Annotated in this window: 389 protein-coding genes, 1 tRNA gene and 2 pseudogenes (1 of these 392 cut by a window edge); 148 read left to right on the forward strand and 244 right to left on the reverse strand. The window is 44.2% G+C overall.

Annotated features, from left to right (window positions below):
- Nucleotides 1-263, forward strand: partial view of a virulence factor BrkB family protein gene (locus GTW09_RS05785; RefSeq protein ID WP_163110807.1) — the end only. Its footprint begins 679 nt before the window's first position; only the last 263 of its 942 coding nucleotides appear in the window; the start codon falls outside the window, past its left edge; the stop codon is at nt 261-263.
- A 62-nt stretch (nt 264-325) separates the two neighbouring features.
- Here GTW09_RS05785 and GTW09_RS05790 read toward each other — a convergent pair whose 3' ends face one another.
- Complete coding sequence (locus GTW09_RS05790) at nt 326-964, reverse strand: DUF2959 domain-containing protein (protein WP_071980777.1); 639 nt, start codon at nt 962-964, stop codon at nt 326-328.
- Nucleotides 961-1,203 carry a hypothetical protein gene (locus GTW09_RS05795; protein WP_071980778.1) on the reverse strand — a complete coding sequence of 81 codons (243 nt, stop codon included), beginning with the start codon at nt 1,201-1,203 and terminating at the stop codon, nt 961-963. Before GTW09_RS05795 ends, GTW09_RS05790 begins: the two co-directional genes overlap by 4 nt.
- 187 nt (nt 1,204-1,390) lie before the next feature.
- Between GTW09_RS05795 and pip the strand changes: the two genes are divergently transcribed.
- From pip to GTW09_RS05810, 3 genes are all read left to right on the forward strand, one after another.
- Complete coding sequence (pip, locus tag GTW09_RS05800; protein ID WP_163110809.1) at nt 1,391-2,368, forward strand: prolyl aminopeptidase; 978 nt, start codon at nt 1,391-1,393, stop codon at nt 2,366-2,368.
- The gene (gene dtd / locus GTW09_RS05805) at nt 2,365-2,802 is read left to right on the forward strand and encodes a D-aminoacyl-tRNA deacylase (RefSeq protein WP_163110811.1); all 438 of its coding nucleotides are present in this window, start codon (nt 2,365-2,367) and stop codon (nt 2,800-2,802) included. The genes pip and dtd overlap by 4 nt, the downstream gene beginning before the upstream one ends.
- Before the next feature lie 70 nt (nt 2,803-2,872).
- Nucleotides 2,873-3,784: a bifunctional GNAT family N-acetyltransferase/hotdog fold thioesterase gene (locus GTW09_RS05810; RefSeq protein WP_071980781.1), complete on the forward strand. Its 912-nt coding sequence runs from the start codon at nt 2,873-2,875 to the stop codon at nt 3,782-3,784.
- 105 nt (nt 3,785-3,889) lie between these two features.
- Here GTW09_RS05810 and rpoH read toward each other — a convergent pair whose 3' ends face one another.
- On the reverse strand, nt 3,890-4,747 hold the full coding sequence (gene rpoH / locus GTW09_RS05815; protein ID WP_071980782.1) for an RNA polymerase sigma factor RpoH: 858 nt from the start codon (nt 4,745-4,747) through the stop codon (nt 3,890-3,892).
- A gap of 454 nt (nt 4,748-5,201) precedes the next feature.
- On the opposite strand from rpoH, the gene GTW09_RS05820 reads away from it, so the two are divergent.
- A complete protein-coding gene (locus GTW09_RS05820) occupies nt 5,202-6,428 on the forward strand; it encodes an EAL and HDOD domain-containing protein (RefSeq protein WP_163110813.1) in 1,227 nt (408 codons plus the stop codon).
- 265 nt (nt 6,429-6,693) lie between these two features.
- Nucleotides 6,694-7,947, forward strand: a complete 1,254-nt coding sequence (locus tag GTW09_RS05825) for an EAL and HDOD domain-containing protein (RefSeq protein ID WP_163110815.1) — start codon at nt 6,694-6,696, stop codon at nt 7,945-7,947.
- Nucleotides 7,948-7,968: 21 nt separating this feature from the next.
- Here GTW09_RS05825 and ftsX read toward each other — a convergent pair whose 3' ends face one another.
- Genes ftsX through ftsY form a run of 3 tightly spaced genes read right to left on the reverse strand, consistent with a single transcriptional unit; the run spans nt 7,969 to nt 11,199 of the window.
- The gene (gene ftsX, locus GTW09_RS05830; protein ID WP_163110817.1) at nt 7,969-8,949 is read right to left on the reverse strand and encodes a permease-like cell division protein FtsX; all 981 of its coding nucleotides are present in this window, start codon (nt 8,947-8,949) and stop codon (nt 7,969-7,971) included.
- Nucleotides 8,946-9,650 carry a cell division ATP-binding protein FtsE gene (gene ftsE / locus GTW09_RS05835; protein ID WP_071980786.1) on the reverse strand — a complete coding sequence of 235 codons (705 nt, stop codon included), beginning with the start codon at nt 9,648-9,650 and terminating at the stop codon, nt 8,946-8,948. The genes ftsX and ftsE overlap by 4 nt, the downstream gene beginning before the upstream one ends.
- Nucleotides 9,651-9,675: 25 nt before the next feature.
- Nucleotides 9,676-11,199 carry a signal recognition particle-docking protein FtsY gene (gene ftsY / locus GTW09_RS05840; RefSeq protein WP_163110819.1) on the reverse strand — a complete coding sequence of 508 codons (1,524 nt, stop codon included), beginning with the start codon at nt 11,197-11,199 and terminating at the stop codon, nt 9,676-9,678.
- 66 nt (nt 11,200-11,265) lie between these two features.
- Here ftsY and rsmD point away from each other — a divergent pair, with 66 nt between their 5' ends.
- Entirely contained in the window at nt 11,266-11,955 is a 690-nt protein-coding gene (gene rsmD, locus GTW09_RS05845; RefSeq protein WP_163110821.1) for a 16S rRNA (guanine(966)-N(2))-methyltransferase RsmD, read from the forward strand.
- Nucleotides 11,956-11,966: 11 nt separating this feature from the next.
- Here rsmD and GTW09_RS05850 read toward each other — a convergent pair whose 3' ends face one another.
- The gene (locus tag GTW09_RS05850; RefSeq protein WP_071980789.1) at nt 11,967-12,548 is read right to left on the reverse strand and encodes a YjaG family protein; all 582 of its coding nucleotides are present in this window, start codon (nt 12,546-12,548) and stop codon (nt 11,967-11,969) included.
- The gene (locus tag GTW09_RS05855) at nt 12,549-13,151 is read right to left on the reverse strand and encodes a YhgN family NAAT transporter (RefSeq protein WP_071980790.1); all 603 of its coding nucleotides are present in this window, start codon (nt 13,149-13,151) and stop codon (nt 12,549-12,551) included.
- A 351-nt stretch (nt 13,152-13,502) separates the two neighbouring features.
- Between GTW09_RS05855 and GTW09_RS05860 the strand changes: the two genes are divergently transcribed.
- Nucleotides 13,503-13,685, forward strand: a complete 183-nt coding sequence (locus tag GTW09_RS05860) for a helix-turn-helix domain-containing protein (protein WP_071980791.1) — start codon at nt 13,503-13,505, stop codon at nt 13,683-13,685.
- A gap of 84 nt (nt 13,686-13,769) precedes the next feature.
- Here the strand turns inward: GTW09_RS05860 and pepB are convergent, their stop codons facing one another.
- The gene (gene pepB, locus GTW09_RS05865; protein ID WP_163110823.1) at nt 13,770-15,053 is read right to left on the reverse strand and encodes an aminopeptidase PepB; all 1,284 of its coding nucleotides are present in this window, start codon (nt 15,051-15,053) and stop codon (nt 13,770-13,772) included.
- A 123-nt stretch (nt 15,054-15,176) separates the two neighbouring features.
- On the opposite strand from pepB, the gene sfsA reads away from it, so the two are divergent.
- The 7 genes from sfsA (at nt 15,177) to panC (ending at nt 21,327) form a co-directional block, all read left to right on the forward strand.
- The gene (sfsA, locus tag GTW09_RS05870; RefSeq protein ID WP_163110825.1) at nt 15,177-15,893 is read left to right on the forward strand and encodes a DNA/RNA nuclease SfsA; all 717 of its coding nucleotides are present in this window, start codon (nt 15,177-15,179) and stop codon (nt 15,891-15,893) included.
- Between the two features lie 219 nt (nt 15,894-16,112).
- Nucleotides 16,113-16,562 (forward strand): RNA polymerase-binding protein DksA, encoded by a 450-nt coding sequence (gene dksA, locus GTW09_RS05875; protein ID WP_032094966.1) that lies wholly within the window; start codon nt 16,113-16,115, stop codon nt 16,560-16,562.
- Nucleotides 16,563-16,724: 162 nt separating this feature from the next.
- The gene (gene gluQRS, locus GTW09_RS05880) at nt 16,725-17,660 is read left to right on the forward strand and encodes a tRNA glutamyl-Q(34) synthetase GluQRS (protein ID WP_239059295.1); all 936 of its coding nucleotides are present in this window, start codon (nt 16,725-16,727) and stop codon (nt 17,658-17,660) included.
- 101 nt (nt 17,661-17,761) lie between these two features.
- Nucleotides 17,762-19,081, forward strand: coding sequence for a polynucleotide adenylyltransferase PcnB (gene pcnB / locus GTW09_RS05885; protein ID WP_163110827.1), 1,320 nt, complete (start codon nt 17,762-17,764; stop codon nt 19,079-19,081).
- Nucleotides 19,074-19,571, forward strand: a complete 498-nt coding sequence (gene folK / locus GTW09_RS05890) for a 2-amino-4-hydroxy-6-hydroxymethyldihydropteridine diphosphokinase (RefSeq protein WP_163110829.1) — start codon at nt 19,074-19,076, stop codon at nt 19,569-19,571. The genes pcnB and folK overlap by 8 nt, the downstream gene beginning before the upstream one ends.
- Before the next feature lie 50 nt (nt 19,572-19,621).
- Nucleotides 19,622-20,416: a 3-methyl-2-oxobutanoate hydroxymethyltransferase gene (gene panB, locus GTW09_RS05895; RefSeq protein ID WP_163110831.1), complete on the forward strand. Its 795-nt coding sequence runs from the start codon at nt 19,622-19,624 to the stop codon at nt 20,414-20,416.
- A gap of 62 nt (nt 20,417-20,478) precedes the next feature.
- A complete protein-coding gene (gene panC / locus GTW09_RS05900; RefSeq protein ID WP_163110833.1) occupies nt 20,479-21,327 on the forward strand; it encodes a pantoate--beta-alanine ligase in 849 nt (282 codons plus the stop codon).
- Nucleotides 21,328-21,395: 68 nt separating this feature from the next.
- Here panC and panP read toward each other — a convergent pair whose 3' ends face one another.
- A complete protein-coding gene (panP, locus tag GTW09_RS05905; RefSeq protein ID WP_071980799.1) occupies nt 21,396-23,033 on the reverse strand; it encodes a pyridoxal-dependent aspartate 1-decarboxylase PanP in 1,638 nt (545 codons plus the stop codon).
- Nucleotides 23,034-23,482: 449 nt separating this feature from the next.
- On the opposite strand from panP, the gene GTW09_RS05910 reads away from it, so the two are divergent.
- Nucleotides 23,483-24,211 (forward strand): EAL domain-containing protein, encoded by a 729-nt coding sequence (locus tag GTW09_RS05910; protein ID WP_163110835.1) that lies wholly within the window; start codon nt 23,483-23,485, stop codon nt 24,209-24,211.
- A 47-nt stretch (nt 24,212-24,258) separates the two neighbouring features.
- On the opposite strand, the gene trmB is transcribed toward GTW09_RS05910, so the two are convergent.
- The 6 genes from trmB to GTW09_RS05940 form a co-directional block, all read right to left on the reverse strand.
- Nucleotides 24,259-24,927 carry a tRNA (guanine(46)-N(7))-methyltransferase TrmB gene (gene trmB, locus GTW09_RS05915; RefSeq protein ID WP_163110837.1) on the reverse strand — a complete coding sequence of 223 codons (669 nt, stop codon included), beginning with the start codon at nt 24,925-24,927 and terminating at the stop codon, nt 24,259-24,261.
- Nucleotides 24,927-25,742, reverse strand: a complete 816-nt coding sequence (locus GTW09_RS05920) for an ABC transporter permease (protein WP_198033575.1) — start codon at nt 25,740-25,742, stop codon at nt 24,927-24,929. Before GTW09_RS05920 ends, trmB begins: the two co-directional genes overlap by 1 nt.
- 4 nt (nt 25,743-25,746) lie before the next feature.
- On the reverse strand, nt 25,747-26,679 hold the full coding sequence (locus GTW09_RS05925) for an ABC transporter ATP-binding protein (RefSeq protein ID WP_100973039.1): 933 nt from the start codon (nt 26,677-26,679) through the stop codon (nt 25,747-25,749).
- A 261-nt stretch (nt 26,680-26,940) separates the two neighbouring features.
- Nucleotides 26,941-28,029: a CNNM domain-containing protein gene (locus tag GTW09_RS05930; RefSeq protein ID WP_163110839.1), complete on the reverse strand. Its 1,089-nt coding sequence runs from the start codon at nt 28,027-28,029 to the stop codon at nt 26,941-26,943.
- A 112-nt stretch (nt 28,030-28,141) separates the two neighbouring features.
- Nucleotides 28,142-29,380: an SO_0444 family Cu/Zn efflux transporter gene (locus GTW09_RS05935; protein ID WP_163110841.1), complete on the reverse strand. Its 1,239-nt coding sequence runs from the start codon at nt 29,378-29,380 to the stop codon at nt 28,142-28,144.
- A gap of 266 nt (nt 29,381-29,646) precedes the next feature.
- Entirely contained in the window at nt 29,647-31,314 is a 1,668-nt protein-coding gene (locus GTW09_RS05940; RefSeq protein WP_100973041.1) for a carbon starvation CstA family protein, read from the reverse strand.
- 307 nt (nt 31,315-31,621) lie between these two features.
- On the opposite strand from GTW09_RS05940, the gene GTW09_RS05945 reads away from it, so the two are divergent.
- Nucleotides 31,622-32,140 carry a hypothetical protein gene (locus tag GTW09_RS05945; protein WP_163110843.1) on the forward strand — a complete coding sequence of 173 codons (519 nt, stop codon included), beginning with the start codon at nt 31,622-31,624 and terminating at the stop codon, nt 32,138-32,140.
- 74 nt (nt 32,141-32,214) lie between these two features.
- Here GTW09_RS05945 and GTW09_RS05950 read toward each other — a convergent pair whose 3' ends face one another.
- Nucleotides 32,215-33,207 carry an alpha/beta hydrolase fold domain-containing protein gene (locus GTW09_RS05950; protein ID WP_163110845.1) on the reverse strand — a complete coding sequence of 331 codons (993 nt, stop codon included), beginning with the start codon at nt 33,205-33,207 and terminating at the stop codon, nt 32,215-32,217.
- A gap of 276 nt (nt 33,208-33,483) precedes the next feature.
- On the opposite strand from GTW09_RS05950, the gene GTW09_RS05955 reads away from it, so the two are divergent.
- The gene (locus tag GTW09_RS05955; protein WP_163110847.1) at nt 33,484-34,416 is read left to right on the forward strand and encodes a TraB/GumN family protein; all 933 of its coding nucleotides are present in this window, start codon (nt 33,484-33,486) and stop codon (nt 34,414-34,416) included.
- A 230-nt stretch (nt 34,417-34,646) separates the two neighbouring features.
- Here the strand turns inward: GTW09_RS05955 and GTW09_RS05960 are convergent, their stop codons facing one another.
- The 17 genes from GTW09_RS05960 to GTW09_RS06040 all read right to left on the reverse strand — a co-directional run bounded on the left by GTW09_RS05960 (nt 34,647) and on the right by GTW09_RS06040 (nt 56,990).
- Entirely contained in the window at nt 34,647-36,038 is a 1,392-nt protein-coding gene (locus tag GTW09_RS05960) for an alpha-amylase family glycosyl hydrolase (protein WP_163110849.1), read from the reverse strand.
- A 277-nt stretch (nt 36,039-36,315) separates the two neighbouring features.
- Nucleotides 36,316-37,500 (reverse strand): elongation factor Tu, encoded by a 1,185-nt coding sequence (gene tuf, locus GTW09_RS05965; protein ID WP_083595409.1) that lies wholly within the window; start codon nt 37,498-37,500, stop codon nt 36,316-36,318.
- A 63-nt stretch (nt 37,501-37,563) separates the two neighbouring features.
- On the reverse strand, nt 37,564-39,666 hold the full coding sequence (gene fusA, locus GTW09_RS05970) for an elongation factor G (protein WP_100973044.1): 2,103 nt from the start codon (nt 39,664-39,666) through the stop codon (nt 37,564-37,566).
- A 27-nt stretch (nt 39,667-39,693) separates the two neighbouring features.
- Nucleotides 39,694-40,164, reverse strand: coding sequence for a 30S ribosomal protein S7 (gene rpsG / locus GTW09_RS05975; protein WP_071980813.1), 471 nt, complete (start codon nt 40,162-40,164; stop codon nt 39,694-39,696).
- A 74-nt stretch (nt 40,165-40,238) separates the two neighbouring features.
- On the reverse strand, nt 40,239-40,613 hold the full coding sequence (rpsL, locus tag GTW09_RS05980; protein WP_071980814.1) for a 30S ribosomal protein S12: 375 nt from the start codon (nt 40,611-40,613) through the stop codon (nt 40,239-40,241).
- A gap of 308 nt (nt 40,614-40,921) precedes the next feature.
- Nucleotides 40,922-45,094, reverse strand: a complete 4,173-nt coding sequence (rpoC, locus tag GTW09_RS05985; RefSeq protein ID WP_163110851.1) for a DNA-directed RNA polymerase subunit beta' — start codon at nt 45,092-45,094, stop codon at nt 40,922-40,924.
- A gap of 81 nt (nt 45,095-45,175) precedes the next feature.
- A complete protein-coding gene (rpoB, locus tag GTW09_RS05990; RefSeq protein WP_083595325.1) occupies nt 45,176-49,204 on the reverse strand; it encodes a DNA-directed RNA polymerase subunit beta in 4,029 nt (1,342 codons plus the stop codon).
- 326 nt (nt 49,205-49,530) lie between these two features.
- A complete protein-coding gene (gene rplL / locus GTW09_RS05995; protein ID WP_071980817.1) occupies nt 49,531-49,905 on the reverse strand; it encodes a 50S ribosomal protein L7/L12 in 375 nt (124 codons plus the stop codon).
- 57 nt (nt 49,906-49,962) lie between these two features.
- A complete protein-coding gene (gene rplJ, locus GTW09_RS06000; protein ID WP_163110853.1) occupies nt 49,963-50,481 on the reverse strand; it encodes a 50S ribosomal protein L10 in 519 nt (172 codons plus the stop codon).
- A gap of 303 nt (nt 50,482-50,784) precedes the next feature.
- Complete coding sequence (gene rplA, locus GTW09_RS06005) at nt 50,785-51,480, reverse strand: 50S ribosomal protein L1 (protein WP_071980818.1); 696 nt, start codon at nt 51,478-51,480, stop codon at nt 50,785-50,787.
- A 4-nt stretch (nt 51,481-51,484) separates the two neighbouring features.
- The gene (gene rplK, locus GTW09_RS06010; RefSeq protein ID WP_071980819.1) at nt 51,485-51,913 is read right to left on the reverse strand and encodes a 50S ribosomal protein L11; all 429 of its coding nucleotides are present in this window, start codon (nt 51,911-51,913) and stop codon (nt 51,485-51,487) included.
- 274 nt (nt 51,914-52,187) lie between these two features.
- Entirely contained in the window at nt 52,188-53,198 is a 1,011-nt protein-coding gene (locus GTW09_RS06015) for a GGDEF domain-containing protein (protein WP_163110855.1), read from the reverse strand.
- Nucleotides 53,188-53,658, reverse strand: coding sequence for a methanogen output domain 1-containing protein (locus GTW09_RS06020; RefSeq protein ID WP_275407079.1), 471 nt, complete (start codon nt 53,656-53,658; stop codon nt 53,188-53,190). Before GTW09_RS06020 ends, GTW09_RS06015 begins: the two co-directional genes overlap by 11 nt.
- Before the next feature lie 256 nt (nt 53,659-53,914).
- Nucleotides 53,915-54,463, reverse strand: coding sequence for a transcription termination/antitermination protein NusG (nusG, locus tag GTW09_RS06025; RefSeq protein WP_071980822.1), 549 nt, complete (start codon nt 54,461-54,463; stop codon nt 53,915-53,917).
- A 4-nt stretch (nt 54,464-54,467) separates the two neighbouring features.
- Nucleotides 54,468-54,845 (reverse strand): preprotein translocase subunit SecE, encoded by a 378-nt coding sequence (gene secE / locus GTW09_RS06030; protein ID WP_071980823.1) that lies wholly within the window; start codon nt 54,843-54,845, stop codon nt 54,468-54,470.
- A 57-nt stretch (nt 54,846-54,902) separates the two neighbouring features.
- Nucleotides 54,903-54,979 (reverse strand) — tRNA-Trp (locus GTW09_RS06035).
- Nucleotides 54,980-55,148: 169 nt separating this feature from the next.
- On the reverse strand, nt 55,149-56,990 hold the full coding sequence (locus GTW09_RS06040; protein ID WP_163110859.1) for an ABC transporter ATP-binding protein: 1,842 nt from the start codon (nt 56,988-56,990) through the stop codon (nt 55,149-55,151).
- Between the two features lie 280 nt (nt 56,991-57,270).
- Here GTW09_RS06040 and GTW09_RS06045 point away from each other — a divergent pair, with 280 nt between their 5' ends.
- From GTW09_RS06045 to GTW09_RS06055, 3 genes are all read left to right on the forward strand, one after another.
- Nucleotides 57,271-59,754: a carbohydrate binding family 9 domain-containing protein gene (locus tag GTW09_RS06045; RefSeq protein ID WP_163110861.1), complete on the forward strand. Its 2,484-nt coding sequence runs from the start codon at nt 57,271-57,273 to the stop codon at nt 59,752-59,754.
- Between the two features lie 63 nt (nt 59,755-59,817).
- On the forward strand, nt 59,818-60,258 hold the full coding sequence (locus GTW09_RS06050) for a hypothetical protein (RefSeq protein ID WP_198521016.1): 441 nt from the start codon (nt 59,818-59,820) through the stop codon (nt 60,256-60,258).
- Between the two features lie 175 nt (nt 60,259-60,433).
- A complete protein-coding gene (locus tag GTW09_RS06055; protein ID WP_239059296.1) occupies nt 60,434-60,769 on the forward strand; it encodes a gamma-glutamylcyclotransferase family protein in 336 nt (111 codons plus the stop codon).
- Between the two features lie 12 nt (nt 60,770-60,781).
- Here the strand turns inward: GTW09_RS06055 and GTW09_RS06060 are convergent, their stop codons facing one another.
- The gene (locus GTW09_RS06060; RefSeq protein WP_163110863.1) at nt 60,782-61,408 is read right to left on the reverse strand and encodes an RraA family protein; all 627 of its coding nucleotides are present in this window, start codon (nt 61,406-61,408) and stop codon (nt 60,782-60,784) included.
- A 352-nt stretch (nt 61,409-61,760) separates the two neighbouring features.
- Between GTW09_RS06060 and GTW09_RS06065 the strand changes: the two genes are divergently transcribed.
- Nucleotides 61,761-63,818 carry a M13 family metallopeptidase gene (locus tag GTW09_RS06065; protein WP_163110865.1) on the forward strand — a complete coding sequence of 686 codons (2,058 nt, stop codon included), beginning with the start codon at nt 61,761-61,763 and terminating at the stop codon, nt 63,816-63,818.
- Between the two features lie 77 nt (nt 63,819-63,895).
- On the opposite strand, the gene GTW09_RS06070 is transcribed toward GTW09_RS06065, so the two are convergent.
- The 5 genes from GTW09_RS06070 to GTW09_RS06090 form a co-directional block, all read right to left on the reverse strand.
- Nucleotides 63,896-64,330: an ACT domain-containing protein gene (locus GTW09_RS06070; RefSeq protein ID WP_163110867.1), complete on the reverse strand. Its 435-nt coding sequence runs from the start codon at nt 64,328-64,330 to the stop codon at nt 63,896-63,898.
- Nucleotides 64,331-64,393: 63 nt separating this feature from the next.
- A complete protein-coding gene (gene dbpA / locus GTW09_RS06075; RefSeq protein ID WP_100973050.1) occupies nt 64,394-65,773 on the reverse strand; it encodes an ATP-dependent RNA helicase DbpA in 1,380 nt (459 codons plus the stop codon).
- Between the two features lie 40 nt (nt 65,774-65,813).
- Nucleotides 65,814-66,863: a dihydroorotase gene (gene pyrC / locus GTW09_RS06080; RefSeq protein ID WP_163110869.1), complete on the reverse strand. Its 1,050-nt coding sequence runs from the start codon at nt 66,861-66,863 to the stop codon at nt 65,814-65,816.
- Nucleotides 66,864-66,952: 89 nt separating this feature from the next.
- Nucleotides 66,953-67,513, reverse strand: a complete 561-nt coding sequence (locus tag GTW09_RS06085; RefSeq protein ID WP_163111405.1) for a PhnA domain-containing protein — start codon at nt 67,511-67,513, stop codon at nt 66,953-66,955.
- A gap of 195 nt (nt 67,514-67,708) precedes the next feature.
- Nucleotides 67,709-68,242 carry a lipocalin family protein gene (locus tag GTW09_RS06090; protein WP_100973051.1) on the reverse strand — a complete coding sequence of 178 codons (534 nt, stop codon included), beginning with the start codon at nt 68,240-68,242 and terminating at the stop codon, nt 67,709-67,711.
- Between the two features lie 228 nt (nt 68,243-68,470).
- Here GTW09_RS06090 and GTW09_RS06095 point away from each other — a divergent pair, with 228 nt between their 5' ends.
- Nucleotides 68,471-69,421, forward strand: a complete 951-nt coding sequence (locus GTW09_RS06095; RefSeq protein ID WP_163110871.1) for an aldo/keto reductase — start codon at nt 68,471-68,473, stop codon at nt 69,419-69,421.
- 79 nt (nt 69,422-69,500) lie between these two features.
- On the forward strand, nt 69,501-69,884 hold the full coding sequence (gloA2, locus tag GTW09_RS06100) for an SMU1112c/YaeR family gloxylase I-like metalloprotein (RefSeq protein WP_163110873.1): 384 nt from the start codon (nt 69,501-69,503) through the stop codon (nt 69,882-69,884).
- Nucleotides 69,885-70,055: 171 nt separating this feature from the next.
- Here gloA2 and GTW09_RS06105 read toward each other — a convergent pair whose 3' ends face one another.
- Entirely contained in the window at nt 70,056-71,276 is a 1,221-nt protein-coding gene (locus GTW09_RS06105; RefSeq protein ID WP_163110875.1) for an MFS transporter, read from the reverse strand.
- Nucleotides 71,277-71,569: 293 nt separating this feature from the next.
- On the opposite strand from GTW09_RS06105, the gene GTW09_RS06110 reads away from it, so the two are divergent.
- Together GTW09_RS06110 and GTW09_RS06115 are read left to right on the forward strand one after the other, a co-directional pair.
- A complete protein-coding gene (locus GTW09_RS06110) occupies nt 71,570-73,522 on the forward strand; it encodes an alpha-amylase family glycosyl hydrolase (protein ID WP_163110877.1) in 1,953 nt (650 codons plus the stop codon).
- A gap of 416 nt (nt 73,523-73,938) precedes the next feature.
- Nucleotides 73,939-74,178: a hypothetical protein gene (locus tag GTW09_RS06115; RefSeq protein ID WP_163110879.1), complete on the forward strand. Its 240-nt coding sequence runs from the start codon at nt 73,939-73,941 to the stop codon at nt 74,176-74,178.
- Between the two features lie 115 nt (nt 74,179-74,293).
- On the opposite strand, the gene folE is transcribed toward GTW09_RS06115, so the two are convergent.
- Entirely contained in the window at nt 74,294-74,980 is a 687-nt protein-coding gene (gene folE / locus GTW09_RS06120; RefSeq protein WP_071980836.1) for a GTP cyclohydrolase I FolE, read from the reverse strand.
- A 162-nt stretch (nt 74,981-75,142) separates the two neighbouring features.
- Between folE and folM the strand changes: the two genes are divergently transcribed.
- From folM to GTW09_RS06135, 3 genes are all read left to right on the forward strand, one after another.
- Entirely contained in the window at nt 75,143-75,850 is a 708-nt protein-coding gene (gene folM, locus GTW09_RS06125) for a dihydromonapterin reductase (protein WP_163110881.1), read from the forward strand.
- A 125-nt stretch (nt 75,851-75,975) separates the two neighbouring features.
- The gene (locus tag GTW09_RS06130; RefSeq protein ID WP_163110883.1) at nt 75,976-77,040 is read left to right on the forward strand and encodes an agmatine deiminase family protein; all 1,065 of its coding nucleotides are present in this window, start codon (nt 75,976-75,978) and stop codon (nt 77,038-77,040) included.
- On the forward strand, nt 77,027-77,920 hold the full coding sequence (locus tag GTW09_RS06135; RefSeq protein WP_071980839.1) for a carbon-nitrogen hydrolase: 894 nt from the start codon (nt 77,027-77,029) through the stop codon (nt 77,918-77,920). Before GTW09_RS06130 ends, GTW09_RS06135 begins: the two co-directional genes overlap by 14 nt.
- Before the next feature lie 189 nt (nt 77,921-78,109).
- On the opposite strand, the gene pdeM is transcribed toward GTW09_RS06135, so the two are convergent.
- Together pdeM and GTW09_RS06145 are read right to left on the reverse strand one after the other, a co-directional pair.
- Nucleotides 78,110-78,853 (reverse strand): ligase-associated DNA damage response endonuclease PdeM, encoded by a 744-nt coding sequence (gene pdeM / locus GTW09_RS06140; RefSeq protein ID WP_071980840.1) that lies wholly within the window; start codon nt 78,851-78,853, stop codon nt 78,110-78,112.
- Between the two features lie 7 nt (nt 78,854-78,860).
- Nucleotides 78,861-81,323: a ligase-associated DNA damage response DEXH box helicase gene (locus GTW09_RS06145; RefSeq protein ID WP_163110885.1), complete on the reverse strand. Its 2,463-nt coding sequence runs from the start codon at nt 81,321-81,323 to the stop codon at nt 78,861-78,863.
- A 174-nt stretch (nt 81,324-81,497) separates the two neighbouring features.
- Here GTW09_RS06145 and GTW09_RS06150 point away from each other — a divergent pair, with 174 nt between their 5' ends.
- The 4 genes from GTW09_RS06150 to GTW09_RS06165 all read left to right on the forward strand — a co-directional run bounded on the left by GTW09_RS06150 (nt 81,498) and on the right by GTW09_RS06165 (nt 85,887).
- A complete protein-coding gene (locus tag GTW09_RS06150; protein WP_198521017.1) occupies nt 81,498-82,301 on the forward strand; it encodes a UDP-2,3-diacylglucosamine diphosphatase in 804 nt (267 codons plus the stop codon).
- A 7-nt stretch (nt 82,302-82,308) separates the two neighbouring features.
- A complete protein-coding gene (locus tag GTW09_RS06155) occupies nt 82,309-83,130 on the forward strand; it encodes a lipase family protein (RefSeq protein ID WP_071980842.1) in 822 nt (273 codons plus the stop codon).
- A 79-nt stretch (nt 83,131-83,209) separates the two neighbouring features.
- The gene (locus GTW09_RS06160) at nt 83,210-84,226 is read left to right on the forward strand and encodes a ligase-associated DNA damage response exonuclease (protein ID WP_163110888.1); all 1,017 of its coding nucleotides are present in this window, start codon (nt 83,210-83,212) and stop codon (nt 84,224-84,226) included.
- Nucleotides 84,226-85,887 (forward strand): cisplatin damage response ATP-dependent DNA ligase, encoded by a 1,662-nt coding sequence (locus GTW09_RS06165; protein ID WP_163110890.1) that lies wholly within the window; start codon nt 84,226-84,228, stop codon nt 85,885-85,887. The genes GTW09_RS06160 and GTW09_RS06165 overlap by 1 nt, the downstream gene beginning before the upstream one ends.
- Before the next feature lie 21 nt (nt 85,888-85,908).
- Here the strand turns inward: GTW09_RS06165 and GTW09_RS06170 are convergent, their stop codons facing one another.
- A complete protein-coding gene (locus tag GTW09_RS06170) occupies nt 85,909-86,877 on the reverse strand; it encodes a carbohydrate kinase family protein (RefSeq protein ID WP_163110892.1) in 969 nt (322 codons plus the stop codon).
- A gap of 229 nt (nt 86,878-87,106) precedes the next feature.
- On the opposite strand from GTW09_RS06170, the gene GTW09_RS06175 reads away from it, so the two are divergent.
- Nucleotides 87,107-88,243, forward strand: coding sequence for an ROK family transcriptional regulator (locus GTW09_RS06175; RefSeq protein ID WP_163110894.1), 1,137 nt, complete (start codon nt 87,107-87,109; stop codon nt 88,241-88,243).
- Nucleotides 88,244-88,365: 122 nt separating this feature from the next.
- Here the strand turns inward: GTW09_RS06175 and GTW09_RS06180 are convergent, their stop codons facing one another.
- The 6 genes from GTW09_RS06180 to ubiG form a co-directional block, all read right to left on the reverse strand.
- Entirely contained in the window at nt 88,366-90,369 is a 2,004-nt protein-coding gene (locus GTW09_RS06180; RefSeq protein WP_239059297.1) for an alpha/beta hydrolase family protein, read from the reverse strand.
- A 144-nt stretch (nt 90,370-90,513) separates the two neighbouring features.
- Entirely contained in the window at nt 90,514-91,173 is a 660-nt protein-coding gene (locus GTW09_RS06185; RefSeq protein WP_163110896.1) for a glutathione S-transferase family protein, read from the reverse strand.
- Entirely contained in the window at nt 91,173-91,781 is a 609-nt protein-coding gene (locus GTW09_RS06190) for a glutathione S-transferase family protein (RefSeq protein WP_163110898.1), read from the reverse strand. Before GTW09_RS06190 ends, GTW09_RS06185 begins: the two co-directional genes overlap by 1 nt.
- Before the next feature lie 112 nt (nt 91,782-91,893).
- Nucleotides 91,894-92,862, reverse strand: coding sequence for a lipase secretion chaperone (locus GTW09_RS17545; protein WP_163110900.1), 969 nt, complete (start codon nt 92,860-92,862; stop codon nt 91,894-91,896).
- Nucleotides 92,862-93,755, reverse strand: a complete 894-nt coding sequence (locus GTW09_RS06200; RefSeq protein ID WP_275407099.1) for a lipase family alpha/beta hydrolase — start codon at nt 93,753-93,755, stop codon at nt 92,862-92,864. The genes GTW09_RS17545 and GTW09_RS06200 overlap by 1 nt, the downstream gene beginning before the upstream one ends.
- Nucleotides 93,756-94,133: 378 nt before the next feature.
- Nucleotides 94,134-94,892 carry a bifunctional 2-polyprenyl-6-hydroxyphenol methylase/3-demethylubiquinol 3-O-methyltransferase UbiG gene (ubiG, locus tag GTW09_RS06205; protein WP_163110904.1) on the reverse strand — a complete coding sequence of 253 codons (759 nt, stop codon included), beginning with the start codon at nt 94,890-94,892 and terminating at the stop codon, nt 94,134-94,136.
- A gap of 242 nt (nt 94,893-95,134) precedes the next feature.
- Here ubiG and GTW09_RS06210 point away from each other — a divergent pair, with 242 nt between their 5' ends.
- Nucleotides 95,135-95,494 carry a DUF2237 family protein gene (locus tag GTW09_RS06210; RefSeq protein WP_163110906.1) on the forward strand — a complete coding sequence of 120 codons (360 nt, stop codon included), beginning with the start codon at nt 95,135-95,137 and terminating at the stop codon, nt 95,492-95,494.
- A 100-nt stretch (nt 95,495-95,594) separates the two neighbouring features.
- Here GTW09_RS06210 and GTW09_RS06215 read toward each other — a convergent pair whose 3' ends face one another.
- The 14 genes from GTW09_RS06215 to GTW09_RS06280 all read right to left on the reverse strand — a co-directional run bounded on the left by GTW09_RS06215 (nt 95,595) and on the right by GTW09_RS06280 (nt 112,738).
- A complete protein-coding gene (locus tag GTW09_RS06215) occupies nt 95,595-97,022 on the reverse strand; it encodes an aldehyde dehydrogenase family protein (RefSeq protein WP_163110908.1) in 1,428 nt (475 codons plus the stop codon).
- Nucleotides 97,023-97,053: 31 nt separating this feature from the next.
- Complete coding sequence (locus GTW09_RS06220) at nt 97,054-98,694, reverse strand: acetolactate synthase large subunit (RefSeq protein WP_163110910.1); 1,641 nt, start codon at nt 98,692-98,694, stop codon at nt 97,054-97,056.
- Between the two features lie 113 nt (nt 98,695-98,807).
- Nucleotides 98,808-99,221 carry a DUF4112 domain-containing protein gene (locus tag GTW09_RS06225; RefSeq protein ID WP_083595332.1) on the reverse strand — a complete coding sequence of 138 codons (414 nt, stop codon included), beginning with the start codon at nt 99,219-99,221 and terminating at the stop codon, nt 98,808-98,810.
- Between the two features lie 88 nt (nt 99,222-99,309).
- On the reverse strand, nt 99,310-100,389 hold the full coding sequence (gene hemH, locus GTW09_RS06230) for a ferrochelatase (RefSeq protein ID WP_163110912.1): 1,080 nt from the start codon (nt 100,387-100,389) through the stop codon (nt 99,310-99,312).
- 241 nt (nt 100,390-100,630) lie between these two features.
- On the reverse strand, nt 100,631-102,232 hold the full coding sequence (locus GTW09_RS06235) for an AbgT family transporter (RefSeq protein WP_163110915.1): 1,602 nt from the start codon (nt 102,230-102,232) through the stop codon (nt 100,631-100,633).
- A gap of 309 nt (nt 102,233-102,541) precedes the next feature.
- Nucleotides 102,542-103,423 carry a protease modulator HflC gene (gene hflC, locus GTW09_RS06240; protein WP_071980854.1) on the reverse strand — a complete coding sequence of 294 codons (882 nt, stop codon included), beginning with the start codon at nt 103,421-103,423 and terminating at the stop codon, nt 102,542-102,544.
- 5 nt (nt 103,424-103,428) lie between these two features.
- The gene (gene hflK / locus GTW09_RS06245; RefSeq protein WP_163110917.1) at nt 103,429-104,580 is read right to left on the reverse strand and encodes an FtsH protease activity modulator HflK; all 1,152 of its coding nucleotides are present in this window, start codon (nt 104,578-104,580) and stop codon (nt 103,429-103,431) included.
- Nucleotides 104,581-104,647: 67 nt separating this feature from the next.
- Nucleotides 104,648-105,937: a ribosome rescue GTPase HflX gene (gene hflX, locus GTW09_RS06250; protein ID WP_163110919.1), complete on the reverse strand. Its 1,290-nt coding sequence runs from the start codon at nt 105,935-105,937 to the stop codon at nt 104,648-104,650.
- Nucleotides 105,938-105,954: 17 nt separating this feature from the next.
- The gene (gene hfq / locus GTW09_RS06255; protein WP_032097709.1) at nt 105,955-106,206 is read right to left on the reverse strand and encodes an RNA chaperone Hfq; all 252 of its coding nucleotides are present in this window, start codon (nt 106,204-106,206) and stop codon (nt 105,955-105,957) included.
- Between the two features lie 77 nt (nt 106,207-106,283).
- Nucleotides 106,284-107,219: a tRNA (adenosine(37)-N6)-dimethylallyltransferase MiaA gene (gene miaA, locus GTW09_RS06260; RefSeq protein ID WP_163110921.1), complete on the reverse strand. Its 936-nt coding sequence runs from the start codon at nt 107,217-107,219 to the stop codon at nt 106,284-106,286.
- Nucleotide 107,220: 1 nt separating this feature from the next.
- Complete coding sequence (mutL, locus tag GTW09_RS06265; protein WP_163110923.1) at nt 107,221-109,152, reverse strand: DNA mismatch repair endonuclease MutL; 1,932 nt, start codon at nt 109,150-109,152, stop codon at nt 107,221-107,223.
- Nucleotides 109,153-109,236: 84 nt separating this feature from the next.
- The gene (locus GTW09_RS06270) at nt 109,237-110,616 is read right to left on the reverse strand and encodes an N-acetylmuramoyl-L-alanine amidase (protein WP_163110925.1); all 1,380 of its coding nucleotides are present in this window, start codon (nt 110,614-110,616) and stop codon (nt 109,237-109,239) included.
- 56 nt (nt 110,617-110,672) lie between these two features.
- On the reverse strand, nt 110,673-111,155 hold the full coding sequence (gene tsaE, locus GTW09_RS06275; RefSeq protein WP_071980861.1) for a tRNA (adenosine(37)-N6)-threonylcarbamoyltransferase complex ATPase subunit type 1 TsaE: 483 nt from the start codon (nt 111,153-111,155) through the stop codon (nt 110,673-110,675).
- A gap of 77 nt (nt 111,156-111,232) precedes the next feature.
- A complete protein-coding gene (locus tag GTW09_RS06280) occupies nt 111,233-112,738 on the reverse strand; it encodes an NAD(P)H-hydrate dehydratase (protein ID WP_163110927.1) in 1,506 nt (501 codons plus the stop codon).
- Nucleotides 112,739-112,744: 6 nt separating this feature from the next.
- Here GTW09_RS06280 and queG point away from each other — a divergent pair, with 6 nt between their 5' ends.
- The gene (gene queG / locus GTW09_RS06285; protein ID WP_163110929.1) at nt 112,745-113,893 is read left to right on the forward strand and encodes a tRNA epoxyqueuosine(34) reductase QueG; all 1,149 of its coding nucleotides are present in this window, start codon (nt 112,745-112,747) and stop codon (nt 113,891-113,893) included.
- 3 nt (nt 113,894-113,896) lie between these two features.
- Here queG and GTW09_RS06290 read toward each other — a convergent pair whose 3' ends face one another.
- The 3 genes from GTW09_RS06290 to nudC form a co-directional block, all read right to left on the reverse strand.
- Nucleotides 113,897-114,397: a hypothetical protein gene (locus GTW09_RS06290; protein ID WP_163110931.1), complete on the reverse strand. Its 501-nt coding sequence runs from the start codon at nt 114,395-114,397 to the stop codon at nt 113,897-113,899.
- A gap of 26 nt (nt 114,398-114,423) precedes the next feature.
- Nucleotides 114,424-115,515, reverse strand: a complete 1,092-nt coding sequence (gene hemE, locus GTW09_RS06295; RefSeq protein WP_163110933.1) for a uroporphyrinogen decarboxylase — start codon at nt 115,513-115,515, stop codon at nt 114,424-114,426.
- Nucleotides 115,516-115,824: 309 nt separating this feature from the next.
- Nucleotides 115,825-116,658 (reverse strand): NAD(+) diphosphatase, encoded by an 834-nt coding sequence (nudC, locus tag GTW09_RS06300; protein ID WP_163110935.1) that lies wholly within the window; start codon nt 116,656-116,658, stop codon nt 115,825-115,827.
- 462 nt (nt 116,659-117,120) lie between these two features.
- Between nudC and GTW09_RS06305 the strand changes: the two genes are divergently transcribed.
- The 4 genes from GTW09_RS06305 to GTW09_RS06320 all read left to right on the forward strand — a co-directional run bounded on the left by GTW09_RS06305 (nt 117,121) and on the right by GTW09_RS06320 (nt 119,790).
- On the forward strand, nt 117,121-117,594 hold the full coding sequence (locus tag GTW09_RS06305) for a transcriptional repressor (protein ID WP_163110936.1): 474 nt from the start codon (nt 117,121-117,123) through the stop codon (nt 117,592-117,594).
- On the forward strand, nt 117,584-118,048 hold the full coding sequence (locus GTW09_RS06310; protein WP_071980867.1) for a chemotaxis protein CheX: 465 nt from the start codon (nt 117,584-117,586) through the stop codon (nt 118,046-118,048). The genes GTW09_RS06305 and GTW09_RS06310 overlap by 11 nt, the downstream gene beginning before the upstream one ends.
- Entirely contained in the window at nt 118,038-118,475 is a 438-nt protein-coding gene (locus GTW09_RS06315) for a secondary thiamine-phosphate synthase enzyme YjbQ (protein WP_239059298.1), read from the forward strand. Before GTW09_RS06310 ends, GTW09_RS06315 begins: the two co-directional genes overlap by 11 nt.
- A 109-nt stretch (nt 118,476-118,584) precedes the next feature.
- Nucleotides 118,585-119,790: an OmpA family protein gene (locus tag GTW09_RS06320; protein WP_163110940.1), complete on the forward strand. Its 1,206-nt coding sequence runs from the start codon at nt 118,585-118,587 to the stop codon at nt 119,788-119,790.
- A gap of 189 nt (nt 119,791-119,979) precedes the next feature.
- On the opposite strand, the gene dnaB is transcribed toward GTW09_RS06320, so the two are convergent.
- From dnaB to GTW09_RS06345, 5 genes are all read right to left on the reverse strand, one after another.
- Nucleotides 119,980-121,365: a replicative DNA helicase gene (gene dnaB, locus GTW09_RS06325; protein ID WP_071980870.1), complete on the reverse strand. Its 1,386-nt coding sequence runs from the start codon at nt 121,363-121,365 to the stop codon at nt 119,980-119,982.
- A 187-nt stretch (nt 121,366-121,552) separates the two neighbouring features.
- Nucleotides 121,553-121,915 carry a hypothetical protein gene (locus tag GTW09_RS06330; protein ID WP_203565655.1) on the reverse strand — a complete coding sequence of 121 codons (363 nt, stop codon included), beginning with the start codon at nt 121,913-121,915 and terminating at the stop codon, nt 121,553-121,555.
- 275 nt (nt 121,916-122,190) lie between these two features.
- Nucleotides 122,191-123,177 carry a DUF4097 family beta strand repeat-containing protein gene (locus GTW09_RS06335; protein WP_163110944.1) on the reverse strand — a complete coding sequence of 329 codons (987 nt, stop codon included), beginning with the start codon at nt 123,175-123,177 and terminating at the stop codon, nt 122,191-122,193.
- A gap of 14 nt (nt 123,178-123,191) precedes the next feature.
- On the reverse strand, nt 123,192-123,689 hold the full coding sequence (locus GTW09_RS06340) for a hypothetical protein (RefSeq protein ID WP_163110946.1): 498 nt from the start codon (nt 123,687-123,689) through the stop codon (nt 123,192-123,194).
- Nucleotides 123,682-124,257 (reverse strand): RNA polymerase sigma factor, encoded by a 576-nt coding sequence (locus GTW09_RS06345; protein ID WP_163110948.1) that lies wholly within the window; start codon nt 124,255-124,257, stop codon nt 123,682-123,684. Before GTW09_RS06345 ends, GTW09_RS06340 begins: the two co-directional genes overlap by 8 nt.
- 120 nt (nt 124,258-124,377) lie before the next feature.
- Between GTW09_RS06345 and GTW09_RS06350 the strand changes: the two genes are divergently transcribed.
- The gene (locus GTW09_RS06350) at nt 124,378-125,013 is read left to right on the forward strand and encodes an MOSC domain-containing protein (protein ID WP_163110950.1); all 636 of its coding nucleotides are present in this window, start codon (nt 124,378-124,380) and stop codon (nt 125,011-125,013) included.
- 25 nt (nt 125,014-125,038) lie between these two features.
- On the opposite strand, the gene GTW09_RS06355 is transcribed toward GTW09_RS06350, so the two are convergent.
- The 5 genes from GTW09_RS06355 to GTW09_RS06375 all read right to left on the reverse strand — a co-directional run bounded on the left by GTW09_RS06355 (nt 125,039) and on the right by GTW09_RS06375 (nt 128,705).
- Entirely contained in the window at nt 125,039-126,121 is a 1,083-nt protein-coding gene (locus tag GTW09_RS06355) for an MBL fold metallo-hydrolase (RefSeq protein ID WP_163110952.1), read from the reverse strand.
- A 142-nt stretch (nt 126,122-126,263) separates the two neighbouring features.
- Nucleotides 126,264-126,716, reverse strand: a complete 453-nt coding sequence (gene rplI / locus GTW09_RS06360) for a 50S ribosomal protein L9 (protein WP_071980875.1) — start codon at nt 126,714-126,716, stop codon at nt 126,264-126,266.
- 26 nt (nt 126,717-126,742) lie between these two features.
- Entirely contained in the window at nt 126,743-126,970 is a 228-nt protein-coding gene (rpsR, locus tag GTW09_RS06365) for a 30S ribosomal protein S18 (protein WP_012519954.1), read from the reverse strand.
- Nucleotides 126,971-126,981: 11 nt separating this feature from the next.
- Entirely contained in the window at nt 126,982-127,383 is a 402-nt protein-coding gene (gene rpsF, locus GTW09_RS06370) for a 30S ribosomal protein S6 (RefSeq protein WP_071980876.1), read from the reverse strand.
- Nucleotides 127,384-127,532: 149 nt separating this feature from the next.
- Nucleotides 127,533-128,705: a GAF domain-containing sensor histidine kinase gene (locus GTW09_RS06375; protein ID WP_163110954.1), complete on the reverse strand. Its 1,173-nt coding sequence runs from the start codon at nt 128,703-128,705 to the stop codon at nt 127,533-127,535.
- Nucleotides 128,706-129,014: 309 nt separating this feature from the next.
- On the opposite strand from GTW09_RS06375, the gene GTW09_RS06380 reads away from it, so the two are divergent.
- From GTW09_RS06380 to GTW09_RS06390, 3 genes are all read left to right on the forward strand, one after another.
- Nucleotides 129,015-129,302, forward strand: a complete 288-nt coding sequence (locus tag GTW09_RS06380) for a YebG family protein (RefSeq protein WP_071980878.1) — start codon at nt 129,015-129,017, stop codon at nt 129,300-129,302.
- A gap of 347 nt (nt 129,303-129,649) precedes the next feature.
- On the forward strand, nt 129,650-130,399 hold the full coding sequence (locus GTW09_RS06385; protein ID WP_338024929.1) for an ABC transporter ATP-binding protein: 750 nt from the start codon (nt 129,650-129,652) through the stop codon (nt 130,397-130,399).
- On the forward strand, nt 130,399-131,799 hold the full coding sequence (locus tag GTW09_RS06390; RefSeq protein WP_163110956.1) for an ABC transporter permease: 1,401 nt from the start codon (nt 130,399-130,401) through the stop codon (nt 131,797-131,799). The genes GTW09_RS06385 and GTW09_RS06390 overlap by 1 nt, the downstream gene beginning before the upstream one ends.
- Before the next feature lie 43 nt (nt 131,800-131,842).
- On the opposite strand, the gene GTW09_RS06395 is transcribed toward GTW09_RS06390, so the two are convergent.
- The 3 genes from GTW09_RS06395 to GTW09_RS06405 form a co-directional block, all read right to left on the reverse strand.
- Complete coding sequence (locus GTW09_RS06395) at nt 131,843-133,426, reverse strand: methyl-accepting chemotaxis protein (protein ID WP_163110958.1); 1,584 nt, start codon at nt 133,424-133,426, stop codon at nt 131,843-131,845.
- Between the two features lie 162 nt (nt 133,427-133,588).
- Nucleotides 133,589-135,106, reverse strand: a complete 1,518-nt coding sequence (locus GTW09_RS06400; protein ID WP_163110961.1) for a sensor histidine kinase — start codon at nt 135,104-135,106, stop codon at nt 133,589-133,591.
- A 64-nt stretch (nt 135,107-135,170) separates the two neighbouring features.
- Nucleotides 135,171-136,256: a methyl-accepting chemotaxis protein gene (locus GTW09_RS06405; RefSeq protein WP_163110963.1), complete on the reverse strand. Its 1,086-nt coding sequence runs from the start codon at nt 136,254-136,256 to the stop codon at nt 135,171-135,173.
- A gap of 469 nt (nt 136,257-136,725) precedes the next feature.
- Here GTW09_RS06405 and GTW09_RS06410 point away from each other — a divergent pair, with 469 nt between their 5' ends.
- Nucleotides 136,726-137,478: a sulfite exporter TauE/SafE family protein gene (locus tag GTW09_RS06410; RefSeq protein WP_163110965.1), complete on the forward strand. Its 753-nt coding sequence runs from the start codon at nt 136,726-136,728 to the stop codon at nt 137,476-137,478.
- Between the two features lie 51 nt (nt 137,479-137,529).
- Here GTW09_RS06410 and GTW09_RS06415 read toward each other — a convergent pair whose 3' ends face one another.
- A complete protein-coding gene (locus GTW09_RS06415; protein ID WP_420809541.1) occupies nt 137,530-138,513 on the reverse strand; it encodes a cation diffusion facilitator family transporter in 984 nt (327 codons plus the stop codon).
- Between the two features lie 584 nt (nt 138,514-139,097).
- Here GTW09_RS06415 and GTW09_RS06420 point away from each other — a divergent pair.
- Nucleotides 139,098-141,779, forward strand: coding sequence for a glycoside hydrolase family 16 protein (locus tag GTW09_RS06420; RefSeq protein WP_163110967.1), 2,682 nt, complete (start codon nt 139,098-139,100; stop codon nt 141,777-141,779).
- A gap of 63 nt (nt 141,780-141,842) precedes the next feature.
- Entirely contained in the window at nt 141,843-144,788 is a 2,946-nt protein-coding gene (locus tag GTW09_RS06425) for a TonB-dependent receptor (protein ID WP_163110969.1), read from the forward strand.
- Nucleotides 144,789-144,888: 100 nt separating this feature from the next.
- On the opposite strand, the gene GTW09_RS06430 is transcribed toward GTW09_RS06425, so the two are convergent.
- From GTW09_RS06430 to GTW09_RS06440, 3 genes are all read right to left on the reverse strand, one after another.
- Nucleotides 144,889-146,973 (reverse strand): TonB-dependent siderophore receptor, encoded by a 2,085-nt coding sequence (locus tag GTW09_RS06430; RefSeq protein ID WP_163110971.1) that lies wholly within the window; start codon nt 146,971-146,973, stop codon nt 144,889-144,891.
- A gap of 376 nt (nt 146,974-147,349) precedes the next feature.
- Nucleotides 147,350-149,899 carry a glycoside hydrolase family 3 protein gene (locus tag GTW09_RS06435; protein WP_163110973.1) on the reverse strand — a complete coding sequence of 850 codons (2,550 nt, stop codon included), beginning with the start codon at nt 149,897-149,899 and terminating at the stop codon, nt 147,350-147,352.
- Between the two features lie 12 nt (nt 149,900-149,911).
- Complete coding sequence (locus tag GTW09_RS06440) at nt 149,912-151,168, reverse strand: sugar MFS transporter (protein WP_071980888.1); 1,257 nt, start codon at nt 151,166-151,168, stop codon at nt 149,912-149,914.
- A 206-nt stretch (nt 151,169-151,374) separates the two neighbouring features.
- Between GTW09_RS06440 and GTW09_RS06445 the strand changes: the two genes are divergently transcribed.
- The 3 genes and pseudogenes from GTW09_RS06445 (at nt 151,375) to GTW09_RS06455 (ending at nt 155,309) form a co-directional block, all read left to right on the forward strand.
- Nucleotides 151,375-152,727, forward strand: coding sequence for a GH1 family beta-glucosidase (locus GTW09_RS06445; protein ID WP_163110975.1), 1,353 nt, complete (start codon nt 151,375-151,377; stop codon nt 152,725-152,727).
- Between the two features lie 23 nt (nt 152,728-152,750).
- A pseudogene (locus GTW09_RS06450) lies at nt 152,751-153,742 on the forward strand (LacI family DNA-binding transcriptional regulator).
- A gap of 1 nt (nt 153,743) precedes the next feature.
- Nucleotides 153,744-155,309: a sugar porter family MFS transporter gene (locus tag GTW09_RS06455; protein ID WP_163110977.1), complete on the forward strand. Its 1,566-nt coding sequence runs from the start codon at nt 153,744-153,746 to the stop codon at nt 155,307-155,309.
- 99 nt (nt 155,310-155,408) lie between these two features.
- Here the strand turns inward: GTW09_RS06455 and GTW09_RS06460 are convergent, their stop codons facing one another.
- The 6 genes from GTW09_RS06460 to GTW09_RS06485 form a co-directional block, all read right to left on the reverse strand.
- Nucleotides 155,409-156,968, reverse strand: coding sequence for an ATP-binding cassette domain-containing protein (locus GTW09_RS06460; protein WP_163110979.1), 1,560 nt, complete (start codon nt 156,966-156,968; stop codon nt 155,409-155,411).
- Entirely contained in the window at nt 156,965-158,782 is a 1,818-nt protein-coding gene (locus GTW09_RS06465; RefSeq protein WP_163110981.1) for an ATP-binding cassette domain-containing protein, read from the reverse strand. Before GTW09_RS06465 ends, GTW09_RS06460 begins: the two co-directional genes overlap by 4 nt.
- A gap of 129 nt (nt 158,783-158,911) precedes the next feature.
- The gene (cydX, locus tag GTW09_RS06470; protein WP_032097673.1) at nt 158,912-159,025 is read right to left on the reverse strand and encodes a cytochrome bd-I oxidase subunit CydX; all 114 of its coding nucleotides are present in this window, start codon (nt 159,023-159,025) and stop codon (nt 158,912-158,914) included.
- Between the two features lie 10 nt (nt 159,026-159,035).
- Complete coding sequence (gene cydB / locus GTW09_RS06475) at nt 159,036-160,169, reverse strand: cytochrome d ubiquinol oxidase subunit II (RefSeq protein WP_163110983.1); 1,134 nt, start codon at nt 160,167-160,169, stop codon at nt 159,036-159,038.
- Nucleotides 160,166-161,746, reverse strand: a complete 1,581-nt coding sequence (locus GTW09_RS06480; protein ID WP_163110986.1) for a cytochrome ubiquinol oxidase subunit I — start codon at nt 161,744-161,746, stop codon at nt 160,166-160,168. The genes cydB and GTW09_RS06480 overlap by 4 nt, the downstream gene beginning before the upstream one ends.
- Before the next feature lie 306 nt (nt 161,747-162,052).
- Nucleotides 162,053-162,709 (reverse strand): Tll0287-like domain-containing protein, encoded by a 657-nt coding sequence (locus tag GTW09_RS06485; RefSeq protein WP_163110988.1) that lies wholly within the window; start codon nt 162,707-162,709, stop codon nt 162,053-162,055.
- A 377-nt stretch (nt 162,710-163,086) separates the two neighbouring features.
- Here GTW09_RS06485 and GTW09_RS06490 point away from each other — a divergent pair, with 377 nt between their 5' ends.
- On the forward strand, nt 163,087-164,427 hold the full coding sequence (locus tag GTW09_RS06490; RefSeq protein WP_163111413.1) for a sigma-54 interaction domain-containing protein: 1,341 nt from the start codon (nt 163,087-163,089) through the stop codon (nt 164,425-164,427).
- Nucleotides 164,428-164,453: 26 nt separating this feature from the next.
- Here the strand turns inward: GTW09_RS06490 and GTW09_RS06495 are convergent, their stop codons facing one another.
- Complete coding sequence (locus tag GTW09_RS06495) at nt 164,454-165,230, reverse strand: sulfite exporter TauE/SafE family protein (RefSeq protein WP_071980896.1); 777 nt, start codon at nt 165,228-165,230, stop codon at nt 164,454-164,456.
- Nucleotides 165,231-165,335: 105 nt separating this feature from the next.
- Here GTW09_RS06495 and GTW09_RS06500 point away from each other — a divergent pair, with 105 nt between their 5' ends.
- From GTW09_RS06500 to GTW09_RS06515, 4 genes are all read left to right on the forward strand, one after another.
- The gene (locus GTW09_RS06500; protein WP_156844088.1) at nt 165,336-165,512 is read left to right on the forward strand and encodes a hypothetical protein; all 177 of its coding nucleotides are present in this window, start codon (nt 165,336-165,338) and stop codon (nt 165,510-165,512) included.
- Between the two features lie 879 nt (nt 165,513-166,391).
- Nucleotides 166,392-167,615, forward strand: coding sequence for an MFS transporter (locus GTW09_RS06505; protein ID WP_239059299.1), 1,224 nt, complete (start codon nt 166,392-166,394; stop codon nt 167,613-167,615).
- 342 nt (nt 167,616-167,957) lie between these two features.
- Complete coding sequence (locus tag GTW09_RS06510; RefSeq protein ID WP_163110990.1) at nt 167,958-168,737, forward strand: siderophore-interacting protein; 780 nt, start codon at nt 167,958-167,960, stop codon at nt 168,735-168,737.
- A gap of 245 nt (nt 168,738-168,982) precedes the next feature.
- On the forward strand, nt 168,983-169,174 hold the full coding sequence (locus GTW09_RS06515; protein WP_071980899.1) for a CsbD family protein: 192 nt from the start codon (nt 168,983-168,985) through the stop codon (nt 169,172-169,174).
- 46 nt (nt 169,175-169,220) lie between these two features.
- On the opposite strand, the gene GTW09_RS06520 is transcribed toward GTW09_RS06515, so the two are convergent.
- Together GTW09_RS06520 and arfB are read right to left on the reverse strand one after the other, a co-directional pair.
- Nucleotides 169,221-169,907 (reverse strand): hypothetical protein, encoded by a 687-nt coding sequence (locus GTW09_RS06520; protein ID WP_163110992.1) that lies wholly within the window; start codon nt 169,905-169,907, stop codon nt 169,221-169,223.
- A gap of 158 nt (nt 169,908-170,065) precedes the next feature.
- Nucleotides 170,066-170,482: an alternative ribosome rescue aminoacyl-tRNA hydrolase ArfB gene (gene arfB, locus GTW09_RS06525; RefSeq protein ID WP_071980901.1), complete on the reverse strand. Its 417-nt coding sequence runs from the start codon at nt 170,480-170,482 to the stop codon at nt 170,066-170,068.
- 205 nt (nt 170,483-170,687) lie between these two features.
- Between arfB and GTW09_RS06530 the strand changes: the two genes are divergently transcribed.
- Nucleotides 170,688-171,527: an alpha/beta fold hydrolase gene (locus GTW09_RS06530; protein ID WP_338024930.1), complete on the forward strand. Its 840-nt coding sequence runs from the start codon at nt 170,688-170,690 to the stop codon at nt 171,525-171,527.
- A 13-nt stretch (nt 171,528-171,540) separates the two neighbouring features.
- Here the strand turns inward: GTW09_RS06530 and GTW09_RS06535 are convergent, their stop codons facing one another.
- Nucleotides 171,541-171,975: a hypothetical protein gene (locus GTW09_RS06535; protein WP_163110995.1), complete on the reverse strand. Its 435-nt coding sequence runs from the start codon at nt 171,973-171,975 to the stop codon at nt 171,541-171,543.
- Between the two features lie 324 nt (nt 171,976-172,299).
- Here GTW09_RS06535 and GTW09_RS06540 point away from each other — a divergent pair, with 324 nt between their 5' ends.
- On the forward strand, nt 172,300-172,824 hold the full coding sequence (locus tag GTW09_RS06540; RefSeq protein ID WP_203565656.1) for a cytochrome b: 525 nt from the start codon (nt 172,300-172,302) through the stop codon (nt 172,822-172,824).
- A 20-nt stretch (nt 172,825-172,844) separates the two neighbouring features.
- The gene (locus tag GTW09_RS06545; protein ID WP_163110997.1) at nt 172,845-173,411 is read left to right on the forward strand and encodes a YceI family protein; all 567 of its coding nucleotides are present in this window, start codon (nt 172,845-172,847) and stop codon (nt 173,409-173,411) included.
- A gap of 200 nt (nt 173,412-173,611) precedes the next feature.
- Here the strand turns inward: GTW09_RS06545 and GTW09_RS06550 are convergent, their stop codons facing one another.
- A complete protein-coding gene (locus GTW09_RS06550; protein ID WP_163110999.1) occupies nt 173,612-174,904 on the reverse strand; it encodes an NAD(P)/FAD-dependent oxidoreductase in 1,293 nt (430 codons plus the stop codon).
- Nucleotides 174,905-174,963: 59 nt separating this feature from the next.
- Nucleotides 174,964-177,042, reverse strand: coding sequence for a TonB-dependent receptor (locus GTW09_RS06555; protein ID WP_163111001.1), 2,079 nt, complete (start codon nt 177,040-177,042; stop codon nt 174,964-174,966).
- Between the two features lie 284 nt (nt 177,043-177,326).
- On the opposite strand from GTW09_RS06555, the gene GTW09_RS06560 reads away from it, so the two are divergent.
- On the forward strand, nt 177,327-177,770 hold the full coding sequence (locus GTW09_RS06560; RefSeq protein WP_163111003.1) for a DUF2721 domain-containing protein: 444 nt from the start codon (nt 177,327-177,329) through the stop codon (nt 177,768-177,770).
- Nucleotides 177,771-177,904: 134 nt separating this feature from the next.
- Here the strand turns inward: GTW09_RS06560 and GTW09_RS06565 are convergent, their stop codons facing one another.
- From GTW09_RS06565 to GTW09_RS06595, 7 genes are all read right to left on the reverse strand, one after another.
- Entirely contained in the window at nt 177,905-178,918 is a 1,014-nt protein-coding gene (locus GTW09_RS06565; protein ID WP_071980908.1) for a 5'-methylthioadenosine/S-adenosylhomocysteine nucleosidase family protein, read from the reverse strand.
- Nucleotides 178,919-179,094: 176 nt separating this feature from the next.
- The gene (locus tag GTW09_RS06570) at nt 179,095-180,402 is read right to left on the reverse strand and encodes an OmpP1/FadL family transporter (protein ID WP_163111005.1); all 1,308 of its coding nucleotides are present in this window, start codon (nt 180,400-180,402) and stop codon (nt 179,095-179,097) included.
- Nucleotides 180,403-180,576: 174 nt separating this feature from the next.
- Complete coding sequence (locus GTW09_RS06575; protein WP_239059300.1) at nt 180,577-181,656, reverse strand: GGDEF domain-containing protein; 1,080 nt, start codon at nt 181,654-181,656, stop codon at nt 180,577-180,579.
- Between the two features lie 70 nt (nt 181,657-181,726).
- Nucleotides 181,727-183,628, reverse strand: a complete 1,902-nt coding sequence (locus GTW09_RS06580; RefSeq protein WP_163111007.1) for an ATP-binding protein — start codon at nt 183,626-183,628, stop codon at nt 181,727-181,729.
- A gap of 19 nt (nt 183,629-183,647) precedes the next feature.
- Complete coding sequence (locus GTW09_RS06585) at nt 183,648-184,664, reverse strand: ABC transporter substrate-binding protein (RefSeq protein WP_163111009.1); 1,017 nt, start codon at nt 184,662-184,664, stop codon at nt 183,648-183,650.
- Nucleotides 184,665-184,782: 118 nt separating this feature from the next.
- Nucleotides 184,783-186,120 (reverse strand): glucose-1-phosphate adenylyltransferase, encoded by a 1,338-nt coding sequence (gene glgC, locus GTW09_RS06590; protein ID WP_163111011.1) that lies wholly within the window; start codon nt 186,118-186,120, stop codon nt 184,783-184,785.
- A 316-nt stretch (nt 186,121-186,436) separates the two neighbouring features.
- A complete protein-coding gene (locus GTW09_RS06595; protein WP_163111013.1) occupies nt 186,437-187,090 on the reverse strand; it encodes a hypothetical protein in 654 nt (217 codons plus the stop codon).
- Nucleotides 187,091-187,421: 331 nt separating this feature from the next.
- Here GTW09_RS06595 and GTW09_RS06600 point away from each other — a divergent pair, with 331 nt between their 5' ends.
- Nucleotides 187,422-193,004: a vWA domain-containing protein gene (locus GTW09_RS06600; protein WP_163111015.1), complete on the forward strand. Its 5,583-nt coding sequence runs from the start codon at nt 187,422-187,424 to the stop codon at nt 193,002-193,004.
- 521 nt (nt 193,005-193,525) lie between these two features.
- On the opposite strand, the gene GTW09_RS06605 is transcribed toward GTW09_RS06600, so the two are convergent.
- The 14 genes and pseudogenes from GTW09_RS06605 to GTW09_RS06670 form a co-directional block, all read right to left on the reverse strand.
- The gene (locus GTW09_RS06605; RefSeq protein WP_163111017.1) at nt 193,526-194,152 is read right to left on the reverse strand and encodes a hypothetical protein; all 627 of its coding nucleotides are present in this window, start codon (nt 194,150-194,152) and stop codon (nt 193,526-193,528) included.
- A gap of 12 nt (nt 194,153-194,164) precedes the next feature.
- Nucleotides 194,165-195,826: a protein kinase domain-containing protein gene (locus GTW09_RS06610; protein ID WP_163111019.1), complete on the reverse strand. Its 1,662-nt coding sequence runs from the start codon at nt 195,824-195,826 to the stop codon at nt 194,165-194,167.
- Nucleotides 195,826-197,568 (reverse strand): PEGA domain-containing protein, encoded by a 1,743-nt coding sequence (locus GTW09_RS06615; RefSeq protein WP_163111020.1) that lies wholly within the window; start codon nt 197,566-197,568, stop codon nt 195,826-195,828. The genes GTW09_RS06610 and GTW09_RS06615 overlap by 1 nt, the downstream gene beginning before the upstream one ends.
- A 20-nt stretch (nt 197,569-197,588) precedes the next feature.
- Entirely contained in the window at nt 197,589-200,042 is a 2,454-nt protein-coding gene (locus GTW09_RS06620; RefSeq protein WP_163111022.1) for an FHA domain-containing protein, read from the reverse strand.
- The gene (locus GTW09_RS06625; RefSeq protein ID WP_163111024.1) at nt 200,023-201,252 is read right to left on the reverse strand and encodes a Stp1/IreP family PP2C-type Ser/Thr phosphatase; all 1,230 of its coding nucleotides are present in this window, start codon (nt 201,250-201,252) and stop codon (nt 200,023-200,025) included. The genes GTW09_RS06620 and GTW09_RS06625 overlap by 20 nt, the downstream gene beginning before the upstream one ends.
- A gap of 11 nt (nt 201,253-201,263) precedes the next feature.
- Nucleotides 201,264-201,767, reverse strand: a complete 504-nt coding sequence (locus GTW09_RS06630) for an FHA domain-containing protein (RefSeq protein WP_163111026.1) — start codon at nt 201,765-201,767, stop codon at nt 201,264-201,266.
- A 45-nt stretch (nt 201,768-201,812) separates the two neighbouring features.
- Nucleotides 201,813-202,163, reverse strand: coding sequence for a hypothetical protein (locus GTW09_RS06635; protein WP_163111028.1), 351 nt, complete (start codon nt 202,161-202,163; stop codon nt 201,813-201,815).
- Nucleotides 202,164-202,188: 25 nt separating this feature from the next.
- Complete coding sequence (locus GTW09_RS06640) at nt 202,189-204,537, reverse strand: bifunctional serine/threonine-protein kinase/formylglycine-generating enzyme family protein (RefSeq protein ID WP_163111038.1); 2,349 nt, start codon at nt 204,535-204,537, stop codon at nt 202,189-202,191.
- A 9-nt stretch (nt 204,538-204,546) separates the two neighbouring features.
- Nucleotides 204,547-206,190 carry an FHA domain-containing protein gene (locus GTW09_RS06645; protein WP_163111040.1) on the reverse strand — a complete coding sequence of 548 codons (1,644 nt, stop codon included), beginning with the start codon at nt 206,188-206,190 and terminating at the stop codon, nt 204,547-204,549.
- Between the two features lie 78 nt (nt 206,191-206,268).
- Complete coding sequence (locus GTW09_RS06650; RefSeq protein ID WP_163111042.1) at nt 206,269-207,318, reverse strand: FHA domain-containing protein; 1,050 nt, start codon at nt 207,316-207,318, stop codon at nt 206,269-206,271.
- 9 nt (nt 207,319-207,327) lie between these two features.
- A complete protein-coding gene (locus GTW09_RS06655) occupies nt 207,328-209,418 on the reverse strand; it encodes a Tle-like phospholipase domain-containing protein (protein ID WP_163111044.1) in 2,091 nt (696 codons plus the stop codon).
- Between the two features lie 31 nt (nt 209,419-209,449).
- Nucleotides 209,450-209,575: a four helix bundle protein gene (locus tag GTW09_RS17550; RefSeq protein ID WP_239059301.1), complete on the reverse strand. Its 126-nt coding sequence runs from the start codon at nt 209,573-209,575 to the stop codon at nt 209,450-209,452.
- Nucleotides 209,572-209,850: pseudogene (locus GTW09_RS17795) on the reverse strand (hypothetical protein); the annotation flags it as partial. The pseudogene GTW09_RS17795 and the gene GTW09_RS17550, both read right to left, overlap by 4 nt.
- A 158-nt stretch (nt 209,851-210,008) precedes the next feature.
- Nucleotides 210,009-212,363, reverse strand: coding sequence for an SUMF1/EgtB/PvdO family nonheme iron enzyme (locus GTW09_RS06670; protein WP_163111051.1), 2,355 nt, complete (start codon nt 212,361-212,363; stop codon nt 210,009-210,011).
- Nucleotides 212,364-212,493: 130 nt separating this feature from the next.
- On the opposite strand from GTW09_RS06670, the gene GTW09_RS06675 reads away from it, so the two are divergent.
- Nucleotides 212,494-214,404: an FHA domain-containing protein gene (locus GTW09_RS06675; RefSeq protein WP_163111053.1), complete on the forward strand. Its 1,911-nt coding sequence runs from the start codon at nt 212,494-212,496 to the stop codon at nt 214,402-214,404.
- 1,585 nt (nt 214,405-215,989) lie between these two features.
- Here GTW09_RS06675 and GTW09_RS06680 read toward each other — a convergent pair.
- Both GTW09_RS06680 and GTW09_RS06685 read right to left on the reverse strand, forming a co-directional pair.
- On the reverse strand, nt 215,990-217,546 hold the full coding sequence (locus tag GTW09_RS06680; RefSeq protein WP_163111055.1) for a TnsD family Tn7-like transposition protein: 1,557 nt from the start codon (nt 217,544-217,546) through the stop codon (nt 215,990-215,992).
- Nucleotides 217,547-217,575: 29 nt separating this feature from the next.
- Nucleotides 217,576-217,896, reverse strand: coding sequence for a helix-turn-helix domain-containing protein (locus GTW09_RS06685; RefSeq protein WP_163111057.1), 321 nt, complete (start codon nt 217,894-217,896; stop codon nt 217,576-217,578).
- Between the two features lie 100 nt (nt 217,897-217,996).
- On the opposite strand from GTW09_RS06685, the gene GTW09_RS06690 reads away from it, so the two are divergent.
- Both GTW09_RS06690 and GTW09_RS06695 read left to right on the forward strand, forming a co-directional pair.
- Nucleotides 217,997-218,521, forward strand: a complete 525-nt coding sequence (locus tag GTW09_RS06690) for a hypothetical protein (RefSeq protein WP_163111059.1) — start codon at nt 217,997-217,999, stop codon at nt 218,519-218,521.
- On the forward strand, nt 218,515-219,882 hold the full coding sequence (locus GTW09_RS06695) for a DEAD/DEAH box helicase (protein ID WP_163111061.1): 1,368 nt from the start codon (nt 218,515-218,517) through the stop codon (nt 219,880-219,882). The genes GTW09_RS06690 and GTW09_RS06695 overlap by 7 nt, the downstream gene beginning before the upstream one ends.
- A 45-nt stretch (nt 219,883-219,927) precedes the next feature.
- Here the strand turns inward: GTW09_RS06695 and GTW09_RS06700 are convergent, their stop codons facing one another.
- From GTW09_RS06700 to glmU, 14 genes are all read right to left on the reverse strand, one after another.
- Complete coding sequence (locus tag GTW09_RS06700) at nt 219,928-220,092, reverse strand: hypothetical protein (protein ID WP_163111063.1); 165 nt, start codon at nt 220,090-220,092, stop codon at nt 219,928-219,930.
- Entirely contained in the window at nt 220,079-222,484 is a 2,406-nt protein-coding gene (locus tag GTW09_RS06705) for an AAA family ATPase (protein WP_163111065.1), read from the reverse strand. Before GTW09_RS06705 ends, GTW09_RS06700 begins: the two co-directional genes overlap by 14 nt.
- Nucleotides 222,478-222,738 (reverse strand): hypothetical protein, encoded by a 261-nt coding sequence (locus GTW09_RS06710; RefSeq protein ID WP_239059302.1) that lies wholly within the window; start codon nt 222,736-222,738, stop codon nt 222,478-222,480. Before GTW09_RS06710 ends, GTW09_RS06705 begins: the two co-directional genes overlap by 7 nt.
- A gap of 9 nt (nt 222,739-222,747) precedes the next feature.
- Entirely contained in the window at nt 222,748-223,944 is a 1,197-nt protein-coding gene (locus tag GTW09_RS06715; RefSeq protein WP_163111067.1) for a restriction endonuclease subunit S, read from the reverse strand.
- A 2-nt stretch (nt 223,945-223,946) separates the two neighbouring features.
- The gene (locus GTW09_RS06720) at nt 223,947-225,425 is read right to left on the reverse strand and encodes a type I restriction-modification system subunit M (RefSeq protein ID WP_163111069.1); all 1,479 of its coding nucleotides are present in this window, start codon (nt 225,423-225,425) and stop codon (nt 223,947-223,949) included.
- A gap of 3 nt (nt 225,426-225,428) precedes the next feature.
- Nucleotides 225,429-227,225, reverse strand: a complete 1,797-nt coding sequence (locus GTW09_RS06725) for an ATP-binding protein (RefSeq protein ID WP_163111071.1) — start codon at nt 227,223-227,225, stop codon at nt 225,429-225,431.
- Between the two features lies 1 nt (nt 227,226).
- Entirely contained in the window at nt 227,227-229,536 is a 2,310-nt protein-coding gene (gene hsdR / locus GTW09_RS06730) for an EcoAI/FtnUII family type I restriction enzme subunit R (RefSeq protein WP_163111073.1), read from the reverse strand.
- 26 nt (nt 229,537-229,562) lie between these two features.
- Nucleotides 229,563-231,158: an ATP-binding protein gene (locus tag GTW09_RS06735; RefSeq protein WP_163111075.1), complete on the reverse strand. Its 1,596-nt coding sequence runs from the start codon at nt 231,156-231,158 to the stop codon at nt 229,563-229,565.
- Between the two features lie 11 nt (nt 231,159-231,169).
- The gene (locus tag GTW09_RS06740; RefSeq protein WP_163111077.1) at nt 231,170-233,230 is read right to left on the reverse strand and encodes a Mu transposase C-terminal domain-containing protein; all 2,061 of its coding nucleotides are present in this window, start codon (nt 233,228-233,230) and stop codon (nt 231,170-231,172) included.
- Complete coding sequence (locus GTW09_RS06745) at nt 233,220-234,038, reverse strand: TnsA endonuclease N-terminal domain-containing protein (protein ID WP_163111079.1); 819 nt, start codon at nt 234,036-234,038, stop codon at nt 233,220-233,222. Before GTW09_RS06745 ends, GTW09_RS06740 begins: the two co-directional genes overlap by 11 nt.
- A gap of 141 nt (nt 234,039-234,179) precedes the next feature.
- Nucleotides 234,180-236,012 (reverse strand): glutamine--fructose-6-phosphate transaminase (isomerizing), encoded by a 1,833-nt coding sequence (gene glmS / locus GTW09_RS06750; RefSeq protein WP_163111081.1) that lies wholly within the window; start codon nt 236,010-236,012, stop codon nt 234,180-234,182.
- A 2-nt stretch (nt 236,013-236,014) separates the two neighbouring features.
- Nucleotides 236,015-236,836: a DeoR/GlpR family DNA-binding transcription regulator gene (locus GTW09_RS06755; RefSeq protein ID WP_163111083.1), complete on the reverse strand. Its 822-nt coding sequence runs from the start codon at nt 236,834-236,836 to the stop codon at nt 236,015-236,017.
- Nucleotides 236,837-237,070: 234 nt separating this feature from the next.
- Entirely contained in the window at nt 237,071-238,096 is a 1,026-nt protein-coding gene (locus GTW09_RS06760) for a Gfo/Idh/MocA family oxidoreductase (protein ID WP_163111085.1), read from the reverse strand.
- Nucleotides 238,097-238,187: 91 nt separating this feature from the next.
- Entirely contained in the window at nt 238,188-239,546 is a 1,359-nt protein-coding gene (glmU, locus tag GTW09_RS06765; protein WP_163111087.1) for a bifunctional UDP-N-acetylglucosamine diphosphorylase/glucosamine-1-phosphate N-acetyltransferase GlmU, read from the reverse strand.
- A gap of 228 nt (nt 239,547-239,774) precedes the next feature.
- Here glmU and GTW09_RS06770 point away from each other — a divergent pair, with 228 nt between their 5' ends.
- Complete coding sequence (locus tag GTW09_RS06770; protein WP_163111095.1) at nt 239,775-241,196, forward strand: diguanylate cyclase domain-containing protein; 1,422 nt, start codon at nt 239,775-239,777, stop codon at nt 241,194-241,196.
- A gap of 12 nt (nt 241,197-241,208) precedes the next feature.
- Here the strand turns inward: GTW09_RS06770 and GTW09_RS06775 are convergent, their stop codons facing one another.
- Genes GTW09_RS06775 through GTW09_RS06785 form a run of 3 tightly spaced genes read right to left on the reverse strand, consistent with a single transcriptional unit; the run spans nt 241,209 to nt 244,097 of the window.
- Entirely contained in the window at nt 241,209-242,087 is an 879-nt protein-coding gene (locus GTW09_RS06775; RefSeq protein WP_163111097.1) for a DMT family transporter, read from the reverse strand.
- Nucleotides 242,078-242,650 (reverse strand): methylated-DNA--[protein]-cysteine S-methyltransferase, encoded by a 573-nt coding sequence (locus GTW09_RS06780; RefSeq protein ID WP_163111099.1) that lies wholly within the window; start codon nt 242,648-242,650, stop codon nt 242,078-242,080. The genes GTW09_RS06775 and GTW09_RS06780 overlap by 10 nt, the downstream gene beginning before the upstream one ends.
- Before the next feature lie 55 nt (nt 242,651-242,705).
- Nucleotides 242,706-244,097 (reverse strand): AlkA N-terminal domain-containing protein, encoded by a 1,392-nt coding sequence (locus GTW09_RS06785; protein ID WP_163111101.1) that lies wholly within the window; start codon nt 244,095-244,097, stop codon nt 242,706-242,708.
- Between the two features lie 352 nt (nt 244,098-244,449).
- On the opposite strand from GTW09_RS06785, the gene GTW09_RS06790 reads away from it, so the two are divergent.
- Nucleotides 244,450-245,541: a serine hydrolase domain-containing protein gene (locus GTW09_RS06790; protein ID WP_420809542.1), complete on the forward strand. Its 1,092-nt coding sequence runs from the start codon at nt 244,450-244,452 to the stop codon at nt 245,539-245,541.
- Between the two features lie 23 nt (nt 245,542-245,564).
- Here the strand turns inward: GTW09_RS06790 and speA are convergent, their stop codons facing one another.
- From speA to GTW09_RS06815, 5 genes are all read right to left on the reverse strand, one after another.
- A complete protein-coding gene (gene speA / locus GTW09_RS06795; RefSeq protein WP_163111103.1) occupies nt 245,565-247,475 on the reverse strand; it encodes a biosynthetic arginine decarboxylase in 1,911 nt (636 codons plus the stop codon).
- A 141-nt stretch (nt 247,476-247,616) separates the two neighbouring features.
- Nucleotides 247,617-248,051, reverse strand: coding sequence for an arginine decarboxylase (locus tag GTW09_RS06800; protein ID WP_163111105.1), 435 nt, complete (start codon nt 248,049-248,051; stop codon nt 247,617-247,619).
- Nucleotides 248,052-248,290: 239 nt separating this feature from the next.
- A complete protein-coding gene (locus GTW09_RS06805; protein WP_163111107.1) occupies nt 248,291-249,679 on the reverse strand; it encodes an NAD(P)(+) transhydrogenase (Re/Si-specific) subunit beta in 1,389 nt (462 codons plus the stop codon).
- A gap of 11 nt (nt 249,680-249,690) precedes the next feature.
- Nucleotides 249,691-249,972, reverse strand: coding sequence for an NAD(P) transhydrogenase subunit alpha part 2 (locus tag GTW09_RS06810; protein ID WP_163111108.1), 282 nt, complete (start codon nt 249,970-249,972; stop codon nt 249,691-249,693).
- 2 nt (nt 249,973-249,974) lie between these two features.
- Nucleotides 249,975-251,132: a Rossmann-fold NAD(P)-binding domain-containing protein gene (locus GTW09_RS06815; RefSeq protein ID WP_163111109.1), complete on the reverse strand. Its 1,158-nt coding sequence runs from the start codon at nt 251,130-251,132 to the stop codon at nt 249,975-249,977.
- Nucleotides 251,133-251,727: 595 nt separating this feature from the next.
- Here GTW09_RS06815 and GTW09_RS06820 point away from each other — a divergent pair.
- On the forward strand, nt 251,728-251,901 hold the full coding sequence (locus GTW09_RS06820; RefSeq protein ID WP_152561612.1) for a DUF6435 family protein: 174 nt from the start codon (nt 251,728-251,730) through the stop codon (nt 251,899-251,901).
- Nucleotides 251,902-252,014: 113 nt separating this feature from the next.
- A complete protein-coding gene (locus GTW09_RS06825) occupies nt 252,015-252,728 on the forward strand; it encodes a hypothetical protein (RefSeq protein ID WP_239059303.1) in 714 nt (237 codons plus the stop codon).
- A gap of 20 nt (nt 252,729-252,748) precedes the next feature.
- Here GTW09_RS06825 and ppiC read toward each other — a convergent pair whose 3' ends face one another.
- The gene (gene ppiC, locus GTW09_RS06830; RefSeq protein WP_163111110.1) at nt 252,749-253,030 is read right to left on the reverse strand and encodes a peptidylprolyl isomerase PpiC; all 282 of its coding nucleotides are present in this window, start codon (nt 253,028-253,030) and stop codon (nt 252,749-252,751) included.
- Between the two features lie 172 nt (nt 253,031-253,202).
- Here ppiC and GTW09_RS06835 point away from each other — a divergent pair, with 172 nt between their 5' ends.
- The gene (locus GTW09_RS06835; protein WP_163111111.1) at nt 253,203-255,026 is read left to right on the forward strand and encodes a DUF885 domain-containing protein; all 1,824 of its coding nucleotides are present in this window, start codon (nt 253,203-253,205) and stop codon (nt 255,024-255,026) included.
- A 121-nt stretch (nt 255,027-255,147) separates the two neighbouring features.
- On the opposite strand, the gene groL is transcribed toward GTW09_RS06835, so the two are convergent.
- The 3 genes from groL to GTW09_RS06850 form a co-directional block, all read right to left on the reverse strand.
- Nucleotides 255,148-256,788 carry a chaperonin GroEL gene (gene groL / locus GTW09_RS06840; RefSeq protein WP_071980926.1) on the reverse strand — a complete coding sequence of 547 codons (1,641 nt, stop codon included), beginning with the start codon at nt 256,786-256,788 and terminating at the stop codon, nt 255,148-255,150.
- Nucleotides 256,789-256,828: 40 nt separating this feature from the next.
- Entirely contained in the window at nt 256,829-257,119 is a 291-nt protein-coding gene (locus tag GTW09_RS06845) for a co-chaperone GroES (RefSeq protein WP_071980927.1), read from the reverse strand.
- Nucleotides 257,120-257,453: 334 nt separating this feature from the next.
- Nucleotides 257,454-257,999 (reverse strand): FxsA family protein, encoded by a 546-nt coding sequence (locus GTW09_RS06850; RefSeq protein WP_163111112.1) that lies wholly within the window; start codon nt 257,997-257,999, stop codon nt 257,454-257,456.
- 545 nt (nt 258,000-258,544) lie between these two features.
- Here GTW09_RS06850 and GTW09_RS06855 point away from each other — a divergent pair.
- The 6 genes from GTW09_RS06855 to GTW09_RS06880 all read left to right on the forward strand — a co-directional run bounded on the left by GTW09_RS06855 (nt 258,545) and on the right by GTW09_RS06880 (nt 264,965).
- Nucleotides 258,545-260,371, forward strand: a complete 1,827-nt coding sequence (locus tag GTW09_RS06855; protein WP_420809543.1) for a protein-disulfide reductase DsbD — start codon at nt 258,545-258,547, stop codon at nt 260,369-260,371.
- A gap of 105 nt (nt 260,372-260,476) precedes the next feature.
- Nucleotides 260,477-261,328, forward strand: coding sequence for a M23 family metallopeptidase (locus tag GTW09_RS06860; RefSeq protein WP_239059304.1), 852 nt, complete (start codon nt 260,477-260,479; stop codon nt 261,326-261,328).
- A 285-nt stretch (nt 261,329-261,613) separates the two neighbouring features.
- Complete coding sequence (gene aroQ, locus GTW09_RS06865) at nt 261,614-262,054, forward strand: type II 3-dehydroquinate dehydratase (RefSeq protein ID WP_163111113.1); 441 nt, start codon at nt 261,614-261,616, stop codon at nt 262,052-262,054.
- A gap of 14 nt (nt 262,055-262,068) precedes the next feature.
- Nucleotides 262,069-262,530 carry an acetyl-CoA carboxylase biotin carboxyl carrier protein gene (gene accB, locus GTW09_RS06870; RefSeq protein ID WP_071980931.1) on the forward strand — a complete coding sequence of 154 codons (462 nt, stop codon included), beginning with the start codon at nt 262,069-262,071 and terminating at the stop codon, nt 262,528-262,530.
- 14 nt (nt 262,531-262,544) lie between these two features.
- Nucleotides 262,545-263,888, forward strand: a complete 1,344-nt coding sequence (accC, locus tag GTW09_RS06875) for an acetyl-CoA carboxylase biotin carboxylase subunit (protein ID WP_163111114.1) — start codon at nt 262,545-262,547, stop codon at nt 263,886-263,888.
- A 645-nt stretch (nt 263,889-264,533) separates the two neighbouring features.
- A complete protein-coding gene (locus tag GTW09_RS06880) occupies nt 264,534-264,965 on the forward strand; it encodes a hypothetical protein (protein WP_163111116.1) in 432 nt (143 codons plus the stop codon).
- A gap of 13 nt (nt 264,966-264,978) precedes the next feature.
- Here GTW09_RS06880 and GTW09_RS06885 read toward each other — a convergent pair whose 3' ends face one another.
- The 3 genes from GTW09_RS06885 to GTW09_RS06895 all read right to left on the reverse strand — a co-directional run bounded on the left by GTW09_RS06885 (nt 264,979) and on the right by GTW09_RS06895 (nt 267,798).
- On the reverse strand, nt 264,979-265,239 hold the full coding sequence (locus tag GTW09_RS06885; protein ID WP_071980934.1) for a TIGR03643 family protein: 261 nt from the start codon (nt 265,237-265,239) through the stop codon (nt 264,979-264,981).
- Nucleotides 265,240-265,305: 66 nt separating this feature from the next.
- Nucleotides 265,306-267,456 carry an exonuclease domain-containing protein gene (locus GTW09_RS06890; protein ID WP_163111118.1) on the reverse strand — a complete coding sequence of 717 codons (2,151 nt, stop codon included), beginning with the start codon at nt 267,454-267,456 and terminating at the stop codon, nt 265,306-265,308.
- Between the two features lie 51 nt (nt 267,457-267,507).
- On the reverse strand, nt 267,508-267,798 hold the full coding sequence (locus tag GTW09_RS06895) for a hypothetical protein (protein WP_239059305.1): 291 nt from the start codon (nt 267,796-267,798) through the stop codon (nt 267,508-267,510).
- A gap of 175 nt (nt 267,799-267,973) precedes the next feature.
- On the opposite strand from GTW09_RS06895, the gene GTW09_RS06900 reads away from it, so the two are divergent.
- The 3 genes from GTW09_RS06900 to GTW09_RS06910 all read left to right on the forward strand — a co-directional run bounded on the left by GTW09_RS06900 (nt 267,974) and on the right by GTW09_RS06910 (nt 269,308).
- Nucleotides 267,974-268,165, forward strand: coding sequence for a zinc ribbon domain-containing protein (locus tag GTW09_RS06900; protein WP_071980937.1), 192 nt, complete (start codon nt 267,974-267,976; stop codon nt 268,163-268,165).
- Nucleotides 268,158-268,796 (forward strand): flavin reductase family protein, encoded by a 639-nt coding sequence (locus GTW09_RS06905; protein ID WP_163111123.1) that lies wholly within the window; start codon nt 268,158-268,160, stop codon nt 268,794-268,796. Before GTW09_RS06900 ends, GTW09_RS06905 begins: the two co-directional genes overlap by 8 nt.
- 218 nt (nt 268,797-269,014) lie before the next feature.
- The gene (locus GTW09_RS06910; RefSeq protein WP_163111138.1) at nt 269,015-269,308 is read left to right on the forward strand and encodes a high-potential iron-sulfur protein; all 294 of its coding nucleotides are present in this window, start codon (nt 269,015-269,017) and stop codon (nt 269,306-269,308) included.
- Nucleotides 269,309-269,573: 265 nt separating this feature from the next.
- Here the strand turns inward: GTW09_RS06910 and GTW09_RS06915 are convergent, their stop codons facing one another.
- Nucleotides 269,574-271,190: an amidase gene (locus tag GTW09_RS06915; protein ID WP_163111140.1), complete on the reverse strand. Its 1,617-nt coding sequence runs from the start codon at nt 271,188-271,190 to the stop codon at nt 269,574-269,576.
- 289 nt (nt 271,191-271,479) lie between these two features.
- Nucleotides 271,480-272,268: a substrate-binding periplasmic protein gene (locus tag GTW09_RS06920; RefSeq protein WP_163111142.1), complete on the reverse strand. Its 789-nt coding sequence runs from the start codon at nt 272,266-272,268 to the stop codon at nt 271,480-271,482.
- 251 nt (nt 272,269-272,519) lie between these two features.
- Between GTW09_RS06920 and prmA the strand changes: the two genes are divergently transcribed.
- The 7 genes from prmA (at nt 272,520) to GTW09_RS06955 (ending at nt 280,520) form a co-directional block, all read left to right on the forward strand.
- Complete coding sequence (prmA, locus tag GTW09_RS06925; RefSeq protein WP_163111144.1) at nt 272,520-273,398, forward strand: 50S ribosomal protein L11 methyltransferase; 879 nt, start codon at nt 272,520-272,522, stop codon at nt 273,396-273,398.
- A 408-nt stretch (nt 273,399-273,806) separates the two neighbouring features.
- Nucleotides 273,807-274,805, forward strand: a complete 999-nt coding sequence (gene dusB, locus GTW09_RS06930; RefSeq protein WP_163111429.1) for a tRNA dihydrouridine synthase DusB — start codon at nt 273,807-273,809, stop codon at nt 274,803-274,805.
- 30 nt (nt 274,806-274,835) lie between these two features.
- Nucleotides 274,836-275,129 carry a DNA-binding transcriptional regulator Fis gene (gene fis, locus GTW09_RS06935; RefSeq protein ID WP_012520109.1) on the forward strand — a complete coding sequence of 98 codons (294 nt, stop codon included), beginning with the start codon at nt 274,836-274,838 and terminating at the stop codon, nt 275,127-275,129.
- A gap of 82 nt (nt 275,130-275,211) precedes the next feature.
- Nucleotides 275,212-276,810 carry a bifunctional phosphoribosylaminoimidazolecarboxamide formyltransferase/IMP cyclohydrolase gene (gene purH, locus GTW09_RS06940; RefSeq protein ID WP_163111146.1) on the forward strand — a complete coding sequence of 533 codons (1,599 nt, stop codon included), beginning with the start codon at nt 275,212-275,214 and terminating at the stop codon, nt 276,808-276,810.
- A 453-nt stretch (nt 276,811-277,263) separates the two neighbouring features.
- Entirely contained in the window at nt 277,264-278,076 is an 813-nt protein-coding gene (locus GTW09_RS06945; protein WP_071980943.1) for a class I SAM-dependent methyltransferase, read from the forward strand.
- 31 nt (nt 278,077-278,107) lie between these two features.
- Nucleotides 278,108-279,397, forward strand: a complete 1,290-nt coding sequence (purD, locus tag GTW09_RS06950; RefSeq protein WP_163111148.1) for a phosphoribosylamine--glycine ligase — start codon at nt 278,108-278,110, stop codon at nt 279,395-279,397.
- Nucleotides 279,398-279,560: 163 nt separating this feature from the next.
- Nucleotides 279,561-280,520, forward strand: a complete 960-nt coding sequence (locus GTW09_RS06955; RefSeq protein ID WP_163111150.1) for an ion transporter — start codon at nt 279,561-279,563, stop codon at nt 280,518-280,520.
- Nucleotides 280,521-280,788: 268 nt separating this feature from the next.
- On the opposite strand, the gene GTW09_RS06960 is transcribed toward GTW09_RS06955, so the two are convergent.
- The 6 genes from GTW09_RS06960 to GTW09_RS06985 all read right to left on the reverse strand — a co-directional run bounded on the left by GTW09_RS06960 (nt 280,789) and on the right by GTW09_RS06985 (nt 286,710).
- On the reverse strand, nt 280,789-281,919 hold the full coding sequence (locus tag GTW09_RS06960; protein WP_163111152.1) for a serine hydrolase domain-containing protein: 1,131 nt from the start codon (nt 281,917-281,919) through the stop codon (nt 280,789-280,791).
- Nucleotides 281,920-281,957: 38 nt separating this feature from the next.
- Entirely contained in the window at nt 281,958-282,524 is a 567-nt protein-coding gene (locus GTW09_RS06965) for a helix-turn-helix domain-containing protein (protein WP_163111154.1), read from the reverse strand.
- Between the two features lie 770 nt (nt 282,525-283,294).
- The gene (locus tag GTW09_RS06970) at nt 283,295-283,999 is read right to left on the reverse strand and encodes a serine hydrolase domain-containing protein (protein ID WP_163111156.1); all 705 of its coding nucleotides are present in this window, start codon (nt 283,997-283,999) and stop codon (nt 283,295-283,297) included.
- Complete coding sequence (locus GTW09_RS06975) at nt 283,996-284,223, reverse strand: hypothetical protein (RefSeq protein ID WP_163111158.1); 228 nt, start codon at nt 284,221-284,223, stop codon at nt 283,996-283,998. Before GTW09_RS06975 ends, GTW09_RS06970 begins: the two co-directional genes overlap by 4 nt.
- A gap of 107 nt (nt 284,224-284,330) precedes the next feature.
- Nucleotides 284,331-285,560 carry a S41 family peptidase gene (locus GTW09_RS06980; protein ID WP_163111160.1) on the reverse strand — a complete coding sequence of 410 codons (1,230 nt, stop codon included), beginning with the start codon at nt 285,558-285,560 and terminating at the stop codon, nt 284,331-284,333.
- Nucleotides 285,550-286,710 carry a serine hydrolase domain-containing protein gene (locus GTW09_RS06985; RefSeq protein WP_163111162.1) on the reverse strand — a complete coding sequence of 387 codons (1,161 nt, stop codon included), beginning with the start codon at nt 286,708-286,710 and terminating at the stop codon, nt 285,550-285,552. Before GTW09_RS06985 ends, GTW09_RS06980 begins: the two co-directional genes overlap by 11 nt.
- 500 nt (nt 286,711-287,210) lie before the next feature.
- On the opposite strand from GTW09_RS06985, the gene GTW09_RS06990 reads away from it, so the two are divergent.
- The 4 genes from GTW09_RS06990 to GTW09_RS07005 all read left to right on the forward strand — a co-directional run bounded on the left by GTW09_RS06990 (nt 287,211) and on the right by GTW09_RS07005 (nt 290,964).
- On the forward strand, nt 287,211-288,014 hold the full coding sequence (locus tag GTW09_RS06990) for a glucose 1-dehydrogenase (RefSeq protein WP_163111164.1): 804 nt from the start codon (nt 287,211-287,213) through the stop codon (nt 288,012-288,014).
- 139 nt (nt 288,015-288,153) lie between these two features.
- A complete protein-coding gene (locus GTW09_RS06995) occupies nt 288,154-288,939 on the forward strand; it encodes an alpha/beta fold hydrolase (protein ID WP_163111166.1) in 786 nt (261 codons plus the stop codon).
- 128 nt (nt 288,940-289,067) lie between these two features.
- Nucleotides 289,068-289,766, forward strand: coding sequence for a response regulator transcription factor (locus GTW09_RS07000; protein ID WP_163111168.1), 699 nt, complete (start codon nt 289,068-289,070; stop codon nt 289,764-289,766).
- Nucleotides 289,759-290,964, forward strand: coding sequence for a sensor histidine kinase (locus tag GTW09_RS07005; RefSeq protein ID WP_163111171.1), 1,206 nt, complete (start codon nt 289,759-289,761; stop codon nt 290,962-290,964). Before GTW09_RS07000 ends, GTW09_RS07005 begins: the two co-directional genes overlap by 8 nt.
- Here the strand turns inward: GTW09_RS07005 and GTW09_RS07010 are convergent.
- Together GTW09_RS07010 and GTW09_RS07015 are read right to left on the reverse strand one after the other, a co-directional pair.
- The gene (locus GTW09_RS07010; RefSeq protein ID WP_163111174.1) at nt 290,928-291,524 is read right to left on the reverse strand and encodes a hypothetical protein; all 597 of its coding nucleotides are present in this window, start codon (nt 291,522-291,524) and stop codon (nt 290,928-290,930) included. The two genes, GTW09_RS07005 and GTW09_RS07010, sit on opposite strands and share 37 nt — an antisense overlap.
- 753 nt (nt 291,525-292,277) lie before the next feature.
- Nucleotides 292,278-292,874: a hypothetical protein gene (locus GTW09_RS07015; RefSeq protein WP_163111176.1), complete on the reverse strand. Its 597-nt coding sequence runs from the start codon at nt 292,872-292,874 to the stop codon at nt 292,278-292,280.
- Nucleotides 292,875-293,076: 202 nt separating this feature from the next.
- Here GTW09_RS07015 and GTW09_RS07020 point away from each other — a divergent pair, with 202 nt between their 5' ends.
- Nucleotides 293,077-293,499 carry a MarR family winged helix-turn-helix transcriptional regulator gene (locus GTW09_RS07020; protein ID WP_163111178.1) on the forward strand — a complete coding sequence of 141 codons (423 nt, stop codon included), beginning with the start codon at nt 293,077-293,079 and terminating at the stop codon, nt 293,497-293,499.
- Between the two features lie 10 nt (nt 293,500-293,509).
- Nucleotides 293,510-293,914, forward strand: coding sequence for a GFA family protein (locus GTW09_RS07025; RefSeq protein ID WP_163111180.1), 405 nt, complete (start codon nt 293,510-293,512; stop codon nt 293,912-293,914).
- 40 nt (nt 293,915-293,954) lie between these two features.
- Here the strand turns inward: GTW09_RS07025 and GTW09_RS17555 are convergent, their stop codons facing one another.
- From GTW09_RS17555 to GTW09_RS07055, 5 genes are all read right to left on the reverse strand, one after another.
- Nucleotides 293,955-294,656, reverse strand: a complete 702-nt coding sequence (locus GTW09_RS17555; protein WP_239059306.1) for a beta-lactamase family protein — start codon at nt 294,654-294,656, stop codon at nt 293,955-293,957.
- A gap of 193 nt (nt 294,657-294,849) precedes the next feature.
- Nucleotides 294,850-295,161, reverse strand: coding sequence for a helix-turn-helix transcriptional regulator (locus GTW09_RS07040; RefSeq protein ID WP_163106000.1), 312 nt, complete (start codon nt 295,159-295,161; stop codon nt 294,850-294,852).
- Nucleotides 295,162-295,169: 8 nt separating this feature from the next.
- The gene (locus GTW09_RS07045; RefSeq protein ID WP_163111182.1) at nt 295,170-295,559 is read right to left on the reverse strand and encodes an immunoglobulin domain-containing protein; all 390 of its coding nucleotides are present in this window, start codon (nt 295,557-295,559) and stop codon (nt 295,170-295,172) included.
- Nucleotides 295,560-295,563: 4 nt separating this feature from the next.
- Entirely contained in the window at nt 295,564-296,013 is a 450-nt protein-coding gene (locus GTW09_RS07050; protein WP_163111184.1) for a hypothetical protein, read from the reverse strand.
- Between the two features lie 158 nt (nt 296,014-296,171).
- Nucleotides 296,172-298,871, reverse strand: coding sequence for a DUF2339 domain-containing protein (locus tag GTW09_RS07055; protein WP_163111186.1), 2,700 nt, complete (start codon nt 298,869-298,871; stop codon nt 296,172-296,174).
- Between the two features lie 152 nt (nt 298,872-299,023).
- On the opposite strand from GTW09_RS07055, the gene GTW09_RS07060 reads away from it, so the two are divergent.
- From GTW09_RS07060 to envZ, 4 genes are all read left to right on the forward strand, one after another.
- Entirely contained in the window at nt 299,024-299,932 is a 909-nt protein-coding gene (locus GTW09_RS07060) for a phosphoribulokinase (protein ID WP_071980954.1), read from the forward strand.
- A gap of 226 nt (nt 299,933-300,158) precedes the next feature.
- Entirely contained in the window at nt 300,159-301,286 is a 1,128-nt protein-coding gene (locus GTW09_RS07065; RefSeq protein ID WP_163111187.1) for a DUF2855 family protein, read from the forward strand.
- Nucleotides 301,287-301,537: 251 nt separating this feature from the next.
- Nucleotides 301,538-302,260, forward strand: coding sequence for an osmolarity response regulator transcription factor OmpR (ompR, locus tag GTW09_RS07070; protein WP_163111189.1), 723 nt, complete (start codon nt 301,538-301,540; stop codon nt 302,258-302,260).
- Between the two features lie 31 nt (nt 302,261-302,291).
- Nucleotides 302,292-303,617 (forward strand): two-component system sensor histidine kinase EnvZ, encoded by a 1,326-nt coding sequence (gene envZ / locus GTW09_RS07075; protein ID WP_163111192.1) that lies wholly within the window; start codon nt 302,292-302,294, stop codon nt 303,615-303,617.
- Between the two features lie 26 nt (nt 303,618-303,643).
- Here the strand turns inward: envZ and GTW09_RS07080 are convergent, their stop codons facing one another.
- The 4 genes from GTW09_RS07080 to hslR all read right to left on the reverse strand — a co-directional run bounded on the left by GTW09_RS07080 (nt 303,644) and on the right by hslR (nt 309,565).
- On the reverse strand, nt 303,644-306,052 hold the full coding sequence (locus GTW09_RS07080) for a TIM-barrel domain-containing protein (protein ID WP_163111193.1): 2,409 nt from the start codon (nt 306,050-306,052) through the stop codon (nt 303,644-303,646).
- 256 nt (nt 306,053-306,308) lie between these two features.
- Complete coding sequence (locus tag GTW09_RS07085; RefSeq protein WP_163111195.1) at nt 306,309-307,871, reverse strand: phosphoenolpyruvate carboxykinase; 1,563 nt, start codon at nt 307,869-307,871, stop codon at nt 306,309-306,311.
- Nucleotides 307,872-308,239: 368 nt separating this feature from the next.
- Nucleotides 308,240-309,139, reverse strand: coding sequence for an Hsp33 family molecular chaperone HslO (gene hslO, locus GTW09_RS07090; protein WP_071980960.1), 900 nt, complete (start codon nt 309,137-309,139; stop codon nt 308,240-308,242).
- A gap of 21 nt (nt 309,140-309,160) precedes the next feature.
- The gene (gene hslR, locus GTW09_RS07095; RefSeq protein ID WP_163111197.1) at nt 309,161-309,565 is read right to left on the reverse strand and encodes a ribosome-associated heat shock protein Hsp15; all 405 of its coding nucleotides are present in this window, start codon (nt 309,563-309,565) and stop codon (nt 309,161-309,163) included.
- 128 nt (nt 309,566-309,693) lie between these two features.
- On the opposite strand from hslR, the gene gspC reads away from it, so the two are divergent.
- The 14 genes from gspC to GTW09_RS17685 all read left to right on the forward strand — a co-directional run bounded on the left by gspC (nt 309,694) and on the right by GTW09_RS17685 (nt 322,547).
- On the forward strand, nt 309,694-310,620 hold the full coding sequence (gspC, locus tag GTW09_RS07100) for a type II secretion system protein GspC (protein ID WP_163111199.1): 927 nt from the start codon (nt 309,694-309,696) through the stop codon (nt 310,618-310,620).
- A 90-nt stretch (nt 310,621-310,710) separates the two neighbouring features.
- Nucleotides 310,711-312,756, forward strand: a complete 2,046-nt coding sequence (gspD, locus tag GTW09_RS07105) for a type II secretion system secretin GspD (RefSeq protein WP_163111201.1) — start codon at nt 310,711-310,713, stop codon at nt 312,754-312,756.
- 1 nt (nt 312,757) lies between these two features.
- Nucleotides 312,758-314,320: a type II secretion system ATPase GspE gene (gene gspE, locus GTW09_RS07110; protein WP_163111433.1), complete on the forward strand. Its 1,563-nt coding sequence runs from the start codon at nt 312,758-312,760 to the stop codon at nt 314,318-314,320.
- Between the two features lies 1 nt (nt 314,321).
- Nucleotides 314,322-315,548, forward strand: coding sequence for a type II secretion system inner membrane protein GspF (gene gspF, locus GTW09_RS07115; RefSeq protein WP_163111203.1), 1,227 nt, complete (start codon nt 314,322-314,324; stop codon nt 315,546-315,548).
- Nucleotides 315,548-315,985: a type II secretion system major pseudopilin GspG gene (gene gspG / locus GTW09_RS07120; RefSeq protein WP_071980965.1), complete on the forward strand. Its 438-nt coding sequence runs from the start codon at nt 315,548-315,550 to the stop codon at nt 315,983-315,985. Before gspF ends, gspG begins: the two co-directional genes overlap by 1 nt.
- A 7-nt stretch (nt 315,986-315,992) precedes the next feature.
- Entirely contained in the window at nt 315,993-316,619 is a 627-nt protein-coding gene (gspH, locus tag GTW09_RS07125; RefSeq protein WP_163111205.1) for a type II secretion system minor pseudopilin GspH, read from the forward strand.
- Nucleotides 316,616-317,014 carry a type II secretion system minor pseudopilin GspI gene (gspI, locus tag GTW09_RS07130; protein ID WP_163111207.1) on the forward strand — a complete coding sequence of 133 codons (399 nt, stop codon included), beginning with the start codon at nt 316,616-316,618 and terminating at the stop codon, nt 317,012-317,014. The genes gspH and gspI overlap by 4 nt, the downstream gene beginning before the upstream one ends.
- A 4-nt stretch (nt 317,015-317,018) precedes the next feature.
- Entirely contained in the window at nt 317,019-317,645 is a 627-nt protein-coding gene (gene gspJ / locus GTW09_RS07135) for a type II secretion system minor pseudopilin GspJ (RefSeq protein ID WP_163111209.1), read from the forward strand.
- A complete protein-coding gene (gene gspK / locus GTW09_RS07140) occupies nt 317,645-318,655 on the forward strand; it encodes a type II secretion system minor pseudopilin GspK (protein ID WP_163111211.1) in 1,011 nt (336 codons plus the stop codon). The genes gspJ and gspK overlap by 1 nt, the downstream gene beginning before the upstream one ends.
- Nucleotides 318,655-319,854 (forward strand): type II secretion system protein GspL, encoded by a 1,200-nt coding sequence (gene gspL, locus GTW09_RS07145; RefSeq protein WP_163111213.1) that lies wholly within the window; start codon nt 318,655-318,657, stop codon nt 319,852-319,854. Before gspK ends, gspL begins: the two co-directional genes overlap by 1 nt.
- Nucleotides 319,851-320,330 (forward strand): type II secretion system protein GspM, encoded by a 480-nt coding sequence (gene gspM, locus GTW09_RS07150; protein WP_071980970.1) that lies wholly within the window; start codon nt 319,851-319,853, stop codon nt 320,328-320,330. Before gspL ends, gspM begins: the two co-directional genes overlap by 4 nt.
- The gene (locus GTW09_RS07155) at nt 320,327-321,082 is read left to right on the forward strand and encodes a type II secretion system protein N (protein ID WP_163111215.1); all 756 of its coding nucleotides are present in this window, start codon (nt 320,327-320,329) and stop codon (nt 321,080-321,082) included. The genes gspM and GTW09_RS07155 overlap by 4 nt, the downstream gene beginning before the upstream one ends.
- 38 nt (nt 321,083-321,120) lie before the next feature.
- Nucleotides 321,121-322,002, forward strand: a complete 882-nt coding sequence (locus GTW09_RS17680; protein WP_275407089.1) for a DUF945 family protein — start codon at nt 321,121-321,123, stop codon at nt 322,000-322,002.
- A gap of 53 nt (nt 322,003-322,055) precedes the next feature.
- On the forward strand, nt 322,056-322,547 hold the full coding sequence (locus GTW09_RS17685) for a DUF945 family protein (protein ID WP_275407090.1): 492 nt from the start codon (nt 322,056-322,058) through the stop codon (nt 322,545-322,547).
- A gap of 104 nt (nt 322,548-322,651) precedes the next feature.
- On the opposite strand, the gene GTW09_RS07165 is transcribed toward GTW09_RS17685, so the two are convergent.
- Nucleotides 322,652-338,188, reverse strand: coding sequence for a BapA/Bap/LapF family large adhesin (locus GTW09_RS07165; protein ID WP_163111216.1), 15,537 nt, complete (start codon nt 338,186-338,188; stop codon nt 322,652-322,654).
- 266 nt (nt 338,189-338,454) lie between these two features.
- On the opposite strand from GTW09_RS07165, the gene GTW09_RS07170 reads away from it, so the two are divergent.
- From GTW09_RS07170 to GTW09_RS07185, 4 genes are read left to right on the forward strand one after another with little or no spacing between them, the layout of a single operon-like run.
- Nucleotides 338,455-340,389, forward strand: a complete 1,935-nt coding sequence (locus GTW09_RS07170) for a TolC family outer membrane protein (protein ID WP_163111217.1) — start codon at nt 338,455-338,457, stop codon at nt 340,387-340,389.
- An 18-nt stretch (nt 340,390-340,407) separates the two neighbouring features.
- Nucleotides 340,408-342,567 carry a type I secretion system permease/ATPase gene (locus GTW09_RS07175; protein ID WP_239059307.1) on the forward strand — a complete coding sequence of 720 codons (2,160 nt, stop codon included), beginning with the start codon at nt 340,408-340,410 and terminating at the stop codon, nt 342,565-342,567.
- Nucleotides 342,564-343,931: an HlyD family type I secretion periplasmic adaptor subunit gene (locus tag GTW09_RS07180; RefSeq protein ID WP_163111437.1), complete on the forward strand. Its 1,368-nt coding sequence runs from the start codon at nt 342,564-342,566 to the stop codon at nt 343,929-343,931. The genes GTW09_RS07175 and GTW09_RS07180 overlap by 4 nt, the downstream gene beginning before the upstream one ends.
- Nucleotides 343,932-344,528, forward strand: a complete 597-nt coding sequence (locus GTW09_RS07185; protein WP_163111218.1) for a response regulator transcription factor — start codon at nt 343,932-343,934, stop codon at nt 344,526-344,528.
- Here GTW09_RS07185 and GTW09_RS07190 read toward each other — a convergent pair.
- Nucleotides 344,503-346,437 carry a bifunctional diguanylate cyclase/phosphodiesterase gene (locus GTW09_RS07190; RefSeq protein ID WP_163111219.1) on the reverse strand — a complete coding sequence of 645 codons (1,935 nt, stop codon included), beginning with the start codon at nt 346,435-346,437 and terminating at the stop codon, nt 344,503-344,505. The two genes, GTW09_RS07185 and GTW09_RS07190, sit on opposite strands and share 26 nt — an antisense overlap.
- 5 nt (nt 346,438-346,442) lie before the next feature.
- Nucleotides 346,443-347,123, reverse strand: coding sequence for a transglutaminase-like cysteine peptidase (locus GTW09_RS07195; protein ID WP_163111220.1), 681 nt, complete (start codon nt 347,121-347,123; stop codon nt 346,443-346,445).
- Between the two features lie 291 nt (nt 347,124-347,414).
- Here GTW09_RS07195 and GTW09_RS07200 point away from each other — a divergent pair, with 291 nt between their 5' ends.
- Nucleotides 347,415-348,287 (forward strand): alpha/beta fold hydrolase, encoded by an 873-nt coding sequence (locus GTW09_RS07200; protein WP_163111221.1) that lies wholly within the window; start codon nt 347,415-347,417, stop codon nt 348,285-348,287.
- A gap of 140 nt (nt 348,288-348,427) precedes the next feature.
- On the opposite strand, the gene GTW09_RS07205 is transcribed toward GTW09_RS07200, so the two are convergent.
- The 3 genes from GTW09_RS07205 to yrfG form a co-directional block, all read right to left on the reverse strand.
- Nucleotides 348,428-349,813 carry an NAD-dependent succinate-semialdehyde dehydrogenase gene (locus tag GTW09_RS07205; protein WP_163111223.1) on the reverse strand — a complete coding sequence of 462 codons (1,386 nt, stop codon included), beginning with the start codon at nt 349,811-349,813 and terminating at the stop codon, nt 348,428-348,430.
- Nucleotides 349,814-350,010: 197 nt separating this feature from the next.
- Entirely contained in the window at nt 350,011-350,556 is a 546-nt protein-coding gene (gene yjjX, locus GTW09_RS07210) for an inosine/xanthosine triphosphatase (RefSeq protein ID WP_163111225.1), read from the reverse strand.
- A gap of 2 nt (nt 350,557-350,558) precedes the next feature.
- The gene (gene yrfG, locus GTW09_RS07215) at nt 350,559-351,257 is read right to left on the reverse strand and encodes a GMP/IMP nucleotidase (protein WP_163111227.1); all 699 of its coding nucleotides are present in this window, start codon (nt 351,255-351,257) and stop codon (nt 350,559-350,561) included.
- A gap of 76 nt (nt 351,258-351,333) precedes the next feature.
- Between yrfG and nudE the strand changes: the two genes are divergently transcribed.
- The 3 genes from nudE (at nt 351,334) to GTW09_RS07230 (ending at nt 353,485) form a co-directional block, all read left to right on the forward strand.
- A complete protein-coding gene (gene nudE, locus GTW09_RS07220; protein ID WP_163111229.1) occupies nt 351,334-351,897 on the forward strand; it encodes an ADP compounds hydrolase NudE in 564 nt (187 codons plus the stop codon).
- Nucleotides 351,898-351,900: 3 nt separating this feature from the next.
- Nucleotides 351,901-352,746 carry a 3'(2'),5'-bisphosphate nucleotidase CysQ gene (gene cysQ / locus GTW09_RS07225; RefSeq protein ID WP_163111231.1) on the forward strand — a complete coding sequence of 282 codons (846 nt, stop codon included), beginning with the start codon at nt 351,901-351,903 and terminating at the stop codon, nt 352,744-352,746.
- Nucleotides 352,747-352,903: 157 nt separating this feature from the next.
- A complete protein-coding gene (locus GTW09_RS07230; protein WP_163111233.1) occupies nt 352,904-353,485 on the forward strand; it encodes a YceI family protein in 582 nt (193 codons plus the stop codon).
- 173 nt (nt 353,486-353,658) lie between these two features.
- Here GTW09_RS07230 and mdoH read toward each other — a convergent pair whose 3' ends face one another.
- Both mdoH and GTW09_RS07240 read right to left on the reverse strand, forming a co-directional pair.
- Nucleotides 353,659-355,689 carry a glucans biosynthesis glucosyltransferase MdoH gene (gene mdoH / locus GTW09_RS07235; RefSeq protein WP_163111235.1) on the reverse strand — a complete coding sequence of 677 codons (2,031 nt, stop codon included), beginning with the start codon at nt 355,687-355,689 and terminating at the stop codon, nt 353,659-353,661.
- Nucleotides 355,670-357,316 (reverse strand): OpgD/OpgG family glucan biosynthesis protein, encoded by a 1,647-nt coding sequence (locus GTW09_RS07240; RefSeq protein ID WP_239059308.1) that lies wholly within the window; start codon nt 357,314-357,316, stop codon nt 355,670-355,672. Before GTW09_RS07240 ends, mdoH begins: the two co-directional genes overlap by 20 nt.
- 614 nt (nt 357,317-357,930) lie before the next feature.
- Here GTW09_RS07240 and GTW09_RS07245 point away from each other — a divergent pair.
- Nucleotides 357,931-358,503, forward strand: a complete 573-nt coding sequence (locus GTW09_RS07245) for an outer membrane beta-barrel protein (RefSeq protein WP_163111237.1) — start codon at nt 357,931-357,933, stop codon at nt 358,501-358,503.
- An 89-nt stretch (nt 358,504-358,592) separates the two neighbouring features.
- Here the strand turns inward: GTW09_RS07245 and GTW09_RS07250 are convergent, their stop codons facing one another.
- Genes GTW09_RS07250 through GTW09_RS07265 form a run of 4 tightly spaced genes read right to left on the reverse strand, consistent with a single transcriptional unit; the run spans nt 358,593 to nt 362,488 of the window.
- A complete protein-coding gene (locus GTW09_RS07250; RefSeq protein ID WP_163111239.1) occupies nt 358,593-358,829 on the reverse strand; it encodes a YheU family protein in 237 nt (78 codons plus the stop codon).
- 36 nt (nt 358,830-358,865) lie between these two features.
- The gene (locus GTW09_RS07255; RefSeq protein ID WP_163111241.1) at nt 358,866-359,906 is read right to left on the reverse strand and encodes a hydrolase; all 1,041 of its coding nucleotides are present in this window, start codon (nt 359,904-359,906) and stop codon (nt 358,866-358,868) included.
- A 55-nt stretch (nt 359,907-359,961) separates the two neighbouring features.
- A complete protein-coding gene (locus tag GTW09_RS07260; RefSeq protein ID WP_203565659.1) occupies nt 359,962-360,561 on the reverse strand; it encodes a DUF2390 domain-containing protein in 600 nt (199 codons plus the stop codon).
- On the reverse strand, nt 360,542-362,488 hold the full coding sequence (locus tag GTW09_RS07265; protein ID WP_163111243.1) for an ATP-binding cassette domain-containing protein: 1,947 nt from the start codon (nt 362,486-362,488) through the stop codon (nt 360,542-360,544). Before GTW09_RS07265 ends, GTW09_RS07260 begins: the two co-directional genes overlap by 20 nt.
- Before the next feature lie 116 nt (nt 362,489-362,604).
- Between GTW09_RS07265 and GTW09_RS07270 the strand changes: the two genes are divergently transcribed.
- A complete protein-coding gene (locus GTW09_RS07270) occupies nt 362,605-362,811 on the forward strand; it encodes a YheV family putative zinc ribbon protein (RefSeq protein WP_163111244.1) in 207 nt (68 codons plus the stop codon).
- A gap of 122 nt (nt 362,812-362,933) precedes the next feature.
- Here GTW09_RS07270 and GTW09_RS17450 read toward each other — a convergent pair whose 3' ends face one another.
- From GTW09_RS17450 to GTW09_RS07280, 3 genes are all read right to left on the reverse strand, one after another.
- Entirely contained in the window at nt 362,934-363,107 is a 174-nt protein-coding gene (locus tag GTW09_RS17450; RefSeq protein WP_198033578.1) for a hypothetical protein, read from the reverse strand.
- Between the two features lie 42 nt (nt 363,108-363,149).
- Nucleotides 363,150-363,341 carry a SlyX family protein gene (locus tag GTW09_RS07275; RefSeq protein ID WP_071981400.1) on the reverse strand — a complete coding sequence of 64 codons (192 nt, stop codon included), beginning with the start codon at nt 363,339-363,341 and terminating at the stop codon, nt 363,150-363,152.
- A 107-nt stretch (nt 363,342-363,448) separates the two neighbouring features.
- Nucleotides 363,449-364,381, reverse strand: coding sequence for a WD40 repeat domain-containing protein (locus GTW09_RS07280; protein WP_083595414.1), 933 nt, complete (start codon nt 364,379-364,381; stop codon nt 363,449-363,451).
- A 198-nt stretch (nt 364,382-364,579) separates the two neighbouring features.
- Here GTW09_RS07280 and fkpA point away from each other — a divergent pair, with 198 nt between their 5' ends.
- The gene (gene fkpA / locus GTW09_RS07285; protein WP_163111246.1) at nt 364,580-365,365 is read left to right on the forward strand and encodes an FKBP-type peptidyl-prolyl cis-trans isomerase; all 786 of its coding nucleotides are present in this window, start codon (nt 364,580-364,582) and stop codon (nt 365,363-365,365) included.
- Between the two features lie 324 nt (nt 365,366-365,689).
- Here the strand turns inward: fkpA and GTW09_RS07290 are convergent, their stop codons facing one another.
- The gene (locus GTW09_RS07290) at nt 365,690-365,959 is read right to left on the reverse strand and encodes a hypothetical protein (protein WP_198033579.1); all 270 of its coding nucleotides are present in this window, start codon (nt 365,957-365,959) and stop codon (nt 365,690-365,692) included.
- A gap of 278 nt (nt 365,960-366,237) precedes the next feature.
- Here GTW09_RS07290 and greB point away from each other — a divergent pair, with 278 nt between their 5' ends.
- Nucleotides 366,238-366,723, forward strand: a complete 486-nt coding sequence (greB, locus tag GTW09_RS07295; RefSeq protein ID WP_071980990.1) for a transcription elongation factor GreB — start codon at nt 366,238-366,240, stop codon at nt 366,721-366,723.
- Between the two features lie 179 nt (nt 366,724-366,902).
- Nucleotides 366,903-369,266 (forward strand): Tex family protein, encoded by a 2,364-nt coding sequence (locus GTW09_RS07300; protein ID WP_163111248.1) that lies wholly within the window; start codon nt 366,903-366,905, stop codon nt 369,264-369,266.
- A gap of 53 nt (nt 369,267-369,319) precedes the next feature.
- Here GTW09_RS07300 and GTW09_RS07305 read toward each other — a convergent pair whose 3' ends face one another.
- The 3 genes from GTW09_RS07305 to bioH all read right to left on the reverse strand — a co-directional run bounded on the left by GTW09_RS07305 (nt 369,320) and on the right by bioH (nt 371,652).
- Complete coding sequence (locus GTW09_RS07305) at nt 369,320-370,345, reverse strand: putative metalloprotease CJM1_0395 family protein (protein WP_163111250.1); 1,026 nt, start codon at nt 370,343-370,345, stop codon at nt 369,320-369,322.
- Between the two features lie 10 nt (nt 370,346-370,355).
- Entirely contained in the window at nt 370,356-370,661 is a 306-nt protein-coding gene (locus GTW09_RS07310) for a hypothetical protein (RefSeq protein ID WP_163111252.1), read from the reverse strand.
- Nucleotides 370,662-370,782: 121 nt separating this feature from the next.
- Nucleotides 370,783-371,652 carry a pimeloyl-ACP methyl ester esterase BioH gene (bioH, locus tag GTW09_RS07315; protein ID WP_163111254.1) on the reverse strand — a complete coding sequence of 290 codons (870 nt, stop codon included), beginning with the start codon at nt 371,650-371,652 and terminating at the stop codon, nt 370,783-370,785.
- Nucleotides 371,653-371,787: 135 nt separating this feature from the next.
- Here bioH and GTW09_RS07320 point away from each other — a divergent pair, with 135 nt between their 5' ends.
- Entirely contained in the window at nt 371,788-372,414 is a 627-nt protein-coding gene (locus GTW09_RS07320; protein WP_239059309.1) for a ComF family protein, read from the forward strand.
- 85 nt (nt 372,415-372,499) lie between these two features.
- Here the strand turns inward: GTW09_RS07320 and GTW09_RS07325 are convergent, their stop codons facing one another.
- Nucleotides 372,500-375,154: a M14 metallopeptidase family protein gene (locus GTW09_RS07325; protein ID WP_163111258.1), complete on the reverse strand. Its 2,655-nt coding sequence runs from the start codon at nt 375,152-375,154 to the stop codon at nt 372,500-372,502.
- Nucleotides 375,155-375,315: 161 nt separating this feature from the next.
- On the opposite strand from GTW09_RS07325, the gene nfuA reads away from it, so the two are divergent.
- The 3 genes from nfuA (at nt 375,316) to GTW09_RS07340 (ending at nt 377,481) form a co-directional block, all read left to right on the forward strand.
- On the forward strand, nt 375,316-375,894 hold the full coding sequence (gene nfuA, locus GTW09_RS07330; RefSeq protein ID WP_163111260.1) for a Fe-S biogenesis protein NfuA: 579 nt from the start codon (nt 375,316-375,318) through the stop codon (nt 375,892-375,894).
- 452 nt (nt 375,895-376,346) lie between these two features.
- The gene (locus GTW09_RS07335) at nt 376,347-377,039 is read left to right on the forward strand and encodes an aspartate/glutamate racemase family protein (RefSeq protein ID WP_071980997.1); all 693 of its coding nucleotides are present in this window, start codon (nt 376,347-376,349) and stop codon (nt 377,037-377,039) included.
- A gap of 58 nt (nt 377,040-377,097) precedes the next feature.
- Nucleotides 377,098-377,481 (forward strand): VOC family protein, encoded by a 384-nt coding sequence (locus tag GTW09_RS07340; protein ID WP_071980998.1) that lies wholly within the window; start codon nt 377,098-377,100, stop codon nt 377,479-377,481.
- A gap of 113 nt (nt 377,482-377,594) precedes the next feature.
- Here GTW09_RS07340 and GTW09_RS07345 read toward each other — a convergent pair whose 3' ends face one another.
- Nucleotides 377,595-378,941 (reverse strand): MATE family efflux transporter, encoded by a 1,347-nt coding sequence (locus GTW09_RS07345; RefSeq protein WP_239059310.1) that lies wholly within the window; start codon nt 378,939-378,941, stop codon nt 377,595-377,597.
- A gap of 52 nt (nt 378,942-378,993) precedes the next feature.
- Here GTW09_RS07345 and GTW09_RS07350 point away from each other — a divergent pair, with 52 nt between their 5' ends.
- The gene (locus GTW09_RS07350; RefSeq protein WP_163111262.1) at nt 378,994-380,088 is read left to right on the forward strand and encodes a polysaccharide deacetylase family protein; all 1,095 of its coding nucleotides are present in this window, start codon (nt 378,994-378,996) and stop codon (nt 380,086-380,088) included.
- A 130-nt stretch (nt 380,089-380,218) separates the two neighbouring features.
- On the opposite strand, the gene GTW09_RS07355 is transcribed toward GTW09_RS07350, so the two are convergent.
- From GTW09_RS07355 to GTW09_RS07380, 6 genes are read right to left on the reverse strand one after another with little or no spacing between them, the layout of a single operon-like run.
- Nucleotides 380,219-380,809: a GNAT family N-acetyltransferase gene (locus GTW09_RS07355; protein ID WP_163111264.1), complete on the reverse strand. Its 591-nt coding sequence runs from the start codon at nt 380,807-380,809 to the stop codon at nt 380,219-380,221.
- A 4-nt stretch (nt 380,810-380,813) separates the two neighbouring features.
- The gene (locus GTW09_RS07360; RefSeq protein ID WP_163111266.1) at nt 380,814-381,461 is read right to left on the reverse strand and encodes an SCO family protein; all 648 of its coding nucleotides are present in this window, start codon (nt 381,459-381,461) and stop codon (nt 380,814-380,816) included.
- Nucleotides 381,458-382,375: a heme o synthase gene (gene cyoE / locus GTW09_RS07365; RefSeq protein ID WP_163111268.1), complete on the reverse strand. Its 918-nt coding sequence runs from the start codon at nt 382,373-382,375 to the stop codon at nt 381,458-381,460. Before cyoE ends, GTW09_RS07360 begins: the two co-directional genes overlap by 4 nt.
- The gene (locus GTW09_RS07370; RefSeq protein ID WP_163111270.1) at nt 382,368-383,531 is read right to left on the reverse strand and encodes a COX15/CtaA family protein; all 1,164 of its coding nucleotides are present in this window, start codon (nt 383,529-383,531) and stop codon (nt 382,368-382,370) included. The genes cyoE and GTW09_RS07370 overlap by 8 nt, the downstream gene beginning before the upstream one ends.
- Nucleotides 383,532-383,536: 5 nt before the next feature.
- Nucleotides 383,537-384,076 (reverse strand): hypothetical protein, encoded by a 540-nt coding sequence (locus GTW09_RS07375; protein ID WP_163111272.1) that lies wholly within the window; start codon nt 384,074-384,076, stop codon nt 383,537-383,539.
- Complete coding sequence (locus GTW09_RS07380) at nt 384,069-384,773, reverse strand: SURF1 family protein (RefSeq protein WP_163111274.1); 705 nt, start codon at nt 384,771-384,773, stop codon at nt 384,069-384,071. Before GTW09_RS07380 ends, GTW09_RS07375 begins: the two co-directional genes overlap by 8 nt.
- Nucleotides 384,774-384,818: 45 nt before the next feature.
- On the opposite strand from GTW09_RS07380, the gene GTW09_RS07385 reads away from it, so the two are divergent.
- The gene (locus GTW09_RS07385; protein ID WP_071981006.1) at nt 384,819-385,028 is read left to right on the forward strand and encodes a DUF2909 domain-containing protein; all 210 of its coding nucleotides are present in this window, start codon (nt 384,819-384,821) and stop codon (nt 385,026-385,028) included.
- Nucleotides 385,029-385,047: 19 nt separating this feature from the next.
- On the opposite strand, the gene GTW09_RS07390 is transcribed toward GTW09_RS07385, so the two are convergent.
- From GTW09_RS07390 to GTW09_RS07415, 6 genes are all read right to left on the reverse strand, one after another.
- Entirely contained in the window at nt 385,048-385,929 is an 882-nt protein-coding gene (locus GTW09_RS07390) for a cytochrome c oxidase subunit 3 (RefSeq protein ID WP_071981007.1), read from the reverse strand.
- 21 nt (nt 385,930-385,950) lie between these two features.
- Nucleotides 385,951-386,538 (reverse strand): cytochrome c oxidase assembly protein, encoded by a 588-nt coding sequence (locus GTW09_RS07395; protein ID WP_071981008.1) that lies wholly within the window; start codon nt 386,536-386,538, stop codon nt 385,951-385,953.
- An 84-nt stretch (nt 386,539-386,622) separates the two neighbouring features.
- Nucleotides 386,623-388,236, reverse strand: coding sequence for a cytochrome c oxidase subunit I (gene ctaD / locus GTW09_RS07400; RefSeq protein WP_163111276.1), 1,614 nt, complete (start codon nt 388,234-388,236; stop codon nt 386,623-386,625).
- A gap of 9 nt (nt 388,237-388,245) precedes the next feature.
- Complete coding sequence (coxB, locus tag GTW09_RS07405) at nt 388,246-389,388, reverse strand: cytochrome c oxidase subunit II (RefSeq protein WP_163111444.1); 1,143 nt, start codon at nt 389,386-389,388, stop codon at nt 388,246-388,248.
- A 605-nt stretch (nt 389,389-389,993) separates the two neighbouring features.
- Nucleotides 389,994-390,620, reverse strand: coding sequence for a transcriptional repressor LexA (gene lexA / locus GTW09_RS07410; RefSeq protein ID WP_163111278.1), 627 nt, complete (start codon nt 390,618-390,620; stop codon nt 389,994-389,996).
- Nucleotides 390,621-390,726: 106 nt separating this feature from the next.
- Complete coding sequence (locus tag GTW09_RS07415; RefSeq protein ID WP_163111280.1) at nt 390,727-393,021, reverse strand: sensor domain-containing diguanylate cyclase; 2,295 nt, start codon at nt 393,019-393,021, stop codon at nt 390,727-390,729.
- A gap of 304 nt (nt 393,022-393,325) precedes the next feature.
- Here GTW09_RS07415 and GTW09_RS07420 point away from each other — a divergent pair, with 304 nt between their 5' ends.
- Nucleotides 393,326-393,721, forward strand: coding sequence for a GNAT family N-acetyltransferase (locus GTW09_RS07420; RefSeq protein ID WP_163111446.1), 396 nt, complete (start codon nt 393,326-393,328; stop codon nt 393,719-393,721).
- A 169-nt stretch (nt 393,722-393,890) separates the two neighbouring features.
- On the forward strand, nt 393,891-396,347 hold the full coding sequence (plsB, locus tag GTW09_RS07425) for a glycerol-3-phosphate 1-O-acyltransferase PlsB (protein ID WP_163111282.1): 2,457 nt from the start codon (nt 393,891-393,893) through the stop codon (nt 396,345-396,347).
- A 123-nt stretch (nt 396,348-396,470) separates the two neighbouring features.
- Here the strand turns inward: plsB and ilvA are convergent, their stop codons facing one another.
- Together ilvA and ilvD are read right to left on the reverse strand one after the other, a co-directional pair.
- Nucleotides 396,471-398,009: a threonine ammonia-lyase, biosynthetic gene (ilvA, locus tag GTW09_RS07430; protein ID WP_163111284.1), complete on the reverse strand. Its 1,539-nt coding sequence runs from the start codon at nt 398,007-398,009 to the stop codon at nt 396,471-396,473.
- A complete protein-coding gene (gene ilvD / locus GTW09_RS07435) occupies nt 398,006-399,856 on the reverse strand; it encodes a dihydroxy-acid dehydratase (protein ID WP_163111286.1) in 1,851 nt (616 codons plus the stop codon). Before ilvD ends, ilvA begins: the two co-directional genes overlap by 4 nt.
- 574 nt (nt 399,857-400,430) lie before the next feature.
- Between ilvD and GTW09_RS07440 the strand changes: the two genes are divergently transcribed.
- Both GTW09_RS07440 and GTW09_RS07445 read left to right on the forward strand, forming a co-directional pair.
- Nucleotides 400,431-401,048: a trimeric intracellular cation channel family protein gene (locus GTW09_RS07440; protein WP_071981015.1), complete on the forward strand. Its 618-nt coding sequence runs from the start codon at nt 400,431-400,433 to the stop codon at nt 401,046-401,048.
- A gap of 195 nt (nt 401,049-401,243) precedes the next feature.
- Complete coding sequence (locus GTW09_RS07445) at nt 401,244-402,758, forward strand: YifB family Mg chelatase-like AAA ATPase (RefSeq protein ID WP_163111288.1); 1,515 nt, start codon at nt 401,244-401,246, stop codon at nt 402,756-402,758.
- Here the strand turns inward: GTW09_RS07445 and ilvY are convergent, their stop codons facing one another.
- Nucleotides 402,759-403,622 (reverse strand): HTH-type transcriptional activator IlvY, encoded by an 864-nt coding sequence (gene ilvY / locus GTW09_RS07450; protein ID WP_163111290.1) that lies wholly within the window; start codon nt 403,620-403,622, stop codon nt 402,759-402,761.
- A gap of 155 nt (nt 403,623-403,777) precedes the next feature.
- On the opposite strand from ilvY, the gene ilvC reads away from it, so the two are divergent.
- The gene (gene ilvC / locus GTW09_RS07455; protein WP_163111292.1) at nt 403,778-405,256 is read left to right on the forward strand and encodes a ketol-acid reductoisomerase; all 1,479 of its coding nucleotides are present in this window, start codon (nt 403,778-403,780) and stop codon (nt 405,254-405,256) included.
- Between the two features lie 82 nt (nt 405,257-405,338).
- Here ilvC and GTW09_RS07460 read toward each other — a convergent pair whose 3' ends face one another.
- Nucleotides 405,339-406,586 (reverse strand): multidrug effflux MFS transporter, encoded by a 1,248-nt coding sequence (locus GTW09_RS07460; RefSeq protein ID WP_071981018.1) that lies wholly within the window; start codon nt 406,584-406,586, stop codon nt 405,339-405,341.
- Between the two features lie 903 nt (nt 406,587-407,489).
- On the opposite strand from GTW09_RS07460, the gene GTW09_RS07465 reads away from it, so the two are divergent.
- Both GTW09_RS07465 and GTW09_RS07470 read left to right on the forward strand, forming a co-directional pair.
- A complete protein-coding gene (locus GTW09_RS07465) occupies nt 407,490-409,247 on the forward strand; it encodes an autotransporter assembly complex protein TamA (protein ID WP_163111294.1) in 1,758 nt (585 codons plus the stop codon).
- Nucleotides 409,244-413,038, forward strand: coding sequence for a translocation/assembly module TamB domain-containing protein (locus tag GTW09_RS07470; RefSeq protein ID WP_239059311.1), 3,795 nt, complete (start codon nt 409,244-409,246; stop codon nt 413,036-413,038). Before GTW09_RS07465 ends, GTW09_RS07470 begins: the two co-directional genes overlap by 4 nt.
- Nucleotides 413,039-413,055: 17 nt before the next feature.
- Here the strand turns inward: GTW09_RS07470 and GTW09_RS07475 are convergent, their stop codons facing one another.
- Together GTW09_RS07475 and GTW09_RS07480 are read right to left on the reverse strand one after the other, a co-directional pair.
- Nucleotides 413,056-413,676 carry a hypothetical protein gene (locus tag GTW09_RS07475; protein WP_163111296.1) on the reverse strand — a complete coding sequence of 207 codons (621 nt, stop codon included), beginning with the start codon at nt 413,674-413,676 and terminating at the stop codon, nt 413,056-413,058.
- Nucleotides 413,669-414,175 (reverse strand): RNA polymerase sigma factor, encoded by a 507-nt coding sequence (locus GTW09_RS07480; protein WP_163111298.1) that lies wholly within the window; start codon nt 414,173-414,175, stop codon nt 413,669-413,671. The genes GTW09_RS07475 and GTW09_RS07480 overlap by 8 nt, the downstream gene beginning before the upstream one ends.
- A gap of 243 nt (nt 414,176-414,418) precedes the next feature.
- Here GTW09_RS07480 and GTW09_RS07485 point away from each other — a divergent pair, with 243 nt between their 5' ends.
- Nucleotides 414,419-414,691: a hypothetical protein gene (locus GTW09_RS07485; RefSeq protein WP_163111300.1), complete on the forward strand. Its 273-nt coding sequence runs from the start codon at nt 414,419-414,421 to the stop codon at nt 414,689-414,691.
- Nucleotides 414,692-414,760: 69 nt separating this feature from the next.
- On the opposite strand, the gene GTW09_RS07490 is transcribed toward GTW09_RS07485, so the two are convergent.
- From GTW09_RS07490 to proB, 4 genes are read right to left on the reverse strand one after another with little or no spacing between them, the layout of a single operon-like run.
- Entirely contained in the window at nt 414,761-415,663 is a 903-nt protein-coding gene (locus GTW09_RS07490; protein WP_163111302.1) for a DMT family transporter, read from the reverse strand.
- Between the two features lie 21 nt (nt 415,664-415,684).
- Nucleotides 415,685-416,623, reverse strand: a complete 939-nt coding sequence (locus GTW09_RS07495; protein WP_163111304.1) for a D-2-hydroxyacid dehydrogenase — start codon at nt 416,621-416,623, stop codon at nt 415,685-415,687.
- Nucleotides 416,620-417,057, reverse strand: a complete 438-nt coding sequence (locus GTW09_RS07500; RefSeq protein WP_071981024.1) for an acyl-CoA thioesterase — start codon at nt 417,055-417,057, stop codon at nt 416,620-416,622. The genes GTW09_RS07495 and GTW09_RS07500 overlap by 4 nt, the downstream gene beginning before the upstream one ends.
- A 29-nt stretch (nt 417,058-417,086) precedes the next feature.
- A complete protein-coding gene (gene proB, locus GTW09_RS07505; RefSeq protein ID WP_071981025.1) occupies nt 417,087-418,205 on the reverse strand; it encodes a glutamate 5-kinase in 1,119 nt (372 codons plus the stop codon).
- Between the two features lie 193 nt (nt 418,206-418,398).
- On the opposite strand from proB, the gene GTW09_RS07510 reads away from it, so the two are divergent.
- From GTW09_RS07510 to GTW09_RS07525, 4 genes are all read left to right on the forward strand, one after another.
- Nucleotides 418,399-420,879, forward strand: a complete 2,481-nt coding sequence (locus GTW09_RS07510; protein ID WP_163111306.1) for a M1 family metallopeptidase — start codon at nt 418,399-418,401, stop codon at nt 420,877-420,879.
- Nucleotides 420,872-421,417, forward strand: a complete 546-nt coding sequence (locus tag GTW09_RS07515; RefSeq protein WP_163111308.1) for a DUF6702 family protein — start codon at nt 420,872-420,874, stop codon at nt 421,415-421,417. Before GTW09_RS07510 ends, GTW09_RS07515 begins: the two co-directional genes overlap by 8 nt.
- Nucleotides 421,418-421,621: 204 nt before the next feature.
- The gene (locus GTW09_RS07520; protein WP_163111310.1) at nt 421,622-422,002 is read left to right on the forward strand and encodes a hypothetical protein; all 381 of its coding nucleotides are present in this window, start codon (nt 421,622-421,624) and stop codon (nt 422,000-422,002) included.
- Nucleotides 422,003-422,302: 300 nt separating this feature from the next.
- Complete coding sequence (locus GTW09_RS07525; RefSeq protein ID WP_163111312.1) at nt 422,303-423,628, forward strand: ABC1 kinase family protein; 1,326 nt, start codon at nt 422,303-422,305, stop codon at nt 423,626-423,628.
- A gap of 63 nt (nt 423,629-423,691) precedes the next feature.
- Here GTW09_RS07525 and GTW09_RS07530 read toward each other — a convergent pair whose 3' ends face one another.
- Together GTW09_RS07530 and GTW09_RS07535 are read right to left on the reverse strand one after the other, a co-directional pair.
- The gene (locus GTW09_RS07530; RefSeq protein ID WP_100973107.1) at nt 423,692-424,000 is read right to left on the reverse strand and encodes a DUF6482 family protein; all 309 of its coding nucleotides are present in this window, start codon (nt 423,998-424,000) and stop codon (nt 423,692-423,694) included.
- A gap of 181 nt (nt 424,001-424,181) precedes the next feature.
- A complete protein-coding gene (locus GTW09_RS07535; RefSeq protein ID WP_163111314.1) occupies nt 424,182-425,426 on the reverse strand; it encodes a sterol desaturase family protein in 1,245 nt (414 codons plus the stop codon).
- Between the two features lie 270 nt (nt 425,427-425,696).
- On the opposite strand from GTW09_RS07535, the gene GTW09_RS07540 reads away from it, so the two are divergent.
- The 5 genes from GTW09_RS07540 to GTW09_RS07560 all read left to right on the forward strand — a co-directional run bounded on the left by GTW09_RS07540 (nt 425,697) and on the right by GTW09_RS07560 (nt 429,875).
- The gene (locus tag GTW09_RS07540) at nt 425,697-426,557 is read left to right on the forward strand and encodes a DUF3014 domain-containing protein (RefSeq protein WP_163111316.1); all 861 of its coding nucleotides are present in this window, start codon (nt 425,697-425,699) and stop codon (nt 426,555-426,557) included.
- Nucleotides 426,544-427,131: a DUF1285 domain-containing protein gene (locus GTW09_RS07545; RefSeq protein WP_163111318.1), complete on the forward strand. Its 588-nt coding sequence runs from the start codon at nt 426,544-426,546 to the stop codon at nt 427,129-427,131. Before GTW09_RS07540 ends, GTW09_RS07545 begins: the two co-directional genes overlap by 14 nt.
- 237 nt (nt 427,132-427,368) lie before the next feature.
- Nucleotides 427,369-428,661 (forward strand): metal-dependent hydrolase family protein, encoded by a 1,293-nt coding sequence (locus tag GTW09_RS07550; RefSeq protein WP_163111320.1) that lies wholly within the window; start codon nt 427,369-427,371, stop codon nt 428,659-428,661.
- Nucleotides 428,662-428,675: 14 nt separating this feature from the next.
- On the forward strand, nt 428,676-429,272 hold the full coding sequence (locus GTW09_RS07555) for a YqaA family protein (RefSeq protein WP_163111322.1): 597 nt from the start codon (nt 428,676-428,678) through the stop codon (nt 429,270-429,272).
- Between the two features lie 141 nt (nt 429,273-429,413).
- The gene (locus tag GTW09_RS07560; protein ID WP_163111325.1) at nt 429,414-429,875 is read left to right on the forward strand and encodes a hypothetical protein; all 462 of its coding nucleotides are present in this window, start codon (nt 429,414-429,416) and stop codon (nt 429,873-429,875) included.
- Nucleotides 429,876-429,913: 38 nt separating this feature from the next.
- Here the strand turns inward: GTW09_RS07560 and tusA are convergent, their stop codons facing one another.
- The 3 genes from tusA to rph are packed head-to-tail and all read right to left on the reverse strand — an operon-like array spanning nt 429,914 to nt 431,528.
- Nucleotides 429,914-430,174: a sulfurtransferase TusA gene (gene tusA / locus GTW09_RS07565; protein ID WP_071981036.1), complete on the reverse strand. Its 261-nt coding sequence runs from the start codon at nt 430,172-430,174 to the stop codon at nt 429,914-429,916.
- Nucleotides 430,164-430,805, reverse strand: a complete 642-nt coding sequence (gene pyrE, locus GTW09_RS07570) for an orotate phosphoribosyltransferase (RefSeq protein ID WP_071981037.1) — start codon at nt 430,803-430,805, stop codon at nt 430,164-430,166. The genes tusA and pyrE overlap by 11 nt, the downstream gene beginning before the upstream one ends.
- 9 nt (nt 430,806-430,814) lie before the next feature.
- The gene (gene rph / locus GTW09_RS07575; RefSeq protein ID WP_071981038.1) at nt 430,815-431,528 is read right to left on the reverse strand and encodes a ribonuclease PH; all 714 of its coding nucleotides are present in this window, start codon (nt 431,526-431,528) and stop codon (nt 430,815-430,817) included.
- A gap of 281 nt (nt 431,529-431,809) precedes the next feature.
- Here rph and GTW09_RS07580 point away from each other — a divergent pair, with 281 nt between their 5' ends.
- Together GTW09_RS07580 and GTW09_RS07585 are read left to right on the forward strand one after the other, a co-directional pair.
- A complete protein-coding gene (locus GTW09_RS07580) occupies nt 431,810-432,673 on the forward strand; it encodes a YicC/YloC family endoribonuclease (protein ID WP_100973111.1) in 864 nt (287 codons plus the stop codon).
- 145 nt (nt 432,674-432,818) lie between these two features.
- Nucleotides 432,819-433,799: a LacI family DNA-binding transcriptional regulator gene (locus tag GTW09_RS07585; RefSeq protein WP_163111327.1), complete on the forward strand. Its 981-nt coding sequence runs from the start codon at nt 432,819-432,821 to the stop codon at nt 433,797-433,799.
- Between the two features lie 44 nt (nt 433,800-433,843).
- Here the strand turns inward: GTW09_RS07585 and GTW09_RS07590 are convergent, their stop codons facing one another.
- Both GTW09_RS07590 and GTW09_RS07595 read right to left on the reverse strand, forming a co-directional pair.
- On the reverse strand, nt 433,844-434,977 hold the full coding sequence (locus GTW09_RS07590; RefSeq protein ID WP_338024931.1) for an acetyltransferase domain-containing protein: 1,134 nt from the start codon (nt 434,975-434,977) through the stop codon (nt 433,844-433,846).
- 1 nt (nt 434,978) lies between these two features.
- On the reverse strand, nt 434,979-437,126 hold the full coding sequence (locus GTW09_RS07595; RefSeq protein WP_338024932.1) for a TonB-dependent siderophore receptor: 2,148 nt from the start codon (nt 437,124-437,126) through the stop codon (nt 434,979-434,981).
- Between the two features lie 151 nt (nt 437,127-437,277).
- Between GTW09_RS07595 and GTW09_RS07600 the strand changes: the two genes are divergently transcribed.
- Nucleotides 437,278-437,790: a nuclear transport factor 2 family protein gene (locus GTW09_RS07600; protein ID WP_239059312.1), complete on the forward strand. Its 513-nt coding sequence runs from the start codon at nt 437,278-437,280 to the stop codon at nt 437,788-437,790.
- A gap of 66 nt (nt 437,791-437,856) precedes the next feature.
- On the opposite strand, the gene GTW09_RS07605 is transcribed toward GTW09_RS07600, so the two are convergent.
- The 3 genes from GTW09_RS07605 to GTW09_RS07615 form a co-directional block, all read right to left on the reverse strand.
- Nucleotides 437,857-438,498 (reverse strand): YiaD family glycine zipper/OmpA-like lipoprotein, encoded by a 642-nt coding sequence (locus GTW09_RS07605; protein ID WP_071981049.1) that lies wholly within the window; start codon nt 438,496-438,498, stop codon nt 437,857-437,859.
- 559 nt (nt 438,499-439,057) lie between these two features.
- Nucleotides 439,058-440,266, reverse strand: coding sequence for a cyclic di-GMP phosphodiesterase (locus GTW09_RS07610; protein WP_163111331.1), 1,209 nt, complete (start codon nt 440,264-440,266; stop codon nt 439,058-439,060).
- 54 nt (nt 440,267-440,320) lie between these two features.
- Nucleotides 440,321-440,662, reverse strand: coding sequence for an MGMT family protein (locus GTW09_RS07615; protein ID WP_071981051.1), 342 nt, complete (start codon nt 440,660-440,662; stop codon nt 440,321-440,323).
- 82 nt (nt 440,663-440,744) lie between these two features.
- Between GTW09_RS07615 and GTW09_RS07620 the strand changes: the two genes are divergently transcribed.
- On the forward strand, nt 440,745-441,341 hold the full coding sequence (locus tag GTW09_RS07620; protein ID WP_163111333.1) for a tRNA-uridine aminocarboxypropyltransferase: 597 nt from the start codon (nt 440,745-440,747) through the stop codon (nt 441,339-441,341).
- An 86-nt stretch (nt 441,342-441,427) separates the two neighbouring features.
- Here GTW09_RS07620 and GTW09_RS07625 read toward each other — a convergent pair whose 3' ends face one another.
- The 23 genes from GTW09_RS07625 to rpmH form a co-directional block, all read right to left on the reverse strand.
- Nucleotides 441,428-442,408 carry a hypothetical protein gene (locus tag GTW09_RS07625; RefSeq protein WP_163111335.1) on the reverse strand — a complete coding sequence of 327 codons (981 nt, stop codon included), beginning with the start codon at nt 442,406-442,408 and terminating at the stop codon, nt 441,428-441,430.
- A 138-nt stretch (nt 442,409-442,546) separates the two neighbouring features.
- Nucleotides 442,547-442,960 (reverse strand): F0F1 ATP synthase subunit epsilon, encoded by a 414-nt coding sequence (locus GTW09_RS07630; protein WP_071981054.1) that lies wholly within the window; start codon nt 442,958-442,960, stop codon nt 442,547-442,549.
- 60 nt (nt 442,961-443,020) lie between these two features.
- Entirely contained in the window at nt 443,021-444,406 is a 1,386-nt protein-coding gene (gene atpD, locus GTW09_RS07635; RefSeq protein ID WP_071981055.1) for a F0F1 ATP synthase subunit beta, read from the reverse strand.
- 33 nt (nt 444,407-444,439) lie between these two features.
- Entirely contained in the window at nt 444,440-445,300 is an 861-nt protein-coding gene (gene atpG / locus GTW09_RS07640) for a F0F1 ATP synthase subunit gamma (protein ID WP_071981056.1), read from the reverse strand.
- 64 nt (nt 445,301-445,364) lie between these two features.
- Nucleotides 445,365-446,906 (reverse strand): F0F1 ATP synthase subunit alpha, encoded by a 1,542-nt coding sequence (atpA, locus tag GTW09_RS07645; protein ID WP_163111337.1) that lies wholly within the window; start codon nt 446,904-446,906, stop codon nt 445,365-445,367.
- Nucleotides 446,907-446,919: 13 nt separating this feature from the next.
- Entirely contained in the window at nt 446,920-447,453 is a 534-nt protein-coding gene (atpH, locus tag GTW09_RS07650) for a F0F1 ATP synthase subunit delta (RefSeq protein WP_071981058.1), read from the reverse strand.
- 14 nt (nt 447,454-447,467) lie between these two features.
- The gene (atpF, locus tag GTW09_RS07655) at nt 447,468-447,938 is read right to left on the reverse strand and encodes a F0F1 ATP synthase subunit B (protein ID WP_071981059.1); all 471 of its coding nucleotides are present in this window, start codon (nt 447,936-447,938) and stop codon (nt 447,468-447,470) included.
- 45 nt (nt 447,939-447,983) lie between these two features.
- A complete protein-coding gene (gene atpE, locus GTW09_RS07660; protein WP_032095247.1) occupies nt 447,984-448,205 on the reverse strand; it encodes a F0F1 ATP synthase subunit C in 222 nt (73 codons plus the stop codon).
- 94 nt (nt 448,206-448,299) lie between these two features.
- Nucleotides 448,300-449,133, reverse strand: a complete 834-nt coding sequence (gene atpB, locus GTW09_RS07665) for a F0F1 ATP synthase subunit A (RefSeq protein WP_032095246.1) — start codon at nt 449,131-449,133, stop codon at nt 448,300-448,302.
- Nucleotides 449,134-449,210: 77 nt separating this feature from the next.
- The gene (locus tag GTW09_RS07670) at nt 449,211-449,597 is read right to left on the reverse strand and encodes an ATP synthase subunit I (RefSeq protein WP_163111339.1); all 387 of its coding nucleotides are present in this window, start codon (nt 449,595-449,597) and stop codon (nt 449,211-449,213) included.
- A 205-nt stretch (nt 449,598-449,802) separates the two neighbouring features.
- Nucleotides 449,803-450,681: a ParB/RepB/Spo0J family partition protein gene (locus tag GTW09_RS07675; protein WP_071981060.1), complete on the reverse strand. Its 879-nt coding sequence runs from the start codon at nt 450,679-450,681 to the stop codon at nt 449,803-449,805.
- A 45-nt stretch (nt 450,682-450,726) separates the two neighbouring features.
- Nucleotides 450,727-451,521, reverse strand: a complete 795-nt coding sequence (locus GTW09_RS07680; RefSeq protein ID WP_032095243.1) for a ParA family protein — start codon at nt 451,519-451,521, stop codon at nt 450,727-450,729.
- Nucleotides 451,522-451,534: 13 nt separating this feature from the next.
- On the reverse strand, nt 451,535-452,179 hold the full coding sequence (gene rsmG / locus GTW09_RS07685) for a 16S rRNA (guanine(527)-N(7))-methyltransferase RsmG (RefSeq protein ID WP_163111341.1): 645 nt from the start codon (nt 452,177-452,179) through the stop codon (nt 451,535-451,537).
- 31 nt (nt 452,180-452,210) lie between these two features.
- A complete protein-coding gene (gene mnmG, locus GTW09_RS07690; protein ID WP_163111343.1) occupies nt 452,211-454,112 on the reverse strand; it encodes a tRNA uridine-5-carboxymethylaminomethyl(34) synthesis enzyme MnmG in 1,902 nt (633 codons plus the stop codon).
- A 735-nt stretch (nt 454,113-454,847) separates the two neighbouring features.
- Nucleotides 454,848-455,672, reverse strand: a complete 825-nt coding sequence (locus tag GTW09_RS07695; protein ID WP_163111345.1) for an ATP-binding protein — start codon at nt 455,670-455,672, stop codon at nt 454,848-454,850.
- Between the two features lie 6 nt (nt 455,673-455,678).
- Entirely contained in the window at nt 455,679-456,347 is a 669-nt protein-coding gene (locus GTW09_RS07700; protein WP_071981064.1) for a DnaT-like ssDNA-binding domain-containing protein, read from the reverse strand.
- Entirely contained in the window at nt 456,344-456,781 is a 438-nt protein-coding gene (locus tag GTW09_RS07705) for a flavodoxin domain-containing protein (RefSeq protein WP_163111347.1), read from the reverse strand. The genes GTW09_RS07700 and GTW09_RS07705 overlap by 4 nt, the downstream gene beginning before the upstream one ends.
- Before the next feature lie 3 nt (nt 456,782-456,784).
- Entirely contained in the window at nt 456,785-458,173 is a 1,389-nt protein-coding gene (gene mnmE, locus GTW09_RS07710) for a tRNA uridine-5-carboxymethylaminomethyl(34) synthesis GTPase MnmE (protein ID WP_163111349.1), read from the reverse strand.
- A 2-nt stretch (nt 458,174-458,175) separates the two neighbouring features.
- Nucleotides 458,176-458,658, reverse strand: coding sequence for a YajQ family cyclic di-GMP-binding protein (locus GTW09_RS07715; protein ID WP_071981067.1), 483 nt, complete (start codon nt 458,656-458,658; stop codon nt 458,176-458,178).
- Between the two features lie 64 nt (nt 458,659-458,722).
- Nucleotides 458,723-460,381, reverse strand: coding sequence for a membrane protein insertase YidC (yidC, locus tag GTW09_RS07720; RefSeq protein ID WP_163111351.1), 1,659 nt, complete (start codon nt 460,379-460,381; stop codon nt 458,723-458,725).
- 10 nt (nt 460,382-460,391) lie between these two features.
- Nucleotides 460,392-460,640: a membrane protein insertion efficiency factor YidD gene (gene yidD / locus GTW09_RS07725; RefSeq protein WP_203565682.1), complete on the reverse strand. Its 249-nt coding sequence runs from the start codon at nt 460,638-460,640 to the stop codon at nt 460,392-460,394.
- Entirely contained in the window at nt 460,625-460,984 is a 360-nt protein-coding gene (rnpA, locus tag GTW09_RS07730; protein WP_163111353.1) for a ribonuclease P protein component, read from the reverse strand. Before rnpA ends, yidD begins: the two co-directional genes overlap by 16 nt.
- Before the next feature lie 17 nt (nt 460,985-461,001).
- Nucleotides 461,002-461,136, reverse strand: a complete 135-nt coding sequence (gene rpmH / locus GTW09_RS07735; RefSeq protein WP_014290886.1) for a 50S ribosomal protein L34 — start codon at nt 461,134-461,136, stop codon at nt 461,002-461,004.
- Between the last annotated feature and the right edge of the window lie 237 nt (nt 461,137-461,373).

The following is a 461,373-nucleotide window of genomic DNA, read 5'->3' on the forward strand; positions in this document are numbered from 1 at the left end:
CAAAATCAGGATTTGCACTTTACGTCACCAACTTCCCCTCTTACGAATTAATTTACGGCGCACTTGCTGTAGTGCCAATCTTATTTTTATGGGTATATTTGTCTTGGATTATTGTTCTCTTTGGCGCTGAATTCACCTGTAGCCTGGGCGAGGCATTTGAAAATCAAAGAGACCTCAACAAGGAAAAATACGTGTCATCTGATGAGGAAGAAGACGAGCAAAAAAGTCTTGCGCCATCTCATAATGACAGCACAAATAAATAAGGGAGCAAATTGCTCCCTTATTTCTAATCGTAACCTAAATGGTTACTTTCGCTTTTATTTAGCTAGTTTTTCATAGAAGCAATAAACGCATCAGACTCTGCAATTGCTGAATTCATCTGACTTAATAACTGAGCAACATTGTCTTCTATCGTTGACAGTTCACCTTGCAATGCACCAATTGCACTCGCGTTGAGGTTGTGCTTTAAATAAAGCACATTATCTTGCAGTGCATTTAAAACAGGAGGCATTTTACTTTCTGCTTTACGCATCGACTTCATCAAAGACGCGTAGCGTCTTTGAGTTTCTCGAAGTTTTGCTGCACTGTCTCGCTTCAATGAGCCGCTTTGGTATTTTTCAAGCTCTTCTTGCCACTCATCGAACAGCGCTTCGGCCACACTTTCTACTTTATCGATACGCGCTGTGACCTCTTCAGCTGCAGCTACGCTATCTTCATACTGCCCGTTTAGATTGTCGTAAACATCCTCAAGCTCACCGCCGTCAAACTCTACCGCCGCGCTAAACGCCTCTAACGCAGAACTAAATTGTTCTTGCGCGTCTTCCTGAGAATCTTTGGCGTTATCTACCCGGTCAACAAGTATATCGCGCTTTTCTACACCGACCTTTTCCCACGCAGCATAATAAGCTGACTGACACCCCGTTAGAGTGAGTGCAGCAACAAACGCTGTAGTTATTAGTCTCATACTGTTGCTCCACCTCTAAAGCGCGCTGCGCTGATGATGCTTATAAGATGCAAAATTGCACCTAGCGGCCAAAATACAATTGCCAACACTACGGTTGCCGCCAGTGCGTAACAAACCCCCACTGAAACAAAGTAAAATAGCGCTGCTAAAATTCGGCCTTGGACCAAATGTCCTAAACCGGGAATAAAAAAGTTACATATAGCGGCAATAACATTGCCACCCGATCCTTGACCTGCCATACAAACGTCCTCGCAATTATGATTATAATGTGATTAGCTAACGCTTGCGTAACACCTTTTTCCAAATTAGTTTCAACCGTTGTGCTTAACGCAACGTATAAGATGAGGCGCAAGGTGTTTACAAGCGACAGCATGCATAATAATAAACTAAACTAAAACAGGCACTCGCACAACGCGTAGAAATATAATGAAACGACTTTATCCGGATGTAACCAGCTACAACGACGGATTTATTGATGTAGGAAGCGGGCATTCCCTCTATTTTGAGCAAAGCGGAAACCCTGACGGAATTCCAGTACTCTTTATTCACGGTGGACCTGGCGCCGGTTTGCCGCCTAATTACAAAAGCTTCTTCGACAGTAACAAATACCGTATTATTGGATATGAACAACGTGGATGCGGGCGCTCTACGCCGCTTGCAGAAATAAGTAATAATGATACTTGGCTAAATGTAGATGATATCGAAATGCTTCGAAGCCATCTTGGCGTTCCTGAGATGCTGCTATTCGGTGGCTCTTGGGGCTCTACGCTTGCCCTACTTTATGCATTGAAATATACCGAACATGTTTCTGGTCTCATTTTACGCGGCGTTTTTCTTGCTCGACAGCAAGACAGAGAATGGTTCTTATCGCCCCAAGGGTGTGCCGCGCAGCTATTTCCAGAACATTATCGCAAGTTCACAAAAGATATCCCCCCACCGGTTACCGCCAATGCAGTTTGCGAGTATTACAGTGCTCAATTAAGCTCTAGCAACGAAGTTCTCAAACACGCAGCATTAAGACGCTGGTATCAGTGGGAAGAGCGTCTTTCACGGTTAAGCTTACCGCCGGGTGTTGGAGAGGCAAGCTGTCACTACCCCATGAATTTGGTAACGTGCCTAGCCACGCTAGAGTGTCACTTTTTATCAAATAAATGCTTTATTTCCGAAAACTACATTATTGATAATATCGAAAAGATAAATCATATCCCTGGAACAATTGTTCACGGTCGCTACGACATGATATGCAAAACAGAAGCTGCTGAAACACTCCATAAGGCGTGGGAACAAAGTGAGTTACAAATTGTGCCCGATGCAGGCCACAGCACATCTGAGCCCAGTATCGCCTATGCACTTTGCCGCGCGACCAGAGATATGTCTCGTTTTCTCAAGGAGCAAACTCAGTGATAGGACTTATTCAACGGGTGTCTGAGGCTAACGTAACTGTGGACGAGAAAGTCATCGGTGAAATAGGCCACGGTATGGTTGTACTGCTAGGCGTAGAAAAAGACGACGGCGACGCAGAAATAGAAAAGCTGGCGAACAAACTGTGTCGCTATAGAATGTTTTGCGACAGCGATGGAAAAATGAACCTCAATATCGAGCAAGTTGGTGGAGCTATGCTTGTTATCTCTCAATTCACTTTGGTTGCTGATACGCAAAAAGGCAATCGCCCTGGTTTTTCTCGCGGCGCATCCCCCTCCCACGGCAAAGACGTGTATTTGCGGTTCGTGAACACGCTCAAGAAAAAGGGGATGTCGGTACAAACGGGAGAGTTTGGCGCAGATATGAAAGTAGCATTGGTAAACGATGGACCAGTGACATTTCAGTTTCAAGTTTAGGTTTTTAAGCTTGTGCCTACTGCGCGGTTACGTTTAAATACAACTCGATTTTTAAAAAGGGCTGTTTATTGTGTATAAGGTTGTAACACCAAAAAGCGATGCAGAATTTGAAGCCTACTTTCATTTTCGATGGGAGCATTTGCGTCAACCTTGGAATTTTCCTCCTGGCTCAGAAAAAGACGAATACGAACAGGTTGCTGAGCATCGCATTATCACCAATAGAAAGAATGAAATTGTAGCCTGTGGCCGTGTGCATCTAAATACCGCTGAAGAAGCGCAAATACGCCACATAGCCGTTCGCAATGATCATATGCGAAAAGGGCTGGGTAAAATGGTGATGGTTGCGCTTGAGAACGTTGCTAAAGATCTTGGCGCTGTGCGAGCAGTGACTAATAGTCGCGAAATTTCTATCGACTTTTTTGCCTCCTGTGGTTTTGTTATCGAGCGAGAAGCACCCAACGAACTAGGTATGCTGAAACGTCAGCAAATGGTAAAGAAGTTTACTGAAAACAATACGCTAGTGCTTCATCCAAAATGGTGTCGTTCATTACAAGAAACTTGGTCTGAAACCATTCCCATCACAGAACATATGGGTATTAAGCTCTACCAATACACAGGAAGAACTCTTGAGACTCGTGCATCACTGAATAAGAATATTAATATTCACGGCACTATGTTCGCAGGCAGTATTTTCTCTTTGGCCACACTTACCGGCTGGGGACTTATTTATTTGCAGTTGAAAGAGCGTGGATTGAACGGCGATATTGTGCTGGGCGATGGCGATATTCATTACCACAAGCCTATCACCATGAAGCCTAGAGCAATTTGTAACATAGAAACATTGTCAGGCAAGTTTGCTCCCTTGCAAAAAGGGAAAAAAGCGCGTTTTGAATTAAGCGTGGCTATTTTGGACAACGATACTGCGGTGGCAGAATTTGAAGGGGTATTCTGGGTGCTCCCAGTGTCTGAGAACAGCGAATAAAGAGAACGAATAGAGAGTCTGCAAGACACTCTTAACTAGAACTCTAGACAACAAAAAAGCGCCGACTGGCGCTTTTTTGTTGTTTATCTGTCTGCATTAAAAACTTTAAGCTGCAACCATCGCCGCCTGTAGTTTTTTCATCGCGTTCTTTTCGATTTGACGAACGCGCTCTGCAGATACATCGTATTTATTCGCTAAGTCTTGCAGCGTAATTTTGTTATCTGCTAACCAGCGTGTTTCGATAATATCCTGACTACGCTCATCAAGGGTTTTTATCGCTGAATACAAACGCTTGCTTGCCGCAGTGTCCCAATCGTTATTGATAACGTCGGTTTCAACGTTGGCAGTTTTATCTTCTAAGAACTGAACCGGAGCAAAGTTACCTGTTTCGTCTTCATCGGCAGACAAATCGAATGCTTGGTCTTGACTGCTCATTCGAGCTTCCATTTGGAGAACTTCTTTTGTACTCACTCCAAGCTCGTCTGCTACTGTTTGTACTTCAGCATGCGTAAACCAACCCAAGCGTTTTTTCGCCTTGCGTAGGTTAAAGAAAAGCTTACGCTGTGCCTTAGTTGTTGCCACTTTCACGATGCGCCAATTTTTCAGAACGAACTCGTGAATTTCAGCTTTTATCCAATGAACAGCAAAAGAAACCAAGCGAACACCCACAGTAGGGTCGAAACGCTTCACTGCCTTCATCAGACCAATATTACCTTCTTGAATGAGATCAGCCTGCGGTAAGCCATACCCTGAATATGATTTTGCAATATGCACAACAAAGCGAAGGTGCGACATTACCAGCTTGCGCGCTGCTTGTAGATCTTCATCATCACGAAGACGCACTGCCAACTCGCGCTCTTCTTCGGCACTGAGCATATCAATGCGGCTTACAGCTTGAATGTAGCCTTCGATGCTACCGCTGTGTGGCACTGACATGGCCATAGATTGCAAATTGTTGCTCATTGTTCACCTCATCAAATGCGGCTCTGCACTTTACTTACAGAGCTGCGCGAGACCAAAATACTATAAAGAAGCCCGAACGATATGTTGGTATAAGGACGACTGCTACAATATCAAGACCTGTAGATCAAAAAAAAGTTCAAAACTTATCGCCCCACAACACCCTTAATAATAAAATATTTTCTTAAGGGGTTTCAACACTCATGTGGCGTTTTTAAGTGTGTACTGCTTAGTATACCGTAATTTAGCGCAAAACGTTTACTTTGGTCTCAACTATCTGTTGCTCAACGTTGATATTAAACATTGTGCACTTTTCAACTAGCATGTAGTCTATTCAGCATACAGGTGTAAGTGGGCAAATTGGAAGTTTCCTCGAGTTTTTACACCGAGAAAGAGCAACAGTACCAATTGCTGTAGGTAGTAAGAAGTTGCCAAGAAAGACAGTTCAAGGATAAACATGTTTGCATACGTTGCCAGACAGCCGATATTTGACGTAGACAGAGAAGTATTTGCCTACGAGTTACTTTTTCGTATAGGCGAAGATAATTGCTTCCCAGATATTCCGCCTGACGAGGCAACGTCAAAAATACTCACCTCTACTCATCTAAGTCTCGGAATTGAAGAAATAACCGGCGATAAAAAAGCCTTTATTAACTTTCATCGCGATACTCTTATGTTCCGCTTCCCCACTTCCCTTGACGCCAGCAAAGTCGTTATAGAGGTTGTTGAAACCGTTGATGTTGATGACGCTCTTATCGCAGCGTGCAAGCACATTCGTGGACTGGGCTATCCTATTGCACTTGATGATTACGATATGGATGGAAAATGGGAGGCTTTCATTCCTTTCACTAGTATTGTAAAGATTGATATCACTGAAATTGCTCACGAGGAAATCCCCGCTCTTGTCAAACGATTCAAATCAAACAAAATCAAATTGGTAGCGGAAAAAATTGAAACCTATGAGGAATTTCATACGTTCAAGGAGATGGGGTTTGATTATTTTCAAGGCTACTTCCTTGCTCGGCCTGAAATAGTTAGGCATAGAAAAATAGGGCCAAATAAACTCACTATGCTCGAGTTACTGTCATTGAGTAGCCAAGCAAACCTTAACTTAGCAAAAGTTCAAGCCATTGTTGAGCGCGATCCATCGTTAACTTACTTGCTTCTGCGTTTTATTAACAACCCAATGGTTAATAAGCGTCATAAAATAAATTCTCTGAAGCACGCACTCAACTTTATGGGCGAAGTAGAGGTTAAAAAGTTTATTTCACTGCTTGCTTTAGCAAACCTCAGTGACGGACAGCCCTCAGAATTAATGCAAATGGCTTTGGTGAGAGCAAAATTCTGTGAACTGGTTTACCTAGCGGTGAATAAACAAAAAAGTGCACATTCCGGCTTTTTAGTCGGCTTGCTGTCGCTACTCGACGCAATGATGGAACAACGAATAGAAGATGTTGTGAGCAAAGTCCCTCTCGATGATGATGTAAAAGACGCCTTATGCGGTCGACACAATGTACTCAGAGAGTGCTTGGTGCTGTCTACCCAGTTTGAGATTGCACGGTGGGCGAGTATAAAACAGTTTTCCGCAAAGCATGGGATAAGCCAATCGTTACTTCATAGCTATTACAATGAAGCTATAAAATGGGCAAAGCACTTGCACAACGCGGCGCTAGAAAAAACCTAACGCTTCAAGCAAATATAGATGTGTATTAAAAATGTACTGTAATCATTGTTTGTGTGAGGCCAATGTCATAATCTACCGGATAAAGCCCATTTTTGGTGGCAGTGAGACAGCATTGAATAAAGGTATTGTTTTACACGTCGATATCTTAGTGTAGTAAAAGATGGGTAGCAAAAGAACTGTAGTAAAAGATGGGTAGCAAAAAAGCAATTAGTCAATACACGAAAAAAAGCACAACAAAAGCTGTGTGTATCATCAGGAATTAAATATGTTCGCGTTTATCGCTCGTCAGCCTATTTTAGATAAAGAAAAAAGCGTATTTGCCTACGAGTTACTTTTCCGGGATGGAAAAGGTGGGGCGTACCCCGAGCATCAAGAAGAAAAGTCGAAGTTTATAGCCGATAACTTCCACCCTCTTGGTCTTGATGATATTAGCGGCGAGAAAACCTCATTTATCACATTTTCTACCGATACACTTGTTTCTCGATTTCCCACCAACCTCAATCCAGATTCCGTTGTCGTGGAGCTTGCCAACCCAGCTGACACAAGCAATGGCTTGTTTGAAGCTTGTCAGCACATTAAGCAGATGGGTTTCAAACTGGCAATAGACGATCCTATGATGATAGGTGCCGAACACGATATTTTTCCACTGATTGATATTGTAAAGGTAGACGTTTCAAAAGCTCGGTTTGATAACCGCCTTGAAAACATAGAGAAACACATTCCTCGTTATCATGACGAGAATAAAAAGTTAGTTGCCGAACAAGTTGACTCACAAGATCACTTCACGACATGTATCGACTTGGGCTTCGACTTTTTCCAAGGCTATTTTTTCTGCCAGCCAGAAGCGCGAATCTTAAGGCAATTGCCCGCGTCCAAAATGAATATTGTGGACCTAATGGCTGAAAGTGGAAAAGTTAACTTTGATATCGATAGAACGACACAAATTATTGAGCGGGATGCTACGTTAAGCTTTTTACTACTCAAATTTATCAATAATCCCACTATTAACAAGCGCTATAAAATTACATCGCTAAAACATGCACTTAATTATATGGGCGAAGTGGAAATAAAGAAATTTATTGCCCTGCTAAGCCTCACGCATATTGCCGATGACAAGCCGCTAGAAATCATCCACATGTCATTAGTTCGAGCAAAGTTCTTCGACCTATTAGCCGAACGAAGGGGCTTTAAGAATAATCCGCCCATCGCGTTTTTAGTCGGGCTGTTTTCGCTACTTGAGGGGTTATTAGATCAATCTATGAGCGATATTGTCAAACAACTGCCCTTAGCAGATGATGTGAACAACGCATTGTTAGGTAAGAATGCTGAACTCAATAACTATTCTGCGCTAGTGCGCGGATTTGAAAGTGCAATTTGGATGAATGTGATTAAACAAGCCAAGCTGCTCGATATAGATCAGAAGCAACTCCATATGCTTTACAACCAAGCAATTGTTTGGGGGAACGGTATTCGAAGCGCCATTTCCACCCATTTTCCAACGGCCAGTGCCCAGGGCTAACTATTACTTCGAACCGCTTCGCTATTGAGGCTCTATCTGCCTAACATGGCGCTGTACGGATATTAATGAACCTAGTAGCCCTAATAATACCGAGAGCCCTAACATGGTAAATAGTGCGCTTCCTGTGAGGCCTGTAATGTTGAACTCTTTTTGATACATTGCTGCAAAGGTTGCAATACTGCTGTCCATCCACCACAGAATGATAATAACGGCAAACCATGCCATTAAGCCGCCAAGCAACCCATACCAAAAGCCGGTATAGAGAAACGGTCGATGGATAAATGCATCTGTTGCTCCAACGAGCTTCATGACAACGATTTCGTCATTTTTGTTGAGGATATTAAGTCGAATGGTGTTCCCTATAATCAGTACCACTGCAATAAAAAGTAATACACCGATAAGCATAACTAAATCGCTCGCAATGGCTATCACCGCATATAAGCGCTCAAGCCACTCGATATCTAGCTTGCCAATATCGACTTCCCTTTGCTGCCTTAATTTATCTAGTAAAGCTCTTGCGGCACTTGGCGAACCATTCTTTTCAGTGGGAGTTACCAAAACCACATCGGGCAGCGGGTTCTTCTCTAAGTAAGCAATAGCATCGCCGAGCCCCGACAAGTGCTGGAATTCTTTTAATGCATCATCGGCAGGAATATAGACAACGCTCTCAATCTCTTGCCATGTGTTAAGCCGCGCTACTAACTGCTGTGAACGGTTAGCGCTAATATCTGGCTTTAAAAAAAGCGATATTTCAGACGCCTGATCCCAGCCTGCGGTAATTTTTTCTGTATTTTTCACCATGATGTAAAGGGTGCTCGGCAAAGTAATACTCAGCCCTAAAACCCCAATAGTCATTAGTGACGCTATTGGCTGTCGCCAAAGCTCCCCTAAACTCGAAAGTGCTTGCCTGACATGACTCACGAAGAACATGACAAACCCCTGCAAAACAGATACTTTTGAGGAAGAAGCCCCTTTAGCCCGACCTTTAAACAATATACTCATGAGCGTTCACCCTGTGATGTATACCCGCTATCACCGTCAGTAAGACCATCAGTGATCATTTGTCCGTTTTTCAACGTTAATGTGCGGTAACGCATACGGGCAATTAAGCCCAGATCGTGGGTAGCAATAAGCACGGAAACCCCAGCCTGATTAAAGTCTTCGAACAAGCGGATTATTTCCATGGACAGTTTGGGATCGAGGTTACCTGTAGGTTCATCAGCGAGTAGCAAAGGGGGTTTGTTCACCACGGCTCTCGCTATGCCCACTCTCTGCTGCTCACCGCCCGATAGCGTGATGGGTAAACTGCGGCTTTTGTCTCTGAGCCCGACCATTTCAAGAGCGGCATCTACGCGCTTGCGTATTTCTTTGTGCGTGTAGCCTTCGATAACCAGTGGCAAAGCGACATTGTCGGCAACGGTTTTATCCATAAGCAGCTGATGGCTTTGAAATATCATCCCGATATCTCGGCGTATAAACGCGATATCCCGGCGGCTTATTTTGTTGAGATCATGACCATTAATGAGCACACGCCCCACTGTAGGTCGTTCCATAATACTAATAAGTTTAAGCAGGGTACTTTTACCGGCCCCGGAATGACCGGTTAAAAACGCCATTTCGCCAGGGGCAATGTGAAAATTCACTTTGCTGAGCGCCCGCTGGCCGCCGGGATAGGTTTTGCTTACCTGCTCAAACTTTATCATTTTTACATCCTAAAACTTGAATACCCTAACTTGCTGGCGTATCTAGCTCGCTAAACAGGGCATCAATAAACTCTTCACCGTCAAACTGACGTAAGTCGTCAATTCCCTCGCCCACACCAATGTATCGAATTGGTATGCCGAATTGATCGGCTACAGAGAAAATCACGCCGCCTTTTGCTGTGCCATCTAACTTAGTTAACGTTATACCGGTTAAGCCTACAGCTTCGTTGAACAACTTGGCCTGACTGATTGCATTTTGGCCAGTTCCGGCATCTAGCGTTAACATAACTTCATGTGGCGCGTTAGGGTTGAGCTTTTTCATTACCCTAACCACTTTTTTCAGCTCTTCCATAAGGTTATCTTTATTTTGTAAACGCCCTGCGGTGTCCGCAATAAGAATATCAGAGCCTCTGGATTTTGCGGCTTCAAGGGCATCGTATAAAACCGACGCACTATCTGCCCCTGTATGCTGGGCAATAACGGGAATACTGTTACGCTCGCCCCATACTTGCAATTGCTCTACCGCAGCTGCACGGAAGGTGTCGCCCGCTGCTAACATGACTTTCTTGCCCTGTTGCTGAAACTGCTTGGCTAACTTGCCTATAGTGGTGGTTTTACCCACACCGTTTACGCCCACCATCAAAATAACAAATGGGCCCTCTTCGGCATTGTGCTTCTGTAACACGTCATTTAACGGCTCATTGACGTTAGCAAGCATTCCAGACATTTGCTGTTTTAGGATATCGAGCAGTGCCTCGGCATCTTTCAAGTCTTTTCGGGATGCACTTTCAGTAAGGTGATTGATAACTTTTTGCGTAGTGTCCATGCCTACATCAGCAACAAGCAGTTGAGTTTCTAAGTCTTCATACAGCTCATCATCAATGACTTTGCCTTTAAACAAACTAACAATACCGCTACCAATATTTTCTTTGGTTCGCGATAGGCTTTCTTTTAGTCGAGCAAATAGAGATTTCTTTTCTTTTGCTGGCTGTGGCTCTTCGGCGACGGTATCTTCAGCGCCGGTATTTGCAACAGTGTTCTCATCTTCAACACTGGCAGTGGAAGCTTCTTCAACAGGAGGGGGATTGCTGGACGGTGGTTGCACCTGTGACTTGTCTGCTTGTTTTTGCTCGCTATCTACAGCTTGATTTATGCTTTCACTCGCATCATCGTCAGCAGAAGAAAAGTCTAGCGGTGCCTGACTTTTTGCTGCGTCATCGTTTTCTGTTGGCTCTGCGGTTGCCTCGACAAAATCAGATTCACTGATACTTTCTGGAGCGGCAGTAACTGCACTATCGTTATTATTAGCGTCTTCAACAGTGCTTTCAACAGCGTCGACAATAGTATCGCGTATAGCTTCGTTACCATCTGTCGTCTCGGACGCTAAAGAGGGTACTTCCTCTTTTTGCTGCGGCGCTGTGGCTGTCTCTTCGCTAGCTGATTTTTCAGCCGAGACTGCCGCTTCTTCTGCAGAGTGCTCTTTCGCCTGCTGCTCTTTTTGTTTTTCCGCTTTTTTGTTCTTGCTGAACCAGCCAAAAAGTTTCGACATTGTTAGGACAAATCCTTATAAATTCTGAACAAATTCGGCTACACTTGCCGTCTAATCTATAACAGCATGATACCACTGTCAGTCACTATGAAGCGAGCCTCTCGCCCATCTAGGGCCATATCTTCTACAAAAAAACGTCAGCCTGCAAAAATTGACAGGAAAAAGAGAGGGCTAATTCGCATTATTAGCGGCCAGTGGCGTGGAAAACGACTCCCGGTACTTGATGCCGAGGGACTTAGGCCCACTACCGACAGAAACAAAGAAACCTTGTTCAACTGGCTGATGGCTTATGTTAACGATGCCCAGTGTTTAGACTGCTTTGCTGGGTCGGGAGGTTTAGGTTTGGAAGCCTTATCTCGCTATGCCAAACGGTGTGACTTCATAGAACTCGACAGGCAAGCCAGCGAGCAGTTGAGTAAAAATCTACAAACACTGAACGTAGCAAATTCAGACGTAGCATCGGTCCATCAAGGCGATGCTTTGAAGGTTATCAAACAGCTTACAGGCACGCAGTACGATATTGTTTTTATCGACCCGCCGTTTTATCAAGGTTTGGTAGAGCCTGTAGTCAGTGAAATAATCAACGCCAATATTGTGTCTAAAGGCAGCATGATTTACATCGAGCACGAAACCGAACTGACGTCACTGTCGCTCCCTAGCCACTGGCAGGTGGTTAAAGAGAAGCGAACAGGTTCTTTGGTATACATGCTTGTTGAAGTAGGCGAGTCAACCCCGCCAGAACAAGAAAGTGCCTAGCGTGTGCTGACCTAGCTTAAATCAAGGCCAATATTGGACATACCAGCTTCAAGAGCGAGCGCTCGCATCTCATCGGCGGCTTTTGCTGAAGATTTTGCTTGCTCAATATAATCTAGCATTTCGTTTTGCACTTCTACTTCAAACGCCATTAACGGGTGCTCCTTCACTGAGTCGTCATCGGCCTCCCCTGTGGCAAGTAAGTATGCCTCAACACTACCTTGAGATAGTTTGCTAATCACTACCGCACCTTGCGGGTCGTCACCTGCAACAAGGTTTAATAAGGAGGCAAGCCCAATGGCTGCATCAATGGCAGGATAAACACCGTAATTGTCGAACTCTTCCGTGTCTGGAGTAGCAAGCTCTACCTTTTCAAGCTGAACGGCAATATTGAATTTGCTTTTCGGTGACTTAAGCGTTTCCCAAACCAAGTTAAGGCAATTTCTTAGCGCGGCGGCATCGCCAGAATCGGTTACCTCACAAAATAGCGCATAGTTTGGTAGCATTCGCTCTAGTAGCGCTGCAGCAAAAGCAATAGCTTTAAAGCCTTCTAATGCTCTCACCCGACCAAATGTATTTAATTTTTGCTTTGCCATTTAAAGTGCTCCAGCGGCATGAATAAAGTATTTAGTAACACCATCAAGTAACATCTGAATGGCAATCATAACCAAGATCATACCCATTAATCGCTCCATGGCAACTAAACCACGCTCTCCCAATATTTTATGAAATACGTTCGAAAACATCAGAATAACAGCACTAATAGACCAAGACGCTGCTAGCGCAATAGACCAGTCGACCATGCGATCTGGCGACTGATTTGCTAACAGAATTAGCGCAGCAAGGGTTGAGGGCCCAGCTATCATGGGAATGGCAAGAGGAACGAGAAACGGTTCTTCGCCCACCGCAAGACCACTTGGGTTTCCCGAAGAAGGAAAAATCATTTTCAGTGCAATGAGAAACAGAATAATACCACCAGCAATGCTCACGGTTTCTTGTTCCACATTTAAGAAGTTGAGAACGGACTGACCACTAAATAAAAACAAGAATAAGATACCCAGAGCGAATAGAAGCTCGCGGATCAAAATAAACTGTCTTCGTTTAGGCTCTATAGACTTCAACACCGACATAAACACAGGCAAATTGCCCAAGGGATCCATGATCAGAAAAAGCATTACAGCAGCAGACCATGTATCCATGCCAGTTATCTCCGGTAGTTAAAGAAGCTAAAAAGGCTCTAAAGATGCTGAGATTGCGCCAAGCCTTGGTTAAACGTTGCAATGGTAAACTAACTGCGCGCGCTTAAAAATAGCTTATGTGATTTAACTACAAATTTGCTGCCCGCAGTTGTTTATAAAAATCATCTCTCCTTACATCGTATTACATACAAGTTATTGCGAAAGGCCTGTCAATAAACAGGTAAATGCTGAAACAAGTTTAGATAAAAAATTAGGCATTTATTTCTAGTCTGACTATGCTAGATAAACCATGGCTAAAAATTTAGCTAGCAGCGAAAATACACAATAAAAACAGCATACGGAATAGAAACAATGAGCTTGATGACAGTGAACGAAGTTGCCGCTTTTCTCGGCGTTCAAGATGTAAGAGTGGAACGTTTGGAAAGAGAGAGCCTTCTGATATCAAAAGAAAAGGACACCGACGGTAAACCGCTTTTTGACAGTGCCGATGTTGAACGTTACAAAACTCTTGCAGAGCGATTAGGCGGCATCTGATACATTCAAGCTTTTTCAAATGAAAAGGGAACGTAGTTGTCACGTTCCCTTACTGCTTTGTCTTTAACTTGGTAAACCTATGCTCTACGCACTGTAGTTGTGTAAAAGCCGTGCAATTGAGCGTATTCCTTTCGCAGTAGCACCTACTGGCATTTCAGCAGTGGCACCGCCGTGGTATGCCGCGGCCAAATCTAAGTGTATCCACCCCTCTGGCTTCACAAAGCGAGACAAAAACCCTGCGGCATTAGACGCCCCACCACCACCGCCGCCTTTCATCGGGCGACTGTTGGCCGTATCGGCAAATGCTGACGGACAGCGATCGGCGTGGAATGGTTCTAGTGGTAAGCGCCAGAAGCGCTCATTTTCTGCATTAGCAGCATCCATCATTTGCTGTGTGGCAGAGTCGTCCATTGAAAAAACTGCGTGATAATCTGAGCCTAAAGCTACCATAGCCGCCCCTGTCAGTGTTGCAGCATCGATAATCAGTGGTGCTCCGGTGTCTGTCGCTGCCATAAGACCATCGGCTAACACAAGGCGTCCTTCTGCATCGGTGTTAACCACTTCAACAGTCACGCCATTTTTATAAGTAAGCACATCCCCCAACTTGTATGCGTGACCGCTAATTAAGTTCTCTGCGCAGCACAGAATAAGCTGAACTCGCTTTTCTATTCCTTGGGTTATTGCTAGGCCTAAAGCCCCTGTAACCGTGGCAGCACCGCCCATATCACATTTCATATCAAGCATGCCTTCACTTGATTTTATGCTGTAGCCGCCGCTGTCAAAGGTAATACCTTTACCAACAAGAACAGCATCGACTGCGGCGTCGCTGTTACCTGTTGGGTTATAGTCAAGCACTAACATTGCAGGAGGTCGTTCGCTTCCGCGGCCGACGTTGTAAATGCCTACCCAGCCTTGCTCTTTGAGTTCCTCTCCCACTGTCATGGTGTAGCTTACGTTTTCTTTACCCAATGATTTAAGCCAGTCGGCTGCGCGCTGGGCTAGTGTTTCCGGGCTCAAATCTTCAGGCGTATCGTTTACCAATTGTCTGGTGAACAATAGTGCCGCATATTCTTGCTCTAACGCCGCTTTATCGTCGTTGTTTGCCCAAGAGATACTGGCTGGGTTTCTGGCTCGTGTGAAACTTAGCGCAAAAGCCCACTGCTGCTCTTTGCTCCATTCGCCTGTTAGCGCAACATGAGGTAAACCCAAGCCATCTAGTTTTCTTGCCGCTTGTTGGATGGTGCGCTCGTTAACGCCATCGTCGGGAAGGTGAATAACAGCCCCCGACTCTACGAAAGAAAGTTTTGCATTGTCTCCCCATGCGGCTGTCGCTGAGGTTTTAGAAAGACTAACGGTAAATTCTGCCATTATGTTTTAATCCTTATATACTGTTGTTCGCTTTCATTATGCTGGGCAATCGGCTTTTTCGTTAGTAATCTTACCAGCCGGTAATGCTTACAACACTTTTGTTCTCTCAATGTAAGGAGAATCATGAATTTTTCACAACCGCTTATACGCGGTACGCTGATAAAACGGTACAAACGTTTTCTTGCAGACGTCGAGCTTGCGGACGGCCAGATTGTCACTGCCCACTGCCCTAACACTGGGGGAATGACAGGATGCGCTGAGCCAGGTTATACCGTTTTTCTAAGTGAGTCTGATAACCCGAAACGTAAATTAAAATATACTTGGGAAGTGGCGAAAACATTCGACGACCACTTTATCGGAATTAATACCCACAATGCTAATAAGTTGGTGGCAGAAGCTCTGAATAACAAGGTGATTGAGGAATTTTCTGACTTATCAGGCTGGAAAGCAGAAGTAACACCCCCTACAGCGAATAGTCGATTTGATTTTGCGATAACTCGAAACGACACCACCGGAAACAGCGAAGTGGAATATGTAGAGGTCAAATCTGTCACTCTGGCCGATGGCCCACGAGGATATTTTCCTGATGCTGTAACCCAGAGAGGCGCCAAGCATTGTTTGGAACTGGCACGCTTAGCCGATGAGGGAATTAGCACCTCGTTGCTGTTTTGTGTACAACATACCGCCATAGCGTCTGTCAGTATTGCCAAGCATATTGATCCGCACTACGCTGAAAGCGTAAAGATAGCCGCTCGTGCAGGTGTAAAAATACTGGCGATGGGCTGCGTGATTAATGAACAAAAAATCGAGATAAATCAATCACTCCCTATTATTTTATAAAAAATAGGTTGATTTTTTTCATTTCGGCTTCATATTTGCGCCTTGTTTTGGTGGGAGAACGCACTAATGCGTTTGCTGGTAGCCAAGCTGGCTAATCGTAAAAAGAGATACCAGCATAATAATTACATAGACACAATTGATTGCCTGAGGTTGTCGAGTCTGATATAGATATCGGTCAATTGGGACAAATTGGATGTCGTAGTGTAGGAGATGTGGCACATGCCAACAGGAAAAGAAACAAAATCCCTAGGACTATTAGCGCTGGCGGGGCTACAGCCTTATCAGCCTAAAGCAGACGAAGAGTACATGGGCGACCCCCAAATGGAACACTTTCGTCTTTTGCTAAGAGCGTGGCGTAACCAACTTCGCGAAGAGGTTGACCGCACCGTAACGCACATGAAAGATGAGGCAGCGAACTTCCCTGATCCCGTCGACCGTGCAGCACAAGAAGAAGAGTTCAGTTTGGAACTTCGCACGCGAGACCGCGAGCGCAAGCTAATAAAGAAAATTGAAAAAACGCTTAAGCGTATTGAAGAAGACGATTTTGGTTTCTGCGACCAATGCGGTATCGAAATTGGTATTCGTCGTCTTGAAGCCCGCCCTACAGCCGACTTATGTATCGACTGTAAGACAATGGCTGAAATTAAAGAAAAGCAGCTTCAAGGCTGATTTTTATCACCTTGAATCTATCGATGTTTGTGTCGATTTGCTTGTCAATTAAAAAGCCTCGCCACGGTATGGTGGGGCTTTTTAGTATTCCACGTGTACGCACACGCCATAAGCCCTGTTGCCGCTTACCTTCTTGCGCTTCTTTATTTATAATCCCGAAGCATGCTTAACCCGCAATCGATGTCGCCTACTGATGCAAAATACACAGGTCGCTTTGCTCCCTCCCCATCGGGTCAGCTTCATTTTGGCTCATTAGTCACCGCACTAGCAAGCTACCTGGATGCTAAGCATCACTGCGGAGAATGGCTGGTAAGAATGGAGGATATCGACGAACCCAGATGCATAGCTGGAACCGACCGCGAAATATTAATGAGTTTAGAAGCCCACGGATTGAAATGGGACGGTACAGTAATGTATCAGAGCCAGCAGCACGAACGTTATCAGCAGGTTCTCAACTCACTATTAGATGACCAGCGAGCTTATTATTGCAGCTGCACGCGGAAAATGATTACGGCAATGGGCGGTATTTATAACGGGCAATGTCGCGACAAAAATCTTGTTCCCGCCGAGCACGAACTCGCAGTGCGCTTAAAGCTTGATGGTCAGCTTTTACCTTCCACCGATGTAATTATGGAGGACATTGCGCTCTCGCCTCGTCCTTCAGAAGATGTGGTGATAAAACGCAGAGACCAGCTTTTCTCTTATAATTTAGTGGTTATACTCGATGACGCTTATCAAGGGGTGACGCATATTATTAGAGGCTGCGACTTAATAGAGGTTACCCCTCTTCATTTAAGTATGTATGAGGCGTTAGGATTTACTGCACCTCAGTATGGACATGTTCCCGTAGCAGCAGTCGCGCCAGGAAGAAAGTTAAGCAAGCAGAATCACGCTAGCCCTATTAATAACGCCAGAGCGTTAGAAAATATTGTAGCGGCACTTCAATTTTTAGGGTTCTGCGATGTTAAAACACGAGACTTCGATTCGGTAGACGCACTTTTGTCTTACGCTATTTCGATATGGGATAGGAAAAAAGTAGTGAAAACGCCCGAAATTATTGTTCCTCAGCATGAATCCACTTATTATAGCCATCCTTAATATTTTGCGGAGATATCGCCATCATTCATCGTGTTTTCAAATCTGTTAAGCGTGCATTCTCAAAGGATGCCTCGTCTGACAACACATTAAAACCTCGAATTATGACTCGGGGTGAGCATGGAATCTCTCGTGAAGATATTAGTGCAAATGCGTTAAAGGTCATGTACCGCCTTAACGGAGCAGGCTTCGAATCGTATTTAGTCGGAGGTTGCGTACGCGATATATTGATGGGCTACGAGCCTAAAGACTTCGATGTGGTGACCAATGCCACCCCAGAACAGATTAAAGGCCTATTTAGAAACTGCCGTCTTATTGGCCGTCGATTTCGCCTTGCTCATATTGTTTTTGGTAGAGAAATCATCGAAGTTGCTACATTCCGGGGTCATCATCAAGAAACCGATGAGAGTGATGAAACGCCGAAAAATAAAGCAACGGGCTCTCAAGATGCACACGGCCAGCTGGTAAGAGATAATGTGTTTGGTTCTATTGAAGAAGACGCTGAACGCCGAGATTTCACCTTCAACGCCATGTATTACAGCGTGGCAGACTTTACGGTAAAAGACTTTGCAAATGGCCTTGCCGCCATTGAGAAACGCGAAGTTGCCCTTATGGGCGATCCAGAAACCCGATATCGAGAAGATCCTGTACGCATGCTTCGCGCTGTGCGGTTCGCTGTTAAGCTATCTATGCGTATCGAGCCATCTACCGCGCAGCCCATTAAGAAGCTAGCGAGCTTGCTGCAAAACATTCCACCCGCGCGCCTATTTGAGGAAAGCCTCAAGCTGTTCTTATCTGGCAAGGGTGAAGAGACCTTTTTGATGATGCGAGAGTTTGGTTTAATTGACCAACTGTTCCCTCAGCTCGCGCCGTTCCTAAAAGACGAAAACAGCAAGGAAATGCAGTTTGTGCGTCGTGTACTTGCCAACACAGATGAGCGGATTAACAACGAGCAGCGGGTTACCCCAGCCTTTTTATATGCGGCCTTATTGTGGTATCCAGTTGAAGAGCATTCACAGCGATTACAGTTAGAATCGGGGCTTAACGCTCATGATGCATTTAATATCGCCTCTGGGGAAGTTATTTCCAAGCAAACTCAGCGCATTATGATCCCGAAACGTTTCTCAACGGTGGTAAGAGATATTTGGATTTTGCAGCAGCGTTTACCCAAGCGTTTTGGCCGAAGAGCATTTCAGTTGCTTACTCACCCTAAGTTTAGAGCAGGTTACGACTTCTTACTCGCTAGAGGACAAACAGAAGGCGGCGAACTATTAGAGCTTGCCCAATGGTGGACTCATTTTCAACATGCTGAAAATGGAAAACAAAAGAGCATGTTAAACGCTCTTAAACGCTCAGAAGGCTCAGGCGGAGCCCCTCGCAAAAAGCGCAAGCGCCGCCCTGCTAAGAGAGACACTGATGCATAAAGAGCATGTTTATATTGGTATAGGAAGTAACCTTGGAGATAGCGAAAGCCAAGCAAATAATGCCTTTGAAGCTATTGACAACCTTGAAGATACGCGCGTTCTAAAGAAGTCCTCACTGTATGCAAGTAAGCCCATGGGACCTCAGGACCAGCCAGACTACATCAATGCTGTATGTTTGATAGAAACAACGTTAAAGCCCCACAGCCTTTTAAAGCAGTTACAGCGTATTGAACTGGAATGTGGAAGAGAGCGAAAGGGTGATAGATGGGGTCCTCGTACATTAGATTTAGATATCTTGCTGTACGGAAGTCAACAGATTGATACCGCAGATTTAATTATTCCTCACTATGGCATGGCCGAGCGAGAGTTCGTCATGGTGCCCTTATTTGAAATAGCCCCAACCATGGTGATGAAAGATGGAAAGCCAATTGCTAACTGGGTTGCTAACTGCTCTCTCGATGGCTTACGCCGCTTGCGTACTTCCAATTAACGGCAAAATCCGTATAGTTCGCCACACGATATAAATATCTGGACCATGTCATGAAGAAAGTTACTGTTTCTGGCCTGCTTAAGAAAAAGCAGGCGGGTGAAAAGATTACCTCTTTAACTGCGTACGACGCCAGCTTTGCGAAAATGTTTGATGAACAAGGCATAGATGCTTTGCTAATTGGCGACTCGTTGGGCATGGTTTTACAAGGTGAAGACGACACCTTACCCGTTACTATACAAGACATTGCTTACCATACTAAAAGCGTAAGAAAAGGCACACAGCGGGCTTTTGTTATCGCTGACATGCCGTTTATGTCTTATGCCACTGCTGAACAAACTTACCAAAACGCTGCGGTTCTCATGGCTGCGGGTGCTAGCATGGTTAAAATGGAAGGCGGTAGCTGGCTGTGTGACACTATCTCAGGGCTAAACTTAAGAGGCGTCCCCGTATGCGGACATTTAGGCCTCACCCCTCAGTCTGTTCATGTATTTGGTGGCTTTAAGGTGCAAGGTAGAGACAGTGAACAGGCGCAAAAGCTGCTCGAAGAAGCCAAGGCACTAGAGAAAGCCGGTATTCAACTTTTGGTGCTAGAGTGCGTTCCCTCTGCTTTAGGAAAAATGATTAGTGAAGCATTGAGCATTCCAGTGATTGGTATTGGTGCGGGCAAAGACACCGACGGTCAAATTTTGGTGATGCACGATATGTTTGGTATCAGCGCCAATTATATGCCGAAGTTCTCCAAGAACTACTTGGTTGAAACCGGCGACATGCGCAAAGCCGTTGCACAATATATTGATGAAGTAAAATGTGGCGAATTCCCTTCGCCCCAGCACAGCTTTGACTAGGGCGTATAGCCCCTTACTGAGAAGCAAAATAAATAAAAAACAAAGCTGAACGAGAGGATTCTATGCAAATAGTGAGTGATATTTCATCATTGCGTCAATTGGTGGCAAGCTATAGACGCGACGGCAGCTCTATTGGCTTTGTTCCTACTATGGGCAACCTTCACGATGGTCATCTAAAACTGGTTAAGCGGGCAAAAGCACACAACGATATTGTTATTGTAAGTATCTTTGTTAACCCTATGCAGTTTGGCGCTAACGAAGACCTTGATGCCTACCCTCGAACGATAGAAGCCGACCAAGCCAAGCTAATTGAAAACGGTGTGGACGCTCTGTTTTTACCGAGTGTCAGCGATATGTACCCTTCCGGCCTTCAGGCGCAAACCTTTGTAGAAGTGCCCGGCATTTCCGATGTATTGTGCGGCGCCAGTCGGCCAGGTCACTTCCGTGGCGTAGCCACAGTGGTGAGCAAGCTTTTTAATATGGTCCAGCCTGACGATGCGTTTTTTGGTGAAAAAGACTTCCAGCAGCTGCAGGTTATTCGCACCATGGTGCAAGATTTATCTATGGCCGTAAATGTACATGGTGTGCCAACTGAGAGAGAGTCTTCAGGCCTTGCGATGAGCTCTCGTAATGGATATCTCAGTGAAAAAGAAAAAGACACCGCACGCTCGCTTTATAAAGAAATGCAGCAGGCAAAAGCCTTGGTTGAAGAGGGACAGTTATCGTTTGCTGATATCGAGAAATCTATGGTGGAAAACCTTGAAGCCCGCGGGTTTAAAAACGACTATGTCCGCATTGTAAACGCCACCACCTTACAGCCAGCCACTTCAGCCGATAAACATATCGCCATTGTAGCCGCCCTATTCATGGGCTCCACGCGTTTGATAGATAACTTGCACATTGAACGTTAGGTAGCGTTATTTTCTAACCTTGCTACCTAACAGTTTTGAATTTTCCGGCTTTTACTCTAGCTGTGCGTTTACGCAATACTCTGCATGTCGTTGCTGTTAACAAAGTCTATAAGCGAGCGCCATGCTTTCGTTTTCTTCGCAATGATATGCTGCTCGGCTAGGATCGCCGCAAGGTCGTTGTGGCTTGTGAGTGGGTTCGCCAGCACAACTCTAAATACTGTTATACATTGCGACGGATAATCTGGCGCTTCTAGCCGCGTTCGAGAAACAAACGACTTACCCGCCTCTCGCTGTTGTTTTTGTACCGCAACCACCAAAGCATCAATTTTCTCATTAATAGCTTTTTGCATGCTAGGCGATGCAGTTTTTAAAATTTGTTGAATTTCAGCGGGGCAAACGCGATAGGTGAGCAAAGAAAGCGTAGGGGTGGTGGTTAATTCAAAGTCTTGCGCCTTATTGATCATGGCCGAAAAGTCATGCGCTTTGTCGATACTGCTGTCAATGAGCAACTCGTAGCCCTTGCGACCAAAGATATGCAGCGCCGAGTAAACCATCATAGCCATACCGTTACGCGATCCCTCAAGGGTAGTTGCACCGAGATCTTTCGAGCCTTCACGCAATATATATTGCGCGTGGTGCCTTACGGTGTTGGCATTTTCGGGGTCTTTAAATAGCGCCATACCTGCGCCCATAGGCACATACATTTGTTTGTGTGCATCTATAGTTACCGAGTCTGCGCGCTCAATTCCCTTGAGACGATCGCGATAGCGAGAAGAGAACAAAGTTGCTCCTCCCCATGCAGCATCGACATGGAACCAACAGCCCAATTCTTTTGCTACATCGGCAAGTTCGTTCAGCGGGTCGACATGCCCAGTCTCAGTAGTACCGCCCACGCCTACGATAGCGAGCAGCTTATTGCCCTCTTCCTGATAGCGCTTACCGGCACGCAGCGCTTTTTCAGGGTCTAAGGTTTGATTCGGCGCAGGTAATGTGAGTAACTGTTCGCGCCCAATGCCCAGCACATCAACGGCTTTGGACAAAGAATAATGGCCGCGCTTACTACACATAATGCCCACATTATTGATGTTGTGAAAACGGTATGCAGCTGCTAATCCAGCCCTAGCTACGCCGGCAAAACCTTTCTGTGGCCCTAATAACTTATTCCTCGCCACCCATAACGCTGTAATGTTGGCGATGGTGCCACCAGAACAGAACGCACCTAACGAATGTGCCGCGCTGTGAAGATGCTCGTCATAGAAGCTCTCAGGTTGGTCGTACACCAAATTGTGCATCATGCCTATTACCTGGCGCTCAAGAGGCGTAAAGGCTTTTGATGTTTCTATTTTTACTAGGTTTTGGTTCAACCCCACCATAAGTTTAGAAAGTGGCAGGTGAAAATAGGGTAAAGCGGATGTCATGTGCCCAATGAAGGTAGGCGAATAAGTGTTTACAGAATGAGCCACCAGCTTATCTAGTAAGCTTTCAGCATGGGTTGATACGAATTCCGGTGATTCTGGTACCTTGGAATTTGAGAAGTCTTTTTCAACTTCTTCCAACGACGTTTTTTTCGTCACAACGTGTTGAGACAGAAAATCTAGAATATTGTCTGATAAATGCTGCTCAATCTGAGCTAGCTTTGAGTCTTTGTGTTCAGGCTTGGTAAAGACCCTAAACAGGTGCTCTAAACTTACTTGCGCTTCACCCACTAAACACACCCTCTCTCAACAAACATATATAAGGTTAATTCGCTGGGAACCCATTTCATCTTCAACAAAACTGACTCTCAACGAACATAGTAGGCGGTGTTATGCCAGACCAACCCCACTCTAATCTTCTTTTAAGGTAGTGCTGCACTACTTTTTCGCAGGCTACTTTAAGTTTTTTCGCAGGCTACTTTAAGGCAGCAAATACGCTTTAACTAAACCCATTGGTTACCCGCCCTGAAAGTTTTCATTTCACTTTCATGCCGCGGTCACATGACTTTTAGGGGAACGCACTTTACATTAGATTACAATTTTCGCCAAGTGGTTACCAGCAGCATTTAATTGTACTTTTGGCGGTGCCACACGTTGCTACTGGCAAAAGCACGGCACATGTCAGATTTACTGCTATATTTTAATTATGAATAAATACGTAAAAACGGGGTAACTTGTTTATGCCAATACGTGAAATATCAGAAGATTTTTCGATTGATGACATCGTTCCGTATTTTCAGCCTATTGTCGACCTGAACAGTCAAGGCGTGTGGCGTTACGAGTGTTTGGCCCGATTAATTACTCACAACGACAAAACATTCTTGCCCAGCGAATTTTTATATTTAATAGAGCGAGAGCAGCACGTTAAAACACTGGCGGCGAGCATGTTCTTGCAAAGCGCGAGTTACTTTCACGATCTCAACATTCCGTGGAACATTAATATCTCTGCTCAAGATCTCCATAATGAATCCCTCATTCACTCTCTTATTGCTGAACTTGCAGATTATCCCAACCCAAGACGAGCAAGTATCGAAGTAAGCGCATCGACTGCTTTGGAAAATCCGAAGCAACTGAGAGCCTTTATTGATAAAGGTATGCATAGCGGCCTAGGGGTGTTTATTGATAATGTTGGCTCCTGCCCTGGCAATATTAAAGCGCTTATGAACCTTCCTGTGAGAGGGATTAAAATTGCTGGCGGGCTAATTAGGCACTATCAACAGCAAGACGCAGTAAGGGAATACGTCGACCACCTGCTTATGCTGTGTGAACACCAAGGCATTGCGGTGATTGCTGAGCATATCGAAAACGAGGAACTGCTCAACGACGTAAAGCGTTTACCCATTAAATATGCTCAAGGTTATGTATTTAGCCCGCCAGTTGCACACGTGGCCAATGCATACCAGCATTGAGCAGTTACTCCTTCGCGCTTAAGATGGCGAACAATGAAAAATGGAGCTTAACTCTCTTCGCTTCGACAATTAAGCTTCCAGCAAGTTTGTCCACTGCCAGTGTATTTACGCTCAAAAGGTGTCATTGCATGACTGCTTTTTATTTCCGCGAGATCTGAAAGGCAGCCATAGTGGGCAGTCGCTTGAGCAAATTCCATCAAGTAAATAAGCCAGTTACTGCGCACTTCAATATTGGTGGTTATTGCCATGAAATCCACCATGGCTGCACTGCCGTGCCAGCGCTTTTGTATTTGCGTTTTTTTGGGGTATGGATTGGGATACAGTAAGTAGTGCTTTACCACCTGCCAATTAGAACTTCGAACTAAGCGCCAAAAATCGATAACATCTGCACGTATTACGCGGTAGTTTTCTTGCTCAACGGAATAATGGCTGTGCTTCTCCACCCGCTGCGCTGACTTATCAATACCAATTACTCGGGCCTCTGGGTTAGCTTTTGCAATATTGGCTGTGCTTTCACCTACTCCGCAGCAAGAGTCAAGAATAATGGGCCCAGCGTAACCATCAAGCCACTCACAAACCTCGCTAAAAGCGTGCTTAGTGTGCTCTCCAATAGGTCTCTTATTAGTCGATGCCTGATATTTCACAACAAGCTCGTCTAACTTGTCGTGAATGCCTACTTGATTTGTCGTGATAGACCGAGAGTTGCCGTCTGACATTAACTGCGAATTCCTTTCCCCGTTTTTAGTAAGTAATAAGCAATGCTAAATAACAGCACATTAAAGCCCACCAGCAAACCCAGCGCCAGCGTAATATTCACATCTGAAACACCCAAGAAGCCATACCGGAAGCCATTCACCATGTATACAACTGGGTTAGCCTTACTCACTATTTGCCAAAACTCTGGCAACAAAGAAAGGGAATAAAATACACCGCCCAAGTAAGTTAACGGGGTAAGCACGAAAGTGGGCACCACACTTATATCATCAAAGGTTTTCGCAAACACGGCGTTGATAAGGCCAGCTGTCGCAAAGAGTGTTGAGGTAAGTAATACGGTAAGAGCAATAATGCCCAAACTGTAAATTTGAACGTCAACGAAGAACAGCGACACCATGGTTACCATAATACCAATGAGGATAGCGCGAGCCACTCCGCCGCCAACATAACCAAGTATGATTACCGAGGTAGGAACCGGCGAAACCAAAAGCTCTTCTATATTGCGCTGAAATTTAGCGCTAAAAAAGGACGACGACACGTTTGAGTAAGAACTCGTAATAACCGACATCATTATTAGCCCAGGAACAATAAATTCCATGTAGCTAAATCCGCCCATTTGGCCGATGCGATTTCCAATAAGGCTGCCGAAAATAACAAAGTAGAGGCTCATGGTAATTGCTGGCGGTACGAGTGTTTGAACCCAAATTCTTAAAAAGCGGGTACATTCTTTAATCCAAATGGTAGTTAACGCTACGTAATTCTGTTTTACCCAGCTGATTTTTTTCTCTTCATTCATATGTGTAGTTTCATCACTCATTACTTCACTCCGCCTGCTTCGCTGACTCTACCAAACGAACAAACAATTCCTCTAAACGGTTGGATTTATTACGCATACTCATGACTTGAATACCCTGCTCGCTTAACTGAGCAAACACAGGGTTGAGCCCTTCGGCTTTCTCTACGTCCACCTCTAAGGTATGACTATCTATCCAGCGATAGTCGACGCTATGCAGATTAAGGGCGTCCATGTTGCTCTGCTCTTGCAGCTTCACATCAAGTACAAAGGTTTCAACATTGAGTTTAGACAGCAGTGACTTCATGCTGGTGTTCTCAACAATAGTGCCTTTATTGATAATGGCAATGTTGCGACACAGCATCTCAGCTTCTTCAAGATAGTGCGTGGTGAGAATTATGGTAATTCCCTGACGGTTTATCTCTTCTAAAAATACCCACATAGCGCGACGAATTTCTATATCTACACCGGCGGTTGGTTCGTCGAGAATCAGCAATTTGGGTTCGTGCATTAACGCTCTTGCTATCATCAGTCTGCGCTTCATACCGCCAGAGAGTTCTCTTGCGCGAGCGTCTCTTTTTTCCCACAAATCTAGCTGCGAAAGGTATTTTTCAGCCCGCTCTTTTGCAATACCCCGCGGTACACCGTAGTAGCCTGCTTGGTTGAGCACAATTTGGAGCACGGTTTCAAATTGGTTGAAGTTGAACTCTTGTGGCACCAGGCCTATGCACGCCTTCGCTTGCTCTTTTTGAGTGGTAAGGTCATAACCAAATACCGACACAGAGCCTTCTGTTTGATTAACTAGCGAGCTGATAATACCAATGGTGGTGGATTTACCCGCCCCATTAGGCCCTAGTAGCGCAAAAAAGTCGCCTTCTTGTACACTGAGATCTACCCCTTTAAGTGCTTTTACGCCACCTTTATAGGTTTTTGTTAATCCTTTTATGTCCAACGCTTTCATGAAATACCCATGTTGTGAGTGTTACAGCTAATCTGCAAAGGTGAGATTGAGTTACATGCGGTTAGTGCATTTTGCTTGTTTGCATAAATCTGCACTTTTACTTGTTTTGATTCTTTTACCTGTTTTTGTGTCATTTACATATTTTGACATTGACCTCCATTGTACCGCAATCCACGGTAAAACTTTAACCTGTGCGCGATTTAGCTTTGTTTTTTGCGTTTATTCGCTGATACAGGCATCACTTATTGAAGCGGCTCAATATCACTGGGAGTGCTTATTTTTTTGATTTTCAAGGGAGGCATCTGGCACATTTTTAATCATCATATTTTCTTTTCGGCGCGTCATCATTTTCGCCAAACGTCGCATACTCACTGTGGTGTCTTTCTCATCAACAATGTCAACGCCGAGCAGTCGCTCTAAGAGATCTTCAAGCGTTATGACTCCCTCTAGACCACCATATTCGTCAACGACCAACAGCATGTGAACATGTTTATCTATAAAATGCTCAAACGTCACCGAGAGCGGCATAATATTCAAAATAGTAACAAGGTTTTTGGCATACTCTGAGAGTGGTTTATCTGTATTACCGCGAGCTTGCGCAACTAACAAATCTGAACGCATTACATAACCGGTAATGTTTTCAGAATCGTTATCTTCATACACAGGAATACGCGAGAATTCGATATTAGAGTGCTTATGAAAAAAAGCTTCTACTGTCATTGATTCAGACACCGAGAAAAGTGCAGTTCTATGAGTGATAGCGTCTTTAACACGAAGCTCGTGTAAGCTTAATAAGCTTTGTAGAAATGAAGCTTCATGATTAGCAAGCTGCCCCTCCTGGCCTGAAAGTTCGGCCATTGCATGCAGTTCACTGCGACTTAATCCTCTTAACGGGCTGTCTTCTTTGAAGCCTCGTGTAAGCAACTCCGACATTTTCACAAACGGCATCAACGCAATTGCCAGATATTTTAAAAAGTAGGCCGTTGCTGGAGCGAGGGCACGCCAATAGGTAGCACCCACAGTTTTTGGAATGATTTCGGAGAACACAAGAATAAGCAGGGTTAACACAGCAGAAATGATACCTAGATAGGCTTCGCCAAAAACAGATGCGGCTTGAGCACCAGCACCAGCTGCGCCCATAGTGTGAGCGATAGTGTTCAGCGTAAGAATAGCCGATAGAGGCGTATTGATATTATCAGTTTGCTTGCGCAGTAATTTTCCGCTTGGCCGTTTCTCTTTCTCTAATACTGAGATATAGGCCGACGAGACACTTAAAATAACCGCTTCTGCAATTGAACACAGAAACGAAAAGCCAAGTGCAATAAACACGTACACAACAAGTAAAAACATGTATGGTTTCCATAGGGATTAGAGAATACTGCGATTTATTATTCTTATCTCGCAGCTTTATATTATGAGGAACACAGTGCGCGTTACAAGCGCACTAATAGATTATTTGTAACTAATGACAGCATGATGATGGGGTAGTGTGAGCATGTCGATATTGCAGCACTTTGTTTATTCCAATACGAATCATTAACGCAGCGAGCACAATTGCACTGATTGCGTAGGCAGCCTGAACACCATTTCCATGCTCATGCAGCGCACTTTGCGTTTGAATGAGGCTTTGTAAAGACATTGCTGAAACAAGATAGTTGAGGAGATAGCCAAAGCCTACACTGGCGCTAACAACACTGAACAGGTACAGGCAAAGAGTACGCAAACCCATTTCTTGCTTTATCATACCCATAGTGGATACATTGGTTGCTGGCCCTGCCATTAAAAACACTAAAATAGCGCCAGGCGATAACCCAGCAGCCAAAAAGCCTACTGCCAGCGGTGTTGATGCTGTAGCACAGATATACATTGGAATGCCGATAAACGCCATAACAAGCATGGCAACGAAGCCGTCACCCCACTGTGTTAAAAAGTCGGTGGGCACCCACGTTTTAATTGCTGCGGCAAGTGCTAAACCAATCAATAACCACACCACTATATCTTCAAGTAATTTGCCACTGGCGTAGCCTGCCACACGGACTATTCTTGAATTTGTAAAACCTGAATTTTGAGACGATGAATTATCGACGCCACTGGCCCCCTCAGAAATACTATCGGAGCTAATATCCGAACTAACGTCTGAACTACTGCAGCAAGAAGAAGTTTTAACTGGCTTAGACTCACTGCCGCAACATGATGTAGAAACGCTAGATGGCTTAGTGTCACAACAGGCATCAGCAGCTGTGTGAGAATGAGAGGTGCTGCTTGCCGCGGGCGCCTTTGTTATATCGTTTGTATCAAATAGCTTAACCATTAAACCCGCATAGATAGCACTCATTACAGCAGCAATAGGTCGAATGATGGCGAACAGTGGTCCTAACAGAGCGTAAGATACCGATACACTGTCAACACCTGTTTCTGGCGTTGATACTAAAAAAGAGATAGTGGATGGCTTTGAAGCGCCGCTACGTCTTAACCCTAGTGCAGCGGGAATAACACCGCAGGAACACAATGGTAATGGCGCGCCAATAACGGCAGCCTTACTAATTGAACTTAAAGAATTACTACCCATGTGACGTTCAAGAAAAGACACAGGAACCAACTCATGCATTACGCCGGCTACGACTAACCCTAGCAATAACCATGGAGCTGACTCCATAAATAATGCTAAAAAGTTTTCGGCGAGTAGAATAATGTCTGACATGCTTCCTCTGGGTATCTGATTACTTGTGAATTGACATAGATGGCTCGTCGCTAATAGCTTTAAGCATTTATCTTATGCACGCATCTAATCAATTCTTATTTGATAATACTACCAGAAACCAAGGCATTCAGAAAACGTGCAACGCCAAATAGCATATAAAGTAGCCGAACTGCAGCATTTGTAAGAAACTTTAAGAAACGTAGATAGCAAAAAGGCCGTAACAAGCCTGCGTTATGTGCAGCACCTGTAGGCCTTTTGCAATTACCTTATGCTCTGTCTTTGTTTAATTTAGAAACCACAGAGAACGCTTCAAGCATAACTAGCACCGATACTATTAGCACAACAGCATCGAGGAAAACCAATAGGTAGTTCTCAGCCAGATAGTATTCTTTCAGTTTTATTAGGCCGGCAAAGAACGCCATAACTAATACAAATACCATTGGAATGAGCGTGTACTTTGCAGGCCTACCGAGTTTGATAAGCATGACCGAAATCACCAATAAAGTAAGGCTAGCCAGTATTTGATTAGTAGAACCAAACAGCGGCCAAATGATCATACCGCCACTACCGGATGCACCACCTGCACCAAAAGCAAGAAGCAAGCAGCAGCCAACGGCAAGCAAGGTGGCAACCAAACCATTTTTAAGCGCATCGATTGAGTAGATATCGCCCCATTCTTGGATAATATAGCGCTGAAGACGTACGCCAGAATCCATAGTTGTGCCCGCAAATAACACCACCATGACAGCTAAAATGGTTGAGGAGAAGTCGACAGGCAGCCCCCATCCTTGCTGTATTAAATTAGCTCCCCCAGTGATGAATGCACCTACGCTACCAGCGCCCAGATGGCTGTAAACCTCATGCCACTCTTCAGGTGACGCAGCAAAGGCCACGCCGCTTACCGCCACAATAGTAATAAGTGCAAGGGAGCCTTCACCGATTGCGCCTAAGTAGCCAACAAAACGAGCATCAGTTTCTTTGTCGAGTTGTTTAGAGCTAGTACCTGAGGCCACTATGCCATGGAAACCTGATACCGCGCCGCAGGCAATAGTAACAAACAGAAGTGGAATAATGCTGGGGGTATCTACCGCAGTTTGCATGTTGAAGGCCGGCGCTGTGATATCTGGCATGGCGAAGAACACTGCGCCGTAGAGCAAAAATAAGCCCACTAACAATTGCATACCATTAATAAAATCTCGCGGCTGAAGCAACATCCAAACTGGTAGCAAAGAAGCTATAGCAGCATAAACAAATAAGATGATGATCCAATTGGCCTTATCGGCTAGACCAAACATTGTCTCTGGAAGACTAATTGGAATATAGCTGCCTGCATAGACAGACGCATAAAGCACTACAATGCCTACCAAACACAAAGGAATTAGAGAGAAGTTTCGTTTTAGCAGTTGGCCAATAATCAATGCCACCGCAATAGCCATCCATGCGGGGAACACCGCGGTAGGTTGAGATACAAAAGAATTGGCTATCACTACCCCGAATACCGCATTTACCATTAACAGAACAAGGAAAATGACTATCATAAAGAGCGCTCGGGAGCGTTTGCCAATAACGCTTTCTGACAATGCGCCCATTGACTTGCCCTTATGTCGGGCACTCGCCCATAATGCGCCCATGTCGTGCACACCAGCGAATAAAATAGTACCAAATACCACCCAAAGTACAGCGGGCACCCAACCCCAATAGACTGCGATAGCAGGCCCTACAATGGGAGCTGCTCCAGCAACTGACGTAAAGTGATGCCCCCAAAGCACGACTTTATTAGTCGGCACGAAGTCTTTGCCATCCTGCTCCGTGTGGGCTGGGGTAACAAAATTATCATCCAATTTAAAAATGCGGTTTGCGATAAATTTTGAATACACAAACCAGCCAAAAAGCATGCCGATAATTCCAAGTATTACGATAGCAATAGACTGCATATAGTTATTCCACTGTCTTTATTAAATAAGCTGCGAAAGCCTGATTCTAATTGTCTGCAAAAACTAACCTGCACAATTACAACATTTATTCTGCATAGTGCGGCGCAATATTAGACCAAAGTCTAACCATAGTTAAGTTTATTTCTACACGTCATACCAATAAAAAATTAACATTTACAAAACAACTTGGGTGATAAATCACTCAATAACCCGCTTTACACGCTATTGACAGTTTTCTTCTTTAAATGATATCGATTCTCGTTTATAAATGCGGTCATCTTTAAGTATCACAATTATCGAAAGTACAATGGCATCACCCAAATTACATATGGCATTTCGCAAGTACCATCGCTGGCTTGGCTTTTTCTTATCTGGAATTATGGCAATTTATGCATTGAGCGGCGTCTTATTAATATTTCGTCCCACAGATTTCCTTAAATATGACCAAGTGCAAATAAGGCAGCTCGATACTAACCTTTCAGCCAACAGTATTACTTCGGCTATTAAAATTCGCGGGCTGAAAGTTGTAAGTGAAGATAGCGACAGCATTACGCTCAATATGGGTGAGTATGATAAGACAACAGGAACGGCTACGTTAACCCGCAAGGATTACCCTGTTGTATTAGCCAAAATGGTAAAACTTCATAAGGCGACGAATAACAGTCCGCTCTTTTACCTAAACATTGCGTTTGGTGTGGGCCTACTGTTTTTTGTTATTTCTGCATTTCTTATGTTTATGCCCAAGTTACCTATGTACAAAAATGGTCTTAAGATTGCGGGGATAGGCGCTGCGGTGGCTGTGTTAACCGTTATGTTCGGATCTTAGCTATTGGAGTTAGCCGTCAGACTAACAGCATAAATTACAGTTGGTGAAGGGCACTTTTGCGCCCTTTCTACTGTTTATATCTTGAGGAAAAACTGCTTTATCTCAGCATACACAGCAAGCGACTCAGGTGTGTTATGCCCTATAAGATACATGGCGTGAGACATACCTTCAAAAACCTCTAACTGGGTAGTAATAGCATGCTCACGCAATTTTCTATTCACCCTCACCGTATCGCTTAAAAAAAGATCCCGAGTACCTGACACTAATATGGTTGGTGGTAGACCATCAAAGTTGCCATACAGCGGAGAAACGCTCGGATGGGTGAGTGAATGTGACCCTGCGTATAACTGCGCTGCGGCGGATAAACTCCCCTCATAGGAAACCAGCACTCTATCTGCTTCTTCATTGATAAGCAGGGAGTCGCTAGTGTTAGACAAATCGGCCCAGGGCGTTCCCAAATAGACGCCTACGGGTAAGGGTTTGTCTTGTTGTTTTAACTGTTGCAACAACGCGAGAGTTAAACCGCCACCCGCTGACGTTCCCCCAATAAATATGCGATTGCTTCCGTACTCGTTACGTAATTCGTCATAAACTGCACATGCATCATTCAGTGCTGCAGGGAAAGGTGATGAAGGCGGCATACGATAATCTACGCTATACACCACAATACCCAGTCTATCCGCTATCAAAATGCCTTCTTCAATACTCACAAGACCTGAGAAAAACACATACGCACCGCCGTGGAAATCGATATAAACCTTATTTTGAAAACGCTCATTTATTGTTTTAGGTGTGATTTTACGTACTGTTACCCCGACAATACTCAATAACTCAACAGATACATTGAACTGCTTTCGCATGGCTTTTACTTTCTTTTTTTGCCGCGAATTTACCGCATGTATGCGATCTCTCCACGCCTCAATGTTAGCCGGCACATCAGATTTCACAGTGTCTAACGATAAGGATGGAAACTGCTCCACCACCAATTGCATTTCACTGCTTATAGCATTCGGTATAGAAGCATAACGACGCTGTGAAAATGGCTTAGAGTTTGTTTCTTTAGACATTGTCGCTTAACACCTTTGTTCAATTGGATGTACTTTGCTTCTATCGCACTTTTTTGTCGCACTTTTTGTCGCACTTTTTGTCGCTAATTTATTTGTGACATACAGTTTGGTACGTATAACGATATATTTTACGGTGCATATTGTGGAGCTTAGTACAGTGTTAATTACTTGGGAGTTGGGGTATAACTACGCACAATTGCCAGAAATAACAATTAATCGTCGTCGCCTTGTATTTGTAACCCTCTGATATCAGTAGCGACCAATAAGGAAATTGCAATGAAAACACGTTCTCGTCGCCAACTCATCATTGGACTAGGATTCACGCTATTATCTACCTTTAGCCTTTCGTTCTCGGCATTAGCAGCAGCCGCTACTACAGCTGGCGACAACTCAATGAAAGCTGAAAGCGAAACATCTATTTGGAAAGTCAGTAAAGACGGCGACACCGTTTATATTGGCGGAACTATACATATACTTCCTGTTAGCGAGTTTCCTCTCCCCAGACAGTTTACTGATATCTACCAACAAAGCGACACCATTGTTTTAGAGGCGGAGCTACCAGAACCAACCGATATTACAGCGCAGCAAAAAATGATGATGGGTTTATCTTATCAAAACGGACAAACTCTAAAAGACACCTTGAGTGAAGAAACATTTACTGCGCTAGACCAATACCTTTCTGCATTTGGCAGCAGTGCAAACCAATTAGCCAGTTTCAAACCGGGTTTTGTCACTACTATGTTAGTCACAATGGAAGCCCAGCGAGCGCAAATGGCAGGCGAAGGTGTAGATGCTTATTTCACTCAATTAGCAAAACGTGATAGCAAAGATAGAGAGTATTTGGAGTCGTTAGACTTTCAAATTTCCATGCTTGCAGGTTTAGGTGAAGGCGAAGAAGAACAGTTCATATCGGAAACCCTGGCCACTTTACCCGATCTTAAAAGCGAACTTAAACAAACGATAAAAGCGTGGCGTGCAGGTGATACAGAGGCCCTGAACAAACTGGTTATTCAAACCTTCAAACAAGAAGCGCCAGAATCGTACGACGATGTATTTACCAAGCGCAATATAAGCTGGATACCTCAAATAGAAGCCATGTTTGGTGATGATGACAAAGAGTTTGTACTAGTAGGTGCAGGCCATCTCGTTGGCGAAGACAACGTACTTAAACTGCTCGAACAAAAGGGCTACTCTATCAAGCAGTTATAATATCTCGGGTAGGGTTTAAAGCGCTATCCCGTTTATGAATGCTTTTTGATAAACAGATTTTTAATATGGTGTGGCAAGTGAAATAGGACCTTTGCCAATTGATGCCTTCTTTAACAAATACTCGTTTTCAATAAAACGTAATTAGCACTCATGCGAGTAACAAAATTTCTGTCAATCGCATGAGTGTTTTGATGCAAATGCGTTAAAGATACTTCTACCTTCTCTTACTCTTACTTCACGTAAACCCGGTATTCCCAAGGTTTCAAATTAAGGATTGTGGCCTCTGAAATCGTCACTTTTTGCTTGTTAAACAGTTCTGTATAGGCCCCTGACGTTTGTGGGCCTTCAAATTTCACTGCATTGTCCTTGTCCGAAAAATTAATTACAACGAACACCTTGTCCTTGCTGTTCTCGCGAATAAAGCTAAGTACTTCAGTCGGACTCGTATTATATACACGCTCCATTGTCGCGCCATATTTACCATGCCATAATGCGGTGTTGTTTTTCTGAAGCGCTAATAGCTTCTGTATTAACGGTTTGAACTCATGTTCTTTCCATTCGATCGGGTCTTTCTCAAAAAACTTGAGACGCTTATCATTACCAGCTTCTAGTCCATTATAGATTAATGGAATCCCCTCCCCGACAACAGACAACACAATTGCTGCCGCCGCTTTCTCTTCGCTGCCATAGCGCTCAAATACGCTTCCTTCCCACGAATTAGCATCGTGATTTGAAACATAAGTCATTCGGTAGCTATTTTTCGGATAAGCTCCCTCATTCCATGAATAGTAGACAAACAGGCTATTTAAATCAGCGTGTCCTTGCATGATATCGTGAACAGCCTCCTGCCAAGACCATGCGTAAGTAGCATCAAAGGCTTTTGCATGTAAATCCCGCATTTCCCATTCAGCCAGCATAAAAACAGGTTTAATGGCATCTAACTCAGCTCTGACATTCTCCCAAAAATCTATTGGTACGAAACCCGCAACATCGCATCGGTAACCGTCGACATTAACTTCTTCAACCCAAAACTTCATTGCATTAGTCATGTATTCCCTCATTTCTGGGACGCTATAATCAAAATCGATTATGTCTGACCAATCCCACCAAGGGGTCGGGTGAAAATTGCCCTGCGCATTTTTTGTATACCAATTTGGATGTTTGAATCTTAATTCGTTATCCCAAGCACTGTGGTTTGCTACCCAGTCTAAAATGACATACATATCGAGCTCATGAGCTGCATCTACAAAGCTTTTTAAGTCTTCTAACGTTCCAAATTCTGGGTTAACACCAAAATAATCTTTGACAGCGTAAGGGCTACCTAGCGAGCCCTTTCTATTTTCTTCACCAATAGGGTGGATTGGCATTAACCAAAGAATATCCACACCGAGTTCTTTTAATCGTGGTAATTGTTCCTTTGCAGCTGCAAACGTTCCCTCTGGAGTAAACTGTCGCGTGTTGATTTGGTAAAAACTGGCGTTCTTACTCCATTCGGGATGCTCCAGTTTGACGTATTCTTGGGGAGCATATTTCGATGAAATATTTGTTGAGGTAGTTTTGTTACTAATATTGGTGCACGCAACTAAAATTAACACCAGAAATAAAAATGCAAGTTTGTTCATATGTAGAAACTCTTAATCGGTTAAGTTTCGGCACTATGCGATGCAAATAATTTTTTTTCAACAATCTGTTAACATGAATACGTATGTATGACTTTATGGGTGTTTGCCAGATTCCCCGATAGCTATAGAGAACTCTCAGCAGCACGGACGCTACTGTGGAGCCCCCATGGATGGGTTTACGGCGAGTTTCAGAGGGCTTACACTCACGTACTTTCCAACAGGCATAAAAAAAGCGCACCTAAGTGCGCTTTTTTGTGCAGTGTTTGCAAAGTCTAGATTAGTCTAGGATCTTCGCTACAACACCAGCACCTACTGTACGACCACCTTCACGGATTGCGAAACGTAGACCTTCGTCCATCGCAATCGGAGCAATTAGCTCAACCTTGAATTTAAGGTTGTCACCAGGCATTACCATTTCTACGCCTTCTGGAAGCTCTACAGCACCAGTTACGTCAGTTGTACGGAAGTAGAACTGTGGACGATAGCCTTTGAAGAATGGAGTATGACGGCCACCTTCGTCTTTAGACAATACGTATACTTCTGCTTCGAACTTAGTGTGTGGGTTGATTGAACCAGGCTTCGCTAGTACTTGTCCACGCTCTACGTCATCACGCTTAGTACCACGTAGTAGTACACCAACGTTCTCACCAGCACGACCTTCGTCTAGAAGCTTACGGAACATTTCAACACCAGTACAAGTCGTCTTAGTTGTATCTTTGATACCAACGATTTCTACTTCTTCACCTACTTTAACGATACCTTGCTCAACACGACCTGTTACAACAGTACCACGACCTGAGATTGAGAATACGTCTTCGATTGGAAGAATGAACGGCTTATCGATTGCACGCTCTGGCTCTGGGATGTATGAATCAAGAGCTTCACCTAGTTCGATGATTTTCTTTTCCCACTCTGCATCGCCTTCAAGCGCTTTAAGTGCAGAACCTTGGATAACTGGAAGGTCATCGCCTGGGAATTCATATTCGCTAAGAAGTTCACGAACTTCCATTTCTACTAGCTCAAGAAGCTCTTCGTCATCAACCATGTCACATTTGTTCATGAACACGATGATGTGAGGAATACCAACCTGACGACCAAGTAGGATGTGCTCACGAGTTTGAGGCATAGGGCCATCTGTCGCAGCAACTACTAGGATTGCACCGTCCATCTGAGCAGCACCAGTGATCATGTTTTTAACGTAATCAGCGTGTCCTGGGCAGTCAACGTGCGCGTAGTGACGTGATGGAGTATCGTATTCTACGTGTGACGTAGAGATAGTGATACCACGTGCTTTTTCTTCAGGCGCGTTATCGATTTGATCGAATGCTTGAGCTGAACCACCGTATGTCTTTGAAAGAACAGTAGTGATAGCTGCAGTTAGCGTGGTTTTACCGTGGTCAACGTGGCCGATTGTACCCACGTTTACATGGGGTTTCGTACGTTCAAACTTTTCTTTTGCCATTTTTCTCGTTTCCTAAGTTAAAAGTCCGACCCACAAATAGACCGGACCGAACCTTCATTTAGATTAGATTCTAGATTCAATAATAGCCCGCGCCACATTGTTAGGCGCCTCAGAATAATTGAAAAACTCCATTGAGTATGAAGCACGACCCTGCGTTTGTGAACGCAAGTCTGTCGCATACCCAAACATTTCTGAAAGAGGCACTTTAGCACGTATCATTTTAACACCTGCTACGCCATCTTCCATACCTTCGATCATGCCGCGGCGACGATTTAAGTCACCAACAACATCACCCATCCAGTCTTCTGGAGTAGTTACTTCAACTTTCATAGTGGGTTCAAGCAACACCGGATTTGCTTCTGCGGCGCCTTTTTTGAAACCCATTGAGCCGGCGATCTTAAACGCCATTTCAGAAGAGTCAACATCGTGGTAAGAACCATCAAACAAAGTAACCTTTACATCGAGTACGGGATACCCTGCAAGAACACCACTTCGCATCTGCTCCTGAATTCCTTTATCGACCGCTGGAATGAACTCTTTTGGTACAGTACCACCGACGATCTCGTTCACAAATTCGTAGCCAAAGTCCTCTTCCTGAGGTTCTATGCGCAGCCATACGTGACCAAACTGACCACGGCCGCCAGACTGACGAACGAACTTCCCTTCCACCTCAACAGCTTTGCGAAGGGTCTCACGATAAGCAACCTGAGGGTTACCTACGTTACATTCAACCTTAAATTCCCGCTTCATACGATCAATGATGATATCTAGGTGTAATTCACCCATACCAGAAATGATCGTTTGCCCCGTCTCATCATCAGTTTTTACTTTGAAAGACGGGTCTTCCGCAGCAAGCTTACTTAGCGCTATACCCATTTTTTCTTGGTCAGCTTGTGACTTCGGCTCTACCGCAATTGAAATAACCGGGTCGGGAAATTCCATACGCTCTAGCGTAATGATGTTATTCGGATCGCACAGCGTATCACCAGTAGTGACATCTTTAAGGCCTATTGCAGCCGCAATATCACCCGCGCGTACCTCTTTAATTTCTTCTCTGTCCTTCGCGTGCATTTGCACGATACGACCAAATCGCTCGCGCTTGCCTTTCACAGGGTTATATACAGTATCGCCTGTATTCACCACACCAGAATAACAGCGGAAAAACGTCAGCGTACCAACAAACGGGTCGGTCGCTATTTTAAACGCCAGTGCAGAAAACGGCTCTTCGTCCGTAGGATGACGTTCTGCTTCTGTTTCGTCTTTGTCGTCGAGAATACCGGTTATCGCTTTTACTTCGTTTGGCGACGGCAAAAAATGAACAACTGCGTCGAGTACTGCCTGAACACCTTTGTTTTTGAAGGCACTGCCACAAGTGGCAAGAACAATTTCGTTGTTCAGCGTACGAGTGCGAAGTCCAAGTCTGATTTCGTCTTCAGTTAGCTCTTCGCCTTCTAAATACTTATCCATTAACGCTTCTGAGGCTTCAGCGGCTGCTTCTACCATTTCAGTGCGATACTGCTCGGCTTTCTCTAAATATTCAGCTGGAATGTCTTCATAGGTAAATGTCATACCCATGTCTTCTTCATTCCAATTGACTGATTTCATCTTAATTAAATCGATGACACCATGAAATTCTTCTTCAGCGCCCATGTTGATTTGAATCGGAACACAGTTAGCGCCTAAACGTTTGCGAATTTGACCCACAACACGCTCAAAGTCAGCACCAGCCCGATCCATTTTGTTAACGAATACAAGGCGTGGCACTGCATATTTGTCAGCCTGTCGCCAGACTGTCTCTGATTGAGGTTCTACCCCAGAAGACCCACAGAATACAACTACCGCTCCGTCAAGAACACGTAATGAACGTTCCACCTCAATAGTGAAATCTACGTGTCCTGGCGTGTCGATGATATTTATTCTATGTTGATCGAACTGTTGCTCCATACCAGACCAGAAACAGGTAGTAGCAGCAGACGTGATAGTAATACCACGCTCCTGCTCTTGTTCCATCCAGTCCATGGTAGCAGCACCATCGTGCACTTCTCCGATTTTGTGAGACAGTCCTGTATAAAACAAGACACGCTCTGTGGTCGTGGTTTTACCCGCGTCCACGTGAGCCACAATACCAATATTGCGATAACGCTCAATCGAGGTCTTACGAGGCATAAATCTCTCTCAGTTAAATAACGTTGATTACCAACGGTAGTGAGCAAACGCTTTGTTTGCTTCGGCCATACGGTGAACGTCTTCACGTTTCTTAACCGCTGAACCTTTATTTTCTGCTGCGTCTAACATCTCAGCCGCTAGGCGTTGTGCCATAGACTTTTCGCCACGTTTACGTGCAGCATCAACCATCCAACGCATACCTAGTGCATTACGACGAACTGGACGTACTTCTACTGGAACCTGATAAGTTGAACCACCAACACGACGAGATTTAACCTCTACCGTAGGGCGGATGTTATCAAGAGCTTCTTCGAATACATCAAGGTGTGCTTTGTTGGTTTTTTCAGCAACAATATCTAGCGCACCGTAAACGATTTTTTCAGCGACTGACTTCTTGCCGTCGAGCATTACGACATTCATGAATTTAGCAAGCAGTTGTGAACCAAATTTTGGCTCTGGTAGGATTTTACGTTGACCTACGACTCTTCTTCTTGGCATTTCTATTCTCCGTATGAATTCAGGGAATACCCAAAACTCTTAAACTTCAGTTTGGCCTTACTAACGGAGAACCGTTAAGACTTAGGCCTTTTCGCGCCGTACTTAGAACGGGCTTGCTTACGATCGTTTACACCTGCGCAGTCCAAAGTACCGCGAACTGTGTGATAACGAACACCTGGTAAATCTTTAACACGACCACCACGGATAAGTACTACACTGTGCTCTTGTAGGTTGTGACCTTCACCACCGATGTATGAAGAAACTTCAAAACCGTTAGTTAGACGCACACGACATACTTTACGTAGTGCAGAGTTTGGTTTCTTTGGCGTAGTTGTATATACACGAGTACATACACCACGTCTCTGTGGACAAGCTTGCAGTGCAGCTACGTTGCTTTTTTCAACGGGCTTTCTGCGTGGCTTGCGCACTAACTGGTTAACTGTTGCCATTAACTAGCTCCTGATTAAAAACTACGAAAACCCAATCACTGTGATTGGGTCCATATTAATGCGACTTTTTCTTTGTCGCCCTTTGTTGTAAATATTGTGCTCGTCAATATTTACTGAGCTTTGATACAAAAAACCGCGACCGTTTATCGAGCCTTTTCGGGGCTATCCAAAATCGGGTCGCGGAATATTAATGATCATCGCCCTGACTGTCAAGCTGTACAAACTCTAAGCACTTAATATTCTTAAAATCTGTCAGCTTGAGCTGCCATTATGTTAGGAGCACGTTAACGCGCTCCTGTGATCATGCCTTATTCGGCCGAATCGTCGTCTGCACCAGCGTTAAGCGCTTCGGTCAATGCCTGTTCCGCATCTGCAGCAGATACTGACATTTCTTCGATTTGCTCTTTACGCTGTTGAGCGCGGCGTTCATGGTAGGCGAAACCCGTACCCGCTGGAATGAGTCGTCCAACAATTACGTTTTCTTTCAGACCGCGTAGGTCATCTTCTTTACCTTGAACCGCTGCTTCAGTAAGAACGCGAGTTGTTTCTTGGAAAGACGCTGCTGAGATAAATGACTCAGTAGACAGTGACGCCTTAGTGATACCAAGCAGCTGTGTTTCGTACTGCGCTGGAATCTTACCGTGTTTTTCTATTTCACGGTTGGCCACTTTCACGTTAGAAACTTCTACTTGCTCGCCTTCTAGGAACTGAGTATCGCCTGGGTGAGTGATAACACACTTACGCAGCATCTGACGAATAACAACTTCGATGTGCTTATCGTTAATCTTAACACCCTGTAGACGGTAAACTTCCTGTACTTCGTTCACGATGTAGTTCGCTACTGCAGAGATACCGCGAAGACGTAGAATGTCGTGTGGAGACTCTGGACCGTCGGCGATAACTTCGCCTTTTTCCACTTTCTCACCTTCAAACACGTTAAGCTGACGCCACTTTGGAATCATCTCTTCGTATGCATCACCCTCTGCAGGCGTAATTACTAGGCGCTTCTTACCTTTAGTCTCTTTACCGAAACCGATAGTACCTGAGATTTCTGCAAGAATAGCAGGCTCTTTAGGTTTACGTGCTTCGAATAAGTCAGCAACTCGTGGTAGACCACCCGTGATGTCACGTGTCTTCGAGCTTTCCTGAGGAATACGCGCTAGCACGTCACCTTCGTTAGCCACTTTGCCTTCTTTCGCTTCAATGGTAGTGAAGCTTGGAAGACGAATTTCTTGAAGACCGAACTCATCACTTTCAAGAATTAGCTTAGGCTCTTTGGCGTTTGCTTTTGTTAAATCTTTAACAACAATACGCGTTAGACCAGTAAGCTCATCTTGCTGCATTTCTGTATTAGTGTCGTCGATGTCCGCGAAGCTAATTTTCGCTGCGCGTTCAGTAACGATTGGGGGACTATGCGGGTCCCAGTTAGCAACAACGTCGCCAGCAGCAATCTTCGCACCGTCATCAACACTAAGTACTGCGCCGTAAGGCACTTTATAGCGTTCTTTCTCACGACCTTGTTCATCGATAACAGTAAGCTCTGTTGAACGAGAAACAATAACCACTTTGCCGTCAGAGTTACGTACAGATTTTTCATTGTGTAGCTTAAGGCTACCCGCTGTTTTAACCTGAACACTGTTTTCTGCAGACGCTCGTGATGCCGCACCACCAATGTGGAAGGTACGCATGGTAAGCTGTGTACCAGGTTCACCGATTGATTGTGCTGCAATAACACCAACCGACTCACCACTACCAACCATGTGTCCGCGAGCAAGGTCACGACCGTAACAGTTAGCACATACACCAAAGTCGTTATCACATGTGATAACCGAGCGTACCTGAATTTGGTCAACCGAGTTAGCTTCAAGCATGTCTACTAGCGCTTCGTCTAGAAGTACATTACGCTCAACCAACACCTCGTCTGTACCAGGCTTGATTACATCTTCTGCTACCACACGACCAAGAACACGCTCGCGAAGCGGTTCAACAACATCACCACCTTCGATTAGCGGTGTCATTGTCACACCTTCGAATGTGCCACAATCATCGTTAGTGATAACCAAATCTTGTGCAACATCTACAAGACGACGAGTGAGGTAACCCGAGTTCACTGTCTTAAGTGCTGTATCGGCAAGACCTTTACGCGCACCGTGCGTTGAGATGAAGTACTGAAGAACGTTAAGACCTTCACGGAAGTTTGCTGTGATGGGTGTTTCGATGATTGAACCATCTGGTTTAGCCATCAGACCACGCATACCAGCTAGCTGACGAATCTGAGCGGCACTACCACGAGCACCCGAGTCGGCCATCATATAAACAGAGTTAAATGATGATTGCTCTTCTTCCTCGCCATCGCGGTTGATTACGATGTCAGTCTTAAGGTTATCCATCATGGCCTTAGCAACTTTTTCGTTGGCATTTGACCAGATATCAATAACTTTGTTGTAACGCTCACCGGCTGTTACTAGACCGTTTTGGAACTGTTCCTGAATCTCGATAACTTCTGCTTCAGCAGCGTCAACGATTTCTTTCTTCGCTTCAGGGATTACCATATCGTCGATACCAACAGACGCACCCGCGATCATCGCGTAGTGGAAGCCGGTATACATGATTTGGTCAGCCGCAATAACGGTGTCTTTTAGACCAAGCGTACGGTAACAAGCATTCAATAGTCTTGAAATTTGCTTCTTGCCCATAGGCTGGTTGATGATTTCAAACGGAAGACCCTTAGGAAGGATCAATGAGAAAATTGCACGACCGACCGTGGTTTGCGTTAGCGTTACTTTCTCTGTTTTATTGCCGTCTTCATCAATGTCATATTCTGTAATACGTACTTTAACGCGAGAATGGAGCTCAGCATTACCTGTGCGGTATGCTTTTTCTGCTTCGTTCGGGCTGGTAAATACCATGCCTTCGCCTAGGCCGTTTACTTTGTCACGCGTAAGGTAATAAAGACCCAATACAACGTCCTGTGAAGGAACGATAATTGGCTCACCGTTAGCAGGTGACAGAATGTTATTCGTCGACATCATTAGTGCACGTGCTTCAAGCTGTGCTTCGATTGTCAACGGAACGTGTACCGCCATTTGGTCACCATCGAAGTCGGCGTTGTACGCCGCACACACTAATGGGTGAAGCTGAATCGCTTTACCTTCAATCAGTGTTGGTTCGAATGCCTGGATACCCAAACGGTGAAGTGTTGGTGCACGGTTAAGCAATACAGGGTGTTCGCGGATAACGTCATCTAGTACGTCCCAAACCTCTGGTGCTTCGCGCTCTACTAGCTTCTTAGCAGCTTTGATTGTTGTTGCAAGACCACGTCCTTCAAGCTTACCGTAAATAAACGGCTTAAATAGCTCTAATGCCATCTTCTTAGGAAGACCACACTGGTGAAGGCGAAGTGTTGGACCAACGGTAATTACAGAACGACCAGAGTAGTCAACACGCTTACCAAGAAGGTTTTGACGGAAACGACCCTGCTTACCTTTAATCATGTCTGCAAGCGACTTAAGTGGACGCTTGTTAGAACCGGTAATCGCACGACCGCGACGTCCGTTATCTAGAAGTGCATCAACAGACTCTTGTAACATACGCTTTTCGTTGCGCACGATAATGTCTGGAGCAGCAAGGTCTAGAAGACGCTTAAGACGGTTATTACGGTTGATTACACGACGATAAAGGTCGTTCAAATCAGATGTTGCGAATCGACCGCCATCTAGTGGTACAAGAGGGCGAAGATCGGGTGGCAATACTGGAAGTACTGTCATGATCATCCACTCTGGCTTGTTACCAGACTGCTGGAATGACTCAAGCAACTTAAGGCGCTTGGTGATTTTCTTACGCTTTGTTTCAGAGTTGATTGAAGGTAACTCTTCACGCATCGCTGCAACGTCGGCGTCAACGTCAAGTACGGTTAGCAGGTCGAATACTGCTTCTGCACCCATTTTCGCTTCGAATTCGTCGCCGTGTTCTTCTAATGAGTCAAGGTAATCTTCTTCGTTTAGAAGTTGTCCGCGCTCAAGTGTTGTTAAACCCGGCTCGGTCACAACATACGATTCGAAGTAAAGCACGCGTTCGATATCGCGAAGTGTCATATCAAGCATTAGGCCGATACGTGACGGTAGCGATTTAAGGAACCAAATGTGTGCTACAGGACTTGCTAGCTCGATGTGGCCCATACGCTCACGACGAACTTTAGTCAGTGTCACTTCTACGCCACACTTCTCACAGATAACACCACGGTGCTTAAGACGCTTGTACTTACCGCACAAACACTCGTAGTCTTTTACCGGTCCGAAGATACGGGCACAGAATAAACCGTCACGCTCAGGCTTGAACGTACGATAGTTGATAGTCTCAGGCTTCTTCACTTCACCAAATGACCATGAACGAATCATGTCAGGTGAAGACAGACCGATTCGAATATTATCGAACTCTTCGGCCTTGTGTTGTTGCTTTAGAAACTTTAATAAGTCTTTCACATTACTCTCCCAGCGGAGTCAGTCTCTAGAACCCGGTGCAAGCACCGGGTCATCTCATAACATTACGCGGCAATTGCCGTATTACTTCTCTTCAAGCTCGATGTTGATACCCAACGAGCGAATTTCTTTAAGTAATACGTTGAAGGATTCTGGCATGCCAGGCTCCATTCTGTGGTCGCCATCGACGATGTTCTTGTACATCTTAGTACGTCCGTTAACGTCATCCGACTTAACAGTAAGCATTTCCTGCAGGGTATATGCCGCACCGTAAGCTTCAAGTGCCCACACTTCCATCTCACCGAAGCGCTGACCACCAAACTGTGCTTTACCACCAAGAGGCTGCTGCGTAACAAGGCTGTATGAACCAGTAGAACGCGCGTGCATCTTGTCGTCTACTAAGTGGTTCAGTTTCAGCATGTACATGTAACCAACCGTAACAGGTCGCTCGAATGAATTACCAGTACGACCGTCGAACAAGGTAATCTGACCGCTTTCTGGAATATCAGCAAGCTTCAGCATTTCCTTGATTTCAGACTCGCGAGCACCATCGAATACAGGTGTTGCTACTGGAACACCCTTACGAAGGTTTTCCGCTAAGCGACGAACTTCGTGATCTGTGAAGCTATCAATGTCTACTTCTTGGTGATTTTCACCTAGTTCGTAAACTTTCTTCAAGAAATCACGCATTTCGGCTAGCTCGCGCTGCTCTTTAATCATGCGGTCAATTTTAACCCCAAGACCGTGAGCAGCCATGCCCAAGTGAGTCTCAAGGATCTGACCGATGTTCATACGAGATGGTACACCAAGTGGGTTAAGTACGATGTCTACCGGCGTACCGTGTTCATCGTATGGCATATCTTCTACTGGTTGAATAGTAGAGATAACACCCTTGTTACCGTGACGTCCCGCCATTTTATCACCCGGTTGGATGTGGCGTTTAACCGCTAGGTAAACCTTAACTATCTTAAGTACACCAGGCGCTAAATCATCGCCTTGCGTTATCTTACGACGCTTAGTTTCGAACTTCTTATCGAAGTCAGCTTTGATCTCAGCATGCTGTTCAGCAATTTGGTCAAGCTCTAACTGTGCATCTTCGCTGTTAAGTGCAATTTCAAACCACTTTTCGCGTGGTAGGCTGTCAAGCTTCGCTTGTTCAACGCCAGCACGAGTTAGCGCAGTTTGAGCACGTGCAAAAATGCCGTCCGCAAGGATTTCAAATTCATCAGTAAGGTCTTTCTTAACCTGACGAAGCTGCATATCTTCAATTTCAAGCGCACGCTTATCTTTCTCTACACCGTCGCGGGTAAATACTTGAACATCGATAACCGTACCGTGAACTGAGTTAGGTACACGGAGAGACGTATCTTTAACGTCAGACGCTTTCTCACCAAAGATAGCTCTTAAAAGTTTTTCTTCCGGAGTAAGCTGAGTTTCACCTTTCGGTGTTACTTTACCTACTAGAATGTCGCCGCCTTTCACTTCCGCACCGATGTAAACAACACCTGATTCATCAAGCTTGCTTAGCGCAGACTCACCTACGTTTGGAATATCAGAAGAAATTTCTTCTGGCCCAAGCTTAGTATCACGAGCAATACAGCTTAGCTCTTGAATGTGAATAGTAGTGAAACGGTCTTCCTGAGCAACTCGCTCAGAAATAAGGATTGAATCCTCGAAGTTGTAACCATTCCAAGGCATGAACGCGATACGCATGTTCTGACCAAGTGCAAGGTCACCAAGGTCTGTTGAAGGACCATCGGCTAGCACGTCACCAGTGACTATCGGGTCGCCAACATTACACGTAGGGCGCTGATTGATACAGGTGTTTTGGTTAGAGCGAGTGTATTTAGTCAGGTTGTAGATATCGATACCTGCTTCACCTGGAAGCATCTCATCTTCAGCAACCTTGATTACAATGCGGCTCGCATCTACGTAATCAACTGTACCACCGCGTTTAGCGACAACAGTTACACCAGAATCTACTGCAATAGTTCTTTCCATACCCGTACCTACTAACGGCTTATCAGCACGTAATGTAGGAACAGCCTGACGTTGCATGTTGGCACCCATAAGTGCACGGTTTGCATCATCGTGTTCTAGGAATGGAATTATACTTGCCGCAATTGATACGATTTGCTGTGGAGAAACGTCCATGTATTTGATGTCTTCTTTTGGCATCAAGGTTGTTTCACCACGGTGACGACATGGAATAAGGTCGTCTACCAACTCACCTGCTTCAGATAACGCAATGTTAGCCTGAGCAATCGCGAATTGGCCTTCTTCAATTGCAGATAAATAATCGATTTCATCGGTAACAACACCGTCAACAATGCGACGGAAAGGTGTTTCTAAGAAACCAAAGTCATTAGTGCGCGCGAAGCTCGCTAATGAGTTAATTAGACCGATGTTTGGACCTTCCGGCGTTTCGATTGGACACAAACGACCATAGTGAGTCGGGTGTACATCTCGAACTTCGAAGCCAGCACGTTCACGAGTAAGACCACCCGGACCTAATGCAGAAATACGACGCTTATGCGTTACTTCTGATAGCGGGTTGTTTTGGTCCATGAACTGTGACAATTGCGACGAACCGAAGAACTCTTTCACCGCTGCCGAGATAGGCTTGGCGTTAATAAGATCTTGTGGCATTACGTTGTCTAGGTCGCCTAAGCTTAGACGCTCTTTAACTGCACGTTCTACACGCACAAGACCAACGCGGAATTGGTTCTCAGCCATTTCACCAACCGAACGAATACGGCGGTTACCTAGGTGATCGATGTCATCAACTTCGTCCTTACCGTCACGAATTGTTATTAACTGTTTCATAACAGCAATAATGTCTTCTTTGGCAAGCGTACCAGAACCAATAAGTTCTTCGCGGCCTAAACGACGGTTAAACTTCATACGACCCACTGAAGAAAGATCATAACGCTCTTCAGAGAAGAATAAGTTCTCGAATAACGTTTCTGCAGCGTCTTTCGTTGGTGGCTCACCAGGACGCATCATACGGTAAATTTCAACAAGCGCCTCTAGGCGGTTTGTTGAAGAGTCTATACGTAGCGTATCTGAAATGTATGACCCGTGATCAAGCTCGTTGATATAAAGAGTTTCAAATTCTTTAATACCAGCTTGGCTAAGCTCAGCTAAGTTCTCTAGTGCAAGCTCGTCGTTTGCACTAACAATAACTTCGCCCGTGTCTTCATTTACATAAGTAGCAGCAAATACTCGACCGATGAGATAATCGGCAGGTACTTCTAGCTCTGTCAAACCAGACTTTTCTAGTGCACGTGTATGACGAGCAGAGATACGACGGCCTGTTTCAACAACCACATTGCCATCACTGTCGATAATGTCGAAAGCTGCTGTCTCACCACGTAGGCGATCAGGCTTCACTTCCATCATTAGACGGTCTTTATCAATGCGGATATTAACTTTGTCGAAGAATGTATCTAAGATTTCTTCTGACGTCATTTCCAATGCGCGCAAGATAATAGTTGCCGGCAATTTACGACGACGGTCGATACGCACGAACAAGTTATCTTTAGGGTCAAACTCAAAGTCTAACCAAGAGCCACGGTAAGGAATGACGCGCGCGTTATAAAGTACTTTACCAGACGAGTGGGTTTTACCCTTGTCGTGGTCAAAGAACACACCAGGTGAACGGTGTAGTTGTGACACAATTACACGCTCTGTACCATTGATAACGAACGTACCGTTCTCTGTCATCAATGGGATTTCTCCCATGTACACTTCTTGTTCTTTAATATCTTTTACGGTACCTGGGGCTGCGTCTTTGTCAAACAATACTAACCGTAGTTTTACTCTTAACGGAGCAGAGAAAGTTACACCGCGTATCTGACATTCTTTAACATCGAATACTGGCTCTCCCAGGCGGTAGCTTACATATTGAAGCTCTGAATTACCTGAGTAACTTTTAATTGGAAAAACGGAACGAAATGCTGCTTCCAAACCGTATTGAGCATCGGCGTCGATCTCAATAAACTTTTTGAAAGAATCAAGCTGAATTGAAAGAAGGTATGGAATTTCCAATACCTGTGGGCGTTTGCCAAAATCCTTACGGATACGTTTCTTTTCGCTATAAGAGTAAACCATGGGTTCCTCAGCCTGCTGATTTATGACCCAACCTGCTGCTAAATGCTTTAAAACGCGTGCTATGGGCTAAAAGCTGCGTTTCAAATGGCGCAATAAGCAACAAACTTCCACAACCCTAATTCGGGCAAGTTCACCAGCATACAACAAATTTTAACCAATTATTAGTTAAGTTGTTGGATTTTTATGCTTTTAACGGTGTTGACCGATGTGCGCCTAGTGAAATGTAGATAAGGGTTATATTCTACACACTATACAGCGCAAAAAGGCTGGTGGTTCAAAAAACCACCAGCCTTGCCGTCTCAGGCAAATAATCTGATCAAATCAGATTACTTGATTTCAACTTCAGCGCCAGCTTCAGTAAGTGCCGCTTTAAGTTCTTCAGCTTCTTCTTTGCTTACGCCTTCTTTGATAGCTTTAGGAGCAGACTCAACTACTTCTTTAGCTTCTTTAAGACCTAGGCCAGTCGCGCCGCGAACTGCTTTGATAACCGCAACTTTGTTGCCACCGAATGAAGTCATTACAACGTCAAATTCAGTTTTCTCTTCAACAGCAGCAGCTTCACCAGCTGCAGCAGGACCAGCAACAGCAACAGCTGCAGCAGATACGTTGAATTTTTCTTCAGCTGCTTCGATTAGCTCAACCAATTCCATAACTGGCATTTCAGCAATCGCGTTTAAAATATCTTCTTTAGTTAGAGCCATGTTCTCTAAACTCCTGGGTTTTTAATGTTAAAAAAATCAATATGCCAAAAACGAAAATTACTTCTCGTCTTTGATCGCCGCCAATACGCGCACAAACTTGCCAGGAACTTCGTTGATTGTTTGAACGAATTTCCCAACTGGTGCTTTGAAGGTTGCAAGTAGTCTTGCAAGCGCTTCGTCGCGAGTTGGAAGTGAAGCAACTGCGTCCAATTTCTCTGGACCAAGAAGACCACTACCAATTGAAAGTGCTGTTACGTTAAGCTTATCGTTAGTCTTACCGAAGTCTTTGAAAAGACGTGCCGCACCGCCTGGTGCGTCGATAGAGAAACCATAGATAAGCGGACCTGTAAGTGCGCTTTCCAAGTCTGCAAATTTACTGTCTGCCAATGCACGCTTAGCTAGTGTGTTACGTATAACCTTTAGGTATACGCCTTGCTCACGAGCTTTTACGCGTAGGTCAGTCAGATCTGCAACTTCCATCCCACGGTATTCAGCGACGGCAACGGATAGAGCGCGAGACGCAACTTCAGATACCTCTGCTACGATCTCTTTTTTTGCTGCTAAACCTAGTGCCACTGAGTTCACCTCTTTGTATCTGACATTGTTTGTAATTAACTACTCACGCCGTCAGGGTTCACAGATTGATACCAAACGTCATATTTGATACCGCTCTACGGTGTTTGTTATCCCAGAGAGTCTGAGTCAAACCACCGTCTGCGCAGGTTGTTCTATTAAGCAGTGTGTTGACTGTGAAAGTTCTCTTACCTCTTTCACCACACCGCACCTGCGGTCTTGGACGGGAGTTGCTTACTAGCACTGCTATGTACACAACTCCAACCCATAACCTTTCAGAGAACTAACGGGTCAAGCCCATCAGTATTAAAGACCTACAGAAGCCTTATCAAGAGCAACACCCGCACCCATTGTAGTGCTTAGGCTGATCTTCTTGATATAGGTACCTTTTGCAGAAGAAGGCTTAGCTTTCTTCAATGCTTCAAGTAGCGCTTCAAGGTTTTCTTGAATTTGATTTGCTTCAAACGCAATCTTACCTAGGCTAGCGTGGATGATACCGTTTTTATCATTGCGGTAGCGAACCTGACCAGCTTTTGCATTTTTAACAGCTGTAGCAACGTCTGGCGTTACTGTACCTGTTTTAGGGTTAGGCATTAGGCCACGTGGACCTAAGATTTGACCTAGTTGACCAACTACGCGCATCGCGTCTGGGCTAGCAACTACAACGTCAAAGTTCATTTCGCCTTTCTTAACTTGTTCAGCTAAGTCTTCCATACCAACAACGTCAGCACCTGCTTCTTTAGCAGCTTCTGCATTAGCACCTTGAGTGAATACCGCAACGCGCACGTCTTTACCAGTACCGTTAGGTAGTACAGTAGCACCACGAACGTTTTGGTCAGATTTCTTAGCGTCGATACCAAGGTTTACAGCAACGTCAACACTTTCAGCGAATTTAGCAGTCGCTAATTCTTTTAAAAGTGCAACAGCTTCGTTGATTTCATACTCTTTAGTAGAGTCAACTTTGTCACGTACTAGACGAGCGCGTTTTGTTAATTTAGCCATCCGATTAGTCCTCTACGTTCAAGCCCATTGAGCGAGCAGAACCCGCGATAGTGCGTACCGCTGCTTCTAGATCAGCAGCTGTTAAGTCTGGCTCTTTAGTTTTAGCAATCTCTTCTAACTGAGCGGTGGTAACTTTACCCACTTTCTCAGTGTTAGGACGGCCAGAACCGCTCTTGATGCCAGCTGCCTTCTTAAGAAGGTATGACGCAGGAGGAGTCTTAGTTTCGAATGTGAAAGAACGGTCTTCGTATACAGTAATTTCTACTGGTACCGGAGCACCCTTCTCTAGGCTGTCAGTCTTTGCATTGAAAGCCTTACAGAATTCCATGATGTTCACACCGTGTTGACCTAGTGCAGGACCAACTGGTGGACTTGGGTTAGCAGCACCTGCCGCAACCTGAAGCTTGATAATACCGCTTACTTTTTTAGCCATTTTAAATGCTCTCTTGTTTGGGTCTAACGCCTCGCAAATACAGAGAATATTTGCTCAATCGGCTTCCCGTTTCCGTTTAAAAGGGCGCGCATTATAAGGGTTGATTAATTGCTATGCAAGTCCCTAAATGCTTAAAAAACGATCTTTCAGGTAAAAAGGTACTGTAACAGCTAAAATATTAAGTAATATGGTAGGTTATGGAACACCGACAGCAATGCATTTATAGTAATGGCATGGTTAAATCAGTGCTTTAGTTAAAACAAAGACCCCAGAGCTAATTCAGTAACTGGCTGCGTGAATTAGGGAATGCAGAGGTTAACTCGCTCATCGCAATATCAGGACATGCTCTTCTGTATTGGTCTCTTCCTTCAGATTTGGCCTCATAGAGAGCACGGTCGGCCTGTGAAAAAGCCTCTTGCACGCTAGATGCCTGCGAAAACGGGCAATACCCTGCGCTAGCAGTCATAGAAATCAATCTCTGCTCGTTAACTACATTTTTGTACTTTATGCGAAGCTGACGAATGCTTGTCATTACCCGCTCGAGATACAAGCGCGCTTGAGTAGAGGAACAATTCGCTAAAACTACAACAAACTCTTCACCTCCCCACCGACTTACCACATCCGAAGGTCTTGTCTGCGAATGCAAACACTTGCCAAAAGCTTTAATCGCCTCATCGCCCGCAGCATGACCGTAAGTGTCGTTTATCTGCTTGAAGTAGTCTATATCAAAAATGATCAAAACTGTGTCTTCACCTTTTGATGTGTATGCTTTCCACTGCATTTCTAAAAAGGACTGCACGAAACGTCTGTTTTTTAAACCCGTTAACGAATCCATTGACGCTTTTAATTTTGCTTCTCTTGCTATCTTTGCATGAGCTCGTTTTGCATCCTGTAGTTGTCGCAACCGGTTATTAAAACGCACAATATGCTCGTCTAATTTGTAGATAAGTGCGGCTGGCTCATTATTTTCCGCGTCCATAAGCACTGATACGTAAGCGGGTATGGTAGAGGTATCATTCAATCTCGTATCGTTAAATTTAAGGCGTATTGGAAATAGCCCCGAGCGGCGTTTCACAATACTGCTAAACTCCTTGAAGCAAGAAACATTGAAAGTTTTTGATGCAAGCGAAAAAACCTCAGTAATTATCTTGGCATTATCGATATTAGGGAGACGACGCTTCATTTGATTATTATAGTGAATAATATTGCCATCAAGGCACGTAATAACCGCGGCTTCTCTAATACCGGCGAGCATGGATGCTACACTGAGTTTTTCAATACCCATTAGAGCTCACTCCAAAATATTCATGGGTAATATCGCGACGTTCTTTCAGTGGCCTTAGATGCACAACAACATGACAATGCCCATCACCATTCGCAATTGTTTTGTTTAATTCGACAGCGGCATAACCACTTTCAGTGGCTGCAATTTTACCAAACACATTTGCCGTCATATTACACAAGGGTGTTTTACCAACCACATTGGTGCCGAATGGACATTTATAATTTTTTAGAATTATTGACTCGGGTGAGATACTGGAAATACTGAATTGGCCACCAATACGACGTTTCAGATCGACAAGTACATGAGCGATAACTTCAGGTGAAGCCATGTCACTGCCCAATTGGGATTTGTATTTTTCATGAAACATAGCGCCTACATGGTCGGCAACAATTCCCACGAAACCCTTCGACTCTTCAGTGCCAATGACATCTTCCATTAGCTTTTCGAGTTCGAGTAACATGGTCTGATAGAACGACGCAACGTCGATATCTATTTGTTTGCATGCAATGCGCTGCTCTAAAGTATCGATAGCCCTAACCTTTGACCAAATATTATACTTTAGTTGTAGACGAATCTCTTCACATCTGCAAATAAATTAACTTTAAGTATAAGGAATAGGGAGATTTTTATGACAGCAGACGACAAAAAAGAGCTTGGGATTTAATTTACAGGTACAAAAAAGCCCGCTCATGCGGGCTTTTCAAAATATCTACAATTTAGCCTTTTTCTACTTGACCAAACTCTAAGTCTACTGGTGTTGAACGACCGAATATAAGAACCGATACTTTTACGCGGCTCTTTTCATAGTCAACTTCTTCAACCACACCGTTAAAGTCGGCAAAAGGTCCGTCGGTAACGCGAACGACTTCACCTGGCTCAAACAATGTCTTAGGCTTAGGCTTGTCAACCGACTCTTCAAGGCGATTTAAAATGGCGTCGGCTTCTTTTTGGGTAATTGGCATTGGTCTATCAGACGTTCCACCAATAAAACCAAGAACGCGAGGAACACTTTTCACTAAGTGCCATGACTCTTCGTTCATTGCCATTTCTACCAGCACGTAGCCAGGGTAGAACTTACGCTCTGATTTGCGCTTTTGACCTGCGCGCATTTCTACAACTTCTTCGGTGGGTACTAGAATTTGACCGAAATGCTCTTCCATATTGTGCATTTTGATGTATTCAAGAAGCGTTTTCTTGACGCGAGCTTCATACTGAGAATATGCTTGTACTACGTACCATCTCTTTTTAATTTCTTCTTCAGACATACGCTTATGCTCCAATTCCAGTAATAAAGCCAACTACACGTACGATAATCCCGTCTAGTCCCCATAATATAAGTGCCATAACCAAGGTTGCTGCCAAAACGATAAGTGTCGTTTGGTTTGCTTCTTGACGTGTAGGCCAAACAACCTTGCGTACTTCAGTGCGCGACTCTTTGGCAAAGCTTAGAAATGCGCTGCCTTTATGAGTAGATGCAGCGATAAAACCTGCAATCACAGCAACCACTACCGCTGTTATGGCGCGATATAATACCGAAATTTCACCGTAAACTGTGTTGGCGGTTACCAACCCTGCAAGTAGGGCAAAAACCACTACCCATTTAAACATGTCCAACCCGTTGGACTGATTTTCCGTCTTTTCGCTCATGTCACGATCCTAGCACTACAGCGTCGTTTTCTTGCGTACACGCGCAAGTTAATAATCTGGCAGGGGTGGAGGGACTCGAACCCCCAACCATCGGTTTTGGAGACCGCTGTTCTACCAATTCGAACTACACCCCTGTGGCGTTTTCACTCTTAAATTTTACTTACACTGCCCTTGTGATTTGTGCGTCTTTTCGTTGGAAAGTGCGGTATCGCAAGGGAGGGACGCGTATTATACTTAACCACTTTCAAGATACAAGCGCTTTATTCTTTTCTCATTTAGCTTTGAAGGCAGATTTTACACTGCTCATTCAACGCCAATGAAGCCACCGGTTTGATGCGCCCATAACTTCGCATAAATGCCATTGTGAGCGATTAACTCACTGTGAGTGCCCTGCTCGACTATTTGACCCTTATCAAGCACCAATAACCTGTCCATTTGCGCAATAGTAGAAAGGCGATGCGCTATCGCTAATACGGTCTTCCCTTCCATCACTTTGTCTAGACATGCTTGAATGGCGGCTTCTACTTCTGAATCTAGTGCAGATGTGGCTTCATCCAGAATCAGCACAGGTGCATCTTTTAGCAGCACCCGTGCAATAGCGATTCGCTGACGTTGCCCACCAGATAATTTTATTCCCCGTTCTCCCACGTGGGCATCGTAACCTGTGCGCCCCTGATTATCGGTAAGTGTTAAAATAAAATCGTGCGCCTCTGCCTGTTTAGCTGCGTTGATCATTTCAGCTTCACTGGCATCTGTACGACCATATAGAATGTTGTCTCTAACCGAACGATGCATAAGCGAAGTGTCTTGCGTAACCATGCTTATTTTAGCGCGCAACTTTTCTTGCTCAACTTCAGTAATATCCTGCTCATCGATGGTGATGCGTCCACTTTGCGTGTCATAAAAGCGCATAAGGAGATTGACCAGTGTAGATTTGCCCGCACCAGAGCGCCCCACCAGCCCAACCTTTTCACCGGGTTTAATGGCAAGTTCCAAGTTATTAAAAACATCGATGGGTTTGTTATTTGCGCCCGAGTAAGAGAAATTCACTTTATCGAAGTGAATGTTACCACCACCAACGGATAGCGCATTTGCTTGTGGCTTATCTTTTACAGCGACAGGTTGCGCGAGGGTATTCATGCCATCTTGCACTGTGCCTAAATTTTCAAATAGCCCAGACACCTCCCACATGATCCAGTGAGACATGCCGTTTAAGCGCAAACACAAACTCACCGCAATGGCGATATCACCTGGCGATGCAATATTCTCCATCCATAAATAGACGGACAGAGCACCAATAGTGAAGATAAGAATAGCGTTGGCCATCTCGACACAAAACTCGAGCACCGTAACAAGCCGCATTTGCGGGTAAACAGTTTTTAGGAAACCGTCCATGCTCTCTTTTGCGTAATCGGCTTCTCGTCTACTATGCGAAAATAGCTTTACAGTAGTTATGTTGGTGTAGCTATCTACTATACGCCCTGTCATTAACGAGCGTGCATCTGCTTGCTTCTGCGACACGGCTTTGAGCTTTGGCACTAACACTCGCAATATGCCAACGTATACGAAGAACCAGACCACTAGTGGTAGTGCTAAACGCCAGTCAGTACTAAATACCAGTACCACCATAGAGATAAAATACACGCTGATATACACCAGCAAGTCGAGCATTTTAGTGACGGTTTCTCTTACCGAAAGCGCTGTTTGCATAACCTTGGTAGCCACTCGCCCAGCAAACTCGTTGTGAAAAAACGTTAAGCTTTGACCCAACAAGTAACGGTGAGCCTGCCAGCGTATACGCATGGGATAATTGCCCATTAACGACTGACGGGAGAAAAAAGAGCGCAGCAAAATAAAGCCCGGAATTAGAACAAGAACGGTAATGCCCATACCAATGAGCGTTAGTTTTTGCTCTTCTAGAAAGGTCTCTCGACTTTGTTCTGAAAACCAATCAACAAGCTGGCCCAAAAAGCCAAATAGCGCGACTTCAAGCATGGCAACTATGGCGCTAAGTACTGATACAGTTAGAATGATGTGCCACATTCCTTGGGTATAATACTTACAAAACGCAACTAAACCCTTTGGCGGTTGTGTGGGTGGTGTGTCAGGAAAAGGCTGAGTGAGCTTTTCAAAAAAAGAAAACATGCAGAAACTCTTTGTGTTATTAAGCCGCCGACTGCTTGCAACAGCGTAGCGTTACAATTTTTGTTGAAGTGAGTACGCTATTCTACACGATATGTTCATTCAATTGATTAACTCCTTGTCAATAAACCAATGAATATCAAGTAATACAGACCTTTTTTATATAAAATCGGGTTTCGTTCAGTGCCCATTAAAATACGATTAACATTCTTTTGACATTTGCGCTAATCCTTCATACTTCTGCGATAAAAATTATAACGATAAAAAAGACCACCTTTTAAATATGGACATAGCTAAATGCCGCACAATTGTGCGCGCTCACAACTCTTTACTGCGACGTTTTGGCTCGATAGTTTTAGTATCTCTTTGCCTAATTACTAATGCGAATGCTAAAGCCCGAGATAATTCAAACGGCAACATTTTCACCCCACAGGATGAGAAGCAAGAGCGCCCAAATGAGCCTCTCCCCGAGGCAATTGTTACCACCAAGAACGCACAACCTGATGAGTTGATGAGCGAGGATTCAGATTCAGATTCAGAAACCATTGTAGTGCCCTACCTTTCAGATACGGTGACACTAGACGGGGTTCTCGACGACGCTGCGTGGCAGCACGCTCAGGAAGTTACGCTTAACGTGGTTACGCGGCCATTTGAAAATACCACGCCTCCCGTTGAAACCGTTGCGCGAATATTTGAAAACGGCGACACCATCTATATCGGCTTCACAGCCTTCGATAATGATCCGTCGGAAATTCGGGCACTTTTTCGCGACCGCGATAGCGTATGGGATAATGACTTAGTGGGCATTAAACTTGATACCTTTGGCGACAGTCGCCTCTCCTATCAGTTTTTTGTTAATCCTCACGGCATTCAAATTGATTCTATAGAAAATCAAATGACTCGTAGTGAAAGCGCAAGCTGGAACGCAATTTGGGATTCTGAAGCCAAGATTACTAATAAAGGTTACACGGTTGAGATTGCACTGCCGTTTCGCATTATGAACTTTTTAGATGCTGATGGGCCGAAACAATGGCGCGCGGAGTTTGTGCGCTTTTATCCGCGTGACAACAACCTTCGCATATCAAATCGTCCCGTTGACCGAGATAATGCGTGCAGTTTATGTCAAATGGGCAACATGAAGGGCTTCAGCAAAGCGAAGCAAGGAAAAAATCTTTCAATAACGCCTTATGGTGTAACGGGGGCAGCACGTAGCCGAACGCCAGCAAGTCCTCAAAACTGGGAGTATGGTAACAACCAAGAGGTTGGCGTAGATATCAATTGGGGAATGACCTCTGATATGCTGCTACAAGCAACCATAAACCCAGACTTTTCGCAGGTAGAAGCTGATGCGGGCCAGCTTGGCATCAACAACCCATTTGCACTGTTCTTTCCTGAACAACGTCCCTTCTTTGTAGAAAACGCAGACTTTTTCAGTACCCAATACGACCTGGTTTACACGAGAAATATCGGTGCACCAGATATTGGCAGTAAACTCACCGGCAGGTTAAACGACCACACGTTTGGCTTGCTAGTGGCTAACGATGAAACCACCACTTTTTTAGTGCCGGGCAATTTGGGCTCCAGTGTCGCACAACTTGACCAAGGCAGTACCAACCTTGCCGCACGCTATCGATTCGATGTGTCAGATACCTTGTCGTTCGGCACGATTTTTACAGGCAGGCATGCCGATGACTATCACAACCTTGTTACCGGTGTAGACATGCGCTATCAAATTACGCCTAGCGATACTTTGCGGGTTCAGGCATTGCGTTCAGATACACAATATCCAGATGCTCTTTCGTCGCAGTTTTGTCGCGGCAGTTGCGAGAATGAAGAGGATATTACAGAGACCACGTTAAGAACCAACAAAAATGACGCATTTTCTGGCAGCACTTATCAAATAGACTATCGCCATGAAGAAAGAGAATGGTATGTCATTGCAAATAGGAAAAGTACTCAGTCAGATTTTAGAGCAGATTTAGGGTTTGAAAGTAATGTAGACAGACACAAAACGGTACTCGGTGGTGGTCTGGTATGGTGGAAGGATAACGCTTGGTGGAACCGATTCGAGTTGGGTGGTGACTGGGATATCACGCACAACGATAACGGCGAACTTATTGAGAGAGAAGTTCAGGCACAAGTAGAACTCAATGCGGCCTATCAGTCTTACTTTAATTTTCAGTGGGTAAAGCGAGATCAAGTAGGGCTACGCCAAAATGGTGCAAGCTTAGCTATTGACGGCAATACAACGCGCTTCACTGAAGAACAGTTCTCATTTTATTTTGAGGCACGCCCCAATAGAACGCTCTACTTTGAAAACTTTATTCGCGTTGGTGATAGAATTGATCTGCGTAACAATCGTTTGGGTGAGCAAGTACTATTAGAGCCACAGATAAGCCTCAATATTGGAGAGCATTTAGAAGCCTCGGTAAATCATGAATACAATCGTATTAATGTGAACGATGAGATGCTATTTACCGCCAACCTCTCAGATTTTAGAATAAGTTATCAATTCAGTGCGAAGCAGTATATTCGACTGGCGCTCATTTACTCTGACATTAGACGCAACACCAATAACTATCTTGTTGATGTGGACGCTCGAGAACGCAGTATGGGAACTCAGTTGATTTACTCATACATGATCAACCCGTTATCGCGACTGTTTATCGGTTACGGTGACTCAGCATTTGCCGACGATAATACGCCAGGGCTTTTTCGCACAGAGCAAGCTGTTTTCATGAAATTTAGCTATGCTTGGCTCTATTAATTGAAATAGTGGGTCTTTGTTTACCGCCGTTTCATCAAAGGCTTTAGCATTCAAGGAGGAATGATGCACTCTACCAATAAGTATCTCATAGCAGCGGCAATATGTTGCTTTGCTGCGGCACTAGCACATCTTGGCTGCATTGTTTTCGGCGGCGATTGGTATCGTTTCTTTGGTGCTGGCGAGCAGATGGCTAGAATGGCAGAGCAAGGGCTTTGGTATCCAACCATTGTGACATCCGTTATCGTTTTCATCCTTTTAGTCTGGTCGGTGTATGCTCTTTCAGGCGCAGGAGTCATCTTGCGCTTACCGTTTACTAAATTAGCGCTGATACTTATTGCGGGTATATTGATAATTCGCGGCGTGTCTTTTGTTGGCTTAATGCCAATGTTCCCAGAAAACAGCCTGACGTTTTGGCTAGTCAGTTCTGGTATTTGTTTGTTTATCGGCAGTCTGTTTGCTGTAGGCTCTTGGCAGCAGCGGTCAGCTATAGACAATCATCTATAAGCAATCAGGCATAACCAAAAACAACCAGACAGCTCCCATTTGTAAAACTGATGAGCAAGCAACTTTTTATACTCGTACACAATTCCTTTTACCCAAAATCATTGGTTCTATATGATTAATGAATTGCACTCGGCTAGGTTTGAGTGAAATTGTTTTAAGTGGAGTTGGAGTAATTATGAATCTATTTATTTATGGCACATTGGCGCCTGGCAAACCTAACGAGCATGTGCTGAAAGATGTCAATGGAACGTGGAGAAAAGCGATGGTAAAAGGTCACCTTTTCTCTAGTGGCTGGGGCGCGGAACTAGGGTTCCCTGGCATAGTCTTGGATAAAGAGGGCGAAGAAGTTCACGGTCAGGTATTTAACTCCTCAGAGCTTGCGGAACATTGGGATATGCTTGACGATTTTGAAGGCGAAGGGTATCGCCGCGTCATAACATCCGCACAACTTGAAACCGGAGAGTTAGTTGAAACCTTTATTTATGAACTTACGCAATCTGAACACAAATGATGCTGCGTTTCATTAGTCTGTAAAGCCCAGCTTGGCAAGAGTAGACTCTACCTTTTCACTATGCTGTTCTTGCCATTGAGACAATGTCATTGAGGCATCTTTATCTGCTCGGGCTTTGGCGATTTTAAACGCGCTCTCTGCTTCAGAACGTGGAATGACGGCAATGCCCTCTTCGTCTGCCACGATGATGTCGCCTGCATTCACAGTAACCCCTCCGCATAAAATAGGCTGATTAAGAGGAGCTATACATTTTTTCGCCCCTGGCTTAGGGGTGACGCCTCGGCCAAAGACGGGAAATTTATTTTCCCGCGTTTCGGCAATGTCTCGAATTACCCCATCAATGACAAAGCCAGTTATACCCCGCTGCTGTGCAATTGCGCATACATTTCCGCCCGCCACTGCGTACTTATCATCAGCCTCTACCACAATGATATCACCTGGATTCGCTCGATATATTGCAGCGTGCAGCATTAAATGATCACCCGGAGCACATTTTACTGTAAATGCAGGCCCCGCAATACGCCCAATACCCTGCCATAAAGGTTTGATGGCGTAGTCCATAAACTGCTCTCGAGGAAGTGCATCGGCATACTCGCAGGGCGACACTGAGGCAAAAAGTGAGGGGGTAGAAAGCGACATTGCGGGTCCTTAGCATTTACATGGGTTTAATTTACTGTACTGATTTCAATACCGTATATAAGCAAAACTCTCTTTTTCATTCACTCTGAAATTCATCAGTAGATTTTCACTATATCAAAGGCAGAGCAACAAGTTGTTACAAGCTGTGTATTTTCACTATAAACGCTTTTTCTAAAGGGCACTGCATGCTAAAACGTAAAGGTCTGCGAGCTTTTTAGCAATCAATGTAAAGCGCATAGCGACCTTGAGAACAAAAAGCAATCGCATAATATAAACTCCGACAGACCATCTTGTATAACTACCCTCAACATCAAAGATTGTGCTGCCGTTCGATAAAAGGATATATATTTCCATGTTGCGTAACATAGTAAGCCTGAGCGTTGCATTAGCATTAGTAGCGTGCAGCCCGCAAACCACAGTGCCTGAGGCAGGTGTAGCTGCGGAAGTGAAAAAAGAAGCTTTATCTTCCGGAATCATTCAAGAGAACATGGACTTAAGCGTTAAACCCGGCAATGACTTTTTTCAGTATGTCAACGGCAAGTGGCTGGACACCTTTGAAATACCGGCAGACAAATCCAGCTACGGGTCTTTTGTGATCTTGCGTGATGAGGCACAAGATCATGTTATGGATATTATAAAATCGTCGGCAGAGGGCGACTTTAAAGCCGGAAGTGACGAACAGAAAGTGGGTGACTTTTATCGCGCCTATATGGATACAGATACCCGCGACGCGTTGGGTATTACACCACTTGAGCCTGAGTTAGCAAAAATAGCAGATATCGAAAACTATTCCGACTTGGCCGCCTACTTTGCTTATGCAGCCCGCTATGGTTATGGCACTCCGTTCAGCCTTGCCCAATTTTCAGACCTGAAATCTCCACAAGAATACCTAATGTATACATGGCAGTCTGGTATTGGACTTCCAGAACGAGAATACTATTTTAAAGAGGACGAAACCTCTCAAGAAATACGCGATGCCTACGTAAAACATATTCAAACCATGTTTGAGCTAGCCGACTTTGATGCGCCTGAAGCTAGCGCAAAAATGTTGTTTGAGCTAGAAACCCGTATTGCAAACCTGCATATGAAAAAAGAGCAGGCGCGTAATTTCGCTGCCAACTACAACAAACTCACTATTGATGAGCTCCGTGCGTTAATGCCCAACTTCGACTGGGACGCATACATTCAAAGCACTGGTATGACAGATTTAAACGAGTTGGGTGTGTTGCAAAAAGACTTCATGCAAAATATTGATGCCGTTATTCATCAAACCGCTATTGAAGACTGGAAAACATTCCTTCAATGGGGCCTGTTAAACGCATCGGCGAGCAGGTTGACCACGGAATTAGACCAAGCCAACTTTAATTTTTATAGCAAAACACTTCGAGGCGTTGAAGAGCAGCAACCACAGTGGCGTCGCGCTGTAGATTTATCAAATGCGCATGTGGGCGAACTTATTGGCAAAGTTTACGTGAAACAACATTTTCCGCCTGAGGCCAAAGAGCGCATGATGGAGATGGTGAACAACCTGCTGCTTGCTTATAAGAGTAGTATTGAAGAGCTTGAGTGGATGACAGATGAAACCCGTAAAGAAGCGTTAGATAAATTATCGAAGTTCACGGTTAAAATTGGTTACCCAGACCAGTGGAAAGACTATTCAGCGCTGACTGTAGATGCTGGCGATTTGTTCGGTAACTTAAAGCGCTCGTCTGATGTTTTGTATGCAGAGATGCTGAAAAAACAAGGTGGCCCAGTGTGGACGCACGAATGGGGTATGACACCACAAACTGTAAACGCTTATTACAATCCACCGCTTAACGAAATCGTATTTCCAGCCGCCATACTTCAGCCGCCGTTCTTTGATATGAATGCTGAGGACGCCGTTAATTACGGAGGTATTGGCGCGGTAATTGGTCATGAAATTGGACATGGTTTTGATGACGCAGGCTCTACATTTGATGGCGACGGTGTGCTGCGCAACTGGTGGACAGATAAAGATCGCTCTGAGTTTGATGCCCGCACCGCCAATCTTATAGCACAATATGATGCGTTTGAAGTGCTGCCAGATTTACACGTTAATGGAGAATACACACTTGGTGAAAACATTGGTGATTTAGGTGGTATTAGCATTGCGCTGAAAGCCTACCAATTGTCGTTAGACGGTAAAGAAGCGCCTGTGCTTGACGGCTTTACCGGCGATCAGCGAGTATTTTTAGGCTACGGGCAAGTATGGGCTGGTAAGTATCGCGATGAGGCGTTGCGTAGCCAAGTGCAAACGGACACTCATTCACCGGCCAAATTCCGCACTAATGGCGCAGTTAGAAACGTGCCCGCGTTTTATAAAGCCTTCAACGTTACCGAAGACGATGCGCTGTATTTGGCACCAGAAAATCGCGTAAAAATTTGGTAATGCTCTAAAAACCCTTAGCGCCTAAAAAAGGGCTCCTGATAATTTATTCAGGAGCCTTTATTATTTGGGTAAGCAGTTTAAGACCTGTCCGAAAGCGCCTTCAAGACGTTGCTGGCGCGTTGCGCTTTCGCAGACTGAACAAATATATGATCATGATGAAAAGCCGCCACTACGTTGGCACTTATACCGGCGTTGCTCAGCGCTGCACTCACCGCCGCTGTCATGCCTACCGCATCAAGGCTTGAATGTACTTCGCAGGTAATACACTTAAACGGCCCCTCGCCTTTTAACCCATGCTGCTGCGCCAACTCGCGATCTAAAATTAGCGTCATACCTTCGCTTTCTCGAAACACGCCCTTTGCGTTAGTCAGCAATGTAGAAACAACTGAATTGCTAAACGCTTCATCAGGCGAAAACTGTGCCTCAGGCAAAGATACAAAAACATAATCTTCTTCGCTCACCACAGGCGACAAGTTTTTAAGAAGCAAAGCGAGTTCTTTTTCCGCTGACATGTTCATTTGCCTCGTGCTATTGCGAGCATGATTGTTACGACCTTACTTAGGCCATGAGATAGATTAAAGCTTTTTCGCTCGAATGCGCTTACCTTTTATTTTACCTTCGCGAAACTGTGTCATGGCTCGCTTAACGCTGCGCTGTTTTACCGCCACAAAACTTGCGCTGTTTTGCACCGCAATTTTACCCACATCTTCAAAGGGAATGCCGGCATCTTTGGTTAAGGCTCCAACAAGATCGCCAGGGCGAAGCTTTTGCTTTTTACCCGCACTTAGCGAGAGACAGGTAAACTCAGGCTGCGTAATTTTGTTTTTATGAAAGCGCAAGCTCTGGGCACCTTTAAGCGGAATATCCTCTTCTTGCAACACCTCTATTTTTCTTAAGAAGTGTTCTTCGTCTTCACTCACCAGAGTTATTGCTATACCTTTTGCGCCAGCTCTTGCCGTGCGACCAATTCGATGAATATGAACCTCGGGCTCTTCGCTTACAGTGTAATTAATTACACAGGCAATATCGTCGATATCTAGCCCGCGAGCCGCTACGTCGGTAGCAACGAGAACCTGTAATGCGTCGCTGGCAAACTGCATAAGTACGGCTGTGCGTTCATGCTGTTCCATGTCGCCTTTTAGGCCCGCCGCACTAAATCCTTCTTCAACAAGCTCTTCTACTACTTCAGCCACTTGTATTTTTCGGTTACAAAACACTATGGCGTTTTTGGGCTGGTAGTCTGTTAACACCGCTTTTAACGCCTGAATACGAGTGTGGGGAAGAACGTTATAACCCAATTGGGTTATAGCCGGCTTGTTATCTTGAGATTCAACTTTGCAAGATACTGGGTCACGTAAATACTGATTCGCTACTCGCTCAATTTGCTCAGTAAAGGTGGCAGAAAATAACAGTGTTTGTACTTTTGATGACATGGGCGAAAAGATAATGCGCAGGTCGTCTTCAAACCCCATATCCAGCATTCTGTCTGCTTCGTCTAACACGCGAAAACGCACGTTTTTCAACGTAATTCTGCGCTTTTCAACATGATCCATAATACGCCCTGGCGTACCAACAATAATGTGTGGGCTATGCTTTAATGACTGAATTTGCGGCCCCATGGGCTTTCCACCGCACAGTGTAGTGACTTTTATGTTGCCAATTTGTTTTGCCGCTTGTCTAAATTGCTCCGCAACCTGGTCGGCAAGTTCACGGGTAGGACAAAGTATAAGTGCTTGAGTGTTGAAGTCGTTAACATCAATACTTTCTAAAATAGGAATAACGAAACACAGCGTTTTGCCACTGCCAGTTTGCGCCTGACCTATAATATCCCTTCCCTGTAACGCGCTCGGCAAAGACTGCGCCTGAATAGGCGACAATTGATGGATGCCTTGAGCGTCAAGCGCTTTTACAACTGCCGGGTTTATATCAAGGTCTTTAATTGTTTCAACTGTCATTTTTCTATCCAATGGGGAAATTCAAGCACTTGCTAGTGCGTTATATTGCTTGGAAAGCTGTCTTCAGCTTCCACTGTAGCGTTTGTCCGGCGTAAAAAGGCACCATGTCAGTACCATCTGCAAGAGTTACCTGCTCCGGCACATCCCAGTTTTCTTTCACTAAAGTCATTTTGGTTGTGTTTCGAGGCAAACCATAAAAATCTGGTCCGTAATGACTGGCAAACCCTTCTAACTTATCGAGCACACCTAATTGTTCGAAGACCTCTGCGTATAGCTCAATGGCAGACCATGCGCTGTAACATCCCGCACAACCACATGCATTTTCTTTTTTGTGTTTTGCGTGCGGCGCTGAATCGGTACCTAGAAAAAACTTCTTGTTGCCACTGGCTACCATTTCTCGCAATGCTTTTTGGTGCGTATTGCGTTTCAGTACTGGCAAGCAGTAATTATGAGGGCGTACACCACCTACCAATAAGTCATTTCGGTTGAGCAACAAGTGCTGAGGGGTAATTGTTGCCGCAACGAACTCGTTAGCCTGCGCGACAAACTCAGCGGCATCGGCTGTAGTGATATGCTCAAACACCACTTTTAATTCTGGAAAGGCCGCAGTGATACGCGATAAATGTGTGTCGATAAACACTTTTTCGCGATCGAAGATATCAATGTGGCTTTCGGTAACTTCGCCGTGAATAAGGAGTAAAAGCCCCTGCTCTTGCATGGCTTCAAAAACTGGGTAAAGCGCCTCAATGCCCTTTACGGCAGCATCTGAGTTTGTTGTTGCTCCCGCAGGATAGAGTTTACACGCTGTAACACCTGCTTTTTTCGCGTCTATAATATCTTGCGGCGATGTTTCATTGGTTAAAAACAATGTCATTAGCGGCTCGAAGGTACTGCCTTTTGGACGAGCGGCTTCAATACGCGCTTTGTACTCCATCGCCATTGAGGCATTGACAACCGGGGGCACTAAATTAGGCATGACAATGGCACGTTGAAAGCAACGCGCTGTCGCAGGAACGGTTTCTTCCAGCATTTCATTATCACGAAAGTGCAGATGCCAATCATCAGGAGTGGTAATAGTTAACGTTTGCATGCCTAATTCTCTCATTACTTAAAAACGGTTTTGTATTCTGTTGCCCAACGTATTCTGTAACGTTTAGCGTTACAGCAAGTGTCGGTGGACTAAGATTTCTTGGTATATGCCGCGATAATAACAATGCGCGTGCCATTTACTTTACCTTCAATGTGCAAAGGGTTATCACAGAGGCTTATTCCCCTCACGGGTGTACCGCGCTTAGCGGTAAAGCCTGCACCTTTCACATTTAAGTCTTTCACTAAATGCACATTATCGCCGGTCTGAAGGGCCGTTCCATTGCAATCTAGCGTTGCATCTCGCTCAATGAGCCCTGCTTCAGCCCAGGTTCTCGCATCGTCATCTAGGTACATCATGTCTAATGCATCTTGCGCCCACGTTTCACTACTTAAACGAGACAGCATTCTATAAGCAACCACCTGTACCGCTTGAGTTGGCGACCACATTGCGTCATTGAGACAGCGCCAGTGAAGAGGATCTAAGCTCTCTTCACCTTCAAATTTTGAGCGGCAGGTACCACAGGTAAAGATAGCGCTTCCGGCAGTTTCATCTGGTGATTCGGGCACCATGTAAACTTCGGTTTCAGAGGTAGAATTACACAGTTCACAGGCATTGTTTGCTCTTGCTATTACGGCGTCTTGAAGCACAATTTAGATCTCAAAAATAAATTGTGTGCAATGATAGCATATTTTGATGACTATGATGCCAGCAACGAAGTAAGGCTTTTCGCTACAACTATAAGTATTTTTCGTCAGCCAATAACACTGACTACCCGACATTTACATTTTCGACGTGTTATCGCAGCTTTGTCATGTAAGGTAATACTATTGGTAAAACAGCGCCGTCTATTGGCTGTTTTGGTCGACCCAGATCAGTTTTTCAGTGTCGTAACCCGCGTTTTCTGCAAACGACATTAACTCGGCTAACACATTGTCTGGCAGCGTTTTAGTTCTTGCGAGTAGCCACAAGTAGTCTCTATCAGGACCTGTTACCAGTGCATACTGATAATTGGCTTTGTCGAGCTTCATCACTACATAACTTGCGTAGAACGGCCCAAAAAATGAGACTTTAAGGTGTGCTGTAGTAGCTTCGTCTACGAAATACGCTGTTCCTTCTGCTTCTTCCCACTTTCCGGTGTCAGAGGCGTAGCCCTTGTTCACGACTTTAACGCCGCCATCATCTCGCATAGAGTATGTGGCAGTCACCTGAGTTAACCCCTCTTCAAAACTATGATCGTATCGCGCAAGCTCATACCATTGACCGAGATACCGCTGAAGTTCAAACCCCTGTACGGGTTTCACACCGTCCGGCACGCTCGTACAACTTGCAAGCAAAGCAACAATAATAACAAGTAAAGGCCATCGTAAACTTAAGCGCATGGTAAATTCCTTAGTTCATACGTATTCATAGTGTTAGGTGTCGTATCTATCACCGCATTCATCCATACACCGCTTTTATTAAGCGAGTATCGGCGTTATTGTATCTTACAATATCATCATTCAATACGTTCCCGTAGTTTGAGGAACATGTCTTTAGCTTGTTCTTTTAGACAGCTACTTATCATCCTTTTTAGATGATTTTTTACATAAACTTTTTTGGATAAAGCAATGCAAACCTACTTTCCTAATGCCAGCAGAATGGTCTATGGCTGTATGGGGCTTGGCGGAGGCTGGAACAACAACCCGGTAACGTCTGGCGATGTCAGCAACACTCACGCCATCATCAACAAGGCTCTAGAGCTTAACATTAATGTGTTTGATCACGCCGATATTTATACTTTCGGAAAAGCCGAAAGCGTGTTTGGTCAGGTGTTAAAAGCAAATCCATCACTTAGAGAGCAGATGACTATTCAGTCTAAGTGTGCCATACGCTTTGAAGATGAATTAGGCCCAAAACGTTACGACTTTTCAGCCAATTGGATAAACGCCTCTGTTGAGGGAATTCTATCGCGATTAAACATAGAGCAACTAGACGTACTGCTACTTCATCGCCCAGACCCTTTAATGGAACTGCATGAAGTGGCCAACTGCTTAGCCCAGTTACAGCAGCAAGGTAAGATAAAGCACGTTGGCGTGTCGAATATGCACGGACACCAAATTGCTTTTTTACAATCAGCACTCTCAACCCCCATCGTTGCTAACCAGCTGGAAATGAGCTTGGGCTTTAGAGATTGGTTAGAAGACGGTATTACCACTAACAGTGTGGCAAATAGAAACATTGGCTATGCTGCGGGCACACTCGAGCATTGCATGTTAAACAACGTTCAGCTTCAGGCTTGGGGTAGTATCGCGCAGGGTCGTTATACAGGTGCAGCAACATCTAGTGAAGCAGATAGGAATACTGCAGAGTTAGTGAAGCGTTTAGCCAGTGAATACCAAACCACGCCAGAAGCGATTGTGCTTGGCTGGTTAATGAGACACCCAGCCAATATACAGCCTGTGCTGGGCACAACTAACCTCTCACGATTAGAGGCGTGTAAAGAAGCTGAAAGCATTTCTTTATCTCGCGAACACTGGTACGCCCTTGTTGAAGCCGCACGAGGACAGGAAGTTCCCTAACGCGGGCTCATAACGCGTGCTTTTACAATACCGAAGCACACTTAACGGCACACAAAAGCACTAGACAAAGGATACTGCTATGCTGAATGGGTTTCATCATGTCGCTATTATTTGTAGCGACTACCCACGTTCAAAACATTTCTATACCAAAGTTTTAGGTTTTAAGATAATCGCTGAGAATTATCGAGACGCCAGAGACTCGTACAAATGCGACCTCGCGCTTCCCGATGGTAGCCAAATAGAGCTGTTTTCGTTTCCCAGTGCGCCAACTCGCCCCTCTCGGCCTGAGGCGCAGGGATTGAGACATTTAGCCTTTAAGGTGAATAATTTAGATTCAACGATAAAAAAATTAGCGGAAAGTGGAGTTGAGTGTGAACCTGTTCGTGTAGATGAATATACCGGCAAACGCTTTACGTTCTTCCAAGACCCTGATGAATTACCGCTAGAGCTTTATGAACTATAGATTTAAATAGATATTTTTATAGTCGGGCTTTTAGTCGGGATTGAGCCGAGGTTTCAATAGGTCTTATCAATCAAGGCTTAAGTAGTTTTGTAGTAGATAAAAAAGGCGCCAAATCATCATTTGGCGCCTATGTTTTTTAAAGCTCATGTCACTAAGTACAAGCTTCTACAATTAGGAGTTACTGTATTCAGACGCTTCTATTTCAGCTAATCGCTTTTGCGTTGGGTTTTTAACAAAGTTATACACCATACCAACAAACAAAATAGCGGCAAATGCTGTTGCTACCATAAACCCGTATTTTGCATCTCCACCATTGGCGTCGCTAACCAGACCCATTATAAACGGCCCAGCGGCGGCTCCCGCAGCAGTGAAAAATAATATTACCCCCGCGACACTGCCGTGCTGATTTTTGGGAAAACAGCTAATACCTTTAGAATTAAATGTGGGGTAAATAACCGACATGAAAATACCCGTTAGTGGGAATAGATAGAGCGCAACCTGTTTGCCTCCCATCAAGCCAAGGCCAAAACAAAGTACGATAGCTCCACTGAACAGCATAAGTACTAACGCCCAGTTAAAGTGAGACATCATCCAAATTCCAACAAAGCGACCTGCTGCACGCAGAATAAAGAACGCAGTGACAGAGTAGATGGCCAATGTTTGACTAAAACCTTGGGTGTAACAATCGTATGTTGCTCTCAATGTAGAGGCGTCACACACTAAGTAACTTGGCATCCAAACATAAATCGCGCTTTCTGCCGCAACGTACAAAAACGCACCTATAGAAAAACCAAGCGCGTATGGGTTTTTTACCAACGACAAACTTTGGATAACAGAGACTTTTTTTACTTCGTCACCTTGCTCACGTGTATAGTTCGGATATTTCACGAACAATGCACCAACGATAAGTACCGTACATACACCACCTGCAATCACGTATAGCCACTGCCACGCAACACCTTGATGAATAAGATACGCAACAATTAAAGGGCCGATAATAGCGCCAACACCAAAGAAAGCCTCTGCACCATTCATGGTAGATGTGTGCTGTTTGGTCGACGACGATATATCACCAATAAGAGCAAGAGCGCCTGTTTTAAATACACCAACGGCAACACCCGACAAACTCATTAAACTCACTATCAGCATGAAATCGTCGGCAATTAAAAAGCTATAACACGCAACGCCAAATATACCTAACCCCATAATAATGGTAGGTTTACGACCTATTTTATCAGCTAAAAAGCCTAGAAAAAGACCTGAGAGTGCTATGCCCAACATGGGAAGTGAGTGCATAAGACTTGCTTGTGCATTAGTGACAGAAAACGCCACCTTAACTTCTTTAATAATTTCACCTACAGAGTCTGATGTCATGGCGAACATCATAAACATGAGGTAAGTTAACCATCTTATGATTCTGCTATTTGGATCCTGATTGGACATAGTAAGTCTCGCAAAAATACCGCTATTAACGCCTATAATTAAGCCTACTCATGTTATACCGCCATTTTCATATATTAGTAATAGACTTTTTGACGAATACATACACAAGTTTATTTGATAAAATAACTTAATCGTTTAAGATAAAAGTTAACAGAATTTAAAATCGCTGTAAACTCGTTAATCATTATCTTTAGTTAAACGCAACAGAACAGTCGTAATTGCGTAACATATTGGAGCCACCTATGAGCTATGCTGCTGACGTGAATGTTTGTCTAGACCGCATCTTGGAATCAACCGATTTGTCAGGTTTGACGAAGAAAGACGCAACACTATTTACCAAACGTCTAGAAGCGCATTTCCCGTCGCTTTTTGAAAAGTATACTTACGTTTACGGCCACCAGTATGACTGCTATTACCATTTACAAAAACTGGTAGAAACGTTAAGAGATGGCATTAAGAAAAGAAAGCCGGCGCTTAAAAAACTTGATGAAAATCGTCTCAAATCACCGCTGTGGTACCGCGACGAGAATCAGGTGGGTTTAGCTTGCTATGTAGACTTAATGGGCCCAACCCTTAACGATTTACACAAGCGAATTCCTTACTACAAGGCTCTTGGGGTCACCTACCTTCACCTTATGCCTCTATACGACGCACCGGCTGGCGACAGCGACGGTGGATACGCAGTTTCTGATTACCGTAAGGTAAATCCTATTCTTGGTACCACGGAAGATCTTGAAAAGCTTGCAGACGCGCTACTTAAGGAAGGCATAAACTTAGTTCTAGATTTTGTATTTAATCATACTTCTGATGAGCACAGATGGGCAAAAGCTGCGTTAGAAGGTGAAAGGCAGTATCAGAATTACTATTACATGTACGATGACAGAACTATTCCTGACCAATACGAGCAAACCTTACGAGAGATATTTCCTCAAGTTCGCCGCGGCAGCTTTACGTTCAATGAGCAAATGCAAAAATGGGTTTGGACCACGTTTAATAGCTTTCAATGGGATTTAAACTACAGTAACCCTGAAGTGTTTAATGCCATAACTTCTGAAATGTTATTCCTCGCTAATATCGGGTCAGCCGCGCTTCGTCTCGACGCTCTGGCATTTATTTGGAAGGAAATGGGCACAAACTGTGAAAATCAGGAAAAAGCCCACGTATTAATTCAAGCTTTTACCTGCTGCTTAGAAATTGCTGCTCCTGCGGTTGTCTTCAAGTCTGAGGCTATTGTTCACCCAGATGAAGTAAATAAGTACATTGGTAGCGAAGAATGTAAGCTATCTTACAACCCGTTACTTATGGCGCTGTTATGGAATAGCTTGGCTACCAGAAAAACCCGATTATTAACTCGCTCTATGCAGAAAAGCTTTCCTATCGCAGACGACTGCACTTGGGTTAACTATGTGCGTTGCCACGACGATATTGGTTGGACGTTTGACGATAACGTAGCGCAAGAGCTTGGCATTAATGGGCACGACCATCGCTTCTTCTTGAATCAATTCTTTACAGGTCGTTTTGAAGGCAGTTTCGCCAACGGCGTTCCCTTTGCGGAAAACCCGTCAAACGGAGACTGTCGAGTCTGTGGTTCACTTGCATCGCTGTGTGGCCTTGAAAGCGCACTACAAAATGGCGATAGCAAAGGTGTTGAAGAGGCTGTAAGTCGTATGTTGCTACTTTACGGCATAACTTTTAGCATCGGTGGTATCCCGCTTCTCTATTCTAGCGACGAAATTGCCAAACTTAACGACTACAGCTATCGCGATGATGAAACCAAACAACACGATGACCGCTGGGTAAATAGAATTGCCGTTACGCCAGAAGATATTTCCCTCGCAATGGGAGAAGTTAATCGTGAGCTAAGTCAGCAAGAAGAAGCAAGCGTTAACGTCTTTAACGGCCTTCAGCGTATGTTAGAAATACGCAAGAACAATGCTGTTTTTGGAAAGGCAAAAACCTTCATCTTAGAGGCAAGCAACCAACATTGTTTTGCTTTTTTAAGAGAAAACGAACACGGTGAAAAGCTACTAGTGTTGAGCAACTTCAGTGAATACCCTCAACAGGTAGATGGCGAAATATTAACAACGCTTGGCCGCAATCCGGGTGAAGATTTACTTTCTAACATGCACTTCAAAGGCGACGAATCTGTAATTACACTGCGTCCATTCCAGCAACTATGGATTAAGGGCGCCTAATACATACTGAAAAAATGTGTTTGGCTTCTTTGGCTTCTTTTGATACCAGCGTCAAAAGCAAGAGGTGAGGCGCAGAACTCCTCAACAAAACAACGTGCTAGACCGGTGAAACGCTGGTCTAGCATTCATGTTAAATTAGCGCATAAATCGCGTTGCTTCTAATATCGAAACAATCAAAAACTCGTCGTAAATAATTGAAAATTATATTTCCAGCAAGTATTTAGCTTTTTTACTATTTTTTCAGGAAAAAAGACGCATTCACGCTATACTTTAGTATAAAGCCGGCTTATTAAAATAACCGAATGAGCGGTGTAGCGTTTTTTAAAATAGTGAGGTTTGCTGGCTAGCTTAGAGGCACTAGTACTTTAATAGGAGTTAAATAGGAAATCACGGCAAATGTGGGAATGGCGTGAAATATGGATATCATTATGGAGAAGGAAATTAAGATGCACGGCGAAAGCAGTCTTGAATATATGTGTCCCCATTGCGGGGCAATAAACACCTGCCAAATTGGTATACTTAAAGAAATGTATATCGAACAATTTGACGCTTGCGTTGGCTGTAAGAAGCATTTAAGTCTTACACCAGCAGACGGTATTGGCGGCAGAGTGAATCTTGTTATTGATGCAGTAGAATCGGACAATCGCTACAGATAGTAAAATTGATAAGTACAATCTGCGCTGCAAAAATCTGAGAAGCTAAAATTAAAAAAACCGCCTAGTAGTGAATGATACAGGCGGTTTTTTGTGTTGTCTTAGTTAGGCACTTAAATTAATTAGCAAAGAAATCCCGTCTCAACTCGCTATCGGTAAGAAACTTTCCGCCTAGTGCCGATGTTTTAGTGTACGAGTTAGTGTCTTTTATTCCTCGTGCCTTAACGCAATAATGAGTTGCATTAATCGACACCGCCACATCGTCTGTTCTCGCAAGCGTTTGAATAGCCACCAGCACCTGCTGAGTTAAGCGTTCCTGGACTTGCGGGCGCTGCGCAAAAAAGCTCACTAAGCGATTAATTTTAGACAATCCAATAACAGTGTCGTTAGGGATGTAAGACACCGTAGCCGTTCCATCAATCGTCACAAAATGATGTTCACATGTACTGGTCAAACTGATATCTGAGACCTGAACAGGCTGGTCAATCTGCATTTTATTTTCGATCGCAGTAATCTTAGGAAACTTCCTGTAGTCTAAGCCACCGAAAATCTCATTGACGTACATTTTGGCAATGCGCTTTGGCGTATCACATAAACTGTCGTCCTCTAAATCTAGGCCAAGCGTTTCCATGATGTCTCGCATCGCACTTTCAATCCGCGTACGCTTTTGTTCATCACTAAGATTATTAGAAACCATAGGCGTCTCTAGCCCTTTAGTCTCTAGAACTTCTCGTACACGTCTCGCTGAATCAGATAGTGAGGGGTCTAGTGCATCGCGCACAATTACCGCTTCTTTTGCTAACATTGGATTATCCGTATTTGACTTCTTTTTTGAACTTTTACGCACATCAATGCGTTAGAGATCGATTAGGCAGTAAAATGACTTTTTTTTAATGTCATTGCCTTACAACATGAGATTGTCTCACAATCGTTATATCACTTTAATTTCAACATATTAGGAAACACCTTGATATCACCCATTTTAATTACAGGTGCCAGTCAACGACTGGGGTTAGCAATGGCAGACAGCTTGCTAGAAGAAGGGTATACCGTTGTCGTAACCTACAGAACGCTGCGACCCACTATCTCAACGCTCAAAGATAAAGGCGCTATCGTCTTACATGCCGATTTTAGCACTGAGACGGGTATTGATCGAGCAATTGATGATATTAAGGCGGTTAGTGAGAGCTACCGCGCGATTATTCATAATGCCTCAGACTGGGCCCAAGAAAAAGACCACGACAACAAGCATGATCTATTCAACCGCATGATGAATGTACACGCTCTAGCCCCTTACCGAATCAATTTAGCGCTATCGCAATCGTTATCAATGCAGGGTGGTTTTAGCGACATTATTCATATGACCGATTACGTGCAAGATACCGGCAGTGAAAAGCACATAGCCTACGCGGCGAGTAAAGCTGCGCTGCAAAATCTAACGCTTTCTTTTGCCAAAAAGCTTGCCCCAAAAGTGAAGGTAAACAGCATTGCCCCCGCGTTATTGATGTTTAATGAAGGCGATGATGATGCATACAAAGAAAAGGCATTAAAGAAATCGTTGCTTGAAACCGTGCCCGGCGCCGAAGAAGCGGTAAAAGCAATGCATTACTTGTTGAACAGTGAGTACATCACTGGTCAGACGTTGCATTTAAACGGCGGAAGAAACCTAAAATAGCAAAGTCCAGATTCTTGCTCTACACGCCGACCGCCGGTGAAATATATCAATGAGAGTATTGGTAGGAATGTGTGCTGCCGGTATACTTAGCGTCTAACACCGTGACTTACTAACCGAGACATACTATGCAAGGCTCCCGCACTATGAAGCCTGAGTGGCATGACAGCGACGCTATCATGCTTGCTTGGCCTCACGCGCAAACAGATTGGTCTGAATGGCTAGAAGAAGCTAGAGAGACATATCTTAACGTAATCAGCGCAGTCAACCGATACAATGCTGGTGTAATTTTACTGTGCGCCCCTGCTGATGTTGATGATCTAAAAGCGCGTATTTCGCCATCGGCTAATGTCATGATTGTCGAGGCCGTATTCAACGACACCTGGATGCGCGATTACGGCTTTATCACCTGTACAGATAGCGAGGGCAACGGCCATCCAACTGAATTTAGGTTTAATGGTTGGGGCAATAAATTCAACGCGCAAGACGATAACCTTGTTAATCAGCGCTATCTCGCCGCATTATGTCAGTCTGTCATGCGCAGCAGTCCTATCGTTGCTGAGGGCGGCGCACTTGAGATTAACGATGAAGGGCACTTATTGTCTACGTCTCAGTGTTTGCTAAACCCAGAGCGTAATGGTGACCTGTCGCTAGCGGCATACGAAGGCATTTTCTGCGAAATGCTTGGCGCCAGCAAAGTAACAATATTAGAACATGGCCACCTTGAGGGCGATGACACCGACGGTCATATCGACACGCTTGTACGATTTACCCCTGATACAGGCCTAGTTATTCAAGCCTGCGAAAATCGTCCAAACGACTCGCATTTCGATGCACTAAACGCCTTGTGTAATGAGTGCGCAGAGCGCTTGCCAGAATATCAACAGTATCGACTACCGCTGCCATACATTGTAAGTGACGATGGCGATCGGCTTCCTGCATCTTACGCCAACTACCTTATTTGTAACGGCGCAATCTTGCTTCCCATTTATGGAGAGGATGAAGATAGAGAGGCGATTTCAGTTATTCAAAAAGCTTTTCCTACCTATATCGTTGAACCAATTGACTGTCGCGTACTCGTAAAGCAATACGGCAGTTTGCACTGTATCTCAATGCAAGTGCCAAAGAACACGCTAAAAAGTGTCATTATCGAAAACTTAAAAAAAGGAGTATCACTTTATGCCCCCAGCTAAGTTAAAAGTTGGCCTTGTACAACAGGCTGTAAGCGATAACGACAAAGCGACAAACTGGAATAAAAGTGCTGAACAAGTGGCCAAACTTGCCGCTGAAGGATGTGAGTGTATCTTGCTACAAGAGCTCCACAGTACACTGTATTTTTGTCAGCAAGAAGATACCGACGCTTTCGATTTAGCCGAACCTATTCCCGGCCCCGCAACCGAGTTTTTCGGTGAGCTGGCAGAGAAACACAATATTGTTTTAGTAACGTCACTTTTCGAAAAGCGAGGCTCTGGGCTTTATCACAACACTGCCGTTGTGTTTGATAGAAGTCGGGAAATTGCGGGCAAATATCGCAAAATGCATATACCCGACGACCCTGGCTTTTATGAGAAGTTCTACTTTACCCCTGGCGATACCGGCTTCACGCCAATACAAACCAGTATTGGTAAACTAGGCGTTTTAGTTTGCTGGGACCAGTGGTACCCAGAGGCGGCAAGACTGATGGCCATGGCTGGTGCTGACTTATTGTTTTACCCCACCGCAATTGGCTGGGATGTAAACGACACAGATGAAGAACGTGCTCGTCAGCACGGCGCATGGGAAACCATTCAGCGCGCTCATGCCGTCGCTAATTCCCTGCCTGTTATTGTAGCGAACAGAACAGGCTTCGAGCCCTCGCCTAACCCTGCAGACCCAGGCATTCAGTTTTGGGGACAAAGCTTTATAACCGGAGCTCAAGGGGAAATACTGGCAAAGGCGGACGCCGACGGAGAGACCACACTTTCAGTTGAATTAGACATGTCGCGTACTGAAAACGTGAAACGTATTTGGCCATACTTTCGCGACCGTCGCATAGACGCTTACGATGATTTAACTAAGCGTTGGCGCGACTAGTAACAATTAGACACTCGTAGCTTGCAAGCTGTGACTAATGTGTCGGGTCAAAAGAGCTATGTCTAGGAAGCCTTTCCCTGGGGCGTGTTGAACTTTGTTGTACGAGTTTTAGGCTAAATGTACAGCAAAGATCAACACGCCCCAGACATAGCTTACAATTATGCACTCTCAATATTCACTTTTATTAAATCACGTCCCGAATATAATACCGTCGTACATCATAAAAGCTTTGCGTTCATTTTTATCCAGCAAAGCCAGCATAACCTCATCATCAATATCTAACCCACCAGTAAATTGCCCGAACGCAGGCATAACAAACAGAGCTTGTGTTGCAACAAAGCACTTTCCCGAGTAGCGTCTGCGGGAAATTGAGGTACGCATTTTCGGATGAAAGTGACCAATAATTTGAGCCCTGCTCAACTCTTCATCGCCATTTTCAACAGCCAATACTTTTGGCTCATGGCGAAATACCACATCGTAAAGGCCCTGCTGATGCAAATGTATTTCTTCGCACGCATCACCAGGAATGCCGTCGGGCAAATCGGGGTCGTGGTTCCCCTCAACCCAGCTCCACTCATTTACCTGTAAAACCAGTTCACTTAAGCGCTCACGATCACTTGGTGTCATTCTAGACATACTGTATTTATCGTGAAAACTATCACCCAGGCTGATAACTCGCTTAGGTTGGTAGTCGTGAATAATGGCTTCGAGCCGCTTTAACGTTGCTTGTGAATCTAAACTGGGCAGCGGATTTCCATAACTGCGTAAATAGCTGCCTTTTTCCAAATGAAGGTCTGATACGACCAACCAGTCTAGCGATGGTAAGTAAGCCACTCCGCGGGCATCGAGTACCCACAGCAAGTTCGCAAACTTAGTGATACTCAATGTTCTTTTTGCTAACTGCTGCGTTAGCCAACTATCGCTAATTGCCAATTGATACCTATTTTTGTTGTGAAAGCAGTGCGCGCACATCCTCTAACATATTTTCTGCTTCTGCATAGAGATCGGCTTGTTCAATAATGGCCTGAGCCCCTGCACCTTTAATTTGCTCGCTGCGAACGTTTAGCACGATAGGGATCGCCATAGGCGAAACCTTTTCTAAATTGACCAAGGTGGCGTTATCCACATAGCGAATCAATAAATTCGCCAACCGCGTTAAGTCTAGTAGCTCTCGCTCTGCATCTTCCCTCGCCACTTTTAAAAGAATATGGTCGGGGTCGTGCTCTCGCAAGGTGTCATAAATTAAGTCAGTGGAAAACGTAACCTGCTTCATGGTTTTTTGACTTGCGTGGTATCGCTGCTCTGTAAGCCCACTCACTACCGCCACCTGCCTGAAAGACCGTTTAAGCATGGGTGCTTGCAGCATCCAATCTTCAAGCTCGTCGCCAAGTATATCAGGTTGAAAAAGGCGCTGTAGCTGTTGTTGCGTTATCGGGTTCACTGCGGCGATCGAAAGTCCGTAATCGGTAACGCTGAAACTGAGCGGTTTTATACTCATTTTTTCCATACGGCGGGTTAACAGCATTCCCAGCGTTTGATTGGCTTTTCTACCGTCAAAGGTATAGAAAAGCGTGTAATAAGCCTGTCTAAACGGAAACTGCTCTACCAGTACGCTATCGGGTTTAGGTAATTGGGAGAACGCCTCTTGAAGCGTTAGCCACTCCTGAACCTGCTTTGGCAAAGTTTTCCATTGGGAGGGCTTGGCTAAAATAGCTCTAACGCCGTCGGCTAAATAAGTAGAAAGAGGCATTTGACCGCCGCTATAACTCGGAATTTTTGGCTCTTTTGCTTTTGCAGGTTTTGCATGCAGCTGCATATCTCTTATTGCTTCGTACTTGAGCACTTCTCCGGCGAAGTAAAAAGTATCTCCCGGAGTAAGCTGCTGGGCAAAATACTCTTCTACTTCACCAATAATTTTTCCCTGATTACCACGCCGTATACGCTTCACTTTCAGACGACCCGACTCAACAATTGTGCCTATGTTTTGTCTATGGCGCTGTATTACTCGGCGATTGGCCGGCGAAAACGTACCGTCTTCATTCTTAGTCAGCCTTTGGTAACGCTCGTAGGCATTGAGAGCGCTGCCGCCATCAAGGGTAAACTGCCACAGTTTCTCGAAGTCACTTCTATCCAACCCCTGATAAGGCGTAGCGTTAAGTATTTGGGCATATAATGTATCTGGAGTGTCGGCTTGGCTGCACAGGCAATTCAAAATAAACTGCGGAATAATATCAAGAGCCCCCGCATGTGGAGCATCACCGTCTAACTCACCTGCATTTATCGCTGTGATAGCAGCTTGGCATTCTAGTGCTTCAAAGCGGTTTGCAGGAACAAGTAATGCCTCACTGGGTTCATCAAGCCGGTGATTGGCGCGTCCGATTCGCTGCAACAGACGGCTCACACCCTTAGGTGCGCCTACCTGAATAACTTTGTCTACATCTCCCCAGTCGATACCAAGCTCAAGCGCAGATGTGCACACTACGGCACGGAGCAAACCGCTGGACATCATTGCTTCGGTTTTACGCCGCTGCTCTTTGCTCAAACTCCCGTGATAGAGCGCGATAGGGAGCGCTAATTTATTTGCCTCCCACAACATTTGAAACAATAGCTCAGACTGGGCGCGTGTATTGACAAAAACCAAGGTTGTGTTGGCTTTCTCTATCGCTTCATAGATATCATCAATAGCATAACGAGCCATGAAACCGCCAAAAGGCATGCGCGCTTTAGACTGAAGCATCTCAACTTTAGGCTTCTCTCCCGCTTTCACCTTTACAATATTGGCTTGGCTATCGGTACCTGCAAGCCAAGCTCCCAAGGTGTCAGGAAAGGCAACAGTTGCCGACAGCCCAATTCGCTTTAAGGCAGGTGACAGTATCGATAAACGCGCTAACGCAAGAGATAGGAAATCCCCTCGTTTATTAGCCATTAAGCTATGGGTTTCATCGATAATAACCCGCTTTAACTTGCCAAAAAGCTTATCTGAATCGGCATAGCTAAGCATTAGCATGAGGGATTCCGGCGTGGTCAGTAAAATATGAGGAGGCTTTTTACGCTGACGCTGGCGTTTGTGAGAAGGCGTGTCTCCTGTGCGCGTTTCGGCACTAATGTCCAGCCCCATTTCCTCGATAGGCTGCAGCAGGTTTCGGTGAATATCTTGGGTTAACGCCTTCAAAGGAGAGATATAGAGAGTATGTAAGCCGCTAAAGCCCGATGAAGTCGTTAACTCATGCAGCTCTACTAAACTTGGTAAGAAACCAGACAAGGTTTTACCTGCTCCCGTGGGCGCAATAAGTAACGTGCAGTCGTGCTTGTCTTTTTCCACCAGCATAGTGCGTTGATAATCACGCAGTTGCCAGCCTTTCTTGTCAAACCACTCAGCAAACACTGGGGGAACGGATTTCATTTGTATCTCTTACCTAAATTTTTACTCGTTATACGCTTGCTAGCGACTAAGGTTTATTAACAAGGGGAACGATTAAGCCCTTGTCGTAACCGTATCGTCATCAAGGTGTCAATTTACTGTCAAGATAAGCCATTAGGGTAGAGCTACCAAACGACCTATTTGAGCATTTCAATGATTAAGGCCCCCCATTTCAGAAGTGTTTTTATCTCAGATACACACCTTGGCAACAAAGACTGCAAAGCAGACTTTCTACTTCATTTTTTAAACAACATGACCTGCGACACACTGTATTTAGTGGGTGATATTGTTGATATGTGGTCTATGAGCAAGCAATTTCGCTGGCCAGATGCGCATAACGAAGTTATCCATAAAATTATGCAGCTAAGTCATGACTCTACCAAGGTGGTTTTTTTACCTGGTAATCACGATGCACCATTACAAAAGTATTCTGGAATGCAGTTTGGGGATATTGAAATAAAACGCCAATATATTCATGAAACAGCGGCTAATAAACGCTACCTTGTGCTGCACGGAGATCAATGCGATCAAGACGTTACACTAGGTCGCTTTCATGCTTGGATAGGAGATAAAGCCTACGATGCCCTGCTGTTCGCTAATCGTTGGTTTAACTTAATCCGCCGCTGGAGAAAACAGAACTATTGGTCGCTAGCTGGCTACATTAAGCAACGGGTTAAAGGGGCAAATAAAGCGATAGCGCGTTATAAAAACGCCACTACAAAGCGAGCCTTAGACCTTAAGTTAGACGGTGTAATCTGCGGCCATATCCATCACCCAGAGTCGGACATTGTCAATGGAATTCATTATGTGAACGACGGTGACTGGATAGAAAACTGCTCTGCGCTAGTTGAAGATAGTACCGGAAAGTTAGAGCTAATTGATTGGGTGGTTTATACCAAACAAGATACTGTATCTGAACTTGATTTTAGTCATCTAGACACAACTAATAAGGCAGCCTAATTCGCTCTTGAAAAAACTTAAGCGTTATCAGTACGAACGATATGCGGTACTTTGCAAGTTAGCGTACCCGAAAGAATTTGACTATGCCTCACTGGGCTTTTCGGCACAGCACCACCATGCTGTAACTGACGCCAGAGGCATTGTTGTAGCCAGAATTCTTTGCCGCCCTAACAAAAAAGAAGTCATTGTACTGTTTAGAGGAACCCAATCGTTGCGGGACTGGCTACTCAACTTTTGTATTTTTCCAAGTAAAGCAAAAGGTCAATTTGCAGATAAATCTGCGCACAATGGGTTTGTGCACTTTGGCTATCAATTTTTGCTTAATCAGAGAAGCCAATCTGTTTCTACTGATCCAACCGGGAAAAATACAAAGCCCAAAAACCTCAGTATTTATGAGGACATTGAAACTAAATTAGCGCCTCTTATTGAGGCGGGAAAGCGCATTACTCTAACCGGGCATTCGTCTGGTGGCGCAATGGCCGTGTTAGCTGCACAACGTTTGGAGCTAAAATTCCCAAAATCGGTGCGCCGTGTTGTTACATTTGGACAGCCCTCAACCAGTTACTTGCGTTATTACAAGCACTACTTACTTCACCACCGTACGTTTCGAGTGTGCTGCGACTTAGATATAGTGACATTTCTGCCGCCCATCCCCGGTCTGTTTAAGCATGTCGGGCGCTCGCTCTGGCTTCACAACGAACGGGTTTACGATAACGCCAAACCTATTTGGCGACTATATCGCGTTCTATCCCAGTGGCTAATTTCGCCCATCTCTTACCACTACATGCATAAATACATTCGCAATAAAGACTTTTTTGATAAGCACTAAGCGCACTTGCGAAAGTGGTCGCTTTGCCCCAATTTTACCGTATGTAGATTTAATAGAAATTTCAAAAGGGTAGCTATCTGTGCATCCGTCTACATGGCTAAAAACTGATAACACTGGTTTATTCTGTGAACCTGGAGGGTTTTATATCGACCCTATGACAGAAGTGACTACGGCGTTAGTAACTCACGGCCATGCGGATCATGCTAGGGCTGGACACCACTGTGTTTACGCAAGTAAAGAAACTCTCGCCATTATGCAAACTCGCTACGGCGAGGATATGGCTAAGCACCAACATACCGTTACATTGGGCGAGACAATCACGTTTAACGACGTGTCTGTGACTTTTTACCCTGCCGGCCATATTTTAGGCTCCACGCAAATTTTGCTTGAATATAAAGGGTTTCGGATTGTGGTTTCTGGTGATTATAAACGGCGGCACGACCCAACATGCCCACCGTTCAAAGTAGTGCCATGCGATGTTTTGATAACAGAGGCCACATTTGGCCTTCCTGTTTTTAAACACCCTCCGATTGAGAACGAAATAGATAAGCTTTTACATTCACTCAGAGTGTTTCCCAAGCGTTGCCACCTTGTAGGCGCCTATGCCTTAGGTAAGTGTCAGCGTCTCATAATTGCCTTGCGAGACGCTGGATATCACAAACCCATATATTTGCATGGAGCACAGCTAAAACTTTGCGACCTGTATCAGCAATTTAATATTGATCTTGGAGAGTTAATTCCTGTTTCTGAGGTGGGTGATAAAAAAACACTAGCGGGAGAGATAGTTATTGCGCCACCTTCAGCATTGTCAGATAGATGGTCGAGAAGCCTTCCAAATGTTCGCACAGTAATGGCTTCGGGATGGATGCAGATACGCGCTAGAGCGAAACAGCGCAATGCTGAACTACCGCTTATTATTTCCGATCATTGCGACTGGCCCGAACTACTTATGACGATAGAGCAGGTAAATCCTAAAGAAGTGTGGGTTACCCATGGAAGAGAAGACGCACTGATGTATCAGGCAGAGAAAATGGGATACAAAGCTCGCGCACTTTCACTCGTAGGCTACGACGAGGAAGAACAGGGAGGAGATTAATGGAGGCGTTTAGTGATTTACTTGAACAGCTTTACTACACCGCGGGAAATAAAGCGAAGGCCCAGCTAATAGCAGACTATATTGCCAATACACCAGATCCTGACAGAGGATGGGCTATTGCGGCTATGGCGGGAACACTTCGTTTTGATTTTTTTAAACGAAATACGGTGAAAAAACTTATTGCTGAGCACACCGACCCACAGCTGTTTGCGATGAGTTACGACTATGTTGGCGAAGTAAGTGAGACCGTGGCACACCTTTGGCCACATAGTGAGGCAGTTTCTCCGCTGCCGTCTCTTCATAGCATTGTTGATACCTTCGCCAACGTTGCTAAACAACAGGTATCAAAAACCCTCGCTGATTATTTAACGATGATGACACCTTCGCAGCGCTGGGCCTTACTAAAGCTAGGTACTCGAGGATTACGCATAGGTGTATCTGCACGTTCAATAAAACAGATATTGGCTGACTACGGAAACAAAGATATCAAAGAGATAGAAACTCTCTGGCATGCAGTTACGCCTCCCTATACGCAGCTGTTGCAATGGTTAGAGGGAAAAGCCGATAAGCCCGATATTGAAAATGCGGTTACCTTTCACCCTGTAATGCTGTCACACCCCATAGAGGAAAGCGATATTGACGGCTTTGAGCCAGGCATGTGGCAAATTGAAAATAAATACGACGGTATTCGTGTCCAGCTTGCGGTGAACACAGAGAAAACCATACAAAAAATATCTAGCGACAACACAGAGGAAAGCGACATCGAAAAAGCGCTGTTTTCTCGAACCGGTGATGACATTAGCCATTCTTTTCCCGACTTGCTAGAACACATGCAAGGCAACATGGTGTTAGATGGCGAGTTACTGGTAATTCAAAATGCGAGTGAAGAAGCAAAGGAATCACTCGCATCAATTGCCCCCCCTAAAGTCGATACCTTTAACGCACTGCAACAAAGGTTGAATAAGAAGAAACCTGCTAAGTCTTTAATGCAGTCCAACCCAGTAGGACTCATTGTATACGATGCGTTAGTTTTGGAAGGTGAACAGTTAACCTCACTCACATTACAAGAGCGTCGTAAAAAATTAGCCGCTTGGATTGAACATAAAAAGATACCTCGGGTATTTTTATCCAACACGCTTGAAGCCTCATCGCCACAAGAGCTGAGACAATTACATAGTCGCGTTTGCGCTAACCGATCAGTTGAAGGTCTTATGCTTAAACGCCTTGATAGCACCTACGTGCCGGGACGCCCCAAAGGCAAATGGTTTAAGTGGAAGCGCGACCCGCTTGTAGTCGACGCGGTGATTATGTATGCGCAGCGAGGCCATGGGAAACGCTCAAGCTTTTATTCAGACTTCACGTTTGGAGCATGGCAAGGAGAGCAGCTTTTGCCCATAGGCAAAGCCTATTCGGGTTTTACCGATGAAGAGCTTAAGAAATTAGATAACTGGGTAAGGCGCAACGCTATCGGTCGCTTTGGGCCCGTTCGGGAAGTAAAGAAAGAGCTGGTTTTTGAAGTAGCTTTTGACGCGGTTCATCCTTCAAACCGCCACAAGTCGGGCGTCGCCCTTCGTTTTCCTCGTATTCACCGCATTCGCTGGGACAAACCAGCGAATGAGGCGGACACACTGGAAGCGCTCAAACAGCTTATTGAGCGCTAACCATGAGATATTGGTTAAAGCCTATTTGGCAATATCCTGCTGGGTAGGCAGTGCGCTAAACGCGCCATACTGAGTTACTGTATAAGCACCGCAGCGAATTGCAAATTCAGTGGCCTCGCTCACATTTTCAAAGCTGCTTGCCCACGCATCAAATTCATCTGTGCTTTTGACTTTCGTTGAAAGGTAATAAAGAAAGCCACCAATAAATGAATCGCCTGCTGCCGTAGTGTCTTTCACATCCATTTTAGGAGACGCTAACGTACCACTGAATGCCTGAGTGATATAGTGGATAGGTTCGCCACCATCTGTGACTAGAACCACTTTAACGCCGCTTTCTAGCCACTCCTGCACTTTCGCGTCTGCGTTTTCTTCTCCATAAAGCTCAGCAAGTTCTTCGCGACTTGCTTTTAAGATGGATACCCGCTGTGCTGCGCTATCTATTCTTGCTGGTGCATTCGCGGTGTTGTCCCAAAATGCAGGGCGATAATTAATGTCTAAACACACCATCATTCCCTTCTGCTGTGCTTTATCGAGAATAAATTCTGTGCCGGGAATCAGTTCTGGACCAGCCAAGGAGCCTGAGCAAAAATGTAGAACCGTATCTTTGTCGCAGTCAATTGTGGCTAAGTCCAGCTCCGTGATGTGCTTGTGCGCTGCATTATCTACATAAAAATCAAAAGAACGCTCACCATCTTCATCTAAATTTACAAAGGCTAAAGCTGTATTACCTTCGCTTGTAGACCACACGAAGTCAGTATTAACTTTATAATGCGCTAACATCTCTTTTAAAAATGCACCAAAGGTGTCATCGCCTACCTTTGATACCATGGCGCTATTTCCACCAAGCTGAGATACGGCAACAGCCACGTTAGCTGGCGCACCGCCCGCATAAGGTTGGAATGGTTTCATTGCCGGTATGTCGCCGTCTTTTGGCGCCGCACCTTGGCTTAACATATCGATAAGTACTTCACCTAAACATAATATTTTCATACCAGCTCCACTGTATTTTGAGTATTACCAACCGTAGCGCAAATTTTAAATTTTTACACTGGGTTAATAGATCGTTAATTGACTATAGTATCATCTTTCCATTGCATTAAATCAACCGGATTGATTTAATGCATGACAAATTTATACTTTGGTTGATGATCTAATAACCAGATTTAAAGCCGTAACAGGGTTTCAATCTCAACGGTAAGCAGGAGTTGGCAAAATAACAATGGCAATACATTTAGCGGATAGCCGCTCTGACAATGAACGCGCAATCATTGCGCTCATTAATAAACATGGCGAGCTACCAAAAACAGAAATAGCTGAATTAACTGGCCTATCAGCACAATCTGCTACCGTTATTATTAAGAAGCTCGAAAGCGATGGGCTGGTGAAACGGAATGCGCCTATCAAAGGAAGTGTGGGGCAACCCAAAGTACCATTCAGCCTAAATGTCGATGGCGCACTCAGCCTTGGCCTTAAAGTGGGAAGGCGCAGTTACGATATGACCCTTCTCGATTTATGCGGCAACGTCAGGGCCACTATCAGCGAAAAAGTGGCCTATCCTACTGTTGATGGGCTCTTATCTTTTTCTGAGCGTGCAGTAAACGCTTTGTTAAAGCAGGTTACGGTTGAACAAAAGACGCGATTACGCGGGCTGGGTGTTGCTATGCCGTTTGAAATTTGGACATGGGCTGAAGAAGCCGCGGCTCCATTAGCAGTACTAGAACAATGGAAGCAATTCGATCCAAAATCAGCATTAGAAGCGCTGCTCTCACTACCTGTTATTATCTGTAACGATGCCGCAGCGGCCTGTAGCGCGGAGATGTCATTTGGTAATCCAGAGGGGTTCACTCACTTTCTCTATTTATTTGTGGGAACATTCTTAGGCGGCGGATTAGTTATTAACAACGCCCCCTATTTAGGAAAAGCCGGCAATGCTGGGGCCGTAGGTTCTCTACCATTTTTTAACGGCGAGAACGAGCATCAACTCCTTGCCCAGTCGTCACTCTTTGTGTTGGAAAATACACTTAATCAAAACGGCATAAATGGAAAGCAAATTTACGATGTACACGGACACTGGAATTTTGATGAAATCTATATCGCAAATTGGGTAAAAGCTACTGCGAAGGGGCTTGCCTATGCTGCCCAGTGCGCCGCAGGATTACTGGATATAGAAGGCGTAATTATTGATGGTGCGTTGCCAGAACCTGTTAAATCCCTGTTAGTTGAAGAAACTCGTCGCGCGCTGTCTCAACGGGATATGCGAGGCATTGCTTCACCCACTATCACAGAGGGTAAAGTAGGTGCGAGGGCGCAGTCTATTGGAAGCGCCAATCTTCCTTTGGTAGCAAATTATTACTAAGGCGTGAAATCGTTCTAGCGGACATTGGAATGTCACACGCCGCCTTTAGCCTAACTCGCTTTTGAGTTGACAGGCTGAAATAAAAAACGCCCCTCGGGGCGTTTTCTAATGCTAAAGCTTTGCTAACTTTTTAAGTTTTTATCGAGGAAGTCTATCAAACCTTGATACAGTTCTCTTCTGTCTTCTTCATCAAAAACACCGTGACCGGCCTGAGAATATTGTAAATACTCTGGCGGGTTGCCGGCTTTTATTAGTGCTTCAGACAACGCTTCTGAGTTAATCTCTGGTACGCGTCTATCTTTTGAGCCATGGATAAGCATCACTTTCGCTTTAATTTTATCCACGTGATACAGCGGAGAATACGCTTTTAATTGCGCTTTATCGTTGCCTAGCACACGTTGCAAATACGCTTTTCCACCCCAGTTGTTGGGAATGTCACTTTCTGTAAACATGTACTCAAGGTCGTAAATTCCTACGTAACCTACCGTACAGTTGTATAAGTCAGGCTCTTTTACTACAGACATAAGCGCCGCGTAGCCACCGTAGCTAGCTCCGTATGCGCAAACATTGTCGCCATCGACTAACTGCTGGTCTATCGCCCATTTAACGGAGTCATTGATGTCATCAATCATTTTTCCGCCCCATTCGCGATAGCCTAACTTCTTGTATCTTTCGCCATAGCCGTCACTGCCTCTAAAGTTAACTTGTAGTACGGCATAACCTCGGCTTGCAAGTAACTGAACTTCACTATTGTAATCCCAAAAATCTCGCGTTCCACTTTGATGCGGCCCACCGTGGATCACAACCACCAAAGGGGGTTTGTTCTCAGGTGAACTCTCTTTTCCCTGTGTTTTCGGAAGGGTGAGATAACCTTTGATAATTTCGCCATCTGAGGCTGTGACATTTATTGGCTTCACCGGCGCGAGAAGGCGTGGATCTATCCAAGAGCTATTGGCCCATATAAATTGGGCGGCAAGGGTTTCGCTGTCAAATAGATAGTACTCTCCGGGGTTTACGTCACTTCTTACATGCACTAAAAGCGTTTTCCAATCTCTGGTATGACTGGCGATAGTAACGGTTTGTTCACCAAATGCGTCAACCAGCGCTTTGTGGATTTCACTAGCGCGGGTAGTATCTTGTGCATAAACATATTCAGATGTACCTGGATATGTAATGCCCACAGCCGGCAAGCCCTGTTTATCGAATATCACCTGCTCGATATCTGTATTGTGCGACTGAAAAATTTCGCTCGATTCGCCAGTTTCTAGGTTAAGCTTAAAATAGGTATAAATACCTTCTTCACCAGTAAAGCCCGTCATGTAAACGTACTTTTCATCTTCGCTTAAACCGCGGGGGATCATATCCTCTGCTACGCTAAATACGTCTTCGAGATTCTTCCACTCGCTGTCATTGTTTTCTCTGTATGCAGCGTGGTAATTTCCCGTTTCATCTTGCCAACGCATAAAAATAACTTGGCCCTTTTTTGTTGCCAGCGGGACACTGCGCTTATGAGGCAAAACATCAACTTTTCGTTTTCTCCCCGACGTTATGTTGAGTTTGCTGATAATTGCTGGCCTCACCCGATTGTTGTAGTAGGTGTTACCCTCTTTATCCCAAGGATATTCAGCAATTAGAATATACCTGTCGTCATTCTCTAACAGACTGATAACGTCCTGGCTGGCGAGTGAATCGTCTTTGTTAGTAATTCGACTCCCAGTTTGCTCATCACTCGCTCTGTAACCATAAAGCATTTCTCTTTTGCTGCCGTCGAAATTCATAGCGAAGAGTTCACCAGTAGGTACGGGTCTATCAAAAGAAAATTGCTTTTCCGCATATTCAAAAACAAGGCGCTCATTATTCACCCAAGTAACGCTGTGAATAATGTCGTTATTCTGAGGTCGCACTCCGCCTACAATTTTCATATCAGCAGTAGAAAGAACACCAAGCACAACCTTGTTATCTAGACGAACTCGAGCAGCGAGATGTTTTCCATCTGGAGAAAGTTGCAGATCGAGATAATCACCATGCTTGATGAAGTAATCTAGAGGGAGTTTATCGCTTGCAGATGTGGATGAAGAAATGAATAGAGAATAAACAGCCAGCATGGCCAGAAAAATCCGTTTCATATATGTCCTTTTAACTATTTTTTACGGCGTAGGCGGGTAAATCTACATTACCAATAGAGGTTTTTCAACAGTGCGAACAAGCAGAATGTCATTGTTAATGTTAACTTATTCGCACATATCTCTTTCCGCCCTAAAAAGAGAACACTATCGGGTGACAACGTTTTTTGCCCCTTTGAGAAGTGCTTCTTTATCAATTTTATTGGGAACTTCAACGCCTTTTCGCGCTGCGGGACGAGCCTCTATACTGTTCTTCCAACGAGTAAGATTGTCCAACCCGTCAATACTTGCTCCTGACCACTCGTAGGTTCTTACCCAGCACCAATTAGCCATATCAGCTATAGAATAGTCATCTACTAAGTATTCATTGTTTGCCAAATGCCCATCCAACACTTCGAACAATCGTCTTACTTCGTTTTGATATCTGTCGATAGCCACTGGAATTTTTTCTTCTAGGTAGCGATAGAACACATTTGCTTGCCCCATCATTGGACCTACGCCACCCATTTGAAACATGAGCCACTGCAATACTTTACTACGGCCTTTGTTATCATTAGGAAGAAACATCCCCGTTTTTTCAGCCAGATAAATCATAATAGCGCCAGACTCAAAGACGACATGATCACCTTCGCTCTTATCTACAATCACAGGTATACGACCATTAGGATTCATGGCGAGAAACTCAGAGGTTTTTTGCTCACCTTTCAACAAATTTACCGGCTTTACCGTATATTCTAACCCCATTTCTTCAAGCGCCACTGAGGCTTTCCAGCCATTGGGAGTCGCAGCGGTATAAAGTTCAATCATCAGGCTTTTGCACTCGCTCGGTTATTTACAGTGTCGTACCAACGAAGAAGATTTTTTTGCTCATCTTTGATTCTAATATTGACCACCCGCGCAAAATCGATAGCACATAGTGCGGTGATATCTGCAATAGAGAAACTATCCCCCGCTATAAAGGGGTTTAGCTCTAATCTTCGCTCTAGAATGTTGAGGTATTTCGACGCATTAATACCCGCCTCTTTTCCATATTCCGGAACAGGCACCATGCGATCCTTAAAGTATCCCGTGGTGTGTTGAAAACACATTCCCACTTGAAGCATTAGCGCCAATTCCACCTGTCGCTGCCACATCGCTATGGTGCCCTTCTCTAGCGCGGTGCTTCCCATCAGCGATGGTTCTGGATGCAGCGCTTCAAAATAAGTACATATGGCATCTGTCTCTGCAATACAGGTTCCGTCGTCTAATTCGAGAATGGGTATTTTGCCGAGAGGATTTTTTGCTCTCATCTCTGCGCTAAGGTTTTCCCCCTTCTGAATATCGACTTGAACATACTCCATATCAATACCCTTTTCAGCGAGAAACATGCGCACTCGACGGGGGTTAGGCGCTGTTTTTGTTTCATATATTTTCATGGTTGCAGGGACCTTTTTGTTTTTTTCTAGAGTAGAGACAAGTGAAAGTAGGATCAAATCACTCTTAATTAAGGTTAGTCTATTCAACCACTGAATGGTTATACCTGTTTGGCTAAAGAGGGTCTTTTCGACTCACAAGCACTTTTACTCGTTTTAACTCGTTACTTGTAAAGTGTTGCTCTTCATATTCGCGGAGTAATTCGTGGTGAGCCTCTTTTGATACGTCATTGTTATTCAACTGCGCTAAATAGAGACGATAACCCTCTATTTTTTTCTCCCATCCCTCTTGTTCACTCCACAATTCAACAAAACGTTGCGCCACTTCATCGCCAAACTCCGCACTGATGGCACTGAAACGAGAGTTATTATCTTTATATTGCTGCTTTATTTTTTTAATTTTATGAATATCTATGGTTGGTTTGAATGCATCCCTATCGCTTGCTACTTCGAGAGATTCGATGATGGCATCTTTTTTTTGCGCTCTTGATAAGGTGTCATCCTGTGCAATTGCCAATCTAGATAGTGCTTCATTATCAGTGTGTTCATCTTGACCAAATAAATAGTCATATTCATTTTGAGAAAAAAACTGCAGCCTTATATCAACCCTTTCATCGAGTTTTATTCTTATATCTTGCAGAGAAAAATTTACGGTATCTATTTCGACATTTTCATCGGCCAATGCGACCTTGTAATCTACATAACGAGCGAATAGGCCCACCGCATAGTCATGAGTCTCTTCTGTATAAGTGAGTAAGCTACTCTTAACAAAGGCGAGCTTTACGGTAAGTGGGGCTTTTTCCGAATGTTCCGCGATAAACAGTTCAAACTTGTCTCTAACGCGATTATCAAGCCTAAATGGCACCCGCTTGTTATCGCTAGAATGGGTATCATCAGGTTTTGCAACAAGCTTGGGGCTAATAAAAGACGCTGTGGCATGGCTTCCAGTTACTGTTGTAGGCGAACTCGAACGCTCTACAGAATTGGAATGCACAGAGGGATAAGGTGCATGACCTAATTGTATTGCTAAGAATGCACCTAATAGGAGAGCGAGAAGCCCTCCATATACTACTACTTTTTTCACTATAGGCCTTGGCGCATCAGTCTATTTGCCTGTTGAATAAACACGTTAACAGGGTTCGTTTCAAACCAATGTGTGATACCAAAGCTTTGGTTTACTTCATCAAGGTGGTTCATTCTATAGTTGTCGCGTATTACTTTGCCTAAATGTGAACTACAAGTAGCCACCAAGCCGTCATTGGGCTCACTAAAAGCAGTGCCTGTAATGGCGAGAAACGGGTCTACGACATCGAGTGCATTAGTATACGTTTTTCCACCGCTCCACGAATAATAGAACACGCCGTTTTCTGCCAACATTTTTCCATCATTTCTACAGTACGCTGAAGGCATTCCTTCGGGGTAGCGTTGATTAAATGCAATGGTTTCTTCTGTAGACAGCGAGTTTAAAGCAGCGATTGAATCTGTTGGTTTGTCTCTAGGGTCAGATCCTGACGCTATCTCGATGATATTTGCGAAGGCATTGACAACAACGCCAGCGGCATCTTCCTGAAATGAGTCTTCGGCAATCGCTTTACGCAACTGATCAGCCACTTTACTGCCCCAGTTTACTCCGCCCACTGAACTCACCGAGGCCACCTTATTCGGGGCAACGCTAGCCGCGTAACGCGCAGTGGGTCCGCCGTGACTGTGTCCAATTAAATTCACTTTATCTGCGCCTGAAAGCGCAAGTACATCATCGATATAGTCCAGTAATTGCTCGCCTCGCACCTCAGTAGAGTTAGCAGGTGAAACTTCAGCAATGTAAACCTGCGCACCATTTCGAGTTAATTTTTGCGGAACCTTGTAGAAGTAATCGACAAACAATATGTCTTCAAAGCCAAAAAGGCCGTGCACTAAGACAATTGGATACTTTGTTTTAGCATAAGTAGATGCAGATACATGGCCGGCAAATGCCATGCAAATAACGGCGAGTAACAGTGAAACTTTCTTGAATGTTTTCATGTGTGTCCCATTAATCCGTTCTTTATGAACGCTTATTTTTTTAACAACAGTCTCTACAACAAAAGCCTCTTAAATTCTGAGACCCGCTATAGACAGTGGTCTGTGGTCAGACCTTTGTTATTTTTATGTAAACACAATGTAAATATCAAGAAATAAAGGAGAGAGTTAATCTTTTTATTTTCGATAAATTAAAGTATTAATGAAAAACAAAAGATCAAAAATCAAGCTAATCAATAAGATAGCGAGTAATTAACGTATACTCGCCAATACTATTTATAAAGTAGATAGCGAGCATAGCCACAGGAAATACTTACTTTGGGTAATAGTGAGAACTTAGCCTTTATTTCTGTGCGCGTAGGCTTGAATATAGTTCACATCAAGGCTTGAAGTGGTGTGCCAGGTGGAGGTAAAGGGATTGAGCTTCATGCCTACTTGATGATGAAGATCAAATTTATCACCTACCCACTCTGATAGCTCTGTAGGGGTAACAAATTTGCGCCAATCGTGGGTGCCAATGGGCAAATAACGCATTACATATTCTGCGCCAACGATAGCGATAACGAAGCTTTTGATGGTTCTATTCAGGGTGGCCAGTATCAGTAACCCCCCTGGCTTCACCATACTAGCGCACTCTTCGATAAGCTGTTTTTGATCTGGCACGTGTTCAACAACTTCAGCATTGATAACCACATCGAACTGTCTGCCTTCTTTTACTACTTCGCTTGAGAGTTGATGGCGATATTCCACATCTACGTTATTTTGCTGGGCATGTCGCTTTGCCACCCCAACACTAACCGCGCTTGCGTCTATTCCCGTCACGGTGGCACCTAAAGAAGCTAAAGGCTCGCTGATAAGCCCACCACCGCTGCCAATGTCGATAATCGATAATCCAGTGAGGGGAGAATGGGTATCTGCACATTCAAAATGTGTTTTTATTTGCGATTCGATCACCCTAAGTCTTGCCTTATTGAAATCGAGTGCGGTTTTAAATTTACCTTTCGGATCCCACCAGGTCTCTGCTAGAGCATCAAATCGGGCTATCTCTTCTTCAGAAAAATTGACGTTGCCACTTTTGGTGCTTTTATCCAACATGTATTTGTTACCTCAACAATATTTTTTCGATGTGTATCGCAAATGAGTGCACTATAGTCAATCAGTTACCTGACTGGCTGATATCAACTTCTCCAAGCGTGTTCAAGTCTTACGCATTCAATGCATGACGTTGTTATTATCTACGCTAGGTCGTTGCGATGGATAGATGCAATGCATCCCTTTTTCAACAAAACCGTATACACTGATTAATTCTAGATACGTATTCAGCGAGGTATTTGATTTTGGCGAACGCAAAAAATGTTTATGGCCGCCCACTTCAGTTGTGTTGTGGCAACGCAGGCTTTACGAGAGAAGGATTTTGCTATGTACCTTCGGCCGACGTGGGTAACCATAGCGTATGTGCGGTAGTGACAGATGAGTTTCTACAATTTTCATTACGCCAAGGTAACGACCTTATTACTCCCTGGCCAAGCATGGAGTTCTCCGGATTATTAGCAGGTGATAGATGGTGTTTGTGCGCGAGTCGTTGGCTGCAAGCCTATGAGGCTGGCGTTGCACCTAAAGTACGTCTTGAAGCTACCCACGAAAAGGCGCTTGATGTTATTCCATTGGCCGTACTTGAAGAGTATGCAGCACAGTAAGACTTGTATTAGGCCTCAAACCTGCTAAGAAAAACTAAAGGCGCTTGATAGCGCCTTTGCTGTTCTCATTTTACCATATTGGTAAAGCATGCTTTTTCAGCTACGGGGTTCGAAGCACCATAAGACGGGTTTCGGTCATATCTTCAATGGCATAACGAATACCTTCTCGGCCTAAACCAGAGTCTTTTACGCCACCGTAAGGCATGTTATCGACTCGCCAGCTAGGCACATCACCAATAACCACACCACCTACATCCAGCTCATTCCACGCTTTATGCGCTTTGTAGATGTCGCGGGTAAACACGCCAGCCTGCAATCCGTATCGGCTGTTATTGACTTCAGCGAGGGCTTCTTCATAGGTGTCAAAAGAATAAAGAACCGATAAAGGTCCAAATGCCTCTTCAGCACTTGCATCGCAGTCCTTTGGAACATCTTCCATTACTGTAGCTTCAAGCATTGCACCATCACGGGTGCCACCGCACAATATTTTACCGCCGGCTTTTGCTGCTGAGGTAATCCAGTCGTGCAGTCGCTGCGCTTCACCTTCGGAAATCATTGGCCCGATAAAGGTATCTTCGCTAGACGGGTCGCCGCTTACCAATGACTTAACTTTTTCAACATAACGCGCTTTAAAGTCATCATATATAGCGCTGTGAACCAACAATCGCTGAACACTAATACAGCTTTGTCCAGATTGATAATAAGCACCAATAATAATGCGCTCGATAGCATCATCAAGATCAGCATCTTCATCGACAATACATGCTGCATTGCCTCCTAACTCTAAAACTACAGGTTTTTTGCCCGCTTTAGCTTTAAGTGCCCAACCCACATCTGGAGAGCCGGTAAAGCTAAGCAATTTCAAACGCTCGTCTGTTGTGAAGAGATCTGCGCCGTCCCGGCTACAGGGCAAAATTGAAAACGCTCCTTTAGGTAACGCGGTTTCAGCTAACACTTCACCTATAATCAGCGCACCAATAGGCGTTCTAGAAGCAGGTTTTAATACAAATGTACACCCCGCAGCAATGGCTGGCGCCACCTTGTGTGCAGCTAAATTTAGCGGAAAGTTGAAAGGTGAAATAAAGGAGCATGGTCCAATAGGCACCTTCTTCGTCATTCCTTGATAACCTTTGGCTTTTGCTGAAATTTCTAAGTTCACCACTTCACCGTTAATGCGAACCGACTCTTCAGCTGCTATTTTAAACGTATCAATAAGACGACTTACCTCACCCTTTGCATCTTTAATTGGCTTGCCCGCTTCAATGCATAGCGCCTGTGCCAATTCGTCTGAACGCTCAGTGAAACGCTTAACGCAATGCTCAAGTATTGACTGACGCTCAAAGGGGGCTAAGGCAGTCATTGCACGCTGAGCGTTGTCTGCCGCAGCAATTGCCTTATCGATGGTATCTGCATCGGCAATCGCAACTTGTGTTGCTACTTCACCGGTATACTTATTGGTGACATCGAGGTCTGTGTTCGCATAAATCGCTTCACTTGCAAGATAGTATGGATAGCTTTCCTTCAACATATCGGCTCCTTTTGTTTTGCCTTGCTCGTGGTTAGAGCTTAGCACTGAGTTCTTTTATGGTTTTATTTAGGGTTTTGTCATTCATGCTGTAGTCGATAGGACAGTCGATAATGTGAACCCCTGGAGTCTTCAGGCAGCTCTCGACCATAGGTATCAGCACATCTGCGTCATCCACCCGCCACCCCTGGGCCCCGTAGCTTTGAGCGTATTTAACAAAGTTTGGATTACCATAATCTAAACCAAACTCATCAAACGCCATGTTAGCCTGTTTCCACTTAATCATTCCGTAGGCATCGTCACGAAGGATGATCACGACTAAATCGAGCTTAAGCCTTACTGCCGTCTCTATCTCTTGGCTATTCATCATAAATCCGCCATCACCACATACGCTCAGCACAGGCACATCGCGATGCACAAGTTTTGCAGCCATGGCTGATGGAAGCCCAGCTCCCATACTCGCCAATGCGTTATCAAGCAGTAAGGTATTGGGGTGGTAAGCAGGGTAATTACGGGCAAACCATATTTTGTAAATACCGTTATCTAACGTGACTATGCCATTATCAGGCATCACCTTTCGTATATCTCTGACAAAGCGTTCAGGCAGTATTGGAAAACGACTATCATCTTCAGCTTCCGCTCTGTGGTGAACATACGCTTCGTGTACGTCTTTGTAGAAATCGAGTTTCCAATCTTCCTGTGGCGTTATCGCCTCTTTGATTTGCCAAATACTATTGGCGATGTCGCCAACCACTTCAAGCTGCGGAAAATAAACAGGATCAACGGCAGCAGGATCGAAGTTAACATGAATGACTTTTTTATCGTTGTGGTGCATAAAGAACGGTGGTTTTTCAACCACGTCATGGCCCACATTAATAATTAGGTCGGCTCGCTCAATTGCTCTGTGAACAAAGTCGCCATCAGATAATGCGGTGTTGCCGGCAAAGCGCGGGTCGCTCTCGTTAAGAACCCCTTTACCCATTTGTGTAGTAACAAAAGGGATACACGTTTTATCTACGAACTCCCGCAGCATTTTGGCAGTTAGTTTTCTGTTTGCACCCGCACCAATGAGTAGCAGCGGTGACGTCGCTTTCTCTATCATTTCAACCGCAGAGGACACGGCTTTGTATTCAGCAATAGGCCGCCTTGCTACGCTAGGCTCGAGTAGCTGCGCTGTAGTCTGCTCTGCGGCTATATCTTCTGGAAGTTCAATATGAACGGCACCGGGTCTTTCTTGGTGAGCAATTCTAAAAGCTTCTCTCACAGTAGAGGGAATTCTGTCGCCACTAACGACTTGACTGGTAAATTTGGTGATAGGACGCATCATGTCGACGATATCAATGACCTGAAAGCGCCCCTGCTTACTGGTTTTTATCGGTTTCTGGCCAGTTATCATTAACATAGGCATGGCGCCTAATTGAGCATATGCAGCTGGCGTAACGAGGTTGGTCGCACCTGGGCCTAGTGTGGCGAGGCAAACGCCTACTTTTCCGGTGAGCCTTCCGTATGTCGCCGCCATAAATCCCGCGCCTTGCTCATGACGAGTGAGTACGAGCTTTATGTTGGAGGAACGCAATGATTCAAGCAGGTCGAGGTTTTCTTCACCTGGAATGCCAAAGACGTACTCTACACCTTCCGCTTCAAGAGCCTTTACAAATAGGTCAGACGCTTTCATTTACCACACACTCCTTTGTCGAGTTGTATATTGGTTTGAGTTAGTTGCTACGGCGATAACGTTAAAAACGATTTATGTCGCTATAACTATAGGCGTCTTTGGCGTATTTGCGTTTAGCTTTTTTGCTGTTCAGCTTCCCACTGCTCAAGCTTCTGCCTAGTGGCTTCATCAACTTGCGATTTATTTTCGCTAATCCACCAACGTTCCATTATCCGAACGTTTTTTTGGTTCGCTTTGTAAAACACGTCAATAAGATCGCCAATAAACGGAATGAAGCCCAAACCGAAATCTATGGCAGAGTTTTTAACCATCTGTGCGACAAGAGCTGAAGGCATTCCCAGCGACTTACCCAACCATACAATTCTAAGAGAGACAAACAGCATTAGAGCGTCACCCGCCCCGGGGATTAAACCAACAATCGAATCTAGACCAATTTTGATAGGGATAAAGGGAAGTTTTATTGCGGTATCTAATAGGTTTGCCAGTTTTTGTGCTTTTAGTAATGCGCTTGGTGCTTTAACGTCCATATTCATTCCTATTAGGTTGTAATGATTAACGGCAAAGCATTGAGAGACTCAAAACCTTGCCTGCTTTGTATTAGCTATATATTTTAACTTATACCTCAGAGCCGAGTGCTTTTGCCAAACCTGCACGCACAGAGTTATCCGACTCTACTGTCCAACCATGAAGATTTTCCTGAACAATATCAAACAGTACATCAATGTGCTCTTCGTCGCTGTTAAGTGCGTCAATGTACTCGTAACGCTCGCCACCCGCTTCCATGAAATACTCATGGTTTTCTTCGCCAATTTCTTCAATGGTTTCCAAGCAATCGGCTGAAAAGCCAGGGCACATAACCTGAATGGATTTTACCCCTTTGCCCGGCAACCCTTTTAACGTTTCATCAGTGTAGGGCTTCAACCATTCCTCTCGGCCAAACCGAGACTGAAATGTAGTCATATATTCATCATGAGATAGGCCAAGCTTTTCAGCAAGTAAGCGAGACGTCTTATGGCATTCGCAGTGGTAAGGGTCGCCATTCATCAAGTAACGCTTTGGAATACCGTGGTAGGAGAGAATAAGCTTGTCAGCGCGACCGTGCTTTTCCCAGTGCGCTCGTACTTTGTTGGCCAAGGCCTCAATAAAGTTATCTCTATCGTTGTAATGATTCACAAAGCGCAATTCAGGTAGCCAGCGGCGTTTAGTAAAGTCATTGGCAATAGCATCAAAGGTAGAGCCGGTAGTTGATGCGCTGTATTGAGGATAAAGCGGTAATACCACTAATTTTCTTACGCCATTTGCGAGCATTTTATCGATGGTATCGCTGATAGCAGGTTGGCCATAGCGCATTGCGAAATCGACAATAACATCATCGCCGTACTTTTCTTTACAGCGTTTTGCAATGGCATTCGACTGCGCTTTGGTAATAGATAGTAACGGCGAGCCCTCGTCTGTCCATACCGTAGAATATGCCTCGGCTGACCGCTTTGGACGAATATTCAAAATAATCAAATTAAGAATAAACCACCAGATGATACGTGGAACTTCTACTACTCGTGGATCTGACAAAAATTCTTTTAGGTAAGGTCTAAGTGCTTGCTTAGTAGGTGCTTGAGGAGTTCCTAAGTTAGTAACTAGCACCCCTATTTTGTCAGCTTGTGAATGGGAAAAGCCTTTGTTCGATTTATATTTCATTAACAGCAGTCCAAATAGTACAACGCAATATGGGTATTATACTGAGTTAGAGACATTTGTGATCGTTTAAAGCCCGATTAAAACCCAATTGCGTTAATAGGTTTTTAAGATGGAAACTACTTAAGTGAATAGGGAAAGCTTTCTTAGCGCCGATAATGAGAAGCAACAAAAAAGCCGTTAGTAATAAACCTAAGTTACATTCTAACGGCCTTCATTTTATTTTCTTTTAACAACGAAATCCTTAAGGTTGATAATAAGTCGCTGCCCCTGGCCCTACCGGCATGCCTAGCAAGAATACCCATATATAGAAGAGAATAGTCCAGCCCACAACGAAAACCATGGAGTATGGCAACATCATGGCGATAAGGGTACCCATACCCAAATCTTTCTTATATCGAGCCGCCATGGCGAGTATGAGTCCGAAATAACTCATCATAGGTGCAATAACATTGGTCACTGAGTCACCAATTCTATACGCCGCCTGAATAACTTCTGGCGCATAGCCAATAAGCATTAGCATAGGTACGAATATGGGTGCAGTGACTGCCCACTGTGCCGAAGCGCTGCCAAGAGACAAGTTCACAACGCCGCACATAAGAATAAATAGAATGAATACCGAAGGTCCATCTAAACCGGCAGCTTGTAGCAGCGCCGCACCTTTTACCGCTAATACCGTACCTAGGTTTGTCCATTTGAAGAATGCTACGAACTGCGCGGCAAAAAATACCAGGGTAATATAAAGCCCCATGGCACCCATACTTTTCGACATAGCATCGATAACGTCTTTGTCGCCTTTCATAGAGCCTGTTACTTTGCCATACACAAAGCCAGGTACCGCAAAAGTAATAAAGATAAAGGCAACAATGCCTTTTAAAAACGGCGAACCAGCTACTTCACCGGTTTCAGGATGGCGTAAAATACCGTTTTCAGGTACTACGGTAAACGCTAAAACACCACACACGAGAGCAAATGAAATGCCAGCCCAACGCAGGCCTTTTTTCTCTAATTCGGTTGGAGCGTCCATTGACTGGTTACCTAAGTCGATAGACGCTTCACTAGGGTCGTACTGCCCAAGTCGCGGCTCAACCACCTTTTCGGTAACCAACGCGCCCATTGTGGCCACCACAAAGGTACTGATAAACATGAAGTACCAGTTTACTTCAGGACCAACCGCGTAGTCTGGGTCTATCATGTGCGCCGCTGCTTCGGTTATACCAGAAAGAAGTGGATCTACCGTACCTAGCAACAAGTTGGCACTGTACCCCGCCGATACGCCAGCAAAGGCTGCCGCCAAGCCCGCCAAGGGGTGTCTTCCTAAAGAATGAAATATCATTGCCGCAAGCGGGATGAGAACCACATAGCCCAGCTCAGATGCTGTATTTGAAACGATACCAGCAAACACCACAGCAAAAGTCACCGCACGCTTAGAAGCATTCATTACCAGTGCCCGCATAGCCGCCGACAGTAAACCAGAATGTTCGGCCACCGATACACCAAGCAACGCGACTAACACAGTGCCTAGTGGGGCGAAGCCTGTAAAGTTGGTCACCAACCCAGTAACAATACGCTGCAGCCCTTCTGCGCTCATTAGCGAGATGACTTCAATCATCCCATCAGCCTCTCTTCCCTTTGCACCTTCAGGGCGAGGATCGGCAACGGCTAAATCAAAGTAGCCAAGGATGCCGCTTAGCACCACTATGAATAGTGACAGTAGTGCGAACAGTGTTACAGGATGTGGAAGTAGATTACCAAGCCATTCTACCGTCGCTAAAAATCGTGAAAATAGACCGCTCTGTCCACCATTATTACTGGTAGACGTTGTTTTATTATTATCCGTTGTCAAAACGTTCCCTCTGTCGTTATGTCGTGTCTTTTTTTAAATACGCGCTGCTGGGAAGGCAACGCAACTTAGTGTGATATGCGTGAATAAACAAAAAGTCACGCATGAATATGCGACACGTTTATTATAAGTTCGGCGGCATTTTATCGGAATTACACTAATTTTGGCAGGGTAAGCGATAAATGAGGTGTTATTTGCGTCTACGCTACTCATGCAAAAACAGGTGTTATCATGCAAAAACAGTAGCTTATAAATTTACAGCGGGCACAAAAAAGCCGCTTTGCAAAGCGGCTTTTCTAAGTTTAGAAGCGTTTATTTGACTTGTGATTGGTTCATGTATTTGAAGAAATCACTGTCTGGTGCAATAACCATGACGTCTTGCTTACTTGAGAAACTCTTCTTGTACGCGTCCATACTGCGAAGGAAGCTGTAGAAGTCTGAATTTTTAGAGTAAACGTCGGCGTAAATTTGAGCAGCTAGTGCGTCACCTTCACCGCGAAGCTGTCGTGCATTACGCTCTGCGTCAGCCAGCATTACGGTAACTTTAGCATCAATATTGGCGCGAATAACTTCCGCCTGCTCTTGACCTTCTGAGCGGTGCTCACGTGCAACCGCGGCGCGCTCTGCCCTCATACGCTGGAAGATAGAGTTACTAACTTCCGTTGGCAGGTTAATTTGCTTTACTCTCACGTCAACAATACGTATGCCCAACTCATCTGAGGACGTAGATGCTTGTTCCATAGCCTGGTTCATCAGCGCAGAACGCTCACCTGATACAATTTGCGCAATTGTTCGTGTACCGAACTCAGAGCGTAACCCATTGTTCACTTTCTGCTTCAAAAGCGCCTCGGCTTGCAGCTTATTACCACCTGTAGACAAGTAATAGCGAGCAAAGTCATCAATTCTCCATTTCACATAAGAATCAACGATAAGATCTTTCTTCTCGCTTGTTACAAAGCGGTCAGGTGTTCCATCTAGCGTTTGAATACGTGCATCAAGGTGACGTACGGAATCGATAAAAGGTAGCTTGAAATGCAGCCCAGGCGTGAACACTCTCGTCTCACCTGTGGCTTCATCTCGCTGAATTTTACCAAATTGTATAACTATAGCTCTCTCGCCTTCTTTAACGGCAAACAGAGAACCCGACGCCAACAAAACAAGGAGAACAACAACAGCAATAATAATATTTTTCATAGCGATTATCTCCCTTCTCTAAACGTGTCGCCGCGTAAGCCAGATGTAGGAGAACTGTTGCGGTTACGACCGCCCTCATTTGTTACCGGCATCTGCAACCCTTCTAGCGTGTTTCTAGATGTGGGCTTCGCATTTTCACGCTGACGATCCATTATTTTATCTAGCGGTAGATACATCATGTTGTTTCCACCTTTACTGTCCACAAGGATTTTGCTGGTGTTACCCAATACTTCTTCCATTGTCTCCAGATATATACGTTCACGCGTTACTACAGGAGCGCGTTCAAACTGAGGAAGTAGCTCTTCGAAACGTGCTACCTCACCTTGCGCTTCTAGTGTTACACGCTCTTTATAAGCTTGTGCTTCTTCGTTCATGCGGTTTACTTGACCACGAGCGCGAGGTTCAATCTCTCTCGCATAAGCTTCAGCTTCACGAATAAAGCGCTGCTCATCTTCCTGTGCAGCAATGGCATCATCGAAAGCATCTTTAACCTGTTCAGGTGGACGAGCATCTCTAAAGTTCATATCGATAATTGAAACACCCATATTGTAGGGTTCAATAATGCCTTGTAGCTCTTCCCACACACGCTGACGAGTCATCTCACGGCCGTCGGTGAGTACGTCATCCATTCTCGAATGACCCACAACGTAACGGATTGCGCTGTCTAATGATTGACTTAAACTCTTTTCAGGGTTTTCAACAGCAAACGTCCAGCGGAATGGGTCGACAACGCGATATTGCATCTCCATTTGCACACTAACCACGTTCTCGTCTTCGGTAAGCATAGAACCTGAAGATGACTGATCTCTAATAGACTGAACATCTACCGGAATGACTGAGTCTACAAATGTAGGCGCCCAGCGCAAGCCAGGTTCAACCTGTTTGTGATACTCACCAAAACGAAGCACGACGCCTCGCTCAGCTTCCCTTATGGTGTAAAAGCCACTGATCACCCAAATGGCTATAAGAAGGCCAACAAGAATACCAGCACCGATACCGCCTAAGCTTTTACCTGAACCGCCACCATTGCCACCTGATTTACCAAACTTACCAAATAAGTTCTTAAATACATCATCTAAATCTGGGGGACCTTGCTCTCGGCCTCCGCGATTCTTCCACGGGTCGTTTTTATTTCCACCCGGCTCATTCCAAGCCATGCTGATACTCCATAGATTACAGTTTTATTTTTAAAGTTCGCATGCATTATCACGGCTTTCGCAGTGACTAATGTCGCACAACATACTCTGATATTCCGTTTTCTAGACGTTTCTCAAGTCTATTCCAGTCGGCAGCAGGCATTCTCACGTCTACCACCCAATCGCCTTGGTTGTCATATTCTTCATTGGATATGCAGTTTAATTCATACAAAACTCCACGAAGGCGGCTATGTGCCGGCGGTATCTTCAAGGTGTAATTTACCATACTTCTTGCTAAACACTCGGTTAGCGCCTGACCAAGAAGTTCGGTACCCTCTCCAGTTTGAGCCGACAACCACACTCGAGTTGGAATACCCTCTTCGTTTCTTTCTATACGCGGTTCGACATCGTCTAGTTTATCAATCTTATTACAGATTAGTAATTGTTGTATCTCGCCTGCATCAATTTCTTCTAACACGTTATTTACTTCATCCATGGTCTCTCGATATTTCGCATCTGCGATATCGACAACGTGAAGCAAAAGATCCGCCTCTTGAGTTTCTTGCAGTGTTGCTTTAAACGCAGCAACAAGGTCGTGGGGAAGGTGACGAATAAAGCCCACAGTATCGGCAAGTATAGCTGGCCCAACATCCTGTAATTCAATTTTTCTCAGTGTAGGGTCCAGCGTTGCAAACAACTGATCGGCAGCGTACACATGTGAATCAGTAATAGTGTTAAACAACGTAGACTTGCCCGCATTCGTATAGCCAACTAAGGATACCGTCGGTATTTCAGCCCTTTTACGTGAACGTCTTCCCTGTTCGCGCTGTTTTTGGACTTTTTCTAACCGGCGGAGAATAGATTTTATACGACCGCGCAATAGGCGGCGATCAGTTTCTAGCTGAGTTTCGCCAGGCCCACGCAAGCCAATACCACCTTTCTGACGCTCAAGGTGAGTCCAGCCTCGAATAAGGCGTGTAGAAATATGACGCAGTTGAGCAAGCTCTACCTGAAGCTTACCTTCATGAGTTCGCGCTCTCTGAGCAAAAATGTCGAGTATTAAACCTGTTCTGTCTAATACTCTACATTTGCACACTGCCTCGAGATTTCGCTCCTGTGAAGGAGAGAGGGAGTGATTGAAAATAACCACGTTGGCATCGTTTGCCTTTACTGCTGCGGCTATTTCTTCTGCTTTACCTGACCCGACGAAAAACTTTGCATGCGGTGCACTGCGCGAAGTAGTAATCACCTCAACGGCATTGACGCCCGCCGAAGACACAAGTAACTCTAGCTCACTTAAGTCTTCTTTGCTGTTTTCATCAGAAAAATGTATATGAACAAGTACAGCCTGTTCACCGGCTTCATAACGGTCAAACAAGCGCGTTACCTTTTAAATTATTCAGTTTTAGTATTTTCAGAATCTCCTGTTGTACTTGGCATTGTGATAGCACGTGCTGGAACAACGGTTGATATTGCATGTTTGTAAACCATTTGGCTAACAGTGTTTTTTAACAAAATAACGAACTGATCAAATGATTCAACCTGCCCCTGAAGTTTAATCCCGTTTACCAGATAAATAGATACTGGAATACGTTCCTTGCGCAAAGCGTTCAAGAATGGGTCTTGTAATGATTGCCCTTTAGCCATTTGTAATCCTTAGTTTTTATTATTAGCGGGCGTCTTTTCACACCGCTGCACGTCTATTATATAACACACTCACCTATTTAGAGTGTGACTTTTGCTGCAATTTTAGTCAAATTATCGTTAGCAAATGTGTCTAACCACGTAACATCTTGCCAACCACGCAGCCAAGTAAGCTGCCTTTTAGCAAGTTGCCTTGTTGCTATAATACCTCGTTCACGCATCTCACATTGCGAAAGTTGACCTTCGAAGTATTGCCACATCTGCCGGTAACCCACAGAACGAATAGACGGCAAACCTTCATTAAGATCACCTCTTTCGTACAACTTTTTCACTTCCCTTTCAAAGCCCTCTGCTAGCATCATATCGAACCTACGTTCAATGCGCTCATGCAGTATAGCCCTATCTTGAGGGGCAATAGCAAATTGTGTTATTTCATATGGGCATTTTTCGCCCTCTTGCTCTTGCCAGTGTGTCAGGGTTTTACCTGTACTTCGATACACTTCAAGAGCACGAGTGATTCGCTGTGGGTCGTTTGGGTGAATTCTTTCACCACTCACCTTATCTACATTCATTAATTCTGCATGCAGACTTGACCACCCAGAGCGCTCAGCCTCACGATTAATCTGTTCGCGAATAACATCGTTTGACTTAGGTAGTGACGAAATTCCATTTATCAAGGCATTAAAGTACATCATTGTACCGCCTACCAAAATAGGTAGCCTGCCCCGTTCGTGAATTTCGCCAATCAGCCTCGTTGTATCGTTGACAAATTGCGACACTGAATAGCTATCTTTAGGGTCAATTATATCAATAAGGTGATGTTTAACTGCCCCCTGCTCATGCGCTGTGGGTTTTGCAGTCCCTATGTCCATTCCCTTGTACACCAAGGCAGAGTCGACGCTGATAATTTCGCTGTCAGTCTGCTTTGCAACATCCAACGCCAGTGACGTTTTTCCTGACGCAGTAGGCCCCATAATCGCAAGTACTGGAGAAGCAGAATCTATGCCAGTTGACATCTCATTCACCCCACGTACTTAATATGTCATTTATCGAGCGCACTTTAGCAAATTGCTCAATGTATTCCCATTGTTTAGACTGACTTTGCTGCTCCAACCAGTACCAAATTGCGCTGTCCACCTGTTCATCAATTTCTTGTTGGGGAACAACAACATTTTCAACAATATTCTGTACGCTATCGACGTGCGCGCAGAGAAAATATTCAAACCATTTAATCCAGGGTAAATGCCTAGTGCCTGCTGGCACTTGTTGCAGCCGGTATTTACCTGCCACTTTGTTGATATCAAAGTGTAATTCCGCTAGCACTTCTAACGTAGCATTACTCACGTCGTCTGCGTTAATTGCCACAGGCATAAGTAAAGGCTGCCCGTGCTCTGCTTTAAAAATTAGCGCAAGAAGCCATTTGGTCACTAAGCTACCCGTTGACAATAAATACGCCTCGCCCTGATTAACATAAAGCCTTTGATGCGAAGTGAGGTTAACCGACGATAGCATAAGCTCGTTTGAAGCATCGTTATCTATGCTACTTTCTTTTGGAGTCATCAGTGCATTAAAACCTGCCTGATAAGCTGCTGTAGGCCCTTTTGCTTGCCTTTGAAAATCAGTAAGACGCCCTCGGGATGGTGTCGCCTGTGACGACAACGGTGACAACAACGGTGACGACAACGGTGACGACGATGAGGGTGACGACGATAAGGGTGCCGATGAAGTATTTCCAGAGGTGCTCACGCCACCGTATAAGCCTTCTTGAGAGCGAACAAAGGAAGAACCAACAGAACCTGTAAAAGAGTCGTTCGACGAGCCACGATGTGCAGGTGAAGTGGTGGAATCAGCACTGCTAAGTGGACGAATATAGCCATGCTCTACTGTTGGAGTCATATAATCATTAGGTTGATGACTCGCACTAGCACTGTTGTTTTGCTCGGGAAGGTCATTGCTCAGTGCATGCAAAGCGTCGCATACGCTTTTGCAAATAAAGTCATGTACCAAACGGCTTTGCTGGAAACGAACCTCGTGCTTTGCCGGGTGAACATTCACATCAACATCTTTGGGGTCTAGACTTAAATACACTACAAAGCTGGGCTGCTCTAAAACGCCCCATACGCTTTCATAAGCTTGGCGAATGGCGTGCATGATAAGCTTATCCCGCATACCTCGACTGTTTACAAAACTGAACTGGCAATCGTTACTGCTTCTCAGCATGGTCTCGTTGCCAAGCCATGCATCAATAGTAATTCCGTCATAATGGGTGTTGATATGCACCGCGTTTTGCACAAACTTTTGTCCCACAACGGCGGCTATTCGCCGCTCAATACTGCCTTCTTTGTCGGCGATATAGCGTTTTACTACCTTATCATTATGCTTAAGGATAAATGAAACATGGGGGTAACTTAGCGCAACGCGTTTAACGACATCTTCAATATGTTGGAACTCTGTTTTTTCTGTACGCAAAAACTTACGACGGGCAGGCGTGTTGTAAAAAAGATCCGCCACATCAATTGTGGTTCCTACGGGGTGGGCAGCAGGCCTTATGGCTACAGCCATATCTCGACCTTCACAATAGGCTTCCCACGCTTCGTTTTGTACCTGTGTCTTCGATGTTAGCGTTAAACGTGTCACCGAGCTGATACTTGCTAGCGCCTCGCCGCGAAATCCAAGGGATAAAATTTGTTCTAAATCGTCTAGGGTAGAAATTTTACTTGTGGCATGGCGACTTAACGCAAGTTGAAGTTCATCTTTTGCTATACCCGCGCCATTGTCTTTTATACGAATTCTCTTGTGCCCGCCTTTTTCAATATCTATCTCTATTTTCGCAGCGCCCGCATCGACGCTATTTTCAAGAAGCTCTTTAACCACGGATGCAGGTCTTTCTACCACTTCACCTGCGGCAATTTGGTTAGCTAGTTGTGGAGACAAAAGTTGTATAGGCAAAAAAGCCCCCTGTAAGAATGTAAATTCGCTTTACTGACTTTTTTATTTGGCAAAAAGTCTATGGAACGAGAAATGCGCGTTTTTTTAAGTACTGGGTATGGTGAGTACTTGCCCTATTCTCACTACGTCGGTGTTTAAGTTGTTAGCTTCTTTAATGCGACTAACTCGCACGTTGTAACGTTGTGCAAGCAGTGAAAGCGACTCACCCGAGCGCACTTTGTGCGTCCTGTTTTTCGCCTTTTCAGCGGCCCACAGCGTCCCGTCTGGAGGTACCTGCCTAAAATATCGTTTTGCTGCATTAAACATGGCTTTTGCCAATCGCTCACGGTATTTTGACCAGTTGAGATTTTTTTCTTCCTGAGGATTAGAAATAAAGCCTACCTCTACAAGAATTGAAGGAATATCGGGTGATGTTAATACTGCCAAGCTGGCCGCTTGAGGCTTTCTCTTGTGCAGCGAGGTTACCGCCTTTAACTCTTCTATAACTTTGTTACCTAGATCGTGACTGGTCGCCATTGAGTGATCCATGGACAAACCGAGAATGGTTTCCGCCAGATAGCGTTCACTCGATTTATCACTAATAACCTCTGCCGCACCGCCTAATAATTCAGAGTGTCGTTCTGTACGCTCCATCCAGCGGCCCAATTCGGTATCCGCTCTTCGCATTGATAATACCCACACAGAGCCCCCTCGCGGCTCGGGTTGAGTGAAAGCATCAGCGTGAATGGAAATCAGTAAATCTGCTTTTTTCTTGCGCGCTATTTCCGGACGTTTATTAGGTGAAAGATAGTAGTCGCCAGAGCGCGTCATTATTGCACGCATTCCAGGCTCTGCATCGACCATAGCCTGCAACCTTTTGGCAATACTCAGCGTAATGTGCTTTTCAAAAGTGCCGGAAGGACCTATTGAGCCCGGATCTTGACCGCCATGACCAGCATCAATAGCAACGATAATATCTCTGTCTCGGGTGCTGCTAGACTCATCAAGAATAACCCGTTGTTTTGAGGAACTTGTATTTGCTGACGATAACGAGTTAGCGGTAGTTGACGGGTCCGGTTTTCCATCTTTCAAATTATCCGCCAAATCAAGAACAAGCCTATGCCCATAAGGTTGCTCGGGAGGCATAGCAAAAAGCGTAGGCTCGGCACTGCGATTTAGTTCTACCACAACCCGCGCAGAGGTTGCACGTTTAGGTGTTGAATAGCGAAGCTTTCGAACAAGGCTGCCACTATTTTTAACCGTAGATAACTTGAAGGAATCAGACGTGTTCTTAAAATCGATAACAACTCTAAGCGGTTTCTTCAGTGTGAAATAAGTAAATTCTGGTGCGCCATTCATGTCAAAAACAATGCGAGTTTTTGATGAATCTGGGGAGACTCTTATGCCGCTAATTTTATTTTGTGCAGCATTCACAAATTGTGTCATAAAACACAATACTAATACTGTTATTACACTGCGCACCATAGTTTGCCTTTACGTCTTCATTCTCTTGCTGTTAACACAAGAGATGCTTTTTGTTTTTATATACGCTTACATTGCTGGAGCAGCTTGGCACCCAGAGCTGTTGTCGCCTCTAAGTTAAACTGTCTCCCCGATGTCGACATTGTTATACTAATCACTAAGTCAGGGGAAGCCAAGTACTCTCCCCCCTTTTCAGACCATTCTACGAGCGCCACAGCGCCCCCACCAAAATAGTCTCTAATGCCCATAAACTCTAGCTCTTCAGGATCTGCTAAGCGATACAGGTCAAAATGATAGATATTGACGTTCTCTAGCTCATAAGGCTCAACTAGAGTATACGTGGGACTTTTAACGCTACCTGAATGACCCAAAGCTTGAATAAAATAACGGCTGAAGGTGGTTTTACCCGCACCGAGGTCGCCATTGAGAAAAATCACCACATCGGAAGGGAGTTGGCTCGATACTGCGTTAGCAAGATCTTGAGCAAGTTGTGAAGTATCATCAACATCGCTGGCAAAAAATGAGGATTGCGGGTAAGACATCTACGTTATTCCACCTAAAATAAACCTCGCAGTAGATACCTTACACGCCATTACGTTAAATGCGCTGAACACTCAGGCTATTGGTTATGGTTAATTAGGCTACGTACTGCATCAAAAAAGTCGCTCGCTATCATACCACGTTGACCGTGCTGTTGGGCAATATCGTCGCCCGCTTTTGCATGTAAAACCACACCGTATTTTGCAGCAATATCGGTTTCTACACCTTGCGCCAGTAACGCACCTAGAATACCGCTGAGTACATCGCCGCTACCGGCTGTTGCCATGCCCGGGTTACCGTGTCGACAAACCCATGTTTTCTTTTCATTATCAATGAGCGTTCCTGCACCTTTTAATACGCATACTGAATGATATCGCTGTGAACATTGACGAGCGTAATTAAAGCGATCGCTTTCTACATCATCAACTGAGACACCAAGTAATCGAGCCGCTTCCCCTGCGTGAGGGGTTAAAATACTCTGTGACAAGGTAAAGGCTGTCGACTGTTTGCATAAAAGATTAAGCGCGTCTGCGTCGATAACAATGGGCTTATTAGTAGCCTGACAATGCTTTAGCGTTGTTGCAAACGTGCTTTCAGACCACGCATCTAACCCTAATCCAGGGCCAATAACCACACAACTTGCCCATTGGAGCGCGTCTTCTAAATGACTATCGGATACCATTAATTCGGGCCGGCCGGCACTCACTTGAATAATTGAGGATTCGTGAGTGTAAACCCGCACCATTCCTGCACCGCTTCTCAAGGCAGCTTCACCAGCTAAGCGGATGGCACCTGCTGTTCCTCTATTACCGCCAATACAAAGAAGGCGACCATAAGTACCTTTATGGCTGTGAACATCTCTTGGCCCCATTCCTTTAAAATGGTCAATGTTCAACATAGTCGCGCTTGGCTTTGCCAATGACTGAAACGCGTTTCCAATGCCTAAATCTGCGTACACAAGCTTGCCGCAAGATTGTTTACCAGCCCCCGTTACCAATCCTGGCTTTATTCCAACGAAGGTAACCGTGATGTCAGCCTGCACACAGCGCCCCAAACTTTGCCCTGTATTCGCGTCTAATCCAGAGGGTACGTCCACACTTACCACCGGCGTACTACTGCTGTTAATCGCATCTATCACATCAGCAAATTCATTGCGAATATAGCTATTAATACCCGTTCCTAACAACCCATCTATGACCACGTCTGCTCGGTCTAGTAACTCTGTGCTAAAGTGTTTAATTTCGCCGCCAGAATCTAACCATCGCTTTTGCGCAATACCGGCGTCGCCTTCTAAAATGCGCTCCGGTTCTATGGCACACAAGTCAACTTGCTTACCGGCAAGCTTTGCGTTCATGGCCGCTATGTAACCGTCTCCTGCGTTATTGCCTTGGCCAACGAGAACAAGATAAACATCTGAGTTTGGAATCAGCTCTAAGCATTGCTTAAAGACAGCATCGCCAGCACGCTGCATGAGCGTAAACATGTCGCAGTTTGAATTAGCCGCGGCCGTCTTTTCGTTTTCGCGAACTTGGTCGGCTCTAAATAGTTTGTATGATAAACTTGACGTGAGTTGAGTATCTAGCATGAGAATATGTCCGCAATTAATTCTATTGATCTCGTTGAATTGACCCACAATATCAAGGCTTGGGGAGCAGCGCTAGGCTTTCAGCAAGTTGGTATAAGCGATATTGATCTGCATCAGCATGAAGCGCATTTGCAGGCATGGTTAGATAATGGCTATCACGGCGACATGACCTTCATGCAGTCGCATGGAATGAAGCGCGCCAGGCCCGCTGAACTTGTACCCGGTACGTTAAGGGTGATAAGCGTGCGAATGAATTATCTTCCTCCCGATGCCTCTTTTGCTAAGCACTTAAACGCCTCAGACATTGGTTACATCAGCCGTTATGCACTCGGTCGGGATTATCACAAAGTGCTTCGAAAGCGCTTGAAGCAACTTGGTGAAAAAATTACGCAGGCGTTAAGTACAACTGAATACCGCCCCTTTGTCGACTCTGCCCCTGTTTTAGAGCATGCCATAGCAGAGAAAGCAGGAATAGGCTGGACGGGTAAGCACAGTTTAACGCTCAATAAAGAAGCGGGCTCTTGGTTCTTTCTGGGTGAGCTTTTTATCAACCTGCCTCTTCCAGTCGACTCACCGGTTGAAGAAGGCTGTGGAAGTTGCACTGCATGCATGACTATATGCCCAACTAATGCAATCGTGGCACCTTATCAGGTAGACGCTAGACGTTGTATTTCCTACCTCACGATAGAGTCGGACGAGGATATTCCTGAAACGCTTAGACCGCTTATGGGTAATCGCATTTATGGGTGTGACGACTGTCAACTTGTTTGCCCTTGGAATCGCTATGCAGATATCACCGAAGAGGAAGACTTTCACGCCCGAGAGGTACTTCACGGTCAGCCCTTAACTACCCTTTTTTCATGGAGTGAAGAAACCTTTTTACACAATACGTTGGGTTCGCCTATTCGTCGCATTGGTTATGAGAAGTGGCAGCGTAATATCGCGGTAGCGATTGGCAATGCAGCATATAGTGAGGACAGTATCGCGATACTTCGCGCGCGCCGAGGAATGGTGAGCAATCAAGTTGACAGACACATCGATTGGGCAATCGAACAACTACATGTAAAATCCACCCAAGAGAAGGGCGATGAAGCACCGCGTCAGCAGAAACGTTTAATTAGAGTGGTAGAAAAGGGGCTGCCGCGAGATGCATAAGTTTTACCGCCCTATTGACGTTGGCGCTGGTTGAACTGACAATTTCGGGGTAAATGTCGCTGAAAAGCGTACTGACTTTTCAGACGTCGAATTTATTGACGAATTGAGAGTTCCAACATCCCAGGTAGGCGAAGCAGGCAAGTTTTTTATCACTTCAGTGAGCTCTTCGACAGTGCCGACAAAAACCCCGTCTATCTCACATAAGGCTTCAGAACACACAATATTGTCTAACAAAATCTGGTTTGCTTGAGGTGATGCCCCCAAAATGCTTCGCAACTCTGATTCACCATCAACAAACTTGGCACTTTCTTTTGAGCCCTTTGTATTTACTGTAGGGCGCACCACCTTGAGCTCGCTATTCTGGGTAGAGCGAGAGCGCGCTAGAACGCTACTTAGGCGCTCATGCTCCACTGCCGAGTTATCTAGCTTCTGCTTGTAAGAAATAAACTTAAAGCCAGCTATAACAGCAAACGAAACAAGCAAAAGCAGAAACCAAGGTTTCATCAAGTGTCCTTTTTACCTTGTTATTTTTACTTGTGATATGGCTTACTTAACTCGTGTACGGCATTAACGAATACACCAGCATTTTCAGGTGGCACATCAAGATGAATACCGTGGCCTAAATTGAACACATGACCTGAACCTTCGCCGTAGCCTTCTAGGATAGTTGATACCTCTTCTTCAATTCTCTGTGCAGGAGAATAGAGCATTGATGGGTCCATATTACCCTGCAGAGCCACTTTGTCACCTATACGAGCTCTGGCTTCTTTAATATCAATAGTCCAATCTAGCCCTACTGCATCACATCCTGTAGCGGCAATTGATTCTAGCCACATACCACCGTTTTTAGTGAATAGTGTCACTGGAACTTTTCTACCTTCGTTTTCTCGCGTTAGGCCATTTACGATACGTTCCATATATTGCAATGAAAACTCTTTGTAGTCTCGTGGCGAAAGCACACCGCCCCAAGTATCAAAAATCATAACCGACTGTGCGCCCGCTGCAATTTGGGCATTTAAATATGAGGTCACTGAATCTGCTAGTTTAGCCAGTAGTGTGTGCAAAATAGCCGGTTCTGCAAATGCCATTTTCTTGATTTTTGTAAATGCTTTACTCGAGCCACCTTCAACCATATATGTTGCTAGCGTCCAAGGGCTGCCTGAAAACCCAATGAGGGGCACTTCGCCTTTTAGTTCACGGCGAATAGTACGAACCGCATTCATAACATACTGCAACTCGCCTTCAGGATCAGGGATGCCAATTTTGTCGACATCGGCTTTACACGTGATTGGCTTTTTAAAGCGCGGGCCTTCGCCTGTCTCAAAATAGAGCTCTAAGCCCATTGCATCTGGAATAGTAAGGATATCTGAGAATAAAATCGCGGCATCGAGAGGAAAGCGGCGTAAAGGCTGAAGCGTAACTTCACACGCTAGCTCTGCATTTTTACACAGCGACATAAAGTCGCCCGCAACAGCACGCGTTGCCTTATATTCAGGTAGGTAACGACCCGCTTGTCGCATCATCCATACTGGTGTTACATCAACCGGCTGTTTTTGCAACGCTCGTAAATAACGATCGTTTTTTAACGCTGGTTTATCGACATTAGGAATATTTTGCGACATGTTACTCACCTGATTTGAGATTAAAATTAAACGGGTGAATTATATCAGCAATTATCTCTTGGTGTGCTAAAAACCTGAATGTAAACACGTCCTTTCGGCGGAGCAACGAGTGAGTGCGATGAATAGTGTCTGCAAAAATATACACCATAGACAAAAACGTCGAATATAACGAAAGTCTAAATTAACTTGCACTTCATAAAATCGTTTGCTAATAATATACACGTAATCAAAAAGAAGCCCCTTCAAAGGGACCGTGCTAAACATATTAGAACCCTGCCTCGGCAGGGTTTTTTATTTGTCTGCGCTTAATTATTTGTCTTTGATAAGAGACACCGTCTCAGCGATGAGTTGCCCAGCAATAGAAACTGAGGGTGGAATTTTTGGTAATGCATCAACGTCAAACCACTGCGCATCATCTATCTCATTTTCCTGGCAGCGAATCTCTCCTCCATCATACTCGGCAATAAATCCCACCATGAGCGAATGAGGAAAAGGCCATGGCTGACTGTTAAAATATCTTAGGTTTTTTAGACGAACACCGACTTCTTCAAAAATTTCTCTGTGAGCTGCCTCCTCTAGACTTTCGCCGCTCTCTACAAACCCCGCTAAGGTAGAATACATGTTCGCCTCTTTATGCCTGACTCCTTTGGCAAGTAGAATTTTTTCCCCATTGTGTATCGCAACAATAATACACGGTGATACGCGCGGGTAAGCTCTGTGTTTACAGCGGTGGCACTGCATTGCCATTTCCCAATTTACTCTTTCCATTTCAGCACCGCATTGTCCGCAAAATTTGTGGGTACGCATAAAATGGATGTATTGCCAGGCACGCCCTAGCACTGAAAAAGCGATATTTTGCTGAGTAAAAAGTAGCTGTCGTAAAGGAACTCTTTCCCAGCCAGGGTCCTCAAAAAATTCAGACCCTAAATCTACAACATAGACGGGAGCTTCAGTTTCTGCTGACCCGTTAAGAGGCGGCAGCTCGTGTACATCTTCAGCGTAGGAATGTAGGAAAGATAACTCTTCGAAATGCGCATTGGGGAGGGAGGCATCATTGGCGCGAACAACTAGCTTTTCACGGCTAACGATAACCCACAATGCTTTACGTTCGTTGATGTCTGAGCGAGACAAATTAATCATCATAAGTAAAAGCCTTATTATTTTTTCAACAAGATAACATAAAGCACACGTGAGTTGCTTAAGGTAGAACTTGTTAAACGCCACAAAAGACTTGTGCAATAGCATTGAAACAAATAGACATGAAACAGAGAGACACGCATTGCAGTTTTCGTTGACGCGTGTTGGTGTCGCAAAAACACAGTGTTATACTGAAAACATCAAAAATTACTGACGAATCACGCTTTAGATGACAAAAACGTTAAGTTTATTTTTTAACTTTACGATCCCTGCTCTTACCCATTCGTAAAAGCAGTGTGATAAAGACTTAAATCTTAGTGTTTGTGTTGTCACTCAATTTCAATTAAGGACTGCAGATCCCTTGTGATTTTTAACCCCGCATTTGTAGCGTGTGCACAATAAAAGTAATTTGCTAAGAGTACTCTATAATAATGAAGTTAATAACAGTCGAGTTTACGGTAGCTATTCATGAATAATACGACACTGATCCACAAGGCGCGTGCCTACTGCGAACAGCGCGGGGCAAGATTTACGCCATTAAGAGAAAAAGTGTACGAGATATTACTTTCAAAGCATGGACCCATGGGTGCTTATGAACTCCTCGACTCGCTTAAAGAAACTGAATCAAGCGCTAAACCAGCTACCGTCTATCGCGCTCTCGACTTTCTGTTAGACTTCGGTTTTATTCATAGATTAGAATCTACAAACGCGTTTGTTGCTTGCTATCACTTTGGATGTAATCACCCTGTTCAGTTTTTGATTTGTGACAGCTGTGGTGATGTTGCAGAAATACAATCTGAAGGTTTAAAAGATACCCTTGATAGTCAAGCTGAAGCTCACGGCTTCCGCGTCTCAAAACAAACCATTGAAGCACATGGACTTTGCGCTGAATGTCAACAAACGGAAGATGCCTCATCTAAGGAGCGAGTTCATGAATGCTGATTTTGTAAACCCATTTATCGGCGGTTTACTCAATGTTATGGAGACAATGGCGCAGACCACGCTTACCCCAGGCAAACCAAAGAAAAAACAAAGCGACGTGGCTAAAGGCGACGTGTCTGGTCTTATTGGTATGGTAGGGCCGAATGTGCGGGGTTCAATGTCAATAACCTTCGACGAATCTCTAGCATTAACTATTATGGAGCGTATGGTAGGTGAGCGTCCTGAGAAACTGGATGCAGAAGTGGGCGACATGGTTGGTGAAGTGACCAACATGATTTGTGGCAATGCAAAACGAGACTTAGCAGAACGAGGCTACGAGTTTGGCATGGCGACTCCAATCGTTGTTTCTGGTCACCAACACACTATCAGCCATCAGGTAGATGGCGCAAAAATCATATTACCTTTTATGTGCGATCAGGGCATGGCTCATTTGGAAATCTGTTTTGACAAATAGTGTATGGCAGTCTGAAAAAATTACACTGCCTGCGTATCAAAGAGGGTTCCACCTCATCACCGATCGCATAGTAGAAGCAATTCCCTCTATCAGCAGAGTAGAAGTAGGATTGCTTCACCTCTGGCTACAGCATACAAGCGCAAGCCTCACCGTTAATGAAAATGCTGACCCCACAGTTCGGCAAGACATGGAGGTATTTCTAAATCATACGGTAAAAGAAGACACTCCCTACTTTCAACACACTTACGAGGGCAGTGACGATATGCCCGCGCATCTAAAATCGAGCCTATTAGGCTGTCAAATTACTATTCCCATTCAGCAAGGAAAACTTGCACTTGGCACGTGGCAGGGTATCATGCTCGGCGAACACCGTAACAACGGTGGAAGACGCACTATTATTGCCACACTACAAGGGACAGTCGCATAGCCCACATAATAAATGGCATGTTTTGTGCATAGCTTAAAGAATCAAGCTCTTGAGCACAAAAAACATATTATCAAATTGATAATCACTCAACGTTAAACAGGATGTGACTATGAAACACAACTTAAAACTAGCAGCGCTATCTCTTGCTGTAATGGCTTCGACGAATGCGTTTGCACAAGAATCTTCTGAACCAGATTACAAACACTGGATTGGTCTTTCTGGCATGTACTACAACGCCGACGAATCTCGCCCACTTTCACTAACTGAAAACGGTGCCTATGACGAAGGCCAAGGTCTATCAGTTGAATACGGATTTCGCTTCACGCAAAGCTGGGCGGCACGTATTGAAATAACCGACCTTGAACTAGACAACGCAGCGGGAAATACTGCTGGCGATGCAGACGGTGAAATGGTTGGCGTTGATGCTATGTACTTCATGCCTGATGACGCATGGTTCCTTTTCGCTGGTGTTAAGCGCCAGTCAGTAGGCGTATCAACCACTCAAGGTAATATCGGTATTGGTAAGCATTGGGATATCCACGAATCTGTAAAATTAATTACAGAAGTAGCGGCTTACCATGACTTCGGCGAAGACTATAACGACTACAGCCTTAAACTCGGTATTGCAGTTCCATTTGGCAAAAGCACGCCAAAAGCACCTGTGGATAGCGACAATGATGGCGTAGTAGATGGCAAGGACCAATGTCCTATGACACCTGCTGGCGTACGTGTAGACGCAACGGGTTGTAGTGTTGATAACGACAATGACGGCGTTATGAACAGCGTTGACCAATGCCCTAACACACCTGCTGGCACACAAGTAGACGCAATGGGTTGTGCAATCAAAGACGCTGACAATGATGGCGTTGTAGATAGCAAAGACATGTGTCCAGATACAGAAGCTGGAGTAAAAGTTGATGCTAAAGGCTGTACCGTATTTGACCAAGAAACAGTAGAAATTACACTGCGCGTTCTTTTCGATAACGAAAGTGCCGTTGTGAAAATGCCAAAAGATCCTGAAATTTCAGAGTTCGCAGAATTCATGAAGCAGTATCCTTCTACAACTGCAGTTATTGAAGGTCACACCTCTGCACCGGGTACTGAGTCTTACAACATGGACTTATCTGAGCGTCGTGCTGCTAACTTCAAAGAAGTAATGGTTGATATGTACGGTATCGATGCAACGCGTCTTGATACTGTAGGTTACGGTGAAACACAGTTGCTAGATACAGCTAGCAATGCTGAAGCACATCGTGTTAACCGTCGCATTTCAGTGACAGTTAAAGACACAGTTAAAGTACCTGAAGAGAAATAATCTTCTGATTTAACGATTAAAAAAGGCGCCGATGGCGCCTTTTTTGTGTCTTTGTGTCTGTGTAGCCCGTTCTAACTGACGTTCTCCCATGGTCATTTAGCACTGCTGGCTGATGTCACATATTTTTACACACGCCTTATCAATCACTCATTAACGCAAGCTGGTTTAACTCAATTAGTGAAAAGAACGCTAATATTCATCGGCCATCGCAGGACCTGCGTAGTTGTCGAACCGTGAAAATTGTCCTTGGAAGGTTAATCTTGAAGTACCTATAGGGCCATTACGTTGCTTACCGATAATAATCTCTGCAATACCCTTATCTTCGCTATTTTCGTGATATACCTCATCGCGATAAATAAACATGATTAAGTCGGCATCCTGCTCGATAGAGCCAGATTCACGGAGGTCGGAGTTAACCGGTCTCTTGTCTGCTCGTTGCTCTAGGGTTCGGTTAAGCTGAGACAGTGCTACCACTGGCACCTCCAGCTCTTTTGCCAAAGCTTTAAGTGAGCGAGATATTTCCGCTATTTCAAGTGTTCGGTTTTCGCTTAACGAAGGTACGCGCATGAGCTGAAGGTAATCGATCATTATCAGGCTAATCCCACCTCGCTCTCTAGCTAATTTTCGAGCTCTACTGCGAACATCCATAGGCGTTAAACCAGAAGAGTCATCTACAAACAGCCTGTCCTTATCTTTAAGCATAGCCATTGTGTTAGAAATCCTCGCCCAATCTTCATCATCTAATTGAGCGGTTCTAATCTTTGTTTGATCAACCCGGCTTAGTGATGCAAGCATACGCATCATAATTTGCTCAGAAGGCATTTCTAAACTAAATACTAATACCGGCTTTTCCTCTGCCATCATGGCATTTTCTACCAAGTTCATCGCAAAGGTTGTTTTTCCCATTGATGGCCTTGCTGCAACAATAATGAGATCGGAAGGTTGTAATCCACTGGTTTTTTTATCTAAGTCGGTAAAACCTGTGGTAACACCGGTCACTTCTTTATTAGTTTTTACTAGCTCTTCAAGTCGGTCTATAGTTTTTCCAAGCACCGACCCTACGTCACGGGGCCCCTCGTTTTCTCCGGTCCTGCGCTCTGCTATTTCAAACACCCGACTTTCAGCCAAATCGAGAATATCAGCGCTGTCACGACCTTCGGGGTTGTAACCGATCTCGGCAATTTCGTGAGCGACACCAATAAGCTCACGAGTAATGGCGCGCTCACTGATAATTTGAGCATAGGAAGCCACGTTTGCGGAACTAGGCGTGTTTTTAGCTAGTTCGCCCAAATAAGCAAACCCACCAGCATCATCAAGCTCATCGTGCTTTTCGAGCTCTTCTGAAACCGTTATTAGATCAATCGGTTGGTTGGTATTAAGTAGGCGAACAATAGCGCGAAAGATAGTTTGGTGAGACCGATTATAAAAGTCTGTCTCTGTAACAAGTTCAGCAACTTTGTCCCAACTTTCAGGGTCAATAAGCATACTGCCCAAAACAGATTGCTCCGCCTCGATACTGTGAGGTGGAACCTTCAATTTTTCTATATTCTTATCGCCTTGAGGAGGAGAAGCCACTAATCGAACCTATTGCAGAGTATCAAAACCAATTCACTATTATGCGCTTTTCGTACGCTTGCCTCAATACGCTAAATTAGAGATTGGTCACACTAGCCCAACTTTTATTCTAAAAAGGGAACCCGCCTCTGCTGCACCATTTGGTTTGCCTAGGTCTCCTTGTATAAAAAAACTTTACTCGGCTAATTTATATCTTTGCTTTTTCAAGGCGGAAGAACATACCTTTTGATGGCGTTACAGCATATGCATCTTGTTGAAGAAGTAATGTGCGGCCTAGGTCAGAGGTATCAGATGAACAGGATAGTGTGATTTCGATAACATCGTCGGATGTAAAACCAATTTGCTGTTGCTCTACGCTATAGCGAAATAAAAAATCGTCTGAATTTAAACGCTCTGATTTGTATACTGGCACATCGCAAGTAGACTGGTCCAAACGGGCCGATTTAGCCGAATAGGTTACGGAGCTTCCTAAAACTCTTTCAGCGCTATCACTTACACTGCTAGCACCTTGGGGATAAGCATCTGTGACAACCCAGGTTCCTTCATACACTGCAGGTTCCTTAATTGCGCATCCTAACGTGAGTGCACAAATGCCAAACGCACCTATAATTAGGCTATGGAATTTCCAAAAGCGTTTAACATGTCCAATAATTTTCACTGTTTTCCCCCTGGGTAGTACTTAACATGTAGTACTTAACATGCAGTACTTAACACTAAATAAAAAAGCCGCCCGTATCTGAGCAGCTTTGCCGTTCGTCGATTAATAAATATGGATTAAAAACTAATTTTCAACCTAGTAATCGAATTAGTAAAACGCTTACTTATTTATTTTTGATCTAATTCAATGCGACCGTTTACGGTGGAGACATCTACGTTGGCAGCGCCCCCATCTTTTATGAAGCGCAGCGAACTGCTTGGGCCATACTTTGGCTTATTCACTTTGTCATTACTAATACGGTTCTTAATACTACCTCCGGCATGGGCCTCAATATCAAACTGGGCAGATACATCACTTTGGAAAGTCAGCGATATCGAGCCACCTACTGAATTGGCTTTAACCTGTCCATTCGCGTTCAGTGACATGCGAGCTGTGGTTTTTCCATTAACCGTATCAATACTTAATGCATCGACCTCTGCCAAGGTGAGATCTATTCGGCCATTAACAGTTTCTACCGCTACATCAGGGCTTGTGGTGTCAACTTGAAGGTCGCCATTTACCGAGGTAAATGAGATATCGCTAGCGCCAGAGTGCTGAACATCAATGTCGCCATTCACTGTTTCAACATCTAATTCCCCAATAATATTGCGTAGTTCAATATCGCCATTTACCGACTCTACTTCGACACGACTCCCAACGTCTTGCAACGTTACATCACCGTTAACCACCTCGATATCAACAGCGTTCTGTATTCCATTAACCATAATATCTGCGTTTACTGCTGTGTAATGCAAGTCGCTGTCTTTCGGTACATAAACCGTAAGGTCGTCTCCATCTTTATCGTTGCCATACCATTGTTTTGACTTGCGCTTTACTTCAACGTGAATGACAACCACATCACCTCGTTTCTCAAAAATAAACTCTTCGGTTCGCTCACCTAGCTCTCCAAAAACTCGAACTTGAGATTTATCCCACACTTTTACCTCTGTACGCCCGTTTACATGCTCTATATCCACTTTAGGCGATGATGAAGTATCAATGGTTTTATCCACCTTTTCACCTGCACTAACGCCTAACGAAACCACAAACAGCATAATCGCCGCGAGCGCATGTGCGACGACAGATGATGGTGAATTAGATTGTCTTATTTTCATGGTATTACCTCTTATTAAATTTGCTGCCATTTTGGCGCGTGCACTCGCTCAACTAGGGCAATTTGTTGTTGAAAAACATGGTGTAGCATCTTTATTAACGCGGTATTGTCAGGGTCTTCTTTCAACGCTTTTTTTATTGCATCTGCGGCTTCATCTAACTCGTTAAGCTGTTGCTGCCAATTTTCTGTTAACGCTGGCGTTTTTTCATAGCTTGCTAACAGAGTTGTTAAGTATTGCTGCTGCTGCGCACTTTGCACTTCAACTAGCGCGTAGTTATCAGGAGACGCTCTTTCTCTTTCATCTATCTCGAATGTAAAGAACCAGAGCACACTGAATACGCCCATCAAAGCCGCTACACTTCCCCAGCGTCGATAGGTATTCGAGTGCTGCTCGAAAGCGTTCTCATCACTTGTGATACCAAGCTCTATGCCTCTCCATAAATCTCGCTCGGGCTGCTGCTCCTTAGGCATCTGAAGAACTCGCTGCGATAGCGTTTTGTCAGCTTTACTCATCTTTATACCCCATGGCATGTTTTAATAGCCCTTTGGCTCGGTGCAGTTGGGCTTTACTTGAACCTACCGCCATATTCAACATTTTGGCTATTTCTTCATGTCGATAACCTTCCACCGCATGCAAGACAAAGACTAATCTAGCCCGCTCTGGCAGCGCTCTTATGTGCTTCTCTAAGTCTTCGTTATCTGGTTGTTGCGGTGCAACCGGCTCACTGCCCCCACTTAACTCAATGTTCAGCATGCGTTGAAACCAGCCTCTCTGTTTACGCATATACGAAATGGTGACGTTGGCAGTTACACTGTGTAACCAAGTACTAAATTGACTATTTCCATCGTAATTCGCAATTTTTCTCCACAGCTGAATAAAAACCTCTTGAACAGCATCTTCGGCCATATTTTTTTCGCCCGTCATGCGATAACACAGTGCATAAACACGGCCTATATGCTGCTGATACAACAGCTTAAAGGCATGTTTATCTCCCGCTTTCACATCAGCAATAAGTGCACTTTCCTTTTTAACGGTAAATACCTCTTTGTTCGGGGAAATAGATTTTAGGGCCTGCTCCATGACACTCTCTTTTTTGTGTACACTGGGTAACGAATCTCGTTAGTGTTATATCCTTAGTCGTAGCCTATAGTAGAAAGGTTTAAAGAGAAGAATAACTTTTTTCAAAAACACGGAGCCGATATGTCAGAATTCAGAGTAGAAGCGTTGTTCGCAGGCCAACCTAAGCCATTAGGTCCTCGTAAATCGCTAAGTAGTATTGTCAAAGAAGCCGTCGCGCAACTTACTGTTCATATCGACAAAACAGAAGAAGATCTGCAAGCTAATCAACGCCTGCATGGTGGCCCTGAAAAAGTATTGCATCAATATAACCCGCTAAATTACCTAACTTTGAGAAAGCACTTTCCAGAGGGCAATTTTGTGCCAGGCAGCATAGGTGAAAACCTCAGTGTAGAGGGTATGGACGACGCCACCGTGTTTATTGGGGATATTTGGCAATTTGGTAATGTACAACTTCAGGTAAGTGCCCCTAGAGCGCCGTGTAATAAAATATCTCAACGTTACGGTATTTCTAATTTAGACAGGTTCGTTGGTGAGAGAGGAATAACTGGGTGGTACTACCGAGTTTTGGAGCCTGGCATAATTTACCCCGGCGATGCCGTAAATTTAGTAGAGCGCTCCAGCAATACGGTGAGTGTACATGAGCTTATGCAATGTGCTCACAAAAAAACAGACAAAACACTAGCAGCTAAATTGTCGGCACTGACCATACTTGATGACGAATGGCGCTTAAAGTGCGAAAAAATAGCTGCCGCTTAAGAAGAAAAAAACTAGTTAGTGGCTCTTAAAGCGCCACTTCCTCTCCCTCATTGAGGATGTAAAGCGGAATTTTATTACTCAGTTTCTCGTCCATTTTTAATAGCCTGAATAGGGCTGAATGAGAAGTTTTGTCGCCCATTTGCCAGCTTGCATTGCCATATCCCCATGGGATGACGACTTTACAATCTAGCTCTTTAGCCGCCACTAATGCATCTTCGGGAGTTGTGTGAACATTGCGATACCACTTAGGCGAAGACTCACTAAAATATGAAGCAATGGGAAGTAAACAAACATCTATGCTACCAAAACGGCCTGCAATATCTTCAAAATGCTTGGAGTACCCCGTGTCGCCGGAAAAAAATAGTGTTTTACCCTGATTCTCTAAAACCCAGCCACCCCACAGCGCCTTGTCGTTATCCTCATATAGATACGGCACTACAATACGACTACTGAAATGGTGAGCAGGAACAAAATGAATAGTGGTATCACCTACTTTTTTGTTTGCATACCAAGCCATTTCCGTAATATCAAAACCGCCTGTTGGAAAGTGCTCAGCAAAACCTAACGGCACCAAATATGAAGGCTTATTACCTATGTGTTTAATGTCTGCTTTATTGAAGTGATCATAATGAATATGGGAGTACATCACCGCATTTGTGCGCTCTATTTCATCTCGTGTCATCGTTGCCGCGGGCTGACGAAAAAAGCCTTCTGCTAATTTAAAGCCCCAGTCTACCGGCCAGTCGAACTGATCGAATACAGGGTCAAACAAAAATTGCTGGTTGTTGCTAGTAGACACAACAAAGCTAGCATGACCAAGCCATTTAATTGTAAAGCCACTGTTGATTGATAAGGAAGGGTTGTTACCTTTGTAAAAGCAATCCTGCATTTTTGCTTCGCACTCAATGCGCTCAGTTGGAGGATAGCAGTTAGATTGGCAAGTCACTGGGTAATCGGGAAAATTCTTATAAACGTTGGCAAACCGGTCTTCCTCACCCTCGAATTGCGAGCGCTTTATTACGGTATTAGAGTGCGCAAGAGTTTGGACAGTATTGTCTACTGCACATGCACATAATAAGAGCGGAAAGAGTAAAAAGACGTATTTCATTTCGAGCTCAATGGTTTCAATAAAACTGATAGTAAAATATTTGTACTTAAATAGGGAGGAGGAAAAAACAAAAAACGTAAGTAAATGTTTAGACATAAAAAAACCGCTCTAATGAGCGGCTTTTTCAACTAATCGTCAGCGCTTACGCTTCAGCAATAATAATCACTTTAATAGAAGTGATTACGTCAGCGTGAAGCTGTACGTCGATGTCGTACTCACCGGTTTCACGAAGTGTACCAGTAGGTAGTTTAACCTGAGATTTTTGTACTTCAACGCCAGCTGCAGTAATTGCATCAGCGATGTCACGAGTACCAACAGAGCCAAACAACTTGCCTTCTTCACCAGCAGGTGCAGCAATTGTAACTTCAGCCAACTCATTGATTTTCTCAGCACTTGCGTTTGCAGCAGCTAGCTGCTCAGCAATGTTTGCTTCTAGTTCAGCACGACGTGCTTCGAACTTTTCAACGTTGTCTTTAGTTGCAGGAACCGCTTTACCCTGTGGGAAAAGGAAGTTACGCGCATAACCAGACTTTACAGTCACTTGGTCGCCCAAGCCGCCAAGGTTGGCGATTTTATCTAGTAGGATGATGTTCATCTAAGCTACCCCTTAAGTTCGCCAAATTACTTGTGTGAATCAGTGTACGGAAGCAACGCAAGAAAACGTGCGCGCTTTATCGCAGATGACAACTGACGCTGATATTTTGCGCTAGTACCAGTAATACGGCTAGGGACAATTTTACCGCTCTCAGTGATGTAGTTCTTAAGAGTAGCGATATCTTTGTAATCTATTTCGGTCACACCTTCTGCAGTGAAACGGCAGAACTTACGACGTCTGAAAAAACGAGCCATGGGTGATCTCCTTAAGCGTTGTCTTCAGTGGTTTCAGTTTTCTTTTCTGCACGCTCTGTGCGAGGAGCAGAATCGTCACGACGCTCACGACGTGGCTCTTCTTTCATCATTGGAGAAGGCTCAGTCACAGCAGTCTTAGTGCGCATAACCATGTTACGTAGGATCACGTCGTTGAAACGGAAAGCATTTTCCAATTCGTCAACAGCTTCTGCAGATGCTTCAGCATTGATTAGTACGTAGTGGGCTTTGTGCAGCTTTTCGATTGGGTAAGCCAATTGACGACGGCCCCAATCTTCTAAACGATGAATCTGACCACCGTCTTGCTTAAGAATTGTAGTATAACGCTCGATCATACCAGGTACTTGTTCACTCTGATCAGGGTGAACCATAAATACGATTTCGTAATGACGCATTATAGCTCCTTACGGTTGTAGCCTCGACAGTACAGCCAACTGTATGGAGACAAGGAACGAGTTAGGATGGCTGTAAGGGCGCGCATTATACGCATACCGTAGAATTTGCACAAGCATTAATCACCTGTACTGAGCATAATTCTGTACTGCTATGTCGGAATGGCGAGGACGAATTCGGTTTGCTTTTTATCTGAATTGACGCTCAGCACTCCTTCGTGAGCAGATGCTATTTGCGAAGCGATGAAGAGGCCTAACCCTAAACCTCCTGCGTCTTTCTGCTTCTCGTGACGCCAAAACGGCTGGAAAAGACGGGACATAGATTCTTTTGCTATTGGCTCACCGCTATTGGTAACGCGTATAATAAGTTCGTTATCAACTAAGTCAGCATAAACGTGAATAGGCTTGGTTATATCTCCGTGAACAATGGCATTTGTCAATAAGTTAGACAACACCTGGCTTAAGCGGTCTGGGTCACAAAAAACCGGAGTGTTTATATTGATGTGATACTTGATAGCACATTCGCTGTGGGTAAGCTCTAACTCAGACACGGTGTAGCGCAACAGTGCGCCTAAATTATTAGTGTGTTTTTTTTCTAACGGAATGCTGCTACCCATTTTACCGTGTGTAAAATCCATTACATCTGATATAAGTCTAGTCATACGGCTAACGCTGTTATTCATGCGTTTCAATATGGTTTTAGCCGTGTGCTCTTGAGGCAAGTCTGAGAGAAAATCGATCCCCATTTTGATTGATGACAAAGGCGTTCTAATGTCGTGGCCTAATATAGCAATATATTGCTCTCGTAATTTGGCAGCAGATTGCTCATCAAACAGTTCAGCTTTGGTATCTTCAAGAGACTCGTAAAGGGTGATTTGACGAGATATAAGCGCTGCAAAAGAAGATATCTGTTGAGTGATCGACTCCGTTTTTAACTTCGCCGGCAAAGGGTCTAACCCACAAATTGTGCCGAAGAAATTCCCTTCGGTATCGTATATTGGATAGGAAAAGTAACTCTCAAACCCATATAAACCGGGGATAGGGCTTTTTTGATATTCCTCGTCGTTAGAGGCGTGCTCTATAACAATGGGCTTTTGGGACATTCTAACCGAATTACAAAACGTGGTTTGAATATCTAACTGGTCACCAGGTTTTAAATTAAATTCAACCCGATCCAGCACAGAACACATTGTCCATTCTTGTTGTGTTACCCGCGCAACACAAATAAACCGTAAACCCGTGATATCTGCCAGCATTTCCATGATATGCGGAATAGCATCTATGGTTTGTATCGCGCTTATGTCTGTTGATGTTGTGGTGCTCATTTAAGTCTCTCCATGCTACGTGCGTCCAAGCTTTTTAAGGTTTTATGGAATAAAAAAACCTGCTTCACGATAAATGAGCAATCGTCCCATACCTGTATGTTGACACTGAAAAGTGGAAAATAAAAGATATTATCTTAGGGCCTGGTTAAATGTTATACATCCACAGAACAGCCGGTAGATATTGACTTAGTATGCATATGTACTTTGAACCACTTTACAACGCGCTGTTGTAAAATTCACCTAATAACTGTTTATTTATACAGTTAAATGCGGTAAAGTTTTTGGGAACTTACAAAAAGGGGACCTACCATGGCCATTACCACACAGTATGTTGTTACGCACAAAGGGGTAGAAAAATTGGTAACTACCGATAAAAAAGAAGCCGATCAGTACGATAAGATGCTAGATGCAGCGGACAATTTAGCCCAGTATATCCTCGCCAAAGGCATTACTCTTGAAGACAAGGCGGTAGAAGAGCTAACAATTCTACTGTCTAAGAATAAAGACAAGGTAAGCAAAATTTTTAAAGGGGCCACTGCAGATAGCGTGCTTGAAGATGAGAGCGCGGAAGTTGTAAAACTTAAGGCCAACGGATAAAGCGCTTCGCTTTCTTGTAATAGACATATTTGCAACAGCGATTAAATTTCTGACTAACTCTCTTAAACCAGGCGGCGTTTTTACTGTATCACAAGAACTTTATGGCAAGTCTTTGTGCGTAGTCCGCAAATGCTATTAGTGACGCGCCAGAGCATCACGGCGAAAGAACCCGCTACAGAAAAGTGCTGAAGACACAATGATTTTTGCTGTAAAACTATGTAACAACCAACTTATTCGGTAGCATGGTAGCAGCAATACATTGTGTCAGCTCGTTACCGTAATAAGGTATCAAAGTACTGAAGCAGCTTATGAAACGCGAGCACTTGAGAGATTAGTTAGGGATTTACGTGGAAGCGATAACAAAAACTGAGAGTTCGTACAAAGTCGCCATTGCTGTTGATGGGGTTAGCTTTTCTTATCGAAAGGGTGGCACGCCCGTTATCGACATTCCCCATTGGCAATTGAATAAAGGCGAACATGTTTTTCTTTCCGGCCCCTCCGGTAGTGGCAAAAGTACCTTCCTCAATCTATTAAGCGGCACTTTAACACCCGACTCAGGCTCTATAAGCCTTCTAGAAAAACCCTTCTCCTCTCTTTCAAACAAACAGCGAGACCGATTTCGCGCCAACCACATCGGGGTGGTTTTTCAGCAATTTAATTTAATTCCCTATCTGTCTGTAAAGCAGAACATAGAGGCTGCAATGTATTTTGCTGGCAACCCGATTAAAAGTAAAAAAGTCGATGAGCGCATTGTTATGTTAATTGAACAATTAGCGCTTTCGCCACAGGTGCTTCACGTTAAAGCTGATGCTTTGAGTGTGGGTCAGCAGCAGCGCATAGCAATTGCCCGCGCCCTAATAAATTCACCTGATGTTCTAATAGTTGATGAGCCTACGTCGGCATTAGATGCGAAGGCAAGAGATAGTTTTATGGCGATATTAAAAAGTGTCGCCAAAGACAGTGCCTTAGTTTTCGTAAGTCATGACCCTTACATGATGAAGTATTTCTCAAACCACCTAAAAATGCGGAATTTTACACCGCCAAATAACGCTGCTTCTGAGACAGAGTCTTTGAAGATGTTGGAAGGTGGGCTTTAATGTTAACCACCATCGCCATTGAAAGCTTAAAACGTCGCAAAAGCACGGCATTACTGACATTGGTCAGTATTGTTATTAGCGTGAGTCTTTTACTCTCGGTTGATATCATTCGCACTCAGGTTAAAAGTAGCTTTACCCGAACAGTATCTGGCGTCGATGTTATTGTTGGCGCACCTAATGGACAGCTGAACTTACTGCTCTCTTCAGTATTCAACCTGTCGGCGCCCACTAAAGGAATAAGTAAGAAAAGTGTGCTCTCGCTTCAAGAAGACCCTCGGGTTTCATGGCTGATACCTATCTCACTTGGCGATACGCATAAAGGTTTTCGTGTTATTGGAACCACAAATGCCTACTTCCAACATTTTAAGTATGGCGATAAACAGCCTTTATCCTTTGCATCTGGAGGCCTTTTTTCCGACGCTGGCTCTACGGTTATAGGTGCAGATATTGCAGAGAGCTTAGGCTACTCCGTTGCCGATAACATTGTTATATCCCATGGTTTGGGCAATGTTTCATTTCGTCAGCACGACGCCTACCCATTTACCGTGGTAGGCGTATTGAATAAAACAGGCACCCCTGTTGATAAAGCGGTTTACATTACCCTTAGCGGCTTAGAACAAGCGCATAGCCATAGTGCTTCTTCATCTATTACTAAACCGTTAACCATTAAAAAGCCACCAGTAATTAAAAAGTCATCAGCGTTAGCGAAACCTCATTCTTCAGGTCAGCATGGCGCTGAAGTGCATGAAGCAGAACACAGCGAAGAACATGCTTCAGGGCGCGATGAAAAGGATCATAAGGAGCATCATGAGGAGCATTATGAGAACTATGACATTGATAGCATCCGCACCTCTTCAGTATCGGCGGTAATGTTAGGGCTAGAAAACCGAGTAACGGCTCTGCAACTACAATATCAAATTAATCAGCGTAGCGATGAGCCGTTGCTTGCTATATTGCCAGGAATGGCGCTTGCTGAACTATGGCAAATCATGGGAAATGTAGAGGCATTACTTTTATTGCTATCAACACTCATTGTTGTTTCTTCACTGTTTGGGCTTGCCACTATGCTGCTGGCAACAATGCGAGAGCGTTACCGCGAAATTGCGGTACTTCGTACAATAGGGGCAAGCCCAGCAACATTATTAATACTGGTGCAGATAGAAGCATTGCTTATCGCACTTGCGGGTTGCTGTATAAGTATATTATTAGTGCTAGGCCTTTTACACGGTATAAAGCCCTGGCTAAGTAGCGAATACGGGGTATTTTTAGGAAACGTACTACTCACAAAAAGCAGTGCTATTATCGTACTACTTGTTGTAGTAAGCACTTATCTTGTATCTTTTTTCCCCGCGCATGCCGCCTATAGACGGGGGTTACACAGAGATTTAAATGACAGTTAACGAGTGGGCATAGAGCCTACTCGTTAACTTTGCTAACCGACTGCTATTCACCAACGCGTTTTTCGGTACTAAAGCGAAGTATGAGTTCGTGAACTTGTTTGACTGTTTCTTTTAAATCATCACTCGCTGCAAGTGAGGCTTCAGAGGAACGCTGCGTTTCTTCAGCGCCATCTGCCACATCTACAAGCTGCTGATTAATATGCTCGGCTACCGTACTTTGCTCTTCAACGGCCGATGACATCTCAACAGTAGCATCTGCAATACCGCTCACTGCATTATTTATCTCAAATAAGGCTCCGCGAGTTTCCTCGACAATCAAGCTGCCTTTTTCAGCAGACGCCAGTCCGTCGGTAGACACTCTAACTGCTCTGTCCGAGCGCTCTGCAAGCTCATTGATGATATTATGTATTTTATCTGTTGAATCGCGAGTACGTGAGGCCAGCGTACGCACCTCATCAGCAACAACCGCAAAGCCTCTACCTTGCTCTCCCGCTCTTGCCGCCTCTATGGCCGCGTTAAGCGCCAGCAAATTGGTTTGCTCGGCGATGGCAGAAATGATGTTGGCTGCTTCGCCAATATCGCTCGTAGACTGCGCTAACTCCGTCACTGTCTCTGAAATAGATTCTACCGCTTGGCGCAAAGACACTATCGCCTGCATGGCCTCTTCTGCCTTTTGATTGCCCATATCCACATTCATAGCAGCGGTTTTTGCGCTTTTCGCATTGCTCTCTACGCGTTCTGCTACTTCTTGAATAGCTTGGCTCATTTGCGTTACCGCAGACGCTATTTGTTGTGTTGCCTGATTTTGCTGTACAACAGCGGCACTCGTGTTTTCTGCTTGAGTATGGGTTGTTCTCGAAACCGCTTCTAAGCCAGCAGATGCATCTTTGATCCGCGCTAACGCCGTTCTGGTGCGGGCAAGTTCGCACCCCACCGTCAGTTTTGCTTGCGCAATATGACCGGCATCAGCGAAATAGGTTTGCGCAACAATTTCATTGTTATAACTTTCGGGGCTCAGCGACAGAAACTCTTTCCATTCAGCTTTCGTTTTGCCCGCTTGAGCTGCAATTAATACAAGAAGCGCGACAAATGAAATAACAGCTGCAGTTGTATTTGCGGTAAACCACACTGCTGCCACCATAAGAAGCCCAATCAATAGAGAGGGCCACACATGAGCTAAGCCTTGGGTAACCTGTTGTGATAAAGGCGTTGCAGACTGCCCCGCATTGAGCCGCTTGTACATGTCGGTTGCGCGCCTAATCTCATCATCAAACGCGGGCACACGAACAGACTCGTAACCAACAATAGCGCCACTTTCGTAAACCGGCGTTACAAATGCCGATACCCAATAGTGGTCGCCATTTTTTCGTCTATTTTTCACCAACCCAAGCCAGCACTTACCCGATTCTAGTGTTGCCCACATTTCTTTGAATACTGAAGGTGGCATATCGGGGTGACGAATAAGGTTATGGTTTTTACCTATTAGTTCATCACGCTCGAAACCACTGACCTCTACAAAATCGTCGTTACAGTGCTGTATGACACCGCGCTTATCGGTAGACGAAATAAGTCTATAGTGAGAAGGGTATTTATACTCTTTTTGAGTAACAGGCTGGTTATTTCTCATTCAAAACGTGCTCCGTTAGGTCTAATCACGGCAACAGACAGGCCTCTGAACCGTACAATTAAGATTAGATCAATTATAGATAACGTCTAGTTTTAGAAAAACTTTAATTAAAAAAAAGTGTTACGAGATTTATATGCCTGTTGGCCTAGTGCCTTTTACCCACTAATCTTCAGGCGAACTACAAGGGATAGAGACGACGACTCGCGTGCCCACCCCCTCGGTACTGTAAATATCTACTTTTCCGCCGTGCTCTTCTACTATTGTTAGCGAAATGGACATACCAAGCCCTGTACCTTCTCCCGGCGGCTTAGTGGTATAAAATGGGGTGAATACTTTGTTGAGCACCTCGGCTGACATCCCAGCGCCTTCGTCTTCAACAATGAGCAGCACGTTGTCGTTGTCTCTCTCAACTTTCAACGTAATATTTTTACCCTCTGCAGTGGCATAAATAGCGTTGGTTAAAAAGTTGACAAGAACCTGCTGTATTTGCCCTGAATTCCCTTTAAACGTCACATCATGTTCTGGCTCACAAAAAATGACATTGTTTTTATACCTATGAAGATTATTGGTGAGTTTAATTGCGGTCTGGAACGCCTCTGTTGCACTTATTTCAGTACGTTTATCAGAGTTCGGGTAAGAAAAGCTTCTCAGTGCTTTAACGATATCAATAATCCGCTCTATCCCCTCTGAAGACTCTTCAAACATCTCAGCAATATCATTAGCACTGTCTTTTAAGGCGTAATCCTTCTCTAACCTCTCGAAGGTGCTGGCTATGTGTCCGCCGGCCTCACGACACAAGTCGCCTATTTGCTCAAGGGCACTTTGGTAATCATTGAAAATTTCTTTAGCAACTGTTGTGTTACTGCGAACATAACCAATAGGGTTGTTAATTTCATGGGCAATCCCCGCAGCAAGCTGCCCAAGCATGGCCATTTTATCGGCACTAACAAGCCTTTCTTCCAACTGCTTCCTATCTTCTTGCATTGTTGATATGGCAGCTTCTTGGTGGCTAAGCTTATGGGATTTGAGTTGATAGCGAAGGCCAAAATTCAAATAGTGCTTTGTAGTATCGAGTATATAGAGGGTTTCTTCGTCAAGATTGTCGTCTTCGGTTAACAACGCTAGCCAAGCAAATTCGTTATCCGCAAGCTCATGCATAAAATGAATAACTCTCGCTTCCTTTTTTGTATCATCGCGCTCAACAGCATTAACACACCAGTGGGCGTAACCTTCGGTGAAGGTTAAAGGCAGCTCATTAACAATAAGCGTAGAGAGGTCATTAGCCTCAATCCAACCGTCGTTCGGCGTTAATACTTTATTGTCATCACCTACCACCATATCGCCATTTTTCACAATGACGGCTTTTCCACAGCTGGCCTGACAAAACTCAACGGCGGACTCAAGCGCAGAAAAAATAAAGGATGCGACAGTGTTGTTTGCACCAAGCTGTGATGCAGAGCGACTTAAATAGAGCAGCTCTCGTTCTCGCTGCTTAGAAGCTTGAAGGGATTTTCGGAGGGCTTGGTTAGCTAAATACGCATCTTGAGAATAGGTTTCTAAAAAGGATTCAGCGTTTTTACGGGCTATTTTTTGGCGCTTTAGCTGCCGCTCTAATGAATTGACGCGGGCTTCAAGCTCGTTAATCCTCTCATTGGCAATGTGGTTTTTCTCATTACTCAAACGTAAGCTACCTTCAAGACAACGACGGGCCTTAAACCTAGACCCGCTTAATTGCTAGCAATGACTAATAATTAGCTAGCGTGTCGAGAATCTGCATCACTCGTGCGCTAGCCTGCTCCATTTCTATAAGCTTAGCATCAGATGTCGATTGATCACCTGCTAATTTTGCTTCTATGGCTGCTTTTCCACTCAAATGTACTGTTGCATGTGGGCTATCAAGCTCTCGGAAAGCTGCTGACTTACCTACATGGCTACCCGTATTTTCCCTGTACCACTGCCCTAAGCGACAATTTGTGTGATCTGATAGTTCGGATACTGACTTATTGCTATACCCGCAAAGCATGGCATAGATATCAGCTTTCCAAACAACATGGTCTAACTTAACGGTTTGAATAAACGTGCTAAAGGCACCATCAGTTATGGTCGATTTCATTGTCTTACAATGAGCCACCATCCCTTCGTAACTGCCGTTTAACTCGTTAATACCCGCTTCTAAGTTTTCGTTATTACTACGCAGTTCGTTTACACCCGACACCGCTTTTGCCGTGCTCTGAATAATGCCGTTTACTAATTCAGATACCTCCGTTGCCGACTTATTCGTTTCAGTCGCAAGTGCTCGTACCTCATCGGCAACCACACTAAAACCTCTTCCCGCATCGCCGGCTCTAGCGGCTTCAATTGCCGCATTAAGTGCTAGTAAGTTAGTTTGGTCTGATATGCTAGTAATGGTTGTAACGAATTTATTAATGTTATCCGCTGTCGTTGATAGACCGGAAATACGCTCACTCATACTGCCCATTTGAACATTTAAGCCGCTCATGTCGTTAACAATGTTGCCAAGCGTTAATGCTGACTGCGAAAACAAGGTATCAATATCGGATATTGAACGGCTTTCGGCGTCGATGGTTTCAAATGCAGCCAGCACTGTTTCTCTAATGCTGTCTATTTGCTGTAATGCATCTATCACACACTTGAGAAGTACAGAATCATTAGCCTGAGTTTCCGCGGCAGTCAGCTCTTCAACTTCGTTAGCTAAGGCTGAGTTTTCAGCTTCTAATTGCGCTACCTTATCCAAGGTATCTTGAAGACGCATTTCTAGCTGCCTAGCTTGCGCTTCTTTTTCTTCATATTTACCGCGTGAAACAAACATATAATTTACCGAAAAGTGAGAGTAATTCGTTTTTTTTAAGAGTAACAGAAAGTAAACCGCAGTGACTATTAACCTGAAGTAGAAAACGAACATAAAAGCATGTAGTTACGTTATCGACCATACCACGCGCTGCTTTAACGCTTTACTAATTTTCAGCTGTTAAGGGCCTTTTATGATTTTAGATAAGAGTTTGGCGATAAAAATAAGGTTCAACACTGGATAGCGGGCCTACAGTTTCTCACTGCAAATGCCGTGTAAGAGTGTGAACTTGCAGCAGCAACTCTTATCAACGTTTAGATGAATAGTAGGAAACAGCTTATTAGTAACATTTCAACAAATTGAAAAGAGGTTACCATTGCAGCATTTTTACAAGATGTCTTTTTCAAGCAGTTGGCCCGCGGTTTTCAGCAAAAATTAACAGTCGCTAACCAATTATTTACTTGTCTTATTGTTGCGGTGATTTTCCACAATGGTGTTTGAAACGCTAATATTAATGTTTGCGCTACTAAGTGTAGCGACACTTCTTCAAACGCTGAGCGGCTTTGGCTTCGGTCTTATCGTGGTGTCTAGCTTTACTCTGCTTAACATCATGCCGCTTACGGCAACCACGTTTTTAGTCAGTTTTTTAAGCTTGTTTAACTCTGTTAGCTTGGTGTTTAGAAACACCCACCATGTAAATAAACAGGCCTTCATAATCTTACTATCAACAGCAATCCCATTTTTAGCCATAGGCTATGTGCTGTTGGAGTACCTTTCACAATACATGTCAAACTGGCTAAATGTGTTACTTGGGTGCGTTATTTTATTGTGTTGCTCACTACTGCTGGTTAAACGCAGTGTTTCATCACCGTCGACTTCGCCTTTTGGTTTTGGTGTAGCAGGCGCACTTAGCGGAGTACTCGGCGGATTATTTTCAACATTCGGACCACCGGTTGTATTTCAATGTTACCGCCAAACCTGGTCAATTGTAGAAATCCGCATTACGTTGCTCGCGTTCTTTTGTATGACTTCGCTACTAAGACTCATTGTAGTTCCTTTCGGTACACTGCCCTCTTACGACATGTTTATATCGACACTTTTCGCCGTGCCTGTGGTACTCATTTTCACACGAATTGGACGGCTTCTTTCAGCTAGAGTATCTGCAAAACACATTCGAGCCCTTGCTTTACTGATGCTTACCCTAAGTGGCAGTCTGCTTATCATTCAAAATATACAGATTTGACATAAAAGCATGTAAATAAAGCGCTGTGAATGCAAACTCGGCAAATAAGTGCTATTTCGAGTGTTCAATTTCTACATGTTCGTTGTTGTGAGAATGTCGATGAAGATGGTCTTTACTATCTCTACATGGCTCTCCAGGAAGCTCAAATTCTATTGTTGTATGAGCAAGCTGAAATTCAGTCAAACGCTCTGCAACTTCACTTTTGAGCCTTAGCAGCGTCTGTGTATCCACACTACAGTCAATCACTAAATGGGCGGTGAGTACATGCTGTTCACCGTCTAATGACCAAAAGTGCAGATGATGAACTTCCTCGACATGGGGCACTTCAAGCAGCGCGCTGCGAATTGCTACTCTGCTTTCTTGATTTGGTACGCCCTGTAAAAACAGTTTCATGGTTTTCACCACATACCTCACAACGTTGATCGAGATAAATAGCGTAAATATGATGGAGAGAATAGGATCAAGAATTGGCCAGTGTACAAACTGCAATAAAATGGCAACACACAACACTGCAACCCACCCCATCACATCTTCAATTAGGTGCCAGTTGAGCACTTTCTCGTTCATAGAGTGGCCGCCACTTAATTTATAAGCTGCGAATCCATTAACCGCTATTCCCATTATCGCTAGCACTATCATGCCTTCAGTGACTGGCATGGTAGGGTTAAATAGTCTCGGTATTGCCTCAAGCAATATCCATATTGAACCCACAATCAAAATCAGTCCATTTATCATTGCTCCAAGCAAACTTAGCCGCTTAAAGCCGTAAGAATACTTTTCAGTTGCAGCTTTATGCCCCAGCTTACTGAGATACCAAGCAAGCCCTATAGATAGCGTATCGCCAAGGTCGTGCACTGCGTCAGCCATAATAGCCACACTGTTTGTTAACCAGCCGCCAATAAATTCAATAATGGTAAAAACAAAATTTAGCCAGAAAGCCCAACCTATTCTATTACTGTCAGTAACCTTGCTTTCGTGGTGGTGTTCGTGGCTATGCTCGTGGTGATGGTGATGATGCATTTGTAGTGCTTCCATTTTTAGGTTCGACCATCAATAAAAAGACGGCCGTTTTTTTATTGTATTATCAAAATGCAGTGTTAGCGATTTTCACAAGCTGAGAAAACATTGACTCACTGACTATCTTTGCTTTTCTCGTTTACACCTAATTTCGCACACAAAATCTCAACATGCCGTAACACTTCTAGGCAAATATATACTTTAGAATAAACAACATATTCACAAATTTAGAGTTCCGCAATTGATACTGGTGGCAACTGATTCCACGTTCTCAAACAAAAGTAACAAAAAAACAATCTCACCCGGAAAATAAAAGCATATTTTTCATGGTGATACACATAGAAAAAGATTGTTAAATCTTTGTTGAAAATCGAGAGGAGAGCAGCTGTTTAATGGCAATATGCAAAAATGTTAAACACTTTACACTCGCTGTTTAATGTTAAAAATATGAAAATATGATTGATCTTTTGATCGCAAGGCCTTAATGTTAGCAAAATGTAAGCGCTTCCAAATTTATTACGCCGAATTTTGTAAGCGCTTTCAAAAAAAATATAAGCCATCGCGGCGATTTCTTTACAACACTCTTAGCAGGGCTGAAAGCAATGACTAAACATGCATCAAAAATTACGCGGATTACCGCCGCGTTGTCAGTCACGACCCTATTTGGCTGCGGTGGTGGAGCCACCACATCCACAGATATCGACGTCGTTGACGCGTCAGCGCCGGTTTCAGACTGGCAGCTAGTTTGGAGCGACGAATTCGACGGTTCAAGCATCGATGAAAATAAATGGACCCACGAAGTAGATTGCGCCGGCGGTGGTAATAACGAAGCACAGTGTTACACCGACAGCGAGAGCAACTCATTTGTCGACAACGGTATGCTAAATATTGTTGCTCTTCCCGCAGAAGAAGGCGCGCCTAAGCCGTACACATCTGCACGCCTAAATACACGTTATAAAGGCGACTTTAAATACGGCCGTATTGAAATGCGTGCGAAAATGCCTGAAGGTCAAGGTTCTTGGCCAGCATTTTGGATGATGCCAACCGACGAAGTATACGGCGGATGGCCACGCTCTGGTGAAATCGACATCGTGGAAGCAGTGAACCTTAAAGCTGCCGACATCGATGGCAATCCTGAAAATCATATTTATGGCACACTTCATTACGGTCAAGAGTGGCCGAACAACGACAGTTCAGGCCAAGCTTATTCGCTACCAAACGGTGCTAACCCTGCCGACGATTTCCATACCTATGCCATTGAGTGGCAAGAAGGCGAAATCCGCTGGTATATGGACGGTTACTTGTATGCTACGCAGCGTCGTTCTGAAGTACGCGAAAATAGTAAAGGTGAAGCCACCGGCCTTTCACACCGCGGCTGGTATGCAGAATACTATGAGCAAGGCACAGGTGAGTTAACAACTCATTGGGACAATGCACCTTTCGACCAAGAGTTTTATCTTATTTTAAACCTTGCTGTTGGAGGAGCATGGCCTGAGTCTGTGAATGAAACAGGTATCGACGCTGAAGCATTTGCAGAAGGTCAAAGCCTTGAAGTTGACTATGTTCGTGTTTACGAATGTGCATCAGACCCAATGACAGGCAAAGGCTGTGAAACGGTTCGCCCAGGTTACGACTCACTTGAAGATGCGCTAGTGGAAGGCGCGGCTCCAATTCCGTCACCACCATCTACAGGTATCGCGCAGAACCTAACTATTTTCGACGGCACGCCTAATCCAAACTGGCCAGCATGGGACTGCTGCGGTGGTTCTACTCCTGCACTCGTTGAAGATGCAGAAGAAGGTCAGGTTTACGAGTTTAGTATTGGTGACGCGCCAACAGTGATGGGCTTTATTAGTCGCTCGGCATTTATCACCGACCCAGATGGCCAAGCCTCACCGTTTGACGCTTCGCCAATGGAAGAAACTGGCAGCATTAAGTTTGACTTAAAAGCTGTAGCACTTCCCAACAACGCAACAACTTCATGGTTATTTAAAGTTGAGAGCTCAGAAGGCTCTACCTTCGCCGAACTTCCTTTAAAGGATGGCTACGTAGGTCCAGCGGATGTAGCAGGCGACACACCTGAGCAAGGCGTGTGGGAGTCTTACGAGTTCCCATTAAGCGTGCTTGCGGAAGCCGGTTTAGACACCAGTGCTATCGACGTAATCATGGTATTCCCACTATGGGATACAGGAAGCGGTGCGGTTTACCGTATGGCCAACGTTGAAATTTCACAAGAAGGCGGTGCGTCATACCCTGAGCTTACTATCTTCGAAGATGGACAAAATCCAAATTGGCCAATGTGGGATTGCTGTGGCGGTTCAACACCAACCGAAGAAATGGATGATGAAGAGCACGGCCTTACTGCTGAGTTCCGTATAGGCGCAGATCCAACAGTTATGGGCTTCACCACTCGTGCTATTGATGGCGGCGGTGCTACTCCATTTGACGCTACTGCACTTACCGATGGTGGTCTACTTCAATTCGAGATGAGAGTTGTTAGCTCGCCAAATAATCCAGACTCAACTTGGTTATTCAAAATTGAATCAAACGACGCTGCCACTGCTGTCGAGCTTCCACTTAGCGACAGCGTAGAAGGTCAGGCCCCTGTTGAAGGTGAGTGGCAGACTTACACGTTCTCCATTGCCGATTTACAAGCTCGTGGCCTAGATGTAAGCGGTATTGACGTCATCATGATATTCCCAGCGTGGAGCACGGGTGAAGGAGCAGTTTATCGCTTAGATAATGTGAAGTTCTTCCACCCTGATAGTGGCAACGAAGCTCCAGCAGGCGGATTGAACATTTTCTCTGACACCGCTGCTGAGCAATGGTCTATCTGGGACTGCTGTGGTGGTTCAACACCAACAGAAGAAGTAGATGATGCCGAACATGGTACGGTTGCTGAATTCAGAATTGGTGAAGCACCAACGGTAATGGGTTTCCTTGCTGATGAAGACGTGTCTTACGACGCATCTGCATTGCTCTCTACAGGCGTAGTTCGCTTTGAAATGAAAGTAAGCGCAATGCCAATTGATACATCAGGTGATTGGTTATTCAAAATTGAATCAATTGGCGCATCAACCGCAGTTGAACTACCGATGTCTGCAAGCTTAGAGGGTGTAGCCCCAGTTGAGGGCGAGTGGCAGACATACACTTTCCCACTGCAAACTCTTTATGACGCAGGCCTGGATATCAGTGCTATCAACGTTCTTATGATGTTCCCTACATGGGGTACAGGTAATGGCGCTGTATACCGCGTAGACAATGTTGAAATAGCAGCACAGTAATAAAGCAATGTGCCGCCAGTAGCCCTGGCGGCACGTCAAATTGATAAGAATTAGTAGGCAATTATGAAAAACACTACCTTTAAAAAGACCCAGCTTGCCACTTCTATGGCTTTGTTATTGGGCTCTACCTTGGCAATGCCTAGCTATGCACAAGAAGACGAAACAGCCACTCCAGAAGAAGGCGAAGTTGAAGTTATCCAAGTAAGCGGTATACGCGGCAGTATGATTCGCTCCATGGACTTAAAACGCAGTTCAAACGGTGTTGTTGATGCAATATCGGCAGAAGAACTTGGTAAGTTCCCAGATACCAACTTGGCAGAGGCGCTTCAGCGTATTACCGGTGTAACCATAAGCCGTAATAACGGTGAGGGTAACGAAATCACGGTACGTGGTTTTGGTCCAGAATTTAACTTGGTAACGCTAAACGGCCGTCAAATGCCGGGTACAGGTTTCACTCGTTCATTCAATCTGTCTAACCTCTCATCTGAAGGTGTTAACACGCTTGAGCTTCAAAAAACTGCTCGCGCTGAAAACCCAAGCGGTGGCCTAGGCGCAACGGTGAATATCATTACCATGAAGCCACTCGCGCAATCAGGGCAGCAAGCCTCATTTTCAGTAAAGGGTATTTACGATACGTCAAACGAAGAAGGTGATGATGTAACACCTGAAATTGCAGGTGTTTACAGCAATACTTTTGCCGATGACATGTTTGGTTTTGGTGTATCTTTTTCTCACCAAGAGCGTGACTTCCAGCAGCAAGCGGCGAACATTCAGGGCTGGCAGTTACAAGAGAACGATGCGCTACCTGAGTTAGACCCAGAAAATGTAGTTGATAACCGTTCAAACATTACCAATGCGGCGTTCTTCCCGAAAGATATGAACTACAGCATTAGTGATGTTCAGCGCGAACGTTCAAATGCGCAAGTGACCTTCCAGTTCCGTCCTATCGACGACTTCACAGCAACGGTAGACTACACGGCGTCTCGTGCTACCACGGGTACTAACACTGTTGGTTGGGGTATTTGGAATAACTTCGGTTCAAACATTAATGCTTATGAGCTAGATGCAAACGGTACGGCAGTTTTTGCTGATATCAGCGGCGACGATGGCTCGTTCACTGCCAGCAGAAATACCACACGCGTTGACGCTCGCTCAATTGGTATTAACCTTGATTGGATGGTAAACGACGACTGGCATTTAGCCCTCGATTACCATGATTCATACAACGAAATAGACAACGGATACGATGAAGGTCTTGGTAGCTCTGGCCAAATTATCCTTGGTTCAAATCAGCTTCAGTCAAAAGTGTATGATTACCGCGAAGGTGATATTCCTCAGGTATTTGTAAACTGGAATAACGGCACCAATGAAATTGCGCCTGGCGAAATAGACTCTAACTTTAGCCAGTTTATCTATTCTCCTGGCCGTTCTGATATTGAGCAACTTCAATTAGACGGTACTTGGTTTAACTCTGCTTTTGATATTCCTCTAATTAAAGTGGACTTTGGTTATGCACGCACAGAACAGGCTCTAAGTGGATTCAACGCGTGGAGCGGACTTCGAGGCGGCCCGGGCTTTAACCCATCGTTTACTCAAATATTCCCAGACAGCATGTTCGTACGCAACGACACCAGCGGTTTCCTAGATGCCTTTAGTAGCGGTGGTGCGAATATGAACCCTGGGTATTACTATACCTTTGATTTCGACGAAGCGATTGCCCGCCAATTGGCGTTTATTACTGCTGATGTCGTAGGTGAGGCTAACGCATACTCAATCGATCCATATTACATGGGTGCTCCTTCTGTAAGTAATGTAGAGGAAATTACAGACTCTATTTACGTACAAACCGAGTGGGATTTTGAGCTAGGCGATTACTACGTTCAAATTAATGCAGGCCTGCGCTACGAAGAAACAGAAGTACCTAGTTCAGCAGAAGTTCGTGTTCCACAGCAAGTCAACTGGGTAGCCGCTTCTGAGTGGATTACACAGTTTGAAGAAGGTCTTCAGTTACAGGACTTTACAGGCGAGTACGACATTCTTCTGCCTATGTTCGACGTAAAAGTTGACGTAACTGACGACGTGGTAGCACGTTTCTCATGGGGTAAGTCAATTACCCGAGCGCCTATTGGTTTATTGCAAGGCGGCCTAGCGTTTAGCGGTAGTCCTAAAATTGGTGCTCGTACTGCCTCAGCGGGTAATACAAGCTTGCTGCCTTTTGAGTCATCAAACTTAGACCTCTCTTTTGAGTGGTACTACGACGAAGCAAGCTACGCGGCTATAGGTCTATTTAGAAAGTCAGTAGACAACTACATCACAACAACGGGCCAAGACCGTCAGTTCGAAGGTCTTAATGATATTTACTTAGGCCCCCGTTGGAATGAAGCGGTAAATGCACTTGAAGCAGCTGGTACACAGGCTACTGATAGCGCTATTTACGACTACTTTGTGAACAACGGTTATGCCGATGAAAACGGTGTTGTAACACCGAATGCAGACGACCCGCTTATTACATGGCGTACAACACAGCCGGGTAACTCTAGTGATGCGAAAACCGTAGAAGGTATCGAGCTTGCTATTCAGCATACATTCGGTGAAACCGGCTTTGGTTTTGGCGCGAACGCCACATTAGTAGATGGCGATGTTGAGTACGACCCGTATAACCTTGAAGAGCAAGACCCACTAGTAGGTATTAGTGATTCTGCTAACTTCCAAGTGTTCTATGAAAAAGACGGCTTGTCGGCAAAAATCACTTATGCGTGGCGTTCAGACTATGTCGTTGGTATTGGCCAAGCTCAAGGCTCGTCGGATAACCCAGCCACTCAGTTCGACACGTACGCGCAAATTGATGCAAGTATTAACTATGACGTTAATGAACATCTTACTGTGTTCCTAGAGGGCATTAACATCAACGATGAAACTGAGCGTGGATATGGACGTTTTGAAGAGCAGTTCTTATTTGCTCGCCAATATGGCCCGCGTTACACACTAGGTGCTCGTTATACATTCTAAGTGTATTTAGGGTTGGGCTTGTATTTAACAACGAGCCCTATTAAAAAGGCCGCTTCATTCACATGAAGCGGCCTTTTTTATTGGCATGAGTCAGTCCGTTTTAGAACGAACCGATAACAGACAGTCTTGCATTAATTGGCGCACCAACCGTTGCTTGATGTCTAGAGTGCGCGTTCGGGAAGTACAATGTGTCAGTTAGGTTTTCCACATTAAGCTGTAAACGCATGCCGTTGTTTAGCTCGTAGTATGCAGACGCATCGACACGGGTGTAGCTTGGTAGAACTGGCGAATCGGTAGCGGTAACCACAAAACTCTCATCTTGATAGGTTGCGCCAATACCAAAGCCTAATACGTCGCTTACTTGATATGTTGTCCAAACCGACATGGTGTTTTCTGGAAGCTCACGAAGCTCTACTCCACTCGCATTTTCACCGTCTAAGTTGCTGTAGTTGGCAGTAACAAACCACTTATCAGTAATGTAGCCCTGTAGCTGCAGCTCAAAGCCTGACACATCAGAATCCACTTCTACGAAGCCTTCCGGGTCGTTAGGATCGTTATCCAATGAGGTTTGCTCGTTTTCAAATATCGCTGCTGTAAAGCTCATGCTGTCAGCAAAATCCCACTTCACACCAATTTCTTGGTTAGTAAACGTATCAGGGTCTAATCTATTAGCATCGCCGTTAATATTGGCATACTGCTCGCCACTGCGCGGTAAAAACGACTCACTGTAGCTGGCATAAATAGAGATATTTTCTTGCGGCTTATACACCAAACCTGCACGAGGAGAGACTTCCTCGTCAGTGCGGTTACGGGTTTCTAATACCTCAGGGCGTGCGTCAAATACTTCAATATCGAAGCTGTCGAAACGAGCACCTAATACAAGGTCGAAGTTTTCAGATAGAGCAATTTCGTCTTGTACGTAAAATGAATATACTTCTAGGTCTACGCGGGTATCGTCGTTTAAATCTGTAAATGCAGTAGTGACTGTATTTCCAGCCGCGTTAGTACCTGTTAATCCTCTAAAGTCTAAAGGGCGGCTAACTAGGAAATCTTCTTGGTCGTCGCCATTTGAATCGAAGACCGGGTTTAAACGATTCTGATCAGATTCAGTATTGATAAACTCACCACCGAAAATAACCGTGTGCTCAATGCTACCCGTTGCAAACTCACCGACTAGGTTTGCCGATAGGATAAGATTCTCACGTTCAGTACCGTCAATGTAACCATCAAGCGTCGCAACGTTTGTCTCTGGGTCAAAGTCAGCGGCATAAAAGTTGGCGTATACCTTGTCATAGTCACCGTAAAAGGCGTTAAAGTTACCTTTTAAGTTGTCTGAAAAGTTGTGCTGTAAGTTAGCGCGAAACACGTCAGCTTCTAACGTTTGATAGTTATTTTCAGGGTCGCCAAAGACAATGTTTTCAAACGCTTCTACCGGCTCACCGTTTGCACCAGTAGGAACACCACGGTCGATAAAACGCTCGTGGTCGATATACTCATAGGATAAATCAACGATTGTATCCTCGCTCAACTGAAAGCGTGCTGTAGGGTTAAAGCCGTAACGATCGCCGTAAAAGAAATCACGATGGTTATCTAGACTCTCGTACATAGCATTAATTCTTACCGCAGAATCTTCGCCAGTGTCGATGTTGGTATCAAGCTGTAAGTTGTACGCGCCAAATGTGTTAGCAGATACGTTGTAGTTTACAAACTGCTGATCGATAGTCGCTTTCTTAGAAACTCGATTTAAAATACCGCCCGTGCCGCCACGACCGAACAGTAATGCATTAGGACCACGTAAAATTTCAACTTGCTCAACATTGTACAGCGCACGATAGTATTGAACGTCGTCGCGATTACCGTCTATATAAAAATCGGCTGTTGAACGTACACCACGAAACACAACGGCGTCACGATGCCCCTCACCTTGTGAAGTGTTTACCCCAGGGGTGTAATCGATAATTTGGCCTACGCTTGTAATACCGCGGGCAGTAATTTCCTCTGCCGTCATGATAGATAAACTTTGTGGTACATCGATAATAGGAGTAGGGCTTTTGATAGAGTTTGATTGGTTTACCGAAAGATACTTTCCTTCAACAGTAAGTCTTTCAATATCTTCCATTGCAACCCCAAGGGCAGCGGGACTCAACATTACGGCTGTAGCAATAGTCGTAAGTTTAAATTTCACTATAATTCTCCACGTGTTCTACAAGTTTTATGTGTGATTTTGGTTAGTAGTCAGGGATTAACCCTCTACTTATACTATTTGCACTGCGTCTTGAATGCGCCTTTTAATGTAAATAGGAATAGTTACCATTTCGATAAGCGATAATAAAGGAAAACTCAGACGTTTGCGAGTCGTGGAGTGATATTTTTAAGAATACGTAATGAAAAGGTATAAATTTAACGTTAAGGCAGCTTAAATGGAAAAGATAAGCGTTAAAGATCAATTAGGTGAAAAATACGCAGAGTGTGTTCGAGAGTGTCTTGGGTAATCGAAAACAATAAAAAAAAACCGCTCAAAAATAAAATTTGAGCGGTTTTTTATTGATTTTAGTACGCTTTTATTTACAGCTAATATCTGCGCTTTCTGCGGTATTAGGCGTAAATTCAATATCAGCCAAACTAACACTCGCTTTACCAGCACTTCCTAGCTCGAACGGCACCACTAAGCCAGTGAAGTCGATCCCCTTATCAACAAAGCACTGCAGATCAATGCTGATTGAAGACCACGTATCTAGGGGTAACGCGTTTACTTGCTCGCTAATATCGATTTGTGTTGAGCAGCTTCCCGGTGCATCTCCTTCGCCTTCACAGTTCATTCCCACGGTTAAACCGCTCTCAATATCGCTATGGCGGCTAACGCTAAAGGTTAGTGCCCCATTAGTCAGCAACTGTGCGCTTAAGTCTTCCCGGAAGAAGCTCTTACTCGCAAAACGCATGGCGGCAAACTCACTGCCGTCGAAGGTGACTTTACGAGCATCTTCCTGAACGACTTTATCCACAGTGCGATAATTAATAGCCCCTACTTTGTGTGTGCTGGCATTTACTGTTAACGATTCGTCACCTGAGTAAAGCCATAGTATCCAAGGAGATTGAACCGCTCCGTTAAGGATCTCAACAGACTGACTATTGTCACTGCTTACACTTACTTCAGTGTTTAAATCATCGGATAAGACATTTTCATCGGCATACGTTAATCCAAAGCCATAAGGAAGTAATGGCTCATAGTCATCATCGCCTATATTCACAATTTGCTGAGGCTCTGCTGGCCACGAGAATGGAAGTTTGCCTTTAAAGTCTTGCTCGCCGAATAATACATCGGCTACCGCTGCACCTTCTGAACCTGGCAACCATGCTGCCACAAATGCGTCAGAGGCGTTTAGTTCTGCATTAACCCACATAGGGCGGCCGCTTATAAATACAGACACCACTGGGATACCTTGAGACTTAAGACGCTCAAGCAGCGCTAAGTCTTTTTTAGTACCGTACTGATAAATTAACGTTTCTCTATCGCCATGACCTTCCGCGTATGGCTCTTCGCCAAATACCACAATAGCCACGTCTGGAGTTTCGCTTTCACCCTCAAATGCACCGTCAACAGAAAGCATGACATCGCCACCAGCATTTTCTACGTGACGTTTAATGCCGTCGTATATTGAAGTGCCACCCGGGAAATCATCGTTAGTGTTATTCGTACCCTGCCAGGTAATACTCCAGCCACCAGATTGCTTACCAATATTGTCTGCGGCATCGCCAGCAACTAACACACGCTTATTCCCTGACAAAGGTAATAGGCCTTGTTTATTTTTAAGCAATACCAATGATTCACGAACGGCCTGACGAGCCACTTCACGATGAGACTCTTTGCCTATAAGCGAACGATCACCAGATAAGGGGCGATTAGCTGGACTAGGCTTGTCAAACAAACCTGCGCGTACTTTAACCCGTAAAATGCGACGCACAGCATCGTCTATTCGTGACATGGGTATGACCCCATCTTTCACGTGGGCAAGCGTAGATTCATAAACACCTTTCCAATCGCTAGGCACCATAAAAATATCTAACCCAGCGTTAACGGCTTGTGCACAATCTGTATTACTACACCCTTTCACTTGGCCGTGACCATTCCAGTCGCCCACAACAAAGCCGTCAAAGCCCATTTGCTCTTTTAATACATCGGTCAGCAAATATTTGTGACCGTGAAGCTTTTCACCATTCCAACTGTTAAACGAAGCCATAACAGACTGCGCACCAGCGGTTAGCCCGCCAACGTAGCCTTGGGCATGGATATCAAACAGCTCTTGCTCGCTGGCAACGTTGTCGCCTTGGTCGTCACCACCTACAGTGCCGCCGTCACCGACAAAGTGCTTTACGGTACTGATAACCCGCTGATCGCTCAAAAAGTCTTTGTCGGCAGCGCCCTGCAGGCCCTTTACCACCGAAGCAGCATAGTCACGAACAATGGCAGGATCTTCTGAGTAGCTCTCGTAAGTTCTCCCCCAGCGATCGTCCCTTACCACGGCCACCGTGGGTGCAAATACCCAATCGATGCCCGTTGCCATAACTTCTTTAGCTGTTATGTGAGCAATCTGCTCGACTAGTTTGGGATTCTTTGCCGCACCCAATCCAATATTGTGGGGAAACAGCGTAGCGCCAATCACATTATTGTGACCGTGAACTGCATCTGTTCCCCACATGGTTGGAATGGTTGAACCGTCTAAACTGTCATCAATAGACGCTTGATATAGCTTCTCAGCCAGCGCAACCCAATCGTCAGGCGTTGCGTGCTTATTATTGTCTGGAAACGCGCCACCACCGTTAAGATACGAGCCAAAACCATACTGACGCATTTCTTCAACCGTAATATTGCGGATTTCTGGTTGAATCATTTGCGCTATTTTTTGCTCCAACGTCATTGTCGACATCAACTCAGACACCTGCTTTTCTACAGCCGGATCTTTTTCTACTTCGATATCAAGCTTTGGCCAAATTTTTGCCGCACCGCTTTTTTCTGCGCTCTCATCCTGATTGCTAGCCGATTCTTTCTCTGCAACTCCGCAGCCGCTTAATAATACGCCAGCAATTACGGAAGCGAGTAATGTGTTTCGCATCGTTACTACTCCTTAATCTTTAATCAGTTGTGTTACACGGCTGCCTATTAAACCGTAGTAGGCGATGTACAAGTAACAAGAAGCCGGTAGCAAGAATGAAAGTGTGACGCCGATATTATCAGCCAACATACCTTGGAAAAGCGGGATAATCGCTCCCCCTACTATGGCCAAGCACAAAATACCTGAGCCTTGCGGTGTATCTTTGCCAAGTTGCTGAAGCGCCAAACTGAAAATGGTAGGAAACATGATGGAGTTAAATAAACCCACACCAAGCACGGTCCATAGTGCAAGTGGCCCCGTGGTAGAAATCGACAGCACAATAAGAAAGATAGCCATAACTGAATTAAATGCCAACACGATGCCGCCGGAGACTTTTTGCATAACAACTGCGCCGATAAAGCGTCCGACCATAGCGCCGCCCCAGTAGTATGCAAGCAACTTAGATGCTTTTGCCTCAGTTAGCCCAGCCACTGAAGGACTAGCTAAATAGTTTACTAGCATGCTACCTATGGCAACTTCGGCACCGACGTACATAAAAATGCCTACAGCACCGAGAACAAGATGCCTATGCTGCCAAGCGCCACCTTTGAATATGCCGGTATTAGTACTGGTGTGGTTGAGTTTAGGCAGCTTTAAATAAAGAAATACCAACGCTAGTAAAAGAAGCGATGCAGCGAGTATAAGATAAGGAATTTGAACATCGGAAGCCGATGCCGTCGCCGCGTTGTGTTCGCCTGTTGCCCCGTACATAAGATACGAACCAAAAAATGGCGCTACCGTGGTGCCAAGAGAATTAAACGCCTGGGTCATCGTAAGTCGAGAAGAGGCCGTTTTGGGGTCTCCTAACGCAGTTACATATGGGTTAGCCGATACCTGCAAAATAGTGATGCCCGACGCTAATACGAAGAGCGCAAGAAGGAAAACCGCATATATTTGGCTTTCAGCTGCAGGGTAAAACATGATGCAACCCAAACAGGCAATACCCAACCCAAGCACAATACCTTTTTGATAACCTATTCGTGATACCACTAGCCCGGCAGGCAGTGAAACAATGAAATAGGCGCTAAAAAAGCAAAACTGAATAAGCATCGCCTGTGTAAAGGAGAGGTTAAACGCACCTTTTAAGTAGGGGATAAGGATATCGTTCAGGCAGGTAATAAATCCCCACATGAAAAATAATGTTGTTAATGAAATGAGAGCAAAGCGATAATTACCACTTGGCGCTACATTATTCACTGGCTGCGAGTCAGGTTGCGTTGGTATGTCCACTGATAACCTCTATTGCTATTTTTGTAATTAATGATAAATTAACATTTGTAAGCGCTTACACGAGCAAGACTACTTACTTGTAAGCGCTTACATTTCAGTGAATAATTACATGAAGCGTTGCTGAATTCAATGTAAAAATCATGTTATTTTTGATTTATGAATAACAAACTATTTTGTACAGTTTGTTAAGCTTAGGACATGAGACAATGCCAAACATCACGCTCCCTGCCAACTCCTTGTTGTTATCAAAGGATTTTTTATACGGCGTAGCTACCTCAAGCTTTCAAATTGAAGGCGACCGAAGCGGTCGACTAGACTCAATTTGGGACACATTTTGTTCACAAAGCAATACCATTGAAGACAATTCTAATGGTGATGTTGCGTGTCAGCACGTCGAAAAATGGCAAGAAGACGTAGCGCTTATTGCGGGGCTTGGCGTGGATGCTTATCGTCTTTCAATCTCGTGGCCAAGAGTGGTTAATAGTGATGGTTCGGTGAACGACATTGGCATGCAGTTCTACGTTAACTTGGTTGACGAACTGGTTAAGCGAAATATAAAGGTATTTGTTACCTTATATCACTGGGATCTCCCCCAATATCTTGAAGATAACGGTGGCTGGCTTAACAGAGACACAGCAACTGCCTTTGCGCACTACACAGAGCTTGTAGCTAGCGCGTTGGGAGATAAAGTGTACTCTTATGCCACACTCAACGAACCCTTTTGCTCTGCATATTTAGGCTACGAATTAGGCATTCACGCGCCGGGAAAAACCGGTATAGCGAATGGCAGACAGGCAGCACACAATTTGCTTTTGCCCCATGGTTTGGGCATGAAAGTGCTTCGTGAGAAATGCCCTAACAGCCTAAATGGTATTGTGCTTAATTTTTCAACTTGTCACAGTGCTACAGATTCACAAGCCGATGTGTTGGCCGCAAAGCTTGCCGATGAATACCACAACCGCTGGTATTTACAGCCTATTATTGAAGGGACTTATCCCGACATATGCCAACAGCTGCCAAATGAACAACAGCCGGATATTCACGAAGGCGATATGGATATTATTTCTCAGCCAATCGACTTTCTTGGAATAAATTTCTACACACGCACGGTATATAAAGCGACAGAAGACGGCTGGTTTGATGTCGTAGAGCCTAAAAATGTTCCTCTTACTTCTATGGGTTGGGAAATTACCCCTGATGCATTTACCGAAATCTTAGTGGATTTGCATGACCGCTATTCTCTTCCTCCTATTTATATTACCGAAAATGGCGCTGCCATGAATGATGAAATGGTAAATGGAGAAGTGGTAGATTCCGACCGAGTCGATTACTTTAACTCGCATTTAAACGCTGTTCACAATGCCGTTAAAGCCGGTGTAAATATTCAGGGATATTTTGCTTGGAGTTTAATGGACAACTTTGAATGGGCGCTTGGCTATACAAAACGGTTTGGTATTGTTTATGTCGACTACGAAACACAGAAAAGAACGCTGAAGCACAGTGGAATTGCGTTTCAAGAGCTGGTGAAAAGTAGAGTTAATGTTACATTAGCAGTATAGAAAAAGGATAAGTACTCTACACCATGGCAACAATTTACGAAGTATCAGAAGCAGCCGGCGTTTCATTAGCTACCGTTTCCAGAGTGATGAATGGAAATACAAAGGTTAGCGATAGAACGCGAAAAAAGGTTGAAGCCGCTATGGCTATCAGCCCAATGCTATCGCGCAGTCTTTAGCATCTAATCGCACAAATAGCGTGGGTCTTCTTGTTTCTGAGCTTCATGGTTCCTACTTTGGCGACCTAATGAGCACCGTTGAACAGGTGTTAAAACAATACGGAAAGCACGTGATCATTACCGCAGGGCACGTAGATGAAAAGCGAGAGCACGAAGCTATTGAGTTCCTTAAAAGCCGACGCTGCGATGCATTGATACTTCACGCCGAAGCCGTATCTGATGAATACTTAAATACCCTGTGCACGAGCGACCTTCCCGTTATTATTATCAACCGTCGCGTAGACGGTTTAGATGATAACTGTTTTGTAGTAGATAATGAAAAAGGTGGCTATTTAGCCGCTCGCACTGCGATTGACCAAGGGCACACATCAATTGGTTATATTAGCGGCCCTAGTTTTAAGAAAGATGCTACCGACCGACTTGCAGGTCATAAACGCGCACTCACAGAAGCCGGCATTGAGATTAAAGACGAGCATATCTTTGAAGGTGACTTTCATGAGTCTTCTGGTCAAGACGGTATGCACTTCATGAAAAAACACTTCCCAGACATGACCGCACTTATTTGCGCCAATGATGAAATGGCCTCTGGTGCAATGACAGCAGCACGAGAGTCTGGATTGGAAATTCCGCAGCACTTGTCTATTGTCGGTTTCGATAATGTGTTGTTTTCTCGTTATCTTTACCCCAAGTTGACCACTATTAATAACCCTATTCAGGCAATGGGGGAAATGGCAGCTCGCTGGGTACTTAAAAATGTTTATAACACCAAAATTAATCATTCTATTGAACACTTGTTCGTACCTGAAGTAGTAGAACGACAATCTCTGAGCAAACGCTAATATGCTAAAAACCGTGCCGACTTCGCTCTATTACACACTTATTGTCTCCTTGGGGGGCTTTATTTTCGGATTTGATGCCAGTGTTATTTCGGGCGCTATTGGTTTTATTGACGTAGAGTTTGCGCTCACAGACTGGCAACAGGGCTTTGTGGTGAGTTCTCCTACCCTTGGGGCACTATTTGCCATGCTGTTTGCAGGTGCAATAAGCGATGCAATAGGACGGCGTAAAGCGCTTATTATTGTTGCGATGTTGTATTTCATTTCCGCAATATGCTCTGCGTTAGCGCCAAACTATGCCCTTCTTGTATTGGCGCGTTTCATCGGTGGCATTGCCTTTTGCTCACTCATTATTGCTCCTGTTTATATTTCTGAGATAAGCTCGGCGAAACACCGCGGTAAAATGGTGTCGGTGAATCAGCTCAATATTGTGCTGGGCTTTGCCCTTTCATACTTCAGTAATTACTACTTTTTGCAGTTGAGTAATAGCGACATCTCCTGGGTGAAAGAGCTTGGAATAGACACCCACACTTGGCGCTACATGCTTGGTTTAGAAACTATACCCGCAGTTTTGTGGTTCACACTTCTTTTCTTCGTACCTAAAAGCCCCCGCTGGCTGCTGCTCAAAGGAAAAACGGAAGAGGCCAAGCAAACCATTTTTGCGCTTTTCGATGCCGAAGAGGCAAAGAGTCAGTTAAACGATATTCAATCGTCTCTTTCCGAAAAGACATGGTCGCTTAAAGAGCGGCTGGGGTTTCTGAACGCAAAAACTATGCGATATCCGCTATTTGTGGGTATCACTTTAGCCATTGCGCAGCAAATTACTGGTATTAACGTTATCTTCTTTTATGCCCCTACCATTTTTGAGCAAAGTGGTGTGGGTACCGATGCAGCATTCATGCAAGCCGTATGGATTGGCATGGTGAATGTAGCCTTTACGATAGTCGCTATGCTTACCATTGATAAATGGGGCAGAAAACCACTGCTTATTGTTGGCCTTTGCGGTGTAGCCATCAGCATGACGGTGTGCGCCTATGGCTTTAAACAGGCAACTTATGAAATTGAATCAGGGGATATAGCAGAAATTCAAATTGTTGACCCTCAGCTTGCAGAAAAGCTGCTGGCTGTGGAAGGCAAAGTGTATTACTCAGATGTTGAATTTAAACAAAGTCTGCAAAGAACGCTCACAACCGCACAATACGATAACCACCAGCAGCTTATTTTAAATAGCAGTATCTCTATGAATGCGCCGCTGGTGCTGTTTGGTATCATTGCGTTTGTGGCGTCTTTTGCGGTATCTCTCGGCCCAGTTATGTGGGCCATGCTGGCAGAAATTTTTCCTAACCAAACCAGAGCAATTGCCATATCACTGGTGGGGGTTATTAACTCATTAACCAGCTTTTTAGTACAGCTAGTTTTCCCTTGGGAGTTAATGAACTTTGGCGCTGCCGCCACTTTCTTTATTTACGGTATATTTGCGCTCGTAAGCCTTGCTTTAGTGGTGCGGTTCTTCCCCGAAACAAAAGGGCGAACACTTGAGCAAATCACTGAAAATTTCCAATCTAGGTAAATTAGCCGAGTGAGCTATCCGGATAAACTAGCTAGCCAGATAAACTAGCTAGCCGGATAAACTAGCTAGCCATGTAAGCCTAACGTGAATAGTAATGCGTTAAGCGAACTGACGCTTATGCTGGTTCACACTTTTAATACTCGCTTCTTCCAGCATAATGTGTTTATCGATAGATAGAGATGTCGGTAGTACGTGAGAGGCTACGATAACTAATTTACTTTGCGCCTCTTTTTCAAGTAATTTGCAAACTCGCTCTTGGGTTTTAATATCAAGGCCCTCAAATGGCTCATCTACCATTAACACCAGCGGATTAGCTAATACAGCTCGCCCCAAGGCAAGGCGTTTTCGCTCACCACCAGACAATTGCCTGCCGGATTTACCAACCCAATTGGTCAACGGCAAAATAGAGTCGAGGCTCAACTCTTCTAATAACTCACACATAGTATCTTGCGCGATATCACTCCCTGCGGGGTCTAAATTCATTTTCACACTGCCAGATAAAATGATGGGATCTTGCTCTACATAAAGCCAGCGCTTTACCATCCCTTCTGATATGGCATGATCATCAACACTACGCTCACCTTCAGCAGGCAATAAACCAGCTATTGCTTGCAAAAGAGATGATTTTCCACAGCCAGACACACCGCTTATGGTTACCACACCTGTTGAGGGTAGACTTACTGTTACCGGAACCGTAGTGCGATTTTTCGCTGCAAAGTGATTAAGTTGTAGCGACGTACAAACAGGCTTTTCTGCCAATTGCTGTATGGGCGATGTACTCAAACAATTTAACGCGTTGTTGCTCTGTTGATGCTGCGCGGCATTTGCAACAGCATTAAAGCTTGCCGATGCCCAATCCGGTGCAGCTAACAGCACCATAGGAACTATAAGCGCGATGGGAGCGAAGACGGCGATCTCAGAAAATGGCAATAAGCCTGCCATCAATAACAAAGCAAGCGCAAAGGCAACACCTTGAAACATCCACATTGTGTGTAAAGTCTTTTTCTTTTGGTTAAGCTGCTGTCGCCATACAGGCATTGCGCTTGGTGCATGTTCAGCGGCCTTTTTTCTGTTCAAGTGCCAAATGGGGCTTGCCGCTAAAAAATGTGAGGATGCACGTCTAAACTCTTTCGTTGCGTAAGTATTTTCACGAGCGGTGGCTAATGCACTCAGCCATTGAAATGTAAGTAAAATAATCCATGCGCTATACAAGGCAACAAGATAAACAGCGCCAGGGAGATTAGTCCATAACGCGGCTATACACATCACCGTGAATATGAAGAGGACGCTAGATAAAGGAGAAACCCACGCAATCCATTTACTGGCAAGCACTTCTGTATGCTGAGCTAATGCTTCAGTCGACGATGCTTTATCTTCTAATTGACAGTTCTGTAGCTGAGAAAAAACATCCATTCTAACGGTCGCAATTCGCGCTAATAGGTCCTTATGTCCTACCCACATGCTGGCATAACCGGATGCAATACGAAGTAACGCTAACCCTCGAATGACAACGGCAGGAATAACATAATTAAACCCAACGGGCGCAATTGCGCTTATAGCAATAAACCATGAAGAGATAACCAAAATACTCAGCCCAGCTGCAGCGTGAAGCATAGCAAGCAATAAAGTTATATACGCAGGTTTGCTTTCATTGCTCATGTTAACTGCTGCTCCTCTCCCGACGGTCTTTGATGACCTAACTCGGTTTTATCTATAACGTGCTTGTTTTCAATGTGCCAGAAACCAGTGAACCAATCTGCTGGCAGCGCTTTGTGGGAAGCCCATATCACTGTTTTATCGCGAGTGAGTTGGTAAATTAGTTGTGCAAGGCGGCAATGCTGATCGTCGGGCAGGTGAGCCGTGGGCTCATCAAGCAACCATAAAGGACGGTCTCGCAACAGCGCTCTCGCTAGGCTTAGACGCTGCGCCTCTCCTCCTGAAAGCAGCGGGTAGTCGGTCATTACCGTATCTAAACCGAAAGGTAACTGTTTGAGCCAATCAGATAGCTCTACTTTTTCTAAGATGGCGATGAGCTGCTGATCACAATACTCATCATGTAAGCATAGGTTCTCCCTCACATTACCTGGCAAAATGACAGGATGCTGAGTTAACCATATTGATGAACACTCACAACGATGTGTTGCCCGGCGCTGACCGGCCAATGCTTCTAAAAGCAGCGTTTTGCCGCTTCCCGAACGTCCACTGAGTAATATGCAATCGCCTTGATTAAACGCGAGAGTTTGCGCTGTTAATAGGGATGGGCTGTCTTGCACTGGGTCAGCCACTTCATCAAATACTGCAAATTCATTCGCCAAAAATCCATTCCCATTTTCGACTGGCGCTGAACTTGTTGTTGCTACCTCTGTTTGCGAGCCGCGCGCTTGGGCTGAGCCTGTGCTTTCTTCAGTGCTTGCTTCAGTATTTGCTTCAGTGTATCCCTTATCTTCATATCCCTTAGCTTCAACACTTGGGGAGTAGCTAACTAACACCGGCGCGAGCGTCTCCATTGCAGATTCTGCCTGTGCTTTTTGGTGATAAATTTGACCCAGTTTTTTCATTTCACTTAGTAGTAAAGGAACGACCAGTAAAATCCACAGGCCCTGTTGTAGGGTAATGTCAGGGCCAACATTAAGCTCATTCAGTAATGTAAAACCTATAAAAACGGCCACTAACGCCACAGAAAGCGTGGCAAAAAAATCCAGTACACTGTTTGATAAAAACGCAACACTCACCACTTTCATGGTGCGTGAGTTTAAGGTGTCACTTGCCTCTTTGAGTAAACCGGTTTGCCTTTCATGAGCCTGAAAGGTGGACAGCATAGGCAGCGCCGCAAGCCTGTCGGTAAACATACTGCCAAGACGGGATAATGCGATGAAATGTTTTTGATGAAGCGCAGCTGCTCCTTTACCCACAATGATCATAAACAAGGGCACAACTGGAAGTGTGACCAATAGCCCAGCACCGATAACCGGATTCACAAAGAATATTACCGCCAACGCGAAAAGCGGCACTATTACTGCGATAGTTTGTTGTACGCTATATTCTAGCGCCCAATCGGTTAAGTCATGCGATTGTTTTTGCCATAGCGACTGCCAGTAAAACGTCGTTTGCTGCCGAACCAATGCGTGCTGACGCGCAGAAAAAACCGCTGTTAACGCCGTCTCTAATTTGGATAGCATGTTGGTTTTACTAACAATAGACTGCTGATTATACAGTCCTTGAAGCAACCAAGAACAAAAGAGAGAAAGGGCCATTCCGATAATATGTGTATTTGCTCCGTGGGCCTTGTTCACCACCCAGTTATGGGCAATATGGGAGAAAAAATAGAACCCAATGATTAAAGAAAAAAGCGACAAACACTTAATTACCACAAGGCGCAATTGTGATGCGCGCACACCAAGCTTGTGCGACTCATCAAGCAGTTTACGCCAAGTTGTCAGTGTTTGCCGGTTGGGAACCTTTTCTTTAGTCACTGTTTGCTCTTTTAATGCTATGGTTTTGTTTGTGTTTACATTGCTGCCAACACATCGTTAAAAAACAATGCAGCCCCTTACTTATACTAAGGGGACTGCATCTCTTACACTTTCACAGTTCACACTGTGTTAGTCTGCGTCTTCGGGCCGGTCCATATTTTCAGTAGACTCAAGCCACATGGCGTTAATAATGCCAAAAGAACAGGCAAGTAATACTCCAAGTATCCAAGCGAAATACCACATTGTTGCCTCCTTAATAAATAGTGTGAGATTGGTCTAAGTCGTCGTTTTTGATGCGACCGCGCATGACATAGAAGCTGTAGGCAGTGTAGCTAAGAACGATTGGAACAAAGATGCAAGCAACGATGAACATTACATTAAGTGTTAAGTGGCTTGATGTAGCGTCCCATACCGTTAGACTTGCCGCTGGCATAGTGATGCTTGGCATTAAGAAAGGAAACATAGACACACCAGCAGTCAATATGACGCCTGCAATGAATAACGCACTAGATACAAACGCCATTCCTGCATTGCCCTTTTTAGAGAAAAATGCACAAGCCAGCCCACCAACAACACCTAGTACTGGCGCTATAAGCGTTAATGGGTAGTCGCGGTAATTGTTTAACCATGCTCCCGCTTCAATAGCCACTTCTTTTTTCAAAGGATTAGATGTTGCTAACGTATCAACGGCAGAGGTAATTACAAAGCCATCTAAGAAAGCCACCCAAATACCTGCGAGAACGAAAAGCGCAACCCCGGCTAAACTTAAAACGATAGATACCACTCGCGCCCGAACCTCAATAAACCCATCCGTTTTCATTTGCAACCATGTGGCACCGTGGTTAAGTAATATAGCCACAGACAACAGACCCGCTACCAGTGCAAATGGCGTGAGTAACCCAAAGAACGAACCTGTGTAGGTAGAGCGTAAGGTATTGTCCATCTCAAAAGGTACGCCTAATAACAAGTTACCAAACGCCACACCGAAGATAAGTGATGGAATAATACCACCGGCAAATAACGCCCAATCCCACGCTTTTCTCCACTGAGGGTTTGGTAGCTTGCTGCGGTAGTCAAAACCAATAGGCCGCATCCATAAAGCAATAAGCGTTAGCGCAAGCGCAAGGTAGAAGCCAGAAAACGCAGTGGCATAGATGAGCGGCCAAGCTGCAAAAATGGCACCGCCTGCTGTGATGAACCACACTTGGTTACCGTCCCAGTGGGGACCAATGGTGTTTATCATTACACGGCGTTCTTTGTCAGTTTTTCCAATAAGCGTTAGCAGTGCCCCTACTCCTAGGTCAAAACCGTCGGTAACGGCAAAACCAATAAGCAGTACACCCACCAAACACCACCAAATAACGCGCAGCAGTTCATAATCAATCATACTTTTGCTCCCTGATTGTCTAGGTCGATTAAATCAAGATCAGATTCAGTTTGTGTTTCTTCAGGTGGAACCGGACCTTTTTTGGCAAACTTCTTCATTAAGTAGAAAGCAATAATGAACATCACAGTGTAAAAGGCGGTGTAAGCAACCATAGTAGTAACTACATCGCTAACCGCGAGATTTGAAACAGATGCATGCACAGGAAGTATTTCAGCTATTGACCATGGCTGACGTCCATATTCAGCAACAAACCATCCCGCTTCACTCGCTACCCAAGGAAGGGGCAAGCTAAACAAAGACGCTTTTAATAGCCAGCGAGGCTGAGTAATCCGGTGTTTTGTGCTGTAGTAGAAGGCACAGATAAACAGCGCTAGCATGATAAAGCCGGACGCCACCATGAGTCGGAAGCTCCAGAACAAAGGAGCTACTGGCGGAATACTATAGTCTACCGCTTGCTGTAACGCTTTTTCAGAAGGATTTGACACATCGTTGGTGTAAGGCTCAAGAAGCATAGCGTAACCCAAGCTGTCTTTGTGCGCCTCAAACGTTGCACGCTCCTGCTCTGTGGCGGTGCCATCTCTTACACTATCTAGCAACTCGTAAGCCTTTATTCCTTCAAGAATTCGCTCTTTATTTTGCTCTTTAAGATCTTTTATTCCAGAGACTTCTTCTGTTAATGAGCGTGTTGCAATAATGCCCATAGCCCATGGTATTTGAAGCGCGTACTCAGTTTTTTCTTCCTCATCATTGGGCAAGCCAAATACAGTAAATGGCGCTGGCGCTGGGTGAGTTTCATACTCGGCTTCTACCGCAGCTAATTTTACTTTTTGGACATCGCCTAGCTCATAACCACTTTCGTCACCAAGTACGATGACTGACAATGTAGCCGCTAAACCAAAGCTTGCCGCAATGGCAAACGAGCGACGGGCAAAAGCAATATGCTTATGATTGAGTAAGTAGTAGCTAGAAATAGCTAATACGAAGATAGCACCAGTGACGTAACCTGCTGAGACTGTGTGGACAAATTTCACCTGTGCTACCGGATTGAATATAACTTCTGCGAAGCTGGTCATTTCCATGCGCATGGCTTCAAAGTTAAAGTCAGCACCAACTGGGTATTGCATCCAGCCATTGGCAATTAAGATCCACAGTGCAGAGAAGTTTGAGCCAATGGCAACCAGCCAAGTAGCCATAAGGTGTTTCACCTTAGACATTTTGTCCCAGCCGAAGAAAAAGAGACCCACAAATGTCGATTCTAAAAAGAACGCCATTAGGCCTTCAATAGCAAGCGGAGCGCCAAAAATATCACCCACGTAATGTGAGTAATACGACCAGTTCATACCGAACTGGAACTCCATCGTTAAGCCTGTAGCCACGCCGATAGCGAAGTTAATACCAAACAACTTGCCCCAAAATTGAGTCATCTGCTTGTATATCTCTTTGCCGGTCATAACATAAACCGACTCCATGATGGCTAGTAAAAAGCTAAGCCCCAGCGTTAGGGGCACAAATATAAAGTGGAACATTGCGGTTAACGCAAATTGCCACCGCGATAGTTCTATTAACGTATCGCTCATGGGTCTTCTCCCTCGTATCTTCGGTGCGCTTTACACACTTAACAATAATGTTAGTCAATTAGCCTGTTGCAAAAACTGTTGCGAGCTACCCCTATTTTTAAGTAGCAGTCGCAAAGTTATCGTTCTTTCGGCTTTCTCATCACAGATAAGAGCACTATGCCCCCACTGTTGAGTGAAATTATTGCACCTAGAAGACGGGATAATTTTGATCCAACGCAAGATAGCGAGAAAATATTGCTGCCATTTTTGTCAAAAAAGGTGACAAAAATGGCAAATTGGAATAATTAGAGGTAACAAGACTATGCCTTACTCAGCATCTGTTGGTGAGTATCTCAAAGTGAACGCGCCGCGCAAGCTGCCAGGCTTAAAGCCGGTGGCTTCATCTTCAGGGTATGCCTTTTTAATCGCACTTAACACAGAGGGGGCCACTTGTTCACCATGACACGCCGTACACACTTGACCTGTGGTGATAGCCTTCATATAGCGAAACTCGCCGGTCTTCCCATCAACGTGGGTAGCCTCTAAGGGACCAGTGACATTTTCAGATAATTGCTCAGCAAACTTTATGAGCTGTGCCGTTTCCCAGTCGTCGGGTTTATTATTTGGGTTTCTTACCCTTAGCGCCGTTCTACCCACCGTCCACCCCTCTTTACTTAAAGAATGAGCGATGGGTTCTGCTACTAATTTACACTCCTCGACTCCTGCCTCTAGGCCTCCGCGCTTTATTGCCTCTTGCAAGCGCGTTTTTAGATTGCTTCCGAGCTCCTTCGCGTGAGCACGCGCTTCATTGCGCTTATCTTGTTCATTGAGATCTGTTGTAGTCTGCTGTACCGCACTAGCTATGCTGCTAAAGCCCACCAATGCAAAACATATGTATTTTGATAAATTGGCTAGATTGAGTTTATTTGAGTGGCTCGTTTGTTTATCGCATTTTTCCGATAATACCTTTACTTCATTTTTCATTTTTTCACCCGTTGATTAGTTCGTATTCGTTGTTTATGCCAATTCATAAGGCTTATGACGAAAAACTTTCGTCGAACAGTTTTTATCAATAGTTTGCTCTCAACAGGCAACTATCAAAAAAGCGTTATGAAAGGTGAGCTTAAGTGTTTAGTAAACAAGCGACGTGCCAATGTGCTAGCATTTTTAATTGTGGACACAGATACTATCTGGCATTGATAGAGCTAAGCGGCAAATTTCGGGCTCAAAACTCTTTTACAGAAAGTGAAAGTAATACCAACAACATTGCTAAAAACCCATATAAAAATGAGAATAAAGACGATGTGGCAACCAACGGAATATAGTGCAAGCAGGATATGAATTTTTCTATCATTCAAGCCATGATCGACGCCATCGATAAACCGGCCATTTTTATTAGCCCCGACTATGTCATAGAGGCGGTCAACAAACCGTATAAAGACACCTATCCTGTAAATATCAAGCTGGGTTTCAGTACCTGTTATCAGGTGTCACACCGCAATAGCAAACCTTGCAACGAATGTGGCGAGACTTGCCCTATGCAGGAAAGCAAAGAAACGGAAAAGGTTGCAAGTGCTGTACATATTCACTCCACCAATGAAGGGCAAAGTTATTGCGATATTCTTATGCGCCCTATTTTCGATGGCCAAGGAAACTTGATAGGTTATTTAGAAATTTTAGATAAGTTGGCATTTGCGTCTAACACACCCTCAAAAGGAAAATTGGTTGGCGAGTCTGACGCGTTTAAAGCCATGCTGAACAAGATCAATAGAGCGGCAAAGTCTGATATTGCGGTGCTACTCCAAGGAGAAACGGGAACTGGAAAAGAACTGGTTTCACAAGCCTTGCATTCATCGAGTTACCGCGCAGATAAGCCCTTTGTGGTTATTGAATGCACAGGTTTAACGGACACCTTATTTGAAAGCGAGCTTTTTGGTTATGAAAAAGGTGCTTTCACTGGAGCATCGTCAAATAAGAAAGGGTTGGTTTACGCTGCCGAAGGCGGCACCTTGTTTTTCGATGAAATTGGAGACGTGCCTTTAAGCATGCAGGTTAAATTGCTCCGTTTATTTGAAACACAAACCTATCGCCCAGTTGGCAGCACGGTTGTAAAAAAAGCAAACTTCAGATTAATTTGTGCATCGCATAAAGACATCTATGCCCTGGTTCAAACAGGAGAGTTTAGGCAAGATTTGTATTATCGAATTGCAGGGTTTCCAATAACGTTACCGGCCCTGCGAGAGCGCCCCACAGACATTCCACTTTTAGCTGAGCATATTTTAAGAAACCTTTCAGATAAAAAACGTCTTCATAAAAACGCTATTAAGCGGCTCACGCACTACGCTTTTCCTGGCAATATTAGGGAGCTGAAAAACATTATTGAGCAAGCTGCGTTGCTGTCTAATGAGTCTGTAATTGGTGAATGCGACCTTCCTGATACAGTTTTACGCACTGCACCTAAAAAACATGCAGGATTAAGCAAAAGCTCGGCTCTGGTAGCAAAACAGCCCACGCTTAATATGGACGAAAACCTAATACTCGATGCAGTTACAACGCTTGAAAAGGCAGAAGAGTTCTATCTAAAAAAGGTGTGTCAGCACTACAGCGGCAGCATGGAAGAACTTGCCAAAGCACTCAATGTAAGCGTGAGAACCTTGTACAGAAAGCTTCAAAAAGCCGATATCAGTATAAAAACAAAGTAAAATAAATTTTGCTAAAACTCCGACCGCTATAATAGGCCTGCATTTTGTATCGCCTGCCATAGCAACCTAATTGCAAGTAAGGTAATAACGGCTTTAAACAACCAATTGAAGGTTTCGTTTGGCACGCGTTTAAGCACTCGTAACCCAACAAAAGTACCTAATGCACCACTTGCAATCATGGCAACAATAACACCGCCCCACTGACCGAAAGAAAACCCCACAAAGAGAAAAACGAACGCTTTCAACGCATGTTGAATGGTCATACAGGTTGCGAGTGTTGCGGTAATACGCATTTTGTCAGCAACACTACGATGAACAAATGCAGCAACTAAAGGCCCTGTTGCCCCCACGAACATGGAGAGGATTGTGGTAATAAACCCTGCAATGCTGCGCCCAATAGGAGATAGTTCATGCGCTTTAGGTTTCTTTCCCCACACCATAAAAAGGATAAATCCTGAAACCGCAAACTGAATAAACACCAAAGGAAGCTGCACAACAATAAATGATGCCAAAATGCCACCTAGTAAGGCACCAAAACTAAAGTACATGACGATTTGTTTATCGACATGTGTGCGGGTCATTAACGCTCTATTCCCGTTTGAGCCAAGCTGAACCAGGCCATGAACTGGAATAAGCGCAGTTAATGGCAAGGTTGAGGCTAGAATAGCTAATAGCAGAACGCCACCGCCTATTCCCAGAGATGCTGTAATCAAGGAGGTAAAAAATGAAGCCACTATAAGCAAAGTAGCGCTTAAAGTGCTCAGTGCACCACCTGCTGTTATGAGTTCATAAAAAATATTCAAACAAGGTTTCTCCAAAAAAAAGCGGCAACACATAATCAACATGGGGGTGATCAAACCTGCCCTCTAAGGCATTTAAAATTTGTTCAACGTAAATGGTGAAATGCCATGGCTACGCCAAGATATGTAATGAAAGCCCTTGATACTTTATTAGACGAGCACAGCACCATATCGTCTAAGTCCATAGCACGCCAAATTCTTAAAAACAGCGGGTTAAGCGAGGATGATATAAAGATGTGTGTGAAAAAGCGAACGCTATCACACACCTATATTTTTGAGGCATAACGACTGTGGCGATTGATAAATTAAGTTTTCCCCTATTACAAAATCAAGCAACATCTTCTTCAATACTTGAAAAGGTAGATGCCGCTCTCTACCAAGCTAAAACAACTGGAAGGAGTAAGGTAATATGCGCTTAAGCCGTGTGTAAAAAGCAACACAACATTAAGAAAAATTTACACTCTCTACTTTACTTACCTTGTCACGCCAGCCCCCAAACCTCTTAAAAACACAATAAAAAGATTTAAAAACAATGACATATGAAAATAAAAACAAAAGATGATTGCTTGGCACGAATAAAGCATAAATTAGACTAACGGATAACAAGAGTCGTAATATGAAGCCAGGAAGGCTTTTGAAATGGAGAGTCCATATTACGAAATAGCGAGCTTTGATGGAAGACGATTGTCACGATATAAGGATTGCGTCATCCACGGAAAATGGAATTTACTCAGCATCGCTTAAGGAAATTGTTTTACGTTGCATTACTCATCGATGATGCGGTTGGGTTGGAATAAAACCAGCAAACTGAGCAGGATGCAGCAACCTTGGTTAATACGGAAAATGACTAAGATTGTCAGTACCCTCATCGAAAGTTTCGACATTGATGTCGCATGCTACGAAGGAATGTTACCTATTTGGACTGGTTGAAGAATGTGTGTTACTTCAGCCGGACCATAACGAGGACATTGATAAAGTCATCGATTTTATCAATGAGTTGTCATCAGACGACTGCCCTCTCCCCACAAAGACCCATCCCGGTCTTTACACAACTCTGATTTTTGCCCGCCTTTGGCGGGTATTTTTTGCCTGCTCAAAAGAATGAAAGCGAGTTCATGCTATTATGTGCGCTCTTTGCAATATCCTCTATTTAGGTTAACTACTTTGCAGCCTTCTTCTCCTGTCGTATTTAGAATGTTGTTCTGCGCCATGCTTGCCACTTCGGTAGGACAAAGTGTAATGCTAGCGACGCTGCCATCAATGGGCCGGCAAGCGAATTTATCTGAATTTCATATAGCGACAATCATGTCGAGCTCGGCACTTATTTTTGCTATCGGTACCAATGTGTGGAGCAGAATAGCGCGACGTGCTGGGTTCAAGCGTACATTGCTTATAGGCCTTGCAGGCTATAGCGCGGGAACGTTTGCTTTTGCGAGTGCGTGGATGGTTGGATTTTCAGGTATTATCAGCGGAACTAATTTATTTTTAGCATTGCTCATAAGCCGAAGCTTGCAGTCTACAATTATGTCGGCTACGCCACCGTCTGCGGTTGGCTATGCTGTGGCAATTAGTGCCCCAGCACTGCGCGTTAGTGCAATTAGTAAAGTAACATCTGCCAGCAATGTGGGTCAGATCATAGGGCCGGCCTACGCAGGTTTGTTAGTTGGATTTGGTCTTTTGGCCCCACTTTATAGCATAGTGGTGCTCACCCTGTTGGCATTTGCCCTCGTACTTTATAAGTTACCGGTTTTACCGCCGCAAAACTCCACTGAACAAAAAGTGCCTACGGTCGCTCTAGAAGATAAGCCAACCCGTGTTCCCTATGTATTTGTAGCAAGCTGTGTATGTGTATTTGCAGCTATGGCAATGATGCAGCAAACCATGGGCTTTTTCTTTATCGATTTTTATGGGAAAAGCCCTGTAGAAGCTGCTCGCTTAGTTGGGTTTGCAATGATGGTGAGTGCAGTCACGTCATTAACCGTTCAGTTTACCATTGTGCAAAGGGCGCGATTGAGTAAAGAAATCATGATGTCCTTAGCCCTTCCTTTATTATCCCTAGGCTATCTTATTTTGTATTTTCAACAGAGTTTTGCTGTTTCATATATAGGCATGGCTGTTATGGGCTTAGGTATGGGCATGGCATATCCCTCACTTGCTGCAGCAGCAACTACTTATTGCGCCAAGTCTCAGCAATCATCAATAACCGGTTTAATTACCGCAACTACTGCAATGGGTTATATTGTGGGTCCTCCACTTGCTGCTTTTTTGTATCAACAAAATATTGCGCTTCCATTTGCCGCTTCAAGTGCACTTATGGCCATTGTTTCCATTGTTATTCTCATCACGCTAAAACAAATAAAGCGCTCGAATTCGCGCCAGAGCCCTTAGTTACAAGGAGTAATAAACCGTATTTAAAAAGTTACCTAATTATTTAAAAAAATGCGGAACCTTTTTGATAAACCGCTATCTTAAATTATACACGGAGTCGTTGAGTGTTCGATTTTGTGTAGTGTGTATGTGTTTTCCAAGTGATATTGTGTTTTTTGAAGGGGCGTTTCGCCCCTTTTTCTTTTCTCGCTTCTTTTTTGCTATTCTCTCTCTTTCCTATTTTCTTCTTTTTAAGCGCTTTCTAAAAAGCCGAACTTAATGTGGATAATTGTCAACATTTCTCACATATTAATGATAATCATTATCATCTAGAATGTGAAACATCAACTAAAGGAGACAATGATGCCAAAACCAAGTCCGCGCCTTGCAGAAGTGCTCAAAACTACCCGTATTTCCCCTTCCATTCAACGGATTCATTTAGGTGGGGAAGAGCTTAACGCATTCCCTACAGTTACCCCTGGTGCCTATATCAAACTAATGTTTGACCTCAATGGCCGCCCTTTAACCTCTGCTGGCGAGAAAGGAAATTTCGCTATGCGTACTTATACTGTTAATAGTGTAAACCCAGATAAACCTGAGATAACCGTGGATATGGTACTCCATGCAACCGATGGGCTAACTGGACCTGCGGCTGCTTGGGCGGTAAATGCTCAAATAGGTGATAAAATAATGATCGCTGGGCCAGGCACAAGTAAAGGCCTTAGTGAGTCATACGATTGGGTACTGCTGGCAGGCGATTTAACAGCATTGCCAAGCATAAGAAATCATCTCGCCTCCCTTCCAAAAGATGCAAAAGGTTACGCCGTTATATCCATCGAGCATAATGATGATATCGTTTCATTGGAAACTCCCGAAGCCGTTGATGTTATCTGGGAAATAAAATCATCTTTAACTGAAACCATTTCGTCACTTACTTGGCATGAGGGCCAGCCCGCTGTTTGGATAGCCTGTGAGTTTTCGGACATGCGTAATATACGACGCTGGCTTAAAGACGAAAAAAGCCTGCCTCACGAACAGCTTTATATAAGTAGCTACTGGAAAAAAGGCCGCAGCGAAGATCAGCACAAAATCGATAAACGCCAAGATAGTGAAGCCTATGCTAAGGCGCTAGCAGAAAGCTAATTTGGCCAAGTGAGATGTGAGCAGTCGTGAGTACTTATTTAGATGAACTGTTGGCATGCAGAATTTTCAAGAATTTGTAGAAACTGCAATATATAGTTAAGCAACAGAGCATAGAAACATAAAAAGTTGATATAATACAAGGAAATACATCATGGAACAGGCATTGCTTCATCTATAGTGAGTGTTAGGTTGGTGCTTAAATTGACCAATTTATCTCAAATTCATATTGATAAGGAGAATGCATTATGAACAGTGATCTTATTGAAGGTAATTGGAAGGAAATGAAAGGTAAAGTGCAACAGAAATGGGGCAAACTTACCGACGACGACCTAGATAAAATTGACGGTCGCAGAGAAGAATTAATTGGTAAGGTTCAGCAGGCATATGGCAAAAGTCGAGATGAAGCTGAGCGGGAAGTTGATGGCTATTTAAATTAAAAAATATCCTTCGACCTCTACTCTTTCTTTATAAGGAAGAGTAGAGCTATTTGTCTTGCTCGCTGGATGCGTTCATGCTTTTTTCCCACCAAGGAAGAGAAAAGTCTATTTCATCGGGGTTCTGAGTTTTTGCATATTTCATACGCACAGAACTCCAAAATGCAGCTTTGAAAATAGGGTCGTAGATAACAAAATCACCTTTTTCGCGATATTGTTCAAACAGCTGCTGATAAGCCCCTACTGGTGTGAGCGGGTTATCTTGCTGAAACACAACATCGCCACCATAAGACTCATAAAGCGCTTTGGAAACCTTCCAGCTCTTCGCCATACTCTGCGCCAACGCCATGCGATAACGCTCTAACTCTTCCTCTGCATAGTCGTCCGCGCTATCTAAATCCACCGTCCATAGTTTTATTACTGAATAAGCAGACTGAATTTCACTATCTTCCGGAACTATGTCATTTTTTTGTGCAAAATCAGCAAGCACAGACTCGGCTATTTTACTTCCTAGTGCTCGTTGCGCGAGTATATCGCGAACCTCTTTTTCTGATTTATCAGTAAGCATAGATTGGAATCGCTCAACATCCTCGGAAGAAGGCTGGAGCTCGGTATTTGAGATAGATTTATTGAAAAGGCGAGCAATAATTTCGTTTGCCGCCTGAGGCGTGTTCATGCCGAGACAAAATACTATAGCAGCAAACAGCACCATTGGGATTACTTCTGAACGAGTCACTTTTCTGCTTTCCGATATTTAGAGCGAGCACGCATCGTAAAGATGCACTGTTAGATACTACGCTCCAGCACACAAGACACATCTATTTATATTTATTAGCGTTTTTCGTTGTCTTGAGGAGTGACGTTTTTGAAGATTATACTTAAGTTTGTTTACTGCTAAATATCCACTTTTTTGCGCAGTGATTTTTTGACTCCACGCAGCTTTTTCGCGTCTACTCTGCGCGCCTTGGCCGCGCGACTCACTCGCGTAGGCTTTCTCGGCTTTTGCTTTATCGTTGCCGCTTTGATCCAATGAAGCAGGCGTTCAATGGCATCGTCTTTATTTTGCTCTTGAGTGCGATAATTTTGCGCTTTAAGCACAAAAACACCATCGGTAGTAACGCGCTTATCTCTCGCTGAAAGCAGCGTTGACTTTATAGCCTCAGGCAGTGATGAGGCATTAATATCAAAGCGAAGATGAATGGCACTACTTACTTTATTTACGTTTTGTCCACCCGCGCCTTGAGCACGAATTGCCTGCATTTCTATTTCGCTGTCGTCTATAGACAGCGATGATGTAATCTTCCTTTCCATACCATTTCCTATTTAAACTCTGCGCCTTTATCGTATTTTCAACGTATTAGAGTATCATCTAACGTCACATACACTGTTTATTTATTAATTCCTTTTACGCTCAGGGCTGATTATGCTTATCGCGCTATTAATTTTAATTTGTATCATGGCTCTTCTTTTTTGGTTCACATCTAGCGTTGACAAAAAAATTGAAAAGAACTTTTTTGTGCCTGGGAAGTTAACGACGGTAAAAGAAGGCACTATTCATTGGCAGCAACAGGGAAGCGGCCCCGCCCTTATCTTAATTCATGGGTTATTGGGAAACAGTGCAAATTTTGCGAACTTGGCTTCGTTACTAGCTAAACGCTATACAGTTTACAGTATAGACAGACCTGGCAACGGTTTTTCATTGCGTTCTAGCACTGCGTCAGCGTCGTTTGAAAAGCAAAGCAGCATGATATTGGAGTGGATGGATAAAGTCGGTATCAACAGTGCTTACTTAGTTGGCCACTCAATGGGCGGGGGAATTTCACTGAGAATGGCAATAGACGCCCCCGAGCGCATTAAAGCTGTTTCATTGTTATGCCCACTCACCGCGCCATTAAATAAAGGCGCGGGTCCACTATCCATACTCTATATCCCAAATGGCATTCTGAGAAAGGGGATATCCAAAACTTTAGCGAGCCCTTTCAGAGTGAAATTCGGCAGTAAACAATTGGCGCAGATATTCCATCCTGAATCCATCCCACCAAGCTTTGTTAAGCGTGAAGGCGGGGCATTAGCATTACACTCGCGATGTTTTTACGAGGGGAGTAAAGACACGGTAGCCGCGCAGGGTAGTTTAAAAAGGCAAGTGCCGGAATATGCTGGTATAACATGCCCTGTAGGTGTGCTGTACGGTGGCTCAGATACAATCTTAGAGCCCAACAGCCACATCCAGCCAGTAGTAAGTGCTGTTTCAGGGGCAGTATCAGAAATTATCGAAGGTGCAGGACATATGATCCCTATTACTCAGCCCCAACATTGCGCCGATTTTATTAATGCTGTAAACGATAAGGTTCACTAGAGAAGGCGTTTTATCAGTGAGTCGACATTTTTTGAAATACAGTGCCATCGCCTTGGGCATGCTTGGCTAATATGGAAGAAAACTGCTCGTGTGCATCACTTTTCTTAAGCGAGCGAAGATAATCACAAATCATTTCAACGCCGTCGTGTTGAACGCAAGTGTCTGCTGGCGAGCTTCCAAAAGCTAAATTGTAACTGTAAAACCACATTTGCATTTGTTCAGTGTCCGCTTTTGACATGGCACTGAGTAAATAATACATTCGAATAAAAGACAGCTGCTTGCGATACGCTGGCGCGCTATTTTCGAATCCTGCCAGGGTATTTTCAGCAAGTTCTCGTGTAGAAATACCAAGTATTTCAGAAACCTGCGTTATATTTAAACCTAATTCTTGATACGCCCACGTGAACGCTTTTGTTACCACATTAGCGGGAAATGGCGTTTTGCTCATGTTTAACCTCACTTTTAGATTTATTGTTTTTCATTTTTCGCTCTGATCAATACTAATGCAGCTAAAATCGAGCCAGTTTGCAAAAATATTTATTAACAATAAATAAACTTTAAACCCGTGACTTACGTTGAAAGAGTTTCAATGCACGTCGAAAGTCGGTTAGGGCTGTCTGAAATAACCATTACTTGCTTTAGAGCATAGGCAACATTCTAGAAAAAAGAATGATTTATTGCGTTTTTACAAATTTTTATTCTTAAGTTTAGGGTATACGCTATTTAACAACATACATGTTGGGCGCGAAGGAAGAGTAGTAAGGATTTAATTATGACGAGATGGCCGAGAGTTATTTTGCTTCTCCATTGGCTTACTGCATTTGCGGTAATAGGAATGTTTGCGTCTGGTTTATGGATGGTAGATCTCACCTATTATAGCGATTGGTATAAAACGGCGCCTCACTGGCATAAAAGCATTGGTCTTACGCTTTTTGCCTTTACCATTGTGAGACTATTATCGCGGGTCGTTTATTCTCGCCCGCCAACACATGGAAATGCATTTGAGAAAAAAGCGAGCAAACTGGGTCACATTGCCTTGTACACGCTGCTTTTAGTCATGTTTGTATCCGGCTATCTCATCTCCACAGCAGATGGTCGCCCTATCGATATTTTCAACTGGTTTGCCGTACCGAGTATTGGCGAACTTATCGACAACCAAGAGGACATTGCTGGAGATATTCACTTCTATCTAGCTTGGACTCTTATCATTACTGCCGCTTTACACGCAATAGCAGCGTTAAAGCATCATTTTTTCAATAAAGACAATACATTGAAGCAGATGTTACGGCTTCGCTAATTTTCACTAAGGAGATACTAATGAAGAAGTTAACTCTGGCACTTGCAGCAGCACTTTCTCTAAGTTCTGCTCACGCAGCAGACTACGTTATTGACAGCAAGGGGGCTCATGCATCAATTAATTTCAAAATTCAGCACTTGGGGTATTCATGGCTAACGGGCCGTTTTAACGACTTTGAAGGCACCTTTAGCTACGACGACAAAGCACCTAGCGATGCGAGCCTTGTGGTAAATATAGACACCGACAGTGTTGACTCTAACCATGCTGAAAGAGACAAACATTTAAAAGGCGATGACTTTTTAGATGTGGATGAGTACCCGACGGCCAAATTTGTCAGCACAAAAATTGTGGAAAAGGGCGATGGCATGATGGATGTTATGGGCGACTTCACACTACACGGTGTCACTAAGCCAATAACGATTAGTGCTAAGAAAATTGGCGAAGGTAAAGATCCATGGGGCGGATATCGCGCGGGCTTTATGGGCACAACAGAAATTGCACTTAAAGACTATGGTATTGATTATGACCTTGGCCCTGCATCACAAACCGTTGAGTTAGAGTTACACGTTGAAGGCGTTAAGCAGTAATGCAACGCCTTTGGCTCTCTTAGTTTCATTGGCGCAAGCACCGTAAGTGACGCTTTGAGATTAGTAACTAGTTAGCAATGACAAAAGCCCGCATCAGATGTGGGCTTTTTTCACAAGTTATTCCTGCATAAATAGCTATGCCTCAACAAAGCAAAGGCGGATAGTGTTATACCAGTCCGCATGGATTGGTATTAAAAGTACTAGTGAAGTTTTAGCTTGGGACTCATAGCGTGGCTTAATTTTTTCACCAATAGCTTTAATGCCCCTCTTAACTTTCCGTGAACGGCAAACTGGTGCATGTTATATAAAGACACGTAAACCAACTTAGCCAGTCGCCCTTCTATAAACATACTGCCGTTTGACAACGAGCCCATTAAACTTCCGACGGTGCTGTACTTGCTTAAATGAACTAGCGAGCCATAATCTTGATAAACAAACGCTTTTGTTTTTTTGCCATTAATGAGCGCAGCAATATTATGCCCAACGATGTCAGCCATTTGATGTGCAGACTGAGCACGGGGAGGCACCCATTTACCGTTGTCTTGCTGAACACCACAACAGTCTCCCAGTACCCAAATGGCTTTATCGGTTGTACTTCTCAACTGCTCATCAACGAGAATTTGATTGGCCTTGTTAGTTTCAAAAATACCCGTATTGGTAACGAAATCTGGCGCCTTCACTCCTGCTGCCCACACCATTAAATCAGCACTTATGCGATTGCCATCTTTGGTGATCAGCCCTTTACTGTCGGCCTCGGCCACTGTTGTTTGCTCTTTAATAACAACGCCTAAATCATTTAACGCCTGGCGAGCCGTATTCGCTATACGCTCAGGTAGCGCAGGTAAAATCCGCTCACCGGCTTCTATTACCGTTATCTTAAGGCGAGATGCAGACATATTTGGCATACCGTACGCTTTAGATAAGTTCGCTACATGATGTAACTGAGCCGCTAGTTCAGTTCCAGTCGCCCCAGCCCCCACTATTGCCACATTAATGCCCGCTTCGCTGTCTTCTTGTTGGTTGATACGAATAAGCTGGTTGAGCAGAGCCCGGTGGAATCGTTCCGCCTGAACAAGCGAATCTAAAAGAAAGCAGTGCTCAGCCACACCTGGCGTACCAAAGTCATTACTTACGCTGCCAATAGCCATAACCAGCTGGTCATAATCTACCTTGCGCTTAGGAAGTATTTCATGGCCAGCGTCGTCGATAAGGGGAGCGAGAGAAATAGTTTTAGCTTCGGCATCGATAGCGCACATCTCACCTAACTGAAAACGATAGTGATGATTGGCAGCATGAATGGCGTAATCTACACCGTCAGAATGCTTATCTATCACGCCTGCGGCCACCTCGTGTAAAAGGGGTTTCCACACATGAGTACGGCTTCTATCAACTAGCGTAATATCGGCTTTATTTTTACTCCCCAACTTTCTACTCAAGCGACTTGCTAATTCAAGTCCGCCGGCTCCGCCACCCACTATCACTATCTTTTGCATCGTTATTCACCTGCTAGTGTTGGTTCCATGTATAAACGCTCGGGTTGTTACAATAGGCGCTACATTGTGAAGGTTGCACTCAACATAAAGTTACGCGGACGACCTGGGAAATAGCGATCGCCGGTAAAAGAAGTAAAGTCAGCACGCTCTGCATAGGTTTCATCAAGTAAGTTGTTAATGCGAGCGTACAAGGTTATTTGCTCTGACATTGCGTAACTTGCGCGGGCATGCAAAAGATTGTGACCATCGTACTCATTTGCGTTTTCAGGGTCTGTAAAATAGCTAGCCACATGCTGCCACTCAAGCTGCGTTTCAATATCGTCGGTGAATGAATACTGTAAACGTGTGTTGAGTAACAGGTTGGGAGCGGTATCCATATCGTTCCCTTTTATATTTATCTCACCCGACAGCTGGTCGTGCTCATAGGTATGCGCAGCGTAGGTACCGGCGAAGTCGAGACGCAGACGAGAGTTAATGGCGTAATTTACAGTAAGCTCAACACCTCTATGCCACGTCTCTCCGTTACTGACATTGAAAAAATCGCTGTCGCGGTAAATCACATTGTCTTTGCGTAAGCTATATAGCGATAGCACATAACTACCGCTTGCCATACTGCCCCTTAATCCCACTTCTACATTGGTGGCGTCGACAGACTCAAGATCGGTAACCTCTTGTGCCCGCTGAAGTCGATAAAGTTCGGTCGCCTGAGGTGCCCTATATCCTTTTGAAATACCGCCATACAATTGTGTTTCGCTCGACAAGGTATATTGCATAGAAAGCTTGGGGCTAAAATTATCAAAATCATTTTCCCCACTTTCTGGTCGGCTATATCGGCAACCACCAAAACCGCACTGCGTATCGTCTTCTCTTAACCGTCCCACATTCATATTGTTAGTATAGTCGTAGCGCATACTTTCGAAACGCCCGCCTACAGAAACATCCCACTTTCCCTGCTGCATGTTAAAAGCAAAAAATGGCGCTATTAAGGTGGCATCAACCTCGTAGTCGTAATGTTTTCCAACCGGCACAGTCTCTACCAAAAACGCTGAGCCTATGGTCTTGCTGTCTTGCGACTGAATCAGTTCTCCTTGAGTGTGTTCTGCATCCAAACCAAGATCGATATTCCACGAGTCGTTAACGATATAGTTGTATTGTGAAAGAACGCCAACGCCTTCCTGGGCATTTTGTTCAAGGGGCTTACCCGGCAAAAAATGCATTCTAAAGTCCATAGATTGATTGCGTACATATGGAGTAATAGACAGCGCGTTTCCATTATCAAATAACCAATCTGCTTTGCTCCATAACCGTAAACTTTTTGCCTTTCTGAACGCTTCTGGATTAGGGTTACTGCGCGCTATGTCTTCATCTTTATAGCTCTCAAAACCAGTTATATAGCCCGCTGTCTCTTGATCTAAATTTGTATAGGTAAGTCCGCTTGTTACTGACAGGCTGTCAAAATCGACTCGATGACGTACGTTCACTTTCTTTTGGTCTACGCCTTCGTCGTTTCGATAGCCAGTATCGCGCGTTACGCTGGCATTTATTCCTATGCCACTGTCTCCAAAGTCTTTTCCTTGTCGAAGTTTTACGCGATGAAAGCCATAAGACCCATAATCTAAACCAACAAACCCGCCGCCTCGCGTTGTATCTGGCGTTACTACATTAACCACACCATGGATAGCATTCGAGCCATAAAGCGCTGAAGCTGGCCCTTTAATAACATCTATGCGCGACGCCATTTCACCATGAGCTTCAAACAGCTCGTTAATATTACAAAAGCCAGCGGCACGAAGGGGAATACCGTCCTCAGCAGCTAAAATTCCGCCGCATGCCCCTGCTCCTGTGAGCACAGGCGAGCGCAATGCGGGTAGATATTCTTGGCCATTGCCTCGCTGTACACCAGCACCAGCAATATAATTTAAAGACTCCTGAATATGCTGAAACGACAGTAGATTAAGTGTTTCTTCGGTAACGGAAGATACAACGTATCCTACGTTATTATCATTTCCCGCAATGCGCGATGTGGTGGTTTCAATACGCTCAATATCTTTGCTATCAGCGGCTTGGGATACGTTTGAAAAACTAGCGGCAAGAGAAAGCGCAATTAATGAAAATGACAATAACGGCGTGGACGTCATTAAGATTCCTTTGTGTAATATTTTTTATATGAATGAATACGCACATTAACCATGTGGCGATTACATCAGTTTTTTCGGAGTAGTTTTTATTGAGTTTTTAAACCGACAAATTGAGGTTCGTTGAATACCATACGGTATTTTTACAAAGACAAAAAAGCATTGCGCTAAAAGCACATAAAAGTAAGGTAGGACCAACGCTTGGGAGTAACTCGTGGTATCTTCTGACTATTAATCATCAAATATCCACAACTTAGAAAATTGCTCGGCCAATTTGGAGGAATTCATTGGACACACTCATACCCAGCCTGTCACAGCTTATAGAGTTTGCTGTAGCCCCTGTTTTCTTACTTACGGGTATAGCAGGTTTTTTAAACGTGATGTCGTCGCGACTAGGGCGAATTTCAGATAGGGTCCGTGTTGCAGAACGACAAATTCATACGCTTTCAGACCCACATATCGTTGATAGGTCTAAGCGCGAAATAAAAGTATTGTGGCGGCGAGTTAAGGTTATTAACTGGGCCATTGGGCTATGTGTAGCCTCCGGTTTGCTGGTGTGCTCTGTTATTATGGCGCTGTTCGCAGGTTCACTTTGGATTGTAGATTTAAAAACACCGATAGTGGTGCTGTTTATCCTTGCCATGATGTTCTTGATAAGCGCACTTATTGTATTTTTGGTTGAAGTGAAACTGGCTACAACCACTATTAATATGGTGAGAACGATACGCTAACCTTCTAGCCCAGGGTCATGTAGCGATAGGCGCAATACTAGGGCGTGTTGATCTTTGCTGTACACTTTTGCAGCGGCCTGTGAGCCCAGCAAGGTAAGTCGTTTAAAAAGCTTACCTTGCCTGCAGGCAGGTACTTATTCTTGCTCTGACAGTGTATCTAATATGGAGAACAGCACATTAGCGCCTATACGAGAAACTTCGGTGTCGTATTTGCTCTCTACATTAACTCCCTCTTGACCACCGGCTAAGTCACTTATAGCGCGAACGATAACCCAATCTACATCATTTATAGTGCAGACCTGACCGATGGCAGCAGACTCCATTTCAGTCACTTCTGCATTAAACACTTCGCGAGTCCATTTGCGATATTCCCGATTATCTAAAAATACTGAGCCTGTTACACCGTTGCCACCCACATGCAGATCTGCATCACGCTCACCCAATACACGCTGTGTGGGCAGGGTAGACATGGCTTGTTTTGCTGCATCAAGAAGCCGCGGCGAAGCAGTAAAATAAGCCGTATCTTGTGGTTTATCCATACCTTCTTTCACAATTAGCACTTCATCGGGATGAATAAAATGGAAGGGCTTATAATTAGGTAAATGAGGATCTTTTGCGCGTCGAACTGTTTGTTCTTCTACGAAAGCTTCGTAATATTCTGGAAGAATATACTCACCCTCGTTATTCGGATCTTGGTTAGTGTAAACACTCTCATCATGATAGTACCAGCGAGCAGGTACAATAACATCCCCAGGCTGCCATTTAGGGTTTATCGCCCCGGCAATGCCCATATAAACTACTTGCTTTACTGGGAAGTAATCTAATGCCATTTGCATCGATAGTGCAGCATTCGCAATACTCATCCCAGTAGCAAACACTAAAATGGGTTCGTTGTGGTAAGTACCCAAACGATAAGTAATACCTTTGATTTTGAGAGTAGTGTGTATACTGGCGTTGGGATCTTGTTCTATACGATTGAGTATTCCCTTCATTTCAGGCGCGTATGCAACAGTAATAGCGGTAAACGAGGGTTCATCAAATACTCTAGGCCCATAGACAGCTGATTGCACAGAGTGACTATGAGATGTGCAGCCTGTGAGCAACAAAGCGCTGAATGCTAAAAGAACAATAATGGTGTAGTTTTTCATTAGCTAAAAACGTCAGTTATGATTATTCAAGTCCTCTACGCTAACACTTTAATTGGCTAAAAAAACCCTTTATCAACACAATTCACACTCTTAATACACTCTGTAAACAGCCCATAAACAAACTGCCGCAAATGCGGCAGTTTGGATAATATGCTGTTAGCTAAAGTGACAGTATTTTAGAAGCGAGAGTTGAATTGAACACTGAATATATGTGCGGTTGCAGACTGGCTGCCAACAAACGTAGAAGTAAGCGTACCTTGCTCGTTCAAAGCACGAGTTTTATCAATGTCCGCTTCTCTTCCGTTGATATACACATAGGCGCCATCTATCGACATATCGTCGTTAAATGAGTAGGTGAAGCCACCCGATACCCAGTGACGATCAGTATCTGGAATACTCAGTGAACGGTTTTCAACGGTTACCACTCCATCATCATAAGCATAGCCCGCACGAAGCGTAAGCTCATCGCTTAGTATATAGGTTACGCCCACTGAAGCGCGCAGCGAATCGTCGAAGTTTTCTTGCTTTATTAGGAAGTCTGAGCCGTCATTTAAGTTAGCTTCTAACTTTTCAAACGTGCTCCAATCGGTGAATGTTAAACTCGCTTGCACCGACCATTGGCTGTCTAGTCTTTGATTTACCGCTAGCTCGGTAATTGCCGCTAAGTTTAGATCTAGGCTTCCTGGCTGATTTAATTCAGCAGTGATTTGTGAACTCACGTCACCGCTCAACGTTAACTCTGTTTCTGCACGATACGATAAAGCAATGTTAGTGGCATCTGTTGGCTGCCAAAGCGCACCAACATTCCAACCAAATCCCCAGTCTTCTCCCTCTAGTTTAAAAATGGAGGTGTTAGCCGGAACTTGTGTTTGTAGTGCACCGCTCAATATTGGCGACAGGCTATTAGAAATAGCTGAGCTAATTTCAGCATCGGCGAAAGTAGCATTAAGCCCTAACCCCAACATCAGGTTATCGTTCAATTTATAGGACACCGCTGGATTAAGAGTGATAGATCTTACTTCTGCCGTATCAGCAAAATGAAGAGCCTCAAAATCATCGCTATAATCTGATCGCAAGCCGTAGGTTGTGAATAGGCCAACACCTGCAGACCATTTGTCGTTTATAGGAGAGATATAAAATACGCTAGGTACTATTGCGGTATCGGCAATGTCGCTGTCAGAGGATTCCGTTGCCCCGACAGGCTGCCCACCTGCGGCATAGCTCACATTGCCACTCACATCTACGCTAGGAGCAATAACGCTAACTGAGGTGCTAAATTGAGACTGTTTAAACACACCAATGGCTGCCGGGTTAGTGGCAAGAATAGAGGCGTTTTCTGGTGTTGCTGCTTGACCTGCCATGGCGCGGCCAAGCCCGTTTGCACTGTGTTCGTTAACTTGAAAGCCGGCTGATAGGGCAGAGGAAGAAGCCAAGGTAGTAAGTGCAAGACATACTGATGCACGAAGAGAAAGCTGTTGCTTCATAAAATACTCATGTGAAGAAAAAATTGCAGCGCGCATTCTACGTACAGGAGTATCATTGTTCAATGTAGGTTAACGCGATTTACGCATTTTTACCGTTTTTTACATAAATTTAACCGCATTTTCGCCGATTTTATAAACAAAACCGCATGGTGAATTAGAAGAAATGCAGTGCCTTTACATTTGAGCGATTTCGAAGCGGGCCTTTCCCTTGTCTTTTGCGGTATAGAGCGCCTTATCTGCAATATCAATTAGCCCATCTATGGTGATGTCATTAGGCTTTTTCGTCATAACCGCACCAATAGAGCAACTCATAAAAGCATTTACCGCACCTGGTGCATGAGGGACATTTTCCTCCTTCCAATCTTTGAGTAAATTTTCACAAATCTGGACTAGCTTTTTATCGTCAACATCACTCAATACCACGACGAATTCTTCCCCGCCATAACGGCCGACAATATCAGTCTCACGCTTGAAAATATTTTTCAATATTGAGGCTTGTTGCCGTATGACTTCATCACCCTGTTGATGACCAAACTTATCGTTGTATTTTTTGAAATCGTCTAAATCTAACATCAACACAGCTAAAGACACATTGTGACGCCTGGCGTACGCTAGCAAACTTTCGCTTTGATTACGTAAAGCACGCCTATTCAGTAATTCTGTTAAGGGGTCGAATTTGCTCAGTTTGGTTAAGCGATCATTGGTTTTTTTCAGCAGTGAAAGGCTGCTATCGAGACGATATTTTGCGTAGGAACACGTAAACAGTGAAGCAGCAACAAACCCAATAGATATTGGCATACGGTCACCATAAGCGGGTGCCAGCCACATTAAAACGATAAAACCAGCAATATTTATTACTGCACTTGTGATCGCAAAACGAAAGGGAATGCCTAATGCAAAAACGCAGTAGAACGCATATAAAATTGTACCTTCATAAGGAAAAGCGAACTGAAACTCCTGCCAACATACCAGAATCAACCAATAGTTTGAGTAAGTAAGCAGAACCAGTAAAGCAGTGAATATGTAAGCTCGGTAATACTCAAATCGTCGCCAGAAAGACAGCAAAACAACGGCAAATATAATGGGGATTTGAATAAACAGCCGGTCGTACGTATAAAGGCTGTGCATGGTACTAGGTAGTAACAGAAAATCTGCCACCATAAAGCTAGCAACAATAAGTGCGCCGATAACAAGAGCGACACGCAGACGAATGAGGTCTTTTGCTTTAGTGATTGGCAAAGAAGATATTGGCAAAAAAACTCGCCTCCGTTGTCGTATTACACGCCTTAATATTAGCCCAGAAAGGAGTATTAGACATAGTTTGCTAAAGGTTCAGCGTTTGCAAACTATTGCGCAGCCCATCTAGCGTTATGGGCTTAGTTACAATATCGTTCATACCGGCTTCTCTAAATGCAACATGGCGTTCTTGAAAAGCCTCAGCGGTTAAGCCAACGATAGGCGTAATGTTAAATGGCTTCCCTAACTTTCTTATTCGTCGGGTCGCTTCAATACCATCCATTACCGGCATGTGCACATCCATGAACACCATATCTATTCCACCTTCCTCAACCCGCGACACTGCCAGCATGCCGTTCTCAACATGAATAACATTACAATGCAGTTGCTCCAATAACGCTTTTGCTACTACGGCATTTATCGCATTGTCTTCAGCTAACAATACGTTTAATCCCTGACGCAGTGATTTGTTCCCTGTTTCTTCGTCAACTAATGCATTGCCATTGGTATCTACCTGGGAACGACTTTTTACTATGGCGGTTACAGTGAAGCTAGACCCTTCGCCTAGCTTACTCATTACCTTAATATCGCCACCTAAAAGCTCGGCCAGTTGTTTGGCAATGGCCAAACCCAACCCCGTGCCGCCATAAAGGCGAGTAATTGACGAGTCGGACTGAGTGAATTTCTCAAAAATGTGAGAAAGCCGCTCTTTCTCTATTCCTATGCCCGTATCTTTTACAGAGATAACCAGCTTGTTTTCCTCAGGCTTCTCACCCGATGGAGTATTTAGCTTAGCCGTAATTTTTACCGTACCCTCACGAGTGAATTTAATGGCATTACTCACTAAATTTATGACAATTTGACGCAATTTCGTGATGTCGCTGGTAACCAAAACATTGTCTAAGTTTTTACTCGAATAAACGAGTCGAGTTCCATTTGCACTGGCATTGGTGCCAAGCAACGTAATCAAATCATTGAGCATGTCATCAAGGTTAAACTCGGCCACATCTAGGTCTGACATACCAGACTCTATTTTTGAAAGATCTAAAACGTCATTAATTACATTGGCCAGAATAGCGGCTGAAGACTTTAAATCTGAAGCATATTTACGCTGTTTATCGTCTAACGATGTGTCGAGAAGGAGGGTAGCAAGGCCTTGTATTCCATTAAGAGGCGTTCTTATCTCGTGGCTCATAACCGCAAGAAAGTCGGTTTTAGCACGATTAGCCTGCTGTGCTTGCTCTACATATTCGGCAATTTCCGCAGACATAGCCTCTACATCTCTCGCCAAACTCCCAAGTTCGTCGTTTTGCTCTACATTTATGTGAACCTGATTGTGGTCGATAGCAATTCTACTGGCCGCCCCACTTATTTTTTGAATAGGGGCAATAACAAAATATTGCGTCACTCTTCCCATCAATAGACCTACAAGGGCTACCGCGAGCAAAGTGACCAAACAAGTCAACCAAGCTATTTTAGAGAGCGACGCCTGAAGCTCGTCAGCAGGTTGAACAGCGGTGAGCTTCCAGTTCCACGCTGAAAAAGTGGTACAGGCAAATAGAATATCCTGCCCATTAAATTGAGACTCTCCAAAGGCTAATTTAATGTCGCCCATATTAGCGATACCACCGTTGCCAGTGTCTGGAATCATTTTCTTTTCAAAGGTAGAAAAAAGAATATCCCGCGTGCTTTCATCACTGATAACAAAGTGTCTACCCGTTCTTTGATGCAGTGAATTTAGCTCTTCGAAAACTTCATTTTGATACGCGTCACGAAAAACAGGCACGTTTTCCAGGCCAGAATTCATGAGTAACTCTCGCCTGTCTTCCACAATTTCCATGACATTAAGAGCCAGTGTTTGAGTGAGCAATTGATACTCGCGCTCTCGCACTGAATCATAGGCGGTAAGGTAAGCCCAGTATCCAGTCAGTGCCATTCCAATAAGTAGAATTGGTATATATATGGCTAATAATTTTGATTTTATTCTCATATCAACTCTTTGCTATACCCTACTGATAAACGTGCTGTTCAGATAGTTTCAGGTAGTAGGAAGGTATAGGAAGCTGCAGTTTTATAGCAGTAGATACATTCACTGCTACGGTAAAGTTTTCTATTTTTTCTACTGGAAAGGTAGCGGAAGAGCCCTGTGCTAAAACCTGCTTTGCAGTATTAGCGGCAGACTTACCAATATCTTGAGGTTGTGAGACTATACCAATGAGTGCGCCTTGCTTCACAGCGTCGACGCTTTCAGCAAACAGTGGCAATAAACCCGTGTGCTTTTTGATCGCTCCAATGAGGTGATCTGTTTCAATAAGAGGACCTGCAGATAGCCAATAACCATCGAGATATTCATACTCACTTTTTAACGTGCTAATCACATCTTCCTTCATAAGCTCTAACCCAGCCTCACCCGGCACATAGGGCGTTTGAATTGGAACAAAAACAATATTTTTATAGCGCTTTTGAAGGGCTAGTAAGCTGTTTACCGCATTGTAAGAAGAGGGATATGTTGAATGTATTAACCCTATTCTAAATATCTTATTTGGGTTGGACGCTTTGAGTACACCTTCGAGCATCTCAAGCTTTATATCGGCATCAACCACATGAGACTCACCGGTAATATTGCGCTTGCTCACTGCGCCAAACGCAGGAACAATGCCCTCTGTGACAGGCTCGCTGACCGCCATAAACAATTTTGGAGTGGTAAGTACTTCATTTGAATTAACAACCGCGCGAGTGGCTAAAGTAGCAACCGTGACAATAAGGTCGGCGGGTGAGGAAGACAACTCACCAGAAAGGAACGTCTTCGCTTGCTCTACCGAGCCTTCAGCATTGAAAACGCGAAATTGAATATCTTTATTTGGCAGAATGCGCTGCAACTCAGTCTCAAATGCCTTTCTCGACTCGGTAACAATAGGAACGGGTAAGGTTTCTATTATTGCGATGTCGATTTTTTCTTTCGCCGGTGCCATGAAAGATAGGCTGACAAATATCGCAACAAAAAGAATGCGTAATGCTATTGCCATGTTGGAAAACCTATTTGCACAAAATGCTTAAAAATTTAATTCCTATCATAAGTTTATTACAACCAGTTGCATAGAGTAAGTTTAGACGACAAATCAAACTTGGCTTCTGTGGTTTGTATTAATTACCATTAAAATACGCGGCTTTACCCGATGAAACTGCAGAAGTTGATAACAACCTTTTCTTAGATTTCTCCGAGCGAGCCACTTTATCTAGCATAGACTGCGTAATGAGTACAACGCCATGAGGACTCACTCTTAATCCGCGTTCGCGGTCGTAGTTATGGTCGAATCCTGCTTCAAAATGTGCAGGAATGCGGCAATTATGCGCTACGATCACGCGATACAGTTTGCAATGCTCAGCAATATGCGCATTGGGTAACACGATACATTTTTCTACATTAACCTCATGCGATACGCTAGCGCCATAGAATAAAAGCGACTTTGTGATTTTACTTATTCCTACTATACAACCGTTGGAAATTAATGAATCACTAACCGTTCTTGCAGCACAATTATTGCCTGTAAACTTAGCAGGGGGCAGAGACGCTTGCTCACACCAAATGGGCCAATGCTTATCGTACAAATCAATTTTATTTTCGCTATCAAGCAGCGCCATATTAGCTAACCAATAAGAGTCGATAGTGCCTACATCACGCCAGTAAGGATCTTGAGCGCCCTGAATATCTTTGAATCGGTATGCTTGAACGAAAAAGTTGTTTAGTACTGAAGGGATAATGTTTTTGCCAAAGTCATGCTCTGAGATGCTGCTTTGCGCATCGGTTGTTAGCTGTTCGAGTAAAAATTCAGTATCAAAAATATAGTTTCCCATAGACGCAAGGGTATAACCTGGTCTGTCTTCTAGCGCTTCGGGTGACAATGGCTTTTCTTCAAAAGAGGTGACCCTGTCGCTCTCATCAACATTCATAACGCCAAATTGACCAGCCGCTTCCGCAATAGGCACTTCAATACATGCAACGCTTAGGTCGCTACCCTGCGATACGTGCTGACGAAGCATTAAGCGATAATCCATTTTGTAGATATGATCACCCGCCAACACCATCACATATTTAGCACCAGAATCGCGAATGAAGTCTTTGTTCTGATACAACGCATCCGCAGTACCTAAATACCAATCGGATGGGAATTGCTGAGACGCAGGCAATACCTCAAACGAATGTCCGAACTCTTGATTAAATCTAGCCCACCCTTGGATAAGATGATGGACCAAGTTTCTAGACTTATATTGCGTCATCACTCCTATTTTCTTCAGGCCAGAGTTCACACAGTTCGACAGTGGAAAATCGATAATTCGATAGTGACCACCAAAGTCTAGGCCTGGTTTTGCAATAGACTCAGTTAACTCAAATAAACGCGTTCCTTGGCCACCCGCTAAAATCAATACTACGGTTTGGTCGCATAATTGCTGTATATCAACAGCTACAGTATGCTTGCTCATTTGCATCTCCGCTTTGTTGCGTGAGGGCGCGACAGCTATATACACCTGTATGGTTGCGCATCGTCATACGGCTGTTTTACATCTATACAAGATAGACTAAGTTCAATCATATTAAACCTATGAACCACGCCAATTACGTTGATCTTCATCAATTAGACAGGGAATACTTTTTAACCAGTCATCGTCAGATTTGAAGATGCGCTGCTAAAACAGCAAGAAACGTATTGCTCGAGGAACTGCGAGAATGGGAAATATTGGTATATAGCTCAGCTTTTAAATAACTGAAAGCCAGTGGGAAGCGAGCAATAAGTTAAAGCTAAAGTTGTGACTTGTTTGCTATTACTATCATTTGAATTAGCAAACAACCACGTGTGATCACGCTCGCACCATTTAACAATATAAGTGGCCAGGCTATGGCAAAAGGCATAGTGAACGCAAATGCCAAAGTAGTTACGTCTTTAATCAAAATGCTTTGAAACAAGGTCGGCGAAAGTGCGCCTATCACTTGGCTACGCCTAATCACAAAAAGCTGATGTAGGGTGCCCTGAACCAGCAACGCTGTGACGATAAGCATCAGGGTGGTAGCACCGAGCTTTGCTAGGCCAGGATAAGGCCGAAAACCGATAGAACAGACACCTACCACTACGGCAACAGCACAAAAACTAAATATAAAGCCTGTAGATAACGAGCGCCTGTCTCGCCATATCTGAAAAAGTATAACCAACACTAGGAGAATTGCGCCGAATCGCGTCCATACCAAATAATGACTAAGGGGCTCGATTGCAATACCGAAAATAAAGTTGGAATAAAATGCCAAAAAGCTTGAAGCGAACTGATTTGTCGACAAGCTTTTTGTAGGTGGTAAATTGCTGCTACGCAGCTTTTCAATGCTGATTATTTGCTTTACTAACCCGTACCACGTCAGCAAAAAAGCGACGGCGCTTATGGTACCTAAAATGTGGTACAACAATAGGTGGTCCTCTATCCGTTCGAAGTAAAGTTTAAAACTGGCTCGCATCCACAATGGCAAGTATAGACTGAGAACTCATCAGTCTTGAAAGTATATTTTTGTTACACTTCTACGGCGAAAACAAGCTACGTTCAATAGACATCGGCCCAAAAATTCTCCGTTGTATCAATTATTTGTTTAACTATTAAATTTTCTTGATATAGAGAGAACACTTCAGTAGGCTAATAAGGAGTGCTAAGGAAAGCACATTTTGTATACGGAAATTATACGCTAATCATCTGATTAACTTTCCTTAGTTGTGTCAAAAAAAGCACATCAAACGGAAAAAACGATGATAAATAAAATAAGCTTTGCCGTTTCAACGGCTCTTGCCGCGAGCGTAGTTCCTCCCTTAACCCTAGCAGACGTCACCGATATTTCAGTGGAGTCATACCGCAACACTCTAACTGTTACTGCACACAAAACGCAGAGTTTTGATTCGTTCGAGTATCGGTTGAAATATATATCCTCAGATTCGACAAATACGGTAGTCACTCCTTGGCAGTCTTCCAACAAATTTTCGATAGGGGCAAAGCACGGTAAGCTCTACCAAGTGACTCTTGAGGCGATGAATTTATCTACCGGTGATATCGTTAGTCTGTCTGAAAATAATGTATCACTGTCAAATACTCATCGTATCCTGCCTGTAGCTGCAAACAAGTCTGTTTACTTGTCACAAGAATCAGATAAATCAAATTCTGAAGGGAATTGGTTAAATGATTTTGCTGTCGATACTGACGCATTTCCGTTAATAAACATTACTTCCGACCTTACCTACAACGACAAAGCGTTTGATGGCAGCGCAGAAAACCTTCCGCTACTTAGCTCTTCTAATATAGAAGTAAGAGAAGACGGAAGATACGAAAGTATTACTAGGTTCGTTCAGCCCGACCCTAACTCAAGCCGCAAAATAGTCGACATCGTATTTGTTCACGATGATTCCGGTAGCTTGAACGACGAAGCGGCAAGTGTTCGTGCCAATATCCTCAGCTTTGTGCAGAGCCTATCCGACGAAAACTTTGATTATCGAATTGGTCTAGTACCCTATGGTGGTGGCGGTCGTTCCTATAGCTTTAGCAGCCCATCAGGGACACTTCTTGACAATGGCAGCTTAACTTCTGACCCTTCCAAATTCCAAGCTTACATTGATCAAATGCAGTTTGATGGCGGCACAGAGCGTGCATTTGACGCTATAAAACTTGCTGCAAATGGCATTTTATGGCGCCCTTCCACGCAAAAGGTAGTCATTCTTGTAACCGATGAAAATAACGACTACGGCTCAACATCAGAACCAGAAGTAACGCAAAGTTTACTTAATAATAATATTCTATTTTATGGCCTCACTGCGGGCCATGACGAGTTTGACCGCATCGCTGCCGCTACTTCTGGAAAAGTATTTGACGTACGATCAGATTTCTCATCGATTTTGTCTGAAATCGGTGCCGACCTTTCTTCTAGGTATCAAACACAGTACGAAACCGATAACTCGAATCTCGATGGCGTAGAGCGTGTCATCAATTTCAACGTTACTGCCAGTGATAGCCAAGCAAACCCGATAGAAGGCAAATTTGAGCTTAGATACACACCTCAACTACCGGTTTCGCTTGAGTTAACCTCTGATACTCAAGCACTAATAAGCAGTGGACAACTGCCTAGTAAATCGCTCCCAATCCGTGTGGTAGCCGGTTCAGAGGTGGCAATTTCAGCAATGAACTTGGGCTATCGCCACGACAGTGAATCGGGCTATAGCTTAGTGGGTATGATACAATCTTCTGATGGTTCATGGGTTGCGGAGATACCTGAAACAGCAGTTCAACAAGGGGCGCTAAACTTCTACATCTCTGCAGTAACTGATATTGGCGTAAAAACACTGCCTTCAGCAGACCCTCAAGAAAACCCTTTCATTGTTACTGTATTACCTAATGTACCGCCGGAATTTGCTCATACTCCTGTAGAAGCCACTCAAAAAGAAACAGAGCTCGTTATCGACGCTTTTGCGGAAGATGCAACAAACGAAGTAGCCGCTATAACCCTCTTTTATCGACAAATTGGTGCCCCGCTTTATACCGAAGTCCGTCAATCATTTGATGCGCCGCAAGCTAACTTCAGCGCGACTATTCCGGCAACTGAAGTCACTCAGCCAGGAATAGAGTACTTTTTAGTTGCTGAGGATGACTTTGGCAGCGAGGCCTTTAGTGGCAGCCCTGAAAACCCTCATCAGATCACTGTGCAAACTGATGCTATTCCAAGCGAATGTAATAACTATACTAATATCATGGTATGTGCTGATGACTTTGTTGTCTCTGCTGATAGCAATGAAGTACTCGCTAGTGGCAACGTTCAATTAGGAGCGACAGGCGGTAACACTGTTCTTGGTTTCTCAGGTGCGGTAACCATTGACACTATTAGCAGCGAAGTTCGCTCTATTGGATTAGGTCGTCTTACAGCGCTAGACATGTCGATGTTATATAATTCAACAACAGCAGACTTACCATTAAGCACTTTGTCTTTTACTATTGATGGTAATCTGGGTACGCCCGAGCTTTCCCCAATTAATGTCTTTGACTACTCGCTTCAAGGTATCTTTTTAAACGGTGGAAAAATTACCATAGGGCCTACCGAAGTGGTGATAGACACTTCTATGACCTTGCCATTAATGCAGAATTACGCGCTTCCTTTAGAGCAAAGAGCTTACCCTCTTGAAATAGGTGACTTGGTCCTATCACAAAATAGCGGTTCTTCTAGCGGTGAAATAATCGTAGACATAGATGAACTGCTAGGGACTAACTCTAGCAGCAGAATAGGTAAATTTGGCAATAGTGGACTGTCAATTGAGCTTGATACATTGACAATCGACTTTTTGTCACCAGCGGTAGGAATTGCTGGTGCTGCTAATTGGAATCAAAGCCAGTATGGCTTAGATGTAGGTCTTGGGCTTAACCCCGTAGGTATTAATTCCTTCGAGTTTAATTACAAAAACCTTAAGCGAAATAGTTTTGAGAGCGCAAGCAAAATTCCCATTGGAACAACGGGCTTCGTTATCGCTCATAAAAGTTCAGCGATAAAATGGAACAGAGCACCGAATGCAGCCGTAGGTGGCAGTATTTCTGGCTATTTCTCTGACTCACTTGGCGGGATGGCCAAAGCAGGCAGTAAAATAGGCGCTGATTTATTGAGCGGCTCACTTGGGCTGACTATTAGTAATATGGGAAGAACGTGGGCCGCCTCTGGGAACTTAAGTCTACTAGAACGATTCCCACTAGCGTCTACTGACCTTACGGCAGGCCTTCTTAGCTCTGGACAATACGGTGCAAACTTAACAGGCAACATAAACATTGCCGATATGATAACCGGCACTGCATTATTTAACGCGCAGTCTGGAAACAGAATGACTCAGCTAAGGTCCAAAACTAATTTAAATGTTCAGCTTCCACGTAAAATTCCCTTCATAGGCGGAACGCGTTTAGGAGGTAAAAGCGCGGAAATGCTGTTCAGAACTGATCATACCAACAACAACGCTCTTACTGCGTATTTCCAGTCATTGGTAAAATTAGGCTCTATCGATTTAGGAGTTCGCGTCGACTTCTCAGACCCCAAAGATATCGACTTTGACTTGATTAAAAAGTCCAGTGTTTCAACACCTGTCGCAAGTTTCTCCGCAAATGGTTTAGCGAGTGAAGAGCTCTCCTTTACTATTCCAGAAAATGAAGTGTCTGTTCTCTTTGGCGCTATGACAGACTCAGGTCTTCCAGAAGTCGAATTAGTGCTCCCATCAGGTGATGTGCTTAAAGCGAATGATATGCTAATTACGCTTGGTGACCCTGGCAACGATACGCTATCCCAATTTGCCTTTAACAACGGTGACAACCAGACGGTAATAGGGCTACAAGCGCCAGTTGGTGGTGAATACACCTTGCGTGTTGTTAACAGTGCAAATCTAACCGCGTTAGAAACCAGCATGGTAATTCCGAAAACACCACCTCAAGCAACGCTATCTAACATGCCTGCTAGCATAAATATTAGCGAGACATTGACATTTGAACTGGAACTTTCAAATGTTGACGGGCCCGCCATTGCTGAAATTCAACTAAGAGATGAATCTGAGACCATAGAGCTAACTCTTGATGAAGTTGCTGTAACACCGGGTTCCAATACAATATCAGTTGCACTACCTTCTGGTATAAATAGCGATGATTTTTATATTGTCGGTGTGGTTAGATACGACAACATGACAGTAGAAACTGTGTCGTTAAGTACGCTTTTTGTTGAAAACACAGCAGCACCAGAAGCTCCTACCAACATTGCAGCTACTTTCAGCAACGGCGGCGCTACAGTAAGTTGGGATAAGAGTAATACCACAGATATCGATGCTTATTATATTAAGGTTCTCAACGAAACGCGGAGGTCTTCTTCAGTAGTGGCTGTTTCAGGTTCGCTTGATAGTTTTGAGCTTGAAAATCTAACCAATGGCGATAATTATACTATTAGCATGGCTGCTTCTTTAGAAGATGGCCTTCGTAGCAATTTTGTAGGAAATGTCTACGGCTCTCCTATAGGTACTTTCGTATCCGGCTTTACCGACTTAGGCTTTGTCGATGCGTCGGTGACAGTAGTGTCTGAAACCGAAGTACGCGGCGAGCCTATTAAAGTGAACGCCACTATTGAAAACCGAGGGGACTTCACAGCGTATTCATCTCGATTGAATTGCTACTTCTCAGAAGTAAGCGACGCTAACCTTGTTAATAGCACGCTAATTGGAAACTTAGCGCCTGGTGAAACATTAGCGGTAAGTTGCAATATTGATCAGACTAAATTCGATAGTATCGGTAATGAAATTTACGTCACTATTGCCGACGTTCAACTACCTGACAACAAGCTCGCCAATAACCATGCTGTCGCTGAAAACCCTTTCTCTAAGAATGTGGCTCCTGTTGGTATAAGCGACGATATTGCGCTAGATGAAGACACTACTAAAGTACTTGATGTTATCAATAATGATACCGACGATAACGGTGATACTTTAAGTATCGAAAGCTTCACTCAGCCATCATTTGGTAGCTTAGCAGTAAATAATGGTGTACTTACTTACACTCCAGACAGCGATTACTATGGTATGGATAGCTTTACCTACGTAGTCAGCGATGGCGAATTTTCGTCAGAAGAAACTCTTGTTACGTTAGACGTTCTACCAGTGAATGATGCGCCTACCATAGCGCCAATTGAAAGCAGTCAAGTATCAGAGGGCAAGCAAATTATGCTTGCTGCGCAGGCTAATGATATTGACAGCGATACACTGACATATACATGGGTGCAAACTGCTGGGACAGAAGTAGGCATTAGCGGTGAAACGACAAACACAATAGAGATACAGGCACCTTACGTAAGTGAAGAGTCACCACTTACTTTTCTACTTAGTGTATCAGATGGTGATTTAACCACAGACTCTATTGTTGAAGTTGCATTACTTAATGATAACAACGCACCAGAGTTATCGATTGAAGCACCAGCTGAAGTTAACGAAGGTGAAATCGTAGAAGTCGTTGCGACCTACTCAGATGCAGATAACGATGAGTTAACGGTTGAGTGGAAACAGACTTCAGGTACACAAGTCGATATCGCGCAAGTTGAAGGAACAACACTTACCTTCGATGCACCCGAAGTATCTGCGGATGAAACACTCTCATTCGAAGTATCAGTAGCCGACGGTGAACATACGATAACTGAGTCAGTATCTGTAGTTGTTAGTAATGTTTCACCTGCGCCCAGCCCAACGCCTACTCCTGTAGAACAAAGTTCTGGCGGTGGTAGTACAGGACTATGGTTTGGCTCATTAGGCCTTCTTGCATTGCTAGGTCGTCGTTTAAAACGAAAGTAAGATGAACGAAAAAAGCTCTAGATAAATAATCTAGAGCTTTTTTATTACTAGCCTATTTTGATACATTTTATGCCTTATTACAGCATCACTGATAGTCTGTGCCTTTAAGGGGTAGATTATCCGTTATCTCGTTTCGCTCATACACCTGCTATCAACTCAGAAATAAATTCAACCTTAATTTAGCTGCTGAGGGTTCCATGGAACCATAAATGTATAGTGACATTATAGTTTGATATGAAAAATAGCATTTTAAGATAATTCAAAGAAGTAATGTTTGATAAATTTGTGCTAAATAATAGTCATAGTTTCGACATTATAGTTTGAAAATTTTTGGTCGCTCTTAAATTAAGAACTAAATCTTCAGGCACGGGCTAGAGGTTATTTCAATGAGTTGAATATTTGACAGCTCCAACAACGTTTAATTCATAAGTTCCCCAAAAAAAACAGTGACGATAAAGTCACTGTTATCTATTGTCCGGAAGTCTTTAAATTCCGTTTAGAATCTTTCTAATTTTAGTTTCTTAGAACCTAAACGAGACACCTATTTCAGGTCCATGCATATTGGCTTCTGAGCCCGGTATACCTAATGCTCTATAACGAATATATGCTCCACCGTCACCTATTGAAACGTTATATCCAAACGCCGCATCATAAGTGATGCCAACAATCCATTTTTCATCTTTCTCATTCCCAAAAAACTCCTCTTCTAAATAGCCTACGCCGAGCCCAACTGTTGCATTTGCTATAAAGCCGTGACCCGACCCAACTTCCCAATATGCGCCGTACCCATACTCATAAAACAAGCCATAGCCTTCTTCTGATTCATCTCCCTCGTTAAAAACGTCTTTGAGATATACAGCTCTATAGCCCGACAAAACGTAATAGTTGTCCTTTAAATCTCTGTTCAGATACTGAAAGTCATGCCTAACAATTTCATCCTCAGGATGCTCAGCTCCAGATTCAGCACCGTACAAATAACTGAACAAGAAATCATCTCCGTCGGATTCCTGCCCACCATAAGTGAACTGGTAATGGTTAGCATCAAGGTCAAGACCTGTGTATTCCCCTGTTGAATATCGAAGCGTCAACGTATCAGCAAGCGAATTAAAAGATGCAAATAAGCAAATTATTCCAAGTATTTTTTTCATATGAATGTCCTTTTATGGTGGTGGTATTCTCTCGAGCTTTTTCCGCTCTACTTCTTCTTTTTGCAACTCATCAGATTCAGCTCTTATCTGTTTTAAGAGCCCCTCTTGACGATTCTTTTCTCTGTTCAAAGTTATTAACTGTTGCTCTAACTCGAATTTTTGTTTTTGAAACTCTTTGATTTGAGCCAAGTCTGCACCGCTATCGGCAATAGCTCTTAACTCATCAAGTTTTGATTGGATTGATTTTTGCTCATTTTCAAGTTGTGCATATTTTTCTTGTTCTTCCCTTGAAAGGTTCCTCAAATCAGATATTTGTTTTTCGTACGCGGCCCGTTCTTCACCGAGCTTCTTGAAGATCTTTTCATTGAGTTCTGCCAATCGGGCGTCACCGGGTAAGACTGTGAAGCCTCGTTCTAAATTCTCGAAAGCACTTTTATAGTTTCCAGTGGATAGGCTGTTTTCAGCCTTTCGAATATAGATAGATGCTATTTTTTCCAATCCGCTTAAAGCTTTTTCGTTCACTGGAGAAATTAGCAAAGCTTGTTTGAATTTTTCAGCTGCGTTGCTTCCTCTGGGATAAACATAATTCTCCTTATCTAAAAGTTCTTTAGCTTGGGTAAGCAGCTGTGCTAGTTCTTCTTTTCGCTCTACTTCTTGAGCATTTTTACTTGCTTCAAGTGATTCAATCCGCGCTTGACTAGAAACCATTGCAGAGTTGGCCCTTGCTTTTGTTTTTTTTGCTTCTTCATAAAAATAGAGGGCAGTTACAAATGCAGCCGCACAAATACTCCCACCAATTCCCCATACCAAAGGAGATACAGATTTTTTATTGTGAGCTTTTAGCACATGAGTAGCATGTTTAGGACGTTTAAATCGTTGCCCTGCATTAATAGCATCAAAATCTTTTCTCACTTGATTAACATGTGAATATCGATTATCAGGCGATTTGGCACAAAGGTTGTCAATTAACGGCTGGTAGTGAGACAGATTTTCAGGAAGAAGTGGTATCGGCTCGTTAATATGCATCAACCCAATCGCAAAGGTATCTTCTGAGTCATAGGGCTTAACCCCTGCTAAGGCTTCGTATAGCACAATGCCCAAGCTGTAGAAGTCTGCTCTGCCATCTAATGACTGCCCTCTGGCCTGTTCGGGACTCATATAATGCGGGGTGCCGATAGACATACCCGTCCCTGTCATTTTAGTTCCTGAGACAACAGCTTTAGCAATACCAAAATCAGAAAGTACGGCACTGCCATTTGAACGAAATAGAATATTTTCTGACTTTACATCACGATGCACATACCCTTTGCCATGCGCATAACTAAGTGCTTCTGCCACATCTAAAACTGAACTGAAAATCTGCTCTGACGAAATTCCTTTTTCTAAGTTGTCTTTCAGATCACCAGCATCTACGTACTCCATCACGATGTAATTGAGATGGTTGTATACGCCCATATCAAATACTCCAACGATATTAGGATGTTGGAGCTCAGCGACTATTTTTGCTTCTTTTAAAAACCTTTCACTAAAATCTCTGTCAGCAGCCAGTGCCGGAGCCATTATTTTGAGAGCCACTTCACGATTTACAGATTCTTGTAATGCAAGATACACGGTTGCCATACCGCCAGAACCGAGTTCCTTTATCATCCTGTATCCGGGGATTTCGATAGACACTAGATTGCCTCCTTGCGCCTAAAGAAAGTATCTGATTCGGGTTCTTTTACGTCTTCCCCAACCGCATAATTCACGGAAAGTTGACGAAGCTGATGATTGTTTTGCTTATCAAGGTAACGTATCAACCATACTCGGTTGTATTGACCACTAATGTCATGCGGACCAATCTCATTAACATTTAAATCTAACGAGCTGGCAAGTGGGCCTGACTTTTCAATCACTTCATACTTCCATGTCTCATCTGGCAACTGTGTGAAGCGCTGGATGCTCTCAACTTCACCATCCTCGATTAATTTCACCAGACTTTTCTCATTTATCTTCAGTCGTGACTTGTTAAGCGTTAATGCTGATAAATCACCTGCTTCGCTCACTACTAAGACCTTAAGCGGAGATTTTGACCATGAAATGGATTTTGTGCCAGATGATGCTTTGACTTGATGGAAGCCTATAAGTGGGGTGACAGAAATGTCATTTTGCCCTAATCTGACATCAGCCCCCCCTATGGTAACAATTGTCATTTCAGAATCATGATCAGGCAGCTCAATACTCTTCAAGCTATGCATTGATGAATCAAGGTCTAATATTGGATTGGTATTGCGACTTCGATACAGATGGTAAGCTAGGGTCGTAATGAGCGACGTACCTTGACTCAATTGGATTGAAGAAACCTCATCATCCTGAAAATTATGCTTATTGGGAGATTGCGTCCATAGCGACTTAACTTGCTCGTTGAAAACGCGGCCTTGCTTCGAACTGCGCTTCCAGATTAGATATGCATAATCACCTTGGTCTACTTCGATGCGGTCGCCAACGCGCAGAAGCGTAAACAATGCCTTGGCAAAATCTTGCTCTGACATTTTGCCCTTATCTGTAAGCTCTTCTATTTCAAACGATACACTAATAGGGCTTTGCACTCTGGCATTTCGATATCGCTGCTCTTCTTCCGCTTTCAATCTTGCGGCTTTTTGTTGTTGAAGCTCTGCTGCTACAATGGCTGAATACCATTTAGACTCAAATAACTGCTCTGAGGATAAGAGGTTAACAGTAAACTCATTTGAACCATCCTGAACGAATTCAAAGGAAGCTTCACCCACAACTCTGGTTTCGTCATTTATTTGCTTTACAGCAGATACGCTGTAACTTCCGAACGGCAGCTGATCAATAGCAAATGGAGTAATACCCTCCATATCGTTAACTAGTACGCTCGCACCAGAAGGATTGGAATCGATAACAAATGAACCTGACGTAGGAATGGGCTTTAAATCGAAGTGATAGTTAAAGGCTTCTCCTGTGGTTATCTCGATAGACGTCTCTAGCGGATAAAAACCGTGGGACGATACAACCAACTTATAAGGCCCAGAATCGAGCTCACCCGTAAATTTTGAACTAAACTTCTCATCTGCAATTTCTAATATTGCCTCACTGGGTGAAACGGTTATTTCACCCTCGGCGAATCCTTGGCCGGGTGAAAGTTTCAAAAGTTGCTTTTGCCCCCTTTCAACCAATACTGTATGTACTTTGTCTCTGTGCCACGGTTTTTTGACCAAAAAATGGTATTCGCCCGGTTTTAATTCAAGATTGGTATCCCCTTCACCATTGATGAATACACCACTCTCAGGAATGGTATATACGCCATCTATTAACGATACTGTTTCTGGTAGCTCTGGCTCTGTGCTTGCACACCCGCCGATAAAGACTGCCAGCAACACCAGTTGACTTAGCTTTAAACCTATTACTTTCATAGAAGGCTACTCCGTTAGTCCTACTTGCGGCCTAAAAACTCACCAACAACAGCCTCACCTTTTCTCGTTGTTCTGTTAAGTGAGTAGGCTGAAATTACTCCGTTGCCGCTTGATATTATGACGTCAAGCATGCTGTCATTGTTGATATCTCCCAGCAACGGTGAGGCAACAACTTTATCACTGCCAGTAATTTTTACCTGTAGTGAAGGACGGAGTCGATTGGTGTATGTAACCACTAGTGAGCCCTTTGCGTCCAGCATAAAGAGTTCGGGTATATCGTCGTCATTGATATCATATAAAGCATTGGTTGACATGAACTGGCCTGGTACATTGCCGGAGTTCAGATCTTCACCGTATTGAGCACTTAGGACAAAAACGTTTCCATTCTCAGATATAGCAATAATGTCATCAATACCATCACCATTGGCGTCACTGATTATTGGAGTTGAAAAGAAAGTATTACCTTCAAGGACATTCCAGGTAACGCGACCACTGGATGCATCTATTGCGGCGACACCTTGTTTTTCAGTCGCCACGATGACGAGATTTAACCCACCATCATCGTAAAAAGCAGGCGAGGCATACTTCACTTTTCCTACATCCGCTTCCCACAGTTGCCATGCCTTATCATTCTGAGCAGAAATCGCCATCACTTGACCGCGATCGGTAACAGACACAATATCTACCACGCCGTCACCATTTAAATCGGCGGATAGCGGTGAAGTGATCACACTGCCGTTAATAGACTCAGCAGTATTCCAGATTTGCCAGCCCCTGTTGCCATTTAGTGCAACAAGTCCTTTGTTCTTGGTTGGCACAATGACATCCAACACCCCGTCATTATCTACATCGGCAATGGCCGGTTTATTAACTACATCACCTAAATTCAAATTTTCATCGCTTGTCCAGAGGGTTTGTCCCTTACTGTCTAAAGCTCTGACAATACCCTCGCTGGTAGCAACAATAACATCAAGTTTGTTATCACCAGTCACATCAGCCAAAGCTACAGAAGCATTGATAGAACCTGGCAACTCTGCTTGATAAATTTGTTTTCCTTCCTGGCCATCCAACGCGGTTACAAAGCCTTTTTGATCCGCCACTATGATGTCTAAAAAGCCATCATCATTGATATCACCTAGCGCAGGAGTTGCCGTTACACCGTGATATTGAGGTAAGGACACTGACCAAGTTTTACCTGCTTGCAGCTTTGCTTCGATTTGAGCAGGTGAGCCACCGGTCAGAAAAGGCGTTACTTCATCCTTAAACAGCATGAATCCCATCACTAAAGCGACGACAAAGAATCCAGCAACACCGTAAACCCAGGAAGGGAGCTGCTTTTTGCTTGCTGACGCAATGGTTTGTGTTGCAGCTGGCATCGCCTTTGTTGCAGTTGACTTGGTAGCACTGGCGTCTTCAAAAACACAGTTCACCTCGCCAAATCGAAGTTTATCCCCAGACTTTAAAAGGCTTAAATTAGTTTTCTTACCATTGACGTAAGTGCCGTTAGTACTTCCTTGGTCAGTCAACTTCCATTCGTCATTTACCTTTTCAAGCAATGCATGACTGCTTGATACGGAGTCCGTATTCAATACAATGTCATTGGTATCTGTACGACCAAGGGTGTAGCGATTTTTATCTAGTGGTATTGTCTTTGGTGTTGCTCCACCGACAATTTTTAAGCAGGATGCGGGCGCTTTAAATACTGTAGTTTTATTCGCGTCTACTGCTGGGCGTGTTTGTGTTTTATTTGGATCAACAGCCCCTCGAACTTGCGTCTTATTCGGGTCAACTGCTGCTCTAACCTGTGTCTTATTATTATCGACTGGGCCTTCAAACGTAAACTCAATCGTATCAAATTTCACTTTATCGCCGGTGCTTAGCGTGGTTGTAGTGATCTTTTGACCATTGACGTAGGTACCATTTGCAGAGTTAGTGTCCTCAATTTTTACTGTATTGCCAGTGACTGTTATTTTGGCGTGTTGGCGGCTTATCGCCTGATCAGAAATCGTTATATCGCAACTGTCTTCCCGACCAACTATCTGTTCACCTTTAAGTGTAAATGTAGAGTTTGCGCCAACGAGCTTGAAGCCGGCTGCTGGTGAAACTTGGGTCTGAGCAGACAAGCCGGCTCGTGCTGCACTAGCGAGATCTTCTTCGGTTATAGCAGCATTGACTTGAGTTGGGCGCCTGCCTTGTGGGTCTGTCAGCTCAAATTCTAACGAAGCAAATCGAATAGCGTCCCATGCTTTTACACGTATCCTGCCATTAAGAGGTTTGCCGTTGACAAAAGTACCGTTACTACTACCAAGATCGACAAGAAAAACATCATCATCCTCACAGTGAAATTCGGCATGAAAGCCTGAAATATCAGCATCGGAAAGCGCTATTAAATTTGATGCATCACGCCCAACAGTGATCCTGGGCTTATCTAAATCAATGGATTCTCCATTTTTCTTATTTTGGAGTATTAGCATCTTTCTTTCCTTCCTTTAGCTTTTGATCTTCAGCATTCTTCTCAATGGGTTTGGGCTGTTGCAATGGTTCTGTGGTTATTTGGTCGCCCAAGACGGGTGTTGAATTGCCATCGTTCTTCAAAGTAGGTAATTGCTCGGGCGTGTTTTGCTGCCCTATTTGAATATTGTTAGCGCTCAGGTCTAGTTCATCATGCTCGTTGTTTAAGTTGGCCGGCAGCAACAGTGATTCAAGTTCACTGCTGGCTTCTCTGCTATTGATTTCATCCGGTAGTGTGTGAGTTTGACTGCTTGATACTGACGTAGGTGTATTTTCTTCTTTCGGCTTAAGTATGAACGTAAAAAGTAGGTACGCGATTAAAAGCGCGATTAATATACCGAGAACGCCCGCCGCGATGTTTTTAGCTTTACTAATTTTGTGTTGAGTCGCAGCGCCAACCGCTTTCATTTTTCTGGTCTTGGCTGCTTTAGGTCTCGCTATTGCGCTTTCATCGGCATCGATCAGAATCACTGTGATATTATCTGAACCACCATTCTCATTTGCTTTTGATATGAGTGTTGATACAGCTGTTTCGAGCGAATCAGTTGCTTTGAGAATCTCAAAAATCTCTGCATCTGACACTTCGCCCGTTAAACCGTCGCTGCACAATAAGAGTTTTTCGTCTTTATAAAGTTGCAGCTTTATTTCATCAACAGTGACACTTTCAAGAGATTCAGTGCCTAAACACTGGGTGATAATATTCTTTTCAGGATGAAGCTCGGCTTCTTCTTGTGTAATTGCGCCGCTATCCAACAAATGCTGAACGAAGGAGTGATCTTTGGTGACTTGAATAAGTTCGGTTGGTGAATAAAGGTAAGCCCGGCTGTCACCCACCCAGCTGATTGTTAGCTGGGCCCTGTCTGCTGTAGCTAAAACAGCGGTTGTACCCATGCCTTTGACACCAACACCTTTTTCAGGTGCACTTTTAATCGCTTCATGGGCAGCTTGGATCGCGTTTGAGGGTAGGGTGCCAGCTTTAATAAGGCGTGGGATCTCATCACTGGCGATTTCACTAGCAATTTCGCCTGATTCATGACCTCCCATGCCATCCGCGACAAGCCAGATGCCGGCTTCTGAGTCACAAACAAAGCTATCTTCGTTGTGATCTCGAACCATTCCAACAGACGTTTTTCCTATCGCCTTATACGTTAAGGCGGGCTCTCCACTGCTCAACAGGACGTTCCTTATTTTTTAATTATTTTAGTTTCCCCTGTGGTCACTGTATCGCCACGTTTTAACCGTTTTGATACGACTTCAACACCATTAAGAAAAGTTCCATTTTTACTCTTTAAATCTAATACCCACCAATGTAAGTCATCAAAAACAAAGAGTAAATGTTTACGAGAAACCTGCTTATCATCAATCACAATGTCATTTGATTTATCTCTTCCAACCAAAATTCGTTGTTGGTGAGTTTCAACTTCAAATTCATTATCTTGGCAATTGATAATCCAAGTTTCCGATTCTGTACTTAAAGCAGTTTTTTCATCTCTTAATGTCACTAAAAGATGCTGCTTAATATTCGCTGCTCTATTTTTTATCTGTGTTGGTTCATCTAATAACTGCCTTACATATTCCTGCCAAGAAATACCTAGAGCATCTGAGCGGCGGTCAACCTCTTCCCAAAACGCTGGCTCTAAAGCAAGAGAGGTTACTGACGAGCCAATACGCAAACTTCTATGAGACATAGGATAGACCATAATATACAATGTAGCAATATATTAATACAATAATCAGAGTGCCAGTGCAATTGCACCTATAGCAATTAAAGACTGAATGATGAGCCAACTGTTAAATGCTGTTTTTTTAACATCAAGTTTTTTGGTCGTTATTTTTTCTACTTCTCCAATAGGAAGAACAACTAACTTTCCATTTTGTTCTACCTTCATAGTTGTTTTACTTAAACTTATAACTTTTACATCTTCAAATTTGCGCCCATCGATAGTCTCAAAGGAGATTTGACTCCCTTCCTGAACCTGACCTATTTTTAAAGATTGCTGGGCTGTTTCTGTTCCGATATTTTTGGTTGTAGAACAACCAGAAATAACACACGCAAAAATCAAGATAAAAACTATATTTCTCATAACACTTTCCTTTTTATTTACTTTATCAATCATTATCTGAAGCTAGTCTAAAACCTATTGTTGAACTTTTAAGATTTACTGATATTCCATTTCGAAAACTTAACGAAATCCCTCTCTTTGAGCTACCATACGAACCTCCTCTGACAACAACTTTTTTGCATTGATCAACAACTCGTTTTGCTACAGACCAATCACTTAAATCATTTTTCCAACAACTACTTGTCCATTCCCAAACATTTCCCTGCATGTCAAACAGCCCCCATGTATTAGGCGCAAAACTCTTAACCGGTGCAGGCTGTAAATTATCCCATTTGCTTCCGCATTCAGAACAATTCGCTTTATCTTCTGAAAATTCTTTGCCCCAGCCAAACTTCCATTTACTCCCGGCTCTTGCTGCATACTCCCACTGCGCCTCGGTCGGCAAATAAAAATTACGGCGAGTCACCTTTCTTAACCATGGAATATATTGTTCAACGATATCAGAGTAATTGACATTAACTACAGGGTTTTCATTAAGACCCCATCCTTCATCACTAGGTCTCTGATAACAACCCCTAGCCTGAACACATAGATCCCACATCGAAAAGGTAACCTCAGACTCCATCAATTTAAATGAGTCGATAGATATATTTATTCTTGGTTTTTCACTCTCATTGCATGCCATGTCGCCATCGCTACAACCCATAGCGAAATTACCGGCAGGAATATCAATTAGCTTGCCGACATAGCGCTCATAATTGTTATAAGCATACTCCGCATCACTAAGCATTTGCTCTAATTGACGTTTACCTTGGAAATCACTACTTATTTTATTAGCTTCATTCAAGTATTCTTTTGCCAAAACAAACTGATTCCTTGCTATCGCTTGTTCAACCTTGCGTTGATAATTTTTTATCTGCCGCTCTTGCTCCCTTTTACGTTTTTCATCTGCGGCTTTTTTTAACAGTCTTTCATAAGATTGCTGTTCTTGAACTAATGTATCATTCAGACCAGATGATCGACTATAACCAGGCTGTATTTCATTAATGGTAGTTATGTAACCCTTAGCTTTATCAAATTCATTTTTTGAAATAGCACTTATTGTTAGCGTTCGCAGTTTGCTTAGTAACTCATCTTTCAACGCTGTGGCCGACTTGTTATCTGGTTCTAATACTTGAATTTGAATTATCTTGTCCAACGCATTGTTGCCTTCTGGCCTAGTCAATCGAAGCGCTGTAATATCTGCTTCCGCTGCTTTAGCGAGTTCATCTAATTTTCGGCTAATAGCCAACTCAGCAAGACGAGCTCGAGCCAATTCAGCCTCGCTTTTGGGCGACGAAATAGGTTGGCTGGATGCGACATTAGTCTGACTTACAATTGGTGTTTGTGCTTGTTGACTGGATGGTGATGAATATCCCTTTGAGCTGATGTTTTGCTGATAGATATAAACCCCTGCCACCAGTAAGGTAGCTATCAACGCACCGCCAATACCCCACTTTAGCCCTTGATGGTTTGATGATGGGTGGTGAGTATACGCCCCCTGAACAATACGGGTCTTTTGGCTTGCTCTTAAAGTTTGGCCTTGTAATAACTTATCAACATCCTGAATCAGACCTCGAGCATTCTGATAACGGTTGGCTTTGTTTTTAGCTAAGCAATTATCTAATAGTCCTTGGTACTGATTAAGATATTGTGGCAGCTTTGGTAGAGGGTTTTGGATATGCATGATACCCACCGCCATGGTGTTATCACCTTGATAAGGGACCTGGCCGGTCAGCATCTCAAATAACATGATACCTAAGGCATAAATATCACTACGACCATCTAAATCACTTTCTCCTTTGGCTTGCTCCGGGCTCATGTAATGCGGCGTACCAATACTCATCCCCGTGCCCGTCATCTTGGTGCCGGAATTAATCGCTTTGGCGATACCTAAGTCGGTCAGTATGGGGCGGTCCGATTCATCGAACAGAATGTTCTCTGGTTTGATGTCTCTGTGCACTAAGCCTTTGTCGTGGGCATAGCCAAGGGCTTCTGCAATGGCTTTGATGGTGGATAAACTTTGCTCTGCGGTAAGGCCTTGTTCAATGCGTTGTTTTAAATCACCGCCGGGTAGCAGCGCCATGGTGTAATAATGATAAGTAAATCCCTCAACTTGCGCTTCACCGACATCATAAACAGGAATGATATTAGGATGGCTCAACGCCGCGCTGGCTTGGACTTCTTTTTGAAAGCGGTGAATGCGTTCGGCGTCTCTTGCAAATTCAGGAGGCAAGACTTTTAGGGCGACATCGCGACCCATCACAGAATCGGTTGCCAAATACACATCCGCCATACCGCCTGCACCCAGCTTCTTGCCGATTACGTATTTCCCTATTTGAGTCCCTGTCTGCATGCTATTTCCCTATTTACCAGATGAACTTTGTGTATAGGGGCTTCTACCATATTTGTTGTCACTCAATTGACCTTTCAAACAACCGAGTTCCACGAGTAGATAAAGACTAATAACCAAGTTCACTAAACCAAAAGCTGGTTGGTTTGTTGCTAAAATCAAAAATGTGGTTATGTACGGCACAAATATCAGTAAAGTTAACCAGCCTGTTCTGCCTCGGTCGTGTAACCGTTTCGTGTATATCGCAGACGTAAAAAAAAGAGCCAACAATGATAGTCCGATGTAACCGATGTTAAATACCGGAGAAAGAGAGGCAAATTGCATTGTTCTTGCTAGTTGCATTGCTTGCATCCCTGTTTCAAGGTCTCCATAAACCATTGCGGCCAATAGAAACTGAGCCAAAAGAAAAACAACTAATAGTGACAATATGGACGCCCAAAACTTCGAGCGTTTAATCCTGCCGTCATATGACGTCAAAAGCCATTTTAACCCTTTTTGTCCAGAATCATTTAATTCACTGCTGTGATTTTGTTCTTGCTTACTTTGTAGTGGTGGTGGCGGTGGCGGTGCATCCGTGCTTGGTTTGAAATTTGTATTTACGGCTGGTTGCTGAACATTGGTTTTATTCCGATCATATAGTTCATTCGAAACAATTTCGTCAATTGGCTTATTTACTTTGTCAGCTGTTCCAGAATTTGCGCTGATGTCGCTTTTATTTTTTGATTCGGTACTTTGTGTAGGTTGTTTAGTTGATGACTCTACTTTGCTTACTTCGTCATTAGGTATGGTCTGCTTTTCATTACCGATGCCAGTATTAGAAGCTTTTATATCAACAGGAAAAATCTTTTCTGATTGAACCAAAACTTTTGGTTTAGTGGCTTCACGCTCTTCGACTTGTGCATCTTTAATTTCTGTTAATGCAGCGCTAGGGGCTTCTTCAGAGCTTTCTGTTACAAATTGTCTTACACTCGTTTTTGCAATGGATTCTTGCGTTTTTGGGTGGGAAGGCAAGTTGGCGGTATAAGTCACTTCGTCAAATGAAACAATGTCGCCGTCATAAATGCTCGTTTTGCTTTGGCTAATATGCTGCCCATTTACGAAAGTACCGTTGGTTGAGTCAGCATCATAAATCTTAATGCCATTCTCGCTCACAATGAACCCAGCATGACTACCGGATATCATAGTATCATTGAGCACAATATCGTTTTCGGTTGAACGACCAACAGTGATGTCGCGAACAAGTTCAATGACTTCTGGCCCTTGTCCTTTTTTTAAAATCAGTTGCCCAAATGATTTTCGTGGATTGGAATTAGTCTTTACTGGCTCTTGAACAACATCAAGCAACTGCGTCTTATTGCTGCTTGACGCATTAGGATCTATCAACTGAAAATGTTGATTTCCAAATGAGACGGTGTCGGTAGGATTCACGACCGTTTTACCAGACAATGGCTGACCGTTTACTAACGTTCCATTTGATGAGCCTAAGTCGACAATAGTGCAGATACTATTTTCATTAAATATCGCTGCGTGGAATCCCGACACGGTTGGGTCGTTTAAAACAAGATCATTACTCTGCTCTCTACCAATATTGATTCGACCACTGGTAACATCAAATATGTTGGTGTCTTGTCCGACTTGTTTTAATTGCAGTTTCATTACACATCCAGTTGCTTAGCTACACGTAGTCTCTTCTACACCATTGCTGGGGGTGTAGCACAATATTAATACATTAAATCATAAACGGTGGAACATCAACTGTGCATTTCCTACTACTATCCATTCGTCTGGCTCTAGAGTTCCTTGCACTTTTTTCTCTCTACCTAAATACCAGGTACCATTTGTGCTGTTGAGGTCTCGAAAAATAAGTTGGTCTTCACACCTTTCTATGTGGCAATGGTGGCGAGACAAATCTTGATCCTGCAACACAATGCTATTTGCCTCATCTCTGCCCACTGAAACTGGCCCATCATCACTCAGTGGCAGTGTTTTAACCCACTGTTGAGCGATATATAAAGACAAACCATAGTCAGGCTCACTTTGTCGATTGTTCGATGGTATATCCTGATTAACGTCTGACTTTGTTTGGTTAGTGTGATTTGGTGATTGTCGTGATGCCTGAGCTTTATCACTCGAAAATAAAGAAAACCCTCGATGTAATAAAATGTATTGACCGGCTATTCCAGATACCACCAATATCAAATAAACGGCTAGATCGTTAGATGCCGTGTTGACTACCATACCCATCTCGCTACTATGCCAAAAAGTTTTTGCTAAACGTCCAAAATACGAGAAGAAGGACGGCAGCATAATAAGTCTGTTGCTTGTTTCTGATAGGTTTCCCATATTGATAATGGATACCAGCAACAAAACTGCACCTGAGAAGGAAGTAAACACGACGACCATAAACTTGTAAGCAACAAGCATAAGCGTACCGAAGACAAGTCCTGTAATCACCATTGCAAGTGGTTCGGTTAATTGCATCGCTAATGCAGCGAATAGGCCAATTGAAAATCCTATTGCAAAGACAATGAAGTGATGAATTGCGAGGGCTAGTCCGCCTCCTAAAAAGAACCCACCTATTCCCCATAACCAAGCCAAGTCGCCAGAAACGGCTGCACCTATCAGGGTCATTACTAATGCGCCCCAAAATGCGCCTATTAAATAAATGGCAGCTTTGTGCAACCAAAAGCCAAAGTAGGTTATTGCCAAGCCAGCAAATAGTGTCAGGAGCACTATTGCCAAGTTAGCAAAGTTCAATGAGTCTACAATGGGTATGTCATTCATAATTTTTACCTAACGATTGCGAGGAATAAATGGTTGTATCTCGCTGCGCTTTTTAACCGAATTACCCGGCGCGTTGACCTGTAAAGTTTTCCTTATGCTGCGTTGGATTTGCTCGCCCAACTTATTTTGTCCCATAAAAGTTAGCTGTATCTGGTAGTTACCCTGTTGACTGGGAGAAAAAGACCAAAGAGAAGGCTGCTGTTCATTGGCAAATAGTTGACTTTGATAACTCGGTGTTTCATCTATCTGTTTTTTCGTTCCGTCTGGCCTGATGATGTAACCGGCGACTTTCTGCCAATCTATGCGATCGCTATCATCTACCATTATTTCGTATCGGCCTCCCTCTTCAGGCACAGTTACGTTGTCTGAGATTTTGAGTACTTGAAGTGATTCATGCGTAAAAACGCGAGTGGTTGCTATTTCAGGTTGCGGTAATTCAACACCGACAAGCTGGATCTGCCAAAGGCCTGACTCGGGATTTTCGATTCGGATCATGTCGTATGTTTTCTCTTCAATTCCGAATTTTCCCTTAGCAGCATCGTCTATAGTGTACCTGCGTCCAGAAGGTGAAGTAACGGACAAATCAATATCGCTTCCTCCCCAACTGTTAGAAAAGTAGACTGACTTTAAGCCTGACTCTAGAGATACCGTATAGTTTTGGATTTGGCCTTGACTGATCAGATCATTTATAACTAATAAATCTTGCTGATCGGTGGCTTGCCCGAATAGATTATGAATAACTCGACTTAATTGCTCAGCATTCGCAGCGTATTCATAATTACCGCCTGTATGCGCTGCCAAGCGACTGAGCGTACTTTGGTCCGCTTGATTCGACAATGCAATCGTATGGATTGGCACATGGGTAGGAATATGGTCTTTGATACTCGTCGAATTCAACTTGTTATCTCGACCATCACTCAATAGCAAAAATTGACTATTACTGCTGACTAGTTGGTTCATCGCTAAAGTAATCGCGGAGACAATATCAGTACCGCCGTTTGAATCAATGCGCTTAGCCGCATTTAACAGTTTTTGCCTGTTAGAACTGCCCCATTTACCTACACGAACCGGTGTACTTAGCACTCGGCTATCTGAGTCGAATTCAACAATGCCAATGTTAGCGCTATCAGGAGCAGCATTAACCAGTGACTCTAAAGCCTGTACTCTCAGATCCTTTGGATCTGTTTTTTGCATGCTGCTAGAGCTGTCTATCATGACAATGACGTCCATTCCTTTGTCTAAGGAGTGTGTATCAGAGTTGGCATAATTGGCTATGGTATTTCGTAAATTTTGAATGTTGTGAACATCTAGTAGAAAACGCGCCATAGCTTTGGAGTTTTTGCGAATGTCATTCCATTTAATTACCGACATTGTGTCGGTAATCTTGAGCAACATATTATCTTCTACTGAATACTCTCCAAGGGTTAACGGTACGGTAATTTTGTCACCTCGTTGAGGAACAAGCCGAAACACCAAATCCTCCGCTTCCACATCTTTTTGCTCATTTAAGGTCGCAATTCCATTGCTAACAACCAATGTTATAGATGGTAAGTATGGTCCTTTTCTGGTTGCCACACCTGTTAATGATAGTCCAAGAGAATTAAATACAGTTGCAGGCACATTGATATGGCTGGCCGTAAATTGCGCCAGTGCTCCGCCAAGTGAATGTCCAGTAATATGAGATACTTGATATTCTTTTTGTATTAGGTGCGCAAAATCTAAAGAAGAGTCAAATTGGTCCTGAATAATAATACTGGCTATTGAGCGCTTGTCTGCGACTAATGATAGAGCATTGTTTATCCAGTCTTCCCAAGAGGTCGTTCCCTCAAACACTATGACAACTTCTCCAGTGCGAATGTGCTTATAAGCTCTGGCGTAAAACCCATTACCGAGTGGGTCCTCTTCAATCATTTCCCAAGTAGAAAAGCTGGCATCAACATAAACTTTATAGGCAAGGTCTGCATATGGGAGTATTTGTTTGGCTTGTTGCGCCGTAAGCTCTTGAGCACGAAGATTAAAGACAACTAAACAAAACGCTACAAAAATGAATGAAACTAAGCAACGCGCTTTTTGAAATAGAAGTGTTCGTTTAATGAGCATGAGTTACATTACCTTTGAAACACAAAATGATTTAAAGCGCTGACTCAAGCTCTTCACCGAGAGTAAAACGACGTTGTCGGGGTAGCTTGTCAATAGTGGGTACCATCCATTTTAAGCATTGATGGCAATGCTCAATTACTTGCGGTGTTGATTTCATATAGTCCCTTTTAATCGCCTTAAAAGAAAAAACATCCCTGTCTGCACTATTTGCCATTCCCATCCATTGCGAAGGCAGGACAAACACCATGGACACCCTTTAATACACTTTGTATATCCGTAAATACACAAACATTGGCCATTGCTACCGCAATGACGGGCGGACTGGGCTAAACGAAAACCGTTGTTGTTCCTGCGTTTGTCGATGTTGTTCCTGTTACGGTTCGAGGCACGCATGTTCCTCGGTTTGTTGTTCCAAGAACCGCCGCGCAATACACGCCGACCATCGTTTAGGTGTTTGCCCTATTCACGTCAATTTACCTAACTGAAGTGAATCTGCTAGAGAATTTTAGAGCTCGCTTCGCGAGATTAAAACGGGCCACTGGCGCTTAAAATACGTCGCGGTGCGCCTAAAAGGAAACGCTCGCTAACGCTCACTGCATGTCCTGAGCTAAACGAAAACCGTTGTCGTACCTACGCTCATCAGTTCTGTCCCAGAGACGGTACGAGACACGCATGTACACCGGTAAGTTGCGCCAAGCCCCCCCGCGCAATACACGCCGACTACACGCGCCAAGTATCCAGGCACTACCGTTGCTCGGTGCTCCTTTGTAACTATCATTCCAACAATCCGCGGTCCACTCCCACACATTCCCATACAGATCATACAGACCAAATTGATTGGCCGAAAACCTTTTTACCGGTGCGGTTTGTTTATTATCCCACAGGCTACCACAGCCTTTACAATTTGCGTTGTTGCGCCCAATACCATTGCCCCAGCCGTATTGAGTGTCATTGCCAGCCCTGGCGGCATACTCCCATTCAGCCTCACTGGGCAGCCTGAAGGTTTGTCCTGTTGACCGGTTTAACCATGGAATAAACTGCTTCAGGACGTCATCGTAACTCACATTGATAACCGGCCTGTCTCCTCGCCCCCAACCTTCATCTTGGGGTATATGTTTACAACCGCCCGCACTCACGCACACATCCCACATCGCAAAAGTCACTTCGCTTTCCATGAGCTTGAAACTGCGCACAGTGACGCGGTGGCGAGGTTTTTCTTCTGAACCACACTGGCTGTCTCTCGGTGTGCACCCCATCATAAAGGTGCCTGCGGGAATAGTGACCATTTTTCCTATATAGCGTTCAACACTCTCGTACGCTTCTTTGGCTCGCGCGTACTGCTCTGTTAGTGCATTGAGCTGTGAATAATTAGGGGATAAGCGTTTTAACATTTGCAGGGCAGTGTTTGCCTGAATAAATTTCTTTGCATTGATAGCTGATTTCACTTTTTCAACAGCCACAACGATAGCCGCTTCTTTCTCTTGGCGTTTGCGCTCAGCGGTAAGTCGCACCTGCGCTTCCTCGTACCGCTTTTTTTGTTGCGCTAGTTCAGCAGACAATCCCTGTGATTGGCTGTAGCCGGGTTTGATAGCCTCAAGCGCGTCGATATAGTCTTGCGCTTTATCAAATTGGTTTGCTTTTATCGTGCTCAGTGTCAAATCGCGATATTTTTCGCTTAACCGTGTGGTCAGTGCTGCTGCCAGCGCGTTTTTCGGCTTAAGATGTTCCATCTCACTGATTTTTTCTAAGGCATTGTTGCCTTTAGGTTTAGTTAATCGTAGCGCCGCAATATCTGCTTCAGCGGCTTTAGCGAGTTCATCTAATTGTCGGGTAATGGCCAACTCAGCAAGGCGAGCCTGCGCCAATTCAGCCTCGTTTTTTTGTGGCGCGACAGGTTGGCTAGATTGCGAGCGGGATTGACTGACACTTGACGTTTGCACTTGCTGACTGACTGGTGATGAATATGCTCTTGGACTAATGTTTTGCTGATAAAAATAAACCCCTACCACCAACAGCGTCGCAATCAACGCGCCTCCCAAACCCCACTTCATCCCTTGATTGGCCGTTGCTTGGGTTTGGGCGTTTGCTCCTTGCACAACACGCGTTTTTTGACTCGCCCTGACGGCTTGGCCTTGTAATAATTTATCGATATCAGTGATGAGTGCTTGGGCGTGTTGGTATCGGCTTGCTTTGTCTTTGGCTAAGCAGTTATCCAACAGCCCTTGATAATCTTTGAGGTGCTGTGGCAACTCTGGCAGCGGATTCTGAATATGCATGATACCTACTGCCATGGTGTTATCACCTTGATAAGGCACCTGACCGGTTAACATCTCAAATAACATAATGCCTAAGGCATAAATATCACTTCTTCCGTCTAAATCACTTTCTCCTTTGGCTTGCTCAGGACTCATATAATGCGGTGTGCCGATACTCATCCCGGTACCGGTCATCTTTGTGCCGGAATTAATCGCTTTGGCAATGCCTAAGTCGGTGAGTATGGGACGGTCTGATTCATCAAAGAGAACATTTTCTGGTTTAATATCTCTGTGGACTAAGCCCTTGTTATGGGCATAACCCAAGGCGTCAGCAATGGCTTTGATAATAGTTAAACTTTGCTCTTGGGTAAGGCCTTGTTCAATACGTTGTTTTAAATCGCCACCGGGAAGCAATGCCATTGTGTAGTAGTGATAAGTAAAGCCCTCTACTTGCGCGTCACCCACATCGAAAACCGGTATGATATTAGGGTGGCTTAACGTCGCACTGGCTTGGACTTCTTTTTGAAAACGATGAATGCGTTCGGCGTCTCTTGCAAATTCAGGCGGTAAGACTTTTAAGGCAATATCACGCCCCATTACAGAATCGGTTGCCAAATAAACATCCGCCATGCCGCCTGCACCTAGCTTCCTGCCGATAGTGTATTTTCCTAGTTGTGTGCCTACTTGCATATTAAACAGTTTATATTTTTCTAATATTAAGTTTTAGACTAAAAAGCAATCAAACAGATAGCAAGTGTTTTTTGAAAAATGTAGCAGCATGATGCTATTGTGATTATATTAATCCTTAATACTCATTGATATGGAATGGAAACTAACGGCCAATGGCCACTCATATCTTCTGACAAATGAGCGTTATCTTATTGGTAGGGGGACGCATTGCGATATCGTTTTTGATGATATGAGTATCTCACTTGAGCACGCCGTGCTATCAAGAAACGGAAGCAACTGGGAACTTTGCGATTTAGACAGCACAAATGGTTTGTTTGTAAACGGCAAGCAAGTTTCCGTGGTCAAGATATCGTCCTCAAAAAAAATAGGCATCGGAGCTGAAAACGTTTTAATCGAAAGCCAATATAACTCTGTCGGCTTATCTAAAAGAAACAAATCATTTTTTTTAGGCGCTGCGGCCGCCTCTATTTTAGTCGCAGGCACTTATTTATTGCTTGAGAATAGAAACGAAACACAGAGTCCTGGGATACCCTTTGCAATCACTCACAGCACTTCTTCAACACCTGAACTTAGTGCGACAAGTATTGAAGTGGTTAAAAATGATGCCGTTTCGGATATTCAGGAAGCGCAAGCTAATATTGCTTCAAATGCAAATGTCGAGAAAAATTTTGTTATACAAGAGGAAGCGAAGAATAACGAAAACACAGAAAACAACACAAATCAAAAATACGTCGCGGCAATAATTGCTGCCCATAATAAGCAGTTGAAGCAAGCACAAGATTCCGCAGAAGCTTTTCGAAATCGGCATAAAAACACTGACATTTATCAATTGAAAGAGCGAATGGATAAGGCAATTGCTGCTTTGCCTGACGGCTCTGCCACTGAAGACGCGAAAAGCGCTGCGATTGAAGAACTATTGGCGAGAGTGCAGGAAAACAGAAAATTCCGACGCTGGTATGAAAACCCTATTCTGTTGGACTGGTCGAGAGAATTGGCTAAAAAGCTTACTCCATCAACGCAACAAAAAGTGTTGCTGGCGACATTGCATGAAGCCATTCTTTTTGAAAACCGAGATATGCCTTTAACAGCGCAAAACATTCTATCTAAGTATGTCATGCAGGATTCACCTACAGCCTATCTCTACGCATGGATACTGGGCCGTAAAAACGGGGTCCCACATCAAGTCGACTTAGTTAGCTACTACAAAAAAAATAGTCATTTGATCAGCGGGCTGAGCCATCGCGTTGGTTATTTCGCGGATTTTGCTTTGTTTAGATTTTACGAATCAGGCTTGATGGATAAAAACTTACAATGGGTTGTTCGAGCAGACCTTGAAAAAGCAAAATGGGCGTATCAAAACATGATTAGGAATAATCACTGGCTTGGGCTGTTAACAAGACTAGAGTTCTGCCATAAAGGATATCGTTTTATGGATTGCCCGAGTGACGATGAAGCTATCGAGCTATGGAAAAAAATAGCTCAAATTGCTAAATATCCAGAAGCTCAATATATCTATGCGTTATCCTATTGGGAGAACACTACACTGAGCCGGATTGATTCACGCTACTTTAAGAATCTCGAAATAGCAGATTTCTACGGTAGCTTTAATGCCCATAATCAAATCGCGAAGAACGAGAGGCGCAAACCTGTGTTTGAGTTGGGACTCAAAAAAATTGGCGCTTATAAAATCGTTCCAAACAAACAACAAAGTTGTAAGTCAGAGTTTGGTCGATACTTTGAGCAATTGAGCTGGAGCAGCCTTGTTTTTCTATCGCCAAAACAGCGGTTGAATCTTGAGCTTTTGTACAGAGACGCAAACGCCATTCGGAGCAGCGCTCGACCAGCCGTTTCATATCGGAATCGCGTTTTTCTTAGGAATGGAAAGTTTGCTTATACCGCAATTTACGGGCGATCGGTGGCCATAGGATCAGAAAGAGCCCCTATCGAAACAGAGTACAACAAACGTTTTATTGAAGAGCGGTTGATGTTATTTGACTCACAAGACACGAAGCCTAATGCTGTTTTTTGTATTTCTAAATGATTTGTTTAGATGTTGTTCCCCACAATGAAAAGTGGACATTAGAAGCAGATTACGTAAATTGGATTACGAAAGCTCTCATCTTATCCCTTGCAATTTTTTTCTAAGATAAGTTATCCATTTTTCTTTGTATTCCTCATCAGTTCTCAATCTACTTTTACTTTTTAAGGAAGGATGTCTGCAGGGAATAAAGAAATAACAACGCTCTTTTATGAATGCGTGACTCCACTGTGCGCCCTTGTCAGAAAAGCACTGTACGATTTCTTCTAAATTAGTTTTGGCATCGCTTTTCAAACCGAGAATAAGGGTACTTGACCCCTTGGGTTTTTTCAGGTTATTCGTATCGGCCTCGACCATGACTAATAGAAAGCCTTTTACTTCTACTATTGCCATAAAATACTTGAGTCGACCTTCATATGTTGTGTCAAAAATTGCCGTTCGATTTGTTGTTTCTGGCATAGGAAACCTGAAACACTTTGCTTTTTGAATTAACTTAATACCCTCGGACTTAGCAACCTCTTCAATCACTTCTTCGAATAAGGCGAATTTCTGAGGCAAATCAATATCGCACACTTCATCATCTTGGTTGATGGAGGGATTAAACTCTTGCGCATCTCCATCTTTCTCCGGAATGCCGACACCGGCAGTTTCTTTTGGTATGGCTGATTCATTGGTAGGTAAACTAGATGCTGTAGCTTTTTTTTCGTTTCCATTCGATAAATTGACAACTGGCATACCAGGAACATTAAAAGAAAAACCACTTTTACGCTGGATATCTAGGCGACTTCCATAAGCAGGGATAGCGCCTAAGTCTAACTCTGGCTCAATATCATTCTCTGGAGTACGGCCAGCTTTTTCTCCTCTTTTTCCTTTATCAATGCCTTTTCCTTTATGTTTAGGATGGTCAACCTCAATATCAGAGAATTTTTTATCAGTAGCTGCCTCAACAATATTCTCTATTCGAACGACCTCATAAAAATCACTTCCAGCATGAGACAAAAAAGAAACGTCTAATTGCCAACCATCTAGGTTAGGAGGAACGAACTTGAAACCGAGCCTACCACCATCGTTTTTAAAAGACTCAAAAATAGTAAATGCACTTTTTTTTGCTTCTTTGTCGAGTAACATCCAAGCCAAATGCGCCCTGGTGTTTTTTGTTCCGATGAAGGATACAGGGTATTTGGTACTCTCTGGGAATCTGATTTCGATTGGTGACCTGTTAAAATTTACATAGGCCAGGCTACTTAATCCATTGGCAGTAAAAACTGAACGAACAAGATGTGGGTTATGCAAAAACAAAGTTCTAGCTAGTTCGAAGCCTGTAAAACTGAATGTTCCTTTATCTGTGTTATAAAAGTATTGGTAGTGGCCCGAAGTTTTATCAACGTGCTTTATATTCAAAATATTAACGCGTTGTCGCTCACATTGCGACTGCGATACGATTTTCCTATCTTGAAACCTAAACCCTGGCGCCAAGAAACTAGCCATTTCAATAGGCAGAGATGACTTAACACCATCTTTCCACTCAACAGCGACAAAGATATCTTTATTTTTCAGCAAATTCTTAGTGCGAAATACACCATGAATTTTAACTAACTCTGTGTTTCGAGGAAGGTAGCTTAAAGCGGGGAACCATTTCGAGATCTTCTCTGATAATTCTTCTTGTAGCTTCCCGAATGTTTTTTGCGCTGAGCCTAGCAGCTCGTTCAATTTCATAAGCTTGAGGAAAAGGTTCACCTTTATTAATACAGTCAACAATAATAACGAGAACTCGTCGAATTTGGTATTCGGCAACTGTTTCGCTATATTTAATAAAAAATTGCTTACATAACGGGAGCTTGGATAAATGTCTATCTACGCCCCAACGTACTCGAAGCTTAGAGATAAACCAGCTTTGAGTCATTCTTGGCAAGGAAAGGTCTTCTCTTGACTCCCTGTGAACTTTAATAAGCTTTCTGACCAAATCTATATCACGTTTTTTCCAGTTTATCACTCTGCCAACATTGTTTTTTAAAGGTGCCGGCAAATTGCTGTTGAGCCACTCGTTGTTAAATCGATAAAGCCATGAGTACACCCGGGCGCCCTCTCTAGTTGCTCTAATGGCTTTTAAAGACGTATATTTCTGTCTTAGCCTATACCAAGAAGCTTGGTACTCAGATGCCCTCAGTTCACTTTGAGAGGATGTGTAAACACGTCGACTAGACTGCACTTTAATATTTGATGCCTCCTTAAACGCATCATCCAATAGACAACTGGGGAATAGTGCCTGAAGACATAATAAGTGATGTAGATAAGAAAAGTGTCTTCGCTGTTTGCGAAAGAAAATTTTCAGCCATGTCTCTCCTTCAGCAAGCTCTAATCCACACTCCGCTAGAAAACACTTACCCCAGTACTTAGTAAATAGTCTTTCAACCAGCTGATGGTCAACACCTTTAGAGCCCTTCAATCCAATGTCTCGAAGTCTTACATCATAAAACGATGTCCATTGAGTTGGTGGTATGTAGGGATAAGATTGGTGAAGCAACTGGTTGATGTTGCTAGCTAGCTTCAATAATTCGGGCTTTCGACAGACTAGAGCGGCCGATCGCACCGCCATGGTTGATATGGATGAAGCATCTATAAAGGTGTGGCGGCGGCTTGGCTTCAGCTCGAAGATTGAATCCACCAACATACAACGATGTTTCAGGCATACACTTACCCCAGGTAGCTGAAATTGCCGCCGCCAGTAGCTATACGCATGTTGATTTATATCCTCATTAAAACAAACAGGGCAAAAGCGATAATACACAGGAAACACCAACGATGAAGCGCTTATGCCTACCTTCATAGTAGAGTGCCTTTTTTCATTATGCGTTAGCTCATAACATATCGAAGAATATCGGTCGGGCTCAACAAAAGGCTTAAAAATAGGAAGTATGGAATGATTAGCTATCATTTCACTTGGAGAGGTCGGCCACAAGTGCTGAACATTGCTGGTCAACCGAGAAAGATGACCTTGGAGCAAAGCTGAGGGCACTATCTTTCTACTTCCAAAGAGAAGTTCTAGTGCGACTTTATCCCCCCTTACACCCTGACGAAAAACGAAACGCGCTAAGACACTCCCTAACAACTCATCGACATGAGGTACTGGAAACTGGTAAATCATCTATCCCCCTTGGTGAAAGATGAATACGACTAAGCGTCACCGTTACCTTTGGCTTCCAATAACTCTGAAATCAAAGACTTTTTACTTTCTTCATCAAGCTTAGAGATCAAGCAGGCCAATTCTGCACTTAGTTCATCTTCACAAAAGAAATAATTTAGTGGAACGTTTAGCTCTGCAGCAATTTTACGAAGCGTTTCTACATCAGGTACATGTCTGCCCTTTTCATAATGATTCATACGACCACTCGCCGAGCTTTCATCCATACCAATTCTTATTCCCAAATCTTTCTGGGAAATGCCAATGATTTTGCGGGCCTGTTTAAGGCGCAAGGGAATAGGGTTAACAGCCAAAGTATTTTCATCTTAAAAGTCTCACATACTTAGATTGTCTAAGTTTTACTTATTTCTGTATACTTAGCAATCCTAAGTTTTTATTTTCTAAGATACATTAATGACAAACGAAACATTCTCTTTGAACAATAAGTTCAAAGATCTATTGCTATGCGTTGAGGGAGACAACGTAAAAAGAAAGGAATTACTTAATATAGCCAGAGAAAGATTTGGCTTAACACCTAAGCAGGCTGAGGGGTTTGTAGCTCGCAATGTGCGTCGTTTAAAAATAAAGCGACTACTAAATACCAGCGGGAATAAAGGAGAATGTACATATCATTTTTCGAGCACTTTAAAGTGCTTAATTCGCCCAACCGAGACTGTATTAACTGACCGGCAAAAGGAGTCAGATGAGGGAAGCGAAAACCTTTCACGAGAAGAAACTAAAATACAGATATCATTGGAAATGCTACTTAGTGAACTAGAAGCTTATCGTGATATTCACGAACGTTTTCCAAGCACCCGACCCATCGTGCAAGGCTTACTCAACGAAGCAAAAAAGGAATCCACTCAACTTTACGGACGACTAAACGCTCTTAAAAAGGTCATTCAGGCTACAAATCAGAGAAGTACTTCAAAATGCTAAGAGAATGGCAGAAACAGTGTATCGCAAAATTAATAGAGCAGTATAACTGTAAACCCCATGCTTTAGTTCTTGCCACGCCAGGGGCGGGAAAAACTCTCATGGCGAGTTATTTAGCTAAGCAGTTACTCGAAGACCGAAAGATTGATTATGTAGTCTGTTTGTCGCCTTCTAAAGTAGTCTGCCAGAGCATCCAATCAACATTTGAGCATGTTCTAAAACGCCCATTCAACGGACAGCTGGGCGCTCTCGGCGTATCTCGCACATATCACTCTATGTTAAACATCAATGAGCTCATCACTAATCTGAGTTCGAGTCGAGTGTTGGCAGTCTTTGATGAGATCCACCACTGCGCCGGGGATGGAAAATCGCAGGGCAATGTCTGGGGATTGAGTCTACTTTCTACTATCCATAGCTTAGCAACATACACACTATCGCTCACTGGCACTCCGTGGCGTACTGATACGTTACCCATTCCACTTGCCAGCTACTCTAATCCAGAAGGCTGTATTCAATGTGATTTCACATATGATTTAAATGAAGCCATACAGGAAAAGGTTTGTCGAGCTCCTAATATTACAGCCATAGATACGAATCAAGTTATTGTGCGCAGGGGGCGAGAACGAAACACTTATTGTGACATTCAAGACCTTATCGAGAACGGTGATATTAGTTATCGAGTAATTTTAAGGCAACCAGAGGCTATTAAACACATGCTGTCATTAAGTATTCAGAAGTTAAGTGAACTCAGAATCACAAGTCCAAACACTGGGGGCTTAATTGTCGCGGCGTCATACACTCATGCCTTACAGATACAAACAATTTTATCAGAGCATTTTAGTAAAAGTGCCACTATCGTTTCTTACAAGCAGGAAGACTCAGCAGAACTTATTGACCACTTTCGACATGACACTAACGAATGGATTATCAGTATTGCAATGATTAGCGAGGGCACCGACATACCAAGGCTCCAAGTCTGCTGCAACCTTACGGATGTAACAACTGAGCTTTACTTTAGGCAGATACTTGGGCGTATTTTACGCATGACCACCGACCAAACAGCTATTGGGTACATGTTTATACTTGCTGAACCTAATTTAGTTAAGTATGCAGAGCGCCTAAACCAAGCCATTCCTGACTCTTATCATTATGAAAAAACGAGCCATTTGCTTGATAGCATAGAAAACTCTGACAGCCACTCTAGCATCAACGGTAATCATCAGAGTAATGACCAATTTTCGTTCTCAGAATTTGAAATAACTGATTTGTTGCTGAAAAAATCGAAAGGGTCAGTTGAACAGCCAGCCATAGCAGAGCTTTCAATGAGTTTGTTTAAATCGAAAATTATTTCGTATCACATGTGATATTCATATATTGTCTAGTTTCATTAACTTATGGGCATTATCTTTTCAATGACACCACTGTTTGCTGCGATTTTTCATTGCGTCATAAAGGCATCCAACAATACGGTACACTTCTTCAAGATGGTAATGCAACGCATCAATGATAAAATAGTTGTCAGAGAGATCAGGTGTATGGCGACTTTCATCGCGGTAGACGCTATATGTCGTCACTAGCCTCTCCAACACTTCTCATTAACGACAAAAATTGCTCACTATCTTGCTTTAGTCGTTCAATAATTCGCCTTGCAGCCGTTTGCATTTCAGGCACTTCAATAGGAGTCGCGCCCCTCTCGAATACACCAGATAAATGAGAATATTCATTGTTAATTCTGTCGGTCAAAACCGCCGGAATACTGTCTTCACCGAAAAATTTGCCAAGGGTACTTTCATTCATTCCTTGGTCTGGGTATTTGTAATACAGGTAGATCTCAAAAAACTTTCTAGCATTGTTGGCAAAACTGTAGAAGACTATGTAATTCGTGTCATCAACGCTTTCAATAGCGGCACACTTATGTATCTGATGAAAAAGGTAGTTAAACTCTGTAACGTAAGTGCTCAGATATGTTGGCATAACTTGGAATGTTGACGATTTATCCTGTCGAACAACCACAAAATACTGCTTTTGGTAGTCTACTTCCTTACCTGCTTGATTAACGTATTTGCCCTTTAACCGTTTTAAATATTTCAAAAAATCAAGATTGTGAGTTGAGACAAACAACTGTGCAAATTTTCCCTTATCGATTACTTCCGCATTCAATAATGTATATATAAAAAAAATATGATTGCCGTCGAGGGACGAGATTGGATCGTCAATCCAAATAATCGGTTTAGAGTCTTTGGTGGCAATATCATCTAACTTGGCCAAAAAATAGCAGAATGCCAGCAAGCTGCATTCACCTTCACTAAGGTGATAAGCTTTCCTACCGTCACGGATCACTTCAAATCGAATACGTTTTGCGTCTTGCGTTTGCCCTTCATCTTTTTTAGCCTCCAACGTTAAGAACTTATGCCCGAAGAAATTATTTAGATATTCGTTTACCTTTTTAGCCCCTTTTTCTTCATCGTTCAGTTCACGTCTCTTGGATGTAATTCGTGCTTGTCTTTTTCTAATATCCTCATCGATAGTCGCCTTTGATTGTTGCGCTTCGTCTCTTTTTCTCTGTAAAAATTCAATTGAATTGAGCTGTTTTTGGTAATCAATCGTGACCAAATAATCAGCGACTTCTTTCAATCGCAAGTCGGCTTTAGCCTTGGTTTGTTCACTGGCCAATGAGGTACTAAATAACTTTGATTGAGCGCAAAGGTCGCTATATTCCTGCCAGACTGGAATTAATGCTTCAGCACAATCAATTGGGTTTTCATAGTCTTTAACGTTTAAAATATCACTTTTTCGCGCCTTTAGTTGCTTGGCTAGATTGCCTAAAGCAAGCTGATAGTCTTGGGTTGCAGCTTTTAATCTGAAATCCAAGGATGTTAGTTGTGAGTGAAACTTGGAATAAAAAAAAGATTGATCAATGGTGAGTGCCATGTCTACTGCTTCGTTCTCGGTTTCTATCTTAGCAAGTAATGCATCAATCGACTTTTCTAATAGCTCAGATTCTTCATCAAAGTGCTTATCAAGCTCTGCCCATCGCTCAGCCGAAATTTCATTGTCGCAAAATGCGCATTTTTCATGCTTGTTTCGATGGTGACTACGGCCTTCATTTACCCATCGGTTAAGCACAGCATCTTTGACTAATGCCTGAATTTTGTCAGACTCACTGATCGGTTTAGTTACCAGCACCTGAACTTGTTGTGCCAAGCTCAAAAAGCTTAGCTTAGGCGGCGAAAAAACCGGTATAGCAGGCAGAATTTTTTCATCAATTAGCTTTTCGTGCTCACTCACTTGCTCTGATGTTAACTGCTGAAAATCGGAGCTACTTACGGTTGTGATATCAGCCTTTAATTTGGTAATGGTGTAGTTTTGGTCACCATAACGCTCAGGCTTGTATTTAATGCCAATATCTTTATTGGTCGCCTTATCACTCAACTGTTTTTCTAGGCTGTCATTCAATTGCTTATGATCTTTAAAAGCATTTTCGTAGGTAGCTTTAGCAACTTTCTTTTTAGCGAATAACCCTGTCTCGTTACCTTCATCGTTTGAGCCTAGTTCTACTTCAAGAACCTCAATCTCTTTTTCGATTTTATTATTATCATCACCTAAAATAGCAAATGGCTCAATGCTGTCATCAGGATTAGTAATAAATCGAAGGTTATCTCTGATAAAGTCTTCATTGAATACTCGAATGTTCTTATTATGGGTGGATAAGGCCGCGAGCGTTACTTCCGAGTTATTATCAAACTTTAGTTGAAACGAAGGCGCGCCATATTTATCTGATAAAGAACGTGTCTCTAGAGCTCGTGCAATACGCGACAGTGTTGTCTTACCTGAATAGTTGCGCCCATAGATGATGTTGATATCAACGAAGTTCTGAACAGCCCCACCTTTGTTTTTAACCTCACGATCCCAATTGAAATCATCAAATACACCAAGATTTTTTATGTACTGAACTTTTTTTAGCATTGTAAACGTCCTTGTTTAGCATATTTTTGCCAGAGGTTTTCATGGTAGTCAGTAAGTGCTGCCGAATAGTCTTTCACTTCTGTTTGAGATGAAGTTAAAGCATTAGGAGAAATAAGGCTCACATCACCGTCTTTTTCAAACCAAATAGGTTGGCCTTCTTCCAATGCAAAGCACTTTTCCAAGCCAATCAGCACTTGGTAATGAAAGGCTAGGGCAGTTGTTAACGCTGCATTTTTTGTTTGACCACCACTCATACTCCCTCCTTAGAGCTCGCCTTTAAAGGCGGAATCAAGAATTGATGCTTTAAGGTGCTTAAGAGAGTCAATTTTTGAGCTGATTTCAGCCTGTAATTGCTCTGATTTCAAAGCAAGCGCGTCCAGTTCTTTTGCGATTTTCTGCTGGGCTTCATATGACGGCAATGAAACAACAAATGACTCCATTGTCCCTTTAGTGATATGAAGCATGCCTGCTACGCCTCGAGCGTTTGCTATTGCCTCTTCAGTGATATCTTTTAGCAGCCAATAAGCATATCTGGGTGCTATCTCTAATTTTGGCTCCATTTTCCAAATATGGTAATGGTAAATCGCTTTTTCGTCGTTCCAAATAAATGCCCCGAAAGAAGTACCAGGAGTGCCTGACCACGAAAAAAGTAAGTCGCCACTTTCGCAGTACTTATTTTCATCAAGCTCTAAATCAGAATAATAGTAATTTTCTCCGCCCTTAAGGTTTTGAATTCGTATTACTTTGTATTTACCTGAGTCAAGTAGCTCTGGTTTCTTATAAGCTCGCCCGTTATATACATTAAAAATGTCTTTAATGGGTGTTGGATTTACTTCTTGATGAAACCTCTCGAATAGTGCACTCGCTAACAGCGACTTGGACGTGACTAGGTTTTCCTGCAAATGCTCAATGGAGGTGTAGATGCGGGTGAGCAGTGCGTCGAGCTTTTCGACGATGCGCTTTTGTTCTTCTTTGTTCGGTAATGGAACACTCAGGCCTTTGAGTACCGTATTGTTTACGCCTGCTTGACCAATCCATTTTTTACATATTTGATTGAAGTACCCTGAAGTTTGGAGGGAAACTAACCAATAGACTAAGAATTTACTATAGACCTTATCATTAGTAACTATCCTTGTAAGGTGGTTGCTAAATGCATAATCATAATCTTGGTCAACATATGCCGTTTTTCCGACAAGTTCTTTACTATTAGTATTGTTAAATAGAATATCACCTTTGAATATTTTTGACTTTTTTTCATCAATTTTTTCATGACTAACTTTGATTATTTGATCAAAATTCAAACAGCCACTTGTGCTTATATTGTGCGTTCTTAAATGCACGTACCCATCTGTAGTTTCAAAATTTTTGTTACATGCAAACCCAGAGCTCAGGGACGCCGTTACGTCTTTGACTTGAGCAGTAATCCAGCCTTTAGGTAATTGATTTAGAACCTGTTCCATGCTTATTTCTCCGCTAACAGGTTTTCAATTTCATCCAACAGCCCTGATACCAGCTTTTCCTTGGTGCGGATCTGCTTAAGGATATCGCTTGGCGCTAAATGCTCGGCATCTTTTTGTTTGGCTGGGTTTTTGGCAGAGAGATCATAGTCTTCTGCGAGTTTGCTGGCGGAAACAGTCCAGGAGCGATCAGTGGTTTCGCGGCTGCTATACAGCTCGACAAACTCTTTTAAGTGATCGTCTGTGATGGGTTTGTTTTTGGTGAGTTTCTGCTCTGGCTCGCATTCGTAATACCACACATCGCTGGTGCCGCCGCTGCGCTCAAAATATAGCACGTTGGTTTTAACGCCCGAATAGGGCAAAAATACCCCAGCGGGCAGGCTTAAAATAGTGTGTAGGTTAAAGTTTTCCAGCAGTTCTTGTTTGACCTGTTTGAAGGCGCTGTTGGTTTGGAACAACACGCCTTCTGGCACGACGATGGCTGCTTTGCCGCCACTTTTCAGGGTTTTCATAAAGTGCTGCAAAAACAGCAATTCGGTCGCGTTACTTTGGATAGGGAAGTTTTGCTGAATTTGCGACTTTTCTTTACCACCAAACGGCGGGTTAGCCAGAATAATGTCGTAACGGTCTTTTTCCTGAATATCGCGGATATTTTGGGTCAGGGTATTACCACGGAACAGGTTGGGTGACTCGATGCCATGCAAAATCATGTTCATCATGCCCATCACATAAGCCAGTGAGGTTTTTTCAAAGCCAAAGAAAGTATCGCGTTGGATAAAATCCCATTGCTCAGTAGAAAGCGCACTCTTTTTGGCTTTTAAGTGGTCAAAGGCTTCGACTAGGAATCCGCACGAGCCAGCCGCTGCATCGTAAATGGTTTGCCCTGCTTTTGGGTCAATGGCCTTGAGCATGGCGCGTACTACTGGGCGCGGGGTGTAAAATTCACCCGCATAACCACCGGCATCGCCCATGTTTTGCAATAAACCTTCATAGACCAGCGAGAGCTCGAACATTTCATCACTGGACTGGAAATTCAGCGTATCGATAATATCCAGCACTTCACGCAAGGTATGGCCAGAGGCGACCTTGTTGTCTAAATACTGGAAGATGGCACCAATTTTATAGGCGAAGGACTTTGGGTCTGAACCTGTAACGGCGGCATTGGCAAAGCTTTTTAAGTAAGGGAATAACTTGTTATTCACGTACTCGGTTAAGTCATCACCCGTGCGAACTTTGTTAATGTCTAACTTGCCCTCGGCATTTTTCGGGCAGGCCCAATTTGACCAGCGATGCTCTTCATCCAAAACCGGTTGATAGTCTTTTCCAGACAGCACGGCTTCATCTTCTTTTTCAGACTCGTAATCATCTAAAAATTTTAAGAACAACACCCAAGAGGTTTGCTCGGTATAGTGCATAGCACCACTAATGCCATCGTCGCGGCGCAGTATGTCGGTAATTCGGTCAATCTTTTGTTGTAATGACATGGGTTATAGTTTTCCGATAATAAAATTGTACATATTGGTGATGTCGTCGCTGATCTCTGCGGGCGGAATCAGGTCGATATAGGCTTGGAGCTTGTCAATGTCGAGCCCATTACCCTCGGTATTGATCAGCGGATCAATAACACTTTTGGCATTCAGTCGCCGGATATCGTCGTTATCACTTGGGTTGTTTGCTTGTAAATGATTGCGCTGCGCAATTTCACCATTGTTGATTTGAGTAAGCACGTTGTGGTGCGACAGCGCTGTATGCGAAAGCAAGTAATTTTTGATTTCACGGCGTTTCCAAGCCAATAGATATGGCGAAACTCTGGTACCACGCGGCCATTGAATGGTATTTAGCAACTCACGGTACACTTGCCCGTTCACTTGAACGCCATTGGCAGCATTCCAGTCCAATGCCGCCTCGTCTCGATCACAAATTAGGAAAATCTGTGTTGTTACAAGTGGTGATTCAATCTTGCTTAAGCCATGTAACCAATCTATTTTTCCCTTGCCAAAGGTTTCGTTAGCAGAAGCGTAACTGGACGACTTTTTCATGGCATGCACAGTGGCTAATCGATTTACGTCTAACCCTGCACGGGAGGCGAGTTTGGTAAAGATAATCCAGTCGTTGTAGTCATCTAATAAAGCGATGTTAGGCAGCTTGCCACACACCTCAAATTCAACGGATTTGGCACGAGAAAGAACACTGAGTCGGCTGATTAGTTGCTTGATTTTGTTGTCTTCATTGATTCGGCCGTGTTCCACAACTTTCAAGTGTTCTATGCGGTTTTCTTTTGCAGAAATAGAGTCCAACAGGTGTGTCGTAGTAATCGCATGGCCTTGTATGCTGTGTAATAGAGACCATAGTTTCTCTACGTTTTTGTAGTGCAGGTGCGAATCTGCTTCATCAAATAGGAATAACGTATTCGGTGCATCAAAAAGGTCTATCAACGCGTATAGAAAGAGCAGTTGGTATTCACCGTCGCTTAACTGGTCAAGCTCTATTCCATCTTTAAAAACGAGTTTATAACCTTGTTTGTCTATGAAGTAATCGTTATCCGCCGCTTGAGTAAAAAAGCTCACTTCAGGATCAAACGCTGTATTTTGAGCCTTGGCATTTGCTTCATCAGCTTCTATACCCTCTTCACCTGCTTGTGGCTGTCTTGGGTAATCGAACGAAACATCGATCAATCGGCTTGCTGGTATTTCAATAGTTCGCTTACGTAGCGGTTGCTCAAACTCATAATCATTTGAGACAAATGTGCTGATGAAGCTATCTAACGAACGGAAATAGGGCGTTTTTCGTAGCGTATCAACCTCACCACTTTCTTCACGCTTCAGCGCGTCCATAACTCGATTGACATAGTTTTTATCAATTTTGAATGCGCATTTTAAGCAGGTAGTTTGGTCATCACCTTCAAATGCTGATTCAGTAACATAGCCTCGTTCGCGCAAAAATGAACGAACTTTGCCGCTACGTTTAGTCGCCGTTGCGAGGAAAATGAGTAATTTTGACCAAGGTTTGTCGAAGTAAAGGCACTCTAAACCCAACCCTCTGCCAGCTTGACGCTCGCGTTTTAAGTAAACACCAAACTTTTCAGAGTAGTTTTCATTCTGTCCTGAAGAAAAGCACACCACATTTAGGTGGTGATGTGCACGCTTGTTTAACCTCTCTTCAAATACTGACTGCAAGATGCTGGATTTGCCGCTGCCATTTTCACCAATTAATGTAGCAACCTTATTGATGTTTAAGGTTTGTGGCTGGTTGTGCAACGAGTTAGGTGCGAGTGTTAATTCCATTTCAATTCACGTGATAAAGCTGTTGTTGTAATTGTTTAAAAGCTGCCAACAAATAAGCTGGCTTTCCACCAAATGCTGTTAAAGCGTCTTTCACTGTGCCCAACCCTGATAGCTCGATAAGTGCAGGTAGTCTTTCACGTGATAATTCCGTGCTGCCGGTTTGTTCATAGCGATTTAATACATAGTGTAAAAACCGCTGAGCCTTTTCCTGCTTATACTGTGTGAAAAAGGCGCTGTTATTACGCACTTCATCGGCGCGAGTTTTGCGGGTTGCCATAGGCTGCTCAAAGGCTAAAAACGCCAACAGATCGAAGATATCGCAGTCTTCCGCCTCAAACATCCGCCGCAGGGTGGCGAGTTGCTCTGTATCAAAGCCTGCTTGTATTAATTTACCTAACAGAGTCTCGCGCTCATCTGGGTCTGACCATATCTGGCGCAATTCCTCCACCGATTTGAACAAACCAGGTAATTGCGTGACCAAACGCTCTACAAATTCCTGCACTGTAAGGGGTTTACCATTTTCATCAATGTAGCGAACTTCTACGTCTATGACTTTGAGTTCACGATGTTTGCCCAGTTTTACTTTTAACTTTGGTTTTGGTTCCCCTGGTTCAGGGAGGGGTCCTTCTTCCGGAGGCTGCGGCGAGTAAGGAGGTGGTTTGGGTTCCCCTGTACCGCCAGGCTCTGGCGCCTCAGGTTCCCCATCCCAATCTTTGTCATAAAACTTGTTGGTTGCTCCACGAAAGTCAATAATAGTGAAATAGTCTTTACCATCAAAAACACGAGTCCCGCGACCGACTATTTGTTTGAACTCCACCATTGAACCAACGGTTCTATCTAGTACCACATTTCGTACGTTACGCGCATCTACACCTGTGGTTAGCATTTGCGATGAGGTAATGATAGTGGGAATATCTTTATCATTATCTTGAAACTTCTCTAAAAGTTCGCGGCCGATTTTACCCTCATCGCTCGTAACACGAACACAGTAGTGTGAGTCTTTTACTTTTTTATGTTTGTTGATCATATCACGCATGGTTAGTGCATGATTTTGGTTTTCGCAGAAGACGATAGTTTTTTCTAATGGGTTTGTATTATCCAATATAGCTTTTGCGACAAGCTCCGTACGATCATCTACAACAATTTTTTTGTCGTAATCTTCAACCTGATAGACGTCTTGACCAGACTCACCTTCAATTATTTTATCGTCTCCAGTCAGCACCAACTCATCTAAATTGGTGCGTACTCGTTTAACGCGGTATGGCGTTAGGAAGCCGTCGTTAATGCCATCTTTTAAGGAGTACTCAAATGCAGGTTTGCCAAAATAGTCATAAGTATCCACGTTGGCTTCACGTTTTGGTGTGGCAGTAAGACCTACATGTACCGCACTACCAAAATGATCGAGTATGGCTCGCCAAGAGCCTGTTTCATTGGCACTGCCACGGTGACACTCGTCAATCATTACAAGGTCAAAAAAGTCACTCGGGTACGCCTTATAATAACCTTCAATATTCTCGCGCTCTGCAATGGCTTGATATATCGCAAAAAAGATATGCGCATTTGTTGGCACGATACCGCCGCGCTTACGCACTTCTTCACCGTTTATTTTGATGATATCTTTTTCGTAAGGGTTGAACGTGTTAATTGCTTGGTCAGCCAAAATATTGCGATCTGCTAAAAACAAGATTCTTGGTCTGCGTGTGCCCAGAGATTCCCTGTTCCACCGCGCCTGAAAAAGTTTGTGGACGATTTGAAAGGCAATAAACGTCTTACCTGTTCCGGTAGCCAGTGTTAACAATACTCGTGGCTCGCCTTTTCCAATAGCATCTGTGGCTGCATGCACAGCTAATTCTTGATAATAACGCGGCTGCATTGCTCCTTCTAAATGGAAGGGTACATTACGCAGTTGTTGTCCTAAGTCAGAGTTAACGCCCGCGTAACGATTTTCGAGCTCTTGGGGTGTAGGATAAAACTCGACGTAATCGCCTTTGCCGGTTTCTAAATCAAATTCATAAGTTTGTTTACCATTACTAGAATAAACAAAGCGAACTAATAGCTTCTTGGCATAGTCAATTGCTTGTTGAAGACCTTTGGTTGGATGCTCAGACTCTTTCTTTGCTTCAACCACAGCAAGGTAACGATTGTCCTTATAAAGCAGATAATCGACAAAACAGCGACGACCACGAGCGCCACCAGCAAGCTTGCGACCATCGGTGAAGTAGTGTTCTCGAATGATGTTATTCGGTTGCCAATGTGCAGCTTTTAACGCTGGGTCAATGTAGTTTGCTCTAGTATCTGCCTCAGAAGACATACAAAAATCCTTTTAGTTAGGCATGATTACAAATAATCACTCAACTTTAGTATAACGCCTTCAGACTTCATAGTCTCGTAGTTGCCACTTTGATTACTCCTCATTAATCGTAAGTCATTTTCTACATACTTAGGCTCTAACTTCACGACTTTTTTCTTCTCTTTCACTGAAGGAGCAGGCTCGCTTTCCTGCAAATTATTGATATGAGCAAGAAGCTGAAATAACGTGGCATCGGGGCGCTCCAACAAAGCTTGCTCAGCCACACTAGGAGCAATATCTTCACCTATTCCAGCTTGCTCAAGCATATTGACTAGTTTTGATAACTTGGTCTGATCTGGGCAGTCATATTCATTGTTACCGTCAGGCATCGCATTTTCATTTAACGGTGAATGCACCGATGCACTTTGAACTATACTTGCTCGCGGTATTTCTAAATCATCATACTCTTGTATTTCGGAATCGAGACCACTTTGAAGCGCTCGGATCATGGGCTTTATCATATGAAGCTCTTCATTAAATACAATTCCCACTAAATCTCTGGATATTACCTCTCTACCTACCGTAACAGCTCTTGTTTGGCATAAATAGAAAAGCGTTACTGCCACATGAGCGATTCCTTGCGAGTAATCCCAAAATAGAGTTTTTACTTCTTCTGTTAGCGGTTGAGGTGATTTAAACCACTGTAGCTTCCACAACTGAGCAAAAAACCTGTCCCAATCCGAACCTTTACCAGATTTATCTGTTGTATTGAATCGATTCCAATTGATGCTGCCAAATTGTGACGCACGTCTTGCCGAACGCATACTCGGTGAAAACAATTCGTATGCCTTTGGTGTCCCAACAAACAGTATTGGTAATTTTATGGTGTTGGTTAGTTGTACAAAAAACCGAAGAATTCTATCTGATACGTTACTGGATCTAGAGCGCTCCAAATGCTGAATCTCATCAATCACTAGTAAACCTATGGAGTGCAAAGCTGCAATTCGCGCAAAATCCCCTAGCAACATTTCAGCATTTGCCCTAGGTTTTACATATTGCTTTTCGTATAGTCCATTGTTGTCTAACGCTTCATCAAGAGCACGGAAAAAGTTGATGCATAGACTCTTTACAGAGGCATCGTAAGGGCACTCAACTTTAAGCCAAACGATCTGTATATGTTGAAAAGATGAATGCATAATAACTTGAGAATAACCAGACAGCACCGCTTCAACCGCTGTTGACTTACCAGCACCCGAGCAGCCAATAACAGAGCTTACTAAGGCTTCATTTCCTGCATTGCGGCTGTCATCTATTAATTTCTCTGTTCGGTTCAATGTTTCTTGATAGCTTTTATTCGCTATATTCCGGCTTAGATATCCTTGTCGGATCATAGAAGAAATTGTTTGCTCTAGTTGTAGATGTGCTCTTGTTGGGTATAAAAAACCATCCATAATACGTAACATGGCATGGCGGCGGATATAAGCAGGTAGAGCCACTTCCTCAGGGCTAACAACTGGAATGCGGCGAATCAATTCCGCAGTATCTTTCGGGGAATTTATTCGTGGCAAAGCATTGATTAATGGATGACCTTCGTACTCTTTAATCTCTGCTTCAATATATTTTGCTGGTTCAAATACTGCCATTTGATTATTCCCTAAAAATCATCTAAATCAGGATAATCGAATCCCTGATCAATTTTTTTACCAGAATCTATGGAAGTGACTGTTGCTTTTTCTTCGCTCTTTGGGGGTTTAGCTGACTCTCTATTTTTCTGACGTTCGCTTTCTTTTTCTTGGTCTCGATTATTACGAATGCCTCTTAATCGCTGTGATTTGTTGGATAACTGCGAGGACTTTTGCCTTTTGTCTGCAATTTGGGCAATCAGTTCAAGCTCTTTTTGTAAGTCTGGGGCTTGATAATCAGCCTCTTGTTGAGCTTCAGCATATGCAGACCTAGACTCATTTCGAATCGACAGTGCTTCCACTAAACTCATATCTTGATATCTCCGACTTCGACTCAAGAGTGTGCACTCCCAAAAGCTATCGAATTTATTCTCAGGTCTTACATACAGAACATTTGTATTCAGCGGGTCGTAAGCGATCTCTATAGTTTTTGGACGTGGGACAGAGCGATTCTTATGGAACCAACCAAGCTCTATTGCTTCTGCGCTTGTGTAGTACATGCCTTTAAAACATATACCTAAGGGAGATATAGTAGCCTTGCTATGGGGTAGCATATTCACATAGGTTTGCTTTGGGTCCACCTCTCTCAAAACACCCGTTCTATTTTTCACTCCCCAATTCCATAGTCTTACGGGTATCGCTGGTAGGTCCGTAGGCATATCATTCTCAAAGTCATAGCCTTCTAACGGGACAGCCGTATTTCGATTAATTTCAGAAACAAGCATCATCTTAGTGAAATCATAAAGCGTCATGTTCGCTGATAGTTCGGTTCGGCCTCCTGCTTTTTTCTTTCCATTTACTGGTTCTACCTTTCCTTTTACATAAGGAAGTATGTCTACATGCATCATATGGAACGACTTTTCGGCTACGCCTTTATCATCGCCACGATACGCTCGTGTATTGGATAAAGTGATACCAAATCGGTTAACTAGGATATCACCATGCTTTCCAAGTAACTCTGCTCTGTCTGCAGTAATAGTTGCTGGAGTGCCAATACTTGGCCAATCACTCTCTGTGATATCAATCCCAAATCTACGGCAGTATTCAACTTTGTCGCAGAATGCATGTGCCAACGCGATTGATGCGGTTGCCCAAGAGGGGTTTTCTAGGCCCACATATAAACCAACAGTCATACGACTGAATACATCTTTGACTTTATAAACGATTGGGCGGCCTATAATCCTATCTCGGTCGTGCTCTGAAACTAGGTGTAAATCAGCGATGGTCGCATCGATTTCATAGCGGGCTCCTGGACCAAAGTTGTTTGTGGCAGAAGTACTGAAGCTCGGAGCTACATCTTTTGCATACAGATTAGATGGAGTGCGTGCTTGAACCACAAGAGGTTTAGCATAGTGTTTGTTGAAGAAGTATCGAAACTGCCTCTCAGTTGGAAGGTCTTCTTTTTTAATTTTTGGGTACGTCGACTTAAGAAAACCATTTGCCTTTGTTCTGGCCGCTTTGAGGTCTACGTCCTTCTTAACGAGGTAAAATTCTTCAATCGCTAGTTTGAAAAAGCTTGCTATTTCCTCGGTAATTGGAATTCCACTACCGGGGGAAGTAGTACGTCTTTTGCCGACCTTCTTTGCGTTAACACGAACTTGGCCAGGTGCACCACATCTTGAATAATCTGGTGCGAGGGCATCGGGAGACATTCCTCGCTGCCAGTATCTGCGTAACTGTCGGGTCACATATAGTCGAGTCTCTCCCTTTGCCTCTAAAACCATTTTAATCTTCTGATTTCTAGACTTTTTATCGAATAAGGCAAAGTAGTCTGTTAACAACAGCGATACGGAAGAATAAGCTCGATCTCTTATTTCTTCAGCTTTAGAGCCCGCCTCCGGTACTATGAGTGTAATTGGGTCAGGTATCTCTTCTAACGATAAACTTTCGAACTCGAGTATATTTACTCGATAAGGCCAGGCATTTTCATTACGTATATCAATTAACATTAAGAAATCGACATGCTCATAGATCACTCGAATCTGAGTTAGCTCGTCCGAATGAGGGTCGAGAAATACTTTGTTAAGATACATCGGACAGTCCAGCTTTAATTGAATTTAAGTCATCAGTTATAGTTACATCTTTGGCACGCCAATTTCTAAATACAATATCCAACGGGACATCTATCAAGTTGGCAGCGGCTGCATTACGAATCACCCCAATATGAAACCCTGCAGTGCACTCGTATTGATCATCCATAGCCGCACAAACTGTAGCGAGTTTCTTATCTGAACCTGATAAACGGCTAATCACTATCGAAATATCTTCTAGAGACAACTCTTCATAAAGGTCGTGAGAATTCCAATTTGCTGCATGAAGCCATTCAAGATTTTCTTTTACGATGGCGGGAATATCTTTATCTGTAAAAAGTTTCCAATTATAACCAAGCTCTTCCCAATACAACTTTTCAATTTGAAGCTTCTCCACAGTGCGTACATTGTCTAAATCGCTAGCGTGCTTAACAGCGATAGCGATTGATCGCTTGTCTCTAAGTTCAACAACTAAATCTGTAGTAACAACTTTCAATTTGTTTCTTATTTGAGGGTGTTGAATGCCCAAGCGGGAGCAAATACTCAAGGTATCAGCTATCGATAAGGGAAATTGCTCTTTGATGTCATAGGTAAGATGGTAGCGATCGAATACAAGAAAAGCAGAATATTCGATTCGAGATAGAAGATGATGAACTCTTGTTGTGTTTCGACCTCGAATGCGGTAGCTCTCACCCGTACTACTAAGTTCATGCACTTTTATGAAGGGCTCATAATCTTGCCCTGAACCAACTCCCCTGGTTTTTAACTTCTTCTCATCTTTAGGATCAATTGGTTTTTCCGAATCTAGCATCTTCAGGCCTCCTGCTAACTCTTTGAGCGTAGCAGAAGAAGCCTGAAAAAACAGCTAACATTATTGTGAAAAATCAAACTATAATGTTTTTTATCAAACTATAATGTAGCCGTACAATAAAAATATTCGTTTATAACAGCGTTATTCAACCGTGACCGATTTCGCTAAATTACGAGGCTGATCCACATCTGTTCCTTTTATTAACGCAACATAATATGAAAGCAGCTGTAAAGGCAATGTGTAGATGATCGGGGCTATTGGTCCTTCGCAGTGGGGTACATTGATTACACGCATCGACTCATCACCTTCAAATGCGGCGTCTTTATCGGCAAATACATACATAATACCGCCGCGAGCACGCACTTCTTCTACGTTCGATTTAAGCTTTTCTAACAGCTCATTGTTTGGCGCAACCACAATTACCGGCATTTCGTCATCAATAAGCGCAAGCGGGCCGTGTTTTAACTCACCCGATGCATAGGCCTCGGCGTGAATATACGAAATTTCTTTAAGCTTTAACGCCCCTTCCATGGCAATAGGGTATTGGTCGCCGCGGCCTAAGAATAGGCTGTGGTTTTTATCTGCAAACTCTTCTGCTAAGTCTTCTATACCGTTGGTAATAGCAAGAGTCTCTTCAAGTTTAGCCGGTAGGCTGTGAAGCGCTGAAACAATTGCTTTTTGGTCTGTATCAAGCATTCCGTTTTCTTTGCCAAGAGCAAGGGTAAGCATTAGGAAGGCCGTTAATTGTGTAGTAAATGCCTTTGTGGACGCCACGCCTATTTCGGCGCCAGCGCGGGTCATAAAGGCTAAGTCAGACTCTCGAACTAAGGATGAGCCAGGTACATTACAAATAGTGAGACTAGACATATAGCCAAGCTCTTTTGCTAAACGCAGTGCTGCCAGTGTATCAGCAGTCTCGCCCGACTGAGATATAGTAATTAGCAGGCTATTTGGATGCACTACCGACCTGCGATAGCGAAATTCAGAGGCAATTTCTACGTTACAAGACACATTGGCGTATTGCTCTAGCCAATAGCGAGCGGTCATACCAGCGTGATAGCTGGTACCGCAGGCAATAATTTGAACATGTTTTACTTTGCTTAGAATATCGTCAGCGCCTTTGCCAAATACATCGGCAACTAGCCCATTTTCATCGATACGATTCTGTAGTGCATTACGCACAACCGTAGGTTGCTCGTGAATTTCTTTAAGCATGTAATGGCGGTAACCTGCTTTGTCACCCGCATCGTGTTCTACGTTGGATTCGACAATCTCGCGCTCTACGGCGTTACCGTCTTTATCGAAAATCTTTACATCGCGACGGGTAATCTCAGCTACGTCACCCTCTTCTAAAAAGATAAAGCGACGGGTAACCGGCAGAAGCGCCATTTGGTCGGAAGCGATAAAGTTTTCACCTAGGCCAAGCCCAATAACAAGAGGGCTTCCCGAGCGTGCTACTACCACGCGGCTAGGATCTTCTTTGTCCATAATCACTGTGCCGTAAGCACCATGGAAGGTGTTTACCGCGCTTTGCACTGCGTTTAACAAGGTTTTTCCGGTTTTAAGCTCTTCATGTACCGTATGGGCAATGGTTTCTGTGTCGGTATCGCTAGTAAAGCGATACCCTTTTTCAGAAAGCTGATTGCGCAAGCTCACGTAGTTTTCAATAATACCGTTGTGTACTACTGCAACCCGTTCGCTAGAAAAGTGAGGGTGAGCATTGGCCTCTGTTACACCACCATGGGTGGCCCAGCGCGTGTGTGCAATACCAGTACTACCTAGGGCTTCGCCATTGGCAACGGCGTCGGCTAATTCTTGAACTTTACCGGTACGACGAATACGAGTTAAGTTGCCATCGGTTTGCAGTAACGCCACACCGGCTGAATCATACCCGCGATATTCAAGGCGCTTTAATCCTTCTAGCAGAATTTCTACTACATTACGTTCGGCAACAGCGCCAACAATTCCACACATGCTTATTCTCCGTCTTGCGTGGCGACTATTACCGTCACGCCTTGATTTTCAATATTCGTTTTATCCTGAGCACTAATATTTTCATCTGTGATCAGAACAGAAATTTGGTTCCAGCCCAATTCTAGGTTGGGCATTTTATGGGATAATTTTTTTGCGCTGGCCATCACCACTACCTTGTCTGCAGCGTTCGCCATGGCTCGGGTCACCCCAGTTAGCTCGTTAAACGTTGTTGTGCCTCTTTCAACATCAATACCAGCAGCGCCAATAAACGCAATATCGAAACTATAGGCACTAACTAACTGTTCAGCCATCGAGCCCTGAAAAGACTGCGACAATGGATCCCAGGTCCCACCTACCATTAGCACGGTAGGCTCTTTATCACCCTGGGTTAAAAAGTTGGCTGTTGATAGCGTGTTTGTCATTACTACTAAATCATTAATGGCTGACAGATGAGGAAGTATTGAAGATGTTGTTGTACCGCAATCGATAACTAATTTGCTGCCAGACTTCACTAAATTTGCAGCATATTTTCCGATAGTGTTAACGAGTTCGCTAGTAACAAGGGTAAATGGGAAGGCATTCGCTGAAAAAGCAACTTTTGTAGAGTTTGAATCACTTTGCGCGGTATTAGATGTAGAGGGTACTGCACCGCCAAACTGTCTAATGAGTGAACCTTCTGCGGCAAGTTCAGAAAGGTCTTTTCGAATCGTAACTTGAGAAGCTTTAAAGTGCATGGCAAGTGTCTCAACGCGCGTATGACCGTGCTCGTTCACCCATTCCACTATGCGCTGTCGCCTTAACTTAACCGAATTACTATTTTTCAATTTACTACACTTCTTTTAATAAGAGCCGGTTTTAATTAGAGCCGGATTAAATTGAGTTGCTTTTAATTGAGCCGTTTAAAGCCATGAATTTTGTTTTCAGCTCAGCAAAAATCTACTTGAAAATGAGATTGAAATATAAAGCCACAAAACGCGCCAAAACTTTCAAAACGAAAGATAATTACTTCAATTTGAAAGAATCGTAAGGTATTTTGAAACTTCATTCAAGTGTTTCGTTTAATTAATCGGCAGCTTTCTCTCTTCTACGCTCGCCTGGATAGCCGTTTCGATTATATGAATAACCTCAACAACACTTTCGGCATCAGCTGGCAAAGGACCTTGCTTGTTAATGGCATCAGCAAGTTGCTCGAAGAACAAAATGTACTGTCCCCGACAAGTTTGAATTACCTCGGCTTGGCCTTCATTCGCCAATATTCCATGCTCGGCAGCAGAAGTAACAGCCCAGCTTTCGCTATCTAAACGCATATTCTGCCTGAGCTGATCTTCTTGAGGGTCGAGGTAAAACTTGCGGTAGCTTGCTTTCGTTCCCTGTAAATCGAAACGCAGCGTTGCGCCAGCTTGAAATGCTGAACTGCCTAGGTTTACCACTTTGTCAGAATAATGAAGGGTAATATCAAACGTATCGTCAGATTGCCCGCCATCACGAAGAATTAGTACATTGGCAGATACCGCTTTAGGCTTGCCAAAAAGCTGCAGCGCTTGGTCGATTAAGTGAGGACCTAAATCCCAAAAAATACCGCTTCCCGGCCCGGCATTCTCTCGCCAACGATTTCGGGGCACAGGTCGAAAACGATCGAAACGACTTTCAAAACGCTTAATCTTGCCAAACCTACCTTCTTCCATCAGTTGCTTTAAGGTAAGAAAATCACCATCGAAGCGCCGGTTGTGAAACACGCACAATCGCTTATTTTTCTTATTGGCTAAAGAGACCAATTGTTCTGCATCTTTCGTGCTAAGCGTAAACGGCTTTTCAACCAATACATGACAGCCGTATGTAAGCGCCAAGAAAGCTTGCGAACTATGAAGATGATTTGGCGTAGTGATAACCACTAAATCAAACTTTTGACTTTCAAGCGCTTCTTCTAGTGAGGCATAGACCATTGCATTAGGTAATGCGCGATTAACATCATCAGGCTTTGAAGACACTACAGCGGTAACAGTGAAATCTGAGAGGTATTCCAGAAAAGGCAAATGAAAGGTTTTAGCTGAAAAGCCGAAACCAACTAATAACGTAGTGATCATGACAATACCTTAAGAACAAAAGGGGGCCAGATCCAAATAAAGTCAATTAAATCAATAACTAGAATTTAATTTGGATCTGACCCCCTTTATTTTATTTTTTGGTGGGGCGTGGCCAGTTGGCTATGTTGCGCTGTTTACCGCGGGCAACAGCGAGGGCACTATCGTCTACCGTTGAAGTAATTACTGAGCCGGCGCCTACTGTTGCGTTATCGCCAACACTTACGGGCGCTACAAGGGATGAGTTAGAACCAATAAATGCGTTCTCACCAATGACGGTTTTCGACTTATTCACACCGTCGTAATTGCAGGTAATGGTGCCTGCGCCTATGTTGGCATTAGCACCTACCTCGGTATCGCCTAAATATGTCAGGTGATTCGCTTTTGCGCCTTCACCTAATACTGTCTTTTTCATTTCTACAAAGTTGCCAACTTTGGCTTTTTTGTGCATTACGGCACCGGGGCGCAGGCGCGCATAAGGCCCAACTACGCAGGCTTCGCCTACCGTCGCTTCTTCAATAATTGAGTTGGCCTCAATAATAGCGTTATCTGCTATCTGGCAGTTGCGCAGAATACAATTTGCACCAATAACAACATTGTTTCCAAGGGTTACGTTGCCTTCAACAATAACGTTAACGTCTATAACAACGTCGTTACCGTTTTGCAATGTACCGCGTAAGTCAAACCGTGCCGGATCTAAAAGCGTTACACCATCAGTCATCAGTTGCTGCGCCTGACGTGCTTGAAGTGCACGCTCTAAATGAGAAAGCTGAATGCGATTGTTAACGCCTTCCACTTCCACAGGCGATGAAGGCTGAGCAGACTGTATGCGCTTGCCTTCGGCAGCCGCCATGGCGATGACATCGGTGAGATAGTATTCGCCTTGCGCATTATTGTTACTTAAATTACCTAACCAGCGCTTAAGATCGGCGCCCGACATCATCATCATGCCGGTGTTGATTTCTTTTATCGCTCTTTGCTCGTCGCTTGCGTCTTTGTGTTCCACTATTTGGGTAATATTGTCATTTTCTCTAACAATTCTTCCCATGCCGGTTGGGTCATCTAGCTCAACGGTTAACAATGCTAGGTCGCAGCTAGCTTTCACAGTTTTTAAGGCTTCTAGCGTTTTCTCAGTGATAAGCGGAGCATCGCCAACCAGAATTAATACGTCTTCGTCGTCTTTAATATGGGGAACTGCCTGTTGCACCGCATGCCCCGTGCCTAGCTGTTCAGCCTGAAGACACCAATTAAGGTTATCTTCAACAATTGTTTGTTGAAGTAAATCGCCACCGTGACCGTAAACAAGGTGAATGCTATCTGAACCTAGCGATTTAACCGTATTTATTATCCGCTGCACCATAGGCACACCGCCTACCTTGTGCAGCACCTTTGGAAGGGAAGATTTCATACGGGTGCCTTTGCCCGCCGCCAGAATAACCACTGAGAACGCCATACAATTCCTTTATTATGCAAACATAAAATATACTTAGCGTAGTGTAACCAAGCTACAAGATAATGTCAGCGAATGTATATGGTCAGCCCCCACTTTAATTTCAAAAATCGTTTAAGAATCGGCATTTAGTCTAATCTGCGGCGAACACGCTAGTAGTTCATATTTGCAACGGGTATACTCGTTTGCGTATTTAATAAGTTCAGTCAGGCAAGGGAGCATGCGCAGTCTGTGAACACATTTAGAACCCTACACAGAAGTATATTGGTGCTATTTGCTGTCGTTGTAATCGCGATTGTAACCCTAGTCCATTTCAGTATTTCCAAAATTGTAGCGGAACAAAGCCGCGCCCAGCAGCAATCTCTATCACCCGCCATATCGCTTATTGTAGAGCAACTTCTCAAGCCTCTGCATATCTCTGACGCTTTAGGCCATTCAACAGAGCTCGTCGGATTATTGAACAAAGACTCTGTAGACAGCGACGCCGTTTTTAGCACGTTAAACCGTCTTGAAGACGAATTTGGCTTATCATTTTTTATCGCCAGCGAAGCCGAAAGAAAGCAATACAATGCCGATGGCAGCATTATCAATTTAATTGAAGGAGAGGTGAGCTGGTATTTTAAATATCGCGATCACCCCGACGACGCCGTTGCCGATATTGGTAAATGGGAAGATACACATTTATACATCGACATAAAAATTCACGACTCAGACGGCCGTTTTCTAGGCTTTTTTGGCGTGGGTAAAAGCCTGCGAAGCTTTATTGAAATTTTCGATTCGTACAAACAGGAATATGGCTACGATTTTCTATTTGTAGATAGCAAGGGCGATATTATGTTGTCCTCCGACCCAGCACTTGTAGCTTCATATTCTAGCTTTACTAATTTATCTGAACTGCCTTGGTATGCCAATTTGCCGTTGTCTATTCAAAACGAACAGGCATTAAACAACAAGCTTGTTACCATTAATCAAAAAGATTTTTTGATAGCAGAAGTAAAACTAAATCAATTTGGCTGGACGGTTTTTCTATTAAGCCCTCTTGAAGATAGACAAGCGGAGATTTCACAAGCGTTTATATTTAGTGTAGTAACGCTACTGGTGGTTGTCTTTTCTCTTTTCTTATTAATTTATAACTTGCTGTATTATTTCAGAAAAGACATGCAGCCTGATTTGGTGGTACGCCAAACCAACCGTCTGCCAGACAAAGAAGCCTTGCAAGTTATCTATAAAACGTTGCTAGAAGAGCATAAGTCTCTTAGCGTGGTGATAGTAAACATAGACGACCTAACCACAATTATTGATGCCCATGGGCGTAATGCTGGCGATGATATTTTAGACAAGGTTGCTGCGTATTTATCAGATAAATTACGTAAAGAAGACGTATTAGGCCGTTGGAGTAGCGATGAATTTATTATTCTGCTGCCGCATACGGGCCCTCACGTTGCTCTTGAAATAGCCCAAAACCTGCGCCATGGCATTGCAACACTGCCACCGCTTATTGAACTGCCCGACATTCAAATTACAGCGACTTTTGGCATTTCGTATACGGCTTCTTCTCGCCCCATGCAAGAGGTAACAGCCCATGCTGAAGACGCTCTATACCAAGCGAAGCGTGATGGCAGTAACTTAGTGCGCATGCAGTTAATTGATTAAACGCGACTAACGTTATGTGCGCCGCTTGCGCTTTTTTGTTAGCACGCCAGTAGTTAACGCAACGCCGAAGAGTATAAGCGCACCGCCCACTATGGTTTGAATTGATAGGTGTTCTTGTAGCAGTAACACGCCCCACACTATGCCAAACAAAGGAACTAGGTAGGCCACAGTAATTGCTTTGGCTGGCCCAACATCGGCAATAAGCTTAAAGTAAAGAATATAAGCGATGCCCGTTCCGCCTATAGCAAGGGCCACTGCGTTTAGCCAAGCGTGACTGCTAGGCATAGTTGCAGGCAAGGTAGCCAATGCGAGCGGCGTTAACATAATGCTCGCAAAGGCCTGACTACCTGTGGCCACAGCCAATGGTTTTACTCCCTGCAACCACTTCTTCATCATGCTGGCAGCTATGCCATAACAAGTTGTTGCAAAAAGCGCGGTTAATATGGGAAGAAAGCTCACCTCGCCTTCACCAAGTTTTTGCTGGCTAATAACCGCAACGCCGATAAAGCCAACGAACAAGCCAACTATGGCGCTTTTTGTAAGCTTATCGCCAAGCCATAGCCAGGCAACAATAGCGCCAAACATGGGAGCTGTGGCATTTAAAATAGCATTAACGCCAGCTTCCAAATGCAGGCTACTGTAATTAAACAATACAAAGGGCACGGCAGTATTTACCAAGCCTACTAGCGCTATAGCAAACCAATGATGCCTTATTTGCGAGAGGCCGCCGGTAATTATAAGCAAAGGCAGAAGCACCGCAGTAGCCAATAGCGTTCTAATGGCTACCAGTACATAAATGCCAAATTCAGGGGCGGCAACACGCATAAAAATAAAAGAGCCACCCCAAATACCTGCCAATACCACCAGCGCAACAATATCTTTTATTCCCATAGCCTGCCTTGGGCTCCTTCTAAATTTAGCAAAAATTGCTTACGCGCTAGGCCTCCGGCGTAGCCTGTAAGTGTGTTGTTGCTGCCAATTACTCGGTGGCAGGGTACAACAATTGCGATTGGGTTTTTTCCATTTGCTAATCCAACCGCCCTAACCGCTTTGGGGTTTCCAATTGTTTTAGCGATGTCGAGATAGCTCACCGTCTGTCCATACGGAATCTCTTTGAGAGCTTTCCATACCGACATTTGAAACTCGGTTCCATTAACATCTAAAGGTAAGTCAAACGTATTGAGCTTTTTGGCAAAGTACGCCTTTAGCTGTGTGCATGCGTCTTCTGTTATTGCGTTTTTTGTTATTTCGCTGCTTGTTACTTGATTCGGCTCAATCGCTGTTGCGGTAGATTTCGTATGGGCAGGCTGTGAGGCTCCCAAAAACTCCCCAAAAGCAATAGCGGTCACTCCCTTGTTGCTAGCCTGGACCGTCAGTACCCCCTGCTGTGTGTCTATTGACTGTGAAAATAAAAACGACTGTTCAGAGCCGTCCTTCCTACCGTTTTCATTCATATTTCGACCTACTAATTTTAACTTGCCGTTTCTGACTGGCTTAAGTCGAATAGCATCATTTTTGTTCCGAGCCGCTGAGCTGCCATAATTGAAGAGTTAAGTAACTCCGCCACGGCGCAGCCTTGCTCGGGCTAACTGGAAACTGCTTTGCCATTTTCTTAACTATAAGGTCACCCTCTAGGTAAATATCAGGGTCACGCTCGCCTCGCATCTTAATATAATCGACTGTCCAAGGCCCAATACCTTTTATCGCTAAAATTTGAGCATAGCTTGGCTGTTGGTTGGCTAAAAAAAGCTGAGCAAAATTCCTTAATGCGTTTTTTCTCGTCTGCGGCATGCCAAGAAAATCTAAATGGCTGTTAGCCACCGCCTTTGCGCTTGGAAAACAATATTTGTCAGCACCGTCAATGCTGCACTTTTCTCCCAGATGATTCACCAATACTGTTAGCTGACCAATTGCTGCCTTCACACTCACCTGTTGACCTAAAATAGCCCGACAGCCGCTTTCAAACAGGCTCCATGCGCTAGGCAAACGCAGTCCATCAACAAGTTGCTGCTTTATTAACCCTGCTTGAAGTAACCCTCGCTCTATCAACATTGGATCAGCGTTTAGATCTAGCATAGCTTTTATATTTTCAATAACGCGATAAAGCGGCGTAAAGCTATTCAAACTGACCGTTACTTCAAAACCTCGCTTTTGTGCGTTGTGACGGGCGCAAAAGTGGCCTTTCACGCCTTCAAATTCAAACCAGCGCTGGTAAGTATTATCAGTAACGGATTCCATTTCATTTACGGCGCGAAGAGCTAAAAAGTCTCTTACATGTGGCCAATTGTAAGGCGGGCGATAAGACAAAAACAAAGTAACCTTGTTACTCCCCTCATTCGTCGTCTTCCTTAGTGCCGTTGGCGTTGTTTTGCAATACTGCTGAACCACTCTTTGCAGTTGGCGCTGCGACGACATCCCACAGCTTAGTGCAATATCAATAAAAGGTAAGCGAGTTTGTTGTAGCAATTGCTTTGCAAATAATGCCTGCTGCATCGCTTGAAACTGCTTTGGTGACAGACCGATGGCAGCTGTTATCAGTTTGTTGAGATAGCGCTCGCTTATACCTAACCGAGATGCAATAGTGCTAATTGGCTGAGTAGGTATCTGTGAAAGAAGTGACATGGCTCGGTTTATTGTAGTTTCGGCTCCATACCACGCGGCAGAGTGTGGCGCGCTGTCGGGGCGACATCGAAAACAAGGTCGATAACCGTCTGCCATAGCTTGGGCCGCAAGGGGATAATACGTGACGTTTGCTTCGTTAGGCAATTTGGCTGGGCAAACTGGACGACAGAAAATACCCGTAGTTTTTACCGCAACAAAAAAGCGACCGTCGAATCGCGCATCTCTGCTACACCTTGCTGCGGCATAAACTTGGCGCTGAACCTCGTCAGAAATGAACACGTTAACTCCTTACGCTGGCTTGCTCGGATGACTATTTTTATAAATGAGTACTGAGTTTAACCTTATATAGCAGTATTTAGGCGACAAAATCGGAACTTACCATCGAGTAAGAGTCATTGCTTGCCAGTCAGTGCTTGCCAGTCGGTGCGCAATAATTATTAAAGGGGAGTGTGTGACTTGGGCTTAGAGCCACTTTTCACTCACATTTGATAATTGGACAACCTATACGCATAATATTGCCATTCTTATTCTGACTGCTGAGCTTTCATTTACTGAAAGCTCAGCCCAACGAGCTGACTGTATGCTATCTACTTTGCGCATTTTGATGTCGCGCTTTTTTTTAATGTGCGTAATGCCCATGTGGCTGCTTTACCCACATATTGCATCTGCTGACTGGCTCGACAACTATGCAAACTATGTTAAAAAAGAGGCGAACAAATACAACGTACCCGGCTATGCCTTTGTGTTTTACGAACAGGGTAAAACGCCAAGAGTTTATGTCTATGGTAAAACGCGCAAGAAAGGCGGCACTAAAGTAACCAAAGACACCGTGTTCCGCCTTGCCTCGGTTTCAAAAACATTTACCGCATTACTTAGCGCTAAATTAGTAGAACGCAATCAGCTCGCGTGGAATACGTCTATTAACACGCTGCTCCCAGATATTCCTTTTAACGGAAAAGGGACAGACACTCTAGAGTTACAGCACATCGTTGGCCAATCTAGCGGCTTTATGCCCAATGCGTACGATAACTTAATTGAAGCCGATTACTCTTTAGAGCGCGTCCTTAAATCGCTAGGCGAGCTTGAGCCGCTGTGTAAACCCGGCGACTGCTATACCTATCAAAATGCTTTATTCGGCGCGTTAGAGTATTACTTTAGCAAGCAAGACACCTCTTATTCGAGTCAAATTCAGTCGTACCTATTTTCACCACTTGGGATGACATCTTCTAGCGTAGGAAAAGGTGGCTTATTAGCCTCAGACTCTTGGGCCAGGCCGCACATAGCCATAGCACGTAACAAGTGGCATGAGGGCAAAGTAGAAAGTAATTACTATCGCTTTTCACCGGCAGCTGGGGTTAACGCCAGCATTTACGATATGACCATTTATCTGCAGGCGCTGTTAGGTGAGTTTCCCACTGTTATTTCAAAAGAAATGGTTGAATACGTAACAACCGAGCGGGTTCGCACTAAACGTGAAACCTATCGCCGCGGCTGGCGAGGTATGATAGACGACGCACACTACGGCCTAGGCTGGCGCATATATGATCTCGATGGAAAAAAACTGAATTATCACGGCGGTTGGGTTAAGGGGTATCGCGCAGATGTTGCGTTTATGCCAGAGAAAAAAGCCGGGTATGTCATGCTGATGAATGCAGAATCAAATATGATTAATAACACAACTGCCGAGCTGTGGAAGCGCTTTTTAAAGCAAGCCGGTGACTAGCGCCACCGGCAATAGCAAGCTATCTACTGCTTGAGATAAGTGTAACCGCTTAAACATTTTTCATAAAAATCTGTCCAGCGAACACCTTCTCTAGGATTGAGCTTTCCATCCCACACATGTCTGTCAATCAGGCGCTTTACATCAGATGCCATAGCCCGAGGGTTATACTGCATAACATTCAGTACGTCCTCAACCGATGAGCCTTTCACCACTTCTTCAATGTAAAAGTCTTCTGGGTCATCGTCGTAGCTGTAAATATGCACTTCGTTCAAACGGCCAAAAAGATTGTGCATGTCGCCCATTACATCTTGATAAGCCCCTGTTAAAAACAGCCCAACGTAGTAAGGCTCGTCTCGCTTTAAGGGGTGCATGGGCAGCACATCAGTAATTTCTCTGCCAATAGTAAACTGGTCAATCTTTCCGTCGCTATCACAGGTTATATCAACCAGTGAGCAGTTTACTGTAGGCTCTTCATTCATTCTCGTCAGTGGAACTACAGGCAGAAGTTGATCAATAGCCCAAGTGTCTGCCGCCGACTGAAACACAGAGAAGTTACACAGGTATTGTGATGACAAGCTGTAATCAAGCTCTTGTAACTCTTCGGGAACGTATTCCTCTTTACGATACCAAGTTTGCAATCTGCCCATTATTTGCCAATACAGTGTTTCTATCTTAGCCAATTCCTCTAATGGAATAACGCGCAATTTAAAGGCGTCGAGGGCCTGCTCTTTGTATTGCGAAGCGTCGTTATACACTTCATGCATGTTTTCTTGTTCGTCGAAGGTTTCCGCAAGCTCTCGTATATTCTTTAAGAAAAAGTGCTCGCCTTCTTTTGCAGATGTGTCCATATCAGCGGCATTAGACTTAATTTCACCCACAATTTCGGTAATAACACAGCTGTGATGTGCGGTAATGGCACGGCCACTTTCACTCACTAAATGAGGATGAGGAACGCCTTCCAGATCGCACATTTCTTTCATGCCGTATACAACATCAGCTACATATTCTTGCATACTGTAGTTACGCGAAGACTCGTTGGTTGAGTTACTTCCATCGTAGTCAATACCTAAGCCACCGCCTACATCGACATAGTCTAAAGCGAAGCCCATTTTATGCAGATCGGCATAAATACGCGCGCCCTCAGTAACAGCTTCTTTGACGGCGCGGATATCAGTTAGCTGACTGCCAATGTGAAAATGTAATAGCTTGAGGCAATGGGCCATGCCCTGCTCTTCTAAATAGCGCGCCGCGTTAATTATCTCGGTTATGGTTAGGCCGAACTTTGCTCGCTCACCGCCAGAACTTTCCCACTTGCCGCGACCTTTTACCGTCATTTTTGAGCGAACGCCAATAATAGGATCGATATCCAGCTCTTTTGCCACTTTCACAAGTAATAGTAGTTCGGTAAATTTCTCAACTACCACAACGACCTTGCGCCCAAGCTTGCGACCTAGTAGCGCCAAACGCATTACTTCATCATCTTTGTAACCATTTAAGATGGTAAGCGACTCTTCATTAGTGTTCATTGCCAGTACGGTGAGAAGCTCTGCTTTTGACCCAGCTTCTAACCCATAGTTGTAAGGTTTGCCTGCATCTACAATTTCCTCAACCACTTCGCGCATCTGGTTTACCTTAACCGGGTAAACACCTTGATACTCGCCTTGATATTCAGCTTCTGTGATCGATTTTCGAAAGGCTTTATTTAATCCAGCCACTTGCGAACGCAAGATATCGTGAAAACGAACAACCACAGGAAATTGCACACCTTCTTTGCGGATATCTTCGATAACCGAATTGAAGTCAATGCGAATACTGGGATCTTCAGGCACGGGGGTAATATGAACGTTGCCATTTTCACCTATCTGAAAATAGCCGCCGCCCCATTGAGAAACGCCATAAACGCGCTCTGCTTCCTCGATACTCCAATTTGACAATGTAGTCACCTTTTAACAGTGCGCTAGGAAACACCTAGCAAATGAGTGCAAAAATAAGCCGCGTATTATAGACAACATCGCAAATGTTGCGATGTAAAATATCGATTGTGTCGAATAATTATATTTATCGCATTACTCCTTTTACGGAGTTGCGGCATGTACCCAAGATTTTACGTATGCCATCGTACTTGGTTCAACTCTCTCGCTTGCTAACCCTAAAAACACCCCTGCATCTTGTGTGCGTTCAAGGACAAAAGCTTCATTTACGAAATACTTTTTTGCAATATGATCCGCGTTGGTATTTTCATCTTCCAGCCACAACTCGCTTAACTGATTTCTGCGATCTAGCTGAATAGGCTGTCTAATACGACTGTCAATTTCTGAGTCTGGAGTCGACCAGGCTCTAATATCCACTAGTAGATGAAACGGTTTACCGTTTCGTTTCTGCAGTGTAGTCGTCAGCTCTCCCAAGTAACTTATATTTGTGGCTGTATCCCAGTGGCCTCGAAGTGTTACCAAAATACAATTTTGATAGGTTTCGATGTCAAAAGTACGTTTAGATGGGAATTCACTCATTACAGGGTTTCAGCTTGGTATCGGTGGCAATATAGAAGCGTGATGTTAGAACGGAATCAGACGTTTAACAACCTCGAAAAAATATATCTTCTTTTAGCCAGAAATTGGACATAGATGAAAGTAATGTGTGCCTTCAAAAACATAACAATGCTATTGAAAGCACACCTTAGCGCTCTTTCTTTTTAAATGTTGCGATTACCAATAAAGTACGCAAACGTTAAGTTTAATCCGTGAACAACTTAGTCGTCACCAAACTCACGAATAATACTGTTTATGGTTTCCTTCGCATCACCCAGCACCATTCGCGTGTTTTCTTTAAAGAATAACGGGTTATCTACACCTGCAAAGCCTGCATTAGCAGAACGCTTAAGCACAAAGACTGTTTTGGCGCGGTATGCTTCAATAACCGGCATACCGTATATGGGGCTACCTTTCATCTCTTTTGCCGCAGGGTTAACAACGTCGTTAGCACCTATAACAATAACCACGTCATAATTCTCCATGCGTGGGTTAACGTCGTCCATTTCGTATAGCTGATCGTAAGGCACGTCTGCTTCCGCTAGCAGTACGTTCATATGTCCCGGCATACGTCCGGCAACGGCATGAATAGCATAATCGACGGTACATCCGTTTTCCTCAAGCAATGACTGGAGTTCACGAACAGCATGCTGCGCTTGCGCTACCGCCATACCGTACCCGGGAACAACCAGCACGGCCTGGGCAGCTTCTAGCACGTAAAAAGCATCCTGCGCCGCCAACACTTTTATCTCACCTTCAATTTTCTCGCCCGCCTCAACAGGTGTCGAAAATCCTGAAAGCAACACATTCATAAGCGAACGGTTCATGGCTTTACACATAATATTGGTAAGAATTAGCCCAGACGCACCCACTAATAGACCGGTAACAATGAGAATAGTATTACCTGTAGCCAAACCGGCAGCAGATGCAGCAATACCTGAATAGCTGTTCAGCAGAGCGATTACCACCGGCATATCTGCGCCACCGATAGATATGGTAGCTAGTAAACCAAAGCTTAGTGCTAAAGCAATGGCGCAATACAACCACAGCGTATTAGCAGGGTCTGTGGCAAACAAATAGCCAATACCCACCATAGCAATTAGATGGAAGATACTTAGTTCACGTAAGCCAATGAAAATAACAGCCTTTGAACTCAACTTCCCAGACAGCTTACCCCAAGCGATAACCGAGCCTGAAAACGTGACTCCCCCTACCAAAATAGTGAAAAAGAGAGTTAAGAACGTAAACACGCTGGCTGTATTTAACACCATCATACTCATGCTTGATAATGTGGCCCAACCCAACAACAGCGAGGCTGCACCGCCAAAACCATTAAACAAAGACACCATTTCAGGCATTGACGTCATCTCTACGGTTTTTGCTTTCCACGCGCCATAGGCACCGCCGATGACAAAACCAAGCAGAATGAAGTGATAGCTTATAATTTGCTGGTCGAGCAAGGTTATAACAACCGCAATGAGCATACCCACTGCCGAAATAAAGTTACCTTTTTTAGCGGTATCTGGATGACTTAATAATTTAAGACCGAGAATAAATAGTGCCGCAGCAACTACGTACGCTAGGTTTATAGTGGTTACAATATTGTTCACTTGCGTACTCCCTATTTATTCTTTTTTTTGAACATGCTTAACATGCGATCGGTCACTAAGTATCCGCCCACTACGTTGATGCTTGCCAGCGCTACTGCCACGGTTCCAAGTACCGTCGTTAAAATACTATTATCACTGCCCGACGCCACTAAAGCGCCCACAAGCGTGATACCCGATATTGCGTTAGAACCAGACATAAGTGGTGTATGTAATGTAGCGGGTACTTTTCGAATAAGCTCAAAACCGAGAAAACCTGCTAGTACCACAATAAAAAGTAAGTATATGATTTCCATGATTACGCCCCTTTGTAAGTAGTTAGCAGCATGTCATTGGTTACGCTTCCCTGATGGGTAATAACGCAGCCGGCGAGAATGTCGTCCTCCAAATTTAGGTTGAAGGTGTTGGTTTCAGTATCGAAGAACTCGTCTACTAAGTTATAAATATTGTTGGCATACATGTCGGTAGCTGCCCTTGCTACAAACTGGCTCCAGTAACCATCACCAATCACATTTACACCATTAACTAAGGTCGTTTTTCCGGGTTCCGAACCTTCAACATTACCGCCCGACGTAGCAGCCATGTCTACCACAACACTGCCTGGCTTCATTAATGCCAGCGTATCTTTTGAGATAAGCACCGGGGGTTTGCGCCCAAATAATTGCGCCGTGGTAATAACAATATCGGAATCAGCAATGGCATCGCGCTGAGCCTCTTGCTGTTTGGCTTTTTGCTCTTCGGTGAGTTCTTTGGCATAGCCATCTTTTGTTTGACCAGTTTCACCAATATCAATCTTAAGGAACTTGCCGCCTAACGACTCAACCTGTTCTGCCACTACCTCTCGGGTATCATAGGCAAGTACATTTGCGCCAAGACGCTTGGCTGTGGCAATTGCCTGAAGCCCGGCTACGCCTGCGCCAATAATAAAGACTTTTGCCGGCTTAATGGTGCCTGAAGGCGTCATCATCATGGGTAAAATTGAGGGGAGCAGACTAGCGGCCTGCATAACCATGACGTATCCCGCTAGGCTTGCCTGCGAACTCAGTGCGTCCATTTTTTGCGCTCGAGATGAACGAGGGATCATTTCAACTGAAATAGCGGTTAGCTGCTTTTGCGCAATAGATTCAATAAGCGGTTGTTGAAAGAAAGGGTCAAGATGGCCTACCACAATGGCCCCTTTTTTCATCAACGCCAATTGAGATTCATTAGGCTTATTCACCGCCACTAACATATCTGCCGATGATATTGACTCATTCACGTCGCTAATGACAGATACACCTACACCTTCGTATTCTTTATCAGAATAACCAGATAGTAAGCCAGCACCTGCCTCGAGTGTTATAGACAGCCCTTTCTTCACTAACCGCTGCGCACTTGATGGCGTTACAGCGCAACGCTTTTCCACCTTGTTCAGCGGATCAGGCGTTTTTGATTCATTTAACACGATGATTTTCACACGCTTCTCCTTATTAGTAGGCTCTTCGAGCATGACACCTTTTGTTACTGGCCAAGCTATTTTATTCACTTATGCTGATCATTTTTTGACTTAATTAAACGATCGTTTGAATTTTTATTAACTAAACGAGCTCAACACAGTTGTTTAATTTTTATTCTAAACCTTGTTAAACATACGCTTCACAGATATTTATTACCAAAATTTTTATCTTTAATTACATAACTATAATTTATATGAAATTCTATTATGTTTATTTCACCGGTCTTATTTTTGGTTATCGAAGGGGAGGAATGAGGCATGAAGGTTGTTTTTTGCACAGCCGTAAAGGTATAAAAAATGAACAGGCTGTGGCAGAGCAGCGCCATATACAAAACGTTAAATTGATAAAAAGATGGGTAATTCTTTTTGCTGTGATGTGATCAGTTAGTCGAATTAAAACGTTAACTCAGTACTTGCTAGAGATCATGCGCTACAAACCGTGTATTACTTAGCGTTTATTAAACCGAAAATAAAACAAAAAATACACCATAATTAGAGTACGCAGCCGTTATTTGCTTTTAAAAAAATGCACTGCGCGCCGTGAGGAGAAAAAATAGTGTTTGGGCTTTTTAAATCGAATCCGTCAAAGAAAATGCGAAAAGAGTACGACCAGCTTCTAGAGCGAGCCATGCTTGCGCAAAGGAAAGGCGATATAAAAACGTATTCTATGCTCACTGCAGAATCTGAAGAGCTGTGGAAGAAAATAGAAGCAGCGGAAAAACAGCAGTAATCTTTCTATTCTGCGTTTATGATGTGAATTCAGGGCTTCGTTTCGCATTGTAGTTTAGATAACCGTATACTAGCGCCTTCGTTAAGACCACCTAAACAAGGGCGCTGAGTATCATGGCATTTCGTTTCTTCATAACGATGTTATACGGCATCGTTTTTACATCATCGTTTTTTCATAAAAGCGCGCAGGCCATCGAAGCCGGTCAATATTATTATTTCATTTCAGAAAAGTGTGCCCCCCGAGGCCCACAATCCCCAGAAGAAAGAGGCGCAGTGACTCCCGACCTCATGCTGTTTGAAGTAGTCCCAGCGGGTATTAGTGACTATTTTGTTCGTATGAATACAGATGCCCTTATTCACTACACCGAAATAGGGCAACGCTATTTATCGGATTTAGAAGAAGAGCAAGTTTACACGGCGGGAGAAGAGAGCAGCGAAGGAAAAAAAGTCATTCATCACGACTTTATGCTACAGCGCGAAGCGATAGACTTAAAAACCCTTATTGCCACCCTCAATGGTTTTTCACAACAGCAGACTGAAAAAGGGTATTACTTTCGCACTATTCTGGCTCTGCCCAACGAAAACGCGCGTTTTAAAGCCGTCACGCGGGTGCGATTAACAGAAAGCGAAGCCGCTAATCGCATGCTGCTTACTGACTATTCCACCAGCTATTATCTTTTAGATAACGCTGGAAAAGCAGAGAGCACGCCATTTATTAGTGTCGACCACTACGCAGCCATGCGAGAGAACATACACGAATTTAATAGCCCCTATCATGCCTTTACAAAAGAGCGGGTATGCGGAGAAAAGTGGGAGTCGGGAATTTAAGGGCGTTAACGTAAGAAGTATTAATTATTGCGATACAGGGTTTTGATAATATGGAAACCAAAACGGGTTTTTACTGGCCCGTGCACTTTTAACACTTCTTTTTTAAACACAACATCATCGAACGCTTTTACCATTTGCCCGCGACGGAACTCCCCCAAATCGCCACCGCGTTTTCCCGATGGGCATGTTGAATGCTTTTTTGCTAGCGTACTGAAATTTTTACCTTTTTTCAGCTGTTCTAAAATAGAAAGAGCCTCTTTTTCGGTTTTTACCAGAATATGTACCGCTGCTGCTGTTGCCATGACAATGCCCATTAGCGTTGAATATTTACGCCTCAGAGTATAACCCAGAGCAACGCTTAGCGTAAGCATACGAATAACCGCTAGGCAGTATTTCAATTTTGCTGAATAGGTTTACTTTTTAGCGCAAATTCCGCTAACGTAGGTCGAGAACAAAATTTGGACAATAAAAATAATGAAACAATTTTTTAAATGGATTGGCGTTGGCTTAGTAGCCATAATCGCTTTAGGCGGCAGCTTTGCTGCTCACGAATGGTATGCAGATAAACCTTTTTACTTTAACAACTTTCTTAACCGAGAAATGGTAAAAGTAGCGTTTGAAAGCCCGGAAACACTTACCTCTTTGGGGTTTTTAGAGTCGGTAGGCATTAAGGGGCACAACGCTAAGCTAGATGATGCTAGCCCCGAAAAAAGTGAGGAGCTTTATAACAAGGCTCGTAATATTAAAAGCGTCATCGAGAATTACGATGATGATGACTTAAGCAAAGATGAGTTACTTTCCAAGAAGATTACCCTTTACCTTCTTGATTACCTTCTCACTAATGAGCCCTTTCAATATCACACCTACCCTGTAAACCAACTTTTTGGGGTGCAAAATGGTTACCCCAGCTTTATGCAGGGGCAGCATCAAATTAAAGATGAGACCGACGTTGAGAACTATCTCAGCCGCTTAGAAGCAGTTGACGAAAAGTTTGCACAGGTATTGGAAGGCCTGAAACTACGTGAAGATAAAGGCATTATTCCGCCTCGCTTTGTTATCGAACGCGTGCTTGATGAAATGAACGGATTTATTTCATCACCGCTTAACGAGAACGTTCTTTACAGCTCGCTAAGAGAAAAAATGGCAGATATAGAGTCACTGTCCCAAGAGCAGCAAGACGACTTTTTAGCCAAAGCAGAAGCGCGAATTAATGATGATGTAAATCGTGCTTATCAGCTATTCATCGACTATTTCACAACACTTAAAACCAAAGCGGGCACAGATGACGGATACTGGCACTTACCCGATGGCGATAAAGTATACGCCAACGCCCTTCGCTTTTTCACTACCACCGATATGACCGCAGACGAAATTCATAATATTGGCTTAAAAGAGGTAGCTAGAATTCAAGGTGAAATGCTCAAAATTCTTGCAGACGAAGGTTACGACACCTCTCAAGGCTTCACTACTGCCATGGACGCATTAGCCTCTGATCCTTCTCACTATTATGAAGACAGCGATGCGGGCCGTGAGCAAATACTAAAAGACTATCAAATCATTCTTGATGAAATTGAAGAAGGTATGAGCGAGGTTTTTCGCATTCGTCCTAAGGCAGGCATGGAAGTAGTTCGTATTCCTGAGTTTAAAGAAAAAACCGCACCTGGCGCGTATTATCAGCAGCCAGCCATAGACGGCTCTAGGCCGGGTCGCTTTTTCGCAAACCTTTACGACATAAAGGCAACACCCAAATACAGCATGCGAACGCTGGCCTATCACGAAGGCATTCCAGGCCATCACTTTCAAATAGCGCTAGCAATGGAAATTGAGGGCATGCCCTTTATTCGTAAAATGTCGCCATTCACTGCTTACACAGAAGGATGGGCGTTGTACTCAGAATATTTAGCGTGGGAAATGGGCTTTCAAGACAATCCATTGGATAATCTTGGTCGACTTCAAGCGGAATTATTTAGGGCGGTACGCTTGGTGGTAGATACTGGAATTCACCAAAAACGCTGGACCCGAGAAGAAGCTATCGACTACATGGTAAATAATACGGGTATGGCGCTAAGTGACGTTACCTCAGAAATTGAGCGTTATATTGTGATGCCTGGCCAGGCTACTTCATACAAAGTAGGCATGCTTAAGATTTTGGAGCTAAGAGAGAAGGCGAAAAATGCCTTAGGCGATAAGTTCGACTTACGCGATTTTCACGATGTCGTGCTGAAAAATGGGGCTGTTCCTCTTTCTATTTTAGAGGAATTAATCGACGCCTACATTGAAGACACTAAAAGCACATAACTGCAGTTTAGTAAGCATTTAAAGATAAGCCTGCATTGCAGGCTTAAAATATACACACATAAAAAAGGCGCTAACTTCAAAAAGTAGCGCCTTTTCTTTAAGCGTTAAGCTTAGGGGATGATTACATCATGCCGCCCATTCCGCCCATGCCGCCCATATCAGGCATTGCAGGAGCTGCTTCGTCTTTAGGTAGTTCAGCCACCATTGCTTCGGTAGTAATCATTAGTGAAGCAATTGACGATGCAAACTGAAGTGCAGAGCGCGTTACTTTTGTTGGGTCAAGAATACCCATCTCTAGCATGTCGCCGTACGTGTCGTTTGCAGCATTGTAGCCGTAGTTTCCTTCGCCGCCTTTTACCGCGTTGATAACAACAGACGCTTCTGCACCTGCGTTAGACGCGATTTGACGTAGAGGAGCTTCCATTGCACGTAGCGCAAGTTTGATACCTACAGTTTGGTCTTCGTTGTCGCCAGTTAGTTCGTCAAGCTTAGAAGCCGCGCGAACTAGTGCAACACCACCACCAGGTACTACGCCTTCTTCAACCGCAGCGCGAGTTGCGTGTAGCGCATCTTCAACGCGGTCTTTCTTCTCTTTCATCTCTACTTCAGTAGCTGCACCAACTTTAATTACTGCAACACCGCCAGAAAGCTTAGCTAAACGCTCTTGAAGCTTTTCTTTGTCGTAGTCTGAAGACGACTCTTCAATTTGACCTTTAATTTGAGCACAACGGCCTTCAATCGCTTCTTCGTCGCCGTTACCGTCAACAACAGTAGTATTGTCTTTGTTGATAACTACACGTTTAGCAGTACCTAGGTCTTCAAGCTGAACTTTTTCAAGGTCTAGACCAATCTCTTCAGAGATAACTGTACCGCCAGTTAATACCGCGATGTCTTGAAGCATTGCTTTGCGACGGTCGCCGAAACCAGGTGCTTTAACTGCAGCTACTTTCACAATGCCGCGCATGTTGTTTACAACCAATGTTGCTAGCGCTTCGCCTTCAACATCTTCAGCCATGATAAGTAGCGGCTTGCCGCCCTTCGCTACTGCTTCTAGAGTAGGAAGTAGTTCACGGATGTTAGAGATTTTCTTATCAACCAATAGAATGTACGGGCTGTCTAGTTCAACAGTACCGTTTTCTTGATTGTTGATGAAGTATGGAGAAAGGTAACCACGGTCGAACTGCATACCTTCAACAACGTCTAGTTCGTTTTGAAGTGCTTGACCTTCTTCTACAGTGATAACGCCTTCTTTACCTACTTTTTCCATTGCTTGAGCAATGATGTCGCCTACTTCTGCGTCTGAGTTAGCAGAAATAGTACCTACTTGGGCAATAGACTTGCTGTCTGCACAATCTGTAGAAAGTGCTTTTAGCTCAGCAACAGCTGCAATTACTGCTTTATCGATACCGCGCTTAAGATCCATTGGGTTCATACCCGCTGCAACAGACTTAAGGCCTTCAGTTACGATTGATTGCGCTAGTACAGTAGCGGTAGTTGTACCGTCACCCGCTTCGTCGTTCGCTTTAGAGGCTACTTCTTTCACCATCTGAGCGCCCATGTTCTCAAACTTGTCTTCAAGCTCGATCTCTTTGGCTACAGATACACCATCTTTAGTGATAGTAGGTGCACCGAAAGACTTGTCTAAAACAACGTTACGGCCTTTAGGACCTAGAGTTACTTTTACTGCATTTGCTAGCGTGTTTACGCCTTTAAGCATTTTTGTGCGAGCGTCGTCACCAAAACGTACTTCTTTAGCTGCCATGATTCAATTCCTCTCTTATTCGGTTAGTCGTTAATCGTTATTACTCAACAATTGCTAGGATGTCGCTTTCGCTAAGGATAAGCACTTCTTCACCGTCTAGCTTTTCTGTTTTAACGCCGTAACCGTCACTAAAAATAACAGTGTCGCCAACTTTAACGTCTAGCGCTTTAATTTCGCCATTTTCTAGTATGCGACCGTTACCCACAGCGATTACTTCACCGCGAGTTGATTTTTCTGCTGCAGAACCAGTCAGAACGATACCGCCTGCAGATTTGCTTTCTTGCTCTGCGCGTTTAATGATTACGCGGTCGTGTAAAGGACGAATTGCCATTTTCAAGTCTCCTGAAAATTCCACTATTCAAAGTTAATTATCAACATTCAACCTTTTGAATGTTGAGTGCCTGGATGCCCATTGCTGAGCAGTTAAACTGTTGTCTGCACCGATAGATGGGGTAGTACCTATTCAAGTTCAAGTGTTTTTCAGCAAAAAAATGTAAAAAAATTGATTTTTTTAATAAATAGCGGTGTTTTCAAAGGTGGGACGGTTCATCACTTATCCACAAAGTGAGTGAACCGGTAAATTGAAGCAGCAAAAACATGGCAAATTATGATTGAACAGAAGCCGGTGAATAGCCTCCAACGCTCTTGTCTGTATTTATTTAAGGCTACTTAAGGCGCTTATCTTCATCGTTTTGTGTGTTGTCGGTATATTCACCCTCGATAACGCCGTCTGAATCTTTCTTATCTGAGTGAAAAGGCGAGTTGCCCTGGCCATCGCCAAACGGGCTACCGGAGAAAGGGTTTTGCTGCTGATGGGAGTGAAACCCACCTGCGCTAGCTCCGCCCGGCATAACCACGCGCATTTTCATATGCTTACTAACTTGAGAGGCCAACAGATGTCGTGATCCTGGCATTACGAATAAAAAACCTAAGATATCTGTTACAAACCCTGGTGTTACTAACAAAACGCCAGCGATCACCAACATTAAGCCTTCAACCAACTCTTTGCCTGGCACCTCGTTACGCTGCATTTTTGCCTGTGCAGTTTGAAGTGTCGCAATTCCTTCGCGTTTAACAAAATAAGCACCAATAAAGGCCGTTAAAATAACAATACCTATGGTATTCCAGCCACCGATAATACTGCCTACATTCACTAGAATGGCGATTTCTAGAATAGGGAGAAGGGCAAATAATATAAATAAAACCCGCAAAATGCGTCCTCTTTTGTCACTATAAACAATGGAACTCGGGTACTATTTAATTGGCCGCTATTAAAGGGTGAATTTAATAGGTAACGTTTTCTCAGTACCGCGAAGTAAGTGATAGTTGTATGGCTTTAGAAACCGATCACAAGAAAAGGTTCGGTTTCTTTCGGTTAAACGGCTACACAGCGCGACCGACAACCACGGTTTTATACTTTCACCGTGAAACAATACTGTTACTGTATCGGTCTTAGTACGCACAAAGCAAATTTTGCCCAATTTTTTGCGGGTAAAGTGTGTTTGTGACAGAGCACATTAGTGCAAGAACATTAAGCGCAGATTATTTTCACGCCTTGCACTCTTTTTATACGAATAAACAGTATCAAGTAACGTTATAACTAAAGCGAGCAAGCGCGGATAGCAGTGAGTAAGTCAAAGTAAGTGTTCGTTAGAATGCGCTCGCGCGCCAAATGCGCGATACATCTAGTATGTTAAAGCAACAGAATTAAACCAATAAAATTCAGCAATACAAATGAATAAAAGAAGTTGTCATCATGAATAATGTTTTACCCTTTTGTAAGCCTTCTTATCAGTCTGCATTTGATTCAATACGCCGTATGTTTATGGTTTTTACCTTGGCATTGTGCTCGATTATGTTGGCTACAAATACAGTGGCACAAACTAAATTCCCCGACAGTTTAGATGCGTCATTTTCTCAAGAACCTGAATTTTTAGATGTAGAACAAGCTTTTGTTTTCGACTTCAACCAAAAAAATAAAACGCTCTCCTTAACCTTTTCCATTGCAGACGGCTATTACCTGTATAAAAAGCAGTTTAAATACGTAGCGAAAGATGCCGAAATAGGGACAGCCTCCTATCCCAAAGGAGTTATGATTGAGGATGAGTTTTTCGGCGAGTCTGAGGTATTTTATAACAGTGTTGTGATTACACTGCCTATCGAGAACGCCTCATCTGACGGTATCGTTAAGGTTCGCTATCAAGGGTGTGCCGACGCAGGGCTTTGCTACCCGCCAACGATAAAAGTGGTTTACCTTAATGAGGTCATGGCCGAGGGGCAAGGCGCAAACGAGAGCAACGGATCCTCAGTGGAAAGTGAACAATTTTCGCTAGCAAATCAACTTATCAACAAAGAAAACTTGCCTCTTACTCTTTTATTATTTTTTGCCTTAGGCATTGGGCTTGCATTTACGCCCTGTGTTTTCCCTATGTACCCTATTGTGTCTGGTATTGTTATTGGGCAAGGAAAAACAAAAACACTATCGCACTCTTTCTGGCTTACATTTGTTTATGTACAGGGCATGGCAATCACTTACTCTTTGCTTGGTCTTGTGGTAGCGGTGGCCGGCGCTCAATTTCAAGCAGCGCTGCAACACCCTGTAGTACTTGGTGTTTTCATTGCTTTATTTATCTCCTTGGCCGTTGCTTTGTTCGGCGGTTTTGAAATACAACTTCCCGCTAAATGGCAGGAAAAGCTGACATCGGCGAGCAATAACCAAACCCCGGGAAGCTTTGTGGGTGTTTTCATCATGGGCGTACTGTCTGGGCTTATTGCCTCGCCGTGTACCACCGCTCCGCTTACCGGAATTTTACTGTTCATTGCTCAAACAGGCGATATGACCTTAGGCTTTATCTCGCTCTACTTGCTCAGCATAGGGATGGGAATACCGCTTATTCTCTTTGGCGTAACGGGCGGAAAACTGCTGCCAAAAGCAGGCAACTGGATGAATGTTGTCAAGGTAACATTCGGGTTCATGATGCTCGCTGTCGCCATTGTATTTATAGAGCGTCTTTGGAATAGCGCCTTCTCCGATTTTTTATGGGCAGCTCTGGGCTTTGGCTTATTTGGCTATTACTGGTGGCTAAATCGCGCTACAGCAAACTCAATGATGAAGCTTGGGCGCGCTATATTAGTGGCAATAGGCATTATGGGCAGTGCAGGCATTGCTTATCAAACAGGCGAGAATGTGGGTCTTTGGGGAGAGAAAAAGGAACATCCTGAGTTTGTAAAAGCCAGAAACCTTAACGACCTTCAACAAAAAATTGCGGCGGCCAACGCTCAAGACAAAACCGTGATGGTAGACCTTTATGCCGATTGGTGCGTGGCGTGTAAAGAGTTTGAAAAGTACACTTTCCCCGACCAGGGTGTGGTAACTGCACTAAACAATACAGTGTGGATGCAAATGGATCTCACTGATAACACGCCCGAACGCCAGGAAATTTTTGATAAATTTGAAGTGCTTGGTTTGCCAACTATCTTATTTTTCGATACGAGTGGAAAGGAAATTCGTCAATCACGGGTTACTGGCTTTATGGATGCAGAAGAGTTTGCTGAACATGTCAATAATGCACTTATTAAGTGAATGAGATTACCAACAAACTCTCTAACCCCCAGGCGTTTAACAAGTATATAAAAGGTAGTTGATTGCTCGCTTATATATTAAATGTCAGTTGTTGGATTTCAGGTTTTGATTAACACACTAAGCAGAACCACGATCATTTCGCTGATCTTAGCCTTTGCGTGCGCAATAGCAGCATTGCCGCTAAAGCTTGCAGCTCAGCAAATGAAGCCTTTGCAGCTTGAGGGCTGTTTTGACGAACGGCGCTTTTGCATTGTGCTTAGTGAAAGCAATAGAGGAACCGGTCAGCAGAACCGCACCTATCGCATAGGTATAAAAAGACATCTAAACCTGCCAGTTGCCGTTACGCTTTATTCTTCTGAACTAGGGCGTATGGCCCATGCAAACGCATTTTTGTCCGATGACAGTACTATTGAACTAGGTGAAACTTCATCACCCTCACGTTTTTGGTCAAACATGCGGGTTAAATGGACGGTGGGAGACATTAATGCGTCTCATAACAATAATTACTCATATGCACCGCCCCTGCAGCCGCTAGAAAATTATCCTGTTGTTCAGGGCGTGAACGGCAGCTTTAGTCACTTTGGTGCATCAAAATATGCTCTCGACTTCGGGGCAAAAAAAGGCACCCCCATTCTCGCAGCTCGTGGGGGAATTGTTATTGATACAAAGAGCAGTGGCAGAAAAGGCGGACCTACACCAGAGTTTGCAAAGTATGCCAACTATATTGCTATCTTGCACAGCGATGGCACTACCGGTGAATACTATCACCTGATGCATAACGGTGTTGCGGTAGCACGAGGCCAGCGCATCCAGGTAGGACAACTCATCGGATACACAGGAAATACTGGGTTTTCATCTGTACCCCATTTACATTTCGGTGTTTACGTTGCGAAATATCACGGTCGCTATGAAAGCGTTCCTTTTAAAATGAAAACGGTAAACGTAGACATAGAATAAAAGCAATATAACGCTCTATGCCAGGCATGGCACACCATCCACTCGTTTCCACACAACATTTCATTAACAAAAAGCAACGCTGCGAATGACAGCCTGTAGCAAAAACTTTGCGCCTAAAACACCTGATTAGACCAGTATTTTGCTGCTAAATCTTTCTCTATCTCTATAATCACACTATAAATCACGAAACGGATCGAACTATTGGCTTTTTTTCGTGCAACTGAAACGGAAATTTGTTGAAATGACAAATACCGTGTCAATTACCCGAAGATAGCAGCAAATTAGATGAATATTTTGTTATTGAATGGCCCTAACTTAAATATGTTAGGTCAACGAGAGCCCGACAATTATGGTACGCAGACGCTGCAGAACATCGTAGATGATTTGCAGGCTCAGGCTGCGTCTAGCGACGTTACGCTAACGCATTTTCAGTCTAACGCTGAACATGCGCTTATTGAGCGTATTCACAGCGCTATGGGCAACACAGATGCCATCATTATTAATCCTGCTGCTTTTACACACACAAGCATTGCCATTCGCGACGCGTTACTCAGTGTAAGTATTCCGTTTATTGAAGTTCATTTGTCGAATGTTCACGCCCGTGAACCTTTTCGTCACCACTCCTATTTTTCTGATGTTGCAGCTGGCGTCATTGTCGGTCTTGGCCCTATGGGTTATTCGCTTGCGCTAACTGCAGCAGTCAATTTACCGAAATCGCAAAAATAACGCAGAGAAAGAACATGGATATTAGAAAGATAAAGAAACTCATCGAGCTAGTTGAAGAATCTGGTGTAGCTGAGCTAGAAATTACTGAAGGTGAAGAGTCGGTACGAATTCACCGTGGTCCAACTGGTGTTCAAGCGCCGGTAAACTATAGCTTTGCAGCTCCCGCTGCACCACAGCAAGCTCCAGCCCAAGCGCCTGCGGCACCTGAAGTCGCTGCACCTTCTGAACCAGCTGCACCTGAAGGCCATGTAGTTAAATCGCCTATGGTTGGTACTTTCTATCGTGCTTCATCACCTACTTCTAAAGCATTTGCTGAAGTGGGACAGCAGGTTAAAGTAGGCGATACTTTATGTATTGTTGAAGCTATGAAAATGATGAACCAAATTGAGTCTGACAAAGCCGGCGTTGTAAAAGCAATTTTAGTAGAGAACCAAGATCCGGTTGAATTTGACCAGCCAATGTTCATCATCGAATAAGTGAGCAATTCACAATGCTAGATAAAGTACTTATTGCCAACCGTGGTGAAATTGCCCTGCGAATTTTAAGAGCCTGTAAAGAATTGGGCATTAAAACCGTAGCTGTGCATTCCACTGCGGACAGAAATTTAAAGCACGTGTTGCTTGCCGACGAATCTATTTGTATCGGTAAAGCATCTGCGACCGAGAGCTATCTTAATATTCCGCGTATTATTGCAGCAGCAGAAGTTACAAACTCTATAGCAATCCACCCTGGCTATGGTTTTTTAGCAGAAAATGCAGACTTTGCTGAAGCGGTAGAAAAAAGCGGTTTTATCTTTATTGGACCTACAGCGGAAACCATTAACCTGATGGGTGATAAAGTATCTGCTATTAACGCTATGAAGAAAGCCGGCGTTCCTTGCGTACCAGGTTCAGATGGCCCGTTAACTGACGACGAAGAGCGCAACAAAGCCATAGCAAAGCGCATTGGATATCCAATTATTGTTAAAGCTGCTGGTGGCGGCGGTGGTCGTGGTATGCGTGTTGTGCGCAGCGAAGGCGAACTGGTAAAAGCAATTCAAACCACACAGGCAGAGGCTGGTTCAGCGTTTGGTAACCCAACGGTTTACATGGAAAAGTTCCTAGAAAACCCTCGTCACGTTGAAATTCAAGTGCTTGCTGACGGACAGGGCAATGCTATTCACTTAGGTGAGCGCGACTGTTCTATGCAGCGCCGCCATCAGAAAGTGGTAGAAGAAGCACCTGCACCAGGTATTTCAGAGCAAATGCGTGCAAAAATAGGCGACCGTTGTCGCAGAGCCTGTATTGAAATCAATTATCGAGGCGCTGGTACATTCGAATTCCTATATGAAAACGGCGAATTCTATTTTATTGAAATGAACACCCGTATTCAGGTAGAGCACCCTGTGTCAGAAATGATTACTGGCGTTGATTTGATAAAAGAGCAGCTTCGCATAGCAGCAGGTCAGCCGCTGTCTATCGACCAGTCTCAAATACAAATTCGCGGGCATGCAATCGAGTGTCGTATTAATGCTGAAGATCCAGAAACCTTCATCCCAAGCCCTGGACTCATTAATATGTTTCATGCGCCAGGTGGTTTAGGGATCCGCTGGGAGTCGCATATTTATGCTGGCTATACAGTTCCTCCTTTTTACGACTCTATGATTGGTAAGCTAATTGCCTACGGCGAAAGCCGTGACGAGGCCATCGCGCGTATGCGCCATGCTTTGGAAGAGATTGTGGTTGACGGTATTAAAACTAATATTCCACTACAAAGACGGATTATGGCCGATGAAAACTTCTTCGCGGGTGGTACTAATATTCACTACCTCGAAAAGAAACTGGGCTTAAACTAATCCCCCCCTTTGGGCTGTATCGCAATGTTGGTGCAGCCCAATTTTACCTTTTCCCCTCTTTTCTATAATTGCTTAAAACTGTAATCTAAATCTAAAGTGACCCGCTTATACCGGCTTTCTTAAAGTCTCTGAAACTACACTTCTGCTCAATATAGGATAAAGAAAGACAGTATCACTGCAGTGATTCGCATTTTGCGATTATAACAATCAATTTTTACTGATTTTATGTTTGATTAACATGAGTACACTTACTTGCATTGAAAGACGTCTCCCACGTCATTGTTTTTTTCATGTGTGAATTACCTTATGGAGTTAATCTCCGCTTATGCCGATGCTATGCATCGGCTTTTTTATGTCCGCATTTTGTCAGCAACCTCTGGGCTATGTAATTCCGCTCCACAAACGCCACCCAAAAAAAAGGCCCACCAAACGGTGGGCCAAACAGCAAGAACGCGTACACACTTTAACAGTGCATTAGTGAATACGCCCCGTATTTTATTGAAGTTCATATATATTAAATTACTTATTTTTAACCTCACAACCTTTAATAAGTGAAGTGAGTTCTTTAGACTCGAGCCAATGCAAGGAAAAGAAATTTCATAAAGGAACAAATTTAAAAACAGTCAATAACCTCTAAGGCAGTCTATGCAAAGTCGTTATACACAGCTCAAAGAAAAGCTTCCTATTTCAAGATTATCTGACGATGTCCTTCTCGCGCTTCGCGTTTTATATGATGACCCCCTCGACATCGTAGACCTTAAGCAGGATATCGACGACCTCACTGTTTATCCTGAGAGGCTTCATGATAGCTACCGCAAAGAGTGGGAAACTTACGTGCTTAAATCGCTAGCAGCAGAGCTTAAGAGTAATTGCGATTTATCTGCTTCTGAATATATTGAAAGCGTCATGCAACGCGTGGAGGACGTAGAGCAAAACAATGCGTCTTACGCAGCCTTTTTAGAAAAGGTTACTCAAGCCAAACAAATTAATGAATCTGGCAATACCCTTGTTTTTCCTAGCCCTTTTCGCCAGCAACTTATGGCGTTTTTACTCCCCGTTAGCACGGTAGACAAGTAGCGCTAATAGCGCATTATTTGTTGGCGCTTTTCACTTTGTACTGAGACGGACAATATCCTCGGTCCACGCCTTCTGGGCGCAAACTAGCATGCTTAGTTTTGCGGCCAGACACCCTTGCGCGCCAGTTCTTAAACGTTTTTTGTTTTAAGTTTTTACGCATAAGCTTAATGACTTCTTTTTCAGGCAGGCCGTATAAACGTTCGATAGCCTCAAACGGCGTTCTATCTTCCCACGCCATCTCTATAACTCTCGACTGCTGTTCTTCATCTAACATAGCTATTCTCTCGTTGCAGACTGTTTATCGCTGTTGATACGAAAATTTACCGTCTTCGTTCAAATTTTATAGGGCGTTTTCTCTATCATCTTTTTCAAAAGCTAATTTAAGTAATTCGGCCGCAGCTTTTGCATCAGAAAGGGCACGGTGATGACGCTCCATAGAGATATAAAAATGCTTGGTTAGATTGGCAAGTGAGTAAGAAGGCAACCCTGGATAAGTGCGCCGCATTTCTCTTACCGTACACATTTTAGGGCGACGAAAGGGCTGTTCTAAACGCGCAAACTCTTGCTTTATAAAGCCATAGTCAAAATTCACATTGTGAGCTACAAATACAGAGTCTTCAGTAAACGCAGCTATTTCACTGGCAACGTCTGCAAAAATAGGCGCACCTTCCACCATATCATCTGAAATACCGGTCAGCCGCGTAATATTTGCAGGAATTCGGCGCTGTGGGTTTATTAAGGTTTGATAACGGTCTACTTCCTCGCCGGCAATAAGCTTCACCATTCCAATTTCGGTAATGCGATTGTAGCTGTTGTTTCCCCCTGTGGTTTCTATATCCACAACGACATAGGGCTGCTCAGGGTCGCGTACCCAGTTTACTGTTGTTACAGCCACATCAAACCCGGCCTGTTGCAAACGCTGAATAGACACCAGCTGGTTTCGTCGCAATTGATCTCCAGGGGCTTTTATTTCCTCAAACCGCAAGCCGTTGTCGTAAACCATAATATCGGGAAAACCATCTCTCAGGTTTTCAAAATCTCGACTCATCATTCTAAGCACGTTCTGAATACTTTGTAATTCACCGTACTGCAGCAGTGCTTCAATGGGCTCTAGTAATCGACTAGACCATATAAACAAACTGTTCACTTTCCCATAATGGGTTGTGGCCATTTTTTGGATATGAAAAAGCAGCTTTTCCTTTGAATCTAATGAAGAAAGTAGCCCTTCAATGCTGGTTTTAAACTTTGCATAAAAGTTGTTTTGCTTTAACGACAGTGGTCTTCGGTCAAATTCCGTTACCAACGTATCTTCTTCGTACAGTTGAGACCAAAACGTTAGGCCGAAGATACTGCGCCACAATCGGTTTTCTGTGCGCCAACCTTTTATGCCATGCCGTGCGTAATGCGCTAGCACTCCTCTTTCAACCTGCTGATTTTGACTCACATCTATTGCCAGCTCTCTACTGGCACTGCGCAACATATCGGTGACTGAACTCGTGCGTTTTTTATTGAATTTTCTCGCATAGAAATCTTCTGCGAAAGCCAGCAATGTATCTGATTGCGGGTTGTCGATAATGCTTTCCAGTATCACTTTAACATCATCTATGTTTCCAACTTTATAACTCTCTCTTATCCACTTTTCTTTTGCTTTGTCACTCTCAGCTAAGCCAAGTATATGCAGGCCTTTCTGCTTGTCTTCATCAAGTAACTTAAGCCCCAACGCATAAAGTAACTGGTCGCGGTAAAAGCCAGCAGATACGCCTTCTGTTGTTGGGAAATCCTCGTTTGCTAAGGCAAACAGTGCCTCGCGGTCGTAATAACCTAACTGCGTATAATGATTTGCGTAAAACCATGCTGCTTCGGTATCTGCTTTAGTTTCAAACCGCGCGACATCGGTTACTGAGTCTGAACGCGTGCGCATGACACCTAAATCTCGCATAGAAAATTGGTTTAACCGGCTTTTTGTATTGCCGAAATAAAGAAACAATAAAAAGCGTAAGGAGTCATCAAAAAGGCACACTAAGTAGTTTTCAATTGAGTTGCTATCAATTGAAAAGCGGCTTGGCCATCCGTTAGCGCGTATCTCATTATCAAGAAGCGTAACCAGTTTGGGCTTGGTCAACGACGCCAACCCTTGTGTACTGCCATACTCTGCCAATAACGTTATAATGGCATCTTTAGTAAGAACTCCTGAGATATCGTTCAGCGATGCATGAGTTATGTCACCAAACCAGCCGTCTTCTGTAAGCGCGTCGATATACGCTTGAGGCGAATTAATTTCAGCATAATTAAATTGCGTTCTATCAATAATGGCATACTTGCGATTTGCGGCACGCACTATAATGCACTGCTCATCTTCGTTTAACGCTTTAAAGCGATGAATAAATTTTGCAGCACTATCTGAAAGCAATGTTGCACTCGCCCCCTCGAAAAAGCGAAGGAACTCGTGAAAGTGAGTAAGATAATAGCGTGGGGGAAGATCTTTTCGCATACGGCCAGTTGTTCAGTCATTCTCGCGATAGTGTATATTTATACAGCACCATTAATCAACCTTTACTCGCTGTTTCGCAACCCAATTGAAAAATGTGGTGAGCTGCTCGTCAGCTAGCAGCAACTGCAATGTTGAAAGCCGTTTCGCCAGCATCATTTCATCATAGAAGCGATGAATACCACTGTGGCACTGTCGACAGATATACACGCCCTCTTGCAGCTGCGCCTTGGTATAGTTTTTTTTGAAAAACGGACGTCGATGCATTTTCTTCGGGATAAGATGATGAAAGGTGAGCCGTGTTTTTCGCTTACAACACGGACAGATGCCAACGGTATTTGCCACAAAAAGCACCTATATAAATATACTAGTCCTATATGTATTCTTCAGACAATTCGTCTTAATTTATACCGATAAAATGACGTTGTGATCACAAGCGTGCATATTGAGAAGTAAAATCAATCCAGCAAAAGAAAATACCCGTAACTATGGGTACAAATTTTAAATAGTGAAGATAATTATGAGTTTGACACGCGCGATGGGGTTTTCCTGCCCATACTGCATGGCACCGAACGATGTTGAAATTGACGAAATGAACGATGTGGGGCAAATTCAGGTTCTTGATTGTCAAGTCTGCTGCCAGCCCATTGAGCTTAGAGTTTTTCAGCATGGTGACGAACTTTCTATAGAGGCAGAAAGAGAAAATGACTGATCGCATGACCCGCGACGATTTAGATGAATTAGAGCAGCGCTATAGAGCCAACCTTATCAATAGCTTATCTGGCTTTAAGTCTGCTGCTCTGCTTGGTAGCTCAGATGGTAAAACCAATAATTTGGCCATCATTAGCTCGGTAGTACACGTCGGTGCAAATCCGCCTCTGCTAGGCATGATAATGCGCCCACACACTGTACAACGCGATTCATTAGACAATATAAAACAGCAGGGTTATTACACGCTTAACCATGTTCATACCGATTGGATTGATAAGGCCCATCAAACGTCAGCGCGTTATGAACAAAACGAAAGTGAATTTGACGCTGTAGGGCTTACACCATTTTTCAGTGATGGACTTCCCGCGCCTTACGTGAAGGAAAGTGAGGTAAAAATTGGTTTGAAGGTAGCGCAGCATTTTACGCTTCTAAACAAAACCGAAATGGTAATTGGTGAAATACAAGAAGTTATTTTTGATAAACATGCACTGCATAAAGACGGTTATTTAGATATAGAAGCACTGAGCACTGCTTCAATTTCTGGGTTAGATAGTTATCATAAAAGCCAAAGACTGGCGCAGTTCGCTTATGCGAAACCGCATGTAAAACTTGATAGGAAGAAAACTTCTTAACAAGTTTGCGGTCTTATATTTAATAGCAGCTCCACACTTTATGAATATTTATTAATCGGTAAATAATGCAATTCACATAAATTTTGTCGATCTTTACTCAAAAAGAGTTAGTATTAAGTATGAAGTCGAAAAACCTGCTCTCTTTGGGCAGGTTTTTTGCGTTTAAGGCACTGAATAAAAAAGAATCATTATCGTTTCTATCTCATTGGGAGAATGTTATGAAATCTGTTAATCGCCGTGACTTTATGAAGCTTACGGGCTCTACACTGATAGGGTTAACGTTAGGTGGCGTGGCACTGCGCGCTCAAGCGCAAGAGCAGCTAAGCGCAGACGACGCTACCGCTAAAGCGCTAAATTACACGCCGTCTTCAACAGTTGAAGGCGCAAAGTGCAGCAATTGTATGTATGTTCAAGGCGCAGATGGTGAGCAGTATCGCCCTTGTAACATTTTCCCAGGAAAACTGGTTAATGCTGACGGCTGGTGTAGTGCATGGGTTAAAAAACCTGGCTAATTGTCAACGCTTTGGTAGAACGTTAGCCTAGTTGATTGCTTATACAAACAACAGCAATGCTAAAGCGCGCTAACGTGAACATATAAGGCTACGATAAAAGCTGAAAACACAAGCTATAGGTCAAAATAAAAGGGCCCAAACAATGATTTGTTTGAGCCCTTTTTTTATTACCTTGACCCGTTCTAAATAGCGTTGTTAAGTTCTAACGCTCACTGAAAAGCGTCATTCAAATGCTTCGTTTAAGCATCTTACTTAGATACACACCTTATTTAGACACGATGCCATCAGTAAGAGGTTTTAACTCTGGCGCATCTAGTCTTGATGGTAAGAGGCCCGGCGTAATAGTAAACCCGTGTTTAGCCTCAAACACGCTGCCAATCCTCAGCACTTTCTCATCCATCCATTTACCTGCAATAAAACTTAATCCCACAGGGAGATGCTTCACCTCACCAGCCGGCACGGTTAAATGAGGGTATCCAGCTACAGCAGCGAGATATCCAATACCGATAAACCCTCCTGGTGAATGATCGCCGTAAACACCATCAATTAAAAAGGAAGGGCTGTTAGAGGGAGACACCAACACATCTACGTTGTGCTGTTTCATGAGCGTGTCGATACCATTCGCTCCCGCAGTTTGTTGAATAAGGGCTAGCGCCGACTTGTACTCTTCACTTTCTATAGAGGCTGCTTCTAATGATTTTTCAAAAATATCTTGATTGAACAAAACCAACTCACGGTCATCGCCCTTATTAAACTCAATAAGAGAGGCCAAGTCTCGTGCAGGGATATCTGCCGGCGAATCAGCGAGGTACTCATTTATTGATGCATGAAACTCTGCCAGTAATACATTGTAAGAATCGGCCCAAAAGCTATCTGGCTGCTCAAAGTCTTCGATGTCTACCAAGGTAGCACCGGCGTTCTTCAAACTGTTCAGTGCGTTTTCATAGGCTTCTAGCACGTGTGGGTTGTCACCCTGGCGGTAACGAACTACCCCCACACGAATCCCCTTCAAATCTGTGGAAATTAGCGATGCCTTCGGCGTTTTGATCACATGTTCATCGGCGGCTTTTGTTGCGCTGTCTTTGCCATCCGAGCCGGCCATGATAGAAGCCATTAACCATGCATCTTGCACATTATTGGTCATCGGCCCTGCAGTATCTTGGCTAAACGAGATAGGAACAATGTGAGTACGCGAGAGCATTCCCACCGTTGGCTTGAAACCAACCACGCCGTTCATAGATGACGGGCAGATAATTGAACCATTGGTTTCTGTTCCCACCGCTAAAGAAGCTAGGCGAAGAGCCATAGCGGCACCCGAACCTGATGAAGAACCACAGGCGCTTCTTGATAATAAATGTGGATTACGAGTTAACCCACCTACGGCACTCCACCCACTAATGGATGACTCGGATCGAAAGTTCGCCCACTCTGACAAATTGGTTTTACCTAGAATGATGGCATCTGATGCTTTTAGCTTGGCAACAATAGGCGCGTCGCGCTCCGTCATATTATTTAGTAGTGCCATTGAGCCCGCGGTAGTTGCCATCTCGCTCGTTTCAATGTTGTCTTTTAATAACACTGGAATACCAGCCAGCGCGCCAACGTTTTCGCCATTTTCAATCTTTGCATCTATGCGCTTAGCCTGCTCAAGAGCTTGGCTATTTACAGCAAGAATACTGTTTGCATCAGTATCTAGGCGCTCGATGCGAGCTAAGTAGCCTGATACCAAGTCGTACGACGTTAGTTCGCCAGATTGAATAGCAGCGGCTTGGACGTGAGCCGGTTTATCCAGCCACTCCAACGCCATGTTTTGCTGTTTACTTGTTGTTGTACAAGCGCCGCATAGCGCGACAAAAATGAGTAGATACCACTTCTTTATCATTATTTTTCCCTTTTATGGCACATGGCCGCTGAGGCTCACTAAGGCGACAGGCCCTGCAAGCAATCAGCGGTGTATTTTTTTAAAGCATCAGGTACTTTTTATACTATGCAGCAAAAATAGTTCATATGTAATGAAAATAACAAGAGCAGGCGGGCTGTTAACTGAGGATAAGTTGGAAAATAGACTTGCCGCTTTGATTTTGTAATAAAAGCATCTAAAGCAACAGAAACTAGTCTTACTTATCGGCCGCTTCGTGGCTAATTGAGCGGTTCACAGTCTTTAGTGGACGCTACTTCGAGTAAGAAATATCCGCAGTTTCGTTTGAGACATAGGCGAACAAACCGTTTAAGCCGCTCCATTCGAGCCCGTATTTTTCTAACAATGCTTGGTAGCGACCGCTTTTGATAAACAAAGACAAGCTGTGATTAAACGATTCACGCAGTGACTTGTCTGGAATTCCCGCTCGATAAGTGGAAACTGGAAACAGTTCGTGAAAAACAACATCGTCGTTTTTATATCTATCGTCTTGATTCTTAAAATGAGAAAAGATATTTCTGTCCATTACAGCAACATCAACGCTTCCTAGCATTAGCATGTCTACTTGGCGTTCTTGTTTCGCCATTTCAAGATATGTGGGGTGGGCTGCAAAAATGTGGTGGAACTCTTCACCTAATACCGATGTTGCCGTTTGAAAAGCCACAACGCTTCTCGTTTTTAATGCGTCAACACTGTCGAGATTAAGTTTTCTATCTGCACGGGTAATTGCAACGTTTTGATACACAATGTAAGGGCTAGAGAGTATGTCTTGGGAGACATCATGAGAGTCAGTCATTGTTAGGCCAATATCTACTGCGCCTTGGTTGAGCACTTTAGCAGTTCTACCAAAAGGCAAATACAACGGCTTAAACTCATAACCCATGTCATTCACAATCGCACGAATTAACTCCACCTCAAAACCACTATCATTAGCAGCCACTACATACGGAGGTTTGTCCCACCCAATTGCCACCTCTAACTCGCGAGAATGCGCATCAAAACACATCAATAAGAGGTTTAAAGCTAAAAGGAGTGCTCGCATATGTTAGTGATTCTCATTTACAAAGAGGGTTAGTTGGTGATGATACAACCTTTATGAATTGTTGGTAGTCGACAAAAGGTTAATTTTTGAGCATGACATTTGAGCGAAAACAACAAAACGATAAGGTTTGCTTCGCGAAGAGGCTTTTTACCTAATTAACGATGCACGACAGGTATTTTTATTACCCGGTCGATTTCGTTTAATTGAGGTGAGAGGTACAATAGTGGTAAACACGTTAATGAACAATCACTATGGCTTGGTTACAACTACGAATTAATACTACCTCAGAGTATGCAGATGCAATTGGCGATATGCTAAGTGCAAATGGCTCACAAGCGGTTACCTATGTAGATGCGAAAGATACGCCTATGTACGAACCCAAGCCCGGCGAAGTACTGCTTTGGCCAGACACCCAAGTGGTGGGTTTGTTTAAAGCCGACGCCGACATGAAACGTATTATAGCTCGACTAGCCAAAGCAAAAATATTAGGCCCAGACTTCAAATACAAGCTTGAACCACTAGAAGACAAAGACTGGGAGCGTGAGTGGATGGACAACTTCCATCCTATGCAATTCGGTGAGCGACTATGGATTTGCCCAAGCTGGCGTGACGTTCCTGACCCGAATGCCGTTAATGTGATGCTAGACCCAGGCCTTGCCTTTGGTACGGGCACCCACCCCACGACTGCCTTATGTTTACGCTGGTTAGATGGTATCGACATGACTGACAAAACCGTGGTGGACTTCGGCTGTGGCTCCGGCATTTTGGCGTTAGCCGCCTTAAAACTAGGGGCCAAACGTGTAATCGGAATTGATATCGATCCACAGGCCTTACAAGCCACGCAAGAAAATGCCCGTCGAAACGGTGTTGAAGATCGTTTGGACGTTTTTTTGCCAGAAAATCAACCAACACTAGAAGCTGACGTAGTCGTTGCCAATATACTCTCCGGCCCCCTTCTCGAATTAAGAGAAGTCATTACAGGGTATTGCAAATCTGACGGCCTGCTTGTGCTGTCGGGTATTTTAGCTGAACAAGTGGAAACTATTGAAAGTGCCTATGCCAAGGATATTTCACTGGACCCCAGTGCAATAGACGGTGAATGGGCAAGAGTATCAGGGCGTAAGCATTAGTGCCGCGCGCTCAATAAGACACCATCCGTGATCTTTATTGTTCACTGAACCCGCATACTTTTTCAGCTATAAGTTGTTTTTTCCAGTGTTGCACAACCGTTCAAACAATAAAAAATGGGGGTAATTGTTAAATTTTTTCACATTACATCCCTTTTAAATCGTGGCTTTCAAGTCTTAAGCACAAAATTTCACCAACATTTTCGCGTTAGATTACTAACAATACAGATTTTTTTTGCTGTCAATACCGTTTAGTGAAATTTTGTGTGATTTTTAGCCTTTTCAAGCATTGCGAAAACACGTACACTTAGCGCCCCGTTTTAGCCGGGTGTATAATTTCTGTGCAATTATAGATGGTGAGCTTCGCGTTAACTTATGCAAAAACCTATGCGACATACTTTGCAACAACCTTTGCAAATTGGACCATACAAGTTAGATAACAATTTGATGTTAGCTCCCATGGCTGGCGTAACTGACCGACCGTTTCGGCAATTGTGCAAGCGTTTAGGCGCAGGTCTTGTTGTGTCAGAGATGTTGTCGAGTAATCCGAAAGTTTGGAATACCGCAAAATCACAAGCGCGAATGAACCATGAGGGTGAAGAAGGAGTTCGCTCTGTACAGATAGCGGGTGCCGACCCTGAGCTTATGGCACAGGCAGCGCAGTTCAATGTTGATAATGGTGCGCAAATCATCGACATCAATATGGGTTGCCCTGCAAAGAAGGTGAACAAGAAGCTTGCAGGTTCAGCATTGCTTCAGTACCCAGACACAGTGGAAAGTATCATTAAAGCGGTAGTAAACGCTGTTGATGTTCCTGTAACACTTAAAATACGCACCGGCTGGAATCCAGAAAATCGCAATGGGGTAGAGATTGCCCGCATTGCAGAGCAAAACGGCATACAATCGCTCGCCGTTCACGGTAGAACAAGAGCATGTATGTATAAAGGAGAGGCAGAGTACGACACCATACGCCGAATTAAGGCGGCAATTTCAATACCGGTCATTGCAAATGGTGACATTACTTCTGCACAAAAGGCACAAGAGGTACTGAATTACACAGGTGCAGATGGCGTTATGATTGGTCGCGGCGCGCAGGGTAAACCTTGGATTTTTAATCAAATTCAACATTATCTTGAAACGGGCGAAACCATAGCACCACCACCGCTGTCTCAACAATATGAAATTTTGCACGAGCACGTCGCTAACGTACAAGATTTTTATGGGGAGGCAGCAGGCGTGAGAATAGCCCGGAAGCACGTGGGCTGGTATCTCTCGGAACATGATACGGATCGTCAGTTTCGTAAATCGTTTAACGCTATCGAAGATGCGAATAAGCAACTCGATGCACTAAATGCATATTTTCAAGCGCTGCAGACTCGAGAAAACCGACAGATTTCTCCGGCAGCATAGTGATGACTAACTAAAGAGCAACACAGTATTATGTTCGATCAAAACGTGACTTCACCTTTTACTACTACCGTAACTACGCCTTCACAAACGCAGGCTCAAAAGCCTTTGCGCGATTCTGTTAAGCAAGCGGTAAATAAGTACCTTAAGCAACTAGACAACGCAAACATCGATAACTTGTACGAAATGGTACTCGCTGAAGTGGAAGCTCCACTGCTAGAGGAAGTCATGACTTATACCCGCGGCAACCAAACTCGCGCGGCTATCATGATGGGCATCAACCGTGGCACACTTCGCAAAAAGCTAAAGCAATACGGCATGAACTAAGATTTTAAGGGCTTTGCCCAGTAAAGAGCACCATACGGTGCTCTTTTTGTTTCAACACTACAACTTTGAAGCTACTACATTTATGCAAACACCAAAACCAATCAAACGTGCTCTTTTAAGTGTCTCTGATAAAACAGGTATTGTCGATTTCGCAAAAGCGCTGCATAACGCTGGCGTTGAGCTTTTGTCGACTGGCGGTACCGCTAAACTTCTCGCTGAAGCAGGCCTTCCTGTAAAGGAAGTGTCTGATCACACAGGTCACCCTGAAATTATGGCTGGCCGAGTAAAAACCCTTCACCCGAAAGTACACGGCGGCATACTGGCTCGCCGCGGCGTTGATGAAGCAGTAATGGAAGAAAACAACATTGCGCCTATCGACTTAGTGGTAGTTAACCTCTACCCGTTCGCAGCTACTGTGGCCAATGAAGATTGCACTTTAGAAGATGCCATCGAGAACATCGATATTGGCGGCCCTACAATGGTGCGTGCGGCAGCAAAAAACCACAAAGACGTGACTATTGTGGTTAATGCAGCAGATTACGACAATGTTTTAGCAGAAATGAACGCCAATGATGGTTCATTAAAGTATCAGACTCGTTTTGACCTTGCTATAAAGGCTTTCGAGCATACTGCTGAATACGACGGCATGATTGCTAACTACTTTGGTGCTCGCTTAGATAGTACAGAGTGCGAAGAAGACTGCGACCACCAGCACAGTGAATTCCCACGCACTTTCAACGTTCAAATGAGCAAAAAGCAAGACTTGCGCTATGGTGAAAACAGCCACCAAAATGCCGCATTTTACGTTGAAAACACAATTCAAGAAGCTTCTGTTGCCACTGCTGAACAGCTGCAGGGTAAAGAGCTATCGTTTAATAATATTGCCGATACCGACTCAGCACTAGAGTGCGTAAAAGAATTCGACGAACCGGCGTGCGTTATTGTAAAACACGCTAATCCTTGCGGTGTTGCCATTGGCGACGACATTTTGAGTGCCTACGATCGCGCGTTTAAAACCGACCCCACCTCAGCGTTCGGCGGTATCATTGCTTTTAACCGCGAACTCGATGCTAAAACAGCGCAGGCTATTGTAGATCGTCAGTTCGTTGAAGTGATTATTGCTCCAACCGTTAGCGACGAAGCGAAAGAGGTAGTCAGTGCGAAGAAGAACGTACGCCTTCTAGCATGTGGCGACTGGACTGGTCAGTTGACCGAAGGTTACGACTTTAAACGCGTTAATGGCGGCCTGCTAGTTCAAGAGCGCGACTTCGGTATGGTTGAGAGAGAAGATTTAACAGTAGTCACCAAGGTTAAGCCTTCTGAAGAGCAGCTTCGCGACCTTATGTTCTGCTGGAAAGTAGCCAAATACGTTAAGTCTAATGCCATTGTGTATTGCAAAGATGGCATGACTATAGGCGTTGGCGCAGGGCAAATGAGCCGCGTGTACTCTGCGAAAATTGCGGGTATTAAAGCTGCCGACGAAAACCTAGAAGTAGCCGGCTCAGTAATGGCCTCTGACGCATTCTTCCCATTCCGTGATGGTATTGATGCAGCTGCAGAAGCGGGCATTAAGGCTGTTATCCAGCCTGGTGGCTCAATGCGTGACCAAGAGGTGATTGACGCAGCTGACGAACACGGCATTGCGATGGTGTTCACAGGCATGCGCCACTTCCGCCATTAAGCGGCTATTGGTCAACAGACCAAAAAAGAAAGTATCCCATCCAAGGGGGCACCTCTGCGGCGGTTTTGTCGCAGAGGCTTTAAGTTTATTATTTACCCTTTTTAGCTTTTGCCTTATGGCCTTTGCATCTATAAGGCAGCGCTAGTTTGTATATCTCAGGTTCATTTACTGGAGGTATAAGGCCGTAGCAAAGCTCAAAGTGAAAACGATAAAGGACCGAATTATTCTGCTAGGTATCAAAAGCATGTTACGGTTAACTGATAGGCTTGATCTTACTTATGGTAGTTTGTAGTAATACTGTTAACCCTGTGGTTGTAGTATTTAGCTATCAGTTGTTTAGCTATTCAGCTGTGTAGTAAAAAGCATAGGCTGAAATACACCATAATTTGGGTGATGCGATGCTTTAGGCTAAGCTGCACCGAATAAATACCCTAGACAGAAAAGGAAATAATAATGAAAAAGTTAGCCCAACTAATGTTAGCCGCAACGCTTGGCATGTCTGCGTGCTATGCGTCTGCCGATGCCATTTCAGACGCCGTAAAAAGCGAACTGCGTACCTCAGACGCCAAAGCCAGAGATGAATACCGTAAACCACAGCAAACCCTCCGTTTCTTTGGCCTGAAGCCTGAGATGACGGTAGTTGAAATTTCGCCAGGTGGTGGTTGGTATACGGATATTTTATACCCCGTTGTAAAAGACAGCGGAAAATATGTTGCCGCACACTTCTACGTTGATGAATCGACCAACGATTACTACAAAAAAGCCCTAGCCGCTTTCAAAGAAAAAACCCAAGCAGGTGGAAAATATGAAGGTGCAGCAGTAACCGCATTCCACCCAACCAAAGCCCTTGATATTATTGACGCTGGAAGTGCTGACATGGTGCTGACTTTCCGCAATGTACATAACTGGTATATGCGAGAGGGTGATACAGGTATCGACAATGCTTTTGGTGCCTTCTTTAAAGCACTGAAGCCTGGTGGTGTTTTAGGTGTGGTTGAACACGAATTACCAGAAAGTGCCGACGATGCGGTAATGACATCTAGCGGCTACATGAAGCGCTCATATGTTGTTGCGGCTGCTGAAAAAGCGGGCTTCATGCTAGAAGCAAGCAGCGATATTAATGCCAACGCTATGGATAATGCCGACCACCCGAAAGGCGTGTGGACACTTCCTCCAAGATTGGCATTAGAAGATCAAGACCGCGATAAATACCTTGCCATTGGCGAGAGTAATCGCATGACGCTTAAATTTAAAAAGCCTAATTAATTTACAACTTAAAGCATAAACGGAATAGTGAATGAACGTACTTGTCATTGGCGGCGGTGGTCGCGAACACGCGCTAGCATTTAAAGCAGCGCAGTCTTCTGAAGTTTCAACAGTTTTTGTCGCGCCTGGAAATGCAGGCACGGCAACAGAGCCTAAGCTGGAGAATGTACCTATTGATGTAAGCGACATCGCAGGTCTCGTTTCTTTTGCGAAAGGTAACGACGTTGAACTTACCATTGTTGGTCCGGAAGCGCCGCTAGTGGCAGGTGTCGTTGATACGTTTACTAATGAAGGCTTAACTATTTTCGGCCCTACACAAGCTGCAGCACAGCTTGAAGGGTCAAAAGCGTTTACCAAAGATTTTCTTGCTCGTCACAACATACCCACTGCGGAATATCAGAATTTCACTGAAATTGACCCAGCAATTGCCTACGTACGCGAAAAAGGCGCGCCTATCGTGGTAAAAGCCGACGGTTTAGCGGCAGGGAAAGGCGTTATTGTTGCCATGACTCTTGAAGACGCTGAAGCTGCCATTCGTGATATGTTAGCAGGTAACGCTTTTGGCGAAGCAGGTAGCCGCGTGGTAATTGAAGAGTTCTTAGATGGTGAAGAAGCGTCGTTTATCGTTATGGTAGATGGAAAAAATGTGCTGCCGTTTGCGACCAGTCAAGATCACAAACGTGCTGCTGACGGCGACAAAGGTCCAAACACGGGCGGGATGGGCGCATATTCTCCTGCACCAGTTGTCACTCAAGCTATTCACGACCGTGTTATGAACGAAGTTATTATGCCAACAGTTAATGGCATGGCGGCTGAAGGAAATGACTACGTGGGCTTTCTATATGCTGGCCTGATGATTATGGCTGACGGCACGCCAAAAGTGATTGAATATAACTGTCGATTTGGCGACCCAGAAACCCAGCCCATTATGCTGCGTTTGCAGTCAGATCTTGTTCCTCTTTGCCTAGCAGCCTGTAAAGGAGAGCTAGACACGCAAACTATCGAGTTTGACCCTCGTGCGTCAGTAGGTGTTGTGCTTGCTGCAGGCGGTTACCCAGGTAGCTATGAGAAAGGTGACGAGATTACCGGCTTTGACGAAGCAGACAAGCTAGACGGCAAAGTGTTTCATGCTGGTACGGCACTTAGCGACGGCAAAGTAGTAACCGCTGGTGGTCGTGTGCTTTGTGCAACAGCACTTGGCAACAGTGTGACCGAAGCACAGCAAAAAGCCTACGAGTTGCTAAATACTATTCAATTCAAAGACGTTTACTATCGTACTGATATAGCTCATCGAGCGATAGCAAGAGAAGCGAAAGCTTAATTTAGCCTTTGAACTCAATGAGGCCGCCAAATAAGGTTGTGCCTTGAAAGTAAGTCAATAAAGCGAATTAGTAAAAGCTAATTCGCTTTTTCTTTATCTATTTAAATCATCTGGTTTCTAGCTACAATGAATGATGATTTAGCATTCACTAAGTTAACTAATAATGACATTGCAACAAGCCTGCTATCACATACTCGCGCCAGCCTCTGAAGCCGCTCATTTTAAAAAGGCTAGTCGTCTTTTCGATTTCTTTTTAGTTGTCATTATTACTGTCAATATTGCTGCGATGATGATCGAAACACTTCCCAACATATCTCAGGCTTGGCTAGCAAAACTGCACACTATTGAAATTGTTTCGGTTATTTTGTTCAGCGCAGAGTACGTGCTGCGTGTTTATAGCAGTGCCGCCAACCCTAATTTGAGTGACAAGACCACTCACCACATTGGCTCTGCAAAAAGCTGGGCGCCTTGGCAAAAGCGCTGGCACTACATAAAAAGCCCAATGGCGATTATCGACCTGATGGCTATTCTGCCGTTTTTCCTCAGTATGTTCTTTATGCTCGACCTACGCATTTTACGGGTTTTCAGAGTGTTAAGAATATTGAAGATAGGACGCTACTCTCGCTCCATCCAAACTTTGGTAGACGTAGTGCGCAGCGAAGCCCATTCGCTTGTCGCTGCGCTAAGTGTGCTAATGCTATTTACCGTAATTGCTGCCACCTGCATTTACTACATTGAACACAACGCTCAGCCGGAGATATTTAGCAGCATTCCCGCCTCGCTTTGGTGGGCTTTGGTGACTTTAACCACGGTGGGTTATGGTGATGCGGTTCCCATCACTTCGCTAGGCAAAATATTCGGTGGTTTTATTACCATAATGGGTATTTGCTTTTATGCCTTACCTGCGGGCATTTTATCTTCAAGCTATACAGGAAAAATGCAGCTTAAACGAGACCAGTTCAAAGACACCGTTCGAAGTGCACTAGATGATGGTGTGCTCAGTGAACATGACATACATCACATTGAACGAGTACGAGGTTTACTTGATTTAGACGAAGAAGAAGCACGCCTTATCATTCGCTTACTGCAACACCATCACAATGGTAAGTCGAAAGATGAATGAAAGGCGCTGGGCTGTTCATTGATTGACTCATTCATTGATTGGACAGCTATAGATGGCTTTAGACGCATTGGCTCATATCTGATTTGACACTTTCATTTGTTGGTTTGGGTAGCACCTGAAAGGCCGCTTGAGACCTTCAGGCTTAGGTTTTACACTTCGGTCTGGTGCCACTAACTGTCAATCCCGGCTAGGATTGGGAACCTATACTTTGTTCGTAAATCAGATAGTGGTGGCTACTCACACCCTAACGCAAGCTTTATAAGCTAAACTATTGTGTTCCGCCGACGAATAATTCCAGAAATTTTAGAGCCAAAGGGTTTTTCTCAATATGCGCGCCGGTAAGGCTATTTACCTCGTGCCGCAAACCGTCGGTGTTACCCAACGCCACTAGGGTTAGCCCTTCCTCAGGCGCTTTTAATAACAAACCGGCATACGCGTCTGGCCACCAACCGCCATGCCAGACAAGCTTGTGTCCCTGCCACTGTTGTACAAACCATCCATAGGCATAAGGCATGGGCTGTCCATTAGTGTCCGTGCTAGGGCTCCACATTTTTTCACGAAGAGGCTCAGAAATGATTCTTCCCTCATCCAGTGCGATGGAATAGCGGGCTAGCGCTTTGGCACTAGCAATGATGCCCGAGCTTGCGTTCAGCTCAGTGTTAGGCATTATAGCGTTATCCAGTCCGTCAGACTTTTCAGGCGCATGACGAAAAGGGGGAGCGAGGTGCGTCAGCACTGAGCTTGCCTTTTCATCGCGCCAACCCGTGGCTATGTCATACAGCTTACCGGGTTGGATCACGTACTTATTAACCCAGTAGCGCCAATTATGACCGGTATTTTCCTCCACCCAATTGGAAAGACGACCAAAAACGATAGGGTTATAGAAAAAACTGCTACCTGGTTCACCTTGTACTTGATGTTGAAGCACGTGGCGCAGAGTAATTACCTGACCGCACTGTACTTCAGCTACTTGGACGCCGTTATCTAGGATACCACCACCGAAGATTGAATCACTGGTGGTTAACCACTGACAGCGACGGTCCCAGTCACTTAAGGTAGTAAAGTCCGCATCGAGATCAATATGTCCGTCAGCATCCATTGCTAATAATGTTATGCCCGTGAATGTTTTGGTAATTGAGGCAACAAGGTAACTGGTGTCCTCGGTGGTGGACTCTTCAGCATCATGATCCTGAAAGCCGATGCTTTCCAACATGATGACATCACCGTTTTTAACAATTGCCACGGACAGACTCGGGATCAGATTCTGTCGACGAAAATCCTTAATATAAGTTTGAAATTTTTCGATTTTGTCATCGATGGTTTCGGGGTTAACCTCCGCGACTGACTGTGGATTAAACGCAAGTGTCGTCAGTAGCAGATAATATATTATTGCTCTCATAATATTGTTCCTAAATTTTGGCTTAAGTGGTTTTGCCGCTACCTGTGATTGATGCCTAAAAATGGAAAGGCAGGGTAATAGCATTTTCGGTGTCGAATGACGGCGAAAATGTTGACAAGCATGATAGCCGCATTAAAGGGCAGAACCGCGATAAAGAATAAAAAGCCGAACCCCTGAATAGTTAGCAGAGCTGCAAATGCCAGCACATATAACAGTGTCATAGTAATCTGAAAATTTATCACTGCTCGTCCATGGCTATCATATACTGGGCTGTCTTCGCGTTTGTGCACCCACACAAACAATGGGCACAGAATATTCAAAAACGGCAACACTAATCCAACAAATGGTGAGACGTGCATTAGTAATAGCCATTTTGTCTCTATACTCTCCTCACGGGGATCATTCAGCTGCATCAAATCGTCCACTTCTATGTCAAGCGCCGCAGCTAATAGCTTAACGGTTCGCAGATGCGGAGAGACGGATCCTTTTTCGATTCGCTGGATGGTGCGAACGGTAACTTTTGTTTTTTCCGCTAATTGCTCCTGCGACAAACCTTTCAACTTGCGCTGATAGGTTAACTGCTCAGCAAACTGGACATTTTTCATAGTTACTTGTTACTCCGTATCACGATAATTCAAGTGAAATAGTACCCAAAATCAGCCGACATTGTTACGACATTTACGTGTCGTGCTCACGTCATTTCTTTAAATTACATACGCTTATGTCATTACAATGACTCATTAAAGGGGGAAGTGGACAAGTTCTCTTAACGGCTTCTAAGGTATTACCAACATGCGATTAAATTCATTGCGGGGCAGTACGATGAGCTCAAATCACTGCTAATAATTGGGATAATCGTTATGCTGAACGGCCGTGCATTTTTGCAATGAGATAAATCAAATATATTTTTATTACCGTTTAGAATGTGACTATAAAAAGCAAAAATAAAGCTTTCGATATTCCAAATGACTGAAAATCAAGGGGGTTAGAAGTTTGTAGTTTTACCTGAAGTAGATTACCACTTTCCCTGTGATGACGTTCAAGTTATTGCTCAAAAATGAAGCTGGAAAACACATTCTTGAATAACCATATCACGCACTTAACTGCCCAACTGAGAGCATTGACGGGCATCAAAAGACAAGGAGCTGTCGTTGTCAAAACACCAATTTATGGCTCAATTAGCACTTACCGACGTACTCAAGAAGAATATTGACTATGAAGATTTTAATACAGTACAACGAGTATAATTCGGTCCGAACGTAGATGTTGATACTCATTATGGCTATCGCCACGACTTTATACGTATCAATAGATATCATAACTTAAAGCGCTAGGTAAAACAGCACAGGGCTTGCTAGAATCGGCGCTATGCAGCTTATTCCTTGTCAATTAAACCAGTCAAATAGTCAAACATGCGGGCGCGAGATTTCGAGCTTTCGCGATGCGAAGCCGACTCCCAGTTTGCGTTGACAGCAATTACTAACGAACGGTTCGGGTCAATATAGATGGCTTGACCAAAGATCCCTTTGCCTTGATAAATATCATTTGCCGATATCCACCATTGATAGCCGTAGCCAGAACCTTCTTCGTCTAATTTGACTTGCGCTGTAACCGCCTTTTCAAACCAACCGTCTGGAACAATAGATTCTCCGTTAACTACAGCGCCATTTCGGATAAAGTCACCAAATAATGCAAAATCTCTTGTCGTCGCTTGTATACAGCAACCACTAATTTCGTGGCCTGTAGGGCCCAATAGCCAAGACGCGTCTTGGTGGGCATCAATGTGCTGCCATATCTTTTCAGAAAGATATTCCGCCAGAGGTTTACCCGTTGCCTCAGACACTAATAAACCAATCAGATTTGTTTCACCCGTACTGTATAAAAACTGCGTTCCTGGCGCATGAGCGCGCTCTAGCGCGCGCATATAGCTTGCCGTAACGTCTATACCGTCTTCTGCAACGTGAAAATTGAATTTTGAAACATCTGAGTTTGGGTCGCTATAGTCTTCATTCCACTTCACACCTGAGGTCATGGTTAAAAGCTGTTCAATAGTGACATCGTCGTATGCACTGCCTTTCATGTCGGTAAAGATGCAAACGCTTCTGAAGAAGTTCTTTTGCTTACCGCCAAGGTCTTATTCAAACTGAGTAACGATTTGTCTATTTGAGGAATATTTTCAGTCAGAACATAGTTGTCTGCGATAACTGCTTGTAACGACTTTATTACATCGTTTTTTTCATGAAGCTCAAGGGACATTGTGCTAGCGCACCAAAACGTCATTACAAAGTACAATAAATATTTCAAAATTTTCACCATTGGTTATTCAGGTTTTTCAACGTGCTAGTCATGCTTTTCCAGATAAATACACGTGATTATTGATTTCAAAGTTTATGTTGTATGAGCAAGCCGGACTAGTGGAGCATTTCAATAACGTTATCCAGCACATTATCCTTGCCAATTGCGAAGTCAGCCCAATTCTGTTCTAAATATAAATCAGGCAGCAAACCGTTTGTTGCTGTTTCTTGGAGTCGGAACAAACGTTTTGAATAGGTAATTCGCAAGTTTGAGTTTGGCAGAATAAAATCTCCCATATCCTGATAACCGGTTGGATTTGAACCCGTTGGTGTACCCACTATTTTAGCGTTAAGTAACTGTCTGAACAATGCTGCATTACTCGCACCAGCAGAGAAAGTAACCGCACTCGTCAGTACGTACACCCCATCTTTCCAATCAACATTGTCTATAAGGTTTAGCGCATTTGCCAAAACCAAGCCAACATACAAATCACCACCACCATTATTTCTCAGATCAATGACGAGTTGCCGTGTTTGATTTTCGTCTACAAAAACGAGTAACTGCTCAGCGAATGAGACCATTTCCTCAAAAGGCGGATAGCTGTCAAATCGAATATAAGTCGCATTCTTCCCTGCGATGATCGAATACCACAGGTAATCAAATTTATTATCAAGAGGCTTTTTGATAGCTGCAGTTTTAACGGTTAAATGATTGTATTTATCTTGCACTGACGCCTCTTTAGACAACGTAGTGAGTGCTAATCTTGCTGTCTTGCCTTCATCTGTCCGCAACCCAAATACGGCTCTATCAGGTGACTCGGTAATTTGTAGCGCATAAAGCAGTTCGCCAATCGGCAAATAGTTTCCAATACGCACTGTTTCTGAATGGGTATTTTCAACGTACTGAGCGACAGTTGAAAGCTTACGCTCAATCTCAGCTATGTTCATTCCATCGATAGTTTCTAGGCTAGCGCCCAACATGTCACTATGAGCTTTTGGCGCCTTTACAAGGCGCCACTTATCGCCAAACTTGTTGACGGTAATGGGAAAGGAATGTGATTCCCAATTTGTCAGGGAAACTGCCGTATGACCATCACCGATTTTTCGTGTGAGACGCATCAGGCTTACGGCAATTTCCCAGTCTGACAATTGCTCAATTGAGTCGCGAAGGGTATTTAACTCATTGGCGAATGCCGTTTTATCCATCTGATGGAATAGATCAATATGTCTCTTTTCCAACTCTTGCTGATACGTTATTAAATCTGCTTGCCATTGTTCCGTTCGAGCGTCTTGTGCAAAGACAACATTAGATACACAAAGCAAAGCGATAAAAATTTTAATCTTCATTTTTTGTTGCCTTTTCTAGGTAATTTAAAATTTCGAACGGTATCTCTATAGACTTTTTGACCTTATTGATTTGATTAAATGTGCCCGATAGATAGATATCTAAATCAGGGCAGAAGAACATAAATGAAGAGGTACTGCCCGTGTGACCAATAAGACGGTAATCATTCGCCGAGGAAAAGCGTTCACCAACGTCCACTTTTCTCAGGCCGAACCCATAGTACAGTCCTTTGCTCTCAGGGACCCACTGCTTCATCTTAGACAAGGTTTCAGGTGTAAGGAGTTGATGGCCGTGAAGCGCAGTTTGAAATTTATTGAGATCTCTCGCCGTTGAAGCTAAACCACCACCCGCCCAATCCAAACTTAAACTCTGGAACCCTGATAGCTCCATGTTGTCTGCAAATAGCTCTGCCATTTTCTTGGTGGCTAAGCCAGGTTGTTGGCGTAAATGCATATAGGTGTTTTTCATTTTGAGCGGAACAAAAATATGCTGCGCAAAAAACTCATGTAAATGCAGCCCGCTGACGTGCTCAACAATTAAGCCTAGCAGAACATAGCCAGTATCACTGTAACGATAGGCTGTTCCTGGCTTGAAGTGCGGTTTCATACTCGTTTTAGACAGCGCGATTAACGCTTCGGGAGCCCAGTGTTTTTCAGTATCAGCAAACAACAAGGCCATTCCATTTAGACTATCGTCGGTCGTTTCATCCTCAAAGTAATCTGGCAGTCCTGACGTGTGTTGCAATAGATGCTCTATGGTGATTTCGTTTGAGTAATCTTTACCTTCATAAAGGTGTAAACCGCGCAAAGTCTCTTGTGGAAGATGTTCAGCAATTATGTCATCGAGTTTTAAATGACCTTGTTCATAAAGCATTGCGATAGCGGTGGCGGTGAAAGTTTTGCCTATGCTCGCGATGTAAAATGGATTAGCGTCAGAAACCTTTTCTCCCGAACTAAACTGTCCTGCGGCAAAAGACCAATCAATTTTTTTGGAAGGGGAAAAAATAGCCCAAGAAGCGTTGTGCACATTATCGTCGGATAACACTTTATTGAAGAGTGCCTCAACCCTGCTGTGCGCAACTTCAAGCTCATCTGCTTGAACCTGAAAGATAACCAACAGGGCAAAAATAAAGTTCGCATATAGTTTTTTCATTAGGTCAATCGTGTTTTTCTGCGTTTAACTTGCTAATTAAAAGTGTTTTTTATTTCCTGTAAACGACACTTTCATCTGGCAAACGTGAGGTTATTGGTCATTTTGATGATATATACCGCAACATAAACCATGTAGGGTAAATAATAGGTAAAGGAATCTGTTTATGACACGAATTCAAGCAAAAAGCAGAAACATCGCATAAAGCGCGCCTTTGCTCTTGAATAAACCCAGCGGCTCTAGGAGTTAGGCGATAAGGGTGTAGGAAAGAGCAAATATGGGGCTCTTACGTCAGCACGTAAGGTACAACGACTAAATATTTTACTTAAATTTTACCCTCAATGTCTTACGCTATAATTTCATATAACATTCGCGAGGCGATGGATGATGTACTCTATGCTGATTTCAAGGTGAGTTATAAAGCAAAGCATAAGAAGTGGGTCACGACCATGTCTTAAACTGGGCGTTGTTGAATGCCGGTGAAACGTTCTCTTGGAGAAATAATGGCAAGGTTAAAAAATAAAGTCGCGCTGGTAACGGGTGCCGCGCAAGGTATTGGAAAAGCGATAGCTGAAATTTTCGCAAAGGAAGGCGCGTACGTAATTCTATCAGACATTGAACGTGAGAAGGGGCAGCAAGCCGCTGAGGCTATCGGCACCAATACGTCGTTTAAACGTTTAGATGTTACCTCTGAGCAGGATTGGAAAGATACAATGCACGCTATCTCAAAGGAGTATGGCCACCTCGATATTCTTGTGAATAATGCGGGCATTACAGGTTTTTTGGAAACATCTGGGCCTTTTGATCCAGAGCATGTCAGTATGGAAAGCTGGCGTGAGGTACATAGAACGAACCTAGATGGCGTTATGCTGGGATGCAAACATGCAATAAGTCTTATGAAGTCTTCCGAAAAAGCAAGCATCGTTAACATTTCGTCTCGTTCAGGATTAGTAGGTATTCCAGGGGCCGCCGCGTATGCGTCGAGTAAAGCGGCGGTACGAAATCATACCAAGTCAGTTGCACTATATTGTGCGCAGCAAGCTTATCCAATTCGATGTAATTCAATACACCCCGGTGCAATATTGACCCCCATGTGGGACGCAATGCTTGGAGAGGGGAAAAGTCGTTGTAAGGCCATTGAATGTATCACAGCAGAAATACCCATTGGAAAGATGGGAGAACCAGAAGATGTGGCTTATGCTGCAGTATATTTGGCCAGTGATGAGTCTCAGTATGTTACTGGTATTGAGTTGAACGTAGATGGTGGCATTTTGGCCGGCAGTGCAGCAGCGCCGAGTAAGCGTTAGGTTATGATAACGTCGAACGATATTGCTATTAGAACAGTACGCAGAGAAGACTTATTTTCTGAAAATAATTTGACTCTGATTTCACCTCTTCGTTGCTAATGTTGGTGCTAGTTTGCTTCAACATAATCAGGAACTTTCAATGCAAATGATAAAAGCAGCGATATTCGCTCTGTGTATTTCTCAGTCAGCCACGTCAATCGCTGATGATATTACCGTTATTTTTGAGGCTGGATTTGGCACGAAAAGTGACATCTGGAGCCCAGTGATCGCCCACTTGCCGAAAACCATAAGGGTACTTAACGAAACCCGGAGAAGCGTGAATGCGCGTGATGCTAAGCCAACGACGTTGGCTCAAGATGTGGCGACAATGCGAAAAAAAGTAAAAGAAGCCAGTCTTGACGGCAGCGTAATTGTGGTAGGCCACTCATACGGCGGCTTAGTAGCTACTGAAACGTTAAAAACCAGCTTGTCAGCTATTGACGGTATGGTGCTTGTTGAACCGACCACATCGGTGCATAGATTGCGTTTCAAAGCGCTAGACAAGGAGCGAGTGATTGCTGATGATCAGGCTGTCGCGAAGTATATACCATCGCATCTTCGGCTCCAGTATCAGGTGCTAGTTGATACACTTGACAATGCAAACCCAGAACTAACGCCATTACCCTCAGCGCTCCCGACAATTATTTTTACTTCCACAAAAGTATATTCAGAACCAATGTTCATTGAAGAAACCGCACGCGGTAAAACACTTTGGTTATCGCTTCACAACAAGCTGTTTGAGCAAGTAATAAAGGGACAACATATCCGCTCAGATGAATGGGGCCACTCGGTTCACACTGAGGCGCCCGATGTAATAGCAAAGGCGATTATGGATGTTGCTGGTATGGTGACTGCAAAAAGCAAACACGCTATGGACGATAATTAAGCTGTCGAGGCATGAGAGAATTGAGTGTTAACGCTGATTATATTTTTGTGGCTATGTCTTGTTTCACCCTCTTTTTTGCCCGTTTTAGTTAAGAATGTATTACGTTAACAATAAGCAAAGGGGGGAAGATGACTCGTAAAATATTGTCTATTTTGCTTATAGAAGATAATTTCGCGTTAGCAAAGCAGATCTGTCGATTTCTAGAAGGCGTGGGATGGAGTATTGATTATGCTGACAGAGGGCAGCAGGGTATCGCTCTGGCCGAATCGAATCAATACGATGTTATCATTTTAGATTTAAATCTACCTGACTGTGACGGGTTGCACGTTTGCCAAAGGATCAAACAAAAGCAAAAGAAAATTACGCCCATTTTGATGCTAACCGCAAGAGATGCTTTTGAAGATAAAGCAAAAGGCTTTCAGCAGGGTACCGATGATTATCTCACCAAACCCTGTGATCTTAGAGAGCTTGCAATGCGATGCGAGGCACTGTCGAGGCGGCCGCAGCTGCACAGTGCTGTAACGCTTAAAAAGGGCAATGTCGAGCTTGATCTGCGTGCGATGAGTGTTTTATTCAGCGGTAAGCCCGTAAAAACGACAAAAATTGGGTTTAAGATACTGCATACGTTAGTTGCCGCTTATCCTTATCCTGTGGCTAGGAGTGACTTAATAAGTGCCGTTTGGGAGGGCGAACCGCCTGAGAGTAATGCACTTAAAGCTCATATGTATAATGTGAGAAAGTCGCTAGAGCAGGTTTGTAATAAACCATTATTAACCACAATCAGCAACGTAGGTTACAAACTCGAAGGTTTAGAAGACAATGTTTAAAGGCATACGAGGGCAGCTTTTCTTCGGTTTTGGCGCACTTGTAATCGTTATAAACCTTTTTTACTCACGTCTTACATTTCTTTTCGTAGACGTAACAGAAGATCTTGTAGCGGGTTACGTTTTAGATTTGGAACGCAGTAAACTCGTAAGCAATAGCTTAGATATACAAAGCATGGGTGAACTGATTACGCCACCATTCAGTGTTGAACCCAGCAATAACGAAGGTGAAAAAAAATTCAACATATCAGCGATAGACGAAACGCTATTTAGATATACCCAAAACGGCGAAAGTGGATACGCCGTGCCATTCAAACATAACGGGCAAGCGTACTGGTTATCGATAGCGTCTACCGCAGTGTCGCCGCTAGCAATAACCTCGGAAGTCTTTAGTGTTTTTCTTTCCAGTATTTCAGTCGGTGTCATTATCTTGGCGATACTTGCTACCTGGTTCCTCGCGTCAACATTATCATTGCCACTGAGACGGCTGGCAATATCCGTTTCTTCGCATACACCTGAGAATCCGATTAGCATCAATGAGTCAACGAGAAAAGATGAAATTGGTGAGCTGGCAAAAGCATTTGAACATACGTATGGTGACTTACAAGTAGCGTGGCGCAGAGAGCATGACTTTGCGAGTGATATCAGCCACGAACTACGCACCCCTATAGCAATTATCAAGAACATATTGTCACTGACCTCGCAAGACAAAGCGTTACCCAAAGAGGATCGTCTTTTGCTCGAACAATCGACAACCACATTGCAAAATACGATAGAAGTTCTGTTGGCGCTTGCTCGAAGAGAAAACCTGGTATTTTCTGCTGTTAAAGCGATACCAATTTTCGAAAGAGTGTTGCTTGCGTTTCATCATGAGCATCACGAAAGTCAGTTTACTATTACGCTGAATGTATCGGACAATTTAACTGTTATCGGTAATTCAAATTTGATGACGCTCTTGTTTCAAAACCTTGTAAACAATGGCTTTTATCATGGCGGTGGAGAAGGGATGTCGATATACCAAGAGCAGAACCAAATAGTATTTGAAAACGCAGTTTCAACACGTATGAATGAAAACTATCAAGGGCTGGGTCACGGTCAGTATTTGGTGTCGCGGATGGCAGACGTCATGGGTTGGAAATTAGCCATGCAATTAGACGGGGCCATCTATCGAGTGACTGTGAGCCCAAAACTTCTATCGTGAAGTGATGATAATAGCAACAGATGTTTGGCAATAAGGATAAACCAAACAAGCTGGCTAAGACCGAATATTACGCCTGCAAAGGCGAAACCTGGTATTAGGGTAAAACAGCCTGAAAAGCCACTTATTAACCCCAAAATACTTATTATTTTCGGCCCTTTACCAATACTCAACAAGTGCCAGCTGATCGTAGTTAACCAAATACCGCCCACCCATTCAGCGCCATCGCCAAGCCCACTTTGCATCAAGAAAATAATCATCCACACACCGCGTTGTTGGTCAGGAGAAAGAGATAGAACGTATTGAATGGTAAGAATGGAAATAAGCCCGCAAACAAATATATAGCTACTCCAAATAAAGCCAAACATGTTCGTGAGGTAATAGCCCAGTGACTCATCAGGCCCAATCCATTGCTTAATGGCTCGAAGTAGCAGTAAAAAGAAAAGGCTAAAGCCTAAAAAGACAAAAAAATACCATGTCTGAAAAACAAGACCATTTTGCAAAACATAATTGAGTTTCTTTTCCGCGTGCAGCTGCACACCCGGCTCAATCCAAAAAATCATGATAAAGCCGACGAGGTAGCACAATGCGCAGCCCAGTGCGCCGCATGCCCCGAGTACGAAATGAAATGAATTTTTTTGCGGTTTAAACGCGTACAATTTTGATAACCGTTCCGTCTTTTGTGTTCGTGCAAGTTTATTTCAAATGTGTAGCGTGATTATTGAAAAAGCTTCAAACAAAAATATAAACATAAGTTAATCATTTATATTGATTAATGTATCGAGCAATTGCAATCGCACTAGGAATAGTAATTACAGTCCAAACTATGCCCGCAATTGCTGGAAATACTGTCTTTAGGCCGCCAGTAAAAACGAAGTAAACGATAAATAGCATAAGCAGCGATACACTGAGCCAATACATGTACAAAAAAATACGCCACGCTAGGCCACATTTAAGCGGTTTCCGCCTGATATATAAATAATGACCAACTATCAATATTAGCCCTACTGAAAGTGGGAGATAACGGCTAGCTGGACCGCCAGCATCATTGGATACCTTTTCGAGCAGATGATAAGCAGGGGCGCATAGAAGTAGCAAACCATACGCAAAGAAGCCTCTGGGACGCGAAGTCTTTAAAAAAATGCTGTTTAATAGTTGTTTCATGATGCAGTTCAGACGTTGATGCCTTGTATGAATTTTGTCGTTAGTGCATAGAATAAAAGCCAGATGCTGGTGAGGCAAAGCACCAGCATCTGAATAAGAAAAGCAATCACGACCTGATCGTTTATGTTTTCGTTTAGCACTACAGCAGAGATTTAAAACGCATAACGGGCGAAAATGCTGCAAGCCTCAAAATCAGAGTATTTAATATAGTCAGCACCCAATGAGAAGTTGTTATAGTGGTAAATAGCGCCAAGTCGGTATGCCTTTTGTTCAAGACTGCCTTCCCAAAATTGCCACTCCAGACCGCCTGAGAATTCAATATTGTCAGTTAGCATGTATCGAATATTTGATGCAAAACTGTGATGGTTACTGTCTCCACGTTGACGCTCTACACCATTATTCAAGTCAATGGCAAAGCGCCCCACATTCACAGACGCATCAATTTTCGTATTTTGGTTTACTTCAAATATATAACCAACGCCATACTGCCAGTTGCTCTCATCAAGCGTATGTTCAAGACCGTTATCTCCTGTGATTGAATCATCTAATTCACGATAACGCCCCTTGACAAAGAAGCTGTCAAAGAAAGTGATACTGGCTTGTATTTCGGGGCCAATTTGCTCAAACGCTTCTAAACCAGCCATTTGGTTTTCAACAAACCCTACCTGAACAAAATCGTACGATAATGACTCAGCAAAAGTTAATTGAGACAAAAGTAATAACGGAACAATCGCAGTCACTCGTTTCATATTTAATACCTTAGTAGTTATTAGGGTGATATAAAATTACAGGGCAAGAGGTAAAGCGCAGGTAAAAGAACGCTCCGTTAAACGTTTTAATACCTTGATAGATATACCGAAAAGAGATGTGTCATCGCCTAAAATAATCAGGTTGACAATATTTTTTATTTACATATACTTCACCACTCAAGTATATATTGAGTATTATGAAATGAAAAATGAAGAGAAATATGGCGCTATTTCGAAAAGTCTTTGGCTGAACTCAGCCATAATCTCTAAACATCTGGATAACAGTTTATCTGCAGTTCATGGCGTTGGGTTAACGGAATACATGGTATTGCATAGCCTTATGGCCGCTTCAAACCATGCACTGCGACGAATAGATATTGCTGAGTCCTTAGCCAGAACGGCATCGGGAATAACCCGGATACTTTTGCCGATGGAAAAGATTGGTCTTGTTGCCAAAGATGTGAACGAAAGAGATGCGCGTGTGAGCTTGGTAAAAATTACGCCTGCAGGCGAGGTACTTTTTAATAACGCTACCACAACGTTGAACGCAAGGTCTGAAGTGTTATTAAAGAACTTAGACCATAAAGGTGCGGATAAATTTCTGGCTTTATTGCAATCCATTTAAGGAAATAATAATGACTACTTTGGTAGGCTCTTGCGTTTGTGGCGAAATAACCTTTGGTGTTGAAGATCGGTTTGTTTATGCTGGTTACTGCCATTGCTCGCTATGCAGAAAATCCTCTGGTGCAACGGGTACTGCAGTTGGTGGTGTACCTCGCGAGTATTTTACGATCATAAAAGGTGACCAACACGTAAAACGCTTTCACAGAAGTAAAGATACTATCTCTTGCTTTTGCGGGGCGTGTGGTTCTACGCTATTCGGAGAAAAGCCTTCGTTGAATATGGTTCATGTCAGATATGGCGCTTTAAACACAAGTCCGTCGCTTCTGCCCCAGGCGCACATGCATGTAGCGTCAAAAGCGGCTTGGTATGAAATAACAGATTCATTGCCGCAGTTTGACGCGTTTCCATCACAATAGTGAGCGTTAAGCTAGTGAAAATGACGAGGCATGTGCCTAGCTATAATTCATTGCTCAATACGGTGTCGACAAGCTCGCTCTGTCTTTGAATACAACCCTGTGCTACACCACAGTTAATAAATAGTGAAATACTGGTATCGTTATGAGGGATGTAGATATTAGTACTGCTGTAACCCGGCTCGTCACCCCCGTGGTGATATATTGGCATACCTGTCAACGTGTCTTTCATCATCCCCATACCGTAAAACGCTCCATCGCCAAGACTGGTTAAGTTATCGTCGCCTATCATAAGGCTACGAATCGATTCCGATATCGGTGAGTTATTAGATGCAATTGCCCGAATTAACAGGGTAAGATCTTCGACGGTGGATACCAGTGGTGCATCCGCGACGCCAATGTTTTGATAGGCAATTTTTGTGTTTATGACATCGCCGTCAAGGTAGGTACTGTTTCGCCAGCCGCGTAACCGGAAAGCCATGTACTGTAGTACTAATAATCTGCGTAATGAAACAACGTCTTGCCCCGTCCGCTCGTGTTCAGGCAATTTCCATCTGGTGAGTAAGGTATTAAAATCTGCACCTAGATCTAACGAGTTATCTTCGCGATATTTCATCAATAACGCTGCAAATGCGGGTTTAGCGATACTATCCGCTTGGAACACCGTGATTTCATTAACAACCAATTTAGTAGTTAAATCTTTAACGCCACTTTGCATGGTCCCGGCTAGTCTCCCATTTCTCATAAATGCTACAGACACACTAGGTATACTGCAATGAGTTGGAAGCAATGGGTGAAAGCTATAAATAAGACGCTGAGAAAATAGCGACGAAAACATCAATATAAACACGTTAATAACAAAATCGCTCGGTGATTAAACCGACATAACCCCTTGGTAATCACACAAATCCACTTAATAGTGTTAACACCAAGCGACTTTAGAGCAGCGCTAAAATCGTTGTACTGGCTCCACCACCAACCACAAGACCACAGATAAAAATGAATAAGTACGCTTTTACTGGGTTTTGTCGTGCTGGCTCTACTTCTGCTATTTCCGGCACTTTAAATAAAACTTGACGCTTAACATCAAAGGCTACACATAAGGCCATGATGGTCTCCAGCGATGCATTCCCTTTGTTTTCCACTCGCTGAATGGTGCGTAAATTTACGTCACATAACTCTGCAAGCTGCGCTTGGGTCCACGCTCGCTCTATGCGCATCTCTTTTACAATATCGCCTCTAACTTCCATTTGTTATTTCACCCTGCAAATAGCATAACTGCAAAATAACCAAACACCGCCCCCAAAGCGGCTATACCGGCAATGACCGCGATGTTTTTAAATAGCGAATTGTTGCGAGACAGCATAGAGGTAGACTCTCGCTTTACAGTGCGTGCACCTTTTTTAAGGCGCACCTCTGTACGGTAAGTGAAAGGGTTCTCCACTTCCACTTCGAGAGTATAATCTTGATCGTTTAGCCTAAGCGCGTGTCGACCTGTAAATCGAAACAAGTTGCGATGTTCTGATACAGGGTGATCGTCCACATACACAACCTCTTTCCCCGACCATAAACTGCAGTGTACCGCTATATCGTGGCCTTCGTGTTGCAAGTGACACCAGAGCCCCTGCCTCATTGTTATTTGCGTCATAATACTATCCGGAGAAACTCATAAAGCCTAAATAACCGCAAAGAAAGCCCACAATTAACCCTACGAATAAAAGCTTATCCATACTGAAAAAGGATTTTAGTAAATTTCCTTTTTCCAATTGCGATAATGTTTCGCTGGCCACTTCTTTCCCGTCACAAAACAGAGTGACCTTTAATTCACCACGTAAAACATGAGTCATGTGTGTTTTTACGAGGTACTCATGACCATTTTTAGTAAACGCATGCTCACTTTTCGTGCTGCTTAAATTTCTAAACGACGATACCACTTCGTTATTGAAAGACACTTTTTCCTTACCGCTAAACACCGAGCCCCACATAGAGATATCATTACCCTCGTGGTCGAAATAAAACCAATACCCATTGTTTAGCGATACTTGACTCATATGTTCTCTTCTTGATACTTGCGATTGTTTTATAACTTCATTTGATTGCATGATTGTTCTCCTTTGCTTCAATGCCAGCGCATTTCATCGGAAATAGCGAGTAAGTGAAACGGCACTAATGCGACAGGACAGTAAATCATCTGTTTTTGTCATACGACACCCCTGTGTCGCATTGCTAAACCACTAAAATATAATAAGAAAATAAAAACTCATGCGCCAGACAATTCAGCGTCGCCACGCAGCTTTTGGAACAGCCAACCAATGCCAACCAAGCTTAAACCTAGTCCGATAAAGGAAAGCGCACGATATAACCCTTCGAGATTTGCCATATCAATAACAAACGCTTTTAAGATCACCACAGCTAATAAACCGAAGCCAAGCTTTACTGCTAAAACACGCTGCTTTATTTGCCCTATAAATATGGTGGTGGTTGCGATAACAAGCCAACAGATAGAGTAGGTGTAAAGCTCAGGTTGAGTGAATCCAGTATCTAAAATAATGCTGGCCTGATGAAAAGCGCCGCGAATTACACTGTTTACATAGAGAAATGCAAAACCACCTGCAATGGCACCTAAGCCAATACGAAGCTGTTGACTCATTAATGAAGATAGTGCATTTAACGAACCTAAAACTCTACGCTGCAGCACGCTAGAAAGTATGCAACCTATTAGTGCGGCAGGCAGTAACCACTGAAGCAGCAACCAGTTAAAAACGGCACCATCTCCGGTAGGCTGCGCGTATATAAAAGGGTTGTGCTTGATACTTATATCTGTGTGGATAATACCTGCACCGATAAGCAGAACGAGGGCGGCATTGCGGTATAACACTGTCATGGTACTGGCAATATATGCTCGGTAATAATATGCACCAGAAAGCGCGACCCAACCAAGTGCCAACAGTACACTCTCTTGATAGGTAGCTGAAAAAACACTGGGGTAAGTGCCTGTTAAGTAATAGCCTGGTTCTGTAGTGATAAACAGTGCAATTAGATGAAGTAATGCCCCTTCCAACCATATCTTTAGGCTATCTGAAGGGTTGTACTTCCTAGCAATAAGTAATGATAAGAAAATGAAAGGATAGATAACGGCAGTCCAGTGCACGCCTAATATAGACTCGTAAGCGTAGTCTGCAAGCCAAGGAGCCACTGTAATACGCACCATAACAATGGCTAGCAGCACTTTATAAAGCCAATCTGGCAAGCTGACTTTATAGCGAAGACTCAATACGCTGATGCTAGCCACTTGCAATGCTAGCGCGAACGACAGCACTGCGGCATCTAACAACATAGTTAAACACAACGTAAGACAGGCATTGGCGAGCACTGCGTAAGTAAGCTGCGCTAGTTTTTGCGACTTGAATATCACCCATGTACTCAAAATGGCTAAAAGCGCCAGCTCAAAGGCCCAAACACTGTACACAAGTTGCTGGGCGAATGTGGCTGTGAGGGCATAGCTCACACCGAATAAGGTGATAGGAAAAGCGACAATGTAAATCCAAAACGCTGGACGCTGCGTTTTGTGCGCCATAAGCGCGACATAAGATGTTATAGCAAGTGCTGCAATTTGCACATACAGATAAACACCTGAAAATACTGTGTTGATATCAGTAATGCGTCCCGCGTTTCCAGAGGCGCGCCCTGTAATAGCCTCGATGATAAACATATCTTCTAGCATCACCACATGACCCACCGTAGCAATAAGCAAAAGAAACGGCCAGCTATCAAATATGCTGTGTCGATAAGATGGCAGCAGCAATAATGCTCCTAAAACGGCAGCGCTCAACCAAATGTGCATATCTTCTGCATAAAACACTAAATAGGCATGCAATAAAATAAAAGATAACAACACCCCCACCATTTCCCGTGAAGGTTTTACTAGTTCTTTAAGAGATAAGGACTCATTAAATTTATCCCTCAGCGACCAACCTAGTGTGTGCGTGAAACAGAATAAATAAATAGAAAAAACGGTAAACCCAAGCCAAATCAAAATATCGGCCTTATCGGAATAGGTCAGCGCCATAAACGCCCAAGCAAAATGGCCCAAAACGCTGAGACGCCATAGCCACATCTGCGACACTTTCTGAGAAATCCATACGCCCGAGAGCGACACAAGAGAAATAAACACTAGTAAGGTGACAATGCTGTCAGCGTCTGTTTTTATTAAAGCAGGAATTGCATATGCTCCCACAATGCCAATCGACGCCAACAGAGGACCGTATCTTAGTGCTAGTGAGATAGCGCCGAAAGCAACTACCGCCATCAACAAAAAAGCGACTACAGGTGCTATAAACTGATAGAAATCATAGGCGACAAGAATTATTGCGTAACAAGTTATTACACCTCCACTGGCCAAAGCTGCACAAATAGTGGGAGAGTAAATACTGAATTTTTCTCGGTGCCTGGCGAGATATTCGGCGCCAGCCACCAAGGCAATACCAAACGCCGCACCTATTAGCACACGTATTTCAGCCGATAACAATCCAGCCTCAACCGAATAAACAGCAAGGAATACGCCTCCCACAGCAAGAACTACACCGCCAAGCCACAATAAACCGTGACGCTTTATAGACGTCATCAGACTTGATTCATCTGAAAGGAAACGCTGAAGAAGCGGCACTCTGCTCCTTTTTTCGCTCTCAACGTCTTCTGTATCTAACGCTACTTGCTGTTCAGAGCCATTTGGCTGTTCAAAGGAGGGATGCTTATTTTCGCTACTGTGCTTATCGCCAGCATTATCGATGCGAGCTTGAGAGTTAGAGTGTTTTAACCCACTAGAATCCTGGGTTGCCAGTTGCTTCTTAAGTGCCTTGATGTCATTTGAAAGGGCTGTAATTTGACTTTGCTGTGAATACGACAAAAGCGCGCCAATGCATATCAATAAAGCGAAAAGCACACCTAATAATAGCAACATAACCAAGGTCCCTGTAGAAATGTGTCGTCAAATGACAGCGCATTAAGGTGCGGTATACTCACGAAAAAGTCAAATAGCTGCCTTGCAGTACCCTTGATTCTTATCGCACATCGGCTTATAACTAGTCACTGTCATTTCCAACAAGAAATCCTATGTCTGTCAAACACCCTATTATTGCTATAACAGGTTCATCTGGTGCGGGAACAACAACCACGACCAACGCCATACGCCACATTTTTAGAAATTTAAATGTGAACGCTGCGGTGGTAGGCGGCGATAGCTTTCACCGCTTCACTCGACCTGAAATGGAAGTAGAAATTCGTAAGGCACAGGAACAAGGTCGACATATCAGCTATTTTGGGCCCAAAGCGAATGACTTTGAACTGTTGGAGTCTGTGTTCAGAGAATACGGAAGTTCGGGCACCGGACAATTTAGACAATACCTGCACACCTTCGATGAAGCCGTACCATTTAATCAAATGCCTGGGACGTTTACTCCATGGCAAGATTTACCAGCAAATACTGACTTGCTGTTTTACGAAGGCCTTCACGGTGGCGTGAAAACTGACGAAAATGATGTGGCGAAACATGTCGACTTGCTGGTAGGCATGGTACCTATTGTAAATTTAGAGTGGATCCAAAAAATTGTTCGCGACACCACAGACCGAGGACACTCACGAGAAGCCGTAATGAGCAGCATAGTGCGCGGGCTAGACGATTACTTTCATTATATTACCCCTCAGTTTTCTCGCACTCATGTGAATTTTCAGCGGGTGCCTACGGTAGATACATCAAACCCATTTAGCGCCAGGGAAATACCCACTCAAGACGAAAGTTTTGTAGTAGTGCGGTTTAGACGGGAAATGAAAAACGTAGACTATCCTTACCTGCTTAAAATGATAGACGGTGCCTTTATGTCCCGTATTAATACCCTTGTTGTTCCAGGTGGTAAAATGGGCCTTGCCATGGAACTTATTCTGTCTCCATTGCTTGAAGATATTTTAAACAAAAAGCGCCGCGCAGGGCATCAAATGGATTGGTTGAATTCAGACGAGGAATAGATCTCTTCGTCCGGCTATAAGGCTACAGCAGTTATTCACAGGTATTAATAGCGACGGCCATTTTCCCTTCATTCATTTTGAATAATTCCTACTGTTATTTTAAAGATTGATGCACACCAAAGCGTGCATATACATTTTCTATAACAATATATTAACAATGACAAGTAGCAATACAATTTCAACTGCGTCATGGTATTACCTAAATCGGGTCTTTAGGATAATTTTCATGACATCAGCACATTCAAACCCTATCGTTTCTTCTGTCATATCTTCTACTCAAATATGGCTAAACCAAGACCACCTCAACGAAACCAAAGTGGTTGAGGTGTCGCTTAATGCCGAAGAACTTGGCGATGATGAGCTAATTCTGGAAACAGACAATTTTGGGTTTTCAGCAAACAACATTACCTATGCTGCGCTGGGTTTTAAAATGGGCTACTGGGGCTTTTTTCCTGCTGAAGAAGGTTATGGCATCGTCCCGGTGTGGGGTTTTGCAACGGTAAAAGTGTCTCGCCACCCTGATATTCAAGAAGGTGAAAAGGTATTTGGCTATTTACCTATGGCCAGTCACTGGGTTATTAAGGCAGGCAAAGTAGCAGCTCATGGCTTCTCTGATGTGCACGAGAACCGCAAAAGTATTAGCCCAGTATACGACCAATATCTTCGCTGCAGCGCCGACCCTGGTTACGATGCAAACCGTGAAGCGTGGCAGCTTAACTTTCGCCCCCTGTATATGACGTCTTTCGTGCTAGACGATTACGTGGCAGAGCTCTCTGAAGGCGAGTCGTTACTACTTTCAAGTGCATCGAGCAAAACAGCGCTGGGCACTGCACAACTGCTAAAAGATCAAAAAGAACAACGAAGCGCAACCTATAAAGTGATCGGGCTTACCTCGCCATCTAATGTAGAAATGGTGAAAGCCACCGGCTGCTATGATGATGTTGTTAGCTACAACGAACTGGAAAAACTCGATAAAACCGATACTTTTTGGCTTCTAGACTTTGCAGCTAACGGCACCTTGATTAACAACATTACTCACGCTATTGGCGATAAGTTGAGTAAGATTTCACTCATTGGCGCAACCGACTGGGAAGCCCAAGAAAAACCCAACCCTAAATTACTTGATGCAGAAATTTTCTTTGCACCTTCCAGAGTAAAGCTGCGCCAAAAAGAATGGGGACACGATGTGTTTCTCAAGAAATACGCCTCGGCGTGGCAGAGGTTTGCGCAAAAGGTCGACAACACTTTTTTCGAGCAAACCCATGTAGGGACTGACAACATTATCGCGCTATACAAAGAAACACTAAACGGCAACGCCGACACAAAAGCATTAAACGTGGTGTCGTTTAAATAACGCTAACTACTAAGAGCAGTTCTTTAGGTGCCTAGATCTTTAGGAGCGCGGGCCTTTAGTAGCTTGGATCTCTAGGAGCACGGACTTTTAGGAGCACGGGCCTTTAGGATCTGAGCTCCTTAAATGCTTAGACCCTTTTTATCGGTTAGACACTATTTGTAACAAACCCCCTCCTCATTTTACATTTTCTTGCTTTTGTATTTATCGCCTTGTGGTTATAGTGAAACAAAAGTATTACCAAGAGTATGATCATGGGTCAGGAAACCTCAAAGATTCTCGTTGTCGATGACGATATGCGCCTTAGAAGCCTATTAGAGCGCTATTTACTAGAGCAAGACTATCAAGTCCGAAGTGCCGCAAATGCCGAGCAAATGGACAGATTATTAGAACGCGAAAACTTTCATCTGATGGTGCTAGATCTTATGTTACCTGGCGAAGACGGCCTTTCTATTTGTCGTCGTTTACGTCAAACAGGTAATGACATACCTATTATCATGCTTACCGCCAAAGGTGATGAAGTAGACCGTATTATTGGTTTAGAAATGGGTGCCGACGATTACCTTCCGAAGCCTTTCAACCCTAGAGAGTTGCTTGCACGAGCCAAGGCAGTTTTACGAAGACGCAGCAGTGAAGCACCGGGTGCACCGTCAAAAGATGTGCAGATTGTTGAGTTTGGTAATTACACATTAAATTTAGCGACTCGAGAAATGACATCTGGCAGTACGCCTTTAACGCTAACTAGCGGCGAATTTGCGGTGCTTAAATCGTTAGTTACTCACCCGCGAGAGCCGCTTTCTCGAGATAAACTTATGAACCTCGCTAGGGGTCGAGACTATAGCGCGCTTGAGCGTAGCATTGATGTGCAGGTATCTCGCTTGCGCAGAATGCTAGAAGAAGATCCAGCCAACCCTCGCTATATTCAAACCGTGTGGGGTTTAGGTTACGTATTTGTGCCCGATGGCGAGCAAGTATAGTGTTAATGTGAGACGTTAATGTGAGACAAGCATGCGTATAACGCCAAAAAGTGCTTTTGGACAAACTGTCTTATTGATTGGTGTTTTGCTGCTAATTAATCAAATAGTGTCGTACATTTCCGTTACTTACTATTTTATACAGCCAAGCTATCAACAAATTAATAGTTTATTAGCGACACAAGTAAAGTCGGTATTAGCTAACGACTTATTGGTAAGCAATCAAGACACTCGCACAGCCTATTACAAAGACACGCAAGTTAATGTATTCGATGAAAGCGTAGCGCGAAAAAATGGGTTAGACACAGCTGTTTACTATGGCTTCATGTCTTCTCAAATTAGTGAAAGCATTAATCAACTTGCCGACGTTCGCATAAGCACCGAGTCGCAAGCCAGTGATGAAAGCGCTCCCTATACCGTGTGGATTTCTCTTAATCGCTACCCTGACACTTGGATATCCATTCCCATTTCAGGGTTAAATGAAGCCAACATTTCTCCTCTTACGATGTATTTAATGGTGATAGGTATTTTGAGCGTTGCCGGTGGATGGTTATTTGTAGGACGAATGACACGGCCGCTATCAGCATTACAAAAAGCGGCTATTGCGGTAGGTAAAGGCGAACATCCTTCTCCTTTGCCTGAACAAGGCAGCACTGAAATGATTCAGGTTACCCGGGCGTTTAATCGCATGAATCAGGGTATCAAGCAGCTCGAAACTGATAGAAATGTGATGACAGCCGGAATCTCCCACGACCTAAGAACGCCGCTAACCCGTATCAGGCTTGCCTCGGAGATGCTGCCAGAAGATCAGGACTGGATTAAAGACGGCATTGTGAACGACATTGAAGATATGAATGCCATTATCGATCAATTTATCGATTATGCCCGTTATGACACTGAAGAAGTTACCCAAGAAACCGATTTAAACTCTATTATTGCCGACCTTGTTCAGGCAAGACAGCTTGACGAGAAGCATCATATAGAGCTTCAGCTAAACTCGCTCCCAATGCTCCCTTTAAGAAGAGTCGCGATGAAAAGGGTTATCGATAACCTGATTGAAAATGCATTCAAATACGGTTCTGACGACATCGCCATTAGCAGCTTTTACAACCGCCATGAGAAGCGCGTGTATTGCAAAGTAAGAGACTTTGGTCAAGGTATTCCACATGCCGATTTAGACAATGTATTTTTACCCTTTGCTCAAGGTGATAAGGCGCGGAACTCATCAGGCTCCGGCCTTGGGCTGGCTATTATTAGGCGAATCATTGAAGCCCACCACGGCGAGGTTTCCCTGCGCAATCATCCACAGCAAGGCCTAGTCGCCGAATTTTTCATTCCCTTTTCACCAGTAAAAGGTTAACCCAGTACATCAATGCTGGCTTAGACTTAGTTTATCGTAATATCAACAGCTTGCTGGTAGGTATATGGCACTGTGAACGTGAGCGTTTGCTTTTTCTCGTTCCAGTTAAAATTGGTGTTTCTACCATTGACACGCAAGGTTTTAGGCGCGTCTTCAAAACCGTGAACTACCCACAAAAATTCGCGCTGCTGTGGCATACCAATGTAGCTACCATCACTGTTTATCGACACCATTACGCTACTATTTCCTCTGCGCAAGGCTTTAAACTCGATAGTAGCAAAGGTGTTTTTGTCGACTGAATAGGGGCTTTTACCGTTATCCTCGTAAAGCGTATAGCCTGAAGACGCAACTGAATTGTCAAACCAGTAATGCATGGTTAAGCGTGAAGGGTCGTAATCTTCGGTGCGGCTCAATCCTTCTGACATAGGGATAAAGCTGCCCGCTTTTACCCATACGGGAAAGTTGTCGTCCAGCAGAGGATACGTCACCTCTTGGTCGCCAACGAAGCGCTCGCCTGAGAAAAAGTCGAACCATACGCCCTCTGGTAATAATGCATTCCACTGAGACTGCTTGGGCTGCGTGACTGGCGACACCAACAGTGCATCGCCCCACATATAGCTGTCGGCATGATTAAACCATTTATCATCAGAGTAAACGTACGAGAGAGGACGCATTAACGGCGAACCGCTTAATGCATTTTCAAACGCTAACCCATAATTGTACGGCAACATGGCGTAACGTAACTTTATAAACTCTCTTACAATAGACTTTACCGGATCGGGGTGGAAAATAGGCTCAGGCGCAATACTGTCTTGAGCATGCGGCCTGAAAACAGGGGTGAAGGCACCAAACTGTAACCAACGCGTGTAAAGTTCTGGGTCGAAGGCATCGCCTCCTGCAAAGCCACCTAGGTCAGAATGTGTGTACGCCAGACCAAAAATACTCATTTGTAGTGCCAACTCTACCTGAGGCGCGAGTCCTCCCCAACTTCTGCTTACATCACCAGTCCATGGCACCATTCCGTATCGCTGACTACCAATAAACCCAGAGCGCATGAGCACAAACGGACGGGTTTCTGGCTGTAGCTTTCGCAAATTGCTATAAACCAACTTTGCCCATTGGTGCCCATAACCGTTATGTAATGCTTTCGCTCGTACCGGTTTAGAATCCCATAGGTGAATGCTGTCATCTGGGTGTACTTCTGGTTCGCCTAAATCTCCCCACCAGCCTGCTACGCCCTGAGCAGCAAGCTTTTCGTAGAACTGCCAAAACCAGTCTTGGCCTGCCTCGCTAAATACATCTACAAGCCCGGTATTACCAAAATAGAAATCGAACGTGTAAGGCGCTCCATCCGCTTTTTTTACCAAGGCGTCGTTTAATACCGCACTTTCCCATTGTGCTGAAGAAGTGAGGATAAAAGGCTCTGTTATAAGCACAGTTTTTACATCTTGCTGTTTTAGCTGCGCTATCATTTGCTCAGGTTCTGGAAACGCAGCATTATCCCACTGTAAATTTCCCATATGGCCTTTAACGTCTTTACCAAACCAGTAAAGGTCCAGCACCACAGCGTCGACAGGAATATCTTGCTGATTAAACGCGCCAACTACATCTATTACCTCTTGCTGACTTTTATAGCCAAACCGAGAGGCAAAATTTCCCAACAGCCATCTTGGCGGCAACGGCTGCTTGCCCGTTAGCGAAACCGTTTTTTGCACCGTATCGGCCACACTTTCACCAAGCACTATTACATAGCTAGCCCTACCGCCGTCAGCTTGAAACAACAACTCATTGGTATTGCTTGCACCAATGTCTAGGGTTCCCGACGCGGTATTATCAAAAAGAACGGCATAGTGCTTAGAAGACATCACAGCAGACAAACCAAAATACATCTGACTTGACGATGTGGTGTAGCCGTAATGTGCTTTGTTATAAAGCGGCATCTGCTGGCCACGACGATCCATACCTAAAACGCGCTGCCCCCCGCCATAAATTTTTTCTGAATCATCTAAGGAAAACGACGCTGAAATTCTTTCGCCTTGCACTGACAGGCCTTTTTGCTCTTTCACCACTTGCTTCCCGTTCATAAGATAAGTCATGCGATGGGAGGCTTTATCAATATTGACGGTAGCATTTTGCCAGTTCAACGAAATAGTTGTAGGGGTGTCCTCTACAGTAGGGTTGATATCTTCGCCTATAGTAGAGTGAACTAACGCCATACTTGGCAAATTAGCATATGCTTTGCCACTATCGTCGGTTTTAAGGGTAACCACAAAGCTGTTTGTTGCCGTAACAGACACGGTAAAGTCGCTTGTGTCGGTATTCACATGCAGCGTATTTCCCTTTAACACATAGCCAACTATTTCAGCGTGTATTAACGAGCTAAAAAAGGCTGATAACGAAGCTAAAAGCAAAAACGGCTTGGTGGATCTCAACATTTTCAAACCTTAAAAAGTGTAAGTGCATGGTACAAGCTCGGTGCAGGGTAAAAGACCGTTTGCCTACGCACTAAAAAGTCAGTGGAATATTGATGATACCGAGGCCGAATACCAAACAAAATAAACATACGTATTCATAATGTAAAAATTGTTAAAAAAAAGCCCACGGCTATGCGTGGGCTTGGCGTTTCTGTTTGCTACTGCTCTAAGCTAGTTCTGTTAACTAACTTTTTTCACATGAGAAATCTTAACCGTATCAGTTTCCTGGACCGGCCTTAACGATTGCATCACTCACATCGTATTTTTCAAAGTTTTGCTGGAAGTCATTTACTAAATTAGCCGCAAATTCTTCGTAGCGTGCTTTATCTTCCCACGTATTCTTAGGGACAAGTAGGTTTGTATCAACACCAGGAACTGCAACAGGAACATCCAGATTCAGTCCATCAATGTGCTGAGTTTCAACATTTTCAAGTTCACCCGAGACAATGGCGTCGATAATGGCGCGAGTAGTGGGTATATCGAAACGGCTTCCTGTTCCGTATGGCCCGCCAGTCCAGCCCGTATTCACCAAGAACACTTTTGCACCAAACGATTTCACGCGCTTTATTAGCAGTTCTGCATAAACGCTTGCAGGACGGGGGAAGAAGGGCGCGCCGAAACACGTAGAAAATGTAGATTCGATATCGCTTGTAGAACCGATTTCCGTAGAGCCCACTTTCGCAGTGTAACCACTGAGGAAATGATAGGCAGCAGCCTCTTCACTCAACACAGATACTGGAGGTAATACGCCGCTAACATCACAGGTAAGAAAAACTACAGAGCGTGGCTCACCACCTCTATTTTGTTCAACGCGCTTTTCAATGTGCTCTAGCGGGTAAGCGGCACGCGAGTTTTGAGTAAGCGATGTATCTGTATAAACCGGTGTGCGTGTTTCATCAAGCACAACGTTTTCTAAAATGGTACCAAATTTGATTGCATCCCAAATTACCGGCTCATTTTTTTGCGACAGATCGATGCATTTTGCATAGCATCCACCCTCAATGTTAAATACGCTGCCCGGAGCCCAGCCGTGCTCGTCATCGCCAATAAGGAAGCGCTTTGGATCGGCAGACAATGTGGTTTTTCCCGTGCCTGACAAACCGAAGAATAAAGTAACATCGCCTTCTTCACCCACGTTTGCCGAACAGTGCATAGGCAGAACATCTTTTGCAGGTAGCAGGAAGTTTTGTACCGAGAACATCGCTTTTTTCATTTCGCCGGCATAACGCATGCCCGCGATCAACACGCGTTTTTTCGCAAAGTTGATAATTACGGTGCCATCGCTGTTCGTACCATCACGCTCTGGCACGCACTCAAACCCAGGTACATTGAGTATTTGCCAAGGCTGCTCGTCTCTTGTGTTCCACTGCTCTGGAATAATGAATAAGTTGCGGGCAAATACATGCTGCCATGCAGTCTGCGTACGAACCTCTAGAGGTATCGCGTGCTCTGGATCTGAACCTACCTGCAAATGCGATAAAAAGTGCTCTTGTGATGATAGAAATGCGTCAACGCGGTCCCATAATGCATCGAACTTATCTACGTCGAAGGGCTTGTTCACTTTACCCCAATCGATTTCATTCTCGCTTGAAGGCTCTTTAACAATAAATCTGTCGTTAGGAGAACGCCCTGTTCGCTTACCCGTTTCAACAACAAGCGCGCCATTCTTATCGAGAACGCCTTCGCCACGTTCAAGGGCTCGCTGAATAAGCTCGGCAGAGGTCAGGTTAGTGAGAGGTGTAACTTTCAGATCCGTTTGAATTGATGCAGCAGCAGTCATAGTGGTTACCTTTTATGTAATATTTCAAAACGCCTTACAAAAAAGTACCACCATGACAAACCCAAAGTAAACAAGGCCTATTGAGACAAAAACCAGAACGAAACCGAATTAAAATGAGTTAACTTTCAAAAATATTGTTATTTAATTACAAAAAAACGTTTTCCCCGCAAATATAACAATTAAATTGGTATTACCTTCGTTATTTATATTCACTTTTCGCCACTTAACCGTTGGAAAAATTTTGAAAAAAGTTGAGATTTACATGCAGAGAAAAAAGCGAGGAAGCAAGTGACTACCAACATATTGACCAGTGGTCACTTTTTAACCACTGGTCAATTGCAGTACAATTTAAGAGACTTCTAAACCGTTTACTGATTCGTAGAGGGGCTATCAAAATTGCCATTGTGGATAGCTTCCACATCAATCCTGTCGAATCGGTACTCAACATGGCAATATTGACAGTTCATTTTTACCGCCCCTTCTTCCTCGATAATAGAAATAAGCTCTGCTTTTTCTACATGTCGAAGTGCTTCTGCGCTGCGTTCTTTTGAACAGGTGCACGCAAATGATACTGGTTTCGGCTGATACACTTCTACCTCTTCCTGGTGATACAGGCGGTAGAGTATTTCTTCAACTGACAGCGTGAACATTTCCTCTTCTTTTAACGTTTCCGTTAATTTACTGATGTGCTCAAAGTCGTTGGCAGCTGACACATCTGTTGCACCGGCCTCGGCTGGCAATACTTGCAGCAAAACACCGGCTGCTTTTGCATTTTGCGCATCTTGAAGGTCTGTCATTAGCTGAACTTTTGTAGCAAGCTGTTCAGATTGCTGAAAGTAGCCTTCTATACATTCTGCCAAACTGGGTTTATCAAGTGCTACCACGCCTTGGTATCGCTCACCTTCATCTGGTGTAATGGTAATCACTAATACCGCTTGAGTGAGTAATTCAGAAAAGCTAGTTGGCAACGTAGCTAGAGTCTCATCCCAGCGCGCAACACCACGAAGGGTTTGATTGTGTGTCGCATTCACTACCGCGTAACTTACTGGCCCTTTGCTTTGTACCTGTAGCGCAATTTCACCTTCAAACTTTAATGTTGCGGTGAGTAATGAGGTTGCCGCCGCCATTTCACAAAGCAATTGTTGAATCTGAACGGGGTACTCGTAGCTATGTACAATATTTTTTAAGCTGTCGTTAAGACGAACTAGCTCGCCACGCACGTTAGCTTGAGTAAAAAGAAAGCGGTGTAATTGGTCGAAGTCGCTCATAATAATCCTGTTTACAGCGTGTTACTGCTGTTTAAATTTAATAATCTGTCGTCGCTGCTTTTTATCAGGCCTGTGATCGGGTTTCGGGCTATGAAAGGCATTGAGCTTTCGCGCCGCCTGGTTTTCTTCACGTTTTGTTACACTTTCAGGTGTTTCTTCGTAAAGTTGCTGTGCCAGCGGTGCACTCAACCGTTTATCGCTTACACCCAGCACTTCAATATCGCGATTATCAAAGCCCGAGGGAACTAAAAGCCGTGCACCAACCTCTACGTTTCGGCTTGGTTTAGCCCGCTGTCCGTTGTAGTGAACTTTACCCGACTGCACCATGTCTCGTGCTATCGCGCGAGTTTTAAAGAACCTTGCAGCCCACAGCCACTTGTCCAGCCTGACATTTTGTGTTGTATTGTTGCTATTCGATTGGTTCATATAATAATTTCGTAACGGTGTTGCTTTAGAGTTGTGACCCTAACCTTTACTAGGCTATTATGGGTCGCCAAAGCGCGGTTAACCAAAAATTTAACTTAATTTTAAAAAGCAGTACCATCAGTGGCAGCATGACATTCAATAAACCCAATCCACAAACCCTGGTTGTTTTTGTTAACCAGCATCAAAAACAACTACACACCCTTGTAGTGGTTCTGCTAAGTCTGTATTTAATTGCATTCGCAGCCAAACTTATGTGGCAGATTATACCTGAACCACAATTATCTGCGACACCTACCACAGCGCGTATCGCCCCTGTGAGTACGTCGAACGGAAGAAGTGGGGTCAACCTAAGTAAAATACAACAGCTTAATCTATTTGGAGATGCCGCAGCCGCCCCCAAAGTAGAAACCATCGAAAAAGTAACAGACGCTCCAGAAACTCGCTTGAATTTAACGCTTACTGGGGTAGTTGCAAGTACGGAAAAAAACTCGGGCACCGCGATTATTGAAAACAGAGGCAGCCAAGCCGTTTATGGTTTAGGTGAAAAAATTGAAGGTACTAATGCAACGCTTCAGACTGTATATAACGACCGCGTTATAATTAGAAACGGAGTAAGAAATGAAACTCTGATGCTAGACGGTATAGATTATGAAGAAGCTAACCGCAGGCGAGAACAACTAGCTCGCCAACAGCCTTCACCGGCGCGCAACAACAGTGATGATGAAGAACAAAGACTTAGTGACGAAGCGCTAGAGGCTACCGCTGCGTTGCGAGACAGCCCCGCTAATTTCACCGACTATATTTCGATATCTCCTAAAATGGAAGACGGCCAATTAATAGGTTATCAAGTAAGTCCCGGCAAAGAACCTGCGCTGTTTGCGTCGGCGGGTCTTCAATCAGGAGATGTGATTTCACAAATTAACGGTTTAGATCTTACTGATTTACAACAATCGCAGGCGGCGCTATCTGAGCTTCGCAATTCGCAATCAATAGAATTAACCATTATTCGCGATGGAAGTTATACCACGCTGTATCTCGACTTGCCTGAGTCATAAAACTCTTATAACAAACTGACATTATTTGCAGTTAGGCAAGAAGCGTGGCGACAACGGCCATAGGCAGATTAAGAAATAAAGGAAGTTAGAATGAAAAGGCGCACAAGCCAAAAACTATTATCTCGCTTAATCACTTCGGTGTGTTCAGCGCTTCTGTGTGTCTCGGTGACCGCCGCCGAATACATGCCTAATTTTAAAGATACCGATATTAATGAGTTCATCAATATCGTGGGCAAGAACTTAGAGCGAACGATTATTGTCGACCCTAATGTACGCGGCAAAATTAGCGTGCGTAGTTACGATATGCTCAGCGAAGATCAGTATTACCAGTTTTTCCTCAACGTATTGCAAGTTTATGATTTTGCTGTTGTTGAAATGCCAAGCGGCATTTTAAAGGTGGTGCGTTCTAAAGATGCAAAAACATCAAATATCCCGGTGGTTGAAGGGGCACAGCAAGACGGTGACGAATTCATCACTCGCGTTGTGCCTGTTTACAACGTTCCGGTTAGAGAACTAGCCCCCATCCTTCGCCAACTTAATGACCAAGCCGGCGGCGGAAATGTAGTGAGCCACGACCCGTCAAACGTTATGATGCTGACCGGTAGAGCTGCTGTTGTTAACCGTTTGGTTGAAATAATTGAACGTGTAGACCGCGCCGGTGACGAAGAAGTTGAAATCGTGAAGTTACGCTATGCATCAGCGTCTGAAATGGTGCGTATCATCGAAAGCATTAATAAATCGCAGGGTAAAGCAAATACCGGTGCTAAATCCGACCCACGTGTAGTAGCAGACGACAGAACGAACTCCGTCATTGTGAGCGGCGACGTTAAAGCGCGCCAGCGACTCATCACCCTTATCCAACGCATGGACCAAGAGCTTGAGTCTAACGGCAATACCCGAGTGCTTTTCCTAAACTACGCAAAAGCAGAAGACATGGTAAAAGTACTTCAGGGAGTATCAGCAAGTATCCAAGCCGAAGTGCAGGGCAGCACGAACACTTCTTCGCGCCGCTCTTCGTCAAATCGCGATATCAGTATAGACGCCCATGAAGACTCAAATGCCATCGTAATTACCGCAGAACCGGACATGATGCGCTCACTTGAAGAAGTGGTTCGTCAACTCGACATTCGCCGCGCTCAGGTGCAAGTTGAAGCCATTATTGTTGAAGTATTTGAAGGTGACGGCACAACGCTTGGAGTGCAGTGGGTGTCAGAGCAGGGCGGCGGTACACAGTTTAACAACGGCGTTGTTCCAGTTGGCGCATTAGGCGTTGCATTACGTCAAGCTGAAGACCGTCAGGTGCCGCGCTCTCAAACATCAGCGAATGGTGAAGTTGTTGAAACAACCGATACTATAGAAGGGAATTTTCAGCCTCTCGCACAGTTACTTGGCGGCGCAAACGGTATGATTGCCGGCATTATTGAAGATGGCTGGGGTGCGGTTGTTCAAGCAGTGAGTACAGATACTAACTCTAATATTCTTGCTACTCCTCACCTAACCACAATGGATAACGAAGAAGCCTTCTTTATTGTCGGTCAGGAAGTTCCAATTATTACGGGTACAACAACAGGTGCCAATAATTCAAATCCATTCCAAACCGTAGATCGTCAAGAAGTGGGTATAAAGCTTAAAGTCACTCCACAAATAAACGAAGGTGATGCAGTTCAACTGCTAATTGAACAAGAAGTTTCAAGCGTCAGCGGCGCAACATCGGTAGATATCTCTATCAACAAGCGTGAAATCAAAACTACGGTTATTGTTGATGATGGTGGCACTATTGTACTTGGTGGGTTGATAGATGAAGACATTCAAGAAAGTGTGTCAAAAGTACCGCTTCTAGGTGACATTCCTATTCTTGGTAACCTGTTCAAAACCACCTCTACTAGCAAGCGTAAGCGCAACCTAATGGTATTTTTAAAGCCTACGATCGTTCGCGACGGCGCCACAATGAACTCTATCAGCCATAGAAAGTACAATTACATTCGTGCGCTTCAGCTGAAACGCCAGCAGGACGGTGTGTCGTTAATGCCAAACTCAGATACACCGACAATGCCTAATTGGGATGATGAACTGTCGCTTCCCCCTTCTTTTGAAGAGTATCTAACTGAGAAAGAAAATAAAGAAGGTAATGAGTAGTATGTCAGGGCAAGACGAACAACTTACTCAGGCACTCGAAGCACAAGAAGAAGTACTAGAGGCCATGGGCGAAGATGATCTTCCAGAACAAGAAGGTGGGCCCAAACAGCTTTCTTTTAGTTTTGCAAAGCGAAACCAAGTGCTGCTGGAAGTAAACGAAACTCCTGCTGTTTTGTATTTTACCGAGAACACACCGTTTGACGTATTTGCTGAAGTGCGCCGCTTTTACGGCGAGCCTTTCGTGCCTAAATCGATACCCGCCGATGAGTTTGAAAGCTTTCTTACCACCGCTTTCCAGCGGGATAGTTCGGCTGCTAAACAGCTAATGGAAGATTTAGGCAATGAAAGCGACCTGTTTGCCCTTGCCGAAGATTTGCCTGATACAGAAGACTTACTTGATAGTGAAGACGACGCGCCAATTATCAAGCTGATTAACGCTATGCTTGGTGAGGCAATAAAAGAAGGTGCGTCCGATATTCATATTGAAACTTTCGAAAATCAATTGGTCGTACGCTTTCGTGTAGACGGTGTATTACGTGAAATACTGCGCCCTAATCGCAAGCTATCTTCCATGCTGGTGTCGCGAATTAAAGTTATGGCTAAGTTAGATATTGCCGAAAAGCGAGTACCTCAAGATGGGCGTATTACGCTGAGAATTGCGGGACGAGCAGTAGACGTTCGTGTATCTACCATGCCTTCTAGCCACGGTGAGCGAGTAGTACTACGTCTTCTAGATAAAAATAATGCGCGCCTAAACCTTGAAGATTTAGGCATGACATTAGAAAACCGCAATCACTTTTCTTCGTTAATTAGAAAGCCCCACGGCATTATTTTGGTTACAGGCCCTACCGGTTCAGGTAAAAGTACCACGCTTTATGCTGGTCTTAGCGAGATTAACTCTCGAGATAGAAATATCCTTACCGTTGAAGATCCTATCGAATTCGATTTACCCGGCATTGGGCAAACTCAGGTTAACCCTCGTGTAGATATGACCTTTGCAAGAGGTTTACGCGCCATATTACGTCAAGATCCAGACGTGGTAATGGTGGGTGAAATTCGAGACATTGAAACCGCCCAAATTGCTGTGCAAGCCAGTTTAACCGGTCACTTGGTACTATCCACGCTGCATACCAATACCGCTGCTGGCGCCATTACGCGATTAGAAGATATGGGCATCGAGCCTTTCTTACTCTCGTCGAGTTTGCTGGCTGTGCTGTCGCAGCGCTTGGTTAGAACCTTGTGCAAAGAGTGCAAACAGCCTCACACGCCAGATGCATCACAGCTGGAAGTATTAGGCTCTGCTGCTAATGCCGACACGGTTATTTATACGCCCCGCGGATGTGCTGCTTGTAATCAAACCGGCTATCGCGGTCGAACCGGTATTCATGAACTACTGCTTGTTGACGAACGAGTACGGGAAATGATGCACGAAGGGGTGGGTGAACAAGCTATCGAACGTCACATAAGAGCCACCACACCTAGCATACGAGAAGACGGCTGTAGAAAAGTGCTGTCTGGAGTAACCTCCCTTGAAGAAGTATTACGAGTAACGAGGGAAGACTAATATGGCAGCGTTCGCTTATAAAGCGGTCAATGCCCGCGGTAAAAATGAAAATGGTGTGCTTGAAGGTGACAATGCTCGCCAGGTTCGCCAGCAGCTGCGCGAGAAAGGCTTAATCCCTCTTGACGTAGAGCAGGTTGCCGAACGCGCCCAAAATAATAGCGCTGGGTTTAACTTTACGTTGTTTAAACCGCGTATCTCAGCCTCTGACCTCGCGCTTCTCACTCGCCAAATGGCCACTCTTGTAGAATCTGCACTTCCTGTAGAAGAAGCACTGCTGGCTGTTGCTGAGCAATGTGAGAAGCCTCGTCAGAAAAATATGATGATGGCGGTTCGCAGTAAAGTAGTTGAAGGCCATGGCTTAGCCGACGCTCTTGCGGAATTTCCGAGCGTATTCGACGACCTATATCGCTCTATGGTAGCGGCAGGCGAAAAATCGGGACACTTAGACACAGTATTAAATCGCTTGGCTGATTACACTGAGCGGCGCCAGCAAACGCGTAGTCAAATTACTCAGGCACTGGTGTATCCGTCGCTAATGCTGTTCTTTGCAATGGGCATTGTTCTGCTATTGCTTACCGTAGTAGTACCCAAAATTGTGGGGCAATTCGACCACATGGGTCAGGACCTTCCCGGCATAACGCAGTTTCTTATATCACTCAGTACTTGGCTGCAAAACTACGGCCTGTTGATGCTTATCGCCATTGCGGTGCTCATTGTTATCTTGCAGCGGGTTTTACAACAAAAGTTAATGAAACTGCGCTATCACAAAGCGCTTTTAAAAGTACCGCTCATTGGAAAGGTTACTAGAGGCCTTAATACAGCTAGGTTTGCACGTACGCTAAGTATTCTTAGCGCCAGTGCAGTGCCGCTTTTAGAAGCCATGCGAATTTCAGGCGATGTACTTGAAAACCAGTACATAAAAAATCAAGTAGCCGATGCTGCCATTAACGTTAAAGAAGGCAGTAGCTTGCGTGCTGCACTAGATAACACAAAAATATTTCCACCCATGATGATGCATATGATTGCGTCGGGTGAGAAGTCGGGTGAATTGCAACAAATGCTTGCCCGAGCCGCAGATAACCAAGATAGGGAATTCGAGTCGCTTATTGGTGTCTCACTGAAGGTATTTGAGCCCTTACTGATAGTCACAATGGCAGGAATAGTTTTGTTTATCGTAATGGCAATTCTGCAGCCAATTTTAGCATTGAACAACATGGTGAATATGTAATGAAATCTTTAAAACGTAGTTCTGGATTCAGTTTAATTGAAGTAATGGTAGTGCTGTTGATTATCGGCATTATGGCATCAATGGTTGCGCCTCAAATATTGGGCAACCAAGAAGAGGCACAGCTTAAGAAAGCGGCCGTAGATATTCAGCAAATGGAGAGTGCGCTGGAAATGTATAAGCTTCGCAATAACCGTTTTCCTACAACTGAACAAGGTCTTGATGCCTTAGTAACAGCACCGACGGTGGATCCGATTCCTCGTAATTATCCAGAAGGCGGGTTTATAAAACGCTTACCTGAAGATCCTTGGGGCAACCCCTATGCGCTAATAAGCCCAGGAGAACTTGGTGTGGTGGACATATTCTCTAACGGCCCAGATGGTGAACCAGGTACCGACGACGACATCGGCAACTGGAATATCAACGAATATCTTAACTAAGTACGTTATGTATCATAGTGGCAATACTCATTTAAGAACGAAGGGCTTCACTCTATTAGAAGTCATGTTGGTATTGCTACTTATGGGTCTTGCTGCTGGCTACGTTATGTTTAACGCTTTCGGTGCCAGCAAGTCAGACTTACTAAAGAGCCAAGCACAACGGCTACAAGTTATCGTAGATATGGCAAGCGACTTTGCCGTGCTTAATCAGCAGCAACTTGGTGTGCGTGTTGAGCAGGACGACAGCGAATATTACTTCGTTTATCTAGACGATAACGATGAATGGCAGCGTATTGAAGATGAGAAGGTATATGGTGAGCACACCCTACCCGAGCCTTTCACGCTCACTCTCAATTTAGATGATTTACCTTGGGTGGTTGAAGACAGACTATTCGACAGAGAATTGTTCGACGAAACCTTAAGCGTGTCTGAAGACGGCGTAGAAATTGGTAGCGAAGAAGATAAAAAGCTACCTCCACCGCAAATATTAATTATGTCGAGCGGCGAAATAACGCCCTTTACGCTGTCGTTCAATTACGACGGTGACGAAGGTGATGACCCGGTTTATTTTAGTCTTCAAAATAAAGACTTACCGCCGCTCTTTCTTGAGGGACCATTGGAGCGACCACTATGACTTTGTCGCTACATTCTTTACGCCGCAAGCAACAAGGCCTTACGCTTCTTGAGGTTATGGTTGCCCTGCTAATTTTTGCACTCACCGGCACTGCTATATTAAAAGCCGCTGGCGATCACTTATCTAGCGTAGGTCAAATTGAATCGGTTACCTTTGCGAACTGGGTTGCTAGCAATCGTTTAAATCAGCTACAACTTGAAACTACATGGCCGCCTAAAAACAATTTAAAAGGCTCTATGGAAATGGCCGACAGAACTTGGTTTTGGCAACAAAAAGTAACCAAGACTAACGATGCCGACCTTCGCTCGGTAACAATCTCTGTGGGCGAAGACCAAAATTACGCAAGTAGTGTGACCTCTGTCACTACCTTCGTCGCCAAACCAACGAAGAGTTAATACGATGCAGCGCGGTTTCACACTCATTGAAATACTTGTCGCTATGGCGATTTTTACGCTTATTGGCTTGGCCTCTACCGGCTTACTGACCACCGTTATAGATAGCAATACGCTGTCACAAGAACGTTTTGAAAAGCTTCAGCTACTGCAGCGCGCTATGGTGACCATTGAGCGAGATATTCAGCAAGCGGTATCTCGTTCGGTTCGGGTAGAAGGAGAGAAGCGTGAAATTGTTATGGCGGGGGGAGAAGTCGAGGGAAGTGACGATGATGGCATAGGCTTTGTGCGCGGAGGCTGGCATAACCCTCAACTTATGTTACCAAGAAGCACACTCCAATATGTAGCTTACAGACTTCGCGACAACCAGCTTGAGCGTCTGTACAGTAACTATGTTGATAACGTTATTGGTTACGAGCCCAAAGTGCGTGTGCTGCTAGATGAAATAGAAAGCTTTAAGGTTGAGTTCTTAGCTGGCAACAATAGTTCATCCACGGTTGAAGAAGATGACGACATAAAATGGAGCGAAAGTTATCAGGGCAAGGTACTGCCTCGTGCTGTGGCCATTGAGTTTGTGAGTAAAGACTTTGGCTTGTTACGCCGCGAGTTTACCTTGATATCGGGTAACTCGTAATGAGACGTTCTGTGCCTCAATCACCCGCCAATCAGAAGGGCGTTGCCCTGATGATTGTACTGATGATAGTAGCCCTTGTTGCGGTACTTGCCACTGAGATGGGCACTAGGCTGCAACTTCAGGTGCAGCGAACCATGAATCTAAAAGATAACAATCAGGCTTACTGGTATGCCATGGGGGCTGAGGCGTTTGCGAGAAAATCAATTAAAACGCTGATTGAAGAAACGCCAGAAAAAATATCTCTAGATCAGCCTTGGGCACAAGAATTCGCTTACCCTTTAGATGGTGGTGGACTAACCGCTAACTTAAAAGACTTACGGGCGTGCTTTAATCTTAATGCTATTGCTTCTGGCGCAACTAGTGCTGGCTCAAATAATTCAGGCAACACAACAGAAGCGATGGATGCCTTTAGCAATATGCTACTGGCCTTGGGTATCGACGGTTTAGATTCCTATACCGCAGAGACGCTTAGAGACAGTCTTGCCGACTGGGTAGACGAGGACGATAACCAGCGGCCCTATGGCGCTGAAGACAGTGAATACGAATCTCGGGAGTATCCTTATTTAGCGGCAAACGGACCTATTGCGTCTATCAGCGAATTGCGCATTATTAACGGCGCATCGCCTCAGTGGCTAAACAACGTTCTTTCGCTGGTGTGTGTCATACCGGATAACGTAGAGCTAAAAGTGAACGTTAATACCCTTGATGATGACAAAGCTCCTTTGCTAGCGGGATTAACCGGGCTAGATTTACAACAAGCTACCAGCTTATTGTCTAGCAGACCGCAAGACGGCTGGGACGAAGTGGAAGACTTCTTAAACGAACCATCTATTCAGGCACTAAGCCTATCAAATACCCGAAGGGACTGGTTTACGGTTAAATCAGAATACTTTATTTTGCATACAAAAACTCAATACAATAAAGCAACATTTAAGCTTTCCACCGTGTTTCAAGCAAGCACAGATAGTGGCGTTACTATATTGAAGCGCGAGTTCGGAGGAACACAATAATGGAACAACTACTGGTACGGTTGGGCGCAAACAAAAGCGACCCGGTAAGCTGGCTGGTTTACTCAACCACAGATGACGACATCATTGCATCTGGCGAGTTAGAGAATGCTGATGCACTGTCGACGCTTAATGAGCGTACGGGACAGCGAACAGTAATTGCGCTAGCCCCTAGCAGCGAGATCTTGCTGAAGTGGGTAACCTTGCCTCCGCGCGCTGGAAGAAAGGTGATTGCAGCACTTCCTTTTATGTTAGAAGAAGAGCTAGCCACGGATATCAGTCAGCAGTTCTTTGCCTTGGGCCCTAAAATAGGCAATGAACAGGCAGTGGCGGTTGTAAGTCACGAAAAACTCCAGCAGTGGCAGCAGTGGCTTGGAGAAGCTGAGCTGTTTTGTGACACCATTATTCCAGATGTGCTTGCCGTTCCCCATACCGAAGACGGTTGGTCAGTACTTACTTTAAGCGAACAACTGCTAGTAAGACAAGATAACTTTAAAGGTATTCAAGGAGAACAAGAGTGGCTGTTGCCTACCCTTGCTCACTTTACCTCGCAGCATGAAACACCGGTAAAGGTGACTAATTTTGCGGGTATCGATCTTTCAAACCTGCCTAATATTGAAGAAACAGAAACGCCGCTAGAGCTTCCTATGCAGGTACTTGCTAAGGAGGCTATGACGACAAGCTTTAATTTGTGTCAGGGTGAATACAGAATTAAACGCAAGCGCAGCAGCGCTTTATCTCAATGGCGAGTTGCTGCAGTGCTTGCTGTGCTTGTGCTGTGTACCAGCCTAATTGATAAAACAGTTTCGCTGTATCAGTTAAAATCTCAAAACGAGGCCTTGCGAACTCAAATTAGCGACACTGTAAAACGCGGCTTCCCTAATATTGGCGCTTATCGCGACGTTCGCCGCAAACTGCAAAGCGAAATGGCTAAGCTAGAACAAAGCGGCGGCAATGCCTCTATGTTAGTGATGCTCGACCAACTCTCTCCAGCTTTTTCAGCAACGGGCGTTAAACCTCAAACTCTTAGGTTTGACGCTAGCCGCACAGAAATTCGTATTCAGGCAGAGGGTAAAAGTTTTGAGGCACTCGAAAAATTCAAAAAATCTGTAGAACAAGCTGGCTTTTTGGTTGAGCAAGGTGCAATTAATAATCGCGATAGCGGTGTAATAGGCACAGTTTCTATTAGGAGTACATCATGAACGCGTTATTAGAAAGATACAAAGCGCTCACAGAACGCGAGCAAAAACTGGTTATCTTGTCTGGTGTTTTCATTGTTATCGCTCTGTTTTATTTTGCTATCTGGTCTCCGCTTAATAATGCGCTGGCCCAGCAGCAAAAGTTGCTCGACAACCAACAATCGCTGCTTGTGTGGGTAAAAGACAGTGCAGCGCGTGCCCAACAGCTTCGCAGAGTTTCTGGTTCAGAAAAGAACTTTTCAGGCTCATTGCCGCAAGCAGTAAATCGCACTACTGCCAAGCACGACATTGCCATTTCCCGAATGCAGCCGCAAAATGACGAGCTTCAAATTTGGGTTGATCAAGCCCCCTTTAATGATGTGCTGGAATGGCTAAAGTCTATGGAAAACATGGGGGTAGTGATTTTACAAGCTGATATCACAACGGCCGATGCCGAAGGGTTTATCAAAATTCGCCGATTACGATTAGGTAAAGCATGAAGTCAAAAATAAGCTGGGTATTAGGTGGAATAGTTGCATTTTTATTGTTCGCTATTGCTTATATGCCCGCAGTTCACGTTATTGGACGCGTTACATTACCGCAAAATGTTTCTATTGAAGGGGTTAGTGGAACCTTATTTTCAGGTAAAGCACAAACAGTGGTGGTTAATGGTCTACCCATTAACAGCTTTAGATGGGACCTTAACCCGCTCTATATGCTAATTGGGCAAGTTAATCTGGATGTGAAAGCTGGCAACGTTCGCGATAAAAACGAGATAGCGTTTACAGGCCCCATCACCACTGGCTTGTTTAGCCAAAAAACCGTGAGCACCGAGGCGTTTACGCTTTATTTGCCCGTTGACAGAGTGCTGGCGCAAGTTCAACTTCCTTTACCTGTAAATGCTGGAGGACGCTTTAAAGTTGAGCTTGACGAACTCCATTACGGGCCAAGCTGTCGCTCTTTGTCTGGCACAGGAGATTGGCTTAACGCCACAGTAGCGGGAACCAAAGGCCCTATCGACTTTGGTACATACTCAGCTAAGCTGCGCTGTGAAGGCGAAGATATCGGCATTACCGTGAGTGAACCAAACATGCTGGGATTGTCTATCAACGCTACCGTTGCGGCAAACATGAAGCAATTTCAGGTATCAGGCAAATTTAAGCCCGACGACAGCTTACCAAACGAAGTGCACCAGGCTGCCCGTCTTTTTGGACAGCCCGACGCAGATGGCTATACCCGTATAAAGCTGTAATTTTTTGACTGTAAATAATAAGGACAAGGGACTGTAATATGAATAAAGCGTTTATTGTTGGAGCCGGTGTAACTCTCGCGGGGTTATTAATAGCACCCACATTTGTGGGCAATAGCGTAGAATCGCAAACTCGTTCCGCGATAGAAAAAATAGACGACCATCCGCTCTATTCAGCGAGTGTACTTTCCTATGACAAGGGCTGGTTTTCTAGCACTGCTACCATTGAACTCTCTCTAGAAATCGACACTTTGCTAGCCGCACAGCAGATAGACCCTGCGGAACAAGACACTCCAGATAAGCCTGTTGTTATTGCTAAAGTAAACGCATTTCACGGCCCCGTTTATTTTGGCGACGGCGTGGGCATTGCAAAAGTAAAATACAATGCGAGTGTTGATGGAAACATACTTCGCGGATATGTTACTTGGCAAGAAAATCAGCCGTTTTATTATAATGAAGGGAAAGTAGGCCTGTTTAACGGCCTGAGTTATACCGATACTATTCCCGCGTTAAAAGCGCTTGAAAATGACGGCGACATAGAATTCGTATTTTCTGGTTTTAACGGAGAAGCAAGCGACGAAGGTGGCGCAACTCGCTACATTGGCAGTAGTAAATCTGTTGAGATTAGTGGAGCGGGTTTCTCATTAGGCATGTTAAATACTGCTGTTGATATGACCTATCACGGTGACTTTATGGCAGCGATAAGTGGAAAGCTTTTCGAATCAGATGCCGCCCTGACCGCAGAGCAAATAGAGTTCTCAGACAGTACAGACACGAATGTCATTATTGATGCTTTGCGTATGATCACTACTACCGACATAGATGAACAAGCTAACACTGCAGATATTTATCTTGAATATGCCGTTGATGACATCAAAGGCGCGGCCCAAGAGGCTTCTGACATTGCAATTGTATTGCAGTAAACAATCTCGATATAGATTTCATTGAAGCTTATCAAGAATTTAGCAATGCATCGTTGATGGTTCCAAGCGAAGATTTGCCTGAAAAGCTTCAGGTGTTTATCAAAGATAATTTATTGCAGCAGCTGCAAACAGAGCCCGAGATTAATATTAAAAAGCTAGCTATGACGCTTCCAGAAGGGAGTATTAAGGGTACAGCAAACTCGAAGTTGACCGGCATAACCTCACTGCCTGAAACCATGGAAGATGTTGCTTATTGGGTATCTCATCTATTAATGGATGCACAAATTAGCGCCGACAAAGCGTTCGTTGAAAGCATGGCTTCAGGGTACATGGTAGCTGAGCTTGCTGCAAACCCGCAAACCCAAGGTATGACTGCCGATGAGCTTAAGAGTGCAGCGGATCAGCAGGTACCAATGGTGCTTGATTCATTCGTTCAACAGGGCCTTTTAAAGGAAACCGAACAGGGCTTTGAAACATCATTTGCATTGAAAGACGGAACAGCAACCATAAATGGCACCGAGGTACCTCTCCCATTTGCCCAATAGTGGCCAGTAAAATTAAATAATAGGGGCACATCTCGATCTGTGCCCCAGTAAATCGTCAGCATCAAACGCCCTATGATAGAACAATGCGCTTCACGGTGACTTAATCAAATATCCGTTGATGGAAGTTTATCAATCGCCGTTTTTAATATTTCAGACTCGGTAGAATACGTCGCGCTTAATTCGGTAGAGCTCTCATTTGGCCTCCCCTCTGCGAACGCACCTGACTCTGCTACAAGTTCGTTATTGATATCATCGCCAGGCGTTGTAGGCTCGGTCTCTGGTAGTATTAATTCTTCTGGCGGTAGCTCAATGCCTACTAACTCTATATTAATTTCAGTTACAGGCCCGCCCGATATAATATCTTCTTCAGGAAGTGTTATCGTATCCTCAGGTTCATTCACTATTGGCGAAGAAACTTCAGGGATCAAAGTAATAACCCCCTCCTCCGGGGCTATCGGAGGCTGACCATCGATGTCGATAGGCTCCAAGTTAATTCGTGATAGGTCAATTGTTTGAGCGCCGTCAAAATCATCGCCCAAGGTGGAATCTACGCTGCTGGTTTCGCCTTCCGACAATTCTGTGAGGCTTGATGCATTTTCTACGAATACTGTTTCCTTGCCAAACATCGCAGGCAAAATTAACTCGCCTGGCGGCAGCTCAATATTTACCGGCTCTCCTTTAACCACCGATTCAAACCCGTAGGATAAAATATCGCTTTTAGGAAGGGTTATGGAATAATCGAGGTCACGTAAATCCTGGGATGGGATTTCAGGAGTGAGAGAAATCGTATTTTCACCAAGGTTAATTGGAAGTCTAACGCTTGTGTCGATACGATTTACGTTCACATTTGATAAACCGAATGCTCTGACACCAGCAAAATAGTTACCCAAGGTAATATCTATGCTGCTACTAAGCCCGTGTTCCGATAACATCATGAGATCAGAGTTGAACTCTTGACGCAATTCTTCTGCTATAGAAACATAAGATTCATTTGATGTATCTTCTTTCGTCGTTAGACTATGAGCGTCTGTTTCTTCAGATGCTTCACTGCTGAGGCCATCTGAACTGCTCACAGTCTCTGATGAGCTAGTAACTGCCCCCTCTGAAACTCCCTCGCCCGATGCCGTTACAAACACGCTCAATTCAGCTTCTTCTACGGTACCATCGGGGTACTCAATACGATAAGTGAAGGTATCAGTAAGCGTGCCATCAAATACTACTAGTGAATTATCGGGAGTGTAGGTGTACGCACCACTCTCGTCAATTTGCAGCGTGCCATACTCACCGATTAACGTTATGCCCCCTGTGGCGTCTTGGAAGTTGATACCATCAGTTGATACGGTTACATCGTATGTTGTACCAAACAGAACATCGTTTTCGAACAGATTACCTGTGGCGGTTTGTACGCCGCTAACTTCAAACTGATCGAGGTAATTGACGGTAGAAGATAGGTCTACACTAATGCTGCCTGTTACGCCAAGGCCAGTCGTACCGCTCATCGACAAACGGTATAAACCTTCAGCTAATCCGTTGACGGTAAGCACAGTATCGCCATCAATGCCTAATAAGCTAACTAGCTCGCCGTTTGGAAACACTCTAAAAGGTTCCCATGCTCCGTTTATAAACTTCTCTACGGTAACAGTAAGGGATGAAACCAGTGACAACAAGCTGCCATTGTCAACGTTTAATGTGATATCTTGAGTGGTATTTGCTGCTACCGCAAAAGTACTGCTGGTATCACTAAAGCTACCTCCAAGCCCTAGCAAATAGCTATGTGAGAGCGCATCTATGTCACTTGGACCAGCTTCAGATACAAAGTCATACGTCAATTCAGCACGGGCCGAGTCAGCGGAAATTCCTTGTCCAGACAGATTAAAGTTCAAGTTTGCAGTAGACGTATTGGTTCCGTCTGAGATGGTGTAGCTAAAACTATCTGTGCTGCCTAAGCCGTCGCGCACGCCGTTAGCTACATAGGTGTAGCTACCGTCTTCAAAGATAGTGAGGTCGCCATAGTCACCTGAAATAGTAATGCCCGACAAGCCTGTACCTAATACGGTAACCGATTCCCCATTGGTATGGGTAACTTGCGTCACTACGCCGCCTTCAGCAATGCTATCTGCAACATCACCTGTATTAGCAGCGTCAATGACATTTCCTGACGTTGTGGTGCTGCCTTCAAAGGCGTATTCAGTAAGTGTTGAAGTTATGTCGGTAGATTGTAGTAAAGTAAGTGTATTACTCAGCAATGCCGCTGCAACAGCGTCTAATGCAGCATCTACCAATGTACCCAACCCTAGTAGATTAAGCCCGTTCGTAATAGTACTTACTAAGTCGCCGGCGCCTATGGTATCAGCAGTACTTAAGGCTGGCTCGAGAATAAGATTTCGTACAACTGTACCCAAACCCAGACCATTGAGAACACTCGCGTTAGTACCGTTTAGTGCGTCTTCAACAGCAGTAAGTACGACTTCTTGGTTTTCTTCTCCAAGAACGACACCGCCATTTCCTAACTCAGTTAAGGTAATCGAGCCGTCACCATCTTGATCAAGCAGAGACTCGAGTACACTATCATCGTTGCGAACTACAACGGTATATTCACCAGCTGGAAGCCCTGAAAACTTAGCAACAAGTATATCGTCACCTGTCAACCCGATAAGGTTTACGCCTGCTACATCACCTATTAAAGGGTTATCTGGTGTCATGGCCGTGGCGACCACGTTGCCATCTGCATCAATAATATCAACACGATACGCATCAGCGACTGCGACTAACGCTGTTTGGCTAACTTCTACAACCACTTCGCCAAAGAAACCAGCATCAACGGTAAGCGTTGTGCTAGCCTCTGGCGACCCTCCTGCTGGTGAGCCTTCGGCTAAGCCAATGACTTGGAAGTCACTATCGGTAACTGGGGCGTTCACAATGGCGGTTTGTGCGCCTAGCTCCATATCATTGTTATCGGTTTGGGCTACTACTGGTGGGAAGTCGCTGCCAGAAATGGTAATAGTAAGTGCCGCAATATCAGAAGTTTCACCATCTGATAAGGTGTAGTTAAACACTTCGTCCTGGCCAATTGCGCTACGGTCACCATCGGCGGTGTAGGTGTACGTACCGTCTGCAGCTATTTCTAATACGCCATAGTTACCTTGAATAGTAACCGTACCTGAAGCAGGAACCACAACACTGTCACCAGACGCGTTAGTAACAAGCGTCACTTGAGCACCGTCTAGAATGGTATCAGCACCCACGCCACCTAAATCGCCGTCGATTAGGTTACCTTGGGCAACCGTTTCGCCGGTGTAAGTGTACTCTGTCAATGTGGTGGTAATGTCAGTGTCTTGCAATAGGGTAAGCGTATTGCTGAGCAATGCATCGGCAAGTACTGTTAGTATATCGTCCAATGAACTAGTTAATCCGAGGTCGTCAAGAGGACCTGTCAAAGCTCCTGCAAGATCTCCCGCGCCAATTACGGTCGTTGTGTCCAGAAGCGTTTCTAATACGCCCCTGACTTGTGTGCCAACCGTTCCTGGTAAGATACCTAGAATACCGCCGTTTAATGTCGTCTCAACAGTATCTAGAACAGATGTTTGATTATCTGGCCCCAGAACTACACCAGCCGTGCCTAATTCATCTAAATTAACGTCGCCATTGCCATCGCTGTCCAATAACTCTTCTAGGGTATTTTCATCGTTGCGTACCACCACGCTGTAGTTACCTGCAGCTAAACCTGTCAGTGAGAATGAGATGGTTTCGTCACCCGTGACGTTGAAGATGTCCAAACCACCAACGTCTGCAAGCTGTGAATTAGCGCTCACTCCTTGGTAAACAAGCTGGCCGTTTTCATCGTATACCTCAACGATATAAGCGTCGGCAACGGCGACAAGCGCAATCTGTTCTACTTCTACGAACACTTCGCCGACATTATTAGGCGAAACAGTAAAGATGGCACTTGCATCGACGCCCCCAGTTGACTCAGCTAAGCCAATAACCTGAACGTTGCTTGTGGTTTCTGGTGGATTGACCGTGACCACCGGTTCACCCATATCAATGGTGTTACCGTCGTTTATAGCATCGAGGGCTTGAACGACGACATTTTGGCTCGCTGTGCTTGCCGAGTTACCTGCTTCGTCTGTGACTGTTGCCACCACCGCGTAGGTACCTGCTGGTAGCGTTGTGCCTGTTAAATCAAGGCTCCAATTACCGCTGCCATCAATGGTAAGTTCAGGGTCAGTGCCAAAGGTATAGGATGTGCCATCAACGGTAACGGTTAGGGTAGTATTGTCACCAAGGTCAACCGTTCCATTAAAGATTAGCGTGCTATCGCTAGTAATAAAGTCTCCAGCCACCCCAGAGTCGTTTGAGATACTGTCGAACGTTACTGTCTGGCCGTTATTGTTTTCATCAATACTGGTATCGATAACAACTGTACCTGTGTCAGTTGCAACATTGCCTACCGCATCTGTGGCGGTTACCGTTGCCGTGTAATTGCCTTCCGCAAGCAGGGCGACGATATTATCAGCCAGCGTCCACGTGCCATCTCCATTATTGGTGGCGGTGTAGTCATTACCGTCAATGGTTACTACCACAACTGCGTTCGGATCGTTTACTGTACCAGTGAGTTCAGGCGTGGTGTCGTTGGTGGTTAGATCGTTTATTCCAACGGTAGGCGCGGTGGTATCAATCACCACTGTACCAGTATTTGTGACAGTGTTGCCTGCGGCGTCTGTTGCCGTCACTGACGTTGGATAGCTGCCTTCTGCAAGGGCCGCAACTACATCATCCGCCAATGTCCAAGTGCCGTCACCGTTGTTGGTAGCGGTGTAATCATTGCCGTCAATCGTTACCACCACAACCGCATTCGGATCGTTCACCGTACCGGTAAGTTCTGGTGTGGTGTCGTTGGTGGTTAAATCGTTTATCGCAACGGTAGGTGCAGTGGTATCGATGACGACCGTACCTGTGTTGGTGACCGTGTTGCCTGCGGCGTCTGTTGCCGTCACTGACGTTGGATAGCTGCCTTCAGCGAGCGTGGCGACTACATCATCGGCTAGCGTCCATGTGCCGTCACCGTTGTTAGTAGCGGTGTAATCATTGCCGTCAATGGTTACTACCACAACTGCGTTCGGATCGTTCACTGTACCAGTGAGTTCAGGCGTGGTGTCGTTGGTGGTTAGATCATTTATTGCAACCGTAGGCGCGGTGGTATCAATCACCACTGTACCCGTGTTGGTTACCGTGTTGCCTGCGGCGTCGGTCGCAGCAACTGTTACGGTATAAGTGCCCTCAGCTAGGGTTGCAACCGCATCATCGACAAGCGTCCATGTGCCGTCACCGTTATTGGTAGCGGTATAGTCGTTGCCGTCAATGGTCACCACCACAACCGCATTGGGGTCGTTCACCGTACCGGTAAGCTCAGGCGTAGTGTCGTTGGTCGTTACATCATTGATGGTTACGACAGGTGCTACTGCGTCTACCGTGTCAGATGCAGGCCCACTTGTGTTGCCCGCTTCATCGGTTGCTGTTGCCGTTACTACAACTCCATCTGCTAATGGTGTATCTGGCGTTACGCTCCAATTGCCGTCACTATCAGCGATGACGGTGAAATCTGGCGTTCCGTCTCCGTCTACATCCACATTTACCTTAGAGCCCGCTTCGGCTGTGCCGGTAATTTCAGTGCCGTTGCCCGCTTCAACGGTAGGCGCTGCTGGTGCTGTGGTATCAATAACCACTGTACCAGTATTCGTACCCACATTACCTTCTGGGTCGGTTGCAGTAACCGTTGCGGTATAGCTACCTTCAGCAAGTGCCGCCACCGCATCGTCAGCCAGTGTCCACGTGCCATCACCGTTATTGGTGGCGGTATAGTCGGCACCGTTGATGGTAACAACCACCGTGGCTGTTGGGTCGTCAACGGAACCAGTAAGCGCCGGTGTTGTATCATTAGTCGTTAAATCGTTGAAGGTAACGACTGGCGCAGCCGCGTCAACCGTGTCTGAGGCTGGGTTGCTAATGTTACCCGCTGCGTCAGTTGCCGTTACGGTCACAATTACGCCATCGGCAAGCGGTGTATCAGGCGTAATGCTCCAATTACCGTCGCCATCAGCAATGACGGTGAAATCGGGCGTGCCGTCACCATCCACGTCCACATTTACGGTGGCGCCTGCTTCAGCGGTACCGGTAATTTCGGTGCCGTTACCCGCATCCACAGTAGGTAACGCAGGTGGTGTAGTATCAATCACTACCGTTCCTGAATTTGAACCCACATTACCATCGGCATCTGTGGCAGTAACGGTAGCGGTATAGCTACCATCTGCAAGTGCCGCCACGGCATCGTCAGCCAGCGTCCAACTTCCATCGCCATTGTTAGTTGCGGTGTAGTTCACGCCATCGATTGTTACTACTACGATAGCGCTTGGATCGTCAACCGTACCGGTTAGCTCTGGTGTAGCGTCATTAGTGGTTAAGTCATTGATTGCAACGACTGGTGCAACAGCATCTACTGTATCTGACGCTGGTGCACTGCCATTGCCAGCTTCATCAACCGCCGTTGCCGTAACAACCACGCCATCGGCCAGTGGAGTAGTGGGTGTTACTGACCAATTTCCATCGCCATCAGCGATGACGGTGAAGTCTGGCGTGCCGTCGCCATCCACGTCCACATTTACAGTTGCCCCTGCTTCCGCAGTACCCGTAATTTCAGTGCCGTTACCTGCATCGACGGTAGGCGCTGCTGGAGCAGTGGTGTCAATCACCACAGTGCCAGAGTTAGTTACGGTGTTACCGTCGGCATCAGTAGCAGTAACCGTAGCGGTATAGCTACCTTCAGCCAGCGCGGCAACGATATCGTCAGCCAGTGTCCAGCTGCCATCACCATTATTGGTGGCGGTGTAGTCAGCACCATTGATGGAGACAACCACCGTGGCGGTTGGGTCGTCCACCGAACCGGTAAGTGCAGGCGTGGTGTCGTTAGTCGTTAGGTCGTTAAAGGCAACGATTGGCGCAACAGCGTCTACCGTATCAGACGCCGGGCTACTCGTATTGCCAGCTTCATCGGTTGCTGTTGCTGTTACAACCACGCCATCCGCTAGCGGTGTAGTGGGTGTTACTGACCAGTTACCATCACCATCAGCAATTACTGTGGAATCAGGTGTGCCATCACCGTCAACGTCTACGTTTACGACAGCACCTGCTTCGGCTGTGCCGGTAATTTCGGTACCGTTGCCTGCATCAACAGTAGGCGCAGCTGGCCCGGTAGTATCGATAATGCCGCCATTTTCGTTGGCGGTTGCCGTATTGCCCGCGCCATCTGTTGCACTTGCGGTGACCGAATAATTACCTTCAGATAAGGCTGCTGGCACATCTACAGAGAAGGTGCCATTAGCTTGAACAATGGCGTCAAAGGTTTGCGTATTACCTGCACTATCGGTAACGCTGATGGATACAGTGCTGCCTTGCGCAATATTTGTAGTACCAGAAATGGTTGGTGTTGTGTCGTTTCCTGTACCAAGCGAGTCCAGGGTTAGGTTTGGTACGGCGGTATTGATATTGCCGCTGGTAGTATCAGACGCCGAGTTTCCAGCAGCATCAGTGGCGGTAGCAGTAACATCGAAGTTTCCGTCTGCCATTGCATTGGGCACGTCGGCGCTGAAATTACCGTTGCTGTCGACAATAGCCGTAAATGTCTGTTCTGCTCCCGCGCTGTCGATGACGGTTATGGTCACTGAACTGCCAGGGCTTAAATCGGTGCTGCCGGAGATCGTTGGCGTGGTATCGTTACCTGTGCCTTGTGCATCTAAATTGATTGTCGGCGCGGTAGTGTCTACGCTACCGTTTGTTTCAGTGGCAGTAGTCTCATTACCTGCTGGGTCTTGGGCAACGGCGGTAACGGTATACCCTCCTTCAGCCATGGCGTTTGGCACATCGGCCGAGAAACTGCCGTCTCCCTGAACGGTTGCATCGAAGGTTTGGCTTACACCTGCGTTATCCGTAACCGTAATCGTTACCGTAGCACCTGCAGGCAGGTCAGTATTCCCTGATATTGTAGGTGTAGTGTCACTGTCTGGGGCTAGTGTATCTAACGATAGAGTAGGGGCTGTTGTATCAATAATACCTGTGTTGTCTACGACGGTAGTGCTATTACCCGCTTCGTCACTCGCCGTGGCTTCAACACTGTATGCACCTTCAGTTAAAGGCGCAGGCACATCCACTGTAAAGTTTCCATTTACATCAACTGTAGCTGTGATGGTTTGAACATTTCCTGCGCTGTCAGTTACCACAAGCGTAACTTCACTACCCTGCGCTAGGTTTGTACTACCAGATAGGGTAGGCGTTGTGTCATTGCCTTCCTCAAGTGGCGTTAAGGTTAGTGATGGTGCTGTGGTGTCTATGCTTCCTGTATCACTCGCTGTCGCTGTATTACCTGCTTCATCACTGATAGTAGCGCTTACCGTGAAGTCGCCTTCAGCTAAATCCGTACCTGGGGAGATAGAGAAAGACCCATCGGCCTGCACCACTGCACTTAAGGTCTGGGTCGCACCATCGCTATCCGTTACCAAAATAGTGACCACAGCGCCCGCAGGTTCATCGGTTGTACCGGTAATGAGTGGCGTCGCGTCGTTAGTGGTATCGGCAACATCTATAGTAAGTGTAGGTACTAGAGTATCAACTACGCCTGCTTCGTTATCGGTTGTACTGTTGTTTGCTTCATCGGTGGCGGTTGCTGAAACAGTGAAGTTTCCTTCAGCCATCGCCGCTGGTACATCGGCAGAGAATACGCCGCCCGCGCCAACCAATGCAGAGAACACCTGGGTATTACCCGCACTATCAACAACAGTTATTTGCACTGTAGAACCTTGCGGTAAATCTACAGTACCGCTTATGGTTGGGGTTGAGTCACTAACTGTACCTGGCTCGTCCAGCGTAAGAACAGGTGAAATTGTGTCGATTACGCCGGTTTCAGCGTCGGACGCTGTATTGCAAGCTTCATCAACAACGGTAGCCTGAATTGTATAGGTACCCTCAGCCAAGGTGGCGGGTACGTCTACGCTGAAGGAGCCATCACCTTGTACGGTTGCTGTTAAGGTTTGTATATTACCAGCGTTATCGGTGATGGTAATTGAAACCGTGCTTCCAGCTGGCTGGTCTGTCGTGCCGCTAATGGTTGGTGTTGCATCATTGCCAACACCCGGATCAGCCACATCAATAGCCGGCGATGTGGTATCTACCACACCGCCAGTTTCAGAGTCAGAGCCCGTATTTCCGGCTCCGTCAGTCACCTCTGCTTCAACGGTATAACTACCTTCGGCCAAATTTGACGGTACGCTTGCGCTGAAGGTGCCATCTCCTTGTACTGTTGAAGTAAAGGTTTGAACTGCTCCAGCACTATCTGTCACTGTTAAGGTGACAATGGCACCAACTGACGCGTTAGTTGTGCCTGAAATAAGAGGCGTAGCGTCGTTTGTCTGGCCAAGGGCATCTAGGGTAATGTCCGGGGCGCTTGCATTAATATTGCCGTTATCCGTTACTGTCGTGCTATTGCCAGCAGCATCGCTCGCACTTGCTGTTACATCGTAATCGCCATCAACCAGCGCGCTGGGTACTTCAACTGAGAAAGTGCCATCCGCGTTTACCGTAGCGGTAAGGTTCTGTACATTACCGCCTGCATCGGTGACTACCAGTGTAATAGTTGCTCCCTCTGGCAAGTCGGTAGTACCGCTCAAAATTGGTGTTGCGTCATTGCCGCTGGCCACTGGATCTAAGTTGATAACAGGTGGGGTGGTGTCAACTGTGCCGTTGTTATCAACCGCTGTGTTTTGATTACCTGCATCATCAGTCGCCGTCACTTCTACTGTGTAATCGCCTTCAGCAAGGTCAACCGGCACATCAGCGCTAAAGCTACCATTCGCTTGAACGGTAGCAGTGAAAGTTTGCGTATTGCCCTGGTTGTCAGTCACGCTAATGCTTACAGTGTTGCCCGCAGCCAAGTCGGTGGTTCCCGATATAGTCGGTGTAGCGTCGTTGGTCAGGCCTTGTGCGTCTAAGGTTATGGTGGGGGCTGCTGTGTCTATGACACCGTTATTATCTATTGCCGTTACTGAATTACCCGCATCGTCAGTCGCAGTGACAGTCACACTGAAACTGCCCTCAGCTAAATCGGCAGGAACATCAGCACTGTAAGTGCCATCGTTTTGAACGGTTGCTGTGAATGTTTGGGTATTTCCAGCGTTGTCTGTCACGCTTATGCTAACCGTGTCGCCAGCATTGAGGTCTGTGGTGCCAGAGATAGACGGCGTTGCATCATTGCCAAGCCCTTGTGTATCGATGGTTATCGATGGGGCTGTGGTATCGATGTTACCGCCATTTTCGGTTACCGATGCACTGTTGCCAGCGCCGTCTGTGGCGGTCGCAGTAACAGAATAGTCACCTTCAGGTAAGCTCGCAGGAACATCAGCCGTAAAGCTTCCATCGCCTTGCACTATGGCACTGAATGTTTGTGTGTTTCCAGCACTGTCAGTCACAGTTAGCGTTACAGTGCTACCTGGCGCTAAGTCGGTATTACCTGAAATGGTCGGCGTCGTGTCGTTGCCCGACCCTAGAGGATCAAGGGATAGGGTAGGCGCGGCAGAGTTTATGTCGCCGCTCACTGTATCTGTAGCAGTATTGCCTGCAGCATCAGTGGCCGTTGCAGTAACGTCGAAGTTTCCGTCAGCCAAAGGATTAGGCACATCTGCACTGAAGTCGCCGTTAGCATCGACAGTTGCAGTAAACGACTGCACAGTGCCAGCGCTATCAGTTACTGTAATCGTTACTGTGCTTCCTGCGGCTAGGTCAGTATTTCCGCTAATGGTAGGCGTGTTATCGTTACCTATACCAAGCGGATCCAGAGTGATAACAGGCGCTGTGGTATCGACGCTACCACCCGTTTCTGAATCAGAACCTTGATTGCCTGCCGCGTCTTGCGCCGTTGCGGTAACCGTATAGTCACCTTCGGCCAGTGCAGTTGGCACATCCACACTGAAGTTGCCGTTTGCATCAACCGTTGCGGTAACAGTTTGGGTATTGCCTGCATTGTCGGTAATCAAAAGCGTAACGCTCTCACCTGCTGCTAAGTCGGTAGTGCCCGAAATGGTAGGCGTAGTGTTGTTATTTGAACCAAGCGCATCTAGTGAAATAACGGGGGCGACGGTATCGACGATACCGTTATTGTCGGTGACAGTAGCACTATTGCCGTTACTGTCAGTCGCGGCAGCGGTTACCGAGTAATCGCCCTCGGCAAGAGGTGCGGGCACATCGGCACTGAAATTACCGCTTGCGTCAACTAGTGCAGTAAAGGTTTGCGTTTTGCCGGCACTATCTGTGACTGAAAGCGTCACGGTTGAACCCGCGGGTAGGTCAGTCGTACCCGATATAGTTGGTGTAGTATCGCTAACCGTGACTTGCGCATCTAGCGTTAGCGCAGGGGCGCTAGTATCTAGGATTCCAGTATCGGAAGAGGTTGTTGTATTTCCTGCTTCATCTGTAGCGCTTGCGATTACGGTATAGCTGCCATAAGGCATAGCATTTGGTACGTCCGCGCTGAAGTCACCATTCGCGTCCACAATGGCGTCAAAGGTTTGCGTATTGCCTGCGCTATCTGTGACGGTTAACGTTACTGTGCTTCCCGGCGCTAAATCAGTGCTGCCCGATATGTTAGGCGTTTCATCGTTACCTGTACCTTGCGGATTTAGGGTCAGAACAGGGGCGCTGGTGTCAATATTGCCACCGTCTTCAGTTACGGTTGTTGAATTACCTGCATCATCTGTTGCAGTAACTTCGACGCTGTAGTCGCCTTCAGGCAGTGGAGATAATACTTCTGTAGCAAAGTTGCCATCTGCATCAACCAATGCGTTAATGGTTTGCGTGTCGCCATTGCTGTCAGTCACGGTGATCACAACAACAGCGCCTTCAGATAAATCTGTATTACCCGAAATAACCGGCGTAATGTCATTACCTGAATCTAACGGATTAACGGTAACAATTGGCGCTTGTGTATCAATACTTCCATTTGTTTCGTTCGCCGTCGCGGTGTTGCCTTGCGCATCGCTTACTGTTGCCGAAACGGTAAAGTCGCCTTCAGCCAGGGCGCTAGGCACATCGGCACTGAATGTGCCGTCTGCTTGCACGGCTGCTTGGAAACTTTGCGAGTTACCATTGGCATCTACCACAGTAATGGTAACCAGTGTGCCAGGTGCCACGTCGGTAGTACCTGTGATAGTAGGGGTAACATCGCTAGTAGCGCCTTGTGTATCAAGGGTTAATAGCGGCGCTTCGCTATCTACACTACCTGTTGTATTGGCATTCGCGGTATTGCCTGCACTGTCGGTTGCAGTGGCAGTAACAGTAAAGTCGCCGTCAGCTAGTGCATTTGGCACATCTACACTGAAGCTACCATTTGCATCGACCAAGGCATTGATAGTTTGCGTGTTTCCAGCGCTATCTGTAACGACAAGCGTAACCGTGCTTCCTTCAGGAAGGTCTGTTGTGCCTGAAAGTGTGGGTGTGGTGTCGCCCGTGCTGCCAGGATTTTCAAGGGTAAGCGTTGGTGCTGTGGTATCAATTTCACCTGTGGTATCGACAGTAGCCGTATTGCCTGCTTCATCGGTCACACTGGCATTAACCGTAAACTCGCCCTCGGCCAGTTCTGCTGGTACATCCACACTGTAAGTACCATCGGCCTGCACAACGGCGGTCACAGTTTGCGTGTTGCCCGCGCTGTCAGTAATGGTAAGGGTAACCGTGCTGCCAGGGGCAGCATCGGTGGTACCTGAAAGAGTAGGCGTGGTGTCGTTGTCGGTTGCTATGGTGTCGATAGTGATCGACGGCGCAGTAGTATCAATTTCACCTGTGATATCGGCGGTGGCGGTATTGCCTGCTTCATCAGTCACACTCGCGTTAACGGTGAACTCGCCTTCGGCCAGTTCTGCTGGTAAATCCACACTGTAAGTACCGTCAGTCTGCACAATGGCGGTCACGGTTTGCGTGTTGCCTGCACTATCGGTAATAGTTAACGTAACCGTACTGCCGGGGGCTGCGTCAGTAGTCCCTGACAGCGTTGGCGTGGTGTCATTACTGGTTGCCACTGGGTCGATAGTGATCGACGGTGCTGTGGTATCAATTTCACCTGTGGTATCGGCGGTGGCGGTATTGCCAGCCTCGTCAGTCACACTGGCATTAACCGTAAACTCCCCTTCAGCTAATTCAGCTGGTACGTCTGCGCTGTAAGTTCCGTCAGCCTGCACAATGGCGGTCACAGTTTGCGTGTTGCCCGCGCTGTCAGTAATGGTAAGGGTAACGGTACTGCCCGGTGTGGCATCGGTGGTACCTGAAAGGGTCGGCGTGGTGTCGTCGTCAGTAGCTATCGCGTTGATGGTGATTGTGGGTGCAGTGGTATCAATAATACCCGTGGTATCGGCGGTAGCCGTATTACCAGCCTCGTCAGTCACACTAGCGTTAACGGTGAATTCGCCTTCAGCTAATTCAGCTGGTACGTCTGCGCTGTAAGTTCCGTCAGCCTGCACAATGGCGGTCACCGTTTGCGTGTTACCTGCGCTATCGGTAATGGTCAACGTTACTGTACTGCCAGGGGCGGCATCTGTGGTACCTGAAAGAGTAGGCGTGGTGTCGTTGTCAGTAGCTATCGCGTTGATGGTGATTGTGGGTGCGGTAGTATCAATTTCACCTGTGGTATCGGCGGTTGCGGTATTGCCAGCCTCGTCAGTCACACTAGCGTTAACGGTAAACTCGCCTTCAGCTAATTCAGCTGGTACGTCTGCGCTGTAAGTTCCGTCTGCCTGCACAATGGCGGTCACGGTTTGCGTGTTGCCCGCGCTATCGGTAATAGTTAACGTAACCGTGCTGCCAGGGGCGGCATCGGTAGTACCTGAAAGGGTCGGCGTGGTGTCATTGTCGGTAGCTATGGCGTCGATAGTGATCGACGGCGCAGTAGTATCAATTTCACCTGTGGTATCGGCGGTGGCGGTATTACCAGCCTCGTCAGTCACACTGGCATTAACCGTAAATTCGCCCTCGGCTAATTCAGCCGGTACGTCCGCACTATAGGTACCGTCTGCTTGCACAATGGCAGTTACAGTTTGCGTGTTGCCCCCACTATCGGTAATAGTTAGCGTAACTGTGCTACCCGGTGTGGCATCAGTGGTACCTGAAAGGGTTGGCGTGGTGTCATTATCAGTCGCTATGGTGTCGATAGTGATCGATGGCGCCGTAGTATCAATCACGCCTGTGGTATCAGCGGTTGCTGTATTGCCAGCCTCATCAGTCACACTAGCGTTAACGGTAAACTCGCCTTCGGCCAGTTCTTCGGGCACATCTACACTATAGGTTCCATCGGCATGCACAATGGCGGTCACAGTTTGCGTGTTGCCCGCGCTGTCGGTGATAGTTAGCGTAACCGTACTGCCAGGGGCGGCATCTGTTGTCCCTGACAAAGTTGGCGTGGTGTCGTTATCCAAAGCTGGCGCATTAATAGTGATTGTTGGTGCGGTGGTATCAATAATACCCGTGGTATCGGCGGTAGCTGTATTACCCGCTTCATCGGTCACACTGGCGTTAACGGTAAACTCGCCTTCGACCAGTTCTTCGGGCACATCTACACTATAGGTTCCATCGGCCTGCACAATGGCGGTAACGGTTTGTGTGTTGCCCGCACTATCGGTAATAGTAAGGGTAACGGTACTTCCCGGAGTTGCGTCAGTGGTACCGGTAAGGGTTGGCGTGGTGTCGTTATCCAAAGCTGGCGAATTGATCGTAATTGAGGGTGCAGTAGCATCAATTCTTCCAGAGGTTGACCCATCAGCATTATTTCCGGTGGGCTCAAGTACTCTACCGTCTACCGTGAAATCGCCATCGGACAGTGCGTTTGGCACTTCTACAGTAAAAGTTCCATCACCTTGAACGATCGCGGTAACGATTTGTACGCTCCCTTCGCTATCTGCAATAACTAAGGTTACCGTACTGCCGGGAATGGCAGATGTTACACCTGAAATTATGGGTGTTGTATCGTTTGTAAGCCCGATAAAATCCAATGTTAATGAAACATCTTGCGCTTGCGCTCCTAAACCGGAAAATTCCCTAGGAACTATGCTCTCACCGTTATTAGCATTTTTATCAAATTGAAACCCAATAGGCTCTACTTCTTCAATGATGCGGTCAACGCGCACAAAGTTATTACCACCACCATTTGTGACGCCGCCATCGAGTCCTGCTGCTGTATCCTCTAACGACTCTAAAATATCCCCATCACCTTCAAGAACACTCAAAAAATCGGTATTGTTGGCTGGATTTTCTTCTACAGAGCCTGTGTCGTTGAGCAGTTCAGCTACCACGCTGACGCTTTCATCAAAGATTGCAAACTCATCGTCAGAATTAGAATCCTCAAAATCAAGTTGCAAAGGAAAAGCAAATGTCTGCCCTGCCGGAAGAGTTCGTAATTCACCATCAACACTAACGGTGACCAGGGAATCAGGCGATATAGTAAGCGTGTCTCCTTCTGCTATAACTATACCCGGTTTTGCTGCTATTTTGTCACCAGTTTCACTACGAACTAACTCTGCTTCACCAACTACCTTTGCAATGCTCACTTTAGCCATACGACTCTCTCGATAACTATTTTTTCGCTTTCATAAGAGCGTAGCAGGGCTTTTTTATCTCGTTACTGGACTGTGGTACGGGTAGCGCCTAGACATTGGTATACCTAGACATTGGTATAATTAATTGCAGCCAAATGCAGCAAAATCGTCTTTAAAACTCATCAATTAGGCTAAATTTCGCTTAATAAACTGGCGGAAAAGCAAATATGAATTAGGGTTAGAAGCATCATAGTGCACAAATGTCACCAAACTAAGAGTCGTAGTTTATGAAAAAACAATTTTCCTTAAAAACATCTCTCATACTTGGAATTCTTGGTGTTTCTTTGACTATGTTGGCAGCTGCGCAAAACAACAGCGTTAAGAACTCGCCTGTTAGCTTGGAAAACTACGTTCGCAAAGTTGTCAATGAAAACCCTGAAGTACAAGCTAGCTGGCGACAACTTCAGGTAGCCATGTCAGATGTAGATATCGCACGAGGAGGGTTTCGTCCGCGCGTCGATGTTTTAGCAACAAGTGCCTACAACGATAGAAACTATGGCTTAGATCGTGAATTTATGGGGCACACTGGCGAAATAACACTAACTCAAATGCTTTACGACGGATTCTTTACAAGCAGCGAAGTAAAACGCTTTAAGCAAGCGCAGGTAGTACGTTTTTTCGAATTGTTGAGTGAAATAGAGCAAAAGTCGTTAGACACCGCTCTCGCTTTTATGGACGTACAGCTATTTAGAGAACTCCTTACGCTGGCTGAAGAAAACCTTATTACTCACGTATCAGTTTTTAAGCAAATTGAGGAAAGTGTTGAAGCTGGTGTCGGACGTCGTGCTGACTTAGAACAGATAAGCGGTCGACTTTCCTTAGCTGAGTCTAATGTTTTGACAGAGCTATCTAATTTACACGATGTTACTGCACGATTTTTAAGACTTGTTGGAGAGAAACCAGCGGATAATTTAAATCGAGTCACTCTAAATACCGCTTATGTCGACGCAAGTGTTACCGACATAAATACATTGCTTACCAGTGCCTATGCCACCAACCCACAATTTAACGCTGCCATATACAACATTGACGCCCAACGTTATGCCGTAGACAGTGCAAAAAGCCTTTACCACCCGCAGGTAAATTTAACTGCTAGTTACGGAGCGCAAACACGCGACCTAGCCGCACTAAACAACACCATTACTGAAGCAAGTGTGGGCATTAATTTTTCTTACAATCTGTACAACGGCGGGTCTGACAGAGCCGCGATTCGCCAAGCCCTATCCCAGGTGGACCTCGCCAAAGATTTGCGCGACAAAGCCTGTATTGATATGAGACAAACTGTCCAAATAGCCTACAATGATATTATCAATATCACTGAGCAACTACCGTCTTTAAATGCTCATCGTATTTCGTCAGACAGAGTAAAGACAGCGTATATGGATCAATTCACCATAGGTGAACGCTCTCTACTGGACCTGCTAGACTCTGAAAATGAATATTACGAGTCGAGCAGAGCATATTTAGAGGCGCAATACACACTCGAAAAAGCGCGTGTAAGGCTTCTTGCTGCTTCAGGTAGCTTGGCGAAAACGCTTGGTATAACGAAAGAACGAGTACCAGATATGCTAAGTAGAGCGGAAGAAAAAATAAGTTACGACCCTAACTTTGTGTGCCCTGCGGTACGCACCAATTTTGCAGATGAGTTTAATATTCTTAAGCGCGACACCGATAATGATGGTGTTGTCGATTTATGGGATGACTGTGTGAACTCTGCACCAGGTGAGGCGGTGGATAATATGGGGTGTGGAGTGAAGGAGCCTGAGCCTAACGCTGCAGATTTCACCCTAGACAATGCAGAAATTGTTGATTCATTCAAAATAAACATTGAGTTTGCCACTAATTCGACTGAGGTACTACCCAAGTATGAAGGTGCTTTTCAGCAGGTCATCGATACATTGAATAGTATGCCCAATACAGGGGTTATCATTCATGGTCACGCCTCACTTGATGGCGACGCCGCCTACAATCAAAGACTGTCTGAACGCAGAGCAAATGCCGTCGCATCTCTTCTTATGTCAAAAGCCAACATTGAAGCACGGCGAATTACTTCTGTTGGATACGGAGAGAGCCGCCCGCTTGTTGATGAGGAATCTAAAGCTGCCAATGCGCGCAACCGCAGAATTGAGGCGGCTATTATCCAGCTTCCTTCTAGTGAGTAGACGAGGGAAAAGGCCGGTATGAAGAAAAAAAAGGTCGTAGACGATATTTCATACTTGGAACAAAAAGGCGGTGTATTAATGGACTGTCTAATAACAGTCTGCCGTGTGCATAAAGTAGAGGTGTCTCGAGTAGGCCTGCTGAGTGGGTTACCATTAAACAATGGTGAACTATCGCCCACAGGCTTTGAACGCGCAGCCAAGCGAGCAGGGCTTGCTAGTCGAACCGTTAAACGCGAACTGAAGCAAATCAATCCAGCGTTGCTGCCGGTCGTTCTTATTCTCCATGACAAACAAGCCTGTGTATTACACGGTTTAAACGAAACTCATGTCAAAGTATCTTATCCCGAACTTGACGATGCCGTTGTTGAAGTACCCCGTACTGAACTTGCCGACCAATACACAGGCTATGCTATTTTTGCCCGCCCTGAAATGCATGCGCAGAAAGCCAGCTCCAATATTGATAAATCATCGGTAGGGCATTGGCTGTGGTCGTCAATTAGCACAGCCAAAGATTTGTACCGCGACGTCATCTTAGCTTCAGTATTTATAAGTTTACTATCTCTTGCACTACCACTGTTCGTGATGAACGTGTATGACAGAGTTGTACCTAACGCAGCGCTGGAGACGTTGTGGGCTCTGGCCGTTGGCGTATTGCTGGTACTAACTGCAGACTTTCTTTTGCGAATGCTGCGTCAGTATTTTGTCGAGTTAGCAGCAAGTCGATTAGATGTGACACTTTCAGCTAAAATAATGGAAAAAGTACTTTCAATAAACCTAGCAAGTAGGCCCCCAAAGAGCGGGTCCTTTATCAATAGCTTGCAGTCTTTTGAAAGTATCAGACAATTTTTTAGCTCTGTTACTTTAGTCGCTTTGGTCGACTTACCGTTTGGTTTGTTGTTTATCGTAATTATCGCGATGATCGATGTCTATCTTATAATTCCTATTCTGTTTGGCTGCACTTTTATCTTTCTTTATGCCATCAAGGCGCAGCGAGTTATGCGTTCTTTATCCGAAGAATCGATGGAAATAAGCTCGCGAAAGAGTTCATTAGTTACCGAGAGTGTTACGTCCCTAGAAGATATCAAAGCTTTTGGTTATGAAAGCCGAAACCAAAGTGAGTGGGAAAAGCAGACTATCTTTTTGGCCAAAGTGAACGCCAAGTTACGCTTAGTTTCAATGTCGGTGAATAACGCAGCACTTTGGGTGCAGCAGTCCGTAGGTGCCGTTATCATTTTAACCGGTGTTTATCTCATTATAGAGGGGCTTATTACGCAAGGCGGACTAATTGCTGCTTACCTATTATCAAGCCGAGCTATGGGGCCAGTTTCACAAGCCGCTGCACTGTTAGCGCAGTATCACCATGCTGAAACAGCAAAAAACACCCTTGATGAGATTATGGCGCTGCCTAGTGAATCAGGAAAAAATCAGCAAATCAAAAGTAACCTTTCCCTGAACGGTAATATAGATTCCAAGCAACTATGCTTTAAGTATCCAGACGAAAGTGTCATGGCGCTCAAAGATGTTAACTTTTCTATAAAGCGAGGTGAGCATGTCGCTATTTTAGGAAAAAATGGTTGTGGCAAGTCAACTCTCAATAAGCTTTTAATGGGGTTTTACCAGTGTGAATCTGGACAGCTTCTTTTAGACGGCATAGACCTTCAGCAGTACGACCCTACTCTTTTGCGCAAACAAATTGGGTACGTACCCCAAGATGTTAGTCTTTTTCATGGGTCGCTTAAAGACAACATTTTAACCGATGATTTACGTACTAATGAAAGTGGCTTTTGGGATGTTCTTACCAACTGTGGTTTAGCGCCACTGGTGAACGGCAATGCCAGCGGTGTAGAGCAAAACGTGGGAGAAAGAGGATGCTTATTATCTGGCGGTCAACGCCAAGCCGTGGCGATTGCTCGAGCCATCGTTCGCGATCCTGCTATATTTATTATGGACGAACCCACTTCAGCCATGGATTCAACAAATGAGGCGCTTATAAAAAACACCATAAAATCAGCTTCAGAAGGTAAAACATTAATCATAAACACACACCGAACCACATTACTGGATCTCGTAGATCGTGTAATCGTTGTTGAAAATGGAAAAGTCATTGCAGATGGCAAGAAAGAAGATGTACTTATTCAATTTAAGCAGCCCAATCAAGCAATTAAGAAGGCGACATAATGTCAAATTCTGACGGCAATAAGAAAGACTGGCTGCAAAGACTAATGCGGGGATGGCTCGCGCCACCTCCAGGCCAAGACTGGGTGTTGGAGGCAGAGTGGTCGCGAATTATGCAAACGCCAGTGAAAGCACGGGGACTACTCTATCTTGTTTCTATCACTCTCTTTTTACTGATTGGATGGGCTTACTTTGCTGAAATTGACGAGGTCGCTAAGGGCGATGGCAAAGTTATCCCTTCTCAACAACTGCAAGTACTGCAGTCTTACGATGGCGGGATTGTTCAAAATATTTTAGTAGAGGAAGGACAAACCGTTGAAGCTGGGCAGGTATTGTTGAGAGTAGATCCTACTCGATTTCTATCTAGCCTTGAGGAAAACACGACACAATTTGCAGCGCTAGCTGCAAAAGTACAGCGATTATCGGCTCTCACGCAAGGGAGCCCTCTACGTTTTAACCGAGAGCTTTTTAAAAAGGAACCAAAAATTGTTGAAAACGAGCGCAAATTGTACAACTCAAACTTAGCTGAACTTCATGAAGTGGCAGCGGGCTCAGATTCGCGAATTACGCAACGTCGACAAGATGTGGAAGAGGAGCGCGCTAGCTTATCTCAATATGAAAACATGCTGGTACTATCTAAGAAAGAGTTGGCCGTCACAAAACCATTGTTAGCCTCTGGGGCGGTATCAGAGATAGAGATACTCAGATTAGAGCGACAAATTGTTGAGCTAGAGGGGAACATTACCAAGTCGAATGTAGCTATTGAGCGTGGCCTTAATGCAATAGAAGAGGTCATCATTGCAAAAGAAGAAAGTCGCTTAAAACTTATTAACCGCTGGAATCAGGAATTGACAGATGCAACCGCTGAAATGGCTCGGCTGCAACAGTCAAAAACGAGCTTGCAAGATGTGGTATCTCAAGCTGATATCAAATCACCTATCAATGGAACGGTGCAACGCTTACTTATCAATACCGTAGGAGGGGTTATTACTCCGGGCAGTGAAGTGGTTGAGCTTATCCCTCAAGACGACAAGTTGATTGTCGAGGCAAAAATATCACCTAAAGACATCGCATTTATTAGAAAGGGGCAGCCTGCCATTCTTAAATTCAGCGCATACGATTTTTCTATCTATGGTGGAATGTCGGCTGAAGTTCAGCACATCAGTGCTGATGCAATTACAAATGATAAGGATGAAACTTATTACCTAATAAGGCTTGCAACACAGAAAAATGTCACTGATGAGTCTTGGACAATTTTGCCGGGAATGATTGTTCAAGTAGATATACTGACGGGTAAAAAGACCGTGCTCAATTACATACTATCCCCCCTGTTTAACGTTACATCATCAGCTCTGCGAGAACGTTAGATGAAACACTTCATTGCTGAAAAACACTTACAGGGCACGCTCACTCAGTTTTCGTGGCAGGGCTATCATGACATTTCACAACTTGAGTTCACCAAAAACGACTTTATTTGGATTTTAACGGCAGATGAAAACTGGCCTAAGAAACTGGTGGAAGCAAAACAAAAAGTAGCATCAGTGATATTGCTTACCTACAAATACGATCGCGCAGAAATGCAAACAGCATTAATGCTCGGTGCCAGAGCTTACTGTCATGTTCTTGGTACACAGTCGCTTCTTTCTTCAGTGGTACGAGTGGTCGACGCTGGTGGGATTTGGCTGCCAAACGAATTGTTATTAGCGCTTACTTTTGACATTGCCAACAGTACAAAGGCAAAGCATAACCTTCCAACGCTAAATGGAATTACTAAAAGGGAAAAAGATGTTTTGAGCGGAATTTTAGATGGCCTTGGTAATAAAGAAATAGCGAAAGAATACGGAATTACCGAGCGAACCGTCAAAGAGCATGTTGGCTCGCTTCTCAACAAGTTTGGTGCTAAAGACAGAATAAACTTACTACTTCGCTTAGGTGAATTTAGTCATCTAAAAGATGCTCTATAACTTCTATGTGAGACACGACTCCATCGATACCCAGCTCTGAAAACAGTTCTTGATGATCTGAGCGGTTTACTCCATCAGCATAAACTTTAATACCAAACGTGTGTGCCAACGAGCAAAACCCTTGTAAGAAAGAATGATTGGCACGGTTGCTATCTATGTCAGCCATAAAGCCAGAATCAATTTTTACGTAGTCTAAACCTAATTCTTGAATGTTAATAAGCTGAGAGAAAGATTCACCAACACGCTTCAGCCCCACTTCACATCCTTTTACTTTTAAAGTACTACAAAACTGTTTGAACGCTTCGGGGAAACGAGTAGCAGTAGACTCCCTTACTTCAAAACACAGTCGTTTAGCTGCGTTTGGATTAGCGTTTAATTGATAGTGCAGCTGCGCCAAAATTTCGTTATCTAGTAAAAACTGTTCTGAACACAAAAAAGCGAATTTTGATTGGGCTTTGTTAGAATTTATATACTTGATCAAAAAAGTAATCGTCGTCAGCTCGAGCTGCGGTAGTAAGTCAAGGTAGCGAGCCCAATGCGTGTAGTACCCACTTTGGCGCAGCTGTCCATTTATATCGACTCCAGCCCAAGCTTGGTAGTGAATCACCTGCCTTTTAGCATTCAAGACTGGATAATTAAATGTTTCAACCTTTGCATGAGTTATCGCCGAGGTCAGCACCTCTGTCCATGCTCTTTCCTCTTCAATCGGCTCGTTATGCATAAGTTCGCTTTCGATGGAAGGGTATGCCAATTCCGAAGATTGAGCTTCGTTTAGCATAGTGTCGGCTCGCATCAACACACTTGAAACACTATCGTCAGCGCGAAGCTTTACTACAGACTGAAATATTTCAGGGTCATTTGGATTACAAAATATTTCTGTACAAATATTATGAAAAGCGTAGGCAATAACGCTTGCATCATGAGTTTCAGTCAACAAAACGGCAAATTCATTTTTTTGCAGTCTTGCAATACGGCTATCGGTAAAACTATGGTGGTTGTCCTGAAGGACACCATTAATAGCACTGGCCAGTTCCCTCAGTCTTGTTTGCTTCTCATTGGCAGGTATACGCAGAAAACCTTGCTCAACTGTAAATCGAATTAGAAAAACACAATTTATGCCTTGAGTGTCTCTAAACGCTAGTTGGCCTTTGAGCATTAAAATGAAGTAGTCTCTATTCGCCAGGCCACTCTCATCGTCAAACTGAGTTTTATGGCGCATTAAATCTAGCCGGGTATTTTCTTTTTCCATCACCATTTTAGACTTTTGTGCCAAAAAGTTCATCGCGTTTACAACGCGTTTGAGTTCAAGAGTTCTCGGAACCTTCGACTTTATAAATCGCATATTTTGAAACGCCTCCGCTTGATACACAACATCATCAAGAGGACGTAAAATCTTGCGAAGAAACCAGGCGCCAATGATACCGGCAAGAAAAGCAATAAATAGAAGTCCGATAACTAAACGATAGGCTGCACGCCACATTGAGGCTACGATAAAACCAGTATCCGCTTCGACATAAATAGTTCCATACTGACTCCAGCCATCACTTACTTGCGCAACACCGGGCTCTAAATTAGGGGAAAAATAATTTGCGAACCAGCGAGGTGAGTTTTGGTTAAACTGAAAAGACTGATGATGGTCAGATATGATAGCGCCGTTGGCATCTTTTAATATAATCGCTGAATAGTGACCAATATCAAACTGCGACATAATGAATAAATCGAGAGTTACAGGGTCTTTCTCTAACTTACTCAATGTCAACGCAAGCATGGTCGCATTGTCGATGTTTTTAGCGTAAAGCTGCTCTTCAACATAATGTTTGGTTGTTACACCATAGATACTGACACTACCAATGATTGCTACAACCAAAACCACAACGATTGCTAGCCACAACTCTTTGATAATCGACATACACTTTAAGACCTTCTACTGATGCCTTCTTGCTTCATTCGCTCGATAACATTTCGCCACTTCGATAGACGACTGATCGAGTTTGACGTTTGGTTTACCTGCCCAGGCTGCCAAATTCCAGAATCATTAAAGCTAAAAACAGGAATAAGGTCTGTCCGTTGAGATCCCGGTAATACATTTGAGACGAGACTGTCTAACACTAAGGGGTCGGAAGATGGCATATCGTAGTAACCCAAAACCATATGTGCTTGAGTCATTCGGCTTCGTCCGATCCTAGCCTTCACATAAATAAGTCGCAGCTTTTCACTCGCTACGCCTAAGTGTAGCAGAGCAACGTATTTAGCAATTGCGAAATCCTCACAATCGCCTTTTGAATGCCCTAAAAGCTCGGAAGGAGTAGCCCAGTAGTCTTTTTCGTTAAATACGTCGGGATCGTTCGCATACTCTACATGCTCATCGAAAAATGAATTTACGCCAATTAGCTTCGCTTCAATACTTTCATTCTTTAGCGCCAAGAGGGTGTCTGCCAAAGCGTTTACGACACTCGCTTTATCGGCGCCATAGTTAGTGCTAACACTACGTTCAAGTATATCAAATTCAATATTTAAGGAAGACTCAGTGCGCTGTCCGGAGACGAACAGGGCTACAAGTAGCAGGCAAAATAGCGCAAATTTGTAAAATGTCATATTGTGAAAGCTTTTTAAAAAAAGGCGCCATTGTGGGCACGAGCGCTGTCGCTTAAGGAGAGTATTTCACAGTTCTTCATACATATAACACGAGTCAATCTATAAGCCAATAAACATCCTAGCACGGATTCATTGCGCTAATTGAAAACGGAAATAGATTTAATTACACGACTTCATTTAATCCTGAGATTTGATTTTCGCCAGTTGAATGTCGCTAAAACGACAGACGAAGTCTTTAAAAGTAGGGTAGTTTGAATAACAGCGAACAACCAACACTCAGAGTGTTTAAACATGCAGCTTGAAAGATGGCATAGCGGCGGTGACTTTTTTACCGTTAACGGGCAAAAGATATTTTTCCGCACTGACGGTGAAGGGCCAGCCTTACTGCTTATCCACGGCTATCCCACAGCCAGTTATGACTGGGTAAAACTATGGCCCACATTAACAAAGTACTTTCGCTGCATTACGCTTGATATGCTGGGGTTCGGATTTAGCTTCAAAGCGCCAGTAAAATATCAAATTACTCAACAGGCCGGTATTATCTGTGCACTTATGAAGCATCTAAACGTGCCTGAAACACATGTAGTTTCTCACGACTATGGTGACACAGTTGCCCAAGAACTTATGGCCCAGCAGGCCGATGGTACGCTGCCATTTCATATCAGTACGCTTAATCTTTTAAATGGCGGCCTCTTTCCAGAAACCCATTTAGCCTTACCTATTCAAAAGCTTTTACTTTCTCCCGTTGGAGGAATACTTATTCGCTTTCTCAATAAAAACGCTATTAGAAAAAGTATGCGGGGTATTTTTGGCGAAACTACACCGCCAACTGAACAAGACATTGATGATTTTTGGACGTTGATCAGTACCAACAGCGGTCATAAATATATGCATCTACTGCTGGATTACATGAATCAGCGCAAAAAGCACAGAGAACGATGGGTGACAGCACTTCAAAATGCCAAAACTCCAATTCGGTTAACGGTCGGTATGTCAGATCCTATTTCAGGAGCTCATATGGCCAGTCGATACAAGGAACTCATTCCCAACCCACACGTGGTAGAACTGAATAACATTGGTCATTACCCACAAATAGAGAGCCCGAAAGAAGTGTTAGCATCAGTGCTTGAACATATTGAGAGAAGCGCAGAGGACAAAGGCTAAATAAACCATAAAAGCATTCACAGGCATAGAAAAAGGGGCAGAGTAATCACTCTGCCCCTTTTACTTAGCATGCATCAGCGAGATTTGAATTTCAGTTCAACCCTCTAAAGCTCGCTTAAGTTATTTAACAAGGTCAATTTTTACGCCTCCTTACTCGCTACCATAATCGTTTTAATATTCACAAATTCGCGAATACCATAGCCACCGTGCTCTCTACCATAGCCGCTGTCCTTCACACCACCAAAGGGCAGGTTAGGCTGGGCTAATGAATAGCCATTAATATTCACCATACCTGTATCAAATTCGTTTTTAGCAAGCTCAATGGCTTTATCAGTATCGGTACTGAAAATACCGCCGCCAAGTCCATAACGAGAATCGTTAGCAATTTCCATCGCTTGTTTGTCGTCACGAGCTCGAATAAGTGATGCTACGGGGCCAAATAGTTCATCATCGTAGGCTGGCATGCCCGGTGTAACATTTTCAAGCACAGTCACTGGATAGAAGTAGCCAGCTTCATCAGGTACTTCGCCACCTAATGATATGGTTGCTCCCGAATTTACCGATTTCTCTACTTGCTCGTGCAGTTCATCGCGCAAGTCTTCGCGAGCCATAGGACCTAAATCAGTATCCTCTTTTGAGGGGTCGCCCACTTTAAGCTTTTTGCATTGAGCAACAAATCTGTCTCTAAACTCGTCGTATATGCTGTCGACAACAACAAAACGCTTCGCTGCGACACAGGTTTCACCATTGTTAATAACCCGGCCCTTAATACACATTTCTACTGCGTTATCGATATCTGCATCTGCAAGCACTACAAAAGCATCGTTACTTCCCAGCTCCATCACTGTCTTTTTAGACATGCTGGCAGCTTCCTCGGCCACTTGTTTACCCACGCCGTCACTACCTGTAAACGTTACGCCTCTCACATATTCATGCTTAATAAGCTCACTGGCCGTACTGCCGTCGATCATCAGTGATTGATATACATTTTTAGGGAACCCTGCATCTTCGTAAAGTTGCTGAATTGCCTGCGCCATACCAAATACGTTTTGAGCGTGCTTAAGCACGGTGGTGTTGCCGGCCATAATATTTGATGCGCTATAACGAATAACTTGGTAAAGCGGAAAGTTCCATGGCTGAATGCCAAGAATAACGCCTGTGGGCTGATAAGTTATAATAGCCTTGCCACCCTCGTATACACGGGCTTCATCTTCTAAAAACGATTCACCGTGCTTTGCGGTATATCGACAAATTTCAGCACATAGCTGCACTTCCTGTTTGCCTTGCGCGGTCACTTTACCCATTTCCAAGGTCATCAGATTAGCTAGGTCATCTATGCGCTCTTCCATCAAATCGGCAAGATTATTGAAAATATCGGCACGTGTGCCAAAAGAGGTCTTTTTCCAATTTAAATAGGCCTCGTGAGAACGGGTAACCGCGCGCTCTGCATCCTCTGCTGACATTAGTTGATAATGATCAATCTGCTCACCGGTTGCCGGGTTGTACGTATTAATTGTATCGCTCATTGTTAAACTCCTTGTTCCAATAATGAAACAAGTAGTGCAACTACAGCGCCAACCCGCAACAAGCCTAAATAGCCCAATAAAATCAGAACTTTAGCAATAAAACCCCGTTAAAAAGGAGCTTTTGAACAGCAGTGATTTTTGGGAAAAGATTACGGGAAGCAGTAAAGATTTCAGAGAAAAATTAAGCCATGCCCTACCTAATCGGTAAACAAATCAGGAAAATGAAACTTTGCCATCGCAAGCGTAAGAGCAACTTCGTAAACACTTTGGCGGGTTGCATGGTTTAGGGTTAATAGACCAATGGCCCCCCCTTTTTGTTTTACATTAACGGTGTCGAATAATGCGTCCATCACAGAGCCAAGCTCTTCACCTCTTTGTAAGGCCTGAAAGACTGCAACGGGAAGCGGCAAGCTTGCACTTCGCGTAACAGACCAATGCCCTTCGTGATAAATGGCAACATAAGCAAAAGTGGCAGGGCCATCTTCAAAAACGTCAACTCCGCCTTCTATCGCCACATACCAAGAGTCTGGAAAGCCGCCTTCATGTGCAGCGAGCATCGCTTTTATGCGGTTAATTGCCCCCTCTCGAGTTTCGGCTTCAGACATAGGTTGGTCGGAAACGCCACTCTCTACTGACATACCTTCGGCATCGAAGTCATGCTCTAAGGTATCTGACAAGGTATTAAGTGCAGCATTTACCTTAACTGGATTTTTCGATCCAACATAAATGGTGTCGAGAACCATGATCACTGTCCCTCGCTAGGGTTGTTGATAATATCATCGAGCATTAAACGGTAATCTCTTACTGCCGGGAACTCGGTAATATTTCTATTTGGAAGTGTTCTGTCAGGATTGTCTACCGCTAATAAATGTTTAATTCCGAAGGTTTTAGCCGCATTTAAAATGGGCAGAGAGTCGTCAACAAATAGTGTGCGATCGTTTGCAAAGTTAATGCGCTCCTGCAAACGCTGCCACAGTAGCTGCGACTCTTTCGTTACACCGAACTCATGAGTAGAAATAAGGTTATCTATATGGGCATCTAACTGCGTGTGCTCGAGCTTTAATGCCAGACTGTTTGGGTGAGCATTGGTAACCAGCACAACTTGTCTACCCGATTTATGCAAGGCATCTAAGAACGGAATTGTATCGTCTCGCAGTGATAGCAAGTGAGATAACTCGCGCTTTAGCGGCATAAATTCTGTATCTAAATCTAATGACAAGGATTCGGCCCAGTAATCTAGGCAATACCATTGAATTTGACCAAACACGCTTTCGTAGCGCTTCTTCATTTCTGCTTGACTCTGTTCCTCCGAGATACCGCGAATTTCAGCTAATCGCTTTGGAAGGTGATACAACCAGAACTGATTATCGTAATGTAAGTCTAATAAGGTGCCGTCCATGTCGAGCAGCACAGTGTCTATTTCATTCCAGGGCAGAAAGGGCAAGCGATTTTCCTTATAATGAAGTAAGCTAGAATATGAGTAATTCAGTGAACATGATAACAAAGATGTAGCGAGAGACATGCCAAAAATTGACCCCAACAAAGCGTTACCACAAATTCATTCTCGTAAGATTGTGGCACAGAGCAATCTTTTCAGGGTAGAAAGTTTAGATTTAGAATTTTCTAACGGTGCAACACGTCAATTTGAACGAATGGCCGGCGGCAATCGCGGTGCCGTAATGATTGTTCCGATGTTAGATGAACAAACCATGGTGCTTATTCGAGAGTATGCCGCGGGTACGCATTCCTATCAATTAGGCTTTCCTAAGGGGTTAATCGATCCAGGTGAAACTGCTATTGAGGCGGCCAATAGAGAGTTACAGGAAGAAGCCGGTTTTGCCGCCAAAGAACTCATTGAATTACACAAAGTCAGCATGGCCCCTACTTTTTTCAATGCCAGTATGACCATCGTTTTAGCTCGAGATCTCTATCCTAAGACCTTAGAAGGCGACGAACCTGAACCCTTGGAAGTAATAAATTGGCCTATTGACGAAGCAGATGCTTTACTTGCAAGAGAGGATTTTGTTGAAGCGCGCTGTATTGCTGCACTGTTTTTAGCGCAAAAGTGGTTAAAGGAACAATAAACAATGCCCGACGATGCCCACCCCGACCTACTAAAATTGGCAAAAGAAGTTGCAATAGAAGCCGGCAAAGCAGTCTTAGAAGTTTATGAAAATCGTGATTTTGACGCCTATCAAAAAGACGATGACTCTCCGGTTACAAGTGCCGACTATCTCGCTAATGACATCATCAATAAGCGGTTATCGGAAGCTACGCCCGACATTCCAATTTTATCAGAAGAAAATAAGCACGCCAGTTTAGAGGAACGCAAGCATTGGAGTCGCTATTGGCTTATCGATCCTATCGACGGTACGCAGGAATTTATTGCTCGAAGCGGCGACTTTGCCGTTAACATTGCCCTGATTGAAAACAACGAACCTACTATTGGTGTTATTTTTTGGCCACCAGGTCAATCTATTTATTATGCGCAAAAGGGCAAGGGAGCGTTTAAGTCTTCGCCCGAAGGTGACAGACCCATTTCCGTTCGCAAATTGAGCGATCCTAACAGCAGTGTAGTAATGATTGCCATTAGTCGACGCCAATCTCGCGAAAAAGTGCTTAATCGGATGTGTGCTAAACGCATCTACAACATGTTGCCGCTTGGCAGTTGCTCACTCAAATCCTGTTTTATCGCTGAAGGTAAAGCAGATGTATTCATGCGTATTGGCATTACAGGCGAGTGGGATACGGGCGCATCTCAGTGTATTGTTTCAGAAGCAGGTGGCAGCATTACCACAGCAAATTTCGAACCTCTCACTTATAACAAGCGTCATTCGCTAGAGAACCCAGATTTTGTGGTAATGGGCGATCAACGCGTTCCATGGCAAGACATTGTGCAGTATGATGACTACGAAAACCCATACACCAAATAAAACGTATGCGTTGTTAGACATTGCGTAATTGTCGGTGTGGCTTACGCATTATTTCGCTGTAATTCAACCATATTGTTACCGAATACATTTCCTTTGGCCTGACACACGAAAGTACCGTGCCAAATGAAGTTAACGTATTAATAGGAGTAATAAAACGATGACCAAGTACATTCGTACATTATCGACAGCTTTACTTACTTGTGGCCTTGCATTCCCGGCCGCCGCAGATTGGACGATTGACGGTGACACAAGTGCATTACATTTTCTGTCTACAAAAAATTCGCAAGTCACCGAAGTTCACAAGTTCGACAGCTTCAAGGGCAATTTATCAGACAGCGGAAAGCTCAATGTTGAAGTTGACTTGTCGTCAGTCAATACAGCAATTGATATTCGCAACAAACGCATGCAAGAAATGCTGTTTAACGTTAGTAAGTATGCCACCGCTAATTTTGAAGCAACGCTCACCGACACTATGATGAAGCTTAACGCTGGCGACGTTGTTAATGGTAAGGTAGACGGGATTTTAACGCTGCATGGTCAAGCCGTCCCAACAACGTTCGCAGTAACTGTTAGTCAGGTTGATGAAGATACGTTGACGGTGTCCACAAGCGCCCCTACGCTTATCAAAGCAGAATCATTTGGGCTGGCAAAAGGTGTAGCTGCACTGCAAGAAATAGCGGGGCTCAAAAGCATTACCACCACAGTACCAGTCACATTTTCTGTTACCCTGAAGCGGTAGAAAATATATCTCTTCAATGCTGCTTAAGTGAGTGCAAAATTCAAGCGTGAACAGCTTGGAGCATTATGAGCTTAGAGCCTGAGAAGATTGAGCTACAGTGGGCTTACACCCGCCACAAGAGACGAAAAAGCCGCTTAAATCAGCGGCTTTTCTATGTTCAAAATATAAAAGTATTACATCTGCTCGGCCAGCACCGGCTTTCTCACCTCAGGTTTTTGGTTGAGCGCTTGCTCTGGCATAGTTAACCACAGGCTATCCGGTAATGCAGGCGCATCAACCTCGTGTTTAGAAGCTGCAAAGTGAGATATGGCAAAATGCTTCATAGCCACTTTCAGTCGCTTCAGTGCCCTACATTCATTCACCTCCTCACCGATAACAAACACACCCCACTTACGCATAGTGATACCCAGTGCATCACTGCTGGTTAGTCGGATAACTGGCGCTGCTAACACCATGCCTACGAGTACAGGCAGCAACCACATAAACAACGATGGCGTGAAGTAGAACGTTGTAACTCCCCATGCCACGGCCAACGAACTCATGATTTGAGTATGCTTAATTGCAACAGACCACGGCACTTTTCGGCCTTCTCGCTCTTGAGCTTCCCACTTCACTGAGAACCCAAAAAACACGCTTATAACGAAGTAACTATGATAAAACATCATAAGAGGCGCAATCAGCACTGCCATTATAAGCTCTACTGTAGCGCCTTTGACTAGCGACCATGCGCCACCGAATTCGCTTCTGCGTTTAATTAACGCCAGAGTAATACCCAATAATTTAGGCAGGAATAACAGGGCTGCAGTCCCCCACATTGTCACCATCATCATATCCTGTCTAGCAACCTGCCAACTTGGAAATAGCTGATATTCAGACATGAAGAATTGAGGAACGGTAGTAGCACGAATTAACGCATCGACTGTGCCCAGTGCCAACATACAGAACAGAACAAGTGATGATATATAAGCGAACGCACCGAATAGGAAGTGCAAACGGTTAGCCATTTTTAGGCCTTTTACATTCAAAAGCCCGAGGTGCTGAATATTCCCCTGTACCCACCTGCGATCGCGAATAGCATAATCAACAATGTTACTCGGTACTTCTTCATAGCTTCCCGTAGTATCTGTAAGTAAATAGGCTTCCCATCCAGCTCGAGCCAAAAGGGCCGCCTCAACAAAATCATGGCTTAATACTTCCCCGCCAAACGGAGCGCGTCCTTTAAGAGTAGGTAAGCCGCAGTGCTGCATAAACGGCGCTATACGTATAATAGCGTTATGCCCCCAATAGTTCGCACTGTCGGTTTGCCAGAACGACAACCCTGTGGCCAGCATTGGACTATATAAATGCGCAGCAAACTGCACAAAACGACCAAAAAATGTATTTTGGCGAACTGGCATAGGAATAGTTTGAATAAGCGCTGTATTTGGAGCTTGCTCAATTCTTCTCGCTAAATCCTCCATACGCTCACCGGTCATTACGCTGTCAGCGTCTAACACAATCATAGCTTCATAATTGCCGCCCCAACGTTCACAAAACTCTTTGAGATTACCCACCTTTCTATGCGTGTTGTTTTCACGGCGACGATAAAAAACGTGCTGCGCATAATCACCAAGGCGCCTTTGAAGGCGAGCAAATGCGCGCAGCTCGGCATCGGCCTTCTCAGCGTCACGCGTATCGCTAAGCATGAAAAAGTCAAAGTTGTTACCACTTTCACGTTCCATGAGCTCGCGGATACATGCTTCAAAGCCAACCATAATTCGCTTTGTATCTTCATTGTACACTGGCATTACAACAGCGTGACGCTGGTTAAGAGAAACGCTAAAGTCGGGCTGACTGGGTTTCTTCTTCAAACTAAGAGGGTCGATGTTAAACAGCTGTAAAACAAATCCAATAATACCTGTCCAAAACGCCATGCACAGCCACGCAAATAGGGTTAAACCAAGTCCTAACTGAGCAATCTCTAAATTGGTTAATCCGTTGGGTAAGAAAATTTCATACAAGCTCCAGCCGGCTAGGCCCGTGCTTGGTATTACGAGCATTGCCATTATAAATAAACGCATACTTGCTCCTTTGACGATCTGATTTCGTTGTGACTGTGCTGGTTGCAACCCTGATCGCAAACCGCTATCCAATTGTTTCTTATCGCGAACGGACGAGCGTGTATCTTGCTTGCCGTTATCAAACTTATTTAGGTTGATAGACATAATTCCACACCTCGCTTACTCGTTCGCCGTTCTGCTCTACATACACACGCATATCAACAGTTTGCTTTTCGTTTGGCTTCATGAAGAAAGTAGCTCTCCATTCTGCGCCGTCTGCAACGGGGTATAGGCGTTGGTCCGATACTGTACCGTTAACAATTTGCACAACGAGTTTGGTTGTCTCTGCATCGAAAACTTGATCTTCTGGCACTGAAAAATCAATGTTGAACTGACGTGTAGTCGCTAACACCTCATCTTTGAATTCGTCACCAGGCAGCACTGCTTGGCCTTGCCTGGTGCGCTCAACTGTAGCCAACTCGCTGTCAAAAGCATGCTGCTCAACAGTTTTAAGCTCGTAGGAGAAATACATCGACTCGCCTTCGTTTAGCGCCTGCTCTGGCGTCCAAAACGCAACAATGTTGTCATGAATTTCAGAAGTGGTTGGAATTTCAACTATTTCTAAATGGCCTTTGTCGAAACCTTCTTTAGGAGTTACCCACAAACCTGGGCGTATGTGATAGTTAGCTTCGGCATCGAGATAGTTGCTCCATTCGCCATCACGCTGCAACATGCCAAACCCTTGAGGCTTATTATCGCTCAGTGATGTGATTTGCAGACGCGAAGGATTGGTAAGCGGTCTCCAAATTTCTTCCCCAGCATGCGTTACCATTAGTACGCCATCGCTATCGTGAACTTCAGGGCGATAATCATCAAAAGATTGCTGAGTATTTTCGCCATACAAAAACATGCTGGTAAAAGGTGCGATACCCAACTTACCAACATCTTCTCGAGCGAATAGCCAACTTTCTACATCTACTGATGTGTCTTTACCTGGCTCAATAACAAACTTATATGCACCAGCCACCGAAGGGCTCTCTAACCTTGCATAAATAGTGATCGGATCCCCGTCCTTAGGTTCAACTACCCAAAATTCTGTGAAGTGGGGAAACTCCTCACCTTTTGTAAGCGCAGTGTCTATCGCTAGGCCTCTGGCTGAAATGCCATAAACTTGATTTTTGCCTACTAGGCGAAAGTAAGAAGCCCCCAAGAAAACCGCAAATTCATCTTTATACTCTTCACTTTTAATGGGGTAGTGAACTCTAAAACCAGCAAAACCAGATTCATTATCTGTTAATCCAGCAAGCTCAGAGGACTTTCCGTCGTAACGAAACATATTGCTGTTAAAAGGAAGCCGTTTTGGCGAGTTACTACTGTCGATGGTATGAACAGTGACTGGGTATTCATAAAGAAACCCAGGGTGGAAAAACTGAAGTTCGTAGTCATTTTCCTGATGCCAAAGACTCTGCTTAGGCTCGAAACGAATTGAACGATAGGTTTGATAATCTATCTCTTTCAACTTGCTGTCTAGGTTATGATCATCTTGCTCATAACTTTCATTAGCAGAAGCTCGAGCTGCATCAATGATAGATTGTAAAACCGGTGATGCTTGCTGCGGCTCGTTGGCTTTGCTTACCGGTGCTGCATTAACAGGCAAGGCCCATGCTGTTGTTAAGAAAATATACGTCATTACACTTGCAGCGCTGATCATTGCGCGCGGCAGCGAAGAACTTTTAGGTAAAAGACTTTTAGATAAATTACAAATAGTGTTCGAAAAACGTGGTAATGCCATTTTTCCTCTCCTTTGGGTAAACGGGCTATCACATAGGCTTTGCTTACTTAAGCAGCAGAAAGGCGCTCTATTCCTTTCATCTAGATTTCGCAGCAAATAAAACTAAAAAAAGAAAATTGAAATATGAAAACTTCGCTGCGACTTCACAACATTGCGATAGCACTCGATGATAGGTGAGCAAAAGACGTTCCAACGCGTTCAAAAAAGAAGCCAAATAAAATAATCTCGTTAACTATCAATAAATTACCAATAAAATAAAAAGGGTTTTCTTTAAAATACTCGCAAATATCTAGCGTAAAACTGTACATACATTATCAACCCCCTTAAAAACTGTTGTTTTTTAGAGACACTTTTAATCTCTGTATTCATTTAGCCTCTCTATTTTTTCGAAATACTCCCCCGCCTGCAGATTTTCTTCCAGCACACTAAAAATATATTTATCAATATTTTCATAAACTTAAAGAAATCACAGCGATTGATATCAATTAAATGAGCGAGTTGGCAGAGGCTTTGCAAAAACAGTAGTAGTTCGAGTAATAGGACGAGGATGACAGGGCAGAACGCAGGAATTCAGGTTCGCTAGTTATCATCATTTTTTATTAAGGAGTTAACACATGAACAAAGCAATCACACTATTAACAGCGCTTACAGCTCCAATTGCCGCAGTTGTCGCTACAGTTGCACCAACTGCAGCTTTGGCCGATAAGCCAGATTGGCGTTATGTTGAAGGCGGCTATACAAAGCTAGATTTCGATAACAATGAATCTTTTGAGCCTGACGGCCTGACGATTAATGGAAAGTACTTACTTAACGCCAACTGGTATTTAAATGGCGAGTACAGCTTTTTTGAAGAAGGTAACTTCGACTTCGACATGCTCACTTTAGGTGGTGGGTACAGACTGCCAGTCAATGCTACGACCGACGCGTACTTTGGCGCAAACCTAGAGCGTGTTGATGGAGATTTTGACGACGAAACTGGCTACAGTATAAATGCTGGCCTTCGCTCAATGATTACAGAGCAAGTGGAACTAGCTGGTGAAGTGGGTTACTACGACGTTGACGACGGTGAACCCACTTTTAAAGTAGGCGCTAACTACTACATCACGCCCCAGTGGGCAGTAGGAGCAAGCTATAAGCTCATCGACGAGTTAGATATTATGCAAGTGACAGCTCGTTACGCGTTTTAAACCTCCCTCTCCTCAGGAAGGTGGCCGGGTTGCTCGACCCGGCTTTTTTTATCCGTTCAAATAATTTCACTGTACCTACTTCTGGCGCATCAACCCTGGCTGTCGTCTTCAGGTAAAATGTCTTCTTTTCTTTTTATGTCTACACTTTCGTGTAATTCAGAGTACACCAATACGGCTTCGCCAGTTTTTAAGCTATCAAGAACTTGCTGAACTTTTGTTTTAAAGTCAGTTTCTTGCTCACCGTAATCTGTACCCTCACGCAATACAAACGACTCTGCCAAACTGTAAACAGTATCAGGCTCTAACGCTTCAATAGGAATTAACATAACAGCTCCAAGGTGGCTATTTTCATCATAAAAATACTAACATCCGCTATTTGTATAACGGCAGTAGCTATTTATTGGAAGCACGTCGCTAACAAATTGCTTCACTCTCTCATGAAGCCAAACGCGGGGGTTAAAAATAGACCCCTGCATGAATCCCACATGGCCGCCGCGCTCACTCAGTTCAACCGTTACGCTTCTAGCGAGATCTTCTTCTTTTGGCACAACTAAGTGGTTCATAAAAGGGTCGTCTATGCTGTGTAAAACCAGCGTAGGGCAGTGAATAGCACTTAAAAAATGATAGGCGCTACATTTTTCATAGTAATCCTTCGCATCCTCAAAACCATGTAAAGGAGCAGTCACCTTTTCATCGAACTCGTTGAAGCTAGTCATGCTATCCACATCGTCTTTAGTAAGCTGAATGAGCTTCCGATAATCAATATATTCCATTTTTTTACGCAGTGTGCTTTTCATGCTGTTTAACAAATATTTTTGGTAAACCCGAGAAAAGCCGTGATTAATCGACTTTGCACACTCAGAAAGCTTAAGCGGCGAAGATATAGCAACCGCCGCTTGCAGCCATTTTTGCGCGGGGTTTTCCCCAAGCAGCTTCAATAGCATGTTGCCGCCTAAAGAAAAGCCAATGCCCACTTTGGGAACCCGTGGAAACTTATCGCTTAACCATTCGAGAAAAAAACTAGGATCGCCTGTTTCGCCGCTGTGGTAGGCACGAGGGTTGAGATTGGGTACACCGCTACAGCCGCGGTAATGCATCATGACAACTTGCCAGCCATTTACTGACAGATTTGCCATCATATCGTTAGCATAGTGAGACTTAATACTGCCTTCTAAACCATGAAAAAGAACGACAATACCTGATACCTCTTCAGGCTTTGGACCCCATGCAACATCGACAAAATCGTTATCGGGTAACGTGAGCCTTTCCATTTGATAAGAAAGAGGCATTCGCTTTTGAATAAACCGAGGCCATATAGTTTGCACATGGCGATTCTTCGCCCATTTAGGCACTGTAAAACTGCTCTTAATGATTTTTCCGTGTGCTTTCGCTAACTTACTCATTGCGGTTTCTTTTTATGTAATAGGTATAGTGTTGGATATTGAGAATACTCATTATTTACGGTAGCTGTGCGATTAACTGACTAACCAGACTGCGAGCTTCTTGATTCTCTCTCAACCCATAGGCATTGATGAGGGCAGCAACAGAGGCATTCAATACCTTCGATTTATCGCCAGACGGTGGTGCAGATATTCGGTGAACATCTAATTGACAAAAAGCTTTAACAATCGCCTCCTGTTGCTTTTTCTCAAGCTCTAATTCTTGCTCTTTTAGTGCCTCATAGTTTGCGGTACTTTTACCGGTACTTTTACCAGCACCATCTTCAGAATTGTGTTCGCCACCGCTTTGAGAAGTATCGGTTGAGGTTTGCGACAAATTTGAGCCTTTAGAAACCGGGCGAGCGGCTTTGCGCTTTTCTCTGTGTAACTTAAGTTGCACATCGCTATTTGCCGCGGCATCAATTACAGACTTTAACTGCATTAGGTTTATAACAGCGTTATTTTCCAAACACCAGCACACTAGTAATAGCACATTAACGTTAACCCCATGCTGGTCTTGCAGCAATAATGTTAGCGGCGCTACATCTCCTTTTGCATAGCGAGTAACGCTGTACTGCCAAAACTTTTCTTTATCAAGATTAACCATTTGCGATGTCATATGCCTCTCGCTGCTGCTCTATTTGCTCTTGCGCATCTAACCACGCCATTTCCTCTTCTTCTAAACGCTGTTTCAGCAGGGTCTGTTTGTCGAGCAACTGCATCAAATCAGATTTTCTGTCCTCACCATAAAGCGTGGTATCAGCAAGCGCCTCTTCAACATCAGCAAGTGACGCTGAATGAGACTCCATATTTTTTTCATGTTTTTCTACGGCACGCTTTAAGGGAGCGATCTGTTTTCTAAATTCAGCTTCTCTGCGCTTTTCTTCTTTGCGGTCAATTTTGCGTTCAGGTTTATCGCCATGCTCTCCCTGAATTTCATCTTTGGCATCTTGATTAGATTTTGCTTTTTCAGCAGCTTGCTGTTTTAAAATCCAGTCACGATAATCATCTAAGTCGCCAGTAAATGGCTCAACATAGCCTCTATCGACAAGATAAAAATCTTCACATACTGAAGATAATAGGAAACGGTCGTGAGAAACCAATACCATTGCACCTTCAAAACCTTGTAGCGCAATGTTTAGCGCATGGCGCATTTCTAAATCTAGGTGGTTAGTTGGTTCATCTAACAGCAGCAAGTTTGGCTTTTGATACACGATTAACGCTAATACAAGGCGCGCTTTTTCACCGCCCGACATAGGGGCAACAGGTGCGAGCGCTTCATCACCGTTAAAACCAAAGCCACCTAAGTAGTCCCGCAACTGCTGCTCAGTGGCCTTTTGATCTATTCGCTGCAAGTGCAAAATGGGAGTGGCATTGGCGTCGAGGGTCTCTAATTGATGCTGCGCGAAATAGCCAATTTTTAGCCCTTTAGCGGTATTGAAAATGCCGTTTTTAGGAGCGTGAACCCCTGCAAGCAGTTTTATCAGCGTCGATTTACCCTGCCCATTGCGCCCTAGTAAACCAATACGACTACCCGGAACTAGGTTGAGTTTAACCTGCTGTAATACCGTATGCTCGCCGTATCCTAGCTGCACTTTCTCCATTTGCACTAACGGGTTGGGTAAAGCAGACGGGGGAGCAAACGAAAAGCTAAATGGGCTAGCCATATGTGCAGGCAACAACGTTTCCATCTTTTCAAGCTGCTTAATTCGACTTTGGGCCTGCTTGGCTTTACTGGCTTTTGCTTTAAACCGCGTGATAAAGGAGTTCAGGTGAGCCACTTTCTGTTGCTGTTTATCATATTCAAGATTTTGAAGACGAATACGTTCAGCCCGCTGGGTTTCAAAGGCTGAATAATTACCCGTATAGGTGACTAGCTTCTGCTGCTCTACGCTAATAATTTGCGCAACTGTATTATCGATAAAGGCTTTGTCGTGTGAAATAAGAAGCAATGTTCCTGAGAAACGCTGAAGCCACTTTTCAAGCCAAATAACCGCGTCTAAATCTAAGTGGTTAGTTGGCTCATCGAGCAACAATAGATCTGATGGGCAAAGCAGTGCCTGCGCCAAGTTTAAACGCATACGCCAGCCACCAGAAAAGTCGGTGACAGGCGCGGTTAATTGAGAATTGGTAAAGCCTAAGCCCGATAGAATAGTGGCGGCTCTCGATTCAACATCATAGGCTCCAGCCTGTTCTAGTTGACCGTGAACTTGCCCAATTTGCACGCCGTCTTCTTCTTGTTCGGCAACACGTAACTTTTCTTGCAGCATGCGCAGATGCTTGTCGCCATCAATTACATAATCGATAGCTCTGCGATCGGTAGCAGGTGTTTCCTGAGCAACGCTAACAATTCGCCAATCGCTTGGTACGCTGCAATCGCCAGCATCCACTGTAAGTTCACTTCTCAACAAGGCAAATAAGGTCGACTTACCACAGCCATTGCCTCCTATTAACGCAACTTTATGACCAGGAAAAACCTGTGCAGATGCGTCTTCTAACAGCATTTTTCTGCCGCGCAATAGCGATACATTCGAGAGCTTTATCATGACTTACCTTCGCTGGGAAACTTCGGGCGCGTATAATAGCAAAAACTTAAAGTAAAAGCTGATCAACGCATGGTCTTTGGCGGTATAATAAGGGCAATGCATTAAAAGGTATAGATATGTCAAAATCATCAAGACGCCGTTTTGTCGCAGGCGCAACGTGCCCAAAGTGCCAAGAACTGGACACGATTTCATTGTACTATGAGAACAATGTGGAAAAATTAGAGTGTGTAGCCTGTGGTTACAACGAAGCGCAAACTGATGAGAAAGTCAGTGCAGTGACGCGCGAAAGCGAAAACGTTATCGGGATTTTCAAGCCTCACTAGTTTACGTTTACGCTTTCTGAAGTATGGATATTATTGGCGGTGGGGCGCACCAAGCTCATTAGTTGATCTGTCTGATTATATTTTTGTCCGGTGCTGTTATCCGTTGGTTTTATCCGGTGGTGTTATATGGTACAGCTGTCGCCGCAATCATTCGCTCCATCACGCATTCCCTCTACCGCTTGCTTTTCTTGCTGGTCTTTTTTGGCCTGGTTTTCAGCCACTGACTTTTCAACTGAATCAAAGTCGATGTTATCGAGTGAATCTATATCAAATGAATCTGTATCTAAATCGCTCATTGATTAGCTCTCTTAAATAGTAATTTCAAAAAATGCCTTACATTAAAAATGAGGCGGCGGCGTTTCTTCAGACTCTTTAGCCATGTTAGATGGCTCTATAGACTTCACCCTATCCACTACATGACGCAATTTAAATGATATATCGTCCATCTGTTTTTGTTGAGAAGACAACGCATCATTTAGCGAATCAATAGTGTATTCCTGAAACGCCACTTTGGTCTGCAGCTCTTCTATACTCTCTAGAGCATCTTTAAGCTGCTCTTGTAGCTCTAATACTTGGCTATCTTTTTTAGTCTCTTCGGCGCTGCGATTCTTAGACATTTATTATATTAATCCCACTGCTAATTTTCTCTAGCCCATACTTCCGCCAGGCCACTACTGCTTTCAGTCACTATATTACCATTGGGCAAGAACCCAACGCCATAAACAACTGCTGTTGGTGGTGATATTGTCTCGCGAGAGGCCACTTGAATAGATTGCAATTGGTCACCTGTGCCAATGTCCCAAAGGTACACCTTTCTAGACGGCGATCCGGTAAGTAAATACTTACCGTCTTTGGAAAACTCAACATCGGTGAATATTCTCTGCCGCGAAATGAATTTTAAACTGCTAACAGGCTCACCTGACTGAACATTCCAAATTTGGGATTTGCTTTGGCTATCCGCTGTAAATGCAAACCTTCCTTGATCGTCTAGTGCGACTTTGGTGACTCGCGAGGGGTGGGTAAAGGTGTGAATAATTTGGCCCGTCTCTGTACTCCAAAGATAAGCGATATAGTCATTTCCCCCCGACAGCGCAAACTTACCGTTGGGGGAAATATCAATTGAATTTACTTTTTCTTGGTGACCGAGAAACTCAAGGCGCCGCTGGGTAACGGGCTCGAAAAACATGATAGTGCCGCTAGAGCGAGCAACCAGTACCCCTCTACCGTTATTTGCCACAGCAACATCTCTAATATTTGATTCATCTATCCGCCAAAAGCCTTCCGGATCACCCGTTTGCATGTTCCATAAGGCGAATGCTTCTCTGTCGGCCGTTACCACGTATTGTTTGTCTGCACTTATATGAACAGAAACCACCAGATTATTACCTTCTCCCTGATGGCCCCACCGATACAAAGGCTCATTCTCTCCAATACGCCAGACATTTATGCCATTATTAATTCCCGACACCACGGCGATGGTCCCATCTGAAGAAATGTCTGCCGCATAAGCACCTTCTTCAACATGACGCCACTGCTTTATTGGCGTAGTATCAGGGACTGAACACCCTATGGATCCGCAAAAAAGTGGAACGAGTAACAATAATCTCGGGAACATTTTGAACCTAAACATAATCAAATGGGTTTCGCTTTGTAAACGCTACGTTTAACATAGCACGGATTACGCATCTTAAACTATTGTGCAAACTGCCTTAGATGCAGCAGTATAGATACAGAAGCATGATGATAAAAATTAATGGAGACGTTTTTTATGCAGAAGTCGCTCGTTGCCCTATCAACAATAGCTGCGCTTGGTTTATTCGCTTGCCAGCCAAATACTTCAGATGAGGCTACTACTACCAGCGCAGAGAGCGCAGACACATCGACTGTTGCGGCAGAAGAAATGACCGATACGCAAAAGCAAGCTTATGCGATGGGGGCAAGTATGGGCTTATTTGTTACCAATCGAGCTCAACAACAAGAGCAACTTGGCTTGGCATTAGATCAAGAAGCGCTTAAACAAGGCTTTACTGACGGCTTGAACGACACGTTGAAATTCACCCCAGAGCAGATTCAACAAATTGCTCAACAAGGCGAAGAAATGCTGCGTGCAAAGCAACAAGAAATGGCAGCGCAAGCAGCTGAGAAGAACATTGAAGCGGGCGAAGCATATCTTGCAGAAAACGCAGAGCGTGAAGGCGTCACAACAACTGAGTCAGGCCTTCAGTATGAAGTACTTGAAGAAGGCGAAGGCGCAAGCCCAGCCGCTACTGACATGGTTAAAGTACACTATCGCGGTACGTTACTAGACGGCACTGTGTTCGACTCTTCATACGATAGAGGCGAGCCTGCAGAGTTTCCATTGAACCGTGTTATTCCTGGCTGGACTGAAGGCGTTCAGTTAATGAAGGAAGGCGCAAAGTATCGCTTCCACATTCCGTCTGACCTTGCTTATGGTGAGCGTGCAACAGGTGCAATTACACCAAATTCTACGCTAATTTTTGACGTGGAGTTGCTTGAAGTCACCACCCCGGCAACAGAAGCTCCTACTGAGTAGTAACTCGATAAGCAAAATACTGCGGTAACACATGGGCTAACTTACCCTTAGTAAAGCGGTATTTCTGAAGCTACAAAGAGAAAGCCGGCGCACCACGCGCCGGCTTTTTGTTTTTGTGAATTTGGCTATCTCCGTGCCTACCTTTTCCAATGAGCAAGTGGTGTTCAACCACGTTGTTATCCAAATAGTAAAATGGATATTTCAATGTGCTAGGTGCCTCGAATCACTCTTTAACTATAGTACAAAACGGTGATTTGTCATGGTTTACCAGGTGTCCGCTTGTAACGTTTTCGCCTAAAACAAAGCCGTTTAGACCTTTTTGTTTTAACGCTTAGGTCCCCGTCTACGCTCAGTAACAACGTTAAATGTAGCGAAGTGCCTTAATACCGACTGGCCAATTTTATAAAAAGCTGCACCTACAATGAGATAACAGACGGTTTGTAGACTTTGCAGGCGCACCACCATGTCCAGAAGTGCATAAAAGAGTAAAAGGCCGCCGGTTAACAGCACCACAAACCCAATGATTGTGCCGCTTACATTAACAGGGTCGTGTACTGCTTTTTGACGATACAACATGGACAGTTTATTTTGCATAACACAGCCTTGCGGTTTAACCGCGCTTGAATTGTTCACTTTTTATACTGCGACAACAATAAAAAAGATTAGGTTCAGTAAAAGGACGAGGTTTATTTCCCTAATAAGCTCTCAAAAAACGGTAATACGCAGGAGTCTCTACATTTGTGATTGGGTTTTCTATAATTACCCACATACACTACAAGAGTAATGCGCGTTAACCTTTTCTGTACACTTTTACGGTAAAGCTGAAAACGCGATAGTGACAACTTCATCTTTTTACTTACTAACGGAATATTGTGAAAACACCACTTATCACTCGAAAAGGCTATACCAAACTTAGAAAAGAACTGGATTTTTTGTGGCGTGAGGAAAGGCCTGAAATAACTCGAAAAGTGACATGGGCAGCAAGCCTCGGCGATCGCAGCGAAAATGCTGACTACCAATATAATAAGAAAAAGCTTAGGGAAATAGACCGCCGAGTACGTTACTTAAGAAAGTGCCTAGAAAACCTCAAGGTGGTTGACTACGATCCTCAGCAAGAGGGAAAAGTATTTTTTGGAGCTTGGGTAGAAATAGAGAATGAGGCCGGCGAAGTCATGGAGCTTCGACTCACAGGCTACGACGAAATATTCGGTCGCAAAGATTACATTTCTATTGATTCCCCAATGGCTAGAGCATTATTAGGCAAAGAAGAAGACGACGAATTTGTAGTGAAAACTGAAACCGATATTAAAGAATGGTGGATAAATAAAATTTGGTATGACCCGACCGATAAAATTTAACAGGGTAAATGCAAAATATCTCCACAAAGAGGGGGTTGAGACGACTTTCAGCAAGGTGCGGTGCTATACTCGCCAACAGAATATTCGTCATACTTATTTTCACTAAAGACCTGACGTATAAAACGACATAGGTTATTTCGCTTTTGCCAAAAGCGCTTCATTAGAAATTTAGGCCACATATGATAATCAACAAAATTGCTGAAGAACTCTCAGTAAAAGCTTCTCAGGTAAATGCTGCAGTAAAACTTCTCGACGAGGGCGCAACGGTGCCTTTCATCGCACGGTATAGAAAAGAGGCTACTGAAGGGCTTGATGACACACAGCTTAGAAATTTAGAGCAGCGTCTTACCTACCTTCGCGAGTTAGAAGAACGCCGAGACGTCATTCTCCGCTCGATAGACGAGCAAGGTAAACTGACTAGCGAACTTAAGTCCAGTATCAATCAAGCAGATAGCAAAACAACGTTAGAAGACTTGTACCTTCCGTTCAAACCCAGACGCCGAACCAAAGGTCAAATTGCTATAGAGGCGGGATTAGAACCATTAGCTGATACTTTGTTCAACCAACCAAATACAGCCGTTGAAGAAGCCGCTGGTGAATTTGTAAACGCAGAAAAAGGTATTGCTGACACCAAAGCTGCTTTAGAAGGGGCACGCTTTATCCTGATGGAGCGCTTTGCAGAAGATGCTTCGCTGTTGGGTAAAATTCGCGACTACTTAATCAATAACGCACATATAAAAAGCGTTGTAGCCCCAGGTAAAGAGCAAGAAGCGAGCAAATATAAAGACTATTTTTCTCACAGTGAAAAATACAAGAACACGCCTTCTCACCGAGCGCTTGCCATGTTTAGAGGCCGTAACGAAGGTTTGCTGCACATCCAAATTGACGCCGACCCGCAACAGGAAGAGAAAGGACCATCTCACTGCGAGCACATTATTGCTTCGCATTACTCCATTGCGCACCAAGGGCGCCCAGCAGACGATTTCTTAGCACAAGTAGTTCAGTGGACATGGAAGATTAAAATTGGTCTTCACATGGAAACAGAATTGTTCAGCGCACTGCGAGAAAGAGCAGAAAAAGAGGCAATTGAAGTATTTGCTAAAAACCTCAACGACCTGTTGATGGCTGCTCCTGCTGGCGCAAAAACCACCATGGGACTGGATCCCGGTTTACGTACGGGTGTAAAAGTAGCCATTGTAGACAGCACTGGCAAAGTTGTGGCAACAAATACAATATTTCCTCATGCCCCACAAAACCAATGGGATAAATCTAGTCGTACCCTAGCCACTTTGTGTAAACAATATAAAGTTGATCTCATCAGCATTGGCAATGGAACCGGCTCGCGAGAAACCGATAAGCTTGTTGGTGAAGTACTGAAAAATAACAGTGATATTAACGCACAAAAGATAATGGTAAGTGAGGCTGGGGCATCAGTGTACTCTGCGTCTGAACTTGCCTCTAAAGAACTTCCCACGCTAGATGTTTCTATTCGCGGAGCAGTTTCTATTGCCCGTCGTCTTCAAGACCCTCTTGCTGAACTTGTTAAAATTGAGCCAAAAGCCATTGGCGTAGGCCAATATCAACACGATGTAAGCCAAAGCCAACTTGGCAAATCGTTAGACAGAGTTATTGAAGACTGCGTAAACGCCGTAGGTGTAGATGTAAACACTGCATCTCCTGCACTACTTAGCTATGTATCGGGCTTAAATAAAACCTTAGCCCACAACATTGTTAAACTGCGCGATAGCAAGGGAGCATTTTCAAACCGCAAGGCATTGTTAGATGTAGAGCGTTTAGGCCCTAAAGCATTTGAGCAAGCGGCTGGTTTTTTGAGAATTGTAAATGGTACAAATCCACTTGATGCTTCGTCTGTACACCCTGAAGCTTATCCTGTGGTAGATAAAATAGTAGACACCACTGCTGTTGCCGTTAACGATATTATTGGGAACACCGAGCTATTAAAAAGTCTATCTCCAGACACCTTTACTAGCGACGACTTTGGTATTCCAACAGTTAAGGACATATTTAAGGAACTGGAAAAGCCCGGCCGAGATCCTCGCCCAGAGTTCAAAACAGCATCTTTCAAAGAAGGCGTAGAAACTATCAATGACCTAAAATTAGGAATGATTTTAGAAGGGGTGGTAAGTAACGTCGCCAATTTTGGTGCCTTTGTCGATGTGGGCGTTCATCAAGACGGTTTGGTGCATATCTCGGCACTGACAGACAAGTTTATTTCCGACCCCCGTGAAGTGGTAAAAGCGGGCGATATCGTTAAAGTTAAAGTGATGGACGTAGATGTTGCCCGTAAACGTATTTCGTTCACCATGCGCCTAGATGACACACCGCAATCTGCAAGCGCAGGCACTCAATCTTCACCTAGGTCTGACAGAGACGGTAGGGGCAAGCAAAATAAAACGCCGCGTTCACACCAGGGTGCAGGTAGAGGCAATCAAAGAAATAGCCAAAATCACAGTGCAAAGCAACCGCAAAATAGCGCAATGGGAAATGCATTTGCCGATGCTCTAGCAAAAGCGAAAAAATAAGGCGAAAAGGTGAGGGGACAGGCAATAGGCAGCGCGCTCAGCAACTGCTGAAGCTAGGCTTGTAGCGACAAGCCTTCTCTTGCTGGGGTATAAGATTGCGTGTAGAGGCTCTGAATTCTGCCAATGCGCGCATTCATTCCCGCATTGTCTACTGCCCGTTCACTTTCAATATTTAACTCTCGTGACGTCGCTGCGGCACTCGTCATTGACATAGCTTCATCTAAACTGCGTGTAGGCCTTTCTACGCCAGCGCTACCGGTAATATCATCAATACTTGGAACAGCAATATCAACGCTGGGAATCTCTATTCCACTAACTTCATCAGCACCGCCACCTTGCGTGCCTTGAACTCCAGAAATAGGGTTACTCGCACCGCTAGACGGCTGCACAGTTTCTCTGTTTTCTTTGGCAATATCGTTACGCGCTTCAAACGCTTTTTGAGCCGCTTCAGCCGCTACTTTTAAATCTTGCGAAGACGGCTGTGCTGGTGCTAGCGCTGCCGCTCTAACTTGCTGCATTTTGCGCAAGGTTTGTTCAGGCGACTGCGCCTCTGAAATATCTATGGATACTTGGCCGTTGGTGACGTAACGTTTGTTGTCAGGACCAGTAGTGTACTCATACTGCGGAGAACCAGCATATTGACCGCCAGTAGCGGCATGAGCTTGCTCATGCGTACGAACCTCTTGGTCTCGAGCTTTAAGCTCTTCAATTTCTTGCCGCTCTTCATCGGTAACCTCTGAAACTGATGACTGCTGCTGATTTCGTTGCTCTTGCTCGGCACCTTCTTTACCCGCGCTCTCATCTTGTGCGTTGTCTTTTTCTTGGCCAAAGACATTTTGAAATGCAGCTTGTAACTCAGTCTGAATTTGAGGTCGTTCGTAAGTCACGGGAGATGGAGGTAGACCCGGGCTTCTCGCTTTATCCGCTTCAGATCCTAACCCCTTCTGCGAAGCGCCCTGTTCGGCATCGCTAGGCTTAGGAATGGTCTCGCGCTGCACGTTGTCTCTACGAGCAGACTCGGTATTTGTGTTTGCTGTGGGATAAGCAACAGCGGTAAGGATAGGTGCGACAAAGTTCACATCTTGCTCCCTACGCTAGCGTATCTATGATGGTCCCAAGTGTATCGTTTGCAACATCGATAACTTTTGCCGACGCTTGGGCGTTTAAACTATTGACGTTTAGCGATATTAGATCGGAGGTAAGGTTTGAGTTAGGCTGGCTTTTAGCAGCCCCATCAGCAGAAGCAGCTTGTATATCTGCTTGTGCACTGTTATCTCTATTATTTCTATCTGCAATATTTGCTGCTGCCTGTGTCACACCATCGCTGGCACGCTGCAAGCCCATCTGTCCTGCCGCAAACGCAGAATTTAACGAAAAACCACTTACTTCAGACATAAAATTCCCCTAACCTCTCATGCACAATTATTAACCAACAAGAGGGAAATATAAAGCCCGTTCGCAAAGGTACAAACTAAGTCGCTGTACCTACAATGAATTTTATTTCAATAAAGAGCACTTAAGATGCTCTTTGGTGCTGTAAGCTAGTGGAAAAGCGGTAAATGATATCTGCTGTTTGCTGAGGGTGAGAGATAAACGGCGCATGAGAAGCGTGAGGCATTACTACGGTATCGGCTTGAGGATGAAGCTCACAAACCCTATCTATTCCCGCTGTAGGTACAAGGCTGTCTAAACGGCCATATAATCTAAGTGTCGGTGTCATAATTCTGCCGATCTGCGCTCGCAAATCTTCGTTTGCAAGAATACTGAGGCCTCGCTTCAAGGCCTCCTCGGCTGGGTCTGGGTAGTCAGTTATTTGCTGCCTTATGGTCTTTATATCGTTTTTTGCAGTTGCACTGCCCATAGCTTGAATAGCAAGAAAGCGCTCTAACGTCTTTTTATAGTCCTTTTCTAACTGCGCCTCAAACATGTTTAATAGATCTTCTGCTATCCCAGGCCAGCAAGGGCCGGCACTGAAGCGAGGCGTTGACGCAATAGTGATTAAACCGGACAGTTTTTCTGGCGCATTAATCGCTATTTTCTGAGCCACCAGCCCACCTAACGACCAGCCTATTAATACGCAATCTTTAGGAAGCTGTGCGGCGCACAGTTTTGCTAACGCATCCACCGTGTAAGGAGATGGAAGCGTAGCTACGTTTTCCCCAAAACCAGGCAAATCTATGGTAGTTACGCGAAAGTTGTCTTGAAGATAGGGAATAAAAGAAGAAAAAGCACCGCTATTCATGCCCCAGCCATGGAGAAGAACTATATCTATTCCTGTGTTGCTCACATCAGCAGCGTTTGTGTCTATTGCATTTTTGCTCTTATCTTTGATTTCAGTACCATAAGTACGGGTGACAAGTGCCTCATTTTTAATCAAACTTTCCATTTAGCACCTCAAATAAGTGTTTCGGTCTAAAACCGGACTGCTTTAAAAATCAGAGCCCGTTTTGAAATGAACCTCTCATGCCTATTATGTTATCAGGCAAGTCCTGCGCCAGTGTGTCAATGGTGTGAATCTGACATGTTTTTTTTCAACGATGAGGTTCACGGAAATAACTTGTTGCGATTTGGGCCTGTTGGCAGTCATGTCGCCCATAAGCATTACCATTCCTTATCTATTCTTGGGCTTCATACGTGGCCAATGTCTTCGCTTATTCATCATTTTAAATTCTCACACTCACTCTCTGCGGGCAAGATCTTGTGCCGTTGGTTTGTCGATAAAAAGCAACACTGCACACTTGCTGTGCCTCATTTACTCCTTCCTGTACCAATAAGTGCATGGCGACTCGCTACACGCCATTATAATCAGGCGGGAGTCATTGCTGAGTATTTAAGTAAGCAGCTGGGAATTCCTTGTCTTCACCAATGGGCTAAAAGAACAGGCGCAAGCACTCAACATCAGCTCACAAAGGCACAAAGAAAAGATAATGCAAAACAGGCTTTTTCTCTAGTTCATCATGCTGCTGAACTAATTGCGTGTAATAGCGGTGAGAAATTGAATGTGGCTATTGTAGATGACGTGATAACAACGGGGGTTACTGTGAATATGCTGAGTTATTTATTAAGGAAGCGATACCCAAACATCACTATTCAGGTTTGGGCGATGACGTTTACACCACCGCCCAAAAGTAGTTTATTGAAAATATAACGGGGCTAGAGACATCCTTATCCAAGTTCTAGCCGCTCCACTAGCAATAAAGACTCAGCGGAATAGTTAATTATTAAAGCGACAATTAGCGAATGAAATGAGACTGATATATCGCGTTAGCTAACATCTTGTTTGTCCCGTACCAATAGCCTCTAAACTGAGTATTATCGGTAAACCCAATTACTACGCCTCGGCCTTGCTTTTCAGCTATCACCGCCGGAGTTTCGGCCACTAACGCCACCATCGCAGTATCACTAAAGCCGGCCATTAACGGACTTTTGGTATAGCGTGCAGGCGTTGTAAACGGAGAGTATTCATTTTTCACAATCATGTTGCTGGTTTTGAACAACGGCAATGTATCTTTTGTATAACCGTAAAAAAGCGGATGAGTAGTATCTACATCGGCTTCGTAAATAGCACCAGCAACCAGTTTTTTGGCATACAGTGCTGATCCATCGCCGTAAGACAAGGTGCTTTCATCAAAAGCGTTGTCGATAGCATCACGACCAACAATATCGATATCTAACCAGTCGTTTTCAGCAAAGTAACGAAGCGCCGACTTTTGACCTATTGCCACACCACCTGCTTCTACCCAGCGTTTAAGCTCAAGGTTCTCTTTCTCTGAGAATGAGTAACGGCCATTTGGAAAAATAATATGGGTATAGTGCGTACTGTCATCACGTAGAGCTCTCATCAATTTTTGTTGCTCTACAATGCTTGCTGAGAGCCCTAGTTTAGTATCGAAATAGTGCCAAATTTCGCCAACATCGTACTCTCGTGTACCTTCTCCGCCAACAATAATCACACTTGGCGCTTTTATAGGTGACATGCTGCGACTGCCCAAATCGTTGCCCGACGGCGTTAACCCACTTTTCAAACTATACACCGGCACCTGAACTTGCTCAGAAACTTGTCTGATAATAGTGGCAATATTACTGGGTTGCGACAGCCCTGTAGGAACGACAACACTGCCAGCAGGGAAATTAATAACACTGTTATCCATACTTACAGCAGCAAAACTTTTTTCAGAACTTCTCACTTGAACACCTTTTTCTAACAAGGTTTGAAGAAGTGCTGGCGAGTAGTAGGGCTGCCAGGAAAACGCGTAGGCATAGGCGTCTTCGTCTACATCAGGCAAATCGACATTGGCTAATGTGCCATCGAATGATTCAATATTAGTGCGCTTCACACCGCGCATATCTCCCTTTTCAGCCGCGGTATAATTGAGGTTAAAGGCAAGCGCTAAATTCCACGTTGAGACATCGTAAAATGTATTATTTTCAAAAGACGTTTGCGTTGAAAAGATTGATTTAACTAAGCGATATTGCGGTTGTTCAGCTGGAACAAAAATAGCGTTATTTGCTTTTACTTTTACGTCATTTACCGACGTATCTTTAGTAATTACTTCAAACGCGATGTCGTGCTGCTTAAGTAGATTGGTGAACGCAAGAAAACGCCCGCTATCGTTCGAAGCACTTACCACAAAGCCATGTGTGTCATCATCTTTCGCCATAGACATGGTGCTGTTAACGAACTCTGCCTGATAGTCGAGAATTGCAGCTTTATTAGCAATAGCACCTTTAAACGTGCTTAGCGACGTGGTTACTTGATTAGCGATAGTGTCGCTAAAAGCCAAATCTCCGTTAATTGACGATTGAAGATGTCCGCGAGAGCTTGCCTGCTCAAAAAGAATGCCTATGCTGCCGTGTAAATCGGGATAGGTAGAGCCTTTCCCTGCATAAAAATCATCAAATGCTTCTTCGGTAAAATAAAGCTGACCTTTCGCGTCAAACGCTGCAGCATGATAGTTCGCAATCGCTTCAGTTAGCGTAACGTTCTCATCAGGCGTAAGCGGATTTTTGCGAGAGCGCACACCGGGTTGGAAAAAGTAGGTGCTGTCTGTGCCCATCTCATGAAAGTCGGTTAAAACGTGCGGACGCCATTTATGAAACTGCTTAATACGCGCTTGGGATTCTGGGTGAGCCAGTAATAACCAGTCTCGGTTTAAGTCGAACCAATAATGATTAGTTCTACCTGAAGGCCACCCTTCGTCATGCTCTCGGTTATTACTGTCTGCTACTAGCTGTTTACCCTTATGCATATTTGCCCACTGTGCAAAGCGCGACAGCCCGTCAGGGTTGAAAGAAGGGTCTAGTAGTACAATGTTATTGTTTAACAGTGTGTCAATTTCTTTACCCTGACCGGCAGCCAAGTAGTAGGCTAATGCGAGCGACGCGTTTGCTCCCGAAGGTTCGTTGCCGTGGATGCTATACCCCATGTAGAAAACCAAAGGTGCGTCGCTTGCGGGCGTATTTCCTTTTTCCAACACATTGAGATGTGCTTTGCGCATGTCTTCAAGGTTATCTCGATTAGCAGGGGATGTAATAGTGAGAAGCAGCAGCGGACGATTTTCATGAGTACGCCCTGTCTCTTCTATGGTGATACGGTCGGACTTTTGAGCAAGAAGGTACATGTAATTCACAAGCTGATCGTGACGTACATGCCACTGCCCAAGATTTGCTCCTAGCACCGACTCAGGCGTGGGAATGGCTGGGTCGTAGGTAACAGTGTCTGGAAGATAATCTTGAACAGGCATGCCGCCTTTATCAGGCTCGATGGTAATAGTCGAGGCGCTTGCTGACATACCGATGGCAGATGTACACACAGCGGTGCTTAAAAGCAGCGTTTTTATCCATGTAAGGCGTGTTTTTTTGGCGGTGTTATAAAGATTCGCTAGCATAGCGCTTCCCCGTCTTGTTGTTTCATGATGGCATGTTGATAGTAACGGTCTAAATAAGATTTAGTCATCAACATGTTCTAAATTTTTAATTAATACTTGACTGTTTTAGTCAGGTAAATTTGGTACAATACTGCAAATTTTGAATAATATAGGACTTGCCGATGATAACTATATCAGAAGAAGCCCAGGCTCACTTTGTAAAACTGCTGAGTAAACAAGAGTCTGGCACGAATATTCGTGTATTCGTCGTAAACCCAGGCACCTCGTCGGCGGAATGTGGCGTGTCTTATTGCCCACCCGACGCGGTTGAAGATACTGACACTCGCTTAACGTTCAATGGTTTTGACGCGGTTGTAGATGAAGAAAGTGCACCTTATCTTGAAGAAGCTGAAATTGATTACATCACTGACCAGATGGGGTCTCAACTTACATTGAAGGCACCGAACGCTAAAGCAAGAAAGGTAGCAGACGACGCTCCCCTTATAGAGCGAATTAATTACATGATTGAGTCTGAGATAAACCCTCAGCTTGCCAATCATGGCGGACAAGTTGTGCTTACAGAAGTCACCGACGATGGCTTCGCCATTTTGCAATTTGGCGGCGGCTGTAACGGTTGCTCTATGGTAGACGTAACGCTGAAAGACGGCATTGAAAAACAAATGCTAGAGCAGTTTGCAGGCGAGCTGAATGGCGTACGAGATGCTACCGAGCACGAGGCTGGTGAGCACTCTTACTATTAAGCCTTAAACTGGAATAACCTTGATCCCCATTCCAGATATTCACACAAGCTGGCAGCGATTTAAAATAGGACTTACTATTTTTGCTGTCGGCGTTGTGCTGTTATTTTTTATCAGCCACTTGTATGCAGTTCTGCATTATTTCTCTGTAGCTGTACTCCTTTGTGGTTTTGCTTACGCCATGTGGGGCTATTTTGGCATTTTTATGCAAAGATTCTCATCGTTGAAAAATATAAAACCTCCACCACCTCAATAACGCCCAAATAAGCAAGAGCCGCCACTACCCGCCTTTCAACACCATACTCTAAGACATAGGTTTTACACACAGCCTTTCACAATGTAGCCCATATTTTGCAACAGTGACTTTTCTCATGTCACTTGCAATGGCTAGCGCAACATTGCAATGTAGGTAAAAGAAAGCGCGTCTTTTTAAATTAAAAACAGAGTAAAACACAATGAAAACGCTTGGCCTGATTGGCGGAATGAGTTGGGAATCTACGGTAAGCTACTACCAAATGATTAATCGCGGTGTAAACGCAAAGCTCGGCGGTTTTCACAGCGCAAAATTGCTATTAAGTAGCGTTGATTTTGCCGTGATAGAGCAGCTTCAACGAGCCGGCGATTGGAATCAAATGGCCGAACTTCTTAACAATGAGGCGCAAGTGCTTTCTCAAGCAGGTGCCGATGCCATTGTTATTTGCACAAATACCATGCATAAAGTAGCTGACGACGTTGTTAAAGATCTCTCTATTCCATTGCTTCATATAGCCGACGCCACAGGTACATCTCTAGCCGCTAACAAGGTGAAAAAAGTGGGATTGCTTGGTACCCAATTCACTATGGAGCAAACCTTTTACACCGAGCGGTTAAAATCGCGTTTTGGTATAGAGGTTGTGGTTCCTTCCAAGCACGAGCGGGAAATTGTCCATAGGATCATTTATGAGCAATTATGCAAAGGCGTGATTTGCACACAATCTCGCAGCGCGTATATTGAAATCATCGATAATCTTGCATCTGTAGGAGCAGAGGGCGTTATTCTTGGCTGCACTGAAATTGCTTTACTAGTTCAGCAACTACATACTAACGTTCAACTGTATGACACCACAGCACTGCATGCCGCAGCTGCAGTGGATTTCGCCACGGGGTAGATTTAAATACGCCGTATAAAATAGTCCCATTTGGGAATGATAAGAAGAAGGATACAACATGTTTAGCCATGTCATGTTAGGTGCGAATGACCTAGAAGCATCTAAAAAATTCTACGATGCCATTCTGGGCGTGCTTGGATTTGACGCCGGTGTTTATGACGAGCACGGTCGGATATTTTATTTCACCCCCAAAGGCATACTCGCACTGACAAAGCCCATCAATGGCGAGGAAGCCACCCACGGTAACGGTTTCACTCTGGGCTTGGCTGCGCGCTCACCAGAAGTGGTGGATGAATGGTTTAAAGTAGGTAGCGAAAATGGTGGCGTTGTGTGCGAGGATCCACCCGGCATTAGAGGCACCGAAGAGCGCCAGTTATACCTTGCTTATTTACGCGATCCTGCGGGGAATAAACTCTGCGCAACACATATAATCCAAAAATAAGCTCAAGACCTTTTGATGTGGCAGAGAAGCCTGTTTTTCTGCCACCATCATTTTATGCACAGAAACTTTCTCAGCACCGCCAACCTTTTCATAACTCTAGCAGTATCAGCACATTAACTTTCGCTGACTGACAACGCATTTTTAATGCCTAACTGGTAAAAGCTCACGCCCAGAGTCACTCCTCTGGCAAATAAGAATGCAATAAGCGCATACCACAGGCTCTTATTACCTGCATTTTGAGTAATAAACCAAATAGGAAAATAAACGAATAATGCGCTCACCAGCATAGTGTTTCTCATTGACGAAGCCCTTGTTAACCCCACAAACACACCGTCGAACAAGAAGCACCAATGGGCTAAAACAGGCAGCAGCACCATAAGAGGTAAATAGGGCAGTGCCGCTTCAACAATATCCCCATGCTCGGTGAGCAAACGAATAATGGACTCGCCAAATAGCCAAAAGCCAATGCTATAACCAACAGCAAAGAGCGTAGACCAAAATAACCCTTGGTAGGTTCTTCGTTTGATCTCTTGGTTGTCGCGGGCGCCTTTAGCTTCGCCCACCAAAGCTTCTACACCATAGGCGATACCATCTAATCCCAAGGCAATTAAAACAAAGAACTGCATTAATATCGCATTTACAGCCGCAGATGTTTCTCCATACCGAGCACCTTGTATGGTAAGAAACGCTAAACAGCCCTGTAATGCTAAATTGCGAATAAGCATATCGCCATTTAGCTTCATTAATACGCGGCGAGCCGCGCGGTTAAACCAATCGCCTGCAATGCGTACGCCTTTTACCCGACCCAAGGCAATATACAACGCCATTGCCATCATACTGTATTCAGCGATAACACTAGCAAGGGCGACACCAGCGACGGAAAAACCAAGGCCATAAACAAATGCAACGTCGAGCCCAGCATTTAATAGATTTCCCACAATTTGAATGATCATGACCTGCTTAGTTTTTTGCTGTCCTACCAGCCAACCTATAAGCACCAAATTCAGCATCGCTGCAGGCGCTCCCCACACTCGGGCTGCGAAATAATCGTTTAAGTAACTTGCTACGCTCTCATTTGGCTGCGTAAGCGTTAACCCAACATGTAAAATAGGCTGTTGAAGCAGCAAAATGAGAATACCTAAAACACAAGAAAATGCCATGGCTTGCCAAAGTACTTTTGCCGATTCTACGGTCGGGTTTTCACTCCCTTTTGCCTGTGCACTTAGGCCCGTCGCAGACATCCTTAGAAACCCACAAACCCAATATATTTGCGTAAGAATAAGCGCAGCAACAGACGCTCCGGCAAGCATAGCTGGCACCTGCATATGCCCAAGCACTGCGGTATCTACCAAGCCAAGCAGTGGTGTAGTGATATTGGCTAATATCATAGGCAGCGCAAGGGCAAGTAAACGTGTATGATCAAACCATAGTGGTTTATGCTGTTCGGTGGCAGTCGACATCAAGGCTCTCAAACATGAAGGGTTAGGTAGAATAACTAGGGAGAAGTGTAACATGCTAATAACGATGAATAGAGAGAGTAAGTTCGTAAACAAACTCCTTGCTCATTTAACTGCTTGTGTGGCATTTATGTTGGTTTCGCTACACAGCGTTGCTGCGTCAAAAGACACCACAAATGCAGCCATTTTGCTTTATCACCATGTTTCAAATGACACACCGCCAAGCACAAGTGTGAGCCCAGATACTTTTCGTTCTCATATGCAGTATATTGCAAAAAACCATACCGTTGTTCCGCTTTCAGATGTGGTTAAAGCAATCTCTGAAAACCTTCCACTTCCCGACAATGCCGTTGCCATTACCTTTGACGACGGGTACGCCAATATTTTGCACAATGCGCACCCAATTCTTTCTGAGTATGGGTTTTCCTACACAATATTTATCAACCCCAATGAAATTGGCGTAGGGCCTAAACAACTCTCATGGGAGCAGGTAAGCACGATGCACGAAGACGGTGTGCTGTTTGCCAACCACACTTTAGACCACCTGCACATGCTTAATAACGAATTCACCGACGACGAATGGCTTGAAAAAGTATGGCGAAATGTAGAAGCCGCTGAACAGAAAATAGAAGAGCAACTTGGCGTAAGTCTTAAATACCTTGCCTACCCTTTCGGTGAATTTAATTTAGCTCTGGCATCTAAATTAGAAGAGCACGGATATGTTGGTTTTGGACAGCATTCTGGCGCTGTAGGCCCAACCAGTAATTTGTTCGCATTACCGCGTTTCCCCGCTGCAGGGCCTTATGCAAAACTCGACACACTAAAGACAAAGCTCAACAGTTTAGCAATGCCCGTCACCCACACCTCTATGCCTGAGCCCCGCTTGAAAGACAACGTGCTTAACGCGCCAATTACACTAACAGTATCAAAAGGTGATGTGCGCCTATCACAGGTAAATTGCTTTTATGCAGGAAGCAGTATTAATACTGAGGTTAACAATCAAAAAATAAGCTTCTCTATTGAGGGTGAATTGCCCGTTGGCCGTTCTAGGGTTAACTGTACTGCTCCATCTGAATCTATGGCAGGACGCTTTTATTGGTATTCTGTGCCATTTTTCCTCGCCAATAGTGAGGGTAAATATCCCGATTAAATGTTAATGACCTTTTCTCAACGAAAAGGTTTGCTATTGGGGCAATGGAAATGAAATAAGAATATTGGATAACAGTAAGCAGAAAGATGTAATGGCCTTAATATAAGGCCATTAATCAAAGGTAATACGTTTACAGCGCTTCGCGAGAGAAACGAATAAAACCTTTATTTACAGAGTCCTCAATAAAACCCTGAGATTGATAAAAACGAATGGCAGCAATATTAGAAACTTCAACGTCTAATACTAAATGTCGTTTTTTAAGGACTTTGGCCTGCTCAAACATTGTCTGAACAAGCTTACGACCAACACCTTGTCGCTGTCCCTCTGTTGCAACGGCCAAATGACCAATCATTAACTCGGTGTTACCAGGCGGTGTTAAATTAACAGCTACCGTTTGATTTCGCATTACCACCTGAATGGCTTCATCAAGAGTGAAGTAAGACGTTATACTGTCCAACGTAGCCCTATCAAATGCCGCGCCCAATTTGCTGTGCCAAGCGGTGACTAAGCCTAGCACTGTGTTATCTTTTTCAGCCACCCAATGATTTTTGAAACCGTATTGACCTCCACCCAGCTCCCATGAGTGAGTCAGGTAGCCCATGGCCGTCTTATTTTTGTCATGCCCAAAAATAGCAGTGAGTAATGATTCGGCAGCGCTTAAAATGAGCGGCGCTGCGAAAGCGGCGTCAGATGCCACGCCCGGCCTGATATTTATTTCCATATAACTACTTCGCAATAATAATTGGCATGTCTGCCAGAATCTGCTGAGGATCGCTTATCGACAGTTTTCCTGGTTGTCTCGTTGGTTTGAATCTTCCCACTACTCGCCCTTCAGGGTCGATAAGCACTACTGATGCGCTGTGGTCTACGAGGTAATTCGGATTGTCTGTGCTGTCAGCGATGGCGTACATCATGCCAAGGTTTCTGACAAACGGAAAAAGCGATTTATGCTCACCTGTGACCGCAATGAACTCTTTATTAAAATAGCTCACATATTCAGAAAGTCTATTTAAAGTGTCTCTTTTAGGGTCGATTGACACAAACACGACGCGTATAGGATAAACACTGTCGATTTGCTGCAGCTGTGGATAAATACCATTTAATTCGGCCATGGTGGTTGGGCATATATCGGGGCAGAAGGTATAACCTACAAACACCAAGCTCCATTGTTCTTTAAGCGATGCCTCAGTGAACTCTTTGCCGCTGTGGTGTGAAAGTGTAAAAGGGGCAATAGCTCGAGGTTGCGGGTACTCTTGGAAATAGGCTGGAGTGTTGCTACTGTCTGTGCTCGGTGGCGCTATGTAAAGCGCACCGATAACACCACCAATTAGAGCAACAAACGCAACAACTCCTACAAAAAACTTCTGATTCATAAACTCACTGGTATGTAATGATCGAGTAGCAATACCACAAACAATACCATGAGATGAATAATAGAGAACCTAAAAGTTTTCATCGCCGTTTGCTCGTCTGCTGCGAACTTTAATTTTAAAGCGTACAGCAAAAAGCCAATGTTTAACGCGCTCGAACCGACTAAATAGATCATGTCGCTCATGCCAGTTAAATAGGGTAACAAGCAAACTAGGCCGAGCAATACCGTGTAAGCCAGCACCGATGTTTTAGTGAATGATACGCCGTGAGTAACAGGCAGCATGGGAACTTTCGCTTTTGCGTAGTCTTTCTCTCGGTGAATGGCCAGCGCCCAAAAATGAGGCGGTGTCCACGTAAAGATAATAAGAACGAGTAGCAGCGCATGGGCGTGTATTTCACCTGTTACCGCTGTCCACCCTAGTAACGGAGGCGCTGCCCCAGCAAGGCCACCAATGACAATATTCTGCGGCGTTGCTCGCTTTAGATACATGGTATAGACAAACGCATAACCTACAAGACTGGCGAATGTTAGCCATGCAGTAAGCATATTGACAAAAACTGCCAACACGGCGAAGCCAACTACGCCTAATATACCGGCAAACCACAGGGCGTTATTTATACTTACTTTGCCCTTTGCCACGGGCCGGTTAAAAGTGCGGGCCATAACGCTATCTATTTTATGGTCGACAACATGATTAATTACCGCCGCTGAAGCCGACAGCATGCCAATACCTATAAGGCCGCTAATAAGCGTCATAGCATTTACCCAATTAGGCGTTGCTAAACACATGCCCACCAATGCGGTTAAAAGAAGCAACATAACCACATTCGGCTTTGTCATTTCATAATAATCTTTCCATGAAACAGTGTTATGCGAGCGCGCCGCGCGAGATTGAAGAGAGGCTGATTTAGCCATGAAGACCTCCTGTAGCCTTAGATAAGGCCTGTGGCAATGGGTGAGACGACGAAGCTGCATTATCTGATGCAGCATAAACAGATGCAGAGCGAGAAAATAACTCAGTGCGCGGGCTGTAAAGAGAAAACACGATGCCCAATAGCGAAAGAAGTAAAATGGCAGCGACTGCGTTGTGGAGCACAGCCACAGCAAGAGGTAGCGCGAACACCACGTTACTAATGCCCAACGCTACCTGAGCAAAAAGGCAACCAATCATTATCTTGCTTAATCTTTTTTGAGAGGGCGAAATGCTAGCTAAGCTGCTGCCTTTCGAGGAGCGACTAAATAACATGGCAACTCCCAAAGCCATGAGATATACGAAGGTAATGAGCGCTCCAGCGCGATGAACAATATGCATGGTGGCTCGCTCGCCATAGTCATGAGCACCAAACTCGTAGTTATCTGCATCGGGAACACTAAATGCACCTGCGAAATCGAGTCGGCTTTGCCATCCCTCTTCGCAAATTGGCATATCTGTGCAGGCAAGTGCCGCGTAGTTGGCAGAAGTCCATCCGCCCAACGCTATTTGTATTACAAGAACGCCAACACCAATAGAAGCAAATACCTTAAAACCACTGGCAGATTTACCATCACTACTTGTTTGATGGACAGCGCTGGCTTGATGGTTAGTATTCGGATGTTGAGTGAATTCAGCCTCACGTAACCTCAGGTACAAAATAAATAGGCAAGAAAGCACACTGAAACCACCAAGCAGATGCCCCATCACCACCACAGGTAATAAATTCAGCGTCACGGTCCACATGCCTAACGCAGCTTGAAAGGTGACTAGCCCCAATAACATAAGCGGTAGTTTTAGCGGTGTGCCCTGTTTACGCTGTCTGATGGCAATGAACGCGATGGCTGCTATGCATAATCCTAATGTACCTGCGAAATAACGGTGAATCATTTCGTTCCATGCTTTGAACGCTTCAACTGGGCGTTCTGGGTAGGCCGCATTTGCCGCACTCACTTTTTCATCGCCAAGCGGCACGGTTAAATTGCCATAACAGCCGGGCCAGTCTGGGCAGCCAAGCCCAGCATCTGTAAGGCGTGTATAGGCCCCAAGGACAATAACAAAGGCAGCTAAAAAAAGACTAAACAGCGTGAGTTTTTTCATGGCTATCACCCTATACGCGATAATTTAAGCAATTTTTTGATATCAGCGAGCATGTTACGACTCTCCATCACCGCCTCTTCTTTATCTTCACTGATCTGATAAAAAAGCATGGCGTTATTTAGCGTGTCGACAACATAAACGCTTTGAAAAGCTAACGGCCCCGTGTCATCTACCGACAACGTAGCGACATTAGGGTAATCGGCTAATGACGCGAGTGCAGTTTTGTCGCTATTTGGCGTGGTTAATACCAGCGCTTGAGCGCGATCAGACTCTTTCCCTAACGCCAGCCACACCTGATTAATACTAAACAGAGCGTTTGCACAACGCAGGTCGCACTGTTCAGGCAAAATATAAAGAAGACGCCAAGTTGGTGAGCTTTCTTTTAGCATGGTGCTTAAATCAAGGGTTGGCTGAAGCAATGCGCCTTTATTTGTAGACGCTTTGTTGAACCAATCGTTTTCTAGCGCAATTTTCGCTAACACCACCGGAAGAACAAAAACGGCGACCATAATAATTAGTGTTTTTTTGGAAGTAGTATTACTCATGAATACGTCCTTTTTTACTGATTGCGAAGCCACCTATGGCTGCCGCAGCGATGGCTAAACCAAACCATTGCACTGCGTAACCAAGGTGTTTTTCTGGCGGCATAACAACCGGCTTATAATCGCGAACAAAAGCCGGGTCTTTTGAGGTGAGCTCAACAACATAAGGTAAAAGTGCAACATTTAAACTTTCACTTAACGATTTGAACGCTATCTGTTGGACAAGGGCAGGAAAACTGGGAAGGCTGACATTAGTCTCAGTAACAAGGGGGTTGTCTCCAGGAACGGTCACAATGCCGTCAAATTGGCGTGTCGCACTTGATAGGTTAACCTGGGGTATTGTTCGCGTTAAGTCTGGCGCCGGTATCCAGCCATAGTTAACTAAAATCCAGCCTGCATTAGTCAACACAGGCGCAAATACATCAAAGCCAACTTTTTGTTCATGGATTTGATTATCAAGCAATAAAGCGCGCTCGCCATCCGGTGTACCCACAAAGCTGATTGCAATATCTCTGGGATCTTCTTCCATCAGCGCATCGGTTAAGCTAAGGCTTTCATTGCTTTGCTTTTGCGCTATGCTTGCTAAACGCTGCTGTTTTTCGACCATACGCTCCAGTTGCCAAAAACCCAGGCCACACATCGCCGCCACACTCACTGCGGTGACTAGCCAAGGAAATAAAAACTGAAAACGTTGTGACATACTTAACAGCTCCAACCAAAACAAATAAAAAAAGAAGAGATGGTTATGTTAATAAAAGTAATCCTTGTCGCCCTGGTGTTATTTATGATTGTTAATCTTTTTATGGCCATGCGTGTGATGATGAAAAACGATCCTAAAGATGGGCCTATGAGCAAATATATCGGCCGAAGGGTACTTACCTCTGTCATCATCGTTGTACTTATATTGATAGCCATTGGAACTGGGTTAATTTCGCCAAACCCTAGGCCTTATTAGGGCTTAGCGACTAGCTGCGCTACAACACGTAGACGAAAATAAACAACATTACCCACACCACATCAACGAAGTGCCAGTACCAGCTTCCTGCCTGGAAGGCAAAGTGCTCTTTTGGCGTGAAGTGGCCTTTCAACACCCTGAAAAACATCACAATTAGAATGATAGTGCCCAAGGTAACGTGCATGCCGTGAAACCCTGTCAGCATAAAGAAAGTATTACCGTAAATGCCCGATTGCAGAGTTAAGCCCAAATCGCGGTATGCATGGATGTACTCTTCAACCTGCAAAAACAAGAATCCACAGCCAAGTAAGATAGTCGCACCTAACATAAGAGTGAGCTGTTTGCGCTTATTTTGCTCCAGACCAACATGTGCGAAATGCAGCGTCACTGAGGAGACAAGTAAAATAATTGTATTAATAGTGGGCAATCCACCTGGACTCATTTCTTGTGTGGTAATACCGCCTGGGGTGTTCACCAGTGGCCACATGGCCTCGAACCCTGGCCAAAGCACTTCGTTTGTCATCGCATTATTTGAATCTCCGCCCAACCATGGAACAGCGATAAATCTCGCGTAGTAGAGTGCGCCAAAGAAGGCTCCGAAAAACATCACTTCAGAAAAGATAAACCAACTCATGCCCTGTCTGTAAGAGCGTCCTAACTGGTCGCTGTACAGTCCAGACATAGACTCATCTATTTGGTTTTTAAACCATCCTATTAGCATGACTAATAAAACAACGATCCCTGCTAGCAGCACATAGCTGCCATAACCACTTTCGCCCTTCGTTGCCTCAACCACAAAATTGCCGGCACCTACTGCGATTAAAAACAGAGCGACCGCCCCCACAATGGGCCACGGACTTTGCGCGGGTACATAATATTTTTGATATTCTTGCTGCATCATTTTCTCCTTATCCCAAACAGACTATTCGCCGCTTTGTAACGACGGATCCATAAAAGGATTCGGTTTAGTTGTTAGATCACTCGCTCTCGCGGTGACGTCATAGAGTGTGTACTGCAATGTAAAAAACGTAATATCTTCAGGTAGCTGTGGGTCTACATAAAACTGCATAGGCATGTAGGCTTCTGCCCCCGCCTGCAACGGCTGTTGATTAAAGCAGAAACATTCGGTTTTATTGAGGTATATGGCTGCAGTGCCCGGCGAAACCGACGGTATAGCTTGTGCGATAATATTGCTCGATGCCGGATTTCGAACATAAAACGACACTGTGTTCAACTCACCAGGGTGTACTTTTATGCGTTTGGTTTCTGCTCGAAACTCCCACGGCATTCCGGTATTAGTGCGAGTAATAAATTCAACGGTAACCTCTCTGCTTTCATCAATATCGATAGATTGATAAACCGCTGCAGTCCCCTCTGTCTTGCCATTTATGCCAGCAATGTCGCAAAAGACATCGTAAAGCGGCACTAACGCAAAACCGAATCCAAACATACCAATAACAATGGCCACTAATTTGACCACCATCTTATTGTTTGCACTTGCTTGTGTCATACACTGTGCCTCCGCTTGGAATTCTATTTCTTAGTCTGCAGGGGGCCAGTACTAATAGCCCCGTCTCAGTCTAAGTTCGAAACATTATTTAACTACTGGTGGCGTCTCGAATGTGTGATAAGGCGCAGGAGAAGGAATTTCCCACTCTAGCCCTTCAGCTCCATCCCATACCTTTGCCGATACTGGCTCGCCTTGTTTTTTGCACGCTTTAATTAATAGCGCTAAGAAAATAAGTTGAGACAACCCAAAGGCGAAGCCACCTAGACTTATCCATTTATTGAAGTCTGCAAATTGAAGTGCGTAGTCTGGAATACGACGAGGCATCCCCGCCAAACCAACAAAGTGCATAGGGAAGAACAGTACATTTACTGAAACAAGAGAGCACCAGTAGTGCCACTTCGCCAGTGTGGTATCGTACATTTTGCCCGTCCATTTAGGCAGCCAGTAGTAAACAGCCGCCATAATGGAGAAGACAGCACCAGTAACCAGTACATAGTGGAAATGAGCCACCACGAAGTAGGTATCATGATATTGGAAATCAACCGGTGTTATTGCCAGCATGAGTCCCGATAGCCCGCCAATAGTGAATAGCACGATAAACGCAATAGCGAACATCATTGGCATTTCAAAGGTAAGCGACCCTCGCCACATGGTGGCTACCCAGTTAAATACCTTCACCCCGGTGGGAACGGAAATGAGCATGGTGGCAAACATAAAGAACATCTCCATGTAAACCGGCATACCTGTGGTAAACATATGGTGAGCCCAAACAACAAATGACAGCAATGCTATAGACGCTGTTGCATACACCATTGAGGCATAACCAAATAGCGGCTTGCGGGAGAACGTAGGGACTATTTGAGAGATAATACCAAACGCTGGCAATATCATAATGTAAACCTCAGGGTGTCCGAAGAACCAGAAGATATGCTGGAACATAACGGGGTCGCCACCACCAGCTGCATCAAAGAAGCTTGTGCCAAAGAATTTGTCGGTCAGTACCATAGTGACTGCACCTGCTAACACAGGCATAACTGCAATAAGCAAGAACGCGGTAATTAGCCAAGTCCATACAAACAGCGGCATTTTCATCCATGTCATACCAGGCGCACGCATGTTAAAGATAGTTACGATAACGTTTATCGCCCCCATGATTGAGGAAATACCCATAATATGAACAGAGAAGACGAACAGTGCTGTAGAGTCGCCGCTATACGTTGTTGATAGCGGGGCGTAGAAAGTCCAACCAAACGCCGGACCGCCACCTTCCATAAACAAGGAACTAAGTAGAATTAAAAAGGCGCCTGGTAAAATCCAAAAGCTCCAGTTGTTCATTCTGGGAAGCGCCATATCTGGTGCCCCAATCATCATTGGAATTAACCAGTTTGCCAGCCCGGTAAACGCAGGCATTACGGCACCAAACACCATAATCAACCCGTGAACCGTTGTCATCTGGTTAAAAAAGTTTGGCTCGACAATTTGTAACCCTGGCTGAAACAGCTCAGCTCGAATAACCATTGCCATAGCACCGCCCACCAAAAACATGATGAAAGCGAACCATAAATACAATGTACCTATATCTTTGTGATTCGTAGTGAACAGCCAGCGCGTAATTCCCTTCGGTATATGGTCATGATGATCGTGGTCATCGTGATGCACAGAGGTATCTGGCGAAATTACTTCAGTTGCTTTACTCATCATTCGCTCCTAGTTTCCAGTTGCTAAAGCGTTGACATCTTTAGCCTGAACCATGTCACCGGTGTTATTGCCCCACGCATTTCGCTCGTAGGTAACAACCGCTGCAATTTCTTTAAGGCTCAACATCTTGCTAAACGACTGCATCGCCGTTCCGGCCTTGCCGTGAAGCACAATTTCAATGTGCCCAGTTTGATCTTCCAGTGCCATTTTGCTGCCTTTAAGCGCTGGGAAAACGCCCGGCAGACCTTCACCATTTGGCATATGACACGCTGCGCATGTGGCGTTGTAAACTCGCTCACCTTCTGTCATGAGTTCATCCATTGTCATATTCATCGATAGTAAGCGCTGTTCTTCTTCTTTCGCTTTGCGTGCACGATCTTCCTGCTCACCCATCCACGCGTCGAACTCCGCTGGTTCCTTTGCGATAACCACTACCGGCATATAACCGTGGTCTTTACCGCACAATTCCGCACATTGGCCTCTGTAAACGCCTGGCTCGTTAACTTTTGCCCATGCTTCATTAATAAAGCCTGGATTAGCATCTTTCTTCACCGCAAAGTCGGGTACCCACCAAGAGTGAATAACGTCGTCCGATGTGATCAAAAATCGCACCTTTTGCCCGGTGGGAATTACTAAAGGACGATCTACCTCTAATAAGTAATTGTCGGTCTTCGTAAATTTGTTTTGAATTTGCTCACGCTGAGTAGCAAGCAAAGAATAGTATTCAACGTCACTGTCCATGTACTTGTAATGCCACTTCCATTGAGATCCTGTCACTAGAACGGTCATGTCAGCTTCAGAGGTATCTTCCATGGCAATAAGCGTATTGGCAGCGGGTACGGCCATAAAAATAAGGATGAGGAATGGAACCACCGTCCATGCAATTTCTACTTTTACATTTTCATGGAAGTTTGCTGGCTTGGCGCCTCGTGACTTTCTATGTAAATACATAGAGGCAAACATAACTCCAAACACCACCACGGCAATAGCTACACATATAAAGAACATGAGCATATGCAGGTCGTATACTTGGCCACTTATGTCAGTAGCACCGCGGCGAAGATTAAGCGAAGATAATTCTTCTGCGGCCTCTTGCGCGAAAAGGAATTGAGAAAAGAACAAAAATGGAACGCTTACACACCATTTTGACATTGCGATCTTTAGTGATTTCACTCAGCACCTCCGTAATGGCAGAGCCATTAACGCCAAATGTTATTTTGCGCAGTCTCTACCAAGTGGTTTGTGAACGATTAACTCAATACATCAATTTGTAAATTGAATTCAAAGTCATTGTTATTATTTTGTTAAAGCTTGTATAAGAATTGCGCAATAATAGCGTTCCGTCTAGTCTTTTCTGTTAAAATTTTAATGAAGAGGTCAAAATTTAATCTAAGCAGAATTTCGTGGTCGTTACTCAAATAGTAAGCAAAGTGCCACAGATGGGGGATAACAGAGTTATAGGGAGTAGAATTTTGGGGTGATTGGTTGTGCAGGTTATTGCCATTTAATTTCTTAAAATCAAACGCTAAGCGGCAAATATTGAATAAATTTTGAGCAGAACTCGTTTAGCAACACTCTCGAAATCACCGCAAAACCATCTTAAATGGCGCTTAAAGATTTACGCCTAAAATGGTATATCAATGATATTTATAAGTACTGAAAGTTGTAGCTTATACAGGAGAAATAGGGGAGATTATTAGACTTAAGTGCTAAAAAAAGCGGCTATCATGCCGCTTTTAATACAGTAAGGTAAAAGGCTACATCCAGTCAGCGTTTCTAATAACGCCTACAGCAATACCTTCAATCGCGAAAGGTTCGTTTGCTAAATCAACTTTAATGGGCGAAAACTCTTCATTTTCAGCGTGAAGTAGCACTTCTCGGCCACGCTTTTCCAAACGTTTTACCGTTACATCTTCATCGACTCTGGCCACAACAACCTGACCATTGTGCACGTCGGTGGTGCGATGGACGGCTAGTAAATCGCCGTCCAGTATGCCGATATTTTTCATACTCATGCCGTTTACACGCAATAGAAAGTCAGCGTGAGGCTGGAACAGAGCAGGATCAACTTTGTAATGAGACTCTACATGCTCTTGAGCAAGAATTGGTTCACCGGCAGCAACTCGCCCAATAAGCGGTAAACCTTCTTCTTCGGCTATTTCATCTTCTAGCGGAATGGTTAACTTGATACCACGAGATGTACCGGGAAGAATTTCAATCACGCCTTTACGCGCAAGGGCCTTTAAATGTTCTTCAGCGGCATTTGCCGATTTAAAACCTAAGTGACGGGCTATTTCTGCACGCGTGGGTGGCATTCCCGTTGCTTGCATATTAGATTTAATAAGTTCTAAAACTTCTGTTTGTCGAGCTGTGAGTGGGCGCATAAAAGACCTGTCTGTCCATACAGTTCCTGTAAGTATATACACCTAAATTCAAATAACAAGCGCTGACGGGCGCTACAGACAAAAAATCGGATTTAATACCGACTATTTAACGTATTCCAGGTTGCCAGCATACCCGATTACGCCCAATGGACTTAGCTTCATAAAGTGCCTGATCTGCAACAGATAGGTAAGCACTAAAATCAACCTCGAAAGAATCCATCGTGTAACTCACACCAATACTAATAGTTAGACTTATACGATCCGTTTTATAGTTAAACTGCGTTGAATTAATTGTCTCCCGCAGGCTTTCAAAAATCTGGTCTGCCTCGTTTGGGGTTTTGTCTACCAGTACAATAGCGAACTCTTCACCGCCTAACCTTGCCACAACACCATGCTCGTTGCAGATGGATTGATTAATGTTTGCGATCTCTTTTAAGGCGTAATCGCCGGCATCATGTCCGTAGGTATCGTTAATACTTTTGAAGTAATCTATATCCACTATCGCCACAGCAGTCTGCTTGTGTGTTTGAGCAATTCTATTGCACTCATCTAAAAAAGAGCGCCTGTTGAGAAGCCCCGTAAGGGGGTCTGTCATTGCCAGCTTGCGCAGTCTTTCTTCAGCATCAGCTCTCGCTCGCTCTAAATCAACGGCATAGAAAAGGCCAGCTAAGGCATCTACAAATGGCTGGAAAAATTCGGCATCAGAGGGTTTGTAACTCTCAAACTTATTCGCTAAACCTATCATACCGACAACTCTATCTTTTATCTTAATCGGTAGCCCTAGAAATCGGTTTATTCGAGGATGACCTTTTGGCGTTCCTCTTGATGCAGGGTGGTTTTTGGGCGAATTAGCAATAATCACCTCACCTGAAACAATAACTTTCCCAAATAAGTTGTCGAAACTAGTGAAATATAGATTTCTGTTTTTATACTCCGAATATTGAGAAAAACTTTCGCTGTCCCAAACAATTTCAGAAATAGCGTGTATAAAAAGCTTAGGCTCAGTATCGTGGTCTTGCATTTGTGCAATAAAAGCAAACTGACTATCAGATAAATCTATAAGCTCGGGCAGGACTGTCTGACACGCTAATGTTAAATCATTGCTTTCCAAGTATGACGCGCGAGTTTTGTTGATAAACTGCAGCAGCTGAGTTTTTTTCCGCTCAAAAATCTCACTTTCCATTCTTCGTGTAATGTCGCGGTGGATACCCGCTATGCGGATGGGCTTTCCATTTGTGTCGCGCTCTACTATTTTTCCGTAAGACTCAACCCAAACCCAACTGCCATTGGCATGTTGCATTCGAAATGAAGTATTAAAAACCTGGCTTTTTCCGGCTATGTGGTCTTCAAGATGCTGTTCGAATTGCATCAGGTCGGCGGGGTGGATGAGCTGTCTTGTGTACCTGTAGCTACTGTCGTAATACTCATAATCAATGCCAACAATTTCGCACCAACGCTTGTTTACCTGATTAACATTCGCTTTCAGGTTCCAATCCCATGTGCCTAACTCCGAGGCTTCTAGCAGCAAGCGCATACGCTGGTTGGTTTCGTTTAGCTTGTCCTCTACATATTTCTGATCGCTAGTGTCGAATAAAAATGCCTGTACTGAAACCAAACTACCATCGTCGTTAAAGCTGGCGGTAGAAATCATACTCACCCATATGGTGCGGGTGGGAGCAGACACCTTCAGCCTGCACACATGGCTTTCTACCCCTTCCATGTGTGCCTGCATCGCAAACGTGAAATCAGCATCAGACTGATCGCACATTAAATCAATTAGCTCGATATTCCCGTTTAACAGGTCGGCCGCCTCTGCACCTAACACGGCGCGGGCATTTTTAGAGATATATACAAGCTTTAAAGAATTATCAAAATTCCATGTAGCCAGCACAATAGGCGACTTTTCAATAAGCCCATGCTCGCGTTTAAGCATCTCATGCTCTCGGGACAAAGCAATGTGTTTACTAACTAAAGCGCCTATCCTTTTTAATAAAGTAAGGTTCTCGTTCTCAATCTTTCTGGGTTGGTTGTCAATTAAACACACCGCACCAATTGTCTCACCATCAACATCAATAGGAGTACCCGCATAGAAGACGACTTTATTGTCGTTAATTAGAATGGGATTGCGGGCAAAGCGCTCATCCTCATTAGCATCAGATACGACTAATGCTTCGCCTGAGTCGACTACCCGATTACAAAACGCATGCTCCCTTGGAATAGTTTTAATATCTGTACCGTGGCATGCCTTAATCACTTCTTCATGCCTACCTACAATTCCAAGTAACACGATAGGTACATTGTATGCTTCAGCCAGCAGCGTCATTAAATCATCAAGATCTAAATTAAGTTCGCTATTTAGCATGAATGCATCAATGGTTTTCAGTCGTTTGCTGTCGTCCAAGTTTAACGTCTCTTAGGCGGATTCTATTATAAAAGTAGTTAGTTATTGGCTAAATACCAATTTATAAGCCCAGCAATTAGTCTTAACCAAACCGCTGTTGTCGTTAGCTAAAAGTTTGATATGAATTTTGGGTAATAAAGGTGCGCTTTTCGCTATTCATTGCCACTATTTTTCACTAGCATAGCGTTATTGTAAAACAAGCTGTTTGTCATTCATGGAACATTCAACACCGCTCGAATTTTTGCCTTTTAGCGAACAATTGTCGCCCTATTTTAATTCTATAAATAGAGAATGGATCACATCGATGTTTGTTCTTGAACCTGTTGACGAAGATGTTATTTCTCGTCCTAAAGAATTTATTATCGACAAAGGCGGGTACATTTGGTTTGCTAAACACCCTACCTTAGGCATAGTTGGCACATGTGCCCTGGCGAAAAAGTCTGATGGCGTATTTGAACTCACCAAAATGGGGGTTGCGTCCAACGTTCGCGGCTTAAAGGTAGGAGAGCGGTTATTGCAGCATGTGCTGACTGAGGCACCTTCTATTGCTTTCAATACATTATTTTTATTGACCAATAAAGACTGCGAAGCCGCCATCCATTTATACGAAAAAAACGGATTTACGCATTGCGCCGACATTATGGATAAATACGGAAGCGCCTACGAAAGATGTAATGTTGCTATGCGCTATATTCGTTAAATTTGCGCCCATATTCGATACGTAAACCGAATGCTTAGGCTGCCTTTCAGCAGCCTAAGTAAAGGAACGTAAACTCGTTGTACCACACTCCGTTTACGCGTTTAAAACAAGACGCCACTGGTTTTGTGATACACTATTACCGTTTTTATTTCATAGGATGACAGAATTCATGTCGTGGATGCGCAAAGCCTTTTTATCGGTATTTCATTATCCTGTTAAGTTGCTCGTCAAAGCACACAGTATTCCGGTGAATGTCGATTCAGAGCTTGGTATTGATAAAGAAAAGCCGATGGTATATTTGCTGCCAACTAATTCGGTGACCGACCAGCTTGCACTAAAGATGTCGACAGAAGCACTAGGGCTTCCCGATCCTACAGCAACACTTTCCCTAGCAGGTAGAGAGTACCCATCAACACTTTTCTTGAGAAAGACGCAGCCGCTATTCCGCTCAAGTGCAGATAACACTGGTATTGCCGATGTGTTCACCGACTTATTTCATCTGCATAGAGATCATCAAAACCTAGACCTTCAGGTGGTTCCTGTATTTGTAACCTGGGGACGAACACCAGGTAAAGGTAAACCGGGTTTAGGCGATCTAATTACTTATAAAGCGGCACCCAGCTGGCTTCGAAAATTGTTTATTGTACTGTTTTTAGGCCGCGACAATTTTATCAATTATTCAAAAGCGGTTTCTGCACGCACCATGGCTAATCAGCACGGCAGCGATCAAAGCATAGCGCAAAAACTTGTAAGGGTAGCAAGCACCCACTTTCAGCGTAAGCGCCAAAGTATGACGGGCCCCACGCTTTTAGAACGTCAGGAGCTCAACAATAGTGTGTTAGGTTCTGATGCAGTTCGCAGGGCGATGGCGGAAGAGTCTCGCGGCAAAAAAATCTCTCACGAAAAAGCCAAGGAACGCGCCCAAACATATATCACTGAAATTGCTGCAGACTATCGCGAAGGGCTGATTAGATTTGGTGACAGAATTCTTACCCGTATTTGGAATAAAATTTATAACGGTATCAGCGTGGGTCACGCAGAACGAATTCGAGAGCTGGCTGCTAACGGTCATGAAATTATTTATGTTCCATGCCACCGCAGCCACATGGACTACTTACTTTTAACCTACGTCATCTATCACGAAGGCATGGTCACGCCACATATCGCTGCGGGGATAAACTTAAATTTTTGGCCTGTAGGCAAGATATTCAGAAGAAGCGGGGCATTTTTCTTAAGGCGAAGCTTTGCAGGAAACAAACTATACACGGCAGTATTCAGAGAGTACTTGGAATTACTGTTTAACAAAGGTTATTCCGTTAAATACTACCCTGAAGGCGGACGCAGCCGCACAGGCAGACTAATACCGCCCAAAACGGGTATGCTTGCAATGACCATTCAGGCCATGCTGAAAGGTGTAAATCGCCCAGTAAGTTTGGTACCCGTTTATATTGGTTATGAAAACGTGATGGAAGTGAAGAGCTACTTGAACGAGCTGAAGGGGTCGAAGAAGAAAAAGGAATCTAACCTTCAAGTTTTTACGGCTATCAGAAAGCTTAAAAACTATGGTCACGGCTACGTGAATTTTGGTGAGCCTATTCAGCTAAATCAGTTTTTAGAGTCTCACGTGCCTAATTGGCGAGAATGCCGAGATGCAGAGCCTGAAAAGAAACCAGCTTGGTTAACTCCAGCGGTTAACGAGCTTGCTAATAATGTAATGACCCGCATCAACCGCGCAGCGGCCTTGAACGGAATGGCCCTCGTGTCATTATGCTTACTGTCTTCAAAAACCCAGACTATGAGTGAGTCTGAACTTAAGCAAGCAATGAGCGATTTTATAGACCTATTTAAACGTGCGCCGTTCAGCGCAGATGCAACCATCCCAGACGCCTCTGCTGAAACCTTGCTAAGCGATACTCTACAGCTTGGCCGATTCGATATTACCGAAGACGACTATGGAAAACTCATCAGTCCACAGCCAAAATCTGCGGTTTATCTCACTTATTACCGCAATAATATTTTGCATTTATTTGCTATTCCGGGGCTGATCATGGCTTCTGTTTTTGCCAAAAAAGGCATCAGCAAAAACAAGGTCTTTGAACTTATCGCATCGCTGTATCCTCTGTTGCAGAAAGAGCTGTTTCTCCACCTTACTCAAGATGAAGCCCTTGCACACACAGACGCGTTAATAACAACGCTGTTAGACAATGGCTTACTGCGAGAAGTTGATGGAGAATTGCTTCCTCCTGATGCTCACTGTAAGCAGTTTCATTCTGCCTGGCTTCTTAGCCGCTGCATGCAGGAAACATTACAGCGTTATGCTGTCGTATTGACTATTTTAGACAAAGAGAAGTCGATTAGCCGCGGCGCTCTTGAGCGAGCTAGCAAAAAGGTGGCAGAGCGCCTCTCTGCGCTCTACGGTTTGAGTTCGCCTGAGTTCTATGACAAAAATGTATTGTCTAGTTTCATTAGTGCTCTTAAAGATAATCACTGGTTAGACTCAGAAGATGACGGCAGCTTGAAGTACTCTGAAGAATGCGAAGCGCTTCGCGAAGACGTTATGGCATTGATTTGGCCTGAAATGATGCAGCATTTAGAGAACGTTGCATTACATTCAGATAAAGACTAAGTTTTTGTCGAAAAGAGGAGGCTCTTATACTGCTCCAGAGTAAGCAAATGCTTTGCCTGAAGCAGTATAAGAAGTAACCGTTGCGCTAAAAGCGGGTTTTCTTACTATCAGTTTTGCTAAATATCATTCAGGTTGTGATAAGAAGAAACGATAAGCTGGGTTATCTGTCACTTCCTCAACTTTGTAGCCTAATTCCACTACGTGCTGGTTGAAGGCCTCTCGGCTATCGGGTGCAATATCAAAACCCACCAGCACCAAACCTTCAGCTGCACCATGATTGCGATAGTGGAACAAAGTGATATTCCATTGCTCGCCCAAGGTGTTTAAGAAATTCAACAATGCCCCTGGACGCTCAGGAAATTCGAAGCTAAACACCTGTTCGTTCAAAATGCTTGGCGGTCTTCCGCCAACCATATGGCGAACATGTAGCTTTGCTAATTCATTGTTTGACAGATTAAAGCAGTCGTAACCTTTGTTCTCTAGGTCGCCCTGAAGTTCGGCAAACTCCTTCTGCCCACCCTTTAGCTTTACACCTACAAATATATGGGCTTCACTGTCGCTAGCGTAACGATAATTGAACTCGGTGATCGCTTTAGCGCCAACACATTCACAGAACTGCTTGAAGGCGCCTTTGCTCTCTGGAATTTTAACGGCAAATACCGCTTCTTTTTGCTCACCTAACTCACAGCGCTCTGAAACATAACGCAAAGTATGAAAATTGATATTGGCTCCGCATAAAATACCGCCTAAAACCTTGCCTTTTAAATCGTGTTCTTTGGCATATTTTCTAATGGCTGCAACCGATAAAGCGCCAGCAGGTTCAGCAATAACGCGGGTGTCATCAAAGATATCTTTAATAGCGCCACAAATTTCATCATTGGTAACCGTAATAGTTTCATCTACAAGGCGGTTACACAGTCTGAAGGTTTCTTGCCCCATCACTTTTACCGCCACGCCATCGGCAAAAATGCCGACGCTGTCTAATTCCGTTGGCGTACCAGCTTCCCGCGCTTTAATAAAGCAGGCAGATTCTTCTGACTCAACCGTCACAATTTTTATGCTGGGCTTTAGCTGCTTCAAATACACTGCGATACCGGCCGCCAAACCACCGCCGCCAACAGCAACGAATAAGATGTCGATATTGGGGTTTTGCTCTAACAGCTCTCGCGCTACTGTACCTTGCCCGGCAATAACATCAGGATCGTCAAAGGGTGGAACGAAGGTGTATCCAAACTCTTCACACAATGCCTTTGCATGGCCACTTGCCTGGTCGAAACTTGTGCCATGCAATACCACATCCACACTGTCTCCGCCAAAGCGGCGTACTGCGTCAATCTTGATGTCCGGCGTCGTTTCAGGCATCACTATCGTTGCCTTAATTCCCTTCATCTTGGCGCTGTAGGCCAGACCTTGTGCGTGGTTACCAGCACTAGCCCCAATAACACCCGCATTAAGCTGCGCATCCGACAGAGAGTTAATTCGATTATAGGCACCGCGAAGCTTAAAACTCTTTACTGGCTGCTGATCTTCGCGCTTTAAAAATATGTCGTTACCAAGTTCAGCAGATAGCAAAGACATATAAGAAAGTTCGCTGGCCACTGCAACATCATAAACAGGGGCCAGTAATATCTTCTTTAAATACTCGTGGTCGCTTACACTCATAACCCTTCCAATTTTTTCACATCGCGCACTGCACCTTTATCGGCACTGGTTGCAAGAGCAGCGAACGTCTTCAAAGATGTAGACACTTCGCGAACGCGATCTTTTGGACGCCATGGGGTATCGCTAGCTTCCATTTTTGCACGGCGCTCAGCGAGTTCTTCGTCGCTGATGACAATATTAATGGAGCGATTAGGGATATCGATTTTGATCTTATCGCCATGTTCAACCAAGCCAATACCGCCGCCACTTGCCGCCTCTGGCGAGCAGTGTCCAATAGATAGCCCGCTGGTACCACCACTAAAGCGTCCGTCTGTTACCAAAGCACAGTGCTTACCTAATCCCTTAGACTTTAAGTAAGACGTTGGGTAAAGCATCTCCTGCATACCTGGGCCACCGCGTGGGCCTTCATAGCGAATGAACACAACATCACCTGCTTTTACTTCATCGCTTAAAATACCGGCTACCGCATCATCTTGGCTTTCATAAATTCGCGCCGTACCTTCGAAAGTCAGTATCGACTCGTCAACGCCTGCGGTTTTAACAATACAGCCATCTTCAGCCACATTGCCGTAAAGGACTGCTAGCCCACCTTCTTGGCTAAATGCATTTTCTATTGAGCGAATACAGCCTTGCTCTCGGTCGGTATCTGCGTCGTCCCAGCGGCAACTTTGACTGAACGCCTTGGTCGTGCGAATACCAGCAGGGCCTGCGCGGAAAAACTCAATGGCTTTGTCATTTTCCGGATTAGTAATATCCCAATCGCTGATGACTTCAGTAAGTGGCTTGCCCAGCACGTGATTAACATCGGTGTTTAACAAACCCGCTTTATTCAGCTCGTTAAGTATGCCAATAACACCACCTGCGCGGTGTACATCTTCCATATGATACTGAGGTGTAGCTGGCGCGACCTTACATAGGTGAGGCACTTTTCTCGACAGGCGATCGATATCGTCCATGGTAAAAGGTACTTCACCTTCCATGGCCGCTGCGAGAAGATGCAATATGGTATTGGTCGACCCGCCCATGGCAATATCTAAGCTCATAGCATTTTCAAAAGCGCTGAAATTGGCAATATTGCGTGGTAGCACGCTTTCATCATCATCGCCATAGTAACGTTTGCACAACTCAACAATTTGCTCGCCGGCTTTCTTAAACAAACCTTCTCGGTCTGCGTGGGTTGCCAACATTGAGCCATTACCCGGTAGCGATAAACCAAGCGCCTCAGTTAAGCAGTTCATTGAATTGGCTGTGAACATTCCCGAGCACGAGCCACATGTTGGGCATGCTGAGCGCTCTATCTCATCGGAGTCGGCGTCACTTACCTTATCGTCGGCGGCGGCAACCATGGCATCAACCAAATCTAGTTTGATCAGTTGGTCGGACAGTTTCGTTTTACCTGCCTCCATCGGGCCACCGGACACAAACACTACTGGAACGTTCAGGCGCATAGAGGCCATTAACATTCCTGGAGTTATTTTGTCGCAGTTAGAAATACATACAATGGCGTCTGCGCAATGGGCATTAACCATGTACTCAACTGCATCGGCAATAATTTCACGAGACGGCAAGCTATAAAGCATTCCGCTGTGGCCCATGGCAATACCGTCGTCTACCGCGATAGTATTAAATTCCTTGGCTACGCCACCCGCGGCTTCAACGCTACGAGCGACTAATTGCCCCATATCTTTCAGATGCACATGCCCAGGCACAAACTGCGTGAATGAATTGGCAATAGCAATAATAGGCTTTCCGAAATCAGAATCCTTCATGCCTGTGGCGCGCCATAGAGCGCGAGCACCAGCCATATTTCTACCTTGAGTGGTGGTTGCAGAACGTAACTTGGGCATAAATCCCTCCCGTTGATATGGTCAAACGAAAAATAAGTGTCAGCAAGATTAACTTACCGATTTACTATGCTGTATTTTATTGCTGTAAGAGGCGGCTTGCGTTTTGCTAGGGCCTGCATAATTAAAATATTCTTACTGGCAACTCTAAAAAATGTATCTGGCAAGCCTTTGTAATCTGATGCCGAAAGCTGGCAGACGAGTTGAGTTTCTTAAAAAACTGCTGCACTGGCTTTTATAATAGACGACTCACAAAGTAGGCGTTGCTAATATCGATAGAAAAGGTCGCAAAAAAGTTACCGTTACGGCGCTCTTTTTAGTGATAAACTTGACGTGCTACTTGCCCTTTACAGACAGTAGCAATGAATGAGATGTTATTCAGCGAGGGTTATGGCGGCCCTCTTAACGCTTTACGCATGTATAGTGTTTTTTATCGCAGTGGCCGCTGCGACAATCACGGGCAAAGAAATATCATAAAACCCGACACTGAATCAAGTATTTTGCGGGTTAGCGAGCGATTTAACGCTACTTTTTTATATTTTTAGATTTTTAATTCGCAGAGAAAAGGCTGGCATACATGTTTGATTGGTTTCATTGGCTCAACCTCGCCGGGGTAGCTGTATGCGCAATCTCTGGCACTTTGATGGCTTACCAAAAGCGTATGGACGGTTTTGGGGTCATTGTGCTGGCTAGTGCTACTGCTATTGGTGGCGGCACGCTTCGCGATGTTATGTTAGACGTTCCCGTGTTTTGGATTGCCGATACAGACTACTTATACACCACACTAGTTGCAGCATTTATTCCTATTCTGTGGCTTCGTATTAGCCCACGGTTTCCCTTTCATTACCTGCTCATCGCCGATGCTTTTGGGCTCGCACTATTTAATGTGGTAGGCATTGAAAAGGCGCTGGCAAATGAGACGGGCATGGCCGTTGCTGTGGCTATGGGTACCATTACGGGTGTTTTTGGTGGCTTATTACGAGATGTCATTTGCAGAGAAGTGCCGCTTGTTTTGAATGGAGAACTTTACGCGATGACCTGTATTGCTGGTGGTGTTGCTTACGGAATAGCACACTTCTTCGGCCTTGCTACACAGTGGTGTGGCATTAGCGCGCTTATTATTACCGTATTATTGCGCTTGGGCAGCATGCGCTGGCATTGGCAGCTCCCTGTATTTTATAAAGAGCACCATTAACGCTTTACCACACGAGCACTACAAACTAGTTAGTGCTCTTGCAGCAGTAATAATATCTTACCTTATCAATTACATATTCTCCCCTTAAGTACAGTTTTCAAGATAACCAACCCCGCTTACACTAATGATAAGTTTAATCGCAAGGAGCGAATAGCTGTGTGCTCTCAACCTTGTAAACATTGTTGGAGCGTGTGGATGAGTATGGCAGTGGTGAAAACATTTGCGGGGCAGGGGTTATCTGCGCCAGAAATTTCGGTGGAAATTCACCTAGCTAACGGTTTGCCTGCATTTCAGCTAGTGGGTATGGCAGAAACGAGTGTTAAAGAAGCCCGCGAGCGGGTGCGAAGCGCATTAATTAACAGCGGCTTCGACTTTCCCGCCAAACGGATAACGGTTAATTTAGCTCCTGCAGATATTCCTAAGTTCGGAGGCCGATTTGATTTACCCATTGCGGTGGGTATTTTAGTGGCTTCTGGTTACCTCTCAGACACCAGTTTGCTAAATATCGCTTTTGTTGGAGAACTTGCACTAAACGGCGAAATAAAGCCCGTAGGGGGTCTTATCCCCGTTGTTATCGCAGCGGCAAATGAAGATATCCCACTTATTTACCCGGGAGATAACGATGTAGAAGCTGCGTTAGTATCGCACGCAGCTCGACTGCCCGCTTTTGATTTGCTCTCTGTTTACGAGCATTTAAGTGGCAATAAAAAGCTGCCAGTTGGACAACCATTTACGCCTACCTCCTCGACAACCAATAACCTTGGGTGGGACGACATCATTGGCCAAGAACAAGCTAAGCGAGCGCTTATCATTGCAGCTAGCGGAGCACATAATTTGTTAATGGTAGGCCCTCCTGGTACAGGAAAAAGCTTACTGGCAAGCCGTATGCTGGCTTTACTACCACCTCTCACCGAAGAAGAGGCTCTTGAAGTTGCTTCTGTTTACTCGGTAAAAGGCGAAAAACTTAACCCCGAAAAGTTTATGCATAGGCATTTGCGTTCCCCGCATCATACTAGCTCTGCTGTTGCATTGACTGGAGGTGGCTCTCAGCCCGTTCCAGGCGAAATATCCTTAGCCCACAACGGGATACTTTTTCTAGATGAATTGCCTGAATTTGGCCGTAAAGCATTAGACGTGTTGCGCGAACCTCTAGAGACCGGTGATGTACATATCTCTCGAGCATCTGGCAGCGCGACTTACCCTGCAAACTTTCAGCTTGTGGCGGCAATGAACCCAAGTCCAACCGGCGATATAGACGATAACCGCCTATCTCCTCAGCAACAACTTAACTACCTCAATAGACTCTCGGGGCCGCTGTTAGACAGAATAGATATTCAAGTGGAAGTGCCTCGATTACCAGAATACGACCTACCTTCAGCCAAAAAAAGTACCGATGACTCTATTCACGCTGTAAAAAAGGACGTTGCAGAAACCCGTCATATACAGCTTATGAGGCAGGGCAAACCTAATGCTGTGCTCAATGCTGCAGAGCTTGCTTCTGCGTGTAAGGTAAGCGATAGCGACCTTAATTTTTTAAAGGCTGCAGCCAAACAGCTAAACTTATCTATGCGCGTTTTTCATCGTACCTTGAAAGTAGCCAGAACCATTGCCGATCTCAACCGCGAAGATAATGTAACCCGTGCTCACATTAGTGAAGCGTTAGGGTACAGAGCCTTAGACAACCTTATAAAACAATTGAGTAGCTGTTAGCTAACGCACATCGAGTTTTAGAAAAGCATCAATTAATGGCTCGTGCTGCTTACTTTGCAGACAGCATAAACCGAGCGCATAAGGCTCTATGTCATCTACCTGAATTTGCGTAACAGCACTGGCCATGCTTGAGTGATCTAACACTACTTTAGGCACAAACCCCACGCCGCACTCTAAGGCCACCATACTCACAATTGCCTCGTTACCACCGACATAAGCATATACGTTAGGGCGAATACCGTGCTCTGCAAACCAATGATAAGCAGTGCGCCGAGTCGGCCCTGTTTCCGGCATAATGACTTTATGGCGTATCCAATCGAGCTGATTCAACTGAGTCAAACGCCATTCTCGGGGAGCTATTAACACCAACGGAACATCGTCAAGCGCGGAAAAATGCAGATCAGTAGGCATATCCGGAGTGTAAATAGCGATAGAAAGGTCGCATTGTTTGCTTTTTACTTTTTCTATCGCTAGCGCGGGGTCACCCGTAATTAGGCGAATATCTACGCCGGGATGTTGCTCCCTGAATTGACGAAGCATATTGGGCAAATGGCTTTGACTGGCCGTTACCGAGCAAAAAACACTTATCTCGCCTTGTAACGCTTCACTGTCTTCTCGTAAATCTATTTTGAGCTGCTGCCAATCTTTTAAAGCTTGTTTAGAAAAAGCCAACAGCTTGTGTCCACTGTGAGTAAGTGCCACCTTTCTGTTATCGCGCTTAAACAAAGTGCAGTTCAAATCGTCTTCAAGCCTTTGAATAACGCGACTTAGCGTAGACGGAGAAACATACATGGCTTCAGCAGTATCACCAAAATGTAAGCTAGTGGCCAAATGATTGAAGAGTTGAAGACTACGAAAATCCATAACGTTTCACTATTTGCAATATTATCTTGCAAATATATCATTTTCCAAAACAAAAGAAATCTTTTAATCTTCTCAGCAAGTCGTCATAGACGAGGTCTATCGACACCATGACGGTGTTTGATATTGACAAAAATGAATGTTGTTCGGAAATTTTTATGGCTAATTATTTCAATACCCTATCACTACGCCAGCAGTTAGACCAGCTTGGCCGCTGTCGCTTCATGGCACGCGATGAATTTGCTGACGGTTGTCAGTTTTTAAAAGATAAAAAGATCGTCATCGTAGGGTGCGGCGCACAAGGTCTTAACCAAGGCCTGAACATGCGCGATTCTGGGTTAAACGTTGCTTATGCTCTGCGTCAAGCAGCTATCGATGAACAACGCGATTCTTATAAGCGCGCATCGGGCAATGGTTTTACCGTTGGTACATACCAAGAGTTAATTCCTGATGCTGACCTAGTGTATAACCTTACACCAGACAAGCAACATGCTAGCGTTGTCGAAGCGGTTATGCCGCTTATGAAAAAAGGTGCAACACTTAGCTACTCTCACGGTTTCAATATTGTTGAAGAGGGTCAGCAGATCCGCAGCGATATTACTGTAGTTATGTGTGCTCCAAAGAGCCCTGGCTCTGAAGTACGTGAAGAATATAAGCGTGGCTTTGGTGTACCGACACTAATCGCGGTTCACCCAGAAAACGACCCTGAAGGTAAAGGTTGGGACACGGCTAAAGCACTTGCGAGTGCAACTGGCGGTGACAGAGCGGGCGTACTCGAGTCTTCATTCGTTGCCGAAGTTAAGTCTGACCTTATGGGTGAGCAGACAATTTTGTGCGGTATGCAACAAGTTGCAGCTGTGCTGGCCTTTGAAAAAATGGTGGAAGACGGTATTGATGCAGGTTACGCCGGTGCACTTATTCAGTACGGCCTAGAAGCTATTACTGAAGCACTTAAGATTGGCGGCGTTACCAACATGATGGACCGTTTATCTAATCCAGCGAAACTGAAAGCCGCTGAGCTTTCCGACCAGCTTACAGATTTACTTCGTCCGCTATTTGAAAAGCATCAGGATGATATCATTAGCGGTGAATTCTCTCGCACTATGATGGAAGACTGGGCAAACGGCGACGCTAACCTTCTGAAATGGCGTGAAGAAACTGGCGAGACTGCCTTTGAAAATGCGCCAACTTACGAGGGTGAAATTAGCGAACAAGAATTCTTTGACCACGGCATTCTTTTAGTTGCCATGATCAAATGCGGCGTAGAGGTTGCCTTCGACGTTATGGTTGAGGCAGGCATTCTTCCTGAATCAGCTTATTACGAGTCGCTACACGAAACCCCCCTTATTTCAAATACCATCGCACGTAAGCGTTTGTATGAAATGAACGTGGTTATCTCAGATACTGCAGAATATGGAAATTACTTGTTTGCGAATGCAGCAATTCCAATTTTGCGTGAAAGCTTTATGCCTACTATCGATACTTCAGTGATAGGTAAAGGTTTGCCAGCTACCTCTAACCAGGTAGAGAACAAACGCCTTGTTGAAGTAAACGATGCCATCCGCTCACACGGTGTGGAATCAGTAGGAAAAATCTTGCGTGGCTACATGACTGACATGAAAGCTATAGTAGTGTAAGACAGTAGTTAGGACAGTTTCTGTCGTTAGGTGCTTAAACTAAGCCCTTTTGCCCGACCATTTTGGTCGGGCTTTTTTATTTTTACACGCCGTATTTTCTCACTTTTTCAGCAAACCGAACCGCAACATACGCCAAAGCAAAAAATACAGAAAAACCGATACCAATAGGCATGAGGTTTCCTACTAAAAAGCTATCAATAAACAGTGCAACAGGTACTGAGAAAAGACTGGAAAACGACCCAATAATTGCGGCACCTAAGCCCGCCATTTCGCCAAGTGGCTGCATAGCCATGGCGTTTAAGTTGCCAAACAGAATACCGACGAAGAAAAAGCCGACAAACATTACAGATACGGTGAGTACTAAAGGCGGTAAGCCATCAAACGCTAATAATATAGCTAAATAAACAATAGCAAACCCGTTTACCCCTTTGAGTGCAAATCGGCAAAGCTTTCTCATGCCAAATCGCATTACCATTTTACCATTAAAATACGACGCTAAACCTATGGAGAAAGCAAGCGTTGCAAAGATATAAGGGAACATATCGCCTACATTGTAGTACACCTGAAATATGGTTTGAGAGGCACTCAAATACGCCAAAAACGAACCAAAAATGCATCCCATCGCGAATGTGTAGCCCATCACTGCAGGATGAGTAAGAACATACTTAGAAGAGATAAAAAGCTGCGCCCAAGAGAATACTTTGCGCTTATTTCTAGGTAGCGTTTCTCCTTGACGAGAAAAGAACCAAATACCCGCCATGGTGGCAACAATAAGAAAGAGTGTAAAAATATGAAACCAAGAAAACAAGTCCATAACCGTTTGCCCGATAATAGGCGCGAGCATTGGCACTAAAATAAATACCATCATGATGAACGACATGACCCGCGCCATCGAGTCTCCCACATACAGGTCGCGAATAATTGCCATTGAAGCAATGCGAGGCCCAGATACCCCAAATGCTTGAATGACTCTTCCCACCAGCATGGTTTCCAATGAATTCGCCGACATACAGACAAAAGTGCCAATTGCAAAAATACATAGCCCTACAAGAATAGTTAGCCTGCGGCCGCGACTGTCTGAGAAAGGGCCGAAAAATAATTGCCCAAAGGCCATACCAACAAAGAAGACTGTAACAATAAGGTGGGTATGGTGAGGTTGCTCTACATTTAAAGATTCACCAATTTGCAAAAGCGCTGGCAGCATAGCGTCGATACTGAGAGCCACCAGCGATGTCATGGTGGCCATCAGTGCAACAAATTCAACAATACCTAAAACCGGCTTTTGAACAACTGCCGTATCTTGCGATACGCCATTATTTTCTTGGGGCATAATCTCTCTAATATGAATACAGTATCTGACAGTCTTTACTGCTATTACTTCTTAGCTTTGCTCTTGCGCTTAACATTGAAAAAGCGAAAGCTCGTCTAACAGTTAAAATAAACAGACACTAAGGGGAATGAAAAAGCACGACTGGTTCGCGCCTGAAAGCCTGAATCTACGTGAGATAGTATACCGCAATATTGATTAAAAAGCCGCCAGCATTGCTTACACCTATCGCAGTTACTGGCAACTTAGTCGGTTAGTTATGCTCAAACATTAATATAAACTGAGCTGCTACTAAATACTTTTACTTCGTGAGGTAAGTGTTCAAGAATTCATCCATTTCCTGAAAGAATTGATGTCTGTTGCGCTGAATTGCATTACATTCCTTTGTTATTAATATGCGATACGTATAGGTCTTTACAACCTAATGTTAACTTCAACAGCCTCAGAGTAAATACTTATCGCTCTATTCACACTCACTATACGTATTAAATGTGTTACACAGTGCTCGAAAGGCAAAAGGTGACAAAGCGCACCCGTCTTTTTAGTTTAAGTAACGCAAATTTTTAATGGCTCATCGCGCAATTCAGATGAGAAATATGAATATGGTATGCTGCCACTGGATATGATTTGCAGCGTATTCGTAACACAAACGAAGGGAAATCAGGAGCGTCAGCCGTTATAATACTTCGGCAAGTATTCGTAAACTTCCATTTAACGGTAAGTAGGTTTGAATACTTTTATCGAGCGAGCCCGTATACCCAACCAATGCTTTAAGGATCTTGCATTTACATGCCCTCTATTACTGTAGAAATTAACCTTCTACTGCGATGTTTTTTTATCTGGTCGACATGCTGCCGCGTGCACATACGAAACAGTTTTGCCCTCGTGCGTGCTTTTTTTAACGCTATGCCTAAATTTGCAGCAGCTCTCTCTCTCGCACTGGCGCTAGGGCATGCTTCAGTAAACGCCCAGAGCGAAATTTCATATTCAATATCTGGCGTTGAAGACAGCAAGGTGAAAGAAAATATTCGAGTTCATCTGAATAACTTAGATGTAGAAAAGTCTTTGCTAAGCGACCCTTACTGGCAAGAAGAAGTATCTGAGACCGTAGCCAAAGCGGTACAGCCCTTCGGTTACTACAATAGTGAAACGGCGATTGCACTTAACGGTGAAAATAGTGTCAAGGTAACGGTATCTCTCAATAAGCCGCTCATCGTCAACAAAGTTACCCGAGAGATTATCGGCGAAGGGCGCACAGACAATAACTTTCGTTCACGCTTTAACGCCTTTAAGCTTAAACAGGGAGATGTTCTAAATCAGCCCGTTTATGAGGCATTTAAATCATCAATGTTTAACTACGCGCTATCTCATGGCTATTTTGACTTTTTCTGGCAGGCCACGCGCCTCGATTTAGTAAGAGAAGAAAAACAGGCGAACATTCTGCTAATTGCACAAAGCGGCCCACAGTACCACTTTGGCGATGTAAAAATAGTGGGGGACGACAAAGCGAAGGCCATTATAAAACGCCTGATGCCATTTAAACCTGGCGAACCATACTCATCATCAACTCTTAGTGATTTCAATCGCAGTTTGAACCAGTCAGGGTATTTTAGCCGTGTTATTGCGCGGCCTGTTGTAAGCGATGCAGATGGCCTACGAGTTCCAATTGAAGTGTCTCTTCTGCATCGTCCGTCAGACTCATTCAATGTGGCACTAGGCGCCGCTACAGATACAGGACCAAGAATTAGTCTTGGCTGGGAGCGCCCTTGGGTTAATAGACTTGGCCACTCAATGAACGCTGATATTTTTGTCTCAAAGCCCGAACAATCAGTATCTGCAGATTACCGCATACCGATGAAGAATATCACTCGCGACTATGTGAGTTTTGAGACCGGTTATCAATTTATAGAATTCAGCAATACGTCATTCGAAAGTGAAACCCTTTCTTTATCTGCACATCGCTATTGGCAAGACGATGGCTCTCCTTGGCAGCAAGATGGATCGATTACTTATTTGCGAGAAACGTACGACCAGGGCTCGCTGAATACCAATACTACATCCCTTGTTCTGCCAGGATACTCTGTAACCTATCGCAACAAAGACGGTGAACTCGACTTTAACAATGGCGTCTATTTTCAAGTACTTGGGCAAGTAGGTAGAGAAAATGCAGGATCAGACATAAATTTTGCCAAAGCCGTAGTTGAGGGCATGTTGATTACTACATTCAACAATGTTCACCGATTTACTTTTCGCGGAGAATTGGGCGCCATCAGAGCCAATAGATTTGCAGATGTGCCCACGTCACTTAGATTTTATGCTGGTGGCGATCAAAGCGTAAGAGGCTTTGACTTTAGGGACATTTCACCGAAGGCCGAGGTAATCAACCCAGAAACGGGCGAACTTAAAACTGAATCTATTGGCGGTAAATATTTATTCACCTCGAGTGTTGAATATGCTTACCGTATTGCTGATAAATGGCGTATAGCTGCATTTGTCGACGCTGGAACCGCCTCAAATACTACTGATGCTCAGCTTACTTATAGTGTAGGTCCGGGTGTGCATTGGCTTTCGCCCATTGGCCCAGTAAGAGTGTATATTGCCCGCGGTTTTGCACCAGATGAAAACCAGTGGGGCTTCCATCTTTTAATAGGGCCTGAAATATGAAGATGAAAAAGCGCACGCTATCAGCAATTCTGCTTTCTCCCGTTTTCTTTGTGGTCATCGTATATGCACTGCTAATCAGTCCTTTAGGCGGGCATGTAGTTAAGTTAATAGCAAACACCTTTGTAGCAAATTTATCGATAAAACAAATTGAAGGCGGGTTCGCTGGGCCGCTAACCATTACTCAAGTAAACTGGGAAAACCCTCAGTGGCGTGTTGAAGTAGGCAGAGTCTATGCCGACGTAACATGGCGATGTGCCTTTGAGCCTAGAGTGTGCATAAACAACTTAGAGGTAGAAAATGCGACGGTAACGCAACTCAAAGCCGCCGCTGATGAAGGTACAGAAGAACAAAGCGAAACCTTTGCACTTCCCATCCCCGTGGATGTTGCTCAGCTTTCATTACAAAACATTGAAGTTGAAACACTTAGCGCCCAAGTATCGGTAGACACCTTGCTGTTAGAGGATTTTTCTGGCGCCACTCGCATAAAATTTGACACTTTAGAGGTAAATGGCGTTGCTATAGCGCTCAATGAAGCTAAAGACACTAGCGAAGCTACGGGCACAACCGCTAAAAATAGAAGTGATAATGATTCAAAAACCGTAGAGCAAAATAGCTCGACATTAGATGCTCAAATTCCCACCTCATATTCACTCAATTATACAGTGCCTGAACTACCGATAATCGTCACCCCCATACCTGTAGAATTTGGCGCAGTGCGTATTAATGCGCTGCGCTTTAGCCAAGGCGATATTGAGCAACGTTTACTCGCGCTATCCCTTACTGATACCACGTTTCAGCATTCAGCGCTACGCATTGAGTCTTTAGATGTTAAGCATGAAAAAGGGCAGGTCTCGGGCTTTATTGATGCAGATTTAAAAGGCAATTACCCACTCGATATCGATTTAACCGGCTACGCATTGATAGACAGCCAGCGCCAAAATATAGAGCTGAACGCTACAGGGGCTTTGGATAATATTGATCTCTCTATTAATGCCAGTGGAATAATCACCGCCAGCACACGCTTAACGACAAACTTACTGTCTGAGTCTCTACCTATTAATTTTGACGCCAATTGGCAAAAACAGTCAATTCCCACCCTAGAGGGCGCAACACTGGACGCAGGCCAAATTTCCGTAAATGGAACCATGGGCGATTACAAAGTGCTGGGCAGCGGCTCTGCGAACTTACCCGACATTGGGGAGATTCCGGTCGCTTTAGATGTAGTGTTAAAAAAGAACAACATCTACGTCAACGAGGCGGATATTTCTGCGTTAGAGGGCAGCATAAAAAATACAGGTACGCTGTATTTGAACGACACCGTTGCCTGGCAGGGTAAAACCACCTTAACAAACGTTTCTGCTCAGCAGTTTAACGAATATGCGCCAACCGAGCTGCGAGGGAGTATCGAGAGTATCTTACAATATTCTGAGCGCGGAGGCTTACACGTTAGTTTGCGCGATATTGACATTGCCGGAAAGCTTCAAGATGAGCCGTTGCGCTTAGTTGGTGAAGCAGTATATGCGGGACCAAGTGACTTGCTCGTTACCAATGTGAATATCGAACAAAGCGAAAACCGAATAAAAGCGGTTGCTCAAGTGCTTAATAAACGGCATTTAAATGCAAATATCGATATAGACATAGCGTCGATTAACGCTTTGTATACTGAGGCATCTGGCGCCATAAAGGGCAATATTCAAGCCAGTGGTCCTTGGCAAAATCCATCTACAACCAGCACACTTAACCTCTCAAATGTAAGCGTATCTCCAAACTTAAACAAGCAGGCCGCAGAACAAGGCCCGTTAAACGGCGACGTGTCGATAACCGGCACCTATGAAAGCCATAACGCTGATATAGACCTCACTCTTCCAGAGCATGCCGTTAAGGTTGCCCTGTCGGGAGCATGGAAAAACAATTTATGGAAAGGCAGTATCTCTGAGACACAGCTAAGTATTGCAAATATGCGCTGGCTACTTTCATCGCCATTCAACCTTGAAGTGGGCACTGCGCCGCTCACGGCTAAGATAAGCAGTCACTGTTGGTCGTCAAGAGCCGAGGGTGAACTATGTATAGACAACGTGAATTATCAGGAAAATAAAGCAACCTGGGATATTAAAGCCTCGTCACTGCCTGTTGGCTTATGGGCAAACGAGCTTGCCCCTAGTGTAGTGTCAAAAGCATCAAGCGCGTCGCTCACTGTTAAGTCGAAAGGAAGTTACTCAAAGGCTGACCCTATAGACGCTACATTTACTGCTTCACTAAGCTCTGCACAGTGGCAATTAGGCGAAACACGTCCAATAGCGCTAACGATTAATTCTGTTGAAACCTCAGGGAATATTAAGCAAGGCAAATTAACGTCTACCTCTTTAATAGTGAGCGAAGATATCGGAGACGCTACGCTGAAACTTGATACTCGCCCTTTCGACGATAGAAAGCCCCTCGAAGGCACGTTGAGCATGGAAGGAATTGACGTATCGCCATTTAAACCAATATCGCCAGCCATTCGCACCTTAACGGGGTTATTAAACGGAGAGATAGCGCTAAAAGGTTATCTTGACGACCCACAGCTTAACGGTGAGTTAAATATTAAAAACGGAGCCATTGACATTCAAGACACTCCGGTTTCTCTTTCAGACTGGAGCCAATCTATTGTGTTAAACGGTCAGGTTGCCAAATTAGACGGTACTTTCACACTAGGCGGAGGTGACGGAGCATTAACCGGCGAACTGGATTGGTCTGCCAATCCTAGTGCAAAGTTTAGTCTCAAGGGAGATGGCTTTGAGATTCGCCAGCCGAATACGCGTTTAAAAGTGTCACCGAATTTAGACGTTGTTGCTACAAAAGAAAAAATAGATATCTCCGGCGACGTAAATATTCCATGGGCAAGAATTGAAATAGCGTCGCTGCCAGACAGCGCCGTATCGCCATCAAAAGATGTGCACTTACGCGGCGAGCCTCGCAAAGAAGAGCCCCTGGACATCGTCCATGCATCAGTAATGGTGCATATAGACCAAGCCAAAACCGAAGAGGTGAAAGTTGAGGCCTTTGGGCTAACGGCTAGTCTGTATGGTGGGATCCGTATTAATACGCAACCCGCACTCGTGGGCTATGGTGATTTGCAGATTTTAAACGGTCGTTATGTAGCATACGGGCAAAACTTGATTATTCAAACGGGTGAAATACAGTTTAACGGCCCTATTGGTCAACCTTCATTACTGGTAGAGGCAATACGTAATCCTGCGAAGACCGATGATGATGTAATAGCCGGTATACGTATAGACGGTTCAGCAGACTCACCAAGTATTAATCTCTTTTCCGAGCCCGCGATGGATCAGCAAGGCGTGCTTTCCTATTTATTGACCGGGTCTGGGCCAAACTCAGGGGCATCCGATCCGAATTATGCCTCGCTACTACTAGGTTTTGGCCTTTCTAATACTAAAACCCTTACCGGCCAAGTGGGGAGTGCTCTGGGCATCGACGACTTCAGTCTAAGTACTAATGAAGATATGCTGTCACTCACAGGCCAAATAAACGACCGCTTGTCTGTGGAATACAACGTGGATGTGGGTCTAGGGAATAATGACGTGAATAGCACATTACGCCGCCGACAGCTGCCGCCAGACCTAGCGTTAAAGTACCAACTGTTACCTAACCTTTATTTGGAAGCAATTCAAACTACGTTAGAGGACCAGTCTGAATTTGCGCTCGACCTCTACTATGAGTTTTTCTTAGGCGAAAACCGCAGGCGCTCTGAGAGCGATGACGAACAAAGCGATAAAGAAAATAACGACTAAAGAAACAAGAGTGCGCCCTAAACTGTGCGCTGCTCTGCCATCTCTTCTAGCGCTTTGAGTTGTTTTTCAAAGCGCTGTTGACGCTTGTGTGCCCAAATACCCCATACAATAAGAATGAGTGTTGCGATGGGAAAACTGATGGCGATTTTTTCCCATTTTTCGGGGCTTAATTCTCCAAAAAAGTATCGCTCTAATGCAAACGCAGGCAGCACAAAAAGCGCGGGCCATGCAGAGTGCTTGGTGATGAACGCAATGCGTATATTATTTTTTATCTGGCGCGTGTATTGATGTAAATGATCAAGAGTTTGTGAGTCTTTGGCAAAAGCCGCCACTCGTCGCAGCCACAATTGATAAATTAAAAACGGAATGGCCGTTGCCACCATAAAAATACATAACCCTTTTGCGGTAAAAGATAGCTCTCCCCAGTAAATAGATAAAAAATAGAGAGAAGGCAGAAGCGCTAAAGAATCTATAACCATATAAATACGCTGTTTTATTCGCTCGCTGTTAAAGCTTTTTTTTACTTCAGATAGGTCGATATCGTTAACTGGCTGATTCTGCCATAGCATAGTCAAATCAGTGTCACCACCTTTTACTCGATTAGCTTTTACTCGATCTTTATTATCATCGTTATGCATTGGGTTCCTCCTGCAGCACTTTTTGCTTTGCCCGTTTCAAAATAACACCCACATGATTTTTTGATATACCGCATACCTCGGCAATTTCGTCATAGCTTAATCCTTCTAACGACAGGGTAAGCACTTGTCTTGGCTGCAGGGGAAGTGCACGAACGGCTTGCAGCAAACGTGCTAGCGATTGCTGCTGGCTAGAAACGACTTCTGGAGAATACTGTGGACTTTGGTAACCATCAGAGCCCAACGTATCACTTTCATATCGGTGAGTATCAACACGTTTTACTTGGCTTGCTACGTGGGTTACCGCGCGATTGTGCGCAATTTTCAGAATATAGGTTTTTATACTACTATCGCCCTTGAACCGAGACAGTCCCTGCCACACAGCAATAGCAATCTCTTGCAAAAGCTCTTGCTGCATAGCGTCGTTAGCTTCGTAGCTATTTGCAACGCGGCTTAACAATGCTCCGTATTGTGTAAAAACGTCTTCAAATCCTTGGCCCAAGCGGGTTGCCCTTTCTAAAAGTTTTTATGTTTAGCAGGTACGTAAGTACCCTAATCATTACTGTAGCGAGTTGACCACTACAAAAATGCAGCAAAAAGCTCAACACACCCAGTTACAGTCTGCACCCATTTATTTTTATTACACGTTTTTAAATCTTTTTTGTAATTTATTCTGAAAAGCCGTGACTAGTAACAACGAATGCCTTGAACCAACACATAAATTACCCTAGTGAAGGAGAGTTCTATGTCTACATTAAGCCTTGTATTGTTACTTGGAAGTATCACCTCTATTGCGCTATTAGCGTGTTATTTAGACGCTAAATTTCAGTGGCGCTTGAACGACTGGATGAACGGAACGTGCAGTAACCCGTTTATAGCGAGCAAAGCAGCGCTACAGCAGCAGCGAATACAAGAAAAAGACGCTCAAATAGAAGCGCTTATGGCGCGAATAGAAACACTAGAAGCTATAGTGACTGAGCCAGCTTATGAACTAAACAAAAAAATAAATGCGCTTTAAGCCGTTTACTTAGTTAGGCCTTATTTTAGTAGGCCTTATTTTAGTAGGCTTTAGTTTGTTAAATTTGGTTTAGTGAGATAAAAAAGGGCGACGCATAAAGCGCGGTATTTTTCCCATGGCAATTGCGTTGCCCATTAGTACTACAGCAACACCGACGAAAGAAAGCGCTGTCCACTGATAGCCCTCAAAGAAGGTTGAAATTACCAGCGCAACCATGGGGTATACCAATACCACGTAAGCCGCTTTATCTGCCCCCATTTGTTGAAGTAATTTCATATAAGCCCCAAAGGCAAAAACAGAGCCAAACAAAGCTAGATAAAGCAGCGATAAATAAAACTCTGTACTGGTGGGAATAATGAGCTTACCCGGCAACAATAACGACGTTATAAATAGCAAAATCATGGCGTAAGACATGGCATAAAAGTTCATCTGAATCACCGGAGTGCCAGAAGTTAAAATCCGCTCAGAAATAACGTTGCCCACTGAAGCACAAAAAAAGCTGACAAAGGCAATGCTTAATCCTAAAGCCAGCGCTGCGTCCATGGCAACTTTCGAGAACTCGGGTACGAACAAACACACAATACCGCTTAGTCCAAACGTCGCCCCAATCACTACCTCTTTGCGAATAGGCTCTTTTAACCACCAGCGACGTAGCACCACGTTAATATAAATAATACAGGAGCTCATCAACGCTAAAAGCGCACTGATAATATGCGCCTGTGCCATGTAAAGCAGAGTGTAATTTAAGCTATAGAGAAATAAGCCCACCGCAGCCATCTTCACGTGTATGTGCAAGGGAAGGGCAAACGGCAGCCTTTTTACTAAACAATAAATTCCCAAGCATACGGCGGCAAGTAAGTAGCGCAGCGCTATAGCAAATGTCTCAGATGTATGGCCAATTTGATAGGTAATCGCAATCCAAGTTGAGCCCCAAATTAGACAGCACAATGAGAATAAGGTTGGGTTGTTCATTCGCCCATTAATCCTCAATTATCATTGCGCTAAAAATTGCGTTAAGTGGTTAACCGCTGAATCGAGCAAGGTTTGTCGCGCGCGTTTCCCCACCCATGCATTGTGTGGTGTTATTAACAAGTTGGGTAAATTGGCCTGCATTAAAATATGATCAGAGGGTGGAGGTTCAACAGACAATACATCGAGCCCAGCGCCACCAATTTGTTTATTTTTAAGTGCTCCAAGCAAGGCGGGCTCATCAACCAGTCCACCTCGCGCGGTATTGATTAAAAAACAATTTGGCTTCATTAACGATAGGGTTTCTGCGTTTATCAACTTGTCTGTCTCTTGCGTCAACGGACAATGAAGGCTTACCACATCAGCACTAGGTAATAGCGATGAAAGCGACGGGCGCGGATCGTCGGCTCTTCCTGGGCGCCCAGCGATAGTCACCTGCATGCCCATAGCTTTAAATAAACCTTCTACCCGCTTGCCAAGCTCGCCATGACCTACAATGACAGCGTGCATTCCCTCTAATTCAACAACAGGGTGAGACAGTAAACAAAAATGGGAAGATTCAGACCAAGCCCCCGCTTTTACATCATGCTGATAGTGCACAAACTGGGTGGCCAAATTAAGCAGTAGCGTTAACGCATGCTGCGCCACACTGCTGGTCCCGTATGCCTGAACATTTTGCACTTTAATATTATTTGTTTTGCAATACTCTAGGTCGATATTATTCATGCCGGTAGCTGTAACACCAATGTATTTTAACTTGGGCGCTTGGCGCAGCGCTTCTGCGCTTAGTACAACTTTGTTCACCAATACAGCAGCGGCACTTTCAATTCGCGTAACAACATCGTTTGGAAGGGTATTTTGATGCAACGTAAGGCATGCATCTACATCACTGAGTTGTTGAGTATCCAGCGACTCTAAATCTAATGTCTCTGCATCAAGAAACACCACATTAGGTAAACTCATACGGCATCGCTTATCGACTCAAGGGCCGCTTTTATCTTTACAGGAATAGGAATAGATTTATCTGAAGCCCTATCGACAAACACATGCACAAACTGCCCATGAGCAACTCTTCGCTGACTTTCTCCGGCGTAAACCGACAGTCCATAAGTGACTGAGCTCCTCCCTACCTTTTTTACACTCATACCAACATAGATATTTTCAGGGTAGGCTGCCGGAGCAACGTACTGACATTGACTACTAACCACGTACGCCACGGTCTTACCGTTGTGAATATCTAACCCACCCTGCTCAATTAAAAAGCGATTTACCGCCGTATCGAAAAAGCTGTAATACATCACATTATTGATGTGACCGTAGGCATCATTGTCCTGCCAGCGAGTAGCAATAGTAATTGAAAACGGATAGTCGGCGAGTGTTGGCGTTATTTCTGTCATAGGCATCCTGTATAAAAGGGCTTTCTCTGCTACAAAAGCACCATATCGTCTCTGTGCACAGCTACATTTGTCGTTTCATAACCTAGCACACTGGCAATATCTTTCGACTTTTTCCCTTTTATAAGTATTAAGTCTTTTGCGTTATATAAGCTTAATCCCTTTGCCACTGCTTGGTTTTCACACACTATTTCAACTGCTTCGCCTTGCGCAAAGTTTCCTTCTATTCCCGCAATACCCGAGGGGAGTAGCGAGGCTCCCTGCTCAATCAAAGCAACCTTGGCGCCTTTGTCGATAATAATACGACCAGCAGTTTTTAATGTGTGCGTTAACCATAAGCGCCTGGCATTAGAAGGGGTTCGCATAGCTTTAAAAAGCGTACCGGGCACCTTGCCAGCCAGCAGGGCGTCAAAAGTTTCACCGTGTCGACCATTGACGATAAGCGTTTGAATGCCGCTGTTTATGCATTTATCTGCTGCCTCTATCTTTGTGCGCATACCGCCAGTTCCAACAGACGTTCCGGCCCCTCCGGCTAACCCATAAATGGTGCTATCAATGCTTTCAACCACAGGAATTAACGTAGCATCTTTGTTTTTACGAGGATCGCTTGTGTAGAGCCCGTCAATATCTGAGCAAATAATCAAGGTGTCGGCTTGTGCGACTAATGCAGTGTAAGCACCAAGGTTGTCATTGTCGCCCACTTTAAGTTCATTCACTGCTACCGTGTCATTTTCATTCACGATAGGAAGTGCATGGTGATTGATAATCTCTCGAAGTGTATTTTTTATATTCACGTAACGCGTACGGTCACGAAGATCGTCGGCAGTAAGCAGTACCTGGGCACAAGGAAAATCAAAAAATCGCTGCCAGTTGGCCATCATGATGTTTTGGCCGATTGCGGCCATGGCTTGCTTTTCAGCAATAGACGGGTTTTGTCGTACCTTCACTTTATATTGACCAGAAGAGACTTTTCCGCGACCCGCGGCAACACTACCTGAGGAAACGAGAATAACTTCTTTTCCCTGCTCGCGACTTGCCGTGATAAAACGAGCTAATGCTAATAAATAACGACCGCTACATTCATTACCTTCTGGCGCAATCAATGCACTACCTACTTTTACGACAGCGCGCTGCCAAGAGAAACTATTCATATGGGAGAAAACAAGAAAAAACGGACAATAAGAATACGACAGTAATGGCGCAGAACAAAATGTTCTGTTACACAAACTTTGCGTTAAACCGGGGGTAGATTACGGTCAAAAACTAGGATTCAATTACTGAGGCTTATATACTAACTGTGATAATTTATAACAATTCCAACTAATCACGTTGCAAGGAAACACAATGAGTACCGCAAAACGACATTTTTTCTGGCTAGCGCCAGTACTGTCTATGCTGATTTCTCTTCCAAGTGCAAACGCCGCCATAAAACAAACAAAAGGCGACTTTGAAGATAAATTCCGTCAGCTAGATGAAGTTCTACCTACTCCAAACGTATACCGAAATGCCGCTGGCGAACCGGGCCATCAATATTGGCAGCAACAAGTAGATTACGATATCGACGTAAAACTGCTTGAAGGCGAGCGTCGTATTGAAGCAAAAGAAACGATTACTTATCACAACAATTCACCAGATACGCTGAAATATCTGTGGATTCAATTAGACCAAAACAAATTCCGCGATGATTCTATGTCAGCGCTTACTACCACATTTGGTGGTATTGGAAATCGTGGGCCAGCTACTCAAGCCGCCAACGGCGATACACCTGCTAAGTTGAGCATGGGCGCACTTCGTCGCCAGCAGTTCGTTGAAGATAACGAACTAGGCTACACCATCTCTCGCGTTGAAGATAAATCTGGCAAAGATCTTCGTCATACCATCGTGGGTACGTTAATGCGCGTAGATTTAGCTACGCCATTAAAACCAGGTAAAAAAGTGACTTTCGACATCGACTTCGCATTTAACATTGTAGAAGAAGATGCGGTATCTGCTCGTGCAGGTTACGAGCACTTCCCTGATGATGAACGTGAAGGCGGCAATGACATTTTCTTGCTTGCACAGTGGTTCCCGCGTTTAGCGGCGTACACCGATTATGAAGCATGGACTAATAAAGAGTTTATTGGCCGCGGCGAGTTCACATTAGAATTCGGTAATTACGAAGTAGACATTACCGTTCCTGCCGACCACATTGTGTCATCGACAGGTGAGCTTCAAAATCCTAAAGACGTACTTACAAAAACTCAGCGCGAACGTTTAAAAGAAGCAGAGAAAGCAGATCGCATTGTTTTTATCGTAACGCCTGAAGAAGCTATTGAGAACGAAAAAGAAGGTACATCAAAGCTAAAAACGTGGACGTTTAAAGCAGAAAATGTACGTGATTTTGCGTGGGCTTCATCACGTAAGTTTGCCTGGGATGCCCGCGGTTACCAACAAGGCGGCGACATACAGCCTCTTGTAATGGCGATGTCGTTCTACCCTAAAGAAGGTGGCGAGCTATGGCAGAAGTATTCTACTGAATCCATCATCCATACTATGGATGTGTATAGCCGCTTTAGTTTCGACTATCCTTACCCGGTAGCTCAGTCGGTTAACGGTCCTGTGGGTGGCATGGAATATCCAATGATTACGTTTAACGGCCCGCGTACCGAATTACAAGACGACGGCTCTCGCACGTACTCACTCGCTGAAAAACGCTTTCTTATCGGCGTTGTTATTCACGAAGTAGGGCATATCTATTTCCCTATGACAGTTAACTCTGACGAGCGTCAGTGGACATGGATGGACGAAGGTCTTAACAGCTTCTTAGACGGTGTAGCAGGTCGCGAATGGGACCCTACTATTCCATGGGGTGTTGAGCCACGTGATATTACAGGCTACATGAAGTCTCAAACTCAAGTGCCAATTATGACCCAGTCAGACTCGGTACTTCGCTTAGGTCCTAACGCTTATACTAAGCCTGCTGCAGCGCTGAATATTCTGCGCGAAACTATTCTTGGTAGAGAACTTTTCGACTTTGCATTTAAAGAATATGCTCAACGCTGGATGTTTAAACGCCCTACACCTTCAGACTTTTTCCGCACTATGGAAGAAGCATCAGGTGTTGATTTAGATTGGTTCTGGCGCGGTTGGTTCTACTCAACAGATCACGTAGATATCAGCCTTGACAGTGTTTACAAGCTTCGTTTGAACACAGAAGACCCAGATATCGACTTTGGCCGAGAACGCCAAGCAGAAATGGAAAAACCTCAGTCACTTACCGTCATTCGCAACAAAGAAGAAGGTAAAGAACTTTGGGTTGACCGCTTTGATGACATTAGCGATTTCTACGACGAAAACGATCGTTACACCGTGACAAATAAAGAGCGTAATAGCTATCAAAAATTCTTGAAAGGTTTAGAGCCGTGGGAGCGCACCGCGTTCGAACGTGCAGTAAGAGAAGATAAAAACTATTACGTGCTTAATTTTAGTAACCTTGGTGGCTTGGTAATGCCTATCATTCTAGAGTTGTCTTATGAAGACGGTACTAAAGAAGAGATGCGTATTCCTGCTGAAATTTGGCGCAGAACGCCAAAAGCAGTTAGCAAACTTATCGTAACTGAAAAAGACAAAGAGCTAGTGAGCGTTACCGTAGACCCGCATTGGGAAACGGCAGACGTGAATGTTGAAAACAATCACTATCCTCGTCGTATTATTCCTTCGCGCATCGAAGCATATAAAGGCAAATCTCGTAACAGCTACGAGTATCGCGACCTTATGCAAGACTCAAAAACTGAGTTAAAGACAGATGACGACGAAGAGGAAGGCGAAGAGGAAAAAGATGACTAATAAGTTGTCTATTGTTAAGCAGGGCGGTTTCGCCCTGCTTGCTATACTTTTGGTTGCAGGTAGCATGACTTACAGCAACGCGGCACAGGCACATCAAATTAAAGCTGCAATTACGACAGTGTTGTTTAATCCAAGAACGGAAAATATTGAAGTAATGCATCGTTTTAACATGCATGATGCTGAGCACGCGGTGAAGGTATTGTTTGAAAAGAACGCAGATATCATCGACGATAAAGGAACGCAGCAAGCATTTGCCGACTATGTAGGTAAACACTTTGCGTTGTTAAACATTGAAGATGAATCACTTCCGCTCACCCAAGTGGGTTTTGAAGTTGAAGGTAAGCACTTTTGGGTTTACCAAGAAACAGATCAGCCACCTGCGTTAGAGGGCCTTAAAATTCGTCATGATGCGCTAAGAGACCTGTGGCCTAGTCAAGTAAATACCATTAATGTTGAAGGCAATGGGCCGCTTAAAACCCTTACCTTTACAGATAATGTTACTCTCTTAGAAGTAGGCTTTAACGCCAGCCATCACTAAGGTTTTACTTTTCAATACATAAATACGTTTCAATTTATAATTACAAGGCCCGCAGTATTTACAGCTAAATATTGCGGGCTTTTTTGTATCCGTTTCTCTCGAATCTTGTCGTTTGTCTACCACCGAAGTCTTATGGCATTCCAATTAACAATATATTAACGTATTGGAGTATTCACGGGTTAGATATTCATTATAGGTATCATTATGAGTCATAGTGCTTCTAGTGCACTTTCGCACAACGCTCGAAAAGACAGAAAGAAAAAGGCAACTAACAACAGTGATAGTGTAGACACTAGCGCAATTGTTGAACCAGCTGATGCCAACAAAAGCAATAACGCTTTTGCTGACAAGAAAAATATCATGTGGGTATTGCTCAGTGGGGCAATGGCTGTCACTTTTATTGTTATGCTGTTTTTGCCCAATACTGGTATGGGCGATGGCATGATGGCGACGTATTCTTCAATGCTTTGGTGTGGCTTTTTTGGCGCTGCTCTTTGGCGTTACTACAGCGCCAATGGCTGGACGGGCTTTGCCATTGGCAGCGTCGTTGGATTTATTTTGCAAGTGATATCCCAAATAATCTAAGGCGTGCCCTAATTATTGACAACAAGCGATTACGCTTATTTGTAATCGCTTCCCACCTCTTCCACGTAACTATTCATATTGTTATCTAAACCAAGCGCGAAAATACTTTTCGGTGCTATTTAAGTGTCTTTCGCTACTAAATTAACAAAATTAATAATCAGCGCGTTGCGCACCAAGTTCTGCTTACACGGTGGTGTACTTTAAGCGCATAAGGCTTAAGCGTATAAAAACAAAGCGTACAAAAATTACGCACATCACTATTTAGCACGGCAAGCTTAACCCCATAAAAAGAGAGCTTACATGTCCAACGATACCCCTTCACGAAAGTCAAAAGCGATCCCCACTTCTCGGTTTTCTAGAGTAAGTAGGCTAGGTGCTCTGGCCGGTAAAATTGCAGGCAATGTCGTGACACAAGGAGCCGGGCAGCTTTTAAGGGGTGAAAAACCCGCCTTATCGTCATTGCTGCTTACCCCAAAAAACATGACTAACGTTGCGAATCAACTGGCCAGTATGCGCGGTGCAGCCATGAAGCTAGGTCAGCTTATATCCATGGACGCCGGCGACTTCTTACCTCCTGAACTAGCCACGATAATGTCGCGATTGAGGGAAGACGCCGACCCGATGCCAAAATCGCAGTTAATCGACACATTAAACCAAGCTTGGGGCGAGAATTGGCAAGATGATCTGTTGTACTTTTCCTTTGCTCCTGTGGCAGCAGCGTCTATTGGTCAGGTGCACAAAGCTATTACTATGGAAGGAAAAATGCTTGCTATTAAAGTGCAGTACCCCGGGGTTAGAAAGAGCATTGATAGCGACGTAGACAATGTTGCCACACTTATAAATTTAACCGGGCTCATTCCAAAATCACTGAATATTAAGCCACTGCTTAATGAAGCTAAAACCCAACTGCACCAGGAAGCGGATTACAACAGAGAAGCAACCATGCTTACCCGCTATGGTAGTCATTTAGCGGATATGGAGCGCTTTTTAATTCCATCTACTTACCAGCCTCTTACCAGTGAAACCGTTCTTGCTATGGACTTTATTGAAGCCTCGAACTTAGACGCTTTACTCGATGAGCCCCAAAATGTACGTAACGCTGTTATGAGTGACTTAATGTCACTTTTTTTCAACGAAGTGTTTAACTTTAAGTTATTACAAAGCGATCCAAACCTTGCCAATTATAAATTTAATGTAGAGACCAAGCAGATAGTATTGCTTGATTTTGGTGCCACCAGAGACATTCCTGACGACATTTCTTTGGGATATAAAGAGCTTCTCAATAGCGCCGCTTTGCAAGACACGCAACGTATGAAAGCAGCAGCGTTAGATATTGGCTTAATTGACAGCACTCACGAGGCAGCACAGGTCGATGCAGTCATAGGTATTGGTATGGAAGCCTGTGAATCGCTGATACATGACGAACCTTACGACTTCGGTACAAGTACCTTGGTACAGCGCCTTCACGATAAGGGCATGACACTCACTGCCGAGCACGACTTTTGGCACACGCCACCGGCTGACGCACTGTTTATCCATCGAAAGCTTGGTGGTTTATTTCTTCTCGCAAGACGCTTGGGCGCCCAAGTAAACATGAGAGAACTGGCTGCGCCTTGGCTAGAATAACGCAGCCTTTCCTTTATTTTTGCTTTTTGATCTAGATTATCAATCTAGATGATGGGGAAGCGCTTAGTAGGGTAAATCCATACTAAAAGGCAGTGCCATCTGCTCAGCGCTTTTTGGTGGGTTACCTATCATTTCATCGTAAGGCGTATCGTGCTTCATCACAGATTTAGCAACACTACAGTGTGCAAAAGCCTCACGAATATGGCCTGTACTAAAGAATCGCATGGGCTTACCTTTTTTGTCGTAAACCATGCCACTTCTGTCCTTCACAGTTAGATACACTAAATATACGTTCATCTCGTAAGACTGAACTTCTAAGTAGTCTATTACTGTTGGCGTATCTTCTAACTCACTAAATAGAAACTTATGCATGCTACCCTCTAAAAACAAGCCATTGGTATCGGAGTGCTCTATTCTCACTTATGTGCATATCTGATTGCCGAGCCCAAACAAAAGAGGACTCTGCAAAGTAAGCCTTCGCTGTAACTATATGCGGAATAGGTTAACGCTTTTGCGCAAAACGACCTTATTACGTAATGGCGAGTTCTCAGGTTCAATCTGCCGTTTCAGCAGACAAGGTGACATCGTCAAGTGGACGTCGATAATTGCTGTGGCGCACAGCGTAAAGCAGGGCAATTAAGCTAACAACACACGATAAAGCAAACCACAACGCTGCTATGCCAACCCCTGCGGCAATCCACAGTAAAGGAAGCATTAGCAGCCGAGGCCCCTCAATAGCTAACGCTAACGTTGACTGAGACAGTATAAAACCGTTTTGAATACTCATAATCACAACCGTTGTCACAATAGTGACTTGTTGAATACCCGAGAGAGCGCTTAAATTCAAAAGAAAATACAGCGAAATGACAAGCATAATGACATGTTGCAGTAAGCTGTAGCGCATAACCGATTTATGAATATGTGGGTGGTACTTTTTAAATTGTTGCAAGGGCAATTTTTCCTTTGGAAACCGCTTTGAAACATCTGCTGGTCGCCATCCAGTACGACCAAACCAGACGCGAAATTTGTCACTCCATCGACGAGTGTAATAACTGTCTTTGGCTAGCTGACTATAGACTTGCAAATTAGCCATTATCGGATTGAAACTGTTGAGTGCTCCGCGGATACCAAAAACAACTGGTTCCTCTTTTAATTCAGGTATGTAAGTACCGAACAATCGGTCCCACAGAATGAACACACCGCCATAGTTTTTATCAATATAGACAGGGTTCTGTGCATGATGCACCCTGTGATTAGACGGGGTAACGAAAATGCGCTCCATCCACCCTAGAGTATTAATATGCTGAGTATGCACCCAAAATTGATAGACCAGATTAAGTGCCCCTACGGTGATGATCATTTCAGGGGTAAACCCAACAAATGCTAACGGTAAATAAAACACCCAACTAAAAATTGCACCGCTCGTTTGCCGCAACGCAGTGGTAAGATTGTAATCTTCACTAGAGTGATGCACGACATGGGCGGCCCACAAAATACTTATTTCGTGTCCCATTCGGTGATTCCAGTAATAAAAGAAATCATAGGCAACAAAGGCAACTAACCACACCCACCACGCTTGCGGAAGTTCAAACATCGCAACGGCGTCGAACACAAGCACATAAATGGTGAACGGAATAAGTTGATGGCCTATTGCCATCATGCGAGAAAGTACACCAGCACTTAAGCTGGTAATGGCATCATTGGTACGGTAGTGCCCTGTTTTACGCTTGCTATCAACGTAAAGCTCTAAGCCAATAAGCAGAAAAAATAGCGGAATCGCAAATAAAATAACGGTCATAAACTGCAACCTAATAAACACAGCCCTTATGTTAAACAAATGTTTAAAAAAACCCAAGCTATTTACATTTGCCGCATGGCTCGTTTTTGAGCTTTGGCAAGAAAACGGTTCATTTTTGATATAAGCAATCGAAAACCCGGTTTGAAACGTTAAAGAGTAGTACAGTTAATATATTAAGCTGAAAGGAACAATTCTCTTGTTTGATTTTCTAACATTGAGTGTTATGTCTGGTAGTATTACCAAAAAGGAAATCTCAGCAGCGGAGTCATTATGAGCGAAACAACAGAGAAAAAGTCGTTAGGCCCACACTTTCTGATAGCGGGAATTATCCTTGTCGTTATTCTGGCCATTGTTTTTTGGCCCAGTGATGAAAAGCCTGATCCGGTAGAAACACCAAAGCCACAAATAGATGAGCCTGTTATTACAGAATCTGACGAGCCAGAGGTTTTTGAAACCAAGCCTGCGCCACCTACTGTTGAACTTGAAGAAAAAGATGAAGTAGAACCACTACCAGAGCTTGAAGAACCCGAGCCTGAACCTCTCGATGTGAGCGACCCTGCAATTAAAGAGTCGTTGATTAATAGTGCTTCTGCCGATGAAAGCACCGTGAATAGGCTGCTCGTCAATGAGGGGTTACTACAACGCTTTGTCGTGTCGGTAACAAACTTAGCCAATAATAAAATGGCGCCTAACCATCAGCTTTTAACGCCACCTGAGCAGAATTTTAGAGTTTACTCACAGGCCGGAAAACAGTGGATAGATGCCGCAAGCTATAAGCGCTATACACCATACGTCAACGTGCTGGAATCATTTGATAACGAGGCACTGGTCAATGTTTTTCAGACTTACAAAGACGACATTCAGGCTAAGTACGCAGAGATTGGCGATCCAGACAAAGACTTTAACGTCGTTTTGTTAAACGCCATCGATGAACTGCTAGATACACCTGAAGTGCCTGTACCGGTAGAAGTTTACTCAGACTCTGTTATGTACAAGTACAAAGATGAACGGCTTGAAAACCTTGACGGGCCTCAAAAGCAGCTTTTAAGAACAGGGCCTGACAATATGCGTCGTATAAAAGCGAAGCTACGTGAAATTAAAGCCTTGATTGAGCAAAATGGACTTAACTAAATTTCAAAAACAGATAGAGGGTTCGTCTGACAAGGCGCGCCCTCTGCCTCCGGTAGAAAATTGGAACCCAGACTTCTGTGGCGACATTAATATGGTCATAGCGATGGACGGCCGCTGGTTCTATGAGGGAACGCCGGTAGGCCGTGCTAGCCTAGTGAAATTGTTTTCATCGGTGCTTAAAAAAGAAGAGGACAATTACTTTCTTGTTACTCCAGTGGAAAAAGTGGGTATCACTGTTGAGGACACCCCGTTTCTAATCACTCAATGGAAAGTACTAGAAGAAAAAGACAACAGTAAGACACTGGTACTTGTTACTCAAACTGGCGACGAAGTCCGTTTGAATAATGAGGAGCAAATTGAATTACGCGTTCCTCCCGAAGAGATTAGAGATAAAGACGCCACTGCAATTCCCTACGTGTGTGTACGCCGAAATCTATGGGCCCGCCTCCATCAAAATGTGTATTATCAGTTACTTGAAAAGGCCGAAGAAAAAAGCAACGGTGATACAACACGCTTTTTAATACACTCTGCAAACCGCAACTTTGTGATTGGTGAAGTTAATCAATCAAAATAGGCTTGACCAGTTCTATCAGTAGTGTCAGCCCTATCGCTAAAGCCAGCTTTATCAACAAGTTTAGTGTTTTCAACAAAAGCGGTAGTGCATTTGAATATATCTTCCGAATATCGTTACATCTTTCTTTTGATTTAAACTTATAAAACAACCCACTAATGGCGTAATACTTTGCGTTAGTTAGGTGAGTGCTTTACATTTAATTACTGTGTAATTATCCATCAAAAGAAGAACTATATTATGAAAAAGACACTCACCGCTTTAGCTGTATCTTGCACTCTCTTGCCTTTAACTATCGCTGCTCAAGCAGCTACCCTCATCCACGCAGGAAAAGCCTTTACTGGTACTTCTGACGAGTTAAAAAACAAAGTCACTATTGTTATTGAAGGCAATAAAATTGAGAGCGTTAAAAATGGTTTTGTAGAAGGTGGCAAGGGCGATAGCGTTATTGACTTAAAAGACAGCACTGTTATGCCAGGTCTAATGGACATGCACGTTCACCTATCTTCACAACAAGGTGGACCTAAGAGCTACTTAGAGCGATTTACTCTTAACGAGGCAGACTATGCACTGCGCGCAGCCAGCTATGCAAAAACAACGTTAGACGCTGGGTTCACAACAGTAAGAAACTTAGGTGACTCACATAATGAAACGATAGCCTTAAGAACTGCAATAGATAAAGGCTATGCCGTTGGTCCTCGCATTTATACTGTGGGCAAATCTATTGCCACCACAGGCGGACATGCAGACCCATCTAACGGCATGTCGCATTTGCTTCGTCCCGATGTAGGTCCAGAACAAGGTGTAGTTAATGGCGAAGCTGAAGCTAGGGAAGCCGTAAGAACACGTTACCAAGACGGCGCAAACTTAATTAAAATAACGGCAACGGGCGGTGTATTGAGCGTGGCAAAGAACGGTCAAAACCCTCAATTTATGACGGACGAACTAGAAGCCATTGTCGATACTGCAAAAGACTACGAAATGACAGTAGCCGTTCACGCACATGGTAAAGAGGGTATGAAGCGCGCCATCAAAGCGGGGGTCGATTCGATTGAACACGGCACTTACATGGATGAAGAGATCCATAGTCTTATGAAGGAAAATGGAACTTACTATGTGCCCACCATCCTTGCTGGTAAATTTGTTGCTGAAAAAGCCAAAATCGACGGTTTCTTTCCTGAGCTTGTACGCCCTAAAGCTGCAGCCATTGGGCCGTTAATTCAACAGACCTTTGCTACAGCACACAAAGCAGGTGTAAAAATTGCATTTGGAACAGACAGTGGCGTATCGGCTCATGGTGATAACGCTCAAGAGTTTGCTCTTATGGTTGAAGCGGGAATGACGCCTGCAGATGCATTGACCAGCGCAACAGTAAATGGCGCGGATTTACTTGGTGTCAGCGATATTTTGGGTACCTTGGAAGCGGGTAAACTCGCAGATATCGTGGCTGTAAAAGGTAATCCTCTCGAAGATATTACCCTTATGGAACGCGTTTCATTTGTTATGAAGGACGGCGTGGTATACAAAAACTAATATGAAAGGATTACATGACCCCGGTTCAAAAGGTAAGTAAAAAGGTTACACGGAAAACCAAACAGCTGGTCGATTCTAAGCATATGCTGAAAGGGATTACTATTTCATCCTTTTTAGAGTCGACCATAGTGCCTATTCCTCTGGAAGCGGTAATGTTGCCCTTAATGCAGGCGCGGCGTGAGTCACTGTGGCAAATAGCGGCAATGGCAACGCTAGGTTGTGTTATTGGTGCCGTGTTTGGTTATGCCTTGGGGTACTATCTTTTCGATATAATTGGAGAGTGGGTGATTGAAACCTTTTTCAGTCAAGACCAATTCGACAACGTAAAAAATAAGATGGAACAACAAGGGTTTTGGTTTGTAATGACCTTAGGCATTGCCCCAATTCCCTTTCAAGTCGCCATGCTTGCTGCAGGAGCAACAAAATTCTCTCTTCCTCTGTTTTTACTTGCCACAGTAATTGCACGCTCTCTTCGTTATTTCGGTTTAGCCGCAGTGGTATATTATGCTGGCGACAAAGCAGAGCAGCTTATAAGGCGTTACAAGATGAAAGCCGTAATAGCGGCAACACTTGTTGTTCTTTTGCTTTGGTGGGCTACAAATGCACTGTAAACGCAAAAACTAGTAGGCTTTTTTTAATAGGCGTTTCCAACGTTCGATTTTAGTCTTTCATTTTAAGAGGAGTTAAAAATACCGGAGCATTGTTGATAATGATTCCTATTTGCATTATTGTGATTAGCAGGAGGTGCAAATATGAACTCACAACATCTATGTCCGGTTTACAGAAAATGGCTGCAGTTGAATCCAACAGATGCACGAAAACATCGCCTTATGCTGCAAGACAGGGTTCAACAGGCACACCTTTTAGGGCAGCACGAAAAGGCCTGTGTATTGGGATACCAAAGCTTAGAAACAGCGAAGGTTGTCATTACATCATTACAAAATGTCACATCTCATCGTGATAGCGCGGTGCAAGACGATATTATTGCTTATGCAACAATGGCTATGTACTTGTCCGCAATTTTGCATCATCAGCATCGCCAAAAGGATGCACAGCAAGTTCTGCAAGACTGTCAGCAGCAGTTACTCGCTATTTTACCGTTACATGCCACCAATACCCATATTCTAGGCGTGTTGAAAACCGTTCTTAGCACATTAGAGCAGGGGAGTGTTATATCGCCTCTCACTCGCGAAGTTTCTCGTTATATTCACTAGGGCTTAAGTAAAAGAGCAGGTCAGTGTTAGCAGAGGGCTTATTCGCCCCCTTTCCTAATTACAAACTGATACGGCATGGTTTCTGTTTGAGATGCCACCAGCGTGTGCCCCATAAATCGACAAAAACTGGGAATGTCTCTGGCCGTTGATGGGTCGTCTGCCGAAACAGACAATGTTTCGCCATCCGGCAGTTTTCGAATGTTCAAGCGCACCATCATTACGGGCTCTGGGCAACGAAGACCTAAAGCGTCTAAGTGCTGGCTGGCGCTATTAAACTCACTGTCAAAATCAGATGCCATAGTTTTCACGGTAGGTGTTAATTGCGTCTATTTCAGCGCTGTGACCACCTTTTTCCTGCAGGTATGCAACCACATCAGCAAGAGTGACAATAGAAATCACAGTAGTATTGAAGTCTCGCTCTACCTCTTGAATAGCGGATAGCTCACCTTTACCGCGCTCCTGCCTATCAAGGGCAATAAGCACACCAGACAAACTAGCCTGCTGTTGCTCAATCAGCGTCATAGATTCACGGATAGCGGTTCCCGCAGTGATCACATCATCAACCAGCATTACGCGACCTTGCAAGGGACTACCCACTAAATTGCCCCCTTCGCCGTGTGCTTTTGCTTCTTTGCGATTAAAGCAATAAGGCACATCACGTTGATGACTGTCTGCTAACGCTACCGCTGTAGTAGTGGCAATAGGGATCCCTTTATAGGCAGGCCCGAATAACACATCGAACTCTACACCTGCATCAACCAACGCATCGGCGTAAAAACGGCCTAGCTTGGCTAGGTCGCCACCGCGATTAAACAAGCCTGCATTAAAAAAGTAAGGACTTATGCGGCCTGACTTTAACGTAAATTCACCAAACTTTAGTACGCCACGGTTGATGGCGAACTCAATAAAATCACGTTGGAACCCTTTCATATAGACCTCTTACGCTAGTGCTGCTTTCTGAATATCAAACAATTCGCGAAGACCGTGCTTGGCTATCTTCAGCATTTCCTCTAACTCTTCAAACGAGAACGGTTCACCTTCTGCGGTACCCTGAACCTCAATTAGCTTGCCCGTTTCTGTCATAACAATGTTCATGTCAGTCTCGGCCTCAGAATCTTCTGTATATTCAAGGTCGGCAATAGGTGTACCTTCAAAGATACCTACCGATAGCGCTGCAATCATATGCTTAAGTGGATTAGCTTTTAAAATACCTTTTGCGCGCATATAAGTGAGTGCGTCTACTAATGCCACACATGCACCTGTGATTGATGCGGTACGAGTACCGCCATCTGCTTGAATTACATCGCAATCTAGCGTGATAGTATTTTCACCAAGTAGTTTTAAATCTACCGCAGCGCGCAATGAACGAGCTATAAGGCGCTGAATTTCTAACGTACGGCCACCTTGTTTACCACGAGCCGCTTCCCGGCCACTGCGTGTATGCGTTGCACGAGGTAACATACTGTATTCAGCGGTTATCCACCCTTTTCCTTGCCCCTTCATAAAGCGAGGCACGCCTTCTTCTACCGTCGCGTTACATAACACCTTAGTGTTTCCGAACTCTACCAATACAGAGCCCTCTGCATGGCAAGTGTATTGACGAGTAATTGTAACAGGGCGAATTTGACTGGCGGTTCTGCCGCTTGGACGCATAGGGTTCTCCACAACGTAAATGCTAAAAATAGAATCTTCGGTAGATAATAAAAAGTGATTACACCTAGAGTGCAAAAACTAAATTTACCGAAAATAAGAATAAGCATAAGTATAGCGCAATGAGCCTGTCTGATGAAAACGAACTTTGCTCGTATTCCTTACAGAAACAAGCAAATGTACGCTAATATAGTAAGAACAAGAAAGACTGCCTCCATATTCACAGATACAACACGGCGTTCGCGTTGTTTTTGCAGGCTTTCAGTTTAACTCGAAGGATAACTATGATTTATAGCATGACAGCATTCGCTCGCGTAGAGACAAAAAAGGAGTGGGGTTCTGCGGTATGGGAAATACGCTCGGTTAACCAGCGTTTTTTAGAGACCTATTTTCGCTTGCCTGAACAATTTCGTTCTCTGGAACCTATGCTACGAGAGCGCTTTCGCAAAAAGCTAGCCCGCGGCAAAGTAGAGTGCGCGTTGCGCTTTACGGCAAATGATGCAGCTATTACAACGCTTAGTTTAAATGAAGATTTAGCAAAGCAAGTTATGCAGGCTGCTGATTGGGTTCAATCTCATGGTCAGTCATCGGGCGTAAACCCATTAGACGTATTGCGCTGGCCTGGCGTAATAGCAGCAGAAGAGGCCGACATGGATACCATACATGCAGATGTTATGGCTGCATTCGACCAGGGTTTAAAAGATTTCATTGATGCTCGTGCTTCAGAAGGCGAGGCGCTAAAAGATATGATTACACAGCGTTTAGACGCTATTGAAACCGAAGTAGAAAAAGTTGCCTCTCGCATGCCAGAAATTATGGTTTGGCAAAGAGAGAAAGTGCAGGCGCGCTTTGAAGAAGCGAAAGTAGAACTAGACGCAGGACGCTTCGAACAAGAAATGATCATGCTTGCACAAAAGGTAGATGTTGCTGAAGAATTAGACCGCTTAAACACTCATGTTAACGAGACCCGCAATATTCTGAAAAAAGGTGGGGCAATTGGTCGCAGACTCGACTTTATGATGCAAGAGTTTAATCGTGAATCAAACACCTTAGGCTCTAAATCTATAAGCACCGACATTACGCAGTCGGCCGTAGAGCTTAAAGTGCTGATTGAGCAAATGCGCGAGCAGATCCAGAATATTGAGTGATTAATAATCTGAAATACCAATCAGCAATGGTAAGTTGTAAACAGCCTTACACTAAAAGTGAGGCTGATACTTATATATTCAACTTCATATACAATGATGCAGCAATCAGTAAAAGTAAGTACACACTCACAGTTAAGTGTTTTACATGACTACAATCTATGAAGTGGCCACCCGCGCCGGCGTATCGTTATCTACGGTATCTCGCGTTCTTAATGGCAATAAGTCTGTTAACCCTGCTTTGGCTGAAAAGGTTAAACAAGCCGCAAGCGAACTGCACTTCACACCAAGTCAGAAAGCGCGTTCTTTAGCATCTAAACACAGTCATGCTATTGGTATTGTGCTGCCTAACAAACACATGCTTTTTGCATCTCACTTACTGTTTTCTTTCGAGCACATTTTGCGGCAGCATAAGAAGCATTGTGTTATCGCTTTTTCCCACGACACAATTGAGTCTGAAGTGGAGGCCATCGAATTTTTATTGTCTCAAGGTTGTGACGGAGTATTTGTCACTACTATTTCTTCGACGACAAAACATTTGCATAGCTTGAAAGATAAGATTGTTACGTTGAGTACAGGAGAGGCAAAAGCTACTGTGACTGACTTGTCGGCATCTGTCGCTCACTGTGTTTCAAAAGCACATCACTTGCTAAGTGAACAAGGACACACAGACATAGCGTTAGTAAATGACCGCAAAACCGTGTCTCAAAACGAAACGTTTCTCTCTTTATTCAAGAAACAATTAATCGTAAATGTAGAAGTTGATGCTTTATCCGATCCATTTCTCGACCCGCTACTCGAACTAATGGCCAAGGGAGAAGTATTTTCAGCTATTATTTGCACCAACGACGTTTTGGTTGAGCGTGTAGTTAATAGCGCCAAAGAGCTAGGAATGGTGCTGCCCAGCGACTTATCTATTATATCGTCACGACCGCCCAATGCACACGCAGAAATAAGTAGTTCGCTGACTTATAATGTATCAAGCGTAGCCTACTCAACGCTTGATATGGCAAGAGCTGCGGCGAAGAAGTGCTTTGCTGCTTTCTATGACGATGGGTTAGATGAAGATAGTGCGAATCCGCTGTCTCCCATATTTCTTGACTATGGTAGCACAGCGCCTTTTTCTTAGCCGCTCTACTTAAAACGCAATAGTTATCTTCAAGTAAAACAAGGCTACATATACTTAAGCCACCAGTAGTTATGCTGCGCTTTGAAATGGCTAAACCATCGCACGGGATAATAGAGAGTGATGGCAAGCACACCTGTAATCAGCCAGATTTGCCACATCTCATTTACGCCAAAGTAGACACCTTTATTCGTTCCCCAAGTACTCACGGCTACTGTGTATAGCACGAGTAATATATAGAGGTGAAGGACGTAAAAAAACATAGGAACTGAGCCAAAAGTATCCAGGATGGTCATTCCTCTAGCATTTACTCTTTCAAAAACAAAAAGAAGCAGGAACATTCCTGACAGTGTAAAGAGCAAAAACGCGAGTGACGGAGGGTATTTAGTCATATTGAATAAAGACATTGCTGACAAAATAGCGGTGTCTTGCATCGACCAAGGCAGGGTCTCTCCGTAAATATTGAATCCTCTTAGAAAGACGAATAAAAATGCGGTGACACCGGCTAGACCGAGCAGCCAACTGCCCCGTAAAGCCTTATTTTTATTTACACCATATAATGGCCCGCATGCAAAGCCGCATAAAATCACACCAATCCAAGGCAGTACGGGGTAGCTCACTTTCACACTCAAAAGGTCACTCTGTACAATGTACCCCCTGTCATGAAGCATACTCCAAAGGGTATAACCTGTTTCATGTGAAACATAATTGATAGGCGTGAGCGCATTGTGCCCAAATACTATGATTAAACCAATAGCGAGAAGGGCATTACGCGGAAGGCCACTTAGCAACGCGAGAGCAAGCATACTCACGCCAATCGCCCACATAACTTGAAGGTAAATTACATCAAAGCTTCCCAACCAGCTGTAAGTAATAAAGGTGACTTCTAAAAATAGAATAAAAAGTCCCCGCTTAAAAAGAAATAACCTTACATCTCTTTTAGGTTTGTTTACCGGGTTGGCATAAAGCCATGCAGAAAGGCCGGTAAGAAACACAAATACAGGCGCGCAATAATGAGCTAGCAAACGGCTAAAAAATAGCGCCGGCGACGTAGTCTCAATGTCCATAGGATCGGACACCTGCATGTGTAAAAAGAATCGCTCCCGCACGTGGTCAATCAACATGATAATCATAACTAAACCGCGCATCATATCTATGCTGCGAATGCGTTCGCGTTTCACATTAGAATGCATAATCGACCCGCATATTTATTGTTCTAGGCGCGCCAGGGTAAGACCACAAACGGTGATAACTACTTTCGATATAAGTTTCATCAAACAAGTTGTCTACGTTAAGTTGTAAATTCAACGAGTCGGTGAAAGCTAAAGTCGCAAATAGCCCTGCAAGCTGATAAGAGGGAAGTTGAAAAGATAAATCTGCAGCATCTCCAAGCTGTTCATGTACATATTGATAAGAGCTTCCAATTTGCGAGTCCATGCCTGCTATTTTAGTAAAGTAGGTTAGCACAGTAGACAGTGTGTATTCGGGCACATTAACCAATGGGCTGCCCTGCGGTATTTCTACGCCCCAGTCAGCATTAACAACTGTGTTTTCGGTCTCAGCTTGCGTCTTCGCGGCGGAAACGAAGAGCGACATATTATCGCTGATTTGAGCATTGAATTCTATTTCAACGCCCTTGCTCACGGCTTCTCCTAAGGGAGCAGAAAACCCAACATTTACAGGGTCTGCAACCAATATATTAGACTTTCTTCCCCGAAAAGCGGCAACAGAACCCACGATATTATTAAACGAGAATTTTGAGCCTATTTCCACTGAACTGCTTTCTTCAAATCCAAACGGTTCACCGTTCGCATCTGTGCCACTAAGCGACAAAAAGCCTTCGGAATAACTGGTATATACATTTATATTGTCGCTAACCTTATAGATAAGTCCTAAGCGGGGGCTAAGGCGAGTTTCAGTATTACGATTAGTTGTTTGTTGATTTACCTCGAAAATATCCTGGTCTATATAATCTGCGCGGGCACCAAGTAAAATATCGATATTATTGGCAATTGCGATCGTATCTTGAACGTACAGTCCAACGCCTCGCTGCTCTTCAATATTTTGGTAAAGAAGTGCTACGTCAGGTTGTTGCTGCCCATATACAGGATTATTGATATTAAGCGTATAGGTGCCTTTTCCACCGCGGTAGCGGAATAACGCAGTACTTAGGTCATATTCATAGGCATCAATGCCAACAAGTAAGTTATGTGATAAACCAGCGAATTGGGTATCTCCACTCAACTCAACACGTAAAGCACTATCAGAAGAGTCATAATCTCGCTTTCTGCGCTGCCTTGTCAGCGTTTCACCATCGACGTAAACAGACTGTCTCGCCCCTGACAGTTCAGCGTCTGAGGAAAAGCCATCCATTCGCGTATCTCGATAGCTTAGCCCAGCAAGTAATGCCCATTGGCTGTTAAGTTGTTTGTCATAAGTGAGCTGGTGGCTGAGCGCATAAATTGTTGTTGGCCCATCGTTGAGTTCACCTAAGTAAAGACTGGTATCTATATCATCGAAATTATCGTTAAGTATCGCAATGCCACGATCAAATCGTTGAGCCTGTTTAAAAAACTGCATTTCGTAAAGCAGTGACTCTGCGTCACCTAAATCAATATTAAAGGAAGGGGATAACACCGTTTTTCGACGAGTAACCGTATCGCGATAGCTGTTGTTGTCTTCGAAAGCACCGTTTATTCGAACAGCCAGAATATCGTTTATACCCTGAGTATAGTCTGCCTCTATTCGCTGATTAGCATAGCTACCGTAAATCGCAGAAATGCTACCCGATTCATAATATTGAGGCTTTTTAGTAATTATATTTACGACACCACCTGGATCAGAGCGTCCGTAAAGCGCCGAACCTGGCCCCTTGATGACTTCTATGGACTCAACGTTAGACATATCAAAGGTCCCGCTGAAGCCTCTTCCTCCACTAAACCCATTCACCATGAAGCCAGCCGGCATATTTTCATTGCCTGCAAATCCGCGAATGGCAAAGCTATCCCAAAATCCACCGCTGTTGTTTTGCTTTGTAAGGCTTGCGTCTAGTGTCAGTGCATCCTGTAATCGCGTCATCCCTAGCTTTTTAGCGTCATCACCGGTAATTGTTGTTATGGCTTGCGGAAGCTCGAAAGGCTTTACATTGCCCCTAAAAAGCTGTCGATAGGTAATATCAATTTTTTCAACATTGTCGGAATCTTTCCCATTAGTATATGAAATATCATCGTCGTTTTTAGCGTCGGCTTGGGCATTTGAGCTTATAAGAGAGAGCGACAATACAGATACTAATATGAATAGCGACACGCGGAATGTAGATTGTTTTTTCACGGAAAAACCTTAAAGCACAATATTGAATCAAACCAAATTTACAAAATGTTATAACATAACAAAATAAAGATAAAGCAATATTGTTTGAATGGTTCAGGTTATGTGTTTATAGCGCTATGCTGTGACAACGGTAATCTAATGCGGTGGTAATATGTCCAAAGATAAGCTTCAATTGAAAATGAAAACTTTGCTGCAAGTTCTTCTTGCAACGGCTCTGTTGACCTTCTTAACAACAAGTCGTGCTGAGAGCGATATCGAGCAGGTGTCGGGTGTGTTAGACAAATTGCATTCGCAAGCATCTCAAGCAAACTTCACTGAATATTTTAATTTATATGCGCCAGATGCTGTTTTTATTGGTACAGACGCCGACGAAGTATGGAGCATTAGCGAATTTAAAGCCTACGCGAAACCGCATTTTGACAAAGGTACCGGCTGGACATATTTACCTAGAGACAGACACATCTATTTTTCTCCAGATCACCAAGTGGCCTGGTTTGATGAGCTATTAGATAATAAAAAACTAGGTGAAACGAGAGGGACGGGAGTACTCATCAAAACAGACAATCAGTGGAAAATTAGTCAGTACCACCTTACGATTCCAATCCCAAATAATTTAGCCACAGATATCGCTGAGCAGATTAAAAAACATCACACAAAAAAATAGAGCCGCCGTAGCGACTCTATTTTAGGGCTCAATTAAAGAGTTCTTTTTAACAACTAGCGCTCTTCTTTAGGTGTTAGACGACGTTAATGGTTGAATTTCCATCTCCACTCGACGATTCATAGAACGGTTAGCGGCGCTATTATTAGGTACCTTTGGTGAATACTCGCCCATGCCTACGGTAGTAATGCGAGTTGAATTCACAGAAAAGTTAATAAGCTGATTTTTCACCGCACTGGCTCTTCGTTCAGACAGTGTTTGGTTATACTGCTCTGCCCCAACATCGTCGGTATGGCCTTTAATCATAAGGACGGTTTTTTCGTAGTTATTAATTACTTTAGCAACATCTTGCAAAACTGGATTAAAGTTTGGACTAATACTCGCACTATCTGTAGCAAATGTGATGTCGCCAGGCATGATAAGACGAAGGTTATCGCCTTCTCGAACCACTTGCACGCCGGTATCAGATAACTCGCTGCGAAGCGCTTCTTCTTGCTTATCCATGTAGCCACCAATCGCGCCACCAGCAATTGCACCTACCGCTGCACCCCAAGCGTAGCGACTTTTGTCATGATCGCCAGTTGCTTTACCTAGTACTGCTCCTAAAACAGCGCCTATTGCAGCACCCTTTTGCGTATTGTTTGGGTTATTCGCACAGCCTGCCACAGTAAGTGATGCAGCGATTAAACTTACAGCTAGTGTTTTTTTCATAGCGTCCTCTTCTTTGCTTTAAACACCTGCATTTACCTTTATGAGGTACAAACAACAAGTGCCAATAAATTACCTATATTCTAGGATAAATTTCTTTTGATAAAATAGTGATGATTCAACTTAAAACTCAATCACGTCATTTTTTATCTAATCAGTAATAAACATATCAACTGTAGTCGAGCAATAAATGTTCCATAACGCTTAGTTTAATGAATATTCAGTTTAGCCTTCCGCTGAACCTCTCTTCAATTTTCTTTTCAACGTATTGGTTTAAAGGGTTAGGCACAGAATAATTGGTTTAAGCTGAACGCAGTATTAATCAAAGAAATGACGCTGCTATGTTTTGGAAATAGCGCTTTTCCTATAGAGAGATTTGTAATCTCTACACGCTCTTTTTATACAGATTTGCTACCGACTGTCTTCAATAAGTGACAAGGCTATTTGCTAAGGTTATTTGCCAAGATCCTTTGCTCAAAGGCTCTCAAATAAAAAGAACTAGGTATTTAGGCGTAAATGTAAAACGTAAATTAAAAGGACAGTTTAAGAGAATAAAGAGGTTTTAGCCTATTGAAACAGAACGCTCAAAAAAGGCGTTAACATCTATACCGTAATCTGAAGCAATAACCGCCTTATCAATTTTAAGAGCTTTATCGCCCGATAAGTCGATGTCTTTTGGCGTTAAGTAGTGATTACCTTTCACTGAGTAGAATACTTTTACTATGGGTGAAAATGGTGAATCGTTTTGTTTAAGCACCATTGCCAATCTCTCGTTTGACAGCAACACTAAGCTACCAACAGGATAAACACCTAAACATTTTATAAATTGCTGAACCAAAACGACATCTAGACGGGTAGGCGCTTCGTTCATCAATATAGAAAACGCTTTCTGGCTAGACATGCCTGCTTTATACACACGATCTGCAGTTAGTGCGTCATACATATCCGCAATAGCAAGCATACGACCTTCTGTGCTTATCTCATCGCCTTTTTTCCCTGCTGGATACCCCAAGCCGTCTAAGCGCTCGTGGTGTTCGCTAATAGCCTGAATAAGCGGCATTGCAACATCAGTATTTAGCAGATAATCAACGCCATGCTTTACGTGGCTCTTCATAATTTCCATTTCTGGATCTGTAAGTCGTCCGGGCTTATGAAGAATTTCATCAGGAATATTAATCTTGCCTAAATCATGAAGAAAGCCAGTGTACGATAGCTCCTGAACTTTCTCCTCAGATAGGCCTAAAAACGTGGCAAAGTTAGCTAATAATATAGCCACGTTGAGGGAGTGTTCTAGCAAGTAATCGTCTTTCTCTCTAATTTTAGTTAGGCACAACAAAGCGTCGGGGTTGCGGTCAACAGATGCAACAAGCTTGTTGGAAAACTCTTTGGGAATACTGGCATCAAAAGGCGTCTCTTTTTTTACACTATCGAGAAGTAGCTTTTGTATTTCTTTGCCCTGAGCGTGCAGCTTAGTCGCTTTTGTTAACTCACTCTCAAGGGATACCTTCACCGTTTTCGGCTTCTTTTTAGCCGTTACTTTTTCAGACCTATCGGATTCGCTTAGTATTTTTCCATCGCTAGCACCTGCAGGTTCAAATGCTTTATCAGTATCAATAGCAAGGACTTTTACGCCCTGTTTTTTCAACAGGTCTATCACTTTTTGTGACGTCACTTTACCTTGGTTTTTTATCTCCAATGCACCTTTTTGCTCGAGTATTTTATGAACAAACATACCTGGTTTCAGTGCATCGATACTAATTCGTTTTAACATTCGTTATGTACTACTCTTATGCTATTGGTAATGTTGTATAAAGCTCTAGTGTCACTAATATTTTAATTCGCGAAGTATGATATACAAGTCAGGCTGCCAGCCTACATCTTTAATTCGTACGCGTTCACTTTTTATAGCCACACCCTCGTTTCGAAGACGTGCTATTTGCTCTATGCCTTGCTCCGATGTTTTTGGAAATGCTATTTTACCGTCAGCTCTTACTACTCGATGCCAGTTGTGCGTGTCCCCAAGTATTTTGAGGCACTTTCCAACCATCCTGGCTCGGCCTGGAAAGCCGCATAAGTCTGCCAGTTGACCATAGCTAACAACATTACCCTCTGGAACTAACGCCAGCGTTTTTGCTAGCCTATATTTTACAGTATTTATATCTGCCATAATATTATAAGTGAGTCTCAACCGCGCTTATTTCAGTGTAGTCTGTTGGCGTGAAATATCTTTTTTAAAACATCTAAAGTTTATGCCCATACACAATACCCGGCCATACTGTGCTATCTGCCATTATCCAACATCAACATGCCTTTGTAGTGCAATAGATCAAGTTTTAGTGCCCGTAGATATTGTGATATTGCAACATCCAAAAGAAAAAGATCATGCAAAGAACACGGCCCGCCTTGTTGCATTGTGTATACCAAATGCCACTATCATTAGCACCACTGATGAAAAGGCCGTTAACACCCTGCGTGAAAACTGCCTTCCAACGAATTCAGCTCTCATTTATCCAAATGATTTCAGCGAACCTTTAGAGGGAGGGTTAGCAACTCCCATTCAGAGTTTACACAACCTCGTGTTCATTGATGGTAGCTGGAAACAGGCATATGGTGTTATTCAACAGAATAACTGGCTTAAAACCCTTCCCAGTTATCATTTTAAGCATGCACCTCAGTCGAACTATGCTATCCGTCACACTACAATCAATAATGCGCTTTCAACCTTAGAAGCGGTAGCATGTACACTGTCGAATGTATTCGGGACAGACGTTAGCGCTCTGTATAACGCTCAAAATGCTTTGCAGCAGCAATGGCAAGGGCCTTTATCTCATCGTCGGAAATATTGAACCCTCTGACACTGATCCTATAGAGCATGCATATACGAGAATGAACGCGGGAAAAGGCAACTTAGCGTTTGAACGGCTTTAAGAGCTTAGCGATTTATAAGCTCAATCATCCACTCGGTGACAAATAAAACCAACCAAGATACTGGGATAATAGCGATACAGGCAGCAACTCTCACTTTATCTTTTGAAGAGAGCGTATAGGTTAATTTAAGTATTTCTTCTCTTTCACTTTCTAGCGCTTCAATAGACGCTCCCGTTACTTGTTTGTCATTTTTAGCATAACGCCTTATATCCGAGTTTATTTCAGACTCAATATCTTCCAAGGTTTTACACTTTTCTTCTTTCAACTTTTTATTGAGCTTTATAACTGGGAAGAACAAATACAAAGAAATGAAACCTGTAAAGAAGGTGACGCCCAATACATCTAAGCTTGGTATCTCTTTCTTGAGCCAAAACACAGGAAATATTGCTAACGCTCCCATAGCGAAAATGCTATTGCTTATACTATGCCGCAGGATAGTGACTATGGAACGTAATCTGTCGTAACCAAAGTCTGTTTTTGTCAGCACCTGGTTAGTAAGATAAGCAGTTGTAGAATATATTTGAAAGATAAACAAAAAAGCAATAAACCAAAATGGAACTGCGGTCGCAGTCAGCAGCAGCACATGTACTTCCTGTTGTGTAGAGATCAGTCCTTCCGAGATACAATAGGTAATGGTAATGATGATCGAAATAATCATCGCATTAAATATTTGTCGATTAAATTGTAATGCTAAGTTTTTGCGATGCGCGCCAAATTCATTGAGCTGATTAGTCTTCAGCAAAACATAAGTTAGTGTGTTTGCCACATTCTGATGCATCAAGCGCATAGCAAACCAAAAATAGCCTGTTATTACCGACATTCCTATCGCGGAATTAAAGTCTCTTTGCGCTCGAATATCTCCCTTTTCAGGCCAATCCAAAGCCCCCGTAGAAAAATGTATTAATAGCAGAAGGACTGTAGTTAAAAACGGCGTTAATCCTACGTAGGAATTGTTTTCGTTTTTAAAGGGTAAATTGAATTTCATTTTAAGACATTATCTGAAATGTTAAGCTTTAGGCTAAAAATATGAACGCATGGTACAGCCTACAAAATAACGACAGTGTAAGGGAATAGGCAACAAAAAACCCGCCAAACGGCGGGTTTTTTAATAATAACTGCTCGCTTATTTGCGTAACTTCTGAATAAGACGAAGTTGCGCGATTGCTTCAGCTAGCTGGTGAGCTGCCTCTGCATAATCGAAGTCAGCGCCTGGGTTGGCGATGTGCTCTTCTGCACGTCGTTTGGCTTCTTCTGCTGCCTGCTCGTCAAGATCTTCAGCTCGAACCGCGGTATCAGCCAGTACGGTGACATTGCCAGGCTGTACTTCTAGTACACCACCAGCAACATAGATTACTTCTTCTTCACCGAACTGTTTAACCAAACGCACCATACCAGGTTTAATAGCAGAGATAAGCGGCGCATGTCCTGGGTGGATACCCAATTCACCTTCGCTACCTGTCACTTGAATCGTTTCTACAAGACCAGAAAATATTTCTTTTTCTGCACTTACTACGTCCAAATGTACTGTCATTGCCATGTGAACCTCCTGATTAGGTACGTTAACATTACTAAGGGCCAGCGTTTGCCGGCCGCTTAATTATGCTTTATTGGCTTTCTCTCGCGCTTCTTCGATAGAGCCAACCATATAGAATGCTTGCTCTGGAAGGTCGTCATACTCACCATCCAAGATACCTTTAAATCCACTGATAGTGTCTTTAAGAGATACATACTTACCTGGAGAACCTGTAAATACTTCAGCTACGAAGAACGGCTGAGATAGGAAACGCTGAATCTTACGAGCTCGTGATACCACTAGCTTGTCTTCCTCAGATAGTTCGTCCATACCCAGAATAGCAATAATGTCTTTCAACTCTTTGTAGCGCTGAAGTACAGTCTGTACACCACGTGCAACATCATAGTGCTCTTGACCAATAACAAGTGGATCAAGCTGGCGAGATGTTGAATCTAGTGGGTCTACCGCAGGGTAGATACCAAGAGACGCGATATCACGAGAAAGTACAACGGTTGCATCCAAGTGAGCAAAGGTTGTTGCAGGAGAGGGGTCAGTCAAGTCATCCGCAGGTACATATACCGCTTGGATTGAAGTGATTGAACCTGTCTTCGTTGATGTAATACGCTCTTGAAGAACACCCATCTCTTCCGCTAGTGTAGGCTGATAACCTACCGCAGAAGGCATACGACCTAGAAGTGCTGATACCTCAGTACCTGCTAGTGTGTAACGATAGATGTTATCTACGAAGAACAGTACGTCACGACCTTCATCACGGAACTTCTCGGCCATAGTTAGACCAGTAAGAGCTACGCGAAGACGGTTACCTGGAGGCTCGTTCATCTGACCGTAAACCAACGATACTTTATCAAGTACGTTAGAGTCGTTCATTTCATGATAGAAATCGTTACCTTCACGAGTACGCTCACCAACACCGGCGAATACAGAGAAACCACTGTGCTCGATTGCGATGTTACGGATAAGCTCCATCATGTTAACGGTTTTACCAACACCGGCACCACCGAACAAACCAACTTTACCACCCTTAGCGAATGGGCAAACTAAGTCGATTACTTTGATACCAGTCTCAAGTATTTCTACTGAGCTAGATTGATCTTCGTAGCTAGGTGCTTCACGGTGAATAGACATACGCTCTTCTTCACCAATAGGGCCCGCTTCGTCGATTGGGTTACCCAACACGTCCATGATACGACCTAGTGTAGCCGTACCCACTGGAACCATAATTGGGCCACCTGTGTTTTCTACTGAAAGACCACGACGTAGTCCATCAGTTGTACCAAGTGCGATGCCACGAACAACACCGCCACCTAACTGCTGTTGCACTTCCAGGGTTAACCCTGATAAGTCACCTTCGGTAACTCGTAGTGCGTCATAAACTCTTGGAACCGCGTCTTGTGGAAATTCAATATCCACGACGGCACCAATGATTTGGACGACCTTACCTTGACTCATAATTTGTCCTCGTTATCTCTTTTAAACCTTTGCCTACACCGCTGCGGCACCGCTCACAATCTCACTAATTTCTTGTGTGATTGCAGCCTGACGCGCTTTGTTATATACCAGTTGCAGATCATCAATAAGATCGCCGGCATTGTCGGTTGCTGCCTTCATGGCAACCATTCGCGCAGCTTGTTCTGACGCTGCGTTTTCTACAACACCCTGGTACACCTGAGACTCAATGTAACGAACCATCAATGATTCCAAAATTTCTTTTGGATCCGGCTCGTAGATGTAGTCCCAACGATGTTGATATTCTTCGTCTTGTGACTTTGGCAAAGGCAATAACTGATTGCTCACAGGTTTCTGTGTCATGGTGTTAACGAAGTCGTTATAAACCAAGAAAACTCGGTCTAATTTACCTTCGTCGTATGCTTTTAACATAACGCGAACAACACCCACTACATCACTTACAGAAGGCTTATCACCCAATCCTGATTCAGCAGCAAGTAAACTGCCACCAAAACGGTTGAAGAAACTACAAGCCTTAGCACCTAATGCAGCGAAATCTACTTCAACACCCTGATCACGCCATTGTTTAACGTTCTGAGCGACAAGCTTAAATTCGTTGGTGTTTAAACCACCACATAAGCCTCGGTCAGTGGAAACCACAATATAACCAACACGCTTGATTTCACGCTCTTCCAAATAAGGATGGCGATATTCAAGATTACCGTTAGCAATGTGACCAATCACTTTTAGCATGTTTTGTGCGTATGGACGGCCGGTAGCCATACGTTCCTGCGCCTTTTTCATTTTAGACGCAGCAACCATTTCCATCGCACTGGTAATTTTTTGAGTATTCTTAATACTCCCAATCTTACCTTTTATCTCTTTACCGCTGGCCATGACTATCTCTCCGATTACTCAACGTGTTGCCGGTATTGTCGCTAAACGCTACCGGCTGCATTGATTACCAAGTTTGCGTCGCTTTAAAACTTGTTAAAGCGTCATTCAACTTAGAAGCAATCTCGTCGTTGTAGTTACCTGTTTCGTTGATAGTCTTCATAAGGTCAGCGTGTTCGCTGTTCAAATATGAGTGAAGAGATGCTTCAAAATCCAAGATTTTGTCTAGCTCAACACCTTTTAAAAACCCTTTTTCTACCGCGAACAGAGATGCACCCATATCAGCAATTGAAAGTGGAGCATACTGCTTTTGCTTCATCAGTTCTGTTACGCGCTCACCGTGCTCAAGTTGCTCACGAGTCGCGTCATCAAGATCAGATGCAAACTGCGAGAACGCCGCAAGTTCACGATACTGAGCTAGTGCTAGACGAATACCACCGCCTAGTTTCTTGATGATTTTAGTCTGTGCAGCACCACCAACACGTGATACCGATACACCCGCGTTAACGGCTGGACGGATACCCGAGTTAAATAAGTCAGTTTCTAGGAAGATCTGACCATCAGTAATCGAGATTACGTTAGTAGGTACGAATGCAGATACGTCACCAGCTTGCGTTTCAATAATTGGAAGCGCAGTAAGTGAACCAGTTTTACCTTTCACTTCACCTTTGGTGAAACGCTCTACGTACTGATCGTTAACACGTGCAGCACGCTCTAGTAAGCGCGAGTGAAGGTAGAAAACATCACCTGGATAGGCTTCACGACCTGGTGGACGCTTAAGTAGCAACGAGATTTGACGATACGCAACAGCTTGCTTAGACAAATCATCGTATACGATTAATGCATCTTCACCGTGGTCACGGAAAAACTCACCCATTGTACAACCAGAGTACGGCGCTAGGTATTGAAGCGCAGCAGATTCAGAGGCAGAAGCAGCAACAATAATTGTGTGCTCTAACGCTCCGTGTTCTTCTAGTTTGCGTACAACGTTTGCAATCGTAGATGCTTTTTGACCAATCGCTACGTACACACATTTAACGCCTGTACCTTTTTGATTGATGATTGCATCGATTGCCATTGCAGTTTTACCGCACTGACGGTCACCGATGATCAACTCACGCTGACCACGACCTACTGGTACCATTGCATCAACAGATTTGTAACCTGTTTGAATTGGCTGGTCTACTGGTTGACGCTCGATTACGCCTGGTGCAATCTTTTCAACTGGTTCAAAACCAGCAGCGTCAATAGCACCTTTTCCATCAATTGGCTCACCAAGCGTGTTAACAACACGACCTAGTAATGAATAACCAACTGGTACTTCAAGAATACGACCCGAAGATTGTACTTTATCGCCTTCTTTAAGGTCCGCATAAGGACCCATAACAACTGCACCTACTGAGTCGCGCTCAAGGTTAAGTGCCATTGCGTAGCGGCTTCCAGGAAGCTCGATCATCTCACCTTGCATTACATCAGCAAGGCCATGAATACGAATAATACCGTCGGTTACTGCGACGATAGTACCTTCATTGCGTGCTTCACTGCTTACATTGAACTGTTCAATTCTTTTCTTGATCAGTTCAGCAATTTCAGTGGAATTAAGTTGCATGCTCTTATCCCCGTTATGCTTGCAACGCGTCTGCTAGACGGTTCAATTTCGACTTTACGGAACCATCAATAACTGTATCACCGGCATTTATTACCATTCCAGCGATCAGGGCAGGGTCCACGTTACAATTAAGCTTCACTTTACGTGCCAAACGTTTTTCCAACGACGCAATCAGATCAGATTGTTGTGCGTCGGTCAGCGCCGAGGCTGACGTTACGTCAACTTCTATCTCTTTGTCATAGTCCGCTTTAAAAGCATCAAACAACGTAGATATTTCAGGCAACGCGGCTAAACGTTTATTCTCAGCCAACACTTTTACTAAGTTTTGGCCGTGTTCATCGAGTTGCTCACCGCAGACATTGACAAAAATGTCCGACAATGTGTCTGCTGCAACGGCACCAGTTAATAACTCATGCATTTCTTCGTTGTCAGCAACTGCACCTGCGAAGGTGAGCATTTCCTGCCATTTTGCAACAGCGTTTTTCTCGACGGCAAAATCGAAAGCGGCTTTAGCGTAAGGACGAGCGACGGTTGTCAATTCAGACATGGCTCATCTTCTCCTTAAAGCTCAGCGACAAGTTTTTCAACAATGTCGTTTTGTGCGTTAGCATCGATTTCACGTTGTAAGATTTGCTGTGCGCCAGCCACTGCTAGGGCAGCAACTTGCTTGCGCAAATCTTCTTTGGCACGATTGCGTTCAGCTTCAACTTCGGCATAACCAGACGCGATAATTTTCTCGCGTTCTGCATGGCCTTTCTGCGTTTCTTCGTCAACCAGTTGGTTGGCGCGCTTCTTGGCCTGCTCGATAATTTCAGCTGCTTGCGCTTTCGCGTCTTTCATTTGCTCAGTAGCTTTCGCTTGAGCAAGCTCTAAGTCTTTCTCTGCGCGCTCAGAAGCTTCAAGCCCATCGGCTATTTTCTTCTGACGCTCTTCAATCGCTGCAATCAGCGGTGGCCACACGTATTTCATGCAGAACACCACGAACACAGCGAAGGCGATTAATTGACCTATAAAAGTGGCGTTAAAATTCACAATCGCCCCTCCTCTTAAAGTTCGCTAAAAAAGTGGTTAAAAGAATTAGGCACCAACAGCGAACAATAGGTATAGAGCGATACCAACACCGATCATTGCGATGGCATCGATAAGACCCGCTACGATGAACATCTTAACTTGTAGTTGAGGTGCTAGTTCAGGTTGACGAGCAGCAGATTCTAGGAATTTGCCACCAAGTAGACCGAAACCAATAGCGGTACCTAGGGCACCAAGACCAATCAGTAGTGCAGCAGCGATGTATAACATTTACGTCTCCGATTTTAAGTTAAATTTAAAGTTAAAAGTAAAACTCTGTAAAAACGGCGCCAATTTTCCAGGTTTAATCAGCGCGCGTTAATGCTTAATGTTCTTCACACGCCAAGCTTAAGTACACGATGGTCAACATCATGAAAATAAACGCTTGTAGTGGAAGTACCAAAATATGGAACACAGCCCACATGAAATGTAGTGGAAGCTGGAAGTAACCGATAGTGGCTATCAAAATAAAGATAAGCTCACTGGCATAAAGGTTACCGAACAAACGAAGCGCAAGTGATAACGGACGCGCTAAGAGTGTCACTGTCTCAAGAATAAAGTTAATAGGGATAAATGCAGGGTGTCCGAAAGGCTGCATAGTAAGCTCTTTCATAAAACCGCCGATTCCCTTCATCTTGATTGAATAGAACAAGATTAGGATGAATACACCTGTTGCTAAAGCAAAGGTAAGGTTCAAATCAGTGGTTGGCACTGCTTTGTTATAAACGTCGTGAGGATCCATACCAAACGCCGCTTGCCCGATTAAACCAGATACCCAAGGGATAAGGTCAACAGGGACTAAATCCATTAGGTTCATCAATAAAACCCAAACGAAAATAGTGAGCGCAAGAGGTGCAATAAGTGCACTACGTCCATGAAAGGTGCTTTTCACATTGTCATCAACAAACTCGACAACCAGCTCAACGAAAGCCTGCATTTTGCCAGGTACGCCAGTGGTTGCTTTTGACGCAACGCTTCTAAAGATAATTAGAAAAAGTAAACCAAGTCCGATTGACCATGCCAGTGTATCGACATGCCATGCCCAAAAACCAGCATCAGAACACGCTTTATTAAAAGCGATTCCATTGTCAGTAGAGCACATGGTGGCATTGGTCAAGTGGTGCTTGATGTATTCTGAGGTAGTGTATTCAGATGCCATTGTTTAACCCAAGTTGTAAAGTGTAAAAATTTAGTAATTGGTTTAATGCTTCAGTCGGTCGATATTATTCTTCGTCGTTATTCTTTCGTACCGTAATGAAACATCGCCAGCGCATGGCTGACGGTAGTAATCACAAATGCCATAAATAAAACAAGTGGCATAACGTGTATAAATCTAAACGCAATGACAAACAAAACGATTGTCAGTGCCAATTTCATTTTTGAACCTTGGCTAAAACTTCGCGCAACAAGTTCATTTTTACTCGCTCCGGCATACCTAAATGCAAATGCGGTAAAAACAATTTTCGGCAAGATACTGATTAAGGCACCCGTCGCGGCCGATAAAGCCGATGTAACTCCGCCGATTAGCGCGGCAACAGCAACAATTATCGCGGCGGTGACAATCTGTAAAAGTAGCCCTTTTTTGGCGAGGGTCAACCCTCGTTTCGCTAACTTGTTTGTCACGCCATCTCGCTGCTTGTTCACGTCTTACAAAAAGCGTCAGAAGTATACTGTTTTACCGACAATTTTCAACAGTACAACGCTTTTTGAAAGTTATTCTGAAAATTTCCTATTGCTATAACCGGAAAGGAGAGTGTCCGATGTTACTAAGAAACCCTGCTTATCGAACGGATATGTTCTTTTACGCAACCCAATTTAAAACGTTAACCTATTGAATTTTAGATATTATTCCATCTAACTGTTCTAAGTCACTAAAGCTTATTGTCAATTTTCCTTTGCCTTTCGCATTATGACTAATATCTACCTGCGCACCTAAATTTTCTGAAAGTCGCGTCATAAGGTTTTGAACATCGGGATCAATTTTCTTCTCTGGCTTAGGTTCTGCGGGCTCAAGTAGCTTCTTCACCAGCTTTTCAGTATCGCGAACGGTCAATCCTTTTCCTGAAACAATTTGAGCAGTTTCAGACTGAGTCTCTCCCTCTAATGCAAGAAGTGCTCTTGCATGACCCATTTCAATGTCGCCATGCTCAACTAAGGTTTTTACATCGTCGTTAAGATTATTCAAGCGTAGTAGGTTAGTCACCGTAGTACGCGATTTACCTACCGCTTCAGCAACTTCTTGATGGGTTAACGAAAACTCACTCATTAGGCGGTCTAGCGCTTGCGCTTCTTCCATTGCGTTTAAATCTTCACGCTGAATATTCTCAATCAGTGCAATGGCAACGGCAGCTTCATCGGGTACGTTTTTAATTAAACACGGAACTTCATCAAGCTGAGCTAATTGAGATGCTCGCCAGCGTCGCTCTCCGGCAATAATTTCGAAGCGATTCTCGTCGACTTTGCGAACCACTATCGGTTGAATAATACCCTGTGCGCGAATAGAAGATGCTAGCTCCTCTAATGCATCAGGAGACATGTCTTTACGAGGCTGATATTTTCCCGGAACCAAAAACTCGATGGGAAGTTTACTTAACTCCCCATTCGTTGATACTACTTCTGCGGCATCTTGTTCTCTTTGAGACGATGATTGGCTAGTAGCAAGAAGCGCGTCTAACCCTCGGCCAAGGCCTCTTTTACGTGCTGACATAGTGTCCTCTATGGCATGTGCTGATAGGTAGCAGCTTATTTTTGTTTAACTCGCTTTTGCCTGAGAAGGCGAAGTTTTATCCCTGCGTCGCAGAATTTCACCGGCTAGGGCTAAATAGGCTTTAGCGCCGGTGGACGACTTATCGTAATACATTGCTGGCGTTCCAAAACTTGGAGCTTCAGCAAGGCGAACATTCCTTGGTATCACTGTGCGATACACCTGCTCACCAAAATGACGCTTTAACTGCTCTGAAACATCGTTAGCAAGGCGATTTCGAGGGTCGTACATAGTACGCAAAACGCCTTCAATCTTCAATTCAGGATTAACGACAGACGCAAGTTTTTGAATGGTATCCATCAGTGCCGTTAACCCCTCAAGGGCGTAATATTCGCATTGCATGGGAACCATCACTGAATCTGACGCTGCTAATGCGTTAACAGTAAGTTGGTTAAGTGATGGCGGGCAGTCGATAAAAATAAAATCGTAATAATCGATAACAGGTTTCAGTGAGTTACGAAGGCGTACTTCTCTGGCAAACATTTCCATCAGCTTAATTTCAGCCGCTGTTACGTCGCCATTTGCCGCAATGAGATCGTATTTACCCGATGTATTTTTAACGATGACCTCATCGATGGGCTTTTCTTCGATAAGCAACTCAAAGGCTGTAGCATCGACTTCATACTTGTCGACACCACTACCCATAGTTGCATTTCCTTGAGGGTCAAGATCGATAAGCAATACTTTTCGCTTTGTGGCGGCCATTGATGCCGCAACATTTACCGCTGTGGTCGTCTTCCCCACACCGCCTTTTTGATTCGCGATTGCGATTACCTTTGCCACACTAAATCCTGTTTTAACGTTGCTGTGTTTTGCTTAGCCAAACTAAATGTCTTTCCCCATCTAAATTGGGAACAGTGATGTTTTTTGTATCACTAACAAGAAAGTGATCACTTACTTCATCAATTTCTTTTTGAGGGAACTGACCTTTAAGTGCTAAAAACTGCCCATCTGAATCTACCAGATGCTCACACCAGTGCAACATATCTTTTAATGACGCAAATGCACGACTAAGCACAATATCGTATGGCTTTTCGCCGACATGGTTTTCTACACGACTGTTGACAGGTGTTACATTGGTAAGCTTGAGCGTATGCACGCATTGTGTCATAAAGCGCACGCGTTTGCCCAAACTATCTAGCAACGTAAATGTTTTATCGGGGAAAGCAATCGCCAGCGGCATTCCTGGTAGCCCCGGACCTGTGCCAACATCAATGATATTACCACCCGTTAAATGCGGAACGATGGCCAGCGAATCTAGTATATGCTTAACCATCATTTGCTTAGGGCATCTTATGGAGGTTAGGTTGTAGGCTTTATTCCATTTATCGATGAGAAGAACAAATTCAACAAGCTGTTGTTTTTGGTCATTCGTTAAATCAAGTGATAAGGCCTCTAATCCCGAGGCCAGTATTGAATGCAGTTCTTGCTGTGTTGTCATCAAAAAAATTCTGTATTGAAAATAATGGAAGCTACGCGCTGATTTTTTCGTGTTTTCTAAGCATGCCATGCTTTTTGAGGTAGACCAAAAGCAGGGAAATAGCGGCAGGCGTGATACCAGATATCCGAGACGCTTTACCAATTGTTTCGGGTCGAGCTTCGGTTAACTTCATCACAACTTCATTGCTAAGCCCGGAAATTTTACTGAAGTCCAAATCCTTAGGTAGCAATGTGCTTTCATGACGCTGTGATTTTGCAATTTCATCCATCTGCCTTGCAATATAGCCCGCATACTTTATTTGTATTTCCACCTGCTCAGCCGCAATGGGATCACTAAGACCTGGACCGATACCATCGATTTCCATCAGTGCAGAGTAAGTCATTTCAGGTCGACGAATAATTTCTTCTAGCGAATGCTCGCGACTCACAGGCGTTTTTAATTTCGTATTCAGCTGTGGAGTTGCAGCATGATCTTTGTGGATCCAATGCGAACGCATGCGTTGCGTTTCCATTTCAACCGCTTCCATTTTCTCGTTGAATTTTGCCCAACGAGCATCGTCAACTAGTCCAATTTCTCGTCCTCTAGCAGTTAGCCTGCTATCGGCATTGTCCTCTCGTAGCAACAAGCGGTATTCAGCACGACTTGTAAACATGCGGTAGGGCTCTTTCGTGCCCATTGTCGCTAAGTCGTCAATTAGCACGCCCATGTAAGCTTGGTCTCGACGCAAAATGAGCGGATCTTTTTGTTGGACCTGTAATGAAGCATTAGCACCTGCAACAAGACCTTGGGCACCAGCCTCTTCGTAGCCTGTGGTTCCATTTATCTGACCTGCGAAAAATAAGCCGTCGATAAATTTGGTTTCTAACGTTTGCTTAAGATCCCTAGGATCGAAAAAGTCATATTCGATGGCATAGCCCGGACGAACTATGTGAGCATTTTCAAACCCTTTGATCGAGCGAACCAGCGCCATTTGAATATCAAAAGGCAAGCTTGTAGAAATGCCGTTAGGGTACACCTCAATACTGTTAAGTCCCTCGGGTTCAACAAAGATTTGGTGCGCATTTTTGTCTGCAAAACGAGTAATCTTATCTTCAATACTCGGACAATAACGCGGACCAATACCCTCAATTACACCAGTGAACATTGGCGAACGATCTAACCCGCTGCGAATAATATCGTGGGTTTCCTCATTGGTATGCGTAATGTAACAAGGTATTTGCGTGGGATGCATTTCACGGCTTCCCATAAACGATACGACAGGTGTTGGATTATCGCCGGGTTGTGCCTGCATTACAGAAAAATCTAGAGAACGAGCGTCTAGTCTTGCAGGTGTACCTGTTTTCAAACGATCGACGCGAAAAGGTAGTGCACGTAGTCGGTCTGCCAATGCAATAGACGGAGGATCGCCTGCGCGACCACCACGATAGTTTTCCAATCCAATGTGTATGGTGCCGCCTAAAAACGTACCAACAGTTAGCACAACGCTTTGTGCTTTGAATTTGAGCCCCATTTGGGTAACGACACCGGTGACACGGTCGTTTTCTACAATCAGATCATCTACGCTTTGTTGAAACAAAGTGAGGTTTGGTTGGTTTTCAACGATGTTTCGGATCGCATTTTTGTACAAGGTTCGATCCGCTTGTGCACGAGTTGCGCGTACAGCGGGTCCCTTACTCGAATTTAAGGTTCTAAATTGAATTCCACCCTGGTCTGTAGCAAGTGCCATCGCACCACCTAAGGCATCAATTTCTTTCACCAAATGTCCTTTGCCAATTCCACCAATCGCGGGATTGCATGACATCTGACCAATAGTTTCAATATTGTGAGTCAACAACAACGTGCTTGATCCCATGCGAGCAGCAGCAAGAGCAGCTTCGGTGCCTGCATGACCACCACCAACTACGATGACATCAAATGCTTGAGCATAAAACATGGATTAAACCTCACTAAAAAACTATCGAAAAACCAAAATCTTTGTTTCAGCATTTGCCGAAAAAAGGGCGCGTATTTTAGCTGACTTATTGGCTAAAGAAAATGATTAAATTTTCCTCAAAAGCTGTGTCTAAAAAAGCTTGATCGGCTTTAATGATCTTAAGATCTCTTTTAGATCTGTTTTATATTTACTTTTATTAGGATCGGCAAGATCTGTGGGTAACCGATCAAAGTGCATTGAGATCATCGTCTTACGCGATCAATAACTTTGGGAAACACAGCTATACAACCCCCTATTGATCTTGTGTATAAACACCCTAGTTATCCACATCGGCAATTTTTGAAAAAGTTATTCTTTTTGTGATCAGAGCTTATGCACAGGGCTTTGTAGGATCCTATCCACAGGGCTGCTCAAGGTGTGATCCAGTTGGGGATAAAATGTTTGTTATTTCAATTTTTAGATCGCATGATCTAGGTATATCAGGGATTACAAGCAGATCTGCCTGTGGAGGAGATCTTTCCACAATATCAAAGTTGATCGCCTGATCAATCGATCGTGACTGGCACTAAAAAAATGAAAGTTTAAAATTATTTGGTTTTTTTCTGACTGCAATTTGTCCAAAATATAAAAAAAGGCAATAAAGAACTGTCTTTATTGCCTTGTATCCGTCGTTTGTGTCACAAACTTTTTTGTGTTTTTAGGTACCGTTTGATTACCTACTGATTACGTTTTTAGCTATCTCACTTGGTTTGGTTGATACCTTGGTGGTGCAGAAGAGCTTTCTTCTTCTTGATCTGCAGATAGCACACCGCGCCTGCTGGGGCCTTGGAAACGAACCTTGTAGGTGTCGTATTCCCTTATAGATTCATAACAGTAGCGTCCAAGTGCATTCTCCAACTCGGCAAGATTGTGGTTGGTGATAAGAATACAATTCTTTTTGTTGACCAAACGTTGTCGTAAAAGATTACCAAACCAGCTTTGGGCGTTCTTTTTCAAGATACTTTCGTTTACACAAACCTCATCGAGGATTAATAGATCTACGGTGAGCAACTCATGATTAATCTCTCTAAACCGCTGTCCCGCATTATCTGAGGCAGAAAAATCGAACGAGAAATTACGCATTTCTAAGATAGTTGAAAGCTGTCGATAGAGTACGGATATTTCGTACTGTTCTATGAGTTGATGCGCAATAGCACCTGCGATATGTGACTTACCGCGCCCGTAATCGCCGTAAAAAATCATCATGTGAGAGCCGCTTTGGCGCCACGCTGGATCATCATGGGCTGCAATAAAGGATTGTGCTATCGAGACGGCTTCAATCACATCGTCACTGTCTTCAACCAAGTTAGAGAACGTCCACTTAGGATTGAGATCGGAACGTCCATGTATGGCTTCTACACGGGCTTTTTTACTTCGTTGCTGTAATTGCGAGATCTCTGTGTTAGCTTGAGCCTCGTATTGCTTGCGTAGGGTTTTATAGTCGATATATTCGTTGTTAGGATCGACGGGCTTATTCAACGCTTTGGCTAAATTTGCAATTTTATCTGTAATGCGATCCATAGTAATTTAACTCTTCTTTGATGAGGCGTATTTTGCTACTAGCTTCTTAGCATTATCATCTGCTTCTATGCCCGCTGCAACTTTCACTTGTTGAGTGCCTATAACTTTACTGGAACTGTACCCTGAAGCGAGGCGTTTACGCTTAATATTATTGGCGAATTTTTGCGTCCACTGAAACTCACTGAATACAGAGCTCGGTCGTCCTAGCCAGTAGGCTACGAATTCTCCAATATCGTTGTCGTCAAAGGTCTTGTCAATAATGCCAAGTAAGTTGGCTATTTCTTTGAAAAGCGGAGCATTTGGTTTCCAGTCTGCCGTCATGGCGGTGTGTTGCTTATGGAGGACGTCAAAATCCGACACCGGCTCACTTAATAAAGGTAATAATAGGGTTTTGCCATTAATGCTTCTATCAAGATCGATATCAAGGGGGAGGGTTACCAACCCTACTTGTTCAAGCTGCTTAATCAAGCTGTTTATTTGTCTGCCTCTTAAGTAGTGAGGCTCTTTGCTATCGGCATTAAGCAACGCTAACAGGGCTTTGTAATCCACGGGCGCAGAAGACGTTGTCGCTGTATTCGCGTTTATACGTAGGCCCAGCAAATAGAGTACGCGGCAGTCATTCGATATAGGCGACTGCAATACGGTTTGCTCTGCTTGCGTAAGTGCTTTGCTCATATTTTTTCTAGCGCGTCTTCAAACCATTCACCGGCAATATCTTCTGGGATAGGGTGCTCTAGCACATCTACATGAAGTGCGGGAACAGTCAGTGAACCGCCGTTTTGTGTAATAAGAGTTTCCATAGTTTTGGCACCAAAGCAAAAGGTATCGTAACTGGTGTCACCTAATCCTATGACGAACGCTTTGGTTGATGACAAATCTGCATTCTTTATCTGTTCGGCAAAAGGTTGAATATTATCAGGTAAGTCTCCAGCACCATGGGTTGATGTGCATACCACCCAGTTTGTCGATGCTGCTATACTCTGAAAATCAGGTTCCAGGTGGATAGTGTAAGTGTATCCCTTGGCTTGTAACTTTTCAGCTAATACGTCGGCCACATACTCTGATGCACCTAACATTGTGCCGACAATTATTTCAAAATGTTTGTTCATCAATTATTTACCAATACAAAAAGAAGAGAATATTTTCCCGAGAAGATCGTCGGAGGTAAATTCTCCTGTAATCTCACAAAGCGCCTGGTGAGCCAATCGCAATTCCTCTGCTAGCAGTTCTCCTGCCATGGCATCATGAAGCTGCTGCTCGCCGGTAGTGACATGAAAATTTGCTTGGTCGAGGGCCTCAATATGTCTGCGCCGGGCAATAAATTGTCCTTCTGTGGTAGTGTCAAAGCCCATCGTTTTTGCTAAATGTGTCTTTAACGTGTCTACACCATCACCGTGTTTAGCAGACAAATTGATAACAGAGATATCACCTTGTTTCGTAGTGACATGACTCTGTCCAACATCGAGCGTACTTAAATCGGCTTTATTTCTCACTACTGTCACCGGAATTCCTTCAGGCAGACGCTGCATAAATTCTGGCCAAATATCGAAGGGGTCTATAACAGATGTTTCTGTTGAGTCGACAACAAATAACACATGGTCGGCGTCGCCTATTGCTTGCCAAGCTCGCTCAATTCCAATTTGCTCTACTTTGTCTGGGCTCTCTCTAAGACCTGCTGTATCGATAATATGAACAGGCATACCGTCTATATGGATGTGCTCTTTCAATACATCCCTTGTCGTGCCAGCAATATCTGTCACTATGGCACTTTCTCTGCCTGCAAGGGCGTTAAGTAAGCTCGATTTGCCTGCGTTAGGCCTACCGGCAATAACCACCTGCATTCCTTCACGCAACAAGCTGCCTTGCTTTGCTTGTTCGCGCACCTGCTCAAGGTGCCTTACGATTTCGCTTAGGTCGCCAGACACTTTTCCATCAGACAAAAAGTCTATCTCTTCCTCGGGAAAGTCGATAGCGGCCTCAACATACATGCGAAGATGAATTATTTTGTCAGATAGAGTTTGAATCTGGGTTGAAAACTCACCCTGTAAAGAACGTAACGCACTGCGTGCAGCTTGCTGGGAACTTGCATCAATTAGATCTGCAATAGCTTCGGCTTGCGCTAGGTCAAGTTTGTCATTGAGAAATGCCTGTTCGCTAAATTCTCCGGGGTTGGCCAACCGCGCGTGTCCTGTGGCTAATACAGCGTTAATTAGCATATCCATGACAACCTGACCGCCATGTCCTTGAAGCTCAAGTACGTCTTCGCCAGTAAACGAGTTAGGGCCTTTAAAAAACAGTGCGATACCCTGGTCAATAATCTGCTTCTGATCATTAACAAAAGAGGTATAAGTAGCTTGCCTAGGAGATAACTCACAGGGCACTAAGGCTTCTGCAATAACCTTTGCTTTTGGACCCGATACTCTAACAATGCCTACACCGCCTCTTCCTGGCGCTGTTGCTTGGGCAATAATTGTATCTGTGGCTAGGGTGAGTGATTCCATAATTAATCGCGGAAGTTTTTAAATTGGAAAGGTTGACCGAGATCAGCACCTTTAACCAATGCCATCGCCTGTTGAAGGTCATCGCGTTTCTTGCCTGTTACTCGCAACTCTTCGCCTTGGATAGCAGTTTGAACTTTCAGTTTCGCATCTTTGATAAGCTTAACGATTTTCTTTGCCATCGGTTGCTCGATACCTTCTTTAAACGCAATTGTCTGGCGATACGTTTTGCCGTGTGCATCAAAGGGTTTTACGTCGATAGAAGAAGTGTCGACGTTGCGTTTTGAACATGCGGTTCTAAACATACTTTCCATTTGTTGAAGCTGAAATTCTGCCTCGGCTTTCATAACAACCGTCTTTTCTTTGTACTCAAAGCTAGCTTCAATGCCGCGAAAATCAAATCGCGTAGACAACTCTCTGCTGGCATTTTCAGTCGCGTTGCGAACTTCTTCCATATTTATTTCTGAAACAATATCGAATGATGGCACAGTAAATTCCTCTCTAGACAAAACAGCCCGCTTAGGCGGGCTGTGTAATTAAACAAACAATAGTTTACTTATTGCTTATGCCCCGCTTCTCCATGGAAGCATAGATCATTTTGGCTTGAACAAGTGTGATTACGTTACTTATCAGCCAGTATAATACCAAACCTGCAGGGAACCATAAGAAGAACACACTCATCATTACCGGCATCCATTGCATAATTTTTTGTTGCATAGGGTCGGTAATGGTTGTGGGTTGCAGCTTTTGCAGTAAATACATACTTGCGCCTGTTAATATTGGCAGTACGAAGTATGGGTCTTTTGTTGATAAATCGGTAATCCACAGTACAAAGTCTGCGTGGCGTAGTTCAACACTTTCCATTAGTACCCAGTAAAGCGCTAAGAAAATAGGCATTTGCAGTAGCAAAGGTAAGCAGCCGCCCATAGGGTTCACTTTCTCTTTGCGATATAACTCCATCATGGCTTGAGACATCTTTTGTCTATCATCACCAAAGCGGTCTTTAAGTTGCTGCATTTTAGGCGCAAGGTTACGCATGCGAGCCATAGACTCGTATTGTTTCTTCGTTAGCCAATACATTGCGCCCTTAACCACTATAGTGATCAAAATAATGGCGACACCCCAGTTATTAACCAGACTATGCAAGAAGGTTAGCAAGGCAAATAACGGCTGAGATATCCAAAACAGAATGCCGTAATCCACAGTAAGGTCTAAACCTCGAGCAATCTTCGCAAGTCGCTCCTGATCTTTAGGACCCATATAAAGGGTAGAGGAGATTGTTTTGGTTTCACCGGCATTCACGGTTTCTGCAGGTGATAACACACCAATTACAGCGTATTGATTCTTAATGTTGCGAGAATACAGTGTATTCGTTTGTTCTTGTGAAGGAACCCACGCTGAAACAAAGTAATGCTCCAACATGCCAACCCAGCCTGCTTTGGTGGTTTTGCGAAGATTTTCATCTTCTATTTCATCGAACGAGTATTTGTCATATCTGTCATCTTCAGTAGAAAACGCCGCGCCGCGGTAGGTGGGCATAAACATATTACCGTCGTCTTCAAAGTCCATTACCTGCTTCAATTGTGCGTAAGGTTGAACGTTGGCAACAGAACCTGTGGCATTCTCAACTCGATAACTCACGTCTACATCATACCGGTCTTTAGTAAACGTAAAGGTTTTGGTAATCGTCAGTCCCTTGTCATTTTTCCACGTTAATGGAACAACAAGCGTATCGTCACTTAATTGATATTCTGATTGCTGAGCTTTGTAAACAGGGCGTCCGGTAGCGCTTGCGTCTGGGCCCTGTTTTCCTATCAATCCACTTTGCGCTACGTACAGCCCCATACCAGAACGCAATAAACTGTAAGGCTCATCAGAACCCTGAGTTACAGGAAACTTGATAAGGTCTGCAGAGATAACATCACCGCCAAGTAAATCAATACGTACATCAAGCGTATCTGTTTTGACTTCAATGGTACGGCTGGTATTTTGCGTTACAGCAGCAGTTTGAGCTGCAGGTACACTATCACTGCTAGGTACATCTTCACTTTGGGTATCATCAAATGATGGTACACCTTGATTAGCCTGCTGTGTCTGCTCTTGTTGAGCGGGCTGTACAGGCTGTGGCCCATAATCTTTCTGCCATTGTTGCCAAAGCAAAAAGCTAACTAGCGCTAAGCCAATTATCAGAAAACTGCGTTGCGATTCCATATAGGTCTCTTTATTTTGAGTGTTTATTTTGTTGTTTTTCTGGCACCGGATCGTAACCACCGGCATGCAAAGGATGACATTTTAATATGCGTTTAATAGATAACCAACCGCCTTTTACTAATCCGTGTGTTTTTAATGCATCGATAGCATACCAAGAACAAGACGGATGAAAACGACATCGTTGGCCTAAAACAGGCGAAATAAACCATTGATAAAATTTTATCAATGCTAGTGGAACTGCAATTAAGAGTTTCCGCAACGCTTGTTCAATTTTTTCCATAGCTTCTCTAAAGTCGAAAATACTTCTTCGTTGCTAAGATTGTCGGCACCCGATTTACCAATAACTATAATATCAACGTTTGGCAAATGATGTTGTTTAAGTCGAAAGCTTTCTCTCACTAAACGCTTGAGCCTATTTCTGTCATGGGCTTTGCGGACGCGTTTTTTGGCAATAGTAATGCCTAGTCGCGGATTATCGTGAGAATTCTTTCTAGCTAGGATTGTAAAAGAGGGGGATACAGCAGGAGTTGCGTTATCAAACACATAAGTAAAGTGGGAGGGAGTCAACAGACGCAACTCCCTTGAAAAATTATTTTCGCCCACTTTTGGCGTCTTTCTAATTAAGCTGAAAGACGTGCGCGGCCTTTTGCACGGCGAGCTGCTAGTACTTTACGACCATTTTTAGTCGCCATACGAGCACGGAAACCGTGAGAACGCTTACGCTTAAGATTGCTCGGTTGAAATGTTCTTTTCATGACCAAAGTCTCACTTATATTTAGTTACAAACATAGGCGTTTTTTGGTAACACACTATTTTATTGCTAAAACAATGTGGTGTAATCACCAGAAAAGCCCATCGAAAAAGGACGCTGAATTCTAGAGATCTCGGGGCCTTGTGTCAATGTCTAATATGGGTTTTGGGAAGAATAAATGAACAGTTTTTAGTATTTATTATCGAAATAGCTAATTTTGTTTTATCAAATTTGTGAATAA

It is taken from the genome of Alteromonas hispanica (genome assembly GCF_010500915.1).
GTDB lineage: Bacteria > Pseudomonadota > Gammaproteobacteria > Enterobacterales > Alteromonadaceae > Alteromonas > Alteromonas hispanica.

Coding starts and splice junctions, on each gene's coding strand:
- GTW09_RS05790 (WP_071980777.1), bottom strand. CDS start 964: ATGAGACTAATAACTACAGCGTTTGTTGCTGCACTCACTCTAACGGGG.
- GTW09_RS05795 (WP_071980778.1), bottom strand. CDS start 1,203: ATGGCAGGTCAAGGATCGGGTGGCAATGTTATTGCCGCTATATGTAAC.
- pip (WP_163110809.1), top strand. CDS start 1,391: ATGAAACGACTTTATCCGGATGTAACCAGCTACAACGACGGATTTATT.
- rpoH (WP_071980782.1), bottom strand. CDS start 4,747: ATGAGCAACAATTTGCAATCTATGGCCATGTCAGTGCCACACAGCGGT.
- GTW09_RS05820 (WP_163110813.1), top strand. CDS start 5,202: ATGTTTGCATACGTTGCCAGACAGCCGATATTTGACGTAGACAGAGAA.
- GTW09_RS05825 (WP_163110815.1), top strand. CDS start 6,694: ATGTTCGCGTTTATCGCTCGTCAGCCTATTTTAGATAAAGAAAAAAGC.
- ftsX (WP_163110817.1), bottom strand. CDS start 8,949: ATGAGTATATTGTTTAAAGGTCGGGCTAAAGGGGCTTCTTCCTCAAAA.
- ftsE (WP_071980786.1), bottom strand. CDS start 9,650: ATGATAAAGTTTGAGCAGGTAAGCAAAACCTATCCCGGCGGCCAGCGG.
- ftsY (WP_163110819.1), bottom strand. CDS start 11,199: ATGTCGAAACTTTTTGGCTGGTTCAGCAAGAACAAAAAAGCGGAAAAA.
- rsmD (WP_163110821.1), top strand. CDS start 11,266: ATGATACCACTGTCAGTCACTATGAAGCGAGCCTCTCGCCCATCTAGG.
- GTW09_RS05850 (WP_071980789.1), bottom strand. CDS start 12,548: ATGGCAAAGCAAAAATTAAATACATTTGGTCGGGTGAGAGCATTAGAA.
- GTW09_RS05855 (WP_071980790.1), bottom strand. CDS start 13,151: ATGGATACATGGTCTGCTGCTGTAATGCTTTTTCTGATCATGGATCCC.
- GTW09_RS05860 (WP_071980791.1), top strand. CDS start 13,503: ATGAGCTTGATGACAGTGAACGAAGTTGCCGCTTTTCTCGGCGTTCAA.
- pepB (WP_163110823.1), bottom strand. CDS start 15,053: ATGGCAGAATTTACCGTTAGTCTTTCTAAAACCTCAGCGACAGCCGCA.
- sfsA (WP_163110825.1), top strand. CDS start 15,177: ATGAATTTTTCACAACCGCTTATACGCGGTACGCTGATAAAACGGTAC.
- dksA (WP_032094966.1), top strand. CDS start 16,113: ATGCCAACAGGAAAAGAAACAAAATCCCTAGGACTATTAGCGCTGGCG.
- gluQRS (WP_239059295.1), top strand. CDS start 16,725: ATGCTTAACCCGCAATCGATGTCGCCTACTGATGCAAAATACACAGGT.
- pcnB (WP_163110827.1), top strand. CDS start 17,762: ATGACTCGGGGTGAGCATGGAATCTCTCGTGAAGATATTAGTGCAAAT.
- folK (WP_163110829.1), top strand. CDS start 19,074: ATGCATAAAGAGCATGTTTATATTGGTATAGGAAGTAACCTTGGAGAT.
- panB (WP_163110831.1), top strand. CDS start 19,622: ATGAAGAAAGTTACTGTTTCTGGCCTGCTTAAGAAAAAGCAGGCGGGT.
- panC (WP_163110833.1), top strand. CDS start 20,479: ATGCAAATAGTGAGTGATATTTCATCATTGCGTCAATTGGTGGCAAGC.
- GTW09_RS05910 (WP_163110835.1), top strand. CDS start 23,483: ATGCCAATACGTGAAATATCAGAAGATTTTTCGATTGATGACATCGTT.
- trmB (WP_163110837.1), bottom strand. CDS start 24,927: ATGTCAGACGGCAACTCTCGGTCTATCACGACAAATCAAGTAGGCATT.
- GTW09_RS05920 (WP_198033575.1), bottom strand. CDS start 25,742: ATGAGTGATGAAACTACACATATGAATGAAGAGAAAAAAATCAGCTGG.
- GTW09_RS05925 (WP_100973039.1), bottom strand. CDS start 26,679: ATGAAAGCGTTGGACATAAAAGGATTAACAAAAACCTATAAAGGTGGC.
- GTW09_RS05930 (WP_163110839.1), bottom strand. CDS start 28,029: ATGTTTTTACTTGTTGTGTACGTGTTTATTGCACTTGGCTTTTCGTTT.
- GTW09_RS05935 (WP_163110841.1), bottom strand. CDS start 29,380: ATGTCAGACATTATTCTACTCGCCGAAAACTTTTTAGCATTATTTATG.
- GTW09_RS05940 (WP_100973041.1), bottom strand. CDS start 31,314: ATGCAGTCTATTGCTATCGTAATACTTGGAATTATCGGCATGCTTTTT.
- GTW09_RS05945 (WP_163110843.1), top strand. CDS start 31,622: ATGGCATCACCCAAATTACATATGGCATTTCGCAAGTACCATCGCTGG.
- GTW09_RS05950 (WP_163110845.1), bottom strand. CDS start 33,207: ATGTCTAAAGAAACAAACTCTAAGCCATTTTCACAGCGTCGTTATGCT.
- GTW09_RS05955 (WP_163110847.1), top strand. CDS start 33,484: ATGAAAACACGTTCTCGTCGCCAACTCATCATTGGACTAGGATTCACG.
- GTW09_RS05960 (WP_163110849.1), bottom strand. CDS start 36,038: ATGAACAAACTTGCATTTTTATTTCTGGTGTTAATTTTAGTTGCGTGC.
- tuf (WP_083595409.1), bottom strand. CDS start 37,500: ATGGCAAAAGAAAAGTTTGAACGTACGAAACCCCATGTAAACGTGGGT.
- fusA (WP_100973044.1), bottom strand. CDS start 39,666: ATGCCTCGTAAGACCTCGATTGAGCGTTATCGCAATATTGGTATTGTG.
- rpsG (WP_071980813.1), bottom strand. CDS start 40,164: ATGCCAAGAAGAAGAGTCGTAGGTCAACGTAAAATCCTACCAGAGCCA.
- rpsL (WP_071980814.1), bottom strand. CDS start 40,613: ATGGCAACAGTTAACCAGTTAGTGCGCAAGCCACGCAGAAAGCCCGTT.
- rpoB (WP_083595325.1), bottom strand. CDS start 49,204: ATGGTTTACTCTTATAGCGAAAAGAAACGTATCCGTAAGGATTTTGGC.
- rplL (WP_071980817.1), bottom strand. CDS start 49,905: ATGGCTCTAACTAAAGAAGATATTTTAAACGCGATTGCTGAAATGCCA.
- rplA (WP_071980818.1), bottom strand. CDS start 51,480: ATGGCTAAATTAACAAAACGCGCTCGTCTAGTACGTGACAAAGTTGAC.
- rplK (WP_071980819.1), bottom strand. CDS start 51,913: ATGGCTAAAAAAGTAAGCGGTATTATCAAGCTTCAGGTTGCGGCAGGT.
- GTW09_RS06015 (WP_163110855.1), bottom strand. CDS start 53,198: ATGGGTATTGAAAAACTCAGTGTAGCATCCATGCTCGCCGGTATTAGA.
- GTW09_RS06020 (WP_275407079.1), bottom strand. CDS start 53,658: ATGTTACTCGAACTCGAAAAGCTAATGGAAGATGTCATTGGCACTGAA.
- nusG (WP_071980822.1), bottom strand. CDS start 54,463: ATGTCTGAAGAAGAAATTAAAAAGAGATGGTACGTAGTACAAGCATAT.
- secE (WP_071980823.1), bottom strand. CDS start 54,845: ATGAGCGAAAAGACGGAAAATCAGTCCAACGGGTTGGACATGTTTAAA.
- GTW09_RS06040 (WP_163110859.1), bottom strand. CDS start 56,990: ATGTTTTCTTTTTTTGAAAAGCTCACTCAGCCTTTTCCTGACACACCA.
- GTW09_RS06045 (WP_163110861.1), top strand. CDS start 57,271: ATGGACATAGCTAAATGCCGCACAATTGTGCGCGCTCACAACTCTTTA.
- GTW09_RS06050 (WP_198521016.1), top strand. CDS start 59,818: ATGCACTCTACCAATAAGTATCTCATAGCAGCGGCAATATGTTGCTTT.
- GTW09_RS06055 (WP_239059296.1), top strand. CDS start 60,434: ATGAATCTATTTATTTATGGCACATTGGCGCCTGGCAAACCTAACGAG.
- GTW09_RS06060 (WP_163110863.1), bottom strand. CDS start 61,408: ATGTCGCTTTCTACCCCCTCACTTTTTGCCTCAGTGTCGCCCTGCGAG.
- GTW09_RS06065 (WP_163110865.1), top strand. CDS start 61,761: ATGTTGCGTAACATAGTAAGCCTGAGCGTTGCATTAGCATTAGTAGCG.
- GTW09_RS06070 (WP_163110867.1), bottom strand. CDS start 64,330: ATGTCAGCGGAAAAAGAACTCGCTTTGCTTCTTAAAAACTTGTCGCCT.
- dbpA (WP_100973050.1), bottom strand. CDS start 65,773: ATGACAGTTGAAACAATTAAAGACCTTGATATAAACCCGGCAGTTGTA.
- pyrC (WP_163110869.1), bottom strand. CDS start 66,863: ATGCAAACGTTAACTATTACCACTCCTGATGATTGGCATCTGCACTTT.
- GTW09_RS06090 (WP_100973051.1), bottom strand. CDS start 68,242: ATGCGCTTAAGTTTACGATGGCCTTTACTTGTTATTATTGTTGCTTTG.
- GTW09_RS06095 (WP_163110871.1), top strand. CDS start 68,471: ATGCAAACCTACTTTCCTAATGCCAGCAGAATGGTCTATGGCTGTATG.
- gloA2 (WP_163110873.1), top strand. CDS start 69,501: ATGCTGAATGGGTTTCATCATGTCGCTATTATTTGTAGCGACTACCCA.
- GTW09_RS06105 (WP_163110875.1), bottom strand. CDS start 71,276: ATGTTTATGATGTTCGCCATGACATCAGACTCTGTAGGTGAAATTATT.
- GTW09_RS06110 (WP_163110877.1), top strand. CDS start 71,570: ATGAGCTATGCTGCTGACGTGAATGTTTGTCTAGACCGCATCTTGGAA.
- GTW09_RS06115 (WP_163110879.1), top strand. CDS start 73,939: ATGGATATCATTATGGAGAAGGAAATTAAGATGCACGGCGAAAGCAGT.
- folE (WP_071980836.1), bottom strand. CDS start 74,980: ATGTTAGCAAAAGAAGCGGTAATTGTGCGCGATGCACTAGACCCCTCA.
- GTW09_RS06130 (WP_163110883.1), top strand. CDS start 75,976: ATGCAAGGCTCCCGCACTATGAAGCCTGAGTGGCATGACAGCGACGCT.
- GTW09_RS06135 (WP_071980839.1), top strand. CDS start 77,027: ATGCCCCCAGCTAAGTTAAAAGTTGGCCTTGTACAACAGGCTGTAAGC.
- GTW09_RS06145 (WP_163110885.1), bottom strand. CDS start 81,323: ATGAAATCCGTTCCCCCAGTGTTTGCTGAGTGGTTTGACAAGAAAGGC.
- GTW09_RS06165 (WP_163110890.1), top strand. CDS start 84,226: ATGGAGGCGTTTAGTGATTTACTTGAACAGCTTTACTACACCGCGGGA.
- GTW09_RS06170 (WP_163110892.1), bottom strand. CDS start 86,877: ATGAAAATATTATGTTTAGGTGAAGTACTTATCGATATGTTAAGCCAA.
- GTW09_RS06175 (WP_163110894.1), top strand. CDS start 87,107: ATGGCAATACATTTAGCGGATAGCCGCTCTGACAATGAACGCGCAATC.
- GTW09_RS06180 (WP_239059297.1), bottom strand. CDS start 90,369: ATGAAACGGATTTTTCTGGCCATGCTGGCTGTTTATTCTCTATTCATT.
- GTW09_RS06185 (WP_163110896.1), bottom strand. CDS start 91,173: ATGATTGAACTTTATACCGCTGCGACTCCCAATGGCTGGAAAGCCTCA.
- GTW09_RS06190 (WP_163110898.1), bottom strand. CDS start 91,781: ATGAAAATATATGAAACAAAAACAGCGCCTAACCCCCGTCGAGTGCGC.
- GTW09_RS06200 (WP_275407099.1), bottom strand. CDS start 93,755: ATGGCATTTGCCGGCCATGTATCTGCATCTACTTATGCTAAAACAAAG.
- ubiG (WP_163110904.1), bottom strand. CDS start 94,892: ATGTTGGATAAAAGCACCAAAAGTGGCAACGTCAATTTTTCTGAAGAA.
- GTW09_RS06215 (WP_163110908.1), bottom strand. CDS start 97,022: ATGTTGAAGGAAAGCTATCCATACTATCTTGCAAGTGAAGCGATTTAT.
- GTW09_RS06220 (WP_163110910.1), bottom strand. CDS start 98,694: ATGAAAGCGTCTGACCTATTTGTAAAGGCTCTTGAAGCGGAAGGTGTA.
- GTW09_RS06225 (WP_083595332.1), bottom strand. CDS start 99,221: ATGGACGTTAAAGCACCAAGCGCATTACTAAAAGCACAAAAACTGGCA.
- hemH (WP_163110912.1), bottom strand. CDS start 100,389: ATGAAATATAAATCGAACAAAGGCTTTTCCCATTCACAAGCTGACAAA.
- hflC (WP_071980854.1), bottom strand. CDS start 103,423: ATGAAAAATATTATTATTGCTGTTGTTGTTCTCCTTGTTTTGTTGGCG.
- hflK (WP_163110917.1), bottom strand. CDS start 104,580: ATGGCTTGGAATGAGCCGGGTGGAAATAAAAACGACCCGTGGAAGAAT.
- hfq (WP_032097709.1), bottom strand. CDS start 106,206: ATGGCTAAAGGGCAATCATTACAAGACCCATTCTTGAACGCTTTGCGC.
- miaA (WP_163110921.1), bottom strand. CDS start 107,219: ATGTCAACTGGCATAGATTCTGCTTCTCCAGTACTTGCGATTATGGGG.
- GTW09_RS06270 (WP_163110925.1), bottom strand. CDS start 110,616: ATGGTGCGCAGTGTAATAACAGTATTAGTATTGTGTTTTATGACACAA.
- tsaE (WP_071980861.1), bottom strand. CDS start 111,155: ATGTCTTACCCGCAATCCTCATTTTTTGCCAGCGATGTTGATGATACT.
- GTW09_RS06280 (WP_163110927.1), bottom strand. CDS start 112,738: ATGCTAGATACTCAACTCACGTCAAGTTTATCATACAAACTATTTAGA.
- queG (WP_163110929.1), top strand. CDS start 112,745: ATGTCCGCAATTAATTCTATTGATCTCGTTGAATTGACCCACAATATC.
- GTW09_RS06290 (WP_163110931.1), bottom strand. CDS start 114,397: ATGAAACCTTGGTTTCTGCTTTTGCTTGTTTCGTTTGCTGTTATAGCT.
- hemE (WP_163110933.1), bottom strand. CDS start 115,515: ATGTCGCAAAATATTCCTAATGTCGATAAACCAGCGTTAAAAAACGAT.
- nudC (WP_163110935.1), bottom strand. CDS start 116,658: ATGATGATTAATTTGTCTCGCTCAGACATCAACGAACGTAAAGCATTG.
- GTW09_RS06305 (WP_163110936.1), top strand. CDS start 117,121: ATGAATAATACGACACTGATCCACAAGGCGCGTGCCTACTGCGAACAG.
- GTW09_RS06310 (WP_071980867.1), top strand. CDS start 117,584: ATGAATGCTGATTTTGTAAACCCATTTATCGGCGGTTTACTCAATGTT.
- GTW09_RS06320 (WP_163110940.1), top strand. CDS start 118,585: ATGAAACACAACTTAAAACTAGCAGCGCTATCTCTTGCTGTAATGGCT.
- GTW09_RS06335 (WP_163110944.1), bottom strand. CDS start 123,177: ATGAAAATAAGACAATCTAATTCACCATCATCTGTCGTCGCACATGCG.
- GTW09_RS06340 (WP_163110946.1), bottom strand. CDS start 123,689: ATGAGTAAAGCTGACAAAACGCTATCGCAGCGAGTTCTTCAGATGCCT.
- GTW09_RS06345 (WP_163110948.1), bottom strand. CDS start 124,257: ATGGAGCAGGCCCTAAAATCTATTTCCCCGAACAAAGAGGTATTTACC.
- GTW09_RS06350 (WP_163110950.1), top strand. CDS start 124,378: ATGTCAGAATTCAGAGTAGAAGCGTTGTTCGCAGGCCAACCTAAGCCA.
- GTW09_RS06355 (WP_163110952.1), bottom strand. CDS start 126,121: ATGAAATACGTCTTTTTACTCTTTCCGCTCTTATTATGTGCATGTGCA.
- rplI (WP_071980875.1), bottom strand. CDS start 126,716: ATGAACATCATCCTACTAGATAAAATCGCCAACCTTGGCGGCTTGGGC.
- rpsR (WP_012519954.1), bottom strand. CDS start 126,970: ATGGCTCGTTTTTTCAGACGTCGTAAGTTCTGCCGTTTCACTGCAGAA.
- rpsF (WP_071980876.1), bottom strand. CDS start 127,383: ATGCGTCATTACGAAATCGTATTTATGGTTCACCCTGATCAGAGTGAA.
- GTW09_RS06375 (WP_163110954.1), bottom strand. CDS start 128,705: ATGAGCACCACAACATCAACAGACATAAGCGCGATACAAACCATAGAT.
- GTW09_RS06380 (WP_071980878.1), top strand. CDS start 129,015: ATGGCCATTACCACACAGTATGTTGTTACGCACAAAGGGGTAGAAAAA.
- GTW09_RS06390 (WP_163110956.1), top strand. CDS start 130,399: ATGTTAACCACCATCGCCATTGAAAGCTTAAAACGTCGCAAAAGCACG.
- GTW09_RS06395 (WP_163110958.1), bottom strand. CDS start 133,426: ATGAGAAATAACCAGCCTGTTACTCAAAAAGAGTATAAATACCCTTCT.
- GTW09_RS06405 (WP_163110963.1), bottom strand. CDS start 136,256: ATGTTTGTTTCACGCGGTAAATATGAAGAAAAAGAAGCGCAAGCTAGG.
- GTW09_RS06410 (WP_163110965.1), top strand. CDS start 136,726: ATGGTGTTTGAAACGCTAATATTAATGTTTGCGCTACTAAGTGTAGCG.
- GTW09_RS06415 (WP_420809541.1), bottom strand. CDS start 138,513: ATGGAAGCACTACAAATGCATCATCACCATCACCACGAGCATAGCCAC.
- GTW09_RS06420 (WP_163110967.1), top strand. CDS start 139,098: ATGACTAAACATGCATCAAAAATTACGCGGATTACCGCCGCGTTGTCA.
- GTW09_RS06425 (WP_163110969.1), top strand. CDS start 141,843: ATGAAAAACACTACCTTTAAAAAGACCCAGCTTGCCACTTCTATGGCT.
- GTW09_RS06435 (WP_163110973.1), bottom strand. CDS start 149,899: ATGCGAAACACATTACTCGCTTCCGTAATTGCTGGCGTATTATTAAGC.
- GTW09_RS06445 (WP_163110975.1), top strand. CDS start 151,375: ATGCCAAACATCACGCTCCCTGCCAACTCCTTGTTGTTATCAAAGGAT.
- GTW09_RS06455 (WP_163110977.1), top strand. CDS start 153,744: ATGCTAAAAACCGTGCCGACTTCGCTCTATTACACACTTATTGTCTCC.
- GTW09_RS06460 (WP_163110979.1), bottom strand. CDS start 156,968: ATGAGCAATGAAAGCAAACCTGCGTATATAACTTTATTGCTTGCTATG.
- cydX (WP_032097673.1), bottom strand. CDS start 159,025: ATGTGGTATTTCGCTTGGATACTTGGAGTATTACTTGCCTGTTCTTTT.
- cydB (WP_163110983.1), bottom strand. CDS start 160,169: ATGATTGATTATGAACTGCTGCGCGTTATTTGGTGGTGTTTGGTGGGT.
- GTW09_RS06480 (WP_163110986.1), bottom strand. CDS start 161,746: ATGAGCGATACGTTAATAGAACTATCGCGGTGGCAATTTGCGTTAACC.
- GTW09_RS06485 (WP_163110988.1), bottom strand. CDS start 162,709: ATGAAAAATGAAGTAAAGGTATTATCGGAAAAATGCGATAAACAAACG.
- GTW09_RS06490 (WP_163111413.1), top strand. CDS start 163,087: ATGATCGACGCCATCGATAAACCGGCCATTTTTATTAGCCCCGACTAT.
- GTW09_RS06500 (WP_156844088.1), top strand. CDS start 165,336: ATGGCTACGCCAAGATATGTAATGAAAGCCCTTGATACTTTATTAGAC.
- GTW09_RS06510 (WP_163110990.1), top strand. CDS start 167,958: ATGCCAAAACCAAGTCCGCGCCTTGCAGAAGTGCTCAAAACTACCCGT.
- GTW09_RS06515 (WP_071980899.1), top strand. CDS start 168,983: ATGAACAGTGATCTTATTGAAGGTAATTGGAAGGAAATGAAAGGTAAA.
- arfB (WP_071980901.1), bottom strand. CDS start 170,482: ATGGAAAGGAAGATTACATCATCGCTGTCTATAGACGACAGCGAAATA.
- GTW09_RS06535 (WP_163110995.1), bottom strand. CDS start 171,975: ATGAGCAAAACGCCATTTCCCGCTAATGTGGTAACAAAAGCGTTCACG.
- GTW09_RS06540 (WP_203565656.1), top strand. CDS start 172,300: ATGACGAGATGGCCGAGAGTTATTTTGCTTCTCCATTGGCTTACTGCA.
- GTW09_RS06545 (WP_163110997.1), top strand. CDS start 172,845: ATGAAGAAGTTAACTCTGGCACTTGCAGCAGCACTTTCTCTAAGTTCT.
- GTW09_RS06550 (WP_163110999.1), bottom strand. CDS start 174,904: ATGCAAAAGATAGTGATAGTGGGTGGCGGAGCCGGCGGACTTGAATTA.
- GTW09_RS06555 (WP_163111001.1), bottom strand. CDS start 177,042: ATGACGTCCACGCCGTTATTGTCATTTTCATTAATTGCGCTTTCTCTT.
- GTW09_RS06565 (WP_071980908.1), bottom strand. CDS start 178,918: ATGAAAAACTACACCATTATTGTTCTTTTAGCATTCAGCGCTTTGTTG.
- GTW09_RS06570 (WP_163111005.1), bottom strand. CDS start 180,402: ATGAAGCAACAGCTTTCTCTTCGTGCATCAGTATGTCTTGCACTTACT.
- GTW09_RS06580 (WP_163111007.1), bottom strand. CDS start 183,628: ATGAGAATAAAATCAAAATTATTAGCCATATATATACCAATTCTACTT.
- GTW09_RS06585 (WP_163111009.1), bottom strand. CDS start 184,664: ATGGCAATAGCATTACGCATTCTTTTTGTTGCGATATTTGTCAGCCTA.
- glgC (WP_163111011.1), bottom strand. CDS start 186,120: ATGAGCAAGCATACTGTAGCTGTTGATATACAGCAATTATGCGACCAA.
- GTW09_RS06600 (WP_163111015.1), top strand. CDS start 187,422: ATGATAAATAAAATAAGCTTTGCCGTTTCAACGGCTCTTGCCGCGAGC.
- GTW09_RS06605 (WP_163111017.1), bottom strand. CDS start 194,152: ATGAAAAAAATACTTGGAATAATTTGCTTATTTGCATCTTTTAATTCG.
- GTW09_RS06615 (WP_163111020.1), bottom strand. CDS start 197,568: ATGAAAGTAATAGGTTTAAAGCTAAGTCAACTGGTGTTGCTGGCAGTC.
- GTW09_RS06620 (WP_163111022.1), bottom strand. CDS start 200,042: ATGCTAATACTCCAAAATAAGAAAAATGGAGAATCCATTGATTTAGAT.
- GTW09_RS06630 (WP_163111026.1), bottom strand. CDS start 201,767: ATGTCTCATAGAAGTTTGCGTATTGGCTCGTCAGTAACCTCTCTTGCT.
- GTW09_RS06635 (WP_163111028.1), bottom strand. CDS start 202,163: ATGAGAAATATAGTTTTTATCTTGATTTTTGCGTGTGTTATTTCTGGT.
- GTW09_RS06640 (WP_163111038.1), bottom strand. CDS start 204,537: ATGCAGACAGGGACTCAAATAGGGAAATACGTAATCGGCAAGAAGCTG.
- GTW09_RS06645 (WP_163111040.1), bottom strand. CDS start 206,190: ATGAAACTGCAATTAAAACAAGTCGGACAAGACACCAACATATTTGAT.
- GTW09_RS06650 (WP_163111042.1), bottom strand. CDS start 207,318: ATGAATGACATACCCATTGTAGACTCATTGAACTTTGCTAACTTGGCA.
- GTW09_RS06655 (WP_163111044.1), bottom strand. CDS start 209,418: ATGCTCATTAAACGAACACTTCTATTTCAAAAAGCGCGTTGCTTAGTT.
- GTW09_RS17550 (WP_239059301.1), bottom strand. CDS start 209,575: ATGAAATCAACACCGCAAGTAATTGAGCATTGCCATCAATGCTTAAAA.
- GTW09_RS06670 (WP_163111051.1), bottom strand. CDS start 212,363: ATGCAAGTAGGCACACAACTAGGAAAATACACTATCGGCAGGAAGCTA.
- GTW09_RS06675 (WP_163111053.1), top strand. CDS start 212,494: ATGGAATGGAAACTAACGGCCAATGGCCACTCATATCTTCTGACAAAT.
- GTW09_RS06680 (WP_163111055.1), bottom strand. CDS start 217,546: ATGATTTACCAGTTTCCAGTACCTCATGTCGATGAGTTGTTAGGGAGT.
- GTW09_RS06690 (WP_163111059.1), top strand. CDS start 217,997: ATGACAAACGAAACATTCTCTTTGAACAATAAGTTCAAAGATCTATTG.
- GTW09_RS06695 (WP_163111061.1), top strand. CDS start 218,515: ATGCTAAGAGAATGGCAGAAACAGTGTATCGCAAAATTAATAGAGCAG.
- GTW09_RS06705 (WP_163111065.1), bottom strand. CDS start 222,484: ATGCTAAAAAAAGTTCAGTACATAAAAAATCTTGGTGTATTTGATGAT.
- GTW09_RS06710 (WP_239059302.1), bottom strand. CDS start 222,738: ATGAGTGGTGGTCAAACAAAAAATGCAGCGTTAACAACTGCCCTAGCC.
- GTW09_RS06715 (WP_163111067.1), bottom strand. CDS start 223,944: ATGGAACAGGTTCTAAATCAATTACCTAAAGGCTGGATTACTGCTCAA.
- GTW09_RS06720 (WP_163111069.1), bottom strand. CDS start 225,425: ATGTCATTACAACAAAAGATTGACCGAATTACCGACATACTGCGCCGC.
- GTW09_RS06725 (WP_163111071.1), bottom strand. CDS start 227,225: ATGGAATTAACACTCGCACCTAACTCGTTGCACAACCAGCCACAAACC.
- hsdR (WP_163111073.1), bottom strand. CDS start 229,536: ATGTCTTCTGAGGCAGATACTAGAGCAAACTACATTGACCCAGCGTTA.
- GTW09_RS06735 (WP_163111075.1), bottom strand. CDS start 231,158: ATGGCAGTATTTGAACCAGCAAAATATATTGAAGCAGAGATTAAAGAG.
- GTW09_RS06740 (WP_163111077.1), bottom strand. CDS start 233,230: ATGTATCTTAACAAAGTATTTCTCGACCCTCATTCGGACGAGCTAACT.
- GTW09_RS06745 (WP_163111079.1), bottom strand. CDS start 234,038: ATGCTAGATTCGGAAAAACCAATTGATCCTAAAGATGAGAAGAAGTTA.
- glmS (WP_163111081.1), bottom strand. CDS start 236,012: ATGTGTGGAATTGTTGGCGCTGTTGCCGAACGTAATGTAGTAGAAATT.
- GTW09_RS06760 (WP_163111085.1), bottom strand. CDS start 238,096: ATGATCACTACGTTATTAGTTGGTTTCGGCTTTTCAGCTAAAACCTTT.
- glmU (WP_163111087.1), bottom strand. CDS start 239,546: ATGGCGTTCTCAGTGGTTATTCTGGCGGCGGGCAAAGGCACCCGTATG.
- GTW09_RS06775 (WP_163111097.1), bottom strand. CDS start 242,087: ATGGGAATAAAAGATATTGTTGCGCTGGTGGTATTGGCAGGTATTTGG.
- GTW09_RS06780 (WP_163111099.1), bottom strand. CDS start 242,650: ATGAATGAAAACGGTAGGAAGGACGGCTCTGAACAGTCGTTTTTATTT.
- GTW09_RS06790 (WP_420809542.1), top strand. CDS start 244,450: ATGCCCATGTGGCTGCTTTACCCACATATTGCATCTGCTGACTGGCTC.
- GTW09_RS06800 (WP_163111105.1), bottom strand. CDS start 248,051: ATGAGTGAATTCCCATCTAAACGTACTTTTGACATCGAAACCTATCAA.
- GTW09_RS06810 (WP_163111108.1), bottom strand. CDS start 249,972: ATGGAAATCATATACTTACTTTTTATTGTGGTACTAGCAGGTTTTCTC.
- GTW09_RS06825 (WP_239059303.1), top strand. CDS start 252,015: ATGGCATTTCGTTTCTTCATAACGATGTTATACGGCATCGTTTTTACA.
- ppiC (WP_163111110.1), bottom strand. CDS start 253,030: ATGGCAACAGCAGCAGCGGTACATATTCTGGTAAAAACCGAAAAAGAG.
- GTW09_RS06835 (WP_163111111.1), top strand. CDS start 253,203: ATGAAACAATTTTTTAAATGGATTGGCGTTGGCTTAGTAGCCATAATC.
- groL (WP_071980926.1), bottom strand. CDS start 256,788: ATGGCAGCTAAAGAAGTACGTTTTGGTGACGACGCTCGCACAAAAATG.
- GTW09_RS06845 (WP_071980927.1), bottom strand. CDS start 257,119: ATGGCAATTCGTCCTTTACACGACCGCGTAATCATTAAACGCGCAGAG.
- GTW09_RS06855 (WP_420809543.1), top strand. CDS start 258,545: ATGAATAATGTTTTACCCTTTTGTAAGCCTTCTTATCAGTCTGCATTT.
- aroQ (WP_163111113.1), top strand. CDS start 261,614: ATGAATATTTTGTTATTGAATGGCCCTAACTTAAATATGTTAGGTCAA.
- accB (WP_071980931.1), top strand. CDS start 262,069: ATGGATATTAGAAAGATAAAGAAACTCATCGAGCTAGTTGAAGAATCT.
- accC (WP_163111114.1), top strand. CDS start 262,545: ATGCTAGATAAAGTACTTATTGCCAACCGTGGTGAAATTGCCCTGCGA.
- GTW09_RS06880 (WP_163111116.1), top strand. CDS start 264,534: ATGCAAAGTCGTTATACACAGCTCAAAGAAAAGCTTCCTATTTCAAGA.
- GTW09_RS06885 (WP_071980934.1), bottom strand. CDS start 265,239: ATGTTAGATGAAGAACAGCAGTCGAGAGTTATAGAGATGGCGTGGGAA.
- GTW09_RS06890 (WP_163111118.1), bottom strand. CDS start 267,456: ATGCGAAAAGATCTTCCCCCACGCTATTATCTTACTCACTTTCACGAG.
- GTW09_RS06900 (WP_071980937.1), top strand. CDS start 267,974: ATGAGTTTGACACGCGCGATGGGGTTTTCCTGCCCATACTGCATGGCA.
- GTW09_RS06905 (WP_163111123.1), top strand. CDS start 268,158: ATGACTGATCGCATGACCCGCGACGATTTAGATGAATTAGAGCAGCGC.
- GTW09_RS06910 (WP_163111138.1), top strand. CDS start 269,015: ATGAAATCTGTTAATCGCCGTGACTTTATGAAGCTTACGGGCTCTACA.
- GTW09_RS06915 (WP_163111140.1), bottom strand. CDS start 271,190: ATGATAAAGAAGTGGTATCTACTCATTTTTGTCGCGCTATGCGGCGCT.
- GTW09_RS06920 (WP_163111142.1), bottom strand. CDS start 272,268: ATGCGAGCACTCCTTTTAGCTTTAAACCTCTTATTGATGTGTTTTGAT.
- prmA (WP_163111144.1), top strand. CDS start 272,520: ATGGCTTGGTTACAACTACGAATTAATACTACCTCAGAGTATGCAGAT.
- fis (WP_012520109.1), top strand. CDS start 274,836: ATGTTCGATCAAAACGTGACTTCACCTTTTACTACTACCGTAACTACG.
- purH (WP_163111146.1), top strand. CDS start 275,212: ATGCAAACACCAAAACCAATCAAACGTGCTCTTTTAAGTGTCTCTGAT.
- GTW09_RS06945 (WP_071980943.1), top strand. CDS start 277,264: ATGAAAAAGTTAGCCCAACTAATGTTAGCCGCAACGCTTGGCATGTCT.
- purD (WP_163111148.1), top strand. CDS start 278,108: ATGAACGTACTTGTCATTGGCGGCGGTGGTCGCGAACACGCGCTAGCA.
- GTW09_RS06955 (WP_163111150.1), top strand. CDS start 279,561: ATGACATTGCAACAAGCCTGCTATCACATACTCGCGCCAGCCTCTGAA.
- GTW09_RS06960 (WP_163111152.1), bottom strand. CDS start 281,919: ATGAGAGCAATAATATATTATCTGCTACTGACGACACTTGCGTTTAAT.
- GTW09_RS06965 (WP_163111154.1), bottom strand. CDS start 282,524: ATGAAAAATGTCCAGTTTGCTGAGCAGTTAACCTATCAGCGCAAGTTG.
- GTW09_RS06970 (WP_163111156.1), bottom strand. CDS start 283,999: ATGAAAGGCAGTGCATACGACGATGTCACTATTGAACAGCTTTTAACC.
- GTW09_RS06980 (WP_163111160.1), bottom strand. CDS start 285,560: ATGAAGATTAAAATTTTTATCGCTTTGCTTTGTGTATCTAATGTTGTC.
- GTW09_RS06985 (WP_163111162.1), bottom strand. CDS start 286,710: ATGAAAAAACTATATGCGAACTTTATTTTTGCCCTGTTGGTTATCTTT.
- GTW09_RS06990 (WP_163111164.1), top strand. CDS start 287,211: ATGGCAAGGTTAAAAAATAAAGTCGCGCTGGTAACGGGTGCCGCGCAA.
- GTW09_RS06995 (WP_163111166.1), top strand. CDS start 288,154: ATGCAAATGATAAAAGCAGCGATATTCGCTCTGTGTATTTCTCAGTCA.
- GTW09_RS07000 (WP_163111168.1), top strand. CDS start 289,068: ATGACTCGTAAAATATTGTCTATTTTGCTTATAGAAGATAATTTCGCG.
- GTW09_RS07005 (WP_163111171.1), top strand. CDS start 289,759: ATGTTTAAAGGCATACGAGGGCAGCTTTTCTTCGGTTTTGGCGCACTT.
- GTW09_RS07010 (WP_163111174.1), bottom strand. CDS start 291,524: ATGATTTTTTGGATTGAGCCGGGTGTGCAGCTGCACGCGGAAAAGAAA.
- GTW09_RS07015 (WP_163111176.1), bottom strand. CDS start 292,874: ATGAAACGAGTGACTGCGATTGTTCCGTTATTACTTTTGTCTCAATTA.
- GTW09_RS07020 (WP_163111178.1), top strand. CDS start 293,077: ATGAAAAATGAAGAGAAATATGGCGCTATTTCGAAAAGTCTTTGGCTG.
- GTW09_RS07025 (WP_163111180.1), top strand. CDS start 293,510: ATGACTACTTTGGTAGGCTCTTGCGTTTGTGGCGAAATAACCTTTGGT.
- GTW09_RS17555 (WP_239059306.1), bottom strand. CDS start 294,656: ATGAGAAATGGGAGACTAGCCGGGACCATGCAAAGTGGCGTTAAAGAT.
- GTW09_RS07040 (WP_163106000.1), bottom strand. CDS start 295,161: ATGGAAGTTAGAGGCGATATTGTAAAAGAGATGCGCATAGAGCGAGCG.
- GTW09_RS07045 (WP_163111182.1), bottom strand. CDS start 295,559: ATGACGCAAATAACAATGAGGCAGGGGCTCTGGTGTCACTTGCAACAC.
- GTW09_RS07050 (WP_163111184.1), bottom strand. CDS start 296,013: ATGCAATCAAATGAAGTTATAAAACAATCGCAAGTATCAAGAAGAGAA.
- GTW09_RS07055 (WP_163111186.1), bottom strand. CDS start 298,871: ATGTTGCTATTATTAGGTGTGCTTTTCGCTTTATTGATATGCATTGGC.
- GTW09_RS07060 (WP_071980954.1), top strand. CDS start 299,024: ATGTCTGTCAAACACCCTATTATTGCTATAACAGGTTCATCTGGTGCG.
- GTW09_RS07065 (WP_163111187.1), top strand. CDS start 300,159: ATGACATCAGCACATTCAAACCCTATCGTTTCTTCTGTCATATCTTCT.
- ompR (WP_163111189.1), top strand. CDS start 301,538: ATGGGTCAGGAAACCTCAAAGATTCTCGTTGTCGATGACGATATGCGC.
- envZ (WP_163111192.1), top strand. CDS start 302,292: ATGCGTATAACGCCAAAAAGTGCTTTTGGACAAACTGTCTTATTGATT.
- GTW09_RS07080 (WP_163111193.1), bottom strand. CDS start 306,052: ATGTTGAGATCCACCAAGCCGTTTTTGCTTTTAGCTTCGTTATCAGCC.
- GTW09_RS07085 (WP_163111195.1), bottom strand. CDS start 307,871: ATGACTGCTGCTGCATCAATTCAAACGGATCTGAAAGTTACACCTCTC.
- hslO (WP_071980960.1), bottom strand. CDS start 309,139: ATGAGCGACTTCGACCAATTACACCGCTTTCTTTTTACTCAAGCTAAC.
- hslR (WP_163111197.1), bottom strand. CDS start 309,565: ATGAACCAATCGAATAGCAACAATACAACACAAAATGTCAGGCTGGAC.
- gspC (WP_163111199.1), top strand. CDS start 309,694: ATGACATTCAATAAACCCAATCCACAAACCCTGGTTGTTTTTGTTAAC.
- gspD (WP_163111201.1), top strand. CDS start 310,711: ATGAAAAGGCGCACAAGCCAAAAACTATTATCTCGCTTAATCACTTCG.
- gspE (WP_163111433.1), top strand. CDS start 312,758: ATGTCAGGGCAAGACGAACAACTTACTCAGGCACTCGAAGCACAAGAA.
- gspF (WP_163111203.1), top strand. CDS start 314,322: ATGGCAGCGTTCGCTTATAAAGCGGTCAATGCCCGCGGTAAAAATGAA.
- gspG (WP_071980965.1), top strand. CDS start 315,548: ATGAAATCTTTAAAACGTAGTTCTGGATTCAGTTTAATTGAAGTAATG.
- gspH (WP_163111205.1), top strand. CDS start 315,993: ATGTATCATAGTGGCAATACTCATTTAAGAACGAAGGGCTTCACTCTA.
- gspI (WP_163111207.1), top strand. CDS start 316,616: ATGACTTTGTCGCTACATTCTTTACGCCGCAAGCAACAAGGCCTTACG.
- gspJ (WP_163111209.1), top strand. CDS start 317,019: ATGCAGCGCGGTTTCACACTCATTGAAATACTTGTCGCTATGGCGATT.
- gspK (WP_163111211.1), top strand. CDS start 317,645: ATGAGACGTTCTGTGCCTCAATCACCCGCCAATCAGAAGGGCGTTGCC.
- gspL (WP_163111213.1), top strand. CDS start 318,655: ATGGAACAACTACTGGTACGGTTGGGCGCAAACAAAAGCGACCCGGTA.
- gspM (WP_071980970.1), top strand. CDS start 319,851: ATGAACGCGTTATTAGAAAGATACAAAGCGCTCACAGAACGCGAGCAA.
- GTW09_RS07155 (WP_163111215.1), top strand. CDS start 320,327: ATGAAGTCAAAAATAAGCTGGGTATTAGGTGGAATAGTTGCATTTTTA.
- GTW09_RS17680 (WP_275407089.1), top strand. CDS start 321,121: ATGAATAAAGCGTTTATTGTTGGAGCCGGTGTAACTCTCGCGGGGTTA.
- GTW09_RS07165 (WP_163111216.1), bottom strand. CDS start 338,188: ATGGCTAAAGTGAGCATTGCAAAGGTAGTTGGTGAAGCAGAGTTAGTT.
- GTW09_RS07170 (WP_163111217.1), top strand. CDS start 338,455: ATGAAAAAACAATTTTCCTTAAAAACATCTCTCATACTTGGAATTCTT.
- GTW09_RS07175 (WP_239059307.1), top strand. CDS start 340,408: ATGAAGAAAAAAAAGGTCGTAGACGATATTTCATACTTGGAACAAAAA.
- GTW09_RS07185 (WP_163111218.1), top strand. CDS start 343,932: ATGAAACACTTCATTGCTGAAAAACACTTACAGGGCACGCTCACTCAG.
- GTW09_RS07190 (WP_163111219.1), bottom strand. CDS start 346,437: ATGTCGATTATCAAAGAGTTGTGGCTAGCAATCGTTGTGGTTTTGGTT.
- GTW09_RS07195 (WP_163111220.1), bottom strand. CDS start 347,123: ATGACATTTTACAAATTTGCGCTATTTTGCCTGCTACTTGTAGCCCTG.
- GTW09_RS07200 (WP_163111221.1), top strand. CDS start 347,415: ATGCAGCTTGAAAGATGGCATAGCGGCGGTGACTTTTTTACCGTTAAC.
- GTW09_RS07205 (WP_163111223.1), bottom strand. CDS start 349,813: ATGAGCGATACAATTAATACGTACAACCCGGCAACCGGTGAGCAGATT.
- yjjX (WP_163111225.1), bottom strand. CDS start 350,556: ATGGTTCTCGACACCATTTATGTTGGATCGAAAAATCCAGTTAAGGTA.
- nudE (WP_163111229.1), top strand. CDS start 351,334: ATGCCAAAAATTGACCCCAACAAAGCGTTACCACAAATTCATTCTCGT.
- cysQ (WP_163111231.1), top strand. CDS start 351,901: ATGCCCGACGATGCCCACCCCGACCTACTAAAATTGGCAAAAGAAGTT.
- GTW09_RS07230 (WP_163111233.1), top strand. CDS start 352,904: ATGACCAAGTACATTCGTACATTATCGACAGCTTTACTTACTTGTGGC.
- mdoH (WP_163111235.1), bottom strand. CDS start 355,689: ATGTCTATCAACCTAAATAAGTTTGATAACGGCAAGCAAGATACACGC.
- GTW09_RS07240 (WP_239059308.1), bottom strand. CDS start 357,316: ATGGCATTACCACGTTTTTCGAACACTATTTGTAATTTATCTAAAAGT.
- GTW09_RS07245 (WP_163111237.1), top strand. CDS start 357,931: ATGAACAAAGCAATCACACTATTAACAGCGCTTACAGCTCCAATTGCC.
- GTW09_RS07250 (WP_163111239.1), bottom strand. CDS start 358,829: ATGTTAATTCCTATTGAAGCGTTAGAGCCTGATACTGTTTACAGTTTG.
- GTW09_RS07255 (WP_163111241.1), bottom strand. CDS start 359,906: ATGAGTAAGTTAGCGAAAGCACACGGAAAAATCATTAAGAGCAGTTTT.
- GTW09_RS07260 (WP_203565659.1), bottom strand. CDS start 360,561: ATGACATCGCAAATGGTTAATCTTGATAAAGAAAAGTTTTGGCAGTAC.
- GTW09_RS07265 (WP_163111243.1), bottom strand. CDS start 362,488: ATGATAAAGCTCTCGAATGTATCGCTATTGCGCGGCAGAAAAATGCTG.
- GTW09_RS07270 (WP_163111244.1), top strand. CDS start 362,605: ATGTCAAAATCATCAAGACGCCGTTTTGTCGCAGGCGCAACGTGCCCA.
- GTW09_RS17450 (WP_198033578.1), bottom strand. CDS start 363,107: ATGAGCGATTTAGATACAGATTCATTTGATATAGATTCACTCGATAAC.
- fkpA (WP_163111246.1), top strand. CDS start 364,580: ATGCAGAAGTCGCTCGTTGCCCTATCAACAATAGCTGCGCTTGGTTTA.
- GTW09_RS07290 (WP_198033579.1), bottom strand. CDS start 365,959: ATGCAAAATAAACTGTCCATGTTGTATCGTCAAAAAGCAGTACACGAC.
- GTW09_RS07300 (WP_163111248.1), top strand. CDS start 366,903: ATGATAATCAACAAAATTGCTGAAGAACTCTCAGTAAAAGCTTCTCAG.
- GTW09_RS07310 (WP_163111252.1), bottom strand. CDS start 370,661: ATGTCTGAAGTAAGTGGTTTTTCGTTAAATTCTGCGTTTGCGGCAGGA.
- bioH (WP_163111254.1), bottom strand. CDS start 371,652: ATGGAAAGTTTGATTAAAAATGAGGCACTTGTCACCCGTACTTATGGT.
- GTW09_RS07320 (WP_239059309.1), top strand. CDS start 371,788: ATGTTTTTTTTCAACGATGAGGTTCACGGAAATAACTTGTTGCGATTT.
- GTW09_RS07325 (WP_163111258.1), bottom strand. CDS start 375,154: ATGCTAGCGAATCTTTATAACACCGCCAAAAAAACACGCCTTACATGG.
- nfuA (WP_163111260.1), top strand. CDS start 375,316: ATGATAACTATATCAGAAGAAGCCCAGGCTCACTTTGTAAAACTGCTG.
- GTW09_RS07335 (WP_071980997.1), top strand. CDS start 376,347: ATGAAAACGCTTGGCCTGATTGGCGGAATGAGTTGGGAATCTACGGTA.
- GTW09_RS07340 (WP_071980998.1), top strand. CDS start 377,098: ATGTTTAGCCATGTCATGTTAGGTGCGAATGACCTAGAAGCATCTAAA.
- GTW09_RS07345 (WP_239059310.1), bottom strand. CDS start 378,941: ATGTCGACTGCCACCGAACAGCATAAACCACTATGGTTTGATCATACA.
- GTW09_RS07350 (WP_163111262.1), top strand. CDS start 378,994: ATGCTAATAACGATGAATAGAGAGAGTAAGTTCGTAAACAAACTCCTT.
- GTW09_RS07355 (WP_163111264.1), bottom strand. CDS start 380,809: ATGGAAATAAATATCAGGCCGGGCGTGGCATCTGACGCCGCTTTCGCA.
- GTW09_RS07360 (WP_163111266.1), bottom strand. CDS start 381,461: ATGAATCAGAAGTTTTTTGTAGGAGTTGTTGCGTTTGTTGCTCTAATT.
- cyoE (WP_163111268.1), bottom strand. CDS start 382,375: ATGGCTAAATCAGCCTCTCTTCAATCTCGCGCGGCGCGCTCGCATAAC.
- GTW09_RS07370 (WP_163111270.1), bottom strand. CDS start 383,531: ATGAAAAAACTCACGCTGTTTAGTCTTTTTTTAGCTGCCTTTGTTATT.
- GTW09_RS07375 (WP_163111272.1), bottom strand. CDS start 384,076: ATGAGTAATACTACTTCCAAAAAAACACTAATTATTATGGTCGCCGTT.
- GTW09_RS07380 (WP_163111274.1), bottom strand. CDS start 384,773: ATGTCACAACGTTTTCAGTTTTTATTTCCTTGGCTAGTCACCGCAGTG.
- GTW09_RS07385 (WP_071981006.1), top strand. CDS start 384,819: ATGTTAATAAAAGTAATCCTTGTCGCCCTGGTGTTATTTATGATTGTT.
- GTW09_RS07390 (WP_071981007.1), bottom strand. CDS start 385,929: ATGATGCAGCAAGAATATCAAAAATATTATGTACCCGCGCAAAGTCCG.
- GTW09_RS07395 (WP_071981008.1), bottom strand. CDS start 386,538: ATGACACAAGCAAGTGCAAACAATAAGATGGTGGTCAAATTAGTGGCC.
- ctaD (WP_163111276.1), bottom strand. CDS start 388,236: ATGAGTAAAGCAACTGAAGTAATTTCGCCAGATACCTCTGTGCATCAC.
- coxB (WP_163111444.1), bottom strand. CDS start 389,388: ATGTCAAAATGGTGTGTAAGCGTTCCATTTTTGTTCTTTTCTCAATTC.
- lexA (WP_163111278.1), bottom strand. CDS start 390,620: ATGCGCCCACTCACAGCTCGACAAACAGAAGTTTTAGAACTTATTAAA.
- GTW09_RS07420 (WP_163111446.1), top strand. CDS start 393,326: ATGTTTGTTCTTGAACCTGTTGACGAAGATGTTATTTCTCGTCCTAAA.
- plsB (WP_163111282.1), top strand. CDS start 393,891: ATGTCGTGGATGCGCAAAGCCTTTTTATCGGTATTTCATTATCCTGTT.
- ilvA (WP_163111284.1), bottom strand. CDS start 398,009: ATGAGTGTAAGCGACCACGAGTATTTAAAGAAGATATTACTGGCCCCT.
- ilvD (WP_163111286.1), bottom strand. CDS start 399,856: ATGCCCAAGTTACGTTCTGCAACCACCACTCAAGGTAGAAATATGGCT.
- GTW09_RS07440 (WP_071981015.1), top strand. CDS start 400,431: ATGTTTGATTGGTTTCATTGGCTCAACCTCGCCGGGGTAGCTGTATGC.
- GTW09_RS07445 (WP_163111288.1), top strand. CDS start 401,244: ATGAGTATGGCAGTGGTGAAAACATTTGCGGGGCAGGGGTTATCTGCG.
- ilvY (WP_163111290.1), bottom strand. CDS start 403,622: ATGGATTTTCGTAGTCTTCAACTCTTCAATCATTTGGCCACTAGCTTA.
- ilvC (WP_163111292.1), top strand. CDS start 403,778: ATGGCTAATTATTTCAATACCCTATCACTACGCCAGCAGTTAGACCAG.
- GTW09_RS07460 (WP_071981018.1), bottom strand. CDS start 406,586: ATGCCCCAAGAAAATAATGGCGTATCGCAAGATACGGCAGTTGTTCAA.
- GTW09_RS07465 (WP_163111294.1), top strand. CDS start 407,490: ATGCCTAAATTTGCAGCAGCTCTCTCTCTCGCACTGGCGCTAGGGCAT.
- GTW09_RS07470 (WP_239059311.1), top strand. CDS start 409,244: ATGAAGATGAAAAAGCGCACGCTATCAGCAATTCTGCTTTCTCCCGTT.
- GTW09_RS07475 (WP_163111296.1), bottom strand. CDS start 413,676: ATGCATAACGATGATAATAAAGATCGAGTAAAAGCTAATCGAGTAAAA.
- GTW09_RS07485 (WP_163111300.1), top strand. CDS start 414,419: ATGTCTACATTAAGCCTTGTATTGTTACTTGGAAGTATCACCTCTATT.
- GTW09_RS07490 (WP_163111302.1), bottom strand. CDS start 415,663: ATGAACAACCCAACCTTATTCTCATTGTGCTGTCTAATTTGGGGCTCA.
- GTW09_RS07495 (WP_163111304.1), bottom strand. CDS start 416,623: ATGAGTTTACCTAATGTGGTGTTTCTTGATGCAGAGACATTAGATTTA.
- GTW09_RS07500 (WP_071981024.1), bottom strand. CDS start 417,057: ATGACAGAAATAACGCCAACACTCGCCGACTATCCGTTTTCAATTACT.
- proB (WP_071981025.1), bottom strand. CDS start 418,205: ATGAATAGTTTCTCTTGGCAGCGCGCTGTCGTAAAAGTAGGTAGTGCA.
- GTW09_RS07510 (WP_163111306.1), top strand. CDS start 418,399: ATGAGTACCGCAAAACGACATTTTTTCTGGCTAGCGCCAGTACTGTCT.
- GTW09_RS07515 (WP_163111308.1), top strand. CDS start 420,872: ATGACTAATAAGTTGTCTATTGTTAAGCAGGGCGGTTTCGCCCTGCTT.
- GTW09_RS07520 (WP_163111310.1), top strand. CDS start 421,622: ATGAGTCATAGTGCTTCTAGTGCACTTTCGCACAACGCTCGAAAAGAC.
- GTW09_RS07525 (WP_163111312.1), top strand. CDS start 422,303: ATGTCCAACGATACCCCTTCACGAAAGTCAAAAGCGATCCCCACTTCT.
- GTW09_RS07530 (WP_100973107.1), bottom strand. CDS start 424,000: ATGCATAAGTTTCTATTTAGTGAGTTAGAAGATACGCCAACAGTAATA.
- GTW09_RS07535 (WP_163111314.1), bottom strand. CDS start 425,426: ATGACCGTTATTTTATTTGCGATTCCGCTATTTTTTCTGCTTATTGGC.
- GTW09_RS07540 (WP_163111316.1), top strand. CDS start 425,697: ATGAGCGAAACAACAGAGAAAAAGTCGTTAGGCCCACACTTTCTGATA.
- GTW09_RS07545 (WP_163111318.1), top strand. CDS start 426,544: ATGGACTTAACTAAATTTCAAAAACAGATAGAGGGTTCGTCTGACAAG.
- GTW09_RS07550 (WP_163111320.1), top strand. CDS start 427,369: ATGAAAAAGACACTCACCGCTTTAGCTGTATCTTGCACTCTCTTGCCT.
- GTW09_RS07555 (WP_163111322.1), top strand. CDS start 428,676: ATGACCCCGGTTCAAAAGGTAAGTAAAAAGGTTACACGGAAAACCAAA.
- GTW09_RS07560 (WP_163111325.1), top strand. CDS start 429,414: ATGAACTCACAACATCTATGTCCGGTTTACAGAAAATGGCTGCAGTTG.
- tusA (WP_071981036.1), bottom strand. CDS start 430,174: ATGGCATCTGATTTTGACAGTGAGTTTAATAGCGCCAGCCAGCACTTA.
- pyrE (WP_071981037.1), bottom strand. CDS start 430,805: ATGAAAGGGTTCCAACGTGATTTTATTGAGTTCGCCATCAACCGTGGC.
- rph (WP_071981038.1), bottom strand. CDS start 431,528: ATGCGTCCAAGCGGCAGAACCGCCAGTCAAATTCGCCCTGTTACAATT.
- GTW09_RS07580 (WP_100973111.1), top strand. CDS start 431,810: ATGATTTATAGCATGACAGCATTCGCTCGCGTAGAGACAAAAAAGGAG.
- GTW09_RS07585 (WP_163111327.1), top strand. CDS start 432,819: ATGACTACAATCTATGAAGTGGCCACCCGCGCCGGCGTATCGTTATCT.
- GTW09_RS07600 (WP_239059312.1), top strand. CDS start 437,278: ATGTCCAAAGATAAGCTTCAATTGAAAATGAAAACTTTGCTGCAAGTT.
- GTW09_RS07605 (WP_071981049.1), bottom strand. CDS start 438,498: ATGAAAAAAACACTAGCTGTAAGTTTAATCGCTGCATCACTTACTGTG.
- GTW09_RS07610 (WP_163111331.1), bottom strand. CDS start 440,266: ATGTTAAAACGAATTAGTATCGATGCACTGAAACCAGGTATGTTTGTT.
- GTW09_RS07615 (WP_071981051.1), bottom strand. CDS start 440,662: ATGGCAGATATAAATACTGTAAAATATAGGCTAGCAAAAACGCTGGCG.
- GTW09_RS07620 (WP_163111333.1), top strand. CDS start 440,745: ATGCCCATACACAATACCCGGCCATACTGTGCTATCTGCCATTATCCA.
- GTW09_RS07625 (WP_163111335.1), bottom strand. CDS start 442,408: ATGAAATTCAATTTACCCTTTAAAAACGAAAACAATTCCTACGTAGGA.
- GTW09_RS07630 (WP_071981054.1), bottom strand. CDS start 442,960: ATGGCAATGACAGTACATTTGGACGTAGTAAGTGCAGAAAAAGAAATA.
- atpD (WP_071981055.1), bottom strand. CDS start 444,406: ATGAGTCAAGGTAAGGTCGTCCAAATCATTGGTGCCGTCGTGGATATT.
- atpG (WP_071981056.1), bottom strand. CDS start 445,300: ATGGCCAGCGGTAAAGAGATAAAAGGTAAGATTGGGAGTATTAAGAAT.
- atpA (WP_163111337.1), bottom strand. CDS start 446,906: ATGCAACTTAATTCCACTGAAATTGCTGAACTGATCAAGAAAAGAATT.
- atpH (WP_071981058.1), bottom strand. CDS start 447,453: ATGTCTGAATTGACAACCGTCGCTCGTCCTTACGCTAAAGCCGCTTTC.
- atpE (WP_032095247.1), bottom strand. CDS start 448,205: ATGTTATACATCGCTGCTGCACTACTGATTGGTCTTGGTGCCCTAGGT.
- atpB (WP_032095246.1), bottom strand. CDS start 449,133: ATGGCATCTGAATACACTACCTCAGAATACATCAAGCACCACTTGACC.
- GTW09_RS07675 (WP_071981060.1), bottom strand. CDS start 450,681: ATGTCAGCACGTAAAAGAGGCCTTGGCCGAGGGTTAGACGCGCTTCTT.
- rsmG (WP_163111341.1), bottom strand. CDS start 452,179: ATGACAACACAGCAAGAACTGCATTCAATACTGGCCTCGGGATTAGAG.
- mnmG (WP_163111343.1), bottom strand. CDS start 454,112: ATGTTTTATGCTCAAGCATTTGATGTCATCGTAGTTGGTGGTGGTCAT.
- GTW09_RS07695 (WP_163111345.1), bottom strand. CDS start 455,672: ATGGATCGCATTACAGATAAAATTGCAAATTTAGCCAAAGCGTTGAAT.
- GTW09_RS07700 (WP_071981064.1), bottom strand. CDS start 456,347: ATGAGCAAAGCACTTACGCAAGCAGAGCAAACCGTATTGCAGTCGCCT.
- GTW09_RS07705 (WP_163111347.1), bottom strand. CDS start 456,781: ATGAACAAACATTTTGAAATAATTGTCGGCACAATGTTAGGTGCATCA.
- mnmE (WP_163111349.1), bottom strand. CDS start 458,173: ATGGAATCACTCACCCTAGCCACAGATACAATTATTGCCCAAGCAACA.
- yidC (WP_163111351.1), bottom strand. CDS start 460,381: ATGGAATCGCAACGCAGTTTTCTGATAATTGGCTTAGCGCTAGTTAGC.
- rpmH (WP_014290886.1), bottom strand. CDS start 461,136: ATGAAAAGAACATTTCAACCGAGCAATCTTAAGCGTAAGCGTTCTCAC.